Below are 445207 nucleotides of genomic sequence, written 5' to 3' on the forward strand. Positions count from 1 at the left end.
GCCGGCGGCGGCCGCCAGTTCGGCACCGCCAACACCGACGACTTCCAGACCGGCTACGCCGTCGGCGGCGGCGTCGAGTACGCGCTGCCCACCGACTCGTTCCTGAACTTCTTCAAGTCCTCGGCGGTGACCTTCAAGGTCGAGGGTCTCTACGTGAACCTCGACCGCAACCGCGGCGCCGGCCAGTTCGCCGTCAACCCGGCGGGTGCCGCCGTGGCGCTCGGCCAGCCCGGCGTGGTGCTTGTCTCCGGCCCCGCCGCCACCCGCCGCAACGAGACCGAGTTCGCCGTCGTGCGCGCCGGCATCAACTACAAGTTCGGCTCCTACTGAGACCGGACCGAGGGCGGCCGGGCATCCCGGCCGCCTCCAATCCCGACAGCAGGAAGGCCCGGCCCGAACACGGCCGGGCCTTTTTGCATTCGTGCGCGGGTCTCTCCTCACCCTTGCGGGGCGGAGCCGGAGATGGGGGTCGGCGCCGGACGAGGCTCAGCGGTGCCTCCTGGACCACCCCCACCCTCGATCCCTCCCCGCAAGGGGGAGGGAAGAGCGGGCCACGCGCATTGTGACGCCGATTTCATCTTCCCGCCCCTGACAATGGCCGTGGTTGCTCCCCATGTCGTGAGCTGACGCCGCCGGACGGGCACCCGATGCCGCGGTCGGCCTTCAGGAGGGAGCTCCATGAACAGCGAAGAACGCGACGTCATCGCCGGCATCTTCCAGCGCCTCGAGCAGGCCGCCGGCCAACCCCGCGACATGGACGCCGAGCGCTTCATCGCCGAGCGGCTGCGCGCCCAGCCCTACGCGCCCTACGCGATGGCCCAGCTCATCTACGTGCAGGAGGAGGCGATCAAGAGCCTCAACCAGCAGCTCGAACAGGCGCGCCAGGCCGCCCAGGCCGCTCAGTCCCAGCCGCAGGGCGGCGGCGGCTTCCTGTCGAGCATCTTCGGCGGCGGCTCGCGCCAGGAGGCTCCCCCGCCCCCGCAGCGGCCGCAGGGCCAGCCCTGGGGCAACCAGCCGGGCTACGGCAACCCGCAGCAGGGCTTCGGCCCGCAGGGCGGCTATCAGGGTGGTCCGCAGGGCGGCTACGGCGGTCCGCCCCCGCAGCAGGGCGGCCCCTGGGGCGGCCAGCAGCAGGCGCCCGCGCGCGGCGGCGGCTTCCTGGCGACCGCGCTGCCCATGGCGGCGGGCGCGGCGGGCGGCATGCTGCTCGGCAGCGCCCTCTCGAACGCCTTCGCCGGCGGCCACTCGCATCTCGGCAGCGCGGCGGCGGCGGGGCTCGGCGGCGGCGGCGAGACCATCGTCGAGAACAACTATTTCGGCTCCGGCTCCGGCAACGACCAGGATCTCGGCTCGGCCCTCGGCGGGGCGCAGGACGCGTCCTATGACGGCGGCGACGACTTCGACGGCGATGTCGGCGGCGGCGGGGACGACGACTGGGTCTGATCGGTCCTCCGATCGAATCGAGCGGCCGCGACCGGGCGATCCCGGTCGCGGTCGTTGTGCGTTGAAGTCAGAGCACCTCGACGCGGGCACCCACGGGGACGCGGTCGTAGAGGTCGATCACGTCCTCGTTCATCATGCGGATGCAGCCCGACGAGACCGACTGCCCGATGGTGTGCGGCTCGTTGGTGCCGTGGATGCGGTAGAGCGACGAGCCGAGATAGAGCGCCCGCGCGCCGAGCGGATTGGCGGGCCCGCCCTCCATGTGGCGCGGCAGGTCGGGACGGCGCGCCAGCATCTCGGCGGGGGGCGTCCAGCCGGGCCATTCGCGCTTGGCGCTGACCGTCTTCAGCCCCGACCAGGCGAAGCCCGGCCGCCCGACGCCGATGCCGTAGCGCAGCGCCCTGCCCCCCGGCTGGACGAGGTAGAGGAACTTCGCCGAGGTATCGACGACCACCGTGCCGGGCCTCTGGCTCCCGGTGAACGCCACCTCCTGCCGCAGGTATTGCGGATCCGGCGCGCGCGCGATTGCCTCCTGGGCCGGCCCCGGCGCGGGGTAGGAGGGAGGCAGCGCCGCCTGCTGCACGCGCGGCCGGTAGGGCTGCGCCTCCGGCATCGGATCGCCGTTATAGGGATTGGGGCTGCCGGGGCCGCCATAGCCGTAGGCGGCCTCGTGGCCCGGCAGGGTGCCGTCGCCCCGGCCGATCGGGTCGGCGCGGTAGGGCTGCGGCCGGGGCCCGGCCGTGCTGCCCGTGACCAGGTACTCGATCAGGCCGCCGCCATACTGGCCGCCCGCCTGCGCCGGTCCGCTCCAGGCGGCGGCCGCCAGCGCCGCCACGCACCATGCCCGCATGCCCGCCGTCCGCATCCCGCTCTCCCGCGCCCTGCCGCCCCGGATCGGGCGTGCCTCGGACGATCCGGCGGCGGCGGCGAGTTTCGCGTGAAGGAACGTGGTGAATCGTTCACCCGACCGGCGCGGCGGCGGATGCGTCTGCCGGCAGCGTGAATCGGCGGTAAACGCCGGTGACGGCCCGCCGCGTTCAAGAACTGGCAACCACTTTCGATCAATCTGCGGTGGACGAGGCTCCATTCCGCGACCGGACCGATGATCACCAAGCGCTATCGCATCGAAGACAGCTTCGGTCTGCCGCCCGCCGCCGCTGTCCAGACGGCTCCCGCCGCCGAGAGCGCCGCCGGCAGCGTCCGCCTCGACGAGATCCTCTCCGCGATCAACGACCTCAAGCGCCTCACCCAGGCGAGTGCCGGCGAGACCATCGAGATGTGCCGGCGCGAGCTCAGCGAAGCCTTCGCCATGCGCGGCGAGCTCGACAAGATGAAGGAGGCCATCACCCGCACGAAGGAGGAGCTGGCCGCCCTCCACCGCTCGGAGAACCACGGCAAGGGCATGCGCCGCGCCGCCGACGAGCTCGACGCCGTGGTGGAATCCACCGAGCGCGCCACCTCGAACCTGCTCACCGCCATCGAGGACATCGAGTCCCAGGCGAACATGCTGCGCGCCCAGCGCCTCAGCCGTGCCGGCCAGGAGAACGTCGACGCCATCCTCGAGCGGGTCGTGGCCGCCTACGAGGCGTGCAACTTCCAGGACCTCACCGGCCAGCGCATCAGCAAGATCGTCGGCGTGATGAAGTTCGTCGAGGACCATCTCGACCGTGTCATCGATGCCTGGGGCGGCCTCGAGGGCTTCCGCGATCTCGTCGGCATTCCCTCCGGCCCGAGCATCGACGACGAGAGCTCGCTGCTCAACGGGCCCAAGCTCGACGACGACATCGGCCATGTCGACCAGACGGATATCGATTCGCTGTTCGACTGAACTCCTGCCGGGGCCAGGGTCCGGCGGACGCCCGCCGACCCGCATTCGCGGGGGCGCTTCGAGGTTCTCGCACGATCCGCGCCCTTCCCTCCAAAAACCCCGGCGCCTACATCTCGCGGGATGAGCGGCAGAGCGCAGACGGACCGTCCCCCCGAGACGTTCGACGACGTCGAGGACGAGCACGAGGACGCCCTCGTCGACGAGACGGCCGAGGATATCGACTTCGATTTCGAGCCCGGCGCGGTCAGCGCCGGCACCGAGGTCATCAAGCGATTCTGGTCGACCCTGCCGGCCTCCCCCGGCGTCTACCGCATGTTCGACGCGCGCGGCGACGTTCTCTATGTCGGCAAGGCCAAGAGCCTGAAGGCCCGCGTCGGCTCCTATGCCCGCGGGCAGGCGCATTCGAACCGCATCGCGCGGATGATCTCGCAGACGGCGGCGATGGAGTTCGTCACCACCGCCACCGAGACCGAGGCGCTGCTGCTGGAGGCCAACCTCATCAAGCAGTTGAAGCCGCGCTTCAACGTGCTGATGCGGGACGACAAGTCCTTCCCCTATATCCTCGTCACCGATGACGGCCCGGCCCCGCAGATCGTCAAGCATCGCGGCGCGCGGCGGCGAAAGGGCAGCTATTACGGGCCCTTCGCCAGCGTCTGGGCGGTGAACCGCACGGTGAACGCGCTCCAGCGCGCCTTCCTGCTGCGCACCTGCTCGGACAGCTACTACGAGAACCGCACCCGGCCCTGCCTGCTCTACCAGATCAAGCGCTGCTCCGGCCCCTGCACGGGCGAGATCGCGCTCGAGGACTACGCGGGCCTCGCCAGGGCCGCCAACGACTTCCTGGCCGGCAAGTCCAACGCCGTGAAGGACCGGATGCGGGCCGAGATGGAGGCGGCCTCCGCCGAGATGGAGTTCGAGCGCGCGGCACGCTTCCGCGACCGCATCGCGGCGCTGTCCGCCATCCAGGGGACGCAAGGGGTGAACACGCAAGGCGTCGAGGAGGCGGACGTCTTCGCGCTGGACGAGCAGGCCGGGCAGTTCTGCGTCGAGGTGTTCTTCTTCCGCAACTTCCAGAACTGGGGCAACCGCGCCTATTTCCCCAAGGCCGACAAGAGTATGTCGCCGGACGAGGTGCTCGGCTCCTTCATCGGGCAGTTCTACGACGACAAGCCGGCGCCGCGCGTGGTGCTGACCTCGCACGAGATCGAGGAGTCGGAGCTCGTCGCCGCCGCCCTGTCGAGCCGGGTCGAGCACCGGGTCGAGATCCACCGCCCGCAGCGGGGCGAGCGCAGGAACCTCGTCGAGTACGCGCAGCGCAACGCCAAGGAGGCCCTCGGGCGGCGGCTCGCGGACACCGCCTCCCAGGGCAAGCTGCTGGCCGCGCTCGGGCAGGCCTTCGGGCTGGCGACGCCGCCGCGCCGGATCGAGGTCTACGACAACTCACACATCTCGGGCACCAACGCCGTCGGCGGCATGATCGTCGCCGGCCCGCCGGGCTTCATGAAGACGCATTACCGCACCTTCAACATCAAGTCCGAGGAGCTGACGCCCGGCGACGATTACGGGATGATGCGGGAGGTCCTGCAACGCCGCTTCAAGCGGCTCGTGAAGGAGGCCCCGCGCACTGTCGCCGAGGCGGCGACGGCGGCCGCCGAGGGCGGTCCGGCCGAACCCGTGCCGCCGCCGCCCGAGGGCGACCCGGAGGCGTTCCCGGCCTGGCCCGACCTCGTGCTGATCGACGGCGGCAAGGGCCAGCTCGACGCGGCTCGCGCTGCCCTCGATTCCATCGGCGTCGCCGATGTGGTGCTGGTGGGCATCGCCAAGGGGCGCGACCGGGACGCGGGGCGCGAGACCTTCTTCGTGCCGGGCAGGCCCCCCTTCAAGCTGCCGCCGCGCGATCCGACGCTCTATTTCGTGCAGCGCCTGCGCGACGAGGCCCACCGCTTCGCCATCGGCACCCACCGGGCCAAGCGCAAGCGCGAGCTGGTGAAGAACCCGCTCGACGAGATCGCCGGCATCGGCCCCTCGCGCAAGCGCGCGCTGCTCCTGCATTTCGGGACGGTGAAGGCGATCCAGCGGGCGGCCTACGAGGACCTCGCCAAGACGCCGGGGGTGAACGTCGCCACCGCGCGGGCGGTCTACGACTTCTTCCACAGCGGCGCGTGAAGCCGGGACGTGGCCGAAGGGACGCCGCCGACAATGCTGTTGCATATATCATAAACTGATATTCTACATGTGGGATGGCTTGCGGATCAGGAGACGGCGATGGCATCGAGCTACACGCTGGGCGAGCATTACGAACGGTTTATCAAAGAGTTGGTGACGAGTGGCAGGTATGCCTCCGCCAGTGAGGTGATGCGTGACAGCCTGCGACTGATGGAGGAGCGTGAGCAGGCTCGCGCCGCCAAGCTGGAAGCTCTGCGCAACGACATCCGCGATGGATTGGCGAGCGGCGACCCCGAGGAGCACGACATGGCCTCGGTCAAGCTCGAGGCGCGCGCCCGGCGCGGCCCTCGGAAACAAGCCGCTTCGCATGGGTAGGATCACACGTCGTCCTCTTGCCGGCCAGGATCTCGTCGACGTCTGGACCTCCATCGCCGCCGAGGACGAGAGCGCTGCCGATGCCGTTCTCGATCGGATCGAAGGCGCGCTCGTCATGCTGGCGGATCGGCCGCAAGCCGGGCGCGCAAGACCGGAACTGATGAACGATTTGAGGAGCTTCCCTGTCGGTCGCTCCGTCCTGTTCTATCTTCCGCGGGCTGGTGGGATCGAGCTGGTTCGCGTCCTCAGCCACTATCGCGACATTGGCGCGGACACGTTCGAAATTTGAGTTCCGCCCCACGATCGCGCCCGCCTGGACCGGCTGGTCCTCCACAGATCACGTCGCCTAACCTGAAGCACCGGTTGACGGTCCATCCGCCCCATGATTTCTCCGCCCCGATGAACGCCGTCCTCCCCCGACGCCGGTCGCCGGCCTGGACGCTCGCCAATTGCCTGACCTACGGGCGCCTCGTGGCGGTGCCGGTGCTCGTCGCGCTGCTGTTCTGGCCGAACGAGGTTCCGGCGCGGTGCGCGGCGTTCGGCGTCTTCGCGCTGGCGGGCGTGACCGACTATCTCGACGGCTACGTCGCGCGCGCCTACGGGCAGAGCTCGGCGCTCGGGCGCATGCTCGACCCCATCGCCGACAAGCTCCTCGTCTCCGCCTGCCTGCTGATGCTGACCGCCGCCGGCACCATCCACGACTGGACCCTGTGGGCGGCCGTCGTGATCCTGTGCCGGGAGGTGCTGGTCTCGGGCTTGCGCGAATATCTCGCCGAGCTGAAGGTCAGCCTGCCGGTGAGCCGGGTGGCCAAGTGGAAGACCACCGTGCAGCTGCTGGCCATCGGCTTCCTCGTCGCTGGGCCGGCGGGCGAGGTGATCCTGCCGGGCACCGTGAGGATCGGCACCGCGCTCCTGTGGCTCGCCGCCGCCCTCACGCTCTATACCGGCTGGGACTACATGAGGGCGGGGGTGCGCCACGCCATCGACGACCCGCGCTGAGCGGGGCCGGGAAAGCCAAGCCGATGAAGCTCGTGTATTTCGCCTGGGTCCGCGAGCGCGTCGGGCGCCCGGAGGAGACGGTCTCGCCGCCGGCCTCCGTCGCGACGGTGGCGGACCTGATCGCCTGGCTGAAGGGCCGGGGCGAGGAATACGCCCACGCCTTCGAGAACGACGGGATCGTGCGTGTCGCCGTCGACCGCGTCCACGCCAAGCCGGACGCTTCCGTCGCGGGGGCCTCCGAGGTCGCCTTCTTCCCGCCGATGACGGGCGGCTGAGGCCGGTTTCCCTCGGTCAGCCGTCCGCTCCGCTCTCGATCACCCACGCGACGGTCTCGGAGCTGTGGGGCTTGCGCCCCATGACGTCGGCGACGAGACGCGCGCCCGGCGCCTGCGCCGCATGGATGTCGTCCCAGCCGATTCCCGAGAGCGGGATCTTGATGCGCCAGCCCCAGGGGGCCGCATGCGTGCCGGCGCGCTTCCAGCTCAGATAGACGAAGCGTTTTGCGGGCGGGCCATGGGCGCAGGCGCCCCGGAACACGGGAGGCCCGCTTTCCTCGCTGCCATCGACGCTCAGCGTGAGGTCGAGATGGGCGATCGCTCCCGGCTCCGAGCTGCCCGGCTCGACCTCGCCCTTGGTGTCCTGGACGCCGAAACGCAGGCGCTCGCCGAGCGGTGTGCCCGGCTCGGTGCCGTCATGAATCAGCCGGAGCCGAATCTGTCGCGTGGTCTTGTCGCGTGCCGCCATGGCCGTGCGTAGCACCGCACGACATCCGCCGCGATCCGTTCCTTACCCCTTCAGCGCCTCAGCGAAGGCCTTCGCGTTGGCCCGCATCATCTCGATATAGGTCGGCGCCGATCCCGTGGGGCCCGAGAGCGCGTCCGAGTGGATGCGCCCGCCGATCCTCGCCCCGCTCTCGCGGGAGACCTGCTCCATCAGGCGCGGATCGGTGATGGTCTCGACGAAGACCGCCGGGATGCGCTCGCGCTTGATCTGGCGGATCAGCGCGGCCACCTCGCGGGGGCTCGCCTCGCTCTCCGTGGAGACGCCCTGCGCGGCGACGAAGGTGAGGCCGTAGGCCTCCGCGAAATAGCCGAAGGCGTCGTGCGTGGTGATGATCCGGCGCCGCTCGGGCGGGATCGTGGCGAGCGTGGCGCGCAGCTCGGCGTCGAGGGCGCCGAGCCGGGCGAGATACGCGTCCGCGTTGCGGGCGTAGTCGGCCGCATGGCCGGGATCGGCCTTGGCCAATCCGTCGCGGATGTTGCCGACATAGGTTTTGGCATTGGCGACGCTCTGCCAGGCATGCGGATCCGTATCGTGGCCGTGGTCATGACCGTGGCCCGCGTCCTCGGAACGGGGGCGCACCCCCGTCGAGGCCACGACCACCGGGGCCTTCGTGCCGGAGGCCCGCACCAGCCGGTCGAGCCAGCCCTCGAAGCCGAGGCCGTTGACGACCACCACATCCGCCTGCGCCAGCCGCTTTCCGTCGCCCGGCGACGGCGCGTAGCCATGGGCGTCGGCCTCCGGCCCGACGAGGCTCGTCACCGCGACGCGCTCCCCGCCGACCTCCCGCGCGAGATCGGCGAGGATCGAGAAGCTCGCGACCACGCGCAGGGGGCCGCCCTCCCCGGCCCACGCCGCCGGGCAGAGCGCGAGCCATATCGCGATGGCCGCCATCCGCACGAACCCGTCCCGCCCCGATGCCCGCATCTGTCGCCGATCCCGCCCGCCGATCCGGTCGCCGGGATAATGTAACATTATCACATCGCCAAGCCCGGCGGGGCCGCTTCCTCCGAACATGGACGATCCGTCATGCGGCCGACAACGCGCCGCCATGCGGGCTTGGCCATTCTCTGCCTGTCATCGCGCGGCCCCTCGGCCGATCCGCCGACAGGAGAGTGTCATGGGAAAACGTCTCATCGCCGGGCTCGCCGCCGCCGGTCTCGGGGGGCTCGTCCTCGCCGGCGCCGCCGTCTCGAAGGACGATCCGTTCGGCGCCCGCCACGGGCGTTGGAGCGCCCTCTCGCCGGAGGACCGCGCCGCCTTCGCCGATGCCCGCATCGCCGCGCTGCATGCCGGGCTGAAGCTCAACGCCGACCAGGAGAAGCTCTGGCCGCCCGTGGAGACGGCGATGCGCGACATGTCGCGCCTGCGCCGCGAGCAGCGCGAGGCCATGCGCGAACGCGGCCGGATGGTCGACGACGCGCCCGGCGTCATGCGCGCCATGGCGGACGCGATGACCGCGCGCGGCGACGCCCTGCGCAAGCTCGCCGACGCCTCGACGCCCCTCTACGCCACCCTCGACCCCGACCAGAAGCGCCGCGCGGCGATCCTCGCCCGCCCCATGCGCCCGCATGGCGGCTTCCACGGCTGGCGCGGCCGGCACGAGGAGGACGGCGGCCGCTGACGGGAGCGGTCCGCGAGGGAGCGATGCGGCGGCCGATGCCGGAATTCGCGACGCGCGGATTCCACATTTGCGGCCGCATGCTCTAACACCCGCGGGCCCTCGCCCCCGAGGTTTTCGTCGCGCGGGGCGCGAACCCTGACGCAACGGACTCCCGCCCATGGCGCGCCGCCCGCTCCTGAGGGGCGACACACTCCCCCTCATCGGCCGCCTCTGGCGGGACTGGCTCTCGCCCCATCGCGGCACGCTGGCCGTGGTGATGCTGCTGATCGCCGTGGTCGGGGCCGCGACGGGGTTCTATCCGGCCCTCATCAAGGGCGCCTTCGACGCCTTCGACCACAAGGATGCGGCAGCCCTCGCCTACGGCCCGCTGATCGTGGTCGCCGTCACCTCGATCCGGGGCTTCGCCCTCTACGGGCAGACGGTGCTGACGAACCGCGTCGTCACCCGCGTCGAGGCGGACATGCAGGCCGCTCTCTACGGCCACCTGATCGACGCGGACCTCGCCCAGCTCGGCCGCGAGAGCCCGGCCGCCTTCACCCAGCGCTTCACCACGGATTTCGCCTTCATCAAGGAGGCGCTCACCCGCATCTCGACGGTGCTCCTGCGCGATCTCGCCATGCTGGTGGGCCTCGTCGCGGCGCTGATCTGGATGGACCCGGTCCTCACCCTCGTCTCCGCCGTGATCGTGCCCTTCGTCGCTGGCCCGATCGGGCGGATCGGCAAGAAGCTGCGCCGGGTCTCGACCACCACGCAGGAGCAGATGGGGGCCACCGCGAGCCTCATCGCCGAGAGCCTGCAGGGCGTGCGCGTCGCCAAGACCTACGCCATGGAGGGCTATCTCAAGGGCCGCGCCGCCGACGCCCTCGACGAGGTGCGCCGTCTCAAGATGAAGGCCGCCAACGCGCGCGGCCGGCTCGATCCGCTGCTCGAAGTGGGCGGCGGCCTGGCGGTGGCCGGCGTGCTGGTGCTCGTCGGGCAGCGGGTGATGTCGGGAGAGCGCTCGGTGGGTGATTTCACCGGCTACGTCGCGGCGCTGCTGCTCGCCGCCCAGCCCGCCCGCGCGCTCGGCACCCTCAACGCCATCCTCCAGGAGGCGGCCGCCGCGCTGCGGCGCTATTTCGACCTGATGGACGAGGCGCCGACCATCCGCGAGGCGGCGGATGCCACGGCGCTGGAGATCGGCCGGGGCGAGGTCCGCTTCGAGGGCGTGCGCTTCCGCTACCGCGAGGACGCGCCGGCCTTGGAGGGCATCGACCTCGTGGTGCCGGCGGGCGCCGCGACGGCGCTGGTCGGCCGCTCGGGCTCGGGCAAGTCCTCGCTGCTGAACCTCGTGCCGCGCCTCTACGACGTCACCGCCGGCCGCGTCCTCATCGACGGGCAGGACGTGCGCGCGGTGACGACCGCCTCGCTGCGCCGGGCGGTCTCCGTGGTCTCGCAGGAGGTGGTGCTCTTCGACGACACGGTGGAGGCCAATATCCGCTTCGGCCGTCCCGGCGCCTCGCGCGCCGAGGTGGAGGCGGCGGCGGAAGCGGCCGCCGCGCATGGCTTCGTCAGCCGCCTGCCGGAGGGCTACGAGTTCCGCGTCGGGCCCGGCGGCGGCCGGCTGTCGGGGGGCGAGCGCCAGCGCATCTCCCTCGCCCGCGCCTTCCTCAAGGACGCGCCGATCCTGCTGCTGGACGAGGCGACGAGCGCCCTCGATTCCGAATCCGAGCGCCTCGTCCAGGCGGCGCTGGTGCGGCTGATGAAGGGGCGCACGACCCTCGTCATCGCCCACCGCCTCTCCACCGTGCGCGATGCCGGGCTGATCGTGGTGCTCGATGCCGGCCGCGTGGTCGAGACGGGCAGCCATGCGGGCCTGATCGCGGCCGGCGGCGCCTATGCCCGGCTCCACAAGCTGCAACTCGCCGACGACGGGGCCGAGACCGTCCGGTGATCGTGGCGCTTGTCTATGCCGCCGCGGCGCTGGCAGAGATCGCCGGCTGCTTCGCGGTCTGGGCGGTGCTGCGGCTCGGCCGGTCGGCCTTCTGGCTGGCGCCCGGAGCGCTCTGCCTCGGGCTGTTCGCCTACCTGCTCACCAGGGTCGAGTCCGACGCCGCCGGGCGCGCCTTTGCTGCCTATGGCGGGGTCTACATCGCCGCCTCGCTGCTCTGGCTGTGGGGCGTCGAGGGGCAGCGCCCGGACCGCTGGGACGTCGCTGGCGCGGGGCTCTGCCTCGCCGGCGCGTCGCTGATCTTGCTCGCCCCGAGGGCCTGAGCGCCGCTCAGAAGCCTCCTTCTTCAGAAGTTCTGCGACTCGGTCTCCACCAGGATCTCGCGCTTGCCCGCATGGTTGGCGGGGCCGACGATCCCTTCGGTCTCCATGCGCTCCATGATGGAGGCGGCGCGGTTGTAGCCGATCTGGAGCCGGCGCTGGATGTAGCTCGTCGACGCCTTCTTGTCGCGCAGCACCACCTGAACCGCCTGCTCGTAGAGGTCGCCGCCTTCCGAGCCGAAGGAGCCCTGGTCGAACACGGCGCCGTCCATCTCCAGTTCGTCCGACGCGCCGCCCCTTGCGGGCTTCTCGGCCTCGGCGCCGTCATCCTCTGTGACGGCGTCGAGATAGGCGGGGCGGCCCTGGCGCTTGAGATGCGCCACCACGCTCTCGACCTCCGAGTCCGAGCAGAACGGCCCGTGCACGCGCGTCGTGCGCCCGCCGCCCGCCATGAACAGCATGTCGCCCTGGCCGAGGAGCTGCTCGGCGCCCATCTCGCCGAGGATCGTGCGGCTGTCGATCTTCGACGTCACCTGGAAGCTGATCCGGGTCGGGAAGTTCGCCTTGATGGTGCCGGTGATGACGTCCACCGAAGGCCGCTGCGTCGCCATGATCAGGTGGATGCCGGCCGCTCGCGCCATCTGGGCGAGACGCTGGATCGCCCCCTCGATGTCCTTGCCCGCCACCATCATCAGGTCGGCCATCTCGTCGACCACGATGACGATGTAGGGCAGCGGGTTGAGGTCCATCTCCTCGTTCTCGTAGACCGCCTCGCCCGTGGTGCGGTCGAAGCCGGTCTGGACGGTGCGGGTGAGGACCTCGCCGCGCGCCCGCGCCTCGGCGAGCCGGGCGTTGAAGCCGTCGATGTTCCTCACACCGAGCTTGGACATCTTCTTGTAGCGCTCCTCCATCTCGCGCACGGCCCATTTGAGGGCGATGACCGCCTTCTTGGGGTCGGTGACGACGGGGGAGAGCAGGTGCGGGATGCCGTCGTAGATCGACAGCTCCAGCATCTTGGGGTCGACCATGATGAGGCGGCACTCCTCCGGCTTGAGCCGGTAGAGCAAGCTCAGGATCATGGTGTTGATGGCCACCGACTTGCCCGAGCCGGTGGTGCCGGCGACCAGCAGGTGCGGCATCCGCGCCAGGTCCGCGATGATCGGCTCGCCGCCGATATTCTTGCCGAGGCACAGGGCGAGCTTGTGGGTGGTCTCGCCGAAATCCTTGGAGGCCAGCAGCTCGCGCAAGAAGACCGTTTCGCGCTTGGCGTTCGGTAGTTCGATGCCGATGGCGTTGCGGCCGGGCACCACGGCGACGCGGGCGGAGACGGCGGACATGGAGCGGGCGATGTCGTCGGCGAGGGCGATGACGCGGCTCGACTTGGTGCCGGGGGCGGGCTCCAGCTCGTAGAGCGTCACCACCGGGCCGGGGCGCACCGCGAGGATGTCGCCGCGCACGCCGAAATCGCCGAGCGTCGCCTCCAGCATGGTGGCGTTCTGCTCGAGCGCGTCGGCGGAGACGAGGCTCGCCTGCGAGGGGCCGCGCGGCTCGGCCAGCAGCGCCAGGGACGGGTGCTGGTAGTCCTCCGGGTGGGTGTCCATTCGCCGCGCCGGTTCCGGCCGGCGCGCGGGGATGGGCGCGGCGGCGGCGGGGGCGACCCGCGAGCGCGCGGGGGGGGACGCTTCCTGGAGGGCCGCCTCGGGAGCGTCCTCGTCATCGAGATCGTCGTGCAGCACAGGGTCGGCCCGGCGCCGGACCGGCGCGGGCGCCTGCCCGTCGAAGACCGGCTCGCGGCGCTCGGAACGGGCGGCGGGAGACCCGGCCGGCGGCAGATGCGCCTCCCAGGGCAGGCCCTCGCCCTCGAAGGCGCGCCGCGCCGCGACGGCCGGCGAGGCGCCGGCATAGGAGAGGCCGTCATCGGCCTGGCCCCTGCCCCGCCAGGTGTCGAGCCTGTCGGCCAGGGATGCGCGCGCGCGCATCAGGCCCTGGGCCAGGGTGCCCAGCGACACGATGCCGAGGCTCGGTTCGTCGCGGTCGTGATGGTGGCCGCCGTCGCGCTCGGGCATCCACCGGGCCGGCTCGCGGCCGCCGAGATAGGGCCCCTCGTCGGCGTCCTCCTCATGCGCCGCGCCGACCCGGCAGGCCCCGGTGAGGCTCAGGATCGCGATGCCCGCGTAGACGAAGCCGACCAGCGCCGCCGCCGGCCCGGAGATGGCGCCCACGATGGTGCGGGCCGTCGACATCAGCGCGTCGCCGGCGACGCCTCCGAGCCCGGTGGGCAGCGGCCAGCGGGCGGTGGGCGGCAGCGCGCTCGCCACCGCGCTCGCGGCGCAGAAGCCGATGATCCACAAAGCGAGCCGCATGCCGCCGTTCGGCAGATCGCGGTCGCGCATCAGCCGGATGCCCCACAGGGCCGGCGGCAGCGCGAAGGCGAGGGAGCCCAGGCCGAGCATCTGCATGGCGAGGTCGGCGACCACCGCGCCGGGCATGCCGAGCACGTTGTGGGCGGCGTGGTCGGTGGCGTGGTTGAGGCTCGGATCGTCGATGGACCAGGTCGCCAGCGCCACGGTGAGCCCGACGGCGCCCATGAACAGGACGAGCCCTCCGAGCTCCGTCAGCCGCCGCGCCATGAACGGGCGCAGGGTGTCGACGACGGTGTCGTAGGGCGATGCGGAGCGGCGAAGCGAGCGCATGCGGGACCGGCTGCCAGTGGAGCCGCGGACGAGGCGGCGCGTGAAAGACTCGTGCAGGTTGAAGGCTAGCGCCGACCCGTTAACGCGCGTTTAATCTTAAGCAATTGATAGGATTGAAGGAGGGATCGGGAACGGCGGTCCTTCGGGGTTCGCCGTTCCGCCTTCCTTTTTCCTCCATGGCGGCCTTGGAAAGCGGACCGGCAAAGCCGCCCGCGCAGCGAAAGAAAACCGCCTCACGGTTGCCTTTACGGAAGCCGCCAGAGATTTTCACCGGCGCCGCTGAAACCCGCGCTTTGGTAGAGAGTGGCACACAGATCGTTCTTCTCGGTCGGGGTGTAGACCGCTGTGATCTCGCCAGCGCCGTTCCGCTTCATCTGTTGGGTAACGTGCTGAAGCGCGCGGGTCTCGACGTCCAGGCCGATGACGCGGCAGCTCATGACGAACTGCTGGATCTTCGAACCGGCATAGATCGCCACGCCGACCAATCCGTATTCGGTGTACTTGTCCTTGACTTCAAAGGCGCAGAACACCGTTCCAGTTTCAAACGCCGCCTTGGCACTCTCGATAGTCCAGCGCTCACCGTTCGTATTGAACTGATTGGTCTTGTTGATGAGTTCGAACGCTCGCGCAAAGCGCGGATGGTCGATCGAGGCGATGTCGATGAAGTCGATCTGGACGTTGAGGGACGCGATGAACTCCGCTCTCGGCATCAGCTTGCGAGCCCCCTCGCGGTCCACCTGCGCCCGGATCATTTCAGTCCGCTTGGCCGACTCACTGCTGATCGAGGGTACCTGCGTTTCGGAAGACCAGAGAAGAATCCGCCGGATCGAGTACAGATCGGACCCGAGGGTGCGGATACCCGGCAGCGATTCTTCTACGATCGCACGCTCGACGGGGTTATCATCAATGAAGACAACGCTGCCTGAAAGCACGTTAACATCAGAAATGATTTCCAAAATATTCTCATGCTTCGGTTTCCAATTTATGCGCACGATAGCGAAATCTTCGAGTGTAATAACGCCGCCCCAAATTTGATTCCATAGCGAGCGAACTCGATTTTCATCGTTCTTGCTCGCGATACCGAGAACGATGCCGCGTCGCTTCAGGGTAAGAAGAGCTTCGGCGAAGCCGAACGGCCAGCCTTCAGTCGCTTCGTGCGTGATTACTCCGCTTTCCGCTATCACCCCGCGCCAAAGCGTATCGTCCAGATCAATGATTACCAGTTTAACTGCGTCGGCTTGTCTAATTACACGGTAAGATGATTGAATTTCGGCAAATACAGCGCGGAGAAATTCTTGAACAAGAAGCGTGTATTGCGAGCTGACGGGGGCCGGCGGGTGTAGCCGATTCTGATCGAGCGTAAAATCATTGTCCCCGAGCGCGGCGCCGTGGTTTGTCTGCCATAATAAATCGTCTTGAACATATTTCCTGCCATATGTTGCAGAAATGCTGTAAAAATCAAGTATGTATGAATTTTTGTATTCGGATACTGCGCTCGCGAGGGTCTCATTTAGTTTCATAACAAAGTAAGCAGAGTTTCGAAGGTCGTGCCAGGGCATTAGGCGCCCAAGCGAATTCTGCTGTGGCTGTAGAAAGTTGATGACCAGCGTTGGCATTCCCGAAGCGATATTCCACCGCATAGCGGCATCCAAGAGTTGCAAGAGTCGTTGCTCTGATTCTGTGAATAATCGCGAATATCCCTCTATATCGTCGTACCGGAGTCGAATGCTTTGATCGGGCCATACGCTTCGGAGCGGAATTTGCACGATAGATAGATCATAGAATGACGTCGGTCGTGGCGGCGCATCGGGAAGATTGGCGATGTTATTGAATAGAACGTAGTCTCCGTCGATGTCATGGGACCACTTGTAAAAAGGAAGCAACCCTGCGGCAAGGCAAGAGCCCACAAACAATATTTTCAATGGATTGTTGGATGTCACAGAAAGGTCGGTCGGCGTCCGAAATAAATCGGCATCGTTGCGCGCATCAAAGGGCATGGACAAGCTCGACAATGAAAATTGGCCGAGAGATGCCACATCTTAAGCTTCGGAGAAAGCCGTGGCGGGCAGGCTCGAAGCCCATCAGCGTTTTGCTGCAGCTCGGGTTGCGAAACGTCCCAGGAACGGGGCGGGGAACGCCTGAGAACAACGTTTATAAAAATCAATTGCTTAGGAAAGATTTTGTTTAACCGGCGTTTAAGGTTGAGGAAGCCTGAGCGCGCCGCGATTCTCCATGGTTTCAATGGCTTGGCGCGGATGCGCCGATCCGCGTTCCGGCTTTGCTGGTGCAATCCGCGCGCCGATGTGGCAAAGCCCGGCCCATGAGGATCGACGGCACGCCCTATCGCACCATCTGGCCCGACGCGGACGGCATCAGCGTCCGGGTCATCGATCAGACCCGCCTGCCCTTCGCCTTCGAGATCGTGCGGATCGCCACCGTCGCGGAGGCCGCCCGCGCCATCAAGACGATGATCGTGCGCGGCGCCCCGCTGATCGGCGTCACCGCCGCCTACGGGCTGGCGCTCGCCATGCGCGAGGACGCCTCCAACGACGGGCTCGACCGCGCCGTGGCGGTGCTCGCCGCGACGCGCCCGACCGCGATCAACCTGCGCTGGGCCCTCGACCGCGTGGCGGGTAATCTGCGCGAGACGCCGAGCCACGAGCGCTTCGCCCGCGCCTTCTCCGAGGCCGGGCGCATCGCCGAGGAGGACGTGGCGAGCTGCCACGCCATCGGCCATCACGGGGCGCGCCTCCTCGCCGATCTCGCCAAAGAAAAGGGCCGGCCGATCACCGTGCTGACCCATTGCAACGCCGGCTGGCTCGCCACCGTCGACTGGGGCACGGCGCTGGCGCCGATCTACGTGGCGCACGAGATGGGCGTGAAGCTGCATGTCTTCGTGGACGAGACCCGGCCCCGCAACCAGGGCGCGGCGCTCACCGCCTTCGAGCTGAACGGCCACGGCGTGCCCCACACCGTCATCGCCGACAATGCCGGCGGGCACCTGATGCAGCATGGCGGCATCGACGTCTGCATCGTCGGCTCGGACCGCACCACGGCCAACGGCGATGTCTGCAACAAGATCGGCACCTACCTGAAGGCGCTGGCCGCGAGCGACAACCGGGTTCCGTTCTACGCGGCGCTGCCCTTCTCGACCATCGACTGGACCCTCGACGACGGCGTCGCCCAGATCCCCATCGAGGAGCGGGACGCGCGCGAGGTGACGCATCTGACCGGGCGGCTGCCCGACGGGGGCTTCGCCACGGTGGAGGTGGTCTCCCCCGGCAGTCCGGTGGCCAACCCCGCCTTCGACGTGACGCCGGCAAGGCTCGTCACCGGCATCATCACCGAGCGCGGCGTGGCCGAACCGAGCACCGAGGGCCTGCTGGCGCTGTATCCCGAGCGGCGGAAAGCGGCCTAAGGCCGCGTCTTCTTCTCGGCCAACATCCTGAGGGCGTCGATCTGGGCGACGCTCAGAATGCGCTTCGGGATGAATTGGAACATCAGTTCCGAGCGGTAGAGCAGGATCGTGTGCGCGTCCTCGCGCCAGCGCAGGTAGTGCGACCAGGGCGTGCGGCTGTCTCCCGTCGCCGCCCTGCTCGACAGGGCCTCGGCATCGGCGGAGATGGCGATATCGCCTTGAAGGTCCTGCTGCTGGGCGTAGATCCGGCGCGCGACGCGGGGCACGTACCAGCGGATCAGGCCGACCTGAAAGGCGATGCCGCCGAGGATGCTCCCCGCCACGATGAACACGATCGCCGCCGGCTCGCCGGAGATCGTGACCATCAGGAATCCGGCGATGCACAGGACCGCCACCGCACCCGCTATGAGGTTCTGCCGGCTCTTCGCCTGGGCCGCCGCGTGGACGCGGTACGCGCGGACGACGTCGTCGGATGTCAGCCTGACGATCACGGAGATCGGCAGTGGCGCCTCGCCGGTGCTCACGGCTCCCACTGCCAGAACACCGTCCCGGTGAATTCGAACACCGTCACGCCGTTCTGGTTGACGCCGGTGTTCTTGTGGAAGGCCAGGCCCCAGCCCGGCCGCGAGGACGAAGCGCGCTTGTCCGTGAGCTCGGTGGAATAGCGGATGGTGTCGCCGGCGTAGACCGGGGCGAGCCAGCGCATGTCCTTGAAGCCCGGAGACGGCCCGAGCATCGGCACCGGCCCGCGCGTCGCCGTGTAGGCCGCATCGCGGGCGCGGGTGGCGAGCAGGCGCTGCATCCAGATCGCGGCCGTGTGCCAGCCCGAGGCGCACAGGCCCCCAAAATGCGTGTGCCTGGCCGCCTCGGGGTCGAGATGGAACACCTGCGGATCGTAGGCGCGGGCGAAGGCCATGATGGCGTCGGGCGTGAAGCGGTGGGTGCCGAGGTCGCGGGAGACGCCGATGGGCGTCTCGCCGAGGAAGGTCAGGATCTCGGCGTCCTCGGGCTCCGGCGCCTCGGCCACGGGGGGCGCCGGCTCGACCGCGCGCGGCGGCAGGGGCGTCGCGCCGCGCCGGGGGAAGATCACCGTGAAGGCCTGGCTCATCACCGGCTCGTCGCGCTGGTTGAGCACCTGCATGGCGAAGCGCACGAAGCCCCGGTCGGGCCGCGAGGCGGCGGTCCGGCAGTCCTCGACCGCCACTTTCAGGTGCAGCGCGTCGCCCGGTAGCACGGGCTGGATCCAGCGCAGCTCCGTGACGCCCGGCGAGCCCATGGAGGAGCCGCCTGCGAATACCGATTCCTGCAACAGCCGCATGCCGAGGGCGGCGGTATGCCAGCCCGACGCGATCAGCGTGCCGACGAAGCTGTGCTTGGAGGCCTCCGCGTCGGTGTGGAAGGGCTGCGCGTCGAACTCGCGCGCGAAGGCGACGATCTCCTCGGCGGTGACGGTGCGCGCGCCGCTTCCGATCACCTGTCCCTTGGAGAAGTCCTCGAAGGCGATGCCGGTCATGGGTGCCTCATGTGAAATCCGGTCGCGGGCCTCGCAACGAGGATGCCCGTTCGGCCCGGTCGCCGCGCGGAGGGCGCCGCCCAGCCCCCGTCCGCGTCGGTCGTCCGGGCGGATGCCTCAGTTCGCGAAGCGGAAATGCAGCACGTCGCCGTCCTGCACGAGGTATTCCTTGCCCTCCAGCCGCAGCTTGCCGGCGTCGCGCGCGCCGGCCTCACCCTTGAGCGTCGTGTAATCCGAGAAGGCGATGGTCTCGGCCCGGATGAAGCCCTTCTCGAAATCCGAGTGGATCACCCCGGCGGCGGCCGGCGCGCGGGTGCCTCGGGCGATCGTCCAGGCGCGGGCCTCCTTCGGGCCCACGGTGAAGTAGGTGATGAGCCCGAGCAGGTCGTAGCCCGCCCGGATGACGCGGTTGAGGCCGGGCTCGGCCAGCCCCACCGCCTCCAGGAACTCGGTCTGGTCGGCGGCCGGCATCACCGCGATCTCGCTCTCGATCTTGGCCGAGACCACCACGGCCACGGCGCCTTCCGCCTTGGCGCGGGCCATCACCGCGTCGGAATGGGCGTTGCCCTTGTCGGCGTCGCCCTCGTCGACGTTGCATACGTAGAGCACGGGCTTGGCCGTCATCAGGCCGAGGCTCTGGAAGAGGCGCTCCTCCTCCGCCTTGCGCTCGACCAGGCGGGCGGGCTTGCCGTCGCGCAGGAAGGGCAGCGCGCGGTTCACGAGGTCGAGGGTCTCCTTGGCCTCCTTGTCGGAGCCCTTGGCCTTCTTCTCCAGGGCGACGACGCGCTTCTCCAGGCTGTCGAGATCGGCGAGCATCAGCTCGGTCTCGATGGTCTCGATATCGGCGGCGGGATCGACCTTGCCCTCGACATGGGTGACGTCGCCGTCCTCGAAGCAGCGCACCACATGGGCGATGGCGTCGACCTCGCGGATGTTGGCGAGGAACTGGTTGCCGAGCCCCTCACCCTTCGAGGCGCCGCGCACCAGCCCGGCGATGTCCACGAAGGTCAGCCGCGTCGGGATGATCTCCTTGGAGCCCGCGATCCGGGCGAGGTCGTCGAGACGCGGATCCGGCACCGCCACCTCGCCCACGTTCGGCTCGATGGTGCAGAACGGGTAGTTCGCGGCCTGGGCCGCCGCCGTCTGCGTCAGCGCGTTGAAGAGGGTCGACTTGCCGACGTTCGGCAGGCCGACGATGCCGCATTTGAAGCCCATGATGGTGTCCGTCAGGTGAGGGCCAGCGCGGTACGACCGTGCGGCGTGAAGGGATTGATGATCTGGAGGGCGTCCACCGTCTGACCGTCCTTCATGTCCTCCGACACGAAGAACCGGCATCCGGCCTGGAGCGCCGATGCGAGGGCGAGGCTGTCCCACCAGGAGAGCCGATGGCGGCGCTCGATGGCGATGGCGGCGGCGTGGGTCTGTCCGTCGAGAGGCGCCGTGCAGGAGGGCAGGAAAGCCGCCAGATAGCGCTCCGCCTCGGAGCTCGGGGACATCCTGCGTTTGTGCACGAGCACCCAATAGCATTCGTTGAGGATCTGCGGGCTGAGCACGAGCCGGCGTTGCGACACGCCGCGCGAGATCAGCTCAGCGCTCATCGCCCGCTTCGCCGGATCCCTCGGATCGATCGCGTAGATCAGCAGGTTCGTGTCGCAGAAGAGCCGGTCGGTCATGGATCTCGTCGCGTTTCGGCAGATCGTCGGCCACACCGGGCCAGCCCGGACCCGTCAGGAACTCTTCGAGGGTCGCGAGCTGCTCCGCCACGCCGGGGGTCTTGCGGTCCGCGAGCGCGGCACTGACGAACCGGGACATGCTCTGTCCGCGTTTGGCGGCCTCGACACGGGTCCATGCGAACAGATCGTCGTCGAGCGTGATGGTGAGGTTCTTCATCGCCGACCTCCATAGCCACCGATATCGTGTCCTCGTGTTTTCGTGTCAATCGCGGGCCGGGGCGCGCCCCACCGGCTTGACCTCGTCCCAGCCGCGCCCGGCCATGGCGAGGTGGACCTTGTTCTGGAAGCTGGCGTCTTCTCCGGCCGCCAGCACGGCGACGTGGTCGGCCACGGCCCGGCAAAGATCCTCCACCCAGGGCTGCTCCGACTTGGCGAAGTCGTTGAGCACGTAGGCATGCACCAGCGCCTTGTCGCCGGGATGGCCGATGCCGAGGCGGGCCCGGCGATAGTCGTTGCCGCATTGGGCGGTGATCGAGCGCAGGCCGTTATGGCCGGCGTTGCCGCCCCCGAGCTTCACCCGGAGCTTGCCCGGCGCGAGGTCGAGCTCGTCGTGGAAGACGATCACGTCGGCGAGCGCGATCTTGTAGAAGCGCTGCGCCTCCGACACGGAGCGGCCTGATTCGTTCATGAAGGTCTGCGGCTTGAGCAGGATCGCCCGCTCGGTCCCGAGCACGACCTCGGCTGCCTCGCCCTGGAAGCGCCGGCGGAACGGGCTCGCCCGGTGCACGCGCGCGATCTCGTCGATGGCGAGGAAGCCGATATTGTGCCGGTTGCCGGCATAGCGCGCGCCCGGATTGCCCAGGCCGACGAGGAGCCGCATGGCCGTGTCTCCTGTCCCGCAGAAACGCGAACGCCCCGGCGCGCGCGCCGGGGCATCCGTCTCCGATCGCGGCCCGTCGCGGTCGCGGCGGGCCAGGTGATCCTACTTGCCGTCTTCCTTGTCGTCGGACTCGGCCTCGCCCTGGGCGGCGGCGCGCTCCTCGGCGGCCTTCTCGTCGGCGGATTCGGCCGCCTGCGCCTCGGCGACGGCGGCTTCCTCGGCCTCCACCTCGGCGCCGAGCACCGTCGGCGGCACGATGTTGGCGACGGGGTCCGTCGGCTCGCCGGTATAGGTGCCGGCCGGGATCTTGATCTCGGAGACGTGGATCACGTCGCCGATCTCGCGGCCGGTGAGGTCGACCTCGATGGCCTCGGGGATCTGGTCCGGGGCGACGTCGAGGGAGAGGGTGTGCGCCACGATGTTGAGCGTGCCGCCCTTCTGCTTGATGCCGGGCGCGGCCTCCTCGTTGAGGAAGTGCACGGGCACGTCGACGGTCACGGTCTGGCCGGCGACGACGCGCAGGAAGTCGACATGCAGTGGCACGCCGGTCACCGGGTCGAGCTGGAAGTCGCGCGGGATCACGCGGGTCTTCTTGCCGCCGGCGGTGATCTCGAACACGGTGGTCTTGAAGCCGCCGGCATAGATCAGGGTGCGGGTGCGGATGAGGTCGACGGCGACGGCCTGCGGGGGCTGCCCGCCTCCGTAGACGACGGCGGGAACCTGGCCCTGGCGACGAACGGCCCGGGCGGCCCCCTTGCCGACCCGGTCGCGTGCCACGGCATCAAGCGGCTTGACGGCGCTCATGGCGTGATCCTTCATTCGATTGAGTGGTTCGAGGAACGACAAAGGCCGCCCGAAACGGACGGCCCCGAAACCGATCCCCACGCGCCCGTGCCTCCAAGGGTGTCTGGCGGACGCGAACCGCGCCTATACAGAGGTTGGCGGCGGGAGGCAACGGGCTTCGGTCGGTCTCTCAGTTTCGAAGCTAGTCCGCTTGAGCAAGCCGTTATGGGACCACAGAGATGGTCTGGTGAGCGTGAAAAGATCAGAAATTATGGAACCGCGACGCTAAGGCTGAGTCTAAGCTTTGAAGGTTGTGAGTAAAACTCATGCCTCGGTCCCCGAATATTTATTTAGGTCCAGCCTGATCCAGGTGGACGTCCAGACAGTCTAGCCTTCGCCATCATTGGTTGACTAGCTGTGGGGAAGTCAGGATTTCCGTTGCAGATAATTTTGTGCTTTACGTAGCCATGGTCGTAGCCAGAGTAGTAACGCAGTCGCGAAGTAGCGTTTCGCCGGTGCAGAGCTAATACCTACAGCGGTTCCCATGCCACTGATCCCAACCCCAAGGAACCAGCGCGCATGTTCAGGATAAATGAACATGGCAAAGAAGGAAATGACCGTCAGAGCGATGCTCGGCCATGCAATGCAGGCGGCCACGATCTCTCGTACTGATGGTTTATCGTTCTGCCTCATAACCAACCTTATCGTCTATCGGCTATTGTAGAAATAAATATCTTTGCCAGTCTGCCTGAACGCCGACTCGATCGCGGCTTGAGCGATCGACGAAAGCATTGCGCAACCGCGTGAGACGATGGCCACCGTTATCGGATACCACAGGAAGAATTTCGCAACCCTACACGCGGCTCAGTTCCGTTTCGTACCGGAGCACACCGCAGATGACACGACCGATTCTTTGGGCGCTCGGCATCATGGCGAGCGCCGTCGTCTCGACCCATCAACTGACGGACAAGCTGAAGCTGCTGTCCCCGGCCGCGCCGGGACGCGCGCAGGCGGCCGAGCCCTCCCCGTTGAGCCCGCTCGTCGACGCGGCCCTCTCCCGTCCCGATGCGCGCGAGCCGCATCTTCTCACCCTGGCGGCCGACCCGCGCGGGCATTTCTCGACCTATGCCGTCATCGACGGGGTCAGCGTGAAGGTGCTGGTCGATACCGGCGCGACCTCCGTCGCCCTGCCCCGCTCGGTGGCGCAGCGCGCCGGCCTGCGCTTCACCGATCGCGACTTCCGCCGCCCCGCCTCCACCGCCAACGGCGTGGTGATGACGGCCCCCGTGCGCATCTCGGAGCTGCGCCTCGATTCCATCGTCGTGAGGAACGTCGAGGCGGTGGTCTTCCCCGACGCGGCGCTTGGCGCGACGCTGCTCGGCATGTCGTTCCTGGGCAGGCTCGACAAGGTGGAGATGGCGCGCGGACGTCTCACCCTGCGCGGTTGAAAGGCCCTCTGTGCCTTCCCCTTTGAGGGGCGGTCCGCTAAGTCCGGGCAGCCTCTCAAAAGACGGTCGAGCCGAAGGGTAAGCGATGTTCCCCAAACCCGTTGCCGCGCTGAGCCCCAACACCTTCGCCTTCGAGCAACTGCCTTTGGTGAAGCCGACCGGCTTTCGCGAGTACGACGCGCGCTGGCTCTTCCCCAAGGAGATCAACCTGATGGGGGTTCAGGCGCTGGGCCTCGGCATCGGCACGCTGGTGCACGAGATGGGCGTGCGCCCCGACATCGTCACCGGCCACGATTTCCGCGCCTATTCCTCCTCGATCAAGCTCGCCCTCATCGCCGGGATGCAGGCGGCGGGACTGCGGGTGAAGGATGTCGGGCTGGCGCTCTCGCCCATGGCCTATTTCGGCCAGTTCGCCCTCGATTGCCCGTGCGTGGCCATGGTCACGGCCTCCCATAACGACAATGGCTGGACCGGCGTGAAGATGGGCGCCAACCGCCCGATGACCTTCGGGCCCGACGAGATGGGCCGCCTCAAGGAAATCGTCCTCGGCGGCACCTTCCAGTACCGCGACGGCGGTGCCTACGAGTTCGTGGAAGGGTTCGCCGAGACCTACCTCGCCGACCTCAAGAGCCGCGCCAAGCCGATCTCGCGCAAGCTCAAGGTGGTCGCCGCCTGCGGCAACGGCACGGCCGGCGCCTTCGCGCCGAAGCTCCTCGAGGCGCTCGGCGTCGAGGTGATCCCGCTCGACGTCGAGCCGGACTACACCTTCCCGCGCTACAACCCGAACCCCGAGGACATGGAGATGCTCCATGCCATCGCGCATGCCGTGAAGGAGCACGGCGCCGATGTCGGGCTCGGCTTCGACGGCGACGGCGACCGTTGCGGCGTGGTCGACAACGAGGGCGAGGAGATCTTCGCCGACAAGATCGGCGTGATGCTGGCGCGCGACCTCGGCAAGCTGCATCCCGGCGCGACCTTCGTCGTCGACGTGAAGTCGACCGGCCTCTACAACACCGATCCCGAGCTCCAGGCGGTCGCCGTCAAGACCGACTACTGGAAGACCGGCCACTCCTACATCAAGCGCCGCGTCAACGAGCTCGGCGCCCTGGCGGGCTTCGAGAAGTCCGGGCATTTCTTCTTCAACGAGCCCATCGGGCGCGGCTACGACGACGGGCTGATGACCGCCATCGCGGTGATCGAGATGCTCGACCGCAACCCGACCAAGTCGATGGCCGACCTCTACCGGGCACTGCCGAAGACCTGGGGCTCGCCGACCATGTCGCCCCATTGCGACGACGAGCTGAAATACGGCGTCGTCGAGAAGGTCACGGCCCGCTTCAAGGCCATGAAGGAGGCCGGTGAGACCATCGCGGGCGCCAGGATCACCGATCTCGTCACGGTCAACGGCGTGCGCGTGACGACGGAGGACGGCACCTGGGGGCTGGTGCGCGCCTCCTCCAACAAGCCGGAGCTGGTGGTGGTGATCGAGAGCCCGGTCTCCGAGGCCCGGCTGCACGCGATGTTCAAGGCCGTCGACGGCGTGCTGCGCGAGAACGACGGGATCGGCGCCTACAACCAGACGATCTGAGGGCCGCGCGGCGGCGGTGCCCCCCTATCGGGTGGGCTGTTCGCTGCCCTGGCCCGAGGCGAGTTTGCGGCGGGCGTCGGCCTGCCCGCTCACGTCGCTGAAATACTTGGTCGAATCGCCGAGCTGCATGGCCGGCTGGCAGTTCGGGGTGCAGGAGTAGGAGTTCCGCTCCTCCGCCCCGCGCTGCACGGTGACGACGGAGGCCTGCGGCGCCTCCACCCGCACCATCGACTCGGCGAGCATCGTGCCGGTGCCGTCCATGGCGATCAGGTTGGTCGTGCCGAAGCTCTTGCCCGTCAGCACGAGCACGCCGTTCTTCTGGAGCGTCACGTCCGCGATCAGCGGGTTGCCGACTACCACCGTGGCGGTCTTCTCCGGCAGGCGGATGACCTTGGCGTTGTCCACGAACACCGTCACCAGCGCGGCATCGCGCGGCTCGGCGCGCGAGGGCCCAGGAGCCGCCGCGGCGGCGAGGGCCAGCGCGAGGGCGAGGCGCGGCAGCACGGGCAGGCGGGTCGAGGGGGCGCGCATCGGGCGGGGACCTTCGCGGGACAGCATGGGCGGAACGACATCCCGCCGCGTCGCCGCCGGGGGCGCGACCGTGCCGGGACCCGCGCGGGACCGTTGATCTCGAGAGGCCGGCGCGGGCGCCCTCTCGCACGCCAGAAGAGCGCGGGAATGGTGAAGGAACCGCTAAGCGCCGGTTCCGGCGCCGGCGCTGTCCCGCATCCGCGCAGAGGCCGGTCCGAGGCGGGTGACGCTTCCTTTACGACGATGGGGCTCTTTCTCGAATGCCCTCGTTTCTCGATTGGATTTAACTCAATCGCAACGCGGGTCGGGCAATCTCCATTTGCCGCCGATCGAAAACGAAAGATCTTCGACGGTAAAGAAAAGTCGTCAGATCAAGGATTTAGTCATGAAGAACGTCTTCAAGCGTTTCGCCGCCGACGAGTCCGGCGCCACCGCCATCGAGTACGGCATGATCGCCGCCCTCATCGCCGTCGTGATCATCGGCACCCTGAAGATCATCGGCACGCAGCTGAACGCCAAGTTCACGGCGATCTCCGGCAACCTGAACTGATCGGGTTTTCCGGCGGCAGTCTTTCGGGTCGGGGGCCGGCTACGGCCCCCAGTCCCCCGGAGCGCCGCCGGACCGGCCCCTGGCCGTCCTGTCGAGACGGCCTGAGCGCACGGGGATCGCCTGACGCCACGAGCGGAAGGTGACCTCGTGCGATCCGATTCACGAATACCCGGTACGGGCGGTCGCGCCGGTCCGGCCCTCCGTCAACCGCGAGCTTCTACGGGTCCAGCGCCATGGCGACGATCGGGCTTCTGGTGGTCTTCCCGTTCCTGATGGCCTTCGCCGCGGCGAACGACCTCCTGACCATGCTGATCCCGAACCGGATCTCGGTCCTCCTGATCGCGGCCTTCGCCGCCGTCGCCGCGACGGGACTGCTGAGCTGGGGCGAGATCGGCGCGCATGTGGGCGCCGGCGCCCTGGTGCTCGCCGTCACTTTCAGCCTGTTCGCCTTCGGCGTCATCGGCGGGGGCGATGCCAAGCTCGCGGCCGCCACCGCCCTCTGGCTCGGCATGGATCATCTGCCGGATTACCTGCTGATCGCGGCGCTCGCGGGCGGCGCGCTCACCCTCGGCCTGCTCGCGGCGCGCGCCCAGCCCCTGCCCCACGCGGTCGCCCGGCTGCCCTTCGCTCTGCATCTGCACGACGCCAAGACGGGCATCCCCTACGGCATCGCGCTCGCCGCCGCTGCCCTGGTCGTGCTGCCCGAGACCCTGCTCTGGACGCGCGCGCTCGGCGTCTGAACGGCGCCCTGTCCCGCCACGCGAAAGCGAAGATGGGCACGCGGTGACGTCTGCTTAACCATAATTTGACGATTCGCGCTCAAGTCTCGTCGGACTGACGGCATCCCGGCCGTCGACACTCGGTCCGGCACGACGATGAAACCAGCCCGTCTCGCCGTTCTCGCCATCGCCCTCGTCGCGGGCGGCGGAGCGGCGTTCCTGATGAGCGGCGGCGATCCCCCTCCCCCGCCCCCCGTGGCCGCGGCTCCGGTGCCGGTGGCGCCCGTGACCGAGGTGCTGGTGGCGGCGGCGGAGCTCCCCACCGGCCAGAAGATCCAGCCCGCCGACATGCGCTGGCAGAAATGGCCGGACGACGCGGTCGTCTCCGGCTACATCACCCGCAAGGACAGCCCGAAGGCGGCGGAGGAATTCGCCGGCGCGGTGATCCGCTCCGGGTTCCTGGCCGGCGAGCCCATCCGCCAGCAGCGCCTCGCCCGCCCCGAGGGCGGCCTGATGGCGGCGATCCTGCCCGCCGGCATGCGGGCGGTGGCCATCGTCATCGATTCGCGCGGCACCAACTCGGCCGGCGGCTTCATCCTGCCCAACGACCATGTCGACGTGATCCGCACCTATCGCGACGACGAGAACTCGCGCGCCTCCGGCGCCGAGGTCCAGGTCTCGCAGACCGTCCTCCAGGACGTGCGGGTGCTGGCCGTGGGCCAGCTCATCCAGGAGAAGAACGGCTCCAACGTCGTCACCGGCGAGACCGCGACCCTCGCGCTGACGCCCTCGCAGGCCGAGGCGGTCACGCTCGCCCAGAAGGTCGGCACCCTGTCGCTGTCGCTGCGCAGCCTCGCCGATTCCGGCAAGGCCGCCGAGCCGGAGCCCGCCCCCAAGGCCGCCGCCGGCCTGACGGTCGTGCGCTTCGGAGTCTCCAAGCAGCAGCAGGGCCGGTGATGCCGATGCGCCCCCTTCCCGATGAGGCCCATGCCATGCCCGCTCCCCTCGTGAGCCGCTTCCCGGCGCGGCTGGCGCTCTGGCCGCTCGCGATCGGCCTCGCCCTCTGCCTGCACGGCGAGGCCTCCGCCCAGGGACGGGCGCGCCCGGTCCTCGCCCCCGCGCCCGTGGTCGACGTCTCGCCCGCCGAATCCACCGCCTCGCGCAAGATCGACCTGACCCTCGGCCGCTCGGTCATCGTCGACCTGCCGCGCGACGCCAAGGAGGTGTTCGTCGCCAACCCGAAGGTGGCCAACGCCGTGGTGCGCTCCACCCGCAAGGTCTTCGTGATCGGCATGGAGAACGGCGCCACCTCGATCTTCATCATGGATGCGGAGGGGCGCCAGATCACCGCCCTCGACGTCACCGTGGCGCGCGACCTCAACGTGCTGCGCCAGACGCTGCTCCAGAGCATTCCGGGCGGCAAGTTCGACGTGCGCGCGGCGGGCGACTCGGTGCTGCTCACCGGCTCCGTGAACTCCTCTTCGGAGGCCGCCCAGGCCATCGACATCGCCAACGCCTTCGTCGGCGCCGGCGGGGGAGCGGGCGGGCCGGGCGCGCGCGGCGCCGTCATCAACAACCTGACGGTCCGGGGCCGGGACCAGGTGATGCTGCGCGTCACCGTGGTCGAGGTCGCGCGCACGGTGCTCAAGCAGTTCGGCATCAACGTGAACGGCTCGTGGTCGGGCCTGAACCTCGTCAACACCACGCCCTTCGCGCTCGCCGGCGGGGCCTACCCCTCGGGGAACCTGCTCTCCGGCACGATCACCGGCACGGGCGGCGCCAGCCTGACGGCGACGCTGCGCGCCTTCGAGCAGGCGGGCGTGTCGCGCATCCTGGCCGAGCCGACCCTCTCGGCGATCTCGGGCGAGGCGGCGAAATTCACCGCCGGCGGCGAGATCCCGGTGCCGTCGAGCCAGACCTGCACCCCCTCGACGGTGGCCGGCGTACAGCCCGTCTGCGTGGTCGGCATCGTCTACAAGCCCTACGGCGTCAGCCTGAACTTCACCCCCGTGGTGATGGCCGAGAACCGCATCTCGGTGCGCGTCGGGACCGAGGTGACGGAGCTCGACCCGCAGAACGCCTTCAATTTCGTCAGCGGCAACAACACGACCTCGGTGCCCGCGATGACCGTGCGCCGCTCGGAGACGACGGTGGAGCTGGCCTCCGGCGCCACCATGATGACCGCCGGCCTGATCCAGCAGAAGAGCAAGGCGGCCATCGACGGCCTGCCCGGCCTCGTCAACCTGCCGATCCTCGGCGCGCTGTTCCGCTCGCGCGACTACCAGCGCCAGGAGACGGAGCTGATGATCATGGTGACCCCCTACATCGCCAAGGCGATGGAGGCCCGCCAGGTCACGAGGCCCGACGACGGCTTCGTCGACGCCCAGGACGGCAAGGGCATCCTGCTCGGCCAGATCAACCGCATCTACGGCGCGGCCGGCGCCTCCCCGCTCGGCCAGAGCTACCGCGGCCGGGTCGGCTTCATCACCGACTGACGCGCTTTCGTCCCTCCCCGCCCATGCCCACGCCGCGACGCCACCAGGATCGTTCGACGATGACCAAGCTCGCCTCCCGCCGGCCCGTCGCCGCGCTCGCCGCCGCCTCGGCGCTCGCCGGCCTCGTCGGCGCCTGCCAGAGCGCCGGCACCGGCCCCGGCTCGACCGGCTCCGTGCAGCCCGCCGACTACCGGGCCCGCCACCCGATCGTGCTCTCGGATACCGGCCGCAGCCTCGACGTGTTCGTCACCGGCACCGGCCATCTCGACCCGCGCCAGGCGGCCGACGCCGACGCCTTCATCCTCGAGTTCCGGCGCTACGGGCGCGGCACCCTCGTCATGGACGTGCCGCGCGGGGTGCCGCCGGGCATGGCCGCCGCCGCCGGGCGCACCGCCGCCGCCCTGCGCCGGATGGCGGCCGAGGGCGGGGTGCCGGCCGGCGCCGTCGTGCTCTCGTCCTATCCGGCGACCGCGCCGGGGCTCGCCTCCCCCGTCCGCCTCAGCTTCCAGCGCATGACCGCCAAGGTCGCCGACCAGTGCGGGATCTGGCCGCAGGACCTCGGCGTGGCGGACGCCGCCGCGAGCCTGCGCAACGACCCCTCGTGGAATCTCGGCTGCGCCATGCAGTCGAACGTCGCCTCGCAGGTCGCCGATCCGGTCGATCTCGTGCGCGGGCGTCCCGAGGGGCGCATCGACACGGTTCGGCGGGCGCAGGACATCGGGAAGCTGCGCGACGGCAAGGATCCGTCAACCACATGGCTGCAGGATGGGAAGACGAGCGTGAAGAGCACGGTCGGCAACTGAGCCGGCCCACCGCCCCCCGCGCACCGAGAACGGAAGCCCGCCATGCCCGACATCGCAGACCCGCAGGAGCGGATCATCGCTCCGGTGCCGCGGATCACCATCCAGGCCTTCTGCGAGACCGCGGAGACGGCGGCCCTCATCGAGGAGGCCGGCCTCGACCGGCGCATGCAGAAGGCGCATGTGAAGGTGCAGATGGGCGGGGGCGCCGCCGCCGTCGAAGCCTACCGCAACGCGCCGACCCCCAACGTCATCGTCATCGAGGCGCAGGGCGCGAAGTCGCGCCCGCTGGAGCATCTCGATTCCCTGGCCGAGGTCTGCGATCCCGGCACCAAGGTGATCGTCGTCGGCCATCTCAACGACGTGGCCCTCTACCGCCAGTTCCTCCAGCGCGGCGTCAGCGACTACCTGATGGCGCCCGTGGAGCCGCTGTCGCTCATCGCCTCGATCTCGGACCTGTTCACGGCGCCGGGGGTGAAGCCGGTCGGCCGCACCATCGCGGTGGTCGGCGCCAAGGGCGGCGTCGGCTCCTCGACGGTGGCCCACAACCTCGCCTGGTCCATCGCCCGCCAGGGCACGCAGACGGTGATCGCCGATCTCGACGTGGCCTACGGCACCGCGAGCCTGAACTTCAACCAGGACCCGCCGCAGGGCATCGCCGAGGCGGTGTTCGCCCCCGAGCGCGTCGACGCGGCGCTGGTCGAGCGCCTGCTCTCGAAGTGCAGCGACCATCTCAGCCTGCTCTCCGCGCCGGCGAGCCTCGACCGCACCATCGACCTTCCCGAGGTCGCCTTCGACGGGCTCCTCGAGCACCTGCGCGCCTCGGTGCCCTGCATCGTCCTCGACGTGCCGCATGTCTGGTCGGCCTGGGCCAAGCGCCTGCTCGTCGGCGCCGACGAGGTGGTGGTCGTCGCCGGGCCCGACCTCGCCTCCCTGCGCAACGCCAAGAACCTCTGCGCCACCCTGGCCCAGGGCCGCCCCAACGATCACCGCCCCCGCGTGGTGCTCAACGGGGTCGGACTGTCCAAGCGCCCCGAGATCGGCACCTCGGAGTTCGCCAAGGCGATGGAGCTGCCCCTCGCCGCCACCGTGCCCTTCGAGGCCGCGCTGTTCGGGGCCGCCGCCAACAACGGCCAGATGGTGGCCGAGGTCCAGGCCGGCTCGAAGGCCGCCGAGATCTTCTCCGACCTCGCCGCGACCATCCTCGGCCGCCCCGAGACCCGCAAGAGCCGCGCCGATCTCTTCGCCCCGATCCTGGCGAAGCTCGCGCGCCGCAAGGCCTCGTGAGCGCACGGATGACCGCGCGCCCGCCGCATCTCACGACGTCAGGGGATACCGCCGATGTTCGGTAGGAGGACCGGCGCGACCGCGCCGTCCCAGTCGCCGCTGCCCGCCCCGAGCCCGTCCAAGGCGTCGGCGCCGGTGCTCGCGCAGGACACCGCGCCCGCCAAGCGCGTGGAGCCCGTGGTGGTGGCCGAGCAGCAGCGCTCGGAGGACTACTACCGCACCAAGAGCATGATCTTCGGTGCGCTCATCGAGGCCATCGATCTCTCGCAGCTCGCCCGCCTCGACGCGGACGCCGCCCGCGAGGAGATCCGCGACATCGTCTCGGAGATCATCGCCCTCAAGAACATCGTCCTGTCGATCTCCGAGCAGGAGGAACTGCTCGACGACATCTGCAACGACGTCCTCGGCTACGGGCCGCTGGAGCCGCTGCTGGCGCGCGACGACATCGCCGACATCATGGTGAACGGCGCCAACCGGGCCTTCATCGAGGTCAGCGGCAAGATCCAGCTCACCAACGTGCGCTTCCGCGACAACCAGCAGTTGATGAACATCTGCCAGCGCATCGTCAGCCAGGTGGGCCGGCGCGTCGACGAATCCTCGCCGATCTGCGACGCGCGGCTGCCCGACGGCTCGCGCGTCAACGTCATCGCCCCGCCGCTGGCCATCGACGGCCCGGCCCTGACGATCCGCAAGTTCAAGAAGGACAAGCTCACCCTCGACCAGCTCGTGCGCTTCGGCGCGATCTCGCCCGAGGGCGCGAAGATCCTCCAGATCATCGGCAAGGTCCGCTGCAACATCGTCATCTCGGGGGGCACCGGCTCCGGCAAGACGACGCTGCTCAACTGCCTCACCGCCTATATCGAGTCCGACGAGCGCGTCATCACCTGCGAGGACGCGGCCGAGCTGCAACTCCAGCAGCCGCATGTGGTGCGCCTCGAGACCCGGCCTCCGAACATGGAGGGGCAGGGCCAGATCACCATGCGCGACCTCGTCAAGAACTGCCTGCGCATGCGGCCCGAGCGGATCATCGTCGGCGAGGTGCGCGGGCCGGAGGCGTTCGATCTCCTCCAGGCCATGAACACCGGCCACGACGGCTCCATGGGCACGCTCCACGCGAACTCCCCGCGCGAGTGCCTGTCGCGTATCGAATCGATGATCACCATGGGCGGCTTCACGCTGCCCTCGAAGACGCTGCGCGAGATGATCTGCGGCTCGATCGACGTGATCGTGCAGGCGACCCGCCTGCGCGACGGCTCGCGCCGCATCACCCACATCACCGAGGTGCTCGGGATGGAGGGCGAGGTCATCACCACGCAGGACCTCTTCCTCTACGACATCCTCGGCGAGGACGCGAACGGCCGGCTCATCGGCCGCCACCGCTCCACCGGCATCGGCCGCCCGAAATTCTGGGACCGCGCCCGCTACTACGGCGAGGAGCGCGCGCTCGCCGAGGCGCTCGACGCCGCCGCCGTCCAGTCCGGCCCGGACCAGTGAGGCAGCCGTGAGCTCCGCCCTCAACCTTCCCGTCGCCGCCGGGCTCGTGGCGCTCGCCGCCGGCGCCGTCGGCTACGTGTTCGTGCTGCCGCTCCTCAGCGGCGAGCGGCGGGCCCAGCAGCGCCTCAAGAACGTCAGCGCCTCCGTCTCGGCCGCCGCGACGCGGGGCGTCACGGTCAACCGCCGCGAGCAGGTCGCCAAGACCCTGAGCGAGCTCGACGCCAAGACGAAGAGCGCCAAGGTCCCCCTCGATCTCAAGATCGCGCGGGCCGGCCTGAGCTGGACGCCGAAGACCTACTACATGGTCTCGGCCGGGCTCGGCGTGCTCCTGGCCCTGATCACGCTCATGATGACGGGCAGCCCCTTCGTCGCGCTGGGCGGGGCCTTTGTGGGCGCCTTCGGCGTGCCGGCCTGGCTGCTGAGCTTCCTGCGCAAGCGCCGCATCGACAAGTTCATCAAGGAACTGCCCACCGCCGTCGACGTGGTGGTGCGCGGCATCCGCACCGGCATCCCGCTCGGCGACTGCTTCCGCATCGTCTCGCGCGAGGCCGAGGAGCCGGTGCGCAGCGAGTTCCGGGTGATGATGGAGACGCAGGCCTTGGGGCTCAGCCTCAGCGACTGCGTCAAGCGCCTGGCCGAGCGCGTGCCGGTGCCCGAGGTGAACTTCTTCGCCATCGTCATCAACATCCAGCAGCAGTCGGGCGGCAACCTGTCCGAGGCGCTGAACAACCTCTCCCGCATCCTGCGCGACCGCCGGAAGATGGCCGGCAAGATCAAGGCGATGAGCATGGAGGCCAAGGCGTCGGGCGGCATCATCGCCGTGCTGCCCTTCGCGGTGGCCGGCATGACCTACATCACCAGCCCCGACTACATCTCCCTGCTCTGGACCACCGATGTCGGCAAGGTCGCCCTCGTCGGCTGCGCGGTGTGGATGGGGATCGGCGTGTTCGTGATGAAGAAGATGATCGCCTTCGACTACTGAACCCCTAGGGCCCGCGCCAAAGGCGACCCGGACACCGCCATGATCGACGACATCGCCGCCAAGCTGTTCGACCCGCGCTTCGTCGCCATGACGCTCACCGGGATCGCCGCGGCCGCCACGGTCTACGCCCTGGTCCAGCCGATCCTGGAGCCGGACAACCTCGCCAAGCGGATGAAGCTCGTCGGCGAGGAGCGCGAAGCGATCCGCAAGCGCGAGCGCGACCGGCTCGCCAACAAGGTCACGCTGCGCAGCGAGCCCAAGGCCTATATGCGCCGGGTGGTCGAGCGGTTCGACCTCGGCCGCTGGCTCGGCACCGATACGGCCAAGCAGAAGCTGATGATGGCCGGCTATCGCGGCGCCGGCGCGGAGACGAGCTTCCTGTTCTTCCGCATGGTGATGCCGATCGCCCTGCTCCTCGGCTCGGCCTTCTACCTGTTCGTGATCGAGGTGCTCGACCAGCCCTTCATGGTGCGGCTCGGCCTCGTGATCGTGGCCTCCTATATCGGCATCAAGGCGCCGGAGCTGTTCCTGCACAACAAGGCGGGCAAGCGCCAGGCGGAGGTGCGCCGGGCCTGGCCGGACGCCCTCGACCTCAGCCTGATCTGCGTCGAATCCGGCATGTCGGTGGAGGCCGCGTTCCGGCGCGTCAGCCAGGAGATCGCCGGACAGTCCATGGTGCTGGCCGAGGAGCTGGCCCTGATGACGGCGGAGCTGTCCTACCTGCCCGACCGCCGGATGGCCTACGAGAACCTCTCGAACCGCATCGGCATCGATCCGGTGAAGGCGGTCTCCACGGCGCTGATCCAGGCGGAGCGCTACGGCACCCCCATCGGCGCGGCCCTGCGCGTGCTCTCCCAGGAAAGCCGCGACCAGCGCATGAACGAGGCCGAGAAGAAGGCCGCCGCCTTGCCTCCGAAGCTCACCGTGCCGATGATCCTGTTCTTCCTGCCGGTGCTGTTCGTCGTCATCCTGACGCCGGCCGTGATCCAGGTGATGAAACAGATCTGAGCGGCCCGGCTTGAACCCGCCACACTCGCCCGGTTGAGCTTTTCCCCGAGAACGGAACCGAGGGGACGGCTCGCATGACACCCGATCGCGGGCCGGGCGCGGTCAGCGCCGCGCGGCTCTATCGGCCGCTCGCGCCCTTCGTCGCCCTCGAGAGGCGGCTCGGCGAGGCGGCGCTCGCGCGCGGGCCGGTCGCTGCGGGGCTCTACGAATTCCTGCGCTTCGGGGTGAAGCAGGGCTGGGCCTGCCTGTTCGGCGGCCTGCTGGTGGCGCTGCTGCTCGCCACCCATCTCGCCTATCCGGCGGGCGCCCCGCTGACGCGCTACGACGCCCTCGTCCTCGCGGCGCTCGCGATCCAGGCGGGGCTTCTCGCCACCGGCATGGAGACCTGGGCCGAGGCCCGGATCATCCTCGTGTTCCACGTCGTCGGCACGGTGATGGAGCTGTTCAAGACGGCGGCCGGTTCCTGGGTCTACCCGGAGGCGAGCTGGCTGCGCATCGGGGCGGTGCCGCTGTTCAGCGGCTTCCTGTACGCGGCGGTGGGCTCCTACATGGCCCGCGTCTGGCGGCTGTTCGATTTCCGCTTCACCCGGCACCCCTCGCTACCCGCGACGCTGGCGCTCTCGGCGGCGATCTACCTGAACTTCTTCACGCATCATTACGGGCCGGACCTGCGCCTCCTGCTCTTCGCGTGGACGGCGTGGCTGTTTCGCGGGACGGTGGTGCATTTCAAGGTCTGGCGCGTGCACCGGCGGATGCCGCTGCTCGTCGGCTTCGGGCTGGTGACGCTGTTCATCTGGCTCGCCGAGAATCTCGGCACCTTCGCCAATGCCTGGCGCTACCCGAACCAGGCCGCCGGCTGGGCCATGGTGCCCTTCGCCAAGTTCGGCTCGTGGTTCCTGCTGATGATCGTCTCCTACGTGCTGGTCTCGACCCAGCACCGCATCGCGCCGCCGCCGGAGGCCGACGAGCCGCTGCCCGCCGGCGTCCCGCAGGCGGCGCGGTAGATCAGCCGCGTGTGGCGGCGGGCTTCCTGGCGGCCTTGTCGGCCGCCTCGATGGCCTTCCAGCGGTTCTGCTGGGCGACGAGACCGCGCAGCGCCGTGCCGTTGGCGGCGGCCTCCTCCGGGGACATGTCGCGGCGCAGCGCCTCCTCTGCCTCTGGGATGCGGCCCTTCAGGCCGAGCACCAGGGCGAGGTTCTGGCGCACGCGCGCGTCGGCGCCCGGCTGCGAGACGGCGAGCCGCAGGGTCGATTCGGCCCTGTCGAGCTGGCGTCCCAGCGCATAGGACAGCCCGAGATTCGAGAGCACGGTGGGCTCGTTCGGGCGGATCTTGAGGGCGGCGTCGTAGAAGCCTTGCGCGCGGGCGTGGTCGCCGAGCTGGTCGGCCACCGACCCTTGCGCGTTCAGCACCCGCCAGTCGGGCTGGGCCGGGGTATGGGCGTTCTGGAGCACGTCCGCCGCCTCCTGGAAGCGGCCGGCCTCGGCGAGCGCCTTGCCGTAGGCGGCGAGCACCGCGATGTCCTTCGGATGGCGCAGGGCCGCCTGCTGGAGCACGGCGACGGCCTGGGGCCGCTGGTCGGTGGCCCGCAGGGCCTGCGCGTAGCGCATGGCGAGGCCGAGATCGCCGGAATCCTCGCGGTACTTGGCGCCCAGCGCCTCGACGTCCTGGCGTGTCACGACGCGCGGCTCACGCGCTGCGGAGCCGAACCCGAGGGAGTCGCCGATGGAGCCGGTGGTCTCGGGCGACCGCGACTGGCAGCCCGCCGCGAGCAGCGCCAGAAGCGCGGCGGCCAGCAGCCGCGATCCGCGAGCGCGCCCGCCCGCCGTGTTCGGAGCCCGGAGATCCGCCAGTCGCGCCGTCTGCATCCTACGCTCCGCACCTCGCGGGACGCGCTTCACCGTCCCGACCGAGCGGTGATAGACCGTTAACCCTAACCCACCGTTAAGCCTCCCGCCCGGATACGCCGCCGCATGAGCCAGACCGTCGACGACCTCCTGCCCGCCGGCACGCCGGGCATCCCGCTCGCCTGCGTGTCGAGCGCGGACTGGCCGGCGCTGGAAGCCGCGCTCGACGCGCCCCAGAGGGCCTATGCGCGCGCCGTCGACTTCGCGCCGAAGGCCGGCCGCCTCGTTCTGCTGCCCGGCCCGGACGGCGCCGTCGCCCGCGTGCTGTTCGGCCTCGGCGACACCGCCGCGCGCGGGCGCGACCGGCTGCTGCCGGGCAAGCTGCCGGGCCTGCTGCCGCCGGGCACCTACGTGCTGGAACCAGGCGTCGATCCGTCCGAGGCGGCGCTGGCCTGGCTGCTGGGCAGCTACCGCTTCGGCCGCTATCGCGCCGCCTCGGGCGAGCGCCCGCGCCTGGTGACGCCGGCCGGAATCGACGCGGCCGAGATCGCGCGCATCGCCAGAGCGGTCGCGGCCGGGCGCGACCTCGTCAACACCCCGGCCAACGACCTCGGCCCGGCGGAGATGGAGTTTTCCGCCCGCAAGCTCGCGGACCGTTTCGAGGCCGAGCTGACCGTGATCGAGGGCGAGTCCCTGGAGGACGGCTTCCCGCTGGTGCATGCGGTCGGCGCCGCCTCGCCCCGCGCTCCCCGCCTCATCGACCTGACCTGGGGATCGGAGGACGATCCGCGCGTGACCCTCGTCGGCAAGGGTGTCGCCTTCGATACGGGCGGCCTCGACATCAAGCCCTCCGCCGGCATGCTCCTGATGAAGAAGGACATGGGCGGCGCCGCCGTCGCCCTCGCGGTGGCCGAGATGATCATGGACGCCGGGCTGAAGGTCCGGCTGCGCCTGCTCGTCCCGGCGGTGGAGAACGCCGTCGCCGGCAACGCCTTCCGGCCGGGCGACGTCATCCCGAGCCGGGCCGGGCTCAGCGTCGAGATCGGCAATACCGACGCGGAGGGGCGCCTCGTCCTCGCCGACGCGCTGGCGCTGGCCGATGCCGAGGAGCCGGCGCTTCTGATCGATTTCGCCACCCTCACGGGCGCGGCCCGCGTGGCGCTGGGGCCGGACCTGCCGGCCTTCTTCACCGAGGACGACGCGCTCGCCGCCGAGATCGCGGCGGCCGGCGAGGCCGCCGTCGATCCGGTCTGGCGGATGCCGCTGCACGCGCCCTATGCGAGCCTGCTCGATTCGAAGGTTGCCGACATCAACAACGTCTCTGGCGGCCCCTTCGCCGGCGCGATCACGGCGGCCCTGTTCCTGCGCCGCTTCGCCCCGAAGACGACGGCGCATGTCCATTTCGACCTCTACGGCTGGAACCCCTCCACCAAGCCCGGACGGCCGGAGGGCGGCGAGGTGCAGACCGCGCGGCTCGTCTACGCGCTGCTGAAGGCCCGCTACGGGGCGTGAGGCACGAGCGGCCCGGCGGCGGGACGGCCGAGCCGCCGCGCCCAGCGCCGCGCCGTCTCCGCCACCGCCGGCTCGACCCAGCGGGCGACCGCCGCCGCGAGCAGCAGGCACAGGGCGGAGGCCGCCGCGAGGTCCACGGGCAGGGACACGAACGGCGTGCCGTGCAGGGCGCCGAGCGCCGTCAGGTCGATGACCGGCGCGTGCAGGATGTAGAGCGGATAGGAGATCGCCCCCGCTCCCAGGCAGAGCCGGGCGGTCGCCGGCGAGGGCCGGCTCGCCAGCGCCGCGATCACGACGGCCGGGCTCAGCACGAGGATCGCCAGCGGATCGAACCAGACGTCCTGCGCCGTGCGGGGCACCATCAGCAGCGCGGTCGCCGCTGCCAGGACGAGGGCGCTCGAGGGACCGCCTAAGCGCGCGAACGCGCCGCGCCGGTCGAGACGCTCGACGAGCATGCCGGCACCGAAGCCGAAGACGCCGCGCGCCACGTCGAGCCACAGGGTGGCGGAGCGGCCGCCGAGCAGCGGCGGGATGCCGGCGGCGGCCGCTGCCGCCACCACGAGGGCGGCGAGCCCGGTGGCCGCCGCGATCCGGCGGGTGCTCCAGCGATGCCCGAAGAGGGCGAAGGCGGCGTTGAGAAGCGCCTCGATGGCCAGCGACCACGAGGGACCGTTCAGCGGGAAGACCTGGTTCCCGCCACTCGTGAAGAGCGGCATCAGCAGCAGGCTCGCGACCAGCATGAGCGCCAGGACCTGGACCGTCCCGGCCGGGTCGCTCCAGCGGCAGACGGCGAGCTGGAGCGCGAATCCGAACAGCGTCCCGAGCAGGTAGAGCGGATAGAGCCGCACGATCCGCGCCTGGGCGAAGGCGCCCGGCGACCAGCCGGCATCCAGCCGCGCCCCGTAGGCGCGGGCGACGACGATGCCGCTCATCACGAAGAAGACGTCCACCGCGAGCGCGCCGTGCCCGGCGAGCCAGGGCGCGTCGAGATAGTAGCCGGCATGGAACAGCAGCACGGCGAGCGCCGCGATGCCGCGGATGCCGTCGAGAGCCGGGATGCGGGCACGGGGCTCGGTCATCCCCGAGCCTTAGCGCGACGCCTCGAAACAGGGGCTTAAGGGAGCCCGCGAAAGTCGCCCGGTCAGACTGACGATCCGAGCGGCAGGCCGGTCTCGATCAGCCTTGCCCAGAGCGCGGCGCCGTAGGGGGCGGCGGCGTCGCAGAAATCGTATTCCGGGTGGTGCAGCGCCGCGCTCTCGCCGTTGCCGAGGAAGATGTAGGCGCCCGGCCGGTGGGCCAGCATGTAGGAGAAATCCTCCGCCGCCATCATCGGCGCCACGTCGCGCTCGACCCTGTCCTCGCCGACGAGGCCGGCGGCGACATCCGCCATGAAGGCGGTCTCGGCCGGGTGGTTCTCGGTGACGGGATAGCTGCCGCCATAGGCGATCGACCCGCGCGCGCCGAACCCCTCCGGCAGATGCGCGACGATGGCCTCCATCCGCTCCTTGATGCGCGCGCGCACCTCCGCGGACAGCGCGCGGATGGTGCCGCGCAGGGTCACGCTCTGCGGCAGCACGTTGAACGCCTCGCCCGCCTCCAGCGCGCAGACCGAGACCACCGCCGAGTGCAGCGGATCGACGCTGCGCGAGACGATGGATTGCAGCGCCACGACGAGATGGCTCGCCACCAGCACGCTGTCGACGGCCCGCTGCGGCAGGGCCGCGTGCCCGCCCCTGCCCTCGACGGTGATGGTGAAGCGGTCGGTGGAGGCCATGATCGGGCCGGGCCTGATGGCGAAGGTGCCGAGCGCCATGCCGGGGATGTTGTGCATGCCGTAGACCGCCTCGATGCCGAAGCGCTCCATCAGGCCGTCCTTGACCATCTCCTCGCCGCCGCCGCCGCCCTCCTCCGCCGGCTGGAAGATCAGCGCGGCGGTGCCGTCGAAGGCGCGGGTCTCGGCGAGATACTTGGCGGCGCCGAGCAGCATGGCGGTGTGCCCGTCATGCCCGCAGGCGTGCATCTTTCCAGGCGCGGTCGAGCGGTAGGGAAGGTCGCGCACCTCCTGGATCGGCAGCGCGTCCATGTCGGCGCGCAGCCCGATGGCCCGGTTCGAGCCCCTGCCCTTGCCCCGGATCAACCCGACGACCCCGGTGCGGCCGATGCCGGTGGCGACCTCGTCGCAGCCGAAATCCCGCAATCGGTCGGCGACGAAGCCGGCGGTGCGGTGCACGTCGAAGAGCAGTTCGGGATGGGCGTGGAGATCGCGGCGCCAGGCGGTCATCTCCCCCGCGAGGGCGTCGATCCGGTCGGGGACGGGCATGGGTGTCGCGTTCGGGCTCGGGCTGATCGGCGGTTGCCGGGATCGCCCAGCAAACAGGAGGCCAGATGCCGGGTCAACGGCCGCGCTTGGCCTTGGCCGGGCTCGCCGGGGCTCCCGCGAGGTCGTCGAGGATGGGGCAGTCGGGCCTGTTGTTCCCGCAGCAGGTCTGCGCGAGACGCTTCAACGTGCGCGACATCGCCTCCAGCTCCGCGATGCGCCGGTCGAGGGTCGCGACATGGCCGAGGGCGATGGCCTTCACCTGCGCGCTGGCGCGGCCCTTGTCCTGCCAGAGGGCGAGCAGGCCGGAGATGTCCTCCATGCCGAAGCCGAGATCGCGGGCGCGGCGCACGAAGCGCAGGGTATGGAGGTCGGCCTCGCCGTAGTGGCGATAACCGGCCTCCGAGCGGGTCGCCGCCCGCAGGAGCCCGATGGACTCGTAGTAGCGGATCATCTTGGCCGAGACGCCGGTGAGCCGCGCCGCCTCCCCGATGGTGACGCTGCCGCTCATGCCTATCTCGAGGTGGCCGCTGCCGCTCGTGCCTGTCTCAAGAATACCGCTATCGCTCATGCCCGCCTCAGCCGCAGGGCGTTGCCGACCACGAACACGCTCGACAGGGCCATGGCGCCCGCCGCCAGCACCGGCGAGAGCGGCGGGCCGCCGACGAGGGTCAGGGCGCCGGCCGCCACCGGGATCAGCGCCGCGTTGTAGGCGAAGGCCCAGAACAGGTTCTGGCGGATGTTGCGCATCACCGCCCGCGACAGGGAAAAGCCCTGAGTCAGCGCGTCGAGGGAGCCCGACATCAGCACCACGTCGGCGCTCTCGACCGCCACGTCCGTGCCGGTGCCGATGGCGATGCCGATATCGGCCTCCGCCAGCGCCGGGGCGTCGTTGATGCCGTCGCCGACGAAGGCCACCGGGCCGTGCGCGGCGCGAAGCCGCCTCACCGCCTCGAGCTTTCCCTCCGGCAGCACCTCCGCGACCACCTCCGCGATGCCGAGTTCGCGCGCGACGGCCTGCGCCGTGCGGCGGTCGTCCCCTGTCACCATGGCGACGGCGAGCCCGTCCCGCGCCAGTCGCGCGACGGCCTCCCTCGCGCCGGGCTTGACCGGGTCGGCGATGCCGAGGAGCCCGGCGAGCCGGCCGCCGACGGCGACGAAGACCGGGGTGCGGCCCGTCTCCGCGAGGCGCGCCGCCTCCGCCGCGAGGATCGCGGTGGATATGCCGAGCTCGTCCATGAGGCGCGCGGCGCCCACCGCCACCCTCGTCCCTCCGACATTCGCCGAGACGCCGTAGCCGGCCCGCGCCGCGAAATCGGCGGCCTCCGGGACGGAGAGCCCGCGCTCGCGGGCGGCTTGCGCCACCGCGCGGGCGAGCGGGTGCTCGGAGCGGGTCTCGACGGCGGCGGCCTGGGCGAGCAGCGTCTCCTCGGCGATTCTGGGGGCGGGCACGAGATCGGTCAGGCGCGGCCTGCCCTCCGTGAGCGTGCCGGTCTTGTCGAGGGCGACCGCCCTCACGTCGCGCAGGCGCTGGAGCGCGGCGCCGTCGCGAAAGAGCACGCCGCGCTCGGCGGCCCGGCCGGTGCCGACCATGATCGAGGTCGGCGTCGCGAGCCCCATGGCGCAGGGGCAGGCGATGATGAGTACCGCCACCGCATTCACCAGCGCCGGGCCGAGGGAGGGCGCCGGGCCGAGGGCGAGCCAGCCGAGGAAGGTCGCGAGCGAGACCGCGATCACCGCCGGCACGAAGCGTCCCGTCACCCGGTCGACGAGCGCCTGGATCGGGAGCTTGGCGCCCTGCGCCGTCTCGACCATGCGGGCGATCCGCGCCAGCACGCTGTCGGCGCCCACCGCCTCGACCCGCAGGTCGAAGCTGCCCGCCCCGTTCACGGTGCCGCCGACCACCTGCGCGCCGGCCTCCTTCGCCACGGAGGCCGGTTCGCCCGTCACCATGCTCTCGTCGACGAAACTCGATCCGGCCACCACCCGCCCGTCCGCCGCGACGGTCTCCCCCGGCCTGACGCGCACGACGTTGCCGACGCGCAGCGCGTCAAAGGGAACCTCCGTCTCCCGGCCGTTCTCCACGACGCGGGCGCTGCGCGGCGAGAGCTTCATCAGCCGCGCCACCGCCTCGCCCGTGCGGGCGCGCGCACGGGCCTCCAGGGTCCGCCCGGCGAGGATCAGGGTGACGATGAGAACGGCGGCCTCGAAATAGAGATGCGCCGCGCCCGCCGGCAGCGCGTCCGGCGCCACGGTGGAGACCAGCGAATACAGATAAGCGGCGCCCGCCCCCAGCGCGACGAGGGCGTTCATGTCCGGGTGGCCGCGCAGCAGGCCGGGAACCCCTTGCGCGAAGAAGCGCCGTCCGGGGCCGGCGAGGACCAGCGTCGCCAGCACCGCCTGCACCCAGGCGCCCCCATGCGGCAGCGTTCCGGCGATCGCCTCGTGGAAGCCGGGCAGCAGGTGGCCGCCCATGTCGAGCGCCACGATGGGCAGAGAGAGGATCAGTGCCGCGATCAGGTCGCGGCGCAGGTCCGCTCTCTCCGCGTCCCGCCGGCTTTCCATGTCCGGCCTGTCGCCCGCCTCGATCGCGTGGGCGCGGTAGCCGGCCTCCCTCACGGCCCGCTCGAAGGCGGCCGAGCCGACCCCTTCGAGATGGCGGATGTTGGCGCGGCCCGTGGCGAGGTTGACGCTCGCGGAGACGACCCCCGGCACGGCGCCCAGCGCCCGCTCGACCCGCGCCACGCAGGAGGCGCAGGTGAGGCCGTCGAGGGCGAGCTCCGTGCTCGCCTCGGGCACCGCGTAGCCCGCCTGGCGGACGGCTTCCGCCGCCTCCGCCGCCGCGTGCTCTGCCGGCAGGATCAGGCTGGCGCGCCGGGTCGCGAGGTTGACGGAGACCTCGCGGGCCCCCGGCAGAGCCGCGAGCGCGCGCTCCACGCGGCCGACGCAGGAAGCGCAGGACAGGCCCTCGACGGGAAAGCTCAGGGGCGCCGCGCCGGCCGCGGCCATGGCGTGGGGATGGGCGTCGGGATGGGACATGAGGCGGATATGGGGCTTCCCATGATGGGAAGGTCAAGGGCCGGAACGCGGCCGTGTCACTGCGCGGCCGCCGCCGCCGGCTCGGCCGGCGCCTCGGGCAGGATCACGCGGACCGTGGTGCCCGCCCCGACCTCGCTCTCGATGGCGAGGCGGCCGCGATGGCGGTTGAGGGTGTGCTTGACGATGGCGAGGCCGAGCCCGGTGCCGCCCTGCTGGCGGCTGGAGGCGACGTCCACCCGGTAGAAGCGCTCGGTGAGGCGCGGGATGTGCTCGGGCGGGATGCCGGGGCCGTCGTCGCGCACGGTGAGCGCGATGCTCGGGCCGCGCGCCGCGTCGGGCTCGCGCGAGAGGGTGACGAGGACGGTGCCGCCGCCGTATTTCACCGCGTTCTCGACGAGGTTCTCGACGACCCGCAGCAGCTCGTCCCGCTCGCCGAGCACCGGATAGGGCCCGTCCGGCGCCTCCAGGGCAAGCGCCGCGCCGCGCTCGCCCGCGAGCGGCGCCTGCGCGTCGACCATCTGCCGCGCGATGGAGGCGAGATCGACGGTGGCGGTGGGGGCGACGTGCTCGCGCAGCTCGATCCGCGAGAGCGAGAGCAGGTCGTCGATGAGCCGCGTCATGCGCAGCGCCTGGGTGCGCATGATCGCGAGGAAGCGCTCGCGGGCCAGGCCGTCGTTGCGGGCGGGGCCCTGGAGGGTCTCGATGAAGCCGAGCAGGGAGGCCAGCGGCGTGCGCAGCTCGTGGCTGGCATTGGCGACGAAATCGACCCGCATCGCCTCGAGCCGCCGGGCGGAGGTGAGATCGCGCAGGAACAGCATCACGTTGGGCTGGCCGCCGGGCCGCCCGTCCGGCATCGGCAGGGCGCCGATCTGGACCTCGAAGGCGCGCTCCGTCGGCACGCGGGTGGCGTAGAGCGTCTTCAGCGAGGCGCCCGTGCGCAGCACCTCCTCGATGCCGTCGAGCACGTCCGGCGCGCGCAGCGCGAAGGAGAGCGGGTGGCGCAGCTTCAGGTTCGGCAGCAGCGCGCGGGCGGCGGAATTCGCCTCGATCACCACGGCGCGGCGGTCCACCAGGATGACGGGATCGGGGATGTTGGCGAGCAGCGCCTCGGCGATGGCCGGGCGGTCCGGCTCGGCGGCATCGGCGGCCGGCCTGTCGCCGCCCTGGCTCCGGCCCGCCAGCGCGCGGCCCCCCAGCACCGCGAGGGGGAGCGCCAGGGTCATCGCCAGCGTCGAGGCGCCGGACGCCCAGCCCGCCAGCGCGAGGATCGACCCCGAGACGGCGGCGGCGGTCCAGACGGCACTGCGCGGCGCATGGGGCATCAGGCGGTCCCGTTCTCGAAGGCGCGCCTGTCAGGCGGCCGGGGGCGGGTGGTCCCGAAGATCGCGGGCGCGCTTGGCGATCTCGTAGGCGCCGAGCATGGCCAGCGCCAGGACGAACGGCCCGAGATAGTAGCAGATGCGGAACATCAGCAGCGAGCCGAGCACCTGGTCGCGCGGGAGGCTGGAGAGGGCGAGCAGGATCGTCGCCTCGAAGACGCCGAGACCCCCCGGCGCGTTCGAGGCGATGCCGAGCATCGCGGCGAGCACGTAGATCGCGAGGAAGGTGGTGAAGCCGATGGTGAGCCCCGCCGGCAGCAGCACGTAGAGCACGGCCGCCGCCGCGCAGACGTCGCCGATGCCGACCAGCATCTGCCCGAGGGACACCGAGGCGCCCGGCAGCTCCAGCCGCCAGCCCCTCACCTTGACGCTGCGCCGCTTGAGCGAGACCCAGCCGAGATAGCCGAGCACCAGCACGAGCGCCGCGTAGCCGGCGCCCTGGTTCAGGCGGATGGAGGTGAAGGTGAGCCCGGCGAGCTGGCTCGCCTCGACAACGAGGCTCAGGCCCAGCACCACCCCCATGCCGAGCCAGAAGGTGAAGCCGGCGATCACCGTCAGCGCCGCGATCTTGGCCGCCGAGAGGCCGTGCCGGGAATAGATCCAGTAGCGGATGGTCCCCGCCGTCAGCAGCGGGAAGCCGAGGGTGAAGCTCACCGCGTAGCTGGTGAAGGAGGCGAGCGCGGTGATCCGGTAGGGCACCTTGATGCGCAGCTGCCGCAGGGCCAGCGCGTCGTAGCCGGTGAGGAAGGCGTAGCTCACCGCCACGAACAGCAGGGCGATGCCGAGCTGCTTGCCGGTGGCGGCGGTGAAGGCGGCGTGCAGCTCCGCCCAGGTGACGGTCTGGACGAGCTTCCACAGCACGCCGAGGGAGACCGCGAATAGCACGATGCTGGCGGCGGTGCCGATCCAGGCGTAGCGGCCGCGAAAGCCGCCCTTCCCCGAATCCGTCGAATCGGCCCGCGCGGCTTCGGCCGCGTCGGCGGACGCGTCCTCCGGCCCGGCCGCCTCGGCAGCGTCGAGCGCCTTCTTCTGCTGCCCAGAAAAGCTCATCCTGTCGGCGTCCGTCCCCGCCGTTCCCGCCGCGCGGCCCGAGTGGGCGGCGCGAGCGGAGCCGGTCATCGCCGGACCTCGGCCCGTGGCGGGCATTTAGGCGCATCCGCCGGCGATGACCAGGGAGGCGCTTCCCGAGCCGCCGCTCACGAAGCCGATAGCGGCGGCTGGTACGGCTCAGCCGGCGTCCGTGCCCGGAACGCCGTCCGGCACGCGGCCTTCGGCGCGGAAGCGCTCGACGCCGTTCTCCTCCCGCAGCCGCGCGGCCAGCCCCTCGGGGCCGCCGAACTGGAAGCCGAGCTGCGTGGCATAGGCCGCGCAGCCAGCCGCCTTGCGCGCTTGCGCGGTTTCCCCGAGGGCGATCTCGCGGACCGGCAGGGCGGAAAACACCTCCCGCAGGGGCTCCTTCGGGTCGGGATGGCGCACCGTGTAGGGGAAGTCGCGCCACCACAGCACGGGCCTGCCTTCGACGATGGGACGCAGCGCCCGCACCGTCTGGACGTGGTCGACATGGCCCCCCACCGCCTGCGGCGCCAGGATCAGATCCGGCGCGGAGGCCGCCACCAGCGCGGCGAGGGCGGGGGTGATGTCGGCGACGATGGAATCGTCGGGGCGGGTGTCGGAAAACAGCTCCGGCGCCGAGCCGTAGCCCCGGTGCGGCGCCTCGCGGAAGGGCAGGTGCAGCGCCTCGACCTCGCCGAGCGCGCGCGCGGCCCAGATGTCCTCGGCGCGGCGCAGGTCCATGTAGTCGATCTCGGCCGGGAGCCCCTTGTCGAGCTGGCAGGCGAGCGCGAATCCTCGCGGGTCCGGCACGGAGGCGGTGAAAAGCGTCGCCATCAGCACGCGCCAGCCGTTCGCCGCGAGCGTCGCAAGCGTACCGCCGCAGGAGAAGACGGCATCGTCGAGATGGGGCGAGATGGCGAGCGCGGTGGGCAGTGTCGGACCTCAGAGCAGATGCGGTTCGGCGCGGAAGCGGCAGGACGGATCGTGCGGCAGGTCGGGGGAGAAATCCGTGGCCGGCTTCTCTCCGGCGATCTCGGCATAGACCTCCATGATCCGCCGTCCCACGGCGCCCCAGGAATAGACCCGGCGGCATTCCTCCAGCCCGTCGCGGGCGAGGCGGAGGCGCAGGGGCTCGTCCTCGACGATCCGGGTCAGGGCGTTGGCGAGCGCCGGCACGTCGCCGGGATCGACCATGAGGCCGTTCTCCTCGTCGCGCAGGCAGTCCGACACCCCGACCGAATGGGTCGAGACCACCGCGAGCCCCGCCGCCATCGCCTCCAGGATGGTGTTGGAGAACCCCTCCGCATAGGTCGGCGAGACGAACACGTCGGCCTTGCGGTAGAGGTCGGGCACGGTCTCGTACTCGGCGTAGCCCGTGAAGCGGATCGCCTTCTCGGAGAAGCCGAGCTCCTCGCACCGCGCCTTCGAGGCGTCGACGTCCGGGCCGATGCCGGAGATGGTGGCGGCAAACGGCGTGCCCTGCTCGCGCAGCAGCGCCAGGGCGTCGATGAAGTCGAGCACGCCTTTCCGGCGGTCGACCCGGCCGTGGTAGAACAGGCGCACCGGCCCCGAATGGGGCTTGGGCAGCCCGTCGCCGGTGCCTTGCGCGAAGCGCGCCGTGTCGACGGCGCCGGGCACGATGGTGAAGCGGGCGGGATCGGAACCCAGCCGCTCGCAGACCTCCTCCACGAAGGACTTGCCGCCGATCAGCAGGGCGTTGGCATGGGCCAGCACCTCGCACATGGCCACGCGATGCGTCTCGCAGCAGGAGCCGACCCAGTGGCCGTCGCCGCCCTGGATCGAGACGACGTTCGGCACCCCGAGCTTGCGGGAGGCCAGCAGCACGGCCCAGCCGGTGGGGTAGCCGTATTGCGCGTGCAGGATGTCGAAGGGCTTCTTCGCGTGCTCGGCCTCGATGGTGGCGATCATCGTCGCGATGTCGCGCTCGAAATCGCCGTTCGTCTGCTCGCCGAGCTGTTCGAGGCCGATGACGCGCACTCCCGGCACGGCCGGCGGCGGCCCGCCTCCGTAGACGCGGGTGCCGAAGGCGTCGCCCCGGTACTGGCTGATCATCGTGACGTCGTGGCCCGCCGCGACGAGCTCGCGCAGCAGGTTCTGGGCGTAGACGCTCATCCCCGAGATTGCCGGGAAATAGCGCCGGCTGACGAAGCAGATCCTCATAGGATGCGGGTCTCGTAAGCGCTGGTATCGGGGGCCGGCGGCAGGCCGGGGCCGGGCCGGCGGCACTCCTTCAGATAGGCGAGCGAGCGCGGGATCATGACATCGGCGCGGTGGCTCTCGCGGGAGAGCTCGACGCAGATCAGCCTGGAAAAGCCGATGGCCTCCAGGGCCCCGAGCACCCCCGGCACGTCCATGTCGCCCTCGCCGAAGGGCAGGTGCACATGGACGCCGCGCGCCATGTCCTCGATGGCCACGGTGCCGATCCTGTCCGCGAACTCCGAGACCGCCGCCGCGGGATCGCGCTCGCCCGTGACGAGGCAGTGGCCGGTGTCGAGCGCCAGCCTGAGTCCGGGGACGGAGAGCGCGGCGAAGTCGTCCAGCGTCTCGATCAGCATGCCCGGCTCGGGCTCCAGGCAGGGCACGACCCCGTGCTCCCCGGCATGTGCCGCCACCTCTGCGAGCCCGTCCACCAGCCAGCCATGCGCCTCGGCGCGGTCGACGCCCTCCTTCGGCACGCCAGCCCAGAACGAGACCGCCTCCGATTTCAGGATCGCGCCGATCTCCACCGCCCGCTTGAGGAAGCCGACCCGGCGCGCCCGGCCGGCGGCATCGGCGGTGACCAGGGTCGGCTCGTGCTTGGCGGTCGGGTCGAGCAGGAAGCGCGCGCCGGTCTCGATCACCGAGCCTAACCCCAGTCGCTCCAGCCGGCTCGCCACGCGCTCGACCTCCCGCGCCCAGTCGTCGGCGAAGGGGTCGAGATGGTGGATGTCGAGGGTCAGCGCGACGCCGTCGTAGCCGGCGTCGGCGATGAGCGTCAGGGCGTCGTCGAGCCGGTGGTTGGCGGCGCCGTTGGTGTTGTAGGCGAAGCGGAGGGTCATCGTTCGTGCCCTCTCCGCTGGCGCTGCGAGGGCGTCCCGCCGCATGGGCGGCGGCGCGCGGTCGCGCTTGCCTCCGGCCTTTGGCCGTTGGGGGCGCTGGTGCCGGGAAGGATGGTCCTCACGCCGCCTTCCCCCGCTGCTCCAGCCGGAACGGCGCGTGATGCGATTCCGGTTCGCGGTAGAGCGGATAGTGGCTGCCGACGATCTTCTCCGCCAGCTCCGTGTCGAAGAGCGGCTGGCCGCCGAAGCGCTCGATCGCCTCCGGCGTCAGGCGCACGGGCAGCAGCGTGTCGGTCGCCTGCCCGAAGCGGATCAGCGGGTGGTCGCGCTCGATGAGCTTGCGGGTGTTGCGCTCGCCGATGCGATAATAGCTCATGGTCTCCACCTCGAGACCCGGCACGATGGCCTTGACGATGCCGACCCCGCCCCCCGGCGGCGAGGCGTCGACATAGAGCACGTCGAACCCGGCCTCCGTGAGCCGGTCGCAGGCGATTTTTCCGCGCGCGTGGCCGTCCGGGGCGGCGGTCGTCGGCAGTTCCGAAAAGGCCTTGGTGCCGCGCTCGGAATAGACCGTGTCGGCGAGGACGCCGCGCAGGTCCTGCGGCGCCATCACGATCCATTCGAGCATCGCCTTGAGCGCGCGGCTCTCTTCGAGATCGAGGCTCGGCAGCGCCTTCTCGATGAAGGCGCGGACATAGCCCGGCGGCGTCACCCGCTCGGCGAAGGCGAGCGGGCCGTGGCCGAACGCCTTGCGCACGCGCGCGGCCTGGAATTCGAGCAGCGCCTTGCGCAGCGCCCGCTCGCGGTCCGGGTCGCAGGCTTCCCCGCAGGCGGAGAGCGCGATGGGGGCCGGGGTGTCGGCGGCGTCGCGGTCGTAGCCCACCACGTAGACGTTGGTCAGTCCGAACTGGTCGGTGGCGAATTTCGGCAGCGCCCGGATGCCGAGCGCGTCGAGCTTGTCGAGCATGCCGAGGGTCTCGGGGCCGAGGCCGTCGAAGCCGGGACCGGGAGCGAAGTCGAGCATCACGCCCTGGTCCAGCGCCCGGAAGAGCAGGCCGTTGCCGTCGCGCTGGAGCAGTTCGAGCACGCCGTGGCCCAGCGCGAAAGGCACGTCCGGGCCGGCGCCGAGTCCGTTGGTGATGAGGTTGGTGAAGGGCTTGTAGCCTTCGCTCAGCTCGAAATAATCCGTCGCCGCGACGTCGAGGGGCATCAGCACGGTCTCGCCGGTGCCGTGGCGGACGCATCCGGTCCATTCGAGCACGGTGTCGCGGTCGACCGGCGAGCCGGCGGGCAGGCCGAGCGTCAGCGGGTCGGCCACCGAGCGGGCGCCGAACACCCTGACGAGGTCGCGATAGGAGCCGCGCTCCTTCTTGCGCGGGATCAGCGCCAGCGTCGGCATCAGGTTCTCGGCGATCTCGGCGACGGCGCCGATCAGCGCCTCGTCGTCGGTGGCGCCGTAGCCGATGCCGCTCGGCATGGCGCCGACGAAATAGGGATCGTCGAGGAAGAGCGAGACGAACCAGACCGGGATGCCGGTGCGGTCGAGCGGCGCCAGGTTGAAGCCGACGACGCGGCCCTCCGGCAGCACGTCGAGATAGGCGCGCACCGCATCGGGCAGGCGCTCGGGCAGGCCCTCGATCACGCGCTTGGCGCCGAACCCGTAGGGCCGCGGGCGCTTCAGGCGGGCGTGGCGCGCCCGGGCGTCCTGCTCGTGCTCTGTCATCTAGAGGTCCGTTCCGTGGCGGCCGGTCTGTTCGCTCGCATAGGCCCGCATCACCAGCCGGGCGGTGTGGAGGTCGCGCGCGATGGAATAGGCGTCCCGCTCCGCCGGCCGGCGCAGGGCTGAGCCGAAGGCGCGCACCTGCTCGGCGAAGGGCGAGGCGTCCCTGTCGAAGGCGATATCCTCGGACGCGCCGGTTGTACCGTCCGTGAACGTCACCGTGCCGCCGGCCGTCTGGCCCATGGTGTCGACCGCGACGAGTTGTCCCTTGGTGCCGATCACTTCGAGCCTTCGGCGCGGCAGGGCGTCCGGGCAGTTATAGGCGACGTGGAGGTTGGCCAGGACGCCGGAGCCGGTGCGGCCGATGATGAGTGCGCCGTCGTCCACCTCGTAGTCCTGGGCGCGGGCCTGGGTCAGCGCGAACAGGTCGGCGATGGATTCCCCGAGCAGGAAGTCCACGAGGTCGAGCCCGTGCGGCGCGAGGTCGATGAGGGCGCCGCCGCCCGCCTGTTTCGGGTCGATGCGCCAGTTGTCCTGGCCGGGCAACGAGGTCCAGCGCCGGTCGAGCCAGCAGGCATAGACGATGCGGATCGCCGTCACCGTGCCGAGGCGCCCTTGCGCGATCGCGGCGCGCATGGCCCGGTGGCCGGGGTGGTGGCGCTGGTCGAAGGCGGTGCCGTAGAAGACGCCGCTGGCGATCACCGCCTCGGCCATGGCCTCCGCGTCGTCGAGCCGCGCCGCCATCGGCTTCTCGCAGAGCACCGGCTTGCCGGCGGCGGCGAGCGCGGCGACGGCTTCCCGGTGGAGATGGTTCGGGGTCGCCACGTAGACCGCCTCGACCTCGGGGTCGGCGATCAGCCGGTCGAGGGTGGCGTAGGCGCGGGCACCCTCCGCCTCGGCGGCGGCGCGCGAGCCCTCTCCCGGATCGCAGACGGCGACGAGCCGGTGCCCGGCGGCGCGGATGCCCGGCGCCATGTAGTCGCGGGCGACCCAGCCGTAGCCGACGATGCCCCAGCCGACCCGATCCCCGTCCATGGCCATCACCAGCGCTCCGGCAGGTCGACGAACTCGCGCCGGCGCACGCGGCCGGCGGTCTCGCCGGCGGACGGGCCGATCCAGTCGAGGATCTCCGGGCCGGGCGAGCGGGGCGGATAGGTGACGCGCGCGGCGTATTCCGCCTCGTAGCGCTCCGAGGGCCAGCGGACGGCGTAGCCGTCGCCGTCGCGGACATAGAGCGGGTTGAGCAGGAGCTGCGTGCCCTCGCGCGGCAGGGTCAGGCCGTCGACCACGGAGCGCGGAGCCGGGCGCATGCCGGGCCCGGCCACCACCGAGAACGCCTCCACATGCACGAGGTCCTTTGCCTCGCGCGGGCACGGGGCGCGAACCTCCACGAGGGCGCGGGTCAGCTCGTCGTCGTCATAGACGAAGCCGTCGGGGAAGAACTCCTCGATCTCGGCGGCCGAGACCGCGCGTCCGGCCGAGAAACCGGGCCGGGCGCTGTTGTGGATATGGCTGACCGCGAGCCAGCCGTCGTCGCCGGCATTGGCGCGCAGGTGCTCGAGCAGCCGTGCCTTGTCGTCGAGGAAGTAGAAGGCGTCGTTGCAGATCACGAGATCGGCGGGCGCGCCCGGCACCGGCCAGTGCGGAGAGCCGGCATCGAAGCAGACGAGCTGCGCCCCCTTCCCCACGACGAAATGGCGCGCCACCCAGAGCTTGGCGAAGACGACGTCGGCGCCGGCCACCTTGGCTCCTCGGGACGCCAGCTCGCGCAGGTAGTGCCCGATGCCGCAGGCGAACTCGAACACGCATTTCGGCTCGTTCCAGTGAGCCTCCAGGAGCGCGATGCCGGCGAGGAAGGTCGGGTCGCTCCAGCGGTGCAGGAAATAGTCGCCGACGCGGCCCCAGCCGAGGAGGCTCACCGCCTCGCGCAGGGTGGTGCTGTCGCGCTCGCGCACGAGCCGGCGCAGGTCGGCCGGATCGGCGGCCGGGCCCGTCCACCACTCGTCCTGATCGGCCAGCAGGAGGACGAGGGCGTCTTCCTGCTCTCCCGCGTCGAGATGGGCGAGCGCCGTCTCCACGAGCGCCTCGCGGCCGGTGCGCAGATACGGGATGCCGTCGATCACCGGCCAGCGCGCGCCGGTCTCCGCATCCGCCACGGAATGCGGCGTATCGGGGCGCAGGCCGTTGCCGGTCTCCGGCGAGAGAAGCTCGAAAGGGATCATGCCGTGCCGTCATCCGCCCGCGATCAGGGGATGCGCATATCCCTCAGCACCCGGTCGTGGAACCCCTTCACGGGGCCGGCATGGACGAGCTCCATGTCGTCGAGCACGGTCTCCATGGTGAGGGAGGCCGCGCGCAGATGCTGCGCGATCTGGAGCACCCGGTCGATGCAGTCGGCGGCGTGGAAGGCGCGGCCCTCCGCCGTCGAATCGTCGGGCAGCACGGCGCGGGCGCGCTCCACGATGTCGGCCAGCTCCGGCTCCAGCTCGTCCAGCGCCCAGGAGGCGGTCGTCGCCATGATCCCGGCGAGCTCGTCGCCGAGCAGCATCTCGCCGGTGAAGCCGGCATCGGGCATGGCCGCGTTGTGGAAATGGTGCGCCATGGCGGCGAGGAAGACCATGCCCGGATCGGCCCGGTAGAACGGGCTCAGCACGACGCCGTAGACGGCGACCACCAGGCAATGCTCGGCGTGGTTCTCCGGCGGTTCGAGCAGGATGCGGGGCTTGCCGGGGCAGGTGACGCCCGCGCGCGGCTGCTCTGCGAGAGCGCCGACGAAGGCGGGCACCGGCCCTTCCGGCATCTCCACGCGCTCGACGAGGCGCCGGCGCAGGCGCGCGCGCAGGGGCTCCTCGACGGCCTCCGTCACCGCGTCGAAACCGGCGACGAGAATTTTTGTGACGGCCTCATCCGACAATCCGGCGGCCGACAGGAAGGCCGCGTCGAGGTCGCAGAGGCGCGTGGCGGCGAGTGCCGTCGCGGTGATCTCCAACGCCACGTCGTCGGGCGAGGCGCCCCCCGTCAAGCAGGCCCACCCGCGCGCGAAAAGACGCTCGGCGATGGAGCCGTAGCGCCCGGCCGAGCGCACGCGCTTGAGGTCGTTGGCCTCGACCAGCAGGTCGCGGAGCGCGAGGGGGGCGGCGATCGCGTCCCCCTCCGGCGCGAGCGCAGGGGCGGCGGAGCCGCCGCCCTCGAGCGTCGTCATCAGTGCACGCCGAGCCAGTTGAGCAGCATGGTGTTCTGCTTGCCGAAATCGTGCTCGGGGCCGTGGCCGTTCTTGACCATGGGGGCCTTGAAGAAGGTCGAGAGCTGCTCCTGCACGCCGCCGTCGCCGCGCTTCTTGGCGAGGTCGAGGATGCGGGCGATCTCGATCACCAGCGGGGCGGCGAGGATCGAGTCCTTGCAGAGGAAGTTGACCTTGATCTGCATGCGCTGGCCCATGAAGCCGGTGACGTCGATATTGTCCCAGGCTTCCTTGTCGTCGCCGCGCGGGCGGTAATAGTGGATGTGCACGAGGTGGTCCTCGACCGGGTAGCCGAGGATCGAATCGAGCACCGTGCCCTTGGTGTTGAGCTTCGACTGGAGCGAGTTCGGATCGTTCAGCGCGAGGCCGTCGCGGTTGCCGAGGATGTTCGTCGAGAACCAGCCGTCGACATGCAGGGCGCGGGCCTTGAGGGCGGGCGCCAGCACGGTCTTCATCATGGTCTGGCCGGTCTTGCCGTCCTTGCCGGCCACCGGGACGTTCATCTCGCGGGCGAGATCGAGGAGCGCGGGCACGTCGGCGGCGACGCTCGGGGTGAAGTTGGCGTAGGGGATGCCGCTCTTGATCGCCGCATAGGCGTAGAGCATCGCGGGCGAGATCGACTCGTCGCTGGCGTCGAGCCCCTTCTCGAAGGCGGCGGCGGAGTTCAGCGTCGGGTCGCTGAGATCGGGCCAGCGCTCGGTGGAGGCGAGGTTGATGACCACGACCTCGTCGAGGTTGCTCTCCTTCTGGAAGCGCCGCAGGTCGTTGGCGATGATCGAGACCGCCTCCCGGTGGCCGGCGGCCACGATGCGGTTCTTGCCGTCGATGTTCTTGCAGAACTTGGCGCTGCCCACCGCCGGCCAGGGGGTGATGCCCTTGAGCACCTGGGCGCCGTTCTCGATGTCCTGCTGGGTGAGGACGCCGTGCCCGCTCGCGGCGGAGGCGAGGTCGTCGCCGTTGAGGTCCCAGCCGCCGAAGACGAGGTCCTTGTAGTCCGCCATGCCCGCCACCGAGAGGCCGGCGAGGGGGAGACCGTCGAGCCGGTTCGAACCGGACTTGATCATCTCGATGCCGGCGATGGCCGTGGTGGCGACAGCGCCGCCCATGCCGACGAAGGCTACGCCGACGCGGCGACCGGACTGCATGCTCATGGGAAGGAGGTGTCCTTGGCTCTTCAGGGTCCGCGAACGCGCCGAAGGATCGGCGCCGACGCTCGCATGGCCCTAGCTAACTTGGGTCCGTCAGGCTTCGTTCCAAGCCTGGGCGAGCCACATACATGGCGCAGCCCGGCTGAACCAGACCCGAACGGGCCCTGCGGCGGCCGCATGGCGGTGCGGCGGCGTTCTCAGAAGGGTCACGCTTGCATCATGGAGCCGTCCCATTGCGGACAAAAGCTCCCACCAAATAGCCGCCTCTTCATCGAAGCCGCGCCAGAGAACGCCGCGGCACGAAAAGGCAAGACGAATGGGGGTTGTACCGGAGCCGGCGCATTGCGCCGACGACGCGGGCGGTCTTGTGCCTTGCAAGATCTTCATTTCAAAGGTCGGCGCGACATCGGGCGCGCTCAATACATGGTGGCCGGCCGCCAGGACCTCGACCAGCACGGCGATGTCGCGGGCCTTGCTGCGCGGCCTCGTGGCGGTCGGGCTGCTCGCCGGCATCGCGCTCGGCTCCGGCGGCGAGGTTTTCGCGCATGACCGGCTCGACGAAAGCGCCGCCGGCGCGCAGGCGCTCGAAGGCGGCGCGGCCGATCGCCTCGCCGACTGGCGCGGGGTGCCGCTGCTCGAACAGGTGCCCGCGACGACGACGATCATCGAGGGATCGCTCGCGGCCCTGCCCAAGCCGCAGGCCGACGGGGCCGCGAGCGAGGAGGTGCGCTTCGGCGATACCAGCGTGCCGCGCCGGGTGGTCGAGAGCATCCTGCGTGCCTCCTCCGAGACGGGGGTCGATCCGGTCTACCTGATGGCGCTCGCCGACAAGGAATCCCGCTTCGACGCGGGGGCGAGGAACCCCGCCTCTTCGGCGGAGGGACTCTTTCAGTTCGTCACGGCGACATGGCTCGAGATGATGCGCGACTACGGCGCCCGGCACGGGCTCGCGGCGGAGGCGGCCTCGGTGACGGGCAAGGGCGGGGCGATCGCGATCCCCGACACCGCTTTGCGCGCGCGCGTGCTCGGCCTGCGCCGCGACCCCTACGTGTCGGCGGTGATGGCGGCGGAGCTGGTCAAGCGCGACCGCTCGCGGGTGGAGAGCCAGATCGGCCGCGAGCTCAGCACGCCCGAGCTCTACCTCGCCCATTTCCTCGGCTCGGCCAGCGCCCGCCGGTTCCTCGCGCTCTCCTCGGACAAGCCGGACGAGATCGCCCGCGACGCCTTCCGCAACGCGGCGCGCTCCAACCGCAGCCTGTTCGTCGGCAAGGTCGAAGGCGCGCCGGAGAAGGCGGCGGGCAAGAGCGGCGGAAAGAGCGGCGGCAAGAACGCCGGCAAGAGCGTTCGCGCGCTCACGGTGGCCGAGCTGCACCAGCGCCTTGACGGCATGATCGACAAGCGCCTCAGTCGCTTCGAGGGGGTCGGCGCGCTGAGCCCCGCTCCCGAGGAACCGGCGGCGCCTCCCGCGCGGCCGCGCATCCTCGTGACGGAGGCGCTCGATCCCTGACGATCCGCCGGCGGCTCTCAATGCGCCGCCGGCGCCCCTCCTCCGAGCTTCACGTTGCTGAGGATCATGGCGAGGGGCACCGCCGAGGCCGAGACGATGGCGAGCACGAAGAACACGTCGATATAGGCCCAGTACGCGACCTGCGTCGCGAGCTGCTGCCCGATCCAGGCGGTGGCTTGGCCTCGGGCGTCGACGCCCATGGCGCCGTAATGGGAGAAGTACTCGGTCGCCCGGTTCATGGTCTCCTGATAGGCGGGACTCGAGGGCACGATCGACTCCACCAGCCGGCTCTGGTGGAACTGCTGGCGGTAGGCGAGGACGTTCTGCGCCAGCGACACCCCGAGCGAGCCGCCGACGTTGCGCGCCACGTTGATGAGGGCCGAGGCCTGATCCGTCTGTGACGGATCGATGCCCTCGTAGGAGGCCGAGGTGATCGATATGAAGATCAGCGACAGCCCGATCCCGATATAGACCCGCGCCCAGGCGAAGAACCCGAAGGTCACGTCGCCGTAGAGCCAGGTCAGCCGGTACATGGCGAAGGCCACCACCGACGCACCGATGGCGATGGGGTATTTCGGCTGCACCTTGCCCGAGATCTGCCCGACGACGAGCATCATCACCACGGTGACGATGCCGCCCGGCGCCAGCACGAGCCCCGAGATCGTGGCGGTGTAGCCGTAATATTCCTGCACGATCTGGGGGATGAACTGCGTGGTGGCGATCAGGATCGCGCCGGTGGCCATCATCACCAGGAAGCAGGCCGCGAACTGGCGCCGGAACAGCAGCTTGAGGTCGATGACGGGGTTCTTGCGGGTCAGCTCCCAGGGGATCATCAGCACGAAGGCGACGAGGCAGAGAAGGCCGAAGACCACGATCAGGTTCGAGCCGAACCAATCCTTGCGCTGGCCTTCGTCCAGGATGACCTCCAGCGAGCCGAGAAAGGTCGCGACCAGCAGGAAGCCGACGAGATCGAAGGGCACGCGCTTCCGGCGCAGGGCCTTGCGCTCCGCGATGGCCTTCTCGGAATCCTGGAGCAGCACCGACATCAGCCCGAGCGAGATCAGGCCCACGGGACCGTTGATGAGAAAGCACCAGTGCCAGGACCAGTTGTCGGAGAGCCAGCCGCCGAGCGTCGGCCCGATCACCGGGGCGACGACGATGGCGAGGCCGTAGAGGGCGAAGGCCTGGCCGCGCTTCTGCGGCGGGAAGCTGTCGGCGAGGATCGACTGCGCCAACGGCGCCATGCCGCCGCCGCCGAGCCCCTGGAGCACCCGGAAGAACAGCAGCGATTGCAGGTTCCAGGCGAAGCCGCACAGGATCGAGGAGAGCGTGAACAGCGCCACGCTCCACATGAAGAACGCCTTGCGGCCGTAGCGCTTGGCCAGGAAGCTCGACGCGGTGAGCACGATGGCGTTGGCGACGAGATAGCTCGTCACCACCCAGGCCGCCTCGTCGGGCCCCACCGCGAGGCCGCCGGAGATGTAGCGCAGCGCGACGTTGGCGATGGTGGTGTCGAGCACCTCCATGAAGGTGGCGAGCGCCACCACCAGCGCCACCGCCCAGGGGCTGTGCCCGCCCGGTGCCAGCGGAAGGGCGCCCGCCTTGGTCGCGCTCACCGCACCCGCACCGTGGGCACGATGGACAGGCCGGGCCCGATGGCGACGTCGTCGGGCCATGTGTCGACGACGATCTTCACCGGCACGCGCTGGACCACCTTCACGTAGTTGCCGGTTGCGTTCTGCGCCGGCAGCAGGCTGAAGGCTGTCCCTGAGCCCGGCTGCACCGAGGCGACGCGGCCGGTGATCCTGCGGTCGGGATAGGCGTCGATCTCGACCTCGACGCTCTGGTTCGGCCGCATGTCGGTGATCTGCGTCTCCTTGAAGTTCGCGGTGATCCAGATCTCGTCGGGCACGAACATCGAGAGGCTCTGGCCGGCCTGCGCGAACTGGCCCTTGGCCCCCGAGAGCCGCACCACCCGGCCGGGCTGGGCCGCGATCACCGTGGTGTAGCCGAGGTTCAGCTCGGCCTGGGCGGCCTGGGCTTCGGCATTGGCGAGGCTCGCCTTGGCGCTCGCCTTCTGCGCCTCCAGCGCGCCGATCTGGGTCTGGGCGGCGATGACGCTCGCCTGGGCCCGCTGGAGGCTCGCCTCCTGCTGCTCGAGATTCGAGGTCGATTGCTGCGACTGCTGGACCGTGCCGGCGCCCTTCCTGGCGAGGTCCTGGTAGCGGGCGGCGTCCTGCTTGGCGAAGTCGAGGGCGGCCTGGGTCTGCGTCACCTGCGCCTTGGCGACGTCGATCTGCGCCTTCTGGCCCTCGATCTGGGCGTCGACGTTCTGGATCGACGCCTTGGCCGACTCGATCTGCGCCCGCGCCTGCTGGAGCGCCACCTCGTAGTCGCGCTTGTCGATCTGGAAGAGGGTCCGGCCGGCCTCGACATGCTGGTTGTCGGTGACGGGCACCTCGACCACGTAGCCGGAGACCTTCGGGGCGACGCTGTAGCTGCGCGCATCCACGAAGGCGTCGTCGGTGCTCTCGTAGGGGTGAAGGTAGATCAGCCAGTAGAAATAGCCCGCCACCGCCAGGACGACGACGGCGAGCGCGCCGAGGCCGAACCAGACCGGGTGCCGGCGCAGAAGGCTCGGCTTGTCCTCCTCCTGCTCGTCGTTCGCCTCGGGCCGGCCGTCGGTATCGGCCTTCCCGTCCTCCGGCACGGATTCCTTCAGGCCCGTCTCGGAGACGTCGAGGACATCGCGCCGCGCGTCCTCGGCATCGGCGGGTTGCACGGCCTCGGTCGAGGCGCCGCGCCGTTTGGGCGGGGCCGGTCGCTGGTCGTCGAGCATCGCTGGAATCGTCCGGGACATCTCCGCATCGCGGAAGCGATGGGAGCGCAGAGAATGCCGCCTCGGGCAGATAAGGAGGTCGGCGCCCCAAGGTTCCGCGCTGCGGTTCCGTCATGCGCCGGAATCCGCGCGTCGCGTCGGGCAACTTGCGGCGCGGCGGCGTTCGGACCAAAGCGTCGGTGAGGCGGAGGAGAGGCGGATGAGCGGCGAACCGGCGCGGCGCGAGGGCGAGGAGAGCGTGGCGCTGCCCGCCACCCACGACGCCGGGCTCTACTTCATCGGCCGCATCCGCACGCCCTGGACGGAGCGCGCGGACTGCCCGAAGAACGGGCTCCAGAGCGATGCCGTTTGCACGGTGCTGGTGGACGAGCGCTATCGCCCCGGCCTTCGGAACGTCGCGGGCGCCAGCCACCTGATCCTGCTCTACTGGATGGACCGGGCCGAGCGCGCCCTGGTGCTGCAACGGCCCCGGCACGCGGACGGCTTGCGCGGCACCTTCTCCCTGCGCTCGCCCGTGCGGCCGAACCCGATCGCGCTGTCGGTGGTGGAGCTGCTCGGCATCGAGGACGGCGCCTTGCGGGTGCGCGGGCTCGACTGCCTCGACGGCACCCCGCTCCTCGACATCAAGCCCTATTACGCCAGCACGGATTCGCGGCCCGAGGCGGTGCTGGACCGCTCAGGGCTCCAGGGCGGGGCGCTCGCGTGAGGCGCGTCCTCCTGCTCGGCGGCGCCGGCCTCGCCCTGCTGGCGGCGGGCATCGGCACGGGCTGGGTGCTTCACCGCCCGCCGGCCATGAACGCGCGCGCCTATGCCCAGAACCGGCTCATCGCCGTGCAGGTCCATCTCGACGAGGCGCCGGCCGGCTACGTCTTCCTCGCGGGCGATTCGCAGTCGGAGCTGGAATCGCCCGCGCAGCGCCCCTGCGGGACGGAGCTCGTCAACGGCGGCGTCAGCGGGTCGAGCGCGGCGGTCTATGCCGATCTCGTCGCGACACTGACCTTCCGCAGGCGCGCGCGGGCCGCCGCGCTCACCATCGGCACCAACGACCTGATGGCCAAGAACAAGCCGCTCGGCCCGGACGCGACGGCGCGGTTCGATGCGTCCGCCGAGCGCATCCTGCGCACGCTCATGGCCAACACCGACCGCCTCGTGGTGACGGCCGTGCCCCCGGTCGGTCGGGAGCTGGCGCGCTGGCTGGAGCCGGCGGCGGTGGCGCATTACTCGGAGCGGCTGCGCGCCCTGTGCGGCCGCCTCGGCTGCGTCTTCGCGGACCCCTTCGCGGAGCTTCGCGACGGCGACACCGGCTTCGCCAGGCCCGGCGCCCTGCGCGACGGGCTGCATCTCGCCCGCTACCGGCCGGTCATGGATGCGCTGGCGCCGGTCCTGTGCCCTCCTCGCCCGGCTTCGGCGCCTTGATCCTGTACCAGCCGACATAGAGCGCCGGCAGGAAGAACAGGGTCAGGAAGGTCGCCGCGATGATGCCGCCGATCATGGCGTAGGCCATCGGGCCCCAGAACACCTCGCGGGCGATGGGGATCATGCCGAGGCTCGCGGCGGCGGCGGTGAGCAGGATCGGGCGCATGCGGTGGCGGGTCGCCTCCACCACGGCGTCCCAGGGGCCGAGCCCGTCCGCCTCGCATTCCTCGATCTGGCTCACCAGGATCACCGCGTTGCGGATGATGATGCCGATCAGCGCCAGCACCCCGAGGATGGCGACGAAGCCCAGCGGCTTGCCGGAGGGCAGCAGCGCGGCGACCACGCCGATCAGCCCGAGCGGGGCGACGCTCGCCACCAAGAAGAGCTTCTGCACGCTCTGGAGCTGGATCATCAGGATGACGGCCATGGTCAGCAGCATCACCGGCACCACCGCCGCGATCGGCCCCTGGCCCTTGGCCGCCTCCTCCACTGCGCCGCCGGTGGCCAGCGTGTAGCCCTCGGGCAGCGCCTTGGCGAAGGCGTCGATCTCGGGCTTGAGCGCGGCGACGATGGTGGGCGGCTGGGTCTCGTCGAGGATCGCGGCGCGCACGGTGAGCGTCGCCACCCGGTCGCGGCGCCAGACGATGGGCTGCTCGAGGTCGTAGTCGATCTTGGCGAAGGCGAGTAGCGGCACCACCGAACCGTTGGCGAGCGTCACCTGGAGGCTCTGGAGCGTGTCGAGGGAGGAGCGCTCGATGCTGCGTGCCCGGCCGACGACGGTGACGAGGTAGATCGAGTCGCGCACCTGCGTGATGGCGGTGCCGCCGACCACCCCGTTGAGGATGGTGGCGATGTCCTCGCTGGTGACGCCGAGGGCGCGGGCCTTGTCCTGGAGGATCGCCACGCGCAGCACCTTGCCGGGCTCGTTCCAGTCCAGCGTCGGCACCGCCACATGCGGGTTCCCGGCGACGATGGAGGCCAGCGCCAGCGCCTTCTCGCGCACCGTCTGAAGGTCGGGGCCGCTGAGCCGGTACTGGATCGGCCGGCCGACCGGCGGGCCCAGCGAGAGCGGGTTCACGAACACGTCGATGCCGACGAACTGCCGCTTCCCGAACTCCTCCAGCCGCGCCATCAGCCGGTCGCGCGCCTCCATCGACTTCGCGACGATGACGATCTGCCCGAAGAAGGCGTTGCCGAGCTGCTGGTCGAGGGGCAGGTAGAAGCGCACCGCGCCCTGGCCCACGTACGAGGTCCAGCGCTCGATATCGGCATCGCCCTTCAGCGCCGTCTCGAAGCGGTCCATCTGGCGGCGGGTCTCGTCGATGGTGGCGTTCTGCGGCAGCGTCATGTCGACCAGCACCTCGTTGCGGTCGGACTGCGGGAAGAACTGCTGCTGGACATGGCCGAGGCCGACCACCGACAGCGCCAGCAGCCCCACGCAGACGGCCACCGTGAGCCAGCGCAGGCGCATGGAGAGCCTCAGCGTGGCCATGAACAGGCCGGTCATGCGGCCGGGCTTGTCGTGGTGGCCCTTCATGGTCTTGGGCAGCAGGGCCACGCCGATCAGCGGCGCGAACAGCACCGCGACCACCCAGGAGACCAGCAGCGAGGCCGCGATCACCACGAACAGGCTGTAGGTGTACTCGCCCGCCGAGGAGCCGTTGAAGCCGATGGGCAGGAAGCCCGCCACCGTGACCAGCGTGCCCGTGAGCATCGGGAAGGCGGTGGAGGTGTAGGCGAAGGTCGCGGCCTTCTTGAGGTTGTCGCCGAGCTCGAGGCGCGCCACCATCATCTCGACGGTGATCATGGCGTCGTCGACGAGCAGGCCCAGCGCGATGATGAGCGCGCCGAGCGAGATGCGCTGGAGCGTCACGCCCATCACCTGCATGATGACGAAGACGATGGCGAGCACCAGCGGGATCGAGATCGCCACCACCAGCCCGGCGCGCACGCCGAGGCTGAGGAAGCTCACCGCGAGCACGATCACCACGGCCTCGACCAGCGCCTGCGTGAAGCCGCCCACCGCCTCCTCGACGATCTTCGGCTGGTCGGAGACGAGGTGGATGCCGACGCCGATGGGGAGCTTGCCCTCGACGACCCGCATGCGCGCCTTCAGATCCTCGCCGAAATGCAGCAGGTTGGCGTTGGGGCGCATGGCGATGGCGAGGCCGATGGCGGGCTTGCCGTCGACGCGGAACATCGCCGCCGGCGGGTCCTCGTAGCCGCGGCTGATTTCGGCCACGTCCGAGAGGCGGAAGAAGCGGTCGTTCACCCGCAGGTTGATGTCGCGCAGCGAATCCTCGGAGGCGAACTGCCCGCTGACCCGCACCGACACCCGCTCCGGCCCGGCCTGGACCACGCCCGAGGGGGAGATCGCGTTCTGGGCCTGGAGCGTCTTGATGAGCGCCTGCACGTCGATGCCGAAGCCGGCGAGCTTGCGGGTGGAGAAGTCGAGGTTGATCGTCTCCTTCTGCGTCCCGAGCAGCAGGGTCTTGCCGATATTGGGCACCTTGAGGATGTCGGTGCGCACGCCCTCCACGTAGTCGCGCAGCTGCCGGTGGGTCAGGCCGTCGGCCGTGAAGCCGTAGACGTTGCCGTAGACGTCGCCGAACTCGTCGTTGAAGAACGGCCCCTGCACCCCTTGCGGGAAGGTGCCCTGGATGTCGCCGAGGCGCTTCCTCACCTGGTAGAAGGCCGGCTGGATCTCGGTGGCCTTGGTGGTGTCGCGCAGCTGCACGAACACCGTGGTCTGGCCGGGGGTGGTGTAGCTCTTGAGGTAGTCGAGGGCGTTGAGCTGCTGGAGCTCCTTCTCGATCCGGTCCGTGACCTGCTCCAGCGTGTCCTTGATGGTGGCGCCGGGCCAGTTCGCCTGCACGACCATGGTCTTGATGGCGAAAGGCGGATCCTCCTCACGGCCGAGCCCGCGATAGGCCAGCGTGCCGGCGACCATGCAAATCGCCATCAGGAACCAGACGAAGGACTTATGGGCGAGCGCCCATTCCGAGAGGTTGAAGTCTTTCACGGATCGGATCCCGGTCTCGAGCCTACGGGCGCGGTTCGTCCGAGAGCCGGACGGTCTGGCCCTCGCTCAGGGAATGGGCGCCGGCCACCACCACGCGCTCGCCGGCCGCGAGGCCGGACCCGATCGCGACCCGGCCCGGCCCGCGCTCGGCCACGGTGACGGCACGGCGCCCGACATGGGTGCCCGCCGCGTCCACGACCCAGACGAAGTCGCGTCCGTCCTCCGACAGCAGGGCGGTCGCCGGCAGCGGGATGCGCGGCTGCGTCGCCTGGGACAGCGAGACGGTGATGGTGGTGCCGAGCCGGAAGGGAGCAGGCGGCGAATCGAGCGTCATGCGGATGCGGCGCGTCCGGGTGCGCCGGTCGGCGAAGGGAGCCACCTCGCGCACGGTGCCGAGCGCGGTGATCTCCGGCGCGCTCTGGAGCGAGACCGTGAAGCGGCCGTCCATGGGCATGGCGCCGATCAGGTTCTCGGGGATGTCGACCACCGCCTCGCGGGCCTCGGGGCGCGCCACCGTGACCACCGCCTGGCCCGGCGTCAGGTCCTGCCCGACCTCGGCGCTGCGCTCGGTCACGACCCCGTCGAAATCGGCCTTGAGCTCTGTATAGCCCATCTGGTCGCGGGCCTTCTGGAGGCTGGCCTGGGCCTGGGCGAGGCGCGCCTGCGCGGTGTCGCGGTTGGCCACCGCCCCGTCGAGCTGCGCCTGGGTGACGTTGTTGCCCTCGAACAGTTTTCGCGTCCGCGCTTCGGTGGCGATCGCGTTCTCGGCCTGCGCCCGCGCGTCGGCGACGTCGGCCTCCGCCCGGACCAGCCCGAAGCGGGGCACGATGGGATCGAGGGCGGCGAGGCGCTGGCCCTTCTTGACCACGTCGCCCATGGTCACGTCGCGGGCGACCACCCGGCCGCCGATCTGGAAGCCGAGCTGGGAGGAATAGCGCGGCTCCACCGTGCCGGCGAAGGGGCCGAACATCGTGCGCTCGACGGGCTTGGCCACCGCGTAGAGCACCGGCCGCACGGGCGGGGGCGCTTCCGCCTCTCCGCTCCGGTCGCATGCGCCGAGGGCGAGCGGGAGGAGGACCGCGCCGATGGCGGCGGCCGGATGCAGGGTCGCCCTCACCGAGCCGCTCCCGTGGGTTCGTCGTTGGCGAGCGTCACCGTCTGGCCGGGGCGCAGGAACTGGATGCCGGCGGTGACGACCTCATCGCCGGGCACGATCCCGTCCGCGACGGAGACGGTGTCCGCGCCGTAGCGGTCCACCGTGACGGTGCGCGGCGCGACGGTGCCCTTGCCCGCGTCGCGCACCCACACCGCCGGCTTGTCGTGCCAGCGGTACAGGGCCGACCACGGCACCGTGATCGCCTCGCGCGGGCGGAAGCGCCCCCGCCCGATCACCACGGCGCCGAGCCCCATGGCCTCCGGCACCTTCGCGATCCCGACCTTGACCCGCACCGTCCCCGAGGACGGATCGACGCTCGGCGCGATCTCGCGCACCGTTCCCGTCGCCGTCACGGAAGGGTCGGCCTGAAGGGTGATCTCGACGGTCTTCGATTCGGGCGGCGTCGCCAGCAGCGCCTCGTAGACGTTGAAGACCGCGTCCCGGCCGCCGTCCTGGGCCAGCAACAGCACCGACTGGCCCGCCTGCACCACCTGCCCCGTCTCCAGCGAGCGGCTGAGCACGATGCCGTCCACGCCCGCGCGCAGCTCCGTGTAGGAGAACTGCTCCTTGGCGGTGCCCAGCGCGGCGCGGGCCGAATCGACGGCGGCCTGCGAGGTCCTGAGCTGCTGCTCGGCGTTGTCGTAGGCGGGCCGCGTGGTGTAGCCGCTCGCGAGCAGCGACTCCTGCCGGCGGAAGGCGAGCTTCGCCTGGGTGAGGAGCGCCTCGGCCGAGTTCAATGCCGCCTCGGCATTGGCGCGGTTGGCCTGCTGCTCCTGCGGATCGAGCCGCGCCAGCACCTGATCGGCCGTCACATGGTCGCCGACCTCGACGAGGCGCTGGGCGATCTTGCCGTTGGTGCGGAAGGAGACGTTCGTCTGTGCCTGGGCCTGGATGTCGCCGGTGAACACCACGTCCAGCGCCACGGGCTGCTTGCGGGCGAGGACGGTGCGCACCAGCGTCTGCGCGCCGAGCGGCACCGCATCCGCCGCGGCGGCGGGCAGCGGGACGAGCAGGATGCCGGCGAGGCCGAGGCGGCGAAGGCTGGACATGACGGTCGGATCCCGATTCGGCCCTTTCCCCCCGAAGCCTTATCCCCTACATTACCGACCGTCCAGACGGTTTTTCGGCGGAGGCTTGCCGAGGGGCGGGCATCGGGTCGAGGCGGCCCGGAGGGCATGATGACGAAAGCGCGCAGCCGGCGCGACGACAGGCCGGAGATCATCCTCGACGCCGCCGAGAGCCTGCTGCGGCGCTCCGGCAGCCGGACGCTCACCATCGACGCGGTGGCGGCGGAGGCCGGCCTCAGCAAGGGCGGCGTGCTGCACCACTACGCCTCGAAGGACGCGCTGGTGACGGCGCTCGCCGCGCGCAAGGTCCAGCGCATGCAGGCGGGCATCGCCGAATGCGCCGCCGCCCTCGGCTCCGACCCGGCGGCGATCCCGCTGGCGCTGATCGCGCATGCGCGGCAGGTCTATGCCGACGAGTGCGGCTTCCCCGATTCGCTGCTGATCGCCTCCTCCGAGAACGCGGAGGCGGCGGCGGGCTTCCGCGCCTTCCTGGCCGAGCGTCTGGCGCAGCTCGAGTCCGTCGAGGCGGCCCCCGGCGCCGGGGCGATGCTGGCCTTCTCGCTCATCGGCCTGATGATGAGCCGCTCGCTCGGCTTCCACGCCCTGGAGGGCGACGAACTGGAGCGATTCTTCGGCGCCCTCGAAACCGCCGCTCGCGCCGGCCGCTGACCCGGCACCTCAGCCCGCCCGTCCCGACTCCGCCGCCATCGCCGCGAAGACCAGGGCGTGCCGGGCGGCGACGGCATCGACATCCCGGCCGTAGCCGCCGCCGATCACCGCCACCAGCGGGATGCCGCGTGCCCGCGTCTCGCCGACCACGAAGCGGTCGCGGGCGAGAAGCCCGTCGTCCGTCAGCGCGAGGCGGCCGAGCCGATCGTCCCGGTGCGGGTCGACGCCCGCGTTGTAGAAGACGAGATCGGGCGCCAGCGCGTCGAGCAGCGGCGGCAGCCGGGCGTGCAGCACGGCGAGATAGCCCGCGTCGTCGAGCCCGTCCGGCAGGCCGATGTCGAGGTCGCCGGGGATCTTGCGGGCGGGGTAGTTGCGCTCGGCATGCAGGGAGAAGGCGAACAGGTCCGGCGTGCCCGACAGGCAGTCGGCGGTGCCGTCGCCCTGATGGACGTCGAGGTCCACCACCAGCGCGCGGCGCAGCGCCCCTTCCGCCTGGAGCGTGCGGGCGGCGATGGCGACGTCGTTGAAGGTGCAGAACCCGGCCCCGTGCGCGCGCCGCGCATGGTGGCTTCCGCCGGCGGTGCTGCCCGCGAGCCCGCCCGCGAGGGCGAGGCGCGCCGCCGCCAGGGTCCCGCCAACGGAGGCGCGGGCGCGGCGCACCACGCTCTTCTCGATGGGCAGGCCGATCTCGCGCTCGATCGCGCGGGGGACATTGGCCGCGAGCACCGCCTCGACATAGGCGCGGTCGTGGACGAGGGCGAGGAGATCGGCGTCGGCCGGCTCCGGCCGCACGAATCCGCCCGGCACCAGTCCCGCCGCCTCGATCCGCGCCGCGAGGCGGCCGTATTTCCCCATCGGGAAGCGGTGGCCGTCCGGCAGGGTCGCCTCGTAGGCGGGATGGAAGACGATCGGGACGCTCAGGGCTCGGGCTTTCGCGCTGCGGCGACTGTCATACGACTGAAACGCCGCGCCTGTTAGGGCCTCGGCTAACAAGGGGGCGCCGCCGCGACGCGGGGCCACGGGCGGCGTTTCTGGAGAGTCGGCATGGCGGGTTTCGTCGGGAACGGCACCGTCCTCGCCCTGTCGCTCTGCGCGCTGCTCACGCTGGTCCATCTCGCGAGCCTCGCGGTGGCGGCCGTCCGGCTCGGCGCGACGCGGCGTGCCTCCGCCTTCCCGGCGGGGGCGCCGGTCAGCCTGGTGCGGCCGGTCTGCGGGCTCGAGCCTTTCAGCGAGGAGACCCTCGGCCGGGGCTTTTCCCTCTCCTATCCCGATTACGAGCTGATCTTCTGCGTCGCGGAGGCCGGCGACCCGGTGGTGCCGCTGGTGCGCCGGCTGATGGCGGCGCATCCGCATGTCCCCTCGCGGCTCGTCGTCGGCGACGAGCGGGTGAGCGACAACCCGAAGCTCAACAACTGCGTGCGCGGCTGGGAGGCGGCGCGCCACGACTGGGTGGTGCTCGCCGATTCCAACGTGCTGATGCCGCCGGACTACCTCCAGCAGTTGCAGGCGGCCTGGCGCGCCGACACCGGCCTCGTCTGCTCGACGCCGGTGGGCGCGCGGCCCGACGGTTTTTTCGCGGAGGTCGAATGTGCCTTCCTGAATACGCTCCAGGCGCGCTGGCAATATGCCGGCGAGGCGCTCGGCCTCGGCTTCGCGCAGGGCAAGAGCATGCTCTGGCACAAGCCCTTCCTGGAGGAGCGGGGCGGCATCCGGGCGCTCGCCGCCGAAATCGCCGAGGACGCCGCCGCCACCAAGCTGGTGCGCGCGGCGGGCAAGCGCGTGCATCTCGTCGCCTCGCCCTTCGAGCAGCCCCTGGGCCAGCGCAAGGCGCGCGAGGTCTGGTCGCGCCAGCTCCGCTGGGCGCGTCTGCGCCGGGTGACGTTCCCGCTGTTCTTCGCGCCCGAGATCGGCACCGGGGCGGTGCTGCCCTTCCTCGCTGCCTTCGCCTGCACCGGCGGGCCGGCGCCGGCGGCGGTGCTGCTGGGGCTGGCGGGCCTCTGGTACGGCGCCGAATACGCGCTCGCGACGAAGGCCGGCTGGTATCGCTCGCCGCGCCTGATCCTGGCCTTCGTGGTCCGCGACGCGGTGCTGCCCTTCATGTGGAGCGCGGCCTGGATGCAGAGCGCCATCGTCTGGCGCGGCAACGCCATGGACATCCGGCCGAAGGAATCGGCCCGCCTGCGGGCCTCGCCGGGCGCGGCGTAGCGGATCAGGCCGGCTCTCGCGCGACCCGCTCGCGCCAGAAGTCCAGGGTGTCCGCGATGGTCGTGTCCCAGGCGATGCGCGGCGCCCAGCCGAGCAGGTCCTTCGCGCGCGTCGCATCGCCGACCGCGAAGGGCGTGTCGTTGGGGCGCATCCGCGCTGGGTCCGGCTCCACCGAGACGGGCACGCGGGCGAGCGCGGTGAGCGCGTCGAGGGCGTCGCGGATCGGGCGGGGACGGCCGGAGGCGATGTTGAGGATCAGCCCCGGCTCCAGCTCCGGTGCGAGAACGGCGGCGGCGTAGGCGGCGGCCACGTCGCGCACGTCGAGGAAGTCGCGCAGCGCCTCCAGGTTGCCGACCTTCATGACCGGAGCCTGCCGGCCGGCCTCGATGCGGGCGATCTGCGCGGCGAAGGCCGGCACCACGAAGGCTTCCGACTGCCCCGGCCCGGTATGGTTGAACGGGCGCATCCGCACCGCCTTCAGCCCGTCGCGCGCCATCTGGCCGATCAGGAGGTCGGCGGCGGCCTTGGAGGCGGCGTAGGGGTTGGTCGGGTCGAGCAGCGCCCCCTCGTCGAGGGGCGCGGTGCCGCGTTTGAAGGTGCCGCCATAGACCTCCGAGGTCGAGACGAACAGGAAGCGGGCCCCCGGCGCCTCGCGGAGCGTCGCCGCCGCGAGGTTCATCGTCCCCTCGACGTTGATCCGCCAGGTCCGGGCGGGGTCCGAGCGCGCCTCCTGAAGGGCCGCGATCGCCGCGAGATGCACGACGCAGGTGGGCCGCGCCGCGCGGACCGCCTCGCGCGTGCCGGCGGCGTCGGTGACGTCGAAGGGCAGCGCCGTCGCGCCGTCGGGCGCCCTGTCGGCACCGCGAAGGCCCGCGAGGACGGTCGAGCCCGGCGGCAGCGCCCGCGCCAGGGCCGCGACGAGATGGCCGCCGACGAACCCAGCGGCGCCGGTGACGAGGACGCGCGGGGCGCCTTCCTGTCCGCTCACGGGCCTGGCTCGCCGTGGACGGGGCTAGCGGCCGGTCGACAGCCGCGCGAGGTCGGCGTCGACCATCTCGCGGATCATGTCTTCCAGCGAGGTCTCCGGCTCCCAGCCGAGCTTCGCCTTGGCCTTGGCCGGGTTGCCGAGCAGAACGTCGACCTCCGCCGGGCGAAAGAGCTCGGGGTCGATGACGAGGTGCTTCTCCAGGGGCAGGCCGACATGCTGGAAGGCGATCTCGCACATGTCGCGCACCGAGACCGTGCGTCCGGTGGCGATGACGTAGTCGTCGGCCGCTTCCTGCTGGAGCATCAGCCACATGGCCTTCACGTAGTCGCGGGCGTGGCCCCAATCGCGCTTGGCGTCGATGTTGCCGAGCCGCAGCTCGCTCGCCATTCCGAGCTTGATCTTGGCGACCCCGTCCGTGACCTTGCGGGTGACGAACTCGATGCCGCGCAGCGGGCTCTCGTGGTTGAACAGGATGCCGCTCGACGCGTGCATGCCGAAGCTCTCGCGGTAGTTCACGGTCATCCAGTGGCCGTAGAGCTTGGCCGCGGCATAGGGCGAGCGCGGGTAGAACGGCGTCGTCTCGCTCTGCATCGGCTCCTGGATCATCCCGTACATCTCGGACGAGGAGGCCTGGTAGAAATGCGCGTCGGGCTTCTCCAGCCGCACCGCCTCGAGCATCGCGGCGCAGCCGAGGCCCGTGATGGCGCCGGTGAGCAGCGGCTGCTGCCAGGAGGTCTTCACGAAGGACTGTGCGCCGAGGTTGTAGACCTCGTCGGGCTGGGCCGCGCGCACGATGCGCATCAGGCTCGACAGGTCGGAGAGATCGCCGTCGATGACGTTCACGTCGCCGGCGATGCCGAGCCAGCGCAGACGCACGTCGTTGACGTCCGTGGTGCTGGAGCGCCGCACCAGCCCGTGCACCTTGTAGCCCTTGCCCAGGAGGAGCTGCGCCAGATAGGCGCCGTCCTGGCCGGTGATGCCGGTGATCAGAGCTGACTTCATGCGATTGGGCCGTCCCTCGACGATGGATGAGGCGCCCCGGCGGCCGGACGCTCGGGAGCCTCACCCGACTGCATCGCGGTATAGCCCGCCGGCGTGCAGGTCAAAACGTTTCCAGCCGCGCTCGCGCCGGGTCGGCGGCCGCTATTCGGCGGCCTGCCGCTCCACGTAGCCGAGCCGGCCGTTCAGCTCGCCGATGAGCTTGATCGCGGCATCCGCGATCACGGTTCCGGGGGGAAAGATCGCCGAGGCGCCGGCCTCGTAGAGGGCCGGATAGTCGCCGGGCGGGATCACGCCGCCGATGACGATCATCACGTCCTCGCGGCCCTGCTCGGTGAGCGCCGCCTTCAATTCCGGCACCAGGGTCAGGTGGCCGGCGGCCAGCGAGGAGACGCCGACGATGTGCACGTCGTTCTCCACCGCCTGCCGCGCGGCCTCCGCCGGTGTGGCGAAGAGCGGCCCGATATCCACGTCGAAGCCGAGATCGGCGAAGGCGGAGGCGATCACCTTCTGGCCGCGATCGTGCCCGTCCTGGCCCATCTTGGCGACGAGGATGCGCGGGCGGCGCCCGTCGTTCTCCTCGAACGCCTCGACCAGACCGCGCACCTGCTCGACCACCGGCGACATGCCACCCACCTCCCGCTTGTAGACGCCTGAGATCGAGCGGATCTCGGCGCGGTGCCGGCCCCAGGCCTTCTCCAGCGCATCGGAAATCTCGCCCACCGTGGCCTTGGCGCGGGCCGCCTCGACGGCGAGCGCCAGCAGGTTGCCCTCGCCGTTGGCGGCCTGGGTGAGCGCCGCCAGCCGCGCGTCGACATCGGCCTGGCTGCGCTCGGAGCGCAGACGCTTCAGCTTGTCGATCTGGAGCGTGCGCACGTTGCCGTTGTCGACCCGCAGCAGCTCGACCATGCGGTCGTCCTCGGGCTTGAACTTGTTGATGCCGACGATGGTCTGGCGGCCGGAATCGATGCGCGCCTGGGCGCGGGCCGCCGCCTCCTCGATGCGCAGCTTCGGGATGCCGGCCTCGATGGCCTTGGCCATGCCGCCCAGCGCATCGACCTCGCGGATATGTTCCCAGGCCCGCGCCACGATGTCGGCGGTGAGCTTCTCGACATAGTAGGAGCCGCCCCAGGGGTCGGCGATGCGGCAGGTGCCGCTCTCCTGCTGGAGGAAGAGCTGCGTGTTCCTCGCGATGCGGGCCGAGAAGTCGGTGGGGAGCGCCAGCGCCTCGTCGAGGGCGTTGGTGTGGAGCGACTGGGTGCCGCCTTGCGTCGCCGCCATCGCCTCGATGCAGGTGCGGGTGACGTTGTTGAACACGTCCTGCGCGGTGAGCGACCATCCGCTCGTCTGCGAGTGGGTGCGCAAGGGCAGCGACTTGTCGGATTTCGGCTCGAACTCCTTGACGAGCTTCGCCCAGATCAGGCGCGCGGCCCGCATCTTGGCGATCTCCATGAAGAAGTTCGTCGAGATCGCCCAGAAGAACGACAGGCGCGGGGCGAACTTGTCGATGGTCAAGCCCGCCGCGAGGCCGGCCTTGATGTACTCGACGCCGTCGGCCAGCGTGTAGGCGAGCTCGAGATCGTTCGTCGCTCCGGCTTCCTGCATGTGGTAGCCGGAGATGGAGATGGAGTTGAACTTCGGCATGTTCTGCGAGGTATACGCGAAGATGTCCGAGATGATCCGCATCGATCCCTTCGGGGGATAGATGTAGGTGTTGCGGACCATGAACTCCTTGAGGATGTCGTTCTGGATGGTGCCGGCGAGCTTTTCGGGCGGCACGCCCTGCTCCTCGGCCGCGACGATGTAGAGCGCCAGGATCGGCAGCACCGCGCCGTTCATGGTCATCGACACGGTCATCTCGTCGAGGGGGATCCCCGAGAAGAGGGTGCGCATGTCGTAGATCGAGTCGATGGCGACGCCCGCCATGCCGACATCGCCCGACACGCGCGGATGGTCGGAATCGTAGCCCCGATGGGTGGCGAGGTCGAAGGCGACGGAGAGCCCCTTCTGCCCAGCGGCGAGGTTGCGCCGGTAGAAGGCGTTCGAATCCTCGGCCGTGGAGAAGCCGGCATATTGCCGGATCGTCCAGGGCTGGGTGACGTACATGGTCGGGTAGGGCCCGCGCAGATACGGCGCCATGCCCGGATAGGTCTTGAGGAACTCGATCCCCTCGCGGTCCTGCGGCCCGTAATGGGTCTTCACCGGGATACCCTCGGGGGTCATCCAGGGCTCGCCCGCCGGGAACGGCACCGCCGGGATCGCCTCGCCCGCGTAAGGCACGGTGGTGAAGTCGGGGATGCGGGAGGTCATTCGTCTACTCGGGCGCCGATCGTTGTCGCGGCGCATTATAGGGACGCGAACGGGCGGTGCCATCCCCGCCTTGGTCGACCAGAAGGCGTTCCTTCTCCGCTCAATCGTCCATCTTCAGCGCGGCGATGAAGGCCTCCTGCGGGATCTCCACGCGGCCGAACTGGCGCATCTTCTTCTTGCCCTCCTTCTGCTTGTCGAGGAGCTTGCGCTTGCGGGAGATGTCGCCGCCGTAGCACTTGGCCGTCACGTCCTTCGACAGCGCCCGGATGGTCTCGCGGGCGATGATCTTGCCGCCGATGGCCGCCTGGACCGGGATCTGGAAGAGGTGGCGCGGGATCAGGTCCTTGAGCTTCTCGCACATGGCGCGGCCGCGGTTCTCGGCGCGGGTGCGGTGCACGAGCATCGAAAGCGCGTCGACGGGCTCGGCGTTGACGAGGATCGACATCTTCACGAGGTCGCCCTCGCGGTAGTCGGAGACGTGGTAGTCGAACGAGGCGTAGCCCTTCGAGATCGATTTCAGCCGGTCGTAGAAATCGAACACCACCTCGTTGAGCGGCAGGTCGTAGACGACCATCGCCCGCTTGCCGACGTAGTTGAGGTCGATCTGCGCGCCGCGCCGGTCCTGGCAGAGCTTGAGCACGCCGCCGAGATAGTCGTCCGGCGTCAGGATCGTGGCGCGGATCCAGGGCTCCTCGATGGTGTCGATCTTCATGATGTCCGGCATGTCGGCCGGGTTGTGCAATTCCTTCGTCGTGCCGTCGGTCATCTTCAGGTGGTAGACGACGGAGGGCGCCGTCGAGATCAGGTCGAGGTTGAACTCGCGCTCCAGCCGCTCCTGGATGATCTCCAGGTGGAGGAGCCCCAGGAAGCCGCAGCGGAAGCCGAAGCCGAGCGCGGCGCTCGTCTCCATCTCGTAGGAGAAGCTTGCGTCGTTGAGGCGCAGCTTGCCCATGGCGCCGCGCAGGTTCTCGAACTCGGCGGCGTCGACGGGGAAGAGCCCGCAGAACACCACCGCCTGCACGTCCTTGAAGCCCGCCAGCATCTGCGAGGTGCGGCGCTTGTCCTCGGTGATGGTGTCGCCGACGCGGGTATCGGCGACCTCCTTGATCGATCCGGTGAGGAAGCCGACCTCGCCGGGGCCGAGCTCGCCGATATCGGCCATCTTCGGCCGGAACACGCCGATCTTGTCGACGCCGTAGGCGGCATCCGCGCCCATCATGCGGATGGTCATGCCCTTCTTGAGCACGCCGTCGATGATGCGCACCATGACGACGACGCCGAGATAGACGTCGTACCAGCTGTCCACCAGCAGCGCCTTCAGCGGCGCCTCGCGGTCGCCGGTGGGCGGCGGCAGGCGCTTGACGATGGCCTCCAGCACCGCCTCGATGTTCAGCCCGGTCTTGGCCGAGATCGGCACCGCCTCCGAGGCGTCGAGGCCGATCACCTCCTCGATCTGCTCCTTCACCCGCTCCGGCTCGGCGGCCGGCAGGTCGACCTTGTTGAGGACGGGCACGATCTCGTGGTTGGCGTCGAGCGCCTGGTAGACGTTGGCGAGCGTCTGCGCCTCCACGCCCTGCGAGGCATCGACCACCAGCAGCGAGCCTTCGCAGGCGGCGAGCGACCGCGAGACCTCGTAGGCGAAGTCGACGTGGCCGGGGGTGTCCATCAGGTTGAGGACGTAGTCCTTGCCGTCCTCGGCCTTGTATTCGAGGCGCACGGTGTTGGCCTTGATGGTGATGCCGCGCTCCTTCTCGATGTCCATCGAGTCGAGCATCTGCTCGCTCATGTCGCGCAGCGCCACGGTGCCGGTGGCCTGGATCAGGCGGTCGGCGAGCGTCGACTTGCCGTGGTCGATATGGGCGACGATGGAGAAGTTGCGGATGTTCTCGATCCGGGACGCGGTCATCGGCACTCGTCTCCGGCGCGCTGTCTCGGCCCGCCTGAGGCGGGCGGCGTCGCGCGCCGTTCGGGATGTGAGGAAGTCTCTTGAGGCCCGCAGATAGCAGCGCGGCCCTGGAAGGCCAAGCGCGGCCGGCTCAGGTGCCGGCGGCGGCCTCGCGCGCCTTCGCCGCCATGGCGACGAGGGCTTGGCGCAAGGCCCCCATCTCGCGCACCGGCTCGGGATAGAGAATCCGCGCCGTGCGCTCGCCGGCGACGAGGTCCATTCCCTCGGGGTCGAGGCCGGTGAGGCGCCAGCTCCCCTCGCCTTCGGTGGCCGCGTAGAGGCTGAGCGCGTCGAGATGGTCGGCGTTCATGTGCTCGACGGCGCCGCGCTCGCGCGCCACCACGCCCTCGCAGCCGGAAAGGTCGAGGAGCAGCTCGTCCCGCGTCAGCGTCGCGGCCTTGGCGAAACCGCCGTTGAGATGGCCGGAGGCAGGCTCCAGCGCGAAATAGCCGAAATCCGGGAAGTCGGCGTAGAGGGCGGCCTTCGGGTGGCGGGCGAGGAAGCGCTCGCGGGCACGGGGCGCGTCGGTGCGCTCAGCGCGGCCGGCGACGGTGAGGCGGGAATGGGCGAGCGGATCGCCCTTGCCGCCCTGGCTGAACAGCAGCGAGCAGCGCGGATCGGCCGCCAGGTTGCGGGTATGGGCCGAGAGCCGCGAGAGCAGCATCAGCGGCGTGCCGTCCGCGTCCGTGGCGATGGTGACGAGGGAGGCGAAGGGCGTGCCGTCCGCGGCGTCGAGGGTGGCGAGCGCGCCGGAGCGGGTGCTTCGCAGCAGGCGGCGCGCCAGCCCGATCGCGTGGAAGGGCGCCTCCGCCGCCGGCAGGGGCCGGGCCGGGCCGCGATCCTGCTGTTCGGCCTGCCCCGTCTCGCTCGTCTCCGCCATCGTCCCGCCCCTTCCCGAAAAGTCCTATCGTCCTGAGATCATAGCGGGATGAGGCCGTCGCGCACGAGCCCCCGGACCCGCGACGCGATGGCCCGTTACGGCCAAGCTACCACCGGCGCTCGCTTTTTCGCGGGCGATGACTATAACGGGCGCTTCCTGGCGGTGCGTCGCGGCGGTCCTTTCGGGCCGAATGAGCTGAGCCGCACAGGTGTCGATGCCTGCCCCGACAGGGGCCGGAGGCGGGAAGGCGGGCTGTCCGAGAAGCCCGCATCGCCCCCGAATTGGGGAACGCGCATGCCCACCATCGCCCTCGTCGACGACGACCGGAACATCCTCACATCCGTGTCGATCGCCCTCGAAACCGAAGGCTACCGCATCCAGACCTATACCGACGGCGCCTCGGCGCTGGACGGCCTCAAGCACTCTCCGCCCGATCTCGCGATCTTCGACATCAAGATGCCGCGCATGGACGGGATGGAGCTTCTCAGGCGTCTGCGGCAGAAATCGGACCTGCCGGTGATCTTCCTCACCTCGAAGGACGAGGAGATCGACGAGCTGTTCGGCCTCAAGATGGGCGCCGACGACTTCATCCATAAGCCGTTCTCGCAGCGGCTGCTGGTCGAGCGCGTGAAGGCGGTGCTGCGCCGCTTCGCCCCGAAGGACCCGGCCGGCACGGCGGCCCGCGAGGCCGACGCCGCCGCCCGCTCCCTGGAGCGCGGGGCCCTGATGATGGACCCCGAGCGCCACACCTGCACCTGGAAGGGCGAGCCGGTGACGCTCACCGTCACCGAGTTCCTGATCCTCCAGGCGCTGGCCCACCGGCCGGGCGTCGTGAAGAGCCGCAACGCCCTCATGGACGCGGCCTATGACGATCAGGTCTATGTGGACGACCGCACCATCGACAGCCACATCAAGCGGCTGCGCAAGAAGTTCAAGGTGACGGACACCTCCTTCGACATGATCGAGACGCTCTACGGCGTCGGCTACCGGTTCAAGGAGAGCTGAGCCGCTCCTTCGTCCCGCCGCCGATGCCGCGCGCGATGCGTACCCCCCTGCTTCGGAAGCCCGTGACGGCCGAGCAAGACGAGGATGTCCCGCGCGGCGGGCCCCTCTCCTGGCCGCGCGGCCTGGTGCGCGCCATCGGCCAGCGCGCGTCGTCGAGCCTCACGCGCCGGATCGTGGTGCTGAACCTCGTCGGCCTGATCGTCCTGCTGCTCGGCTTCCTCTATCTCAACCAGTTCCGGCAGGGGCTGATCCAGGCCCGCGTGCAGAGCCTGATGATCCAGGGCGAGATCATCGGCGGGGCCATCGCCTCGTCGGCCTTCGTCGACACCGACACGATCCGCATCGATCCCGACAAGCTGCTCCAGCTCCAGGCCGGCGAGGGCAAGGAGGGCGAGGACGATCCCTCCCCCCTCGCCTTCTCGCTGAACCCGGAGAAGGTGGCGCCGCTGCTGCGCCGCCTCGTCACGCCGACCGGTAACCGCGCCCGCGTCTACGATCAGGAGGGCGGCCTCCTGTTCGACACCCGCACCCTGCCGGCCCGGCCCGACCTGACCCGCCCCGAGGCGAGCGCCAAGCCGCCCGCGCCGAGCGTGCTGGAGCGCATCTACACCTTCTTCCAGCAGCAGGTGCTGAGCCGCCTCGACCGGCGCCCGGCCATGGACGAGGCGGGGCCCGCCAACGGCAAGTCCCTGCGCGAGGTGCAGATGGCGCTGAACGGGGCGCGGGGCTCCATCGTGCGCCGGAACGAGCTCGGCGAGACCACCGTCTCGGTGGCGGTGCCGATCCAGCGGGCCGGCACCACGCGCGGCGCGCTGATGCTGTCCACGCAAGGGGACGCCATCGACCGGGTGATCGCCTCCGAGCGATTCGGCCTGTTGCAGGTCTTCCTCGTCGCCTCCGTGGTGATGGTGGTGCTCTCGATCCTGCTCGCAGGCGCCATCGCCGGCCCGGTGCGCCGCCTCGCCGACGCCGCCGAGCGGGTGCGCCAGGGCATCAAGTCGCGCCAGGAGATCCCGGACTTCACCTATCGCTCGGACGAGATCGGGCATCTCTCCGGCGCGCTGCGCGACATGACTCAGGCCCTCTATCGGCGCATCGACGCCATCGAGAGCTTCGCGGCGGATGTCAGCCACGAGCTCAAGAACCCGCTCACCTCGCTGCGCAGCGCCGTCGAGACCCTGCCGCTCGCCAAGAGCGACGAGTCGCGCGGGCGGCTGCTCGAGATCATCCAGCACGACGTGAAGCGGCTCGACCGCCTCATCAGCGACATCTCGGACGCCTCGCGCCTGGATGCCGAGCTCGCCCGCGCCGAGGCGCGCCGCGTCGACATGCAGAAGCTGCTCGCCACCGTGGTCTCGGTGGCCAACGAGCGCCGCCGCGCGAAGGACGCCCCGATCCTGCTCGACGTCGAGAAGGCCGGCCCCGAGTCCGAGTCGCCCTTCGGCATCGTCGGGCATGCGAGCCGCCTGGGCCAGGTGGTGAACAACCTCCTCGACAACGCCCGCTCCTTCTCGCCCCCCGGCGCCAAGGTCCGCGTGGCGCTGCGCCGGGTGCGCGGCGAGGTGGAGCTGGTCTGCGAGGACGAGGGGCCGGGCATCCCCGAGCACGCCCTGGAGCGCATCTTCGAGCGCTTCTACACCGACCGGCCGGAACAGGGATTCGGCCAGAATTCCGGGCTCGGCCTCTCGATCTCCAGACAGATCGTGCAGGCCCATCGCGGCACGATCCAGGCCGAGAACCGGCCCGGCCCCGCCGACGAGGAGGGCGAGCCCACGGTGCGCGGGGCGCGCTTCATCGTGCGCCTGCCGATCGCCCCGAGACAGGCCGCCGAGTGACGAGCCTGCACGCCACCTGCGTCGTGCTCGGCGGGGCGGGCGTCCTGATCCGGGGGGAATCCGGCGCGGGCAAGTCGGTGCTGGCCCTTCAGCTGATCGACCGCGCGCGGGAGGACGGCGCCGCCGCCGCCCTCGTCGGGGACGACCGGATTCGTCTGGAGGCGGTCGCCGGGAGGCTCGTCGCGCGCGGGCACCCGGCGGTGGCGGGGCTCATCGAGATGCGCGGCATCGGGCTCTGCCGGATCGCCTCGGCCGATTCGGCCCCGGTACGGCTCGTGGTCGATCTGGTGCCCACGGCGCCCCGGATGCCGGAGCCCGCCGACGCCTACGCAGTCTTTTGCGGGATCGCGATCCCGCGTCTGGCGATCGAGCGGGGCCTGCGCGACGCGGGGCTCGCACCGCTGGCCGTGCGCTCCGCCCTGTCCTCGGCGCATGGCGTGGCTTCGCAGTCGCACTCGCCCGGACTCGGCGCCGTGGTCGACCATGGGCCATAGCGCGCGCCTCGTCCGCGTGGCATGATGATGACGACGTTGCGAGCAAAACGTCGCGTCCGCCTTGTGCTATCCGTTGCGGTGCACAAAATGGCGGCTCCGTTCACAGGGCGTCGGAACGCGCTTCGATGATTGGTATGGTGCTCGTCACCCACGGCCTGCTCGCGACCGAATTCAAGGCCGCGCTCGAGCATGTGGTCGGCCCTCAACAGCAACTCGAGACGATCACGATCGGTCCCGAGGACGATATGGAGCTGCGCCGCCGCGACATCATGGACGCGGTGTGCAGCGTCAATACCGGCAACGGCGTCGTCGTGCTCACCGACATGTTCGGCGGCACGCCCTCGAACCTCGCGCTCTCCTGCATGAACGGCGGCGCCGTCGAGGTGGTCGCCGGGATCAACCTGCCGATGCTCATCAAGCTCGCGAGCGTGCGCGACGAGGAATCCCTCGGGGACGCCGTGCTCCACGCCCAGGAGGCCGGGCGCAAATACATCAACGTGGCCTCGCGCGTTCTCGCCGGCAAATAGTCTTCCTAAGCGGCGCCGGAGTCTCTACTTCGGTTCCAGGATGACGCGGCCATGTCCGGCCCGTCCGCCGGCGATCCGCTCCGGCCGGCAGCCTGGGGTCCGCGTCACGCGATGGACGACACCATCTACACCGACGACGAATCGGAGATCCCGGTGCCCGAGGGCGGGTTCCTGCGGATGCTGCCCATCGTCAACCGCAAGGGCCTGCACGCGCGCGCCTCGGCGAAGTTCGTGCAGACGGTCGAGCGTTTCGAGGCCACCGTCACCGTCACCCGCGCCGGCGAGACGGTGGGGGGCCGCTCGATCATGGGGCTCCTGACCCTGGGTGCCGCCAAGGGCACCTCCATCGCCGTGACGGCGGTGGGGCCGGATGCCGAATCCTGCCTCGATACCATCGAGGCGCTGGTCGCCAACCGCTTCGGCGAGGACGAGTAGCCGCGCTCAGGCCCGCTCGGACTCGAGGGAGGCCTGCCGCCACGTCACCGCGCGCGGACCGCTGCCGAGGCGCAACGCCCCCGAGACCACGTCGCCGTCGCGGCGGACCAGTTCGACGCTCGCCTGGCGGCGCCTGGCGAAGAGGCGGCTTACAACCCGCACCATGTTCGCCTCCGACGGATCGGCCACGATAGGCTTGTCGGACGCGCGGGCGTCGAGCGCCAGGAAGGTCTCCACCGCGTCGCGGATGCGGGCCGGTTCCGAGACATGCTCGGTCTCGGCGGCGGCCTGCGCGGGGGCCGGCCGCACGCCGACCACGTTGGCGGCGGGGATCGCCGCCACGGACGGACGCTCCGCCGCCTTCGGCGCCGTGCGGGCGGAAGGGTCGAGGGTGAGGCGGCGCGGGCTCGTCTCCAGGCGGCGGCGCAGCGCGGCGGCGACCTCGTCGGCGTAGCGCGCCTCGACGAGCCCCTCGGAGGCGGAATCCGTGCCCGGAGCCTGCCAGTGGGTCACGCGGCCCCGGCCCCAGACCGGATGGGGCAGCGCGAGGGGCACGACCCCGTGGAGCGATTCGGTCTCCGTCTCCTCGCCCCGGCTCCAGGCGAGGGCGAAGACGAGGTTGTGGCCGTCCGTCCGGTGGTGGGCGGCGGGGAGCAGGTAGTCGGGATCGTCGAAGGTCGTGGCATCCGCCTCGCGGGTCGCCAGGGCGCGCCAGGCGGCCTGGGTGCCGCCGTCGACCTCGGCCGCCGGCTTCAGGTCGACCCGCCAGGTGCGGGGGGCGTCGGAGGCGGGCACCGCCGTCTCCGTGCCGGAGAGACCACCTTCGATGACCCGGAAGCGCTGCGTCATGTCCCGTCCCGATCCCTCATCCGTCCCGTTTCGGGACGATTCGGCGCCGAGCGGCGCCTGTCGGGCTCATGGCTTCAAGGACGGTGCCGCTGGGGTTCGGCCCGATTCAGGTCAGAAGCCCGGCGGGGCGAGCGGGTTGTCGGAGAGCGCGGCGGCGTCGGGGGAATCGATGCGCGGGCGGCCGAGGAAGGCGTCCCAGAGTTTTCCGACGAAGCCCGGATCGAGGTCGCGCACGATCAGCACGAGGCGGGAGCTATGGTCCGCGTCGGGCCAGCCGGGGAGCGAGACGGGCGCATGCACCGCATGCCCGACCCCGTGGACCACCGCCGGCCGCTCCGGCGCGTCGGCGAAGGCGACGAGGCCCTTCATCCTGAGGATCGCGCCGCCATGGCCAGAGCGCAGCAGCTCCAGGAACATCTCGAAGGCCGCGCGCCGGATCGGCGTGTCGCTGGTGAGCGCGAAGGAGCGGATCGCGGCGTCGTGCCGGTCGACCGCGCCGGGATCCTGCCCCTGGTCGTCTCTTTGCCCGCTCGTGGCGACGGCCTCCGCGCCGAGCCAGTCGCGCACCTGCGCGATCTTGCCGTCGAGGCCGAACCAGCCGCCCAAAAGCGTTTCCGCCGGGACGTCGGGCGGATCGATCGGCGCCGCGGGGTTGAGCTGCGCGAGGCGGGCGCGCAAATCCGCCGCGTCGCCCCCGGCGAGGTCGGTCTTGGTCAGGATGATCCGGTCCGCCACCGCCGCCTGCCGGACGGCCTCCGGGTGGGCGTCGAGGGAGGCCGCCCCGTTGACCGCGTCGACCACCGTGACGACGCCCTGGAGCCGGTAGCGTAAAGACAGGTACGGGTGCGCGATCAGCGCATGCAGGATCGGCGCGGGGTCGGCGAGGCCGGTGGTTTCGATGACGACCCGGCGGAAGGGCGTGACGCGACCGTTGTCGCGCTTGCGCAGCAGGTCTTCCAGCGCCGCCACGAGGTCGCCGCGCACGGTGCAGCAGAGGCAGCCCGCCCCGAGCAGGATCATGTCCTCCTCCACCGACTCGATGAGCAGGTGGTCGAGGCCGATCTCGCCGAACTCGTTGACGATGACGACGGTGTCGGCGAGCGCGGGATCGCGCAGCAGGCGGTTCAGCAGGGTGGTCTTGCCGGCGCCGAGGAAGCCCGTGAGCACCGTCAGGGGGATCGGCTCGGGCCGGCGCGGGTCGTCGCTCATGCCCCCGGCCTAGAGCAGACCGCGAAAGGGGAGCAACGGTTTTTCGCGGGACGCCTGCCCCGAACGATCGAGCACCGCTGGCCGGAGGGGCCGATCCGGCGGCGGCTACTCGTCGGCCTTGGCGGCATGGGCCTTCTTGGGCGCCGGCTTGGCCGATGTCTTCCCCGATGCCTTGGTCGTCTCCTTGGCCGAGCCGCCCTTCGCCGACGCCGCGTTGGCATGCGCCTTGGCGGTGGGCTTCAGGGTGCCGGGCTTGGCCTCCGGCATGCCGGAGGCCGCGTCGGTGGCTGTGTAGGCGCTCGCGGTCTTGGGGGCGGCCTTCGGCGCCGTGGCCTTGGTGTGGGCGGCGACCTTGGTCTCCGCCTTCGCCTCGGCCTTGCCGGCGTCGCGCTTGGCCTTGGCGTCGAGCTTGGCCTGCTTGAGCGCCTCGCGCTTGGCCTTGGCCGCTTCGAGCGCCGCCGTCTTGGCGGCTGCCCTCTCGGCCTTCTCGGCCTGCTCCTGCTGGGAGAGGATGGTCTCGCTCTCGGCCTGGTTGTGCCCGACCCAGACGGGAATGGGCTGGAGCGGCGCGCGCGCCGGCAGCGAGCGGCCCTTCACGGAACCGTTGAGGCTCGCGAGCGCCAGCGCCGCTGCAGGGCCGGAGGCGGCTCCGGTCAACTGCATGCCGATGGCGTCAGCTTGGCCGGGCTTGGCCGCCGAGATCGCGCCCTGGCCCTCGTCGATGGGCATCGGCTTCTTGCGCGAGCAGACATAGGGCCGCATGTCCGGCGGCTCGGAGATCGCGGAGGCCGGCAGCGCCTCGATGCTCGCGCTGCTCCAGCCGGTGGACTGCGAGAAGCCGTAATCGAACAGGTCCGCGGCCTTGAGGTCGCGCTCGCGGGCGCTCGCCTGGCCCATCACCACGGCGAGGATGCGCCGGCCGTTGCGGGTGGCGGTGGCGACCACATTGAAGCCGCCGGCGCAGATGAAGCCGGTCTTCATGCCGTCGGCGCCCTCGTAGCGGCCGAGCAGCCCGTTGTGGTTGGCCATCACCGCGCGGCCGAACTGGATGGCGGAGATCGAGAAGAGGTCGTGCTGGCCGGGGAAGTCGCGCAGCAGCGCGCGCCCGAGCACGGCCATGTCGCGGGCCGAGGTCCATTGCCGCGCGTCGGGCAGGCCGTTCGGGTTGAACCAGCGGCTCTCGTGCATGCCGATGCGGGCGGCGGTCTGGTTCATCATCTCGGCGAAGCCCTCGACCGAGCCGCCGAGGCTCTCGCCGATGGCATAGGCCACGTCGTTGGCCGACTTGACCATGATGATCTTGAGCGCGTTGTCGAGGGTGAGCTGGGTCCCCGGCCGGAAGCCCATCTTCGAGGGCGGCTCGGCCGCTGCGTTGGCCGAGATGGTGATCATCGTGTCGAGGGAGGCCCGGCCCTGGCGCACCAGGTCGAGGGCGACATAGGTGGTCATCAGCTTGGTGATGGAGGCGGGATACCACGGGTCGGTGGCGCCCTGCTGGTAGATCACCTTCCCCGAATCGACGTCGACCACGAGGATCGGCACGGTGATGGCCTGCGCCGGCACCGCCGTCAGCAAGCCGAGGGAGGCCATCGCTCCCAAGACCCAGCGCCTCGCGCGTCCGTTCACCATCTGGCCTGTCTCGATCGAGAGATGCGGGGCCTGCCGTCGCCCCCGGCGGCAGGATGGCGGACAAGCCGCGGAGAGTCCGCAGCAAAATCGGCCCGTCCGGCCCCTGATCCTTCGCGTTCAACGGGAATTCCGTGGCGAGACCATGGCGGACGGGGCTCCCATGCGGCGGCCCCGGTGGCGCGCGCGCGCGGCGCCGTCTATGGCCTCCTCGAACACGGCGGACAGTAAGAGGCTTTCCGGGACCAGCCCGGACGACGAGCGATGGCGTACGCGGTCAAGGAACTGTTCCACACCCTTCAGGGCGAGGGCGCGCAGGCGGGCCGCGCGGCGGTGTTCTGCCGGTTTGCCGGCTGCAATCTCTGGTCCGGCCGCGAGGAGGACCGCGCCGCCGCCGTCTGCCGGTTCTGCGACACCGACTTCGTCGGGCTCGACGGGGACGGCGGCGGCCGCTTCACGGATGCCGACGCGCTGGCCGATGCCGTCGCCGCCACATGGGAGGGCGGTCCTTGCGCCCGCTACGTGGTCTTCACCGGCGGCGAGCCGCTGCTCCAGCTCGATCCCGCGCTGATCGCGGCGGTGCAGGCACGCGGCTTCACGGTCGCCGTCGAGACCAACGGCACGCTGCCGGCGCCTCCCGCCATCGACTGGATCTGCGTCAGCCCCAAGGCCGGCGCGCCGCTTGCGCAGACCAGCGGGTCCGAGCTCAAGCTGGTCTTCCCGCAGGCCGGGCTCGACCCGGCCGATCTCGTCGGGCTCGACTTCTCCCACCGCTGGCTCCAGCCCATGGACGGGCCGGAGCGGGACGCCAACACGCGGGCGGCGGTGGCCTATTGCCGGGGGGACGCGCGCTGGCGTCTCTCGCTCCAGACCCACAAGATGATCGGCATCCCGTGACGGTCGACCCTCATGACGATCTTGCGATGAAGACGACGCGATGAAGATCACCCAGGCCTTCACCTTCGAGGCGGCCCACCGGCTGCCCAACGTGCCCGAGGGGCATCGCTGCGCGCGCATGCACGGGCATTCCTACCGGGTCGAGCTGACGCTCGAGGGCGAGGTCGACCCGCATACGGGCTGGATCGTCGACTTCTACGAGGTGGAGCGCGTCTTCGCCCCGATCCTGGAGCGGCTCGACCACCATTGCCTCAACGAGGTCGAGGGGCTCGAGAACCCCACCGCCGAGGTCATCGCGGCCTGGATCTGGCATAGGGCCAAGGCGGATCTGCCGGCGCTCGCCTCGGTCAAGCTGTTCGAGACGCCGATGTCCTGGGCCGAATACGAGGGCGCGTGAGGCGATGGCGGGTGGGAGCGACGATTCCGGCGCGCTGGTGCTGTTCTCCGGCGGCCAGGATTCCACCACCTGCCTCGCCTGGGCGCTGGACCGCTTCCCGCATGTGGAGACCCTCGGCTTCGACTACGGCCAGCGCCACCGGGTCGAGCTCGACTGCCGGGACAGGCTGCGCGAGGGGGTCGGGCAGGTCGACAGGGCATGGCGCCGCCGGCTGGGCAGCGACCACACCCTCGCCCTCGACGCGCTCGGCGCCGTCTCCGAGACCGCGCTGACCCGCGACACCGAGATCGCGCTCGAATCGGGCGGCCTGCCGAACACCTTCGTGCCGGGGCGCAACATCGTCTTCCTCACCTTCGCGGCGGCGCTCGCCTACCGGCGGGGCCTGCGCCACATCGTCGGCGGCATGTGCGAGACGGACTATTCCGGCTATCCCGACTGTCGCGACGACACCATCAAGGCGTTGCAGGTGGCCCTCAACCTCGGGATGGAGCGCCGCTTCGTGCTGCACACCCCGCTCATGTGGATCGACAAGGCGGCGACTTGGCGGATGGCGCAGAGCCTCGGCGGCAAGGCGCTGGTCGACCTCATCGTCGAGGACACCCACACCTGCTATCTCGGCGAGCGCGGGCAACGCCACCTCTGGGGCTATGGCTGCGGCACCTGCCCGGCCTGCGCGCTGCGCGCCAGGGGCTACGAGGGCTTCGTCGCGGAGGCGGTCTGAAGTCCGGCGGCGAGCGCCGCGAGCACGCTTCCGAACCCGCTCGGCCCGTCGAGCAGCCGCTCGGTGATGAGCGCCCCCTCCAGCGTCGCGACGATCATCCGGGCCTGCGGGCCGGGCTCGATGTCCGGCCGGACGCTGCCATCCGCCCGACCCCGGCGCAGGGTCTCCTCGATCCAGGCGATGTGCCGGGCGAAGAACGCCGCCACGTCCGCGCGCAGCCGCTCGGGCAGCGCGTCGCCCTCCGTGGCGAAGGCCGCGCAGAGGCAGCCGAGCCCCTGCTCCACACCGCCGAGATAGAGCCGGCCATAGGCCGTCACCCGCGAGAGCCCGTCGCCGCCGCTCTCCTCGATGGTCGCGAGCGCCGCCGCGTAGCGGGCCTCGTAGGCGGCGAGCAGCGCCACCGCGAGGTCCTCCTTGGTGCGGAAATGGTGGTGGATGCTGGCCTTGCGGATGCCGACGGCCTCGGCGAGGTCCGCGTAGCTGAAGCCGGAATAGCCGCGCCGGCGCACCAGCGTCTCGGCCTCGCCCAGCAGGGTCGCGCGGGTGTCGCTCATGATGGGACGTCGTCTCGCAGAGGAATCGTCTCGGATCGCGAAACCGCCGGGACCGGCGGGCGAACACAGCGCTTATGCCGCCTTGACGCGGAACCTGTCTACCTACTAGATGGTTGAAACATAATTCAGGAGGAAGGCGCAATGCCGGCTTTTGCCGTGCCGAGCCGATCGTCGACCGGGAGGCCGGCCGCATGAGCGTTCCGCTCACCCGGCGCTCGGCCCTGTTCGGCGGTCTGTGCCTGTGCTGCCTGCCGACGCTGGGACGCGCGGCCGAATCCTTCGATATCCAAGAGGTCGCGCCCGGCGTGTTCGTGCGCCACGGACGGATCGAAGACGCCACGGCCGAGAACGCCGACGCGATCGCCAATATCGGCTTCATCGTCGGCAGGGACGGCGTGCTCGTCACCGAGACCGGCGGCAGCCTCGCGGACGGGCAGTGGCTGCGGGCCGAGATCGCCAAGCGGACGGACAAGCCAATCCGCCACGTCGTGCTCACGCATGTCCACCCGGACCACTGCTTCGGCGCGGCCGCCTTCCTCGACGACAAGCCGAACTTCATCGGCCACCACGCCCTGCGCGGTCTGCTCGACGCGCGCGGCGAGTTCTACCGCCAGCGCCTCGCGGACTTGCTCGGGCCCGAGAAGGCCGGCAGCGTGGTCTACCCGACGCAGGCCGTGAAGGACGGCGCCGAGATCGACCTCGGCGACCGGGTGCTGCGCTTCACCGCCCACGGCAACGCACACACGCCCTCCGACCTGTCGATGCTCGACACCGGCAGCGGCCTCCTGTTTCCCGCCGACCTCCTCTTCGTGGACCGCATCCCCTCGCTGGACGGCAGCCTCGTCGGCTGGCTCAAGGAGATCGGGCGGCTGAAGGGCATGGGCGCGGCGAAGGCGGTGCCGGGTCACGGCCCGGCGGTGGTGGAGTTCGCTCCCGCCGTTGCGGAGCTCTCCCGCTATCTCACCACGATCCGCGACGAGACCCGCAAGGCGGTGGCCGCCGGCATCTCCATCGACAAGGCGGTGGCCACGGTGGCGCAGTCGGAGCACGACAAGTGGCAGCTCTTCGACACCTATAACGGCCGCAACGTCACCGTGGCCTACAAGGAACTCGAGTGGGAATGACCCGCCCCGCATAAGAATCGACAGAGGAGAAACGCCGATGAAGACCTTGTCCGCCCTCGCGCTTGCCATGAGCCTCTCGGCCGCCGCGCCCGCCCTCGCCGCCGGAGCCTCGGACACCGACGCCGAGCGCGCCGCCCGCTGGAAGGAGATCTCGCAGTCGATCTTCGGCGACCGCAAGATCGAGCCCACCGACAAGCTGGTGGCGATCGATGCGCCCGTGCGCGCCCTCGACGCCGCGCTGGTGCCGATCACCCTGACCATGCCCGAGAAGGACAACGTCGCCGGGCTCTATTTCATCATCGACGACAACCCGTCGCCCTATGCCGCGCATTTCACGTTCGGCCCGGCGGCCGATCCGGGCGCGATCCAGCTGCGGGTGCGCGTGAACAACTACACCAACGTCCACGCGGTGGTGGAGACCAAGGACGGCAAGCTCTTCGAGGGCGCCAAGTTCGTGAAGGCGTCGGGCGGCTGCTCGGCCCCTATGGGCATGACCGACGAGGAGGCGATGCAGGGCATGGGCGACATGCGCCTCAAGTTCGCCGACGTCCATGCCGGCAAGCCCGTCGAGGCCACGCTAATGGTCCGGCATCCGAACTTCTCCGGCATGCAGATGAACCAGGTGACGCGCGACTACACGCCCGCCCGCTACATCCAGAAGCTGTCCGTGACCTACGGCGGCACCTCGATCTTCACGCTGGACGGCGACATCTCGATCTCGTCGAACCCGGTCATCAACTTCGCCTTCAAGCCCGAGGGCAAGGGCCCGATCAGGGTGGTCGCCTCCGACAACCAGGGTGGGCGCTGGGAGCACAGCTTCGACGCGCCCGCCGTCAGCAACTGAGGGCGGCCCTGTCGATGACGCGCATGGACAGGACCACGGCGCGGGTCGCGCTGGCGCTCGCGGCGGCGCTGACCCTCGCGGCGGCGGCGCCCCCGGATTCGCCCGTCGGCGTTCCCGAGCCTGACGGACTCTGGACCGGCCCGCAGCGGGGCTACACGGCCCCCACCCTGAAGGGCGCGACGGTGCTCGACCTCGCGGGGCTCGACGCGCTCATGGCCGAGAAGCCGGTGCTGCTCGACGTGGCGCTCGCCGACCGCAAGCCCGAGGGCTTCCCGGCGGACCGGCCCTGGCTGCCCTCGCACCGCTCCATCCCCGGCGCGGTCTGGCTGCCGAATGCCGGGGCCGCTCCTCTCGATCCGGGCAAGGAGGCGCTGTTCTTCGCCCGCGTCGAGGCGCTGACGGGGGGCGACCGGACGAGGCCGGTCGTGACCTTCTGCCGCCCGGAATGCTGGGGAAGCTGGAACGCCGGCAAGCGGCTCGTGATGAAGGGCTACAGCCGCGTGTACTGGTTCCCGCAAGGGATCGAGGGCTGGCAGGACACCCACGATACGGCCGTGGTCGAGGTCGATCCCGCCTGGAAGGCCGCCTCGCCGCCGCCGCCCGCCGCCGAGCGCTGAGGGCCGGGCGCGAGGATCGCCGGCCAAGCCTCTGTATGATGCAAGCCTCTGTATGATGATTGACACGAGCCGGGTTGTGGCGGAAACAAGGCGCGACCGGAGGGGGCTCGTGGTCTAGGGAGGAAACGCCCGTCAAAGGGCACGCGCGGCGACGCCTGGAGCGGTCGCCGCGACGTCGGTCTTCGCGAAGCTCCCTCCGGGCTCGGCCGCGCCGGAAATACCGCCGCTCCGACCCGCGCCGCCGATAGGCCGCGACACCATCTGTCATCCCGCTTGTCGCCCGCGTGCAGATTCGCCCGTCCGGGCGGGCTATAAGGCGCGCGGGCAGGCCGCCCGGACATGTCCGGGCGCGTGGCGGGCCGCACGGCCCCTGCCGCCAACGATACGGGTGGAGCGATGTCCCAGGTTGTCCAATCCCGCCGTCTGCGGGCCGTCGATCTCGCGCGGTTCAAGGCGGAAGGCCGCAAGATCATCTCGCTGACGGCCTATCACGCGCATACGGCCAGCATCCTCGACGAGCATTGCGACTTCATCCTCGTCGGCGATTCCCTCGGCATGGTCATGCACGGCATGGAATCGACCCTGCCGGTGACGCTGGAGATGATGATCGTCCAGGCGCAGGCGGTGATGCGCGGGACCACGAAGGCGCTCGTCGTGGTCGACATGCCGTTCGGCTCCTACGAGGCGAGCCGCGAGCAGGCCTTCCTCAACGCGGCGCGCGTCCTCAAGGAGACGGGGGCCGGCGCCATCAAGATGGAGGGCGGCGCGGCCTTCGCCGAGACGGTGGCCTTCCTCACCCAGCGCGGCGTGCCGGTGATGGGCCATATCGGCCTGACGCCGCAATCCGTGAACACCATGGGCGGGTTCAAGGTCCAGGGGCGCGGGGCGGAGGGCGAGCGCAAGCTCCTGGAGGACGCCCGCGCCATCAGCGAGGCCGGCGCCTTCGCCATCGTGCTGGAGGGGATCGTCGAGCCGGTGGCGCGCGCCATCTGCGCCTCGCCAGACGTCACGGCCCTCACCATCGGCATCGGCGCCACGGCGGAATGCGACGGCCAGATCCTGGTGCTCGAGGACATGCTCGGCCTCAACGACCGCGTGCCGAAATTCGTCAAGCGCTTCGGCTCGCTGCGCGGGCAGATCGCCGAGGCCGTGGAGCACTATGCGGAAGAGGTCCGCGCCGGCCGCTTCCCGGCGGACGAGCACACCTATCCGGCCCGCTGACCCGCGCCGGTCGCGGATCGCCACCCGGCGAGACAGGGCGCCGGATCACGGATATGGAATACACGCCCGATCCGACCGCCCCGGTCGGCGAACAGGATTCCGCTCGCCGCGTCGATGACGAATGAACCCTCGAACGCTCCCGGCGGATTGACGGCGGTCGTCGCCGACGACGACGAGTTCTTCCGCATGGCCGTCTCGGCCCTGCTCATGCGCCATCTCGGCTTCGAGCGGGTCGTGGAGACGGGCTCCCTCGACGAAGCGCTGGCGGCGCTGGCCGAGCTGCCCCAGGCCGCGCTGGCGCTGTTCGACCTGCGCATGCCGGGCATGGCCGGCGCCGCCTCGCTCAGCGCGGTGCGCGAGTGCTTCCCGGCCGTGAAGACCGCCATCGTCTCCGCCTCGACCGACCGCGAGGACATCCTCACCGCGCTCGCGGCGGGCAGCCACGGCTACGTGCCGAAGACCTTCGGCGCCGCCGAGCTGATGAAGGCGCTGGGCAGCGTGCTGGCCGGAAGCATCTTCGTGCCGCCGTTCCTGGCCGACGGACCTCTGCCGGGCAACGCGGCGGCGTCCCGGCCGGGAGCGGCCGAGGCGAGCGCCGCCTCGCTGACCCGCCGCCAGCGCGAGGTGCTGCAATTGATCGTCGACGGCCGCTCCAACAAGGAGATCGCCCGCATCCTCGATCTCGGCGAGGGCACCGTGAAGGTGCATGTGGCGGCGCTCCTGCGCACCCTCGGCGTCGCCAACCGGGCGATGGCCGCCGCCGCCGGCTCGCGCCTGCCGCCGCTCGACCTAGACCGTTCGGCCTAGGCGCCCGGCTCGGCTCGGCCGCCGCGCGACGTCCCCCGCGCGGCGAAATCGACGCGCTCCCGAATGCGGCGGCGGCTGGTTTCCGGCTCGCGCGGCGTCTCCCGTCCCGTCCGGCGGGGCCGGGCATCGCCCGTCGTAGGGCTCTCCGACCCATCCCGAAGACCGCCGCCACGCCGTCATCGGCCTCTCGGCCTAGGTCTTCGATCCTTTGGATGCGACCGATTCCGGCAAGCTCCTCTTAACGCTGGGACCCCGATCCTCGCGGTCATCGCAAGTCTCGTGGCGTAACGACATGCACCGCAGTTTCACCTGCTTCGCAGCGGCGATGGCCGCCTGCGTCGGCCCTGCCGCGCGGGCCGCTGACTGGTACACCGGCGCCGTCACGCCCGCCGAGCGCGACGCCTGGATCGTCTCCGTCGACACCTCCGCGACGCTCAGCTCGCAGGGTTCCCAGTTCGCCGGGGCCACCGTCACGGCGGCGCCCCAGGACAACCTCCTCGCCAGCGGCCCGCGCGTGCGCCTCGATGGGCTGGTCGGCTCCTATCGCACCGAGAGCGGGAGCGGCCGCCACGCCCTCGGCGAGCAGGCCGAGATCGCCGCGCTCGCCGGCTATGCCTGGGTCATGCCGGACGCGGTGCTCTCCGGCTTCGTCGGCCTGAACGTGCGCCGCAACGAGCTCTCGCGCTTCGACAGCAGCCTGCCCTCGGACAGCGTCAAGGTCGGCCTGAAGACGGCCCTCGACTATTATGGGCGGCCGACCGCCTTCACGATGATCCACGCCACCGGCAGCTATTCGACCACCTTCAACGCCTATTTCGGCCGCGTGCGCGCCGGCGTCGCGAGCCTCGCCGGCGGCTATCTCGGGCCGGAATTCGCGCTGCTCGGCGACGACTACTACCGGCAGTGGCGGGCGGGCCTCCATCTCAGCGGCATGCAGTTCGGGGCGGTGCAGCTCGGCATCGCGGCGGGCTACCTCCACGACCATGCCCGCAAGGGCGGCGTCTACACCACGCTCGACCTGCGCACGGGGTTCTGAGCATGCGCGCCCCCGCTCTCGCAGGCACTCCCCCGGCCAGGTTCGCCGCCCGTCTGCGCGCGGCCTTCGCGCGCGGCGCGATGGGATTCGTCTGGAGCGCCTGGGGGCTCTCGGCGGCCCTGGCGCTCGGCTACCTCACCCAGCCCGTCGGCGCCTCGGGGCAGCTCGCCCTCTGCGCGGCGGCCGGCGCCGGCATGCTCGGCCTGTGGCTGTGCTTCCCGCAGCGCGGGCTCGCCCGGACGGCCTTCCTGGCGCTCGGCAGCCTCGTGGTGATCCGCTACGTCTACTGGCGCCTGAGCGGCACCCTGCCCGGACTCGACGATCCGGTGGGCTTCGGCCTCGGCCTCGTGCTGGTGGCGGCGGAACTCTATTGCGTGCTGATCCTCGCGGTGAGCCTCGTCATCAACGCCGAGCCGCTGGAGCGCGCCGCCGCACCCGCGCTGCCCGATGCCGAGACCCCCGGCGTGGACGTCTTCATCCCGAGCTACAACGAGTCGGCCGAGATCCTCTCCGTCACCCTCGCGGCGGCGCTCAATCTCGACTATCCGGCGGACAAGCTCACGGTCTGGCTGCTCGACGACGGCGGCACGGACCAGAAATGCGCCGACGCGGACCCCGCCAAGGCGCAGGCCGCCCGCGCGCGCCGCGCCGAGCTCCAGGCGCTCTGCCGGGATCTCGGCGCGCGCTACCTGACCCGCTCGCGGAACGAGCACGCCAAGGCCGGCAACCTCAACAACGGGCTGGCCGCCTCGCGCGCCGGCATCGTGCTCGTGCTCGACGCCGACCACGCGCCGTTCCGCTCCTTCCTGCGTGAGACCGTGGGCCTGTTCTCGGAGGACCCGAAGCTCTTCCTGGTGCAGACGCCGCACGTCTTCCTGAACCCGGACCCGGTGGAGCGGAACCTGCGCACCTTCGCGCGCATGCCCTCCGAGAACGAGATGTTCTACGCCGTGACGCAGCGCGGCCTCGACAAGTGGAACGGTTCGTTCTTCTGCGGCTCGGCGGCGCTCCTGCGCCGGGAGGCACTCGACGAGGTCGGCGGCTTCTCCGGCATCACCATCACCGAGGATTGCGAGACCGCCTTCGAGCTGCACGCGCGCGGCTGGACCAGCGCCTTCGTCGACAAGCCCCTGATCGCCGGCCTGCAACCCGAGACCTTCGCCGACTTCATCGGCCAGCGGGCGCGCTGGTGCCAGGGCATGTTCCAGATCATGCTCCTCAAGAACCCGCTGGCGAAGCGCGGCCTGCGGCCGATCCAGCGGCTCGGCTACCTGTCGAGCATGGCGTACTGGTTCTTCCCGCTGCCGCGGCTGATCTTCATGCTGGCGCCGCTGCTGCACATCTTCCTCGACGTGAAGATCTTCGTTTCCTCCGTCGACGAGGCGCTGGCCTTCACCGCGACCTATGTCGTCGCGAACATGATGATCCAGAACTACCTCTACGGCCGCGTGCGCTGGCCCTGGGTCTCGGAACTCTACGAATACGTTCAGGGCGTCTATCTCGCCCGCTCGATCGTCTCGGTGCTGCTCTCGCCGAGGAAGCCGAGCTTCCAGGTGACGAACAAGGGCGTCGGTCTCGACGCCGACCGGCTCTCGCCGCTGGCCTGGCCGTTCTTCGCCATCTTCGGGGCGCTCGCCGCCGGCTGCGCCACGGCGACATGGCGCTACCTCTACGAGCCCGGCGTCACCAGCCTGATGCTGGTGGTCGGCCTCTGGTGCCTGTTCAACCTCGTGATCGCGGGCGTCGCCCTCGGCGTGGTCGCCGAGCGCCGCCAGCCCGAGCGCTGCCCGAGCCTGCCGGTGTCCCGGCGCGGCAAGGTCGCGATCGGCGCCCTCGCCTTCGATGTGGCCGTGGAACGCGCCGCCTCGGACGGCTGCACCCTGCGCCGCCTCGACGGCGCGGCCTGGCCCAAGGCGGAGGGGGATGCCGGCTCGCTGAGCTTCGCACCGATCTCGCCGCGCGGTTCGGACGCCGCCGCCGTCGAGACGCTCTCGTTCCGGCGGCGCGCCCCGGCCGAGGGGGATGCCTGCGCGGTGGCGTTCGAGGCGATGAGCCCGAGCGCCTACCGGGGGCTCGCCGACCTGATGTACGGTGACGCGACGCCGCTGCGCGATTTCCTCCAGGGGCGCCGCCGCCACAAGAACCTGCTGACGGGATCGCTCCGCTTCCTCGCCTGGGGCGTCTCGGAGCCGGTCCGGGCCTTCGGCTACGCCGCGCGCGCGCTGGGCGGTGCCAAGGGAGCCGCCGAGACGGCCGCGACGACGACGCCCGAGAGCGTCGCGGAGAGCGCCGTCGTGGCCGCCGTCCCGGTCGAGGTGCCGGCGGTGGCGCTCGATGCCGGCCCGGCCGCTCTCCCCGTGCCGGAGGCTGCGCCCATGGCGGAGACGGCCGCCGTCGTCGCCGTCGAGCCCGAGGCGGTGCCGGAGCCGGCGGCCGTGCCGGTATCCCCGCCGATGACGGCGGAGTCCTGGCGCGCCGCCATGAGCGCGCTCCTCGCCGGGGAAGCCCGCGCCCCCCAGACGATCGATGCGGGTCTCGATCCCGAGGCGTGGCGGGCCTGCGTGCGCGCCCTCGCCGGGCAGGCCGAGGTGATGACTGCCGAGGTGATCCAGGCCCCGGAGACGCCCGCGCGCGCGGACGTTCCCCTCGAGGTCGCCGTGGCGGCCGGGATCGAAGCCGGGGCCGGCGCACCGCCGTCCTCCGGCGCCGCGCTCCGCAACGCCGCCTGAGGCCGTCCCATGCGTTCCGCGTCCCGCCTCGTTCCCCTGCCCGCCCTCGCCGCCGGCCTGCTCTGCGCCGCGAGCGCCATGGCGCAGACCTTCTCCGGTTTCGGTCCGGCGGGCCCCCTGGTCCTGCCGAAGACCCCGGATGCCGCGCGCCCCGCCGCCGTCGCCGCCGAACCGGCCGCGCCGACGGAGACCGTCCGCGATCCCGTCCTGCGGCGCCTGCCGTCCGTGGCGACGCCGCTGCGGCTCTGGGGCGAGAACGGCGACATCGTCTGGGCCTTCTACGCCACCGAGGCGGAGGCCCGCACGGGCGGCCGATTCCAGATCGGCTACCGCGCCGCCGTCTCGGTGCTGCCCGAGGTCTCGCGCCTGACCCTGCGCATCAACGGCACCGTCATCGGCGAGGACCCGATCGAGGGGGCCAGGGGCCTGCGGACGGTGAGCTTCGACGTGCCGCCGGGGGCGCTGTCGCGCGGCTTCAACGCCGTGCGGGTCACGATGAGCCAGCGGCACCGCGTCGACTGCTCGGTGGCCGCCACCTACGAGCTCTGGACGCAGATCGATCCCGACGCCACCGGCTTCGCCTCCGCCGCCTCGGGGCTCGGCGAGCCGGGGGACATCGCTGGGGCTCGGGTCTCCGCCGACGGCGCGGTGCCGATCCGGCTGATCCAGGCGGGCGAGCGCCTCTCGGAGCGCGAGGTCGAGCGTCTGCTCGGCGCCTTGCAGGACACCGTCCTGGCCGGCCGCTTCGCGCAGCCCTCGGCCGATTTCGGTCCGTCCGTTCCCGGTGGGGACGGGCTCGCCCTCGCGGTCGGGCCGGCGGACCAGCTCGCCAGGGCGCTCGATCTGGCGCCGCTCGGCCCGGTCTCCGGTCCCCGCCTCGCCCTGCTGCCGCGCGCCGCCGGGCGCCGGCCGGTCCTCGTCGCCACGGGGGCGAGCGAGTCCGACGTGGCGCGCAGCCTCGCCGAGCTCCGCGACCTCCATGCCGGCCCTCCGCCGGGAACGCCCCTCGGCCTTCTCGCCCTGGCCGATGCCGGCGGCCGGCGCATCGAGGGCGGCGAGGTCGTGGCGCTCGGCGATGTCGGCATGGCCGACGCGCATGTCACCGCCGGCACGCACCGGATCGGCGTCGATCTCGCCCTCCCCCACGACGTGCTGGTGGCGGATTACGACCGCCTGACGCTCGAGCTCGACGGGAGCTATGCGGCCGGCCTCGCGGAGGGAGCGCAGATCGCCGTCGCGATCAACGGCGTCAGCGCCGGCAGCACCCCGCTGGCCCGGCCGGGCGGCGAGAGCTTCCGCCGCCGCGCGATGTTCCTGCCGCTGCGCCTGCTGCGCCCCGGCCTCAACCGCGTCACCATCACCGCCGAGCTGCCGAGGGAGGAGGACAAGGACTGCCGGGCCGAGGCGTCGGCCCCGCGCGAGCGCCTGACGCTCCTGGCCACCACCCGCCTGCGCATCCCGCCCCTGGCGCGCATCGCCCGCCAGCCCGATCTCGCCGGGACCCTCGGCGCCGGCTTCCCCTACGCGCAGGGCCAGCGGCGGACGATGCTGAGCGTGCCCGCCCCCGACCGCGACAGCATGGCCGCCGCCGCGACGCTCGCCGCGAGGCTGGGGCTCGCGGCGGGCCGTGCGATCCCGTTTCCGGAGGCGCTCGCCTGGTTCAAGCGGGCGATCGCGCGCGGGGGCGACGCCATGGTCGCCCACGGCCTCGCCCATACGCTGCGCGAGCTCGGGTTCCGGCGCGAGGCGGAGGACGTCGCCTATGCCTGGCGCGAGCCGCTCGTGAACAACACGCTCCTCTTCATCGACCTCCTGGAGAGCGACCTCACCCGCGCGATCCCGCCGGCGATCGAGCCCGAGCGGCTGAAGCGCTACGGGCAGGTCACGGCCGCCACCGCGTCCGGCGAGGGCGCCCAGGCGCTCGCCTGGTACGCCTACAACAACTGCCAGTTCGACGTGGCGCTCGGCTGGTTCAAGCGCGCGATGGCGTGGTTCCCGAAGCAGGACACCGCCTACGGCTACGCCCTCACCCTGCGCCGCCTGCACCAGCAGCGCGCCTTCATCGAGACCGTGAACCGCTACGACGGTCTCTTCCCGAAGGTGGTGGACCTGCTGTTCCAGCCGCCGAGCGACCACCCGATGCCCTGCGAGCAGGTGCCGGCTAAGCCCGTCGCGCAGCCCGTCGCGGCGGTGCGGAGCTCGGGCTATCTCGATCTCTCCTCCTCCGGGGAGCCGGCTCCGGGGCGGCGCTGGCGCGTGCCCGGCCCCGAGGATCTCGGCGCGCCGGCGGCCATCGCGCCTCCGGTCCGCCGCAACGATTTCCCCATCGCCGTGCAGATGGAGAACGACCTGCGCGTCGCCCCGACCGGCACGCCCGACGGGTCCGCCGCCGAACTGCGCTGGCCGGCCCATGCGATGGGGCGGCCCTCGACCGTGGCCCGGCGGGTGCCCGGCGTCGGCGCGATGCCCTACGAGCGCTTCGGCTTCTCCCTCAAGCCCGGCTGGAACGGCGAGGAGGCGGCGAGCGCCCCGACGGCCGCCGAGAAACCGGCGCCCATCGGCACGCTCTGGTCCGACCAGCACGGCGCGGCCAATGCCCGCTCCGACGTCTCCAGCACCGGCTCGATCCAGCCCCACTCCTTCCGCCAGCGAAACCGCGCCCCGTGATGACCCGCCTCCCCCTCCTCCTCGCCGCCGCCCTCGCCCTCGGGGGCTGCAACGCCCGCACGGCGACGGTCTCCGCCCCGGCCGCGCGCTACGCCAGCCTCGACGCGGCCCTCGCCGCGCCGGGCGAGCCGCCCCGCGCAAGGCGGGCGATGCCCGTCGCGCAGATGCCCGCCTGGATCGGCCGCCCGGTCGGCCTGAGCGAACGGGACGAGGCCGGGGCGTTCGAGCAGACGGTCTCCCTGAGCCTGACGCCGAAGGGCGCAAGCCGGCCGAACGCGATCACGGTCGCGATGGCGCCTTCGGACGGATTGGGCGCCGCGATGGGCAAGCCGACCGAAGGCGGCATCCGCGCGGAGCTGGAGGCCGCCTTTCCCGGCATCGCCATGCGGGTGGTCGAGCGCCCCTCCGCCAACGCCTACGGGCCCTACGGCCTCGCCATCGGGCGCGGGGCGGCGGGCGGACGCTGCCTCTACGCCTGGCAGTGGATCGAGCAGGCGCCCGCCCTCCAGGCCGGCGGCACCGGCGGCCCGCTCTCGCTGCGGGTCCGGCTCTGCCGCGCCGACATCACCCTGGAGGCGATGGCGGCGGCGGTGAACCAGTTGCGGCTCGTCCCCTACGCGGAGCAGCGCCCGGTCGTCGCTCGGCCGGAGCCGGCGCCGCGCCGGCGGACCCGCCACGCACGGATCGCGCCCGTCGCGGCGGCGTTGGCCGAGCCCGCCTCCCCTCGCCCGGCCGCCGCCGCGCCGGACGTGCCGGGCCGGCGCTATCTCGGCGCGGAATCGGTCCCGGCGGCCGAGCCGGAGCGCTCCCACGGGGCGCTCGCCGGACCGGGAGCCGGCATCGTCCGCGCGACGCTTGCCGGGCCCTCCGCTTCCGCCCCGGCCTCCCCCGCCGTCGCGGGCTCCGTCGACCTTCCGCCCGAGGCCTATCGCGGGCCGTCCGGCACCCAGGCTCGGTGATCGAGCCTCAACCGGGATGAGTTCAGTGTCGATCACCTCCACCGCGAAGACGGCCGACGCGCCGGGGATCGGGAGCCGCATCCTCCTGGTCGAGGACGACCCCGGAAGCCAGGACCTGATCCGGGCGCTCTGCGAGAGCCGGGGCGATACCGTCGATGTCGCAGCCGACGGGTTCCTCGGTCTTCGCCTGCTGAGCGAGCGCCGCCACGAGGTCGTGCTGGTCGATTATCACCTGCCCGAGATGGACGGCTATGCCCTCGCCCGCCTGATGCGGGAGCTCGGCCGCCCGGAAGGACGGCTCTGCCTCATCGGGATCACCGCCGACCGGCATGGGCTCGCCTCGCGGCGCGGGGCGGACACGCTGTTCGACGCGATCCTCGTCAAGCCGCTGGAGCCGCGCGCCCTGTTCGCCACGCTGGAACGGCTCCGGCGCCCCGAGCCCGCCCCCGCGCCGTCGCCGACCGACGATCCGGCCGACATGCTCTGGCGTAGGAGCGGCCTGCCCGGCCGGCCGCGCGCGATCCTGCGCCCGGAGCCCTCCGCCGCCGAGGCCGAGGCGGTCGGGCAGGCCTTCGCCGTGGTGAGCGCGCCGGAGGAGGCCGACATCGTCCTCGTGAGCGACGAGGCGGGTCTCGCCGGCCTGCGGGATCTGCGCGCCGAGGGGGCCGCCTGGCTGCTGCCCGCCTTCGACCTGACCGGACGCATCGGCGCCGCCTGCGACGGCGGGTTCCGGGTGGGTGATCCGAACGCGTGGGCGGCGCTCGCCCGCACCTGCCTCGCCTTCGGCGAGCGCCGCGCCGCGCTGCCGCCGGCCGCCCTCGCCTCGCCGGAGCCCAAGGACCGGCTCGCCGCGCTGATGTTCGTCGCCGATCGCGGCCTGCGGCTCGGCGCCGGGGACGAGCCCGCCGGATCCTTCTACGAGACCGGCTGCTCCAGGGCGGGGCTGATGGCGGCGCTCCTCCAGCTGATGGAGGCGGGTTCGCTGGCCTGCAAGCCGTTCGAGGGCGGTCTCTCGGCGGTGCTCACCCCGGCCGGGCGCGAGGCCCTCCTCGGCGGCGCGCGTCCCGTGCCCTGCCCGGTCCCGCATCGGCCGCAGCCGGCGGACGGCCCTGCCGCAGCCGCCGCTCACCCCCTTGACCGGGAGGCGGCGATGGCCGACGCGGAACCGCCCCGTCGATCCGCCCCGCCGCCGATGCTGTTCAACACTCAGACCTTCGAGGAACTGCACGCCCTGCTCGGTCCCGAGCGGATCGAGCGGATGCTCACCCATATGAGCAACCTCATCGACGCGTCCTTCGCGCCCGGCAGCGATGCGGCCACCGTCGCGCGCCAGGCCCACAATCTCATCTCGATCGCCGGAAGCCTCGGCTTCGAACGCCTGGTCAAGGCGTGCCAGGCCGTTCAGGAGACCGTCGTGGCGGGGGCGGACGAGGCCGAGAGCGTGGCGCATGTCCGGGAGATCGTATCGGCGTCGCGGACGATCTGCGCCGAGAGGCTGGCCTCGGTCCGCGCGGGATAGGCGTTCCGGGCCGGGAGAAGCAGCGCGGAGGCCGCCCTATCGCGGCGACGGTTCCGCCGCCGCCGCTCCGGGCTCCGGCTCGATGGGGCCCCGCCCCGGCCCGACGAGCCACTCGCCGACGAGGGACAGCGTCGCCCGGTACAGCACCACGCCGCGCTCGTCCCGAACGCTCGCGCTGAGCGTGCGGCGGTCGCCGTTCGGGATCCGGTCGCTCGCCATGTCGGGGAGCGAGGCGAGGGCCAGGCGCCGGGCGGCGGCGGCGTCGTGCAACTCGTGGCCGACATCGTCGACGACCAGCTGCTCGTCGTCGTCGGTGTCGATGAAGTAGTGCGGCAAGCCGGCCTCCTTCAGCCCTTTCCCTCGCCGGGGAAACCGGCGCCCGTGCGGTTTGTTCTGCGCGCCTCGCCGGAAAAAGCGTGCACGGGCCGAGGACTGCGTCCGAGGATTAACCTGGGTTGTGGAGAGACGGCCTCGCGGCTGGCTAGAGACGGCTGACATCAGCGGCTGGGAGGGCGGTGCGCTTCCGCTGCTCCCGCACGTCGAAGCCGCCATGAATCCCGATCCCGAGCATCCGCTACGGCTGTTCATCCGTAAGCTGGACGGCATCGCCGCGCTCGGCGACGATGCGCGGCAGGCCATCGAGCAGTTGCCGATCACGGTCAGGACCCTGACCTCCCGGCACGATATCGTCCAGTTGGGCGACCGGCCCTCGCAATGCTGCCTGATCCTCGCCGGCTGGGCCTGCCGCTACATGCTGCTCGACCAGGGCCGGCGGCAGATCCTGTCGTTCCACATGCCCGGCGACATCCCGGACCTGCTGAGCCTGCATCTCGGCGTCATGGACCACAGTCTCTGCACAGTGGGGCCGGCGACGGTGGCGTTCGTCTCCCACAAGAGCGTCCGCGACCTGACCGCCCGCTTTCCCGCGCTCGCCGCCATGCTGTGGCGCGAGACCCTCGTCGACGCCTCGACCTTCCGGGGATGGATGGTCGGCATCGGCCGGCGCTCGGCGACGGAGCGCGTCGCCCATCTCTTCTGCGAGCTCTACGTCCGGCAGCAGGCTCTCCAGCTCGCCTCGGACTGGCGGTGCAGCGTCCCCTTCACCCAGACCGATCTCGCCGACGCCCTCGGGCTGACGAACGTGCACGTGAACCGGGTGATCCGCGATCTGCGCAAGGACGGGCTGGCCACGCTCCGCACCGGCGAGCTCGTCATCCACAAGTGGCAGGAGCTCGTCGCGCTGGCCGAGTTCGATGCCGTCTACCTTCACCTGAACGCGCACGAGACGCCGGCCGAGGTGTAGGCCCGGACCGCTCGGGAGCCCCTTGACCTTCCATGGTGGGAACCCGCAGCGTATGGCGAAGGTCGCCATGCGCCACGCCGACGACCCATGGAGCCGGCAACGGGCCTGGTCGATCATCGTGGAGCAGCAGCGCAAGATCGCCGAGATGCAGGCCTGGCTCGCCCGCCACGGGGCGAGCATCCCGCCCGGCGGCCAGCCGAGGCACATCATGAACGCCGTTCCTGCCGCTCCCAGCAGCCGGAACCGGGCACGCAGGCCGAGGCGGCGGGCCACTCATGGGCGCCGGGATCGGGCATCCGCTAGGCTAGCGCCGGGCGCCCGAGGGCGGGGTCCGGTCGCTGCGGTCTTTCGGGCCCGGCCGGCGCAGACACGGCGATCGCATCGGTCGGACCCGCGTCGGGATCCCGAGCGCGTGGAGGGCGGCGATTGACAGGCCGCGGCGTCGCGGCCAGATCTTCGCCCGGACGTGTAAAAGTCACGGCCCGGTCGGTAGTCCGGGTGGCATTTACGCTCGTACGAGTGTCCACGCCGATCCGTGGACACCTCCGGCACGTCCTTTCCGATGAACAGGAAAGGTGTGTCCGATGCTCATCTCCAAATGGCTCGTCGCGTTCGTTGCCGTCTATGGCGGCCTCGGAGGCGTTCTCTTCGATGCCGTCATCCCGGCGACTGCCCGGCAGCACCAGGGCAATCCGGCATGGCCGCCCCATGCCAAGTTCCACAACGGCCAGACGATGATGCTGGGCGTGCTCAACATGGTCCTGGCGCTCGTCGTGCTGTTCGCCCTGCCGCCGACGCTGCCCACCCTTCTGGTCGCCGCCGCGCTGGCCGAGATCTATTTCGCCTCCATGCTGCTGGCGCCGCTCTTTCCGGGCACCGCCTGGAGCGATCCGGAATTCGCCGACCTCAATCCGCACCCCCTCGGGATTCCGATCCAGAAGCTCCTGAGCCTGCTGGCGACGGGCGTCGTCCTCGTCGCGGTCGCCCTCGCCGTCGTGCCGCGCTGAGAGCAAGGGGCACGACCGGCATGAGCGGGTCGGGAGGGCATGGACGCCCTCCTCCCCGGCAACCTCCGGGAGGCGGTCGAGCCCTTCCGCTCCGAGGCCGAGACACCGAGAGACGGGCGGCCGCGCGCCTCGGACCGCGCCGCGCCGGGCGCCGGACCTTCGAATCGTCACAAGGCGCGCATCACCGCAGCAGGCGATATCGCGTGCCGAGCAAGAGACTTGAGAGAAATCGAGGATTTAGGCTGGTGCTGCGAGAGAGGATTGAACTCTCGACCTCTTCATTACCAATGAAGTGCTCTACCACTGAGCTACCGCAGCATGGCGCCGCGCCGTTGGGCGTCACGCGACCGGGTGGGGCTCTAGCGGATCGATTCCGTCTTGGCAATCGCGGCGGCTGCGATTGCCTGTCGGAAATCGCGCCCCGGAAGGGAACGCCCGCCGGACTCAGGCGGTGGGATCGCGCTTGAGCGCCGCGCGGATGATCGCGGCCAGCCCCGCCTCCACCACCGCGTCCGCCGCCTCGGAGGGGGTGAACCAGCGGTTCTCGCGCTCCTTCTGCTCGGGCCAGCGCTTGAGCTGCTTGCGGACCTCGAGGGGAAACACCTTGACCTGGCACAGGACCGAATCGCGGTTCTTGAGGCGCTTCTCGTAGAGGTAGAAGCCCAGCGGCCGCTTGCCGATCTGGCCGACGATGCCGGCCTCCTCGTAGGCTTCCTGCGCCGCCGCCTCGAAGGGCTTGCGCCCCCGCATCGGCCAGCCTTTCGGGATCACCCAGCGGCGGCTTTCCCGCGATGTCACGAGAAGCACGGAGCAGCCGCCATCGGGCTCCCGGCGAAACGGGAGCGCGCCGACCTGCCGTCTCGGCTCCCGTTGCAGATCTGTGGGCATCACGGTCATGAGACGAGAATGCCGCAGGCGCGACGACGTTTCATGACGCTTCCGGGGATGGTCCCGCCGGCGAGGCCGAGCGGAAGGGGGAACGGGATTGCCCGAGCCCGGCAATAACCGCGGTGCGATCCGCATCTCAACGGTAATTTAACCGGCAAACCAATTTATCCCGTTCCGTTGCCTCGGCGCACGGGCCGGCTCAGCCGTTGACGCTGAGGTTCTCGATGAGCCGGTTGAGGTCCGCCCGCATGGCGCGGATCTCCGGCTCGGTGAGGTCGAGCTGGCACATCACGGTCTCGCGGACCTGGGCCGCCTCGCCGCGCAGGTCGCGGCCATGGGGGGTGAGGCTGATCTCGACCTCGCGTTCGTCGGACCGGCGGCGGCTGCGCAGGAGAAGCCCGCCGGTCTCGAGCCGTTTCAGCACGGGCGTCAACGTGCCGGAATCGAGCCGAAGCCGGCGCCCGATCTCGGATACGGTGAGGCCCTCGCCCTCCCACAGGACCAGCAGCACGAGATATTGCGGGTAGGTCAGGCCGAGCCGGTCCAGAAGGGGGCGGTACGACTTCGTCATGCGGTGCGCCGCCGCGTAGAGCGCATAGCAGAGCTGATTGTCGAGCAGCAGCGGATCGTTGGCCGCGCCGGGCATCTCGTCGAGAGCGTTCACGATCACATCCACACCGCGGCCGGGCGCCGGAAAGACGCCGCCCGCTCGTTCGCCGCCGCACGATAACCGACCCATCGTGCCTTCGTACATGAAGAATCGGGCGTTCCGCACGCCCTCGCCATCATCGGCGGCCGTGGCGTCGCGTCTTTCCGGCGCGGTGGCGCGTGGCGGCGCCCCCCGGCCGATGCAGGCCCGGCGACGAAAGACGCCGCGCGGGACAGGCCCGATAAAAAGCGGGGCCGCAGGGGGTTGCCAAGGCTGAAACGACCCTCTAGACCGCAGCCCGGCCGGAGCGAGACACCCGCTCCGCCCACCGCGCGCCCGTAGCTCAGCTGGATAGAGCACCAGACTACGAATCTGGGGGTCAGAGGTTCGAATCCTTTCGGGCGCGCCAAACTACGCTTTGATTCCGAACAGAATAGCAGACGTGTCCGGTCGGCATGTGCGTCGTGCCCGGTCTGCTGCCGCGTGATCTGCCGTTCCATCACTGGTCGGATATCGACCTCGACGGCACCTGAATCTTCCTCACGGTCGAATGCGCCATCGCCTCGGACACGCCGGCGGCCAGGCGCATCCGCGCAATCCGCGACCCGGCCCCCTACAGGTCCAGGGTCAAACCGGTTTTCCTCGCCCCTTCGCGTGCTCGACCGGGCAGCGCACGACAGATCAATGCCTCGCCAGGGGCGCAATCGAACGAGGGCTTCGTTTCATAGGCGACCGTGCCCGCCCGGACCGGCACAGGGCAGGATCCGCAACGACCGCTTCGGCAGCCGTAGGCCGGCGCGAGCCCCAGGCCCTCGGCGAGATCGAGGAGCGAGCCGTCGCCGGGATGCCACATGGCCTGCTTGCCCGACCTGGCGAACGTCACGAGAACCGGTTCCGTGGAGACGGGGTCTTGGGGGAGCCGTGGGGGACGTTCTCCGTCACGCCGGAAAGAGGACGGCCCGAAGGTCTCCGCGTGAATGCGCTCGTCCGCGATGTTCAGGCTTCGCAACCCGTCATACATGGACTGCATGAACGCGGCCGGGCCGCACAGGTAGAAATCGTAGTCGTCGAACGGCAGCGTCGCGCTGAGCATCGGCATGTCGATGTGCCCGCTGCGGTCGTAGTCGGTGTCTTCGACGGCATCGGTCGGGTCGCTCAACAGCCGGATCAGCCTGACCGTGCCCTGGGACGCGGAGGCGAGCGTTCTCAATTCGTCCGAAAAGGCGCGCTCTCCCACTGTGCGCGCCGCGTAGAAAAGCCAGGTCGGCCTGGTTCGCCGGGTCCGCGCCCCCTCCGACACGATGTGATGGAGCATGGCGACCATCGGGGTGATCCCGATGCCGGCGGCGAGCAGGACCGCCGGTCGCGGACGCGACGTGTCCATCGTGAAGGCGCCGGTGGGCGACCGCACCTCCAGATGGTCTCCGACCTCGACGCTCTCATGCAGATGGCGTGAGACGAGACCGTCACGTTTGACGCTGATCCGGTAGTGATCGGACGCGGGGGCACTCGAGAGCGTATACGTCCGCACCAGCGGCCCGGATCGGCCGGGGATGGTCACCCTGATGGGCAGATGCTGTCCGGCGGCGGCAGGGATCGACCCGGCGCCGTCCACGGGCGACAGGTGGAAGGAGCGAACGGAATCGCTCTCGTCCGCGATGTTCGTCACGCGGAACGGGCGCCAGCTGTCCCGCAGCGGCATGGCCTCGATGCGCCTGCGCGCGTCGTCCCAGGAGCCGGTCAGCAAGGCGTTGGGCGATATCGAATCGTCGCCCGCCTGCCAGCGGATCGGCAGCGCGCGCGTCCGGCGGACCATGCGCGTGGGCTTGAACGTCCACAGGCGCTCGGCGCCCTGGAAGGCGGCGATGTCCGGCCCCTCGAGGACGACCCGTGCCTCGCCGGTCAAGTGCAGCATGTCGCCGGTTTCGAAATCGATGAACAGCAGTCCCGCGCGCGGGTTGATCAGGATATTGCCGAGCGTGTTGAAGAAGAGATTTCCGGCGAAGTCGGGAATGGTGAGGACGTCGTCTTCGTCCAAGCGGACGAAGCCGGGTTTCCCGCCGCGATGCGAGACATCGACCTGACGGCGGCCATCCTCCGGATCCGCATAGGATGCGACGAAGAACGTATCGGCTTCGCGCACCAATGCGCGGGCGGCATCGTCCAGCCCATCGCCGGCATGGACGGGACCGGCCGCCGTTTCCCCCTCCTCGGCCAGGCGGTCGGATCGGATGCGGATATATTGCGGGCAGTTGCCGAAACTCTGCTCCACACGGATGTCGAACCCCGAGGAGCTTCGGCGACCGATCGTTCCGTTCATGCGGTTCCGCCGCCGCGTACTGAACTCGATGCCGAGCAGCCCGACCGCCTTGTCGCGATCGAGCCCCGCTTCGGCCGGGTCGTTCCCGTCTGGCGGCACGGCGAGATGGAGCGTCTTCTCGTCGAGGGCATGCGCGAAGCCCGGCTTTCCGAACCGAAGCGTCGCCCACGCGTCTCCCGCGGGATCGACCGTGCCCAGCACCACGAAGGAAAGCCGCGGGAAGAACGCGCGATGCTGCGCGATCAGATGGTCGCGAATGACCGCCGGGCCACGCTTCTCCATCCGATCCGCCACGCCGAAGCGCTCCTGGAGCGTTCGCTCCCCGGCGTGCCAGGGACCGGAGGCCGTCGCGACAGCCATCGTAATCGTGTCCCGCGCAGGTGGTATCCCGGTCGCCCCGTCAGGCCGTCGCCGACAGGCCGGCGGCGGTTTTGGCGAGGGGAACGAAGCCCGGCACGCTCTCCACCCTCGGCAGCCAGGACGCGATGTTGCCGTAGGAGGAGATGTCCACGTTCCCCTCGGGGGCGCGGGCGATGTAGCTGTAGAGCGCCAGATCGGCGATCGTCAGGTGATCGCTCGCGATCCACTGGCGTCCCGCCAAGGCATCGTCGATCAGCGCGAGAACCTTGTGAGCCTTGGCGATCGCCTGCTCGGCATCGAAAGGCAGCTTGAACACCGTCACCAGCCGCGCGGTGCAGGGGCCGTTGGCGATCTCGTTGGCCGCGACCGACAGCCATTTCTGGACCGCGGCGGCGCCGGCGGCGTCCTCGGGAAGCAGGTCCGTGCGACCGTATTTCTTGGCCACGTAGACGAGGATCGCGTTCGAGTCGGCGATGACGAGGCCGTCATCCTCCAGCACGGGCACCTGGCCGAACCGGTTGAGCGCGAGAAACGAAGGCTCGCGATTGCCCCCCGGCGCGAGCTCGATCAATTCCGGCGTGGCTCCCACGATCGACAGGATCAGGCGGGCTCTGTGCGAGTGACCTGACAGGGGGAGGTGATGCAGCTTCATCGTTCGATATCCGTGCCCGAATGGAGTGGCGCGAGCGGCGCTGCGCTCTCGGCCCCCCGATCCTATTCACGTAACCCGCGAAGAGAACGCTCGGCCTGCGGAACTGTCTGTTCCATGAGATGGAATGGTCGCGGATAATTTGCGCGGTCGCATCTGCGTGTGGAACAATTGTCGCGACGCCGGAGGTGGGCCCTTGGATCGTTTTTCGGCAATGACGGTGTTCGCCAAGGTTGCCGAGTTGAACGGGTTCGCCGAAGCCGCGCGCCAGTTGAACATGAGCCCGCCCGCCGTGACCCGCGCCGTCTCGTCCCTCGAAAGGCAGATCGGCGCTCGGCTGCTGATCCGGACCACGCGCCTCGTCAAATTGACGGAAGCCGGGCACCGATACCTGGAGGACGTGAAACGCATCCTGGCCGATGTCGAGGAGGCCGAGGCGGCGGCGAACGGATCCTATTCCACGCCGACGGGAACCCTCACGGTGACGGCTCCGATACTGTTCGGCCAGATCTTCATCCTGCCGATTCTTCTGAGCTTTCTCGACCAATATCCGGCGGTGACGGGCAGAACCCTGTTCGTCGACCGGATCACCCATCTCGTCGACGAGGATATCGACGTCGCCGTCAGGATCGGCGCTCTGCCCGATTCGGGGTTCTCGGCCGTCAGGATCGGTTCGGTGCGGCGGGTCGTCTGCGGAGCGCCGGATTATTTTCGCGCGCGTGGCATCCCCCGGCATCCGGACGAGCTCCGGCAGCATCGCATCATCGCCTCCTCGAACACTTGGCCGAAAACCGAGTGGACGTTCGGCAGGGCCGAGGAAATCGCCATCGCCACGCAGCCGGCCCTCTTCTGCAACACGAACGAGGCGGCGATCTTCGCGGCGCTGGGCGGACACGGGGTAACGCGGGTGCTGTCCTATCAGATTCAAAGCGCGCTCCAGGCCGGCACCCTCGTGCGGGTTCTGGACGCGTTCGAGCCGGACCCTCTTCCCATTCACCTGCTTCACGCGGAAGGCCGCCGCGCGGCGGCCAAGGTGCGTGCGTTCATCGACTTCGCCAGGGATGCGCTGAGCCGATCCGAGTTGTAGCGATGGCCGGTGGATCGGCGATGAGCCCTGCGTGCCGATGGACCCGCCGCATATCCGGGCCTCCCGCATCGGATGGGCGAGCCCAGCCGAATCTCGCCGGCTGTCGGCCGCAGCCGGTTCCTCGCGCGGACGGGCACGATACGTGCTGCTCCCGTTTTTAGTTTTCGACCTTGGGTTGTCGGCCGTCGGGCGGGCGTCGTCGGCCTGGACGGCAGGCCCGGCCCGGAATCGGCGGGCTCCGACGGCATGGAGCTCGTCGTCGCCACCCACGACATCGCCATCACCGGCAAGGATTTCGTCGGGCATACCGTCGGCGCGATCGTCGCCGCGAACACCGATCTGCGCCACGGCATCTACGTGCTCGCCGTCACGCGGGGCGGGGTGAAGCTCGACCTGAAGGACGACACGGCCATGTCCGGGCCGGCCCCCGTCCCGAGCGACAAGACGGATTTCGCCTTCCACGGGCTCGGCCTCGTCCTCGGCCCGCTGGTCGTCGCGTTCGTCGAACGAAATGGGAGGCACTGCCATGACCGACTACAGCCAGTTCGCGAAGCTCAGCCTCTTCGAGCTCAAGGACGAGCTCATCAAGCTCGCCTCCGGCAAGGCCGACAAAGGCCGGACATGGCGATGCTGAATGCCGGGCGCGGCAATCCGAGCTTCCTCGCGCCGCTGCCGCGCCGCGCCTTCTTCCGCCTGGGCCTGTTCGCGACGGCGGAATGGGAGCAGTCCTTCTTCCCCAACGAGCTCCTGTTCCGGATCGCCGACGAGACCGGCATCGTGCTGTTGCCGGGGCGCGGCTTCGGCACGCAGCATCCGTCAGGGCGCGCCTCGCTCGCGAGCCTGGCGGGACATGCCCCGGATCCCGCCCCGATGGAGATGGCCGGTGCGCCGGGGCTCGCCCTTCCTGGGGATGCGCGGTGAGCGCGCGGGCAAGGCCGCCCGAGGGTTCGAGCAGCCTGCCGGCGTCGTTGTGGAAGAACTCTCTGCCGGAGCAGAGGCTTCCAGTGTTCAGTGGCGAGTTCGCGCTGTCAACGAAAGCGTATTCTCAATATCGTCCCTCGCAGGAGAGAGATTTATCGGGCGCTCTACCTGCGCAAGAATGTTTATTCGTCTCGATGGCGGAGGTACGAAAGAGACCGTTGGAAGATGATGGGCCGCATCGGGCCGGTCGTTGGCCGTTCGAGCGGCGTATCCATGCGTGAAAATCCGACCCCCCTGAAAATGACCGATCGCGCGCTATCGATCCATGATGGTGCCGTTCTCCCGGATCGTCATGGATAAACGCAAAGAATATTCTACGGCGCGCGCAATCTTCGAAAATCCCCTTCGTTGACGACGTGCCGATCCGGCTCGATCCTTGGGGGACGGTTGCCGGTCGACGTCGCGGCGCCCTCTCCCCTCGAGTGCCGATGACCACCGCCGTTCCGCCCCCCGACCCCGCCCGCATCCTCGCCGAGGGTTTCGCCGCCCGCGCGGCCGAGCACGACCGCAGCGGCGCCTTCCCGCATGCCAACGTCGCCGCCCTGCACCGGGCCGGGCTGCTGGCGCTCACGGTGCCGCGCCGGCTCGGCGGCGGCGGCGCGGGTCTCGCGCGCGCCGCGGAGGTGGTCGGGGCCATCGGCGCGGGCGATCCGGCCACCGCCCTCGTCCTGGCGATGACGCTGTTGCAGCACGGGCTGATCCACCGGGACGGCTCGCCCTGGCCGCGCCCCGTCTCGGACGCGCTCGGCCGGGAGGCGGCGTCGCATGGCGCCCTCGTCAACGCCCTGCGGGTGGAGCCGGAGCTCGGCACTCCGGCTCGCGGCGGCCTGCCCGCGACGCTCGCCCGGCGGGACGGCGAGGGTTGGCGCGTCAGCGGCCGCAAGATCTACTCCACGGGCGCGCCGGCCCTGTCCCACGGCATCGTCTTCGTGCGCACCGACGAGGCCGAGCCCCGGATCGGCAACCTGCTCGTGCCCCTCGGCGCGCCGGGCGTGCGGATCGAGGAGACCTGGGACCATCTCGGCCTGCGCGCCTCGGGCAGCCACGACGTGATCTTCGAGGACGTGCCCGTCCCCGGCGGCCACGCCGTCGACCTGCGCCCGCCCGCCGGCTGGCAGGCGCCGGACGCGCTGCAACAGGCCTGGAGCTGCGCCCTGCTCGCCGCCCTCTACGACGGCGTGGCGCGCGCGGCGCAGGGCTGGTTCCTCCGCTTCCTGCGCGAGCGGACGCCCGGCAGCCTCGGCGCGCCGCTGGCGAGCCTGCCGCGCTTTCAGGAGGCGGCCGGCGAGACGGCTCGCCTGCTCGCGGTGAACGCCCGCCTCGTCGCGAGCCTCGCCGCGCAGACCGACGCGGACGGGCCCCCGGATCCGCGCGAGTCGGGCTTCGTGAAGATCACCGTCACCGAGAACGCGATCCAGGCGGTGCAGCGCATCGCCGAACTCTGCGGGAATGCCGCGCTCTCGCGCAAGAACCCGCTGGAGCGGCATCTGCGGGACGTCCTCTGCGCCCGCATCCACTGGCCGCAGGGCGACGCCGTGCGGGCCGCCGCCGGCCGGGCCGCCCTCGGCGCCTGACCCTTCACAAGGAGATCCCATGAGCCTGCTGCCTCCCGAGCGGACCGAGTTCATCGGCTTCGTCGCCCCCCGCGAGGTCTCGGAGACGCGCGACCCGCAAGGGCCCGCCATCGACCGCGACTACCTGCGGCTCCTCGCCCAGGCCCATGAATGGGGCGGCTTCGACCGCGTGCTCGTCGCGTTCTACGCGACGGCGCCCGACCCGCTGCTCCTCGCCGCCGAGATCGGGGCGGTGACGGAACGGATCGGGCTGATGATCGCCCACCGCACCGGCTTCACCGCGCCGACGGTCGCCGCGCGCCAGTTCGCGACCCTGGACCGGCTCACCGGCGGGCGCGTGGCGATCCACGCGATCAGCGGCGGCGACGACCGCGATCTCGCCAGGGACGGCGACCACCTCACCAAGGACGAGCGCTATGCGCGCACGGGGGAATTTCTCGACATCCTCCGCCTGTCCTGGACCTCGGCGGCGCCCTTCGACTACGCGGGCGCGCATTACCGGGTGGCGGGCGGCTTCTCGGAGGTGACGCCGGTCTCGGGGATCCCGGTCTATTTCGGGGGCGCCTCCCCCGCCGCGCTCGCGGTCGCCGGGCGGCACGCCGACACCTACGCCCTCTGGGGCGAGACCCACGATCAGGTCCGCGAGCTGATCGGCCGGGTGCGGGCGGAGGCGGCCCGCCACGGGCGCGCGCCGCGCTTCAGCCTCTCCGTCCGTCCGATCCTGGCGGAGACGGAGGAGCGGGCCTGGGCGCGGGCGGAGGAGATCCTGGCCCAAACGCGGGCGCTGCGCGCGGCGAAGGGGCTCGGGCCGGCGGCCGCGCCGCAGAACGAGGGCTCCCGCCGGCTGCTCGCGGCGGCGGCGGCGGGCAAGCGGCTCGACAAGCGGCTCTACACGGCCATCGCCGCCGAGACCGGCGCGTCCGGCAACTCCACCGCCCTCGTCGGCACGCCCGAGCAGGTGGCGGAGGCGCTGCTCGACTACCACGACCTCGGGGTCCGCACGTTCCTCATCCGGGGCTTCGACCCGCTGGAGGATGCGCTCCTCTACGGGCGGGCGCTGCTGCCGGCCTTCAAGGATCTGCTCGCCCGCCGCGCCGGCACGGCGGAGGCCGCCTGATGCGCCGCCTCGCCGCCCTCGCCGTCCTTCTCCTCGCTCTCGTGCCCGCCCGCGCCGAGGAGGTTCTTCGGGTCGGCGACCAGCGCGGCAACGCCCGCGCCCTGATGGAGGCCGCCGGCGTCCTCGACCACCTGCCCTACAAGCTCGAATGGAGCGAGTTCCCGGCCGCCGCGCCTCTGCTGGAGGCGCTCAACGCCGGCGCGATCGACGCGGGCGGGGTGGGCGACGCGCCCTTCACCTTCGCCGCCGCGGCCGGGGTGCCGGTGAAGGCGTTCCTGGCCTTCCGCAACCGGCAGGACGGGCTCGCGATCCTGGTCGCGCCCGCGTCGCCGATCCGCAGCGTGCGGGACTTGCAGGGCAAGCGCATCGCCACCAATCGCGGCTCCATCGGCCATCAGGTGGTGCTGGCCGCCCTCGAGGAGGCGGGGCTTCCCGCCGACAGCGTGCGCTTCCAGTTCCTCCCCCCGGCCGATGCCAAGCTCGCCCTCGCCTCGGGCGCCGTCGATGCCTGGTCGACCTGGGAGCCCTACACCTCGGCGGCGGAGCTTTCCGGCCTGGTGCGCGTGCTGCGCGACGGCAACGGCATCACGCCGGGCCTCAGCTTCGCGGTGGCGAGCGACGGCGCGCTGACGACGAAGCGCGCGCTGCTCGCCGATTACGCGGCGCGCCTCACCCGTGCCCGCGCCTGGGCGCTCGACGATCCGGCCCCTTACGCCGCCGTCTGGTCGAAGCTGATCGGCCTGCCCGAGACGGTGCCGCTGCGCTGGTTCGGACGGGCCCGCTACCGCACGGTGCCGATCGACGCGGCGGTGATCGCCGACGAGCAGCGCATCATCGACCTCTATGTCCGCGCGGGGCTGATCCCACAGGCCCGCGCCCCCCGCGCCGAGGCGATCCTCGATCCCGGATTTTCCGAAGCGCTCGCGGCCGTGCGATGATGCGGCCGGAGGAGGCGACATGCACGATAGCGGCGACGGCCATACGCACCATCACGACGGGCACGAGCACGCGCACGGTCATGCGCAAGATCACACGCATGACGGCGGCGAGCGCTGGAAGCACGACGGCGTGCGCGTCATCCCCGGCGACCGGCTCGACTCCAACACCGCCCAGACGCCCGGCATGTTCCGGCAGGCCGCGGTCAACGCCGCCCGCGTCGGCGCCCAGAAGATCTGGGCCGGCACGGTGGCGATCGAGCCCGACGCCAAGACCGGCGTCCACCATCACGGTGCCCTGGAGAGCGTGATCTACGTCGTCTCGGGACGGGCTCGGATGCGCTGGGGCGAACGGCTCGAATACGTGGCGGAAGCCGGGCCCGGAGACTTCATCTTCGTGCCGCCCTTCGTGCCGCATCAGGAGATCAACGCCTCCACCGACGAGCCCCTGCATTGCGTGCTGGTGCGCTCCGACAACGAGGCCGTGGTCGTCAACCTACCCGACGTCGCGGCGGCCGAGCGCCCGGAGAGCGTCTACTGGGTCGATCCCATCCACAGGCGCCCGTGAGGGAATCACCTTTCAACGAGTGGGCGGGGCATCGCTCCGCCCGCTTGCCGCCGTCGATGGTTGTTCGGCTATAGAGCTCGTATAGCCGGGACAGGCGGCAAAATTATTCCGTCCATGGCGCGTGCGCCGAAGAGTACGTTCGAGCCACCCCTCTTCATCCCGAGAGATTCAAAAATAAAGGCCGCCCCTGTCTGCGGCCAAGTCACGGGACTGTCTTCGTGTCGAACCTAATCCGGTGCCCGTCGATCGCGGGGCAGTGATCGGATACCGGCGGCCGAGATCGGCGATGCCGGGCCGGATCGACCCGAAGCCGAGGGCCGCCATGCCGTACACGCTCCAGATCCTGCACGCCTCCGACTGGGAGGGCGGCCTGCTCGCGACCCAGCGCGCCGCGAATTTCGCGGCCATCGTCGACCGGCTGGAGGACACCACGCCGAACTCGATCACCCTGTCGACGGGCGACGGCTGGATCCCGAGCCCGTTCTTCATCGCCGGCGCCGATCCGCAGATGGTCGCCACCTATAACGGCGTCTACAACCAGCTCTACGGGCTCTCGGGCGCCGGCGCCTATACGCGCCTGACCGCCTCGCCGGGCCGGGCCGACATCACCATCCAGAACATCGTCGGCGTCCAGGCCGCCGTCTTCGGCAACCACGAGTTCGATTCCGGCCCGACCGAGGTCGCCAACATCATCGGCGCCAATCTCGGCTCGGCGGCGGGCGCCGCCGACGACACCTGGGTCGGCGCGCAGTTCCCCTATCTCTCGGTGAACCTGAACTTCTCGCGGGAATCGGCGCTCTCCGGCCTCGTGCACCGCGACGGCGACGCGGCGACCTTCGCCCAGACCGGCCCGACCTCGACCCAGACCGGCACCGGCGCCGACAAGATCGCCCGCTCGACCATCATCGAGGAGAACGGCGAGCGCATCGCCTTCATCGGCGCGACCACCCAGCTCGAGCCGCTGCTGACGACGCTGGGCAACGTCACCCTCGACGGCTTCAGCGGCCAGGACAACATCCGGCTGCTGGCCGACCAGATCAACGCCGAGGTCGACCGCGTGCTCGCGGCGAATCCCGGCATCAACAAGGTCATCGTCGGCACCCACCTCCAGCAGCTCGCCAACGAGCAGGCCCTGGCGCCGCTGCTGCGCAACGTCGACGTGCTGATCGGCGGCGGGTCGCACACCCTGCTCTCCGATGCCGACGACCGGCTCTTGCCCGGCGACAGCTCGGGGGGCGCCTACCCGCAGTTCTACACCAATGCCAGCGGCCAGACCCTGGTCCTGGTGAACACCGCCTCCGAATACTCCTATGTCGGCCGGCTGAACCTCACCTTCGACGATGCCGGCAACGTCATCCGCGATTCCATCTCGACGGCGACCTCCGGGGCGGTGGCCGTCGACGACACCACGGTGGCGCAGCTCTACGGCTCGACCGCCGCCGCCTTCACGCCGGGCAGCCGCGGCTACCTCGTACGCGAGGTGATCGAGGGGCTCGACGTCAACAACGACGGCGTCCAGGAGACGCCCGGCATCGCCGACATCATCCGCCAGCAGGACGGCAACATCCTCGGACGCACGAGCGTCTATCTCGAAGGCCGGCGCGGCGAGGTCCGCACCGAGGAGACCAATCTCGGCGATCTCACCGCCGACGCCAACCTCTGGTACGCGCAGCAGTTCGACCGCTCCGTCACCATCTCCATCAAGAACGGCGGCGGCATCCGCGACTCCATCGGCTCGTTCTCGACCGCCGGCGGCGGCACCGCCGAGCTGCCCCCCGCCGCCAACGCCTCCGCCGGCAAGGCGAGCGGCGACATCTCGCAGCTCGACGTCACCAACTCGCTGCGCTTCAACAACAACCTCTCCCTCGTCACCCTGAGCGCGTCCGAGCTGGAGCGCGTGCTCGAGCACGCCGTCGCGGCCGCCGCGCCCGGCGCGACGCCGGGCCAGTTCGCGCAGATCGGCGGGGTCAGCTTCTCCTACGACGCCACGCGCCAGGCCCAGACCCTCGATGCCAACGGCAACGTCACCCGCGAGGGCCAGCGCATCCTCTCGGCGGCGATCATCGACGACCAGGGCTACCTGATCGACACCCTGGTCCAGAACGGCCAGCTCGTCGGCGATCCGAACCGCTCGTTCCGGGCCGTCACCCTGGACTTCCTGGCCACCGGCACGGCGGCGGCGCCGGGGCTCGGCGGCGACAACTATCCGCTCCCCGCCTATGGCGAGAACCGGGTCGACCTGCGCGGCGCCACGCCGCTCTCGCTGCCCAACGCCGAGAGCTTCGCGGCGCAGGGCACCGAGCAGGACGCCTTCGCCGAGTATCTCACAGCCTTCCACGCGACGACCCCCTACGGCACGGCCGACACCACCCCCGCCGGCGACACCCGCATCCAGAACGTCGCGGCGCGTGCCGACACGGTGCTCCAGCGCGGCGTCAACATCACCGGCACGGACGGCAACGACACCCTGCGCGGCACGCCCTACGCGGACATCCTGCGCGGGGGCGCGGGCGACGACACGATCTACAATAGCGCCGGCAACGACGTTCTGATGGGTGGGCGCGGCACCGACACCCTGGTCTTCACCTCGGCGCTGGCGGATGTGCGCGTCGAGACGGCCGGCGGCTTCACCGTCGTGACGGGGCCGGAGGGCAGCGACCGGATCTCCGGTTTCGAGCGGATCCAGTTCGCGGACACGACCGTCGTCCTCGACGACGGCAACCCGCTGGTCGACGACCTCTTCTACCTCGCCCGCAACCCGGACGTGCGCGCCTCCGGCATGGACGCCGACGCCCATTACGAGAAATACGGGGCCGCCGAGGGCCGCGACCCCGACGCCTTCTTCTCGACGCGCGGCTATCTCGCCGCCAACTTCGACGTCGCCAAGGCGGGCCTCGACCCGCTCGCGCATTACGACCAGCACGGCTGGCGCGAGGGCCGCGATCCGGGTGCCGCCTTCGACAACGAGTTCTACCTCGCCCGCAACGCGGACGTGCGCGCCGCCGGCATCGATCCGCTCCGGCACTATCTCGAGTACGGACAGTCGGAAGGCCGCGCCATCCACGAGGCGGTCGGCCGGCCCGGCGACATCGCCGGCGGCTTCGATGCGGAGTTCTACCTCCTGTCGAACCCGGACGTGGCCCGCGCCGCGTCGGCGATAGCGGGCGCCGGCGGAGACGCCTTCGCCTTCGCCCACTCGCATTACGACCAGTACGGCTGGCACGAGGGCCGCGACCCGAACGCGGTGTTCGAGACCAGCGCCTACCTCGCGGCCTACACGGACGTGGCCCGCGCCGGCATGAACCCGCTCGCCCATTACGACCAGTACGGCTGGCGCGAGGGCCGCGATCCGGCGACCGGGTTCGACAGCTCGGCCTATCTCGCCGCCTATCGCGACGTGGCCGCCGCCGGCATCGACCCGATGCAGCATTACCTCCAGTACGGCCTCTCCGAGGGACGCTCCGCCTTCGGCGACACCACCTTCGGACACGGCCTCATCGGCTGACGGGACGGGCGGCGGCTTCCCGGCGGGAGCTTGCCGCCTTCGTCAGAGGGTCAGGGCACGCGTCCGGCGAGGGCGAGGACGGTGTGGAGCAGGACGTTGGCGCCGGCGGTGCAGTCGTGCTCCTCGGCCCATTCCGCCTCGTTGTGGCTGACGCCGTCGCGGCAGGGCACGAAGATCATTCCGGCCGGGGCGCGCAGGGCGACGTTGCAGGCGTCGTGCCCGGCACCCGAGACCATGCGGCGATGGCTGAAGCCGAGCATCCCGGCCGAAGCCTCGACGGCGGACACGATGGCGGGATCGAACGGCACCGGCTCCTTGCGCCAGATCCGGGTCAGCTCGACCGTCAGCGACCGGCGCGCGGCGATGGCGGCGAGCGCCTCGCGGAACTCAGCCTCGAAGGCGTCCAGCGTCGCCGAGTGGGGATCGCGCATGTCGAGGGTGAAGCGCAGCGCCCCCGGCACCACGTTGCGCGAGGGCGCCTCGATCACCGCCTCGCCGACGGTCGCGACGGCGCTCGGCCCATGCGCGAGGGCGATGCGCTCCGCTTCCAGCGCGATCTCGGCGAATCCCAGCAGCGCGTCCCTGCGGCGCGTCATCGGCGTCGTCCCGGCATGGCTCTCGAACCCGGTGACGGTGCCGTCGAACCAGGCGATGCCCTGCCCGCCCTCGACCACGCCGATGGTCTTGCCTTCCGCCTCCAGGATCGGGCCCTGCTCGATATGCAATTCGACGAAGGCGCCGATCTCGCGCGCGCCGACCGGCTCCCCGCCCGCGCAGCCGATGGCGGCGAGCGCCTCCGCCACGCTGACGCCGTTCGCGTCCCGCCGGGACAGGATGTTCTCGACGGTGTAGGCGCCGGCATAGGCGGCCGAGGCCATCATCGCGGGGGCGAAGCGCGAGCCCTCCTCGTTGGTCCAGTTGACGAGGAGCAGGGGCGCCTCGGTCTCGATGCCGGCATCGTTCAGGCTGCGCATCACCTCGAGCCCCGCGAGGGTGCCCAGGATGCCGTCGAAGCGCCCGCCGGTCGGCTGGGTGTCGAGATGCGATCCGAAGGCGACGGGCTTGGCCGCCGCGTTCCGGCCCGGACGCAGCGCGAACTGGGTGCCGAGCGCGTCGGTGCCGACGGACAGGCCGGCCCCCTCGCAGGCTGCGCGGAACCAGTCGCGGACCTCGCCGTCAGCCGGGGACAGGGTCAGGCGGTTGACGCCCCCGGCCCGGCCGGGCCCGAAGGCGGCCGTGTCGTGGATGCTCGCCCAGAGGCGTCCTCCGTCGATGCGCAGGTTGTCGGTTCGGCCGGCCATCATCATCCTCACACGCGATACGATACGGAGTGCGCGACCCCGTCGCGCTCGCGCCGCCGGCCGCAAGTCGCGGGCCGTGGCGCATGCCGCTCCCAGGAGCTTGGCATGCGCCGGGCTCGGCCGTCGCGCTTCGTTTTTTTTCCGTCCGCCATCGGATGCCGGCCGGGCCGAGGCACGCCCTTTGCGTCGTCCTCGGCACTTCCATGGCGGAAGTCCCAACGACTTGAGCCCCGCGCCCTCCAACGGTCGCGGGGCTTTTTTCACTGCGCCGGTTCGACCGCCTGGCAGCGGCGCGATATCGGCTGTGGATATGGACGAGATTCCAGCTTGCTTCGTGCCGTGTAGGCTGGTGCGACACGCATGTGCTCGACGCCCGCGAAATGAGGTGTCGAGCCGGAGGAAACCGCCAGATGAAAACCGTCCTTCTCGCGAGCGTCGCCCTGTCCGTCGCGGCCTTGACCCCGGCGATGGCTCTCGACGTCACCAAGACCGCCACCATCGCCGCGCCGCCCGCGACGGTCTGGAAGACCATCGGCGGCTTCTGCGGCATCGGCGACTGGCACCCCGTCGTCGAGAAATGCACCCTGTCCGACAAGGGCGGCAAGAAGCACCGCACCCTGAGCCTCAAGGGCGGCGGCACCATCCTCGAGGAGGAGCAGGCCCGCGACGACAAGGCGATGAGCTACACCTACACGATCGTCGAAAGCCCCCTGCCCGTGTCCGACTACAGCTCGACCATCGCCGTGGCGAAGGACGGTGCCGGCTCCAAGGTGACGTGGACCGGCCATTTCAAGGCCAAGGGCGCTCCCGACGCCAAGGCCCAGGAGGTCATCGGCGGCGTCTACGACGCCGGCCTGAAGGGCATTTCCGAGAAGGCGAAGTAACCGCCTCCCTCGCCCTCAGCGGTCGCCCCGGCCGCCGAGGATATGGGAGCCGCCCGAGAAAGATATCGATGACCGCCACCGCCTGGATCGCCGACGCGGGCCACGCCGGCATGGTCACGCTGCCGGACGGCGCGAGCGCCGTCTAGCGGCCGCGGTCGTCCAACCTTCCCAAGGGCACCCGGATCAGCCTCGTCGCGTGCGATCCCGCCAAGCCGGGGCCCTCCACGTCAGGTTCCCGGCCGATACCGTGATCGCGCCCCATACGCACGCCCAGCCCGAGACGCTCACGATCCTCTCCGGTTCGATCTTCCACGAGCACGGGGAGAAGCTCGACAAGGCGGCCGGCAAGGAGCTCGAGGCCGGCGGCTTCGTCTCCCTGCCCCAGGACATGCCGCATTCGCTCTGGACCACGGGCGAGCCGGTGGAGCTTCAGGTCAACGGCACCGGCCCCTTCGGCCTGAACGACATCGTCCCCGCCTTCGCCCGCTCCCGGCGGAACGCGTCATCGCCCGAGCTTCGACACCAGGGCGCGGGCTCCGGCGGTGACGTCGGCCCAGGTGCGGTCGAAGCCCTCGTCTCCGCCGTAATACGGGTCCGCCACCGGCTCCCCCGCCCTCCCCGGCACATGGTCGAGGAGGAGCGAGAGTTCGGCACTCCCTTCGGGCCGTATCCGCTCCAGCGCCGCGAGGTTGTCCCGGTCGAGCGCGACGACATGGCTGAATCGGTCGAAATCGGCCCGCTCGACCTGCCGGGCGCGCAAGCCCGAGATGTCGACTCCGTTGCGGCGGGCGACGGCCTGGGCGCGCCGGTCGGGCGGCTCGCCGGCATGCCAATGGCCGGTGCCGGCGGAATCGGCCTCCGCGTCGAGCCCGGCGCGTGCCGCCTCGGCGCGGAAGGCGGCCTCGGCCAGGGGAGAACGGCAGATGTTGCCGAGGCACACGAACAGGATTGCGGGCTTGCGGGCGGACATGAGCGACCTCGGCGGAAGACGACGGCGAACTTACTTCGGTCTCGCGCCGGTGAGCATCTCCCCGACCCAGACCCCGCGCCGGACATGGTCGGCCAGGATGTCGGTGAGCAGCGTGCCGGCGAGCCTCGCCGCCCGCGAGACCGGCCGGTCGGAGGGGTATGAGAGAACGAGCCGGCGCGTCGGGGCCGGGTCCACGATCGGTGCCGCCGTCAGCCGGCCGGCGGCCACGTCGTCATGGATCGCGGCGAGCGACAGGATCGTGCGGCCGTAGCCCTGCCGCACCAGATCCTTCAGGGCGGTGTAGCTGTCGGTCTCCACGGGCACATCGAGCACGCAGCCCGCTTCCTGCGCGAAGCGGTCGAGGATGCTGCGCAGCCCGTGCCGGGCGCTCGGCAGCAGCAGCGGCTCGCGCGCGGCGTCGGCGAACCTGACCGGCCGCTCGCTCGACAGCCCCGCCTCGGGCGCGCCGATCAGGAAGAGGCTCTCCTGCATCAGCGGCTCCGAGCGCAGGGCGCGGGTGGCGCGCGGATCGTAGAGCACGGCGACGTCGATCTCGCCGCGATGGAGCCAGTCGAGCAGATAGCCGGTGTAGCCGCTGACGAGCTGCACCTTCAGGCCGGGATGGTCCTTGCGGAAGGCGGCCACCAGCGGCACCGACACCACATGCGCCACCGTGGGCGGCACGCCGACCGCCACATGGCCGCGCAGGGCCGAGTCGGGACCGGCGGCGCTGGCCTTCAGCTCGTCGAGCTCGGCGAGGACGCGCTGCGCGTGCAGAAGCACGTCCCGCCCCGGCTCCGTGATGACCATGCCGCGCCCGTGCCTGTCGAACAGGCGCAGGCCCAACTCCTCCTCCAGCAGCCTGACCTGCCGGCTCAGCGCTGGCTGCGCGATCCGCAGGCGCCCGGCCGCCTTGCTGAGGCTGCCCAGCTCGGCGACGTGGACGAAGGTTCTGAGCTGGGCGATGTCCATGCAAGCTATATCATTGCGCTATAGCTGATCGATGTAAATTGCTGACGTGCGATAGCGTGCGGCGCGGTAGAAGCGGCCCTCCCTCAGGAAGGATCAGCCGTGACCACCGCCAGCCCCGCCGCCGATGCCGCCCTGCGGCCGGCCCTCCCCTCCGATCGGACGCCCGCCGCGAAGGCACGGCCGATCGCCTCGGCTCCCGTCTGGGTCGAGCGCGGGACGCCGGCTTACGGGCGCATCAGCGTGGCGCTGTTCCTCGCCGGGTTCTCGACCTTCTCGCTGATCTACGCGGTGCAGCCGCTGCTGCCGGGCCTCGTCGGCGAGTTCGGCATCGGCCCCTCGGAAAGCTCGCTGGCGCTCTCGCTCACCACGGGCTTCCTGGCCCTCGCCATCCTCTGCGCCGGGGCGCTCTCGGAGACGGTGAGCCGGCGGGGGCTGATGTTCGCCTCGATGACGGGGGCGGCGCTCCTGCATATCGGCAGCGCCGTCTCGCCGAGCTGGCATGCGGTGCTGGCCCTGCGCGCGCTGGAAGGCTTCGTCCTCGGCGGCGTGCCGGCGGTCGCCATGGCCTATCTCGCCGAGGAGATCGATCCGAAGGCGCTCGGCGCGGCCATGGGGCTCTATATCGGCGGCACCGCCTTCGGCGGAATGATGGGCCGCGTCGGCATGGGCCTGCTCACCGAGTTCGCGTCCTGGCGCGTGGCGCTCGGCACGCTCGGCGTGATCGACCTGATCGCCGCGCTCGGCTTCGTCGCCCTGCTGCCGCCCTCGCGCAACTTCGTCCGCCGCTCGGGCGTGCCCCTCGTCCATCACCGGGATGCCTGGCTGAAGCATCTGCGCAATCCGGGGCTGCCGCCGCTCTTCGCCGTCGGCTTCCTCGTGCTCGGCGCCTATGTCTGCATCTTCAACTACCTGACCTTCCGGCTCTCGGCCGCGCCCTACGGGCTGGGACAGGGCCAGATCAGCGCGATCTTCACGGTTTTCCTGTTCGGCATCGTCGGCTCGACGGCGGCGGGTTCGCTGGCCGACCGGCTCGGGCGGGGGCCGGTGCTGATCGTCGGGGTGCTGACCATGGCGGCGGGAACCGCGCTGACGCTGCTCGATTCGCTGCCCGGCATCCTCGCGGGCGTCGTCGGGGTGACGGTGGGGTTCTTCATCGCGCATTCCGTCGCGAGCGGCTGGGTCGGGCGGGTCGCGGCGGGCTCCAAGGGGCACGCCTCCTCGCTCTACCTCCTCGCCTATTATCTCGGCTCCAGCCTGGTGGGATCGGCGGGCGGATGGTTCTGGTCGGCCGGCGGCTGGAGCGCGGTCGCCGCCTTCGACGCCGTCCTGCTCGCGCTGGCGGCGGGGATCGCGGTGCGGCTCTGGGCCATGGAGCGGGCCGCCGGTTGAGCCTGCCTCGGGATCGCGCAGAACCCGCCGCGTCGATCCGCGTTGGTCCCTCAAAGCTCGGGAGCCGGCCCCGCCGGTTTCCGTGAGGACAGCGGGGGACACGCATGAAGGCCCTGACGGAAGCACAGGTCGAACGCGAGCCCGACGCCGTGGCAGGCCGGGCGCTGCTCGAGGAGCGGCTGTCCCGCTACGGCGAGGCGGAGGTCGCCGCCTTCTGGGCGGCGGTGCGCCGCTGCTATGCGGGCGCCGCCGGCACGGACGCGGCCGGCTCCCGCTGAGCCCCGCCTTAGACCGGCAGCGGCGCCCGGCCGCCCGCGTAGCGCGTCAGCGCGGCGATGCGGTCGTCCACGGAGGGATGCGTCGCGAGGAGGTCGGAGAACCCCGAGCGCGGGTTGTCGACGCACAGCTCCATGACGCCGGACGGCGCGCGCGCCAGCTCCCCCCGGCCGGAGATCTTGAGGAGCGCCGTGATCATCGCGTCGGGGTTCTTGGTGAGCTCCACGGCGCCCGCGTCGGCGATGTACTCCCGCGAGCGCGACAGGGCGAAGCGGATGAGCTGCGACAGCAGCCAGACCAGCGCGATCAGCACGAAGCCGATGATGATCGCCGGCAGCGCCCCGCCCTTCCTGTCGCCGCCGCCCCCGGCCCTGAACGGCCCCCGGAACGCCATCTCGCCGACGAAGGCGAAGATGCCGGCGATGACCACGGCGATCATCATGGTGCGCACGTCGTCGTTGCGGATATGCGTCAGCTCGTGGGCGAGCACGGCTTCCAGCTCGCGGTCGTCGAGGGCCGCCATCAGCCCGCTCGTCACCGTCACCGCGTATTGTTGCGGGTTGAGGCCGGTGGCGAAGGCGTTGAGCGCCGGATCCTCGACGATCCGCAGGGCCGGCATCGGCAGCCCGCGCGAGATGCAGAGGTTTTCGAGAAGCCGGTAGAGCCGGGGCGCCTCCTCGCGCGTCACCGACGCCGAGCCCACCGTCCGGTCGATGATGGCCTGATGGATGTGGTAGGCCACGAACAGCCAAAGGAAGGCGCCGGCGAAGCTCAGCGGCGCCAGCCAGATCAGGTCGTGCGCGGCCGCCGTCAGGTAGCTCGACAGACCGGGCCGCATCCCCGCCGGCAGATGTCCCGAGAGACCGCGCATCACGAGCGCGATCCCGTAGGCCAGCACCAGCACGAGGCCGAACAGGCTCGCCACCAGGACCCGAGAGCGGACCTCGTTCGCCCTCACATGGGTGTAGAGGCCGAAAGCCGGCAGCATGGCCGTTCTTTCAGAACGCGACCGGGGGCGGCGCGTCGAGCGCCTGCCGCTGCGTCTCGCCGACATCGAAGAAGGCGTGCGGCGTGAACCCCATGCGCCCGGCGAAGAGGACGGCCGGGATCGCGGCGATGGCCGCGTTGTACTCGGCCACCGTGTTGTTGAAGAAGCGCCGGGCGGCGGCGAGCTTGTTCTCGATGTCGGAGAGATCGCCCTGGAGCGCCTGGAAATTGGCGCTGGCCTTCAGGTCCGGGTAGGCCTCGCCCAGCGCCACCAGCCGGCCGATGGCGCCCTGAAGGGCCGCCTCGCTCTGCGCCTGCTGGTTCGGTCCCTGCGCGCCCAGCGCCGCGTTGCGGGCCTGGATCACCGCGTCGAGGGTGCCGCGCTCATGCGCCGCGTAGCCCTTCACGGTCTCCACCAGGCTCGGCACGAGGTCGTGCCGCTGCTTCAACTGGACGTCGATGTCGCCGAAGGCCTGGGCCACGCGCTGCCGGAGCGCCACCAGCCCGTTATAGGTCACGACGAGCCAGATCAGAGCCGCGACCAGCGCGACGACGACGAGCCACTTCATCCCGATCGCTCCCCTGCGCGGCATCGAGCGGCCGCGCGGCAAGCTCTAGCATGCCGGGACGGGCGCGCCGTGCGGGCCGGCACGCTGAGCGGTCAGGCGGTGCGGACGCTCCGGCGCTTGTCCGCGGCGCCGACTCGCATCAGCACCAGCATCACGGCGATGGTGGCCAGATAGACGAGGCCCTGGAAGGCGCTCGGCCGGTCGGTGTAGCCCACGAGCGCGTGGAGGACGCGGCCCGGCAGGCTGTTCTCGGGGAGCCAGGCGGAGCTGTTCCAGAGCGTCTGGTCGAGCACCGTGACGACGCCCGCGTTCGACAGGAACTGCGCCGCCTGCGCCGCCAGCCCCGCCGCCAGGAACACGATGAGCGCGCTCGTCACGGAGAAGACGTAGCGGCTCGGGATCGCGGCGAGCCCGAAATAGCTCACCGCCGAGAGCAGTGCCCCCGCGCCGACGCCGGCCAGCGCCCCGATCTGCAACTCGGTGCTCGACGCGCCGGAGGCCACGAGGCCGTAGAGGAAGAGGACGAGTTCCGCGCCTTCGCGCAGGATCGCCGCGCCGACGACGATGGCAAGCGCGGCGGCCGAGCTCCGGCCGCTGCGCACCGCCTCGCCGGCCGCGCGCAACTCGCCTGCGAGCTCGCGGCCGTGCTTGGCCATCCAGGTGTTGTGCCAGATCAGCATCGCGACGGCGAAGATCAGCACCCCGGCATTGAGCAGGTCCTGGCCGGTGCCCTCGAAGGCATCGGAGATCTTTTCCGCGAACAGCGCGACCAGGGCGGCCCCCGCCAATCCGCCGACGAGGCCGAGCCCGATCCAGCGGCCGCGTCCGGGGATGCCACGGGTCGCGGCCATGACGATGCCGACGATGAGCCCGGCCTCGATGACCTCGCGGAAGGCGATGATGAAGGCGCCGATCATGCGCGGGTTCCTTTGGGTTGGGCGGGCGCGCGCATCACCAGATCCAGAACAGCAGCACCCAGTTCGCCACGCTCACCCCCGCCGCCGCGACGATGGCGAGCGTCGCCGCGATCCGGCGCAGGCCGCCGGAGGTGAGCCCGGCCACCTGCCAGGCCAGCACGCCGCTCCACAGGGTGGCGCCGGCGAGCAGCGCGGCGCGCATCTCGGGGACGTAGGGCACCGGGAGGCGCTCGCCCTTCAGGAAGGTGACGGTGAGCGCCGAGAGCCCGAGGAAGACGCCGCAGCCGGCGATGGGGATCAGCGTCTGCACGAGGTGGTGGAAGCGCGCCTCCGACCACGGCCCGAGCGCCCGCGTCGCGAGACCGGCGAGGACCGACAGCGCCAGCCCGATCGCCACCGTCGCGGCGGCGATGTAGGCGAGCAGCAGGACGCCGTCGAGCAGCGTCATCACGTCGTTGTGCTCGGGATAGTTGGTCAGCACGAACCAGGGCAGGCTGGTCTCCAGCGGCCAGGAGACGCCGCGCTCGATCAGCCAGGTGGCGAGCGCCTGCTTGGCCGCGATGAACCAGGGGCTCGACGACCACTGGAAGGCGCCGACCGCCAGGCCGCTCATGCCGAACAGGATCAGCACCGTCTGCTCGCGGCTCGGCTCGTGGCCGGCCACATGCACGATCTCGTGGTTGGGCGAGCGTCGCGCCAGCCGCACGGCGCCGCGATAGCCGCTGCACCGCCCGCACATATGGCAGGCGCCCGAGCCCTTCATCTGCTTCACCGCCACGAGCGGCGCGCAGTTGAACGCTTTTTCGCGCGGGGGTTTAGGAGAGGAGGCCCAGGCGGCGCCGTCGACCTGGAAGCTGACCGGGGCGAGCTTGGAAAGAACCGCGAAGACGCCGTTCACCGGGCAGAGATAGCGGCACCAGACCCGCTTGTTGCGGCCGTAGAGCAGCCCCACGACCACCGCCGCCAGGGTGGAGCCGCCGAGCACGGCGAGCACCGGCTTCGGATAGCCGTAGACGCTGACCATCTGGCCGTAGACCGTGGTGCCGGCGAAGGCCAGGAAGGGCCAGCCGTTCCAGGTGAGCCAGCGCGGCACGGCGCGCCCGAGGCTCCAGCGGCTTGCGACCTCCGTGAGCGTGCCCTCTGGGCACATGACCCCGCACCAGACGCGCCCGACGAGCACCATGCTCACCAGCACGAAGGGCCACCAGATGCCCCAGAAGGCGAATTGCGCGGCGAGCGTCAGGTTGTCCCAGATATGCGCCGTGCGCTCGGGCAGCGGCAGGAAGGCCGGCACCGCCACGAGCACGAGGTAGACCGCGACGATGACCCACTGCACGGCGCGGACGGCGGCGCCGTGCCGGCGCAGCCAATCCCCGGCCCGCGCGAGCCGGACGTCGATCCAGGCGTCGCCGCGGACGCCGAGGGCGGCGATGCCGGCCATGCCCTACTTCGCCACCAGGGTCGCCTTGGCCTCGGGATGGAAGTCGTCGAACACCGCGTAGCTGCCCGGATCGACGGTGCGGAAGACGATGGACGAGGTGGCGCCGGCGGCGAGCGCCTTCTCGCGCTTGAGTTCTGTGCTCTCGAACTCCACCGGCGTGGTGCCGGTATTGGTGATCTCCAGCTTGAAGCGGGTGTTGGCCGGGACCTCGATGACCGAGGGGACGATCACCCCGTCGCGCATCTCGACCTTGATCACCGGCATGTCGTCGGCGCGCGCGGGGGCGTGCCCCGCGAGCAGCACCAGGGCGGCAGCGATCGCGAAAAGGATGCGGCGCAGGCCCACGTCAGTAGGCGCCCTTCTTGCCGGTGCCGGCGAAGGTGAAGTCCTGCACGAGGTCGAAGGGCTTGAACCATTCGGCGACGCCGGTCTCCTTGTCGACGTGGCGGCCGAAATGCGAATGCGGGCCGGGGGGCGCCACGGTGAGCTTCAGGCGGTAGCGGCCGGGGCCGGCGAGCTTGACGTTGTCGCCGTAATGCGGCCCGTCATTGGCGACCATCTGCATCAGGCTGCCGGAGATCTTCGTGCCCGTGGGCGCGTCGCCCTCGAGCTTGGTCAGCTCGAAGCTCACCTCCAGCGCGGGCACCCAGTCGCCCTCGGCGAAGCCGTTGGCGTTGTCCTTGGCGGCGTGGATGTCGGCCTCGAGATGGATGTCCGATTCGGCCGCCGCGCGCATCATGCCCGGCGGGTCCATCTCGATGGGCTGGAGATAGACGGCGCCGACCTCGACGCCGTTCTTCACGACATGCGGCCCGATGGGCGTCTCCTTCGCGAGCGCCGCGACGGACGACAGGGCGAGGGCGGCGGCGAGGCCGAGGCGGAAAGCGGCGTTGCGCATGATGGAGGTCGATTAGACCCCGGCGCACCGCGTTGAAAGAGGCAAAGACGTCACATTCCTAGATCGGAATCATTCTAATTCCAGTATCGCCCATGCATCGCTCCTGTAGAACGGCGGCCAAGGCATGAAATGCCGCCGCTTTCGACTGGGAGGGTGGCCGAACATCCCGGTGCGGGGCTCACTCTTCGCGCGTCCGGGCCGCGGCCTCAGCGCGGCAGGCCCGGTATGCGCGGGGCGCGGTCCGAGCCGTCGATGAACTCGAAATTCTCCGAGCGGTTCAGGGTGTGGAGGCGCGAGCCGCGCCAGGACGGGCCGGCGCGCAGCACGGTCTCGACGGTCTGCGCGTAGCCTTCCCGGTCGAGCCGGTCGATGCGCGCCAGCGCCAGGGCATTGCCGTAGCCGAGCGTGCAGTCCTGGACCGGGCGGATCAGCTTGCCGTCCCGCGCCACGATCCGCCCCGCCGGCCGGGCGGAGGCGATGTCGACGAGGACCGGGTTGGCGGGATGCGGCGTCCAGGGCCCCCGGAAATCCGGCGCCGACCAGAGATGCAGCGCGTCCGAGAAGGAGCCGCCGCCATAGGGCGCCTGCGCGCGGGCGTCGCAGACGGTGGCGAACATCCACCACAGGCCGCCATGCTCGAGCAGGGTCGCGTCGCTCGCGACGAGGCCGGAGACGAGGGTCGCCTCCTTGACCCAGCCGCCGGGAAAGGCAGTGGCGCGGTAGAGGTCGATGCTCTCCCCGGCCCCGCTCTCGGGCACCATCCAGAGCGCGCCTTCGCGCGCGAACACGAAGGGATAGGAGAGGTGGTGCGCCTCCTCCAGCACCGGCTCGGGGCGCCCGCGCGGCCCCTCGGGCCCGAAGCGCAGCGCCGAGATGACGCCCTTGCCCGTGCCGTGGGGATATTCCTCCACGAACACGAAGCGCTCGCCGTCCCGCTCGATCGGGAAGGGATCGGCGTAGAAGCGCAGGCCGTCGTCGGGCAGGTCCGTCCAGCCGGAGGCCGGATGGCGGCGCAGGTCGATCAGGTCCGGCCCGTCGAGCCGGCGCCAGCCCACCCGCCAGTGGGGGGCGTGGTAGCAGAGGTGATAGAGGCGCTGCATCACGAAGCGGGCGGCGAGCTTCGCCCCGTAGCGTCCGACCCCGTGGGACGACAGGACGGGAACCGCTGCCGCCGCCGGCAACACGGCGCCGGCTCCGGTGCCGGGGGTGCCCGCGAGGACGGCCGGCAGGAACGCGAGGGCCCGGATCAGCGCATCGCAGAAGGAGGGCAGCACCAGCCCGCGCCGCTCGGTGCCGACCCGGCCGGAGGCGAGGACGCGCCCTCCCTCCACGAAGGCGACGACGGGCGTCTTGCCGGCGAGAAGGCTGGCCAGAAGGGCGGGCTCGCCCGCGCCGCCGTCGAAGGTCAGCCGCGCGACCCTGTCGGCGGCGTCCTCCGGGACGTCTCCGCAGAGGTCGAGGATCAGGTCGGGCCGTCCCTGCGCGTGTCCGGCATGGGCGGCGAGCGCCCCGTCCTCGGCGGGGGCGGCGGCGTTGACGCGCGGCACCCGCGCCAGCAGGGCCTCCAGCGAGAAGAGCAGGTCCGCGTTGTCGGGCCAGCCGGCGGGGCCGGGGCGCGCATCGACCTCGACGGTGGTGCCGTCCCGCCGCGCGATCCGGTCGAGAAGCAGGACGTGCCAGCGCCGTGGCCTGCTCCCGTCGAGACGAACCCTGACCCGCATCCTGCCCCACCCCCCGGCGGCGTTTCCCGGCGCGTCCGACCCGCCGTTCACCGTCACGCTTCTATAGAATCGACAAAGGATAACGAGCGTTTATTCGCGGGGGCTCTCCGCCGCGTAACCGGAACTTGCCCATTGTCGTGTTACGCACAGTGTCGAGAAGGCTGCGTTGGAGTTGGTGACACACTAGTCGCGGGTCCGCTACTGCGCGGGACAGGCTGTCGCCGGCATCGCGTGCGTCTCTTGCAGTGTACGGGGAGAGGGTCGTCCCGATGACCCACCCTGAAACAACGATGGTCAGGCGTGACACAGATCGACAGACCCATCGCCGTCGCCAACTGGATGGAGCCGCCCGGAGCGGAGCCGTTCCATTCCGGCTCGACCGATACCACCGCCGACGTCGCCGATCTCGGCCGCATCCTCCTGCGCCGGCGCGCCCTGATCCTCGGGACGGCGGCGCTGCTCGGTCTGCTCGCCACCCTCTACGCCGTCCTGACGCCCTCGCTCTACACGGCCGTCTCGCAGATCCTCGTCGACCCGCGCGACCGCCAGGTCGTGACCAACGACGTCAATCCCGGTGCGCTCTCGCCGGACGGCGGCGTCACGCAGGTGGAGAGCCAGGTCCGCGTCATCGAGTCGGAGGCCGTGCTCGGGCGTGCCGTGGCCGAGACCGGGCTGGCGACCGATCCGGAATTCGGGGCGCCGGCCGACGGGCTCGTGGCGAGCACGGTCCGCTCCCTCCGCGCCAGGCTGTTCGGCGACGCGGGCGCCCCCGGCGTCGACCCGCAGCAGCGCGCCCTCGATGCGCTCCGCCGCAAGCTCGCGGTGAAGCGCGCCGACAAGGTCTTCGTGATCGACGTGATCGTCACCACCAAGAACCCGGACAAGTCGGCCCGCATCGTCAACGCCATCGCCAAGGCCTATCTCGCCGACCAGACGAGCGCGCGCGCCCAGGCCGCCGACCGCGCCTCGGGCGACCTGCGCGCCCGGCTCGACGACCTGCGCACCGCCGTCAACAAGGCCGACGACAAGCTCGAGGCCTTCAAGGCCGAGAACGGCCTGATCTCGTCGAGCGGCCGGCTCGTGGGCGAGCAGCAGCTCACCGAATCGAACGCCCGGCTGGTGGCGGCGCGCGGCCGCACCGCCGAGGCCAAGGCGCGCCTCCAGGGCATCCGCGACGCGCGCGGCCGGGCAATGTCGGGCGCCACGCCGGAGGCGATCCAGTCGACGGTGATCGAGCGCCTGCGCTCGCAATACGCCGAGCTCGCCAGCAAGGAAGCGGACCTGCGCACCAATCTGGGCGAGCGCCATCCCTTCATCGCGGCGACGCGCACCCAGATGGCCGACGTCAAGCGCCTGATCGACGCCGAGCTCAACCGCATCGCGGAGGCCGCGCAGACCGAGTACCAGCGCGCCCAGGCGAACGAGGCCACCGCGGCAGCCGAACTGGAGCGCCTCCAGAAGGTCTCCGCCGTCACCGCGAAATCGACCGTGCGCCTGCGTGAGCTGGAGCGCGAGGTCGAGGCGAGCCGGGCCGTCTACAACAGCTTCCTGCTGCGCTCCCGCGAGATCAAGGAGCAGGCCGGCGTCGACACCACCAACGCCCGCGTCATCTCCTGGGCCCAGCCGCCGCAGGATCGGAGCTGGCCGCCGCGGTTCTTCATCATCATGGCGGCGCTTGCCAGCGGCGCCGGCCTCGGCGTCGGCCTTGCGCTGATGAAGGAATATGTCGAGCCCACCGTGCTCTCGCGCAACCAGCTCGAACGGCTCTCGCACGCCCCCGTGGTGGCGATGCTGCCGCGTCTGCGCCGCCCGGCGGACGGCAGCAGCGCGACGGCGGCGAGCTTCGCCCTCGACCATCTCTCCGGCGGCCGGCGCGGGGCGCATGAGAGCCGCTCGCTGAGCGTCGTCGTCACCTCCGGCTCGGCCGACGCCGCCGACCGCCGCAGCGCCATCGACCTGCTCGCCGCCGTCGCCGTGGCGCGGGGCGACCGGGTGCTCGTCATCGACGCCGATATGCGCGGCGCCGACCCGCGCGACGGCGGCCTGCTCGACATCCTGCGCGGCGAGGAGAGCCTGCACGCCGTCTCGACCCAGGACCCCGTGACCGGCGCCCGCCGGCTCGGGCTCGGCCGGACCGGCAAGCCCCTGCGCGACGCGCTCCAGCACGAGAACGTCGAGCGCTTCCTGCTCGCCGTGAAGAGCCGCTTCGACCTGATCCTCGTCAACGGCGGCACGCTGTCCGAGAACCTGCGCATCGGCCCGATCGCGGCGGCCGCCGACCGGCTGGTGGTGGTGGTCCGCAACGGCCAGACCCGCCAGCGGGACCTCCTCAGCATCGTCGACGCCGCCGTCGCCCTGGCCCGGCCGGTCTCGGCCTCGCTGCTCGTCGACGGACGGGCCGCCGCGTGAGCCTGGGCGCCGGCCTGCGGGGGGAGGTGCCCTTCTCCCGCGCCGCGCCCCGGCGCTCGGGCCTCGCCTCCCGGATCGAGACGCTCGGGCTCTACCTGCTCGCGGTGCTGGTGCTCGGCGTCTCGGGCGGCATGCTCTGGACGATCGGCCTGAACTACGAGGGCCTGACCGGCTCCGCGCCGCAGAAGATCCACCCCTCGACCTATCTCGCGGTCCTGCTGCTCGGCTGGGTCATGCTGCGCGCCGGCAACCCCGTCGCCTACGCGGCCCGAGCGGTGAGGACGCATCCGGCGAGCGTGCTGATCGCGGCCTGCGGCGTCGTCCTGCTGCTGCTGATCGCGGCGCGCGGGGGCGCCGGGCTCGCGGGCTCCATCGACACCTTCGTGCTGCCCGGCCTCGTGATCGTCCTGATGGCGGACCGCGACGCGCCCACCATGCGGCGGCTCGAATGGCTGGTCCATGCGGTGATGCTCGCCAACGCCGTGCTCGGCCTGGTGGAACTCGCCTCCGGGCAGCGCTTCTTCCCCTTCCGCCTCGACGGCCAGGTCTTCGAGACCGACACCCGCTCGGCCGCGCTCCAGGGCCATCCGCTCGCCAACGCCACCATGACGGCCTGCTACGTGCTGATGCTCGTCACCGGCGGCGGCACGCTCTCCCCCGTGAAGCGCATCGCCATGATCGGGGTGCAGCTCGTGGCGCTCGTGACCTTCGGCGGACGCTCGGCGACGGTGATCGCGCTCGTCTTCGGGGCAGCCTACGCCTTCATCCCGCTCCACCGGACCCTGATCTCGGGCCGCATCCCGATCCTCGGGGCGGCGGCGCTGGTCTTCCTCGTCACGCTGGTGCCCATCGGCATCGGGGCGCTCGCCGCGACGGGGTTCTTCGACGCGCTGATGGCCCGGTTCGTGTCGGACGGCGGCAGCGCCGCCGCCCGCGTCGGCATGTTCTCGATCTTCGACCGGCTGACGCTGGGGGACATCGTCGTCGGGCCGGACCTGCAACTGGTCGAGTCCCTGCGCCGGATCGAGGGGCTCGAATGGGGCATCGAGAACCCGATCATCCACAACGTGCTCTACCACGGCGCCTTCATGACCGGCGTCGAGATCGTCGCGATCACGCTGTTCCTGCGCGAGGTGGCGAAGGCGTGCCGGCCGGGGCTGGCGCTGCCGATCATCGCCTTCGTGATCCTGGTGAACGGCTTCGAGAGCTTAGGGGGCAAGACCACCATGCTGGCGAAGTTCGCGCTGATGCTGCTGGTGCTCTACCGGCCCGCCGTGGAGAGCCGGATCAGGGCGGCAGCGTCAAGCCGAGCGCGGCGATGATCGCGGGGTCGAGGCGCCGGCTCGCCTCGTCCATGATCCCTAAGCCGTCGAACAGGTTGTGGAGCGCCCACGGGAAGCCGGCGGCCTCGGCGGCTTCCCGCATGTCCTTGAGGTAGCGGGCCCGGTCGGGGGCGTCGGAGGCGGTGTAGCGCGCGTCGGTCTTGAGCGCCCCGAACTCGCCCAGCAGGATGTGCTTGGGCGCGATCGCGTAGATGTCGGCCCAGGCCAGGACCGGCGCGAAGACGCGGTCGATGAAGCCCCGGTCGGGGGCGGCCGCGAAATACTCGGCGAGCTTGGCCTGCGTCGTCGCGTAGGCCGCTTTCTTCTCGGCCTCGGTCCGCTCCGTGTCCGCCCGCATCCGGGCCCGGACCCGCGACAGCGTCTCCTCCAGCGTGCCCTTCGCGCCCGGCCAGGGCACCCCGGTCAGCGAGCGGTAGACGGGCTCGTTCACCCAGGGCGCGCCCTGATGCGTGAACAGGTAGGGCTCGTAGCAGTGGAAGGTGAAGAGCAGCGGCGCCAGCGTCTTCAGCGGCGTCGGGTCGAGGGCGGCGAGCCCCGAGACCATGCTGCCGCAGGCCCCCGTGGCGATCAGCGTCAGCCCCGGCGCCTCCTTGCGGGCCGCGTCGAGGAGGCCGTGCTGGATGCGCTCCCAGCTTCCCGCGCCGCAGGATTGGGGCGGCTCGTTCACCGGCTCGAGGGCGATGCGGCCGGGCGCGCGGGTCCCGAAGCGTTTCGCGAAGGTGGCGACGAGGGCGCGGAAGGGCGCGAGCAGCGGCGCCCGCTCGGAGCCGTAGAGATTCTGCGGCGTGTAGTAGTGGGTCGCGGCGTTGCCCTGGAGGTTGAGGACGACGCTCATCCCCGTGGCCAGCACCGTGTCGACGGCGGTGCCGACCTCGCCCAGCAGGATCTCCCGCTGCGCGCCGGAGAAGGCCAGGAACGGGCCGGGGTCGAGGGGCAGGCGCACGAAGTCGAACCCGGCCGCCGCGAGCTGCCGGATGTCGGCGGCGGTGGGCACCGGCCTGTCGGTCTGGAAGGGCGGCCAGTCGTAGTCCCGGCGCGGCGCCGGCAGCTCGCGGGTCAGGGAGAACCAGGGCCAGACGTTGATGCCGCGCTTCAGCGCCATCGGCGCCGGAGCCTCCGCCGCTCTTGCCGGGGCGGCGAGCGAGGCGGCGAGGCCGCCGAGGATCAGGGCGCGGCGGTGGGGCTCGGTCACGGCCTTCGCGGTCAGCCGATGCGGGTCGGCACGCCGCCGGACAGGCGGCCCATCTCGGGATCGGCGGCGATCGCGGGGCTGTGGCCTCCGAGCGCCCGGATCTCGCTCTCGTAGCGCCCGAGGATGGAGGGCCAGTCGAAGCGCAGCGCCTGCGCGCGCGCCGCCTCGCGGGCTCCGGCGACGACCGCCTCGCCGTCGATCACGGACGCGATATGCGCCTCGCAGGTCGCGACGTCGGAGAAGTAGAGCTGCCCCTCCCCCGCCGTGCCGCGGTTGAAGGCGTTGTCGTGGGCGATGACGGCGTTGCCGGCCCAGAGCGATTCCACCAGCGACGGGTTGGTGCCGCCCACCGTATGCCCGTGGCAATAGGCGCGGGCATGGTAGCGCAGCGCCTTCACCAGCGCCGAATCGTAGATCGCGCCGGGGAAGATCACCTCGTCGCTCGCGGCGTCCTTGACCTTGCGGTGATAGGGACGGTTCAGGGCCAGCTCGCCGAGCACCACGAGCGTCATGCCGCGCGGTTTGCGCGAGAATGCTTCCACGAAGCTGAGGATGTTGTTGTCGGGCTCGATGCGGGCGATCGAGATGAGGTAGCGGTCCGGCGTCAGGCCCATGGCCTCGACCAGCGCCGGATCGGGGGTGCCGACCGGATCGCCGCCATAGGGGATCGTGACGATGGCCCTGCGCGGGCGCCGCGTGGCGAGGTGGTCGGCGATGGCCGGATGGTCGGCCACGAGCCGGTGCGACGACCAGGCCGCGATCCACTCGTTCAGCCAGAACCAGGCGCGCACCGGCATCGACCATTTCGGCCGCTTCCACTCGATCCCGTCCATGTTGGTCAGGATCGGCCGGCCGGCGAGGCGCAGCCAGGGCAGGAAGATCGCGCCGTTATAGCCGAGCACGAGGCAGACCCCGTCCCGCTTGGCGGCGTCGGCGGTGCAGAGCCAGTCGAACTCGAGGGTCGAGACCGGGCCCCTGTCGACGACCTCGATGGTGATGAGCTCGATGCCGTTCCAGCGCGACGAGGAGATGCGCTGGCCGACCGCCTCCACGTCCTTCTGGCAGTAGACGCCGACGTTCCAGCCGCGCCCGGCGAGATGCAGGGCGAGCTTCTCCGCGAAGGTCTCGAACCCGCCATGCGAGGCCGGGATTCCGCGCGTCCCGAGGATCAGGACCGTGGGTTTCGCTTCCGACACCGTGTCATCCTTCATGCGCGCGCAGGGCGGTTGTCATACGCCGTCCGGGTTACGGGAGCTTCAACGCAGCCTACGACATCCGCGCGGATCGGCGCGCGCTGCGCTCTACCGACCCCCGGCCGCCGGCTTAGCGGCGCCTTCACGTTTGCCCGGTAGGACGGGCGGGACGGCGGACGCGCGGAAGGAGCGCAGCGATGAGGCGCATCACCTGCGTCCACCAGGGCTACGAGCTCTACGGCTCCGACCGCAGCTTCTGCGAATCGGTCCGCGTGATCCGGGCGGCCTTCCCCGAGGCCGAGATCGACGTGGTGCTGCCGCGCGACGGGCCGATCGTGGCCGAGCTCGGGAGCGCCCCCTCGCGGATCGTGTTCGAGCCGCTCTGGATCCTGCGCCGGCGCGAGCTGCCGAGGCTCGCCACCCTCGGCATGCTGCGCCTGCCCTTCGCGATGGGGCGCGCCCTGCGCCGCATCCGGGCGAGCGACCTCACCTATGTCAACACCACCGTGGTGGCCGACTACCTGCTCGCGGCGCGGCTCTGCCCCGGCCGCGTGCTGCTGCATGTGCACGAGATCCCGGAAGGCGCCACCCGTGCGGTGCTGCGCACGCTGATCCGCTGGAGCGGGGCGGCGATCATCTTCAACTCCAACGCGACGAAGCGCGCCTACGGCCTGCCGGAGACGATCCGCTCGCGGGTCGTCTATAACGGCATCGCCGGACCGGAGCGCCCGAACGCCGCGCGCTATGACGGCTCGCGCCCGCTGCGCCTGCTGATGCTCGGCCGGATCAGCCGCATCAAGGGTCAGGACGTGCTGGTGGAGGCGATCCGCCTCCTGCCGCCGGAGGTGAAGGCCCGCCTGGAGGTGCGCATCGTCGGCAGCGCCTTCGAGGACGAGGCGCGCGAGCGGGCGCTGGCCGAGCAGGTCGCCTCGGCCGGGCTCGGGTCGGTGGTGAGCCTGTCGCCCTTCGTGGACGACCCTTCCCCGCTCTACCGCTGGGCCGATGTCGTGACGGTGCCCTCGCAACTGCCCGAATCCCTCGGCCGCGTCGCCATCGAGGCGCTGGCCCACGGCATCCCGGCGCTGGTCTCGAATATCGGCGGCCTCACCGAGATCGTCGAGGACGGGCGTTCCGGCTGGATCGTGCCGCCGGGACGCGCCGACGCCTTGAGCGAGGCGCTGGCGCGCATCGTCACGGAGCCGGCGGCCTGGGCCGCCTACCCCGCCGCCGCCCGCGCCCGCTACGAGACGGTCTTCGCCGAATCCGCCGCCGCCGAGGGCATCGTCGCGATGCTGACGGCGGTGCGCGACGGGGCCGCTCCGGCGGCGGCCCGGCCGCTCCCGGCCGCCGCGCCCTGAGGCGGGACGGACGGGCTCAGCCACGGGTGCCGGCCGGCAGCGGGTCGACGTCGACGCGCGCGGCCTCCATCGGCGAGGCGGCGGGCAGCCCGGCGCCGAGGGAGCGGATGGCGAAGGCGCGCGCGCACCACACCGCCGTCACCATCTCCGAGACGAGCAGGCCGATCAGCGCATAGGCCGGCAGGGTCGTCATCAGGATCGGGATCATCACCGCGAAGCCGAGCCCGGCGCTGACGATCGCGCCGTAGGCGATCGCCCGGAAGGCCGCCGCCGCCTCCAGGAAGGCGCGCGGGATGGCGTAGAGCAGGGAGGCCGTCACCACGCTCCAGACGCCGAGCCCGATGAGGTTCATCGGCTCGTGCAGGAAGCGGCCCTTGAACAGGTAGTGCTCGATCGCCGGCAGGCAGAGCCACATGCCGGCCCCGTATACGATGCAGCCGAGCCCGATGATGACGGTGCTGCGGATCACGAGATGGCGGGCTCGGTCGAGCTTGCGCTCGGCGAGCAGCGTGGTGATCTCGGGAAGCACCATGTTGGTGAGCGCGTTCGTCGGGATGCGCAGGGGCGCGAACAGCACCAGCGTCGCCGCGATCGGCGCGTAGGCCGCCGGGCCGGCGATGAGCGCGAAGAGCAGCGTCAGCCCCTGGCCCTGGATGTTCGTCGAGGTGATGCCGACCAGCGACCAGACCAGGGTCGGCCAGATGCTGGCGTAGCGCCGGCGCAGGCTCGGGCGGAAGCGTAGGCGCACCGGCTGGCGCAGCGCGCCGTAGGCGACCACGATGCCCACCGCATGGGCCGAGGCCAGCGCCAGGAAGGCGTGGTCGAGCAGCGTCACCCCGCCCCCCGGCCCGAGCAGCATGATCCCGCCGAACACCGCCCCCGACAGCGCGTAGGCGATGTCGCTCAGGCCGGCGATGCGGGAGGAGGCGCGGGCGAGCAGCACGATCCGCAGATAGCTGCGGAAGGCGTAGAGGGCGATGAACAGGCCGCCCATGGCCGCGCCCGTGCCGAGCTCCGGCACCAGGAAGGCGGCGACCAGCGCCCCCATCCCCGTGGCGACGAGGGTCGCGGCGGCGCCGAAGGTGGCGTCGTGCCCGAGTTCCGCCGCGCGGCCGAGGCTGCGCGAGAGAAAGAGCGTCGCCGGCACCGCGACCATGGAGCGGATATAGGTGATGCCGATGCCGCCCACCGTGAACACGATGGCGAACAGCCCGTAATCGTGCGCGCTGAGCTCGCGCACGAGCGCGACGTTCACCGCGAAATGGAACAGGCTCTGGATCAGCTCGCCGGACAGGATCACGGCGAAGCGGGCCGACAGGCCGCCGGGCTTGAGCCGCATCACGCGTCCTCCCCCGTGCGGGGCGGGACGGGCGGCGGGGGCGAGGCGGTCCGGTCTGAGCGGGTCATGGAACAGAACTGTCCTGCGATGCGACACTTGAGCTTGTGCTGGGGTGAGGATTGCAACCTGCGGGCCGTGGCTTCGCCGTTGCGTGGTCGGGCTTCGAGACGCGCCGACGCGCGGTCATCCGTCTCGGAAAGGGACTGACGTGGATACTGTGGGACATTTCTCGCCCGGTCGTGACGACCCGTCCGCCGGCGGTGTGCCCGTGCAGGACAGTCCCGTCCCGCTGCCCGCCGCCCCGAAGCGGCCCGGCGTGCGCTGCCGTCGCATGACCGATGCCGATGCCGGCCCCCTCTCCGCGCTTCTCGCCCGCGGCTTCCCGCAGCGCGACGCCGCCTCCTGGGCGGCGGTCCTCGCCCTCCTCTCGGCCTATGCCGCCGGCAACGGCCTTCCGGCGCCGGGCCTCGTGCTCGAATCCGCCGGTGAGCTGGTGGGCGTGCTTCTCGCCATCCTCCGGCCGCAGGCGCTCGGGCCGGCCCGCTGCAACCTGTCGAGCTGGTATGTCGAGCCGGATTTCCGCAGCTACGCGCCGCTGCTCGTCGCCGCCGCCACGCGCGACAAGAGCGTGACCTATGTCAATATCTCCTCGCAGCGCCATACCCGCCCGACCATCGAGGCGCAGGGGTTCCGGCGCTACGCGGACGGCGTCTTCTTCTGCGCGCCCCTCGCCGCCCTCCATGCGCCCCGGCGCGTCCGCGTGGTGGAGGGCGAGCCGCCGGCGGGCGTGGCCGTCGATCCCGCCGATCTCGCGGTGATGCGCGACCACGCCCCCTTCGACTGCCTGCCCGTCTGGTGCGTCGCGGACGGCCGCGCCCATCCCTTCCTGTTCCTGCGCCGGAGCGTGGCCGGCGGGCGCGTGCCCGTCGCGCATGTGGTCTATTGCCGGGACACGGCCGATCTCGCCCGCTTCGCCCGCCCCCTCGGCCGCTTCCTGGCGCGGCGCGGCATGCTCGCGATGATGGTCGACGCCAACGCTCCGCTGCCCGGACTGCCCGGCCGCTTCCTCGCCGGGCGCATGCCGAAATACGCCAAGGGGCTCGACACGCCCCGCCTCGGCGACCTCTCCTATACCGAGGCGCCGTTGTTCGGCTCCTGAGCCCGAGTACAGGCAAGACGAGCCGCGCCGGTCTCGGCTTGTGGAAACGGCGTAACACTGCACACGCGCCGGCGGCTCCCTCGGCTTGACGGAGTCGGGTCCGCATCGTCTAACCGGACGCATGCGGCCGGGGGGCCGGCAGACGCGGCCGCCGCAGGACGCCATGACGACGATGACTCGGGCCCTGCGCGTATCATGAGACTCCGCGCGACCCTCGTGGCCGGTGCCCTCGTCGCCGGCCTCGCCGTCGCGGGGGCTGTGGCCTGGCCGCTCCTGTCGCAGCGCATCGTCGCGGAGGTGGAGAGCCGCCTCTCGCGCGAGACCGGGCGGACCTGGCGGGTCGCGGGCGGCATCGGCGCCGGCCTGTCGCCGATGCCCTACGTGACCCTGCGCGACATCGCGACGAAGGACGAGCCCGGCGGCTATTCCGCCGCGATCCGGGAGTTGCGTCTCTCTGGCGCCTTCGCCCTGCTGCTCGACGCCTCCGCCGGCTCCGTCCACGCCGTCATCGACGATCTGCGCCTGCGCCTGCCCGTGAACGGGGCGCTTCGCCTGTCGGGCACGAAGCCCGGCCGGGCGCTCGACGGGATCAAGGCCGTCAAGATCGCCCTCGAGGGCGCCGATGCGGCGCTGGCCGACGCCGATACGGTGCTCGTCCTCACCCTGGCCAGGGCCGACGCCGCCATCGATCTCGGCGCCAATGCCGGCCGCACGGCGATCCGCGCCGGGTTCGACGGGCGCGACTACGCCGCCGCCATGGAGCTCGACCTCGCGGCCTCCGGCTCCAGCCCGTTGCGCCTGTCGGTGACGCCGAGGGCGGGCGGCCATACCCTCGCGGCCGGCGCCACCGCCGTGCAGCTTCCCGGCGGCCTGAAGCTCGACGGGGTGACGGGCACCTTCGACGGCGAGCCCTTCTCCGGCTTCGTCTCGGTGGAGGACGGCGGCGCGCGCCCGCGCCTCGGCCTCGACCTGCGGCTCAAGGCGCTGGCCCTCACCGACGCGGATGCCGCAGCCGGCAGCCGGCCGCGCTCGGGCGGGGCGGGGCTCGTCGTGCCGGTGCGGACGGACATCGTGCCGGACCCCAAATGGTTCGCGACCTTCGATGCCGCCGCCGCGCTCTCGGTCGGGCGCCTCGCCGTCGGGCCGATGAGCGTCGAGGGCGTCGCCGCCAAGATCGCCGTGAAGGACGGCAGCCTCGACGCGGCCTTCACCGCCGAGAGCGTCTACGAGGGCGGGGCCCGTGCCCGCTACGTCCTGGCGCCGGCCGGCAAAGGGGACGCGCTGCATCAGGTCAGCCTGTCGCTCACCAATATCCGGGCCGCCCCGCTGCTCTCCGACCTCGCGGGCGTGCGCGCCATCGACGGGACGGGGACGGCGCGGATCGACGTGCAGGCGCAGGGGCTCAGCCTCGACGCCATCCTCAAGGGGGCCAAGGGCGCCGCCGACATCCGTCTGGCGAACGGGCGCATCGACGGGCTCGACGTGGCGAGCCTCGCCGGGCTGATCCCCCTGGACAACGCCTCCGGCGAGCGCGCCAGCGGGCTCGTGACCGCGTTCAGCAGCCTCGGCGGCTCCTTCCGCGTCGCGGACGGGAAGGCCGTCACCGACGATCTCGCGCTGAAGACCAACCTGCTCGAAGCCAAGGGCGCCGGCAGCATCGACCTCGTCGGCAGGAGCCTCGACATGCAGCTCAAGCCGACCCTCGCCGTGCCGGGGCGCAGCCGCCCCAACGGCCGCGGGGGCTTGAGCGTCCCGGTCCATGTCAGCGGCCCCTGGACCGGACCGGCGGTGTCGGCGGATTTCTCGGGCGTCATGAACGACCCGCAGGGCGCCCTCGGCGCGCTCCAGGAGCTCGGCGGCAGCATCCTCGGCGGCCAGGGGCTCGGCGGCAGGGGCTCGCCGGGCCAGGGCCAAGGACAGGGTAATGCGGGGCCGGACGGCGACCCGCTCGGCGAGGGCGGCCTCGGGGGCCTGCTCGATGCGCTGATGGGGCAGAAGCCAGCCCCGCGGCAGGGGCGTCCGGGCGCCGGACGGCCGTGAGAATACGCAGCATCTTGGAGCGAGAGGACCGCGATGGGCGAAGGGGTTCGGGCATGAGGCGGCCGCTGCTTCGTCTCGCCTCGGCGCTCGCCGCGCTCGCGCTTTCCTGTCCGTCCGGGGCCCGCGCGGCCGGGGACGAGGGGCGCGCCGACGTCCTGTCTGTGAGCGTCACCAGGGCGCGCAGCATGTGCTTCGAGGACCGAGTCGAGGTCACGGGCACGCTGGTGCCGCGCCAGCAGGCCGATGTCGGGCCCGAGCGCGAGGGCTTCAAGGTCACGCAGGTTCTGGCGAGCCCGCTGGACGAGGTCACGGCCGGACAGGTCCTCGCCCGGCTCCAGCCCCTCGACGGCGGCTCCGGCGCCGCGACCTCGGTGGCGGTGCGCTCGCCGGTCTCCGGCATCCTCCTGCGCAGCGGCGCCGTCGTCGGGATGCCGGCCTCCTCGCGGCTCGGGCCGCTGTTCCAGATCGTCGTCGGCGGCGATTTCGACCTTCAGGCCGAGGTGCCCCTGCCCGATCTCAAGAAGCTCGCCACCGGCCAGGACGTGACCGTGCGCCCCCTCGGCCTGCCGGAGATGGCGGCCAAGGTGCTGCGCGTGGAATCGGGGGCCGACGCCGCCTCGCAGCTCGGCCGGGTCCGCATCGGCCTCTTCGCCGGGGGCGAGGTCCGCGTCGGGACCTTCGCGCGCGGCGTGGTGGTGGTGGCCAAGCGCTGCGGCGTCGGCGTGCCCTACTCCGCCGTGATGTACGAATCCGACGCCACCATCGTGCAGGTGGTCAGCGACGGCCGCATCGAATCGCGCCAGGTCGCCGTCGGCCTCCTGTCGGGCGACAACGCCGAGATCCGCTCCGGCGTCGGCGAGGCCGACCGCGTCGTGGTCCGCGCCGGCCCGTTCGTCCGGGAGGGCGATCCGGTCAAGCCGATCGAGATCAAGGCCGAGATCAAGGCGAAGTGAGGGATCGGGGCGGCCCGAGCCTCAGACCACGCCGAGGCGCTTCCAGACCGGCAGCTTCTCCGCCTTGAACACCGCCGCCTCGGCGGTGATGGCGGCGAGGCGCGCGGCGGCGTCGGTGATCGGCTTGCCGTCCTTCATCCAGTTGATGCCGAGCCGTTGCATCGTCTGAGCGACGGACTGGGCAATGCCCTCCGGCGTGTCCTGCTTGGCCGCGGTGACGGCCGCGAGCATCAGGAGGTCCGAGTGCTGCACCTGCACGCCAGAGCCGCAGGCGGGTGCCGCCAGGAAGGAATAGACCCGTCCCTGGAGCATGCGCTCGACGATCACCCGGTTGAGGCGCTGGGCCGGCTTCACCTCCGGCGCGGGACCGGCCGGGACGGCCTGCACCTGCCCGCTATGGACGAGGAGGGTGACGGCCTGGAGGGCGGCGTTGATGCCGCCCTGCTTGAACGCCGGCAGCGCCACGATCTCGCCGAAGCTCGCGGCCTTCGTCGCCAGGAGGTCGCAGACCGCGCCGTAGATCTCGGGGTTGCCGTCGAGGTCGCCGATGGGGCTCGGGAACTTGAAGTTCATCCGCGTGCGCGCCACCGTCGGGGCGAAGCGCAGGCCGAAGAGGTATTCGGTGTGCTCCGGCGGCGTCAGCGGGATCGCGCCCCGGCTGAAGAGATCGCGCCGGAACTGCTTGTTGGAGGCGATGTCGCGCAGGGTCTCCTTGAAGACCGGGTCCTGCTCGGCGCCGATGCGCGCGCGCGCCCCCTCCGGCAGGGACAGCGCGTCGATGTTCTCGATCAGCGTCGCCGAGCCGGCGAAGCCGAGCTTGGCGTGGCCGAACATCTCGGCCACGTCGGCGAAGTGGAAGATGAACCAGTTGGCGTTCAGGTATTCGTGCGCGAGATAGGAGCGGTCGAGACCGGCCATCTTCTCGACCCGCTGCTCCAGGGAGGGGTTCGCCCGGAAATACCCGGCGCCCTCGCCGATCAGGGCCTTCAGCAGGTCGAGCCCGGAGGTGGTCTGGAGGTCCGAGCGGGCGGCGGCGCGCTTGGCGTTCTCGTGCATCAGCCGCTGCATCGGCAGCACGGGGGCCCAGCCGGGCATGGCGTTGTAGGACACGTAGAGGAAGCCGCCGGGCTTCAGCCGCTTGCGGGCGATCTCGACGATCGCCTCCTGCGCCTCCACCGAGACCCAGGTGAGGATGCCGTGCAGCACGATGAGGTCGACGTCGTGCTGGCCCTCGCGCGCCTCGCGGGCGACCTCCTGGAAGCTCGCCTCGCGCAGGGCGATGTTGCCGAGATCGGCCGCCTCCACCAGCCCTCGGGCATGGGCGACGTGCAGCGGGTTGAAGTCGACCCCCTCGAACTGGATGCCGGGATTGGCCGCCGCCGCGATGACGAAGCCGAGCCCCATGCCGAAGCCAAGCTCCAGCACGCGCTTCCCCCCGCGATCGGCGGCGAACCTCCGGCCGACGCAGGCCGCCGCGAAGGCGATGTGGGAGGGCACCGTCTCGCGATAAAATCCCAGCGCGTACGGGATGTCGGCGACGTAACCCTCGGACCAGCCGCTCATGATCGCCAGACTTCGCTCCGTGGGCCGGCCTCGGGCGCGGGCGCCCGGACGGGCCGTAGCGTTACCGTCTCGCCGGCCGCCCGGCAATCGACGGCCAAGGTTCCTTCAAGCATTTCCGCGCGGGTCGAGACTTTCGAGGATCGCGAGATGCGACATTCCCGCTCGTCCCGCGCCGCGACTTGAATTTCGGCGCGGGAAAGCTGAATGCATGACGGTTGGCGCGTGTCCTGTCATGGTCGCGCGGTCGGGGCGGAGCGGTCGGGAGGGCTGCTTCCGCGTCCTCACGCCTTTCAATTGCGGCCGGAGCGGAAGAATGAGCGAAAGCCCGGAAACCGGGACTGTGAAACCCGCGGAAGGGTTCGAGTATTATGGCAATACCATTTACTGGAACAACTACGACCGCGTCTGCCAGATTCACAACACGCTCATCACCGGGCGCGAGGATCTCGACTGGTTCAGGTATCTGAAGCAGTCCTACGGCACCTTCGATCACGCCTTCTTCGTGAACTGCGGCAACGGCTGGGTGGAGCGCGACCTCTTCCGGATCGGCGCCATCCGCCGCGCCTCGGGCTCCGACATCAGCCCGGAGCTGCTGGAACAGGCCGCGAAGGAAGCCGCCGCCATCGGCCTGCCGGCCTCCTACGCGCTCGCCGACGTCAACGCCTTCGACGCGCAGGGCGCCACCTACGACCTCGCCGTGAATGTCGGCGCCATGCACCACGTCGCCTATATCGACCGCATGACCCGCGTCCTGGCGCAGATGCTCGGACGCGACGGCATCTACGCGACGTTCGACTATGTGGGCGCGCACCGCAACCAGTACTCCTGGGAGATGTGGTCGAAGATCGTCGAGATGAACAACACGCTGCCGCCGCGTTTCCGCATCGAGCTCCGCTATCCGAGCCTGCACGTCATGCTGCACACCGATCCGAGCGAGGCGGTCCATTCCGAGTTGCAGGAGGAGTGCCTGCGCCGTTATTTCGATCTCGAGCAGTATACGCCGCTCGGCGGCTCCATCGCCTACACCCTGCTCTATCAGAACCACGCCCTCCACGCGGCGCAGCACGAGCCCGAGGGCGCGGCGGTCATCGAGCGGATCATGGCCGCCGACGCCGCGCATCTGGAGCGGCATCCGCGGGACAACCTGTTCTCCTACTGGACGGCCCGCCCGAAGCGCGAGATGCCGAACCGGGCCGTGCTCGGGCGCTGGGAGAACGAGGAGCGCGCCCGCGAGGAGGCCGCGCAGCGCGACGCCGGCCGCTACTACCCCGCCGGGGCCCTGGAGATCCTCTACGGGGAGATGGAGGCCCTGCGCGCCCGCGCGGCCTCTTGACGGCCCTCGCCGGGCCTATCTGGTGCGGGTAGAGGGAATCGAACCCCCACGCCTTGCGGCTGGCGATTTTGAGTCGCCCGCGTCTACCAATTCCGCCATACCCGCGTCCGTTTGCCTCTTGGCACAGGTCGGCGGCGCGGGCCAGAGGGCGTGACGAACCCGCCGCCTGCGGCCAATGGTGTTGCGGGCGGGCCTCGCCTCCGCGCCGCGCCTGTGCTCAAAGGCGGGCGCCCTCCTCATCCCGGAACCGTCGGATCGATGCTGCGCCGCCTCTACGAGTGGATCCTCGCGCTCGCGGGCAAGCCGTCCGCGCCCTGGGCGCTCGCCGCCGTGGCCTTCGCCGAGAGCTCCTTCTTCCCGGTCCCGCCCGACGCGATGCTGGTGCCGATGACCGTCAGCCGGCCCGAGCGGGCCTGGCACTACGCCGCCATCGCGACGCTGGCCTCGGTGGCGGGGGGGCTCCTCGGCTATGCCATCGGCGCGCTGCTGTTCGACTCCCTCGGGCAGTGGCTGTTCAAGCTCTACGGGCTCGACGGGGCCGCCTCGACCTTCCGGGAATCCTACGCCCAGTACGGGCATTGGGTGATCCTGCTCAAGGGGCTGACGCCGATCCCCTACAAGCTCGTGACCATCACCTCGGGCTTCGCCCATTACAGCCTGTTCTGGTTCATGCTGCTCTCGGTGGTGACGCGCGGGGCGCGGTTCTTCCTGCTGGCGGCGCTGCTCAAGCGCTACGGCGTCTCGATCCGAGGCGTGCTCGACCGGCATCTCAACGTCGTCGCCGCGATCTCCGTCGCCGTGGTCGTCCTCGGCTTCGTGCTGTTCAAGCTGGTGCTCTGACGATGGCCGCTCTCCCGATCCCCGGCCGCAAGGGCGCCGCCCTCGTCGTGCTCGCAGGTGCCGCGCTGACGGTGGGGGGCGCCCTCGTGTTCCAGCACGGGCTCGGCTACGTGCCGTGCAAGCTCTGCCTGACCGAGCGGGTGCCCTATTATCTCTCGATCCCCCTGGCCGCGCTGGCATTCCTCCTGCCCGGACGCGCCGCGCGGCTCGTCCTCGGCCTGATCGCGCTGGTGATGCTCTACGGGGCCGGGCTCGGCGTCTATCACGCCGGCGCCGAATGGGGCTTCTGGCCGGGCCCGAGCGATTGCGGCGGCGGCAGCGGTCCGAACCCCGCCGATGTCGGCGATTTCCTCGACGCGCTGAAGACCACCCGCCCGGTGGACTGCACCGCCGCCGCCTGGCGCTTCGCGGGCATCTCGCTCGCCGGCTGGAACGCGCTGATCGCGGCGGCGCTGGCCGGGGTGGCGGGCGTCGCGGCGCTGCGCCGCTAGTTCCTGTCGTCGGGCATCGGCGGCAGGGCGGCCACCGCGATCCCCTCGTCGATGAGGGCGCGGGCTTCGTCCGGGCTCGCCTCGCCGTAGATCGCCCGGCTGTCCGTCTCCCCGTAATGGATCTTGCGGGCTTCTTCCGGAAAGCGCGGGCCGACATGCTCGGCCGTCGCCTCGACATGCTCGCGGACGGCCCGCAGCATCGCCCGCATCCGGCGCTCCGGTTCCGTGAGGACGGGAGCGGGCGTCGGTGCCGGTGCTTCCTCCGCCACCGCGACGGAGCGTCCGAGGCTCGGCGCCATCACCTGCTTCTCGATCAGCGTCGAGCCGCAATGCGGGCAGGAGACCAGCCCGCGTGCCGCCTGCTCGTCATACGAGCCGCTCGACGGGAACCAGCTCTCGAAGGCGTGGCCGTTCCCGCAGGCGAGGGCGTAGCGGATCATGGGAGAGGGTATCGGCGGGTCAGGCCGCCGACCCGATGCGCTCGACGCGGAAGGGCCGCGCGTTCTGGAGGGTGGGGATGCGCGCCCGCGCGTCCGCGACCAGCGACAGGTCGATCTCGGCCAGGATCACGCTCGGCTCGGCTCCGCCGGCATCGGCGAGCACGCGGCCCCATGGGTCGACGATGAGCGAGTGCCCGTAGGTGTCGCGCCCGTCCTCGTGATGCCCGCCTTGCGCGGCGGAGATCATGAAGGAGCCGGTCTCGATGGCACGCGCCCGGTGCAGCACGTGCCAATGCGCCTCGCCGGTCTGCTTGGTGAAGCAGGCGGGCGCCGTCAGAACCGTAGCGCCGGCCTCGGCGAGCGCCCGGAACAGCGCCGGGAAGCGCACGTCGTAGCAGATGGCGACGCCGATGGGCGCCACCGCCGTCTCGGCGACGATGGCGCAGGAACCGCCCTCGTAGGTCGCCGACTCGCGCCAGCGCTCGCCGTTCGGCAGGTCGACGTCGTAGAGATGCAGCTTGTCGTAGGACGCGGTGATGGCGCCCTCGGCATCGATCAGGAAGGCGCGGTTGGCGACCTTGTCGCCGTTCCTCACGGCGAGCGAGCCGATCTGGACGATCGCCCCCGTCTCGCGGGCGACCTCCCGGATCGCGGCGAGCGTCGCGTCCTCGCCCTCGGGCGTGATCTTCTCGAACAGGCTGTCGCGGCTGCGCTCCACCAGGGAGGTCATCTCCGGTGTCTGCACGTATCGCGCGCCGCGCGCGGCCGCCTCGCGGATGCCGGCCACCGCCGCGTCGCGGTTGGCGGACGGGTCGCGGCCGGAGCGCATCTGCACGCAGGCGGCGACGAACTTTGCGGGAGCGACGTCAGGCATGCGCGGCGGGCTTGGTGCCGGCGAGGAGCGGCGCGAGTCCGCCGGACGAATCCAGCGCGTAGAGATCGTCGCAGCCGCCGACATGGGTGTCGCCGACGAAGATCTGCGGCACGCTGGTGCGGCCGCCCGCGCGCTGCGTCATCGCGAGACGGGCGCCCGCGACGCGCTCCACGTCGATCTCGGTGAAGGCGGCGCCCTTCTCCTTCAGCAGGCTCTTGGCCGCCGAGCAGTAGGGGCACCACGCGGTGGTGTAGATCGTGACCGGCTGCATGGAACGGACGCACTCTCGCGGGAGACGTCTTCCCTATAAGCCGCCGGCTTTCGGGTGCCTACCGGCAATCCCGCGCGGGCGTCAGGCCGCGAGCAGCTTCTCGACCTCGTTGACGAGATCGCGCAGGTGGAAGGGCTTGGAGAGCACCTTCGCGTCCTTGGGGGCCTTCGAATCCGGGTTGAGCGCCACGGCGGCGAAGCCCGTGATGAACATGACCTTGATGTCCGGGTCGAGCTCGGTGGCCCGGCGGGCCAGCTCGATGCCGTCCATCTCCGGCATCACGATGTCGGTCAGCAGCAGCTCGAAGGGCTCTTCGCGCAGGCGGTTATAGGCCGAGAGGCCGTTGTCGAACGAGAGCACGTCGTAGCCGGCGTTCTGGAGCGCCTTGGCCAGGAAGCGGCGCATGTCGTTGTCGTCTTCCGCGAGGAGGATCTTCATCGGACGCGTCCCGAGCCCCTTGAGTCGTCAGTTCATTCCATAAAGGGAGGGGATGGTAAACAAGGCGTTAGGATTTGGGCCTCGGGCCGAACGCCCCACAGGCCGTTGCGCAAGCACCGCACGCGAGCCGGACGTGCCCGGAGAAGCGTCACGAAACCGTCGTTCCCGCAGTGGACAGGCGCCCGCCGCCGCCCCAATGTGCCCCCATGCCGCCGCGCAAGCCCGAGCTGTCGCCAGACACGCGATGACGTCGCCGATCCCGGACCTACCCGACGCCTACGGATTCGCCCCGGCCTTCGCCGTCGACGAGCCGGCCGCCCATACCCTGCCGCTCGTGTTCAACACGGGACATTCCGGCGCGGTCTATCCGAAGGCGTTCCTCGAGGCCGCCCGGCTCGACGCGCTCTCCCTGCGCCGCTCCGAGGACGCCCATGTGGAGCGGCTGTTCGCCTCCGTGGTGGAACTCGGCGCGCCGCTGATGCGCGCGAACTTCCCGCGTGCCTTCCTCGACGTGAACCGCGAGCCCTTCGAGCTCGACCCGCGCATGTTCGACGGGCGGCTTCCGCCCTTCGCCAACACCCGCTCCATGCGGGTGGCCGGCGGGCTCGGCACGGTGCCGCGGGTGGTGGCGGATGGGCAGGAGATCTATCCCGGCCGCATCGCCGTCGAGGAGGCGGTGGCGCGCATCGAGGGGCTCTACAAGCCCTATCACCGGGTGCTGCGCGGGCTGATCCAGCGCACCGCCCGCCAGTTCGGCCATGCCGTGCTCATCGACTGCCACTCGATGCCCTCGGCGAGCCTCGGGCGCGACCAGGAGATGAAGGCCGACATCGTGCTGGGCGATCGCTTCGGCACTGCCTGCGCCCCGGCGCTGGTCGACCGCTTCGAGGTCGAGCTTCAGGGGCGCGGCCTGCGGGTGGTGCGCAACAAGCCCTATGCGGGCGGCTTCATCACCGAGCATTACGGCGAGCCGAATATCGGCCGCCACGCGCTCCAGATCGAGATCAACCGCGCCCTCTACATGAACGAGCTGAGCCTCGCGGTGACGCCGGGCTTCTTCACGCTCATCGACCTGCTGCGGGAGGTGATCGCGGCGGTGGCGGGCGATCTCGGCGAACTCGCCCCGCGCCGCATGGCGGCCGAGTAGCCGCCCCTTTCCGGTTTTCCTCGCCGCTCTTCTTGCCGGTTTCCCTTGCCGTCTCCCCGCCGCACGAGGCCGTTCGGCCAAGAAAAAAGGCCACTCCCGAAGGAGCGGCCCGAAGTCTAGGGAGGAAACGCCCAAGAAGGGCTGCGCGACCGCGACGCCATCGCGACCGTGCAATGCACAAAATAAAGTGCGCCGCACAAAAGGCAAGAGGCTTTGCAGAAAAATGCCCGCGTCCCGCGCATGCCCTCCCGGCGTCCGGCGCATCCTGGTATTTTTTATACCTCGACGCTCGCCACCCGTCAGCCCCGGCCGAGCAGCGCGGCGATCTCGGCCTTGAGCGGGCCGGCCAGCTCCTCGCGCTCCAGGGCATAGGCGAGGTTGGCGGTGAGGAAGCCGAGCTTCGAGCCGGTGTCGTAGGTGCGCCCGTTGTAGCGCATGCCGTAGAAGGACTGCTCGGCCATGAGCTTGATCATGGCGTCGGTGAGCTGGATCTCGCCGCCGGCGCCGGTCTCGCCGCGCTCCAGGATCGAGAAGATCTCGGGCTGGAGGATGTAGCGGCCGGAGATGATGAAGTTCGAGGGCGCGGTGCCCTGCTTGGGCTTCTCGACCATGCCGGTGATCTCGAAGGTCTGCCCGAAGGTCTCGCCGACCGAGACGATGCCGTACTGGTGCGTCTCCTCGGGCTTCACCTCCTCGACGGCGATGACGTTGCCGCCGTGCTGGGCATAGGCCTCGAGCATCTGGCCCATGCAGCCCCGGCTCAGCATGTCGGGCAGCAGCACCGCGAAGGGCTCGTCGCCGACGATCTCGCGGGCGCACCAGACCGCGTGGCCGAGGCCGAGGGGCGCCTGCTGGCGGGTGAAGCTGGTCTGCCCGGCCTTGGGCAGGTCCTTCTTCAACTCCTCGAAGGCGGCGGTCTTGCCGCGCTCCTGAAGGGTGCGGTCGAGCTCGTAGGCGATGTCGAAATGGTCCTCGATCACGGCCTTGCCGCGCCCGGTGACGAAGATGAAATGCTCGATCCCCGCCTCGCGCGCCTCGTCCACCACATGCTGGACCACCGGACGGTCGACCACCGTCAGCATCTCCTTCGGCACCGCCTTGGTGGCGGGCAGGAAGCGGGTGCCGAGGCCGGCGACGGGAAGGACGGCCTTGCGAATCGGTTTCATCGAACGAATTTCCGGTTGCGAGCGAGGGGATCTCAACGAATGGCGACCCAAAGATAACGCATGCCTGCCGAGCGCAAGACCGGCGCGGGTCAAGGACGGCACGATTGTTCTCAAATCCGCGCCCCTCTTTGGTAGGGTCGCGCACGCAGCCGGGGGAATGGTTTCAGCGATGGCGGTTCTGGTCACGGGGGGCGCCGGCTATATCGGCAGCCACATGGTTCTGGCGCTGCTCGATGCCGGCCACGAGGAGGTGGTCGTCCTCGACGATCTCTCGACCGGCTTCGATTGGGCGCTGCCGCCCGAGGTGAGGCTCGTGGTGGGCGACGTGGCCGACCAGGCCCTCGTCGCGGCGACGATCCGCGAGCACAAGGTGGATGCGCTGGCGCATTTCGCCGCCCGCATCGTGGTGCCGGACTCGGTCTCCGACCCGCTCGGGTACTATCTTGCCAACACCGTGAAGACCCGCGCCCTCATCGAGACCGCCGTGCGCGAGGGGGTGAGGCACGTCATCTTCTCCTCCACCGCCGCCGTCTACGGCGAGCCGGAGATCGTGCCGGTGCCGGAGGACCTGACGCTGGCGCCGATCAACCCCTACGGCCGCTCGAAGCTGATGAGCGAGTGGATGATCGCGGACGCGGCCGCCGCGCACGGGTTCAGCTACGTGATCCTGCGCTACTTCAACGTCGCCGGCGCCGACCCGCGCGGGCGCAGCGGGCAGTCGAGCCCGACCGCGACGCATCTCATCAAGGTCGCGACGCAGGCCGCGCTCGGCCGGCGCTCGCATCTCGACGTCTACGGCACCGACTACCCGACCCCGGACGGCTCGTGCCTGCGCGACTATATCCAGGTCTCCGACCTCGCCGAGGCCCACCGCGTCGCCCTCGACCATCTGCGCGGCGGCGGCGCCAGCATGACGCTGAACTGCGGCTACGGGCGCGGCTACTCGGTCCTCGAGGTGATCGACGTGGTCAAGCGCGTCTCGGGCAGGGATTTCGAGGTCCGGCTCTCGCCGCGCCGCCCCGGCGACCCGGCCCGGATCGTGGCCAAGGCCGACCGCATCCGCGACGAGCTCGGCTGGCGCCCGCAATACGACGACCTCGAAGGGATCGTCGGGCAGGCGCTCGCCTGGGAGGATGCACTCGCCAAGCGCAACCGGCGCTGAGCCGATGCGCGCGCTCCGCGCCGGCCTTGCCGCGCTCCTGATCGCCGCCCTTCCCTGCGGGGCGCAGGCGGCGCCCAAGCCGGCGCTCAAGCCCGCCGCCGCCCGCTCGGAAGGGTTCTCGGCTTTCGTCGAGGCGCTGCGTCCCGACGCGGCGGCGCGCGGCGTCTCCCGAGACACCTTCGATGCGGCGTTCCGGGGGATCCCCGGTCCCGACCCGGACGTGCTGGCGCGGATCGGGCGGCAGGGCGAGTTCGCGCGCCCGGTCTGGGACTATCTCGTCGGCGCGGTCTCGGCCTCCCGGATCGCGCGCGGGCGGGCGCGCGGCGCCCCCCTCGCCCGCGTCCTCGATGCCATCGAGGCGAAGACCGGCGTTCCGCGCTCGGTGATCCTGGCGCTGTGGGGCGTCGAGTCGGATTTCGGCGCGAGCGGCGGCTCGCTCTCCACCATCCGTTCCCTCGCAACCCTGGCCCAGGCCGGGCATCGGGGCCCCCTGTTTCGCGACGAGCTGCTCGCCGCCCTCGTCATCCTGGAGCGCGGCGACATCGCGCCGGACAAAATGAAGGGCTCCTGGGCCGGGGCCATGGGGCAGGTGCAGTTCCTGCCCTCGGTCTATCTCGCCCATGCGGTCGATCAGGACGGTGACGGCCGGCGCGACATCTGGACCTCGGACGCCGACGCGCTCGGCTCCATCGCCGCCTACATGCAGGCGCTCGGCTGGAACCCGGCCTATTCCTGGGGCTACGAGGTCCGGCTCCCCGAAGGCTTCGACCTCACGCGCTACAAGGGCCAGCTCGGCGATTTTTCCGCGCGCGGCGTGCGGCGCGCCGATGGGGGCGCCCTGCCGGCGGCGGGCGAGGCGAGCCTGTTCCTGCCCGGCGGCATCGGCGGCCCGGTGTTTCTCGTCACCGGGAATTTCGAGGTGATCCGGGGCTACAACACCTCGGATTCCTACGCGCTCGCCATCGGCCACCTGTCCGACCGGCTGGCGGGCGGTCCTGCCCTGTCCGCGCCCTGGCCGAGCGCCGCCGCCCGGCTCGACAAGGCCGGGCTCCAGGCCCTCCAGGCGGGGCTCGCCCGCGAAAACCTCTATGCCGGCGAGGCGGACGGCAGGGCCGGCCCGAAGCTCCGCGAGGCGGTGCGGCGCTACCAGATCCGCGAGGGGCTCGTCGCGGACGGCTATGCGACCCCGGCGCTGCTCGCCCGCCTCTCGGGCCGGCCTTAGACGGCCGCCGCGCCCTCCTGTATGGTCGCTGCGAGCGGTTATCCACGAGACGGGTCGAGCGGCATGAAGCTGAGCCTGGCACGAGCGCGCGAGGGGATTGCAGCCCGGCTCGCGTCCGGCCTCGTCCTGCTCGCCGCCGTGATCGTGGCCGGCTGGCTCGCGGCTCCGGCCCCGGCCGCCGCGCAATGGGGGGACAGCTACGACCGGCCCTCCGGCGGCGGCTACGACAACCCGCGCCGCCGCGCCCGCGACAGCTATTACCGCGATGATGGAAGCGGTGGTCGCCGCTATGCGCCGCAGCAGGAGGCGCCTCGCCAGTTCTACTGGCCCTGGGAGGAGCGGCCCCAGCAGGCCGAGCCCCGGCCGCGCCCGCAGCCGACCTACCGCCCCGCGCAGCCCCCCCGGCCCCGGCCGTCGATCTCGGCGGATTCGCAGCGGTCTCGGGTGCGCCGCGAGAAACCGGCCGCCGCGCCGGAGCCGCCCAAGCCCGTCGCCGCCAAGACCGAGCCGACCACGCAGATCGCGGTCTTCGGCGATTCGCTGGCCGACCATCTCAGCCGCGGTCTCGACGACGTCTTCGAGGACAACCAGGACGTCGTCGTGATCGACCGCGCCAAGGGCGACAGCGGCCTCGTGCGCCTCGACGTGGTCGACTGGCCGAAGGCGGCCGAGGAGTATCTCAAGGCCAACCCGAAGGTGAGCTACGCGCTGGTGATGCTCGGCGTGAACGACCGCCAGCCCATCCGCGAGGGCGACCAGAGCTACGAGCCCCTCGGCGCGAAATGGAAGGAGATCTACGCCGCCCGCATCGACGCGATGGCGAAGGTCTTCGCCGAGCGCAAGATCCCGCTGATCTGGGTCGGCACGCCGCCCGTGCGCGGCGAGACGCTGACGGCGGCGCTCGCCAGCATCAACGACATCGCGCGTGAGCGCGTGACGAAGGCCGGCGCGACCTATGTCGATGTCTGGCCGGGCTTCACCGACGATCGCAACCGCTACGCGCCTTCCGGCCCCGACCTCGAAGGCCAGATCGCCAAGCTGCGCACCTCGGACGGGGTGCATTTCACCCATGCCGGCGCGCGCAAGCTCGCCCATTTCGCCGATGTCGAGCTGAAGCGGCTGATGGGCACGGCGGCGCCGAACCCCGTGGAGCAGCAGCCCGCCGCCGCCGTCTCGGCGGCACCGTCAGGGCCGAGCCTCGGCGGGGCGCCGAAGCTCGACGACACCGCCGCCATCGACCGCCAGATCACGGCGATGCTGCCGAGCCTGCCCGAGCCCGCCGGCATTCCGGCGCTGCCGGTGAAGCCCGCCGCCGGGCCGGTGGTGCCGCTGGGGCGCCCGGAGATCTCGCCGGGCGGCATCCTCACCAGCGGACGCCCCTTCGAGGCAGACCCGTCCGGCACCGTCGAGCGCAGCCTTCAGCGCGGGGCGGCGCCCCTGCCCCAGCCGGGCCGGGCCGACGATTTCCGCTGGCCGCCCGGCTGAGATCCCGCTTCAGCGCGGGAGGACCGTGGCGCCCATGAGCGCCTCGTCGATGGCGCGGGCGGCCTGCCGGCCCTCGCGGATCGCCCAGACCACGAGCGACTGGCCCCGGCGCATGTCGCCGGCCGCGTAGATCTTCTCGTTCGAGGTCCGGTAGTCGGTCTCGTTGGCGATGACGTTGGCGCGCTTGTCCAGGGCGACGCCGGACTGCTCCAGCATGCCCTTGCGCAGCGATCCGGCGAAGCCGATGGCGAGGAAGACGAGATCGGCCGGCAGCACGAACTCGGTGCCTTCCAGAGGCTGGCGCTTGGCGTCGACGCGGGCGCAGACGACGCCGGTGAGCTTGCCCTTCTTGCCCTCGAGGCGCAGCGTCGCGGCCTGGAACTCGCGCTCGGCGCCCTCCGCCTGGCTCGACGAGGTGCGCATCTTGGTGGGCCAGTAGGGCCAGACCGCGAGCTTGTCCTCCCGCTCGGGCGGGCGCGGCCGGATGTCGAGCTGCGTCACCGAGAGGGCGCCCTGCCGGAAGGCGGTGCCGACGCAGTCGGAGGCGGTGTCGCCGCCGCCGATCACGACGACGTTCTTGCCCGAGGCTAGGATCGGCAGCTCGCCGTTGCCCTTCATGGGCTCGGCGCCGACGCGCCGGTTCGACTGGACGAGATAGGGCATGGCGTAATGCACGCCCTCGAGGTCGTCCTGGCCGGGAAGGGCGGGGTTGCGCGGGTCCTCGGCGCCGCCGGCGAAGAGCACGGCGTCGAACTCCGCGGTGAGCTCGTCCACGGGTTTCGTGATGCCGATGTTCTGGTTGTAGTGGAAGACGACGCCTTCCGCCTCCATCTGCTTCACGCGCCGGTCGATATGGCGCTTCTCCATCTTGAAGTCGGGGATGCCGTAGCGCAGCAGGCCGCCGGCCTTCGGCTCGCGCTCGAAGACGTGCACGTCATGGCCGACGCGGGCGAGCTGCTGGGCGGCGGCCATTCCGGCCGGGCCGGACCCCACCACCGCCACGCGCTTGCCGGTGCGGGTCTCGGCGGGCTCGGGCTTCACCCAGCCCATGTTCCAGGCGCGGTCGGCGATCGCCTGCTCGATGGTCTTGATGGCCACCGGCTGGTTCTCGAGGTTGAGCGTGCAGGCTTCCTCGCAAGGGGCGGGGCAGACGCGGCCGGTGAACTCGGGGAAGTTGTTGGTGGAGTGGAGGTTGCGCGCCGCCTCCTGCCAGTCGGACTGGTAGACGAGCTCGTTCCAGTCCGGGATCTGGTTGTGCACCGGGCAGCCGGTGGGGCCGTGGCAGAAGGGGATGCCGCAATCCATGCAGCGCGCCGCCTGCTTCTTCAGGTCGTGCTCGTCCAGCGGCAGCGTGAACTCGCGGAAGTGCCGTACGCGGTCCGCGGCGAGCTGATACTTCTGCTCCTGCCGGTCGAACTCGAGGAAACCCGTGATCTTGCCCATCGATCAGTCCCTGGGGCGAGCGGACCTCACGATCCTGCTGCCGGCCGCAACGGTTTGACGTTCTGCGGCGGCCGGGCTGAACTCCGACCGCCTGTTCGGCGCGCCCTACTCGGCCGCCACCGGCATGCGCGCCATCTCCATCTCGCGCAGCGCCCGGCGGTACTCGACGGGCATCACCTTGACGAACTTGGTGCGGTAGGTCGACCACTGGTCCAGGATCGTCTGGGCGCGCGGGCTGCCGGTGTATTTCAGGTGGTTGGTGATGAGCTGCGTCAGCCGCTCCTCGTCGTGGCCGGACATGTCGGCCAGGATGTCGACGCGGCCCTTGGTCTCGAGGTCGCCGTCCTGGTGGAAGCGGCGCATCAGGTCGTCCTCCTCCTCGACGGGCTCGAGATCGACCATGGAGAGGTTGCAGCGCGAGGAAAACGAGCCGTCCTCGTCGAGCACATAGGCGATGCCGCCCGACATGCCCGCCGCGAAGTTGCGGCCCGTCTCGCCGATGGACACCACCACGCCGCCGGTCATGTATTCGCAGCCATGGTCGCCCATGCCCTCGACCACGGTGATCGCGCCGGAGTTGCGCACGGCGAAGCGCTCGCCCGCCGCGCCGCGCACGTAGCACTCGCCCGCGATGGCCCCGTAGAGCACGGTGTTGCCGACCATGATGGTCTTGTCGGGCGGGGCCTTCAGCGCGTCGCTCGGACGGATGATCAGCTTGCCGCCGGACAGGCCCTTGCCGACATAATCGTTGCCGTGGCCGGTGAGCTCGATGGTCACGCCCGCCGCGACCCAGGCGCCGAAGCTCTGGCCGGCGGTGCCGGTGAGCTTCACCACGATGGTGTCGTCGGGCAGGCCCTCGTGCCCGTGGGCCTTGGCGACCATCCCCGAGAGCATGGCGCCGGCGGCGCGGTCCGAGTTCCTGATGACGTCGTGCACCACCACCGGCTCGCCGCCCTCGATGGCGCCCTTCGCCTTCTCGATGAGGCGCCGGTCGAGCACGGTGTCGATGGGGTGGTGCTGGCTCTCGACATGGCGGATCGCCACCTCCGGCCCGACATCGGGACGGTGGAAGAGCTTCGAGAAGTCGAGCCCGCGCGCCTTCCAGTGGGCGATGGCCTCGACCTTGTCGAGGAAGTCGGACCGGCCGACCAACTCGTCGAGCCGGGTGAAGCCCATGGCGGCCATGAGCTCGCGGACCTCCTCGGCCACGTAGAAGAAGTAGTTCACGACATGCTCGGGCGTGCCCTTGAAGCGCTTGCGCAGCACCGGGTCCTGCGTGGCGACGCCCACGGGACAGGTGTTGAGGTGGCACTTGCGCATCATGATGCAGCCGGCCGCGATGAGCGGCGCGGTGGAGAAGCCGAACTGGTCGGCCCCGAGCAGCGCCGCGATAAGCACGTCGCGCCCGGTGCGGATGCCGCCATCGGCCTGCAAGGCGACGCGGCCGCGCAGGTGGTTGAGGACGAGGGTCTGCTGGGTCTCGGCAAGCCCGGTCTCCCAGGGGCCGCCCGCGTGCTTGAGCGAGGTCAGCGGCGCCGCGCCGGTGCCGCCGTCGAAGCCTGAGATGGTGATGTGGTCGGCCCGCGCCTTGGCCACGCCCGTGGCCACCGTGCCGACGCCGACCTCCGAGACGAGCTTCACCGACACGTCGGCCGCCGGGTTGACGTTCTTCAAATCGAAGATGAGCTGCGCCAGATCCTCGATGGAATAGATGTCGTGATGGGGCGGCGGCGAGATCAGGCCGACGCCCGGAGTGGCGTAGCGGACCTTGGCGATCTTGGCGTCGACCTTGTGGCCGGGGAGCTGGCCGCCCTCGCCGGGCTTGGCCCCCTGCGCCACCTTGATCTGCATCATGTCCGAGTTGACGAGATACTCGGTGGTGACGCCGAAGCGGCCGGAGGCGACCTGCTTGATCGAGGAGCGGCGGGAGCGCCCGTCCGGCAGCGGCTTGAAGCGCTCGACCTCCTCGCCGCCCTCGCCCGAGTTCGAGCGGCCGCCGAACGAGTTCAGCGCGATGGCGAGGGTCTCGTGCGCCTCCTTCGAGATGGAGCCGTATGACATCGCCCCGGTGGCGAAGCGCCTGACGATCTCGGCGGCCGGCTCGACCTCGGAGATGTCGACGGGCGCGCGCCCGATCTCGGCCGCCTGCTTGATGCGGAACAGGCCGCGCAGGGTCTTGAGCTGGTTCTCCTGCTCGTTCACGAGGCGCGCGTATTCCCGGTAGCGCTCGGGCAGGCCGAGGCGCACCGCGTGCTGGAGCGTCGCGACGGTGTCGGGGGTCCAGGTATGGACCTCGCCGCGCAGGCGGTAGGCGTACTCGCCGCCGACATCGAGGGCGTGCCGGTAGATCGGCGCGTCGCCGAAGGCGTCGCGGTGGCGGCGCACGGTCTCCTCGGCGATCTCGGCCATGCCGACGCCCTCGACGGTGGTCGCGGTGCCGAAGAAGTCGCGCGCGACGAAGGCCGAGTTCAGGCCGATGGCATCGAAGATCTGCGCGCCGCAATAGGACTGGTAGGTCGAGATGCCCATCTTGGACATGACCTTCAGCAGGCCCTTATCGATGGACTTGATGTAGCGGTAGACGATCTCGTCCTCGACGAGGTCCGGCGGGAACTCGTCCTTCATGGCGACGAGCGTCTCGAAGGCGAGATACGGGTTCACGGCTTCCGCGCCGTAGCCGGCGAGGCAGGCGAAGTGATGCACCTCGCGCGGCTCGCCCGATTCGACCACGAGGCCGACCGAGGTCCGCAGGCCCTTGCGGATCAGGTAGTTGTGCACGGCCGCCGTGGCGAGCAGCGCCGGGATCGGGATGCGGTCCGGCCCGACCGCCCGGTCGGACAGGATGATGATGTTGTAGCCGCCGCGCACCGCCACCTCGGCCCGGTCGCAGAGCCGGTCGAGCGCGCCTTCCATGGCCGCAGCCCCCGTCTCTGCCGGGTAGGTCATGTCGAGGGTCTTGGTGTCGAAGCGGTCCTCGAAATGGCCGATGGAGCGGATCTTCTCGAGATCCGAGTTGGTCAGGATCGGCTGGCGGACCTCCAGGCGCTTCTTGCGGGAGGCGCCCTCCATGTCGAGCAGGTTCGGCCGCGGCCCGATGAACGAGACGAGGCTCATCACGGCCTCCTCGCGGATCGGGTCGATGGGCGGGTTCGTGACCTGGGCGAAGTTCTGCTTGAAGTAGGTGTAGAGCGACTTCGGCTTGTCCGAGAGCGCCGAGAGCGGCGTGTCGGTGCCCATGGAGCCCACCGCCTCCTGGCCGGTGACGGCCATCGGCTGCATCAGGAGCTTGAGGTCCTCCTGGGTGTAGCCGAAGGCCTGCTGGCGATCGAGCAGGCTAACGTCCGAGCGGGTCTCGCGGGCGGTGACGGGCTTGAGGTCCTCCAGCACGATCTGGGTGTTCTTGACCCAGTCGGCATAGGGGTGCGCGGCGGCGAGCTCCTCCTTGATCTCCTCGTCGGAGACGATCCGGCCCTTCACCAGATCGATGAGCAGCATCCGGCCCGGCTGGAGGCGCCAGGATTGGACGATGCGCGAGTCCTCGATGGGCAGGGTGCCCATTTCGGAGGCGAGCACCACGAGCCCGTCCTCGGTGACGATGTAGCGGGCGGGGCGCAGGCCGTTGCGGTCGAGGGTCGCGCCGATCTGGCGGCCGTCGGTGAAGCAGACGGCGGCGGGGCCGTCCCAGGGCTCCATCAGCGCGGCGTGGTACTCGTAGAAGGCGCGCCGCTCCTCGCTCATCAGCGGGTTGCCGGCCCAGGCCTCCGGGATGAGCATCATCATCGCGTGAGCGAGCGGGTAGCCGCCCTGCACGAGGAACTCGAGGGCATTGTCGAAGCAGGCGGTGTCGGACTGGCCCTCGTAGGAGATCGGCCAGATCTTCGAGATGTCGTTGCCGAACAGCTCCGAATCGACGCTTGCCTGCCGGGCCGCCATCCAGTTGACGTTGCCGCGCAGCGTGTTGATCTCGCCGTTATGGGCGACGTAGCGGTAGGGGTGCGAGAGCCGCCAGGTCGGAAAGGTGTTGGTGGCGAAGCGCTGGTGCACGAGCGCGAGCGCCGAGACGTAGCGCTGATCCTTGAGGTCGAGGAAGTAGGAGCCGAGCTGGCTCACCAGCACCATGCCCTTGTAGACGATGGTCCGGCTCGACACCGAGACGGGGTAGAACTCCATCAGGCGCTGGTCGCCGTAGCCGTAGATGCGGCTGGAGATGACCTTGCGGGCGACGTAGACCCGGCGCTCGAAGGCGTCCTCGTCGGCCACGCTCGCCGGGCGGCCGATGAAGATCTGGCGGTGATGCGGCTCGGTCTCCTTCACCGCCTTGCCGAGATCCTCGGGGTCGACCGGTACGTCACGCCAGCCGAGCAGCGGCAGGCCCTCCTCGGCCAGCGCGCGCTCGAAGATGCCCTCGATGATGGCGCGCGCCTCCGGGTCCTTCGGCAGGAAGAGCTGGCCGATGGCGTAATGCCCCACGGGAGGCAGCTCGAAGCCGAGCCGCGAACACTCCTCCGCGAAAAAAGCGTGCGGGATCTGGGTGAGGATGCCGCAGCCGTCGCCCATCTTCGGATCCGCGCCGACGGCGCCGCGATGGTCGAGATTCTCGAGGATGTTGAGCCCCTGCTGCACGATGGCGTGGGTGCGCCGGTCGTGCATGTCGGCGATGAAGCCGACGCCGCAGGCATCGCGCTCATGGGCCGGGTCGTAGGCGCCTTGAGCCATCGGCAGGGCCGGGTCCCGCACGATCATGGGCGTGCCGCCGTCGCGCGTGGCGGGCAGCTGCGCCGGGGCGGTCACGGTGATTGGGTTGGCCACGCTCGTCGTCCCCATCGTGTGTCCGGCACCAGACCGGATCGACCTGCCCGCCATGCGAGCATGTTTCATGCCCGGCCATCAACCGATGCCGGACCCATGGCCGTTCTCGTCGGGTCCGAGGGGCTGCCCGCTGGAGGACGCGCCCGCTCGACCCGCGGGCTCGGCACCGGCCTGTCGGTCAGGCGGCGCTGGCCCGTGCCGCCTCGGCGGCGGCCGGCTTCGACTCTCGTTTCGACGTCAGGCGGATCATGTCGTCGAACACTCGCTCGCCGCTCCGGCCGGAGCCATGCGGAAAAGAGACAGCATTACTGTCCTAATGCCTGACGTTGCCAGATTCCAACCGTTCCAGCAAGAGCCCTCGTACCGCACCGTCCGGGAAAACCGTGCCGGAAAAATCCCGCCCGGAACCCATGCGCGAAAACCTCGCCGTGAATCGGTGCCAGCCCCGGACACGGCCCCGAAACCAAGGGCCTCGGGGGCGCCCCGAGCGGCCCGCAATCTCGCCCCAATCCGGCGGTTAACACGATCTTGCCGAGCACAAGCGGCATGCGGGGCAACGTCCTCGCCAGGACCGCCGAAGGATACGCGAGCGACGCGGTCCTTCGGCACGGCCCATCCGCGGCACCGACGGGCGGCCGTCCCGCCCCGCCCCGGCCGCCGCCCCCCGCGAACCGGAACCCTCAGCATGGACGCGAGCCGCCGGACCACCTTCCGCAACCGCCTCAAGGCCGCTGCCGCCGCCGGGCTGCTGATCGCCGCGAGCGCCGGGGCCGCGCGGGCGCAATACGTCTTCGACGACGAGATCCTGCCGCCGCGCGTCGTCGCATGGCGCCTCGCCGAGCGCGGGTTCAGCGGCCTGAGCCGTCCCCGTTTCGACGGTCGCGCCTACGTGGTCGAGGCCTTCGCGCCGAACGGCGGCCGCGTGCGCCTGTTCGTCGACGCCCACGAGGGCGACATCGTCGGGCGCCAGCGCCTCGACGCGCCGCTCTACCCGCCGCCGATCCGCGTCGGCCGGCCGGTCTCGCCCGGCTATGGCTGGACCGAGGAGGACGCGGATTCCGCGCGTCCCCTGCGCCAGGCGGAGCGGCTGATTCCCCCCGCCGACATTCCCAATCCCGGCCCCCGGCCCGTCGCGCCTGGACCCGCCGCGCGCATCGCGCCTGCCTACCCGGAGGGCGCCGCGCGCCGGGCCGACCTGCCGGGCCGCCCGGAGACGGGGGAGGCGAATCCCCTCGGCGTGAACCCCGACGCCCGGCGCAAGCCCGAGGCGCCGCGCAAATCCGCGAAGCTCGTCCCGCCGGCAAAGCCCGTGGCGCCGCGCGTGAGCCCGGAGGCGCCCGCGCCGGCCGAGGCCGCCCACCGGGAGCCGAAGGCGCCGGACGCCGCTCCGGCGCTCGACGCCGCCAAGCCCGGCACTGCAAAACCGGATGCGGCCAAATCCGAGGTGACGAAGACGGATTCGCCGCCGACGCCGGCCTCCGTCCAGCCGCCCCCGGCCGAGGTGAAGGCGAGCGAGGTCAAGCCGGGCGAGACCCGCACCGCCGAGGCGAAAAAAGACGCGGAGTCCTGGAAGGATCCCGCCACGGAGAAGCGTCCGGTGCGCGTCATCGGCGGCGCCACCATCGTGCCGGGCACCGAGCCGAAGGGCGACGCCGCGCATACGGAATAGGCGCCTGCCGGGCGGAGCGGCTCAGCCGCCCCCGCCGGCGAGGATCAGCCTGTCCCCGCCCGTGAAGACGGTGAGGTTGTCGTCCCGCGCGATGGCGCAGAGCGTGAGGCCGTGCGTCCGCGCGCGCTCCAGCGCCAGCGAGGTCGGGGCGGAGATCGCCACCACCACCGCCGCGCCGAAGCGGGCGGCCTTCTCCACCATCTCGAACGAGCAGCGGCTGGTGATGACGAGGAAGCCCGTCGCCGGGTCGGTGCCGGCGCGCATCAGGGCGCCGATCAGCTTGTCGAGGGCGTTGTGGCGGCCGACATCCTCGCGCAGCGCCACCAGGGTGCCGTCGCGGTCGGCCCAGGCGGCGCCGTGCACCGCGCGCGTCTCCCGGTTGAGCGCCTGACCCTGCGAGAGCGCCGCCAGCGCAGCCGCGATCGCGCCCATCCCCACCGTCAGCGTCGCGCTCTCGCGGGGCGGCGCGATCGGCAGCGCGGCGAGATCGTCGATTCCGCAGACCCCGCAGCCCGTCCGCCCGCTGATGGCGCGCTTGCGGGCGAGATGCTCGCGCAGGCGCCCCGGCGCCAGCTCGACGAGGAGGCGCAAGCCCCCCTCCCCCGCCTCGACGCGGGCCGAGCGAATCTCCCCGGCGCCCTCCACGATGCCTTCGGTGAGGCTGAAGCCGTAGGCGAAATCCTCGAGATCGGCGGGGGTCGTCATCATCACCGCGTAGGGCACGCTGCCGTAGACGACGTTGACCGGCGTCTCGACGGCGAGCGCCCGCTCGCCGGGGCGGGGCGCCGCCGCATCGTAGGCGACGACCTGCGTCGGCACCCGCGCGGAAGGTGCCGGCAGGCCGAAGGCGGCCTCCGTCGCCTGCGTGATTCCGGTCTCGCTCATGTCCCGGCGTTCCGTATCCATGAGGACGTCATATAGCATTCACCCCGGCCGTATCCTCACCCCGCCGCCGCGATGCCGCGAAGACCGCTCCCGCGGGCCGAGAACCCTGGAAACTGTCCAAGAAAGCGCGGTCTGCGACCCTGTTGCGGTTGCGCCGTTCCCTTCCATGTGGTCTGAGGGCCCGATCGGAACCTGCCGTCCGCGGCGGATGTCCAGGGCAATCGGCAACACATCGCGCCGTCCGTCACGGGCGGGAACGCGGGATCAGACAAGAATGCTGAAGGGGAGCCTCGAGAGGCAGATGGGCGAAAGGCACGCGGAAGCTGCGCGCATGCGCGATCGGACGCTGGGAGGGCTCGGTGCCCTGGCCGGCCTCTTGGTATCGTCCTCGGCGGCGCTCGCCGCCGGCATCGGCCAGCCCGAGCCGTGGCAGATGGACCGTCAGGTGCCCGTCACCGAGAACGCGCGGGACATCCACCTGTTCGAGCAGGGCATCCACTGGCTGTCCTTCGGCATCTCGCTCTTCGTCCTCGGCCTGATCCTGTGGTGCATCTACCGCTTCGGCGAGAAGCGGAACCCGGTCCCCTCCAAGACCACCCACAACACCCTCATCGAGGTGGCCTGGACCATCGTCCCGGTGCTGATCCTCGTGGCGGTGGCGATCCCCTCGTTCCGCCTGCTGCGCACGCAGCTCTCCGACCCGAAGGCCGACGTGCTGGTGAAGGTCATCGGCCACGCCTGGTACTGGTCCTACGAGTACCCGGCCGACCAGGGCGGCGGCTTCGCCTTCGACGCCAATATCGACGAGGACAAGCTGCCCAAGCTCCTCGGCGCCGACAACGAGATGGTCGTCCCGGTCAACAAGATCGTGAAGGTCCAGGTCACGTCGACGGACGTGCTGCATTCCTGGGCGGTGCCGTCCTTCGGCTTCAAGATCGATGCCGTGCCCGGCCGCCTCAACCAGTTCTGGTTCAAGGCCGACCGCGCCGGCACCTATCACGGCCAGTGCTCCGAGCTCTGCGGCGCCCGCCACGCCTACATGCCCATCGTCGTCCGCGTCGTCTCCGACGAGGACTACGCCAAGTGGCTCAGCGAGGCGAAGACCAAGTACGCCCGCATCGACGACGGCGCCGCCCGCTTCGCCTCCGCCCGCTGAGGGCCGCGGGCACCCCGGACCGGCGCCGGCCAGACGGCGTCGTTCCGGTTCGAGAATCACGAGAAACGCCAAGAAGCTGTAGGGTTTCAATCCATGGCCACCGCCACAGCACATGCAGGGCACGACGCCCACGACGACCACAAGCCGTCCTTCTTCGCCCGCTGGTTCCTGTCCACGAACCACAAGGACATCGGCACGCTCTACCTGCTCTTCGCCTTCTCGGCGGGCATCATCGGCGCGTTCCTGTCCTTCGGCATCCGCATGGAGATGGAGGCTCCCGGCCTCCAGTACTTCTCCAACCCGCAGACCTATAACGTCTTCGTCACCGGCCACGGCCTCATCATGGTGTTCTTCATGGTGATGCCCGCCCTGATCGGCGGCTTCGGCAACTGGTTCGTGCCCCTCATGATCGGCGCGCCGGACATGGCGTTCCCGCGCATGAACAACATCTCCTTCTGGCTGACCGTGGCGGGCTTCGCGAGCCTGCTCTGCTCGCTCTTCGTCGAGGGCGCGCCGGGTGCCTCGGGCGCCGGCACGGGCTGGACGGTCTATCCCCCGCTCTCGACCGCGGGCCATCCGGGCCCGGCCGTCGACTTCGCGATCTTCGCCCTGCACCTGTCCGGCGCGGGCTCGATCCTCGGGGCGATCAACTTCATCACCACGATCCTCAACATGCGCGCCCCCGGCATGACGCTGCACAAGATGCCGCTTTTCGCCTGGGCCGAGCTCGTCACCGCCTTCCTGCTGCTGCTCTCGCTCCCGGTTCTCGCCGGCGCGATCACCATGCTGCTCACCGACCGCAACTTCGGCACGACCTTCTTCGATCCGGCCGGCGGCGGCGACCCGATCCTCTACCAGCACCTGTTCTGGTTCTTCGGCCACCCCGAAGTGTACATCATGATCCTGCCGGCCTTCGGCATCGTCTCGCACATCATCGCCACGTTCTCGAGGAAGCCCGTCTTCGGCTACCTCGCGATGGCCTATGCGATGGTCGCGATCGGCGTCGTCGGCTTCGTCGTGTGGGCGCACCACATGTACACGGTCGGCCTGTCGCTCCAGACGCAGTCCTACTTCGTCTTCGCGACCATGGTCATCGCCGTTCCGACGGGCGTGAAGATCTTCTCCTGGATCGCGACCATGTGGGGCGGATCGATCCGCTTCACCGCCGCGATGCACTGGGCGGTGGGCTTCATCTTCCTGTTCACCGTCGGCGGTGTGACCGGCGTCGTGCTGGCCAACTCGGCCGTCGACAAGTACCTGCACGACACCTACTACGTCGTCGCGCACTTCCACTACGTCCTCTCTCTGGGCGCGGTGTTCATCATCTTCGCCGGTGTCTACTACTGGTTCCCGAAGATGACCGGCCACATCATCCCCGAATGGGCCGGCAAGCTGCACTTCTGGCTGGCCTTCATCGGCGCGAACGTCCTGTTCTTCCCGATGCACTTCCTCGGTCTCGCCGGCATGCCGCGCCGCTATGCCGACTACCCGGAGGCCTTCGCCGGCTGGCACAAGGTGTCGACCTATGGCGGCCACATCTTCGCGCTGGGGATGTTCGTGTTCGTCATCGGCGTGATCCTGGCTTTCCGCTCCAAGGAGCGCGCCGCGGACAATCCGTGGGGCGAGGGCGCCACGACGCTGGAATGGACGCTGTCCTCTCCCCCGCCCTTCCACCAGTTCGAGACGCTGCCCCGCATCGTCGACGAGCCGGGCGCTCACTGAACGTAGCGGGGACGGTCTCGGCCGTCCCCTCTCGGAGACCGCGAGGGTCGCTGCCGCGGCCCTCGCTCTTCCCCGGACCTCCGGTGCCTATCGGGAGGTCCCGGCAAGAGCGGCGCGGACGCCGTTTCGAGCGGTGACGAGAGCCCTTCCGGGCCCTCGCCGCCCGGATGGTTGGAACTATTCCGGTTCGCTCGAGGCATGGCGGGACCGGCGCCTCGAACCCTGAGCAACGCGGTAGCGGTTTAGCGATGAGCAGCCTGTCGAACAGCCTTCCCGCCGGCGGCGAGACCTTCGCGCAGACCTCCGTCGTCGGCGGCGACGTGCCGGACTATTTCGCCCTGCTGAAGCCGCGCGTGATGGTGCTGGTGATCTTCACCGCGCTCGTCGGCATGGTGGTCTCGCACGGCCATGTCTCGCCCGTGATCGCCACGATCTCGCTCCTGATGATCGCCGTCGGTGCCGGCGCGTCCGGCTGCCTCAACATGTGGTGGGATGCCGATATCGACGCGGTGATGACCCGCACCGCCAAGCGCCCGATCCCCGACGGTCGCATCCAGCCGAACGAGGCGCTCGCCTTCGGGCTGGTGCTGTCGGTGGGCTCCGTGCTGGTGCTGGGGCTCGCCGCGAACTGGCTGGCTGCCGGCCTCCTGGCCTTCACCATCGTCTTCTACGCCGTGATCTATTCGATGTGGCTGAAGCGGGCGACGGCGCAGAACATCGTCATCGGCGGCGCCGCCGGCGCCCTCCCCCCGGTGATCGGCCAGGCCGTGGTCTCGGGCTCGGTCGGCATCGAATCGCTGGTGCTGTTCGCGATCATCTTCATCTGGACGCCCCCGCATTTCTGGGCGCTGGCGCTGGTCAAGGCCGGCGAATACGCCCGTGCCGGCATCCCGATGATGCCCAACACCGCCGGCCCCGCCTCGACCCGCCGGCAGATCGTCGCCTACACGCTGCTCCTCGCCCCGCTCGGCCTGCTGCCGGTGGCGCTCAGCTTCGGCGGCCTGCTCTACGCCGTGGTCGGCGTGCTGGGCGGCCTCGGCATGATCGCCTTCAGCATCCAGGTGCTGCGCAACCGCGAGGGCGAGGCCGAGAAGCGCGCCGCCATGGGCATGTTCGGCTTCTCGATCCTCTACCTGTTCGTGCTGTTCTCGGCCCTGCTGGCGGAGCATGCGCTCGGCCTGTTCCGCGCCGTGGTCTGACCCCCGATGCAGCAGCAGTTCCCAGACCCCTATCGCCCGCTGACGCCGGAAGAAGAGCGCCGCCGCCGCAAGCGCTCCGTGGCCATCGCGCTGGCGCTCGGCGCCATGGTGATCCTGTTCTTCACGCTGACCATCGCCAAGCTCGGGCCGCAGGTGCTCAACCGGCCCCTCTGACGACATCACGAAGGTAACGATGACCCGACCCGTCCCCCCCGCCGACAGAAAGGCCCTGCGCACGGCTCTCGCCTGCGCCGGCCTCGTCGCGGGCATGACGGGTCTCGCCTTCGCCTCGGTGCCGCTCTACGACGCCTTCTGCAAGGCGACGGGCTATGACGGCACGCCCCGCCAGGGCTCCGCCCTCTCCGCATCCTCGGAACAGGGCAAGCCCGGCGACAGCCTGCTGGTCCGCTTCGACACCAACGTGTCCTCCTCCCTGCCCTGGAGCTTCCGCGCGGAAACGCCGAAGGTCGCCGCCACCCTCGGCGCCACCACGACGGTGTTCTTCCGGGTGCGCAACAACGGCGCGGTGCCCTCGACGGGGGTCGCGACCTTCAACGTCCAGCCGGGCCTGATGGGCGGCTACTTCGTCAAGGTCGAGTGCTTCTGCTTCAAGGAGCAGACGCTCCAGCCCGGCGAGACCATGGATTTTCCGGTGGTGTTCTATGTCGAGCCGGAGATGCGCAAGGATTCCAACACGGCCCATCTCTCGGAGATGACGCTGTCCTACACCTACTTCGCCTCGAAGAACGGGCAGCCGGCCGCCGGGCCGGTGGCGGCGACGGGCGGGAAGACGAATTTCTGAGGGCGCCAAGCGTGACAAGGGTCGCGCCCGCACCTAAGGGACTTTTCAAGGGAGAGCGGGCCGCGCGGTCCGCCTTTCCAGAGCGTGGAAACGACGGGCGCGGCCGTATCGGGCCGTAAGCCGGGGCGAGGAGACAGGGGACGATGGCCGAGGCGCACGCCAAGAATCACGATTTCCACATCCTGAGCCCGAGCCCGTGGCCGCTCCTCGGCGCGTTCTCCGGGTTCCTGATGGCCTTCGGCGCCGTGTTCTGGATGAAGAACCTCCAGATCGGCACCCTCAGCCCCGGCCCCTACATCTTCGGCGCCGGCACCATCGGCGTGCTCTTCACCATGCTGTCCTGGTGGAAGGACGTGGTGCACGAGGCCAATGCCGGCGACCACACCCGTGTCGTGCAGCTCCATCACCGCTACGGCATGATGATGTTCATCGCCTCCGAGGTGATGTTCTTCGTCGCCTGGTTCTGGGCCTTCTTCGAGGCGGCGCTCTATACCGCCGACCCGATCCAGGCGACCCGCGTCGACTTCACCGGGGGCGTCTGGCCGCCCAAGGGCATCGAGGCCTTCGATCCCTGGCACCTGCCGCTCCTGAACACCCTGATCCTGCTGACCTCCGGCACCACCATCACCTGGGCGCACCACGCCCTCCTGCATGGCGACCGCAAGGGCCTCAAATACGGCCTCTGGCTGACGATCGTGCTCGGCATGGTGTTCACGGCCTGCCAGGCCTACGAGTACGGCCACGCCCATTTCGGCTTCGCCGGCAGCATCTACTCGTCGACTTTCTTCATGGCGACGGGCTTCCACGGCGCCCATGTCATCATCGGCACGATCTTCCTCGCGGTGTGCCTGTACCGGGTTTATCTCGGGCAGTTCACCCCCAAGCAGCATCTCGGCTTCGAGTTCGCCGCTTGGTACTGGCACTTCGTCGACGTGGTGTGGCTGTTCCTGTTCGCCGCGATCTACGTGTGGGGCTCCGGGCTCGGCCACGCCGCCCACCATTAATCCCGCGCCGGCATCCGCCGGACGCATGCGGGCATTGCGCGGGAGGGCGGCCGACGGGCCGCCCTTTTTCGTGACCTGGGCCCGCCCGATCCATATCTCGGACAGGCCGGCCGCCAAGGCTCGGCACGGGGAAGCTCCGATGACCTCACAGACCCTGCCGCCTCCGATCCCGACCGGCCTGAGCGGCCGCTGCCCGCGCTGCGGGGACGGGCATCTCTTCTCCGGCTTCCTGGCGCTCCGCCCCTCCTGCGAGGCGTGCGGGCTCGACTATGCCAGCTTCGATTCGGCGGACGGGCCGGCCTTCTTCGTGATGTCCATCGTCGGGCTCGTGGTGGTCGGCCTCGCGCTCTGGATGGAGATCACCTTCGAGCCGCCCATGTGGGTGCATGCCCTGGTGGCGGGCGGGCTCTCGGTGGGCTTGAGCCTCGTGCTGGTCCGCCCGCTCAAGGGCCTGCTGATCGCCCTCCAATACGCCAACAAGGCCGAGCAGGGGCGCTTCAAGCGGTGAGCCCGACGCCGCCGCGCCGGAGCGCCTTTCGCGACCTCCTCGCCCCCGGCCTCGCCACGCTCGTCTGTCTCGCGATCCTGATCGGTCTCGGGGTCTGGCAACTCGCGCGCAAGGGCGAGAAGGAGGCGCTGATCGCGCGCATCTTGGCGCGCTCGAAGGCGGTTCCCGAGGCGCCGCCGCCGCCCTCCGCCTGGGATCCGGCCCGCGACGAGTTCCGGCATGTCCGCGTCTCCGGGCGCTTCCTGAACGACCGCGAGACCCTGGTGCACGCCCTCTCTCCCGGCGACGCCCCCGGCCGGGCCCTCCAGGGGTTCTCGGTGGTGACGCCGTTCGCGCGCGACGAGGGCGGCACGGTGCTGGTCAATCGCGGCTTCGTCCCGACCGAGCTGAGGCGCCCGGAGGACCGGCCGGCAGCCCCGGTGCAGGGCGAGACCACCGTCACCGGCATCCTGCGCGCGAGCGAGGCGCGGACGATGTTCGTGCCCGCCCCCGACCCGGCCAGGGGCGAGTGGTTCAACCGCGACATTGCGGGGATCGCGGCCGCGCGGAATCTCGGCGAGGTCGCCCCCTACATGATCGAGGCCGACGCCTCGCCGGACGCGAGATCCTGGCCGCGCGGCGGGCAGTTGCGCGTCGACCTGCCGAACAACCACTTGCAATACGCCTTCACCTGGTTCGGCATCGCGGGCTGCCTCGTCGGCGTGTTCGGTTTCTTCGCCTGGAGCCGCCTGCGCGAGCCCCCGCAGCCGGGCGGCTGACGCGGGGCGCCTTGCCGCCGGCCTCCTGCGCCTTACACTCCCGGTGGTCCCCGTGGAGTGATCCCGATGCGCGCGCTCCCTGCCCTGCTCGCCCTCCTCCTTTCGGTTCAGGCCGCCTCCGCCCTGGACGAGACGGGCCGCGAGGCGGCGCGGGCGGCGATCAGCCGGCAGGTCGAGGCTCTCGGCCGGGACGACGCGGCGGGGGCCTACGCGCAGGCCGCCCCCTCGATCCAGGCGATGTTCCCCAATGCGGATCTCTTCCTCGGCATGGTCCGCAACGGCTACGCGCCGGTCTACCGCCACCGCAGCTTCGCCTTCGGCGACGTCACCGACGCCGACGAGGCGCGGCTGACCCAGGACGTGCGCATCCAGGACGAGCAGGGCGTCGACTGGACCGCGCATTACAGCGTGGAACGCCAGCCCGACGGCAGCTGGCGCATCACCGGTTGCCGGCTGACGAAGCTCCCCGGCACCAATACCTGAGCGCGAACGGCCGCTTCGACACCGCCATCCTCATCGTGTAGAGCAGGCGCCTTCCTGGAGGCCCCCTTGCTGCACGTCTCGACCCGCGGCGCCGCCGCGCCGCTCTCGTTCTCCGATGCCCTTCTCGCCGGGCTCGCCCGCGACGGCGGCCTCTACGTGCCCGAGAGCTGGCCGCATATCCCGAAGGACGCGATCGCCGGTCTCGCCGGCCTGCGCTATGCCGACGCGGCGAAACGGGTGCTGCGCCCGCTCATCGACGGCGAGATCGCCGATGCCGATCTCGATGCGATGATCGAGGCCTCCTACGCCACATTCCGGCACAAGGCGGTCTGCCCGCTGACGCAGCTCGACGACAACCTCTTCCTGCTGGAGCTCTTCCACGGCCCGACGCTCGCCTTCAAGGACGTGGCGATGCAGCTCCTCGGGCGGCTGATGAACCATGTGCTCAGCGCGCGCGGGTCGCGGGCGACCATCGTCGGCGCGACCTCGGGCGATACCGGCAGCGCCGCCGTCGAGGCCTTTCGCGGGCTCGATCAGGTCGACGTGTTCATCCTGTTCCCGCATGGCCGGGTCTCGGAGGTGCAGCGCCGCCAGATGACGACGACGGGTGCCGACAACGTCCATGCGCTCGCCGTCGACGGCAATTTCGACGACTGCCAGAACATCGTCAAAGCCCTGTTCCAGCATGCGGATTTCGCCGACGAGGTGAAGCTGTCCGGCGTCAACTCGATCAACTGGGCCCGCGTCGCCGCGCAGGCCGTCTATTATTTCACCAGCGCCGTGGCGCTCGGTGCTCCCCATCGCAAAATCTCCTTCGCGGTGCCGACGGGCAATTTTGGCGACATCCTCGCCGGCTGGGTCGCCAAGCGCATGGGCCTGCCGATCGAGCGGCTGATGATCGGCACCAACGCCAACGACATCCTGGCGCGCACCCTGGAGCACGGCGCCTACGAGGTACGCGGCGTCCAGCCGACCACCTCGCCCTCCATGGACATCCAGATCTCCTCCAACTTCGAACGGCTTCTGTTCGAGGCCCTGGGGCGCGACTCGTCCTCGCTCGGCCGGCTGATGGCGGGGCTCAAGCAGTCCGGCGGCTTCACCCTCGATCCGGCCCTCCTCGCCACGGTGCGCTCCGAGTTCGACGCGACGGCCGTGCCCGAGCCCGACGTGATGGACGAGATCGCGACGACCTACCGCGATACCGGCGTGGTGCTCGACCCCCACTCCGCCATCGGCGTGCGCGCCGGCCGACGCCTCCTGGAGACGGACCCCGCGACGCCCGTGGTGGCGCTTGCCACGGCGCATGCGGCGAAATTCCCCGATGCGGTGGCGAGGGCCACCGGCGGCGTCCGGCCCGCCCTGCCTCCGCATCTCGCCGACCTGATGGAACGCAAGGAGCGCATCACCCAGATCGCCAACGATCAGGCCGCCGTCGAGGCCCTGATCCGCGAGCGCGCCCGCATCGGCCGGTCCGCCTGAGCATGAACGAGCATTTCGCCACCCACGGCGCCTCGCCGCGCCTGCGCACCACGGTTCTGCCCAACGGGCTCACCGTCACCACCGAGGCGATGCCGGGCGTCGCCACCGCGACGCTGGGCGTCTGGGTCGGGGCCGGCTCGCGCCACGAGCGGCCGGAGGAGCACGGGCTCAGCCACCTCATCGAGCACATGGCCTTCAAGGGCACGGCCACCCGCTCGGCCCGCGCCATCGCCGAGGACATCGAGAATGTCGGCGGCGAGATCAACGCCGCCACCAGCGCCGAGGGCACGAGCTACACCGCCCGCGTGCTCGGGGAGGACGCGGGGCTCGCCCTCGACGTGATCGGCGACATCCTCACCAACTCGGTGTTCGAGGCCGGCGAGCTCGCCCGCGAGAAGGGCGTGATCCTTCAGGAATACGCCGCCGTCGAGGACACCCCCGACGACGTGGTCTACGACGCCTTCACCGAGGCCGCCTTCCCGGACCAGCCCATCGGGCGCCCGATCCTCGGCCGGCCGGAGACGATCAAGAGCTTCGATCGCGCGGCTATCGAGGGCTACATCGCCCGCGAGTACACGCCGGACCGGATCGTGCTCGCCGCCGCCGGCGCCGTGGTCCACGAGGAGATCGTCGCGGCCGCCGGCCGCCATCTCGGCGCGTTGCCCAAGGCGGAGACGGCGCGGATGGTGCCGGGCGTCTATCGCGGCGGCGAGCGGCGCATGAAGCGCAAGCTCGAACAGGCCAACCTCGTGATCGGCCTGCCCGGCGTCTCCTTCCGCGACGAGACCTACTACGCCCTGCACATCTTCTCGCAGGTGCTCGGGGGCGGCCTGACCTCGCGGCTCTGGCAGGACGTGCGCGAGACGCGCGGGCTCGCCTACGAGATCCACGCCTTCCACTGGCCCTTCTCCGATTGCGGCCTGTTCGGCATCGGCGCCGGCACGGCGGGCGGCGACATCCCCGAACTCGTGGATGTGACGCTTGCCGCCACGCGCCGCGCGGCGGGGGACGCGGATTCGGTGGAGATCGCCCGCGCCAAGGCGCAGCTCAAGGTGGCCCTGCTCTCGGCCCTCGAGACGCCGGGGGGCCGCATCGAGCGCAACGCCCGCCAGCTCCTCGCCTGGGGCCGGGTGATCCCGGCGGAGGAGGTGATCGCCAAGGTCGACGCCGTGACCGTCGAGGACGTGCGCGCGGCCGGCGCCGCGCTGCTCCAGGGCGCGCCGACGCTCGCCGCCATCGGTCCCATCGCGAAGCTCCCGAGCCTCGCCCATGTGGCGGACGGGCTGCGGGGCTAGCGTTCTTCCCTCTCCCCTTTGCGGGAGAGGGTGGCCCGCGAAGCGGGTCGGGTGAGGGGAGCGCCGCATACGGATAGCGCGCTCCCCTCACCCGACCCTCGCTGACGCGAGGGCCACCCTCCCCCGCAAAGGGGGGAGGGACAGGCTTACGCGGAGCAGATTGATCCATCAGGCCCCGCTCCGTCGCGCGGGAGCCTATTTTGGCCGCAAACCGGAGCGATCCGAAGGGGCAGGTCGCGCGCGAAGGAAGCGGTGGGCTCTCCGGCCGGTCGGCGCTCCGCGCCTTGCCCCTACCCGGCCCCGCCTCTACCACTGCGCGGAACCTGAGCCGTATTCGCTGCCGCAGGCCCCGGCCGGAACCCTCGCTTGGTGCGCTTTCCCTCCCATCCCCTCGCCCTGATTCTTGCGGCGCTCGTCGCGAGCCTCTGCGCCTGCCTGCCGGCCCGCGCCGTGGAGGCTGTGCGCGTGACCCTCGACGCGCCGGTGATCGACATGACCACCGCGATCGAGCGCTACCGCTCGGACGGCGACCTCATCCAGATCTCCACCGCGCCGGGCAAGGACGGCATCGTGCGCCGCATCGTGGTCAAGGCCCGCGACGCCGGCGCGCGGCCCGACTGGATGGTCTTCGCGCTCACTAACGACACCGACGAGCAGATCGACCGCATTCTCGTGGCGCCGCATTTCCGGCTGGCGGATTCCGGCCTGATCTGGCCCGATCTCGGCGGCTCGCGCATCGCCGCGATCACCGCCAGCCAGGGCATCCGCCCCGAGCGCGACGAGAACCCGGAGGCCGACCAGTTCGTCATCACCCTCGACCCCGGCACGACCGTGACCTTCGTCGCCGAGCTGAGGGGGCCGAACATTCCGCAGGTCTATCTCTGGGATCAGGAAGCCTACCGCAAGAAGACCACTGGGCTGACGCTCTACAAGGGCATCGTCATCGGCATCGCCGGGCTGCTGGCGCTGTTCCTGACGATCATCTTCGTGGTGAAGGGCGCGATCATCTTCCCCGCCGCCGCGGCGCTGGCGTGGTCCGTGCTCGCCTATGCCTGCATCGATTTCGGCTTCCTGCAACGGGTCTTCCCCGTCACCGAGGTGGCCGAGCGGGTCTATCGCGCCTCGGCCGAGGCCGTGCTCGGCGCGACGCTGCTGGTGTTCCTGTTCGCCTACCTGAACCTCTCGCGCTGGCATGTGCGCTACAGCCACGTCGCCTTCTTCTGGCTCGCCTTCCTCGCCGGGCTCGTGGGGCTCGCCGCCTTCGATCCGCCGGTGGCGGCGGGCGTGGCGCGCATCTCCATCGCGGCGGTGGCGGGCGTGGGGCTCCTGCTCATCGTCTATCTTGCCGCCCATAACGGCTACGACCGCGCCATCCTGCTGGTGCCGACCTGGACGCTGCTGCTCGTCTGGGTGACGGCGGCGGGCTTCGCCATCACCGGGCAGATCGCCTCCGACCTCGTGCAGCCGGCGCTGATCGGCGGGCTCGTGCTCATCGTCATGCTGATCGGCTTCACGGTGATGCAGCACGCCTTCGCCGGCGGCAGCCTGACCCATGCTCTGGTCTCCGACACCGAGCGCCGGGCGCTGGCGCTCACGGGAGCCGGCGACGTGGTCTTCGACTGGGACGTTCCGGGCGACCGCGTCTTCGCCGGCCAGGAGATCGAGGGCCAGCTCGGGCTGAAGCGCGGCGCGCTGGAAGGCCCGGCGGCGAACTGGCTCGGGCTGCTCCATCCCTTCGATATCGAGCGCTACTCGGCGGCCCTCGACACCGTCATCGAGGAGCGGCGCGGGCGCATCGTCCACGATTTCCGGCTCCGCACGGCGGCGGGCGCCTATTACTGGTATCGCCTCAAGGCGCGTCCGGTGATCGGCTCGGACGGAGAGGTCATCCGCATCGTCGGAACCATCGCCGACGTCACGGAGACGAAGACGGCGGAAGAGCGCCTGCTGCACGACGCGGTCCATGACAGCCTCACCGGCCTGCCCAACCGCGAGCTGTTCCAGGACAGGCTCGACGCGGCGCTCACCTTCGCGGCCCAGGACGCGCGCCTGAAGCCCACCGTGATCGTCCTCGACATCGACCGCTACAAGGCGGTGAACGATGCCATCGGCCTGTCGGCCGGCGACTCGATCCTGCTCACCCTCTCGCGCCGCCTCGGCCGGCTGCTGCGCCCGCAGGATACGCTCGCGCGCGTGGCCGGCGACGAGTTCGCGGTGATCCTCGTCTCCGAGCGCGATCCCGACCGCATCCTCGCCTTCGCCGAGATGATCCGCCGGGCCATCGCCACGCCGATCACCTATGCCGACCGCGAGATCTTCCTCACCGTGTCGGTGGGCATCGCGCTCTACGAGCCGGACGCCGCGCAGAAGCGCGAGGACGTGTTCAAGAACGCCGAGATCGCCATGATCCAGGCCAAGCGCGGGGGCGGCGACCGTTCGGAGGTCTTCCGCGCCACCATGCGCGCCGAGCGCTCCGACCGGCTGATGCTGGAGAGCGATCTGCGCCGCTCCATCGAGCGCTCCGAGATGAAGGTGCTGTTCCAGCCCATCGTGCGCCTGGAGGACCGCACCGTCGCCGGCTTCGAGGCGATGCTGCGCTGGGAGCATCCGAAGCTCGGGCGCATCCCCGCCTCGACCTTCCTGCCGGTGGCGGAGGAGAGCGGCTTCATCGTCAATCTCGGCATCTTCGCCATGGAGCGCGCCGCCCTCGAGCTCGCCGCCTGGCAGCGCTCGCTCGATGTCGAGCCGCCGATCTTCGCGATGGTCAACGTCTCCTCGCGCCAGCTCCTGCGCCACGACCTCCTGCACGACGTGAAGACGGTGCTCGCTCGCTCAGGCGTCATCCCCGGCTCGCTGAAGCTCGAATTCGCGGAAGGGCTGGTGATGGAGAACCCGGAATACGCCGCCCAGATGCTGGAGCGTATCCACGACCTCGGCGCCGGGCTGTCGCTGGACGATTTCGGCACCGGATACTCGGCGCTGTCCTATCTCCAGCGCTTCCCCTTCGACACCATCAAGATCGACCAGTCCTTCGTGCGCCAGATGGCCTCGGGAAAGAGCGTGATGCTGCGCTCCATCGCCAAGATGGCGGGCGAGCTCGGGCTCTCCATCGTGGCCGAGGGCGCGGAGACGGAAGAGGACGCGCAGATGCTCGCCGAGCTCGGTTGCGAATACGCGCAGGGCTTCGCCTTCGGCGACCCGATGACCGGACAGCAGGCGCGCCAGTTCGTCGGCGCCGCCCCGGAGATGGCCTAAGGCGAGGCCGTCGCCGGACCGGCAAGCGCGCTGCGCCGGGCCCGGATGGGACCGGCGTTCCCGCAAGGCACGATATCCAGCGCCTCCATCAGCGAGCGGACGAGGCGGGGCCCGTCCACGGGCTTGCGATGGACGGGCAGATCGGGGAAGGCGAGCCGCAGGCCGAGCGGCACCAGCCCGGCGGTGCAGACCACCATGGGGACGCCCCGGTCGAGCAGCCGTCTCGCGATCGGCGTCGCGTCGCCGTCGGCGAGGTTCATGTCGAGCAGCGCCGCCGAGACCGGCCGGTCGTCGGCGAGCCGCAGGGCATCGCGGTTGGTGCGCACCGGCCCGACCACCGTGCCGCCCGCGCGCTCGACGATGTCGGCAAGCTCCATCGCGATGAGGCTCTCGTCCTCGACGATCAGAATCCGCTTGCCCAGCAACATCGATGTTCCTCCGGGCATGACGACGCGCGCCGGCCAGCGGTTTGAGGACTCGCAACGGGGAAGGATACGCGGCACGCTCCGAAGTCCGGCAGGCACCTTGAAAAAGCGCCTTCGCTTCGGGTCGAATACATGATGCGTTCGCCGATTCGGGCCGTCAATACCGTCCCTTGGCCGGGCCGGACATTCTTTCGTCCGGGCGAATCGGGCGCGGGGCGTCCGGTCCGTCGCCCCGGCCGCCGATCGATTTAAACCTCCCTTAACCATGACGGCGCCAAATGCCGTGATGACGGCATGCCGCGCTGCGATGCGCGGCGGCGGCGATCGGGAGACGTTCAGATGACCGAGACGGCGCGACGGGTCCGGGACGGGCACGGCTCCGATATCGTGCGGCGGCTCATCGCCCGTCCGATCCGCATGGACCGGTCCGCCGTCGTCGCTCGGCCGGTGGTGCCGGAAACCTTCGAGGATGAAAGCGTCGGGCAGGGAACCGATGGAGCGGGCCGGTTCGAGCGGCTCCAGGACGAGCTGGCGATCATGAAGGCGGCGCTTGCGGCCGAGCGCGACGAGGGCGACGCGCTGCGCTCCCGCGTGCGCTTCGTCGACGATTGCGAACCGCTCGGCGCGGAGGCGCTGGCCGTGCGCGAGCGCTGGGCGGCCCTGGTCGACGATCTCCTGCGCGCCCGCCCCTGAACAGGCAGACCATGTCCTTCCCCACCGCGAGGCGACCATGAGCCCGCGCTGTTCCCTCGTCGTCAACGGCAAGACCGTCCGCGTCGCGTCCGGCGACACCTCCGTGGAGGCGGCGCTCGCCGACGGCATGATCGCGCCGACCCAGGCGACCCACGGCACCGGCCTGCTCGGGCAGGCGCCGGGCCCCGCCGCGCGGCGGACGAATGCGCGCGCGCACCGCCCGGATACGGGCCGCCTCGCCGCGCTTCCCCCCGCCGCCGACACGGCTCTGCCCGATGTGGTGCCGTCTCCGGCCGCCCGTCGTGCCGGGACGCTCACCGAGGTGACGCCGCTGAGCCCGCGCGTGCTCCAGGCGGTGGTGACGCTGACGCGGCCGCTGCCGCTGGAGCCCGGCCATCAGGTCGAGATCACCCTGCCCGGCCGCAGGACCGCCATCCTCAGCCCGAGCTTCCGGGTCGACGGGGGGGCGGAGCTCAACGAGCTGGTCTTCCACCTGCCCCGCGATCCCGACGCGCCCTCCCTCGCCGAGGCGCTCGGCGGCGCGGTGCCGCTCGGGTCGCTCGCGCGTGCAAGGGGACCGCTCGGGCGCGCCTATTACCGGCCCGGCGGCGGCCGCCTGGTGCTCGTCTCGGACGGGACGGGGTTCGCGCAGATCTGGTCGATCGCGCGGGCCGCGCGCCATCTCGAATCCGCGCGGGAGACGGTGCTCGTGGTCGGCGCGGCCGATCCGCTCGACCTCTACATGCGCCCCGCCCTCGACTGGCTCGCCGCCACGGGGGTCGCCCGCATCGTGATGGCGTCCGACCGGCTGCGCCAGCGGCCGCCGGATGTGCGGCCCGGCCCCCTCACCGCGCATATCCCGCATCTGCGCGCCACGGACGTGGTGCATGTCTGCGGCGGCGCGGCGACGGTCGGCGCCGTGGAGGTCCTGGCGGCTGCGGCCGGTGCGCGCTGCTATCCGGCGGTGCTCGACGGGGCGTGAGCCCCGCCGGGCCGGCTCAGCCGACCCTCACCCGCCAGATCTCCTCGGCGTATTCGCGCATCGAGCGATCGGAGGAGAACCACGCCATCCGCGCGGTGTTGCGGATCGCCTTGGCCCACCAAGCCGCCTGATCCGTCCAGGCCGCGTCGATCTCGCGCTGGGCGCGCCAGTAATCGTCGAAATCGACCGTCAGCAGGTAGTGGTCGCGGTGGCGCAGGTCGTCGGTGAGCGGCCGGAAGCGGTTCGGCTCCTCCGGCGAGAACCGGCCCGAGGCGATCATGTCGAGCGCGGCGGCGAGGCGGGGGGAATTCCAGATCGCCTTCTGCGCGTAGTTCGGCTCGGCCATCCGCGCCTGCACGCCGGCGGCGTCGAGGCCGAAGATGAAGATGTTCTCCGCGCCCACATGGTCGCGGATCTCGATATTGGCGCCGTCCAGCGTGCCCACCGTAAGCGCGCCGTTCAACGCGAGCTTCATGTTGCCGGTGCCGGACGCCTCCATGCCGGCGGTGGAGATCTGCTCCGAAAGGTCGGCCGCCGGGATGATCGCCTCGGCGAGGCTCACCGAATAGTTCGGCAGGAACACCACCTTCAGCCGGTCGGCGACCTCGGGGTCGTCGTTGACGGCCCGCGCCACGTCGCAGGCGAGCTTGATGATGAGCTTGGCCTGCGTGTAGCTCGGCGCCGCCTTGCCCCCGAAGATTTTTACACGCGGGGTCCAGTCCCTGTGGGGCTCGGCCTTGATCGCCTGGTAGAGCGCCACCGTCTCCAGCACGTTGAGGAGCTGGCGCTTGTATTCGTGGATGCGCTTGATCTGCACGTCGAACAGCGCGGCGGGATCGATCTCGATGCCGGTGCGGTCGGCGACGATCCGGGCCAGCGCCTCCTTGCGGCCGCGCCGGACGGCGGCGTAGCGCTTCACGAAGGCGGGATCGGTGGCGAAGGCGTCGAGGTCGCGCAGCGCCGACGGATCGTCGAGCACGCGCTCGCCCACGGTCTCGACGGCGAGCCTCGTCAGGCCCGGATTGGCGTTGTGGAACCAGCGCCGGAAGGTGATGCCGTTGGTCTTGTTGACGATCTTCTCGGGTTCGAGGGCGTGCAGGTCCTTGAACACGGTGGAGCGCATCAGGTCCGTATGCAGCGCCGAGACGCCGTTGACCCGCCGCGAGCCGTGGAAGGCGAGATGCCCCATGCGCACGCGCCGGCCGTGGCTCTCGTCGATGAGCGAGACGGCGGCGAGATGGGCGGCATCGTGCCGGCCGTGCTTGCCCTGCTCCTCGAGATGCATCCAGTTGATGAGGTAGATGATCTGCATGTGGCGCGGCAGCAGCCGCTCCATCAGCTCCACGGGCCAGGTCTCCAGCGCCTCGGGCAGCAGGGTGTGGTTGGTGTAGCTGAGCGTATGGGAGGTGACGTGCCAGGCGTCCTCCCAGGGCAGGCCGTGATCCTCCAGGAGGATGCGCATCAGCTCGGGGACGGCGATGGCCGGATGCGTGTCGTTGAGCTGGATCGCGGCGTGGTCGTGCAGGCTGCGCACGTCTCCGCGCTCGGCGACGTGGCGGCGCACGAGATCCTGCAACGAGGCCGAGGTGAAGAAGTATTCCTGGCGCAGGCGCAGCTCCTGGCCGGCGGTGGAGGAGTCGCTCGGGTAGAGCACCCGCGAGATCGCTTCCGCCTGGGCGCGGCCGGAGACGGCGCCGACATGGTCGCCGCCGTTGAAGCGCCCGAGATCGACGGGCGCCTCAGCCTCCGCCTTCCACAGGCGCAGGGTGTTGACGTGCCTGGCCTTCCAGCCGACGACCGGCAGGTCGTAGGCGACGGCCCTCACGGTCTCGGCCGGAGTCCAGTGCCGGCGGATGACGCCCTCTCCGGCCACCGACATGGTGACATGGCCGCCGAAGCCGATGGTGTAGCTCGCCTCCGGCCGGGCGAACTCCCAGGGGTTGCCCTCGTCGAGCCAGGTTTCCGGCGCCTCCCTCTGCCAGCCGTCCTGGAGCGACTGCCGGAAGAGGCCGTGGTCGTAGCGGATGCCGTAGCCGATGGCGGGGATGCCGATGCTCGCCATGCTCTCCATGAAGCAGGCGGCGAGCCGCCCGAGCCCGCCGTTGCCGAGCGCCGCGTCGGGTTCCGCCGCCTCGACGTCGCCGAGGTCGACGCCGAGATCGCGCAGCGCCGCGCGGGTGGTCTCGACGAGGCCGAGATTGTTCATGGCATCGGACAAGAGGCGTCCGATCAGGAATTCGAGGGAGAGGTAGTAGACGCGCTTGTTCGGGACGCTCGCCGGCGAGGAATGGCACGCCTCCACCACGCGGTCGCGCAGCGCCAGCGCGGTAGCGGCGAACCAGTCGCGCTCGCGGGCGGTCTCCGGGGTGCGGCCGATGACGAAGGCGAGCTTGCCGAGGATGGCTTCGCGCAGGTCCGCCACGTCGTCGCCGGAGCCGGTGCGCAGGGGAGCCTTCCGCTGTATCGGCGATCCCGCCGGTGCCTTGGCCGGAGCGGAATCCCTGGCGGTGTCGTCGGTCCGGTCGATGACCGGCAGGACGTCGTTCAGCATCGTGAATCCCCCGCTTCGCCGTCGGTGCCCGGCTGCGTCCCCTCGGCCGCCGCCGCCTTTAGGCCGCGGTTGGCAACGGGGGACGTCTGTGCCGTCATGGTGTTGTCAGGTCGTGTCCTTGTCGAGACAGGCATTGTGACAATGCCCGAGGCTGTGCCCTCTCCGACACAACATCGCTCATCACACGCAAAGCCGGCCTGAATTTGACGATCCGGCCTTGAAGGAAACGTGAATGAGGCAACTTGGCCGTCGGGAACGCCGGGAGGATCCATGTCCGACACCGAGCCTCGTCAGCGGGCGGACGCGTCCGTGTGGTGGAAGCGCGGGACCGTCTACCAGGTCTATCCGCGCTCGTTCCAGGACAGCGACGGCAACGGCGTCGGCGACCTGCGCGGCATCACCCGCCGGCTCGACTACATCGCCTGGCTCGGCGTCGACGCGCTCTGGATCTCGCCGATCTACACCTCGCCCATGGCCGATTACGGCTACGACGTGGCCGATTACTGCGGGATCGATCCGCTCTTCGGCACGCTCGAGGATTTCGACGAACTGGTCGCCGAGGCCCATCGGCGACGCCTGAAGGTCATCCTCGACTTCGTGCCGAACCACTCCTCCATCGAGCATCCGTGGTTCGTGGAGGCGCGCGCCTCGCGCCACAATCCGCGCCGCGACTGGTATGTCTGGCGCGATCCCGCGCCGGGCGGTGGCCCGCCGAACAACTGGCTCAGCAATTTCGGCGGCCCCGCCTGGAGCTTCGACGAAGCCAGCGGGCAATACTACTACCACGCCTTCCTCAAGGAGCAGCCCGACCTCAACTGGCGCAACCCGGAGCTGCGCGCGGCCATGCACGACGTGCTCCGCTTCTGGCTGGAGCGCGGCGTCGACGGTTTCCGCGTGGACGTGATCTGGCACCTCATCAAGGACGAGGGTTTTCGCGACAACCCGGCGAACCCCGCCTTCCTGCCCCACGAGCCGGAGATCAACCGCTTCGCGCAGGTCTATTCCGCCGACCGGCCCGAGGTGCTCGACGTCATCGCCGGCATGCGCGGTGTCCTCGACGCCTACGGGGAGCGCGTGCTGATCGGCGAGATCTACCTGCCGATCGAGCGGCTGGTGAGCTATTACGGCCCGAACCTCGAAGGGGCCGACCTGCCCTTCAACTTCCAGCTCATCCAGACGCCCTGGCGCGCCGACGCGGTGGCGGAGCTGGTGGAGAACTACGAGGCCGCCCTGCCCCCCGGCGGCTGGCCGAACTGGGTGCTCGGCAACCACGACCGGCCCCGCATCGCCGCCCGCATCGGGGAGCGGCAGGCGCGCATCGCCGCGATGCTGCTGCTGACGCTGCGCGGCACGCCGACGCTCTATTACGGCGACGAGATCGGCCTCGGCCATGTCGCCATCCCGCCCGAGCGGGTGCGCGACCCCTGGGAGCTGAACGAGCCGGGCCACGGCCGCGATCCCGAGCGCACCCCGATGCAGTGGGATGCCGGCTCGCAGGCGGGCTTCTCCGATGTCGAGCCCTGGCTGCCGCTGTCCGAGGATGCCGAGACCCGCAACGTCGATGCGCTACGCGACGAGCCCGGCTCGATCCTGACGCTCTACCGGCGCCTGCTCGGCCTGCGACGGGAGCACGACGCGCTGGCGGTGGGCGGCTACCGCACCGTCGCGCTCGGGCTCGACGAGGTCTTCGCCTACGAGCGCTTCGATGCCTCCGCGACGCTCCGAATCGTCCTCAATTTCGGCGAGGAGACCCATGCCGTCCCCCTTCCCGACGACAGCCGCTGGACGGTGCTGCTGTCGAGCGAGGCGGGCCGGGCCGGCGATCCGGCTGCCGGATCGGTCTCGCTGGGGCCTGCGGAAGGGCTGATCCTGATCCTGCGCTGAACGAAAACGGGTGCCGGACGGTTTTTCGCCGCATCGCAGCGACAAGTCACACAAACTTAATGATAAGCATGGCCTGACTTGTGCATCGCAGCGTAGGGCTGGATGCCAGGGGGAGAGCGGGCATGGCGACGACGGCGGCGGGCGTGAGGACGTCCCCCGGACCCTATGGCGGACCGATGTCCGCCCCCTCCTCGGCGGCGGTGCCGCCGGAGCTCAGGGCCGCCCTTCAGCCCCGCATCCTCTACGCCACGCCGGAGATGTCGGATTTCGTGAAGACCGGGGGGCTCGGCGAGGTGGCGGGCGCCCTGCCCCGCTCCCTGCGCAAGAACTTCGATGTCCGTGTGCTGATACCGGGCTACCGGGCGGTGGTCGGCGCCTTCCGCGCGATCCCCGTGGTCGCCCGTCTCGAGGGCCATGCCGGCATCCCGCCCTGCGATCTCGGCCTCGTCGAGGTCGGCGACGGCCTGCGCATCTACATCCTGCTGAGCCCCGAGCTCTACGAGCGCGACGGCACCCCCTACGGCGACGGCGCGGGCGATTTCGCCGACAACGACCTGCGCTTCGCGCGCCTCGGTCTGGCGGCGGCGGAGCTCGCCATGGGCGCCGATCCGAACTGGTCCGCCGACCTGCTGCATCTCAACGACTGGCAGTCCGCCCTGGCGCCGGCCTATCTCGCCTGGCGCGAGGCGAAGGTGCCGAGCGTGCTGACGATCCACAACCTCGCCTATCAGGGCCTGTTCCCGCGCGAGAATCTCGGCCGGCTGGGCGTTCCCGAGGGCGCCTTCCAGATGAACGGCGTGGAGTTCTACGGGCAGCTCTCCTTCCTGAAATCCGGGCTCTACTACGCCTCGCACGTCACCACCGTGAGCGACACCTACGCCCGCGAGATCACCACGCCGGAATCCGGCTGCGGGCTCGACGGGCTGCTGCGCACCCGCGCGGCGCAGGGGCGGCTGACCGGCATCCTCAACGGCATCGACGAGAGCTGGGACCCGCGCACCGACCCGCATCTGGCGATCCCGTTCGAGGCGGACGACTGGAAGGGCAAGCGCGCCAATACCGAGACCGTGCGCCGCCAGTTCGGCCTCGCGGTCTCGCGCGGGCCGCTCTTCGCCATCGTCTCGCGGCTCGTCCAGCAGAAGGGCATCGATCTCAGCCTCCAAGTCGCGGAGACCATCGTCGCCGAGGGCGGCCAGCTCGTGGTCATCGGCCAGGGCGAGAGCCGTTTCGAGGACGCGCTGCGCGGTCTCGCCCGCCGCCGTCCCGACGCGGTGGGGGTGCATGTCGGCTTCGACGAGACGGATGCGCGCCGCATGTTCGCGGGCAGCGACTTCCTGCTGATGCCCTCGCGCTTCGAGCCCTGCGGGCTGGCCCAGATGTACGCCCAGCGCTTCGGCTCCCTGCCCGTGGTGCGCCGCACCGGGGGGCTCGCCGACACGGTCGAGGATGGCGTCACCGGCTTCACCTTCACGGAAGCCTCGCCGAAGGGGTTCATGGGGGCGGTCCGGCGCGCGCTGGACACCTTCCAGCAGAAGAAGCGCCTCAACGCCATGCGCCGCAGCGCCATGGCGCGGCGCTTCGGCTGGGACGATGCGGCCGGCCATTATGCCGGCCTCTATACCCGCGCCTTCGGCAACGGCCCCGCCGCACGCTGCCGCGTGGCCACCTGATCGCGCGGAAAATTCCGCTTCGGGCCGCCGTTTCCAACGGAATCTGTGGCGCGGATGCGCGCTTGCCGGCATGCTCGCGCGATGCTGACGTGGTCGACCGAGCATCTGCCGGCGCAGGATCGCTTCGATAGCTGGCGTGAGGAGCGCGCGAAGCGCGTCTTCGGCGTGAGCATCGAGCTGCCGCGCGAGAAGCGCCTCGGATTCCGGGGCGCCGTCTCGGCGTTTCAGGTCGGGGGCGCCCTGATCGCCGAGCTGACCGCCTCCGCCTACCGTGTCCGCCGCGACGCCTCCGACATCGCCCGCGCCCCGAGCGACGCGTTCTGCATCTCCCAGCAGATCGAGGGCGCCGGCTTCCTCGTGACCGGGGGGCGCGAGATCCGTGTCGATGCCGGCGCGATCGTGACCGGCCAGACCGACCTGCCCTACGAGAACCTGCCGGATGCACAGGAGGGGTTTTCCTGCCGCATCGTGCGGCTGCCCCTGTCGCGCGTCTCGGACGCCGTCTCGGTCCGCGAGCCGTTCGCGCTGCGGCCGGTGGCGCCGGCGCCCGGCGTCCCGGCGCTGTTCGCCTCGTTCCTGGCCTCGTTCCTCGATCAGGCCCCGCATCTCTCCGAGCCGGCGGCGGAGGTCGCCGTCGATACGCTGATACGGCTCGCCCTGCTCGCGCGGGGGGCGGGCGATGCCCGAGGGGGCTCGGCCCGCGAGGCGCTCAGGATGGCGCTGCTCGACCGGGCCCGCGAAACGATCGAGCGCCGCCTCCACCAACCCGGCCTCTCGCCGGCCCTGGTGGCTGCGGCGCTCGGCATCTCGACGCGCCAGCTCCATGTCCTCTTCGAGCCGACGGGGACGAGCTTCGGCCGTCACCTGCTGGCGCGGCGCCTCGCCCGCGCCAGGCTCATTCTGGAAACGTCACCACGCGCAAGTGTGACCGATGTTGCGCTCGCGAGTGGCTTCGACGGTCTGTCGACGTTCTTCCGAGGGTTCCGGGCGGCATATGGATGCTCGCCGGGAGAAGTGCGGGCGCAGGCGGCGCGAGAGGGCTGACCGCCACGGCGGCCTCCGGCACCCGCGCCGCGCGCCGCCGCCAACCGATCCAGCGGATCACCAGCGGGGCGTCGCGCCATCCGAGGCACCGGAGCCGGGAGACGGCGTGGAGCCGATCGGTCCGTTTCGTGGAACGACTCATGGGACGATCTCCGCCGCTCAGCTCCGCCATTTGGCCTTCTTCGAGCAGGCTTCCTGCTCTTCGGGATGCTTCTTCTCCCAGGCGGAGATCGAGAGGGTCTCCTGGCTCGACATCTTGCCGTTCATGCAGGAGCAGTAGACGCCGAGCGTCTCCGGGCTCTGCCCTTCGCCGGAATTGTCGGAGATGCAGCGCCTGATCCAGGCGTCGTCGTCGGCATTGGCCAGGACTGCGGTGGGCATGACGGCGGCGGGCAGGGCAAGCAGCGTCGCGCAGGCGAGGACGGCGGTGGCGAGTCTCATGGCTTCCTCCTGTTCTTTCGAGGAAGCGGAGTATCGCGGCAGCGCCGCCCGAAATCGTCTCGGCCCGCGCAGAGATCGTCCCGCTGCGCGCAGATCGTGACGGACCTGCGCGCCCGGCTTCAGACCTCGCGGACGAAGATCGTCGTCGCCAGCGGCGGCAGGGTCAGCACGATGGAATGCCGCTGGCCGTGGCTCTCCACCGCCTCGGCATGGAGGCCGCCATGGTTGCCCATGTTCGAGCCGCCGTAGCGCTCGGCATCCGAGTTGAACGCCTCGCGATAGAAGCCGCCCTCCGGCACGCCGATGCGGTAGCCCTCGCGCGGGACGGGGGTGAAGTTCGCGACGACCACGGCGACCTGTCCCGGCTCGCGGCCCTTGCGGGCCCAGGCGATGACGCTGTTGTCCTGGTCGTCCGCCACGAGCCACTGGAAGCCGGCGGCCTCGGTGTCGCGGGCGTGGAGCGCGGGCGTCGCGGCGTAGAGCCGGTTGAGGTCGCGCACCGCGTCCTTGGCGCCCTTGTGCAGGGGATCGTCCAGATGGTGCCAGTCCAGGCTCTGGTTGTGGTTCCACTCCCGCTCCTGGCCGAACTCGCAGCCCATGAAGAGCAGCTTCTTGCCGGGATGCCCCCACATGAAGCCGAAATAGGCGCGGAGATTCGCGAATTTCTGCCAGCGGTCGCCGGGCATGCGGTCGAGTAGCGAGCCCTTCCCGTGCACGACCTCGTCATGGGAGATCGGCAGGATGAAGTTCTCGGAGAAGGCGTAGAGCAGCCCGAAGGTGAGGTCGTGGTGGTGGTAGCGGCGGTGGATCGACTCCTTGCCGATGAAGTTCAGGGTGTCGTGCATCCACCCCATGTTCCACTTGAAGCCGAAGCCGAGACCGCCCGTGTAGGTCGGATGCGAGACGCCGGGCCAGGAGGTCGATTCCTCGGCCACCGTCAGGGTGCCGGGGGCGTGGCTGTAGGTGGCCTCGTTGGTCTTCCTGAGGAAGTTGATCGCGTCGAGGTTCTCGTTGCCGCCATACTGGTTGGGGATCCACTCCCCGGCGCGGCGCGAATAGTCGAGATAGAGCATGGAGGCGACGGCATCCACCCGCAGCCCGTCGAGATGGTAGTGCTCCAGCCAGAAGCGCGCGTTTGCGGCGAGGAAGGTCGCCACCTCGCTGCGCCCGAAATTGTAGATGTAGGTGCCCCAATCCTGGTGGAAGCCCTGGCGCGGGTCGGCATGCTCGTAGAGATGCGTGCCGTCGAACAGGCCGAGCCCATGCGCGTCGAGGGGGAAATGGCCGGGCACCCAGTCGAGCATCAGGCCGATGCCGGCCTCGTGCGCGGCATCGACGAAGGCCGAAAAGTCTTCCGGCGTACCGAAGCGGCTCGTCGGCGCGAACAGCGAGACGGGCTGGTAGCCCCATGAGCCGTCGAAGGGAAACTCTGTGATCGGCAGGAGCTCGATATGGGTGAAGCCCATCTCCTTCACATAGGGGATGAGCCGGGCCGCGAGCTCCTTGTAGGTGAGGTAGCGGTTGCCCTCCTCGGGCACCCGCGCCCACGAGCCGAGATGGACCTCGTAGATCGAGATCGGGACATGGCGCGGGTCCTTGTCGCCGCGCGTCGCCATCCATTGCCCGTCGCGCCAGGTGCGCTCCTGAAGGCCGTGCAGGACCGAGGCCGTCTCCGGCGGCTTCTGCGCGGCGAAGGCGACCGGATCGGCCTTGAGCGGCAGCAGCGCCCCGTCGGGGCCGCGCAGCTCGTATTTGTAGTGGCCGCCGGCCTTGAGGCCGGGAATGAACAGCTCCCAGATGCCGCCGTCCCGCCAGAGCCGCATGGGATGGCGCCGGCCATCCCAGTCGTTGAAGTCGCCGACGACGCTGACGCGCCTGGCGTTCGGCGCCCAGACGGCGAAGCGGAAGCCCTCGATGCCGTCGAGCTTGGCGGAATGCGCGCCGAGCAGGCGGTAGACGGTGTTGCTGCCGACCTCGCGCAGCGCCGCAACGTCGTGCTGGGCCAGCGACGAGCCGAACCCGTAGGGGTCGAAGCGGCGGTGCCTGGCGCCGTCCCAGCCTTCCGTCTCGATCTCATAGAGGGGGCGGCCCTCGCTCTTCACCCGCGCGACGTAGAACCCGTCCGGGTGGATGCGCTCGAAGGGGATGCGCTCCGAGCCGACAATGAGGGTCGCGCCCTGCACCTCCGGCAGGACCGCGCGGACCTCCCAGGCTCCGGGGCCGGCCTGATGCGGGCCGAGGACGGAGAAGGGGTCGCCGTGATTGGCGGCCATCACGGCGGCGACGGCGTCGGAATGGACCTTCGCGCCGCTCGCGGAGGCGACGGGCGATCCGGCCTTCGGCGGTCCGTCCGCCGGACCGGGCTTCTTCGCTGACGAAGCGGGCCGGCTCGCGAACGTCTCGTCGATTCCCGTCATTCAGATGCCTTTCGCGGTGTCGTCCAGAATGTCGAGAACCCCCGAGGCGGGGATTTCGATCCAGTCGGGACGGTTGTTCGCCTCGTAATCCACCTCGTAGAGCGCCTTGGTGAGCAGGCTGAGGCGCAGCAGGCGGCGATGGGTGTCCGGGTCGGCGACGGCGGCGCGGCTGCCGGCCACCGCCGCCTCGTAGCCGTCGAGGAAGGCCGCATCGATCATGCCACGCCAGGCGATGGAGGCGCTGCGGGCGCGGTCCTCGGAATCGGCGAAGCGCGCCGCGATCTCGCGGGTGACGGCCTCCGCGCCGTAGGCGAAGGAGCGCAGCATGCCGGCGACGTCGCGCAGCGGCGTCGACTTAGCGCGGCGCTCGTCCCCCGCCCGCGAGGGCTCGCCCTCGAAATCCACGATGACGAGATCGCCCTCGGAGGCCAGCACCTGCCCGAGATGGTAGTCGCCGTGGATTCGAGTCTTCCAGGCGCCCTTCGGCGCCTGCTCGGTCAGCCGCTCGATCAGCGCGTCGATCTCGGCGCGACGGGTATGGAGCATGGCGCTTGCCGGCTTGCCGGCGTCGAGCCCGCGCTCGATCATGCCGCTGAGCGCACGGAAGGCGCGGTCGGCCTGCCTGTGCGCGTCGCGGCCGAGCGCGTCGAGATCCTCGGCCGTGAAGGGCTCGGCGGCGAAGGCCGGATCCGTGGTCTCGACGGCGAAGGCAGTGTGCATCTCGGCGGTGCGGCGGCCGAGCAGCTCCGCCCAGCGCAGATGCGGCGCGAACGCCTCCTGCGGCGGCGGGGCCTCGCTCTCGGGGGCGAGCACCACGGTGTCGAAGTCGCGCCGCAGGCCCTCCAGCATCAGGGTCCAGGCGTCGCCCTGGTTGACGACGAAGCTCTGTAGGACGGCGAGCGCCGTGCGGGTGCCGTCGTCGGCGACATGCTCCAGCACGCCGAGCAGAGCCGGCGTGTTGGCGAAGCGCGCCTCCTCCGTGAGGAAGCGGCCGACCTCGATCTCGGGATTGATGCCCGGCTGCAAGCGGCGCAGCAGCTTGAGCATCATCTTCGAGCCGATGGCGATGGAGGTGTTGCTCTGCTCGGCCTTCAGCGGCCGCACCTCGCCCGCCTCGAACGGCACGGAGCGGTCGAAGGCCGAGGTCGCGGAGAAGACCAGCCTGCCGGATTCCGTGGCGATCTCGCGCCCGTCGCGCATGCCCTCGGTCAGGCAGACGGCGAAATCGGCGGAGGCGGCAGCGCCGTAGAGCAGGCCGGTGCGGGGCCCGCGGCGCACGCGTGCCACCGCGAACTCCATCAGGGCCTCGTCCTCGCGGCCCTCATCCACGCCGACGGGCACGAAGTAGTCCTGCCGCTCGCCGGTGACGAGGTTCACGGCGAGCCGGGTGAGCAGGAAGCGCGGGTCGGCGGTGCCGTCGTTCAGGACGGCGGAATCGATCACCTGCACGGACTTGATGCGCGAGCCCTTGGCCGCGAACCAGCGCCGCCCGGCGATGAAGGGCGGCACCACGGTGCGCTCGAACGCGACGCGCTCGCGCCCCGCCATCAGGCTCTCGATCCCGCCGGTGAGCACCAGGGTGAACAGTTCCGGCGGCTCGGGCTGCGGGCCGATGGCACCGGCATTCGCGGCCGAGAGCCGGAACCAGTAGAAGCCGTAGGAGGGCAGCGTCAGCAGGTAGGGCAGCTCGCCGATCGCCGGGAACTCGCTGCCGCCGGTCAGCTCGACGGGCACGGCGTTGCGCAGTTCCGAGAGGTCGAGCTGCACGGCCTGGGGGGCGCGAGAGAGGTTCGCCACGCAGAGCACGCGCTCGCCCTCGAACTCGCGGATCCAGGCCAGCACCTTGCGGTTCGAGGGATAGAGGAACTGCATGGTGCCGCGCCCGAGCGCGACCGAGTTGTTGCGGATCGCGATCATGCGCCGCGTCCAGTTGAGGAGCGACGTCTGCGACTGGGTCTGCGCCTCGACGTTGATGGCGTCGAAGCCGTAGATCGGATCCTGCACGGCGGGCAGGAACAGCTTCTGCGGGTTGGCGCGGGAGAAGCCGCCGTTGCGGTCGGGCGACCACTGCATCGGGGTGCGCACGCCGTCGCGGTCGCCGAGATAGATGTTGTCGCCCATGCCGATCTCGTCGCCGTAGTAGAGCACCGGCGTGCCGGGCATCGACAGGACGAGGGACTTCATCAGCTCGATCTTGCGCCGGTCGTTCTCGAGCAGCGGTGCGAGGCGGCGGCGGATGCCGAGATTGATGCGGGCCCGCCGCTCGGCGGCGTAGAACGACCACAGGTAATCACGCTCTTCCGCCGTGACCATTTCGAGCGTCAGCTCGTCGTGGTTGCGCAGGAAGATGGCCCACTGGCAGCCCTCCGGGATCTCCGGGGTCTGGCGCATGATGTCGGTGATCGGGTGCCGGTCCTCGCGGGCGATCGCCATGTACATGCGCGGCATCAGCGGGAAGTGGAACGCCATGTGGCATTCGTCGCCGTCGCCGAAATACTGCGCCGTCTCCTCCGGCCACTGGTTGGCTTCCGCCAGCAGCATGCGGTCGGGATAGCTCGCGTCGAGCGCGGCGCGGATCTTCTTGATGACCGCGTGCGTCTCGGGAAGGTTCTCGCAGTTCGTGCCCTCGCGCTCGATGATGTAGGGAATCGCGTCGAGCCGCAGGCCGTCGACGCCCATGTCGAGCCAGTAGCGCATCACCTCGATGACCGCGTCGAGCACCTTCGGGTTGTCGAAGTTCAGGTCCGGCTGGTGCGAGTAGAAGCGGTGCCAGAAATACTGCTTGGCGACCGGGTCCCAGGTCCAGTTCGAGGTCTCGGTGTCGAGAAAGATGATGCGCGTGTCGGAATAGACGTCGTCCGTGTCCGACCAGACGTAGAAGTCGCGCTCCGGCGAGCCGGCGGGCGCCTCGCGGGCGGCCTGGAACCAGGGGTGCTGGTCCGAGGTGTGGTTGATGACGAGCTCGGTGATGACGCGCAGTCCCCGCTCGTGGGCGGCGTCCACGAACCGGCGGAAATCGTCCATGGTGCCGTAGGACGGGTTCACGTCGCGATAGTCCGCGATGTCGTAGCCGTCGTCGCGCAGCGGCGAGGGATAGAACGGCATCAGCCAGATCGCCGTCACGCCGAGGTCGCGCACGTAGTCGAGCTTGCGCGTCAGGCCCTCGAAATCGCCGATGCCGTCATCGGTCGAGTCGAAGAACGACTTGACGTGGATCTGGTAGATGATGGCGTCGCGGTACCATTGCGGATCGCTGCGATCGATCATCGCGTCGCTGCCTCGTGCGTCGGGTCAGGGCGGAGGGTGCCGACCCGGAACGGGCGGCGGTGGCGGTTCGCGCTTCGAGACCGCATCACCGTGGCGAGAACGCGACGGGCAAGCCCGAACGCGCCGAAATCTGCTCGCATGCGCGCCTTCATTCCGCAACCCGTCGCGGGGCGCGCAGCCGCCAGATCACGCAGGAGCGTTCCGCCGGATCGAGCGCGATGACGTGGGACTTGCCGCGCAGCTCGAACCTGTAGCCCTGGAGCAGGTCCTCGACCTCGACGGCGCCCCAGTCGTCCTGGCCGACGAGCCAGAGCGGGACCTCGTAGCCGCATTCCTGGCGGTTCTTGGGGTCGAGATTGACCATCACGAAGACGCAGTTGTCGCCCTCGGGAGAGGTCTTGGCATAGGCGACGATGTTTTCGTTATGGGCTGCCGTGAAGACCACGTTGCGGAAGTCCCACAGCGCCGGGTTGTCGCGCCGGATGCGGTTCAGCTTGACGATGTGCTCGCGGATGTTGCCGGGCCGGTCGTAGTCCCAGGCTTTCAGCTCGTATTTCTCCGAGTCGAGATACTCCTCCTTGCCCGGATAGGGCGCGGCCTCGCACAGCTCGAAGCCGTTATAGATGCCGTAGACGGAGGAGAGCGTCGCCGCGAGCGTGGCGCGCACCACGAAGCCGGCGCGCCCGCTCGTTTGCAGATAATGCGGGTTGATGTCCGGCGTATTCGCAAAAAAGTTCGGCCGGTAGTACTCGCCCATCTCCCCGGCAAGCTCGGTCGCGTACGAAATCAGCTCCTGCTTCGTGTTGCGCCAGGTGAAGTAGGTATAGCTCTGCTGGTAGCCGGCCTTGGCGAGCTTCTTCATCATCTTCGGCCGGGTGAAGGCCTCGGCCAGGAAGATCGCGTCGGGATAGCGGCCGTTCACCTCGGCGATCATCCATTCCCAGAACGGGATCGGCTTGGTGTGCGGGTTGTCGACCCGGAAGATGCGGGCGCCGAGCGCGCACCAGCCCATCACGATGTCGCGCAGCTCGATCCAGAGGGAGGGCAGCGCGCCGCCGTAGAAATGGACGTTCGAGATGTCCTCGTATTTCTTCGGCGGGTTCTCGGCGAACTTGAGCGTCCCGTCCGGGCGCCACTCGAACCATTCGGGATGCGTCTTGATCCAGGGATGGTCCGGCGAGCACTGGATGGCGAAATCGAGCGCGATCTCCATGCCGTAGGCGTGGCTCGCCGCGACGAGGCGCCGGAAATCGTCCAGCGTGCCGAGCTCGGGATGCACCGCCTCGTGCCCGCCCTCGGCCGCCCCCACGGCGTAGACGGAACCGACATCGCCTTCGAGGGCCTTGAGGGTGTTGTTCTTGCCCTTGCGGTTGGTGCGCCCGATCGGGTGGATCGGGGTGAAGTAAAGCACGTCGAAGCCGAGTTCGCGGATCTCGGGCAGGCGCCGGATCACGTCGTCGAAGGTGCCGTGGCGGTTCACATCCCCGGACTGCGAGCGGGGGAAGATCTCGTACCAGGCCGAGAACCGGGCCGCGAGGCGGTCGGCGATCACCGGGACGGCCACGGGATAGCGCGAGGCGTTCACCCGCTCGGCGTTCGCGCGGATGAGATTTGCCGTGGCGGGCTCCAGGATACGGTCGAGCTGCGCCGCCGATCCGGTCTCCTCCGCGGCCAGCGCCGCGACGATGGCCGTCAGCCGCTTCTTGTCGCGGCCGGTGGCGAGGTCGGCGGCGGTCTGCGCCAGCGCCACGCCCTCGACCGTCTCGAGCCTCACGTCGACGCCGGCGTCGCGCTTCTTCAGGGTGTCGCGCATCCACGAGGAGAAGCCGTCGCGCCAGGCCTCGATGGTGAACTGGTAGCGGGCGTTGCGCTCCAGCGGGAAGGCGCCGCCCCAGCGGTCGTTATCGACGAAGACCATCGGATCGCGCCGCCACGCCTCCTCGCCGACCACCCGCGACAGGATGGCGGCATTGATGATCTCGTGGCCGTCTGAGAAGATGTCGGCCTCCACGCGCAGCCGCTCGCCGACGATGCGCTTCACCGCCGAGCGGCCGCCGTCGATCTCCGGGCTCACCGCCTCGATGACGACGCGGCCCTCCCCGGTGGGGACGCCCCGGCTCGGCAGGACGGCGACCGCCGCCGCCTCCGCCGCGAGGATGCGCAACTCGCCCGGCGCGAGGTCGACCGGCTCGCCGGCCCGGAAGGCGATGGGCGCCCCTTCCGGCGTACGGTCCGCGAAGGGGCCGAGCTGGCCGCCGGAACGCGCGATCAGGCCGCCGGCATCGACAGGCACGGGCTTGGCGGAGGGGTTGAACAGCACCAGCACGGCGCTTCGCGCGGAGGACGGGTGCCCGGTGTCGTAGCGGATCAGGGCGACGGCCTCGGCATCCGGGGCGGAGAGGCGCATCTGCGCGCCCTCGACATTGGCCGCCGGCAGTTCGGCCCGCAGCGCGTTGATCGCCGCGACGAAGCCCGAGATGTCGATCCCGCTGTCGGATTCGCGCGCCTCGGGGGTGGTGTCGACCACATGCAGGCTGCGTCGGTAGCCCCACTCGTAGCCCACCGGCATCAGCACCCCGGCCGAGAAGAAGGCCGCGAGCGCGTAGCGGGTCCTGAGATGCGCCGCGACCGCCTCCGGCCCGCCCGCGATCTCGGCGGCAAGGCGTGGCATGTCGTGGTTCTCGGGAAAGGCGATGGAAGGCGCCACCACCCGCAGCGCCTCGTACTGCTCCAGCGCCCAGGGCTTCTTCAGGTCCCACCAGGCGAAGGAGTTGAACAGATAGTCGAAGCCGGCGCCCGCCGTGGCCTTCGCCTCGTCGAAGGTGCAGCCCAGCGTCTCGGCGGCGAAGAGGCAGGCGGAATCGCGAGCCTTGGCCGGGCCGATCAGCCCGCGCCAGACGTCCGGGGGGACCTTGTAGGCGGCATCGCACCGGAAACCGGCGACGCCGAGCCCCTGGAGCCGCGCGATATAGGCGTCCCAGATCCGGGTCAGCTCGGCCTTCGCGGGCTCGGAATGGTAGTCGAGTTCGGCGAGGTCGCCCCAGACCGTGCGGATCGACGGATCGTCGGGATCGACGGCGTAGGGGGCCGCGATGGAGCCGTCCGGGTTCTTCAGGAAGAGGTCCGGCCGCTCGCGGGCGAGCGTCGAATTGTCGGCGGTGTGGTTGACCACGAGGTCGGTCATCACCTTGATGCCCGCGGCCTCGGCCGCCTTGCAGAAGCCCCGGATCTGGTCGTCGTCCGACGTGCCGTCGCCATCGCGAAAACGCTCGTCCAGGCGCTCGGTGTCGGCCACCGCGTAGAGGCTGCGCGAGCCGCCGGTCTGATGGAACGGGTTGAGATAGACCCAGTCGAAGCCCATCGCGGCGATGCGCGGCAGCTCCGCCGTCCAGGCCGAGACGCGCCCGACGAGCAGCGGGAACAGATTGTAGATGCGCGGGCCCTCCGCCCGAGGCGCCAGGGTCTCGGGCAACGCCACGGGAGCGGCCTTCCTGCCCTTGGCGGCGGTCGAGGCGGGGGTGGGAGCGTTCATCATAGACCTCTCGGTCGGTCTCTTCGGCGGATCGGCGGCCCCGAGGACCGCGCGGCGATGAGGTGGCGTCAGCCGATGCGTCTCAGGACGGCAAAGGGCAAGCGCGCGAACAGTTCCCCGACATCGAGGCGTCCGCCCTCATGCGCGGCGTCCGTGACGATGTCGTGCCAGCGCCCGGCTTCGGGCAGGGTGAGCACCGTTCCGGCGAAGGCCGAGCCGGACCAGACCCCCTCCCCCGCGAGCCCCGCCACGAGGCGCGGCACCGCGACGAGGAGGTCGTCGCCCTCGCCGGGACCGCCCGAGCGCAGGAAGGCGACGACATGGGCCGCGCGGTCTCCCGTCGCGGAGACGGCCGCGTAATCCGCCTCGGCATAGAAGCGGGGCCGCGCGGCGCGGTCGGCGAGGAGGCGCGCCAGCGTCGCCTGCTTGACGCGCCCGTCCGGCCAGGAGGCGAGAAGCTCGGCGGCCGAGATGCCGGCCTCCAGGGCGCTCAGGCGGTCGCCGTAGTCGACGGGGCGGCGATTGTCGGGGTCGACGAAGGAGAAGTCCCAGAACTCGGTGCCCTGGTAGGTGTCGGGAACGCCCGGCAGGGTCGCCTTGAGCACGGTGCGCCCGAGCCCGGCGATCATGCCGAGCCGCGCGAGCCGCTCGGCGAAGGGCCGCAACGCCGCGAGGAAGCCCGAGCCCGGCGCGATCAGCCCGGAGAGGAGCCGGCGCACTGCGCCCTCGTAGCCCTCGTCCACGTTGACCCAGCTCGAATGGCGCTTGCCTTCGCGCAGGGCCTTCTCGGCATAGGCGAGCAGCCTGTCGCGGAAGCTCTCGACCTCTGCCGGGTCCTCCGAATCCAGAAGCTCCAGCGGCCAGGCGCCGAGGATGGCTTGCAGGAACATCCACTGGTCGGCGGTGTCGGGGGCCGTCTCGTCGTCGAGGCGGCTCAGATGCGCCGCCGCGTTCTCCCGCCAGCGGTCCCACGCCTTCGCCCATTCCTCCGGCAGCTCGGAGAGCGCGAGGAGGCGGGTGCGGGCGTCCTCGCCGCGCTTGGTGTCGTGGGTCGCGGTGGCGATCATGGCGTTCGGCCAGTCGCGGGCGCGGGCCGATTGCAGGGCGTGGAAATGCTCCACCCCGATGCCGTACTCGCCCGGATCGCCGCCGACCTCGTTGAGGCCGAGCAGCAGGGCGTAGCGGTAGAACAGGGTATCCTCCAGGCTCTTGGCCATCACCGGCCCGGTGAGCTGCTGGAAGCGGCGGCGGAAGCGCAGCACCACGCGCGGCTCGGGGCGCCCCGGCCCGCTGGTGTCGATGCGTCCGAGGAGCGCGTCCGCCGCGAAATCGTGGACCGAGCGGTCCGGCAGCGCCGACCAGCGCTTCGCCTTGGCCACCGCGCCCTCGATGAGGCGCACGTCCTCGGGCTCGACGTCGCTCTCGTGGAGGTCCGGCGGCAGATAGCTGCGATAGGTCGGGAAGCGCGCGATGATCTCGATCAGCGCCCGGCGGACGGCATTGACCGAGAAGTCGCGGGTGCGCCGGTCGGAATCGGCGATCTGCTTGAGGTCGTTCGTCAGCACCTCCAGCTCGCTGGCGAAGCTGATCTCCAGGATCTCCGCCTTGGCGGCGCGCAGCTGGAAGCCGTAGGGCTCGTCGATGCCCGTGCCCCATTCGTAGAGGCGCTTGACGCGGGCCTGCTTGGCGCGGTCCACGAGCAGGCCGTCGAGCTGGTTCAGCACGTCGTAGCCGGTGGTGCCGGCGACGGGCCATGAGCGCAGGCGCTCGCCCGGTTCGAGAATCTTCTCCACCACCACGTAGAAGCCGGGGCCGACCGCGCCTTGCAGGGCGCGGGCATAGCCGAGCGGGTCGGCGAGCCCGTCGATATGGTCGATGCGCAGCCCGTCGATGCGCCCGGCGCGGATGTGGCGGAAGACGGTCTCGTGGGCGCGGTGGAAGATGTCCGACTTCTCCACGCGCAGGCCCGCGAGCCCGTTCACGTCGAAGAAGCGGCGGTAGTTGATGTCGCTCGCCGCCACCCGCCAATGGGCGAGGCGGTAGGCTTGGTTCTCGAGCAGGCGGTGCAGGGGGCCGAAGCTCTCCGGCCGTCCCTTCACGCCGTTGAGCAGCCGCAGCGTGCGGGCGACGGCCCGGCGGATCTCGGGGGAGGCCGCGACGATCTCGGCGAGCCGGCGTTTCAGCCCGTCGGCTTCGTCGGGAAAGGCCCGGCGGCGCTCCGGGTCGGTCTCCTCGCGCATGACGCGCAGGCGCTCGGTGACGGCGAGCAGCGCGGCGGATTCGTCGTCGCCCACCTCCTCCAGGGCGGCGAGCGCCCGGTCGAGGATCGCCGGATAGTCGAGGGGCCGGATCGGGAACTGGTGCTCGTAGTGCCAGACGCTGAAGGCGCCGGCGGTCTCGTCGAGCTTGAGCTCGAGCGTCCCCTTCTCGAGGGCCTCGCCGTAGCGGTCGCCGAGGAAGGGGATGACGAGGTTGCGGTTGGCGCCGAGCCGCTCCCAATCGATGTCGAAGGCATGCGCGAAGGGCGAGAGCGCCCCCCATTCGAGCACCGAGAGCCACCACGGGTTGTCGGCGCCGCCGACGCCCATGTGGTTGGGCACGATGTCGAGGAGCAGCTTGAGGCCGTTGGCCTTGAGCGCGTCGCTGAGCGCGATGAAGCCCTCCTCGCCGCCGAGCTCGGGGTTGAACGCGCTGTGGTCGACGATGTCGTAGCCGTGGGTCGAGCCGGGCCGCGCCTTCTGGAGGGGCGAGGCGTAGACATGGCTGATGCCGAGCCTGGCCAGATAGGGCGCGATCCGCGCCGCGTCCGCGAAGGTGAAGTCCTTGTGGAACTGCAGCCGGTAGGTGGCGCGGGGCGGCGGCATGGCGAGCCGCGCGGCCCCCGAGCGAGGGCCCCGGTTCTCCGCCGAGAGCGCGGCGGCGAGCTTCGCCAGCGGGCCTCCGGGGGCGGCAATGGCCTCCAGGCTGCGGTCGAGCTTGCGGCGCCAGTTCGGGTAGCCCTCCGTCGAGCCCGGCACGTTGGCCTGGCTCAGCTCGGAGACGACGTCCTCGTACTGCACGGCGGTCAGCATGGAGGGGGCGCGGGCGAGATAGCGGGCCGCCGCCTCGAAGGGCGCGGCCTCCGGCGGCTCGTAGCCCGGCAGCAGTTGCTCCGAGGCGAGCGCGTCGGTGAGCCTGCCGCGCTCGCGCACCCGCTCGCCGCGCTCGGCATCCGCCCGGTCGGAATCGTAGAGGCCGAGGGACTGGCGCGTGTCGGTGTCGACGCCCCGCCACCAGCCGACGAAGGTCGGCAGGTCGTGGGTGGTAATGGCGGTGAGCGCGTCGCGCGGATAGGCGCCGGGGGCCTTGAAGGCGCCGTCATGCTCGCGCTCGAAGGCGAGGATGCGGTAGCTGAGGATGCCGGCCTGCATCAGCGCGTCGGAGAACCCCGCCGGCGCGGTGCCGAGATCCTCGGCGATGACGAGGCACTGGTTGCGGTGGCTCTCCAGCCGCAGCACCGCCAGCATCGGCTCGAAGGGCATCGCCACATAGGCGCCGTCCCTGGCGCTGCCCGAGAGCGGGATCAGGAACAGGCGCGCGAGCTGGAAGGCGTGATCGATGCGGATTGCGCCGGCATGGCGCATGTTCGCCCGCACCAGGGCGCGGAAAGCGGCGAGCCCGTCGCGCTCCATGGCGAGTGGGTCGAAGGCCGGCAGGCCCCAGTCCTGGCCCTTGGGCGCGAGCAGGTCCGGTGGCGCGCCGATGGAGACGCGGTTGGCGAAGCGCTCGGGATGCGACCACACCTCCGAGCCGCCGCGGTCGGCGCCCACCGCGAGGTCGCGATAGAGCCCGAGCCGCATGCCGCCCGCGAGCGCCAGCTCGGACGCCTCCTCCAACTGGCGGTCGGCGAGGAATTGCAGCCAGGCGTGGTAGGAGACGGCCTCGTCCTGCTCCGCCGCGAAGCGGGCGACGGCCTGGGTGCCGGCACGCCGGTACTCTTCCGGCCAGTCGCCGAGCCAATGCGCGCCCTGCGCGCGGAAATGCTCGGACAGGGCCTCGAAGGTGGCGTGCGCCTCCAGGTTCTCGCCGCCGAGGATACGGAAGGTCTCGAAATCGGGGTCCGCCCCGGCGCGGGCGTCGGACTCCTCCCAGAACGCCCGCAACACCGGCGAGAGCACGTCCCAGACGCCCTGGTGGTCGACGAGGGCCGCGTCGCGCAGCGCCTCGAGCCTGGACGAGGAGCAGGCGAGCAGCGCCTCGGCCTTCGAGCCGGCGAATCCCGGCAGCGCGCCGGGCTCGATGAACAGCGTTTCGAGAAACAACCGCGAGGAGGGCGAGTAGGGCGAGATCTTGGTGCGGTCGCTCTCGAACAGCGCGTGCACCGGGCTGAGCCCCAGGAACGAGGCGCCGCGCAGGGCGGCGTCATGGGCGGCGCGGCCGGCATCCGCGTAGGTGCCGATGCCGAGATTCTGCGACGAGCGCAGGCCGTAGAGCTGGGCAGCGAGCCCCCAGTCGCTGGCGCCCTCGTCGGCATAGGCGCGCGGGCGCCAGCAGCGCTGCGGGGCGGCGATCACCCAGGCCTGCGCCCGCTCCTCGCCGTGGGAGACGCTGAGGCGGTGATAGCCCGGCGTCAGCGGCGGCAGTTCGAGCTGCGCGCCCTCCCCGTTCAGCACCTCGCGGCCTTCGCGGGTAGCGCCGCGCTCGTCCGTCAGCCGCCAGACCAGGGCGCCGTCGCGGGCGCGCACCGGCACCTTGACGCCGCGCCGCGCCTCCACCGGGATCAGCGGCGGGACGAGCCCGCGACGCTGCGCTTCCACAGTGGCGAGGCTGCGCGCGATCTCCTCCTCCGAGCCGACCGCGAAACCGAGGGCGTCGAGCAGCCCCCGGCGGGTTTCCAGGGAGGTTTCCACCGGCTGTCCGAAGGCATCGGTATAGCCGTCCGCGACGCCGACGAGATCGGCGAGACGTTCGAGGGTGTGGCTCATCGCGCCGCTCCCGTCAGGAAGATGCCGGTCCAGGAGGGAAGCGCGCCGCGGCCGCCCTCGGGGGCGTTGGTCCAGAGAACCTCGCCGCCTTGCGCGTCGAAGGCGGCGTCGCCCGCGCCGAGATTGGCGACGAAGCGTAGGGTACCGCCGTCGAAGCGCCAGGTGCAGTCCACCATGTCGGGGCGCGGCGGCGACGCCTGCGCGCCGCGATAGCCGGATTTCAAGAGCGGCACGACGCTCTCCCGGCGCAGCCGCAGCAGGCGCGTCGTCTCGGCCAGCACCTCGCGATGGGGCGAGCGCTCGCGCTCCGACCAATCGAGCTTGGACTCCGAAAAGGTCTTCTCCTCGGTGGGATCGGGGATCGCCGAGGTGTCGTCGGCAAACGCCGCGAAGCTCTTGAACTCGCGGCGCCTGCCCTCGCGCACCGCCTTGTTCAGTTCCTCGTCGGGCGCGAAATCGACGAAGAACAGGAACGGCGTCGAGGCCGACCACTCCTCGCCCATCCAGAGCATCGGGATCTGGGGCGCGAGCAGCAGCCCGGCGCGGGCGAGGTCGAGCTTCCTCGGGTCGGCGAGATGGCTCAGCCGCTCGCCGAGCGCCCGGTTGCCGACCTGATCGTGGTTCTGGAGGAAGGTGACGAAGGCGGTGGGCGGCAGGTGGCCCGAGGGCTCGCCGCGCGGGTGGTTGTCGAGGGTCGGGAAGGGCTCTCCCTGATAGGCGAAGCCCTCCGCGAGGCAGCGCGCCAGATGCTCCACCGGCTTGTCGGAGAAACTGGCGTAATAGCCGGCGTCCTCGCCGGTGAGCAGGACGTGCCAGCAATGGTGCAGGTCGTCCGCCCACTGCGCGTCGTGCTGCAACGCCTTGCCGCCGCCATCGCGTTCCAGCCAGCGGGCCTGGTTGGCCTCGTTCTCGAGGATCAGGTGGACATGGCGGTCCGGCAGGCGCTCGCGCACCGCCTCGCCGAGTTCGGCCAGAAAATGCGTCTCGGAATCGTCGAGGATGGCGTGCACGGCGTCGAAGCGCAGGCCGTCGAAGCGGTAATCCTCCAGCCAGTAGAGGGCGTTGCCGACGAAGAAGTCGCGCACCACGTCGCCGCTGGGCTTCCCGTCGAAATTGATCCCGGCGCCCCAGGGGGTCTGGTGGCGCTCGGTGAAGAAGGTCTTCGCGTAGGCGTGGAGATAGTTCCCGGCCGGTCCGAAGTGGTTGTAGACCACGTCGAGGAAGACCATCAGCCCGAGGGAATGGGCGCTGTCGATCAGGCGCCGGAGATCGTCCGGCCGGCCGTAGGCGCCGTCCGGCGCGTAGGGCAGCACGCCGTCGTAGCCCCAGTTCCGGCGGCCCTTGAAGTCGGCGATGGGCAGAAGCTCGATGGCCGTGACGCCGAGATCGCGCAGCTCAGGCAGGCGCTTCTCCAGGCCCGCATAGGTGCCCTCCAGCGTGGCGGTGCCGACATGCGCCTCGTAGATCACGGCCTCTTCGAAGGGGCGGCCGCTCCAGCCGGCGGTTGTCCAGGCATAGGCGGACGGGTCGATCACCTCCGAGAGGCCCGACACGTCGTCGGGCTGGAAACGGGAGGCGGGGTCCGGCACCACGAGATCGCCGTCGATGCGGTAGCCGTAGCGGGCGCCGGCCCTCACCTCGGGGCGCGTGATCCGGCGCCAGCCGCCGCCCTCGTCGGGCAGGTCGTGCTCGCGGTCCTCGACCACCAGAGCGACCCGCGAGGCGGTCGGGGCCCAGAGGGAGAAGGACGTGCCGTCCTCTCCGGTCACGCTGCCAAAGCTCGTCGCGCGGGTGTGCCGCATCAGGCCACCATCCTCGTCATCGTGAAGGGTTCGGGCTGGCTGTCGAGCTTCGCCCTCCTCAGAAGGCCGCTCGGCTCGGTCTTGTTCCCGCGACGCAGGTAAGGCGGCCGCCGCTCGCGGCAACCGGGTCAGGCCGCGTCTCCGGGCGAGGTCAGCACGAGGATGGCGCGCTCCGCGAGGAGGATGCGCGCGCCCTCCTCCCAGCCCGGATGCGCATCGGGCGGGCAGCCCTCCGGCAGGGTGGTGTCGAGCACGGGGGTCCACGGACCGTCGATCACCGGAGCGAGACGGAAGTCGCAGGGCGTCTCCGCCCCGTTGACGAGGACGAGGATGCGGTCGCCCCCCCCGCCGTCGTTGCCGATCTGCATCCCGAAGGCGCGCCGGCCGTCGTCCGACCAGTCGCCGTCGTTCATCTCGGTGCCGGCGGGGGACAGCCAGTGCACGTCGCGGCGGGGCGCATCGGGATGGAGGCGGGCGCCGTCGAAGAAGCGGCCCCGGCGCAGGGCCGGCTGCTCGCGGCGCAGGCGCGCGAGGTTGGCGACGAAGCCGGCGAGCGCCGGATCGGGATCGTGTGCCCAGTCGAGCCAGTTGGTGGCGTTGTCCTGGCAATAGGCGTTGTTGTTGCCGCCCTGCGTGCGGCCGCGCTCGTCGCCCATGAGCAGCATCGGCACGCCCTGCGCCAGGAAGACCGTCGCCAGCATGTTGCGGACCTGTCGGGCGCGGACCCCCAGGATCCCGGCGTCGTTCGTTTCGCCCTCGACGCCGTAGTTGCGCGAGAGGTTGTGGCCGTGGCCGTCGCGGTTGTCCTCGCCGTTGGCGTGGTTGTGCTTCTCCTCGTAGGCGACCACGTCGGCCAGCGTGTAGCCGTCGTGGCTCGCCACGTAGTTGACGCTGGCGAGCGGGGAGCGGTGCGAGGGCTGGAAGATCTCCTTCGAGCCCGTCAGCCCCTGCGTGAGCTTGGCGAGCGTCCCCCGGTCGCCGCGCCAGAACCCGCGCACGCTGTCGCGGAACCGGTCGTTCCACTCGCTCCAGCCGCGCGGATAGGCGCCGAGCTGGTAGCCCCCAGGCCCGATGTCCCAGGGCTCGGCGATGAGCTTCACCCGCGACAGCACCGGGTCCTGCGCCACCGCCTGGAAGAAGGCCGCCTTGGCCGAGAAGCCGCGCTCGTCGCGCGCGATGGTCGTGGCGAGATCGAAGCGGAACCCGGCCACCCCGTAGGCGCTCACCCAGTGGCGCAGGGAATCGAGCACGAGCTGCATCACGCGCGGATGCGAGACGTCGAAGCTGTTGCCGCAGCCGGTGACGTTGACGTCCCTGTGCGGGTCCTCGGGGTCGAGCTTGTAGTAGCTGGCGTTGTCGATGCTGCGGAAGGACAGGCTCGGGCCGTCCTGCTCGGCCTCGCAGGTGTGGTTGTAGACCACGTCGAGGATCACCTCGATGCCGGCGGCGTTCAGCTCGCGGATCGCGGCCTTGAGCCCGCCGACGCCCGCCTCGCCGAGATAGCGCGGCTCCGGCGCGAAATAGTTGAGCGGCGAATAGCCCCAGAAATTCGCGAGCCCCTTCTCGACCAGGAAGCGGTCGTCGGCGAAGGCCTGGATCGGCAGGAGCTCGAGGGCCGTCACCCCGAGCTTCAGGAGATGCTCCACGACGGCCGGGTGGGCGAGCGCCGCGTAGGTGCCGCGCTCCGCCTCCGGCACGGCCGGATGCAGCATGGTCAGCGCCCTGACATGGCACTCGTAGATCACCGTCTCCGCGAGCGGCCGCCGGATCGGCTGGAGGGCGAGGTCCGGCACCTCCGGCGCGGTGACGACGCCCCTCGGCGCGTAGGGGGCGCTGTCGCGGCGGTCGAGCTGGTCGGGGCGATGGGTGCCGCGCCGGCAGGCATAGAGCGCGTCGTGCCAGCGGATGCGGCCGGCGATCTCGCGCGCATAGGGGTCTAGGAGGAGCTTGGCCGCGTTGAAGCGGTGCCCGCGCGCCGGGTCCCAGGGGCCGTGCACGCGGTAGCCGTAGATCTGGCCCGGAAATACCCCGCGCAGGTAGCCGTGCCAGACGTCGTCGGTGCGGCAGGGCAGACGCACGGTGCGGCTCTCGTGCCGCTCGCCGGGCTCGAACAGGCAGAGATCGACCGCCGTCGCATGCTCGGAGAAGAGCGCGAAGTTCACGCCGCGTCCGTCGAAATGGGCTCCCAGCGGAGCCGGGACGCCGTCGTCGACGCCGATCATGCGCGGCGGTCTGCGGAAACGCGGGCTACTCGGCCGCGGCGGCCGCCGCCGTCGGCGGCTCGCGCTCCAGGGTGCGGAAGTTCTCGAGCTCCGAGAGGAAGTTGCGCGCCCACCAATCCACGTCCTCGCGCGTCATCCGCTCGACCATCGGCTTCCAGCGTTCCAGGCGCTCGCCCTTGGTCATGTAGAGCGCCGTGCGGATCGCTTCCGCCACCTCGAACCGATCGTAGGGGTTCACCAGCAGGGCCTCAGGCAACTGACGTGCCGCGCCGGCGAATTTCGAGAGCACCAGCACGCCGGGATCGTCCTCGCTCTGCGCGACGACGTATTCCTTGGCCACCAGGTTCATGCCGTCGCGCATGGGGGTGACGAGCCCGACCCGCGCCGCCCGGTAGAGCCCGGCGAGCACCGGCCTCGGATAGGCCTTGGTGACGTATTGGATCGGCGTCCAGGTCGGATCGCCGAGGCTGCCGTTGATCTCGCCGACCGTCTCGTTCACCGCGCGGCTGAGCTGCTCGTATTCCGGCACGTCGCTGCGCGATTTCGGCGCGATCTGGAGATAGACGACGTTGCCGCGCTGGTCCGGGTTCGAGGAGAAGAAGCGGTCCACCGCCTCCATGCGCTCGGGCACGCCCTTCGAGTAGTCGAGCCGGTCGACGCCGATGAGGAGCTTGCGGGTGCGCAGGCCCGAGATGGTCTCGCGCACCGTGCGGTCGGCGGCGGCCTTCTCTGCGGCTTCCTTGAAGCCCGCCACGTCGATGCCGATGGGAAAGCTGCGGATGCGGGTGCGGCGCCCGTCCACCATCAGCGAGCCGGCGCCGAGGGGGATCGCGCGCAGCGTGTCGCAGAGGTTGCGGGTGAGGTTCTGGACGTCGGGCTCGGTCTGGAGGCCGATGAGGTCGTAATCGGCGATGGCGCGCAGCAGCTCGCCGCTCGCCGGCAGCGAGTTGAACACGTCCGCGCCGGGCCAGGGGATGTGGTGGAAATAGCCGATCGGGTTGGCGATCCCGAGGCCCCGCAGCTCCGAGGCGAGGGGCAGCAGGTGGTAGTCGTGCACCCAGATGATGTCGTCCGGCTCGATCAGCCGGGCGAGGGTGCGCGCGAAGAAGCGGTTGACGCGGCAATAGCCGGCATAGTCCGACCGCGAGAACGCCCCAAGGCCGAGCCGGTAATGCATGATCGGCCAGAGCGCCCGGTTGGCGAAGCCGCTGTAGTACTCGCGGTGGTCCTGGGGCGAGAGGTCGACCACGGCATATTGGATGCTGCCGCGATCGATCAGGGTCGGCTCGTCGTCGGGCTGGTCGACGATGTTGCCGCTCCAGCCGAACCACAGCCCCTCATAGGCCGTGAACGCCTCCTTCACGGCGACGGCGAGGCCGCCGGCCGCGACAGCTCCCGAGCCCTCGGCCGGCACCGCCACGCGGTTCGATACGATCACTAGACGTGCCACGAAAGCCGGCTCCGGTCCTCACAGCGCGAGCGCGGGATGCCGCGCTCGGCGATACTTCCGTCAGGTGAACGCGCGTAAGCCGGGCGCGATCCGTCGTTCTTGGCCGAGATCGTCACAACGAAGCCCGAACCGCCGGCACGGGTCAAGCTCGACCTCCTCGCGGGTCAACACGAAAGCCGCCCCGCGTTTCCAAAATTTCCGGCCCTTGCACGCGCCGCCCCTTGAAGCTTGGCCATCATGCTCAAGAACACCTGAACGCGGGGTGACGGGCGGGTGCGCCGCACGCGCCGATGCGGGTTGCCGCCGCGAGACCCGGAACCGCGCGGAGCGGTGGCGGTTACTGAGCCACAGCGCGCGGCGTACCAAGGAAGCGAAGCCTCATGACCGATCCCGATCCCATCCGGCCCTTCCCGGACAACGACGCCTCCGAGCGGGCCGAGTGGCGCGGCCTCAAGGGGGATGTCGAGGGGCTGGCGGACGTCGCCGCCGAGCGCGGACGCGGCCTCCTCGACGCGGCCCGACTGACGGCGCAGAGCTACGCGGAGGAGCGCAAGAACGACGCGGCGCAGTCGGTGCACGGCATCGCACGCTCGCTGCGGGATTCGGGGCGCGGCCTCGAGGACCGCCCGCATGTGAAGGCGTTCTTCGACAGCGCGGCGGACGGGCTGGAGCAGCTCAGCGGCTCGATCGAATCCCGCAGCCTCTCGGATTTCTACAAGGAGGCCGAGTCCTTCGCCCGGCGCGCGCCCGTGGCGGTGGCGGTAGGCACCTTCATGGTCGGGCTCGTCGCGGCGCGGTTCATCAAGTCGTCCGGCCTGCCGCAGGACAACGACCCCATCGACCCCACCAAGGTCTGAGGCGGCGATGGCCAACGGTTCGCCCCCTCCCCCGCCGGGATCCGGCGGCAGCATCCAGAGTCTCGTCGGCGACGCGCTGAGGGAGACGAGCGATCTCGCGCGCAAGGAGATCGCCCTCTTCCGCGCCGAGATGACGAACAATGTGCGCACCCTCTTCCTCGGCCTCGCCTGCTTCATGGGCGCGGCGGTGTTCGGGGTGGTGGCGCTGCTCATCCTCATCGGTGCCTTCGTGAAGTGGCTCGCCACCGTGGTCGGCTCGGAATGGCTGTCGGCGCTGATCGTCGGGGGCGTCCTGCTCGTCGTGTCCATCGGCATGGCGCTGTGGGGACGCAGCGCCATGTCCCTGTCGACCCTGGCACCGACGCGCACGACGCGTCAGGTCCGCCAGGACGCGCAGGCCTTGTCGGAAAGGGTTTCGGGATGAGCGGCATGAACGACCTCGAACGGGAGATCGAGGAGAGCCGCGCGCGCCTCGACCAGACCATCGACCGCATCCAGGACCGCCTGTCGGTGCCGAGCATCGTCGACGAGATGCTGGGCACGGCCCGGCGCAGTGCGCCCCTGAGCGACCTCTACGACGCCGCCCTCGACACGGTGCGCAAGAACCCGGTGCCGGTGCTGCTGATCGCGGCCGGCGTCGGCTGGCTGATGCGCCGCGCCGTCACGGACGGAAACCGGCGCGCCACCGCCCGCTCCGCCGAGGACGTGGCCGTGCTGAACACGGGCGCCGCCCGCGTCTACGACCCCGACAAGCCGACCCGCAGGCCCGATGCCGGCCTCGCGGAGGAAACGCAGATCTAGAGAGCCCACCGACCCATTCGGGGCGCCGCGCGCGCCGCCGCCACCGTCTTGAGAGGAACACGGCCATGAGAGGCGACGACAAGCAGGATTTCACGCTGCGTCCCGACCCGCGGGGCGAGCACGATCCCATCGGGGCCGGCCCGTCCGACGCGTCGCTGCGGCCGGACCCCGCCGGCGAGCACGACCGGTTCGCCCATGCCGACCGGACGGTTGACGCCGCCGCGCGCGACGTCGCCGACGAGGCGCAGCACGCGGCCTCCCGCGTCGCCGATCTGGCCGAGCAGGCCCGGCGCAAGGCCGCCGGCCTCGCCGACGACGCGCGCGACTACGCCGCCGGCCGCATCGACGCGGCCCGCGAGCGCACCGCCGACGCCATCGACGATGCCCGTTCCTGGGTTTCGGAGACCCATGACGAGCAGCGCCGCCGGGTCGCCCATCTCGCCCGCCGGGGGCAGGCGCGGATCGACCGCAGCCGGGGTCAGGTCGAGCGCTTCGTGGAGGAGAATCCGCTTCTCGTCGGCGTCGTCGGCGTGGCGGCGGGCCTGCTCCTCGGCGCGCTGATCCCGCGCACGCGCAGCGAGGACCGCAGCATCGGCCCCTATGCGGACGAGCTGCGGGCGCAGGGGCTGCATTACGCCCGCGAGGCGACCCATCGCGGCCGTGTCTTCGTGGAGACCGCCCTCGACCCGGACAACATCAACGCCGCCGCCGGGCAGGCGCTGCATCCCGACGAGGAGCCGGGCGAGCGCACTCTGCACCGTCTCTGACAGCGGCCCGATTGCCAGGGCCGGCGGGGCGGCCGATGATCGGCGCTCCGCCGGTCTCGGCGCGACCGCGAGGGCGATGGTGCCAGGAAGCCCGCGAATCCTCCCCTGCGGCGACACGGCGCTGACCGTGGAGTTCGGCGACGACATCGACGCCGACCTCAACGCCGCCGTTCTCGCCCTGGAGCGGCGGGTGGCGGAAGCCGCCGTTCCGGGCGTCGTCGAGACCGTCCCGACCTACCGCTCCCTGACCCTCCATCTCGACCCAGTCCTGACCGATCCGGCGAGCGTCGGCGAGGCCGTGCTGCGGCTGGCACGCGCCGGGCCGCCGCCGTCGGCCGTCCGCCGGATCTGGCGCGTGCCCGTGGTCTATGGGGGAGACCACGGCGCCGATCTCGACGCGGTGGCCGAGCATCACGGCATGACCCCGGACGAGGTGATCGCGCGGCACAGCGCCCCGGAATACCGGGTCTTCATGGTCGGCTTCCTGCCGGGCTACGCCTATCTCGGCGGGCTCGATCCGCGCCTCGCCCTGTCCCGGCGTCCCTCGCCCCGCCCGACGACGCCGGCGGGCACGATCTCCATCGGCGGCAGGCAGGCGCTGATCGCGAGCGTCGCGGCGCCGAGCGGATGGCACCTGCTCGGACGCACCCCCGTGCGCAGCTTCATGCCGGGGCGCGACCCCGTCTTCCTGTTCGAGCCGGGCGACGCCGTCCGCTTCGCCCCGATCCCGGTCTCCGAGTGGGCCGCTCTCGATCGGTCGGCGGCGGCGGGCGAGCCCGTGGCGCGGAGGGAGGAGGCGTGAGCGCCCATCTCCTGCTGCTCGACTGCGGTCCCCAGGCGAGCGTCCAGGACGGTGGCCGCCCGGGCTTCCAGCGGCAGGGCCTCTCGCCTTCCGGCCCCATGGACGCCCTGGCCATGGCGGCGGCGAACGCGCTCGCCGGCAACCCGGCGGGCACGGCCGTGCTCGAACTGGCTCTGGCGGGCGCGCGCCTGCGGGCGGTGGGCGGCCCGGTGTGGCTGGCGCTGGCGGGGGCTCCCTTCGGCATTTCGGTGGAGGGTGAGCCGATGGCCGACCACCGGTCCTTCACCCTCTCCGAGGGAGCCGAGCTCGTGCTGACGCCGCCGCGTACCGGCGTCTTCGCCTGCCTCGCTGTCGCGGGAGGGCTCGACCTGCCGGACATCCTCGGGAGCCGCGCCTTCCACCGCCGCGCCGGGCTCGGCGGGTTGGAGAACCGCAGCCTGCGGGCCGGGGACCGCATCCCGGTCGCGTCCGCCGACAGCCGGCGAGAGCGTGCGCTGGCGCCCCTCCCCCTCGACGCCGACGAGCCCGTCCGCGTGGTGTTGGGGCCGCAGCAGGAGCGCTTCACGCAAGGCGGCATCGCGACGCTGCTCGGTGCCGCCTTCACGGTCTCGGGCCAGGCCGACCGCATGGGCATCGCCCTCGAGGGGCCGGCGGTCGAGCACGGGCCGGAGGGGTTCAACATCGTCTCCGACGCCACCGTGTTCGGCTCGGTGCAGGTGCCGGGGAGCGGCCGGCCCATCGTGCTCATGGCCGACCGGCAGACCACCGGCGGCTATCCGAAGATCGCCACCGTCATCTCCGCCGACCTGCGCCGTCTCGCCCAGCGCCGGCCGGGCGACGCGGTGCGCTTCCGGGCCGTGAGCGTCGCGGAGGCGGTCCGGCAGGCGCGGGCGCGGGCAGCATTCACGGACGCGCTCGGCGCGAACCTCCTGCCGGTCTCGACGCGGGAGGAGCGGCTGATGGAGGCCAATGTCGCGGGCGCCGCCGTCGACGCGTTCGAAGCCTGAGCGTCTCGACGCTCGCGGGCCGAGCCTGTATCGCGGTGCCATGAAGACCGCCGATTGCGACATCCTCGTCATCCCCGGCCTCGCGGGCTCCGAGGAGGAGCACTGGCAGGCCCGCTGGGCGGGCCGCCTGCCCAACGGACGGATCGTCGCGCAGGACGACTGGCACAAGCCCACCCCGGCCGCGTGGTGCGGGCGCATCGTCGAGGCGGTGTCGGCCGCGACCCGGCCGGTGATCCTCATCGCCCACAGCCTCGGCGTCGTGGCGAGCGTGGAGGCGGTGCCGGATCTGCCCCCCGGCGTGGTGCGCGGCGCGCTGTTCGTGGCCTTTCCCGATGTCGAGGAGACGCCGAACCTGCCCGATTTCGTGCGCGCCTTCGCCCCCGTGCCGCGCGAGCCCCTGACTTTCCCCTCCCTCGTGGTGGCGAGCCGCAACGACCCCTACTGCACCTACGAGCGGGCCGAGGATTTCGCCTTCTCCTGGGGCGCGGAGATGGTCGACGCGGGCGAATCCGGCCACATCAACGTCGCCAGCGGCCACGGGCCCTGGCCGGAGGGGCTGATGCGGCTCGCCGGTTTCCTCAAGGGGCTGTGAGGGCGGCTCAGAGCCTCTCGGCCTGCCGTTCGGCCTTCGCCTCCTCCTGGGCCGGGCGCAGAAGCTCGCCTGCTACGTCCGACAGGCGCGGCTGCTCTTCGCGCACGTAAGGCAGCGGCCGGCAGACGGCGATGGCGGCGAGCCCGAAGCGGGCCGTCATCAGGCCGTTGAGCACGCCCTCCCCGAGCTTCGCCGAGACCCGCGCGGCGATGCCGAGACCCAGCACCTGCTGGATCACGCTCTCGCCCACCGCCATGCCGCCGGTGATGGTGAGATGCGCGAAGGCGGCGCGCGCCAGGCGCAGGAACCCCAGGAAGCCCGGACGGCCGCCATAGATCGCGGCGATCCGGCGCAGCAGCCGCACCGCCGAATAGACCACGAAGGCCACGTCCACGATGGCGCGCGGGCTGAGCGCCGTCACGGCGGAGACCTGCTTGGCGGCGGTGGCCACCGCGTTCGTCGCCTGGGTGTCGAGAGAGGCGAGCAACTCGTGCTCGGCGAGCCCGATGCGGTCGTCCACGTCGAGGATGGCGTCGCCGAGCGCGTCGAGCCGCTGGCGCCCGGCCGCGAGGGGCGCCCGGTCGGCGTAGAAGGCCGAGAGGTCGCGCACCACCCCCTGCGCGGCGGTGTGGTCGCGGCTGGCGATGGCGGCGATGGCCGCCTCGCGCAGGGTCTCGATCTTCCGCTCCCGGCGCAGCCCGACGAGCTCGCGCCCGACGATGGCGAGGAAGGCGACGGCCGCCAGCGCCAGCAGCGCCAGGGCCACGCCGCCGAGCCAGGGCGCCGCCTGGAACAGGTCGGCGATCATCCTCTCCAGCGACAGCCCGATGGCGATGCCGACGAGGCCGCCGAGGGCCGAGAACAGGATCGCCGCCCAGGGGGCCCGCCTCTTGCGGGCCACCGGCACGGCGGTGCCGTCCGCCGCCTCGACGATCTCGAAGGGCTCCTCCACGATCCGCACCTCCGGCGGCGGCGGAGCGGTCTGCACCCCCGGCGCGGCGGCCTCCGGGGCGGCGTCCCCCGAGGGCAGGCGGAAGGCGCGCGGGCGGTTGAGGGTGCTCATGCGGGCTGGTCCTCTCGCGAAGGGGCCGTCAGGCGAGGTGGTCGCCGATCAGGAACTGCATGGCGCGGTCGAGGCGGATCTGCGGGAGATGCCCCGGCCGCCCGAGGGCGTCCGGCTTCACCACGGGCGGCCGGAAGCGCGGGAAGCGCAGGGAGCCGGGCTCGACGGCGCCTTCCAGCACCGCCTCGGGCCGCGTGGGCAGCTCGCCTGGAAAGATCGCGGCCTCCGCTACGCCGTCGAAGATCTCGTCGCCCACATGCTCGCCCGCCTCGGGAGTGCCGGCGACGGCGCGCAGCACCGCGTCGCCCTCGTGGATCGCCGTCTCGCGGGTGGCGCGCACGGAGGCCAGCGCCACGGTGCCGACCCGCGCGCCGGCGGCTTCCGTGCGGCGCATCGCCCGCGAGACGAGCAGGCGCAGCAGGGCGTCGAGCCGGTCGTGGCTGGTCTGGTGGAGATGGTCGGCCTTGGTCGCCGCGAACAGGATCTTGTCGGCACGGGGCGCGAACAGGCGCGAGAGGATCGTGTTGCGGCCGATATTCAGGCTGAGCAGCACGGAATCGAGGGCTTCCTCCAGCTCGGCGAGGGCGGCGGGGCCGGAATCGACGGCGGCGAGCACGTCCACCAGCACGATCTGGCGGTCGACGCGCTGGAAATGGTCGCGGAAGAAGGGCTCCACCACCTTCGCCTTGTAAGCTTCGAAGCGGCGTTCCATCAGGCCGGCGAGGGTCTGCGGGTCGAGGCTCTCGGGCAGGTTGTCCAGGGGGGCGAAGGTCAGCGCCGGGGAGCCGGCGAGGTCGCCGGGCATCAGGAAGCGGCCGGGCGGCGTGGTGGCGACCGCCTCGGGCCCGGCCCGGAGCGCCGCGAGATAGGTCTTGAAGGCGTCGCTGGCGCGCTCGGCCAGCACCTCGTCGAGGGGGGCGTTGGGGTCGAGGGTCTTCAAGAGGTCGAGCCAGGGGGCGGCGAGCGCCGCCCGTCCCGCGCGCCGGGTGCCGGCGACGGTGGCCCGCGACCAGGCCGTGTAGCTCTGCTCGATCAGGGAGAGGTCGAGCAGCCATTCGCCCGGATAGTCCACCACGTCGAGCATCAGCGTGCCCGGCCCCGAGCGCCAGGACGAGGCGCGCTCGTACTCGATGGCGAGCCGGAACTGGCTGATCCGGTCGGTGGAGCGCGGCCAGCGGCGCGCCTCGGTCAGCGCGGAGAAATGCTCCTCGAAGGGGAAGCGCGGCACGTCGTCGTCGGGCTGCGGCACCAGGCGGGCGCGGCGCAGGCGGCCCTCATGCGCGGGCGCGAAGGCCGGCAGTGCATGGGCCTCGACGAGATGGTGGATCAGCGCCGTCGTGAACACCGTTTTCCCCGAGCGCGCGAGCCCGGTGACGCCGAGCCGCAGGGTCGGCTGGATCAGGAAGTCGCTCGACGCCTCGGCGAAGGCTTTGACCGCGGAGCCGGCGCGCGCGGCGAAGTCGGTGAGAGGCAAGGCGTCGGGCTCTGCGGGACTGAAGGCACCGTTCAGGTGGAGCGCGGGGCCCGCCCCCGCAAGGCGTCAGGGCGCGATGCGCCGGGCGATCGCCGCCGCCACGAGGTCCGCCCCCGCCCGGAGCGTGCCGAGCTCGACATTCGACATGGCCAGGAGCACGGGGGCGAGGTTCGGCGCGGGCAGGCCCTCGGCCGAGAATAGCGCGAGGTCGTCGCCGGGCTTGAGCCCGACGCTTCCGGCAATCCGCGCGGCGTAGTTGGCGATGCGGGTCTCGTCGGTGGAGCAGAACGGCGCCGGCGCGCCGATGCCGAGCAGCGAGAGCGGCGGCAGCCCGGCGGCGATCGAGGGCAGCGCGGCGGATTCCGCCAGGAGCCGCTCGGGCGAGAGCGGATCGCGGGAGGCCGTCGCGGCATCGCGGATCGCGGAGGGCGGCGCGATCCCGCTGGCGATGTCGGGAACGGGCTTCGGCATCGGCAAAGACTTGGGCATCGGCAAAGATTTGTGCAGCGGCGCCTGGCGCAGGCCGGGGTTCCCGGCGAGCCGGGCACGGGCGGACCAGGGCTGCACCCGGAGCGCTCCGCCGCGCGCCACCGCCATCCGCCTCGGCGCCCCGCCACGGAAATGGCGCGCGAGGTAGCGGGCCCGCAGGGTGCCGGCCAGACCGCGCGGGGCGAGCGGCGTGGGGGTGCGCGAGGCGGCGACAGTGCCGCATTCGGCAGGCGCCCAGCGCCGCACGATGGCGAGCGCCGAGCGGCGACCGAACGCGCGGTAGTAGCGGGCGAGCAGCGCCACGGCGGCGTCGGCTCCGCTCGCCGCGTCGGCGAAGGCGGTGTGCCCCTCCCCGTCGCCGCCGATCTCCCCCGGCCAGCGGGCGCGCTTGATGCACCAGTAATTGTTGAGCCGCACGCAGCGGGAGACGAAGGCCGGCTCTCGCTCGGCGAAGCGCGCCACCAGCGCCAGACCGGCGGGCCGCAGGGACGTTCCCGCCTCGGCGCGCCAGTTCGAGACGGCGGCGGTCTCCGGGAGGTAGCGGGGCGGCTCCGGCGGCGGGCCTGCGAGGGTCGCCGCGATGGCCGTGGCGCGCCCGCGCAGCCCGTCGAGCCCCGCGTCGAGACGGGGCGCCAGGGCGGCGAGGACGATGAGCGCGGGAAGCAGCAACGACGCCGGCCTTCAGGCCCTCTCCGACAGGCTCAGGGGTTGAGGTGACGCAAAGCCGCCTCGTGGAGCCGCCGGTCCCCGGCCGCGACGATCCGGCCTCCCTCCGTCGCCGGGCCGCCGTCCCACGCGGTGACGACGCCGCCCGCGCCCTCCACGATGGGGATCAGCGCGACGATGTCGTAGGGCTTGAGCCCCGCCTCGACCACGAGGTCGATCTGGCCGGCGGCGAGCATGCAATAGGCGTAGCAATCGGCGCCGTAGCGGGCGAGGCGCACCGCCGCCTCGACGGCTCCGTAGCGCTCCCTCTCCTCGCCCTCGGCGAAGAGGCGCGGATCGGTGGTGGCGAGGATCGCCTCCCCCAGGGCCCCGCAGCGGCGGGTGTGCAGGGCGCGTTCGCCGCGCGGGCTGCGCAGGGTGGCGCTGCGGCCGTCGCCGGAGAAGCGCTCCTCCAGGAAGGGCTGGTGCATCATCCCGCGCACGGCGGCGCCGTGATGGGTGAGCCCGATCAGCGTGCCCCAGGTCGGCAGCCCGGCGATGAAGGCGCGGGTGCCGTCGATGGGATCGAGCACCCAGACGCATTCGGCGTCGAGCCGCTCCGAGCCGAACTCCTCGCCGAGGATGCCGTGGTTCGGGAAGCTCTCGCGGATGAGGTTGCGCAGCACCACTTCGGCGGCCCTGTCGGCCTCCGTGACCGGATCGAAGGGCGCGCCCCCGCGCGACTTGTCGTCGAGCCCGAAATGGGCCCGGAAGAACGGCAGGATCGCCTGACCCGAGCGGGTGGCGAGATCGTCCATGAACCGCGCCAGATCGACCACGCTCATCGGGAATGCTCCGCTTCGAACGGCGACAGGTCGAGACCGGTTGGCCTGCCGCGTCAAGCCCCCGCCGGGAGCGCGACCGGCCCAATGGGCGCGGCATGGGCCCCCGCCGCCGGCTCGGGCACGTCGCGGGCGGCCTTGAACGCGAGGTCGAGCGCCTCGCGCAGCGAGCCCATATGCGCGTCCGCCCCCACCGCCGCCTGGGACGCGGAATCGGTTCCGAGATCGTCGGCGCGCCACAGCCCGATGGCGACGGGCAGGCCCGGCATCCGCTCCCGCAGGCGGCGGACCAGGCGGCGCAGATGCGCCGGCTCGCCGGCGATGGCGAGGGAAACGATGCAGATCATGCGCGCCGGTCCCGGCTCGAACCCGCCGATCGTGGCGCGGGCGACGTCGGCGAAGGGCACGACGCGGGCGCCGATGCCGCCCTTGCGCAGAAGCTGCGCCAGGATCGCGGCCACGGGCGCGTCGGCGAAGCCCCGGCCGGAGACGCAGAGCACGGCGCCGTCCTGCGCCCAGGCATCCGGTACGGCCGGTGCGACGGACCCGTCCGCCGGCGGCTCCCGCGTCGACGCCTCCTCGTGCCCTTCGAGCTCCTCGATCAGCTCCGAGAGGCTGTCGCGGATGACGCCCTTCTGCTCCGCCGAGAGCACGCCGCGGGTGGCGTCGCGGGCGGCGAGCTCCAGCCCTTTCAGGACCACCTCGTCGTAATAGTCCGGCAGCGAGCAGCGCCGCAGGATGAGGTCGGCATGCTCCTGCACCTCCCTCGGGTCGTCGGCGAGCACGCGCTGGTAGAAGTTCTCGACCGGCGTCAGCGCCGGTCTGTCCCCGAACAGAACGTCGAGGAATTCGAGCTTCTCGACATGCCGCCCGAGCACCACGAGGCAGACGGTGAGCGGCGTCGACAGCAGCAGGCCGACAGGTCCCCACAGCCACGTCCAGAACAGGGCGGAGAGCAGCACCGAGAACGGCGAGAGGCCGGTGGAGTGCCCGTAGAGCATGGGCTCGATGACGTGCCCGGTGATGGGCTCGATCACCAGGAAGAGGATCGCGGTGGCGATGACCATGTCCCAGCCCGGATCGACGGCGGCGGCGAGCGCCAGCGGGAACAGGGCCGAGAGGAAGGCGCCGATATAGGGCACGAAGCGCATCAGCGCGGAGAAGATCCCCCACAGCACCGGATTCGGCACGCCGATGGCGTAGAGCCCGATGCCCACCACCACTCCGAAGCCCACGTTGAGCCCGAGCTGCACCAGGAAGAACCGGCTGAGCCGCCGCGCGGCGTCGTCCATGGCCACCGTGGTGCGGTGGAGGTCGCTCGATCCGGCGAGCCGGATCAGGCGGTCGCGCAGGTCCTCCCGCTGCATCAGGATGAAGAGCAGCACCACGAAGACGATGCCGGCGGTGGCGAGCGGCTGGAGCGTCGGCGAGAGCAGCGTCCCGGCGAGCTCCACGGGGCCGGGCTGGCGGTCCTTCAGCTCGACGAGGAGCGCCTTCTCCTCGGGCTTCGGTGCGGGGCCGGCGGCGGGCGGGGTCTGCTTCTTCGCCTCGTCCTTGTTGTCGTGGCCGGCGTTGTGGAAGACGCGGCCGATATTGGCGACGTAGTCGGTGATATGTCCGGCCGGGCTGTCGCGCAGGCCCTCGATCTTGCGCTCGATGGTATTGCGGTAGCGCGGCACGTCGCCGGCGAGGTCCGCGACCTGGACCCCGATGAGCGTGCCGATCGAGACCACGATGCCGAGGGTGGTCAGCACCGCCAGCACGACGGAGGGCAGCTTCGGCAGGCGCATCCGCCGCAGCAGGTTCACCAGCGGCCCGATCACGAAGGACAGGAGCACGGCGATGGCGATGGGGATGAGGATCTCGCGGCCGAGATAGAGCCCTGCGACCAGAACGGCGGCGACGATCACGGGGGAGGCGAGCGCCGCCCTCGGTGTTTCGGCGGCGGCGATCCGTGTCGGTCTCAGCGGCGCGAAGGGTACCGTGTCCGTCGTCTTCGTCGCCATGTCCCGCACCCCGAACGCACGCGTCGCGGCGCCCGCCCGGCGCCGCCTGAGGAACGACGCTGCGCGGCATTCGATCCCGCGAGATGAATACAATCGCGTCGCATGCCGGACGGGTCAGCCCGAGAAGGGCGCCAGCCGGTGCCCCGCCGCCTCGAGGGCATGGCGGACGGCCCGCGCCGTCTCGACCGCGCCGGGGCTGTCGCCATGGACGCAGATGGTATCGATCGCGACCGGGATCGTCCCGCCGTCGAGGGTGCGCACGGCCCCCTCCTCCACCATCCGCAGGGCGCGCGCCGCCGCCGCAGCGGCATCGCCGATCACGGCGCCGGGAAGCGCGCGGGAGGCGAGCCGCCCGTCCCCGGCATAGGCACGGTCCGCATAGACCTCGCGGGCGACGGCGAGGCCGGCGGCGAGCGCCGCCCGCTCGGCCGGCAGGCCCGGCATCGCCACGAGGACGAGGTCGCGGTCGACGCCGCGCACCGCGCGGGCGATGGCGTCGGCCACAGCGTCCTCGACATTCGAGAGATTGGCGAGCGCCCCGTGCGCCTTCACGTAGCCGACGCGATGGCCGGCGAGCGCCGCGCAGGCCCAGAACGCCCCGATCTGATAGGCCACGGCATGCTCGATCTCGGCGGCGGTCGATGGGATGACCCGCCGCCCGAAGCCTTCGAGATCGCGGAAACCCGGATGCGCCCCCACCGCGACGCCGCGCGCCTTCGCCGCCGCCGCCGTCGCGACCATGATGCCGGGATCGCCCGCGTGGAAGCCGCAGGCGACGTTGGCCGAGGTCACGACAGCGAGCATCGCGGCATCGTCCCCGATCCGCCACGGACCGAAACCCTCGCCGAGGTCGCTGTTGAGGTCGATGCGCATCGCGCGATCCTAGACCAGCACGGGCGCCGATTCCTGCCCCTGCGTGCCGAAGACGCGCTTGTAGCGCGCCACCTCCGTCGACGGGCCGATGGCCTTGGTCGGGTTGTCGGAGATCTTCACGGCGGGCCGGCCGTCCGCCGCCAGGACCTTGCAGACGATGGAGATCGGGTCGAGCGCCCCGTCCGAGACGAGGCCGCGGAAATCGTTGGTCAGCAGCGTGCCCCAGCCGTAGCCGATGCGCACGCGGCCGTGGAAATGGGCGTGGACCGTCTCGATGGTGTCGATGTCGAGCCCGTCGGAGAAGATCGCCAGTTTTTCGCGCGGGTCGGAGCCGCGCGAGCGCCACCACGCGATGGCCTCTTCGCCGCCGGCGATCGGCTCCTTCGAATCGATGCGCATGCCCGTCCAGGCGGTCATCCAGTCCGGGGCGTGCGCGAGGAAGCCGGTGGTGCCGTAGGTGTCGGGCAGGACGACGAGGAGATTGCCCTCATAGTCCTGTTGCCAGTCCTTCAGCACCGCGTAGGGCGCGGCGGCGAGCGCCGCGTCGTCCTCGGCCAGCGCCGCGTAGACCATCGGCAGCTCATGCGCGTTGGTGCCGATGGCCTCGACCTCGCGGCGCAGGGCGATCAGGCAGTTCGAGGTGCCGGTGAAGGCCGGGCCGAGGCCGGCGAGCATCGCCTCCACGCACCAGTCCTGCCAGAGGAAGCCGTGGCGGCGGCGGGTGCCGAAATCGGCGATGGAGAGGTCGGGAAGGCGCTTCAGCCGCTCGATCTTTTCCCAGACCCGCGTCATCGCGCGGGCGTAGAGCACCTGCAACTCGAATTTTCCGAGGCCGCGCAGGACGCCGCGCGAGCGCAGCTCGTTGAGGATGGCGAGCGCCGGCACCTCCCAGAGCGTCGTCTCGATCCAGGGGCCGTGGAAGGTCAGGGCGTATTGCCCGTCCTGCTTCTCCAGCTCGTATTCGGGCAGGCGGAAGCCTTCGAGCCAGTCCATGAACTCGGCCGAGAACATCTGGCGCTTGCCGTAGAAGGTGTTGCCCCTGAGCCAGGTCGACTCGCCGCGCGTCAGCCGGAGCGAGCGGGCATGGTCGAGCTGCTCGCGCAGCTCCCCCTCGTCGACGAGGTCGGCAAGCCGCACCCGCGAGGAGCGGTTCTGGATGCCGAAGGTGACGCGGGTGTCCCGGTGGCGCCGGAAGATCGTCTGCGCCATCAGGAGCTTGTAGAAATCGGTATCGAGCAGCGACCGGACGATCGGGTCGATCTTCCAGGTGTGGTCGTAGACCCGCTTGGCGAGATCGGTCATGGGCTCCCGGAGCTTGGCCGCGCTGGACCGCCAGAGCGCATGGCGCGGGCGCCGGAGTCAATCGGCCGGGCGACCATGAGAAAGGCGGCGCGCTTCTCGGCACGCCGCCTCGTGTTTCCGATCAGATCAGCGCGACCTTCTTCGTCTCCGTCTCCGGGGACTTTCCGGTGAGCGCCGCCTTCACCGTCCCGTAGAGATGCAGCATCGTGGCGTTGGGGCTGTCCCAATATTCGCCGCGCTCGGGATGGACGCGGATCAGCGCGATCTCCGGATCGTCCTGGCCCTTGGGGAACCACGTCTTCAAGCCGACATGCCACTTCTCGGCGATGATCGCCCGGTCGGTGACGATCTCGGCCCTGCCGGCCACCGAGACGTAGGTCTGGCTCGATGGGTCGGAATAGGCGAGGTTCACCGCGTGGTCCTCGGCGATCTCCCCCGTCTTCGGGGAGTGCTCGCGGGTGAAGAACCACAGGTCGCCGACCTCGTCGGCGGCGCCGCTCCACATGGGGCGGCTGTAGAGCTTCCCGTCCGCGTCGGCGGTGGTCATCATCGCCACCTTGATGTCCTTGATGAGCCCGTAGAGCTTCTCCGCGCCCTCGTGGTCGCGATGGTTGCCTTGATGCATCGGTTCTGTCTCCGGTTGCGTGGCGCGGCCCGGCCCGGCATGCCGCCGGACCTCCGCATCGTGCCTCGACAACGGAGCTGCGGCGCGATGGTTTCGGCGCCCCCGCGCGCCGGGGCCGAACGGCGCCCGCCGGGCCTTGCCGCGAAAGGGCTTTCGCGCTTGCGCCGGCTCCGCGCGGGCGTACATGGGGGCTTCAGACCCCCGTCCCTCCCCTCTCGGGCGGGCCTTCCGTCCGGCGTCCAGGAGACGTGCCCTTGCCCATCACCCGAGACGACGTGCTCAAGGTGCTCTCGACCGTGACGGTCGATGCAGCCGGCACTCCGCTTCCCTCTTCCGGCCGCCTCTCGCAGGTGGTGATCGATCCCACGAACCGGGTGATGTTCTCGATCCTGATCGATCCGAGCGAGGCCGAGCGCTTCGAGCCGGTGCGGCGGGACGCGGAAGGCAAGGTGCTGGCGATGAAGGGCGTCTCGGGCGTCTTCGCGAGCCTCACCTCAGAGCGCGGCCCGAACGCGCCCGGACAGGCCCCTCCTCCCGGCAAGGTCGCTCCGCCCCCGGCCGGCCGGCCGGCCGCCGCGCCGCCGCGCGGGCCCGCGCCCTCGGCCGGGCCGGCGCTGCCGGGCGTGCGCCACATCGTGGCGGTGGCCTCCGGCAAGGGCGGCGTCGGCAAGTCGACCACCGCCTGCAACATCGCCCTCGCCCTGCATGCCCAGGGGCTGAAGGTCGGCCTGCTCGATGCGGACATCTACGGCCCGTCCGTGCCGAAGCTCTTCGGCCTGTCGGGCAAGCCCGCCGTCGAGGACGGCCGGATCCAGCCCATGCGGGGCCACGGCATCGGCGTGATGTCGATCGGCTTCCTGATCGACGCCGAGGCGGCGATGATCTGGCGCGGGCCGATGGTGCAGTCGGCGATCACGCAGATGCTGCGCGAGGTGAACTGGGGCGAGCTCGACGTGCTGGTGGTCGACATGCCCCCCGGCACCGGCGACGCGCAGCTCACCATGGCCCAGGCGACGCCCCTGTCCGGCGCCGTCATCGTCTCGACGCCCCAGGATCTCGCGCTGATCGACGCGCGGCGCGGCGTGACCATGTTCAAGAAGGTCGCGGTGCCGATCCTCGGCATCGTCGAGAACATGGCGACCTTCGTCTGCCCGAATTGCGGCCACGCCTCGCACATCTTCGGGCATGGCGGCGCGCGCGAGGAGGCAGAGCGGCTCGGCGTGCCCTTCCTCGGCGAGGTGCCGCTCAACATGACCATCCGCGAGAGCTCGGATGCCGGCCGCCCGGTGGTCGCGGTCGATCCCGAGGGGCCCCAGGCGCAGGGCTACCGCGCCATCGCGGCCGCGCTGTGGAAATCCCTGTCGGGGGCGCCGGCAGGACGGGCCGCGCCGCGCATCGTCATCGAATAGCCGGCCCCGTGCCCGTCCTCGGCGTCATCCTGGCGGGCGGCGCGGCGCGCCGGATGGGCGGCGGTGACAAGGTCCTGCTGCGCTTGGCCGGGCGCACGCTGCTGGAGCGGGTGGCGGAGCGCCTGGGGCCGCAATGCGGCGCCGGGCTCGTGCTCAGCGCCAACGGCGATCCGGCCCGATTCACGGGCTTCGGCGGCGCCGTCCTGCCCGACGGCGTGCCGGACCGGCCGGGGCCGCTCGCGGGCATCCTGGCGGGGCTCGACCATGCCGCCGGCATCGGGGTCGAGCGGGTGGTGAGCGTCTCGGGGGATGCGCCGTTCCTGCCGCGCGATCTCGTCGCGCGCCTCGCCGGGGCCGTGACGGCGTCGGGGGCGGCGATCGCCGTCGCCGCGTCCGGCGGACACCGGCACTTCACCGTGGCGCTCTGGCCGTCCGCCCTGCGGGAGGATCTGCGCGCCGCCCTCGCGGAGCGCGGCGAGCGGCGGGTCGGCGCCTTCATCGCCCGGCATGGGGCGGAGTTCGTGTCCTGGCCCGCCGAGCCGGCGGACCCGTTCCACAACGTCAACACGCCGGACGACCTGGCGGCGGCCGAGACGATGGCCGCCGCCCTGGGATAGCCTGGGGCCGATCTTGCCTCAGTCGGCCTTGCCGACGCTCGCCTTGACGATCTTGTCGGGGGAGCGCGGCGGCTCGCCCTTGTTGATCGTGTCGATCACGTCCATGCCTTCCACGACCTTGCCCCACACCGTGTACTGCTTGTCGAGGAAGCGGGCGTCGCCGAAGCAGATGAAAAACTGCGAGTTGGCGGAGTGCGGGAAGTTCGTGCGCGCCATCGAGCAGGTGCCGCGCACATGCGGCTCGGCGTTGAACTCGGCGTTGAGGTCGGGGAGGTCCGAGCCGCCGGAGCCCGTGCCGGTCGGGTCGCCGGTCTGGGCCATGAAGCCGTCGATGACGCGGTGGAAGGGCACGCCGTCGTAGAAGCCCTGCGAGGCCAGCGTCTTCAGGCGCTCGACATGGTTCGGCGCGAGGTCGGGCCGCAGCCCGATCACGACGCGGCCCTTCGTGGTCTCGAGCACGATGGTCTCGGTGTCTGCCATGGGTCTTCGCTCCTTTGGGGGGATTGGGTGGAGGGATCGGGTGGCCGCCCGGTCTCGCGGGCGGATGCGTTCGGATGGCGCGCCGGTCGCCGTCGCCCGTCGTCTAGTGCGACAGGCGGGTCGATCTCAACCCCTGCGCCGCATTCGGCATCCGGGGCGGAGCTCTCAGATGCCCCTCCCCTGCGGGCCGCGATAGAGGAAGCGCAGCGCCATCGGGCGCCCGGCGATCGCCGCGCCGAGGCCCGGCGTCACCCGCGCCGGGGTGCAGCGCGCGATGGCGTCCAGGGTGGCGCGCACGAGCGCGTCGCGCGCCTCCCCGCCGGGGACGCCTGCGGCGAAGGTGATCTGCGGAACACCGATCACCGTGCCGTCGCGGCGCAGGGAGAAGCGGGCGGTGATCTGCACGTCCTCCATCCGCTGCAGCCCCTCCGGCGCCTGCCAGCAGGAGGCGAGCGCCCGGTACAGCGCGCGCAGCGTATCGGCCGGGGGCCCGCGTCCGCCAGCGACGGGGACCTCGACGCTGCCGCGCAGGGTCTCCGGCAGGGCGAGCGGATAGCCGGCATAGGGATGGGACGACGCGCCGCCGGGCCAGGCCGTCGCGACGAGCGCGGCGGCGAGACCGGGAAGAAGGGCGCGCCGTGGCATCTCCACGGCCGGCGGGCCGTCGCCTACTTGCCCTTGGCAAGGCTCATCTTGACGATCTTGTCCGGGTTCTGGACCGAGCCGCCCGGCGCGCCGGAGGCGGCCTTCTTGATCTTGTCCACCACGTCCATGCCGTCGGTCACGAGGCCGACGGCGGTGTACTGGCCGTCGAGGAAGGAGGCGTCGCCCAGGCAGATGAAGAACTGCGAGTTCGCCGAGTTCGGGTCGGACGAGCGGGCCATGCCCACCGTGCCCCGGCGGAACTTGGCGGAGGAGAACTCGGCCGGGATGTTCGGCAGGCTGGAGCCGCCGGTGCCGTTGCCCTTGGGGTCGCCGGTCTGGGCCATGAAGCCGTCGATGACGCGGTGGAACTTCAGCCCGTCGTAGAAGCCCTGGCCGATCAGGGTCTTCAGCTGCTTGACGTGCTTGGGCGCGATCTCCGGCCGGAGCGCGATGGTGATGCGCCCGTCCTTGGTGTCGAGATAGACCGTGTTGTCGTCCTGGGCGCGGGCGGCGCCGGACAGGCCGAGGCCGAAGCTCAGGGCGAGCGCGAGGATTGTGGTACGACGGTTCATGGCGGGAATCCCTCGTTTCTTGTGACGATCGGAGAAGGCGGTCAGGATGCCGCGAAGCGGGCCGCGAGGCGCTCGGCCACCGCGCGCGGCACGAAGGGCCCGACATCCCCGCCCATGGCCGCGATCTGGCGCACCAGCGTCGCCGTGATGGGGCGGACATGGATGGAGGCGGGCAGGAAGACGGTCTGGACCTCGGGGGCCATGGTGCCGTTCATGCCGGCGAGCTGCATCTCGTAGTCGAGATCGGTGCCGTCGCGCAGGCCGCGGATGAACAGGCTGGCGCCGCAGCGCCGGGCGGCGGTGACGGCGAGGTCGTCGAAGGTGTCGATGACGAGCTCGGTGCCCTCGGCGGCGGCCAGCGGTCCGCAGACCTCGCGCAGCAGCGCCATCCGCTCCTCGGCGGAGAACAGCGGCGCCTTGCCGGGATGGATGCCCACGGCGATCACGAGGCGCGGCACCAGCCGGCAGGCCTGGCGCACGACGTCGAGATGGCCGTTCGTGACCGGATCGAACGAGCCGGCATAGAGGGCGGTGCGGGTCATCGCCGCCCGCCCTAGAGCATTTCTCCGCCGAACGGAACCGGCGGACGCGCTCTCAGGCGGCGCGCGGCCGCTCCTGCCGCACGGCCGGGGCCGCGCAATCGGCGAGGAACCCCGCCGCCGAGGAGCGGCGGCCGTCCGGGTGGGTGATGGAGACGTCGCTCATGCCGGAGGCGAGGAGCGCCAGGGCCTTCTCCAGCGCCTCGGTCATCGAGCGGCGCTCGAAGCTGAAGCCACGGGCGTCGCGCGTCGCGTTGACGAGGAAATACACGGATGACCTGCTGGCTGGGCTTGGGCGGAAAGGACGGGCGACCCTTGCGCGTCGCCGGGGCCTGCAATCATCCGGGATAAAGGCCATTTCTGGAGGAAGTCTTGACGCGGCGAGGGCGTCCGCGACTCCTTTTCCCATCGCACCATGGCGGGGCTGTTTTTCCGGCTATTAAATCGGACAGGCCGCACGAAAAAAGGGCGGATGCCTGTCCGGCACCCGCCCCGTTCGAGGTCGTCCTCGCGATGTGATCGCCCGCGAAGGACAGCCGGCTCAGTAGCTGCCGAACTTGTAGTTCACGCCGGCGCGGGCGATGCTGCCCTCCGTCGAGAAGCGCGAGACGTAGCCGATGCCGGGGCCGCCCGTGCTGGCGACGAGCAGGTTGCGGCTGCCGAGGTCGTAGCGGAGATACTCGGCCTTCACCGTCACGGCGCTGGCCTTGAAGAAGTTCAGGAACGACTCGGTGGGCAGGGCGTATTCGATGCCGCCGCCATAGGCGTAGCCGGTCTCCATCTGCGACCTGCGGCCGGCATAGGTCAGCGGGGCGCCGGTCTGGAAGAAGACGCTGCGGGTCACGTCGCCATAGGCGAAGCCGCCGGTGCCGTACACGAGGACGCGGTCGAAGGCGTAGCCGATGCGGCCGCGCACGGTACCGAGGAAGCCCAGCTCCGTGCGGTAGGTGTTGGTCAGGACGTTCGGGTTGAAGACCGGGTTGAAGATCGTCTCGCGGCGGGTGCGCTGGAGATCGGTGTACTGCGCGTCGGCCTCGAGACCCACCACGACGCCGCTGCCCGGCGTGAACTGGTAGTTGTAGCCGGCCTGGCCGCCGGCGGAGAAGCCTTCCGTCGCCACGTTCACGGAGGGACGGCGGAGGTTGTTGTTCACGTTGTTCTGCAAGGCGCCGATGCCGAGGGTGCGGATAGTGTCGCTCTCGGAGAAGGCGTAGCCGGCATTGGCGCCGAGATAGAAGCCGGTCCAGGTGAAGACGGGGACGGGCACGAAGACCGGCGGCGCCGCGCGGCGCGGCAGATCGGCGGCGGTGGCGGCGCCCGCGAGAAGCGCCGAGGCGGCCGTGGCGAGAACGATCTGCTTGAACACGATGGAACCCCTGAGAGGCGAGCAACTCTGGGGTCTCGAATACCGGTATCGCGCCGGGGCGGCTATGATATTACCGCAACACCGCCAAGCATAGATTTGTCTTAACGGCGAAGATGCGCTTTTACGAACGGGTAAGATTTATAATCCGGTCCGGCGACGGTTTATTTTATTCGATGAGGACCGCCGTCATCCGCGCTGCGGGCGACGGCGGCCTCGTGCCGCTCTCAGGCTTCGTCTTCCCCGCCCGGCTCGTCCTCGCCCTCGATATGCTCCACCGAGACCACGCGTTCGGCCTTGTCGGTGTCGAACACGGTGACGCCCTGCGAGGCGCGGCCGACGATGCGGATGTCGTCCACCGGCACCCGGATGAGCTGGCCGGCATTCGTCACCAGCATGATCTGGTCCGACGCCTCCACGGGGAAGGAGGCCACCAGGCTGCCGTTGCGGGCGTTCACGCGCATGGCCGTGATGCCCTTTCCGCCGCGCCCCGAGGTCCGGTACTCGTAGGACGAGGTGCGCTTGCCGTAGCCGCGCTCCGAGATGGTGAGCACGAACTGCTCGGCGGCTCCCATCTCCTGATAGCGCTCCAGCGAGATCGCGGTGGCCTCGCCGGTGCCCTCGGCCTCCTCCTCGGCGCCGTTCGCCTCGGCGGATTCGCCCTCCGCGCCCTCGCCGATGACGGCCCGGCGCATCTTGAGATAGCCGGCGCGCTCCTCGGGGGTCGCCTCGAAGGCGTTGAGGATCGTCATGGAGATGACGCGGTCCTGCGCGCCGAGATTGACCCCGCGCACGCCGGTGGAATCGCGTCCCTTGAAGACGCGCACGTCCTCGACGGGGAAGCGGATGCACTGGCCGGCGGCGGTGGTCAGCAGCACGTTCTGCTCGGCGCGGCAGATCTCGACATGGACGATGTGGTCGCCCTCGTCGAGCTTCATCGCGATCTTGCCGTTGCGGTTCACCTGCACGAAGTCGGAGAGCTTGTTGCGACGCACCTGCCCCGAGGCGGTGGCGAACATCACGTCCAGCGTCTCCCAGGACGCCTCGTCCTCCGGCAGCGGCATGATGGTGGTGATGCGCTCGCCCTCGGACTGCATCTGGAGGATGTTCACGAGCGCCTTTCCGCGCGCGTTGGGAGCCGCGACGGGCAGCCGCCAGACCTTCTCCTTGTAGACCTGCCCCTGGCTCGAGAAGAACAGCACCGGGGTATGGGTGGAGGCCACGAAGAGCCGCGTGACGAAATCCTCGTCGCGGGTCGACATGCCCGAGCGGCCCTTGCCGCCGCGCTTCTGCGAGCGGTAGGTCGAGAGCGGCACGCGCTTGGCGTAGCCGGCATGCGACACGGTGACGACCATGTCCTCGCGGGCGATCAGGTCCTCGTCCTCGACGCTCGAATCGTAGTCGACGATCTCGGTCTTGCGCGGGGTGGCGAACTGCTCGCGCACCTCGGCGAGCTCGCCCTTGACGATCGCCTGGATACGGGCGCGCGAGCGCAGGATGTCGAGATAGTCGGCGATCTCGTCGGCGAGCGTCTTCAGCTCGTCGCCGATCTCGTCGCGGCCGAGCGCGGTGAGGCGCTGGAGGCGCAGGTCGAGGATGGCGCGGGCCTGGACCTCGGAGAGGCGGTAGGTGCCGTCCTCCGAGACGCGGTGGCGCGGATCGTCGACGAGCGCGATCAGCGGCGCGATGTCGTGCGCCGGCCAGTCGCGGGTCATCAGCGCCTCGCGGGCGGCGTTCGGGTCCGGCGAGGTGCGGATCAGGCGGATCACCTCGTCGATATTGGCCACCGCGATGGCGAGCCCGCACAGCACATGGGCCCGCTCGCGCGCCTTGCCGAGCAGGAACTTGGTGCGCCGGGAGACGACCTCCTCGCGGAAGTCCACGAAGGCCGTCAGCAGGTCCTTCAGGTTCATCAGCTCGGGGCGGCCGCCGTTCAGCGCCACCATGTTGCAGCCGAAGGAGCTTTGCAGCGGCGTGTAGCGGTAGAGCTGGTTCAGCACGACGTCGGCCATGGCGTCGCGCTTGATCTCGACCACGATGCGCATGCCGTCGCGGTCGGATTCGTCGCGCAGGTCCGAGATGCCCTCGACGCGCTTGTCTTTGACGAGCTCGGCGATCTTCTCGACCAGCGTGGCCTTGTTCACCTGATACGGGATCTCGGTGAAGATCAGCGCCTCGCGCTCCTTGCGCAGCTCCTCCACATGCGAGCGCGCCCGCATGATGACCGAGCCGCGCCCGGTCTCGTAGGCCTGCCGCGTGCCGGCGCGGCCGAGGATGAGGCCGCCGGTGGGGAAATCCGGCCCCGGCACGATGCCGATGAGCTGCTCGACGGTCATCCCCGGATCGTCGATGAGCGCGACGCAGGCGTCGATCAGCTCGCCGAGATTATGGGGCGGGATGTTGGTGGCCATGCCCACCGCGATGCCGCCGGCGCCGTTGACGAGCAGGTTCGGGAAGCGGGCGGGGAGCACCTTCGGCTCCTCGCGGGACTCGTCGTAGTTCGGCTGGAAGTCGACGGTGTTCTTGTCGATGTCGGAGAGCAGCGCGGTCGCGGGCTTGGCGAGGCGCGATTCGGTGTAGCGCATGGCCGCCGGCGGATCGCCGTCGACGGAGCCGAAATTGCCCTGCCCGTCGATGAGCATCAGGCGCATGGAGAAATCCTGCGCCATGCGTACCAAGGCGTCGTAGATCGACTGGTCCCCGTGCGGATGGTACAGGCCGATCACGTCGCCGACGATGCGGGCCGACTTGACGTATTTGCGCTCCGGCAGGAACCCGCTCTCATAGGCCGAGAACAGGATGCGGCGGTGCACCGGCTTGAGGCCGTCGCGCGCATCCGGCAGCGCTCGGGCCACGATCACGCTCATGGCGTAATCGAGATACGAGCGGCGCATCTCGTCGGTGATCGAAACGGGCTTCACGTCGGAGGCGGGCGGCGGCGGCTCGCCGGCTCCGGAATCGTTGGTATCGGCCAAGAGGTGCTTTCCGTGTCGCGGCAGGCCCGCGCGCGGCGGGCCTGGACGGGAAGCCTCGCCCGCTCACGTCGCCAGGGGCGGTCGAAGGCGCCGGAAGGCGAGGCCTGTCAGCGATGGGGATAGGCATTTCCGGCGCCTCGGGCAAGGCGCCGGAGGGGAGGATCAGGCCGCGCGGATCTCCATCAGGAAGGTGTCGACCTCGCGGCGCAGCTCGCCCGCGTCCTTCGAGAGGCCGGCGGCGGTCGAGAGCACGCGTCCGGCCGCCGCGCTCGCTTCCGTCGCGCCGCGATTCACCTCGCCGATGCTGTCGGTGACGGCATCGGTGCCGCCGGCGGCCTGGGCGATGTTGCGGGCGATCTCGCTCATGGCCGACTGCTGCTCCTCAATGGCGGCGGCGACCGAGGTCGAGGATTCGTGCATCTGCCCGAGCGTTCCGCCGATGCCCTGGATGACGTCGACCGCCTCGCGGGTGGCCTGCTGGATCTGGGCGATCTGGCTGGTGATCTCGTCGGTGGCGCGTGCGGTCTGGCTCGCCAGCTCCTTCACCTCGGAGGCCACGACCGCGAAGCCCCGTCCGGCCTCGCCGGCGCGCGCCGCCTCGATGGTGGCGTTCAGCGCGAGCAGGTTGGTCTGGCCGGCGATGGCCGAGATCATCGCGACGACGTCGCCGATCTTCTGGGCGCCGCTGGCGAGCGTCTGGACCGCGAGATCGCTGCGGCGGGCCTCCTCGACGGCACGTCCGGCCATGGCCGAGGATTCGTCCACCCGCTCGCCGATCTCGCGGGCGGTGGCGGTGAGCTCCTCCGTCGCGGCGGCGATGGTCTGGACGTTGCCCGAGGTCTGCTGCGCGGCCCCGGCCACGTCGACGGAGCGGGCGTTGGTGGTGTCGGCCAGCGTCGACATCGCGCGGGCGGCGGTCTCCATCTCGTTGGCGGAGGCCGAGAAGCCGCCGACGAGACGGCCGACGCGGGCCTCGAACTGCTCGGCGATCTGCGCCATCGCGGCGCGGCGGCCGGCATCGGCCTCCTGGCGGGCGACCGCGTCGCGGGCGCGCTCCTCGAGGGCGCGGCTCTTCAGCCCCTCGCGGAACGCGGCAACGGCGCCCGCGATGTCGCCGATCTCGTCGGCGCGGCCCTGTCCGGCGATGGGCGCCTCCAGATCCCCCGAGGCGAGGCGCTCCATGGAGGCAGTCAGCGCCTTCAGCGGGCGCGAGACCGAGCGGGCCAGCAGCAGGACGAGGATCACGAAGCCCACCGCGACGGGGAGACCGATCTTGACCATGGACAGGATCGTGTCGCGCAGCTCCGCGTCGACGTCATCGATGTAGATGCCGGTCCCGAGCGCCCAGTCCCATTCCGGAACGCTGGCCACATAGCTGAGCTTGGGCGAGTTCACGTCCTGGCCGGGCTTGGGATTGGCGTATTCGATATAGCCCTTGCCGCTGCGGGCGGTCTCGATGATCGCGCGGGCGACATAGAAGCCGGACGGGTCGCGCACGTCCCAGCGGTTCACGCCGAGATAGTCCTTGCGGATATGGACCACCGGCGTTCCGGTGTTGTCGTAGACGAAGATGTAGTTCGCCCCGTCGTAGCGCATCTCCTTGAGGATCGCGATCGCCTGGGCCTTCGCTTCCGCCGCCGGGAGGGCGCCGGAGCGGGCGCGCTCCACGAGCGGACGGATCGAGGAGAGCGCCGTCTCGACCACATGGCGCACCTGCTGCTGCTTCTGCTGCATCAGGCGGCCGCGGAACTCATAGAGCGACAGCCCGAGCATGAGCGCCAGGACCGCCCCGGCGAGGACGGCGACGGAGAGAAAGCGTCGGGCGACGGTGAACGTGAAGCGGGGCATGCGGGTATCCGTCCATCTCCGGGGCGATGGCGGAACCGGCGTCAACCTCTCATGAGGGGCGGGCACAGCGGGTCGGATACCATCCCGGCGAGAATTCGTCGGTGACGGTTAAGGTTTGGTATCGGTACGTGCTCGAAATTTAGTCTCGCGAAAGCGGATATGCTGAAAAACGGCACGCCTGCTTCCGATGGTCGCATGTTCGACGTCGCCCTAGCGCCCGGAAGACCGGACAGTGCCAACGCAGCACGAACTCACGCGACCGCAGGACGCGCCGGAGCACATCCCGCAGATATCACTTCGGATTCTCCGTCCCGATAGACGGCAAAACAATGGTCGAGAGCCCGTCGAATGCTTCGAGGCGCCCGACGCACTCCAGGGACGGCCGTCATGCCTCTTTCACCGCGCGGCGATGTCCTCGCCGTGGGGAAAGCTAGAACGGGATGTCGTCGTCGAGGTCGTAGTTGCCGCGCGAGCCGCCGCCGCTGCTCGACGCGGCCGGGCGGCGCTCGCCGCCCTGGGAGCGGCCGCCGCCATACTCACGGTCGCCGCCGCGATCCCCGCCACGGTCGCCGCCACGATCTCCACCACGTCCGATCTGGCCGCCGCCGTCCTCGTCGGGCACGGAATCGCCGCCGCCGCGCCCGTCGAGGATCGTCATCTCGCCGCGGAAGCGCTGGAGCACCACCTCGGTGGTGTACTTCTCGACGCCCGACTGATCGGACCATTTGCGCGTCTGGAGCTGGCCCTCGATATAGACCTTCGAGCCCTTGCGCAGATACTGCTCGGCCACGCGGGCGAGGTTCTCGTTGTAGATCACCACCGAGTGCCACTCGGTCTTTTCCTTGCGCTCGCCCGACATCTTGTCCTTCCAGGACTCCGACGTCGCGATGCGCAGGTTGACCACCGGATCGCCCGACGAGAGCCGGCGGGTCTCGGGGTCGCGCCCCAGGTTGCCCACCAGGATCACCTTGTTCACGCTGCCCGCCATCGCTCTCTCCTCGCCGTCGATCTCACAGGGCCGGTCAGGGCCGGGCGCCGTTTCTGAGCCGCCCCGACCGCGACCGCAACCGTCTCGGGAGGGCTGTCCCCGGCCAAGTGGACGAGCCGGTCCGAATTCGAATGTTCTATGATTGTTCCATCCGGCTCGCAAGCCGGGTGAGACGCGGAAGCGGGCGGCGCGGACTGCGGGAGCGCCGTACGGATCCCCGCTCCATGGCCCGACGTTGTCCCGGTCGAACGAAGGAAAGGTCGAAGCGATGGGTGATCGGGCGAGATGTCTCGGGGTACCGTTGGGCGTCCTGCTCTCCCTGGCGGTGGCCGGGCCCTCGCCGGGGACCGCCGCGCCGGACGATCCGCTCGCGGCCTATCGCTGGCGCTCGCGGGTCCTCGTCCTGTCGGCTCCCACGGCCGCCGACGATCGGCTGGGCACGCAGAGATCCCTTCTGAACGCCGTCCCCGGCGAGCGCAGCGAGCGCGATCTGGTGACGCTCGAGGCGGTGGGGGCGGACGTCGCGGCGCAGGCGCTCCGGCATCGGCTCGGCCTTCCCGCCGACCGCTTCACCGCCGTGCTCGTCGGCAAGGACGGGGGCGCCAAGCTCGTGTCGGACACGCCGATTTCCTCCGCCCGGCTGTTTCGCGTCATCGACGCGATGCCCATGCGGCAGGACGAGCGCCGCAACGGCGGAACGAAGTAGCCGGCGGGACGAAACGCGAAAGGGCCGCCCATCCAGGGCGGCCCCTCTCGCGTCGGGTCGATCCGAGCCGAGCGTCAGTAGCAGCGCTGAACCAGGACCCGGCGATAGCCGTAGGGCGTCCAGCGCACGCGCGGCACGGTGTAGCAGCCGCCGCCATAGCCGTAATCGTAGCCGTAGGCGGCCGGGGCGTAACCGTATCCGTAGGCGGGATAGCCGTAGCCATAGCCGCCGTAGAGGCCGCCCACGGCCAGGCCGAGCCCCAGTCCGCCGAGCCCGTAGCCGAGGCCGCGCCCGTAGCCGCCGCGATATCCCCATCCCCCGCGATGGCCCCAGCCGCCGCCGAAGCCCGCGCCGCGATAGCCGCCGAACCCACGGAATCCGCCGCCGAATCCACCGCCGTGGAAGCCGCCGCCGTGAAACCCGCCGCCGCCGAAACCGCGTGCCTCGGCGGTGGCCGGAAGCATCGCCAGGGTGCCGGCCATCAGCGCCGATCCGAGAAGAAGCCGCTTCATCACACGTTCTCCGAACAAGCCACGCCCCCCGATGCCCTTCAAACGCCCGGCCCCCGAAAACAGTTCTGGTCGCCGACAGTGCATTTTTGTCTCTGGCGCGTTTCCGGCCACGCTGGCGCCGGTCCCGCCCGCGCGGCGCCGAACCTTGAAAAGCGACGCCTTTTCGGGCGAGGAACGCGCGTCCGCATCCCCGCGGGCGAGCACGACAGCTTCGGATCGTCACGATGATGTTACGTCACGCCCTGGCCGCTCTCGCCGCGGCCGTGCTCGTCGCGGCATCGCCGGCGGCGGCGGAGCAGGCTCCGGCCGGGCCCTGCCGGGCGGCGCAGGCCGAGGGCGAGACCTACACGGTCTGCATCGTGGATTTGAAGCGCCAGCGCGTGCGCACCTTCTGGCTCGGCCAGGACGGCCGGCCCTACGCCTCGCTGTCGAACCTCGCCAGCGCCCTCGGGCCGCGCCTCGCCTTCGCGATGAACGGCGGCATGTACGACCGCGACCAGGCCCCGGTGGGGCTCTATGTCGAGGACGGGCGCGAATTGAAGGGCGCCTCGACGGCGAACGGGCCGGGCAACTTCCACCTCAAGCCGAACGGCGTCTTCTACGTCTCCGGCGACAAGGCGGGGGTGCTGGATACGGCCCGCTACCTGCGCGCGCGCCTCAAGCCCGATTTCGCCACGCAGTCCGGTCCCATGCTGGTCATCGACGGCAAGATCCACCCGAAGATCTCCACCGACGGGCCGTCTCAGAAGATCCGGAACGGCGTCGGCGTGCGGGACGAAGGCCGCACCGCCGTGTTCGTCATCTCCGAGCGGCCGGTGAGCTTCGGGGCCTTCGCCCGCCTGTTCCGGGACGATCTCGGCTGCCGCAACGCGCTCTTCCTCGACGGCAGCGTGTCGAGCCTCTACGCGCCGGGCATCGGCCGCTCCGACATCAGCCGTCCGCTCGGGCCGCTGGTCGGGGCGGTGTCGCGCTGACGCCGCGCGCCTAATGCACGCCCAGGAACTGGAACGGCGGCGCGTCCCGGAACGCGGCCGTCGTGTCCCCTGAGAAGATGTGGCTCTGGTTCTCGCCGAGCTGGAGCGTGCGGACCTTGCCGGTCTCCGGGCTGAAATCGATGCTCTTGAGGTCGACCCAGAAGGTGTTCGGCGTGAGGGCCGACTCGAAGAAGTACAGCCGCCGCGCGTGGTCGATCACCGTGCGCCAGCGCGTCGAGGAGATGTTCGGCTCGTTGGGGGTCGAGATGCCGTAGGGCACCGAGACGTTGCGAATGACGCTGAACACGCTCGCCACGGCGAGGTTGGCATCCTCGAATTTCGGAACCGCGTTGATGTAGAACGAGGCCCGCGCGAACCTGTCGGCCGAGCGGTTGGTGCCCGGCAGCATGATGGTTCCGCCGATCTGCCGCCAGTAGCTGTCGAGGGCGAGCTGCTCGTCGAAGGTCGGCGAGTTGGTCATGACCTGGAAGGCGCGGTCGTGATGGATGACGAGCCGGCCGCCGATATACTCGAGGATCGCGCTGTCGCCCGAGGCGTCGGAGAGCGCGAGATGGAGCGTCGCCAGCCGCTTCTCGCCGGGCACGTCGTCGGTGACGAGGACGAAGGGCTCGCTCTTGAGGGCGTCCACCGCCTCACGCACGGTGGCGAAGCTGTCGAGCACGTATTGCGCCCAGGCGGCCATGGTGAGGCTCGGCTTTGCCGGATCCGCCGCGGGATACTCGGACTCGACGAGCCACAGCAGGTTCGCCGCGAGCCCCGCCTCATTCAGGCCGTCCGTGGTCGAGACGTCGTAGCCCGTGGCGATCACGCTGCCGTAGCGGGAGGTCCAGCGCAGCGAGTTGGGGCCGGCCTCGCCGGACCGGCTCATGCCGCGCGGGAAGATCCAGAGATTGGTCCCGACATCGGTGCGCCAATCCATCGAGCGGGCGGTGATCACCCGTCCCTCGGCGCCGAGATAGACGGCGCGGGTGCAGGCCGCGCCCGGACTCGCGGGGAGAGCCGCGGCGGCGCAGGCGAGCGCGCCGGCCAGAGCGAGAGCACGCAGCATGATTCCCCCGGATGACGACGATCCCAGTATGGCGCCAGGATCCGCGCGGCGCCGACCGGCGTCAATCGCGGATCAGCGCTGACCGAAGGAGGCCGCCTTGAACAGGTCCTTCTGCTCGCGCGGCTGGCAGCGCCAGTATTGCGCGGGCGCCTGCACCTGCGCGCCGAGCTCGGCCGCCGCGTGCCAGGGCCAGCGCGGATCGTAGAGCATGGCGCGGGCGAGCGCGATCGCGTCGGCCTTGCCCTCTTGGAGGATCGTCTCCGCCTGCCGCGCCTCGGTGATGAGGCCCACCGCGATCGTGACGAGCCCCGTCTCCGCCTTTATGCGCTCGGCATAAGGCACCTGATAGCCCGGCCCGAGGGTGATGCGCTGCTTCGGCGAGACGCCGCCGCTGGAGACGTGGATGGCCGGCGCCCCTCGCGCCTTGAGGGCCTCGGCGAGGGCGACGGTCTCCTCGATGTCCCAGCCGCCCTCCACCCAGTCCGTCGCCGAGACCCGCATCCAGACCGGCTTTCCGGCGGGCACGACATCGCGCACGGCCTCGAACACCTCCAGCGGGAAGCGCATGCGGTTCTCGAGGCTGCCGCCATACGAATCGCTGCGCCGGTTGGCGATGGGCGAGAGGAACTGGTGCAGCAGGTAGCCGTGGGCGCCGTGCAGCTCCACGGCGTCGATGCCGAGGCGCATGGCGCGCCTGGCGGTGGCGACGAACCCGTCGCGGATGCGCTTCAGGTCGGCCGCGTCGAGGGCATGGGGCGGAATCTCGCCCTCGGCATGGGGCACGGCGGAGGGCGCCTCGGTGCGCCAGCCCTGCGGCGCGTCCGGCGCGATCTGGGCGCCGCCGCGCCAGGGAGCCTCGCTCGAGGCCTTCCGCCCGGCATGGGCGATCTGGATGCAGACCGGGATCGGCGCATACTCGCGGATCGCGCCGAGCACGCGGGCCAGCGCCCGCTCGCAGCCGTCGGAATAGAGCCCGAGGTCCCAATCCGTGATCCGCGCCTCGGGAGAGATCGCGGTGGCCTCCAGGGTCAGCAGCCCGGCGCCGGATAGGGCGAGCTGGCCGAGATGCATCATGTGCCAGTCGGACGCCTCGCCGTCGCGCGCCGAGTACTGGCACATGGGCGCGACGACGATGCGGTTCTCAAGGGTGAGGCCGTCGAGACGGAGACTGTCGAAGAGGAGCGGCGGCATGGGTGTTTCCGGCGTCGGTTGCGGCATGGAGGGCTTACCGGTCGGCCGGTGTCACGCCCCGATTCCCCTGCCCTTCAGGCTCTCGCCGATCTCGTCCAGCGCGCCGGCGTCGTCGATGGTCGGCGGCAGGGTCCAGGGCTCGTTGTCGGCGATGCGCTTCATGGTGGCCCGCAGGATCTTGCCCGAGCGGGTCTTCGGGAGCCGCGCCACGGTCAGCGCGATCTTGAAGGCGGCGACCGGGCCGATGCGCTCGCGCACAAGGGCCACCAGCTCCTTCTCGATCTGCTCCGGCGCCTTCGCGACCCGCGCCTTCAGCACCACGAAGCCGCAGGGCTGCTCGCCTTTGAGCGCGTCGCGGATGCCGATGACGGCGCATTCCGCCACGTCCGGGTGCGAGGCGAGCACCGCCTCCATGCCGCCCGTCGAGAGCCGGTGGCCGGCGACATTGATGATGTCGTCGGTTCGCCCGAGGACGGTGACGTAGCCGTCCGCGTCGATGATGCCGGCGTCCGAGGTGTCGTAATAGCCGGGGAAGGTGGCGAGGTAGCTCGCCCGCATGCGCTCGTCCGAGCCCCACAGCGTCGGCAGGCAGCCGGGCGGCAGCGGCAGCCTGATCGCGATGGTGCCCATGGTGCCGGCGGGAACCGGCTTGCCGGCCTCATCGAGCACCCTTACGTCGTAGCCCGGCATCGGCACGCAGGCGCTGCCGTGCTTTACCGGCAGCAGGCCGAGGCCGAGCGGGTTGCCGGCGATGGCCCAGCCGGTCTCCGTCTGCCACCAGTGGTCGATGACGGGGCGTTGCAGGATGCGCTCGGCCCAGGCCACCGAATCCGGGTCCGCCCGCTCGCCCGCCAGGAACAGGCTGCGGAAGCCCGAGAGGTCGTGCTCCGCGACCCTCTCGCCGGCCGGGTCCTCCTTCTTGATGGCGCGCAGAGCGGTCGGCGCCGTGAACAGGCAGGCGGCCTTGTGCGCGGCGACCACCCGCCAGAAGGCCCCGGCATCGGGGGTGCCCACGGGCTTTCCCTCGTAGAGCACCGTGGTGCAGCCATGCAGCAGCGGCCCGTAGACGATGTAGGAGTGGCCCACCACCCAGCCGATGTCGGAGGCGCAGAAATACACCTCGCCGGGGCGGATGCCGTAGAGATTGGCCATGGTCCAGGCGAGTGCCACGAGGTAGCCGCCGGTATCGCGCACCACGCCCTTCGGCTTTCCCGTCGTGCCGGAGGTGTAGAGGATATAGAGCGGGTCGGTGGCCTTCATCGCCACGCAGTCGGCCGTCTTGCCCTCGGCCTTCGCCTCGGCCACCGTCTGCGCCCAGTCGCGATCGCGGCCCGCCACGAAGGCGGCCGGCGCCTGCGGACGCTGGAGGATCAGGCAGGCATCGGGCTTGTGCGCGGCGGCGGCGATGGCGGCGTCGAGCAGCGGCTTGTAGGCGACGACCCGGTTCGGCTCGATGCCGCAGGAGGCCGCGAGCACCACCTTCGGCGCCGCGTCGTCGATGCGCACCGCCAGCTCGTTCGCCGCGAAGCCGCCGAACACCACCGAATGCACCGCCCCCAGCCGGGCGCAGGCGAAGATGCCGATCAGCGCCTCGGGCACCATCGGCATGTAGAGGACGACGCGGTCGCCCTTGCCCACACCGAGATCGGCGAGGACGGCGGCGAGCACCGCCACCTCGTCGCGCAGCTCGGCATAGGTGATGACGCGCTTCGAGCCCGTGACCGGCGAATCGTGGACGATCGCGGCCTGGCCGCCCCGGCCCGCCGCGACGTGGCGGTCGACGGCGTTGTGGCAGGCGTTGAGCGTCGCGTCGGGGAACCAGCGGCCATAGGCTCCCGCCGAGGGGTCGAAGGCGCGGCCGGGCCCATCGGTCCAGTCGATCGCGGCGGCCGCCTTCGTCCAGAACCCCTCCGGGTCGGCGAGCGAGGCGGCATGGAGAGCGGCGTAGGAGGCGGCCGGATTCGGCTCGGGAGAGGAGTCGGGCGCGGACTCGGCGGCGGTCATGGCGTCTCCCGGCGTTCTTCGTGTCGGCCGATGCGAGGGCCGAGCCTTCACCCTAGCAGACGCGCGGACTGTCAGACGGGGCGCCGGAAACAAAACCGCCGCGCTGTCGAAGCCAGCGCGGCGTCTCGAAAACTCGTCTAACGGGGCGGGAGTGCCGTCAGTGCACCGTGTCGGCGCGCTCCTGGAGGCGTTTCATCTCGTCCTTGAGATGCAGCTTGCGGCGCTTGAGCTCGGCGATCCTGAGGTCGTTCTCCGAAGGCGAGTGGGTGGCCTCGTGAAGTTCGCGTTCCAGGGCTTCGTGCTTGAGCGAGAGCTGGTCCAGATGCGTCTGCAGCGACATGAGCGTTCTCTCCTGTCATCGTTTCGACTCGGGCAGAGTGGCACACCCGAAGCCGGCTGTCGAAGCCTATCCAACGCATAGGCTTCACCGAACCTTGCCGGCGGCGCGGGGCTGGCGCATGGTCCGGCCCACAGGCGAGCCTGACATGTGCGAGCGGCGATGGCGGACGAGGACAGGCTGGACGAGTTCGGCGCGGAATTGCAGCGCCTGAAGCAGGAGCACCGGGACCTCGACGCCGCCATCGACGCCCTGGAGCGCAACATCGTCGGCGACCAGCTCCAGATCCAGCGGCTGAAGAAGCGCAAGCTGACGCTCCGCGACCGGATCTCGTATATCGAGGACCAGATCACGCCCGACATCATCGCCTGAGCGGGCGGCTTGCCGGGGCGCGGCCACGCCTGTATGCGGCCTCTTTGGGTTGAGGTGCCGCGCGAGGCCCGGACCCTCTCGGACAGGATTTCAGACGTCCATGCCGGCAACGCCTCCGGTCGCGATCATCATGGGCAGCCAGTCCGACTGGGCCACCATGCGCCACGCCGCCGAGACCCTCGACGCGCTGGGCGTCGCCCATGACTGCCGCATCGTTTCCGCCCACCGCACCCCGGAGCGTCTGGTCGCCTTCGCCAAGGGCGCCAGGGCCGAGGGCTTCAAGGTGATCGTCGCCGGAGCGGGCGGGGCCGCGCATCTGCCCGGCATGGCGGCGGCGATGACGAGCCTGCCCGTGTTCGGCGTGCCGGTGGAATCGAAGGCGCTCTCGGGCCAGGACAGCCTGCTCTCCATCGTGCAGATGCCCGCCGGCATTCCCGTGGGGACGCTCGCCATCGGCCGGGCCGGCGCCGTCAACGCCGCGCTGCTGGCGGCCGCCGTGCTCGCCCTCTCCGACGCGGCGCTGGCCGGCCGGCTCGACGCCTGGCGCGCCGCGCAGACCGCCTCCGTCGCCGAGCGCCCGGACAAGACTCTCTCGTGAGCACGCGGACACCCATCGGCCCCGGCGCGACCATCGGCATCGTCGGCGGCGGCCAGCTCGCCCGCATGATCGGGCTGGCGGCGGCCAATTACGGCCTGAAGGTCCACGTCTTCTCGCCGGACGCCGACAGCCCCGCCTTCGACGTGGCGGCGGCGCGCACCCTCGCGGCCTACGACGACGCGGACGCGCTCGCCGCCTTCGCGGACGCCGTCGACGTCGTGACCTACGAGTTCGAGAACGTGCCGCGCGAGACCGCCGAGATCCTGGAGGCGCATGCCATCCTGCGCCCCAACGCGACGGCCCTGTCGACCACGCAGGACCGCCTGGTCGAAAAGGAATTCGTGAACAGGCTCGGCATCGCGACCGCGCCCTTCCGCGCCGTCGACACCGCCGCCGACCTGAGCGCCGCCCTCGACGCGCTCGGCCGGCCGGCAGTGCTCAAGACCCGCCGCTTCGGCTACGACGGCAAGGGCCAGCGCATGATCCGCGCGTCCGAGACCATCGACCCGGCCGCCGTCATGGCCGAGCTCGGCGACGCGCCCTGCATCCTCGAAGGCTTCGTGCCCTTCGCGCGGGAGGTCTCCGTGGTCGCTGCGCGCGGCGTGGACGGCGCCTTCGCGGCCTTCGACCTCTGCGAGAACGAGCACCGCGACCACATCCTCGCCGTCACCCGCGTGCCGGCGCCCGGTCTGTCCGATGCCACGGCGCGGGAAGCGGCCCGGATCGCGGAAAGAATCGGCGCGGCGCTCGACTATGTCGGGGTCTTCGCCGTCGAGCTTTTCCTCGTGCGCGAAGCGGACGGCAGCGAGCGGCCGGTGGTCAACGAGATCGCGCCGCGCGTGCACAATTCCGGGCACTGGACCATCGAGGGCGCGCTCACCTCGCAGTTCGCGCAGCATGTGCGCGCCGTCTGTGGCTGGCCGCTCGGCGATGCCTCGCGTACCGGCGGCATGGCCGTCGAGATGGAGAACCTCATCGGCGCAGAGGCCGATGCCTGGCCCGCGCTGCTGTCCGAGCCCGGCGCCCATCTCCACCTCTACGGCAAGGGCGAGTCGCGGCCCGGCCGCAAGATGGGGCATGTCACGCGGCTCGTCCCGCGCGGCTGATTCCCCGGCACTCCTCGAGGCGCGCCCAAGCTGCGGCCCGCAGGGCACACCCTCCCCCTCGCGAACGCCTTCGCGGGCCTCCGCGCCGCCCGTTTCCGCCGCTCGCCGGCCGGGGCCATATCATCGCCACATCCGGGCGTTTGAGCCGTTTCGTCGCCCGTTCTTAAGCGGGCGTTCACCGCGATGCGCGAACGTTCCGAGGCTCACGCCGGACGAAATCGAACGCGGCGCGGGAGTTGACACGGACAGGACCGGGCACGCGGCCGCGCGGCGCCCGAGGAGAACGGGGCGATGACGTCACTCAAGCTGCGGGCACCGATGACGGGGCTGTTCGGTGCGGTCGCGCTGACGGCCGTGGCGCTCGGCGGCTGCGAGACGGTGGGCAGCGCCGCCGGAGGCGGCCGCCAATACGCCGTGCTCGAGGCGGACACCACCGGCGCGACGACGGTCAACATCGCCTCGCTGAGCGAGGTGATCCAGCGCAACCCGAACGACGCCGCCGCCTACAACACGCGCGGCGCCGCCTATGCCCGCGCCGGCCAGTTCGGCGACGCCATCGGCGACTTCTCCAAGGCGATCCAGATCGATCCGAATTCCGGCTCGGCCTACAACAACCGGGCGCTGGCCTACCGCCAGACCGGCCGCAACGACGCCGCGCTCCAGGATTTCTCGAAGGCCATCTCGGCCGATCCGCGCTACGCCCCGGCCTATATCGGCCGCGCCAACGTGCTGCGCGCCAACGGCGACCTCGAGGGCGCCACCAACGACCTCAACCAGGCGATCCGCCTCGCCCCGGAATCTGCGGAGGCGTATCACGCGCGCGGCCTCGTGCGTCAGAAGCAGGGCCAGAACACCCAGGCCATCGCCGATTTCGACGCCGCGATCGACCGCAACCCCTTCGTCAGCGCGCCCTATGCCGCGCGCGGCCAGAGCCTGATCGCCACCAACCAGTACGATAAGGCCATCGAGGACTACAACGCGGCCCTCAACGTGAACAACAAGGACGCCACGTCCTGGGCCTATCGCGGCCTCGCCTACGAGAAGTCGAACCGGCGCAAGGAGGCGATGGAGAGCTACCAGCGCGCCGCGCAGATCGACCCGAACAACCCGGTGGCCAAGCAGGGCCTCGGCCGCACCTCCGGCGGCGTCGGCTCGCTGTTCAACTGAGCGAAACTCTCCTCCCCCTTGCGGGGAGGAGTTGGAGGTGGGGGTCGTGCCCGCGTGTGGTGCGGCCTTTCCGGAACCACCCCCACCCTCGGTCCCTCCCCGCAAGGGGGAGGGAAGGCCGTTCCTACCCCTCGAACCGCTCGGGCCTGCGGTGCTCGCCGGTGATGCGGCGCACGGTGCCGGTCGAGGAGCGGTAAACCAGCGTCTCCGTCTCGATCATCCCCGGCCGGAAGCGCACGCCGCGCAGCAGGGCGCCGCTGGTGACGCCAGTGGCCGCGACGATGACCTCGCCGCGCGCGAGGTCGAGCAGGTCGTATTTCCGGCTCGGCTTGGTGATGCCCATGCGCTCGGCCCGCGCCCGCTTGTCGGCGGAATCGAGGATCAGCCGGGCCTGCATCTGACCGCCCGTGCAGCGGAGCGCACCCGCCGCGATCACCCCCTCGGGCGCCGCGCCGATGCCGAGATAGATGTCGGCGCCGGTCTCGTCCGGGTCGGTGGTGAAGATGATGCCGGCGATGTCGCCGTCCGAGATCAGGCGGATGCCCGCGCCCGTGGCCCGCACGGCCTTGACGAGATCGGCATGGCGCGGCCGGTCGAGGATGATCGCGGTGATCTCGGAGGGGGCCACGCCCTTGGCCTTGGCCAGCGCCGCGATGTTGTCGGCGGGGCTGGCGTCGAGATCGACGAGGCCGGCCGGATAGCCGGGGCCGATGGCGATCTTCTCCATGTAGACGTCCGGCGCCGCGAGCAGGCTGCCCGCTTCCGCCAGCGCCATGACGGCGATGGCGCCCGACATGTCCTTGGCGCAGAGCGTGGTGCCTTCGAGGGGATCGACGGCGATGTCGACCTTCGGCCCGGCGCCGGTGCCGAGTGTCTCGCCGATATACAGCATCGGCGCCTCGTCGCGCTCGCCCTCGCCGATCACCACGGTGCCGTCGATGGGCAGCGCGTTGAGCTCGCCGCGCATGGCGTCGACGGCGGCCTGGTCGGCGGCCTTCTCGTTGCCCTGGCCGCGCAGGCGGGCCGCCGCGATGGCCGCCCGCTCGGTCACGCGGGCGAGTTCGAGAGAGAGGGTGCGCGAGACGGTTCCCCGCGCCGCCTGGGTGTCAGCCTCCGCCATGGTTCCCTCGCCCTCTATGCCGGGTTCCCCGGCTTGGCCCGTCCGCGTGAAAGGTCCGCCGGAGCGGTGCGCCGCGCCTATCCCGCGAGATTAGCGCAGTTTCCCGCCCCGTGCCGCATCCGAGGTGTATCCGTCGTGAACGCTCACTCGCGCTCGATGCGGATGAGCTGGGGCGCCTCGGCCAGCAGCCCGTCGCCGGCGATGGCCTCGAGCGCCGCGCGGATGTTGCCCTCGGTGGCGGCGTAGGTGATGAGCACCAGCGGCACCGGCTGGCCGGAGCGTCCGTGCGGGTCCTGGCTCGCGGCGCGCTCGCTGCGGCGCTGGAGGATGCTCTCCAGGGAGATCTCGCGCTCGGCCATGCGGGTGGCGACGCCCGCCGCGACGCCCGGCCGGTCGTGGACGGTGAGGCGGATGTAGTAGCCGCCCTCGTGCCGGCCCATCTCCACGCGCGAGCCCTGCGGCATGCCGGAGGCCGGGCGCGCGAAGGTCGGGCGCAGGACGCCGGAGGCTATGTCGGCGATGTCGGCGACCACGGCGGAGGCCGTCGCCGCCCCGCCCGCGCCGGGGCCGATGAGGGTCAGCTCGCCCACCGCGTCCGCATCGACGGTGACGGCGTTGGTGACGCCCATCACCTGCGCGATGGCGGAGGATTTCGGCACCATGGTCGGGTGGACGCGCTGCTCGACGCCGCCCTCCGCGAGCTGCGCGACGCCGAGCAGCTTGATGCGGAAGCCGAGCTCGTCGGCCATGGTCAGGTCGAGGGGCTGCACGCCGGAGATGCCCTCCACCGAGACGCCCTCCGCGTCGACGGCCGTGCCGAAGGCGAGGCTCGTGAGGATGGCGAGCTTGTGGGCGGTGTCGAATCCCTCGACGTCGAAGGTCGGATCCGCTTCCGCGTATCCTAAAGCCTGCGCGTCCTTGAGGCAGGCCTCGAAGGTCAGCCCCTCCAGCTCCATGCGGGTGAGGATGTAGTTGCAGGTGCCGTTGAGGATTCCGTAGACGCGGCTCACATCGTTGCCGGCGAGCCCCTCGCGCAGCGCCTTGATGACCGGGATGCCGCCGGCCACCGACGCCTCGTAGGCGAGCGCGACGCCGGTCTCCTCGGCGGCACGGGCGAGCGCGGCGCCGTGGCGGGCGAGCAGCGCCTTGTTGGCGGTGACGACCGGCTTGGCCGAAGCGAGCGCCGCCTCGACGGTGGCCTTGGCCGCCCCTTCCGCGCCGCCGATCAGCTCGACCACGCAATCGACGCTTTCCGAGCGCGCCAAGGCGACGGGATCGTCGAACCATTCCATGCCGGAGAGGTCGATGCCGCGATCGCGGGTACGGTCGCGCGAGGAGACGGCGGTGACGCGGATGTTCCGGCCCGTGGCGGCCGACAGCGCCTCCGCCCGGCGGGCGATCATGGCGACGACGGCCGCGCCCACGGTGCCGAGGCCGGCGATGCCGAGGCGGAAATCCTGAGTCATGGCTGCGTTCCGTAGCTGGCGGCCGCCGCACCGGGTCTCGGCGGCGACCCGCGCGGCGGGCTCGAAAAACGAGCACCGGAGCCGCGGTCGCGACGGCGGGACCTTCTGCAACGATTTTCCGGGGGGCGCAAGGAACGCGCCCGCGCCGCCGCCCCTACGGGCGCGCCGAGGCCCGGTGCGCCATCGCCGCCGCGACCAGGGCATAGAGCACGCCGGCATTCAGCAGGTGCCAGAACAGATGCGTGCCCGTCGGCACCGCCGGGCAGAGCGCCCTGTCGAGGGTGCGGAAGATCAGCGAGACGAGGAACAGCCCGGCGGTCCCGCCGAGCCGGAGCGAGAGATCGCGCGGGCCTCCCCGGAGCGACACCGCCGCCGCCATGCCGGCCAGCGCCAGGATCGCGGGGAGATAATCGACCGAGCCGTTGCTGGCATCGGAGACGGAGCGGCCGGTCAGGGCGTCGAGGGCCGGCGTTAGGCCGAAGCCGAAGGCGGCGAAGGCGAGCGTTCCCCCCGCTGCCGCGAGCGGCCCGAGCCCGAGGAAGCGGCGCAGCGCCAGAAAGAAATAGGCGTGGATGAACAGCGCGATGGGGATGACGTCGGCGAGCATCGACCAGCGCGTGGCCAAGGTATGGAACAGGAACGATCCCATCCCGACGATGCCGACGAGGACGGCGAGCGCGCGCGCCACGGGATCGCGCGGCAGGCTTTCCCGCTCGCGCCGCAGCAGCAGGAACGCGGCCACGAGGAAGGCGCCGTTCGAGACCGCGTTCAGCGGCTCGGCCCAGAAGCCGGCATCCGTGCGCTCGCAATAGGCCCGGATGGGCTCGAACCAGTCGGCGGCCATCGCCCTCCCCTCCCCGCGTCGGTCTCTGCCTTGTCAGGCGCGGGCGAAGGCCCGATGACGGGCGCCGCCCTTTTCGCCGCCAGCGGGACGCCGATGCGGATCACGACCTGGAACGTCAACTCGATCAAGCAGCGGGTCGGTCATCTGCTCGATTTCCTGAAGGAGGCGCGGCCCGACGTGGTCTGCCTCCAGGAACTGAAGACCCAGGACGACGGCGTCCCCCGCGCCGAGATCGAGGCCGCGGGCTACACTGTCGAGACCCTCGGCCAGAAGGCGTATAACGGCGTCGCCCTGCTGGCGCGCGCGCCGCTGACGATGAGCGAGATCCGGCGCGGTCTGCCTGGCGACGAGGCGGACGAGCAGGCCCGCTACATCGAGGCGCTGGTCTCCGGGGAGGATGCGGGACGCGTGCGCGTCGCCTCGATCTACCTGCCCAACGGCAACCCCGTCGACAGCGCGAAATTCCCCTACAAGCTCGCCTTCCTAGAGCGCCTGCGCCGCCATGCCCGCGTGCTGATGGAGGCCGAGCTCCCGGTGGTGCTCGCCGGCGACTACAACGTCATCCCCGAGCCGGAGGACGCGGCCGATCCCGCCGCCTGGGTCGAGGACGCGCTGTTCCGGCCCGAGAGCCGCGCCGCCTTCCGCGCGCTCCTCGCGGAGGGCTACACGGACGCGCTGCGGGCCTGCGATCCGCGCCCCGGCCTCTACAGCTTCTGGGATTATCAGGCCGGCTGCTGGCCCCGGAATTTCGGCATCCGCATCGATCACCTGCTGCTCTCGCCCCAGGCCGCCGACCGGCTGGTCTCGGCCTCGATCCAGAAGCATCTGCGCGGGCTCGAGAAGCCGTCCGACCACGTACCCGTGACGGTGGAACTGGCGAATGGCTGAAGGCGCCCCACCTGTCGGGTGAGGCCGACGGGGCGCGAGACGCTCCCGCGCCGTTCAACCCGAGAGATGTTGTCCCGATGATCGTCTACGGCACCGGCTATTCCCCCTATGTCCGCAAGGTCCTCGTCGCGCTCGCCGAGAAGGGGGTCGCCTACGAGCACCGTCCGCTCATGTTCCACGATCCCGATCCGGCCTTCCAGGCGGCGAGCCCCCTCGGCAAGATCCCGGCGATCGACGACGGCGGCTTCCTGCTCGCCGATTCCACCGCGATCCTGTTCTATCTGGAGCGCAGGCAGCCCGCTCCGGCCCTGATCCCCACCGAGGCGCAGGCGCTCGGCCGGGCGCTGTGGTTCGACAAGTTTGGCGACACCGAGCTGTTCGGCAAGCTGATCGTGCCCTTCGTCGAGCGGGTGCTGAAGCCCAACAGGATGGGCAAGCCCACTGACGAGGCCGCCGTCGCCAAGGCGCTCGACAAGGACCTGCCGCCGCTCTTCGACTATCTGGAGAGCGAGATCGACGGCGCGTTCCTGGTGGACGACGCCTTCGGCATCGCCGACATCTCCATCGCCACCGGCTTCTACAATTTTGGGTTGGCGAAGGCCGAGATCGACGCCGCGCGCTGGCCGAGACTCGCGGCCTATGTGGAGGCGATCCTGGCCCGGCCCTCGTTCCAGACCGCCATGGCCGCGCGCAAGGGCTGATCGGTTTCCGGTATAGCCCGCACGTCGCGCCTATCCCCTCTCTCCGCGTGCGGGGAGAGGCAAATGCGCGTCCGCTGCCCGCGTCGTCTTGAAGGGCCTGCATCCATGACGGACGTTCAGATCGTCGCTTTTATCGTCGCCCCTCTGATGGCCGTGGCCGTCGGCTGGGGCGTCGCCTATTGGGCGCGGCGGACGGCGTGAGCGTTCCGCTCAGCGCCGCCGCCTGATCGATCCCACCGTCTGGGCCTGGGCCTGCGCCTCGGCCCTATCGTCCTCGCTCGCGGCCGACCAGTTCTTCTCATAGAGCGAGACGATCCAGTCGTCCTTGCGCCCATCCGCCCCCTGCCGCGCGAGCGCGAGCCACATCAGGCCCTTCGAGCGCTGGGCCGGCACGCCGCCCATGCCGTTGACGAGCAGGTCGCCGAGCAGCGCCTGGGCCGGGCGATGGCCCTTCTCGGCGGCGAGGTTGAACCAGCGGGCGGCCTGCCGCGCGTCCGCCTCGACGCCGGTGCCGTCGAGATAGAGCCGGGCGAGGTTGTACTGCGCGTTCGGGTCGCCGAAATACGACGCCGCGTAGTTGAACATGTCGTAGGCCCGCTCCGGGTTGGGGCGCACATAGGTGCCCTTGATCCCGTCGAGGAAATACGAGCCGAGCGCCGTGAAGGCGGAGGCGACCACGCCGGAATCCGGGGAATCCGGGCCGTCGTCGCTGTTGGTGTCGGCGATCCGCGAGAAGAACTCGAACGCCTTCAGGTCGTCGTGGGGCACGCCGTCGCCCTCCGCATACATGCGGCCGAGCTTCCACAGGGCGAGCGCGTGGCCTTGGCCCGCGGCGTATTCGAGGGCGCGGGCGGCGCCTTCCTTGTCGCCCGCGTTGTACTCGCGCACGCCCGTGCGCAGCGCGTCGCGGGCCGAGCGGTAGCCCTTCTCGGGCACCGGCGTGCGCGCGGCGGGATCGAGCGCCTCGGCGGCGGGGGTACCGAGGAACAGCACGAGTGCCAGCGCCAGGGCGCCGAAGGAGACTGTGCGCCGGGGCCGACACGGATCGGCCCCGGCCGGCCGCAAGGGCCGGCTAAGGTCAGTCCTAGATGTCCGCATAGGTCTGCGTCTCCTTGGCGCCCCCCGGATGGGTGACGGCGCCGTTGACCGCGGGTCCCACGGTCTGCGCGTATTTCCAGAGATAGCCCGAGGTGGCGCCGTTCTCGCGCGGGGCCCAGGCCTTGCGGCGCTCGGCCAGTTCCTCGTCCGAGAGCGCCACGTCGAGGGTGCCCTTGATGGCGTCTAGGGTGATGACGTCACCGTCCTTCAGCAGGGCGATGGGACCGCCGATGGCGGCCTCGGGCCCGACATGGCCGACGCAGAAGCCGCGGGTGGCGCCCGAGAAGCGGCCGTCCGTGATGAGGGCGACCTTGTCGCCCATGCCCTGCCCGTAGAGGGCGGCGGTGGTGGAGAGCATCTCGCGCATGCCGGGGCCGCCCTTCGGGCCCTCGTAGCGGATGACCAGAACCTCGCCCGGCTTGTAGGTGCGCGTCTGCACGGCCTCGAAGCAGGCTTCCTCGCCGTCGAAGACGCGGGCCGGGCCGGTGAAGACCTGCTTGTCGAGCGACATGCCGGCGACCTTCACGATGGCGCCGTCGGGGGCGAGGTTGCCCTTCAGGCCGACGACGCCGCCGGTGGGGGTGAGCGGGGCGTCGGCGGGACGCACCACGTCCTGGTCGGGGTTCCAGGCGACCTTCTCGAGATTCTCGGCGATGGTGCGGCCGGTGACGGTCAGGCAGTCGCCGTGCAGGTAGCCGTGATCGAGGAGCGTCTTCATCAGCAGGGGGATGCCGCCGACCTCGAACATGTCCTTGGCGACGTAGCGCCCGCCGGGCTTCAGGTCGGCGATGTAGGGCGTACGCTTGAAGATCTCGGCCACGTCGAAGAGCGTGAACTCGATGCCACATTCATGCGCGATCGCGGGCAGGTGCAGCGCGGCGTTGGTCGAGCCGCCGGAGGCCGCGACGGTGGCGGCGGCGTTCTCCAGCGCCTTGCGGGTGACGATGTCGCGCGGGCGGATGTTCCTGGCGATGAGCTCCATCACCTGCTCGCCGGCGGTCATGCAGAATCTGTCGCGGATCTCGTAAGGAGCCGGGGCGCCGGCCGAATAGGGCAGCGCGAGGCCGATGGCCTCGGAGACGGTGGCCATGGTGTTGGCGGTGAACTGCGCGCCGCAGGCGCCGGCCGAAGGGCAGGCGACCTGCTCCAGCTCGTCGAGGTCGTCGCTCGTCATGTCGCCGACGGCGTGCTTGCCGACCGCCTCGAACAGGTCCTGCACGGTCACGGGCCGGCCCCGGAAGGAGCCAGGCAGGATCGAGCCGCCATAGATGAAGATCGACGGCACGTTGAGGCGCACCATGGCCATCATCATGCCGGGCAGGGACTTGTCGCAGCCGGCGAGCCCCACGAGGGCGTCGTAGGCGTGGCCGCGCATGGTCAGCTCGACGGAATCGGCGATGACCTCGCGGGACGGCAGCGAGGCGCGCATGCCGGCATGGCCCATGGCGATGCCGTCGGTGACGGTGATGGTGCAGAACTCGCGCGGCGTGCCGTTGGCGGCGGCGACGCCCTTCTTGACGGCCTGGGCCTGGCGCATCAGCGAGATGTTGCAGGGCGCGGCCTCGTTCCAGCACGAGGCGACGCCGACGAGCGGCTGGTGGATCTGCTCGCGGGTGAGGCCCATGGCGTAGAGATACGACCGGTGGGGGGCGCGCTCGGGCCCCTCCGTGACGTGCCGGCTCGGCAGTTTCGACTTGTCGGTCACACGCGCGTCCATGGTCCGTCCCGCTGCCCCGTTCCTCACGCAACCCCTGAGTCGCCCGAAGCTTTCGAGTCGCAAGCGCCTCCACGCGGCACTGCGCGCGGGACACTCGGGAAAGTCTCGGAAACCCGGCGGTAAATCGTTGGAGCGACTACCATTTACCGCCGCTCCCGAGGTGGTCCCCGATCATGGCGGGATCGCGGCGGATGAAGGCAGGTCTCGGGGCAAAGTCGGGATCAATTCGCGGTGTTGCGACCCCGCCACAGCCGCGCTTGCGCCCCTCAGGGCCCCGTCCGGGGCCGGTCCGGCGCGGGCAATTCGGAGGTGTCCCGCGAGGGCAGCGCCGCGTCGCTCTCGTCCTTGAGGCTCACCCCTGTCAGGCCGCGCGCGAAGGCCCGTTCGAGGAGCCAGGCGAGCTTGAAGGCGGCGAGGTCGTGCGACAATCCGGCGGGGCGGACGTTCGAGATGCAGTTGCGCTCGGAATCGGCGCGGCCGGGCCTGGGGCCGAGGGTGAGATACAGGCCGAGGCTGTCCGGGGAGGACAGGCCCGGCCGCTCGCCGATCAGCACCGCCACGGCACGGGCCTTCAGCGCCGCGCCGATGGCGTCACCCAGCGCCACGCGCGCCTGGCTCGCCACCGTGACGGGCGCGAGGCTCCATCCGATTCGTTCCACATGCGGCAGCAGGGCGGCCACCATCCTGGCCGCGCCCTCGTGGACGGCGCGCGCCGAGAGCCCGTCGGCGACGACGAGGGCGAGATCGACGGGACCGGAGGCGGCGCAGGCCAGCGCGGCGGCGCCCTCCTCCGACAGCCGCCGACCGTGGTCCGGCCGGCGCAGATAGGCGGCGCGATCGGCTGCGGCGGAGGCGACCCGAAGCGTCGGCAACCCGAGCGATTCGATCTCGGCCGCGATTAGGGGACCGTCCATGGGCGTGTGCACGGCGTCGCGCGCCTCGGCATGGGCGAGGCCGAATCGCAGGACCTCGGCGGTGGGCAGCCCGGCGCCCGCGCGCCCGAGCCCGATGCGGGCCGGGGTCAGCGCCGCCAGCCTTTCCCAGAAGGCATCCCGGCTGCTCACGCGGCGAGCCCCGGCGCGCCGGCGAGCAGGCGCGGGCCGGCATTACCCGGCAGCAGCGCGCCGTTCGCGTCCGTCAGACCGATTCCGGCGAGCCAGTCCGCGAACTCGGGCGCGCGCTTGAGGCCCAGGACCTCGCGCAGATAGAGGGAATCGTGGAACGAGGTGGACTGGTAGTTCAGCATCACGTCGTCGGCGCCGGGAACGCCCATGACATAGGTGCAGCCCGCCGCGCCGAGCAGCGTCAGCAGCGTGTCCATGTCGTTCTGGTCGGCCTCGGCGTGGTTGGTGTAGCAGACGTCGACACCGAGCGGCACGCCCATGAGCTTGCCGCAGAAATGGTCCTCCAGCCCGGCCCGGACGATCTCCTTGCCGTCGTAGAGATATTCCGGCCCGATGAAGCCGACGACGGTGTTGACCAGCAGCGGCGAGAAGGCGCGCGCCACCGCGTAGGCGCGGGCTTCCAGGGTCTGCTGGTCGATGCCGTGATGCGCGTCCGCCGAGAGCGCCGAGCCCTGGCCGGTCTCGAAATACATCACGTCGTTTCCGACCGTGCCGCGCTTGAGCGACAGTGCCGCCTCGCGCGCCTCCTTCAGCATGGGCAGCGTCACGCCGAAGCCCGCATTGGCCCTCTCGGTCCCCGCCACCGACTGGAACACGAGATCCACCGGCAGGCCCCGGTTCATCGCCTCGAGGGTGGTGGTGACATGGGTGAGCACGCAGGCCTGCGTCGGGATGGCGAGCCGCCCGATCATGTCGTCGAGGAGGCGCAGCAGCGTCCCGATGGCCGAGAGCGAATCGGAGGCCGGGTTGATGCCGATCACCGCATCCCCGCAGCCATAGGACAGCCCGTCGACGATGGCCGCCGCGATCCCCGCCGGATCGTCCGTCGGATGGTTCGGCTGGAGCCGCACGGCGAGCGTGCCGGGCAGGCCGATGGTGTTGCGAAAAGCGGTGACCACCCGGCACTTGCGCGCCACCAGGATCAGGTCCTGATGGCGCATGATCTTCGAGACCGCCGCCGCGATCTCCGGGGTGACGCCGGGGGCGATCCTGGTCAGCGTGGCTTCGTCCGCCGTGAGCAGGAACTCGCGGAAGTCGCCCACCGTCAGATGAGCGATCTCGGCGAAGGCCGGCGCGTCATGCGTATCGAGGATGAGACGGGTGACGTCGTCCTGCTCATAGGGGATCAGCGGCCGGGCCAGGATGTCCTTGAGTGGCACCTCTGCGAGGCAGCAGCGGGCGGCCGCGCCCTCCTCCGCGCTCTCGGCGGCGATGCCGGCGAGCCGGTCGCCGGAGCGGACCGGCGTCGCCTTGGCCATCAGGGAGCCGAGATCGGCGAAGACATGCGTGCGCGGGCCGACGACGTGACGATAGGCCATCGCGCGCTTCCTCTCCTCTTACATCACAGGATCACGGGATCCTGTGACGCGCCGCCCTACAACGCCCCGGCATGCGGCGCCGGCTCCTCCGTAGAGATGGCGTCGACGGTGCGCTCGGCCGGCTCCGGGCCGCCATCCGCCCGGTCGATCCTGATCTGCATGCCGGTCGGCGTCATCTCGCCATAGGGCGTGCAGAAGGCGATCTCGGCGGCGTCGCGCCCGACGCCGATGCGCACCAGACCGTCGAGATGGGCCTGCCGCGTGGCATCGAACAGCCACCAGCGGCCGTCGAGATAGGCTTCGAACACCGCGTGGAAATCGCTCGGCACCAGCCCGTAGGCGTAGCAGCTCACGAAGCGTGCCGGGATCCCGAGGGCCCGGCAGAAGGCCGTGCCGAGATGCGCGAAGTCGCGGCAGACGCCGGCCCGCATCAGCAGGGTCTCGTGGGCCGTGGTCTCGCCGTCGCTGGCGCCGCGGCGATACGCGATATGCTCGTGGATCCAGGTGCAGATGTCGTTGACGCGCCGATGCCCCTTCGGCAGGTGCCCGAACTCGGCCTGGGCGAAGGCGGCGAGCCTGTCCGACGAGACGAAGCGGCTCGGCAGCAGGAAGGGCAGGATGTCGAGGGGCAGGTCGGCGACCGGCGTCTCCTGGATCGTGGCCGGATCGGCGCGATGCACGGTGAGCTCGACCTCGGCGTCGTATTCCAGCGCGAGCGCGCCGGCGGCGACGTTGAGGCCGAGATAGCGGTTCTTCAGATCGGGGGTGACGTAGACGCGCCGGGCGATGTCGGGCGTCAGCGTCAGGGTCTCGTCCAGAATGCGGAGGCTGCGCAGGTGCGCGACCTCGACATTGAAGATGAACACCGTTTCCGTCTTGAGCTCGTAGGAGAGGCTGCAACCCAACTTGAAGCGCATGGGGACCTGTTCCGAACGGGTGGGGACGTCGCGTCAGCCGAGCAAGGAGCGCGCCGGTTCACGACGCGGCGATGACACGCGGCATCAGCACCACGGTCAGCGAGCGCACGCCTTGTGCACCGTGGATGAGCACGCCCTCGATATCGGCGGTGGCCGAGGGGCCTGTATGCAGAACCGCGTAGGCGGCGCTGGCGAAGTCGGCCCTGCGATAGGCGGCCTGGACGTTGGGCAGGATGTCGGCCGGATCGAGCAGCACGATCAGGTGCTGCGCGAGATAGGCCACGGCGTTCACCACCAGCTCGGCCTGCGTGAACAGCACCGAGCCGGTCTCGGCGATGCCGAACACCGCCCGGACCGCCGCCACGTCGACATCGGCGAGGTCGCGCGGGAGCGCGACCTGGGCGAGATCGCGGTTGCCGGGAATCTCGGGGACGGCGGAGGCGATCACCGCCGCCTGGGCGAGCCTGTCGCGCGCCTCCGCCGGGAGGTCCCCGCCCGGTTCCGCCTCGGCGAGGCGACCGCCCATGCGCTTGAGGCGCTCGCCGAACTCGGCCACGAGGTCGGGGCCGACCAGCGGCGCGAAATCGGGCACGTCCGGCAGCGGGAAGTCGCCGGCCGGGCGGTTCCGCCGGATGCGGCCGAGGATGGCCTCGCGTCCGCTCATGGCTCCTCCCCCTCGGCGGCTTTGCCCATGCGGTTGCGCTTGTACCAGGCGTGGAAGCTCTCGCGCGGGGTCTCGGGCATCTCGCGGGCTTTGCCCCAGGTGTTCAGCGGGTTGTAGACGGCGAAGCGCGGCATCGCGCGCAGGACGGAATCCGCCGCGCCGATGGCGGCGCGATAGGCCGCCGGCCGGCTCAGCACCTGCCCCGCCGCCTTCATCATGCCGCGCTTCACGAGGGGGATCTCATGCTCCTCGGAGAGCACCTTGCGCCACGCGAAGATCTGCTCGTGGATGTTGATCTTCACCGGGCAGACATTGGTGCAGGAGCCGTTCATGGTCGAGGAGAACGGCAGGGTGGAATATTTCCGCTTGTTGAAGGTCGGATCGATGATGAGCCCGATCGGCCCCGAATAGGTGGCGCCGTAGGAGAGCCCGCCCGAGCGGCGGTAGACCGGGCAGGTGTTCATGCAGGCGCCGCAGCGGATGCATTTCAGCGAGGTCCAGAACTCCTCCATCCCGAGCCGTTCCGAGCGGCCGTTGTCGACCAGCACGTAATGCATCTCGGTGCCGCTCCGGGGGGCGCGGAAATGCGAGGTGTACTGGGTGATGGGCGAGCCGAGCGCCGAGCGCGACAGCAGCCGGATGAACACGCCGAGATCGGCGGTGCGCGGGATCAGCTTCTCGATGCCGATGGAGTGGATCTGGAGCCTCGGCACGTTGCCGGAGAGGTCGGCGTTGCCCTCGTTGGTGCAGGTGACCACCGTGCCGGTCTCGGCGACGGCGAAGTTGCAGCCGGTCATGCCGGCATCGGCCTCGAGGATGTAGGGGCGCGTCGTCTCGCGCTGGCTCTCGGCGAGGTAATGCGCGTCGTCGTTCGAGGCGTCGGTGCCGAGGGTGCGGGCGAAGACCTCGGCCACGTCCGCCCTCGTCTTGTGCACGGCCGGCATCACGACGTGGCTCGGATCCTCGTCGTCGAGCTGCTGGATGCGCTCGCCGAGATCGGTCTCGATCACCTCGATGCCCCCCGCCGCCATGGCGTGGCGGAAGCCGCATTCCTCGGTGAGCATCGACTTCGACTTGATGAGCGTCCTGGCGCCGTTGTCGCGCAGGATGCCGAGCACGATGCGGTTGTGGTCGGCCCCGTCCTCGGCCCAATGGACATGGACGCCGTTCGCCCTCGCCTGCGCCTCGAACTGTTCGAGGTAGCGGTCGAGATGGCTGAGCGTATGCGTCTTGATCCGGGAAGCGAGATCGCGAAGCTCCTCCCATTCGGGGATGCCGTGGGCGGCGACGTCGCGCTTCCTGCGTACGTCCCAGAGGCGGGCGTCGTGGGCCGCCTGGTGGAGCGGCGCGGCGATGAAGCGCTCGGCCGCCTCCGCCTGGTCGATGGGCCGGTTGCCCTTGACCTTGGCGCCGCGCGGCTGGGCCTCGCGCGCCGCCGCCGCGCCGATCGGCCGGCTCGCGGCCTCCGCATGCGAGAGGCGGCGCCCGTCCTGGCCGCGCGCGCTCTCGTCCGAGGATTTCGCGACCTCCGGGTGGAGCAGCCGGGCGTCGTCCTGCGGCGCGCTCATGCGGCGGCTCCGTTCAGAACCTGCGCGATGTGGATGTATTTCAGCGGCACGCCGAGGCGTTCGGCGCAGCCCTTCTGATGCATCATGCAGGAGGAATCCGCCGAGACGACGTATTCCGCCCCGGCCTTCGACTGATCCGTCACCTTGTCGTAGCCCATCTTGGCCGAGACCGCCGGCTCGAACACCGAGAAGGTGCCGCCGAAGCCGCAGCACTCGTCCGGCCGGGAGAGGTCCACGATCTCGATGCCCTTCACCTTCCGCAGGAGGTTCAAGGGCTTGGAGTAGAAGGGCAGGTTCAGCTCGGAGGGCCGGGCGTGGTGGATGCCGCGCAGGGCGTTGCAGTTGTTGTGATAGGCGACCTTGTGCGGAAACGCGGCCCAGGGCAGCGCCTCGATCTTCAGCACGTCGTGAAGGAACTCGACCAGCTCGAAGGTTTTGGCGCGCACCGCCCTCACCTCCTCCGTCTGCGGGATCGCGGTGAGGTGCTCGCGCACCTGATGGACGCAGCTTCCCGAGGGCGCGACGACATAGTCGAACCCGGAGAAGTTCCTGACGAACAGGGCCTCCGTCGCTGCGGCCTCCGCGTGGCAGCCAGTATTCGTCATCGGCTGCCCGCAGCAGATCTGGTCGAACGGGTAGGACACGTCGAGGCCGAAGCGTTCGAGCAGCTCGAGGGTGGCGATTCCCACCTCCGGCTCGAAGGCATCGACATAACAGGGAACGAAGAGCCCGATCCGCATCGCCCGTGCCTACCTCGCGGTTCCGCCGGTGTCCCCGGCGCCGACCTCGACCAGGAGCTTGCCGAAATTGCCGCCCGTGTAGAGGGCGTCGAGATATTCGAGCGCGCGGTCGAGACCCGGCCGGACGTCCTGGCGCGTGCGGATGCTGCCGTCGGCCATCCATCCGCCGAGCGCGGCCAGCGCCTCGGCCCAGCGGCCGGCGAAATCTGTGACGATGAAGCCGTGGATCGAGAGGCGCCTCATCAGGACGAGGCGCCAGTATCCCGAATCCTCGCGCTCCTCGGTGTCGTTGTAGCGCGAGATCAGCCCGCACAGGACCACGCGGCCGTGGAGCCGCATCCGGCTCACCACCGCGTTCATGACCGGGCCGCCGACCTGCTCGAAGTCGATGTCGATGCCGTCCGGCGCCAGCGCGTCGAGGCGCGCTCCGACATCCTCGTTGCGGTAGTCGATGGCCGCGTCGAACCCGAGCTCCTCGGTGAGGAAGCGGCACTTCTCGGGGCCGCCGGCGATGCCGATGACGCGGCATCCCTTGAGCTTGCCGATCTGCCCCACCACCTGGCCGACGCCCCCGGCGGCGGCGGAGACCACCAGCGTCTCGCCGGCTTTCGGCCGGCCGAGGTCGAGGAGCCCGAAATAGGCGGTCGGCCCGACGAGGGCGAGGACGCCGAAGGCGACCGACAGCGGGACGCCCGGCGGCAGTTCGATCCTGTTCAGTCCGCCGCCATCCGTCACCATCAGGTCGGCCCAGAGCCCGAAGCCGGAATAGAGATCGCCCTCGGCCACCCCGTCCTTGCGGCTCTTCACCACCCGTCCGGCGACGAGCCCGCGCATCGGCGCGCCGAGCTCGACGGGGGGCATGTACTGCTCCGCGTCGCTCATCCAGATCCGGTTGGTCGGATCGAGCGAGAGGTAGAGCACCTTCAGCAGGAACTCGCCCTCCGCGAGGTCGGGCACGGCCTCCTCGCCGAAGACCATGTCGCCCTCGGCGACGGAGCCGACGGGGCGGCGCGCGAGGCGCCAGATGTGACGGGTCGCAACCATGCCTCGAACGTCGCCTTTCCCTTCGGACCGTCGTCTCGCGTCGTGGATCGCAGTTTGGGACGGTTCCGAAGAGAGAGCTAGCGGATGAGGTTCGTCTTGGCGAGATCGAGAACGGAATCGCCCCGTCCGCTCATCACCGCGCGCAGCACGTAGAGGCTGAAGCCCTTCACCTGCTGGCCGTCGATCTTGGGCGGCATGGAAAGCTCGTTGCGGGCGACCACCACGTCGAGGAGCGCAGGCCCGTCATGGGCGAGCATCTCCCGCGCGGCCGATTCCAGCTCGGCCGGGTCCTCCACCCGGACCGCGTGGATGCCGGCCGAGCGGGCGAGCGCGGCGAAGTCCGGGTTCTCCAACGAGACGCCCGTCTCCAGATAGCCGGCGGCCTTCATCTCCAGCTCGACGAAGCCGAGGGTGCCGTTGTTGAAGACCACCACCTTCAGCGGCAGCTTCTCCTGGCGCAGGGTCAGCAGGTCGCCCATCAGCATGGCGAATCCGCCGTCGCCCGAGAAGGACACCACCTGGCGGCCGGGCTGCGCGGCTTGCGCGCCGATGCCCTGCGCCATGGCGTTGGCCATGGAGCCGTGGACGAAGGAGCCGAGCAGCCGCCGCTTCCCGTTCATCCGCAGGTAGCGTGCCGCCCAGATCGTTGGCGTGCCGACATCGGCGGTGAAGATCGCGTCCTCGCCGGCCGCTTCGCTCACCACCTTGGCGAGGTATTGCGGGTGGATCACCTTGGCGCCCGACTTGAGGCCGAGCCAGCTCTTGCCGGGCTCGCCGGCGGCGAGCTCGTCCAGCCCCTCGCGGGCCGATTTGTAGTGCTTGAGGCTGGCGTCGAGCCAGGAGCGGTCCTCCTTGGCCCGGAGCTTCGGCAGCAGCGCCTCGATGGTGGCGGCCACGTCGCCGACGAGGCCGAGATCGAGCCGGCAGCGCCGCCCGAGCTGCTCGGGCCGCAGGTCCACCTGCGCGATGGAAGCCCCGGTCGGGTAGAACTGCTTGTAGGGGAAATCGGTGCCGAGCATCAGCAGCGTCTCGCAGCCGGCCATGGCGGCATAGCCCGAGGAGAAGCCGATCAGCCCGGTCATGCCCACGTCGTAGGGGTTGTCGTGCTCAACGAATTCCTTGCCGCCGAGGGCGTGCACGATGGGGCTCTTCAGGGTCTCGGCAAGCCGCAGCAGGCCCGCATGAGCCCCGGCGCAGCCACGTCCGCACAGCAGCGTGATGCGCGAGGACCCGTTGAGGAGCGTCGCCAGGGCGTCGAGATCGGCCTCCGCCGGGCTCACGCGGGGCTTGGGCGGGATCAGGCCCGGATTGGGCGAGACGGCGCGGGCGGGCGCGTCCTTGAGCGCCACGTCGCCGGGGATGACGATAACCGCTACGCCGCGTAGCCCGATGGCGGCGCGCATGGCGCTCTCCAGCACGTAGGGAAGCTGCGCCGGGTTCGAGACGGTCTCGCAGTAGTGGCTGCACTCGCGAAACAGCGCCTCGGGCCGCGTCTCCTGGAAATAGCCCGAGCCGATCTCGGCGGAGGGGATCTGCGCCGCGATGGCGAGCACGGGGGTGCGCGAGCGGTGGCAGTCGTAGAGCCCGTTGATGAGGTGGAGGTTGCCCGGCCCGCAGGAGCCCGCGCACACGGCGAGCTTACCGGTGATCTGCGATTCCGCTCCCGCCGCGAAGGCGGCCGTCTCCTCGTTCCGGGTATGGACCCAGGCGATCTTGCCGCGCGCCCGGATCGATTCGGTGATGGCGTTGAGGCTGTCGCCCACGACGCCGTAGATGCGGGCGACGCCCGCCTGCTGAAGGGTCTCGACCATCAGGTCGGCGACGTTCTCGATGCGCATGGTCCGGCTCCTGACCCCCAGAAGCCGAACCCCTTCGCGGGGACGCCGTTCCCGCAGTGCAGCAACAACTCAGGCCGGAATGTCAGCCTGGCCGCGTGCCACCACGGCGAAGAGGTCGGCGAGGGCGGCGAGGCTCGCGGCCTGAAGCTGCGCCGCCGGCACCACGGACCCGTCCAGCGCCGGCAGGTCGCGCGTCGCGGTGGTCGAGGCGACGACGGTGGGGTTGAATCCTAAGCTGAAGGCGCTGCGCGCCGTCGAGTTCACGCACATATGCGTCATGAAGCCGGCGACGATCACGTCCCTGATGCCGGCCCGCTCCAGGCGCTCCTGGAGGTCGGTGCCGACGAAGGCGCTCGGCGCCCCCTTGGTGATCACCGCCTCGTCGGCGAGCGGCGCGACCTCGTCGCTGATCTGCCCGATCGGCGCCGACACGTCGTAGGGCGAGCCCGCGCCGGCATCGTGGCGGACATGGATGACGAGGCTGCCCGCCTCCCGCGCCCGGCGAAGGAGCGCCTTCGCCTCCGCCACGGCCGGCTCGACATTCGCGAGCCGCATGACGCCCTCGCGATAGGTGTTCTGAAGATCGATCATCAGCAGCGCCGAACCCGTCAGCCGGGCCGGCTCCGTGCTCAGCCCCGACAGGCCGCGCAGGGTCTTGAGGTCGCTCATCGTAGGGTCCTCCCGCTCGTTTCCTCGGCGTTCGGGCGACAGGACAGGCCCGGCTCCCCTCGGTCAAGCCGACTTTCGGCCCGCCGGACCGGACGCGAGCCGGCGGCATAATGATGCCGATCCGGCCGCCGATCCATGCGCCGGACGCGGGGAGTTACACCGCGACAGGCGATATCTGTCGGCCGACGCGTTAGCTTGATTGAATACAATCGGCACTTCTGTTCATATCGCCGCTTAGAAGAAGACCAATCTGGGCAGGAAAGATGCCGCGCCACGAACCCTGGAACGCGACCCGCGCCGCCGACATCATCGCCGAGCACGCGCATCTCGAAGGCGCCACGCTGCCGATGCTGCACGCCCTTCAGGAGGCCTTCGGCTATGTCGACGAGGGGGCGGTCCCGCTCATCGCTGACGCCCTGAACCTGTCGCGCGCCGAGGTGCACGGCTGCATCACCTTCTACCACGATTTCCGCCGCCACCCGGCCGGGCGGCACGAGGTCAAGCTCTGCCGCGCGGAAGCCTGCCAGTCGATGGGCTCCGACAGGCTGCACCGGGAGGTGCTGGAGCGCCTCGGGATCGACTGGCACGGCACCACGCAGGATGGTGCATGTACGGTGGAGCCGGCCTATTGCCTCGGCCTCTGCGCCAACGGCCCGGCCGCGATGATCGACGGTGAGCCGCTCGCCCGCGTGACGGCCGATTCTCTTCAGGCGGCGCTGGCCGAGGCCGGCCCGGAGGTGCGCCAGTGAGCATCACCCTCTACGTCCCGCGCGATGCCGTCGCCCTCGGGCTCGGCGCCAACAGGATCGCCCGCGCGCTGTTCGCGGGCGCCGAGCGTCGCGGCCTCGACGTTACCATCGTGCGCACCGGAACGCGCGGCCTGCTCTGGCTGGAACCGATGGTCGAGGTCGGCACGCCGGAAGGCCGCGTCGCCTACGGCCCCGTGACGCTCGCCGATGTCGATGCCCTGCTCGATGCCGGGCTCGTGAACGGCGGCGAGCACGCGCTGCGCCTCGGCGACCCGGAAAAGATCCCCTATCTCGCCCGGCAGCACCGCCTGACCTTCCACCGCTGCGGCGTGGTCGATCCGGTCTCCGTCGAGGACTACCGGGCCCATGGCGGCTATCGCGGCCTGGAGGCGGCGCTGAAGCTCGATGCCGAGGGCATCGTCGCGGCGGTGCGCGATTCAGGGCTTCGCGGACGCGGCGGCGCGGGCTTCCCCGCCGGCATCAAGTGGAACACGGTGATGCTCGCGCGTGCCGAGCAGAAATACGTGGTCTGCAACGCCGACGAGGGCGATTCCGGCACCTTCGCCGACCGGATCATGATGGAGGGCGATCCCTTCAACCTGATCGAGGGCATGACCATCGCCGCCGTCGCCGTGGGCGCGACGCGGGGCTACATCTACTGCCGCTCCGAGTATCCGCAGGCGTTCCACACCCTGCGCGAGGCCATCGCCAACGGCGTGAAGGCCGGCGTGCTCGGCGAGAACGTGATGGGCTCGGGCAAGGCCTTCCATCTTGAAGTGCGCATGGGCGCGGGCGCCTATATCTGCGGCGAGGAGACCTCGCTGCTGGAGAGCCTGGAGGGCAAGCGCGGCATCGTGCGCGCCAAGCCGCCGATCCCGGCGCTCAAGGGCTTCCTGGGCAAGCCGACGCTCGTCAACAACGTGATGACCTTCACGGCCGCTCCCTGGATCCTCGAGAACGGTGCCAAGGCCTACGCGGAATACGGCATGGGCCGCTCGCTGGGCACCCTGCCGATCCAGCTCGCCGGCAACATCAAGCATGGCGGCCTGATCGAGTACGCCTTCGGCATCACCCTGCGGCAGGTCATCGAGGATTTCGGCGGCGGCACGGCCTCTGGACGGCCGGTGCGCGCCGTGCAGGTCGGCGGCCCGCTCGGCGCCTACTTCCCCGAGAGCCTGCTCGACACGCCCCTCGATTACGAGGCGATGGCGGCCAAGAAGGGGCTCGTGGGTCATGGCGGCATCGTGGTGTTCGACGACACCGTCGACATGGCGAGCCAGGCGCGCTTCGCCTTCGAGTTCTGCGCGGCGGAATCCTGCGGCAAGTGCACCCCCTGCCGCATCGGCGCTACGCGCGGCGTCGAGACCATGGACAAGGTCATCGCCGGCATCCGGCCGGAGGCGAACCTCAAGGTCGTCGCCGACCTCTGCGAGACCATGACCGATGGATCGCTCTGCGCCATGGGCGGGTTGACCCCGATGCCCGTGATGAGCGCGATCACGCATTTCCCCGAGGATTTCCAGCGGCGTGGCGATCTGCCCGCCGCCGCCGAGTAAGGAGGCGTCGATGGGCCTGATCAAGGAAATCGACTACGGCACCCCGATCCGCGTGGCGGATCAGACCGTGACCCTGACGATCGACGGCGAGAGCGTCACCGTCCCCGCCGGCACCTCGGTGATGGCGGCGGCGATGACCATGGGGACGCAGATCCCCAAGCTCTGCGCCACCGACAGCCTGGAGCCCTTCGGCTCCTGCCGCCTCTGCCTCGTCGAGATCGAGGGACGGCGCGGCACGCCCGCCTCCTGCACGACCCCGGCCGAGAACGGCATGGTCGTCCACACGCAGACGGACAAGCTCGCCAAGCTCCGCAAGGGCGTGATGGAGCTCTACATCTCCGACCACCCGCTCGACTGCCTGACCTGCGCCGCCAACGGCGATTGCGAGTTGCAGGACATGGCGGGCGCGGTCGGCCTGCGCGAGGTGCGCTACGGCTATGACGGCGACAACCACGTCAAGCCGACCTCCGAGAAGTTCCTCGAGAAGGACACCTCGAACCCCTACTTCACCTACGACCCGTCGAAGTGCATCGTCTGCAATCGCTGCGTGCGCGCCTGCGAGGAGACGCAGGGCACCTTCGCCCTGACCATCTCCGGCCGCGGCTTCGACAGCCGCGTCGCCGCCGGCCCCACCGACTTCATGAACTCGGAATGCGTCTCCTGCGGCGCCTGCGTGCAGGCCTGCCCGACGGCGACGCTCCAGGAAAAGTCCGTCATCGAGATGGGCCAGCCGGAGCATTCGGCGGTCACGACCTGCGCCTATTGCGGCGTCGGCTGCGCCTTCAAGGCCGAGATGCAGGGCGAGAAGATCGTCCGCATGGTGCCCTACAAGGACGGCAAGGCCAATGACGGCCATTCCTGCGTGAAGGGCCGCTTCGCCTACGGCTACGCCACCCACAAGGACCGCATCACCAAGCCGATGATCCGCGAGAAGATCACGGATCCGTGGCGCGAGGTGACTTGGGAGGTCGCCATCGAGCGCGCGGCCTCCGAGTTCAAGCGCATCCAGGCCAAGTACGGCCGCGACTCGGTCGGCGGCATCACCTCGTCGCGCTGCACCAACGAGGAAGCCTATCTCGTCCAGAAGCTGGTCCGCGCCGCCTTTGGCAACAACAACGTCGATACCTGCGCCCGCGTCTGCCACTCGCCCACCGGCTACGGCCTGATGTCGACGCTCGGCACCTCGGCCGGCACGCAGGATTTCCGCTCCGTCGAGCAGTCGGACGTGATCCTCGTCATCGGCGCCAACCCGACCGACGGCCACCCGGTCTTCGGCTCGCGCATGAAGAAGCGCCTGCGCGAGGGCGCCAAGCTCATCGTCGCCGATCCGCGCAAGATCGACCTCGTGAAGTCGCCCCACATCAAGGCGAACCACCACCTGCCGCTGAAGCCCGGCTCCAACGTCGCCTTCATCAACGCCTTCGCCCACGTGATCGTGACGGAAGGACTGGTGGACGAGGCTTACGTCCGCGAGCGCTGCGAGCTGGCGGACTTCGAGTCCTGGGCCCGCTTCGTCGCCGACGAGCGGCATTCGCCGGAGGCCCAGGAGCAGTATACCGGCGTCGATCCGGCGGAGCTGCGCGCTGCGGCCCGCCTCTACGCCACCGGCGGCCGGGCGGCGATCTATTACGGCCTCGGCGTCACCGAGCACAGCCAGGGCTCGACCATGGTCATGGGCATGGCCAACATCGCCATGGCCACCGGCAATATCGGCATGCTCGGCGCTGGCGTGAACCCGCTGCGCGGCCAGAACAACGTGCAGGGCTCCTGCGACATGGGCTCGTTCCCGCACGAGCTGCCGGGCTACCGCCACGTCTCGGACGACGCCACCCGCGAGAGCTTCGAGGCGCTCTGGGGCGCCAAGCTCGACTCGGCGCCGGGCCTGCGCATCACCAACATGCTCGACGAGGCCGTCGATGGCGCCTTCAAGGGCATGTACATCCAGGGCGAGGACATCGCGCAGTCCGACCCCGACACGCATCACGTCACCTCCGGCCTCAAGGCCATGGAGTGCATCGTGATCCAGGACATCTTCCTGAACGAGACGGCGAAATACGCCCACGTCTTCCTGCCGGGCGCCTCGTTCCTGGAGAAGGACGGCACCTTCACCAATGCCGAGCGGCGCATCAGCCGCGTGCGCAAGGTGATGTCGCCGCTCGGCGGCTACGGCGACTGGGAGGGCACCATCCTGCTCGCCCGCGCGCTGGGCTACGAGATGAACTACAGCCACCCCTCCGAGATCATGGACGAGATCGCGGCGCTCACCCCGAGCTTCACCGGCGTGTCCTACGCCAAGCTGGAAGAACTCGGCTCGGTGCAGTGGCCCTGCAACGACAAGGCCCCCAACGGCACGCCGATGATGCATGTCGACCGCTTCGTGCGCGGCAAGGGCAAGTTCATGATCACCGAGTTCGTGGCGACCGAGGAGCGCACGGGCCCGAAATTCCCGCTCATCCTCACCACGGGCCGCATCCTCTCCCAGTACAATGTCGGCGCGCAGACGCGGCGCACCGAGAACTCGCGCTGGCACGAGGAGGACGTGCTGGAGATCCATCCGTTCGACGCGGAGGTGCGCGGCATCGTCGAGGGCGATCTCGTCGCCCTGGAGAGCCGCTCGGGCGATATCGCCCTGAAGGCGCGGGTGTCGGAGCGGATGCAGCCGGGGGTGGTCTACACGACCTTCCACCACGCCAAGACGGGCGCCAACGTCATCACCACGGATTATTCCGACTGGGCGACCAACTGCCCCGAATACAAGGTGACGGCGGTGCAGGTGCGGCGCACGAACCGCCCCTCCGACTGGCAGGCGAAGTTCTACGAGGAGGACTTCTCCCTCACGCGCATCGCTCAGTCGCTCGACGCGGCCGAGTGAGGTTCAAGGCACAGCAACGCGGACGAACGGACATCCGATGAGCGCGACCTCGAGCAACGACAAGCTCGTCCGCATGGCGAACCAGATCGCCTCCTTCTTCCGGTCCTACCCGGAGGAGGAGGCGGTAGCCGGCATCCACAAGCACATCGTGGCGTTCTGGACGCCCAAGATGATCGCCGCCCTGCGGCATTACCTGCCCGAGGCCGGGGACCGGGTCGACGACCTCGTCGTCCAGGCGCTGCGAGAGGAGCCGCGCGCGGAGAGCCCCGTCCGCGCCGCCACCCGCGATCCGCATCTCGCCGGAGCGGGAGCGAGCGACGCGGGATAGGGGCTCGGGACGCCCCCAGGTCGGGACGGCCCTGCACCGGCGTCGGGGCGCCGGCCCTTGAGGGCGCGAACACGTTGGCATACCAAACGTGACGAGGCCGCGCCTTCCGGTGCGGCCGGAGATCCGTCGTGGCCGCCGCGTTGAAGACGATTCCGCCCGAACCCCCGCGACGGTCGAAGGGGCGGCCGTGATCGACAAGCTCGATTTCCTCCTCGCCCTCTCCCGCGAACAGCATTTCGGCCGCGCCGCCGAGGCCTGCGGGATCACCCAGCAGACTCTCTCGGCGGGGGTGAAGCAGCTCGAGAACCGCTTCGGGGTCCAGCTCGTGCTGCGCGGCTCCCGCTTCCAGGGCTTCACCCCGGAAGGCGAGCGGGTGCTCGGCTGGGCGCGCCGGATCGTCGCCGATACCCGCGCCATGCACGAGGACGTCTCGGCGCTGCGCAACGGTCTTTCCGGGCATCTGCGCATCGCGGCCATCCCCACCGCCCTGCCGATGATCGCGGCGCTGACGACGCCCTATCGCGCCCGCTACCCGGACGTGCGCTTCACCATCGAGTCGACCACCTCCACCGACGTGTTCTCCCTGCTGGAGAATCTGGAGGCGGATGCCGGCGTGACCTATCTCGACAACGAGCCCCTCGGGTCGGTGACGGCGGTGCCGCTCTACCGGGAGCATTACTGCCTGCTCACGGCCGCCGGTGGCCCCTATGACGACCGCTCCAGCGTGACCTGGGCCGAGGTCGGCCGGATCCCGCTCTGCCTGCTGACGCCCGGCATGCAGAACCGCCGCATCATCGACCAGCAGATCCGCGACGCCGGCCGCGAGCCGGCCCCGACGCTCGAATCGAACTCGATGATCGTGCTGATGACCCATGTGCGCACCCTGCGCTGGGCGAGCGTGATGCCGGCGATCCTGGCCGAGACCCTCGGGCCGATGAGCGGGGTGCGCTCCATCCCCATCGTCGAGCCGGTGCTCGAGCACGCCATCGGCCTCGTCGCCCTGAAGCGCGAGCCGGCGACGCCGATGATCGCGGCCCTGTTCACGGTGGCGCAGAAGGTCGCCCGCAGCCTGGAGACGCCCGGCGCGGGCCAGGAGCCGGCGCCTCACCTCACCTGAGCTCGAATCCGGCCGTTTCGGAACGCGCCGGGGTGGATCACGGGCCGGGCGCGAGCCCGCGCCGAGTGCCCGGCGTGTCTCACGAAACTCCCGCCGATCACGATACGCGGAGAGAGTCCCGCGAGGCGCTCCAGAGCCTATTCAGGAGAAGCGGGGCCCGGTTCTCCGTCGGAACATCCGGCAGATCCTAAGCCGGCTCCGATCCGAGGCGTTTGCGCTGGACCTTGCCGTTCGGCGTGCGGGGCAGCGCCTCGACGAAGCGGATCTCGCGCGGGCACTTGTAGGCGGCGAGGCGCTCGCCGCACCAGGCGATCAGGGCGGCCGGATCGGGCTTCCCGGCACCGTCCGCCTCCGGCTTGAGCACCACGAACCCGGCGATCACCCGCACGTCCGCGCGCACCGCCAGCTCGGTGACGCCGACCTCGGCGACGGCGGGGTGGAGCGCTAGGGCGGCCTCGACCTCGTTCGGCGAGACGCGATAGCCCATGGCGTTCATCAGGTCGTCCTCGCGGCCTTCGAACCAGAGGTAACCGTCGGCGTCGAGGCGCGCGAGGTCGCCGCCCGCGAACCACTCCCCGCGCATTGCCGCCGCCTCCTCGTCGGGGCGGCCCCAGTAGCCGAGCATCAGCCCCGGATCCGAGCGGTGGACCGCGAGGAGCCCGGTCTCGCCCGGCGGCAGCGGCTCCGGCGCCCCCTCGCGCGGCAGGATCGCCACGCGCCGGCCCGGCTGGGGCTTGCCCGGCGAGCCCGGCCGCACGGGCACCGTCGGGCCGCTCGACACGTAGGTGGAGATCTCGCTCATGCCGAGCGCCTCGTGGAGCGGCTTGCCGGTCCGCGCCGTCCAGGCGTCGAGCAGCTCCGGCGCCAGGGCCTCCCCGGCGGTGATGCCGTGGCGCAGGGACGACAGGTCGTGGGCGTCGAGATCGGCGTATTTGAGCATCTGCCGGAAGACCGTCGGCACCGCCGCGAAGAGCGTGGCGCGGTGCTCGGCGACGAGGCGCGGCCAGACGCCCGGATCGCGTCGGCCGTTATAGATCACGGCGGTCGCCCCGCAGGCCCAGGGATCGGCGAGGCCGACGCCGAGGGTGTAGCTCCAGTTCATCGTGCCGGCATGCAGCACGATGTCGGATTCGGTGAGGCCGAGCCAATGCGCATGCATCGGGCGCCGGCCCCAGACGGCGCGGTGGGCATGCAGAACGCCCTTCGGCCGGCTGGAGGTGCCGGAGGTGTAGATCAGGAGGGCGGGGTCGTCGGCGGCGGTATCGGCATAGGCATCGAGCGGCGCGCCCGCCTTCATGGCCGCGATGTCGCCGCGCCCGAGCAGGATGCGGCCGTCGAGGGTGGCGGGATCGACCGGGCAGTCCTCCCCCGCGACGATCACCGCCGCGTCGGCGTCGCGCGTGAGGAAGGCGGCCTCGTCGGGCGTCAGTTGCGGGGAGGAGGGCAGCGCCACCAGCCCCGCCGCCAGGGCGCCGAAATAGACGAGCACGTAATCGGCTTCGTTGCCCATGCGGATCATCACCCGCGCGCCGGGAGCGAGCCCGAGACCGAGCAGCCCGGCCGCGATGCCGCGCACGGCCCTGTCGACCTCGGCATAGGTGAGGCTGGCGCGCCCTCGGTCGCCGGCCATGACGAGCGCGGTCTTGCCGCCGCGAAGGCGCGCATTCCCGGCGAGGCAGTGGCGGGCGGCGTTGAAGCGCGGCGGGGGCGGATCGGCGTCGGTCATCGGTGCGGCGGGTCATACCCGATGCGGCGCATGCGACGCCACCGGACATCGGCGGCGGCTTTGCCCCGAACCGGAAATCGCGCATAAGGACGGCGATGATCGCGGCGCGACGCCAGGGGGCCTTCGGGGCGATGACGGGCTGGTGGGCCACCGCCGCCCGCCTGCTCGCGCTCGTCCTGGCGCTCGCCCTCGCCGCGCCGGGGACCGGCCTCGCCGGGGAACCGCGCGGCCATCGGGGAGACCACGCTCGCGCCGGAATCGCGCTCGCGTCGGCCGACGCCTCGCATGCCGCCGATGCAGACACCGGCTGCCAAATTCCCGGCTGCCACGTCCATTGCGGCTGTCACTTCCATGCCGCCGCCGGCCCGGACGCCGCACCGGCCTCGACGGGGCGGCGCACGGCCTCCCGCGCGCGCTACGCGTGGACCTCCGAGGCTCCGTTCTCGGTCCCGCCCGGCCGCCTGCCGCGCCCGCCGCGCGCCTGACGCGACGCCGCGAAGGCGAGCGTCTCGCACCGGAGAGCCCCGCGCCTCCGGGACAGCCCTTCCATGTGACAGAACGGGATCGACCGCGACGCCCCTGACGGCGCCGGATCCCGCGACGAGCAGGCATCATGCGCATTCTCCTGGCAGCGGTCCTGGTGGCCGCCGGCGTCCTCGTGGGCGCCACCGTTCCGGCCGTCTCCGGCCTCGTCCGTGACCTCCTCGCCTCGGCCGGATGGCCGCCGCCCGCCTTCACTCCGGCGGCTCGGCATGCGGAGGGCGACGGCCACGGCCACGATCACGGCGAGCCCGCGCACGGGGAGGCCGGGAAAGGCCATGCCCATTCCGGGCCGGAGGGCGAGGAAGATCATGTCCGCATGACCCCCGAGCAGGTCGAGGGACAGGGCATCGGGGTGGCGAAGGCGGAAGCCGGGACGCTGTTCCGGCATATCCTGGTTCCCGGCACCATCACCCCCGACGCGGACCGGATCGCCCGCGTGCCGGCGCGGGTCGCCGGCACCGTCTCCGAGATGCGCAAGCGCCTCGGAGACGACGTGGCGAAGGGCGAGATCGTCGCCGTCCTCGATAGCCGCGAGGTCGCGGACGCCAAGAGCGAGTATCTGACCGCCTCGGTGAAGGCCGATCTCGAGCGCATCAACTTCGAGCGCCAGCAGAAGCTGCTCGCCTCCCGTTCCGCCTCGGAGGCCGCCTTCCAGAACGCCCGCGCCGTCTTCCTGGAGAACCAGCTCCGGGTCGACCTCGCCCGCCAGAAGCTGTCCGCGCTCGGCCTTGATGCTACCGAGGTCGCCGCCGCCCAGAAGCGCGACGAGGCGGCGCCGACCACGTCGAGCCTGCGCCAGTACGAGCTGCGCTCGCCGCTGACGGGGCGGATCGTCGAGCGCAAGGTCGATGTCGGCACGGCGGTGGGCAAGGAGGGCGACCCGGCCGATCTCTACACCGTCGCCGATCTCTCGACCGTCTGGATCGAGCTCTCGGTCCCGACGAGCGAACTCGCCAAGGTCCGGGAGGGCGCGAGCGTCACCGTCACGCCCCGCCGCGAGGGAGGCGAGCGCCACGAGCGGGGCAAGGTGATCTTCGTGAGTCCGCTGCTCAACGCCGAGACCCGCGCCGCGCGCGTCGTGGTCGCGCTGCCGAACGCCGGCCTGTCCTGGCGGCCCGGAACCTACGTCACCGCCGAGGTCGAGATCGCCCAGGACCGCGTGCCCGTCCGCGTGCCCAAGACCGCCCTGCAAACCGTCGACGGCAAGCGCGTCGTCTTCGTGCGCACGCCGGAGGGGTTCGAGAAGCGCGAGGTCGGGCTCGGACGCTCGGACGACGATGCCTTCGAGGCCGCGTCCGGACTCGAGCCCGGCGAGGAGATCGCCGTCGCCAACAGCTTCCTCCTCAAGGCCGAGCTCAAGAAGAGCGAAGCCGACCACGACCATTGAGGAGCGCGCCGTGATCGCCCGGATCCTCGACTTTTCCGTCCATCGGCGCTGGCTGGTGCTGCTGCTGTCGCTGCTCGCCGCCGGCTTCGGCGGCTATGCCGCGAGCCGGCTCCCCATCGATGCCGTTCCCGACATCACCAACAACCAGGTGCAGGTCAACACGACCGCGCCCTCGCTCTCGCCCGTCGATATCGAGAAGCAGGTCACCTATCCGGTCGAGACCGCGCTCGCCGGCATCAAGGGGCTGGAATACACCCGCTCGCTGTCGCGGAACGGCTTCTCGCAGGTCACGGCCGTCTTCGCGGAGAAGCTCGACATCTACTTCGCCCGCCAGCAGGTCGCCGAGCGCCTCGCCCAGGTAAAGCGCGACCTGCCCCCCGGCGCCGAGCCCGCCATGGGCCCGATCACCACGGGGCTCGGCGAGATCTACATCTGGTCGATCCGCTACGCGAAACCGGGGGAGCGGCGGGTCTCCCGCGAGGGCGAGCCGGGCTGGCAGGCGGATGGCAGCTACCTGACCCCCGAGGGCCAGCGCCTGCGCACCGAGCTGGAACAGACCGCCTATCTGCGCACGGTGCAGGACTGGATCATCCGGCCGCAGATCAAGACCGTGCCGGGGGTCGCCGGCGTCGACGGCGTCGGCGGCTTCGAGAAGCAGTACCACGTCCAGCCCGACCCCGATAAGCTCGCCGCCCTCGATCTGTCCTTCTCCGACGTGGCGCGCGCCCTGGAGGCCAACAACGCCAACCAGGGCGCCCGCTACCTGGAGGACAACGGCGAGGGCTACGTCGTGCGCGCCGCCGGCCGGCTCGAGGGCATGCAGGACATCGCGACCGTCGTCGTCGCGACGCGCGGCGGGGTCCCGGTGCGGATCGGGGACATCGCCGAGGTCCGCATCGGGCGCGACCTGCGCACCGGCTCGGGCAGCCAGGACGGCCGGGAGGTCGTCATCGGCACGGCCCTGATGCTGATCGGCGAGAACAGCCGCACGGTGGCCGCCGCCGTCGACGCGCGCATGGAGCAGATCCGCAGGAGCCTGCCTCCGGGGGTCGAGGTCCAGACCGTGCTCGACCGGACCCGCCTCGTCGACGCCACCGTGCGGACGGTGGCGAAGAACCTCGCCGAGGGCGCGGGCCTGGTCATCGTCATCCTGTTCCTGCTGCTCGGCAACATCCGCGCCGCCGTCATCACGGCGCTGGTCATCCCGGTGGCGATGCTGATGACGCTGACCGGCATGGTCGAGGCGCGGATCTCGGCCAACCTGATGAGCCTCGGCGCGCTGGATTTCGGCCTCATCGTCGACGGGGCGGTCATCATCACCGAGAATGCGCTGCGCCATCTCGCCGAGCGCCAGCACGCCCTCGGGCGCCCCCTCGACACGCAGGAGCGCCTGCGGACGGTGCGCGCCTCGGCCGAGGAGATGATCAAGCCCTCCCTCTACGGGCAGGCGATCATCATCCTCGTCTACGTGCCGCTCCTCACCTTCACCGGGGTCGAGGGCAAGATGTTCGAGCCGATGGCGCTGACCGTCATCATTGCCCTGGCGTCGGCCTTCGTACTGTCGCTCACCTTCGTGCCGGCGCTGATCGCCATCGCGATCACCGGCAAGGTCACGGAGACGGACAATCTCGTCGTCCGGGGGCTGAAGGCGGCCTACCGGCCGGTGCTCGGGGCGGCGGTTCGCAGGCCCGCCGCCTTCGCCGGCGGCGCCCTGCTGCTGATGGCGGGGGCGGGGGCCCTCTCGACCCGGCTCGGGACGGAATTCATCCCGCAGCTCGACGAGAAGAGCATCGCGCTCAGTGCCACCCGCATCCCCTCGACCTCGCTGACCCAGTCGCAGGCCATGCAGCTGAAGGTCGAGCAGGTCGTCTCGCGCTTCCCCCAGGTCGCCTACGTGTTCTCGAAGACCGGCACGGCGGAGGTCGCCACCGACCCGATGCCGCCGAACGCGTCGGACACCTTCGTCATCCTGAAGCCGCAGGAGGAGTGGCCCGATCCGTCCCTGAGCAAGGCCGCGTTGCAGGAGGCGATCGAGAAGGCGCTCGGGCAGCTCGCCGGCAACGCCTACGAGTTCTCGCAGCCGATCCAGCTCCGCTTCAACGAGCTGCTCGCCGGCACGCGGGGCGACCTCGCCGTGAAGGTGTTCGGCGAGGAGTTCGAGCCGATGCTCAAGGTGGCCAACCGGATCGCCGCCGTGCTGCGCGGCATCGACGGGGCCGAGGACGTGAAGGTCGAGCAGACCACGGGCCTGCCCTTCCTGGAGATCAGGATCGACAAGGCCGAGGCCGCCCGCTACGGCCTCAGCACCGGGGCGATCCAGGAGGTCGTCGGGGCGGCCATCGGCGGGCGCGAGGCCGGCGTGGTCTTCGAGGGAGACCGCCGCTTCCCCATCGTCGTGCGCCTGACCGACAAGGCGCGCGAGGACCGCGAGGCGCTGGAGAACATCCCGGTTCCGCTGCCGCCAGGCCCGAACGGACGGGCGGTCTCGGTGCCGCTGAGGCAGGTGGCGAGCTTCTCCGTCACGGAGGGGCCGAACCAGATCAGCCGCGAGAACGGAAAGCGCCGGGTGGTGGTGACGGCCAATGTCCGCGGGCGCGACATCGGATCGCTCGTGGCGCAGGCCCAGGCCGAGGTGGCGGATAGGGTCCCGCTGCCGAGCGGCTCCTACGTGACCTGGGGAGGGCAGTTCGAGAACCTCGCCTCGGCCCAGCGCCGGCTCATGGTCGTGGTGCCGGTCTGCTTCTTCCTGATCTTCCTGCTGCTCTGCTCGGCCCTCGGTTCGCCCAGGGATGCACTGCTGGTGTTCAGCGCGGTGCCGCTCGCGCTCACGGGGGGCATCGCGGCGCTGTGGCTGCGGGACACGCCGGTCTCGGTGCCGGCGGCGGTCGGCTTCATCGCGCTCTCGGGGGTCGCCGTGCTGAACGGCCTCGTCATGCTCACCTTCATCAAGCAGCTCGCGGCCGAGGGGAGATCGAAGCGGGAGGCCATCCTGGAGGGCGCCATGACGCGCTTACGGCCGGTGGCGATGACGGCGCTCGTCGCCTCCCTCGGCTTCGTGCCGATGGCGATCGCCACGGGGACCGGCGCCGAGATCCAGCGGCCGCTCGCCACCGTGGTCATCGGCGGCCTGATCAGCGCGACCCTGCTGACGCTGGTGCTGCTGCCGGCGCTCTACGCCCGCTTCGGCAGGATGCCCGCTGCGCGCGCGCCGGAGGAGGCGCGGCCGCATCGCGAGGCGGCCGAGTGAGGGCTGCCGGCCGCCGGCCGGCCCTCTCGTCGCCCTACAGCATCGCCTCGGCGCTACCCTTCAGCGTCACCGGAATGGTGAGATAGCGGACGCCGTTCGCCTCAGCCGGCGGGAACTTGCCGGCCCGCATGTTCACCTGGATCGAGGGCAGCAGCAGGCGCGGCGCGGCAAGGGTGGCGTCGCGCGCGGTGCGCATGGCGGTGAACTCCTCCTCGCTCACGCCTTCTCTGACGTGGACGTTGCGCGCGCGCTGCTCGCCCACCGTCGTCTCCCAGGCATACACGTCGCGCCCCGGCGCCTTGTAGTCGTGGCACAGGTGCAGCACCGTCTCCGGCGGCAGCGCCAGCAGCGTGCGGATCGAGCGGTAGAGCGCATGCACGTCGCCGCCGGGGAAATCCGCGCGGGCGGTGCCGAAATCCGGCATGAACAGCGTATCGCCGACGAAGACGTGGCGGCCGATCCGGTAGCAGATGTCGGCCGGCGTATGGCCCGGCGTGTAGAGCACCTCACAGGCGAGATTTCCGATATGGAACGTCTCGCCATCGGTGAAGAGACGGTCGAAATCGCTGCCGTCGGTCTTCAGATCGGTGGCGTTGAAGACCGGGCGGAAGATCTTCTGCACCTCCTTGATGTGCTCGCCGATGCCGATCTTTGCGCCGGTCTTCGCCTTCACGTAGGGGGAACCGGAGAGGTGGTCGGCATGGGCGTGGGTCTCCAGCGTCCAGACCACCGCGTACCCCGCCTCCTCGGCCGCCCTCAGCATCGCCTCGACCGAGCGGGTGTCGACGCTGCCGCTATTGTGGTCGTAGTCGAGCACGGGGTCGATGAAGGCGGCCTGCTTGGTCTCGGGGTCGGCCACGATGTAGCTCACCGTGTTGGTGGGCTCGTCGAAGAAGGCGCGGATGACGGGCTCGGCCATGGGAACTCTCCTGTCTCGGTGGGGCGTGCGAGGGTCAGGCGCCGGGGATCCGGCGGCGGCAGGTGTCGAGCCCGAGGAGCGTGTAGGCGGGGCAGAAGCCGATGAGCGCCGTCAGCGCGAGCACCGCGCCGATGGCGATGGCGGCGTAGGCCCATGCACCGGCGAGCAGCGCGAAGCCGAGCGCGGCCACGAGCAAGCCCGCGACGAGGCGGAGAGCGCGGTCGGCACCGCCGAGATTGGCTGTCATCGGAGATCGTCCTGGCGGTGCCGATGGAGGGACCGGACCGGGCGCGGCACCGGGCGCCCGCTCCGAAGGGGTCACGGTGTCGCGGCGAAGGCACCCGCGTTGCGGTAGAGCATGTAGCCGGCAACGACGAAGATCACCGTGGCGAACACCGTGTTGAGGGCGCCCTTGTACCCGGCGAGGCGGTTCGCGAGCCGCATCCCGAGGAAGCCCCCGACGAGCCCGCCGGCGATGAACTGCCCGGCGACGACCCAGTCGACCGTCCCGGACAGGGCGTAGTTCAGCGCGGTGGCGAGGCCGAAGGCGCCGACCGCGAGCAGCGAGGTGCCGACCGCGTCGATGAGGGGCATGCCGGTGGCGAAGACGAGGCCCGGCACGATCAGGAAGCCACCTCCGATTCCGAAGAAGCCCGACAGCACGCCCACCGCGAAGGCGACGGTCACGACCTTCCCGCTCGGCACGGGGCCGCAGCCGGCCGGCTCGGCGGCCCCGCCCTGGCTCTTGCGTCCGCGCAGCATGTGCACGCCGACGACGACCATCAGCAGGGCGAACAGGAAGAGCAGGCGCTGCCCGTCGACCGCCTGGCCGAGCGTGGAGCCGGCAAAGGCGCCGAGCACACCGACAGCGGCGAAGACGGCGGCGCAGCGCCAGCGCACGTTGCTGGCCCTGGCATGGCCGGCAAGGGTCAGGAACGCATTGGCCGCAACGGCGAGGGCCCCCGTTCCGATGGCGAGATGCGGCTGGGCCATGCCGACGACGTAGAGCAGCAGCGGTGTCGCCAGGATCGAGCCGCCGCCGCCGATCAGGCCGAGCGTGAATCCGACCCCGGAGCCGGAGAGCAGGACGGGAAGCGCGCTCATCGACGGTGCGTTCTCCTCGATCGACCGCCCTCGGCGTCGGACGGGCGACACGGGGTCTCTTCGATCTATAAAAATATCAATCGAACGGGTGCCTGCTCACGCCAAGCAATTGGACACACTTGCAGACGCTGTCAATATGTGGTTTTGTTGAAATTGTGTATCATAATATATAAATACATATTGATTAGCGCATCCATGGAAGCCAAGCGCCTCGACCGGGACCTGTCTGTCACGGAGCAGGTCGCTCCCTCCGATCTCGCGGACGCCGCCCGCGCCGGCTTCCGGGCCGTGATCTGCAACCGACCGGACGGAGAGGGCGCGGACCAGCCGAACTTCTCTGAGATCGAGGCGGCTGCCCGCGCGGCGGGGCTCGAAGCCCGCTACCTGCCCGTCGAGTCGGGCAAGGTGTCCGACGGGGACGCGGCCGCCTTCGACGCGGCGCTCTCGGCGCTCCCCAAGCCCGTTCTCGCCTATTGCCGCACCGGCACGCGCTCGGCGACGCTGTGGTCCCTGAGCGAGGGGGCCAAGGGGCGGCCCTTGCCGGAGATCCTCTCGGCGACGAAGGCGGCGGGCTACGACATGAACGGCGCCGCGCGCCGCATCGCGGCGGGCGGACGGATATCCGCAGCGGATGCTGCCGCCGATCTACTGGAAGGCCATGCTCAAGGGCCGCGAGTGGATGGCCAAGCCGCACCCGGCCGACAGGGCGGCCGCCTGAGCGGTGAAGCGGGCCCCGCCTCATGACGGGCGGGGCCTTCAAGCCCGGTGGCCCGCGCCGCGCGGGCTCGGCGGACGCTCCATGGTGAGCCGGTAGAGCAGCATCCCGCCGAGCATCGCCGCCACGAACAGGGCGACTTGCGGCAGGCCGAGGGTCAGTCCGGCCAGGGCGGGACCGGGGCAGAACCCGGCAAGCCCCCAGCCGATGCCGAACAGGGCGGCGCCCGCCAGGAGGCGGGCATCGACGCTCCGGTTCGCCGGCACCTCGAAGCGGGGCGCGAGGACGGGACGCTCCATCCGCGCCTTGAGGGCGTAGCCCAGCGCCGACACGCCGACCGCCCCGCCGAGCACGAAGGCGAGGCTCGGATCCCACGCACCCGCGACATCGAGGAAGCCCAGCACCTTCTCCGGGTCCATCATGCCCGAAAGAGCGAGACCGAGGCCGAAGAGCAGGCCGCTGCCGAGCGCGGCGAGAAGACGGGGCGGGTTCATCGGGCCGCTCCGTGCCGGACGAGGAAGACGGTGACGATGGCCGCCGCCATGAAGGTCGCCACCGCCGCGAAGGACCGCGGAGACAGCCGGGCGAGACCGCACACGCCGTGGCCGCTGGTGCAGCCCGAGCCGAGGCGCGTCCCGAAGCCGACGAGGAGCCCGGCTGCCACCAGCATCGGCCAGGATGCGCCGATGCGGGCTTCCGGCCAGTGGCCCGCCGTCAGCCGGAACAGCGCCGGCCCGGCGAGGAGGCCGACGAGGAAGGCGATCCGCCATGCGCCGTCGCGCGCGGCCGTTCCGAGCAGCCCGCCGAGGATGCCGCTGATCCCGGCGATGCGGCCGTTGGCGAGGAGCAGGAGCGCCGCCGAGGCTCCGATCAGGGCGCCGCCCGCGAGCGCGGGGAGGAACGCGTTCATGGCTCGTCTCCGACCTGACCGAATTGGGCGGCTTGGCCCAGTGCGCGAGCGCGCGCGTCGAGCGCGGCCGCCGGCACCCGCCGCTGCGGACGGTCGAGGATCAGGATGTCCTCGATCGCGTCGAGAAGCGCGCTCATGCGTGGGTCGGCCAGGCTGTAGAACACCACCTTGTGCTCCCGCCGGGTGGTGACGACCTCGGCGTTGCGCAATTCGCCGAGCTGCTGCGACAGGGTCGGCTGGCGGATGCCGAGGCGCTGCTCGATCTCCGAAACCGAGCATTCGCCTTCGGCCAGCAGGTAGAGGATGCGCAGCCGGTTCGGGTTGGCGACCAGCTTGAGCTGGTCGGCGGCGGCGCCGGCCGGCGCCTCGTCGGTGCTGCGAGCCATCATGCGCTTTCCAGGCGGTAATACCAGTCGGCTCCGCAGGCGCCGACCTCGTCGCCCGTCAGCGGCGGGTTCGCCAGCGCCGGCTCGCCCGGCCGCCAGCCCTCCGGCGTGGAAACGTCGCCCGCATCGCTGGCCTGGAGCGCCTGCACCAGCCGAAGGATCTCGGCGACGCTGCGCCCCACCGTCAGCGGATAGGCGATCGAGGCGCGCACGATCCCCTCGGGATCGATGACGAAGGTGGTGCGCACCGTGGCGCTCGACGTCGCGCCCGCCGGCAGCATGCCGTAGGCGCGAGAGATGCCCATGGCCGGATCCTCGACGATGGGGAACGGTACCCGGACGCCGAAGCACTGCTCGATACTTTGCAGCCATGCCAGATGTGAGGACAGGCTGTCGACGGAGAGGGCGAGCAGGTCGCAATCCAGCGCCTGGAACGCGTCGTGAGCCCGCGCGAAGGCGACGAACTCGCTGGTGCAGACGGGGGTGAAGTCGGCCGGGTGGGAGAAGAACACCAGCCAGCGGCCCCGGTACGACTGGAGCGCCCGTGGGCCCATCGTGGTCCGCGCGCGGAAGTTCGGGGCCGCGTCGCCGATAATGGGTGGACAGGCGGTCGGCGGCATCGCAGCCTGGCCGCTGATGGTCTCGGTGGTCATGGATCGAGGCTCGGGGAACGGGGTGCGGCACAGTGCTTCCACCCGATCCGCCGGGTCAATATATATTATTCTATTCGTATTGAAATTGACGCGAAAGATATGGATTGACAGGCGGGCGCCTGGGCGCGAGGTAGGATCCACGCGTGGCGCGTAGCCGGCCGGATCGGTCGTCGCGCGGCCCATCCCTGCGAGGGCCCGATCCGATGCTGGCCGACCATCTTCCGAGCGCCGTCGACCTCGCCCGCAGCCAGTTCGCCTTCACGGTCGTCTGGCACTTCCTCTTTCCGGCCTTCACCATCGGACTGGCGAGCTATCTCGCCGTTCTGGAGGCGTTCTGGCTCGCGACGGGAAGGGACGTCTATCTCGACACCTACCGTTACTGGCTGAAGGTCTTCGCCGTCGCCTTCGCCATGGGCGTCGTGTCCGGGCTCGTCATGAGCTACCAGTTCGGCACCAACTGGTCGGTCTTCTCGGACAAGACCGCGCCGGTTCTCGGCCCCCTGCTCGGCTACGAGGTGCTCACCGCGTTCTTCCTGGAGGCGGGCTTCCTCGGGGTGATGCTGTTCGGCCTGGAGCGGGTCGGGCCTCGCCTGCACTTCCTGGCGACCTGCCTCGTGGCGGGCGGCACGCTGCTCTCGGCCTTCTGGATCCTATCGGCCAATTCTTGGATGCAGACGCCCGCCGGCTACGGGCTCGATGCGGACGGCCGTTTCGTGCCGGAAAGCTGGTGGGCGGTGATCTTCAACCCGTCCTTCCCCTACCGCTTCGCCCACACCGTCACCGCCGCCTATCTGACAACGGCGATGATCGTCGGCGCCGTGGGGGCATGGCACCTGCTGCGCGACCGCACCAACCCCCGCGCCCGGCTGATGTTCTCCATGGCCATGTGGATGGCGGCGGTCGTCGCCCCCGTGCAGCTGGTGCTGGGCGATCTCCACGGCGGCAACACCTACCATCACCAGCCGGCCAAGCTGGCGGCAATGGAGGGGCTGTTCGAAAGCACGCCCCGCGCGCCCTCGATCCTGTTCGGCTGGCCGGACGCGCAGGCCGGCGAGACCAAGTACGAGATCGGCATCCCCGGCCTCGCGAGCCTCTACCTCGCCCACGATCTCGAGGCGAAAGTCACCGGCCTGAAGGACCTGCCGCGCGACACATGGCCGACCAACCTGCCCCTGGTCTTCTGGGCCTTCCGGGTGATGGTCGGCCTGGGGCTGCTGATGGCCGCGCTGGGCCTGTGGTCCCTCTGTCTCCGTTACAAGGGGCGGCTGTTCGAGGCGCCCTGGCTGCACCGCTTCGCCGTGGCGATGGGACCTTCCGGGCTGATCGCCGTGACGGCCGGCTGGGTGGTGACGGAATCCGGCCGCCAGCCCTTCACGGTCTACGGCCTGCTGCGCACGGCCGAGAGCCATTCGCCCATCGCCGCCCCCGCCGTGGCCGCCTCGCTGGCGGCCTTCGCGGTGGTCTACTTCACGGTGTTCGGGGCCGGCATCTGGTACCTGCTGCACCTGTTCAACCAGACCCCGCGCCCGCACGAACCCGGCCTGACCGTCGGCCAGCCGGTGCGGACCGCCGGCATCACCCCGGCGCCCGCCCTGGCGGGCGAGCCCCGTCTGGGTCCGACCGCGTGACGGAGGCTGCGATGAACCTCGACCTCACCCTGATCTGGGCGCTCCTGATCGCCACGGCGGTCTTCCTCTACGTGGCGATGGACGGGTTCGACCTCGGCATCGGCATCCTCTTTCCGGCCGTCCGCGCCAAGGCCGAGCGGGACGTGATGGTGAACTCGGTCGCCCCCGTCTGGGACGGCAACGAGACCTGGCTCGTGCTCGGCGGCGGCGGGCTGTTCGCGGTCTTCCCGCTCGCCTACGCCACCATCCTGCCGGCCCTCTACATGCCGCTCATCCTGATGCTGCTCGCCCTGGTGTTCCGCGGCGTCGCCTTCGAGATGCGCTTCCGGGTCGTCACGCCCCGAGGCCAGCTCTGGTGGGACCGGGCCTTCTCCTGGGGCAGCTACGTCGCCGCCTTCTGCCAGGGCATCGCGCTCGGCGCCTTCGTGCAGGGCATCCGCATCGAGGGCCGGGCCTATGCCGGCGGATGGTGGGACTGGCTGACGCCGTTCTCCGTCCTCACCGGGATCGCCCTGGTGGTCGGCTACGGCCTGCTCGGTGCCTGCTGGCTGATCTGGAAGACCCACGGCGAGTTGCAGATCCGCGCCTACCGCCTCGCAAAGCCGCTCGCCGTCGCCACGCTGTTCCTGATCGCCGTGGTCTCGGCGACCATGCTCGCGGTCTCCGCCCCCTTCCGCGAACGCTGGCTGGGCCTGCCCGGCATGCTGGTGGGGGCGCCGGTCCCGATTCTCGTCGGGCTGCTCGCCTGGCGCTTCGCCCACGGGCTGGGACGGCGGGAGGAGGTCTCGCCCTTCCTCTGCGCGCTCGGTTTCTTCCTGCTCTCGTATATCGGCCTCGGCATCAGCATGTGGCCGCATATCGTGCCGCCGAGCGTCACGATCTGGCAGGCGGCCACCCACCCGAAGGCCCAGGCCTTCCTGCTCTACGGGGCGGCGGTGCTGGTGCCGCTGATCCTGGTCTACACGGCCTATGTGTATTGGCTATTCCGTGGGAAGGTCACGGCGGAAGCGGGGTATCACTGATGCGCCGGCTCGGCTGGTTCGTCCTGCTCTGGGCAATGAGCATCGCGAGCCTGACGGCCGTAGCCCTGCCGCTGCGCTGGCTGCTCAAGGCCGTCTGAGCGACGCCCGCCGCGATCGGTTCACGCGGACCGGCGAACGGCCGCAGGCCCCCTGATCTCGTCCACGGTCTTCTGGACCGTTCCATCGCAGGTCGCAAACGCCCGCCATCGCCACCGCCCATAGTATCGGAGCGCGGCTGGATTGACCTGCCGGACCCGTTTCGCCCAGCGGAAAGTGCGTGGCGGCGGAAACGCTTGACCCTGGCCCGGAGCCGTGGCTTTTGGGGCCGCGCGGCAACGAGACTCCGTAGCTCAGCTGGATAGAGCAGCCGCCTTCTAAGCGGGCGGCGGAAGGAACGGCCAAGCGCTCCTCCCCTCTGCAGAGCAGTCGCCGCGACCGCGCGCCGAACCTTCCGGTAGCAAACCCGTAGCATACCGGCAGATGGCTCCGAACGCGCCGCTTGAGGCGGCGTGACGCCTGCGCGACGGCGCCGAGCTCGCTACGGCGGGATGGGGCTATCCGGCCGAGCCGCCGCGGCGTCCCCGCGCCTGACGGACCGGCGCGGTCGCGCGGCTGCGCTCCTCGGCGACCAGGCGCACCAAGGGCTCGGGCGTATCGTCCTTCACCTGGACTCGCCGGAGCACCCGCGACAGGCATGCGTCGAGGTCCGCCGCCTTGACCTGCGCCTCCGCAATGGCCCCCGGGCGCCCCGGCGGCGATGCGGCCGCCCCGGCGCGCAGCATCTCCATGTAGCCGGCGTGGGCGTCGCGGAGGCGCAGCGCCTCCATGACCCGGCCCGCCAGCCTCATGTCGTCTCGGTCCATCCCCGCCATCGCGCGCCCTCCGCCACCGTCCCGGGGATGGCGGGCGCGGGGTTACGGCCGCATTTCCGGACACCGGCGCGTTGCCGCCGTCCACAGGGATGGCGGCTGGTGGCTTTCGAGGACCGGTGGGACGATTCCCTCGTCACCCGGGAGAGCCCCCCATGCGCTACGACGACGACCGCGACGACGACGAGCAGGACCCCTTCATCCGCGATAGGCTGGAGGAGATCTACGCCGATCAGGACGACACGCCCCTCCCGGAGCCCGACGACGAGCCCGGGCAGGACCTCGTGCCCCCGGCCGAGCCCGAGATGGCCATGGCGCTGCCGGAGGAGGGTCGGGAGGAGCCCGTGCTCACCGGCGCCGCCGTGGCGGCCGCGGCCCGCCGGCAGGACGCCGCCCGCAAACGGATCGAACGCGCCGCCCGCCGCCGCCAAGGCGTCCCGGACACGCGCACCGTCGACAGCGCCATCGCCTGGGCGCTCGCCCGTGTGCTGCGCGAGGCGGGCGTCCCCGACCTGGTCCGGCGCGCCGGGACCGTGGAGGGGCTCACCGTCGAACTGGCGCCGATCCTCCGCTACGCCATGGAGGCCTTGCGGGCGCGGGGGGGCAGCCCGGAGATGCGGCGCACGGTCATCGCCGGGAAGCTGCTCCCGGGGCCGACGAGCCGGGCCGGCTGAGGCGGCGGCGACCCGGACGGCGTCCAGCCAAGTATCCGTTTCAATGAGGCATGGTAACGGGGCGCTCCTCTTCCAGGGGGCGCCCTTTCTGTTGGCGCGTCCGGCTGAGGGGGAACGCCCAGGACTTCCTTTACTCTGCCCACAGGAAGTCGACCGGCGAGCCTTGGCGCCGATTCGGCGAGCTGCGATCTCAAGGTGGCACCGAACGAGGGAGGCCGCCCTGATGACGCACTACCACACCAGCGCCCACCAAGTCGGGCAGGCCTTCGAGACCGCGGCCTACTCCTTCGCCGGCGGCCTTGCCTCCGCCCTCATCACCGGCCGGGCCGCCCGCGCCGAGCGAGATGCCGAGACGGCGGATGCCTGGCGCGCCGTCGCCGCGCGGGTCCGCGCCGGACGCATCGAGGCTGTTCGGGCCAGGCAGGCGGACGCCGCCCGCGCCGAGGCCGCCCGCCAAGACGAAGACGAGCAGCGCCGCCGCATCCTCATTCTCCGCGCGCGTGCCGCCGCGGCATGACGAGATGCCACCGTCGCATCCCGTGATGCCAGCGCGTGTGCTGGGGGAAAGAGTCAAGTCGGTTAAGCAAGACAGATGGCGTTATCCACAAATAAATAAGCCCGCCTCGGTCTCCCGGGGCGGGCTCGCTTGCGTCGGGCCGTCCGATCAGGCGACGGCGAAGGCCGGTGCCGGCCGGTGGGACGCCTCCCGCCGGTCGCGCCGGGGTTCGGCGTCCGGGTGCGGCTGGGGCGCCACCTTCACGGCGAGGCGCTCCATCTCCTCCTTCCGCCACTCTGCCATCGTGAGCGGCCGGGGCAGCGCGGCGAGATGCCGGTTGCCGAGCAGGTGCGCGCCGACGTGGCGGGGCTCCAGCGACGCCAGCCGGAGGGCCTGCTCCGGGGTCAGCCGGTCGAGGTAGACGCGCGCCGCGTCGTCGAGGCAGGCCGTCGCCTCGGGCGCCTGCCCGGGCAGCGGTGCCAGGTGCGCCACCGCGGCGCGCCCCCATGCCTCGTGGACGGCGGCTGGCGTCGAGGCGGGCTTAGCCTTGGTGGCCGCGTCCTCCTGCGCCATCGCCTCGATCTCGGCCATGGCCTCGGCCTGCGCCTCGGCGACTGCCGGCGGCGGGGCGGTGACGGCCCGGGCGACCCAGCGGGCGCCGTCCCAGATGAGCCGGGGGACTGCCGCCATAGCGGCCAGGGCGGCCCGCATGATGGCGGCGATGAAGCGGATAAGCGAGCGCACGGTTTCCTCCTGAGGGGTGACCCCGTCAGGGTGCGCTCGGACGACGAAAGCCACACGGGCCGCGGGGGCTCTTGTGCCCGGCATCGCGAATCGTACCATGGTCCCTATGCGGTCGGCCCTGCCGACCGCCCATCCGCCGCACGGGAGACCTCGGCATCATGCGTCCCACCGCCCCCATTCTTTCGCGTCCCGCCCGCCGCCTTGAACAGGCCGACCGCGAGCGCATCGCCGACGCGCTCCATGCCGCCGGCGCCACGCCGGTCGTGCACGCTCGCATCGCGGCCCCGTACGACGAGTACCCGCACCCCGAGCTCGACCTCGTCATCCAGGCCGACTGGCGCAGCACGCGCCCGATCAAGGAGGCTTGGGTCAACTGGGCCCTGGAGAACGACCTCGACCTCGACGGGAAGATCGAGGTCCGCCTCCTCTACACGCATGCGCTGCCTGAGGGGCGAAAGCGCCGCGAGCGCGAGGGACTCAGCGGCCTTCAGGTCGATCTCGCGCAGGTCCTGCTGGAGCGCGATCTCGCGGCCCTCGACGCCGACGACCGTGCCCTCGGCCTGGCCATCTGAGGGAGGCGACGGTGAACGACAACAACCCCGTGCACTTCCACGCCCTCGGCGCCCGCCGCGCTGCCTTGAGCGCCTTGCCGGCACTCCAGTACCTCAAGGGCGCCCGCACCCGCGCCGACGCCGAGGGCGTCGCAGCCTCCATCGCGGCCGCCTGTAGCCGGCCGCGGCCGGCGTGGTACCGCGAGGATCGGCCCGGCGACCGGTACCTCGGAACCCTCGCGAGCGGTGAGGTCCTGGCGTGGGCCTGCGGCGTCACTCCGGACGAGCCGCTGGAGCTTATGGCGTGGGTGGACGAGTGGCAGGGCGCCTGCGTCTGGAGAGCGGAAGCGTGACGCCCGATCTGCTCGCGGCCGCCGGCCAGGCCCTCTTCGGTGACGAGTGGCGCCGCCCCCTGGCGGCCGCCCTCGATGTCGATGCGCGCCTCATGCAGCGGTGGGCCGCGGGCCAGCGAGGCATCCCCGAGACGGTGGCGCCGGCGCTGCTCGCGCTGCTCGGGCGGGAGGCGTTGGGGCTGGAGGGGCGGGCCCAGGCCCTGCGCCGGGCGGCCGTAGCCATCGCGGAAGCCGAATAGCCGAAGGGCCCCGGGACGCTCCCCGGGGCCCTTCGGCGTTTCAGCGGATCTTGCCTGCGGCCGCGTCGGCGGCGAGTTCCTCGGGCCAGGTCGCCGCCCGTGCCATGCGCGCCTTGATCTCGTCGAGCCGCACCGGCCGGAAGTCGCAGGCGTCGACGCCGACATCCGCCGACCGCCGCGTGTCCGGCAGGCTGGCGTGGGTGTGCCCGAAAAGGTGGAGGGTCCCCTGCCAGATGCCGGGCCAGGCCCGCATCGAGTAGTGGCACATGAACAGCCGGGTGCCCTCGACGGTGACGTCGACGAACCCTTCGTGCTGGCTCGCCCAGGGCAACCGCCGGCCCCGCTGTTCGTGGTTCCCGCAGACGAGCCGCTTGACGCCGTTGAGGCGCTTGAACACCGCGGCCGCGTGCTCGGCCGAGCAGCCGAACGCGAAGTCCCCGAGATGCCAGATCTCGTCGCTGAGCCGGACGACGGCGTTCCAGTTGGCGATGAGGGTCTCGTCATGCTCCTCGACGGAGCCGAAGGGTCGCGGCCGGGACATTCGCCCTTCCATCATGCCCTCGTGGCCGTAATGGGTATCGGCGGTGAAGTAGGTGATGGGGTTCGAGGTCGAGTTCTTCATCGGGGCAGCCTCCTGTCGAAGGGGCTGCCGCGCTCGCGGTCACGCCCCCGGGTGGGTGGGTCTCTCGGTGCGGGGGGTGGCTATTCGTTTCACGGCGCTCTCCATGCGGGGCCAGGGTGGGATCGCAGCTCCCGACTCCCTCGGCAAGCGGCGGCTGCCGGCGTGGTTACGTTTTCCCTCGCCGGATCTCCTGGGCGGCCATGTCCGGATTTTCGGACATGGCACCTCCCGTGAGCTTCCGATTGACTCCCGAGGCGATTCCGCAACAACCGAACCTCAACGCTGTAGGGGTTAGCTCCGCCCCATCGTCACCGCGGACGTCCGGGAGGGCTTGCGCGCGCTCGACGCCAAGTCGGTCAATTGCGTCGTGACCTCGCCGCCGTACTTCTGGCAGCGCGACTACGAGGTCGAGGGGCAGATCGGGCACGAGGCGACCATCGAGGCGTACGTAACGGCCTTGGTCGAGACCTTCCGGGAGACCTACCGCGTGCTCGCCGACGACGGCGTGCTGTTCCTCAACCTCGGCGACGCCTACTACAACGCGAAGGGCCGCCCCCCTCGGTCACGACCCGAAGCACTCGGCCCGCCTCATGGCCCGGCAGAAGCTGCGCGCGGTCGACGGGCCTGGCCTCGGCCTGCCGCGCAAGTCGCTGATCGGCCTCCCGTGGCGAGTCGCCCTGGCCATGCAGGCGGACGGCTGGGTCCTGCGCAGCCCCATCATCTGGCAGCGCCCGAACGCGCTCGGCGAGCCGACCGCCAAGGACCGGCCCTGGCGGACGTACGAGCACCTGTTCCTGTTCTCGAAGGGGCCGCGGTACCGCTTCGACCGGTCCGGTCTGAACGGGGCGGAGGACGTCTGGGTGATCCACGCCCGGCCGGAGAACCCCTATGCGCATTGCGCGCCGTTCCCCGTCGAGTTGGTCGAGCGATGCCTTGCCTGCGGCTGCCCGACCGGCGGCACGGTTCTCGACCCCTTCCTAGGATCGGGCACCACCCTCGTCGCCGCGGCGCGGGCCGGCCTCCATGGTGTGGGGGTCGAGCTCAACGACGCCTATGCCTCGCTGGCGGAGCGTCGCATCCGCGAGAGCGTGTCCGATGTTGCGCGGCGTCCCCGCAAGGTCGCCGTCGCGGCCGAGTAGGACCACGATCATACGGTTTCCGGTTAATTAGGCCAGCTTGGGTTTTGGCTTGGCAGTTTTGGGCAGCCAGTGGAAGCTTGTGCGTGAGCGGATGACGTTGGTCTGCTCGCTCAAGGTGGCGCATCGCTGCTCGACCACCCGTTCCAGCTCATCCAGGTTGGCGATGTGCCGGTTGACCACCGGCTCGTCGACCAACGGCCACAGCGTCTCGGCCGGCTGCAGTTCGGGCGTGTAGGGCGGCAGGTAGACCAGCCGGACGCCCTCGGGCACGCGCAGATTGGGCTGGGTGTGCCAGCCGGCATTGTCGAGCACCACCACCGCCCGGCAGCGCGTGCCCGCTCCGACCTCGCGCGCGAAGTCGGCCAGCAGCCGCTCGAAGAACGGCTTGGACAGGCCGTTGGAGAGGTACCACACCGTCTCGCTGCAGCCCGACAATCAGGATGGTGACGGCACGACAATCAAGATGAGGCACTGATCTCGTTCGCGTCCCGGAGGGAGGGCGAAGCCCGAGCGTAGGGACGCGAACGAGATCTGGCGATCACGGCCGACCGGCTGTGCGGACGGCCCTCCTCGCCGAGGAGGGGTCCCGCATGCCCGGCCGCCATGTGACCGATCGCCAGATGAGGCTCTACATGCAGTTCCGTCAGACCGACCCGCGACGTGCCGCGGCCGCCAAGGCCGGCTTCAGTCCCGCCACCGCCGACCGCATCGAGCAGGATCCACGCCTGCCATCTCTGAAGAAGGCTCCCAGGGGTCGGCGGCGGCCCGATCCTCTGGCCGAGATCTTCGAGGCCGAGGTCGTACCCCTCCTGCAGGCCTCCCCGGGCCTTCGTCCCATCGCCCTGTTCGAGGAGATGATCCGGCGTCACCCCGAGCTCGATGCCGGCGTCCGGCGCACCCTGGAGCGCCGCATCCGGTCCTGGCGGGCGCTGCACGGTGCGGAGCAGGAGGTCATCTTCCGCCAAACCCACGAGCCCGGGCGGATCGGCTTGTCGGACTTCACCGACATGAATGCCGCCGGCATCACCATCGCGGGGATCGCGCTCGATCACCGGCTCTACCACTTCCGGCTCGCCTACTCGGGCTTCGAGCATGCCCACGTGGTGCTGGGCGGCGAGAGCTTCGTGGCGTTGGCTGAGGGGGTGCAGAATGCGCTCTGGAGCCTGGGCGGCGCACCCGGCGAGCACCGCACCGACAGCCTCTCGGCCGCCTTCCGCAATCTCGACGCGGACGCGAGCGCCGACCTCACCCGCCGCTATGAGGCGCTATGTGCCCATTACTGCGGATCGGCATCGAAGCGGGACCCCAGCCGAAATTGCATTAACGCGTTGAGATCGCTCACATAAACAAGAAGGTGATGGGGTCCCAATCGGCGCCGACCGGGACCCCGCTCTACCGTCGATTTTGCTAGCAACATCAATGCGCTACTTCGATTTTGATTGGGGTCCCGCTTTCAACGCCGATCCACATTCTGCAGCTCTCCCTGTCTCGACGCCGTGAGTTCCTGGCCGACGCGGGAGCCGTCGAGTTGACGGGCGACCCGGTGGCGCTCGCGAACGCGCTCCGGCGCCTTCAGACCATGCAGGGCGACGACTGGGAGCGTTTCGCCAGCCGCGGCTGGCGCTGGCTGCACTGGCTGCGCACGCATCCGACCACGCAGGAGCGGGTAGCCCGTCTGGCCGAACTCATCGTGCCGGCCCGCCCGGAAGCGGTCCTGCCGTTCGGCGCCTGGACGGGGGGAACGTCGCGCGACCTCGCAGCGCTCGGCGGCCAGGGCTGGCCGCAGCGGTTGGCGCGGCGCATCATGCCCTAGGCACGGCTTACCCACCGAAGCGCGGTCGCTGCCCGCTCCAAAACTCAGCCCTGCGAGTGCGCCTCCTTGCGATCCTGGTCGCGGACCAGCCAATACACCGCGCCAAGCGCGAGTACGGCAGCGGCGAGGCCGAGGATGGTCATCGGGTCCGTATTGGTGGCGTCCAGGATGATGAACTTGCGGGCGAGGGCCAGCAGCGCGATCAGCACCACCGTCCGCACCTGGATGATGCTCTGGTGCCGGTGCAGCACGCTCAGGATCGAGTGGTTGAACTCCAGCGCGATCAGCACCACGAAGATCATGCCGAAGATCGACTGGAACACCCCATGCTCGGCCGGGTCGAGCATGCCGAACAGCACCATGCTCGCCACGCGGAAGGTCAGGTTGACCAGCGCCGCCACGATCACCGCGCTGATGAGCATGGTGAGCAGGATGGAGACCACCTGCTCGAAGCGCTCGTAGGCGGACAGGCCCGGCCAGGCCTCGCGCGTCTCCTGGAAGGCATTGGAAAGGGCGGCGCCGTGCCGCCCTCCCGATCGGGAGCCCGCCTCCGGGGTCACCCCGGGGGTGGGCTGTGCGCGATGATCCATGTCCATGGCTACCGCGCGGACCCGGCGCCGCTGCTTGTGCCTCGCTCGTCCTCGACCTCGACCTCGGTGCGCCGGACCGTGTCCTGGACCACCTCGACGCGCTCGCCGGCCTCACGGTGGATGACGATCTCCTCCTTGACCACCGGCACCTTCTCGACCACGGGCACCTCGACCCGCTCCTCGGCCTCGATGGTGCGCTCGCGCAGGAGCCGGGCCTCCTCCTCGGGGGTGAGCGTGCGCCCGACCGGGTGGCGCTCCACGCGCACGTGCTCCTCACGCAACTGCACCTCGGCGGTGACTGGCACCTCGACCACGTAGGCGCGCACGCGCACCCGGCCCTTGATCACCTGGCGCTTGCCGACCCGCAGCTGCTCCTCGACCACGGGGATCACCTGCTCGCCTCGCGCCCCCGTGGTGGCCGGGGTGGCATCTGCCGAGCCGCCGGCCTGATAGCCCGCCCAGCCCTCCCGCCGCCACGCGGCCTCGCGTTGCTCCATATCCACCGAGCCGTTCCGCTCCAGGATGGCGGAGGCGCGCTCCAACTCGTCCGGGTCAACGCGCACGCTCAGGACCACGCCGCCCCGGCTCATGCCCTCGGCATAGGCGTAGCGGTCCTGGCTGGGTAGGAACAGGTGCTTGAGCGAGGCCCAGAACCCGCCCTGGTCTCGTTCCCGGTCATACGAGCTTTGGCCCGTGGGCCTGGTGTAGGACGCCGCCCCCTCACCGGGAATAATTTGGATCTCGGCCCGGGTGATTCCGGCCTCCACCAACTGCTCGACGGCCCGCGCGGCTTCGGCGCGGGTATCGACCAGGGCAGTCAAGGTGTGCTGCTGCTGGGTCTCCCGCGTCATGGCGGTCTCCTCCTTATTCGTGGGGTTCAGGGACCATCGCCTGCTTGGTCGCGAGCAGGCCCGCGGCGGAGGCCGCTTCGGGAAGTGATGATGGCTCATTCGGCTGGGCCGAACCTCGTCGACCTGCCACCGGTCGCGCCTTCGGGGACAGGCGCATGCGGCGCCTGCCCCTATACCGCGCGATGCTCAGCGGCTCTGTGCGCCCTCGAACTTGAACTCGGGCGCCTTGTTGAGGTCCTCGCGGCTGGTGTTGATGACCGCGCGGTAGGAGCGGTCGCCGTCCGGCGTGAGGACGATCGAGCTCGGGGGCAGCGAGATGTAGCGCTCGCCGAGCCCCAGGAAACCACCGATCCCGATCACCACGCCGGAGATGGTCTGGCCCTGGCTGATGAGCAGGTCCTCGACCTGGCCGAGCTTCTGACCGTCGTTGTTGTACACGGTCGTCCGCATCAGCTTCGAGGCGAGCGTGTCGGCGGGCTGAGCGGTGTAGTAGGTGATCAGCACCGCGCGCGGGTTGATGGTGATGAGCCCGCCCGGTCCGGCCTGGGTGCCCTGCGTCGCGTTCCCTGCCGCGCCCTGGACGGCGGGAGCGCCGCCCTGACCCGGTTGGGTTGTGGCTTGGCCGGTGCCGGCCTGTCCGCCCTGGCTGCCTTGGCCCTGGGTGCCGCCCCAGCCCGGGACGGTCTGCGCCGACGTGCCGCCCTGGTTGCCGGAGCCGGACGCCGTTCCGCTGCCCGCCGCGCCGGTTCCCGAGCCGCCAGTGGTCGAACCGCCCGAGCCGGCTCCGCCGGACGTGCCTTGGGCAACCGCGTAGCCGGTCAGGGCGGCGAGCGCGCAAGCTGCGATGAGGGTGCGTTTGGACATTGGGTGATCTCCTGTGGTCGTCGCCCGGATCGGGCGTTCTGGATGGGGGAGAGGGCGGGAGCGCCGCGTCAGGCGCCCTGCGCCAGCGCGCCGCCGGCCGGGCGGTCGCGCTCCCGCCGCAGGCGGAAGGCGAGGATGAGGAGCAGGGCGCCGAAGGCCAGCGCGTAGCCGCCGAGCCACCAGGTCAGCACCACGGCGCCGATCAGGGGCGAGACGACGAGCAGAACGCCCCAGAGCAGGGAAACGACGCCGCTGAGGGCCAGCCACCACCGACCGTGCGACTGGGCAAGCTTGAAGGCCGCGCCCAGCATGAGCCCGCCGGTGAGCAGGGCCCAGGCCGCCGTGATGAGCACGAAGGCCAGCACCGCCCCGCCCGGGAAGAAGGCCGCGATCACACCCATGAGGATGTTGAGCACGGCTTCAGCCAGCAGGAGACCCCAGCGCTCGTGGGCCTGCGCCGCCCGCACCGCGGCGATGATGCCGAACACGCCGTCGGCGATGAGATAGCCGGCGAACAGGAGCGCCAAGGTCAGCACGGTCGCCACCGGCGAGACGATGGCGATGATCCCGAACAGGATGCCGCACACCCCGCGCAGTGCCACCGCCCACCAGTTCTGGGCCAGCACCGATGCCATGGCCTCCAGGCCACCCCCGTCAGGCCCGGCCGGGAAGACGCGCACCCGGGATGAGGTCCCGCCGGGGTTGGACGGTGCGGAGGGGCTGCCTGTGCTCATGGAGAACTCCTGGTCAGACGTCTGGCGGTGGCTCCGGAGGTGTCCGGCTCGACCCGAGGCTTAAGCGCCCGTGGTGCCCGAACCGGCGCTCGACGACCCGCCCTGGGAGGCCTCGCCGCCTTGGCCGCCAGCGCCCTGCCCGGAACCCGAGGACCCGGTCCCCTGCGCCGTCTGGGCAGCCTCGCTCCCGGTGCCGCCCGCGCTGCCCTGACTCGACTGTGCCCCACCCTGGCCGCCACTTTGGCCCCCGCCACCAGCCTGCACCTGGATGCGGCGCGAACGCTGCTGCTGGGCGGTCTTCGGCAGGGTGACGGTGAGGACGCCATTCTCGAAGTTCGCCTGCACCTGCTCGGGATCGACCGGGAAGGGGAGCTGGAGCGCGCGCTGGAACGTGCCATAAGAGCGCTCGACGAAGTGGAAGCGCTCCTTCTCCTCCTTGCGCTCCACCTTCTTCTCGCCCCGGATCACCAGCACGTCGTCGTTGAGATCGATATGGACGTCGTTCTCGGTGACGCCCGGCAGCTCGGCCGTGATGCGGATGTCGCTGTCGGTCTCCGAGACGTTGAGCTGCGGCGCGATCAGGGCCGCGCCGCCCTGGCCGCCACTGGTGAGAGCCGTGCCGCGCAGGACGTCGTCGAACAGGCGGTTCATCTCGCGGTGGAGCGAGAGGAACGGATCGCCGCCGAGCAGGCTGCCGCCGGAGCGGTAGGGGGTAAGGGGATTGCGCGCCATCGTGCTTCTCCTAGGCGCTTGCGGGTCGGGTTCGGCCACCGCGCCTCGGGGGTGGCCGAACAAGTTCTGGGCGAGGGTGTCTCTCAGCCAGTCGGGGTGGACGGAGTCTTGGGCGCTCCGCCCTCGTTGCGCTCGGGTGTCGTAAGGTCAGGGCCAACCTCGGCCACCCTGTCGGCGGCCACGCCGGTCCAGGCCGGGGGGTCGCTGGCCGGGAACGACTCCAGGCTCGCCTCCTCGACCGGATCGAGCTCGGCGGGGTTCGCCGACTTCTCCTCGTCCCGGTCCGGCTCAGGTCTGGCGGACATGGCGTTCCTCCTTCAGGGCTGGCTTGACCGCGCCCCTACTCGGCCGCCGCTTGGCCGGCCTCGTCGGCGCCGCCACGCTGGGCGTCCCGCTCCACCTCCACCGCATTCCGGTGGTCGCCGGCTGCCCCACCCTCGGCCGGCTTGGCTTCGCCGTCGGGCTTCGCCTGGGGCTCGAGCACGACCTTCTGCTGGGAGCCGTCCCAGCGGGCGAGCACCCGGTCGCCCTCGTGGACTTCGCCGGCCAGCATGGCGCGGGCAAGCTGCGTCTCCAGCTCCGAGCGGATCAGCCGGCGCAGCTCGCGTGCGCCGAACTCGGGCCGGAAGCCCGCCGCGGCCAGGTGGTCCAGGAGCGAGGGATCGACCACGAGATCGACGCCCTGGCCATGGGCCGTGCGGCGCACGCGCTCGAGCTGCAGCTCCACGATTGACCGGATCTCGGAGCGGGCCAGCGCGTGGAAAACGATGATCTCGTCGATGCGGTTGATGAACTCGGGCCGGAAGTGCCCGCGCAGCACGTCCATCAGCTCGCGCTTCAGCTTCGCCTGGTTGTCCTCCGCGGTGCCGCGGAGGTTGAGGTTGCGCTGGATAATGTCCGAGCCGAGGTTGGACGTGGCGATCAGGACGGTGTTGGTGAAGTCCACCACCCGCCCCTTGCCGTCGGTGAGCCGCCCGTCGTCGAACACCTGGAGCAGGACGTTGTAGACGTCCGGATGCGCCTTCTCGATCTCGTCGAGCAGGATCACGCTGTAAGGCCGGCGCCGCACGCGCTCGGTGAGCTGGCCGCCCTCCTCGTAGCCGACGTAGCCCGGGGGAGCCCCGATCAGGCGGGCCACCGCGTGGCGCTCCATGTACTCCGACATGTCGAGGCGGACCATGGCGTCCTCGTCGCCGAACACGGTCTCGGCGAGCGCCTTGGCGAGCTCCGTCTTGCCCACGCCGGTCGGCCCGAGGAACAGGAACGTGGCTACCGGCCGGCGCCCCTCCCGCAGGCCCGCGCGGGCAAGCCGCACCGCATCCGAGACCGCGCGCACCGCCTCGTCCTGGCCGATCACGCGCTGGTGGAGGCGCTCCTCCATGTGAACAAGGCGCTGCTTCTCCTCGGTGGTGAGTTCCTGCACCGGCACGCCGGTGAGCTTGGACACCACCTGCGCGATGTGCTCGGTCTTGACCTCGGCCGAGGCCGAGCCGCGCTCGCGCCTCCAGCGCTCGGTGGCGTCCTGCAATTCCTTGTTGCGGGCGTCGTGCTGGGCCTGGATGTCCTGGGCGCGGTCGAACTGCTTGCGGGACGCCGCGTAGTCCTGCTCGCGCTTGAGCTGGCGCACCTCCGCTTCGAGCTCCTGCACGTCCACGGGTCGGGCGGTGGCGGAGATCTTCACCCGCGCCGCGGCCTGATCCACGAGGTCGATGGCCTTGTCGGGCAGGAAGCGGCCGGTGATGTAGCGGTCTGACAGCTCGGCCGCGGCGATGACCGCCTCGTCCGTGATGGTGACCTTATGGTGCGCCTCCATCGTGTCGCGAAGCCCGCGCAGGATCATGATGGTCTGCGCCACCGTCGGCTCGGGCACGAAGACCGGCTGGAAGCGGCGCTCGAGTGCGGCGTCCTTCTCGATGTGTTTCTGGTACTCGTTCAACGTGGTGGCGCCGATGAGGTTCAGCTCGCCGCGGGCCAGCGCCGGCTTGAACACGTTGGCGATGTCGAGTCCGCCCTCGCCCCCGCCCTGGCCGGCGCCGACGATGGTGTGGATCTCGTCGATGAACAGGACGAGGCTGTCCTGCGCCTCGGTGACCTCCTTGAGGATCTGCTGCACGCGCTCCTCGAACTCGCCGCGGTATTTGGAACCGGCCACCATGGAGTTGATGGAGAGCTCGACCAGACGCTTGTCGCGCAACGCCTCCGGCACCTCGCCGGCCACCATGCGCTGAGCCAAGCCCTCGACGATGGCGGTCTTGCCGACCCCAGGCTCGCCGATGAGGACGGGGTTGTTCTTCTTGCGCCGGGCCAGCACCTCGATGGTGGTCTCGATCTCCTTGGCGCGGCCGATCACCGGATCGAGCTTGCCCTCCCGCGCCAGCTTGGTGAGATCGCGGGCGTACTTGTCGAGGTTGGGCGTGTTGGTGGGCGCCTCGACCCGGCCCTCCTCGGCCCCGCGGCCGACCACCTTGGTGACCTGCTGGCGGATGGCCTGGGGGGTGAGCCCGTAGCGGCGCAGCACGTCGCTGCCTAAGCCCTCGCCCTCCTCGGCCAGCCCGATCAGCAGGTGCTCGGGGCCGACGTAGGAGTGGCCGAACTCGGCCGAGGCCCGAAAGGCGCGCGCGAGCGCGTCCTTCACCCGCGGCGACACGCCGATCTCCCCGCCCTCCTCGGGCGCGGCGTCCCCGCGCGGGGTCTCCTGCTCGACCTGACGGCGCAGATCGTCGAGCGACACCTTGAACTGGTCCAGGATGGTGCGGACCACGTCGCTCTCGGTAAGCGCCAGCAGCAGGTGCTCGGTATCGACCTCGCGTCGTCCGGCCTCCGCCGCCTCGCGGGCCGCCCCTTGCAGGATTTCTTCGGCGTGCTTGGACAGGCGATCCGCCACGCCCGCTTGGGCGCCGCGGCCCCGCGCGGACCCCCGTCCGGAGCGGACCGGAATGGCGCGGCCGCCGCCGTCTCCCTCTCCCCCGGTACGGTCTCGGTCATCACTGGGGTCGCGGCCCGCGCCGGCACGCTCGTCGCCGCTCAAGCCGGGGCCGGAGCCGAAGAAGTCGCCGCCGAAGAAGTCGTCGAACAGGCTGCCGCCGCGGCCACCGAACAGTGACTCGAGCGGCGAGCTGGAGCGGCCCTGTTGGCGCGCGAGGCGGCGGTAATCGACGTCACACAGCTCCATGTTCTGGCGCTGGCCATCCGAGACCACCTGGGCCCGCACGGTGGCAGGCCGCACCCCGCAGACATCACAGATGCCGTTCGCCATCGTACCCTCCCGGCCATTGCGCGCCGCTGCCGCTACATGAATGCGCGAGGATCCCGAACGGTTCATGGGAAATCAGGAGGTCTGGTCGGAAAAGTGCGGCGCCTCTTAACCTGGATCAAGTGCCGGCCGGTGCTGGCGCCAATCCAGGTCTCGCCCGGCGGGACGGTTGCGTCAGGGCTTGCGGACGACCACCGCCATGCTTCCTCCGATGCTGCGAAGCAGCCCCGCCGCGGCCTGCGACACCGCCTGGTGATGGTCGTCGTCCGCGGACTGCCGGTTGGCCTCGACCGCGCTCTCGACCGCCTCGACGAGCTGCTCGCGCGTCAGCACGCGCGTGTCGAGCAGGGTCATCAGCAGGCACTCCACGAGCGCGAGCGCGGCCCGGCCCTCGGCGTGGTGCAGGGTTTCGGTGCCGTCGAGCCGCTCGTGGCGTGCGCCGCCCTCGCTCACGTCGCCTCCCTTTCCCCTCCGCCGAACTCTGGGCTGGCACGCTCGAACACGTCCTGAACGGGGCGGGCCAGGCGCTCCAGCGCCCGCAGATCGAGGAGGCGGGCCGTGCCGCGCTCGAGGCAGGCGACCTCGGCCTCCCGCAGGTGCTTCAGCACGCGGCTGACATGGACGTCGGTGATGCCGAGGAGGTCGGCGATGTGGTGGTGCTTCATGGGGAGCCGATACTCGGCGGCGTCGGGCGCGATGTGACCCGAGCGCGCCAGGCGGCCGCGGAACTCGAGCAGCATTTGCGCCACGCGCTCCTCGGCGTTGCCGTTGCCCAACCCCACGACCCAGGCGTGGAGCCGGCGCTCGTCCTCGATCACCTGCCAGATCACGCGCAAGGTCACGTCGAAGTCGTGCGCCATCATGGCGCGCAGCCGCTCCTGCTCCACGCGGTCGATGGTCGCGTCGGTGATCGCCTCCACGGCGTCCGGCTGGCGGACCATGAACATGGTTTTGATGCCGAACAGGTCGCCCGGCAGGAACACCGCGATGATCTGGTTGCGCCCGTCCGGCAGGCGGCGGGTGCGGGCGAGCCAGCCTGTGCGCAGGCGATGAACGGTCTCGTGCTCCTCCTCCATGCCGATCACGGTCTGGCCGGCGCTGAAGACTTGGGGTGTCGGTCCCATCAGGTTGAGGATGGCCGCCTCGCCGCGATCGAGCGCCTCCCGGATCTCGGGGCGGTGGAGGGCGTAGCGGGCCGGGTCAGGCATGGGCCATCCTGGGGGAGCCGGGGGGCAGCTGATGCTCTTCCGAGTCGGCCGGCAGGATCGACCGGGGCCGAGCCCGGGTGCGGGTTCACCCCTGACAGGAAACTCCTGCCGCGCCGCGACGTTGGCAGCGCCGATCAGCCCCACGGAGCCGGCCATGCTGATGGACGACCTGCGCGACATCTACCACGCCGAGCTGCAGGAGTTGCGTAGCATCGAGGCTATGCTCGTCGGCATGTTGCCGAAGATGGCGGCCGTCGCCAAGCACCGCCCCTTGCGGGAGCTGTTCGAGACGCATCTGGAGGAGACGCGCGGGCAACTGAAGCGGCTCGACCACCTCATCGCGGTTTGGCGCCTCGACGCCACCGAGCATGTGGACCAGACGATGCAGGCCATCCTGCGCGAGGCGGAGCGCGCGATAGGGCTGGTGCGCGACCCCTACCTGCGTGATGCCGGACTGATCTCGTCGGCGCGTCGCACCGAGTACTACGAGCTGGCCGCCTATCACACCTGCGTCGACTTTGCGCGCGTGCTCGAGCTGCACGACGACGCCCGCCTCCTGCAGGAGCTGCTCAGGCAGCAGGCGCGGTCCATCAGCAACCTCGACCTGGTGGCCGAGGTCGCGGTGTACCCGGAAGCCAACGCTCTGGAGGTGATCACGATCTGAGATCGCGACGTCGCCCCAGCGGCATCGTGCGCGGGAGCCCTGTTCATCGGCGCCGAAAGATGCGCCGGCCCAGGACGGAGCGAAAGCGCTCGACCTCCGCCGAGGAGTGGACGTCCCGCCCGTCCCGCGACATGGCGCCGGGCTCCGAGGAGCTTGGCACGAACAAGCGATCGAGCGCGGGAAGGGCCGAGGGCCGGGCGACCACGTAGGCGTGGTCGCCCGGCGCGAGCGCGTCCTCGCTCCGGCGCATCTCGTGGGCGAACCTGATCCGGTTGTCGCGCACGACGAAGGCGAGGCGCACCCCCGGCGGCAATGGTGCGCCGCCGAGGATCGGGGCGCCAAGCCGCACGGGGAAGCCGACCAGTTCCTCCTCGACCCTGATCGGCGCTCCGAGGTCGACCCGGCGCGGCTCCACATGGCCCGGGGCGGCGAGCCCGAGCCGGCGCGCGATCGGCCCCGCCGTCCAGCCTTGCAGCACCAGCGACGTCAGCACCACGAAGAACGCCACGTTGAAGTAGAGCTCGGCGTCAGGCACGCCCGCCAGCACCGGGATCGAGGCCAGGAAGATGCCTACCGCCCCGCGTAGGCCCATGGCCGACACGAAGACCCGCTCGGCACGGCTGAAGCCGAACGGCGCCAGGCAGGCGAACACGGAGAGGGGCCGGGCGACGAGGATCAGGGCGAAGGCGACCACCAGTGCCGGCCCTGCCTGCGCGACGAGCCGCGAGGGCGTGACGAGAACGCCCAGCACCACCAGCATCCCCATCTGCGCGAGCCACGTCATCGCCTCATGCACGTTCAGCACGCGCGCGGCGCCCGGGATCGGGCGGTTCCCGACGACGACGCCGGCGAGATAGACGGCCAGGAACCCGCTGCCGCCGGCCACCGACGTGGCGCCGAACACGAGGAGCCCGCAGGAGAGCGCGAAGAGCGGGTTGAGACCCGACGGGAGCCGGACGCGGTTCAGCGCCCACGAGGCTGCGAACCCGCCCGCGAGGCCCAGCGCCGTGCCGAGGACCGCCTCCTGCGCGAGGTGGAGGAGCACCGACGCCCCGGGCGGCGTGCCCGGATGGGCCGCCAGCTCGACAAGCGTGACGGTTAGGAACACGGCCAGCGGGTCGTTGGCGGCCGACTCCACCTCGAGCGTGGCCTCGATGCGGTGCTCGACCTTGAGGCCATGGGCGCGCAGCAGGAAGAACACGGCCGCGGCGTCGGTGGAGGCGATGGTCGCGCCGAGCAGCAATGCGCCGGGCCAGGTGAGGTCGAGGGCGAAGCGCGCCGCGACGCCCACGATCAGCGCGGTGAGGAGCACCCCGAGGGTCGCCAGCATCAGGCCCGGCTTGAGACACGCGCGCACCGCGTCCGCCCTGGTGCGAAGCCCGCCGTCGAACAGGATGACCGCGAGCGCGAGCGACCCGATCAGGTAGGCGGAGTGGTAGTTCGCAAAGGTGAAGCCGCCCGGGCCCTCCCGCCCGATCAGCATGCCGACGGCCAGGAAGGCGATGAGAACGGGCGCTCCGAGCCGCGCGGCGAGGAGGCTGGAGAGCATCGACCCGACCGCGACGAGGGCGGTGGCGAGGACGACGAGATTTACGGCACTGATGCTGGACATGAGGTGGCTTAAGGCAAAGGGGCGGGCCGCTGCGCAAGGCGCGATGGCCGCCTCAGGTTCCGATCTGTCGCGGCCAGCCGGGGTCCGCTGCTCGCGCCTGGGTGGAGCGGCCTGCGGAGGTGCCGGCCCATCTGGGCCAGCGCCGGCGGGGGAACCCATGGCGGGGGCGGCTGTTGGGCCTGTCGGGACGGAGTTCCCACGGCCGAGCCATGGCGCTTGGTGACCAGCGGCGGTGCTCCTTCGGGCCTTGAGGGCATGAAGGCGCTCGGGCGCGCTCCGGTCCGGGACAGCCCCGCGACACCCGCCGGCGCGCAGCGCCATGAGAGCCAAGGAGAACCGGCATGAGCCAGCCTGACCAGGAGCATATCGAGCCCCCCGGCACCGAGGCGGAGATGACGCCGCGTGCCGACCATGGCGAGGAGAGCTACCGGGGCTGCGACAAGCTCACCGGGCGCGTGGCGGTGATCACGGGCGGGGACAGCATCGGGAGGGCGGTGGCCATCGCCTACGCCCGCGAGGGCGCGGACGTGCTCATCAGCTACCTGAGCGAGGCGGAGGACGCGGACGCCCGGGAGACGGCGCGCCACGTCGAGGCGGCGGGGCGACGCTGCGTGCGGGTCCCCGGCGACATCGCCGAGGCCGCCCAGTGCCGGTCGATCGTCGACCGGGCCGTGGCCGAGTTCGGCCGCATCGACATCCTGGTGAACAACGCCGCCTTCCAGCGCACGTACCAGTCGCTGGACGAGGTTCCGGACGAGGAGTGGGAGTACACGTTCCGCACCAACATCACGGCCATGTTCCGCCTCGCCCAGGCCGCCGTGCCCCACATGCGGCCGGGCTCGTCCATCATCAACACCACCTCGATCCAGTCGGACAAGCCCGCCCCGATGCTCTTGGCCTACGCCGCGACCAAGGGCGCCGTCTCGAACTTCACCGCGGGCCTGGCCCAGATGCTGGGCGGCAAAGGCATCCGCGTGAACGCGGTGGCCCCCGGGCCGATCTGGACGCCGCTCATCCCCTCCACCATGCCGGACGAGAAGGTGAAGAGCTTCGGCGAGGACACGCCGCTCGGCCGCCCCGGTCAGCCCCGGGAGCTGGCGGGCATCTACGTCCTGCTCGCCTCCGACGAGGGCAGCTACATGACGGGCGGCATCCACGCCGTGACCGGGGGCACGCCGCTGCTGTAGGCTTCGCACGCTCGGCGGCGCCTGGCGCGGTGAGGCCTCGATCGGGTCGCGGTCGATCACCGGAACCTGATCAGGACTACGCGCCGCGGGGTTACCCCGGTCCTTGCCCCTCCTCGGTCGGCTGGCCCAGAGCCGGGTGGAAGTCGGCGAAACCGGCATCGTCGAACAACGCTCCGAGCCGGTCAGGCAGGAGCAGGGAGGCGATATCGTGCGGGAAGGCGGCGGTAGGCCCGCCTGGAGGGATGGAGCGTGATGGCCGAGCCCTGGCGCGTGGTGATCATCGGTGGCGGCTTCGCGGGCCTGGAGGCCGCGAAGGCGCTCGGGCGCGCGCCGGTCGAGGTCACCCTGATCGACCGGCAGAACCACCACTGCTTTCAGCCCCTGCTCTACCAGGTGGCCACCGCCGCGCTGAACCCGGCCGACGTCGCCTGGCCGATCCGCGGCATCCTCTCGCGCCAGAAGAACACGCGCGTTCTGATGGCCCAGGTGAACGCGATCGACGCGGACCAGCGGCTCGTCCACACGACCGGCGGCGACTTCGCCTACGATCAGCTTGTTGTCGCTACAGGCGCGACCCACGCCTACTTCGGCCATGAGGAGTGGGCGCCGCACGCGCCGGGGCTGAAGCGCATCGAGGATGCGACCGAGATCCGCCGCCGCATCCTGATCGCCTTCGAGCGTGCCGAGCTCGCGTCCGAGCCGGCCGAGCGCGAGGCTCTGACCACCTTCGTCGTGGTCGGGGGCGGTCCCACCGGGGTCGAGATGGCCGGCGCCATCGCCGACGTGGCGCGCGAGGCCCTGCCGCCCGACTTCCGCACCATCGATCCGCGCCAGGCGCGCGTGCTCCTCGTCGAGGCCGGCCCGCGGCTGCTCGCGGCCTTTCCCGAGCCCTTGAGCGCCTATGCCCGGCGCACCCTGGAGCGTCGGGGGGTGGAGGTGATCACGGGCACGCCGGTCACCGCCATCGGCCGGGGCCACGCGATCGTGGGCGAGCGCCGGATCGATGCGGGCGCCATCGTGTGGGCGGCCGGCGTGGCGGCCTCGGCGGCCGCGGACTGGCTCGGCGCGGAGCGCGACCGCGCCGGTCGGGTCAAGGTGGCCCCGGACCTGACGCTTCCGGGCCGGCCGGAGATCTTCGTCATCGGCGACACGGCCTCGGCCGCCATGCCGGACGGCAGGCCGGTGCCGGGGCTTGCTCCCGCCGCCAAGCAGATGGGCCGCTACGTCGGTGAGCTCATCGCCGCCCGCGCCAGGGGACGGCCGCTCCCCGGTCCGTTCCAGTACCGGCACCAGGGCGACCTTGCCACGATCGGGCGGCGGGCGGCGGTGGTGAAGCTCGACCGCCTGACCCTCACCGGGTTCACGGCCTGGCTCTTCTGGAGCGTGGCCCACGTCTACTTCCTGATCGGGCTCCGCAGCCGGATCGCGGTCGCGTTCAGCTGGGTGTGGGAGTACGCGACCTTCGGCCGGCGCGCGCGCCTGATCACCGAGCCCGCGAACGCCGGTCCCGCCGAGGCGCCGCCGGGAGGGCCGTCGCTCCTGCCCTCCGCCGCCCAGCCGGCGGCCGGGGCGGGGGTCGCCCCGTCGAAGGGCCGCGTCTGGGGTTAGCTCGACGGCTGGGCTCACCCTCGCTGTGGGGCGCGCTCAACACGCACCTGCAGGCGAGAGTTCGAGCTGTTCTCGGCGAAAAACCGGGTCGACCAGGGCACCGGTCGAGGTCTGGTCCGTTGTCGTGCCCGTTGCGGCACCTCTCCCCGCGGCTCGATGCGGTACGAACGGAGGAGTGAGCGCGATGCGCCCTGAGACGCTGGACTTCATGAGATCGCTGGCCAACGCGCCCTCGCCCAGCGGCTTCGAGCAGCCGGCCGCAGAGGTCTACCGCCGCTACACGGAGCGCTACGCCGACCTGGTCAGGACGGACGTCGCCGGCAACGTCGCCGCGGTGCTGAACCCGGAGGCGGAAGCCAGGATCATGCTGGCCGGGCACATCGACGAGATCGGGTTCCTGGTCCACCACATACGCGAGGACGGCCTGCTGCACTTCAGCGGCATCGGCGGGCATGACGACGTCACCCCGGTCGGGCAGCGGGTCTGGGTGCATGGGCGGCAGCGCTTGCCCGGCGTAGTCGGCAGCCGGGCCTTCCACCTTCTGAGCCCTGACGAGAAGACGAAGCGGCCGGAGATCAAGAAGCTCTGGATCGACATCGGGGCGAGGTCGAGGGCAGAGGCCGAGGAGGTGGTCCGGCTCGGGGACCCGGTCACCTTCCAGCAGGAGTTCCAGCCGCTCATGGGGGAGCGCGCCGCCGCGCGCGGGTTCGACAACACGGCCGGCGCCGTGATCATCGCGGAGGCGATGCGGCTGCTGCACGACGAGGGCGGCCTGCATCCCGAGATGGGCCTGTACGCGGTCGCCACCGTCCAGGAGGAGATCGGGTCGCGCGGCGCCCAGACCGCGACGGAGGCCATCGGGCCGGTCACGGGTCTCGTCGTCGACATGGACCACGCAACCGATCTGCCGCGGCTCGACGAAACCCAGCTCGGGCAACTCGAACTCGGGCGCGGGCCGACGATCGCCCGCGGCGCGAACGTGAACCCGGTCGTCTTCGACCTCCTGACCTCGGCGGCGCGCGAGGAGGGCATCCCCTATCAGGTGAGCGTCTTCGCGGGCATCACGCCCACGGACGCGAACGCCGTGCAGGTCGGCCGCGCCGGCGTCGCCACCGGGCTGGTCGGCGTGGCGCTTCGCTACATGCACACGCCCTCCGAGACCTTGAGCCTCGCCGACGTCGAGGCCTGCGCCCGCTTGGTCGCGGCGTATTGCCGGCGGGTCGGGCCGGACACGGACTTCACGCCGCGCCTCGCGAACGGCTCGTGAGACCGGCGGTGAGGCGTGGCGCACAGGTCCCTTCACGTCACGCCAGGGCCGGGAGGGGCAGTACCTCCGTGCTCCCTCCCGGCCCTCACCACTATGCGCGAGGCGTGGTCGACCCAGTAATGCTGCATGGGCCGGAACGTTCCTGTTTCGTATGCTGCCGGACGGTGTGCCGGGACCGGGCGGCTTCGCAGGGTGCATGAGCAATTGTGAATGTCCGCGTGGCTTGCGGGTGCTCTCTCCCAGGTATGGCAACGATGCCTTCTCCGCCCCTGATGCAGTGCCTCAGCCCCGCGGAACTCCGGGTGGTCGAGAGCGCTTACCGAACCGCCCTGAACGCGGTCGATGAGAGCACCACGGCCGCCTTCTCGCCGCTGGAACTGCGCCGAGTGCTCGCCCGCAGCGTCATCGAGCCTGCGCTGGGTGGCGAGCGTGATCCGAGCAGGATGTGCGAGGCTGCGCTGCGTCGTCTTCGGGGGTTGAGGAGCGGATAGCGGCTTCCCGCCCAGCGTGGTGGCCAGCATGGCGGGGCATCTGCTTGGCAGCGCCTCGGCGCAGCGGTGGATCGGTCGCACCGCCGGCGGGTCCATGATCGGCGCCGAGGTGGTGATCGCCTCGCCGCAGCACACCAGGCTTGACCAGCCGTCCCGCTTCCCACTCGGCGCCCAAGACGCGTGAGGGCCGCGAGCAGGCGCGTCGGTCCGACCGGTGCCCTGACGAGAGGAGGAGGGCTGGGAGGAGCTTTGTGACGAGTGTTGGGGTGAGAGAAAGGCTCTCGCCCGCCCGTCGCGGAGACCCGCCGACATGGCGACCTTGCCGAAGATCACGCTCACCAGCGCGCGCGACATCCCCTTCAACAAGCTGGTGCTGTCCCAGAAGAACGTCCGCCGCATCCAGAACGGCCAAAGCATCGAGGACCTCGCTGAGGACATCGCCCGCCGCGGCCTGATCCAGTCCCTCCACGTCCTACGAGGCGGCCGGGGGCGAGGTGCTGCGCGACCTGTTCAGCCAGGATGGTGATGGCTGGATGAAGGATGTGCCGCTCCTGAGCCGCCTCGCGCAGGAGAAGTTGCAGGCAATCACGGCCGAGGTGCTGGCCGAGGGCTGGCGGTGGGTCGAGGCGGCCGAGAGCTTCCCCTACAACCACACCTACCACCTGCGCCGGCTAGAGCCGGCCGAGGTGGCGGTGATCGAGGACGCCCAGGGCGCCTTCGCCGCCCTGCAGGAGGAGTACGAGCGCCTCGAACAGGAGTACCAGGACGTCGAGGAGTTGCCCGAGGAGGTGGATGCGCGGCTCGGCGAACTCGAGCAGGCGATCGAGACCTTCGAGGGCAGGCAAGCGCGCTACAGCGCCGAGCAGATGGCCTACGCCGGCGCCTTCGTGAGCATCGGCTACGACGGCAAGCCCGCCATCGACCGGGGCTGGGTGCGCCGGCAGGACGAGCCGAGAGCGGCCGAGCCCGCCGTCGCCGAGGGCGGTGGGACCGACGTCACGCCCGGGCAGACGCGCGCCGGGACCATCCAGCGCGCCACCTTCACGGTCGGCGGCGCGGCGGTGGGCGGCGCTGACGTCCAAACTCCCCAGGGGGCGGAGCCCGAGGACGAGGACGGCGAGCGTCCCTTGAGCGCGCGCCTGATCGCAGAGCTGACCACCCAGCGCACGGTCGCCCTGCGTGAGGCGCTCAGCAACGACCCGGACGCGGCCTTCCTGGCCGTGCTCCACGCGCTCGCGCTCGGCGCGTTCTATCGCGGCATGGCCGCCTACGCGGCCGGTTACAGCGCCCATGGTCGCGGGGCGGAGAGCTGCCTGGAAATCCAGTTCCGCTCGACGGAGCCCGGCCGGGACGTCCCGAACCTGGCCGAGGCGCCGGGAGCCATCGCCCTGGAGCGTCGGCGGCGCGAGTGGCAGGAGCGCCTGCCCAAGGAGGGTGTGCGCCTCTGGGACGCCCTGCTGGGCCTCGACCCCGACTCGCGGGCGGACCTGTTCGCCCTGTGCGCCGGCCTGAGCCTAAACCGATGCAGCAGCCCCATGACGGGCGGGCCGGGGCCATCGCCCATGCGGACCGGGTGGCGGAACTCGTCGGGCTCGACATGACCGAGCACTGGCAGCCGACCAAGGAAACCTTCTTCGGGCACGTCACGAAGGGGCGCATCCTGGCCGCCGTGCGCGAGGCCAAGGGCGAGGCGGCCGCGCAACTTATCGATCACCTGAAGCGGTCCGAAATGGCCGAGGAAGCCACGCGACTGGTCGAGGGCACCGGCTGGCTCCCGCAGCCGCTGCGCACGCCGGGCCTGGAGCGCAGCAATCCGGCACCCACCCAGCCCGAGCCGGCGCCCGCCGCCTTGGAACCGGAGGAGGAGGCGCTTCCGGCCTTCCTGGCGGACGAGGGCGAAGTGCCGGCCGCCGTTGCCGGCCCCGAGCCGGGCGAGGAGCCCCAGGTCGGCATGGACGAGGATCGGAGCTGGGACATCGACGCCTTCGAAGGCGATCCGGAGAGCCTGGAGCCCGACGCCGAGGCCCGGGCGCTGGCTGACGCGGAGCGCCGCGACGACGAGGGCTACTACGGCATCGCCGCCGAGTAGGCCTCAACGGGACCGCCTCCGGGCGGTCCCACCCCCATCAGCATCGCACATCACGAGCCGAGCCCGCCTTGACGAGCGGGCTGCGCGCCGGAGGATGCGTGCGAGCGAGGAGCGCAACGCCTTCCTGGTTCGCTTCTCGGACGCGGTGCGCGGCCTGTCCGACCCGGCCCTGGTGGCGGAGGAGACCTGCCGCATCCTCACCGAGCAACTCGGCACCGAGCGCACGCTCTGGGCCGTGATGGATTGGGAGGCTCGGGAGTACGTTTCAGATTGGGTCTTCTACGCGGACGGCACGACGGCCGAACCGTCGCGCTGGCCGTTCGACGAGCGCGAGCCGTTCGCCGCGGAACACCTGGCGGGCCGGCCGGTGGTTTACGAGGATGTCGTGCTCGACCCGCGCATCCCCGACCCGGTCAAGGCGGCGATGGTCGAGCGAGGCCTCCTGGCCGGGATCGCGGTTCCGGTGCTGGTGGGCGGCCGACTGGTCGCAATCCTCAACACCAGCCAGGGGATCGCGCCCCGTCGCTGGACCGCCGAGGAGGTCGCCTTCGTCGAAGCGCTCGCCAAACGCGCCTGGTCGGAGATCGAGCGGACCCGCATCGAAGCGGGGCTGCGGGAGAGCGAACAGAAATACCGAACCTTGTTCGAGTCGATCGACGAAGGCTTCTGCCTGCTCGAATATGTCGACGATCCCCAGCGCTCGTTGGACTACCGTTTCGTGGAAGTGAACGCAGCGTTCGAGAAACAGACCGGGCTGACCGGTGTCGTCGGCAAGCTCAGAAGCGAGGTGAGCCCGAACACCGAGGATTACTGGATCGGAACCTATGCCGAAGTGGCCCGAACCGGCGTGGCACGGCGCGTCGAAAGCCACCATGAAGAAACCGGCAGGTGGTACGACGTCTTCATCTCGCGCGTTGGCGGGGAAGGCAGCCGGCAGATCTGCCTCGTCTTCAACGACACGACCGAACGCAAACGCGCTGAGGAGGTGCTGCGCGAACGCGAAGAGCGCCAAGGGTTCCTGCTTGAGCTGGGGGACGCCATGCGGTCCCAGACGAGCGCCGAGGGCGTGGTCGAAACTGCTACCCGGCTCCTGGGACTCAGGCTCAACGCCTCACGCGTCGCCTTTGGGGAATTCGACGACGAACACGACCTGGTCCACATTCGCCGGAGTTGGACTGCGGATGGTGCCGAGACGCATCCTGCCATCCTACGGCAGTCCGATTTCGTCGGACCACTTTTGGATGACCTGCGGGCGGGCAGGACGGTCCGCTTCGACACGCTTGGACCACGCCCACGCTTTCAGCCTGAGCGACTGGCGCAGGGCCTCCAGGTCGCCCCTCCTCGCGTCCCCGTTGAGCTCCGCGTCGAGGGCCTCAGCCTGCCTGCGGCGCTGTTCCTCCAGGGCGAGCCGGCCGTCGTCCTCGGCGAGGGAGGCCTCGGCCGCGGCGATGGCGTCGACCGCTACCGCGTCGCCCTGCGCCGGGTCTTCCCAGCACACGAGCTGGACCGCGCCCCCGCTCCGCTCGACCGTCCCCCAGGAATAGCCCGCATCGTAGAGCGGCGCCTTCGCCAGCCGGAAGGCACGGGAATACCGCGTCGAGTCTCCCTCACCGAGCCAGAGGACGCGCGGGCCTCGGCCGGTGCGCACGTCACGAAGGCGGCGCCACGTGAGGCCGAGCGCCGAGAGGGGGATGGCCGCCCCGAGGGGCGTGGGGACCGGAGCGGCCGGCTCCGAGGCGCCCCGGGACGCGGCGACGGCGGCCGCCAGGATCGGGAGGACGACCCCGGCGGCAGTGAGGATGAGGAGAGCGAGGGAGAGCACGGCAGCGGTCTTTCACGGGTTGGCAACGAGGGTAAAGTGCCCCCCCGAAGACAGGATTCGCAAGATGTTGTCGAGCTCCAAAATGCTTTGAAAGTCGGTGGATCGGAGCCTCCTTCGATGACATAAATTGAACGGTGTTCAATTTAACCAAGCGGCTCTTGCGCGCATCGTCGTGGTGCTTACCATCGTTGGCAATGCGGGTCGTAATAGGGCGAGCTGCGGCTTTCTACTGAGGGAATGATAACTTCGATGGGACCCAGGTTAACGCGCGACGAGGTCCTCGACCTCCTGCGTGCCCGCGTGGAGGCCGCCGGTTCGGCCAGCGCGGCCGCCCGTTCGCTGGGCGTCAGCCCGGCATACCTCATTGACGTGCGCGCCAAGCGGCGCCCCCCGGGCGCGCGGCTCCTCGCCGGCCTCGGGCTTGAGCAAGCCATCGTCCCCGTGGAGGGCGCGGGCCGTGTCGCGTAACCCCTTCCTCGACGACCCGGACATCCGGGACCTGCCCGATTTCCTCAGGCATCTCATCGCCGACGAGCGCCTGGCGCAGTCCCCGTCCTTCAACCGCTCTGCTCCCCGCGCCCCGGTCGAACCCCTTCCGCCCGAGGTGCCCCCGGCCGCGCCCGTCGACGCGCGCCCCGTCGCGCAGGTTCGCACCGTCCCGGCGGCGGCGCCGAAGCTCCCGCCGCGGCCGCCCCGCCGCATGCCGTCAGCCGATCCCCGACAGTCGCAGGGGAGGCTTCTGTGAGCGACGGCGTCTACAGCATCGACGCTGCCATCCACGCGTCGCCGTCGCCGGCTTTGGTCGCGCAGATCGTCGATTCGCACGGCGCCGAGGCCGCCCAGGAGAGGTGGCATTGGCTCGACGCCTGGGCGCACGAACGTCCGCTGCCCGAGCTGTCACCGCGAGAGGCTCGCCGTGGCTGACGTCCTCGCTCGCCTCGCCAACCGGGCGCCCTCGAACACCGAGCGGCTCCCGGGCCAACTCGATTTGGAGGATGCCATTGCCGAGAAGGTCGCTGCCGAGGCGGCAGGCGCAGCCCGCCTCGCCATTGGCGCGAACGGCGGCCCCCGCCTCGACGAGCGCGACATCGATGTCGTCGCCCGCATCGCACGCGCTCAATACGGAGAACTATGGATCGGCAAAATCGGCGTCGAGATCGGCGTGGATCACCGTCAAATTCGCCGCTGGCTCGCGGGGAAAGGCACGCCGCCCCCCACGGTTCTGTCCTGCGTCCGGCTGCAGGCTCGTAGCCACGCAGCCCGCATCCTGCGCTCGCGTGAGGAGTAGGCAATGACCGATTCCCCCTTCGAGCCCCCGGCGGTCGTCCGCCTGGAGGGCGTCGACGCCGCCGTCGAGGCCCCTCGCATCCGGGCCGGCGAGCCCTGGGCCGGCACGGAGATCGCCGGCTTGCAATACTACGACTACGACCAGACCGGCCTGGACGGCGAGCCGGTCCGCCCCGTGCCGGGGACCGCCTCGTCCTCGTCCGGGCGCCCGACAACGAGTACGACCCGCGGGCCGTCGAGGTCTGGTGGCGGAACGACATCCGCCTCGGGCACCTGCCCCGGGGCGTCGCCCGGGAAGTCGCCCCGCAGATGGATGCGGGCGTGCCCCTGCGGGCCTACGTCGCTGATGCCGGTGACGGTTCGGCCTGGTCGGCCCGGGCGCTTCTCGTCGGCCCCGCCGTCGCCGAACTGCACGGGAAGCTGATCAAGCACGCGGTCGCGCAGGCGCTGGAAGAGTGGCGCTGGTCGGAGAAGCTTGCCGAGATGCGCCGCGAGGGCGACAGCCGCGCCCGGGCCGCGCGGTTCGAAGAGCGCCTGAAGCGGGCCAGGGCCGCCCGGCTCGCGCAGGCCGTCAACACCTTCGTCGCGCAGCTTCCGCCAGAGCCCATCGACGAGGCGCGTCTGCCCGAGGCCGGACGGTGCATCGAGCTCTTCGACATCGCCCATGCGGTCGGTTGCTCGCGTTCGACCGCACGGCGCCTCGCCGAGCGGGCCGGCGCCCGCGTCGAGGTCTCGATGCGGGGCTGGTACGCGGCAAGCTCGACGGTCGTCGTCACAGACGAGCTCCGGGCGGTCCTGGCCGAATGGGCCGCCCGGCCGCGCCGGCGCGTCACCGTGGCCGAGCTCGTCTAGGGACCGGCGGACTCAGGCGGGGTTCGTCGCCCCGGCTGGCCGACGTCGCTGGCGCCACGTGCGCCCCTCGGCGTACGCCTTGGCCGCCGCCTTCCGACGGCGCTCACCTTCCGCCTCCAGGTCGGTGACGCCGCGCTGGCGAAGGTTCTCGGCCACGATCTGCTCCTTCAGCGTGATGCTGTCCGGGAGCTCTACCTTGAGCCGCTCGGCCCACACCGCTTTCTGCCACGCCTCCAGGGCCGGCGCCTTCAGGGCGAGCATCTGGTCGAGCGTGTAGCGGCGCGTCATCGCGTTCCCGTCGGACACTTCCAGCAAGTCCGAGTTCGCGTGGTCGAGGACCATGCCGACGACGGGCGTCGCCACGCCGAGATCGCGCTGGCACACGGTCGCGAAGGCCCTCCGGACGTCGTGGGGCGAGGCCTCGATGCCCGGCATCGCGGCGACGGCGTGCGTCAGGGTATGCGGCGACAGGTGGGTGACCGGGTCGCCGAGCCGCCGCGGTCTCGCTGCCGGGTACATCCATTCCGACCGCGCCACGCCCCGCTCATCCGCCTCCCGGCGCGAGAACGCGAGGTACGTGTCGATCCTCCGCCAGACGTGCGGCGGGAGCGGCAGGGCATGGGACCCGTGGCGCGGGTCGTCCTCCGTCGGCGCGCCCTGGCCGATTTTCCGGTGGCCCTGCCACCAGATGCCCCAGCCCTCACGCTCGGCCCAGGGCTCGAATTCGTCGATCCTGGCCTTGACGACGCTTAAGCGCCTCTGCGCGGTATAGATGAGGAGCTCGATGGCGCCGCCGACGGACGTCGAGAGGACGCCGTGCTGGGCGACGGCCAGCATGTAGGCGACGGCGGGCAGGCGCGGGTACCGCCGCTTCGGCTTGCTTCCGGACTTCGGCGCCCGCAGCCCCGCCATGGCGTTCGGGTCGGCGCCGGCTAGGTGTTTCCGGCCGGCGTCGCCCATCCACGGCCAGAACCGCTTCGAGACGCGGACGACGTCCCGGGCGGTCGACCGCTTGCCTTGCTCGACCAGCGTCTCGACGACGGCCGCGACGTCCGCCGCGGTGATGCGCGAGACGATGCTGGCGTCGAGCGTCCGCATGGCCGGCCCGCCCATCACCCCCAGGTAGTTCCGAACCGTCGCGTCCCGGAGGAGCCCCGCCTCGACCTCGCGCCGCATCCAGGCGCCCCAGGCCTGCCGCGCCTCGCCGAACGTCCACGTCGCCGGGCCCTTGTCGCGCGGCATGAAGGTCGGGACCTCGACCTCGCCCTTCGACGCGAGGGCGGCGCGCTTGAGCGTGATCCACTCTTCCGCCGGGACGCCTTGTCCGGCCTCGACATGGTCCCGGACGGCCCCGGCGACCGAGCGAGCCTGCGCCAGGGTCCATTCCCGGGCATCGCCGAGGCGCACGCGCAGCGGCTTGTCGGCGTGCCGGAACCGGATCGACCAGACCGCCGCCGTCGGCGTCAGGCGCAGCGTCAGCCCCGGGCATCCCCCGTCGGCGACGTCCCGGGGCGCGGCGCCAGTCTCGCGCGCCTCCCGGATCAGGCTCTCGATGCCCTTGGCGGTGAGGGTCTCGGCTTTCCTTGGCATGTCGTGCTCCGCTGGGACGGAAGCTCTAGCGCGTAGCAAACCCGTAGCAAATCGGCGTCTCGCTACCCGTCCCCCGCAGCGATTGCGGAGGCCCGGCCAGGTTCGCCCTCGCGTCCCTCGGAAGGGGCCGGAAACGGGCCTTCGCAGAGGGGAAACGCCTTTCAGGTGAGGTTCTTGTGGACGGGCGGCGGGCGGGCTGATACGACGGAAATCGGTCAGGCCCCGTAGCTCAGCTGGATAGAGCAGCCGCCTTCTAAGCGGCAGGTCGAAGGTTCGAGCCCTTCCGGGGTCGCCAGCCACCTTGTTCCGACACGTCCTCGGCGGCGCCGGTCCGGTCGCCTCAGTGTCTGGCCGGGAAGCCTCTTTACCCCATTCCGGGCCGCATCCCGGCCCGGCCGATCAGGCTTCGGCCTTGCGCCTCGGGGCACGCTTCTTCTTGTCCTCGGGCTCGCCCTCGGAGCTGTCCGCCGCCTCGGCGGGGTCCTGATCGGGAGCCACGGCCTTCCCGACGCTCTTGCGGCGCTGCTGGCCGAGGCCGAGCGCCCGCGCCAGCTCGGAGCGCTGCTCCGAATAGCTCTGCGAGGTCATCGGATAGTCGGGGCCGAGACCCCACTTGGCCCGGTACTGCTCGGGCGTCAGCCCCCGCAGGGTGAGGTGGCGGCGCAACGTCTTGTACTGCTTGCCGTCCTCGAAGCTGATCAGGAAGTCCGCCGAGATCGACTTGCGGATCTCCTGGGCCGTCGCCTTCGCGGGGCCTGTCTCGACCGGGGGCGCCACGGTTCCGCTGACGGTGCGAATCGCCTCGTGGACGTCGCTCAGGAGCTTCGGCAGCTCGGCGCTCTGGACGTGGTTGTTGCTGACATAGGCGGAGACGATATCCGCCGCCAGGGTGACGAGGCGGCCATGATCCCCGGCTGAGTCGTTCATCGTCGTGGTTCCATTGTCACGCGCTGAGAATGACCTTGGCCGAAACAAGCTCAGCGAACGTCTTCACGTAGACAATACGAATGAAATCACCGCATTCGTCAAGCGGTAATTCCGATCCCAAAATTCGGTTGCGTGCAATCAATAATGCTCGATCGCCGTCGACATTGGAAGCCGGTGCGAAAACGGCGGGAAAGCCGGCGAGGAATCTTCGTATTGTTCCGGTCCCGGCGGTCGGACAGCAACCGCCGCGCGGCGATGCTTTCGCGCCGCCGCCCGACGGAAGCCGCCCCCGCGCGGCGCGCCGTCCGCCGGGAGCCCCGCTTGTCGCTCTGCCGGCCTCTCAGGCGAGGCCGAGCATCAGCCCGATATTCTGCACGGCGGCGCCGGACGCACCCTTGCCCAGGTTGTCGAGGCGGGCGACCAGCACCGCCTGGCCGTGCGCCTGCGAGCCGAAGACGCGCAGCTCGAGCCGGTCGGTATCGGCGAGATCCTCGGCCTCGAGCTTCTCGCGATGGGTGCCGGTGCCGGCGCCCTGCACGACCTCGACCAGGGGCTGGCCGGCGTACCAGGCCGTCAGCGCCGCTTCGAGATCGACGGCGGAGGGGCGCCCCGGCAGGGTGTCGAGATGGAGCGGGATGCTGACCAGCATGCCCTGGCGGAAATTGCCGACGGACGGCACGAAGATCGGCCGCCGCGTCAGCAGCCCGTAGGCCTGCGTCTCCGGGATGTGCTTGTGGGCGAAGCCCAGGCCGTAGAGCTGGAAGACCGGCGCGGTGCCCGCCTCGTAGGCCTCGATCATGCTCTTGCCGCCGCCGCTGTAGCCGCTGACCGCGTTGATGCTGAGATGCGCGTCGGCGGGGATCAGGCCGCCTTCCACCAGCGGGCGCAGCAGGGCGATGGCCCCCGTGGGGTAGCAGCCCGGATTGGCGACCCTGCGCGAGGCGCGGATGGCGTCGGCCTGCCCCGGCGAGAGCTCGGCGAAGCCGTAGGCCCAGCCCTCGGCGACCCGGTGGGCGGTGCTGGCGTCGAGGATGCGCGGGCCGCCGCCTGGCAGTTCGTCGGCGAGCGCCACGGTCTCACGCGCGGCCTCGTCCGGCAGGCAGAGCACGACGAGATCGACCTCGGCCATCAGCGCGCGCTTGGCGGCCAAGTCCTTGCGGCTCTCGTGCGGGATCGAGCGCAGCGCCACCCGGCCGTCGCCCTCGAGGCGCGCGCGGATGCCGAGGCCGGTGGTGCCCGCCTCCCCGTCGATGAACACGGTGGGCCGGGTGGTCTCTCCGTTGGCAGCCGACATCGCCGATCGATCCTCGCGTAACGAAACGAATATGGGTGGGGTTGTGCACCGTGCGCCGCAGAGTCGACGCGCGGGCGGCTCCCCGAATCCCGCCATCTAGGGCCGCGACCATGACGCCACGGCGACTTCGGCCGCGCCGGTCGCCCGGCCCCGAACGGAAAAGGGCGGACCCTTTCGGACCCGCCCCTTCCGTATCGACAGTGCCGAAACGCTCAGCGCTTCGAGAACTGGAAGCTGCGGCGGGCCTTCTTGCGGCCGTACTTCTTGCGCTCGACCACGCGCGAGTCGCGGGTGAGGAAGCCCTCGCGCTTGAGCGGGCCGCGCAGCTCGGGCTCGTAATAGGTCAGGGCCTTGGAGAGGCCGTGGCGCACGGCGCCCGCCTGACCGGAGAGGCCGCCGCCAGCGACGGTGACGGTGATGTCGTACTGGTCGACGCGGTTGGCCACCTGGAGCGGCTGGCGCAGGATCATGCGCAGCACGGGGCGGGCGAAGTAGATCTCGACGTCGCGCTTGTTGACGACGACCTTGCCCGAACCGGGCTTGATCCAGACGCGGGCGACCGCGTCCTTGCGCTTGCCGGTGGCGTAGGCACGGCCCTGGGCGTCGAGCTTCTGGACGTGGACGGGCGCCTCGTTCTCCGAGGAGCCGACCGCGTTGGACCGGTTGAGGTCGGCGAGGGACTGAAGGGTCGCCATGATCAAGCGCTCACGTTCTTGCGGTTGAGGGCGCCGACGTCGAACGTCTGCGGCTGCTGGGCTTCATGCGGGTGCGCGGTGCCCTTGTAGACACGCAGGTTGCCCATGATCTGGCGGAAGAGGGGCCCGCGCGGGAGCATGCGCTCCACGGCCTTCTCAACCACGCGCTCGGGGAACCGGCCCTCGAGGATGAACTTCGCCGAGCGCTCCTTGATGCCGCCCGGATAGCCGGTGTGGTGGTAGTAGTTCTTCTGGTCGTACTTGCGACCGGTGAACTTCACCTTCTCGGCGTTGATGACGATGACGTTGTCGCCGCAATCGACGTGGGGCGTGTAGGAGGCCTTGTGCTTGCCGCGCAGGCGCATCGCCACGATCGAGGCGAGACGGCCGACGACGAGGCCCTCCGCATCGATCACGAGCCACTTCTTGTCGACGTCGGCGGGCTTCAGCGAGGTGGTCTTCATGGCCGCTTCCCGTGTCGGTGCGTGAAAGGTGCCGACGACGGCCGGCACCGAAAACGAAGCGCCGCCGCGTTTCGGGAACGCAGCGGCTCTGGCGGGGTCTCTAAGGGCTCCGCCGCCTCGCGTCAAGCGTCGTGCGGGCCGAAAATCTCAATCCCCGCATGGCCTTCAGGGATGCGGTATCAGGATACCGTCATGCGGGCGGGATCGAGTAGGTGCCTGTGGCGTGGCAGACGAGATCGTCGCTTCCCCTCGATGCGATCGCGACCTCGCCCACGGCGAGCCGGCGTCCGAGCTTCAGCAGGCGCGCCTCGGCGACGAGCCCCGTCGCCCCCGGCCGGCGCAGGAAGTTGAAGGAGAGGTTGGTGGTCACGGCGAGCGCCACGGGCCCGATATTGGCGAGGATCGCGGCGTAGAGCACCAGATCGGCCAGCGCCATCATGGACGGCCCGGAGACGGTGCCGCCGGGGCGCAGGTGCCGCTCGTGATGATCCATGCGCATGCGCGCCGAGAGCGGCCCCACCGCCTCGAGATGGTAGCTGCGCCCGCCGGCATGCATCTGCGGGAACTCGCGCTCAAGGAAATCGAGCACCTCGGCGAGGCTCATCACGGGCAGATCGCTGGGCAATATCGTGCTCATCGGCGCCTTGCAGCACGGGGCCGGATCGCCGACAAGTCCGCCATCATGATGACGACACTCGACCAGGCGCCGGACGGGCTCGCCGCCGCGCACGATGCCTACCCGGACACGCTCATCCGCGCGATCCTCAAGGAGACGCGCAGCATCGCGCTGGTTGGCGCCTCCGCGAATCCGGCGCGGCCGAGCTGGATCGTGCTGAAATACCTGCGCGATCGCGGCTACGAGGTGATTCCGGTCAATCCGGGGCTTGCCGGCCAGGAGCTTCTGGGCGCGACGGTCCTGGCCTCGCTGTCGGAGCTGACGCGGCCCGTCGACATGGTCGAGATCTTCCGCAATTCGGAAGCCGCCGGGCCCCTCGTCGACGAGGCGCTAAGCCTCGATCCCCTGCCGAAGGTGATCTGGATGCAGCTCGGCGTGCGAAACGACGCCGCCGCCGCGCGCGCCGAGGCCAGGGGCGTCCGCGTGGTGATGAACCGCTGCCCGAAGATCGAGTACGGCCGGCTCTCCGGCGAGATCGGCTGGACCGGAGTCAACTCCCGCATCATCAGCGCCCGCAAGCCGGTGCTGGCGAAGAAGGGCATCCAGAAGCTGACCATCGAGTCGCGCGGGGGCAACCGCTGATCGCGGCACGCCGCTCGCCTTTCCGCCAATCGATGAGGACGGGTTTCCGATCGCTCGCCGATCCGGGTTCGGCGAACCTGCGATCACGATCATTGGTGTCTGGAACGAAGGGCCAGCCCATCGAAGGGGCTGGTGGGCGCGACAGGGATCGAACCTGTGACCCCTACCATGTCAAGGTAGTGCTCTCCCGCTGAGCTACGCGCCCTTTCCGCGAAGCCGTCCGGCTCCGGCGAGGAGGGGCCTATAGCTTCTGCGGCGGGGGGGCGCAAGCGGCTTCACGCGGGTTCTTGATGCGGACGGTCCGCGTGTCCGAGGACGCTGCATCTCCGGCGGAAATCGGTTATGGCCCGCACGCGCATCGCGGCGGGGGCGAGGCACGGCAGGGATTCGGCGCGGCCACCGGGAATGAGATTCTTCGTCGATTTCGACAGCGGCGACATGATCCGCTGCTGGGTGGTGCCGGACAATCCGGTGGCCGTCAGCCGCATCGTCGTGAAGGTGGACGGCTGCCGCGAGGCCGAACTCTCCGCCAGCATCGTGGACGACACCTTCCGCTCTCTCGGCTGGCACTCCACCGGGCAATGCACCTTCGTCATCACCGAGATGGAGGTGCCGGGCCTGGCGCGGATGCCGCGCCTCGAGATCTACGACGCGGACACCAACGTGCTGGTGCATCGCCGCTGCCCGCAGGACGGCCTGGTTCAGGGCCGGCTGCTGCTCATCAACGCGAGCATCAACCCGGAGAACGCCCTCCAGGGGCTGTTCTTCCGGCATTTCCAGCAATCCTATTTCGGCATCGGGAAGATGAGCGAGGAGGTGCTGAAAAGTGCCCTGGAGACCCAAAGCCTGACCTCGGCCTTCCTCTCCGGCGCGCTGACGATCCCCCGTTTCGAGCACCTCTTTCCGCCGGAGAAGTATCTCACCACGGTGCTGGTTCACGATCCGCATGTGGAGATGGCCACCCGCCTGTTCTGGCTGCGCGAGCGGGCCGAGATCGCCGCCGATCCGGCCCGGAACTGGCGCCTCGGCAAGCTCGCGGAAGCCGCGACCTTCGCCGCCGAGTACGATTTCGAGGACCCGAAGAGCCTCAAGCGGCTGTTTCGGATGCTGCCCGAGCCCGCCTATCACCTGCTCTACAATCCGCTGACCCGGCAGTTCGGCACCCGCCTGCCCGACGACCGGCTGCATCCGGGCAACTCCATCGTCGCCATCGAGATCCTGGCCCGCGTCGGGATCGTCGGCCACCGCGACTATTACGACGCGTTCGTCTCGACGGTGCTCGACCGGCTCGGCATCGCCGACGCGATTCCCAGGCCCGAGCCGATCCCCGCCGAGGTCGCCGCGCTGGCCCAGCGCCTCAAGGGCATCCGCGCGGTGGCGGACATGCTGGTCTTCGACGTCGCCATGGCGGACGCGGTGCGCTCGTCCGTGGCCAAGAGCTGGGGCGGCTGAGCCGCCATACGCAGAGCCCGGCGGGGACAGGGCGGCGGGGGCGGTTTCCCGCAGGACCGATCCCCGCTAGTGGTGCGGTGCAGCGAGCGCCGGAGGGACCGGCGCGCGCGGACAATCGGAGGGTGTCGCCTTGCGCATCGCGATGGTCGGATCGGGCTATGTCGGGCTCGTCTCGGGGACGTGTTTCGCCGATTTCGGGCACAGCGTCGTCTGCGTCGACAAGGACCCGGCCAAGATCGCGGCGCTGGAGGCCGGCCGCATGCCGATCTTCGAGCCGGGGCTCGACGCGCTGGTCGCCGAGAACGTGCGCCAGGGCCGGCTTTCCTTCACCACCGACCTCGCCCGCGCCGTCGACGGGGTCGATGCCGTGTTCATCGCGGTGGGCACGCCCTCGCGTCGCGGCGACGGCTTCGCCGACCTGTCCTATGTCCATGCGGCGGCCAGGGAGATCGCCTCGGCGCTGACCGGCTACGCGGTGATCGTCACCAAGTCGACGGTGCCGGTGGGGACCGGCGACGAGGTCGAGCGCATCGTCCGCGAGACCGCGCCGCAGGCCGATTTCGCGGTGGTCTCCAACCCCGAATTCCTGCGCGAGGGCGCGGCCATCGCCGACTTCAAGCGGCCCGACCGCATCGTCATCGGCGCCGAGGACGCCCGTGCCGAGGCCGTGATGCGCGAGATCTACCGGCCGCTCTATCTCAACCAGGCGCCGATCCTCGTCACCGGACGCCGCACGGCGGAACTGACCAAATACGCCGCCAACGCGTTCCTCGCCACGAAGATCACCTTCATCAACGAGATCGCGGACCTGTGCGAGCAGGTCGGCGCCGACGTGCAGGAGGTCGCGCGCGGCATCGGCCTCGACAACCGCATCGGCGGCAAGTTCCTGCACGCGGGACCCGGCTATGGCGGCTCGTGTTTCCCGAAGGACACCCTGGCTCTGGTCAAGACCGCGCAGGACGCGGGCACGCCGGTCCGGCTCGTCGAGACGGTGGTGGCGGTCAACGACCAGAGGAAGCGCGCCATGGCCCGCAAGGTCATCGCCGCCTGCGGCGGCAGCGTGCGCGGCAGGACCGTCGCCGTGCTCGGCCTGACCTTCAAGCCGAACACCGACGACATGCGCGACGCGCCCTCCCTCTCGATCATCACCGGGCTCCAGGACGCGGGCGCGCTGATCCGCGCCTATGACCCGGAGGGGATGGAGCAGGCCGGGCCGCTCCTCTCCGGCGTGACCTACGCGGACGACCCCTATGCCTGCGCGCAAGGGGCGGACGCCCTCGTGCTCGTCACCGAGTGGGACGCCTTCCGGGCGCTCGACTGGACCACCCTGAAGGCCGCCATGGCGCAACCTGTCGTGGTCGACCTGCGCAACGTCTACCGCCCCGACGACCTCGCCCGGCGCGGCTTCCGCTATACCGGCATCGGCCGCCCGCCCGCCGGCGGCGCGGCCTGAGCGGAGGCGAATCAAGTCGACGGCACGTTATCCGCCGGCGGCGCCAAGTCAGGCTTGGCCGCGACCTTCGAATGTGGCGGTTTCTGGATAATTGTTGCCGGACTATCCTCGCGAATGCCGGCAGAGCCGATGTCGTCGTCGCCGAAAGGCCAAGACGAGAGCGAGGAAAACGGGCCACAGCAGAGCGCGAAAGGCCCGTTGCCGTCAGGTTGTCACGGCCCCCGGTTGGACACCGCAATGGTGCCACACTAAGGGTCGAAGGGATTGCCTGCCGGCTTGCAACCGTGCCTCCCCGCCAACAGCGTGTGCGAATCGAACGTGACTGAACGGACAGACATCGCGATCGTCGGTCGGGCCTGCCGGCTCCCCGGCGCCCCCAGCGTCTCCGGGCTGTGGCAGCTCCTCACGGAATCGCGTTGCGCGGTCGGGCGTATCCCGCAGGAACGCTGGTCGCTGGAGCGCTTCGGCCATCCCCGCGCGCAGGAGCGCGGCAAGAGCTACACCTGGGCCGCCGGCACGCTGGACGACATCTGGTCCTTCGATCCGGCGGTGTTCGGCATCTCGCCCCGCGAGGCCGAGCAGATGGACCCGCAGCAGCGGCTCCTGCTCGAACTCACCTGGGAAGCCCTGGAAGACGCCGGGATGCGGCCGTCCGCGGTCGCGGGCAGCCATGTCGGCGTCTATGTCGGCGCTTCTTCCCTCGACTACGGCAACCTGCGCATCCTCGATTCCGCGTCGGGGGACGCCTATGCCGCCACCGGCAACACGCTCTCGATCCTCTCGAACCGCATCTCCTACATCTTCGACCTGAAGGGCCCGTCCTTCACCGTCGACACCGCCTGCTCGTCCTCGCTGGTGGCGCTGGACAACGCGGTGGCTGCCCTGCGGTCTGGGCGCGTCGACACCGCCGTGGTGGCGGGCGTGAACGTGCTCGCGAGCCCGTTCAACTTCATCTGCTTCTCGAACGCGCAGATGCTCTCGCGCACCGGGCTGTGCCAGGCGTTCTCGGCCAATGCCGACGGTTATGTCCGCTCCGAGGGCGGCGTGGTGCTCGTGCTCCAGACGGCGGAAGCCGCGCGGCGCGCCGATTCGACCGTGCGCGGCGTGATCGCGGCGAGCGGCGTCAACTCGGACGGGCGCACCACCGGCATCTCGCTGCCCTCGGGCTACGCGCAGGGCGCGCTCCTCGAGAAGGTCTATTCGGAGGCCGGCATCGACCTCGATTCCGTGGCCTTCGTGGAGGCCCACGGCACCGGCACCCCGGTGGGCGACCCCATCGAGGCGAGCGCCATCGGCGGCCGCCTCGGGCGCAAGCGCGCCCGGCCGCTGCCCATCGGCTCGATCAAGACCAATATCGGCCATACCGAGCCGGTCTCGGGCCTTGCCGGCCTGCTCAAGGCTAGCTTGGCGCTGGAGCACGACCTGATCCCGGCTTCGCTCCATTCGGCCGAGCTCAACCCCGAGATCCCCTTTACCGAGCTGAACCTCGACGTGGTGCGCGAGCCGCGCGCGATCGAGCGCACCCGCAAGGAGCGCTTCGCCGGGGTGAACTCCTTCGGCTTCGGCGGCACCAACGCCCATGTCGTGCTCACCGACCCCAAGCCGGCCGCCGCCAAGGCCGAGAAGGCCGATGCCGGCCGCGCGCCGGAGGTGCTGCTGCTCTCCGCCCAGAGCCGCGCGGCGTTGAACGAGCTCGCCCTCGACTACGCCGAGCGATTCGACGGCGCCGCGCCCGCCGAGGCCGCCCGCATCGCCTCCGCCGCCGCGCATCGCCGCGAGCGCCTGAACGCCCGCCTCGCCGTCTCCCTGGACGGCGGCAAGGAAGCTCTCACGACGGCGCTGCGCGCCATCGGCGAGGGCGAGGACGCCGAGGCGGTCGTGACCGGCACCGCCGTCGAGCGCGCCGCCGACGTGGCCTTCGTCTTCTCGGGCAACGGCAGCCAGTGGGCCGGCATGGGCCGGGAGGCCTACGCCACCAACGCCGTCTTCCGCGAGACCTTCGACCGGATCGACACCCTTTTCGAGCCCTACTCGAAATGGTCGCTCAGGGAGGCGCTGGAAGCCGAGGACCTCGAGGAGCGGCTCGCGCTCACCAGCGTCTCGCAGCCCCTCATCTTCGCCATCCAGGCGGCATCCACGGCGGCGCTGCGCGCCCAGGGGCTGAGCCCGAAATTCGTGCTCGGCCACAGCGTCGGCGAGATCGCGGCGGCGGAAGCGGCCGGCATCCTCAGCCTCGAACAGGCCGTGCGGGTCATCTACTACCGCAGCCACCACCAGGAGGCGACGCGCGGCCAGGGCACCATGGCGGTGCTGCTCGCCCCGGCGGAAGAGACCGAAACCTTCCTCAAGGACTACCCGAGCCTCGACATCGCCGGCTGGAACAGCCCCAAGGCCGTGGTCGTCGCGGGCCCCGAGAGCGCCATCGACGCGGCCGTCAAGGCGCTGTCGCGCAAGCGCCGGCGCGGGCGCAAGCTCGATCTCGAATACCCCTTCCACGGCCGGATCATGGACCCGACCGAGAAGCCGCTGCTGCGCGATCTCGCCGGCCTGAAGCCGTCCGCCGGCACCACCGCCATGGTCTCGACGGTGACGGGCCAGGTTCTCGCCGGCAAGGAGTTCGGCGCAAGCTACTGGTGGCGCAACATCCGCGAGCCGGTGCGCTTCTGCGACGCCGTGCAGGAGGCGACCCGCCAGGGCGCGCGCGTCTTCATCGAGGTCGGCCCGCGCGCGGTGCTGCTCTCGCATGTGGGCGATTCCATCGAGCCGCTTGGCATCGAGACCGCCTCCATCGGCGTGATGCACCGCAAGCCCGCCGGCTCCGACCCGATCCGCAAGACCCTCGTCGCGGCCCTCGCGCAGGGCGCGGCGGTGGACGAGACGATCGTCTTCGGCGATGCCCCGAAGGGCGCCGTCGACCTGCCGAGCTACCCCTGGCAGCGCCGCGGCTTCCGCCTCGCCGACACCACCGAGAGCGTCGGCGGCACCACGCCGCGCGGCTATCACCCGCTCATCGGCCAGCGCACCGCGCCCGACAGCCTCGACTGGCACGGCTATGTCGATGTCGAGACCGTGCCGGAGCTCGACGATCACCGCATCGAGGGCCAGGCGATCATGCCCGGCGCCGGTTTCGTCGAGATGGCGCTCGCCGCCGCCCGCGAGGCGGCGAAGGACGACACCGTCGTCCTGGCGGATTTCGAGATCCATTCGCCGATGGTCTTCGCCGAGGAGGCGCTGCGCGAAGTCACCGCCCGCCTGTCCGGCAGCGGCAACCAGATCCAGATCCTGAGCCGGCCGCGCCTCACCCAGGCGCCCTGGCAGCTCCACGCCTCGGCCAAGATCGTCGACGGCACCTTCCTGCCCCCCGCCCGGCAGGACGTGGAGATCCCGGCCGAGTCCGCGATCGCCGGCGAGGAACTCTACAAGCGCGCCCTCGCCTCCGGCCTCGGCTTCGGCCCAAGCTTCCGGCAGGTGGCGCTGAGCGCCCGTCTCGACGAGACCACCATCGTCTCCGAGCTGGTGCCCGCCGAGGCGGACCCCGCCTACGGGCTCGTCCCCGCCCGGCTCGACGCCTGCTTCCACGGCCTGATCCTGCTCTTCGCGGACCTTTTGGGCGAGCAGGGCGGCAAGGCCTACATCCCGGTGCGCTTCGGCGAGATCCGCCTGCTGCGGCCGGGCTCGGCCATCGCGCGGGCGGTCATCAAGACGCGCCGCTGCAACGAGCGCAGCATCCTGGCCGATTTCAGCGTGCTGGACGCCGAGGGCGAGGTCATCGCCACCATCCGCGAGGGCCGCTTCCAGGCGCTGCGCGCCAAGCACGGGGGCGAGCTGGCCGCCTTCGCCATCACGCAGCGGCCGGAACTCGCCACCGAGCCCACCGCGATCCCGATGGAGCGCCGTCCGAGCGTCGCCGGCCTCGTCCAGCCGAAGGCGCGGGCCGCCCGCGCCGCCGCCGAGGCGCCGCTTTCCCCCGGCCACCTGCTGCTCGAGGGGTGGGCCACCTCCCTCGCCTACCGCCTCGCCGCCGGCCTCCAGAAGGGCGGCCGCGTCACCCTCGACAAGCGCGTGCCGGACGACCTGCGCCCCTGGGTGACGAACGCCCTCTACGCGCTGGAGAGCAGCGAGCTCGCTAGCCGCGACGGCGACCGCTGGACCCTGCGCGAGGACGTCTCGCTGCCGGCGCCGGAGGAGATCCTGCGCTGGGTCGCCGCCGACCATCCCGAGCTGTCCGCCGAGCTGGTGCTCGTGGCCGATGTCGGCGCGCTGGTGTCGCGGCTCCTGGCCGGCGATCTCGCGGAGCGTCCGGCCCTGCCGCAGAATGCGCTCGACGCCTTCGCCCTGCGCAGCGCCACGGCGCGCGCCTCGGCCGAGGTGGTCGCCCGGATCGTCGAGGCGACCCGCGGCCGCCTGCCCAAGGACCGCGCGCTGCGCATCCTCCAGGTCGGGTTCGGCCCGCTCTCGGCCCAGATCGCGGCCTTCGCGGAATCCGTCGAGGCCCGGCTCAGCCTGTTCGAGGCCGACCGGCGGCTGGCCGAGCGTTCCCGTCTGGCGCTGCCGCGCGGCATCGCGGTGATCGAGGACCCGGCCGAGCTCGGCACCGGCGCCTTCGACCTGATCCTGTGCAGCGGCGCGCTGCATCTCTCCGAACGCGCCCTGATCGGCCGGCTCGGAGAGGCCCTCGCCACCGGCGGCGTGCTGCTCGCCGTCGAGCCCGGCGCCTCCCTCTTCCGCGATCTCGTGTTCGGCCTGAAGCCGGACTGGTTCGAGGAGAGCGCCGACGGCCAGCCCATCGGCCGGCTCGACGACATCGCCGGCTGGCAGCGCTCGCTCAGCGCCAACGGCCTCGTCAGCGTCACGGTGGAGCGTGCGGCCTCCGGCAACGGCGACGACCTGCTCCTCGTCGGCGAGGCGCCGGCCCGGCCCCGTCCCGCCGCGAGCCAGAGCTTCGCCTTCGTCATCGGCTCGGAGGACGAGTTCGGGGCCGAGACCGCCTCCTCGCTGGCGACGCTGCTGGTCGCGAGCGGGGTGCATGTCTCGATCATCCTCGATTCGGATTCGGCCCTCGCGGAGCTGGAGCGCGAGACGCCGGACACGGTGGTGTTCCTGGCCGGCGCCTTCGGGCGCGACGGCGAGGCCGCCGGCCGCCTGCGCGACCGCTGCCTCAGCCTGAAGCGCTGCGTCGAGCATCTCGGCAGCCGGCAGACCCGCCTGTGGGTCGTCTCGCCGGGCGCCACGCGCGATCGCGGCGGCTCCGCCGCGTCCGTGGAGGCCGGCGTCTGGGCCTTCACCCGCACGCTCGCCAACGAGGTGTCGAGCCTCGACGTGCGCCGCATCGACCTCGCGCCCTCGATCTCCTCGAAGCGCGCCGCCGAGCGCCTGCGCGACCTGATCCTCTCCGGCACCACCGAGACGGAGATCGTGCTGGACGAGGACCGCACCCGCGTCGTCCGCTTCTCGCCGGGGCAGCCGAAGCGCTCGCAGCGCGATTCGGAGCCCGCCGAGGCGGCGCGGCTCGAGCGTTCCAACACCGGCGGCCTCAACGAGATGGCCTGGGGACCGGCCGAGCGCCGGACGCCCGCGCGCGGCGAGGTCGAGATCGCGGTGGAGGCCACTGGCCTCAACTTCCGCGACGTGCTCTGGGCGCTCTCGATGCTGCCCGAGGAGATCCTGGAGGACGGCTTCGCCGGTCCCCGCCTCGGGCTCGAGGTCGCCGGACGGGTCGTCTCCACCGGCGAGGGCGTCAAGGCGTTCCGCGTCGGCGATCCCGTGGTGGCCTTCGCGCAATCGGGCTTCGCCACGCATATTATCGCGCCGGAGCTCGTCGTCGCCCCCTGCCCGCGCGGGCTCGACCCGATGGCTGCGGCGACCGTGCCGGTGGCCTTCCTCACCGCCTATTACGGCCTCGTCTCCTGCGCCCGGCTGAAGCGGGGCGAATGGGTGCTCGTGCATGGCGGCGCCGGCGGCGTCGGTCTCGCCGCGCTCCAGATCGCCAAGCTGAAGGGCGCGCGGGTCATCGCCACGGCGGGCTCGCGCGAGAAGCGGGCCCTGGTGAAGGCGCTGGGCGCCGAGCATGTGCTCGATTCGCGCTCGCTCGCCTTCGTGGACGACGTGCGCCGCATCACCGGCACCGGCGTCGACGTGGTGCTGAACTCGCTCTTCGGCGAGGCGATGGAGCGCAGCCTCAACGTGCTCAAGCCCTTCGGGCGCTTCATCGAGCTGGGCAAGCGCGACTACGTCGCCAACACTCATATCGGCCTGCGCCCGTTCCGGCGGAACCTCACCTATTTCGGCGTCGATCTCGATCAGGTGCTCCAGCACCAGGGCGAGGACGGTGCCAAGATGTTCCGCGAGGTCATGGCGCTGTTCAACGACGGCGGCCTCAAGCCCCTGCCCTATCAGCCCTTCACCTCGGACGAGACCTCCGACGCCTTCCGGCTCATGCAGCAGTCGGGGCATATCGGGAAGATCGTGATCTCGCCGCCGGCTCCCGGCCGGGTGCTGGCGAGCCAGACGCAGCCCTTCGTCGTCTCAAAGGATGGCGTCCATCTCGTCACCGGCGGTCTCGGCGGCTTCGGCGTCGAGGCGGCCCGCTGGCTCGCCGACAAGGGCGCCACGCGCATCGTGCTCGTCGGCCGCAACGGCGCCAACACGGAGACCGCCAAGGCCCTCGTCGCCGAGCTGACCGCGCGCGGCGTGAGCGTCGAGGCGAAAGCCTGCGACATCACCAGCCGCGATGCCGTGGACGGCCTCGTCGCCGGGATCGAGAAGGCGGGCCACAAGCTCGCCGGCGTGATCCACGGGGCGATGGTGCTCCAGGACGGGCTGATCGCGAATATCGATCCCGAGGCGCTCGACGCCGTGATCCGCCCGAAGGTGATCGGCGCGCAGCATCTCGACGCCGCGACCCGCAACCGCGCGCTCGACTATTTCGTGCTGTTCTCCTCGGCCACGACCTTCATCGGCAACCCCGGCCAGGGCTCCTACGTCGCCGCCAACGGCTTCATGGAGGGGCTCGCCCGCCAGCGCCGCCGCCTCGGCCTGCCCGCCATGGCGGTGGCCTGGGGCGCCATCGGCGATGTCGGCGTGCTCGCCCGCAACAAGGCGGTGATGGAGACGCTGGCCGGGCGCGTCGGCGTCACGCCCATGGAGGCCCGCAAGTGCCTCGACCTCATGGCCGAGGCGCTCGAAGGCCAGGGCTCGGACCCGGACGAGGCGGTGATCGCCATCGCCGCGATGCATTGGGGCAAGGCGCGCGAGCGCCTCTCGACCCTGCGCTCGCCGAGCTACGACGCGCTCGGCTCCGACCAGCAGGCGGAGGCCGGCGCGGTGGCGACGATCAACATCGCCGCGCTGATGAAGTCGCTGGATGTCGACGCGGTGCGCAAGACCGTGGCCGATGCCATCGTCGAGGACATCGCCCGCATCTTGCGCCTGCCGAAGGACGACATCAGCCGGGTGCGCCAGCTCTCCGAGATCGGCCTCGATTCGCTGATGGGCGTGGAGCTCGGCGCCAGCCTCCAGGAGCGCTTCGCCCTCGATTCGCCGCCGGCGGGCATCTCCTCGGGCCTCACCGTCAACGAGCTCGCCGAGACCCTGATCCAGTCCGTCTCGGCGCCCGTGGACGAGGCGGCGGGGGTCGCCCTGACACTTGCCCAGAAGCATCTCGGCGCGGGGGTCGACGCCGAGGCGCTCCAACCCTTCAATGCCCTCGTCGAACAGAAGAGCCTCGAGCTCAAAGAGATCCTCTGAGATGACCCAACGACCGGACGGCGGACGCGCGGCGCTCGCGGGCTTCGTCACCAACCGGATGGGGCGCGGCTCCTCGCGCCCCGCCTCCGCGCGGCCGACCCCGAAGACGGGCGACGTGAAGGTGCAGGATTTCGAATCCCTGCCCGGCTACAAGGAGCTGACGCTCCAGCGCTCGGCCGCCGAGCTGATCGGCCTCGGCAACCCGTTCTTCCGGGTCCACGAGGTCAAGGCCGGCGCCACCACGCAGATCGACGGGCGCCCCTTCACCAACTTCTCGTCCTACGACTATCTCGGCCTCAACGGGCATCCGAAGGTCAACGCGGCGGCGCACGCCGCGCTCGACGCCTTCGGCACCTCCGCCTCCGCGAGCCGCATCGTCGCGGGCGAGCGGCCGGGACACCTCTCGCTCGAGAAGGCGCTCGCCAGGCACTACGGCACCGACAACTGCGTGGTGATGGTGTCGGGACACGCCACCAACGTCACCACCATCGGCGCCCTGCTGGAGCCGGGCGACGTGATCTTCCACGACGCGCTGATCCACAACAGCGTGGTGACGGGCGCGCAGCTCTCCGGCGCCCAGCGCCGCTCCTTCGCCCATAACGACCTCGACGCGCTCGAGAGCCTGCTCGCGGCCACCCGCCACGAGCACCGCCGGGCGCTCATCGTGATCGAGGGCCTCTACAGCATGGACGGCGACGTGCCGGACCTCGCCGGTTTCGTCGCCCTGAAGGAGCGCTACGACGCCTGGCTGATGGTGGACGACGCGCACGGCCTCGGCGTGCTGGGGAAGACCGGCGCCGGCCTGTTCGAGCATGCCGGCGTCGATCCGCGCGCCGTCGACATCTGGATGGGCACCTTCTCGAAGACGCTCTCGGCCTGCGGCGGCTATATCTGCGGCCCCTCGGCGCTGATCGAGTACCTGAAATGCACCGCCGGCGGCTTCATCTACAGCGTCGGCATGTCGCCGCCGCTGGCCGCCGCGGCGGAAGCCGCGCTCGGCGTGATGCATGCCGAGCCGGAGCGGGTGGAGCGGCTGCGCCAGAACGGCGCCCTGTTCCTCGCCTGCGCCCGCAAGGTCGGGCTCGATACGGGGTTCAGCCTGGGGCTCGCGGTGATCCCGGTGATCGTCGGCGACTCGCTGAAATCGGTGACGCTGTCGGACCGGCTGTTCAAGCGCGGCATCAACGTGCAGCCGATCATCCACCCGGCGGTGCCGGAGCGGGCCTCGCGGCTTCGCTTCTTCATGACCTCCGAGCACACGCCGGAGCAGATCCGCGAGACGGTCTCTGCGGTGGCCGAGGAACTCGCCGCCATCGAGAAGGGCGGCTCGCTGATCGAGCAGCTCCTGGCCAAGCGCGGCTGATTTTTTTCGACGGCGGCATCGTTTCCGAACGATGCCGGCCGCTGAACCTTGGCCGACACACGCCTTGCGCGTGGGTTCAGCCGGGACGGCGCATCCTTCCCTCTCGCCGGCCGGATCATCGGCCGGCACCCGGAAGGTTGCGAAACGCCATGCGTCCCCTCTCCCCGCCGACATCCCGGATCGCGGTCTGCCTCGCCCTGGCGCTGGCGGCCTCGCCGGCGCTCGCCGCCGATTACGACCGTCCCTACGGCGCGCCGCGCGGCCCCGAGCCCGGCTACGAAACGGCCCGGCCCTATCCGCCGCCTCCGCCCCCGGTGCCCGAATACCGCCGGCCGCATGTCACCGCCGGGCCCTATGGCGCTCCGCCGCCGGAGGGGCCGTGCCGGGTGTTCGTGAAGCGCCGCTTCGACCCGGACGGGGAGCTCGTCCTGCGCCGCGTGCGCATCTGCGACGAGCGCCCGGCCTTGGGGCCCCATCGCGGGCCGTTCGGGTTCGACGGCCCTCCCCCGGAGGGTGGCGCCGGCTGGCGCTGGCGCGGCCCCGGCTGGTAGGTCCGCCGCCTCAGAACTTCGCCGGCGCCTTCTTGAGGGCGCCGGAGAGGGTCTTGAGCTGGCGGTTGAGATCGGCCAGCTCGTTGAGCGCGATGGTCTTGTGGCCGTCCTTCACGGCGCGCTCGATGTCCTCGACCTGCGAGGACGCCATGCGCCTCAGTTCGGCCGCGAGCTGTTCACGGGTCATCGGCGCTCCTGTCATCGCCCGTCGCTGGTGATGAGGCCCGTGATAGGGCCTCATGCTTAACCGGCGGTTTGTACGACGCGGCCGCCGCTGCGGTCAGGTGCGCCAGGGATGGGCGGGCAGCTCGGTCTCGCCGATGGCCCGTGCACCGGCCTCGGCGACGGTGTGGTCGTTCTCCACCGTCGAGCCGCTGACGCCGATGGCGCCCGACATCACGCCGTCCTTGTCGACGATCGGGATGCCGCCGGGGAAGGTGATGAGCCCGTCATTCGAGTGCTCGATGCCGTAGAGCGGGCCGCCGGGCTGCGAGAGCTGGCCGATCTGGCCGGTCATCATGCCGAAGAACACCGCCGTCTTGGCTTTCTTCTGGGCGATGTCGATGGAGCCGACCCAGGCATCGTCCATCCGGTAGAACGCCTTCAGGTTGCCGCCGGAATCGACCACGGCGATGCACATCTGCGTGCCGATCTCCACAGCCTTGGCGCGGGCGGCCTCGATCGCCTTGTGAGCGTCCTCGATGGTGACGTGCATGGGGTTTCGCCTTTTCGACACGATGCAACAGATGGAGAGAGGTCGTGACCGCCCGGTTGCGTGGCAAGGCCCGCTTCAGCCCCGGCACGTCCGCGGTTCTGGTTTCCGGGTTCCGCTACGCGGCCCCGGAATGACGACGGGTCGATGCCGCCCCACACGGAAAGGCCGCCTCGAACGTCCAAGGCGGCCTTTCGAGCAATAGGTCCGAAAGGCTTATTTCGTGGACATCGCGTTGGCCTTCTCGATCAGCGCCTCGGCCATGCGGATCGAGGCGATGTCGATGAGGCGGCCGTCGAGGGAGACGGCGCCGCGGCCGGCCTTGGCGGCCTCTTCCATCGCTTCGAGGATGCGGCGCGCCTTCGTCACCTCGGCTTCCGAGGGGGTGAACACGTCGTTGGCGAGGTCGATCTGCGAGGGGTGGATCGCCCACTTGCCCTCATAGCCGAGGGCGGCGCAGCGGCGGGCCGCCGACAGGTAGCCGTCGGGATCGGAGAAGTCGCCGAAGGGACCGTCGATCGGGCGCAGGCCGTAGGCGCGGCAGGCGACGAGCATGCGGTTCTGGGCGAACAGCCACGGGTCCTGCCAATGGGTCTCGCGCTTGCCGGCCTCGTCCTTGTCGGTGAGGACGCTGTAGTCCTTGTTCACGCCGCCGATGACCGTGGAGCGGGCGCGGGTGGAGGCGGCGTAGTCGGCGACGCCGAAGGACATCGCCTCGAGACGCGGCGAGGAGGTGGCGATGGCCTCGACATTGGCCATGCCGAGCGCGGTCTCGATCAGCACCTCGAAGCCGATCTTCTTCTCGCGCTTCTTGGCCTGCTCGATCTGCGTGACCAGCACGTCGATGGCGTAGACGTCGGCCGGCACGCCGACCTTGGGGATGAGGATCATGTCGAGGCGCGGGCAGGCTTCGACGATGTCGACCACGTCGCGGTACATGTAGTGGGTGTCGAGACCGTTGATGCGGATCATCATGGTCTTGTTGCCCCAGTCGATCTCGTTGAGCGCCTGGATGATGTTGGTGCGGGCCTTCTCCTTGTCGTCGGGCGCGACCGCGTCCTCGAGGTCGAGGAAGATCACGTCCGCCTTCGAGGCGGCCGACTTCTCCATGAAGGTCGGGTTCGAGCCGGGAACGGCGAGTTCCGAGCGGTGAAGGCGCGGCGTCGCCTGCTGGATCAGGGTGAAGCTCATCGAGGTGGTTCTCCTTGGTTGACGATCTCGCGGGGCTTGCCCGGCCGCGCTTGAGGCGAGCCGATAGCCCCGGTGTCCTGTGGTGCAACCTGTATCGCGCGCTCGCGCGCGACAGGGGGCGCCGGTGTGTTTCTCAGCCTGTCGCGCCGAAACCCACGGCGATGCAATTGATGGACAACAGCAGCGCGGCCTTGACCGCCTCGCGCTTGTCCTCGTCCTCCTCGCCGCGGAAGCGGCGCAGCAGCTCGACCTGCTCCCGGCTGACCTGGTTGATGGTCGGCAGGCGCCCGTTCAGCCGGTCGCGGAAGAGCGGGAAGCGGTCGGCGAGGTCCTTGCCGCCGCTGATGCGGAGCGTCATCTCGCGGGTGAGCGCGTATTCGGCCTCGATCATCGAGAAGATCGTTTCACGCACGCCCTCGTCCGCGACGAGCCCGGCATAGTCTCGCGCGATCTCCAGGTCGACCATGAGCAGGGTCTTCTCGACCTCGTCTAGGATGAGCCGGAACAGGCGCGAATCGCGGAACATCCGCTTCAGAAGCTGTTCGCCCTGCGCGCCGCGCACGTCCAGGAAGCTCTTCAGCCCCGAGCCGACGCCGTACCAGCCGGTGACGACGTGCCGGTTCTGCGACCAGGCGAACACCCAGGGGATGGCGCGCAGGTCTGCGAGCGAGCGGGCGCCGAAGCGGCGGGCCGGGCGCGAGCCGATATTGAGCAGCGCCAATTCGTCCAGCGGGCTCGCGGCGCCGAAATAGGTCACGAGGTCCGGGTGCTGGATCAGGTTGACATAGGCCGCCCGCGAGGCGCCGGAGAGGGCTTCCAGCGCGTCGTCGAACTCGTTTCTCGGCAGCGCCTCCGCCTCGCGCTCGGAGGCGAGCGCGTGGTCGAACACCGAGGAGGCCAGAAGCTCCATCTGGTAGGCGGCGGTGCCCCGGTTGGCGTATTTGAACGAGACCACCTCGCCCTGTTCCGTGGTGCGGAAGCGGCCGTTGATGGAGCCGGGCGGCTGGGCGGCGATGGCGCGCCCCGTCGGCGCCCCGCCCCGGCTCACCGAGCCGCCGCGCCCATGGAAGAAGGCGATCGGCACGCCGACATGGTTGCCGAGGATCGTGAGCTTCGCCTGCGCCTTGTAGAGTTCCCAGTTCGAGGCGACGAAGCCGCCGTCCTTGTTCGAGTCCGAGTAGCCGATCATCACTTCCTGGACGCCGCCCTGCCAGCGGGTGGAGCGGCGCACCACCGGCACGGCGAGCAGCTCCTTCATGATGACGGGGGCGGCGCGCAGGTCGTCGATGGTCTCGAACAGCGGCACGATCGGCAGCGGGCAGATCTCGGTGCCGGCGCCGTCGAGGAAGATGCCGGCCTCCTTGGCGAGCAGATAGGCACCGAGCACGTCGGGCACCGAGCGGGTCATCGACAGCACGAAGGAACCGAAGGCCTCGCGGTCGAGCTGCTCGCGCATCTCTCCCACCAGCGCGAAGGTGGCGAGCGTCTCGCGGGCGTCGTCGGGCAGGTCGTCGAAGCTGCGCTCGGGGTTGCGCGGCTTGGCAAGCTCCGAGAGCAGCCACGCCTTCCACTCGGGCGATTCCAGCGCCGGGGGCTTGGCCGTGCCCTTCCCCTTGGCGTGCTGCTGGAGCCAGAGCGCCTCCAGGGTCTTGGTCGTCCGCGTGGTGTTCTCGCGCAGGTCGAGCCGCACCGTGGAGAAGCGGAAGATCTCGACCATGCGCCGCACCGGGCGCACGAGGTCGACCCCGAGGGAAGGGCATTTCGCGTCCGCGAGCCCCTTCTCCAGGGTGCGCAGGTCGTTGATGAGCCCGTCCGCGCTCGGATAATCGGGCCCCGAGGAGGCGCGTCCCTCGTTTCGGGCGATGGTGGCGTCGAGCTTGCGCAGGATGCAGGTGAGGAACTGGCGATAGGCCTCGCCCGGATTGCGGCCGGCGATGGCGCGCCCGTCGCCGCTCTCCGCGAGCAGCGCCGCGAGTTCGCGCTTGAAGGTCTCGGGCACCGGCAGGGAGCGCTCGGTGATCGAGAGCATGCGGCCGAGCTGGTTCACGCCGTCGCGGTAGCGCTGGAGCGAGGCCAGCGCGTTGCGCTGGAGCGTCGCGCGGGTGACGGCCGCCGTGACGTAGGGGTTGCCGTCGCGGTCGCCGCCGATCCAGGAACCGAACTGGAAGAAGGGCGGCACCTCGAACTTCTCGTCCGGGTAGTGCTGCGCCAGGCTCTCCTCCAGCGAGTACATCACCTCGGGGAGCATCTCGAACAGCGTCTCGTCGAAGAAGTGTAGCCCCCAGGCGACCTCGCGCTCGACGGTGGCCTTCTCCAGATGCAGCTCGCCGGTCATCCAGACGAGCTCGATCTGGTCGCGCAGCTCGTTCATCAGGCCGTTGCGCTCGCGCTCGGTCCAGCGCGGAAGTTCCAACTCGCGCAGCACGAGATAGATGCGCCGGAACTTCTCCAGCACGGTGACGCGCTTGCCCTCGGTGGGATGGGCCGTGATCGTCGGGCGGATGCGCAGGTTCTTGAGCAGGCCGTGGATCTGCGGCGCCTTGATGCCGCTGGCCTTGGCATCCTCCAGCACCTTCGAGAACGAGCCGCCGAGCGCCGAGCGCCCGTTGGTGCGCTCGATCTGGCGGCGCCGGCGCATGGCGGCGTTCTGCTCGGCGATGGAGAGGAGTTGGAACCAGATGCCCTGCACCTGGAGGGCGCGGGCGAGCATCTCGGGGGTGAAGGTCGAGATGTCGGCGTCGCCGTGGAGGACGGCCTCCAGCTCCGGTTCGTGCCGGCGCGCGACCTCGAGGAGCGCCTGGAACAGGATGTCCAGGGCCTCTTTCGAGGAGGTGCCCGTGATCACCGGCGGCGCGAAGGCATGCTCCACGACCAGTCCGGGCGATGCGTGCAGGGTGTTGAGCATGGGTTTGGCCCTTTCAGGTCGTCTGTTCGAGGCTGCGGCGACGGGCTGATCGCGTGGCCTTCCCTCTCCCCTCTGCGGAAGAGGGTGGCCCGCGAAGCGGGTCGGGTGAGGGGAGCGCCTTCTCCGGAAACGTCGCCCCCTCTCCCGCCCTGCATCCGCAGGGCACCCTCCCCCGCGAAGGGGGAGGGATCATGGGAGCGTCAGGCCGCCCGCTTGCCCATGACCTCGGCCACGGTCCGGCCGAAGGAGCCGGGATCGGGGGCCACGGCGAGGCCGTAGGACTTCATGATCTCGGCCTTCTCGGCGGCGCTGTCGCCGGTCGCCGAGATGATGGCGCCGGCATGCCCCATGCGGCGGCCCTTCGGTGCCGTGAGCCCGGCGACGAAGCCGATCACGGGCTTGGAGAAGTTCGCCTTGATCCAGGCGGAGGCCTCGGCCTCCTGCGGGCCGCCGATCTCGCCGATCATCAGCACGGCCTCCGTCTCCGGGTCCTGCTCGAACAGCGCCAGGTGGTCGAGGAAGGAGGAGCCGTTGATCGGGTCGCCGCCGATGCCGACCGAGGTCGAGATGCCGAGACCCAGCTCCTTCAGCTGGGAGGCCGCCTCGTAGCCGAGCGTACCGGAGCGCGAGATCACGCCGATATTGCCCTTGAGGTAGATGTGGCCGGGCATGATGCCGAGCATCGACTTGCCGGGGGAGATGATGCCCGCGCAGTTCGGGCCCACCACCATGGTGCGCTTCTCCTTCGGGTAGCGCATCAGGTAGCGCTTCACGCGCATCATGTCCTGGGCCGGGATGCCGTCCGTGATGGAGCAGACGAGCTTCAGGCCGGCATCGGCCGCCTCCATGATCGCGTCCGCCGCGAAGGGCGGGGCGACGAAGGTGATGGAGGTGGTGGCGCCGGTGGCGGCCACCGCTTCCTTGACGGTGTTGAACACCGGCACGCCGACATGGGTCTTGCCGCCCTTGCCCGGCGTCACGCCGCCGACGACGTTCGAGCCGTACTCGATCATTTCCTTGGCGTGGAACGTACCCTTATCGCCGGTGATGCCCTGGACGATGATCGGGGTTTTTTCGTCGATCAGAATGCTCATGACGTATCCCTCCCCTTATCTCAGTGGGCGCGCTTGGCGGCGCTGCAGGCCTCGACGGCCTTCCTGGCGGCTTCCGACAGGGTGTCGGCGGTGATGAGGTCGAGGCCGCTCTCGGCGAGGATCTTCTTGCCGGCCTCCACGTTCGTGCCGGCGAGCCGGACGACGAGCGGCACGTCGATCTTCACCTCCCGCGCCGCCTGGATCACCCCTTGCGCGACCCAGTCGCAGCGGTTGATGCCGGCGAAGATGTTGACGAGGATCGCCTTGACGTTGCGGTCCGAGAGGACGAGCCGGAAGGCCGTGGCCACGCGCTCCGGCGAGGCGCCGCCGCCGACGTCGAGGAAGTTCGCCGGGTCGCCGCCGGCATGCTTGATCATGTCCATAGTCGCCATGGCGAGACCCGCGCCGTTGACGATGCAGCCGATCTCGCCCTCGAGCCCGATATAGCTGAGGTTGTGCTCGGCGGCCTGGGCCTCGCGCGGGTCGCCCTGCGACGGGTCGTGCATGTCCGCGATGTTGCGCCGGCGGAACATGGCGTTGTCGTCGAATGACATCTTGGCGTCGAGCGCCAGCACGCGGTCGTCCTTGGTGACGACGAGCGGGTTGATCTCGAGCATGGTGCCGTCACAATCGCGGAACGCCCGGTAGGCGTTCATGATCGTCTTCACGGCGGCCGAGACCTGCTTGATGTTGAGCCCGAGCTGGAAGGCGATCTCGCGGGCCTGGAACTGCTGGAGTCCGACGGCCGGCTCCACCACCACCTGGATCAGGGCCTCCGGCTCCTTGGCCGCGATCTCCTCGATGTCCATGCCGCCGCGCTGGGAGGCGATGACGCGCACGCGCTCGGCCTTCCGGTCGAGGACGTAGCCGAGATAGAGTTCGCGCTCGAAGGGGTCGGCGGTCTCGATGTAGACGCGCTGGACGGGCTTGCCCTCGGGGCCGGTCTGGATGGTGACGAGCCGCTTGCCGAGCAGGTCCTTGGCGGCGTCGCGGACCTCGTTGTAGGTGCGGCAGAGCTTGATCCCGCCGGCCTTGCCCCGCGCCCCGGCGTGGATCTGGGCCTTCACCGCCCAGAACGAGCCGCCGAGTTCGGTCGCCGCGTAGACGGCCTGATCCGGGCTGAAGGCCACGGCGCCCTTGGGAACGGCCACGCCGAAGCTGGCGAGCAGCTCCTTGGCCTGGTACTCGTGCACGTCCATTGAGACCTCCTGGCGTTTCCTCGTTTCCCAAGGCTTATCCCGCAAATGCAGGGTCACGGGAACGCCCGGCGGCGGTCATATTTTTTTTGTTTGTCTTCAACCGCGTCTTGAGATGCGATTGTAATGCTTTTGAATACATTTTCCACGCAGGCAATGGACTTGCCTGCGTGGGGAATCGGACCTCAGACGAGCTTGCCCTTGACCAGCTCGTAGACGGTCTCGTTGAGCGTGCCGGCGTCGCCCAGCAGCGTCTCCAGCTCGCTCAGCCGCTCCTCGGCGAAGGCGCGGTCGTCCAGGCCCTTGGCGTTGACATAGACGTTGAGCGCGGCACTACGCAGCCCGGCATGGGCCGAGAGCACGGCCACGCCCGCATCCGAGATCACGTTGAGGTTGCCCTTCTCGGCGACGGTCCGGGCGAGGTCGATGACCTCGCGGCAGGAGCGGCAGCAGGCGAGCGGCACGTCGGTGGCGACCTTGAGCGCTGCCTGGATCGTCTCGGCGCGCGCGGCCTTCTCCTCGTCCGTGGCCTTGGGCAGGCCGTAGGCGCCCATCACCGCGTCGAAGGCCGCGACGTCGTCGGCGATCATGCCGGTGAGCGTCGCGCGCAGTGCCTCGGACTTGGCGAGGACGTCCTTCAGCTCGGCCTCGACCTCGACGTATTTCTTCTTGCCGATGGTGAGGTTGCACACCATCGACAGGAGCGCCGCGCCCATGGCGCCGGAGATGGCGGCAGCGCCGCCGCCGCCCGGCGTCGGGGCGGAACTCGCCAGCCCGTCGAGGAATGCTTCGATGGTCTCGCTCCGGGCCATGGCTCAGGCCATCTTCTTGGCGAGGGCGTAGATCTCCTCGGCATCGAGCACCTGCTCGGTGTTGTCGAAGAGCTGGCCGACGCAGGCGCGGTGCAGTTTGAGCTTGAGCCCGCCGATGCCGAGCGCGCCGAAGCTGCGCTTGCCATGGCGCTCCTTGCCCTTGTCCATGGCGTCGAGGCCGCCGATGCCGAGCGGGGGCTGGGCGTTGTAGTCGGCCAGGAACTCGATGCTGGATTCGTCCTTCCAGGCGTCCTCGGAGAGCAGCTCGAGGCCGATGGCGCCGGCCGAGAACACGATGTTCATGCCCTTCACGATGGCCGCGCGGGAGGCGGCATCGGGGGTCTCGGCGGCCTTCACGTCGACCCCGAAGCGCTTGTTGACGGCATCCGCCGCTTCCTGGGCGCGGCCGAGCTGGCGGGCGGCGATGGTGACATGCGCGCCTTCCTTGGCGAGCAGCGCCGCCGAGCGCATGCCGACGGGGCCGGTGCCGGCGAGCACGACCGCCTTCTTGCCCTCGACGGAGCCGGCGGCCTTCACCACCAGCGCGACGCCTGCGGCGGCGGTGGTGTTGGAGCCGTTCGAATCGAGCATGGTCGAGACGCGGAAGGGGCCGAAGAAGCGCTTCTTGACCGCCTTCAGCACCGCCTCGCCGGCGGCCATGTTGCCGCCGCCGACGAAGATCGCCGTCGACTTCTTCTCCGAGCCGCCGCGCGTGTAGATCGTGCCGTCGACCAGCGCGCCCACATTCTCCGGCGTCACGTTGCCGTAGCCGGTGATGTGGTCGGCGCCGCCGTCGTAGCCGACGACGGTGTCGAACACGCTCGGCACCGCGTCCGTATCGAAGAGGAACAGCAGCTTCTTCATCGTCTCACCTTCTCGGCCCGCGCCGCGCGCGGGGTGTTACGCGTTTCCAACCTGGCCTTGCCGTCGCCGATGGCGCGGAAGGCCGTTCTTGAGTGTCAGCCCTCGACCACGTTCTGCGGCTTGCCGGCCACGAACGCCTCGACATTGTCGACGAGCTGGTCGGCGAGGATCTGCATCGCCTCCTTGCTCGCCCAGGCCACGTGCGGCGTGACGATGAGGTTCGGCAGGTCGGCCTCGCAGAGGATGTTGCCGTCCTTCGGGGGCTCCTGGACCACCACGTCGAAGCCGGCGCCGCCGATGGTGCCGTTCTTGAGGGCCTCAAGCAGGGCCGCCTCGTCCACCAGGCCGCCGCGCGCGGTGTTGATGAGAAGCGCGTGCTTCTTCATCTTCGCGAGCTGCTCGGCACCGATCATGTTCTTGGTGTCGGGCGTCAGCGGCACATGCAGGGTGATGACGTCGGACTGGGTGAGGATGGTGTCGAGATCGACGAGCCCGTCCTGCGGGAAGACGTCGTAGGCGATGACCTTCATGCCCAGCGCCTCGGCCCGCTTGCCGATGGACTTGCCGAGCGCCCCGTAGCCGATGATGCCCAGCGTCGAGCCGGCGATGTCGTGGATCGGGTAGTCGAAGTAGCAGAACTGGGTCGACTTGTTCCAATCGCCCCGGCGCACGGAATTGGCGTAGGGCACGATGGCGCGCCGCAGGGAGAACATCAGCCCGATGACATGCTCGGGCACGGTGTTGAAGGCGTAGTTGCGGATGTTGACGACCGTGATGCCCTGCGCCTTGGCGGCGGCCTTGTCGACCACGTCCGTTCCGGTGGCGGCCACCGCGATGAGCTTGAGCTTGGGGAGCTGCTTCAACGTGTCGGCGCGCATGGGCACCTTGTTGATCAGCGCGATCTCGGCGTCCTTCAGGCGCTCGACGATCTCCTCGGGCGTCCAGGTCGACTCGTATTCCGTGTAGCTGTGCGGAAAGTTGAACGCGCGCACCTTGGCGTCGAGGGATTCGCGATCGAGGAAAACGATTGTCTGCGTCATGAATGCCCTCTCCTAGCCTCCGGCGGGTGCGGTCGAACCTTCGAGACCGCGGCCCCTCCCCGCGAGGGAAGAGGCCGATGGGAGGACGGCACCCGGCGCAATCGGCGCGCTCTTGTGCGGCGCCGCCTCGATGGCCCCTCCCGCTCGGGAGGGGGCCGGCGACGGGCCGCTCAGGCCTTCGAGAGCGGGTTCTCGCGCAGGTAGCTCGACGCGGCGGCGACGCCGGAGCCGGGCGTGACCTTCACGCCGTTGTCGAGCATGGCCATCTCCGCGCCGGCGATGGCGCCGAGCAGCGACAGCTCGTTCAGATCGCCCAGGTGGCCGATGCGGAACACCTTGCCGGCGACCTGAGACAGGCCGGCGCCGAGAGCGAGGTTGTAGCGCTCATAGGCGTGCTTGATGATCTTGGCGGCGTCGATCCCTTCCGGCACCACGATGGCGGTGACGGTGTCGGAGTTCCACTTGGCCTCCTTGGCGCAGGGCTTGAGGCCCCACGCGGCCACAGCCTGACGGGTCGCCTCGGCGAGAACGTGATGGCGGTGGTAGACGTTCTCCAGGCCCTCCTCGGCCACGCAGGCGAGCGCCTCGCGCAGGCCGTAGAGCAGCGGCAGGGACGGGGTGTAGGGGAAGTAGCCCCCCGGATTCTGCTTCAGGTGGTCGGCCCAGGCGAAATAGACATGGGCGAGGCGGTCGTTGTTGCCGCCGGTGCCGCCCTCGGCGACCTTGAGCGCCTTGGGGCTGATGCAGATGAGGCCGAGGCCGGCCGGGAGCATGAAGCCCTTCTGCGAGCCGGCGATGGCGCAGTCGACCTTCCACTCGGTGGCCTTGAAGGGCAGCGAGCCGATGGAGGAGATGCCGTCGACGAAGAGCAGGGCCGGGTGGCCGGCGGCGTCGATCGCCTTGCGGACGGCGCCGATGTCGCTCGTCACGCCCGTGGCGGTCTCGTTATGGACCGCCATGACGGCCTTGATCTCGTGGTTCTTGTCGGCGCGCAGCGCCTCCTCGATCCGGGCCGGGTTGATGCCGGTGCCCCATTCCTCGTCCTGCACGATCACGTCGAGGCCGAGGCGCTGGGCCATGTCGACCCAGAGATGGCTGAACTGGCCGAAGCGCGAGGTCAGCACCTTGTCGCCGCGCGACAGGGTGTTCGAGAGGGCCGACTCCCAGATGCCGGTGCCCGAGGACGGGAACAGCAGGACGGTGCCGTCGGTCGAGCCGAAGATCTTCTTGGTGTCCTCGAGGAGGGGCTTCACCAGCTTGGGGAAATCGACCGAGCGGTGATCCTCGGACGGGACCATCATGGCGCGCAGCACGCGATCCGGGATGTTGGTCGGGCCGGGCACGAACAGGTGGTTGCGTCCGGGCCTTCTCGTTGCCGTCATGGTGTTTCCTCCGAGATCCTGTCGATGGCCGGCCATGGGCGCGGCCGGCGTGTGTGATGGTCCAAGCGTGGTCCGGCGCCGTCCACGGCCGGCCGGGGCGACATCGGGTCGGGGCGACGGGCCGGTCCCGGCTCGCGCCGCGATCCCGCCCCCGGTTTCAGGCATGGCGGCGATCCGGAGCGGCGGGAGCGAGATCGAGCCGCCCGCGATCGCGACGCGTCCCGTTCGGGATGTCGCCGGTCGCCTCCGAATTGCCGCGCCCTCAATGCGGCCGCCGGGCCGTGCATGCAAGCATGGTCCGGGCGTTGATGACACCTTCCTTCCCGGCGCCGCCGACCCTGAGGGCCGGGCGCCGTCGATGCCCGACTTATGGACGCCCCGGACGGGGAAGGAAAACTGAAAAATCTTTGGTGCGGCTCAAAAAATTCTCCTGCGCCGCATCCTCCGTGCTGCACCCGCTCAACGCTTTCGGCGGCGCAGCAGCGCCGGGCCGGCGTCATCAAACTGATACGGGATTACGGTTTGGGTCAGCCGCGAAGAAGCCGGGACCGCCGATTGGGGAGATGCCCGTGGCCGACGAGACGGAGAAGGCGATCCGCGTCCGCACCCTGTTCCTGTCCGACATGCATCTGGGCACGAAGGGCTGCCAGGCCGGAATGCTCCTCGGGTTCCTGAGGGATTACGACGCGGACGAGATCTATCTCGTCGGCGACATCGTCGACGGTTGGCAGCTCAAGTCGGGCTGGTACTGGCCGCAGGCGCATAACGACGTGGTGCAGAAGCTGCTGCGCAAGGTCCGAAAAGGCACCAACGTCACCTACGTGCCCGGCAACCACGACGAATTCCTGCGCGACTATATCGGCATGACCTTCGGCGGGGTCGAGGTCGCGGAGAGCCGCATCCATACCGGCGCGGACGGGCGCCGCTACCTCGTGATCCACGGCGACCAGTTCGACATGGTTGTGCGCCATGCTCGCTGGCTCGCCTATCTCGGCGACGGCGCCTACAGCCTCGCGCTGTTCGTGAACACCTTCCTCAACAAGGTCCGCCGCCGGCTCGGCCTGTCCTACTGGTCGCTCTCGGCCTGGGCGAAGCTCAAGGTCAAGAACGCGGTCAACTTCATCGGCAAGTTCGAGGAGTTCCTCGCCGCCGAGGCGCGCCGCCACGGGGCGGACGGGGTGATCTGCGGCCATATCCACCATGCCGCCAACCGCGACATCGACGGCCTGCGCTACCTCAACACCGGGGACTGGGTGGAATCCTGCACGGCCATCGCCGAGCATTACGACGGCACCATGGAGGTGCTCTACTACCCCCGCATCCTGCGCGAGCGGGCCGAGGCGGAAGCGGCCGCCGCCGCCCGGCCCCCCGAGGCGCTGCCGGGACGGCGGGCCGTCGCGTGAGGCTGCTCATCGCCACGGATGCCTGGCATCCGCAGGTCAACGGCGTGGTGCGCTCCCTGGAGCACATGGAGATCGCCGGCCGCGCCCTCGGCTACGATCCGGTCTTCCTGACGCATCAGGATTTCCGCTCGCTGCCGATGCCGGGCTATCCCGAGATCCGGCTCGCCTACGCCACCAAGCGCAAGGTGGCGGAGCGCTGGAGCGACCTCGCCCCCACCCATGTCCACATCGCCACCGAAGGCACCGTCGGCTACGCCACGCGCCGTTACTGCCTCGCGGAGGGCCGCCCCTTCACCACGAGCTACCACACGCGCTTTCCCGAATATCTCGCCGCGCGCGCCCCCGTGCCCGAATCCTGGAGCTACGCCTGGCTGCGGCGGTTCCACGGGGCGGCCTGCGCCACCATGGTGAGCACGCCCTCGCTGGAGCGCGACCTCGCCGCGCGGGGCTTCACCAACCTGCTGCGCTGGACGCGGGGCGTCGACACCGAGCTCTTCCGGCCGCAGGCCTCCGACGCGCTCGACCACCTGCCGCGCCCGCACTTCCTGTTCGTCGGCCGGCTCGCGGTGGAGAAGAACATTGCCGCCTTCCTGTCCCTCGATCTGCCCGGCACCAAGGTGATCGTCGGCGACGGGCCGGACCGCGCCCGCCTCGAGGCGCTCGCCCCCGACGCGGCCTTCCTGGGCACGCAGACCGGTCCGGCGCTGGCCCGGATCTACGCCGCCGCCGACGTCTTCGTGTTCCCGAGCCTCACCGACACCTTCGGCATCGTGCTGCTGGAGGCGCTCGCCTGCGGGCTGCCGGTGGCGGCCTATCCCGTCACCGGGCCGCTCGACGTGATCGGCGGGACGCAAGCCGGCGTGCTCGACCGCGACCTGCGGACGGCGGCGCTCGCGGCGTTGCGCATCCCGCGCGAGACCTGCCGCGAGGAGGCCCTGCGCTATACCTGGGCCGAGAGCGCGCGGCAGTTCTACGCCAATATCGAATCCGCCCATGCCCGCGCGCCCTCTCCGCGACGTTCCTGGGGGCGGCGTCCGGCGCGGGCGGTCGAGCTCGGCTGAGCTTCGCCGCCGGCCCGGTGACGCGGCCCGCGCGGGATGCCATGGGGACGGCATGGCCCGCCCCGTCGTCCCCGTCTTCGATCCCGCCCGCGCCGCCGAGTACCCTGTCGCCATCGGCTGCGACGAGGTCGGTCGCGGGGCGCTCTGCGGCCCGGTCGTGGTCGCGGCGGTGTTCTTCGATCCCGCCGCGATTCCCCCGGCGCTGCTCGCCGCCCTCGACGACAGCAAGAAGCTGCCGGAATCCGTCCGCGACGCGTTGAGCCCGCTGATCCGGGCCCATGCCCGCGTGGCGCTCGCGGCCGGATCGCGGGAACTCGTCGACCGCATCAACGTGCGCGCGGCGACCCTCGACGCCATGCGCCGGGCGGTGCTGCGCCTGCGACTCGACGGGCCGGTGCTGGTCGACGGACGCGACGCCATCCCCGGCCTGAGCCAGCCCTGCCGGGCGGTGATCGGCGGCGACCGCCTCGTGCCGCAGATCGCGGCGGCCTCCATCGTCGCCAAGACCTTCCGGGACCGGCTGATGCGGGTGCTCGCCCGGCGCTACCCGGACTACGCCTGGGAGCGCAATGTCGGCTACGGCACCGCCGCCCACCGGGCCGGGCTGTTCGCGCGCGGGCGCAGCCCCCACCACCGCCTGACCTTCACGCGCGGGTTCGGAGCCCGGTAGATCAGAACAGCGAGAGCTGGGCGCGCGGAACCGTGAAGGCGGAGGCGTCGAGCCCGAGCCGTTCGGACGGATAGCCGAGCCGCTCCCGCGCCAGCCGCATCCGCCGCGCGATCAGCTCCGCATAGGCCCCCTCGCCCACCATCCGCCGGCCGAAGGCGGCATCGTAGACCTTGCCGCCCCGCGCCTGCCGGATCAGCGAGAAGACATGCTCCCGGCGTCCGGGGAAATGCTCGGCGAACCAGTCCGAGACGAGATCGTCGAGCTCGTGCGGCAGGCGCAGCAGGACATGGCTCGCCTCCCGCGCGCCGCAGGCCCGCGCCTCGGCGAGGATCGCCTCGATCTCGTGATCGTTCAGGGACGGGATGATGGGGGCCGCGATCACCATCACCGGGATGCCCGCCTCGCTCAAGGCGCGGATCGCCTCCAGGCGCCGGCGCGGATGCGGCGCGCGGGGCTCCATGCGGCGGGCGAGATCGGGGTCGAGGGTGGTGACGGACACCGCGACCTTGACGAGGTTCAGGGCCGCCATCTCCGACAGGATGTCGGCGTCGCGTACCACGAGGTTCGATTTCGTCACGATGCCGACGGGGTGGCGGAAGCGCAGCAGCACCTCCAGCACGCTCCGCGTGATGCGGTGGCTGCGCTCGATCGGCTGATAGGGATCCGTCGCGGTCCCGAGCGCGATGGTGCGCGGGGTGTAGCCCCGCGCCGACAGCTCCTTGGCCAGGAGCTTCGCGGCGTCGGGCTTGGCGAAGAGCCGCGTCTCGAAATCGAGCCCCGGCGAGAGCCCGACATAGGAATGGTTCGGCCGCGCGAAGCAGTAGATGCAGCCGTGCTCGCAGCCGCGATACGGGTTGATCGAGCGGTCGAAGGGGATGTCCGGCGAGGCGTTGCGGCTGATGATGCTGCGCGCCGCCTCCCGCGTCACCGTGGTGCGCAGCGGGCCCTCGGGCTCCGGCCTGTCCCAGCCGTCGTCGAAGGCGTCCGTCCGGGTCGCCTCGAAACGGCCGTCGGGATTGGCGGTGGCGCCGCGCCCGCGCCGCGTCCCGGCGGCCTTCTCGCTGGCGGCGAGGCGGCGCGGAGGGGGAGAGGATTCGGGATCGCGGCTCGGCATGGAAAAGAACATAACACGAACATTTGCGGCGAAGAATGCCGCAGCCGCCGGCAACCCCCAGGGATCGTGACGGCACGGCCGGCGAATGCGCGCGCGGGACGCGGATTTCTGTTCCTCAAGCCGAAATCCGGTTATGGGCGCGTATGATATCGGCTCTGACCTATATCGGCCGCCCGGCCGATCCGGATGCGATCGAACGGCTGGCCGACACCCTGAGCGCCCTCGTCGGCGGCGTCGCCGCCGGGCTCGTGGCCGATGCGGTGATCGTGACGGGCGCCGCGCACGAATCCGTCGTGACGGTCGCCGAGGGCACCGGGGCGACGCTGGTGGTGCGCGCCGGGGGCGCGAGCCCTTGGTCGGCCGGCGCCAGGGCGGCGCGGCGTGACTGGGTGCTCTGCCTCGATGCCGGGGACGTGCCGGCCGAGGGCTGGATCCGCACCCTCGACCGCTTCGTCAACACGGCCCGGCCGGAGGTCGCGCTGGCGCGCCTGCGCCGTCCTCACGCGGGCCTGCCCGCCCGCCTCGCCGCCCATGGCGAGGGGGTCATCGGCGTGAAGGGCGTGCGCGCGGGCGATCTCGTGCGCCGCGAGCGCCTCGTCGCCGGCCCGACCATGATGCCGCGCCTCAAGCCGCGCCTGCTGAACGCGAGGCTGGAACGCGCCTGATTTTCGGAGGCCGGTCGAACGGTCTTTTACGGTTTCGGGTCGTGCGTTCGGCGTCGCCCTGCGCCCCCTCTCCCTGCTGCGGGAGAGGGTGGCCCGCGAAGCGGGTCGGGAGAGGGGAGCGCCCTCTCCGGATACGGCGCTCCCCTCTCCCGACCCTCGCTGACGCGAGGGCCACCCTCCGCCGCAACGGGGGGAGGGAGACCTTCAGGCCGTGATCGAGGCGCCGCGGCGCAGGTGCTCGTCGAGGCGGGGCATTATCTCCACGAAGTTGCAGGGCCGGTGGCGGTAGTCGAGCTGCTGGGCGAGGATGCCGTCCCAGGCGTCGCGGCAGGCGCCGGGGGAGCCCGGCAGCACGAAGATGTAGGTCGCCCCCGCAACCCCGGCCGTCGCGCGCGACTGGAGGGTCGAGGTGCCGATCTTGTCGTAGGAGATGCGGTGGAAGACGGCGGAGAAGCCGTCCATGCGCTTCTCGAACAGGGGTTCGAGGGCCTCCGGCGTGACGTCGCGCCCGGTGAAGCCGGTGCCCCCGGTGGTGACGACCACGTCGATGCCCGGATCGCGCACCCAGCTCTCCACCTGCCGGCGGATCGCGTCGATCTCGTCGGGCACGATGGAGCGGGCCGCGAGCCGGTGGCCCGCCTCCGTGAGGCGCTGCTCCAGGGTGTCGCCCGAGCGGTCGTCGGCCCGCGAGCGCGTGTCGGACACGGTGAGCACGGCGATCGACAGCGGCACGAAGGCGCGGGCGGTGTCCTGCGGCGGGGCCATGTCACTCTCCGGTCCTGACGTGGGACGGAGCATAGGGGGCCGGGGAGCGTCCGTCATCGCGGCAAGACGCTCTTCATCTCTGCCTGCGATGCTTCGCGCCGTCGAGGCACGGTCCTTCCAGCGTGACACGTCCACCCGAATCGTCCTCGCCGGGAGCGTTGCCCGACGCCCACGGCGTCGCCGGCTGGCCTCACGGCGACCCGGAGCCGGCGCTCCCGAGACCCGGCACCCTGCCGGACGGGTCGGCATGGCCGCAGGTCCGGGTCCTGATCGTGGAGGGCCCCGGCGCGGCCGCCGACAGCCTCGCCTCGGCGGCGCGCCAGGACTATCCCGAGAGCGACCGCATCGTCCTCGCCGCGCGGGAGGTTCCGGCCGCCCTTGGCGCCTGCGATGCCGATTCCGTCCTGATCCTGCGCTCCGGCGACCTCCTCGCCCCCGGCGCCCTGGCGGCCCTCGCGCTGGAGGCGGCGCTGACCGGGGCTGCGGCCGTGGCGGGACTGCGGGTGCTGTTCGCCGAGCGCGTGCTGGGGCTCGACACGCCCTCCCTCGCCGGCGTCGCGGCCGACGAGCGCGGCGACTTCACCGGCGGCGAGATCCTTTTCTCGCGCCGCGCCGTCGCGGGTCTCGAGGGCGACGGACCGGCGGCCTGGTGGTCGCGTCTGGCGGCGCGCGGGGCTCTGCTGGTTCGCATCGGCCGGCCGGTGCTGCTCCAGCGCGCGGCGCCCGGCTCCTCCGAACGGAGCGGCCGGACCCTGTCCGTCGCCTCGCTCTCCGGCACCGGCCATGCCGGCGGCGCGAGCATCGCCCATCGCCGGCTGGAAGAGGCGCTGTCGCTCTCCGGGCACCGGGTGGAGCCCCTCAACCTCGCCGAGGAATCGCCCCCGGCGGCGGCCGAATGGACGGACGTCTTCCCGCGCGCCGAGGGGCGCGTCCGCGAGGGCGGGTTCGATTGGGTGCTGGCGGGCAACCTGCACGGGGCCACCCGCAGCCTCGACGTACTCGGCCGGATGGCGGCGGAGGTGCCGGTGGCGGCCGTCCTGCACGACCTGTTCCCGCTCACGGGACGCTGCGCCCATCCGAAGGGCTGCGCCCTGATCGAGACCGGCTGCACGGCGGCCTGCCCGACGCCGGACGAGGCGCCGCAGCTCGCGCCGGGCCGCATCGCCGCCATGCATCGGCGCAAGCGCGCCGTCCTGGCGGGCCCTCGCGCGCCGCGCCTGCTCGCGAACTCCGCCTGGACGGAGGCGCAGGCGCATGCCTTCGCACCCGCCGGGGCGAAGGTGTCGCGGGTGACGCTGGCGATCCCCACGGGCGTGTTTCGCCCGGCGGACCGCGCGGCCCTGCGCCGACGCCTCGATTTGCCGGCAACGGATACGCTGGTGATGTTCTCGGCGGTGATCGTCGACGCGCCGGACAAGGGCTTCTCGGACCTGCTCGCCGCGTTGAGGCGCGTGGCGCGGCCCGGCGTCGGGTTCGTCGCCATCGGGCGGCTTGACGATCCGGCCCGGCTCGGCCTGCCCAACCTGTTCTCCCCCGGCCCCATCGGCGAGGAGGCGCGGCTCGCCGACTGGTACGGCGCCTGCGATCTCCACGTCACCGCGAGCCGCTACGAGACCCTCGGGCAGACGCCGCTCGAGGCGGGCCTGTGCGGCACCCCGACCCTCGCCTATCGGCTCACCGGCCTGACGACCTCGGTGATCGACGGCGTCAGCGGACGCCTCGCGGAGCCGGCGCCGGAGGCCCTGGCGGCGGCGCTTGAAGACCTCATCGCCGACGAGCCCGCGCGCCGGCGCCTCGGCGCCTTCGGCCGGATCGCGCTGGAGAACCGCTTCAGCCACGCGGCGGCGGCGATCTCCCTGCACGGGATCCTCTCGGCGGACGGGATCCTGACGGAGCCCGAGCGCCGCTTGCGGTTCGCCCCCGAGATGCTCGGCCGCTTCGCCTTCGCCGCCGACCGCGCCGCCGGAGCCGGCGGCACGGTGGCGGCCCCGTCGCATCCGCTGGTGCGCCGTCTGCGGCAGGCGAAGCAGGCCGTGTTCGGCCGCGAGATGCCCCTCTGGCTGCGGCGCGCGGCTTTCGCCGCCAGCCGCCTCAAGCAGGTCGCAAGGAAGGTCCGAGCATGAACGAGCCGCGGCCGCGCCGGATCTATGTCGACCAGAGCCATGTCCGTGGCCACATCACCGGGATCGAGCGGGTGGCGCTCGACCTGTTCGCGCCCGAGCGGCTGGCGCCGCACGAGGTGGTGCCGTTCCGCAGCGGCGGCGTGCCCCGGATGATCCTCGACCAGCAGCTCACCCTGCCGGCGAAGGCGCTCGCCGAGCGCGACGCGCTGTTCATCTATCCCGGCTTCCCGCCCGGCCCCTTGAGCGCTCTGATGGGCGAGCGCTGCCTGTTCTACGTCCACGACACCTTCCTGCTGTCGCGGCCGCAGGACCTGAACTGGAAGAGCCGGGCCTACATGACGCCGGGCTTCGCGCTCGCCATGCGCTACGCGCGGCGCATCTTCACCAACTCCTTCACCACCGGCGCCGATATCCGGCGCTACTGCTCGCCGGATGCGATGGTCGCGCTGCTGCGGCCGGCGGTGGCGGACGTGTTCGGCCTCGCCGGTTCGAGCGGCGCGGCGCCTTATCGCGAGGGGGAGCCGCTGCGGATTCTCGCCATCGGCACCATCGAACCGCGCAAGGACTACCCCGCCTCCATCGCCCTGGTGGATGCGCTCAACCGGGCGGGCATCCCGGCCGAGCTGCACATCGTCGGCCGCGTCGGCTGGGGCCGGCACGACTTCCTCGCCTCGCCCCCGCCCTTCCTCACCGTCCACGGCTATATCGGCGACGACGCCCTGCGCCGGCTCGCCGAGACCTGCCACCTGCTGCTCTCGACCTCGAAGGCGGAAGGGCTCGGCCTGCCCCTGCTCGAAGTCCAGCATGGCGGCCTGCCAGTGGTGGCGCCGGAGGCCGACATCTTCGCCGAGGTGCTCGGCGCCTCCGCCCTGTTCATTCGGCCCGGCGAGCCCGAGGCGGCCGCCCGCGCGGTCGCGGAGGCCGCGCGCTCCGGCGATCTCGCCCGCCGCGCCGCCCTGTCCCGACCGAACGTGACCCAGTGGAACGCGCTCTGTGCCGCCGATGCCGGGCGCTTCCGCGATTTCGTGCGTAGTGGACCCTCGGCCTACGGGCCGGAAAACCTCGTTCCCGCGCTTTGACTCCGACCCGGCGCCGGGCGGATGATGTCGGGCTGGAGATGCCGCCTCCCTAGAGGGAGGATGCGAGCGTTGAACGGCAGACGACATTAATCTTAACCCGCGAGATAAGCTGTCCGGGGCGATATCGGGCGAGGTTTCGGAAAGACGGGGGAAACGGAAAGCCGTTTATCTGGACGGCACGACGGATGCGACTGGTTGCTTGTCCGTTACCCTTCCTGTCACTTCCGTGCCGATACGGCACGAAAGCCGGCGAGAGGGGCTCCATATCGGAACAGGCACCCGCCGGACGCGGGACGCGGCAGGCAGGTCAGGGAACGATGTCCATGTTCGACTTCGCGACACCCCTTCGTGGCGAGCCTGTGCAGGTGGTCCTGCCCCAGGTCGAGCCCGAGCGCCCGAGCCTCGGAGCGATCCTGCGCCGCCTGAAGCGGGGCGCGAACTTCATCATCCTCGGCGGCCTGTTCATGCTGGCGACCGCCATCGCCGTGCTCGGCCTGCTGACGCCCTCCTACACGTCGAGCATCCAGGTCCTGATCGACCCGTCCGACCTGCGCGTCATCGAGAACGACGTCAGCGCCCGCACCCCGCAGGCCGATAGCGGCGTGTCGCTGGCCGAGAGTCAGGCGCGGGTCATCCAGTCCGACAACGTGCTGCGCCGGGCGATCCTGAAGCTGAACCTCCAGGACGACGACGAGTTCGTGCGGCCCGATTGGGACAACCCGGTCGTCAACGGCCTCAAGCGCGCGCTCGGCATGCTGCCGCCCCCCGCGAGCCGCGATCCCGTCAACCTCGCCCTCGACACCCTGCGGCTGAAGCTCGGCGTGCGCCGGGCCGAGCGCACCTTCGTCATCGACGTCTACGTCCAGTCGCGCGATCCCGAGAAGGCCGCCCGCATCGCCAACGCCATCGGCGACGCCTATTTCGCGGAGGAGGCCGCCGCGCGCACGGAAGCCGCCAAGCGCGCCTCGGACGGGCTCGCGGCCCGGCTCAACGCCCTGCGCCAGGACGTCGAGGACGCCGAGCGCAAGGTCGTCGCCTACCGGGAGGCGAACAAGCTCGTGGCGTCGAGCGGCCGGCTCCTCACCGACCAGCAGCTCAGCGACCTCAACCAGCAGCTCGTCACCGCCTCGATCCGCACGGCGGAGGCGCGCTCGCGGCTCGACCAGGCGCGCAGCATGAAGCTCGGCGATGCCGGCACGGCCCTGCCCGAGATGCTCCAGTCCCTCGAGATGCAGGCCCTGCGGCAGCAATTCGCGACCCTGTCGCGCAACACCGCCGAGCTCGCGACCCGTCTCGGCGAGCGCCATCCCGCCATGGCCGAGCAGTATGCGCAGCAGCGCGACCTCCAGCGCCTGATCCAGCGCGAGAAGGAGCGGATCATCGAGACGACGCAGAAGGACTACGACCGCGCCGCCGCCAGCGAGGCCGCCGTCCGCAAGAATCTCGACCGTGTGAAGACCGAGACCGTCGCCAGCGACCGGGCCAATGTGGGCCTGCGCGAGCTGGAGCGCTCCCTCGAATCCCGCCGGGGCGTCTACGAGGCCTATCTGCGGCGCGCCCGCGAGGCGAGCGAGCAGGAGCGGCTGAACACCACCAACGTGCGCATCATCTCGCCCGCCACCCCGGCGCGCACCCGGACCTGGCCGCCCTCCCCGAAGGTGGTGCTGCCCGTGGCCCTCGTCCTCGGCCTGATCCTCGGGGCGGGCATCGCCCTGATGCTCGGCGACCGCCGCGAGGAGCGCCGCCCCGCCTCACGCAAGGCCGACCTGCCGGTGGCCGCGCGCAGCTTCCGGGCGGCCGATGCGTGAGATCGTCAGTGCATCGGGACGCGACGAGGCCGTGATGGCGCACCGCTTTCGACATCGCCGGCATGGGCGGCCCGCGACCGGGCAGGGGTTGGAGCGCCTCGCGGATGGAGGCCCTGCTGGCGAGGGAGCCACGGCGCAGCAGCGCGGCGCCCGGAAGCGCGGGATCGGCGCGGCCGAGATCCAGGCGCTCGTCGACGGGGCGGCCAATCTCGAGGAACTGCGCCGGGCGCTGATTCTGGAGCGGTCCGGCCTTACCGCGCCGGCCGCGGAGATGCCGGCGCTCCCCGCCGCCGCCGGGCGCGCCGACGAGAGCCCTCCGTCCCCGCCCGTTCCGTCCACGCCTTCTGAGGTCTTCGGCATGAGCCTGCGCCTGTTCGGAACGGTGTTCTCCACCGGATCGGCCACTGAGGTGCTCGCGATGGCGGCCTCGATGCCCGCAATCGGCCCGCGCCTCGTGGTCACGGCCAATATCGATCACGTCGTCGTCCTGTCGGAGAATGCCGCCTTCCGGAAGGCCTATGAGGGCGCCGCCGTGCGGACCCTCGATGGCCTGCCGCTCGTCTGGCTGGCGCGGGCCCTGGGCGCGCGCAAGGCCATCCGCATGACCGGGCACGACCTGCTCGCCGCCGCCTTCGAGGCGCGCCCCGAGCCCGAGACCCGCGTGTTTCTCGTCGCCTCCAGCGACCGCGTGGCGGAGACCATCCGCCGCCGATTCGCGGCGAACGGCCTGCCGCCGGAGGCGATCGCCGCGGCGGTGCCGCCCTTCGGCTTCGAGGAGGACACGGCCTATGGGCGCCATCTCGCGGAGCGTGTCCGTGCCCACGGCACCACGCTGCTGGTGATGGGCGTCGGCGCGCCGAAATCGGAGATCTGGGTCGACCGGATGGGCGAGGCGCTCGGCTCGCCCGTGGTCCTGTCGGTCGGCGAGGCGCTGAACGTCGCCGCCGGGCTGGTGCCGCGCGCGCCCGTGCTCATGCAGCGCATGGGGCTCGAATGGTTCTTCCGTTTCCTGCACGCGCCCCGGCGGCTGTTCAAACGCTACTTCGTGCGCTCCTGGCGCTTCGCGGCCATCGCCTCGCGCGAGTTCGGCCATGTGGTCTGGCGGCCGGCGGCGTCCGCGCCGGTGCGGACCGTCTCCGCCGACAAGCGCCCGGCGCCTTGAGGGATCGCGCTCACGCCCCCGCGAACAGATGCGGGTGGCGCAGGCGCAGCGCGTAGACGAGCACCAGCGTCTTCATGTCGGTGATGGCGCCCCGGTCGCTCATGGCGGCGATCTCCGAGAGCGGCAGCTCGTGCAGGGTGATCGCCTCGTTCTCCTCGGCGAGGCCGCCGCCCGGCCCGCAGCGGTCCTGCTCGCCATAGGGGGCGAGGTACAGGTCCATCTGCTCGGTGGAGATGCCGGGCATGGCGAAGGCGCGCACCACGCTCTCGAGGCGCCCGAGATTGATGCCGGTCTCCTCGTAGGTCTCCCGCCGGGCGCCCTCGTCGGGCTCGTGCTCGTCGAGGAGGCCGGCGGGCGCCTCCAGCATCTCCGGGGACCCGTCCGCCAGGAAGGCCGGCGCCCGGAACTGCGAAACCAGCATCGCCACCCTGCGCTCGGGATCGTAGGGCAGCACGCCGACCGCGCGGCCGTGATCCTCGATCTCGCGCTTGAGCACGCTTCCGTCCGGCATCGTCACCTCGGCGACGACGAACCGGCTCCAGCCGTCATGGACGACGCGCGTGCCGCTGATGATGGGTGGTGCCATGCTGTCCTCCGCGGCCCCCGCGGCCGGCAGCCGCTTAGACGACGTCAGGGAAGCAGGAATGAGGCGGTTCAGCCGCCCCGGACGACGACGAAGCGCAGCGTGCCATCCTCGTGGCACTGCCTTTCCAGCCGGTCGCCCTCCTCGCGGAGCAGGTTGGGGATGTCGATGGCCGCCATCGGGTCGGTGCAGAGCACGGCGACGCGCTCCCCCGGCGCGAGGGCGAGCAGCGCCTTGCGGGTACGCAGCACGGGCAGCGGGCATTTCAGGCCGCGCAGGTCGAGCAGCGGGATGTCCGGTGTCGTTTCGGTCACGGCATGCGGGAACCCGCCGGCGGCGCTCCGGCCGTCGACGGGCTCTTAGGCCAAAGCGGCCCGGCGTGTCAGCCGGGCCGCCCGCGCGGTTCAGTAGGGATAGTAGGCCGGGTATCCGTAGCCGTAGGCCGGATAGCTGTAGCCATAGGCCGGGGCTCCGTAGCCGTAGGCGGGATAGCCGTAGCCGTAGCGGGGCGCCTGGCTCGCGGCGATGGCGCCGCCGATGATGCCGAGCGCGGCGCCGGCTGCCAGCGCACCGCCGGGGCCGATGCCGCGGCGGCGATAGCCGTAGCCGTAACCGCCGCGATAATAGCCGCGGTAGCCGACCTGATCGACGGTGGCGGCGGGGCCCCCGACGACCCCCGAGGTCACGGCGGGAAGGGGGGCGGCCTCGGCGGCGGTGAAGCTGCCTGCGGTGAGCCCGAGCGCGGTGGTGCCGACGAGGGCGAGAGTCAGGATGCGCGACATGGATGATGCCTCCAGCATTGGGCTCATGACGCCGATACAACGGCCAAGCCCGCGATGCGTTCCGACAGCTAGCAAGACCTCGGCGGGCCGTGCGTGCGGCGGCGCACCGTAACCGGCAGCGGTACCGGTGCGAGCCTCGCTATGAAAAGGTGGCTTCCGGCTCTTCGCGACATGCGGGAGAACAGCGGAAACAGACAAGGAATTAGTTCTTTTTCAGGTCGCAGCTCAGCTTGCCCCCATAGAGCTGACCTTCCTGCCAGCAACCGGTCGAGCGGCATTCCCGAAGCTTGGGCGTGCAATGGTCGGACACGCAATTCCTGTCCTGAGGCGCACGCTGTTGACAGCGTTCTGCGCAAACCGACTGAAATGCGCTGCAAGAACTCTGTGCGGATGCACCTTCGAGTCCGACAAGAAGCATGGAGCCGACAACAGCGGCGATCGCGGCAAGTTTCATAGGCGGATATCTCCCCCGCGCATCTCGTGTGCCGAACCTGTCACGACCGAGCCATGCGGGAGCATGAGCGATGCGCCGGGCATGAAGGCGGCGTATCGAAGCTTGCCAGAAGCTCTCTCGATTCTCCCCCGTTTCCACGGCTTTTTTCGCAGTTTGCATGGCAGGGACGCGGTGACGGAGATGGTCCGGGCTGATTCACAAGCCGGACGACCCTGTCCTCATCCCTGCCGGGCTGCGCCATCGAGCGCGTCATCCTGACAAGAACCGAGAGCCCGTCATGCGCTTCCGGAAGCGTGCCCTCGGCGAAGGGTCAGAATACGCATGCCTCGAAGGCCGGCTCGACGGAGCGCTTCCACGGCCCCTCGTAATCGGCGAGCCGGCGCTCGGCATGGGTCTCGCCCGAGGCGACGATGGCTTCGAGGGGCTGGAGATGGATCGTCTCGTCGCGGCCTTCCGCGTCGCGGCGGGCGCGGGCCTGGAGGCCGCGCCGGGAGATCGCCAGCGCCTCCGCCGCGATGGCCCCCAGGCTGCGGCCGGCGACCTGGGTCGCCAGCCCGAGGCGGGGCGCGGTGGCGCGGGCGCATTGGCGGGTCTTCTCGGTCCAGCCGGAGACGAGGTCGAGGGCGGCGTCGAGGGAGCCTTCGTCGTAGAGGATCCCGGTCCAGAAGGCGGCCTGCGCGGCGATCATTCCGGGGCCGCCGACATCGGCGCCGCGCATCTCGAGGAAGCGCTTGAGGCGTACCTCGGGGAAGACGGTGGAGGCGTGGTTCGCCCAGTCGGAGACGGTGGCGAACTCGCGCGGCAACTGCGCCAGTTTGCCGGCCATGAGGTCGCGGAACGAGGCGCCGCTGACGTCGTGATAGGTGTCGCCGCGCTTCACGAAATACATCGGCACGTCGAGCAGCCAGTCGACGTAAGCCTCGTAGCCGAACCCGTCCTCGAAGGCTTGGGGCAGCATGCCGGTGCGGTCGGCGTCGGTGTCGCGCCAGATCTCGGAGCGGCGGGAGAGGAAGCCGTTCGGCCGCCCGTCCGTGAAGGGCGAGTTGGCGAAGAGGGCGGTGGCCACCGGCTGGAGCGCGAGCGAGGCGCGCATCTTGCGCACCATGTCGGGCTCGGACCGGAAATCGACGTTCACCTGCACGGTCGCGGTGCGCAGCATCATGTCGAGGCCGAGAGTGCCGACCTTCGGCATGTAGGACGCCATGATCCGGTAGCGGCTCTTCGGCATGACGGGCGTCTCCTCGCGCCGCCATTTCGGGCTCATGCCGAGATCGAGGAAGCCGATGCCGAGGGGGTCGGCGACGCGCTTTGTCGCCGCCAGATGCTCGTCGAGCTCCCGCGCCGTGGCGTGCACGTCCGGCAGCGGCGCGCCGGAGAGTTCGAACTGGCCGCCGGGCTCGATGGAGATCGCGCCGCCCTCGTCGGCGGCGAGCCCGATGACCTTGCCCGCGTCCTCGATCGGCGCCCAGCCGGTCTCGCGCGAGAGCCCTTCGAGCAGGGCGCGGATGCCGCGCTCGCCCTCGTAGGGCACCGGCGCGTGATTCGCGCGGTAGAACGGGATCTTCTCGTGTTCCGTGCCGATGGCGAAGCGCTCGGTCGGTTTCTCGCCTTGCGCGAACCAGTCGATCAGCTCGGCGCGCGAGGTGAGAGGGGTCGTGTCGGACGTATCGCGCGCCATGCGCTGCCTCGTCGTGCGGAAGAGCTGCGGGAAGCCGGGTGCGCTGAGGTCCGTCTTCGAGACCCGCGTCCGCCTGGAGGGACGTCGCGTCTCTTAGTCGAGCCGGCGGCACCGGACAACGCGTCCCTCCCCGCGCGCCGGGCCGTCCCCGAGGCGGGAGATGCCCGGCCGCACGGGCGGTCTCAAGGCCGGCGATGTGCGCGGGCGCACGCGGGCGTTCAGCGGGCGTCGCCGAGGACGGCCTGGACCAGGGCCATCACCGCCACCGCCGCCGTGTCCGCCCGCAGGATGCGCGGGCCGAGCGACACCGCCACCGTGTTGGGCCGCCGCGCGATCGTCTCGCGCTCCTCGGCGGAGAAGCCGCCTTCCGGCCCGACCAGCACGGCGAGCGGCGGGGAAGACGCGGGGCTGGCCGCGCCCCTCAGGGCCGCGACCGGGTCGGAGACGGGCGCATCCTCGTCGCAGAACACGAGCAGCCGTTCCGGCGCCAGGCCCTCCAGCGCCGCCGGCAGCCTCACCGGCTCGGCGATCTCGGGGATCGTCAGGATGCCGCATTGCTCGGCCGCCTCGACGGCGTTGGCGGACAGGCGCTCGCGGTTCAGCCGGTCCCCTTGCGTGAAGCGCGTGATGACCGGCCGGAGCGTGCCGGCGCCCATCTCCACGGCCTTCTGGGCCAGGTAGTCGAGCCGGGCGCTCTTCAATGGCGCGAACAGGTAGTCGAGATCCGGGCGCGGCGTCTGCGCGCGGGTGCGCTCCACCAGCACCAGATCCGCGCTCTTGCGGCCGGTGGCGTCGAGGCGCGCGCGCCACTCGCCGTCGCGTCCGTTGAAGACGAGAACCGGATCCTCCGGCTTCCGGCGGAGCACGGTGAGCAGGTAGTTCGCCTGGGCCCGGTCCAGGGGAAGACGGGCGCCGGCCGCGAGGTCCGGCGTCACGTACAGGCGCGGCGCGGTGAAGTCGTAGGCGGCCATCCCCGCTTCGTCGCGTGCTCATGCGGGGGCTGTCAACGTGGCCGGCCCGCGACGTGTTGCATGAATGCAATGCACATTCGTTTTCCGAATGTTGCCCACCGCCGCGAGCCCGAGAACCCTCGCGGCTCGATTGGTGCCACATTCCTATGCGCAACCCAGGGACGAGGCACGGCAGGACCGCGCCCGGATTCGGCGGCCCCGGCGACGGAGCGGCCGCCGGGGCATCGGCGACAAGGGAGACGAGCCATGTTTTCGAAGACCATCGCGATCGTGGCGGGCGGGCTCGCCTGCGCCATGCTCATGAACGGCGCGGCCTTCGCGCAGGCCGCCGCCGAGTGCGGCGAGATCCAGAAGACGCTCCAGGAGCGCAAGGACCTCGTGGCCAAGGCCAACGTGGCCTCGAACAGCAAGAAGAAGATGACCCCGCAGGAAGCCTGCGGCCTGTTCGGCAAGCTCCAGGCCAACGGTGCCGCCGGCCTGAAATGGATCACCGCCAACAAGGAATGGTGCTCGATCCCCGATTCCTTCGCCGACGGCTTCAAGGCCGATCACGAGAAGGTCTCCGGCATCCGCGCCAAGGTCTGCTCGGTGGCGGCCCAGGCGACCAAGATGGAAGCCCAGGCCCGCGCCCAGGCTCAGAACGGCGGCGGTGGCGGCCTGCTCGGCGGTCCCGGCCTCACCGGCTCGTTCAAGATGCCCCAGGGCGCGCTCTAGAATCGGGCGACGGGCGCATGATGCGCTCACGCGCCCGAGTCCATCCATGAGCGGCGGGGCCGAGGATGTCGGCGTCGCCGATGCCGTCGCCGGGCACTGGGTCGACCGGCTCGCGCCGCGCGCCGCCCGCCCCTATCTGCGCCTCGCGCGCATCGACCGGCCCATCGGCTGGTGGCTGCTGTTGCTGCCTTGCTGGTGGTCCTCGGCGCTGGCCGCGAGCGCGAAGGGCGCTGCCTTTCCCGATATCCGCCATCTGGCGCTGTTCCTCGTCGGCGCGGTGGCCATGCGCGGTGCCGGCTCGACCTATAACGACATCGCCGACCGCGACCTCGACGCGCAGGTGGAGCGCACGCGCCGCCGCCCCCTCCCCTCCGGTCAGGTGAGCACCAAGGCCGCCGCCGTGTTCCTCGCGGCGCAGGCGATGGTCGGCTTGTGCGTCCTGCTTCAGTTCAACGCCGCCGCGATCCTCGTCGGGGTCTGCTCGCTGGTGCCGGTGGCGGTCTATCCGTTCATGAAGCGGGTGATGCCGATGCCGCAGGCGGTGCTCGGCCTCGCCTTCGCCTGGGGCGCGCTGATGGGCTGGGTCGCCGCGTTCGGGCGCCTCGATGCGCCGGCGCTGCTGCTCTACGCGGGGACGATCGCCTGGGTGGTCGGCTACGACACGATCTACGCGGTGCAGGATATCGAGGACGACGAGATCGCCGGCATCCGCTCCTCGGCGCGCTTCTTCGGGACGCGCCTGAAGGCGGCCGTCGGTCTCTGCTACGGGCTCTGCGCGGCGCTGATCGCGGCGGCCATGGCCGGGGCGGGAAGCGGCCTCGTCGGCTGGCTCGGGCTCGCCCTGTTCGGGGCCCATCTGTTCGCCCAGGTCCACCGGCTGAAGGAGCGCGACGGCCGGGGGGCGCTCGCCCTGTTCCGCTCGAACCGGAACGCGGGGCTGATTCTGTTCGCGGGGCTCGCGGCGGATACCGCGATTCGCTCGCTGCTCGCCTGATCGGTCTCAGGAGCGGGCGATGATCTCGTTCTCGTTCCGGTGGATCTGCGGACGGGCCGGGAGACGGCCGGTCTTGCGGCGGGTGAGAAAGCGCGGGCGGCGCTCGCCGAGCGACCCGTGGCGACGGCGGATGCGGGTGCCGCCGAGCGCCAGCCGCCCGACCTGCGGGGCGACGACGGCGAGGCCGCCGTCCTCGCGCAGGATCATGCGCGGCAGGCCGCTCTTGAGGGCGAGATCGCGCCAGACCGCCACGACATCCTCCTCGCAGAACGGCCCGAGGGTCGAGACCGGCTCGCCGTGCCCGTCGACCAGCACCAGCGAGAAGCGGTCCTCGCCGCAGCCCTCCGCCGCCTCGCTGGCGAAACTGAGCGCGACGCCGGCCGGCCGGACCGCATGAGGCAGGCCGCCGATCACGGGCAGCGTCGTGACGGAGAGCGCGAAGTCGATCGCGCCGATTCCGTCCTGCCGCCAGCCGTCCGTCGATGTCGTGCTCATGATCAGGTTCGTATTCATCTGCCTGACGCCCTGTTGCAAGCCGCGACCTCTTTCGGGCCGCTCGTTGTCCCAAGCAAAATGCCTCGATACCTGCTCAGGCGACCTTAAGCGGCAGCGTTAAGCGATCATGGATTCGGTCCAACCGATTCGGATGCTCAACAGATCATTGTCGCGGTCGCGACAACGCATCCGGTGAGGTTCGGTAAACCCTGCTTGTGAGGCTCGATCCGGCGCCTTAGAACGGTTGCAGCAAAGCTCCCGGCCAAGCCGCGCAGCGCCCGTCGCCGCGGCTCGTCGGGATCCCCAGACTGGTCGCGCTCGCTGCGGCTCGCGTTCAACGCTCGCGTTCAAGCGTATCGCCGAGGGTCGGTTGCCCATGCCCGACAGGATGTCACCGGAGGCGGCGCTGGCGCTGATGCCGGCCGTGCGAGAGGCGGTCCGCGCAGCGGCCGCCATCGCGCTCCCCTTCTTCAAGCCGGGGGCCGAGACGAGCGCGCGGGTCTGGTCGAAGGCCGGCGGCTCGCCCGTCACGGAGGCCGATGTCGAGGTCGACGCCTTCCTCAAGGTGCGCCTGAGCGAGCTGCTGCCGGAAGCCGCCTGGCTCTCCGAGGAGACGCGCGACGATCCGGTGCGCCTGGAGCACGACCTCGTCTGGATCGTGGACCCCATCGACGGCACCCGCGCCTTCCTCTCGGGGCATCGGGACTGGTCGATCGCCGTCGCCCTGCTCTCGGTGGGGCAGCCGGTGCTCGGCATCGTCGATGCCCCCGCCTGCCGCCATTCCTACGAGGCCGTCGCCGGGCACGGCGCCTTCCGCGACGGCGCCCCGATCCGGGTGTCGTCGCGCACGACCCTGCCCGGCGCCCGCGTCACCGGCCCGAAGCCCCTGTTTAACAGGCTGGCGCGGGGCGTGGCTCCCGGCGGAGATGCCGGCTTCGAGCGCATCGAGCGCATTCCGTCGCTGGCCCTGCGCGTCGCCCGCGTCGCCGATGGCGCCATCGACGTGGGGCTGGTCTCGAAGGACGCGCGCGACTGGGACCTCGCCGGGGCCGATCTCATCCTGCGCGAGGCCGGCGGCGCGGTCTGCGATCTCGCGGGCCGGCCGACGCTCTACAACCGGCCCGACCCCGTCCATGGCGAACTGATCGCCGCGCCGGCGGGGCTGATCGGAGGGATCGTCGCGGCGCTGGGCTGAGCGTCCGCCCGTATGGACCCGCGCGCATGGAAAAGCCCGCGCGAGCGGAGGCTCGGCGGGCCGTTGGTTGGCGTGGATACTGCCGGAGCGCGCTCAGGCGCGGGCGGATTCCCGCAGGGCGACGGCCATCGGCGCGAGGCCGAGCCGGTCCGCCAGATGCCAGCGCAGTTCGCGCGGCGAATGGTAGTTGTAGGAGAGATCGATCAGGTGGCTCATGTCGAGCGCGGTCTCGCCGCGGCTCGGAGCCTGACGCAGGCGCGCGACCTTGAAGGTCGCCGCGTCCGTGACGGGCGACCGCGCCGCGCGGCGCGGGGTGTACTCGAAAATCATTGCGGTGATGGTGTGCTTTCCCTTCGGCGGGAACCCGTTCTGAAAGGGCTCGTCCCACCGTCGTTTCTGGTTATGGGTGTTTGATGTTCCGTCCGGCGCGTCCGGACCTTGTGCAGGGCGGAAGCGTCGGATGGGGGTCGGCCGTTGGCTATGGCCGTGTCGTCAAGGCGTCGGCCCTGAGAAGGTCGGCAGGACCTCAGGCCGCCTGAAGGCTGCCCACGGCATCCTTGCCGCTGCGCTTGTCGGTCACGATGTCGTAACTGACCTTCTGCCCCTCGATGAGGTTGCGCATGCCGGCACGCTCGACGGCGGAGATGTGAACGAACACGTCCTTGCCGCCGTCATCGGGCTGGATGAAGCCGTAGCCCTTGGTCTCGTTGAACCACTTCACAGTACCAGTATTCACGAATAGAACCTCGTCTCGTCCGTCGGCCGAATCCATGCGTCTTCGCAGAACGCGCGAAACGGCCTCGTCCTCGATATGAATGAGCGGCAGGGCGTGAGACGCTGGCCTCGAGAGCACCCGTCTCACCGTGGCCCTCCGATTGCGTATGTAGGCTTTCCATGTGGCCTCAGCAAGGCCGGCCCCGTGCATTCACGCGTCCGAAACGACGCCGGCAGGGCGCGACACGGCGACCCGCGCGCTGTGGTCTTCCTCCGCGAGGGGACATATAGAACAGGTCGGAGAGGCAGTTAGGCGATCCATGGCGGGCATCTCGGTTTCCCTCGAAGGCGCGAATATCCAGTTGTCCTTCCAGAAGGACGATCAGGCGACGGCGGTGGTGATGGATGCCCGCGCCGCCCGCGCGCTGGTGCGGGCGGTGGGCCAGTTGCTGACCGCCATCGACGAGCCCGCCGACCCGGAGATCCCCGAGGATCTCTCCGACGAGGACATCGCCATGCTCGACGTGACCTCCTCGGCGATCGAGGTGGGCACCGACGAGCAGGGCCAGGCGGTCGTCGCGCTGCAAGCCGGCGCGCTGCCCCCGTTCCAGCTCCGCCTCACCGACGAGGAGGCCCGCCACGTCGCGACGAGCCTCTCGGAGATCCTGAACGCCCCGCGCGACGTTCGTGCCTCCCACGGCGGTCACTGACCACGAGGCCACCGACCGCCGCCGGAGCGCGCTTCAGCGCCGGACGCCGGGGTCGGTGGGGCCTCCGGGCAGGTAGTCCGGCTCGGAGCCCGGCGCGTCGGGGTCGCCGATGCCGGGATCGTTCACGGGATAGGGCGTGCGCGGGCCGGTCGGCCCGATATCCGGCTCCTCGTCGGGGATCGGCGGAGGCGGCATGTCGCCGGGGATGCCGCCGCCGGGCGTGGGTTCGGGGGTCGGGAGGCCGGGATTGGCCATGCGGCTCTTCCTCTCGCTGTGTGGGGATGGCGGTTGAACAAGCCGCCGGGAGGAACGGTTCCGCACGGCGAGACGCCTCCCCGCCGTGTCGGAACCCATCGCGGCGCCCCTGGTTGGCGGGGTATCCCCCACCGACATGGAGGTCTTTCATGGCCGATATCAAGCAGGCGAAGATCCTGATCCTCTCCACCGACGGCTTCGAGCAGAGCGAGCTGACGGTGCCGCAGACCGAGCTCACCCGTGCCGGGGCGACGGTGCATGTCGCCGCCCCGAAGTCCCGCGAGAACCGGGACACGATCCGTGGCTGGGACAAGACCGATTGGGGCAAGAGCGTCGCCGTCGACAAGGATGCCGAGGCGGTCGATGCCGAGGATTACGACGCCCTGGTGCTGCCCGGCGGACAGATCAACCCGGACAAGCTGCGGCTGGAGCCGAAGGCGCTCGACCTGATCCGCGCCTTTCTCACCTCCGGCAAGCCCGTGGCCGCCATCTGCCACGCGCCGTGGCTGCTGGTGGAGGTCGGCGCCGCCAAGGGGCTGGAGATGACCTCCTACGCCTCGATCCGCACCGATGTCATCAATGCGGGCGGGACATGGGTCGACCGTGAGGTCGTCACCGATCGCGGCATCGTCACGAGCCGCAATCCGGGCGATCTCGAAGCCTTCTGCGCCAAGATCGTGGAGGAGGTGAAGGAGGGGCGGCACGAGCCGCGCAAGCTCGCCGCCTGACGGGCGTGGCCGGACCCCGCATCGCGATGGACGTTTGCCGGCTCAGCGCTTGGCGGGCGTCTTCGCGGCGGCTTTCGCGGCCGGCTTCGCCGCGGCGGCGGGAGCGGCGGCTCCGGCTCCCGCGATCAGCATGGAGAGATGGCGCTGGTCGAGCCCGCGCGTGACGGGCTCGGCCTTCGGCGCGTCGGGCACGGGGCGCTCGACGCGGCGCTGATCGATGGAGCCGGTGGTCGCCGGGTCGGGCATCGCCGCGATGGCCGTGGTGAGCGGGCTCGGCGCGCGGTTCATGCGCATGGCCCAATGGGCCGCCGTGGAAAGCGCGGCGATGGCCAGGATCGCCTTGATGCCGCCGGTGACGAGGCGCCGCATGATGGTCAGGCCCGAAGTGACGCAGGAACACGCGGCCGGTTCCCCGGCCTGCCTGCATCTTCCATCGGGATCGTGAATGAAGCGCTTCCAGGCGGCCGGACGGCCGGTCCCGGAATGAGGCAAGCGAGCGAGGGGCGCGTTTCCGTAGGCCAAGTCCATGGGCCAAGTCCATGGGCCAAGTCCATGGGCCAAGTCCGTGGGCCATGCGCCGGGGCCGCGGTTCCTGTTCCCCGCGCTCCCGACACGCTTGCAGCGACCCGGCCCACTGAGCCTCACAGGAACGGCGCAGAGAACTGGTCCGCGCCGCCCCGTCACTGCAAGCCCCGCCGCCATGCCGGCCCGAGAGGGCTCGCGAAACCATCGGACGCATCGGCGGCAGGGGAGCGCGGATGTAGGCCGAGCACGGCCGTGGGGCAACCGGCGGCCGCCGAAGGTCGGCTCAGTGCTGCGACAGGATCAGGGTGATGAGCACGGCCGCGGCGCAGACGAACATCACGACGCCGAGCGCAAGGCCGGCCAGAGTCGTGGTCGAGATGTAGCTCACGGCGACCCCGCCGGCGATGCGGGCGAGACCCTGCCGGTCTGCGGCCGATGCGGTGCCGGTGGGATGTCCGCAGGACGGGCAGGCGATCGCCCGAGCGGAGATGCGGTGCTGGCAGGCGGGGCAGGAGATCAACAGCGTCATCGGATGCCTCCCTGTCGGGGCTGCCGGGGAGCGGCAACCTTGACCATGGGAGAACGTCCGCCCGCGAGGGGCGGTTCCGGCGTACGTCTCGGGCAAGCGAGGCGGGCGCCGGCCTGAACCGGCGCCCGGAAACGTCTCAGCGCAGCGAGCCGCAGAAGCGCTGGATGCGGGTGCAGGCTTCCTCCAGCGCCTTGTTCGAGGTGGCGTAGGAGATGCGCAGGTTCGGGCCGAGCCCGAAGGCCGAGCCGTGGACGGCGGCGACGCCCTCGGCCTGGAGGAGCTCCGTGACGAAATCCTCGTCGGTCTCGATGGTCTTGCCGGATTCCGTCTTGCGGCCGATGAGCGCGGCGCAGGACGGATAGACGTAGAAGGCGCCCTCCGGCGACGGGCATTTCAGGCCGGTGGCCTGGTTCAGCATCGAGACAACGAGGTCGCGCCGCTCCTGGAAGGCCGCCTTGAAGCGGGCGAGATGCTCCTGCGTGCCGTCGAGCGCGGCCACCGCCGCCCATTGCGAGATGGAGGAGGCGCCCGAGGTCTGCTGGCCCTGCACGAAGTCCATGGCCTTGATGAGCTGCTCGGGGCCGGCGGCGTAACCGATGCGCCAGCCGGTCATCGCGTAGGCCTTGGAGACGCCGTTCATGGTGAGCGTGCGGTCGTAGAGGCCGGGCTCCACCTGCGCCGGGGTGACGAACTCGAAATCGCCGTAGGTGAGATGCTCGTACATGTCGTCGGTGAGCACCCAGACCTGCGGATGGCGCATCAGCACGTCGGTGATCTTCTTCAGCTCGGCGCGGGAATAGGCGGCCCCCGAGGGGTTCGAGGGCGAGTTGAGGATGATCCACTTGGTCTTCGGCGTGATGACGCGCTCCAGCTCCTCCGGCTGGAGCTTGAAGTCGTGGGCCATGTCGGTCTCGGCGAAGACGGGCGTGCCGCCGCACAGCACCACCATCTCCGGGTAGGACACCCAGTAGGGGCGCGGCACCACGACCTCGTCGCCGGGGTTCAGGGTGGCGAGCAGCGCGTTGTAGATGACGTGCTTGCCGCCGGTGCCGACGATGGTCTGCGAGACCTTGTAGTCGAGCCCGTTCTCGCGCTTGAACTTCTTGACGATGGCCTCGCGCAGCGGAACGATGCCGGAGACGGGCGGATACTTGGTCTCGCCGCGCCGGATCGCCTCGATGGCGGCCTCCTTGATGTGGTCTGGCGTATCGAAGTCCGGCTCGCCCACCGACAGGCTGATGACGTCCATGCCGCCGGCTTTCAGCTCGCGCGCCTTCTGCGTCATCGCGATGGTCGCGGAGGGCTTCACGCGGGAAAGGGCGTCGGCAAGAAAGCCCATGTCGGTCGTCTCCGGTGATCGGTGGTCGTCTGCGAGGGGCCCGGTTTTGCGGGCGCGCGGACCCTAGTCCTGGCATTCCAGGCGGGCAAGACGCCGGCGGAAGGCGCGCACCGCCTTTGTCATGCATCCGTCGCAAGCCTGTCGCGGGGCCCGAAACGACGGCGCCCCCCGGATGCGGTGATCCGGGGGGCGCTCGCGATAGGACGCTTGTCCGCTCAGTAGCGGCAGACGCGCCGGGGACCGAACGGGGACGGGCGCCAGAAGCAGCGCGGACCGCCATAGTAGCGCGGGCGGGCGAAGGGACGGCAGCGCCCCCAGGCATCGCGGCCGAATCCGGGGCCGCAGCCCATGGCGACGCGCTCCACCGTGGCGCCTCCGGCGAGGCCGGCGGCGTCGCCAGGCCCGATCGGGGCGGCGTTCGCCGTGGAGACGGCACCGAGGCCGCCGAGCGCGAGAGCGGCGCTGACGCCGAGCATCCAGCGTGTCGACATACTTGGGTCCTCCTTGTCGCGGCCGACGCGGGGTTTGGGTGAAGCGTGGCCGTGTCGCGATATCACCGCATGCGGCATTGCCTCGGGCTTTGCGCGACATGACGGTTTGGACAGGTCGCCCCGGCATGGGGCGCTCCGCCGGAGGGCTTACCTCGGGCGGCGGGATGAAAGGGCAAGGGAGCCCGTGTGTCCGCAAGCGACACGGGCCGGACGCCTGCTCGGCGTCCGGCCCGGTTCACGATGTCGCGACGGTCCGTTCGTCGCGATATTAGCCGGCTCTGAACAGGCGGCGCAGGCCGGTGAGGAAGCCTCCCCTGGGCGCGCTCTCCCCGGCCGCCGGAGCGGCGTCCACGGCCGCTTGCGCGCGGGGCGCCAGGACGAGGCCGAGGGCGGCGGTGTCGGTGGTCTCGCGGTCGATCAGGATCAGGCTGCCGGTATCGCGGTTCTCCGCGTAGGGATCGACGGCCACGCCCCGGTCGAGGGTCAGGGTCACGTCGCCGATGTCGTTGGCCGAGAGCCTGTCCGCCGGGCCCGCCTGTCCGGTCTCGGGATCGATGCGGGTGAGGATCGCCGAGACCACGGCGTTGACGGTGGCGGTGCCGACCTTGGCGAAGAGCGTCGCGCCCGGCACCAGATCGGTCTCGGCCGCCCAGAACAGGCGCGCGTCGAGGCTGTCCGACACCCGGATCGGCGCATCGGCCGCCGAGATGACGGCACCGCGCGAGACGTCGACCTCCTCCGCGAGCACCAGCGTCACCGACTGGCCCTCGCAGGCCGTGTCGAGGTCGCCGTCGGCCGTGTGGATGCGCGCCACCGTCGTGGTGCGGCCGGAGGGGGCCAGCGCCACCCGGTCGCCGGGGCGGACGCTGCCGCTGGCGATCAGGCCCGAGAAGCCGCGAAACTCGGAGTTCGGCCGGTTGACCCATTGCACCGCGAGGCGGAAGGGCGCGGCCTGCGCGGCCTCGTGGACGGGGACCGTCTCCAGGTAGCGCAGCAGCGGCTCGCCCGCGTACCAGCCGGCGGCGGCGCCGGGCAGCACGACGTTGTCGCCGTTCTTCGCCGAGAGCGGGATCGCCCGCACCTCCGCGAAGCCGAAGGAGGCGGTGAAGGCCTGGAAGCCGGCGACGATCTCCTCGAACTTCGTCTGCGACCAGCCGACGAGGTCCATCTTGTTGACGGCCAGCGCCACCCGCTTGATGCCGAGGATCGAGACCAGCAGCGCGTGGCGCCGGGTCTGGCGGGTGAGCCCCTGGCGCGCGTCGACCAGGATCACCGCGATGTCGGCCGTCGAGGCGCCGGTGGCCATGTTGCGGGTGTATTGCTCGTGGCCGGGGGTGTCGGCGACGATGAAGGAGCGCTTGTCCGTGGAGAAGAAGCGGTAGGCGACATCGATGGTGATGCCCTGCTCGCGCTCGGCCTGGAGCCCGTCGACGAGGAGCGCCAGGTCCATTTCGGCGCCCTGGGTGCCGTGCTTGCGCGAATCCCGCTGGAGCGCGGTGATCTGGTCGTCGAAGATCTGCTTGGTGTCGTGCAGCAGCCGGCCGATCAGGGTCGACTTGCCGTCGTCCACGGAGCCGCAGGCGATGAAGCGCAGCACCTCCTTGCTCTGGTGCGCGGCGAGGAACGACTCGTAGCCGAACGCCTCGGGTGCCTGATGGATGGTCATCAGAAATAGCCCTCCTGCTTCTTGCGCTCCATGGAGCCGGCGCCGTCCTTGTCGATGAGCCGGCCCTGCCGCTCCGAGGTGCGGGCGGCGAGCGTCTCGCCGATGATCTCGGGGAGCGTGGCGGCGGTGCTCTCCACAGCGGCGGTGAGCGGATAGCAGCCGAGCGTGCGGAAGCGGACGGAGAGCTCCCGCGGCGTCTCGCCGGGCGCGAGCGGAAGGCGCTCGTCATCCACCATGATGAGCAGCCCCTCGCGCTCCACCACCGGGCGCGGCTTGGCGAAATAGAGCGGCACGATCGGAATATTTTCCTGCTCGATATACAGCCAGATATCGAGCTCGGTCCAGTTCGAGAGCGGGAAGACGCGCAAGCTCTCGCCGCGCCGCTTCTTGAGGTTGTAGAGGTGCCAGGGCTCGGCGCGCTGGCGCTTGGGGTCCCAGCGGTGCTGGGCGTTGCGCAGCGAGACCACGCGCTCCTTGGCGCGGGAGGCTTCCTCGTCGCGCCGCGCGCCGCCGAAGGCCGCGTCGAACTTGTGCTTGTCGAGAGCCTGACGCAGGGCCTGCGTCTTCATCACGTCGGTATGGACTTCCGAGCCGTGGCTGATCGGGCCGATGCCGCGCGCCAGCCCGTCCTGGTTGGTGTGGACGATGAGCTCGGCGCCGATCTCCTTCGCGCGGGCATCGCGGAAGGCGATCATCTCCCGGAACTTCCAGGTCGTGTCGATATGCATCAGCGGAAACGGCAGGCGGCCGGGCGCGAACGCCTTCTGCGCCAGATGCAGCAGCACCGACGAGTCCTTGCCGATGGAATAGAGCATCACCGGGTTCTCGGTCTCGGCGACCGTCTCCCGCAGGATGTGAATGCTCTCGGCCTCGAGCCGCTGGATATGGGTGAGGCGGTCGGCGCCAAGATTGGAGCCAAGGGCCGCGTTATGGGCGGCCGTGGTCACGGCGGCGGAACTCATCGGGCCATCTCCGGTCTGCGCGTATCTGTGGTCTCGAATGCGGCGGCTTCCCGGCCGGGCTCCACATCGCCCTCGGGTGCGTGGACATGCAGGCCGCATTCCTTCTTGTCCTGCTGCTCCCACCACCAGCGTCCGGCGCGCTCCGGCTCGCCGACGCGCACCGCGCGGGTGCAGGGCGCGCAGCCGATCGAGGGGAAGCCCCGGTCGTGCAGCGCGTTGTAGGGAACGTAATTGTCGCGAACGAGGCGCTCGATCGCGGCCCTGTCCCAGTCGGCGAGCGGGTTCACCTTGATGAGGCCCCTCCCCTCGTCGGCCTCGGCGAGGGGCGTCTCCGCCCGCTCGGCGGACTGGCCGGCGCGCAGGCCCGTGAACCAGATCTCGGCGCCCTTCAGCGCCCGGCCGAGGGGCTCGACCTTGCGGAAGCCGCAGCAGGCCTGCCGCGCCGCGATCGACTTGCGGAAACCGTTGATGCCCTCGTCGCGGACATAGCCCTCCTCCGCCGCGCGCTCGGGGGCGTAGGAGAGGATGCGGATGCCGTAGGCCGCCTCGGTCTCGCCCCAGACGTCGTAGGTCTCGGGAAACAGCCGGCCGGTATCGAGGGTGACGATCTCCGTGCGGGACTTCGCCGTCGCCAGCACATGGGTCAGCGCCTGGTCCTCGATGCCGAGGCTGGTGGTGAAGACGAGCCGCCCCGAGAAACGGGCCTCCACCAGGCGGACGCGCGCGGCGAGATCGAGCCCCGCGAGATCGGCGGCGAGGCGTTCGGCCGTCCTGGCGAGGTCGGACAACGTGGCGGTGGCAGTGGCGGTGGACATGGCGGTTGCGCGTTCGTGCCTGCTTGTCGGACCGAGGAAATGTTCGCTATAACGAACGAAGTCAAGGCGCACCCCGCGCGGTCCGGGTATTCCGGCACCGCAGCGGAACGCCCGATCGAGACGGGCGCCGGCGCCCTGCCCCTGGAAAAGGCGGAATTTTCTTCCCCTTCGCCACAGGGAGAGGGCCCGGCAAGAACCGAACGAGGTCCGAGTTGGATTCGATAGACCTGAAGATCCTGGCGCTCCTGCAAACGGACGCGACCCTCTCCATCGCCGCCATCGGCGAGAAGGTCGGCCTCTCGCAGACGCCGTGCTGGAAACGCATCCAGAGGCTCGAGGCCGACGGCGTCATCGACCGGCGGGTGGCCGTCCTCGACCCGGTGAAGCTGGGGCTGGGGCTCACGGTGTTCGTGTCGATAGAGACGGCGGACCATTCCAGCGACTGGCTGGAGAAGTTCGCGTCCACCGTCGCGGCGATGCCGGAAGTGCTGGAATTCTACCGGATGGCGGGGGATGTCGACTACATGCTACGGGTCGTCGTGGCCGACATGCAGGCCTACGACACGTTCTACAAGCGGCTGATCGGTTCCCTGCCGCTCAAGAACGTGACCTCGCGATTCGCCATGGAGAAGGTGAAGTCCACCACCGCGCTGCCCCTTCCGTTGCCGGCGCCGGCTGGTCGGCAGGCACCGGCGCTGGCCGTGGTCGGAGAATAATCGTCTCTCTCGCAACGCAACAACGATCTGCTTCTTCTCTCGCCGGAGCGTTCTGTAAAACGGACATCCCCGTTGACAGACGGACCGCTCGGGCCGACATGGTCCTCACGATGTCACGCCACGCACTCCTCCCCCGCACGGCACCGTTCGGCGATACCGAACGCGCCAGTCTCGACGCCGTGCTCGGTCCGGCGACGCCCATCCAGCGCGCCTGGCTCGCGGGATTCCTCGCCGGGATCGACGCCGCCGGAGGCCAGCCGGCCGCCGTCTCCGCCGCCCCGCCCAAGGCGGCCGAGCCGCTGACGATCCTGTTCGCCAGCGAATCCGGCAACTCGGAGCGGCTCGCCGGCGACGTCGCCAAGCTCGCACGCAAGCAGGGCTTCAAGCCGAAGGTGGTCGATTTCGCCGATCTCGACCTCGCGACCCTGCCGAAGGCCGGCAGGATCGTCGCCATCGCCGCCACCTGGGGCGAGGGCGAGCCGCCGGCCCGCGCCGTGCGCGCCTATGGCGAGCTGATGGGGGAGGCCGCGCCGCGCATCGAGGGCGTGAAGTTCGGCGTGCTGGCGCTCGGCGACACCTCCTACGTGGAGTTCTGCGCCATCGGGAAGGCGCTCGATGCCCGCTTCGAGGCGCTGGGCGGCATCCGCGCGCATGAGCGCGCCGATCTCGATCTCGATTTCGAGACGCCGGCCGCCGAGTGGATCAAGGGCGCCCTGAAGGCGCTGGCGCCGGAGCCCTCCGCCGACAACGTCGTCGCCGTCGATTTCGCCCGCGCCGCCCCCGGCGACGACGAGGCCGAGATCAGCCGCGAGCCGGTGCTGGCCGAGGTGGTCGAGCATGTGAACCTCAACTCCTCGCGCTCGGACAAGGAGACGATCCACCTCGCGCTCGCCTTCGAGAACGGGGCGCCGGCCTACGAGCCGGGCGATTCGCTGGAGATCTTCCCCGAGAACGATCCGCAGCTCGTGGAGGACATCCTCAAGGCGGCCGGGCTTCCGGGCGACGAAGCGCTGCGCAAGGCGCTGCTCTCCGAGCGCGACATCACCACGCTGTCCGTCGCCACGGTGGAGCGCTTCGCCAAGGCGACGGGCCATGCCGACGCCCGCAAGCTCATCGATGCCGGCGAGGTGCGGGCCTGGATCGAGGGCCGCCATCTCGTCGACCTGCTCGAGACCTATGCTGCGCCGCTGACGGCCGAGCATCTGGCCGCCATCACCCGGCCGCTGCCGCCGCGTGCCTATTCCATCGCCTCCTCTCGCAAGGAGGTCGGCGACGAGGTGCATCTTGCCATCGCCGCCGTGCGCTACGAGACCCATGGGCGCGCCCGCTCGGGCGTCGCCTCCGTCCATGTGGCGGACCGCATCAGGGACGGCGCGAACCTGCGCGTGCGGGTGAAGCCGAACCGGCATTTCCGCCTTCCCGCCGATCCGGCGACCGACATCATCATGGTCGGCCCCGGCACGGGCGTCGCGCCCTTCCGCGCCTTCGTGCAGGAGCGCCGCGCCGTGGAGGCGCCCGGCCGTTCCTGGCTCTTCTTCGGCGACCGGCACTTCACCCACGACTTCCTCTACCAGCTCGAATGGCAGGAGGCCCTGGAGGACGGTTCGCTCACGAAGATCGACGTCGCCTTCTCCCGCGACCAGCCCGAGAAGGTCTACGTGCAGGACCGTCTCAGTGAGAACGCCGCCGAGGTGGTGGCCTGGCTCGACGGGGGCGCCCATCTCTATGTCTGCGGCGATGCCAAGCACATGGCCAAGGACGTGCGCGCGGCCGTGGTCGGCGCCTTCCGCTCCGTGAAGGGCCTGTCCGAGGCCGATGCCGAGGCCCATGTCGCGGGTCTCGAGCGTAGCCACCGCTATCAGCAGGACGTTTACTGAAGACGCCTTCCCTCCCCCCTGCGGGGAGGTACCGAGGGTGGGGGTGGCGCGGAAAGCACCGCCGAGGGTGACGCGGCACCACCCCCACCTCCAACTCCTCCCCGCGAAGGAGAGGAGAGTTCCCGAGCCCGGATACCGCCATGGACGACCACAAGCCCATCGACACCGAAGACGGCCCCGCCCTGGTGACGCCGGGCGTCGGCGCGCATCGCTACGAGACCCCGCCCGCCGGGCGTCCCATCGACGATCCGCAGGCCGCCAGGGAGGCCGGGCTCGCGCATAACGAGCATCTCAAGATCGCCAGCCGCTACCTGCGCGGCGGCCTCGCCGACGGCCTCTTGAAGCACGCGACGGGCGCCATCTCGGAGGATGACGGCCAGCTCGTGAAGTTCCACGGGATGTACATGCAGGACGACCGCGACCTGCGGCCGGAGCGGACCAGGAAGAAGCTCGACAAGGCCTACAGCTTCATGATCCGGCTCCGCATCGCGGGAGGCGTGGTCACGCCGAAGCAGTGGCTGATCCTCGACGGCCTCGCCACCACCTATGCCAACGGGACGCTCCGGGCGACGACGCGCCAGACCTTCCAGTATCACGGCGTCATCAAGTCGAACCTCAAGCGGGCCATGGCGGCCATCGACTCGGCGCTGCTCGACACCATCGCCGCCTGCGGCGACGTGAACCGCAACGTCATGGCCGCGACGAACCCGGCCCAGTCCGGCGCGCACAAGGCCGCCTACGATCTCGGCAAGGAGATCTCGGACACGCTGCTGCCCAAGACCAACGCCTGGCGCGAGATCTGGCTCGACGGCGAGAAGGTCGTCGGCGGCGAGGAGGAGGGTTTCGTCGAGCCCGTCTACGGCAAGACCTACCTGCCGCGGAAGTTCAAGATCGTCGTCGCGGTGCCGCCCTCGAACGAGGTCGACATCTTCGCGCACGACCTCGGCTTCATCGCCATCCTCGACAAGAAGAACAGGGTGACGGGCTGGAACGTCACGGTGGGCGGCGGCATGGGCATGACCCATGGCGAGACCGACACCTTCCCGCGCACCGCCGACGTCATGGGCTTCTGCAAGCCCGAGGACGCCGTGAAGGTCGCCGAAGCCGTGATGACGGTCCAGCGCGACTGGGGCAACCGCAAGGTCCGCAAGAACGCGCGGCTCAAATACACCATCGAGCGCTACGGGCTCGCGGCCTTCCGGGCCGAGGTGGAGAAGCGCCTCGGCAAGCCGCTCGAGGAGGCGAAGCCCTTTACCTTCGAAGGCAACGGCGACCGCTACGGCTGGACCGAGGGCGACGACGGCCGCCATCACCTGACGCTCTACATCCCCTCCGGGCGCATCAAGGACGTGGAGGGCGGCCCGCAATTCCTCGCCGGCCTGCGCCGCATCGCGCAGGTTCACGAGGGCGATTTCCGCCTCACCGGCAACCAGAACGTCATCATCGCCAATGTCCCGGCCGGAAAGCGCGCCGAGATCGAGGCGCTGGTGGACGAGTATGGGCTGACCAAGGGCGCCGGCGCCCTGCGGCGCAGCTCCATGGCCTGCGTCGCGCTGCCGACCTGCGGCCTCGCGCTGGCCGAGAGCGAGCGCTACCTGCCGAGCCTCATCGACGAGTTGGAGGAGAGCCTCGCCGGGCACGGCCTGTCCGAGGACGAGATCACCATCCGCATGACCGGCTGCCCCAATGGCTGCGCCCGGCCCTACATCGCCGAGATCGGCCTTGTCGGGCGCGGGCCCGAGCGCTACCACCTCTATCTCGGTGCGGCCTTCGACGGCTCGCGGCTGTCGAAGCTCTACAAGGAGGACGTCACCGCGAGCGAGGTGCGCGCCACGCTCGATCCGTTGTTTGCCGACTACGCGAAGGGCAGGAGCAAGGGCGAGCGCTTCGGCGACTTCCTGATCCGCGCCGGTCACGTCGCCAAGACGACGAACGGGCCGGATTTCCACGAGCGGATCGGGGCCCTGAAGCCGGCCGCCTGAGGGGCGCGGCGAAACCCTCACCCGTCGCAGGAGTTGGCTCACCGCAAGGAGACGCGGATGAGCATGACGAACGGCACGGACCGCAAGATCCGCTACGCGGTGGTGGGCGGCGGCTGGATTTCCCAGGCCGCCTTCATGCCGGGCGTGGCGCAGACGGGCAATTCAGAGATCACAGCGCTCGTCACAGGCGATCCCGAGAAGGCGCGCGTCCTCGGCGATCGCTATGGGATCAGGGCATGGTCCTACGACGCGTATCGCGAGGCGCTGGCGTCGGACACCTTCGACGCGGTCTATCTCGCGCTGCCCAACGGCATGCACCGCGACTATGCGGTGCCGACGCTAGAGGCCGGCAAGCACCTGCTTCTCGAAAAGCCGATGGCGACGAGCGTCGATGAGGGCGAGGCGATCGTCGCGGCCGCGCGCGCCGCCGGCGTCAAGCTGATGATCGCCTACCGCCTCCATTGCGAGCCGGGCACGCTTGATGCCATCGAACGGGTGCGGCGGGGCGAGATCGGCGAGCCCCTGCTGTTCTCCTCGGTCTTCGCGCAGCACGTCTCGGGAGAGAACCACCGGGCGAGGCAGGGCTACTGGGCCGGGCCGGTGCCGGACATGGGCACCTATCCGCTCAACGCGGTGCGCAACCTGTTTTCCAGCGAGCCGATCTCGGTGAGCGCCCACGGGGCGCGCCGGCCGGACAGTCCCTTCGAGTTCCACGGCACCGTGACCGTGATCCTGCGCTTTCCCGGCGAGCGCATGGCCCAGTTCACGGTGTCCTATGAGACCGACGCGGTGGACGAGTACCGGATCGTTGGCACGGAGGGCGATCTCCTGATGTCGCCGGGCTTCACCTTCGGCCGGGGGCTCGCCGGAAAGCTCACCACGGGCGGGAAAATGCGCGACCTCTCCTACGCGCATGTCGACCAGTTCAGCGGAGAGACGCGCTACTTCTCGGACTGCATCCTCCACGACCGCGCGCCGGAGCCCGACGGCGAGGAGGGGCTTGCGGATCTGCGCGTGCTCGCGGCCGTCGAGCGGGCGCTGGAGACGGGCGAAACCCAGGTTCTTCCAGCCATGGAACGGAGCCGGCGACCGAGCGCCGGACAGGGCGTGGCCCTGCCGCCGGTGAAGCCCCCCGATCTCGTGGATGCTGCGGAACCCGGCGGCTGAACGCCGCGAGGACTGTTCATCCCGTTCCCGACCGACGTTCCGAGGCGCACCCTTGGGCCGCTTCCGGTCAAGCTAGGCCATAAGCCGAGAATAAACCGCCCGGCGGCGTGAACGATTTCTTGGATCGGCCGTTGTGCCAACGGATCGGGTCGGGAGTCGCGCCATGGCGAAGCACGAGATACTCAATTTCTTCGAGCATCGGCGCGACGGCGCTTGGGTCTGCGTGCGTCCCTTCACGCTGACGACCCGCAGCGCCAACGTGGATATCCGCCAGGGCATGCGCTTCGATTACGGCAAGCGTGTCGGCGGCGTCGACCTTGCCGAATACTTGGAGCGGCTCGGCTCGCAATTCGGTTCCTGAGCCGGCGTATCTCGCCGGATCAGAGCCTGTAGGCGGTGCGGCAGGCGCCCCAGTGGCGTCCGCGAATGCGGATCGGCGCGTCGATCTCCAGCACCACCAGGGTCGTCGCACCCATGTCGCGGCGGTACACCTGCACCGTCGAGGGGCGCGTCGATCGGGCGGCCGTGATGCCGGCACGGTCGTCGAAGATCCGCAGGTTGCGCGCGTTGGCCGCGTTCCAGACGGGATCGTTCAAACGCTGCGGCTGGGAATAGGCCCTGTTGTGGAAGGGCAGGAATCCATTGCGGTCGGTGACGATGCAGAACAGCATCCGGTCGTCGCGGCCGAGCTCCGGTTCGAGGATCGGCCCCACCAGCCGCACCACGGGATCGACGCAGGGTGCCATGAACTGCGGCGGGTTCGATCCCGCGAGCGGGCGGTACTCGGTATCGAACAGATCCGTCTCCCCGAGGCGTCCTGAGTCCAGCTCCGCCTCCATCAGGCTCGCCATGCGCGCCGCGAGGCTCTGCGCCTTGGCGACGCGGGGCGCGTTCTCGGCTTGGATGGCGGACAGCTTGGCGGCGAGACGCTCCCGGACGGCGGGATCCATGGCTCCGAAAGCGCAATGCAGGCCGATGGGGCTCACCGCCACCACCTCGGCGGACAGACCGCCGATCCCGTCCACATCGAGCGTCAATCGGGCGGGCGCCGCGATCGGAGCGCCCGGAGGCGGCATGAGCAGAAGCCCTCCGTCGCTGAGATCGACGGTGGTGGTGCGGCGTCCGTCCGGCAGCCGCACGGCGAGCTCGACGGGATACCTGTCAGACCGGCGCCGGTCGCCGATCTCGCTCTGGCGCATCACCGCGACGAACCGCCGGGCGAGGCTCGCCGCCTGCTCGGCCGCCGCGCCGGTCGCCCCTTCCATGGCGGCCGCCTGTCGGTCGAGGCTCGCGGCACTGGCGGCGCTCGCGTCGCCGTCTACCTGCGCCACCAAGGCAGAGGCACGGCCGGCCTCGCCGACGATGGCCGTCACCGTGACGGCCTGGGTGTCGGCGATGTCGCGGACGGCGGCGAAGGCGGGCCGGACCGAATCGATCGCGCCGGCCACGGCTTCGATCGCCGCTCCCGATGCGGCCGCGCCCTGCCGCAGCCGCGCCACGCGCTCGCGGACCTCGTCGGCGGCGCGGGCGGTCTGGACGGAGAGCGCCTTCACCTCCTGCGCCACCACGGCGAAGCCCCGTCCCGCCTCGCCAGCGCGGGCCGCCTCGATGGTGGCGTTGAGGGCGAGGAGATTCGTCTGGTTCGCGACCAGGGTGATGGTGTCGACGATCCCGGCGATCTCGTTGCCGGCCTCCGCGAGGGCGGTGACGAGGGCGCGCGCCTCGCCGCCACGGTCGCCGGCATGGTCGAGATGGCCCCCCGCCTGCGTCATCGCGGCGGTGATCCGGGCGGACAGTGACGAGAGGCCGCCGGTCTGCTCGGCGAGCCCGGCCGTCGCCGCGGCGGCGTCGCGCGATGCATGCGCGAGGTCGTCCATCTGGGCGCGGATCGCGGACAGGCCGGACTTCATCTCCCCCACTTCCGTGCGGGCGGTGGCGATGGAGCCGCTCACGCCTTCGATGGCGGAGCGGACATCCGATTCGATGGTGTCGAGCACGTCGCTCGGCGGCATGCCGCGCGCCGGCTCGGGCACGGGCGACGCCGCCGGCGGCCCCGGATCGGCCGCTTGCGCGGCGGTGGCGGGGACAGCGATCTTGGCTGAGGAGCGAAGGAACCACATGCCGCCATTGGATGGCGACACGTCGCTAACGCGCAGTTAAAATGCGGACAATCGATATGGTTGTGTCACGGTCGGCCTAGTCCCGCTTCTTCGCGCGAGCCCTTGGGGAACCCACTGGAAGCAGGGGACTTTCCGCATGCACGGGGCCGTTGCACAACGGTGAAGCTTTGACGCCGGACTAGTCAGGGGCATAGGCTCGGAGGATGATGATCGACGCCGACAGCGACCTACTCCTCGTCGAGGACGGCCTCCCGACGACCCGTTGCCGGATCCTGGCGACCGCCGAGCGGTTCTTCCGCGAGATCGGCTATCAGAAGACCACCGTCGCGGACATCGCCAAGACCCTGCGGATGAGCCCCGCGAACGTCTACCGCTTCTTCGATTCGAAAAAGGCGATCAACGAGGCCGTCGTGGAGCGCGTGACGCTGGAGATCCACGCGCTCGCGGAGGGGATCGCGTCGAAGGCGGATCTCTCGGCGGCGGACCGGATCGCGTGCATCGTCCGGGCGCTGCATAGCAATTGCGTGGACCGTTGCGAAGCCAATCCGCGTATGCACGAAATGGTCGAAGCCGCGATGACCGAGAGCTGGGATGTATGCCTCGCGCATGTGGAGCGGATCGGGGCGACCTTCACGCGGCTGGTGCGCGAGGGGGTGAAGGCCGGCGAGTTCCATGTCGCCGACCCGGATATGGCGGCCCGCTGCCTGCACACCGCGATCACCCGCTACACGCATCCGATGCTGGTGAGCCAGTTCCCCAACGCTCCGGCACCGCCGGTGGAGGCGATGATTCCGTTCCTGCTCGCGGCCCTCGGCACCGAGGCCGGGGCGATCGCGGCCGCCTCCCCCGCCCGGCACTGAGAGCTGAGTTTCAGCGCATCTCGGCGACGATCGCCGCCGCGACGGATGCGGGGTCGCCCGCTCCGGTGATCGGCCGGCCCACCACCACCTGATCGATGCCGGCGATGCGCGCCTCGCGCGGGGTCATCACCCGCTTCTGGTCGCCGAGGGCGGCACCGGCGGGGCGGATGCCCGGCGTCACGATGAGCGTGTCGGCGCCGACGATCCCGCGCACGGACACCGCCTCGACGGCGCTGCACACGATCCCGTCGATGCCCGCCTCGATCCCTTGCGCGGCGCGCCGGGCCACGAGTTCTGGCACGGAGAGGGCATAACCGGCCTCGCGCGCGTCCGCTTCGTCGTAGGAGGTCAGCACGGTGACGGCGAGGACCTTCAGGCCGCCGGCCCGTCCCCGCATGGCGGCGCGCATGGTCTGCGGATAGGCATGCACGGTCAGGTAGGTCGCCCCGAGATCGCTCAGGGCCCGCACCCCCTCCTCGACGGTGTTGCCGATGTCGTGCAGCTTGAGGTCGAGGAAGACCTTGAGGCCCCGCGCAGCGAGCCTCGGCACCAGCGCCAGCCCGCCGGAATAGGCCAGCCGGTAGCCGATCTTGTAGAAAGTGGCGGCATCGCCGATCCGCTCCACCAGCGCCTCGGCCTCGGCGACGCTCGGCACGTCGAGGGCGACGATCAGGCGGTCGCGGGGGTCGTTCATCGGCGGCTCCGTGGGGACATTCTCGGGCGGGGCGGATGCCGGCCCGCCGGAGGGCGATACCGCCCCCGCGGCCGGACCCATCACGACGCCCGGCGGGTGTCAACGCCGGCCGTCGCGACCTCCGCCGTCATGACGCGGGCGACCTCGGCCTTCAGCACCGGCAGCAGTTCGGCCTCGAACCAGGGATGGCGCTTGAGCCAGCCGTTGTTGCGCCAGGAGGGATGGGGCAGCGGCAGCACGCGCGGCCGGCGCGGCTCGGCCAGGGTCTCCCGCCAGCGCATCACCGTCCCGGTGAGGCCGCCCTCCATCCGCTCGAGATGCCAGCCCTGTGCGTATTGGCCGATGACGAGGATCAGTTCCAGCCTGGGCAGGCCGGCGAAGATCTCGGCCCGCCAGCGCTCGGAGCATTCCCGACGCGGCGGGCGGTCGCCGCCCTTCGCGTCGAGGCCGGGAAAGCACGATCCCATGGGCACGATGGCGACGCGGGCGGCATCGTAGAACGCGGGCTCGTCGAGCCCGAGCCAGGAGCGCAGCCGCACGCCGGACGGGTCCATGAAGGGCATGCCCGTGCGGTGGGCCCGCGTACCGGGCGCCTGGCTCGCGATGCACAGGCGCGCGCCCGCGCTGCCCTGGATGATCGGGCGCGGCTCCTGCGGCAGCGGCGCGCCGTAGCGGGGCGCGTCGCGGCAGATGCGGCAGGCCCGCAGCGCGGCGGCGGTCACGTCGAAGGAGGGCTGGCGTCGCGTCATGCCCCGCCGAGATGGGTATCCGGGCCGCCGCCGGCGAGAGGCGGCGGCCCGGCCGAGCCCTTTACGTCACACGCCGTGCAGCGCGCTCATGTCGAGGGGGAGCGAGCGCAGGCGCACGCCGGTCGCGGCAAAGACGGCGTTGGAGATCGCAGGCGCCAGCACCGGCACGCCGGGCTCGCCGATGCCGGTGGGCGCCGTCTGCGAGGGCATGATGTGGACCTCGACCACGGGCATCTCGCTCATGCGGGTCGGCTCGTAGGCGTCGAAGTTCTTTTCCTGCACCACGCCGTCCTTGAGGGTGATGCGGTTGCGCAGCACCGAGGACAGGGCGAAGCCCACAGCGCCCTCCACCTGCGCCCGGATCACGTCCGGGTTCACGGCGACGCCGACATCCACCGCCGCGACGATGCGGTTGACCTTCACCTTGCCGTCGCCCGCCGTCACGTCGGCCACCATGGCGACGTAGGAGCCGAAGGATTCGTGCGCGGCGACGCCGAGCCCGTTGCCCTTCTCCTTCTTGCGATCCGCCCAGCCGGCCTTGTCGGCGGCGAGCTTGAGCACGGCGGAGAGGCGGGGCGCCGAGGCCAGCAGCGACAGCCGATAGGCCACCGGATCGACGCCGGCCGCATGCGCCAGCTCGTCCACGAAGACCTCCATGGCCTGCGCGGTGTGGGTATGGCCGACCGAGCGCCACCACAGCACCGGCACGCCCTCGCGCCCGTTATGGACCTCGAACCGATAGGCCGGGAGGGCGTAGGGCGTGTCGGAGGCGCCCTCCACGGTGGTGCCGTCGATGCCGTTCTTGACGATCATCGCCTCGAAGGGCGAGCCGATCATGATCGACTTGCCGACGATCACATGCCGCCAGCCGGTGATGGCGCCCTTGGCGTCGATGCCGGCGCGGACCTTGTGGAGGACGGTGGGGCGGTAGAAGCCGCCGGCCATGTCGTCCTCGCGGGTCCAGACGAGATGCACCGGCGCCTTGGCGCCGTGGGCCTTCACGATGCTGGCGGCCTCGGCGAAATAATCGGCCGTCGGGGTGGCCCGCCGCCCGAAGGAGCCGCCGGCCCATTGCGTATGCAGGCGGACCTTGTCCGTGGTCACGCCGAGCACGGCGGCGACCACCGCCTGCTCGACGGTCTGGAGCTGGCAGCCGGCGAAGACGTCGAAGCTCTTGCCGTCGGCGGCGGGCTCTATGGTGGCGTTGAGCGGCTCCATCGCCGCATGGGCGAGATAGGGGAAGCTGAACTCCGCCTCGACCACCTTGGCGGCCGCCTCGATCCCGGCATCCGGGTCCCCGCGCTCGGAGGCGACGAGGCCGGGGCGCTTGGCCGTCTCGCGATACTCGGCCAGGATCGCGTCGGAGGAGCGGGATTCCGCCGCGCCGTCGTCCCAGGTGATCTTGAGCGCCTCGCGGCCCTTCATGGCCGCCCAGGTGTCCTTCGCGACGACCGCGACGCCGGTCGGGATGCGCAGCACGTCGACGACGCCTTTCACGGCGCGGGCGGCGGTGTCGTCCAGGCTCTTGACCACGCTGCCGAAGCGGGGCGCATGCGCCACCACCGCCGTGAGCTGTCCGGGCCGGCGGATGTCGAGGGAGTAGACCGCGCTGCCATTGGTCTTGGCCACGGAATCGAGGCGCGGCACCTTCGTGCCGATGAGCCGCCACTGGCTCGGATCTTTTAGGCGCGGCTCCTGCGGAACGGGGAGCGTCGCGGCGGAGGCCGCCAGTTCGCCGAAGCGCGCCTGCCGGTTCGAGGGGGCGTGGCGGACGACGCCCTTCTCCACGGTGATCTCGGCGACCGGCACCTTCCACTGGTAGGCGGCGGCGGCCACCAGCATCTCGCGGGCGGCGGCACCCGCCTTGCGGAGCTGGAACCAGGAATTGGCGATGGCGGTCGAGCCGCCCGTGCCCTGCACGGGGCCCATCAGCAGGTTGTTGTAGAGCGCCGCGTCGGCGGGGGCGAACTCGGTGCGCACCGTGGCCCAGTCGGCATCGAGCTCGTCGGCGAGGATGGTGGCGAGGCCGGTGGTGTTTCCCTGGCCCATGTCGAGATGCTTGACGATCACCGTCACGGTGTCGTCGGCGGCGATGCGCACGAAGGCGTTGGGGGCGGCCGGCACCTTCGAGAGGTCGTGACCTCCGGCGGCGCGGGCCGGGCCGGCGGGATCGAGCCGGAAGCCGACGAGGATGGCGCCGGCTGCCGCCGCGCCGCCGAGGAAGGCGCGGCGGGAGGGGGCGGGCTCGCGGACGGGGGAGGTCGGGCGGGCGGGTTTCAGCATGGCGGTGCTCCGGTCAGACGGGCGTCAGGCGAGGGAGCGGGCGGCCTCGTGGATGGCCGCGCGGATGCGCTGGTAGGTGCCGCAGCGACAGATGTTGCCGTCCATGGCGCCGGCGATGTCGTCGTCGCTCGGTTTGGCGTTGTCGGTGAGGAGCCCGATCGCGGACATGATCTGCCCGGACTGGCAGTAGCCGCACTGGACCACGTCGAGCTTGCGCCAGGCCCCTTGCACGGCTTCCGCCACGCGGCCCGAGACGCCCTCGATGGTGGTGATCCTGGCCTCCGCGACGTCGCCGATGCGGGTCTGGCAGGAGCGCACCGGCTGGCCGTCGAGATGCACCGTGCAGGCCCCGCACTGGGCGATGCCGCAGCCGTATTTGGTGCCGGTCATGTCGAGGCGGTCCCGCAGGACCCAGAGGAGCGGCATCTCGGGATCGGCGTCGACCTCGCGGGGCACGCCGTTGACGGTCAGCTTCAGCATGCGACGTCCCTCCGTAGCCGTGGATTCACCGGGGATTGCGCCTCGCGCGGGCCCAAGCGATGTGCGCTGGCGCACATGATGCCGCGTCGCGCGGTCCGTCGCGGTCCGCCGACCGGGATCGCTAAGATTGTGCCCGACCCGGCAGGCCGTTCTTAACACATTCCTTCCATTCTGACGCTCCTGTCCCGCGGGCGTCGAGACGGCCCGCCGGCCGCGAACGACCCGCTCATCACGGGTCTTCCAAGGCGTCGATGTCCGACCTGACGGTTGAGATGGTGCAGCGCGGTCGCGGGCCGTCCTCCGAGGAGGCGGCGCGGCGGCGCGGGATCGCCCGCGAGATGCGCTCCGCCCGCGAGAAGCTGACCTCGGAAACGGGGCTGGAACGCGCCTTCGACTACGAGCTGCTGCGCGTCTACGCCCAGTATCGCGCCGGGGCGGGTATTCCCCTCGGCATCTTCGCGGTGGCGATGGCCGCCGCCGCCGTGGTCTGGGTGCCGCCGGTCTTCGCCGCGACCTGGGCGCTGTGCGTCTTCGTCGCCATCTCCATCAACACCGCCCTGAGCCGGCGCTTCCTGCGCATCCCCGCCGAGGAGATCTCACACCCCGCGTGGCGGCGCCGCTTCGCCCTCGGCGAGGGCGTGCAGAGCCTGTGCTGGTCGACCATGATCGGGCTCGCCCTCACCGAGGGCCGGGTCTTCGCGCTGTTCGGCCTCGTGAGCGCGGCCGCCGTCTCGACCATGCTGGCGGCCACCGTCCCCACCGCCGCCGTCGCCGGCCTCGTGCCGCTCTGCGTCGCCACCATCGTCTTCCTGGCGCCCTCGCAGGAGATGAACGCGGTGATGCTGGTGACGATCGCGCTCGCCTCGCAGATCTTCTTCCTCGGCCTGTCGCGCCGCCTCTACACCTCGACGGTCGGCGCGCTCCAGTCGCGCGCGGAGAAGGACGCGATCTTCGGCGAATTGGAGCAGGCCAAGGCCAACTCGGACGAGGCCCGGCGCCGGGCGGAGGAGGCCAACCTCGCCAAGTCGCGCTTCCTCGCAACCATGAGCCACGAGCTGCGCACGCCGCTCAACGCCATCCTCGGCTTCTCCGAGGTGATGAAGAACGAGGTCTTCGGGCCGCATCAGGCGCCGAGCTACAAGGAATACTCGAACGACATCCACGACAGCGGGATGCACCTCCTCAACCTCATCAACGAGATCCTCGACCTCTCGCGCATCGAGGCCGGGCGCTACGAGCTGAACGAGGAGGCGACCCAGCTCGCCTATATCGTGGACGAGTGCCGCCACATGATCGGCCTGCGCGCCCGCAGCAAGGGCCAGATCTTCCACGACTTCATCGACGATTCCTTGCCGCGCATCTGGGCCGACGAGCGCGCCATCCGGCAGATCGTGCTCAACCTCCTGTCTAACGCCGTGAAGTTCACCCCGCCGGGTGGCGAGATCACCATCAAGGTCGGCTGGACGAGCTCGGGCGGCCAGTACGTCGCCGTGAAGGACAGCGGGCCGGGCATCCCCGAGGAGGAGCTCGGCACCGTGATGTCCTCGTTCGGGCGCGGCTCGCTGGCGATCAAGACCGCCGAGCAGGGTTCGGGGCTGGGGCTTCCCATCGTGAAGGGCCTCGTGGACCTGCACGGCGGCACCTTCCAGCTCAAGTCGAAGCCGCGCGAGGGAACGGAAGTCATCGTGATGCTGCCGGCGAGCCGGGTGATGGACACCCTCTCGGCGGTGAGCGTCGAGCCCGAGAAGCCGGCGCCGAAGGCACCTGCGAAGGCCGCCGCCAAGCCCAAGCCCGGCGAGCCGACGGGCCCGCACCAGCGCCGCAACCCGCCTTCCGCGAGGGTCGCCTGAGCGTCTCAGGTCGGACCCGACACCCCCGCCTGCGCAAAGGTCGCCATCTCCCGATGGCAAGCAAGCGCGCCCTTGAGCAGCCCCAGCGCCATCGCCGCGCCCGAGGCTTCCCCGAGCCGCATCCCGAGCGCCAGCAGCGGCACCAGGCCCAGCCGCTCCAGCACCTCCCGATGGGCGCCCTCGGCGGAGAGGTGCCCGGCGAGGCAGTGGTCCAGCGCGCGCGGATCGAGGACGTGGAGCACGGCGGCGGCGGCGGTGGCGACGTAGCCGTCGAGCACCACCGGCACCCGCTGGAGCCGGGCGGCGAGGATGGCGCCGGCCATCGCCGCGATCTCGCGTCCGCCGAGCCGCCGCAGCACCTCCAGGGGATCGCCGAGATGGCCGGCATGGCAGGCGAGCGCCGCCTCCACCGCCGCGATCTTGCGGCCGATGCCGGCCTCGTCGACGCCGGTGCCGCGCCCCACCCAATGCGATGCCGGGCCGCCGAACAGCGCGGCGTAGATCGCCGCCGCCACGGTGGTGTTGCCGATGCCCATCTCGCCCACGGCGAGGCAATCGGTGCCGGCGGCCACCGCCTCCATGCCGTAGGCCATGGTGGCCACGCACGCCTTGTCGTCGAAGGCCGGGCCCGAGGCGATGTCGCCGGTCGGCATGTCGATGGCGAGGTCGAACACCTTGAAGCCGAGCCCGTAGGCGGCGCAGATCTGGTTGATCGCCGCGCCCCCCGCCGCGAAGTTGTCGAGCATCTGCCGGTTGACCGAATCCGGGTAGGCCGAGACGCCCCGCGCGGTGACGCCGTGGCTGCCGGCGAAGACGCAGACCAGCGGCCGGTCGAGGCTCGGGGGGGCCTTGCCCTGCCAGGCGCCGAGCCATTCGACGAGATGCTCCAGCCGGCCGAGCGAACCGGCGGGCTTCGTCAGCGTGGCGTCGCGCTCGCGGATCGCCGCGACCGCCGCCTCGTCCGGGCCAGGCATGGTCGCGAGCAGATTGCGGATATCCGCGAACGGGTTGGCTTCTGTCATCGAGGGCGGCCGCCAAGGTTCCTGTGGGCGGCCGCCGGGAGTGTGCGGTGCGGTCGCGGGGCGAGCTATAACGAGCCGTGCGGTCGGGGTGAAGGCTGAGTGCGATGCGGGACGAGGGCGGACTCTCGGAGGAGGCGGACTGGCCGGGGCGCGACCTCGTCCGCGATCTCGCCGCCTGCCTGCGCTTCTATTCCCGCCTGCCGGTCCCGCGCTTCCTGGGGGAGCCGGACCCGTATGCGGTGCCCGATTTCCGCACGGTGCCCCGGATGCTGCCGGTGGCGGGGCTTCTCCTGGCGCTGCCCTCCGCCCTGACCCTGCTCGCGGCGCGGGGGCTCGGGCCGTTCCTGGCGGCGAGCCTGGCGATCCTCGTCGGCATCCTCGTGACCGGCGCGCTCCACGAGGACGGTCTCGCCGACTGTGCCGACGGGCTCGGCGGCTCCTCGCGGCAGCGGGCGCTGGAGATCATGCGCGACAGCCGCATCGGCAGCTATGGCGGCCTGGCGCTGGCCTTCTCGCTGCTCCTGCGGATCGGGGCGCTGGCGACGCTCCTCGACCGGATCGGCGGCGCGGCGGCGGTCGCGCTGCTGCTGGCGGCGGTCCTGTCGCGGACCTTCGCGTTGGCGCCGATGGTGCTCCTGCGGCCCGCGCGGCCGGACGGGGCCGGCGCCTCGGTCGGGCGGCCGGAGAAGGCGACGGTGGGTGTCGCCGCCGGGCTCGCCCTGGCGCTGGCCCTGCTCGCGCTCCTCGTCCTGCCGGTTCGCGGCGTGTCGGCGATGCTCGTGCCGGCGCTCGCGGGCGCGCTCGCCGTGACCTGGCTCGCGAAGAGACGCTTCGGCGGCCAGACCGGCGACGTCGTCGGGGCGAGCCAGCAGGCGGCCGAGATCGCGGCCCTGCTCGGCCTCCTCGCCGTCGTCTGAGCGCGGGGCTTGATCGAGCCCTCGCTGGCAGGGCAAGGACGAGGGCCATGACCGCCTCCTCCTCGCCCGCGTACAAAAAACCGTCGAGCCCCTGCACCAAGGTCTGCATCCTCGACGAGCGGGCCGGGCTCTGCGTCGGCTGCGGGCGCACCCGCGACGAGATCGCGCTGTGGGGGTCGATGCCAGAGGCGCGGCGTCTCGCCATTATGGCGACCCTCGAAGCGCGGCTGCGGGATGCCCATCTCGACAAGGCCGCGCCGGGCCGTCCCTGAGCGCGCCGGGAGGGTCCACGACGCCATGATGTATCTCGGGCTCATCGCCATCGGGCTGGTGCTGGCGGTCCTGATCCTGACGGACGGCTCGTCCAGCATCGGCGGGGTGATCGAGCCGGACCAGCTCGCCGGGCTGGCCTGGGGCGGCACCATCCTGACGCTGGTGGTGGCGGGCTTCTGGCACCAGTTCCGCGAGCGGATCGGCGAGAACCTGCGCAACCTGCTGATCTGGCTGGCGCTGGGCCTCGCCTGCGTCCTCGCCTTCTCCTACCGCGACCGCATGCAGAGCGTCGGCGGACGCCTGCTCGGCGACCTGCGGCCCGGCACCGCCGTCGTCGGCCCCGGCGGCAGCGTGACCGTCACGCGCCGCGCGAACGGGGAGTTCCGGGTCGAGGCCGAGGTGAACGGGCGGACGCAGTCCTTCGCCTTCGACACGGGCGCCAGCGCCGTGGTGCTGACCGCCGAGAATGCGGCGGCCCTCGGCATCAGGCCGGAGCCGGGCGAGTTCTCGTCCCGCGTCTCGACGGCGAACGGCACGGCCTTCACGGCGCCGATCCTGCTCGACAGCCTCTCCATCGGCCCGATCACCGAACGGCGGGTGGATGCAATGGTGGCCAAGCCCGGCGCGCTCTCCGGCAACCTGCTCGGCCAGAGCTTCCTGACCCGCCTGCCCTCCTACGAGGTGCGCGGCGACCGGCTGATCCTCAACGGCCGATAGAGTATGTCCAGGAGAAGTGGGCTCCTGTTCTCCGTCAGGACATACGACAGAACAACAAACGAGAGTCTGTCAGGCGCTTCTGAAAGTGCCTGACAGACTCTCGTCAGCAGGCGAGCGCCGCCGGGGGCTGGAACGGAGCGGGCGGACGCTCGCGCGAGACCATCGCGGCCGCCGCGCGGAGGGTGTCGAGCCCGGCCTCCGGCGCGGTCCCGGCGGTGGCGAGGTGGCGGCGCCACGCCCGCGCCCCCGGCCGGCCGTTGAACAGCCCGAGCATGTGCCGGGTGATCGCGTGCAGCCGGACACCCTGCGCCAGCGCCTCGGCCACGTAGGGCGCGAACGCCTCCACCGCCGCGAAGGGATCGGCCACCGGGGCCGGCTCCCCGAACAGCTCGGGATCGACGCCGATGAGCAGCGCCGGGTCCGAATAGGCCGCCCGGCCCATCATGATCCCGTCGAGCCCCCGGTCGAGCAGCGCGCGCGCCTGATCGAGGGTATCGATGCCGCCGTTGATCGCCACCGGCAGGGCCGGACGCGCCCGCTTCAGGCGCGCCACCCGCTCGTAGTCGAGGGGCGGCACGTCGCGATTCTCCTTCGGCGAGAGCCCCTTCAGCCACGCCTTGCGGGCATGCACGACGAGCCCGTCGACGCCGGCCGCGACCACCGCCTCCGCCAGGGCATCGAGGGCCTGCTCCGTGTCCTGGTCGTCGACGCCGATGCGGCACTTCACCGTGACGGGAACCCGCACCGCCGCCTTCATCGCCGCGACGCAATCGCCGACGAGGCCCGGCTCGCGCATCAGGCAGGCGCCGAAGCGGCCGTCCTGCACCCGGTCCGACGGGCAGCCGACATTGAGGTTGACCTCGTCGTATCCGAATTCCTCGGCGATCCGCGCGGCGGCGGCGAGATCGGCGGGGTCCGAGCCGCCGAGCTGCACCGCGACGGGATGCTCGGCGGGGGAGAACCCGAGCAGCCGCTCGCGCGGGCCGTGCAGGACGGCCCCCGTCGTGACCATCTCCGTATAGAGGCGCGCCCGGCGCGACAGCACCCGATGGAAGGAGCGGCAGCCCCTATCGGTCCAATCCATCATCGGCGCGACGGAGAAGCGCAGGTCCTCAGGCGTCATCGTCGGGTTCGGGCGCGAGGACTCAGTGATCGTGCTTGCAGCCGCAGCCGGGGCCGTGGACATGCCCATGGTCGTGGTGATGACCGTGATCGTGGGAATGCCCGTGCGCCTGCGCGCCGTGCTCGTGCCCGTGATGGTCGTGATCGTGCCCGTGGTGATCGTGGGAATGGCCGTGGTCGTGGTCGTGGCCATGCGCATGGCCATGGTCGTGATCGTGCGAATGCCCATGATCGTGGCTGTGGTCGTGGCCGCAGGTGCTGTGGTCGTGCGCCTGCTTCTCGGGGCGGAAGGCGCGCGTCACGGGGCTCGCGGTGCCGCCCTGCCCGCGCACCAGCTCGGCAGTGGCCGCCGTCGCCGGTACGTAGAGAACGTCGGCGCCGATCTCGGCCGGGACATGGCTGCCGCCGAGCTGCCAGGCGAGGCGCATCAGCCGGGCGGGGTTGCCGGCGCGGACCTCGAGGAGCGGCTCCTCCGCCGCGCGGATCGCGACGAGGCGGCCGTCCTCCAGGCGCAGGGCGTCGCCGTCCTCGAGCGCGCCCGCCTTCGGCAGGGCCAGCGTCACCACGAGGCCGCCCTCGGCGGTGAGCGTCCCCTCCGAGAGGCCGCGGCGGGCATGGTCGAGGCTCACCCGGTCGACGACCGCATCCTGGCGGACGGCCGGCTTGCGGACGATGGTGGTGGCGCGCTGCATGGTGTCCTCGTGGTCATCCGCCCGTCGCGGGCGAGCATCCGGCGGTCATCCGCCCGTCGCGGGCGAGCATCCGGCGGTCTCGCGCCTGTCTCTAGCGGTCCCGGCCGGCATTGTCGCGTCCGCCGTGCCGGCCACGATGCGGACGGAACCTTGGCCGTGTGTGATGCATTCACCGATTTTAACGGTTAAGCTCGGCCCGCACACCGTCACGGCTCAAGGCCGGACCCGACGCACAAGGGAGTCCCCGACCCATGAAGAAGATCATCGCAGCCGCGCTCGCCGGCACGCTCGCCCTGTCCGTCGGCGCCTGCAACACCCCGCAGGACCGGGCGCTCGGCGGCGCCGGGCTCGGCGCGCTGGCCGGTGCCGCCATCGGCGGGGCCGCGACCGGCCGCGCCGGCGGCGCGCTCGCGGGCGCGGCCATCGGCGGCGCGAGCGGCGCCATCATCGGCGCCTCCACCGCGCCGCAGTGCCCCTACGGCACCTTCCGCGACGAGTACGGCAACGTCTACTGCCGCTGAGCGGCGGGCCAGGACGAGACGGCGGGAAGGGCCGGAGCCATGCGCTCCGGCCCTTCCTCGTTTCCGGCGGAGGGGGTATGCCCCTCGACCGCACCGGTTCGAGCCCTTCTCCATGATGCCGCCCTCCCCCTTCCCGCCGCCGATATCCGGCCGAGGCCCCCGATGACGGCGGGCATCTGGGGAAAGCTCGGCGGGGCCGGGCTCGGCCTGGCGATCGGCGGCCCGCTCGGCGCGCTGATCGGCGGCGTCGCCGGGCATTTCCTGGTGGACCGCGAGGGCGCCCCCTTCGGGCCGACGCCGCGCGACGTGGTCTTCACCACCGGCCTCGTGGCGCTGGCCGCCAAGATGGCGAAGTCCGACGGCGTGGTGACGCCCTCCGAGGTCGAGGCCTTCGGGCGGGTCGTCACGGTGACGGATGCCGAGCGGCCGGGGGTGGTGAGGCTGTTCGACCTCGCGAAATCCACCACCGCCGGCTACGAGGCCTATGCGCGCCAGCTCGCCACCACCTTCCGCGACGAGCCCGCCCTGCTGGAGGACGTGCTCGACGGCCTCTTCCACATCGCCAAGGCGGATGGCGCCATCCACGAGGCGGAGGAGCGCTACCTGCGCTCGGTGGCCGAGATCCTCGGATTCGACGACGCCGGCTTCCGCCGGATCGCCGCGCGGCACGTCCGGCTCGCCGACGATCCCTATGCCGTCCTCTGCCTCGAACGGGATGCCAGCGACGCCGAGATCAAGGCGCGCCACCGCGTCCTCGTGAGCGAGAGCCATCCCGACAGGGCCATCGCGCGCGGCCTGCCGCAGGAGGCGGTCGCCATCGCGACGGGCCGGCTCGCGGCGATCAACGCCGCCTACGACCGGATCGCCCAGGAACGGGGCCTGCGATGAGGCTCGCCCCCGAGAGTCCGGTGGCCGGCGCCGTGGTGCCGTCGCCGAACCACGGCGCGCGCACAGGGCGACGGCCGGACATGCTGATCCTGCACTATACCGGGATGGAGAACGCGGTCGCCGCCCTCCGGCGTCTGTCCGACCCGCTGGCCGAGGTCTCCGCGCATTACTTCGTCTTCGAGGACGGGCGGGTGGTGCAGATGGTGCCGGAAGGCCGGCGCGCCTGGCATGCTGGGCTCGCCTGCTGGGCCGGGGAGCGCGACGTCAACTCGCGCTCGCTCGGCGTCGAGATAGCCCATCCGGGCCATGCCGGCGGCTTGCCGCCCTACCCGGACGCGCAGATCGACGCGGTGGTGGCGCTGTGCCGGGACCTCCTCGCCCGCCACGCCATCCCGCCGGAGCGGGTGCTGGCCCATTCCGACGTCGCCCCGGAGCGCAAGGAGGACCCCGGCGAGAGATTTCCCTGGGCGCGGCTCGCGGCGGAGGGAATCGGCCACTACGTCGCCCCGGCGCCCGCGGGGGACGGCCGCTTCCTCGCCCCCGGCGATGCCGGGCAGCCGGTGGAGGCGTTGCAGGCGATGTTCGCGGTCTACGGCTACGACCAGCCCGTGACCGGCCTCTACGATGCGCGGACGCAGGCGGTGGTGACGGCCTTCCAGCGCCATTTCCGGCCCGCGCGCATCGACGGCATCGCCGACGCCTCGACCATCAAGACCCTGCGCGACCTGATCGCCACGCTGCCGGCATAGAGGGGGCTAAAGCCGCTGCGGCTCGGCCCGCTGCTGTTCGTGCGGCTCCGCATGCTCGCTGCCGCGGGTCCGCCAGAGGCTGTAGAGCACCCCGGCGGCCAGCAGCACCACCGTCACCAGCAGCGACACCCAGGGCTCCACATGGACGAGCCCGAAGGTGTCCGCGATGACGATCTTCGCGCCGATGAAGATCAGGATGAAGGCCAGCGCCGTCTTCAGGTAGGCGAAGCGGTCCACCATCGCGGCGAGGGCGAAATAGAGCGCGCGCAGGCCGAGGATGGCGAAGATGTTCGAGGTGTAGACCACGAAGGTATCCGTCGTGATCGCGAAGATCGCCGGCACGCTGTCCACGGCGAAGATCACGTCGGCGCCGTTGACGAGCACCAGCGCCAGCGCCAGCGGCGTCAGCCAGAGCACGGGCTTGCCGGTCTTCGGATGGGGAAGCCGCACCACGAAGCGCTGGCCGTGCAGGCCGGGGGTGATGCGCAGCGTCCTGCGCAGCCAGCGCACGGCGGCGTTGTCCTGGACGTCGCCCTCCTCCTCCTCGCCGGAGACGAGCATCTTGATGCCGGCATAGAGCAGGAAGGCCGCGAAGATCGACAGCACCCAGGACGCCTGATGCACCAGCGCCGCGCCGAGCCCGATCATCAGGCCGCGCAGCAGCACCGCCGCCAGGATGCCCCAGATCAGCACCCGGTGCTGCGCCGCGAGCGGGATGCCGAGGGCCGACAGGATGACGGCGATGACGAAGACGTTGTCCATGGACAGCGACTTCTCGACCACGAGGCCGGTGACGTATTCCTGCCCCGCCTGCGGCCCGATGTACCACCATACCCAGGCCCCGAAGATCAGGCCGAGGGTGAAGTAGAACGCCGTCAGGAGCAGGCTCTCCTTGACGCCGATCTCATGGTCCTTGTCGCGGTGGAGCAGGCCGAGATCGAAAGCGAGCAGCCCGAAGACGAGCGCGTGGAAGCCGAGCCACATCCAGATCGGCTTGCCGAGCCATACGACGTACAGGAAATCCATCATCCGCAGGGACCGTCGATGCTTCGATAAGGAAAGCATCGGCTCCGACATCACGGAACGCTCGTTGAGCGTCCCGCCAGAGGGGCCCGCAGCCGATAGGTCGCGAGTTAAGCGGGAGATGGAGGCGAATCAAGGGCGGCGGCGCGCGGGCCGGCCCCGCGTTCTGCCGGGATACGGCTTGACAGCGGCGGCGCCCGCGCGCCTTCCCGCCCCATGGAGAGACGTGAGGACGAATCCATCGCCGTCGTCGGCGGCGGCCCGGCGGGTCTCGCCGCCGCCGAGGTGCTGGCGGCGGCGGGCCGCGCGGTCACGGTCCACGACCGCATGCCGTCGCTGGGCCGCAAGCTGCTGATGGCGGGGCGCGGCGGCCTCAACCTGACGCATGGCGAGCCGCTCCCCGCCTTCCTGGGGCGCTACCACCCGCCGGGCGCGCTGGCCGAGGCGATCGCCGCCTTCCCGCCCGACGCCCTGCGCGGCTGGTGCGAGGGCCTCGGCGAGCCGACCTTCGTCGGATCGAGCGGCCGGGTCTTCCCGAAGAGCTTCAAGGCGTCGCCGCTGCTGCGCGCCTGGCTGGCGCGGCTCGACGGTCTCGGCGTCGCCGTGCGCCCGCGCCACCGCCTCGTGCGCCTGACGGAGGACGGCCTTCTCTTCGAGACGCCCGACGGCGAAAGGCTGGTGCGGCCCCGCGCCACCCTGCTGGCCCTCGGCGGGGCGAGCTGGCCGCGCCTCGGCTCGGACGGCGCCTGGACGGCGGCGCTGCGCGAGCGGGGCGTTCCGGTCGCGCCCCTGGAGCCGGCCAATGCGGGCTTCTCGGTGGCGTGGTCGGCGCATTTCCGCGAGCGCTTCGCCGGGGAGCCGCTGAAGCGCATCGGCCTGGATTTCCGTGGGGCGCGCGTGCGCGGGGAGGCGCTGGTGACGGCGGGCGGCATCGAGGGCGGTGCGGTCTACGCCCTCTCCCGCGTGCTGCGCGAGGCGGTCCGCGCCGAGGGGACGGCGGAGGTGATCGTCGACCTGCGGCCGGACCTCTCGGAAAGCGATCTCGCCGGCAGGCTCGGCGCCGGCAAGCCCGGCGAGTCGGCGGCGACGCGCCTGCGCAAGGCGGCGGGCCTGTCGCCCGTGGCGGCGGGGCTCTTGCGCGAGGCGTGCGGCAACGCCCTCCCTCCCGCCGCCGACGCGCTGGCCGCGCTCGTGAAGGGGGCGCCCCTCAGCCTCACCGGCACCGCTTCCATCGAGCGGGCCATCTCCAGCGCGGGGGGCATCCGCCTCGACGGGCTCGACGGAAATTTCATGCTACGCGACCGGCCGGGCACCTTCGCCGCCGGCGAGATGCTCGACTGGGAGGCGCCGACCGGCGGCTACCTGCTCCAGGGCGCCTTCGCCAGCGGCCGGGCGGCGGCGGCCGGGATGCTGGCCTGGCTTGCGCGGCAGCCGTGAGGATGGGCTACTCGCGGGTGCAGACCGCGACCATGCCGGAGGCGCCCGCCGGACAGGAGGCCACCGCGCTCCCGTTCGGCCCCTCTCCGAAGCCGGCCGGGCCGCCCTTCAGGCAATAGGCCGAGACGAAGACCTCTCCGCTTTCGCAGGAGACCTCGCAGCCGGAGGCCGGACAGGAGTCCAGCCTGCGCACCCGCAGCGGCGCGGGCGCGGGCGGCACGGCGGCGGCGAGGGCGGCGTCGCCCTTCTGCCCCCGCTCGCCGGATTCGCCCTTGGTGCCCGGCTCGCCCTTGGCGCCCGCCTCGCCCGCATCTCCCTTCGGCCCGGCGTCGCCCTTCGGGCCCGCCTCGCCCTGCGGTCCCGGAGCGCCGGCCATGCCCTGCGGGCCGGTGGGGCCGGGCTCGCCCTGGGCGCCGGGCCGGCCCTCGGGAGCGCAGTTGGCGACGACGACCTCGCGTTCGTCCTCGTTGGCCTTCAGCACGCCGACGCAGGTCGGCGGCCGGTAGGGTAGCCTGAACAGGAAGCGGCCGCGCGCATCCGCGATCACCGAGATGTCGTCGTCGAGGACGACGACGGTGCCGGCCTTGCGGACGCTGCCCGAGATGCGCAGGTCGCCGGCCTCGATGCGGGCGTCGTAGACCATGATCGGCTGGCTCGGCGGGCGCGGAGCGGCGCGCGGCGCCGGGCGCGGCACGGGAGCCGGAGCCGGAGCGGGCGGCGGGGCCGGCTGGGCGAGCGCCGGAAGCGCGGCCGCCGCGATCGTCAGGCCCGCGAGGGCGAGTGCGAGACGCATGGACGATTCCCCCCGAGGCGGCCGCCGGCGCGGCTCGGCCGGGACCATGCCGCCGCCCTCGCGGCAGGGTCAAGCCTCGCCTGCCGGGCTCGTCCGGCGCCCATCCGCCGCACCGCAGGAAGGGGAGAGCCCTGTGGGAGGCGCAGGCCAGCCTCCCGCGTCCGGCCCGGCGCTTGCCCTGGGCGGTGACGGCCGCGAGGCTATATCGCGGTGCAACATCGACACGGACGGAGACGAGCACCGTGCCTTCGCTTCCCATCCTCGCGCTCGCCGTCGCCTCCTTCGGCATCGGCACCACCGAATTCGTCATCATGGGCCTCCTTCCCGAGGTGGCCCGCAGCTTCGGCGTCAGCATTCCGCAGGCCGGCTATCTGGTCTCGGGCTATGCCATGGGCGTGGTGGTCGGCGCGCCGCTCGTGGCCATCGCCACCGCGCGGCTGCCCCGCAAGACCGCGCTGCTGGCGCTGATGGCGATCTTCCTCGTGGGCAATCTCGGCTGCGCGCTCGCTCCGAGCTACGCCCTGCTGATGGTCGCGCGCGTGGTGACGGCCTTCGCCCACGGCGCCTTCTTCGGCATCGGCGCCATCGTCGCCCGCGACCTCGTGCCCCGCGAGAAGCGTATCCAGGCGGTGGCCCTGATGTTCGCCGGGCTCACCATCGCCAACGTGCTTGGGGTGCCGGCCGGGACGGCGCTCGGCCAGGTGGCCGGCTGGCGCTCGACCTTCTTCGCGGTGGTCGCGATCGGGCTCGCCGCCGGCGCGGCCATCGCGATCTGCGTGCCCTCCGGCATTCCGGGCTCGACGGGGGGCATCGCGCGGGAGTTCCGGGCGCTCGGGCGCTGGGCGGTGCTGCGGCCGATGCTGGTCTCGACGCTCTCCTCGGTGAGCCTGTTCAGCCTCTTCACCTACATCGCCCCTTTCCTCCAGCAGGTGACGGGCATGACCCCGCGCGGCGTCACGGGCGCGCTCTTCGCCGCCGGAATCGGGCTGACCGCGGGCAACCTGATCGGCGGCCGGCTCGCCGACAGGAACCTCTTCGCCACCATCGTGGGCGCTTTCCTGGGGCTGATCGCGGTGCTCGTGGCGCTGCGCTTCGCCGCCCATAACGAGCCCGCGACCCTGGGGCTCATCGTCGTCTGGGCCGGGCTCGCCTTCGCCCTGGTCTCGCCGCTCCAGATCTGGGTGGTCGAAGCCTCCACCGACGCCCCGAACCTCGCCTCGACCCTGAACCAGGGCGCGTTCAACCTGGGCAACGCGACGGGCGCCTGGATCGGCGGCCTCGCCCTCGACGCGGGCGCCGGATACCAGCAGCTTCCGCTCCTCGGCGCGGGTGTCGCGGCGGCGGGGCTGGCCCTCGCCCTGTCGGCCGCGCCGAGCGCGGAACGGCCGCTGCTGCCGGCCCGCTCCGACTGCACCTGAGATTGCCGGCGCGGGAGCGCGAACGGGCCCTCGACAACGCGGCGGCGCGCCGTAAGAGTGCCGCCATGCCGCGCCTCGCCCTCGCCTTCCTCGCCCTGTCCGCCGTCGCGGCCCTGTCGCCGGGGGCCGCGCGCGCCGATGAATGCGACGGGCTGGCCCAGCAGATCGCGGCGGCGACCGGCGGCAAGGTCGGCAAGCGCTCCGGGCCGAGCATCGATCTCAGGATCCCCGGCTCGAACCGCTTCGACGTCACCTGCCGGGCCCAGCCCATCGTGCAGGGCAGCTCGAGCGAGGCGCGCCCCTCGGCCGCCTATTTCCGCGACCTCTCGGTGGCCGCCGAGTTGGTGGTCGGCGAATCGGCGGGCTCCGTGCAGGGCATCATCGCCAAGGCCTACGAGACGGCGCTGCGCGAGGGCCGCAAGTCCTTCATCCAGCAGAACGGCTGGTCGGCGAGCTGCTACACCGACAGCGCCGGCTCGATCCGCACGCTCTGCTCCATCGGCCGCATCCCGCCGGGCTGACGGGATGCGCCACCGGCGGCGTCAGTAGTCGATGACGTCCTCGAGCGCGTAGTGCTTCACCGTCTTGCGGTTGGCGATGAGCTCGTCGATCGTCGGCTCGCCCTTCATGGCGCGGGCGATGGCGAGCTTCGTCGCCTCGTAGTTCGTCCGGTAGAGGTCCTTGCGGTCGACGTTCGGGTCGCTGCCGCAGCGCTCGTCGAGCCAGATCATGATGATCATGCAGAGCTCGTCGAGGCCGTCCTTGGGCAGCACGCCCTCGATCACGCTGTCGATGATGGCATCGCCCGTGGCCGCCTGGACCACGCCGCCGAGAAGCTCGGCATACTCGGCCGTGTGGATCGTGACCTTGGTGGTCATCATCGTGGACGGGCGCACGAGCTGGTTGAGGTCGCGCACCACGAACATGCGGGTATGGCCCTGGACCTGCCCCATCATTCCGGCGAAGGCCTGCCCCACGGGCCCGCGCGTCGAGCCGATCAGCACCTCGGGCATGGCGTCCGTGTACTGCCCCTCGGCCGCCAACACGGTGGCCTCGCCGGTACGGAACCAGATCTCGGACATGACACGTCTTCCCTGCTGAGCGCGAAACAGCGGGGCTCTGACGGCCCCGGCGGCTGCGCAGACATCACTCCGGGGCGCGTCCGTCAATCGCCATCGCCCTGGCCCTCGGCGGCGCGATCGGTCATTGAGGCGCGATTGCCCGCATCTCGCGCGGCACGGACCGGGGCGCGGCCATGGGACAGTCGGGCAGGCAGGCGGGTGGCGCCGGAGGGGGCGATCAGGGCTGGAGCCTGACCGCGACGGCGGCCGGCGACGGCGTTCAGATCAGGCTCGGCCTGCCAAACGTCGCGGGCGAACCCGTCACCGCGATCCTCGCACTCAGCCGGGCCGAGGCGCGGGCCTTCGCGCGCTCCGTCCTCGCCGCGGCGGGCGATGCCGCCGAGCGGACCTTTCCGCGTCCAGGCGGCCGGGGCGACTGAGCGGCGTTCAGCGGGGGCAGTTGTTCGCCCGCTCCTGGCGCTGGATGTCGGCGACCTTGGCCCGGTCGCGCGCGGAGAGCGGCACGTCGGCCAGCTCGTCGTACTGGCAGCCGGCATTGCCGAAGGCCCGGATTCCGCGGGGCGTCTTGAAGCAGTAGCCGGCCGCCTTGTAGACGGCGTTGCGCTCGCCCCAGAGCTCGTCGCAGGGGAACTGCGCCGATGCCGGCGCGGTAGCCGCCGTCAGGACGAGGCAGGCGAGCAGCGGACGCAGCAGCATCGGAAGGTCTCCTCTTCGCGGTGTCGGCGGGCCCGCCCTGCCGGACACCTTACCTGTCTTCGCCGGATCGCGTCGCCTCCACGCGCTCCGCCTTATCGCGGGCCGGCGCCCTGCCGGACGCGGCCGGGGAGCCTCGGCACCTTGGCGCCGCGCTGCTCGACGGGAGCGTCACAGGTGTAGCGGAACTCGGTCTGCAAGTCGGTGAAGATGGTCTCGCCGGCGAGCTTGCAGTCCTCGCGCACGGTCTCGTCGAGATAGGTGCGGGCGGCGAGGCGGAAGCGCTCGGTGCGGCTGGCGGCCGGATCGCGCCCCTCGTAGCGCTCGCCGACGCCGCAGCCGGTGAACTCGCGGACGGCGTTGGAGACGACCAGCATGCGGCGCTGCTGGCGCTGGTCGTAGACCTCGTAGGGGTCGTTGCAGCCGATCGTGACCACCTGCGGGCTCAGGCTCACATAGGTCTTCGAGATGTAGGAGAAGCCGGTGCAGCCGGCCGCGACAGCGCCGATCCCGCAGACGAGCGCAAAGGAGAGAGCGGGCCGTTTCAACGTCGTCACGCTCAAGGTTATCATACACCTCATGACCGAGGCGCATTGAAGCGTGGCCGGCGCCATGGTCAAGCCTGGACCGGCCACACACTCCGGGATTCGTGCGCTCTACTCCGCCGCCACGGCGAGGTAGCGGGCCGGGTCGTAGTTCAGGATCGGGCCGAGCCAGCGCTCGACCTCTCGGATGTCCATGCCCTTGCGCAGGGCGTAGTCCTCGACCTGATCGCGCTCCACCTTGGCGACGCCGAAGTAATGCGCTTGGGGGTGGGCAAGGTAGAGGCCGGACACCGAGGAGCCCGGCCACATGGCGTAGGACTCGGTGAGCTTCACGCCGATGCGCGGCTCCGCCTTGAGCAGGTCGAACAGCGTGACCTTCTCGGTGTGGTCGGGCTGGGCCGGATAGCCCGGCGCCGGGCGGATGCCGTCGTATTTCTCGTGGACGAGGTCGTCGGCGGTGAAGCTCTCCTGCGCGGCGTAGCCCCAGAACTCCTTGCGCACGCGCTCGTGCATGCGCTCGGCGAAGGCTTCCGCGATGCGGTCGGCGAGCGCCTTCACCAGGATCGACCTGTAGTCGTCGTTCTGGCGCTCGAAGCGCTCGGCGATGCGCACCTCCTCGATGCCCGCCGTGACGACGAAGCCGCCGATATAGTCGGCGATTCCCGTCTCCTGCGGCGCCACGAAGTCGGAGAGGCAGGTGTTCGGTCGCCCGTCGCGCTTCGAGAGCTGCTGGCGCAGGCCGTGGAAGGTGGCGAGCCTGTCCGAGCGGCTCTCGCCGGTGAAGAGCGCGATGTCGTCGCCGACGCTGTTGGCGGGCCAGAAGCCGATGATCGCCTTCGGGTTGAACCAGCGCTCCTCGACGATCTGCTTGAGCATCGCCTGCGCGTCGTCGAACAGGGCCTTCGCCGCCGGCCCCTGGTCCGGGTCCTCGAAGATCGCCGGATAGCGGCCCTTGAACTCGTAGGTCTGGAGGAAGGGCGTCCAGTCGATATAGGGCACGAGGTCGGCGACCTCGTAAGCACCGAAGACGCGGGTGCCGGTGAAGCTCGGCTTCTTCGGCGCGTATCCGTTCCAGTCGATCTTGAAGGCATTGGCGCGGGCCTTGGCCAGCGGCAGGCGCTGCTTGTCGAGCTCCGAGCGGGCATGGGCGTCGGCGACCTTGCGGTACTCGGCGCGCACGGTCTCGATGGTGCCGTCCCTCGTCTCCTTGGAGAGCAGGCTCGAGACCACGCCGACGGCGCGGCTGGCATCGGTGACGTAGACGGCCTGCCCCTGGTGATAGGCCGGGTGGATCTTCACCGCCGTATGGACGCGGCTGGTGGTGGCGCCGCCGATCAGCAGCGGCACGGAGAAGCCCTCGCGCTCCATCTCGGCCGCGACATGGACCATCTCGTCGAGCGAGGGCGTGATCAGGCCGGAGAGGCCGACGATGTCGACATTCTCCTTCCTCGCCACGTCGAGGATCTTGGCGGCCGGCACCATCACGCCGAGATCGATGATCTCGTAGTTGTTGCAGGCCAGCACGACGCCGACGATGTTCTTGCCGATGTCGTGGACGTCGCCCTTGACAGTCGCCATCAGCACCTTGCCGGCGGCCTGGCGCTGGCCGGTGCCGCCATTGGCGCGCTTCTCCTCCTCCATGAAGGGTTCGAGATAGGCCACCGCCTGCTTCATCACGCGGGCGGACTTCACCACCTGCGGCAGGAACATCTTGCCCGACCCGAACAGGTCGCCGACCACGTTCATGCCGGCCATCAGCGGGCCCTCGATGACGTGGAGCGGGCGCTCGACGCCCTGCCGGGCCTCCTCGGTGTCGGCGACGATATACTCGGTGATGCCGTTGACCAGCGCGTGCTCGATGCGCTTCTCGACCGGCGCCTCGCGCCATTTCAGGTCGGTGGTCTTGGCCTTGGCCTCGCCGCCGCTCTTGAAGCGCGCGGCCGCGTCGAGCAGGCGCTCGGTGGAATCCTCGCGGCGGTTGAGCACGACGTCCTCGCAGAGTTCGCGCAGCTCCGGCGGCAGCTCGTCATAGACCGCGAGCTGGCCCGCGTTGACGATGCCCATATCCATGCCGACCTGGATGGCGTGGTAGAGGAACACCGCGTGCATTGCCTCGCGCACCGGCTCGTTGCCGCGGAAGGCGAAGCTGAGGTTCGAGATGCCCCCCGAGATATGGGCGTGGGGCAGCGTCTCGCGGATGATCCGCGTGGCCTCGATGAAGGCGACGCCGTAGCCGTTATGCTCCTCGATGCCGGTGGCCACCGCAAAGACGTTCGGATCGAAGATGATGTCTTCCGGCGGGAAGCCGATCTCCTCGGTGAGGATCTTGTAGGCGCGGGTGCAGATCTCGACCTTGCGCTCCAGCGTGTCGGCCTGCCCCTGCTCGTCGAAGGCCATCACCACGACCGCCGCGCCGTAGGAGCGGCAGACCTTCGCCGCCTCTACGAACTTCTCGACGCCCTCCTTCATGGAGATCGAGTTCACGATCGGCTTGCCCTGGACGCATTTCAGCCCGGCCTCGATCACCTCGAACTTCGAGGAATCGATCATCACCGGCACGCGGGCGATATCGGGCTCGGCGGCGACGAGGTTGAGGAACTCGACCATGGCCTTCTGCGAATCGAGCAGGCCCTCGTCCATGTTCACGTCGATGACCTGGGCGCCGGCCGCCACCTGATCGCGGGCGACGTCGAGGGCGGCGGCGTAATCGCCGTTGGTGATGAGCTTCCTGAACTTGGCCGAGCCGGTGACGTTGGTGCGCTCGCCGACATTCACGAAGGGGATCTCCTTCGCCAGCGTGAACGGCTCCAGGCCCGACAGCCGCATCAGGCGCGGCACCTCGGGGATTTTTCGTGGGGTCTTATCGGCGACGGCCTCGGCGATGGCGCGGATATGGTCCGGCGTGGTGCCGCAGCAGCCGCCCACCATGTTGACGATCCCGCTTGCCGCAAACTCGCCGACGAGCTTGCCCATGGCCTCCGGGCTCTCGTCGTAGAGGCCGAACTCGTTGGGCAGGCCGGCATTCGGATAGGCGCAGACCAGCGTGTCGCAGATGCGCGACAGCTCGGCAATGTGCCCGCGCATCTCTTTGGCGCCGAGCGCGCAGTTGAGGCCGAAGGTCAGCGGACTCGCGTGCCGCAGGGAGTTCCAGAACGCCTCCGGCGTCTGGCCCGACAGCGTGCGGCCGGACAGATCCGTGATCGTGCCGGAGATCTGGACGGGAAGGCGGATGCCGGTCTCCTCGAAGACGGCCCAGGCCGCCGCCACCGCCGCCTTGGCGTTCAGCGTGTCGAAGACCGTCTCGATCAGGATCAGCTCGGCGCCGCCGTCGATGAGGCCGCGCACCTGCTCGATGTAAGCCTGCTTGACCTGATCGAAGGTGACGGCGCGAAAGCCCGGATTGTTCACGTCCGGGGAGATCGACAGCGTGCGGTTGGTCGGCCCGATGGCGCCGGCCACGAAGCGGCGGCGGCCGTCCTTCTCTTCCGCGAGCTTCGCGGCCTCGCGGGCGAGCCGCGCGCCTTCCGCGTTCAGCTCGTGGATGATCGATTCCATGCCGTAATCGGCTTGGGCGATGGTGGTGCCGGAGAAGGTGTTGGTCTCGCAGACATCGGCGCCCGCGAGGAAGTAGTCGAGATGGATCTGCCGGATCGCATCGGGCTGGGTCAGGATCAGGAGGTCGTTGTTGCCCTTCTGGTCGTGGCCGTGATCCTTGAAGCGCTCACCCCGGAAGTCCTCCTCCGTGAATTTCAGCCGCTGGATCACGGTGCCCATCGCCCCGTCGAGGACGAGGATCTTCTCCGACGCGCGCTGGCGCAGGGCGGCTTCGATCTCGGTGCCGTCGACGGGGGGGAAATGGGCCATGAGGTCTCTCATTAGTCGTCGCGGCGATTCCCCTCCCCCTTGCGGGGAGGGGTCAGGGGTGGGGGTGGTTCAGGAGGCACCGCAGACGGCTCGTCCGGCACCACCCCCACCTCCAACTCCTCCCCGCAAGGGGGAGGAGAGACACGTTGCGCCGTATCAGGAACGCGACTCGAGGGTTGCGAGGCGCTTCTAGATGGATTCCAGGCGCTCCTCGACCTCGGCAGCCGCGTAGCGACCGAGAACGGACTCGCCGTTGATCGCCTCGCGGATGTTGCCGAGGCGGCCTTCGACACGCTCCAGGCGGTCGACGACGCTCTCGAACTGCCGCTCGGTGCTTCTCCCGAGATCTTCGATCTCGGTCCGAATTTCCCGAAGCAGCGGCAGGATCATGTCTTGCGGTTCGGCCATGGCCCGCTCCCGATCTACCTTCTGAACTATCTAGGCCGCGGCCTTCGCCGCCGCCGCCTTCGGCGCCTGCGAGCGCAGCCCGAGCAGGTGGCAGATGGCGTAGACGAGATCGGAGCGGTTCATCGAGTAGAAGTGGAAATCCTCGATGCCCTGGTCGACGAGATCGAGCACCTGCTCGGCCGCGACGGCGGCGGCGATGAGGCGGCGGGTCTCCACGTCCTCCTCCAGGCCCTCGAAGCGGGCGGCGAGCCAGTAGGGCACCGAGGCGCCGGTCCGGCGGGCGAAGTTCGCGGCCTGCTTGAAGTTCTGCACCGGCAGGATGCCGGGGATGATCGGGATGTCGATGCCGGCGGCGCGCACCTTCTCCAGGTAGCGCAGATAGGTCTCGTTCTCGAAGAAGAACTGCGTGATCGCCTGGTCGGCGCCGGCATCGACCTTGGCCTTCAGCGCGTCGATATCGGCATCGAGCGAGGCCGCCTCCGGGTGCTTCTCGGGATAGGCCGAGACGGAGACCTGGAAGTCGCCGATCCTCTTGATGCCCGCTACGAGATCGGAGGTCTGGGCGTAGCCGCCGGGATGCGGGCGGTAGGCGTGCCCGACGCCCTCGGCCGGGTCGCCGCGCAGCGCCACGATGTGGCGCACGCCCGCATCCCAGTAGGACTGGACCACGGCGTCGATCTCCTCGCGCGTGGCGTTCACGCAGGTGAGATGCGCGGCCGGCTTCAGGCTCGTCTCCTTCACCATGCGGGCGACGGTGTTGTGCGTGCGCTCGCGGGTGGAGCCGCCGGCCCCGTAGGTCACGGAGACGAATTTCGGCTGGAGCGGCGCGAGACGCTCGATGGAGGACCACAGGATGCGCTCCATCTCTTCGCTCTTGGGCGGAAAGAACTCGATGGAAACGCGGATCGGGCGGTAGCCGTCGCGGCTGGCGCGGTGTCGGGAGCTGGCCATCGGGGGTCGTCCTCTATGTCGTTCGGTTCAGACGATTTCGTGTGACGAAGAAGGGGCGCGTCAGGCGACCGCCCGTTCGGGCGGCTGGGCGTCGGAGCGGACGCGCCGGTCCTCGGCGAGCCAGAGCGTGACGGTGAGCGGGTGCTCGGTGCCGTCGGCGGGGGCGATGTCGCGATGCGCGACGGGGCCGAGGCCGGCCTCCTCGAGCCAGTTGGCGATCTGCTCGGCGGCGAATCCGAGGCGGCGATGGGCCTGCGTCTCGCGCAGGGCCTCGATCTCGTGCGGCGCGAAATCGACCACGAGCAGCCGGCCCCCCGGCGCCACGAGACGGCAAGCCTCGCGCAGCGCGCGGGCGGGATCGTCCAGATAGTGCAGCACCTGATGCACCACCACGAGGTCGAAGCTGCCGCGCCCGAAGGGCGGCGCGTGGATGTCCCCTTGGCGCAGATCGACCCGCGACAGGCCGGCCCGCTCCAGGTTCGCCCGCGCCACGGAGAGCATGGCGTGGCTCGAATCGAGGCCCGTCGCCCGCGCGGCGTGAGGGGCCAGCAGGGTGAGCATCCGCCCGGTGCCGGTGCCGAGATCGACGAGGTTCTGGATGGGACGCGCCCCGAGGAGGTCGACCACCGCCGCCTCCACCGTGGCCTCCGGCGCGTGCAGCGAGCGCAGCCGGTCCCATTTCGGCGCGAGCCGGGCGAAGAAGCTCTGCGCGGCCTCGGCCCGCTGCGCACGCACCGCCTCGAGCCGGGCCCGGTCCTCCGACAGCGGCGGACGGCCCCGCTCCAACCCGGCGATCAGCGGCTCGACGAGGCCGAAGCCGCCCTCGCGCAGGCGGAAGAAGGCCCAGGCGCCCTCGCGGTGGCGCTCCACCAGCCCCGCCTCCACCAGAAGCTTCAGATGCCGGGAGATGCGCGGCTGGGACTGGCCCAGGATGTCGGTGAGGTCGGAGACGGAAAGCTCGCCCTCGGCGAGCAGGGCGAGGATGCGCAGGCGCGATTCCTCGGCCGCCGCCCGCAGCATGGCGAGCGCTTCCGGGAAGGGAATATCGGTCGGGGGCCTGACGCTCTCGATAGACATAAAGATATCTTTATGTTCGTTTCGAGCGCCTGGCAAGGGCTTTTGCGCGACGTAGGGCTCCTGCGCGGTCAGCCCTCCGGTGGCGGATCCGCGTTCCACAGCCATGCGGCACCCCGCATGCCGGAGGCGTCGCCGTGCAGGCTCGGACGGACCGGCGTGTCGAACAGGTCGCCGAACACGTAAGGGGCGGTCGCGGCGGCGAGGCCGCCAATCAGTTCCGGCACCCGCGACAGGCCGCCGCCCACGACGATGGCGTCCGGGTCGAGGATGTTCACCACATGGGCGACGGCGCGGCCGAGCCGGTCGAGATAGGCGTTGATCGTCGCGCGGGCCTCCGGATCGCCGGCCCGCAACGCCGCGACGACGGTCTCGCCCGTGCCTGCGAGCCCCGTGCGCCGCCGATGATCGGCCGCGAGTCCGGGACCGGACAGCCAGGTTTCGATGCAGCCGGCGCGGCCGCAATAGCAGGCCGGTCCGGGGCGTTCCTCGTCGCGGGGGGACGGCAGCGGGTTGTGCCCCCATTCTCCGGCGAGCCCGCCCCGGCCCGAGAGCGCCCGCCCGTCGACGGCGATGCCGGACCCGACGCCGGTGCCGAGGATCACCGCCCAGACCACGCGGGCGCCGGCCCCCGCCCCGTCGACGGCCTCCGAGACGGCGAGGCAGTTGGCGTCGTTTTCGGCCCGCACCGGGCGATCGAGCAGAGCTTCGAGATCGGCGACGAAGGGGCGTCCGATCAGCCAGGTCGAATTGGCGTTGCGCACGAGGCCCGTCGCTGGGGAGACGGTGCCGGGCATGCCGACGCCGACGCTGCAAGGGGAGCCGGCCCGTCTTTCGAGGGCGAGCGCGAGGTCCGCCACCGCCCGCAGGGTGCCGGCATAGTCCTCGCGCGGCGTCGGGACCCTACCCTCCGCCAGCGTCTCACCCTTCGGACCGAGCACGATCCCGGCGATCTTGGTGCCGCCGAGATCGATCCCGAGCCGGTGACGCATCCTGGCGCTACTCGGCGGGGGCCACCTTGGGAGCGGCCGGATCGGCCGCCATGGGCTCGGGGGTCTCGTCCGAGATATGGGTGCCGATGGAGACGGGATGCGACATCACCTCGCGCAGCTTCTCCTTGTCGAGCTCGCCCTCCCAGCTGCTCACCACCACGCAGGCGACGCCGTTGCCGACGAGGTTCGTCAGGGCGCGGCACTCGGACATGAACTTGTCGATGCCGAGCACGAGCGTCATCGCGGCGACCGGCACCGGGTTGTTGGGGATGGCGGCGAGCGTCGCGGCGAGGGTGATGAAGCCGGCGCCGGTGACGCCGGAGGCGCCCTTCGAGGTCAGCATGGCCACGATGATGATCGTCGCGTACTGGCCGATGGACAGATCCGCCCCCACGGCCTGCGCCAGGAACAGCGTCGCCAGCGTCATGTAGATGTTGGTGCCGTCGAGATTGAACGAGTAGCCGGTGGGGATGACGAGGCCGACCACGGAATCCGAGGCGCCGAGCCGGCGCATCTTGGTCATCATGTGGGGCAGCACGGTCTCGGAGGAGGACGTGCCGAGCACGATCAGCAGCTCGTCCTTGATGTAGGCGAGGAAGCGGAAGATCGAGAACCCGGCGATGCGCGCGATCGTGCCCAGCACGATGACGATGAACAGGAACGCCGTGACGTAGAACGTGCCCACCAGCCAGGCGAGGTCGACCACCTTGCCGATGCCGTACTGGCCGATGGTGAAGGCCATCGCGCCGAAGGCGCCGAGGGGCGCCAGCCGCACCACGAGGCCGATGATGCGGAAGAACACCTGTCCCATGGTGTCGATGGCGTGGGCGATGCCCTCGGCGCGCTTGCCCATGCCGGTGACGACGACGCCGGTGAGGATCGAGATCAGCAGCACCTGAAGCAGGTCGCCGGTGGCGAAGGCGTCGAAGAAGCTCTTCGGGATCAGGGCCATGATGTGCCCCGTGACCGAATCCTCGGCCGCGAGCTTGGCGTATTTCTCCACCGCCTTCGGGTCGAGCTTGGAGACGTCGGCGTTGAAGCCCGCGCCCGGCTTCACCACCTCGCCGACGATGATGCCGATGAGCAGCGCCAGGGTGGAGACCACCTCGAAATAGACGAGCGCCTTGAGCCCGACGCGGCCGACCTTCTTGAGGTCGCCGATGGAGGCGATGCCGTGCACGATGGTGCAGAAGATGATCGGCGCGATCATCATCTTGATGAGGGCGATGAAGGCATCGCCCAGCCATTTCATCGACTTGCCGGCTTCGGGGTTGAAGTAGCCCAGCGCGACGCCGAGCGCGATGGCGATCAGCACCTGGATGTAGAGAACCTTGTACCAGGGCTCGTGGGCCGCCGGCGCGGGGCCGTGCGCATCCGCCGCGTGGGCGTTGCCTGCGCCATTCTCGTCACCCCTGCGCGCGTCGCCGCACGCCCTCCCGGATTTATTGGGAGCGACGCTAGCGAAGTTATGCGGCCGGCTCAACGCGCCGTCAGTAATCCGCCTTCATGCGCATGTTACAAAAGCTGTCGATTACCGGATGCGCGACCTTTCGCGTGGGCGCGGCCGGCCTCACTCCTGGCATTCGGCGGGTATCGGCGACCGATGGCGAGCGTGCCTGCGGCGGCGGCCCGTCCGCCTGCCATCGGAGCGCCGCCGTGCCCTTCGCCCCTCTCCCCTTCCGCATCGCCCGCCGCGCCGCCGCGGCCTGCCTCGGCGTCGCCCTCGCGAGCGCCCCGGCCGCCGCCGACGTGCTCGCGCGGATCGACCAGTCGAGCCAGCGCATGCGCGTCTATGTCGGCGGCGCGCTGGCCTATGACTGGCCCGTCTCGACCGCCCGGCGCGGCTTCGTCACCCCGAACGGCAGCTACCGCGTCGGGCTGATGGCGCCCATGTGGCGCTCGCGCAAGTATCACGGCTCGCCGATGCCGCACGCGATGTTCTTTCGCGGCGGCTATGCCATCCACGGCACCTACGCCACCGGCGCGCTCGGGCGGCGCGCCAGCCATGGCTGCATCAGGCTCAGCCCCGGCCACGCTGCCGAACTCTTCCACCTCACGCGCTCCTATGGCGGCGCGCGGGTGGTGATCCGGAATTGACGGGAAGCGGCCGGCCGCTCAGGTCGGCTGGATGTTGCTGCGGCGCGGGCGCACGGTCCAGCGCTCGAAGGCGGCGCCCGGATCGTCCTGGGGCGCCTCGGCGGCGGGGGCCGGCGGGGGCGGCTGGATCGCGGCGCCGAGGGCCTGGGACAGGCTCTCGAACACGTCGTCCATGCGGGCGTCGGTGGGCGCGGCGGGGGCGGGCTCGGGGGCCTTCGGCAGAGGAGCCGGCTCGGCGGCCTTCACCTCTGGCAGAACCTCCGGCTCGGGGGGCTCCACGGGAGCGGGGGCGGGCGGGGTCGGCGGCGGGGTCGGGGCCGACATCCGCCGCAGGGCGTTGACCACGCCGTCGTCGGCGGCCGGCCGGGGGGCGCCGCCGTAGCGGCCGAGGCCGAAGCGCGGCTCGATCAGGTCGAGCACGGCGTCGAGGGCGGCGTTGGTGAGCCCGATCTCCCCGGCGGCCGGCGCGCCCTGAAGGGCGATGGCGTGGCGGTCGTAGGCGCCCTCCGACGTGACCTCGCGGCCGAACCAGAGCGGCGGCGCGAAGCCGGAGGCCTCGCCGTCCGCCTCGAAGGCGACGCTGACCAGATCGAGGGCGGCCGGCGTGACGTAGCGGTCGATCAGCACCTCGCGGCCGCCGGTCGAGAGAGCGGTGCGCTCGTAGACCGCCTTGCCCGAGCAGACGTCCAGCAGCGCGTCGCCATGGGCGCGCGGCACGTCGGTGCGCTCCTCGCTGGAGGTGCCGTCCGCGCCGGTCGTCACGAGGACGAGGTGGCAGCTCTGCCCGTCGACGCGCACGAACGAGGTCCGCCCGGCCTGGGGGGCGAAATAGCCCTCCGTGATGCGGGCGTTGCCGCGCTCCTTGCGGATGAGGCGGACGAGGGACGGGGCCACCAGGAATCGCCGTACGACGCTCATGTTACTCAACCCTCCGCGCCCTCGGCCCGACACGGCCGCCCGGCAAACCTCAGATGCGCCAATCGACTACGGCAAAAGGCGCCGAAATCAAGACGGAGGCGCCGAAGACGGTCCCTCCGTCCGCCGATTACTCGTCCGTCGGGGTGAAATTCAGGGCCGCGCCGTTCATGCAGTAGCGCAGCCCCGTGGGGGCCGGGCCGTCGTCGAAGACATGCCCGAGATGCCCCTTGCAGCGGGCGCAGTGGACCTCCGTGCGCACCATCCAGTGGCTGCGGTCGCTCTGCGTCTCGACGGCGCCGTCGATTGGGTCGAAGAAGCTGGGCCAGCCGGTGCCGGACTCGAACTTGGTGCCCGAGACGAAGAGCGGCGTGCCGCAGCCGGCGCAGGTGAAGGTGCCGGCCCGCTTCTCGGCGAGCAGGCAGCTCGTGCCCGCCCGCTCGGTGCCGTGCTCGCGCAGGACGCGGTACTGCTCCGGGCTCAGGCTCTCGCGCCACTCCGCCTCGCTGCGGGCCTCGGGGGGGCGGGTGTCGGTGTCGGCCATGGTCTCCTCCGGACTTTTCACAGGGCGGATATGGGGATGACGGCCATTCGCGGCGAGCCCTCGGGGGTTACGCCGCCGCCCCCACCGTGTCCGCCATCCGCGCTTCGCGTTTCCCGAGCGGCAGCTCCCGCCCCGTGGTGGTGTCGCGCCCGGTCTGGTGCTCCATCTCGGCGTTGATCTCGCCGCCGAGCAGCACGATGGTCGCCGAGATCCAGATCCAGGTCATGAAGCCGATGACCGCGCCGAGGGAGCCGTAGGTCTCGTTGTAGTTGCCGAAGCTCGCGACGTACCAGGAGAACAGCAGCGAGCCGACGAGCCACAGCACCCCGGCGATCACGCTTCCGAACCCGACCCAGCGCCAGCGCGCCCGCTCCCGGCTCGGGCCGTAGCGGTAGAGCACGGAGAGGGCGCCGAGCATCGCGAGGAGCAGCGCCGGCCAGCGCAGCAGGGCGACGAGCCAGGCGCTTCCGCCGATCCCGACGAAGGCGAACACCACCGGCAGCACCACGATGCAGGTCAGCGCCAGGATGACGAAGACGAGCGCCCCCACGGTGAAGGTCAGCGAACGCAGGTTCAGCATGACGAACGAGCGCTTCTCCTCCTCCTCGTAGACGACGTTCAGCGCGTCGAACATCGCTTTCATGGCGGCGTTGGCGCTCCACAGCGAGATCAGGAGGCTGGTGAAGAAGGTGAGGCTCAAGGAGCCGCCGCCCTTGGCGGCGATGCGCTTCACTTGATCTCCGATGATCTCGATGGCGCCGGACGGCAGCACGCCGTGAAGGCTCGCCAGATGCTCGTTGATGACGCCGACATCGGCGAAGAGCCCGTAGCAGGAGACCAGCGCCGCGAGCGCCGGGAACAGCGAGAGCAGGGTGTAGAAGGTGACGCCGGCGGCCACCGACAGCACCCGGTCCTTCACGAACTCCCGGTAGACGCGAAAGCCGATGTCCTTCCAGCCGGCGGCGGGGATATCGGTGGGCCCGCGCGCATGGCGGCCGCGATCGGCCTGGGTCGCCGCCACCAGGGCCGCCGAGCGCCCCTCATGCGAATGCGCGCCCTCGTCCGACCGCTGGCGCGACTCCTTCGGCTCGGGCGGTGCGGCAGGAGTCTCGCCGCTCCGGCTCCGGCGCGGCGCCAGCGTGACGGCGAAGAGGGCCGCCCCGAGCATCAGCGTCCAGAGGACGGAGCCGCCCTCCCCGCGCGAGGACGGAACGGGCCTGGGCGGGGCGGGCGGGGCCATCGGGATCCGGTTCGGGGAGGGGACGCGGCTAGCAGAACGCCGCTTACGGGCAGGCCGTTCCCTCAGCGCCGGTCAGGCATCGTAGAGATGCGCGAAACGCTCCCGCAAGACGTTCTTCTGCACCTTCCCCATGGCGTTGCGGGGCAGGTCGTCGGCGAACAGGATGCGCTTCGGCAGCTTGTACCGGGCGAGCCGGCCCTCCAGCCGGCCGAGGATGGCGGCCTCGTCCGGCGCGTCCTTGCCCGCCACCACGACGGCCGTGACGCCCTCGCCGAAATCGGCGTGCGGCAGCCCGATCACGGCGGATTCGACCACGCCGGGCAGCGCGTCGATCTCCGTCTCGATCTCCTTCGGGTAGACGTTGAAGCCGCCGCTGATGATGAGATCCTTGCCGCGCCCGACGATATGGACGTAGCCGCGCGCGTCGACCTTGCCGAGGTCGCCGGTGACGAAGAAGCCGTCCGCCTTGAACTCGGCCGCCGTCTTCTCCGGCATGCGCCAGTAGCCCTTGAACACGTTCGGGCCCTTCACCTCGATCATGCCGACCTCGTCGGCGCCGAGGACGGCGCCGGTCTCGGGATCGACCACCCGGAGCGCCACGTCCGGCAGCGGGAAGCCCACCGTGCCGGCGATGCGCTCGCCCTCGTAGGGGTTCGAGGTGTTCATGTTGGTCTCGGTCATGCCGTAGCGCTCGAGGATGGCGTGGCCGGTGCGGGCGCTCCATTCGCGATGCGTCTCGGCGAGCAGCGGCGCCGAGCCGGAGACGAACAGGCGCATATGCGCGGTCGCCTCCCTGGTCAGGCCGGGCTCCTTGAGGAGGCGCGTGTAGAAGGTCGGCACGCCCATCATCGCGGTGGCGCGGGGCATCAGCGAGAGGATCAGCTTCGCGTCGAGCTTCGGCAGGAACAGCATGGTGCCGCCGGTGGCGAGCACGATGTTCGTCGCCACGAACAGGCCGTGGGTGTGGAACACCGGCAGCGCATGGATGAGCACGTCGTCGGCGGTGAAGCGCCAGTAATCGACCAGGGTCAGCGCGTTCGAGGCGAGGTTGTCGTGGCTGAGCATGGCGCCCTTGGAACGCCCGGTGGTGCCGGAGGTGTAGAGGATCGCGGCGAGGTCGTCGGGCCCGCGCGCGACATCGGCGAAGCCGGGGGGCGCCCTGTCGGCGGCGTCCGCCATCGTGCCCCGGCCCGAGGCGTCGAGGGTCAGCAGGGCGCGGACCCCGGCCGTCTCGGCCACCGGCTTCAGCGCCGCCGCGCGGACGGGATCGCAGACGAAGACGGCGGCCTCCGCGTCCGAGAGGAAATAGGCGATCTCCGGCCCGGTATAGGCCGTGTTGAGCGGCAGGAAGACCGCGCCGGCCCGCACCGCACCGAGATAGAGGAAGATCACCTCGGCGCTCTTGTCGACCTGCGCGGCGACGCGGTCGCCCGTGCGCACGCCGAGCGCCTTCAGCGCTGCCGCATAGGCCGCCGAGCGCTCGAGCAGGTCGGCATAGCTGTAGCGCCGCCCCTCCGGCGTCTCGATGAAGACGCGCGAGGCCGGGTCGGCGGGCAGGGTCCGGCGGACCAGGGAGAACAGGTGGTTGGTCATCCGCTCGCGCTTTCCGATCGCGATCACACGGCAATCGTCGTGAGCGTGCGTTCTGGTGCAGGCGCCCGCGCGATTCAAGCCGGCCCCGTTTCCCTATCCGCCGGGCCGTCCGGCGCTCGCGCCGCCGTGTCAGCGAACATATATGGAACCGACGCCGACGCCCGGATGCCATGCCCGTCACCGCCGAGATCCTGATCCCCCTCGCCCTCGACACGGCCTACAGCTACGCGGTGCCGCATGGGCTGTCGCTCGCCGAGGGGGACGTGGTGCGGGTGCCGCTCGGGCCCCGCGAGATCGTCGGCGTGGTCTGGTCCCTGGAGGAGCGACCGGGCGGATCGAACCTGCGCCCCGTCAGCGGCCGCCTCGACGTGCCGCCCCTGGCCCCGGCCCTGCGCAGGCTGGTCGACTGGCTCGCCCGCTACACCCTGGCGCCGAAGGGCTCGGCGCTCGCCATGGCGCTGCGGCTTCCCGACGAGGCGGCGGCGCGCGAGACGATCCGGGTCGGGGTGCGTGCCTCGGGCAGGCCGCCCGCCCGCCTCACCCCCGCCCGTGCGAAGGTGCTCGAGGCCGCGGCCGGCGAGGCGCTTCACGGCAAGAGCGCGCTCGCCAAGGCGGCGGGCGTGTCGCTCAGCGTGGTCGACGGCCTCATCGACGACGGCGCCCTGGAGGCGGTGGCGCTGGCGCCAGAGCCCGTGGCCCTGCCCCCCGATCCCGATTTCGCCCGCGAGGTGTCGCTCTCGGCCGCTCAAGCGGAGGCCGCCGCCACGCTCGTCGCCGGCGCGGCGGAATCGCCCGTGACGCTCCTCGAAGGCGTCACCGGGTCGGGCAAGACGGAGGTCTATTTCGAGGCCGTCGCCGCGTGCCTGCGCGAGGGGCGTCAGGCGCTGATCCTGATGCCGGAGATCGCGCTGACCGCGCAGTTCCTCGACCGTTTCGCCGCCCGCTTCGGGGTACGGCCCGCGACCTGGCATTCGGGCATCGGCGGAAAGCGGCGCGAGCGCATCCGCGCCGGCGTCGCCGCCGGCGAGGTCGCGGTGGTGGTGGGCGCGCGCTCGGCGCTGTTCCTGCCCTTCGCGAAGCTCGGCCTCATCGTCGTCGATGAGGAGCACGAGACCGCCTACAAGCAGGAGGACGGCGTCCACTACCACGCCCGCGACATGGCGGTGGTGCGCGGGCATATCGAGCCCTGCCCGGTGGTGCTGGCCTCGGCCACGCCCTCCATCGAGAGCCGCGTGAATGTCGAGCGCGGGCGCTACCGCCGCATCGTCCTGCCCGAGCGCTTCGGCGGACGGCAGCTGCCGGATATCGCCGCCATCGACATGCGCCTCGACAAGCCGGAGCGCGGGCGCTTCCTGGCGCCGCCCCTGGTGAACGCGGTGATCCACACGCTGGAACGGGGCGAGCAGACGCTGCTCTTCCTCAACCGGCGCGGCTACGCACCGCTGACCCTCTGCCGTTCCTGCGGGCATCGCTACCAGTGCCCGCAATGCTCGACCTGGCTGGTGGAGCACCGCTTCCGCCGGGCACTCGTCTGCCACCAGTGCGGGCATACGGAGCGGCGACCGGAGGCGTGCGTGGAATGCGGCACCTTCGACAGCCACACCGCCTGCGGGCCCGGCGTCGAGCGGATCGCCGAGGAGGCGGCCGCGCTGTTTCCCGACAAGCGCGTCATCGTGCTGTCGAGCGACTTTCCCGGCGGTGCCGAGACCCTGCGCGCCGAACTCGACGCGGTGGCGGCCGGCGAATGCGACATCGTCGTCGGCACGCAGCTCGTCGCCAAGGGACACAACTTCCCGCACCTGACGCTGGTCGGCGTGATCGATGCCGATATCGGCCTGACCTCGGGCGATCCGCGCGCGGCCGAGCGCACCTTCCAGCTCCTCCAGCAGGTGACGGGCCGGGCCGGGCGCGGCGACCGGCCGGGGCGCGCCCTCGTGCAGACCTATCAGCCCGGCCATCCGGTCATCGCAGCGCTGCTCTCCGGCGAGGCGGAACGTTTCTACCAGGAGGAGATCGGCGCCCGCGAGGATGCCGGGCTGCCGCCCTTCGGCAGGCTCGCGGCGCTGATCGTCTCCGGCACCGACAAGGAGGCGGCCGAGCGCCACGGGCAGGCGCTAGCGCGCGCGGCCGAGCCGCCGGCGGGAATCACCGTGCTCGGCCCGGCGGAGGCGCCGCTGGCGCTGGTGCGCGGGCGCCACCGCTTCCGCCTGCTGGTGAAGACCGAGCGCGCCGTCGACATCCAGTCCTACCTGCGCGACTGGCTCGCACGCGGCCCCAAACCACGGGGGAATGTCAGGGTTCAGGTCGATGTCGACCCGCAGAGCTTCTTGTAGGACGGCCCGCAGGTGCTATGCCTTCAGGCACACCGAAGAGGAGCGTATCCGTGCTGAGCTACGAGAAGAAACCGGGTGCCGACTTCGCCGAGATCGTCGTGGACGGGAAAATCTCCGACGAGGAGATGAACACGGTCATGACCGCCATGAAGGCCGATCTCGAGAACGGCCGGCTGAAGCTGCTCGAGGACATCCGGGCCTTCGAGGGCATGGAGCCGGCGGCCTTCTTCAAGGACCCGCGCTTCGGCATCGCCATGGCCAAGGGCATCAGCCATGTGGCGCTCGTCACGGACGCGCATTGGCTCAAGGTCGTGGCCGAGACCTTCAGCTTCGTCTCGCCCGCCAAGATCAAGGTCTTCGAACGCTCGAAGATCGACGAGGCGCGGACCTGGCTCTCCGCCGCCGTCTGAGAACCCGTAGCTGGAATCAGTTCGCCTGGGCGGTGCGCGTGGCGCTCCGCCGGGCGGTCCAGCGGCCGGAGCAGAGGGCCGAGACCTTCCAGGTGCCCGAGCCCGACTGGGCCTGAAGCCGGCCCGACGCCGCGCCGCTGGCGCTGCCGTTCGAGACGTTGAGGCCGACGCTCCCGTCCGGCCCGACCTTGCCGCTGAGCCGCGCGCCGGAATCCGCCGCCGACAGCAGGCGCACCTGCCCCTCGCTGACCGACATCGAATAGCTGTAGCGCGCGTCGCAGACGCCGCTGTCCGTCACCAGCTCCACCGACCAGGTGCCGTTGTAGCCGCCCGTCTCGGCGGCCTTCGACTCGAAGGCGGCGAGGCCGGCGAGCAGGGCGAGAGCGGTCACGACCTTCGACATTCAGAACACCTCTTCGCGGACATGCGTCGGCGGCTTCCCGCGCGGCATGCGCGCAGGCTTGGGAAGGAGTGCCGAGGCGTCCGCCCCGGCATCGGCTGGAATAGGCTTTCCCTGCCGGAATGAAACGGCAAGATTATGACCGATGTCGTGCCCGCTCATCGGCCATAAATCAAGATCACGCCCTGCCCTTATCCCGATCTCATATGCACAAAGGCTGAACGGATCGCCCATCCACAGCGCAGTTTCACCGCGGAAATTGCCGTAAGCTTGGCTATGGAGCGGAACTGCCACGCTCGTCTCGTCGTTGCCGATCCATCCGAACGCAACGACAGGACATCGCCCATGACATCGCCCATGCGCACGTTCATGCCCATCGCCGCCACCCTGGCGAGCCTCCTCGCGGCGGCAGGCGCCTCCGCCCAGACCACCGTCATCGAGCGGGACGCGCCGCCCCGCGCCGTCGTCATCGAACGGGAGGAGGCGCCCGTCGTCGTCGAGCGCCGGGTGGTGCCGGTGGAGCGGGACTCCGGCGGCTGCGAGACGAAGACCGTCACCCGCACGGAGGAGGACGGCTCCTCCACCACGGTCCGCCGCGAACGCTGCGACTGATTCTTTTCGGAGGGTCCGGGGGCGGCGCGCCGCCCCCGTCAGGCCCGCAGCGCCCCGTCGAGATCCTCGATCAGGTCCGCCGGGTCCTCGAGGCCGATGGACAGGCGCACGACCTCGGGGCCGGCGCCGGCGGCGGATTTCTGCGCGTCGGTGAGCTGCCGGTGCGTGGTGGAGGCCGGGTGGATCACCAGCGAGCGCGTGTCGCCGATATTGGCCAGATGCGAGAACAGGTGCAGGTTCGAGACCAGCGCCACGCCGGCCTCGTACCCGCCCTTGAGCCCGAAGGTGAAGACCGCGCCGGCGCCGTTCGGCGAGTAGCGCTTGGCCAGCGCGTGGTAGCGGTCGCTCTCCAGCCCCGGATAGCTCACCCAGGACACCGCCTCGTGCGTGCTGAGGAAGGTCGCGACCTTGAGCGCGTTGTCGGAGTGGCGCTGCATGCGCAGCGGCAGGGTCTCGATGCCGTTGAGAATCAGGAAGGCGTTGAAGGGCGAGAGCGCCGGTCCGAGATCGCGCAGGCCCAGCACCCGGCAAGCGATGGCGAAGCCGAAATTCCCGAAGGTCTCGGAGAGCACCATGCCGGAATATTCGGGCCGGGGCTTGGAGAGCATCGGGTAGCGGTCGTCGCCGGCCCAGGGGAAGCGGCCGCCGTCGACGATCAGGCCGCCGATGGAATTGCCGTGGCCGCCGAGGAACTTGGTCGCCGAATGCACGACGATGTCGGCGCCGTGCTCGAAGGGCCGGATCAGGTACGGCGTCGCCATGGTGTTGTCGACCACGAGCGGCACGTTGTGCCGGTGCGCGATCTCGGCGATGGCGGCGATGTCGGTGACGACGCCGCCGGGATTGGCGATGGATTCGCAGAAGATCGCCTTGGTGCGGGGCGTGATCGCCCGCTCGAAGGAGGACGGATCGTCGGTATCCGCCCAGACCACGTTCCAGCCGAAGCTCTTGTAGGAGTGGTTGAACTGGTTGATCGAGCCGCCGTAGAGCTTGTTCGCCGCCACGAACTCGTCGCCCGGCTGCATCAGCGCGTGCATGGTCAGGAACTCGGCGGCGTGGCCCGAGGCCACGGCGAGCGCGGCGGTCCCGCCTTCGAGGGCGGCGATGCGCTCCTCCAGCACGGCATTGGTCGGGTTGGTGATGCGCGAATAGATGTTGCCGAAGGCCTGGAGCCCGAACAGCGAGGCGGCGTGGTCGACGTCGTCGAACACGAAGCTCGTGGTCTGGTAGATCGGCGTCGCGCGCGCCCCCGTGGCCGCGTCGGGGGCGGCGCCGGCATGGATCGCCAGGGTGTTGAAGCCGGGAAGGCGGTCGGACATCGGGGCTCCTGAGGTCGGCCGGCGGGGCCGTCGAGCGGGTCGTGTCGCGTCCTGTACGCCCGCGGGCACGAGGGGTGCAAGGCGAGCGGTGCGCGGCGAGCGGGCCGTGTCTCAGTTTGAGATGGGGACGGAAGGTCTGCAATGGGTGGGAAGCGGACCTCCACAAATCGAACCATGTGGGAGTGAGAGAATGGTCAACCTCGATTATTTCCTGCGATGAGCCGACCGCTTACGACGGTCACATAGCCTGTTGTCCAGTGATCTTTTCCAAGCTCGTAGGCGTCAATGATAAAGCCTTCTGGAACATCGCGGAAACCATCTAACAATACCGCGCGCTCTCGCGCCTGAAGCGCTTCTTCTCGCGACGAATAAACGCCTATGAGTTTGTCATCGCTGTCTCCGTCGCCGAGATCATGCTCGTGGAAAAGCAGATAAACTGTCGTCATCGAAGTGGCCGCTTCTCTGGCAGGAAATCGCGAACACGACCCGTAGCATGAACGCGGCGTCTGCTCAGGGTCGAGAACGGGCGGTCGAGCAGGCGCCGATTTCAAACGGAAGCACTGCCGATGCGCGCGCCGCGCGCGCAACGGTTGCCCCATCCCTAAAAAGGTCGGAAAGGTCGTGCGTTCGGGCTTCGCCCCCGCGACGACACGCCTACAGGTCATCCGCCTCGATGCTGAAAACCGCCTTCGTCGCCGCCCGCGACCGCCAGCGCCTGTCCGAGATCGCCACCGTGCTGATCGGCTTCGGCGTCAACAACGTCGTGGACAAGCTCGGGCTGCGCTACATCCCGATCGTCCCGCGCCGGAAGCCGCGCATCGACGTGACCCGGCTCTCGCAGCCGGAGCGCCTGCGCCGCGCCATCGAGGCGCTGGGGCCGACCTTCATCAAGTTCGGGCAGGTTCTGGCGAGCCGCCCGGACCTGCTCTCGCCGGTCTGGACCGAGGAGCTCGAGAAGCTCCACAGCCAGGTCTCGCCGATGCCCTGGGAGCAGATCCGCCCGCAGCTCGAAGCCGATCTCGGCGCGCCGCCGCAGGAGATCTTCGCCGAGTTCGACACCAACGCCATCGCCTCGGCCTCGATCGCGCAGGTCTACCGCGCCCGCCTGCATTCGGGCGAGGACGTGGTGGTGAAGGTGCTGCGGCCGGGCCTGCGAAAGGTCATCGACGCCGATCTGCGGCTGATGGCGCATGGGGCGCGCATCGTCGAGACCGAGTGGCCGGACATGGCGCGCTACCAGCCGCGCGAGCAGATGCGCCACCTCGCCGCCGGCCTCAACGGCGAGCTCGACCTCATGAACGAGGCCCGCAACTGCGAGCTGCTCGCCTCGATGTTCGAGGGCCGCGACGACATCGTCTTCCCGAAGATCCACTGGGAATGGTGCTCCGAGCGGGTGCTGGTGCAGGAGTTCATCCACGGCATCTCGCCCACCGACGAGGAGGGCCTGAACCGAATCGGCGTCGACAAGAAGCTGCTCGCCCAGAAGGGCACCGACGCCTTCCTGCGCATGGCCCTGATCGAGGGCGTCTTCCACGCCGATCCGCATCCGGGGAACCTGCTGGCGCTGCCGGGCAACCGAATCGGCTTCATCGATTTCGGGATCGTGGGGCGCCTCTCGCAGAAGCGGCGCAACCAGCTCCTCGTGCTCATCGGCGCCATGCTGAAGCAGGACGCGGACGGGCTCATGGCCGTGCTGCTCGACTGGACCGGGGCCAGCAACCCGGACATGACCAAGCTGGAAGGCTCGGCCCAGGCCTTCGTCGAGAGCCACTCCTCGATCCCGCTCAATCTCGGCCTGGTGCTCACCGACTTCATGACCATGGCCCGCGAGAACGACCTCGCGATGCCCACCGACCTCGCCATCCTGTTCAAGGGCCTCGTCACCGCCGACGGCGTGATGCGCTACCTCGACCCGAACTTCGACCTCTTCGCCGCCGCCGGCCCCACCGTGCGCGCCACCATGTCGAAGCAGTTCTCGCTCAGCGGCCTCAAGAGCAAGGCCGAGGCGCTCGGCGTGGGGCTGTTCGGCGCCGCCTCCGAGCTTCCGACCCTGATCCACCTCATGCTGGTGCGGCTGAAGCAGGGGCGCGTCACCGTGGAGATCGAGGTCAAGGGCCTCGACAAGGTCACGCGCGGCATCGAGCGGGCGGCCGCACGCGTGGCCGTGGCGCTGGTGGTGGCCGCCTTCGCCACGCAGCTCGCGCCGCGCCTCATCGATCTCGGCACGCCGGCCTTCGTCACCGTGGGGATGGTGGTCTTCACCCTCGGGGTCGGCTGGCTGGTGCTGCTCGGCCGCAACAGATGACGCAATGCAGCGGAGCCGGCCCCAAGAATTGCGTAGAATCCGACAATTCGTGAAAACTCTAACAGGCTCGATCTTTACTTGCGCCCCGGCGGCAACGTGCTAGGATTCGCACTCTATCGAACCGCGAGGCGTTGAGGCGCTCGGGGAGAGCGAGAAGCGGATCGATCCGCCCGCTCCCGCCGTTCGCCGACGGCATGTCGCTCCGTCCCCCGGATCGGTCGAGAGACGCGACGTGACGGAACGGCCTCGACGCCTGTCCGCCCCGTGGCGGAATGGGGGGCGCGGTGGTTCGAGCGAGCACCTTTGCCGACATCCAGATGAACGAGCGCGGCATCGGCGCGCTCGAAGCCGAGATCGCGGATCGCGGTTTCGCCCTGTCCGGGCCGGACGACGGGGCGGGCGGCGTCGACGCGGAGGAGATCGATCGCTTCTGCGACACGGCCTGCGCCTGCCACGACGAAGGGCCGCAGGCGGGAGCCGACGATTGCCGGGGCCGGCTTGTGGCGACCGCCGCGCGGCTCGCCTATTCCGAAGCGGTGAACGCGCAGATTCGTGCGAGCGAGGACATGCATCGGCGCCTTCTGGCCGCGATAACGGACGGAGTGACCCTGCTCTCCGGCGACGGCCGGATCGAGATGGCGAACGCTCCCGCCCTCGCGCTCTTCGGCAGGGACGACCTCGTCGGCCGCTTCTGGCCGGACCTGTGGACGCCGCCGGAGCTCAGTGAACTCGCGCGGGGCTCCCTGGACGCTGCCCGCGAAGGACGCACGCAGCGGTTCCAGGCCCCCGTCGGCGACGGCGGCGAGGCACCGGCGACATGGCTCGACATCACCGTCTCGCCGATGCCGCCCCTGGCGGGCGGTGAGGCCCAGGTCCTCGCCGTCGCCCGCGACATCACCGAGCTGAAGACCAACGAGGCGCGCCAGAGCCTGCTCATGCAGGAGCTCGCGCACCGCATCAAGAACACCCTCGCCATCGTGCAGGCCGTGGCGACGCAGACCCTGCGCAACGCGGTCTCCCTCGACGCGGCGAGCGAGGCGCTGGGCTCGCGCCTCATCGCGCTGGCGCATGCCCACGACGTGCTGATGCAGGGCTCCTGGTCGAGCGCCTGCCTGCGCGGCCTGGTGGAGAGCGCCGTGGCCCTGCACGGGGACGGCGAGCCCGACCGCTTCCGCCTGAGCGGCCCGGACATCACCCTCGGCCCCCGGCCGGGGCTGACCCTGGCGCTGATGCTGCACGAGCTCGGCACCAACGCGGCCAAGTACGGCGCGCTCTCCTCCCCCGAGGGCCATGTGGCCGTGAGCTGGGAGGTGGTGGAGCGCGACGGCGCGGATCACCTGCGCTTCCGCTGGGAGGAGATCGGCGGGCCGCCGGTCTCGCCGCCGACCCGCGTCGGCTTCGGCTCCCGCATGATCGAGCGCAGCCTGGTCCACAGCTTCGGCGGCAGCGTGGCCCTGTCCTATCCGCCGACCGGCGCGGTGCTGACCCTGGAGGCGGCGCTCGCCGCCGTCGTCGCCGACGCGCTCTGACGGGGCGCTTCCAAGCGCCGCACCGCGCCTGCCGCCGGGCGCCGTCCTGGGATGCCGCAGTGCAAAATCACCGGGCCGCCGTTCTTGACGGGGGCGGTCGCGGGGAATAGGGCCCGGACTAGTCCCGAGGATCGCCGCAGGCCTGATGACCGACACGCCGTCCGAGAATCCCGTCGTCCTGCTCGTCGAAGACGACGGACTCCTGCTGATGGAGGCCTCCGACACGCTGGCCGACGCCGGCTTCACGGTGCTCGAGGCGACGCATGCGGACAAGGCCCTGAAGGTCCTCGAAAATCGCGACGACGTCGGGGTCCTGATGACCGATGTCGACATGCCCCAGGGGTCCATGGACGGCTTCGCCCTCGCGCGCCTCGTGGCGCGGCGCTGGCCGGCCATCCCCGTCCTCGTCGTCTCCGGCATGGGCACTCCCGGCCCCGACGACATGCCCGACGGCGCCCGCTTCATCCCCAAGCCCTACGAGCCGCGGACCCTGGTGCGGACGCTCCGCGCCTTCGTCCAGCGCGCCGCCTGAAGGCGCCCATGTCCTCCACGATCGACTCCTCCAAGACAGACTCCTCCGAGAATCGCCCCCGCCGTTTCGCCACCCAGGCGATCCATGCCGGCGCCGCGCCGGACCCCGCCACCGGCGCGCGGGCGCAGCCGATCTACTTCACCAACGGCTTCGTCTTCGATTCCACCGAGCAGGCGGCCGACATCTTCGCGATGCGGCGCACGGGCTTCTCGTATTCGCGGGGCTCGAACCCGACGGTGGCCGCGCTGGAACGCCGTGTCGCGGCGCTCGAAGGCGCCAAGGCGGCGGTGGCGGTGTCGTCCGGCCAGTCGGCCGTGCTGCTCGTGCTGATGACGCTGATGAAGAGCGGCGAGGCCTATGTCGCCTCCCCGCGCCTGTTCGGCGGCTCCCTCGGGCTGATGCGCCGCCTCGACGGGCGCTACGACCTGAAGCCGCAATTCGCGGCCGGGCTCGACCCGGCGGATTTCGAGGCGGCGATCACGCCGCAGACGCGGGCGATCGTCTGCGAGTCGATCGTCAACCCGTGCGCCACGGTGGTCGATCTCGCGGGGATCGCCGAGGTGGCCCGCCGGCACGGGCTTCCGCTGGTGGTCGACAACACCCTCGCTTCGCCGGCCCTGATCCGGCCGATCGAGTACGGCGCCGACATCGTCGTCCACTCCACCTCGAAGTTCCTCGGCGGCTCCGGCCAGACCATCGGCGGCGTGATCTGCGATGCCGGCCGCTTCGACTGGAACCGGCCCGGCCGCTACAACCTCGTGAACGAGCCCTGGCCCGATTACGAGGGGCTCGTGGTCACGGAGCGCTTCCCCGAGATCGCCTTCGCCGTCGCCTGCCGACTGTTCGGCCTGCGCGACCTCGGCCCCGGCCTCTCGCCGATGAACGCGTTCCTGACGCTCACGGGCATCGAGACGCTGCCGCTGCGCATGGAGCGGCACTGCGCCAACGCGCGGGCCGTGGCGGCCTATCTCAAGGCGCATCCGGCCGTGGCCTGGGTGAGCTATCCGGGGCTGCCGGGCCAGCCGGGCGAGGAGATCGCGAACCGCTACGTCCCGAACGGGCCGGGCTCGATCTTCACCTTCGCGCTCAAGGGCGGCGAGCCGGCGGCGCTGCGCTTCATCACCGCGCTGGAGCTGGTCTCGCATCTCGTGAACATCGGCGAGATCAAGTCGCTGGCGATCCATCCGGCGACCACCACGCACCGCCAGCTCCTGCCGGAGGAGAAGGCGGCGTCCCTCGTCGGGCCGGAGACGGTGCGCCTGTCGATCGGTCTCGAGAACGTCGAGGACATCATCGCCGACATCGAGCAGGCCCTGGCCCGCGCCGGCTGATCCCCGCGGCCGCTCAGGCCGCCGCCACGAGGGCGCCGGCAGGGTCTTTCAGGGCCGCCTCGTGCTCGCCCAGGAAATGCGGCACGCGGCTCGCGGCGATCGGCTTGGAATAGAGATATCCCTGCGCGTAGCTGCACCCGCCCTGCGTCAGGAAGGCGGCCTGTTCCCGCGTCTCGACGCCCTCGGCGGTGACGTCGAGCCCGAGGCTGGTGCCGAGCTGGAGCAGGGCCGTGACGATGGCGGCGTCGTTCACGTCGCTGGCGAGGTCCGAGACGAAGCTGCGGTCGATCTTGATCTCGCTCACCGGGAAGCGCTTCAGATGCGTGAGCGAGGCATAGCCGGTGCCGAAATCGTCGAGCGCCACGCGCACGCCCGCCTTGCGCAACGCCTCCAGCGTCTCGGAGATGCGCTCGCTCTGCCCGTGGATGAGCACGGTCTCCGTCACCTCGACTCCGAATCGTGACGCCGGCAGTCCGGCGTCGTCGAGAATCCCGAGCAGCACGGCGGCGAGCTCCCGGTCCGCGAACTGCGCCGTCGAGAGATTGACGAAGACGCGGCCCGGATCGAACCCCTCGGCGATCCAGCCGGCGACATCGGCGGCCACTTGGCGGGCGAGGCTGAGACCGAGCAGGACGCCGACCTCCGCGTCGTCGAAGACCGAGGCGAAGGCGGCCGGCGCCAGGACGCCGCGCACCGGATGCTGCCAGCGGGTGAGCGCCTCGAAGCCCACGATCCGGCCGGTCTCGAAGCTCACCTTCGGCTGGTAGAACGGGACGATCCGGCCCTGCTCCAGCGCCGCCCGGAACTCCCGGCTGAGGGCCACCCGCTCCTCGATCCTGACCCTCATCGACCGATGGAACAGGCTCGCCTGGTTCCGGCCGGCGCCCTTGGCGGCGTAGAGGGCGAGATCGGCGTTGGTCAGCAGATCGGCGGCGTTGTCGGCGTGCTCCGGGTAGAGGGCGAGCCCGAGGCTCGCGCGCGGCGACACGTTGCGGCCGGCGATCGAGACCGACGGCGCAAGGACCTCGAACACAGCGTCCGCCATGGCGTGGATGCGCTGGCGCGGGACCCCGAGCCGGCGCCCGCCCCCGGCGATCACGATCACGAACTCGTCGCCGCCGAGACGCGCCACCAGATCCTCCGGGCCGAGGATGCCCGACAGCCGGCGGCCGATCTCCTTGAGGAGCGCGTCGCCGGCATCGTGCCCGAGGGTGTCGTTGACCTCCTTGAAGGCGTCGAGATCGAGGAGGATCAGCCCCAGGCTCGACGCGTCGATGGAGGCCGAGACGATCGCCCCGTCGAGGGTGGACTGGAACATCGCGCGGTTCGGCAGGCCGGTCAGGGGATCGTGGCTGGCGGCCCGGCGCACCGCCTGCTCGGCGAGCTTGCGGTTGGTGATGTCGACGAGGCTCGACACCACGCAGGTCTCGCCCCGAAGCTCGACGCGGCCGGCGGAGATCAGCACGTCGCTCGAGCGCCCGTCGAAGCCCGTCACCGGGATCTCGAGCTCGCGGACGATGCCGTGCTTCTCGATCGCCGCCTGGATCAGCCGGCGCGCCGAGAGCGTAGTCAGGTCGCTGGTGTTCAGGTCGAAATGCCTGCCGGGCTCGGCGATCCCGAAGAAGCGCGAGGCGGCGTCGTTCATGCTCTCGATCCGGCCGGTCTGCGCGGACGAGACGACGATGGGAATGGGGACGGCCCGGTACATCGTCTCGAAGAGCCGCTTGTTCTCCGCGAGCTCGGCGTTCGTCAGCCTCAGGGCCTCGACCGCCGCCCATTCGACGCGGCGCAGGCGGTTGGAGCGCAGGACGACGAGGAGCAGGGCGATGATCTCGATCGTCGCGGCGAGCAGCAGTCCGAGGCTGGTATCCGGCAGCGGCAGGGGCAGCATGTAGCCGCCCATCAGCACGGCGGCGCTCCCGAAGCCCACGGTCAAGGTCCAGCGGAAGCGCGTCGGCACCACGATCAGGAAGATCGCCGGCACGAGCAGCACCACGAACAGGGCGATGTCGGAGCGGGACGAGACGAGAACCGCGATGCCGGCCGTCATCGCGGCCTGCCAGCCGATCATGATGCGCTGGAGATGCGCGAAATCCCGCGCCCGCGGGGCGAGCCACAGGCAGGCGAGAGAGGCGGCCACGACCATCAGCCGCGCGGGGATCGCGACGTAGAAATGCGGCTCGCCGTGGAAGCGCCAGTCGCTCGCCAGGAACACGAAGTTCAAGATCGCCGAGAGGGCGAAGAGCAGCCGCGCATGGCGCAGCGTCTCCGGCAGCCGGTCCGCCTGAAAGGCCGCCTCGCGGTACGGGCAGAGGAACTCGCCGCCAATACGGCTCAATGTCGTGTCCAGCATGGCCGGACTGTCGCAGCCAAAGGCTCAGGAGCGGTTAACGTGCCGCACCGTCACCGTTTTCCACCATCCGCTCGCTTTCGGACGGCTCGCCGCGCCGGCGCGAGAGGGCACGCAATGCACCCCGCAGGGTGCGCACGTCCTGCTCGGTCATCGCCATGCGGTGGAGCATGTCGCGCATGTTGCGGGCGATGATCTCGCGCTTCTCGGGCGGGTAGAAGCCGGCCCCGGCCAGCGCAGATTCGAGGCTCTCGAACAGGGACAGCAGCGCCGCGCGGCTCGCCGGCGGGGCGATCATCGCGCCCTCGAAGGGCAGCACCGCCCGGCCGGACGCCTTGCGCCACTCGTAGCCGACGAGCAGCACCGCCTGCGCGAGGTTCAGCGAGGGGAAGTCCGGCGAGACTGGGAAGGTGACGATGGCGTCGGCGAAGGAGACCTCGTCGTTGGACAGCCCGACACGCTCGCGCCCGAACATCACCCCGACGCGCTGTCCGGCGCGGGACACCAGCTCCGCCATCGCGGCGTCCGGCGCGAAGACGCGCTTCATCTGGCCGCGCTCGCGCGCCGTGGTGGCGAGCAGGAAGTTCAGGTCGGCGATCGCCTCGGGAACGGTGGCGTAGACGCGCGCGCCGTCGAGCACATGCGTGGCGCCGGACGCGGCTTCCCGCACGCCCTTCTTGGGCCAGCCGTTCTTGGGGGCCACGAGGCGCAGGTCCGATAGCCCGAAATTCGCCATGGCGCGGGCGGTCATGCCGATATTCTCGGCAAGCTGCGGCTCGACCAGGATGACTGCGGGCGTGTCGTCGCGCGGAATTTCGGTGGTTTCGGCCATAATGGGCCCTGTCGCACGCGCGGTGGGGTCCGTCGAGGCTCCCCGCCGCGCGGTCGAAAAAAGTCAGATCTTACCGTCGAGACCCATGCGGTAGTATTTGTGCTCGATCTTGTCCTGGTTCTCGAGCAGCCAGTCGATGGAGGGCTCGTTGGTCATCGCCTTGCGGATGGCCTCGGTCATGCCCCTGCGCTGGATCTCGAACAGGGCCTTGTGGTCGACATGCTCGGCCTGGATCACGCCGGGGCTCAGCCAGACCGAGCAGATGATGCCGAGGTCGTTGGCCTTCTCCTTGGGGATGTAGCCGGCCCGCACGGCATCGAGCACGCCGTTGGCGATGGCGAACTGCACCGTGCCCATCAGGATCGAGGTGTATTTCGATTCGGTCACGCTCACCTTCGAGACGCAGAGCGTCACCGGGCGGACCATGATGTCGGTGTTGAGCAGCGCGAAGACCCGGCTGTGGCCGACCACCTGATCGCCGGTGAGCGTGGCGAGCGCGGTGCCCACCGGACCGTCGAGCTCGCCGATGACGACCTCGGGCTCGGCGGCGGTGTTCGGCGGCCCTCCGGCGACCAGGGCCTCCCCAGACCGGAATACGATGCGTCCGCTCATGGCGTCTCCTTGCGTCTCGTCGTGTCGATGCGGGCACCCACACGGCGGCGGCCGAAAAGTCCACCCCCGGCGGCGGCGGGGTGACAGCCTCACCCCGCTGTCAGGGCTTGCTCCACAGCCCTCGCCTTCCCGCATCGCGACATGCGCGCTATGACGCCCGCCGACATCCGCACGGCATTTGCATGCCGCCGGGCGCAGGACCTCACGAAAGGCAACGGCTCATGAGCAAGATCAAGGTCGCGAACCCCGTCGTCGAACTCGACGGCGACGAGATGACCCGTATCATCTGGGCCGAGATCAAGAACAAGCTCATCCACCCCTATCTCGACGTCGACCTCGACTATTACGACCTCGGCGTCGAGCACCGCGACGCCACCAACGACAAGGTCACGGTCGACGCGGCCGAGGCGATCAAGCGCCACGGCGTCGGCGTGAAATGCGCCACCATCACCCCGGACGAGGCGCGGGTGAAGGAATTCAACCTGAAGGAGATGTGGAAGTCGCCCAACGGCACCATCCGCAACATCCTCGGCGGCGTCATCTTCCGCGAGCCGATCATCTGCCGGAACGTTCCGCGCCTGGTGCCGGGCTGGACGCAGCCCATCGTCGTCGGCCGCCACGCCTATGGCGACCAGTACAAGGCCACGGACTTCAAGGTGCCCGGCAAGGGCCGGCTGACCATCAAGTTCGAGGGCGACGACGGAACGGTGATCGAGAAGGAGGTCTTCAAGTTCCCCGACGCCGGCGTGGCGCAGGCTATGTACAACCTCGACGATTCGATCCGCGACTTCGCCCGCGCATCGCTGAACTACGGCCTCAACCGCAAGTACCCGGTCTATCTCTCCACCAAGAACACCATCCTCAAGGCCTATGACGGCCGCTTCAAGGATCTCTTCCAGGAGGTGTTCGACAACGAGTTCAAGTCGCGCTTCGACGCCCTCGGGATCGTCTACGAGCACCGCCTGATCGACGACATGGTGGCCTCGGCGCTCAAGTGGTCGGGCGGCTATGTCTGGGCCTGCAAGAACTACGACGGCGACGTGCAGTCCGACACGGTGGCGCAGGGCTTCGGCTCCCTCGGCCTGATGACCTCGGTGCTGCTCACCCCCGACGGCCAGACCGTCGAGGCCGAGGCCGCCCACGGTACCGTCACCCGCCACTACCGCGAGCACCAGAAGGGCAAGGAGACCTCGACCAACTCCATCGCCTCGATCTTCGCCTGGAGCCGGGGCCTCGCGCACCGCGCCAAGCTCGACGACAACGCCGAGCTGGCGAAGTTCGCCAACACCCTGGAGAAGGTCTGCGTCGACACGGTGGAAGCCGGCTTCATGACCAAGGACCTCGCGCTCCTCGTCGGGCCGGACCAGAAATGGCTCTCCACCACCGGCTTCCTCGACAAGGTCGACGCGAACCTCAAGGCCGCGATGGCCTGAGACTTCGTCTCGCGTGCGTCTCCTTCTCCCCTTTGCGGGAGAAGGTGGCCCGCGAAGCGGGTCGGATGAGGGGAGCGACGCTTCCGGAGAGGGTGCTCCCCTCTCCCGACCCTCGCTCACGCGAGGCCCACCATCCCCCGCAGAAGGGGGAGGGAAGTCTCCCTTGCACGGAATGCAGAGGGCCCAATCAGCCCGAGGCTCGCTTTGTCCGCGCTTTGCGCTAAACCCCGCGCCAATCGCAGACACAGCCGACAAGCCGGACCCGAGATGATCTCATCCCCCCTGATGACCGTGATGGTCGATGCCGCGCGCAAGGCCGCGCGCGGTCTGAAGCGCGATTTCGGCGAGGTGGAGAACCTCCAGGTCTCCCGCAAGGGCCCCGGCGACTTCGTCTCGGCGGCCGACCGCAAGGCCGAGGAGGTGGTGCGCGACGCGCTGCTCAAGGCGCGCCCCGGCTACGGCATGATCCTCGAGGAGGGGGGCACGATCGAGGGCACCGACAAGAGCCACACCTGGCATGTCGACCCCCTCGACGGCACCACCAACTTCCTGCACGGCATCCCGCATTTCGCCGTCTCCATCGGGCTGGAGCGCGAGGGCCAGATCGTGGCCGGCGTGATCTACGATCCGATCAAGGACGAGCTCTTCGTCGCCGAGCGCGGCAAGGGCGCCTACCTGAACAACCGGCGGCTGCGCGTCGCCGCCCGCACCGACATGACCGACGCGGTGGCCGGCTACGGCACGCCCTATCTCGGCAAGGGCAGCCATCAGGTGCTGCTGCGCGAGCTCGGCGCGGTGATGGCGGTGGCCGGCGGCACGCGGCGCATCGGCTCGGCCGCCCTCGACCTCGCCTCCGTCGCCTGCGGGCGCCTCGACGTCTACTGGGAGCGCGACCTCAAGACCTGGGACATGGCGGCGGGCATCATCATGGTGCGCGAGGCCGGCGGCTTCGTCACCTCGGCGGACGGCGCCTCGGAGCCGCTGGCGGCGAGGTCCATCGCCTGCGGCAACGAGGTGCTGCACCGAGAGCTCGTCGCCATCCTGCGCAAGGCGAATGCCTGAGGGACGGGCGCGAAGACCCGGCCGGCTGGCCTCGCGTGCGCGCATCTGCTTAATAGCGCGCGCGTTTCGCCCGTGACGGCGGATCATGAAGGCAGATCATCCATGGAACCCCGCCGCCACAACGCGCTGAAGGACTCGATCCGGTCGATCGAGGACTACCCGAAGCCCGGCATCGTCTTCCGCGACATCACCACGCTCCTCAGCGATCCGCGCAGCTTCCGCCGCGCGGTCGATTCGCTGGTGCATCCCTTCGCGGGCGGGCGGATCGACCAGGTGGCCGGCATCGAGGCGCGGGGCTTCATCCTCGGCGGGGCGGTGGCGCATCAGCTCTCGTCGGGCTTCGTGCCGATCCGCAAGAAGGGCAAGCTGCCCCACAAGACCGTCTCCATGGCCTATGCGCTCGAATACGGCACCGACGAGATCGAGATCCATGTCGACGCGGTGAAGCCGGGCGACAAGGTGCTCCTCGTCGACGACCTCATCGCCACCGGCGGCACGGCCATCGCGGCGGTGAACCTGCTGCGCCGGATCGGAGCCGATGTGGTCGCCGCCTGCTTCGTCATCGACCTGCCCGATATCGGGGGCGCCTCGCGGCTTCGCGACCTCGGCGTCACCGTGCGCACGCTGATGGAGTTCGACGGCCACTGAACGGAGCGCGAGAGGCGGTCGAATCGTTGACTTGCCCGGACCCTTGCGCCATAAGCCGCCCCATTGCGACGCGGCGCCCCGTTCGGGCGCTCTTTGCGCTTGCAGACCACTCTTTCGAGGACGCATGATTGCAGGGCGCGGCATCCGCCGCCCGCAAGGCTGCCTCGGCAATCGGAGGCAGGACCCATGAAGCGTACCTATCAGCCCAGCAAGCTCGTCCGTAAGCGCCGTCACGGCTTCCGTGCGCGCATGGCGACCGCCGGCGGCCGCAAGGTCATCGCGGCTCGCCGCGCCCACGGCCGCAAGCGCCTCTCCGCCTGACCGGAGCTCCGGCGGGCTGTCGTCGGACGGGTGGCTGGCCGCCCGCGAGACAGCCGCCGGATCGGCGCGTGAACCCAAGCCCTCCTCGGCGTCTCGCCCTCCTCGTCTTAGCCATGGGATCGGACCGGCAGTGTCGACGATCGAACGGCTGAGACGGCGGTCCGAGTTCCTGGCCGTGACGGATGGGCGCCGCTTCCATACCGAGCGCATGACCGTCCAGGGGCAGTTGCGCCCGGTATCGGACGAGACGGCTCCGGCCGGTCTGCGGATCGGCTTCACCATCACCAAGCGGGTCGGCCACGCGACGGAGCGCAACCGCATCCGCCGCCGCCTTCGGGCCGCCGTCTCGGCGGTCGCCCCCGGCGCCCCGACGACGGTTCCCGCCGACGTGGTGCTGGTGGCCCGGCGCCCCGCGCTGTCGGTGGATTTCGAGACCCTGAAGGGCGACCTCGCCCGCGCGCTCTCGATCGTCACGCGCCCGCAAGATCCGAACCGTAAGCCCTCCTCCCGGCGCGGCGGCAAGCCTCGCAAAGCCGGCGAGCGCACCGCATCTCCCGGTCTCGCGCCCGGCGCTCCCCTCCCGAACCCGTGTGACGGATCCCCCGATGGGCAATGACAAGACCAACATGATCGTGGCGATCGCGCTGTCGCTGGTCGTGCTGCTCGGGTGGAATTACTTCGTCGCCGCCCCCCGCGTTGAGGCGCAGAAGCAGACAGCCGCGCAGAACCAGGCCGCGACCCAGAGCCCCGGCGTCGCTCCGGACGGCATTCCCTCGCCGAGCCCGAAGGAGGGCGGCCCCGCCGCGCCCGTGCCCGGCACCGTGCCTGCCACGGCGGCCGGCCCCGTCTCCCGCGAGGAGGCGCTGGCCCGCTCCGCCCGCATCCGCATCGAGACGCCGGCGCTGTCCGGCAGCATCGCCCTGAAGGGCGGCCGCATCGACGACGTGTCGCTCAAGAACTACCACGAGACCGTCAGCGACGAGAGCCCGCGCATCGTGCTGTTCTCGCCCACCGGCACGGCGACGCCCTATTACGCCGAGTTCGGCTGGGTCGGCGCCGATGCGGGTCCGCTGCCCAACGGCGAGACCGTTTGGAAGGCAGATTCCGAGGTGCTGGCGCCGGGCAAGCCCGTGACGCTCACCTGGGACAACGGCAAGGGCCTTCTGTTCAAGCGCCTGCTCGCCGTGGACGACAAGTTCATGTTCACGGTGCGCGACGAGGTCGAGAACAAGGGCTCGGGAGCCGTGACGCTCTATCCCTACGGTCTCGTCTCGCGCTGGGGGAAGCCGCATACGCAGGGCTACTACGTGCTGCACGAGGGTATGATCGGCGCCCTCGGCGGCGACGGCCTCCAGGAATACACCTACGACGCGCTGGCCAAGGAGCCGGTCTTCGGCGGCCCGGCGACCAAGGGCAAGGCCTGGAACGGCGTCACCGGCGGCTTCGTGGGCATCACCGACAAGTACTGGGCCGCCGCCGCCATTCCCGCCCAGGACGTACCTTATACCGGCTCCTTCACCGAGCGCACGGACGGCGCCACCAAGGTCTATCAGGCGAGCGTGCGGGCCGATGCGCGCACCGTCGAGCCGGGCGCGACCGTGTCGTCCACGCAGAACCTCTTCGCCGGCGCGAAGGAGGTCAACACCATCAACAACTACGAGCGCGATCTCGGGATCAAGAAGTTCGATCTGATGATCGACTGGGGATGGTTCTACTTCATCACCAAGCCGATGTTCCGGGCGCTGGACTTCTTCTACCACCTGCTCGGCAATTTCGGTGTCTCGATCCTGGTTGTGACCTTCTGCCTGAAGCTGCTCTTCCTGCCGATCGCCAACCGCTCCTACGTCTCCATGGCCAAGATGAAGGCCGTGCAGCCCGAGATGACCTCCATCCGGGAGCGGTACAAAGACGACAAGATGAAGCAGCAGCAGGCGATGATGGAGCTCTACAAGAAGGAGAAGATCAATCCCGTGGCCGGCTGCTGGCCGGTGCTGGTGCAGATCCCGGTCTTCTTCGCGCTCTACAAGGTGCTGTTCATCACCATCGAGATGCGGCACGCGCCGTTCTTCGGCTGGATCCAGGATCTCGCCGCGCCGGATCCGACGAGCGTGCTGAACCTCTTCGGCCTGCTGCCCTTCGCCGCGCCCGATTTCGTGCATCTCGGCATCTGGCCGCTGGTGATGGGCGTGACGATGTTCGTGCAGATGAAGATGAACCCCGCCCCGCCCGATCCGGTGCAGGCGCAGATCTTCACCTTCATGCCGATCATCTTCACCTTCATGCTGGGCTCGTTCCCGGCCGGGCTGGTGATCTACTGGGCCTGGAACAACACCCTCTCGGTGATCCAGCAATACATCATCATGCGCCGCAACGGCGTGAAGGTGGAACTCTGGGACAACCTCAAGGGCACTTTCAAGCGCGGCTCGGACAAGAACGCCGCGGCCAAGAGTTGAGCCGCCAAGAGCTGATCCGGCGCGCAGAATGACTGACGCACGCGAAGAAGACGCGGCTCTGGCCGAATCCGGGCGCCTGCTCTTCGCGGGCGCGGCGGATTTCGTCGCCGCCTCGCCCTCGCTCGGCAGCCTGCCGCCCATGGAGGGCGTCGAGATCGCCTTCGCCGGGCGCTCGAATGTCGGCAAGTCGAGCCTCGTCAATGCTTTGACGGGGCGCAACACCCTGGCGCGGACCTCGCACACGCCCGGCCGCACCCAGCAGCTCAACTTCTTCAGGATCGGCGAGCGACTGACGCTGGTCGACATGCCGGGCTACGGCTACGCGGCGGTGGGCAAGGAGAAGGTCGCGGCCTGGACGGAACTGATCCACGCCTATCTCAAGGGCCGCGCCAACCTCGCCCGTGTGTTCATGCTCATCGACGCCCGCCACGGCTTCAAGAGCATCGACACCGACGTGCTCGACGGGCTCGACAAGGCGGCCGTCAGCTATCAGGTGGTGCTGACCAAGGCCGACGCGCTGAAGAAATCCGAGACCGAGGCGCGCATCCAGGGCGTCCAGGCGGCGCTGGCCCGTCGTCCGGCGGCCTACCCGGAAGTGTTGCTGACATCGAGCCGCGACGACCAGGGCGTGGCCGAGCTGCGCACCAGCATCGCCCGGCTGCTTGCCGAGCGCGGCGCGTGAAGCCCGTCGACCGGGTTCTGCTGGCGCTTGCGGGTCTCTGCGGCCTCCTCGGCGTGGCGCTGAGCGCCGCCGCGGCCCATCGCGAGGGCGGCGAGACGCTGCGCACCGCCGCTTATTTCTTGTTGTTTCACGCGCCCCTCGTCGTGGGGCTCGTGGCATTGGCCGTCGGCGGTTTCCTGAACCGGAAGACGGCGAGACTCGCCGCCGTGACGGTGCTCGCCGGTCTCGCCCTGTTCTCCGGCGACCTCGCCACGCGCGCCTTCACCCAATCGGCGCTCTTCCCCTACGCCGCGCCGAGCGGCGGCTTCGCCCTGATGGGCGGCTGGCTGCTCGTCGCGCTCTCCGCCCTGGTCCCGGCCCGCTCTACTTGAGAAGGTCGGGCAGCGGCGGCTTGCTGCCGGCGGGCAGTGCCGTGCGGGCCATGTTGAGCGTCATCGCCAGCAGCGTGTAGTAGCCGTTGATGCCCGCCATATCGATGGCGCCCTGTTCCCCGAAGCGCGCCACCACCGCCGCGTAGGTCTTGTCGCTGACGGCCTTGTTGCGGTGGAGCTCCGTCGAGAAGGCATAGGCCAGGGCCTCGTCCTCGGGCATCGCGTCGGGGCGGCGCCCCTCGGACACCGCCTCGACGATGGCCGGATCGAGCCCCGCCTTCACGGCGATGGGCTGGTGGATGTGCCATTCGAGCTGCTGGCTCCATTCGCGGGCCGTCAGCAGGATGACGAACTCGCTGATCTTGAGCGGGAGCACGCTCTTGTAGCGCAGATACAGCCCCATGTTGCTCGCGGTGAGCATGAACTCGGGGCTGCGCAGCAGCGGCACGAAGGGCCCGAAGACGGGCACCTTGCGCGCGGCGAGGAACTCCTCGGACGCCTTCTTCTGCGCCTCGGTGAGCTTGTCCGACGGTATCTCGGGGAGCCTGTCCCTCGCGGCATCCTGGGCCATGGCCCCTCCCGACAGAGCGAGCGCCAGGAGCGGAGCAACGAATCGCGCGACTCTCATGGCATCACCGGGGGATGGTAGGTCAGGGTGAAGGCGAGCGCCCAGAGCAGGAACAGCACCACCGGCAGGTGGATGAGCAGTTGCAGGAAGCTGAACCCGACGATGTCGCGGGCCTTCAGCCCGAGGATACCGAGCAGCGGCAGCATCCAGAACGGGTTGATGAGGTTCGGCAGCGCCTCGGCCGCATTGTAGACCATCACCGCCCAGCCGAGATGGACATGCAGCTCGTTGGCCGCCTGCATCACGTAGGGCGCCTCCAGCAGCCACTTGCCGCCGCCGGAAGGCACGAAGAAGCCGAGCACCGCCGAGTAGACGCCCATGGAGATCGGGAAGCTGCCCGTGGTGTTGAGGCTGACGAAGGCGTGGGTGATGACCTCGGAGAGCGAGGTTCCGGCGGCGTTCTTGGCCCCCGTCAGCATGGCGCTGATCGCCGCGTAGAGCGGGAACTGGATCAGGATTGCGGCCACCGCCGGCACCGATTTCGCCACCGCGTTCAGGAAGCGGCGCGGGCGCCAGTGCAGCAGCATGCCGGCGGTGAGGAACAACAGGTTGTAGGTGTTGAGGTTCGAGATCGCGGTGATCCAGGATTGCCGCGCGAATTCCTGGTAGATCCAGCCGCCGGCGATGACGACGAGCAGGATCGTCAGGATCGGCCAATGCTCCAGCCATTCGCCCGGCTGCTCCGGGCGCGGCGTCTTCTGCTCCTCGCGGGCGACGTTCACGCCCATATCCTCCGCCGTCATCGCCGTGCCGGCACCGGGCGCAGAGGCGTAGGCGATGACGATGGAGATCACGAACAGGATCAGGGCGATCAGCATCGACTGCCAGAGGAAGATCGTCTCGCTGAACGGGATCACGCCGGTGATCGGCAGCAGCGCCGGGGGCAGGCTCTTCGGGTTCGCCTGAAGCTGGGCGGCGGACGAGGACAGGCCCATCGCCCAGGTCGCCCCGAGGCCGAGATAGGCGGCCGCCCCCGCCGCGCGGTAATCCATCTTGAGGTCGGTGCGGCGGGCGAGCGCGCGGGCGAGCAGGCCGCCGAAGATCAGGCTCAGGCCCCAGCTCAGGAACGAGGACAGCATGGTCGCCGCCGCGACGAAGCCGACCGCGCCGCGCCCGGTCTTCGGCACCGTGGCGAGCTTGTCGATGAGCGCCTGCACGGGTGGGGAGGTCGCCACCACGTAGCCGCCGATGGTAACGAAGGCCATCTGCATGGTGAACGGGATCAGGCTCCAGAACCCGTCGCCGAAGCTCTTGGCGATGGCGGGCGCCGGAGCCCCGTTGGCGAGCGCGCCGAGCGCCACGATCACCACGGCGATGGCGACGAAGATGAAGGCGTCCGGGAACCAGCGCTCGGCCCAGTTCGTGAAGCCGATGCCGAGTTGGGCGAGCCTGCCCTCGCGATGGATCTCGGAGGGCTTCCGGACCGGCGTCGCGCCGTCCGGGCCGGGGGACGATGGCTGCATCGAAGACGTTCCTCGGTCGGCGGGTCTGCGCCCGCGCTCGCCCGTTCATTGAACCGCGGGACACGCCGCGCTCAAGCCCTATCTGGCGGCAGAAGCGTGCAGCGGGCGCCGGTTGAAACCTTGTCGACAGGGAAAGCGCCGGGAGGGACGATGCGGACAGAGAAGCAGAAGATGCTCGCGGGCGAACTCTACGATCCGGGCGATCCCGAGATCCAGGGCGACATCGCGGCCAACAAATCCTGGATGGCGCGCTACAACGCGGCGCTCGACGCCCCGCGCGCCGAGCGCCACGCGCTGCTCGCGAGCCATTTCCGCCATGCGGGCGAGGGCTGCGTGATCCGGCCGCCGTTCTTCTGCGATTTCGGCTTCAACATCAGTGTCGGACGGAACGTCTTCCTCAACTTCAACTGCGTGGTGCTCGACGTCTGCGAGGTCACGATCGGGGACGGCACCCAGATCGGGCCCGCCGTCCAGATCATCGCCGCCGACCATCCGCGCGATCCCGGCCAGCGCCGGGCGGGGCTCGAAATGGGGCTGCCGGTCGTGATCGGCAGGAACGTCTGGATCGGCGGCGGCGCGATGATCCTGCCGGGCGTCACCATCGGCGACGACGCCATCGTCGGCGGCGGCAGCGTCGTCACCCGCAGCGTTCCCGCCGGAACCACGGTAGCCGGCAACCCGGCCCGGCCGCTGACGCCGAGGACGATCGCCGTGTGAGCGCGAGCCTAATCCGCGCGGACGCTCAGGAAGTCCCGCGCGGGCCCCCGGCTCCCGTCGAAGACGCCCGCCGTGAGCGCGCCTCCGTAGACCGCCGCCGTGTCGAGATTGGTGCGATGCGCCCGAATGTCCGGCCGGCCGCGCTTCTGCGGGGTGTGTCCGTGGACGACGTGGCGGCCGAAATCGTGATCCTCGGACAGAAAGGGCTCGCGGATCCAGAGCCGGGTATGGATATCCGGGTCCGGCGCCTCCTGGCCGGGGCGGAAGCCGGCATGCACGTACCAGCGCCGGGCGTCTGAATGGACCGTGGGCAGCGCCTCGACCCAGTCCAGCACCTCCCCCGGAATGGCGGCGGCCTCGTGCACCCCGAAGGAGCGCAGGGTCTCCTCGCCGCCGCTCATGCACCAGCGATCCATGCCGCCAGGCTCGCGCAGGGCCGCGAGCAGCAGGGCCTCGTGGTTGCCCATCAGGCAGGTGACGCGCTCGGGATCGCGCCACTGGAGCGTGCGCAGGAGCCGGATGACGCCCGCGCTGTCCGGCCCGCGGTCGATATAGTCGCCGAGGAAGACGAGGGCATGGGGCTCGCCGGCGGCGTGATCCTCGATGCGGGCGAGCAGCCGTTCGAGCAGGCCGGCGCATCCGTGGATGTCGCCGACGGCGTAGGTGAGACCGTTCGTCATCGGGGAGCAATGTCGGCGGGGGCGGGCGCGAAGGAAAGCCCCGGTGGAGGCGTGTCCACCGGGGCCGTGACGCCTCAGTTCAGGGTCGCATCCGAAGGCCGGCGAGCGGCCTCGACGGCGGTGTCGCCGATCATCAGGCCCATGGGCCCGAGATGCACCGGCACCGTCTCGCCGTCATGGATGCGCCCGGAGAGCAGGGCCTCGGCGAGCGGGTCCTGCACGGTCTTCTGGATCACGCGCTTCAGGGGGCGCGCGCCGTAGGCCGGGTCGTAGCCCTTGTCGGCGAGCCAGTCGCGGGCGTCCGGCTCGACGTCGAGGACAATCTTGCGATCCTCCAGGAGCTTCCTCAGCCGCTGCATCTGGATGTCGACGATGGCGCCCATCTCGCTCCGCTTGAGGCGGTGGAAGAGGATGATCTCGTCGACCCGGTTCAGGAACTCCGGCCGGAAATGCGAACGCACCACCCCCATCACCTCCTCGCGCACGGCGTCCGTGTCCTGGCCCTCCGGCTGGTTGACCAGATACTCGGCCCCGAGATTCGAGGTCATGATGAGGAGCGTGTTGCGGAAGTCGACCGTACGGCCCTGCCCGTCCGTCAGGCGCCCGTCGTCGAGCACCTGGAGGAGGACGTTGAACACGTCCGGGTGAGCCTTCTCGACCTCGTCGAACAGCACCACCTGATAGGGCCTGCGCCGCACGGCCTCGGTGAGCGCCCCGCCCTCCTCGTAGCCGACATAGCCGGGCGGCGCGCCGATGAGCCGGGCGACCGCGTGCTTCTCCATATATTCCGACATGTCGATGCGCACGAGCGCCGTGTCGTCGTCGAACAGATAGCCGGCCAATGCCTTGGTCAGCTCGGTCTTGCCGACGCCGGTGGGACCGAGGAACATGAACGAGCCGATCGGCCGGTTCGGGTCCTGCAACCCGGCCCGCGCGCGGCGCACGGCGGTGGCCACCGCCTCCACCGCCTCCCGCTGGCCGACGACGCGCTTGGCGAGCGCCTCCTCCATGGCAAGCAGCTTCTCGCGCTCGCCCTCCAGCATCTTGTCGACGGGCACGCCGGTCCAGCGCGAGACGACCCCCGCGATATGGGCCGGCGTCACCGCCTCCTCGACCATGCCGTCGCGGGCGACGGCGGAGTCCGCCTTCGCCTCGATCTCGGCGAGCTGCTTCTCCAGGCCCGGAATCACGCCGTAGGCGAGCTCGCCCGCGCGCTGGTACTGGCCCTGGCGCTGCGCGTTGGCGAGATCGGTGCGGGCCTCGTCGAGCTTCTTCTTCAACTCGGCGGCGGCGCCGAGCTTGTCTTTCTCCGCCTTCCAGCGGGCGGTGATGGTGGCGGACTGCTCCTCAAGGTCGGCGAGCTCCTTCTCCAGCCGCGCGAGACGGTCGCGGGAGGCGGAATCGGTCTCCTTCTTGAGCGCCTCGCCCTCGATCTTCAGCCGCACGATCTCGCGGTCGACGTTGTCGAGCTCCTCGGGCTTGGAATCGACCTGCATGCGCAGGCGCGAGCCCGCCTCGTCCATCAGATCGATGGCCTTGTCGGGCAGGAAACGGTCGGTGATGTAGCGGTTCGAGAGCGTCGCCGCCGCCACCAGGGCCGAATCCTGGATGCGCACGCCGTGGTGCTGCTCGTACTTCTCCTTGAGGCCGCGCAGGATCGAGACCGTATCCTCGACGGTCGGCTCGGACACGAAGACCGGCTGGAAGCGGCGGGCGAGGGCTGCGTCCTTCTCGACATGCTTGCGGTACTCGTCGAGCGTGGTGGCGCCGACGCAGTGCAGCTCCCCGCGCGCCAGCGCGGGCTTCAAGAGGTTCGAGGCGTCCATGGCGCCATCGGCCTTTCCGGCGCCGACGAGGGTGTGCATCTCGTCGATGAACAGGATGATGCCTCCCTCCGCCGCCGTGACCTCGGAGAGCACGCCCTTCAGCCTCTCCTCGAACTCGCCGCGATACTTCGCCCCCGCGATGAGCGCGCCGAGGTCGAGCGCCAGCAGCTTCTTCTCGCGAAGGGATTCCGGCACGTCGCCGTTGACGATGCGCAGCGCCAGGCCCTCGACGATGGCGGTCTTGCCGACGCCAGGCTCGCCGATGAGGACAGGGTTGTTCTTGGTGCGCCGGGACAGCACCTGGATGGTGCGGCGGATCTCCTCGTCGCGGCCGATGACCGGATCGAGCTTGCCCTCGCGGGCCGCCTCGGTGAGGTCGCGGGCGTATTTCTTCAGGGCGTCGTAGGCGTTCTCGGCGGACGCGTTGTCGGCGGTGCGGCCCTTGCGCAGGGCGTTGATGGCCGCGTTGAGCGAGGCGGGCGTCACCCCGGCGGCGGTGAGCGCGCGGCCGGCCTCGGTGTCCTTCTCGACGCTGAGCGCGAGAAGAAGCCGCTCCACGGTCACGTAGGAATCGCCGGCCTTCTCGGCCGCCTTCTCGGCGGTGTCGAACAGGCGCACGAGATCGCGCGTCGCCTGGGGCGAGGCGGCGTTGCCGGAGACCTTGGGCTGCTTGGCGAGCCAGGATTCGACCTGCGCCAGCGCCACGCGGGACTGGCCGCCGGCCCCGTCGATGAGGCCCGCGCACAGGCCCTCGGGATCGTCGAGCAGCACCTTGAGGAGATGCCCCGGCTGCAACTGCGGATGACCCTCGCGGGCCGCGAGATTCTGCGCGGCCTGGACGAAGCCTCGGGCGCGCTCGGTGTATTTGTCGAAATTCACGTGTCTGGACCTCCCGTTCCGACGACGGGCCGCCCAGAAGACCGGCGCGGGCTCGTCGAGACGACGCCCCCCAGGCTCTCACGCCCGCAGGGACCCCGGCGCCCCATGGCCGCCGGTACTGCGAATGTAGTGTTGCAAATCCGCACCACAAGGGCTGGCCTGGGGCTTTGGATGCGGCACGGCGGCGCTTGTCCGGCGGCACGAATCTGGCACATCCTGGGGCCATGTCGATGCCCAGCACCATCCGCCTCTCGGCGCTCTACCGCTACCCCGTGAAGGGTCTCAGTCCGGAGCCGCTGGACAGCGCCGCCCTGGAGCTGAGCGGCTATTTTCCGGGGGACCGGCTCTACGCCATCGAGAACGGGCCGTCCGGCTTCAACGCCGTCGCGCCGATCCACCAGCCAAAGGTGAAATACCTGATGCTGATGCGCGACGAGGCGCTGGCGCGGCTGCGCACCCGCTACGACGACGCCACCCGCACGCTCACCATCGACACGGGCGAGGGCGCGCCGCTCGAGGCCGATCTCGGCACGCCGGAGGGGCGTGCGGCCGTCGAGGACCTGATGCGCCGGGTGCTGCCGCAATCGCTGCGCGGCGAGCCGAGGGTGCTGGAGGCGCCCCCGCAATACCGCTTCACCGATTCGCCGATCGGCTTCGTCTCGCTCATCAATCTCGCCAGCGTGCGCGCCGTCGAGGCGTTCACCGGCATGCCGGTGGACCCGCTGCGCTTCCGCGCGAATCTCTACGTCGAGGGGCTGGAGCCCTTCGCCGAGCTGAACCTCTCCGGCCGCGTGCTCGAGGGGCCGGACGGCCTGCGCCTGAAGCTGACCCAACGCACGCAGCGCTGCGCCGCGACCAATGTCGATCCCGTCAGCGGCATCCGCGATCTCGACATCCCGCGCGCCATCGACGCCCGGCTCGGACATCGCGACTGCGGCATCTATGCCGAGGTGATCGTCGGCGGCTCGATCAAGGTCGGCGACGGGCTCGCGCTGGCCGCGTGAGAGCGGCCGGGGCGGCCCCGTCGCGGATCAGGACGCGTCGCGGCCGGCGGTGATCAGCGGGGCGACCTCGGCGTGGCGGCGCTCGCAGGTGATCTTGAGGTAGCGCTGGTCGCCGCCGGGAAGGCCCGCGGCAGCCGCGGCCGTCTGGGCGTGCATCATGCACTCCATCGGGGTGCGGACCGGCGCGACGATGATGTCGAGGGCTGTGTCGCGGGAGCAGTCCTTGGCCAGCAAGGTGCCGGCGCAGACGAGCGCGACGGAAAGCAGTTCAGGCATGACGGACCTCTTGCACGAGTGTTGACAAGGTCCGCGGGGGTGCTCCGGCGTGAGAGCGACCGCGTGATTTTTGCCTGGACGTTTCCCCCGTAGTCTTCTGGAAAGATGTAGCACGCGCTGTGCCAATTCATCCCGCGCGCCGATAGGCCCCCGGTTGCGTGGCGCGCGGGCAACGCTTCAGGTTGCCTCCGCCGCCCGTGCGGAATTCAGCCGCGCGCGGCGAGCCAGACCGGCTCGGGATCCTGTGCGGGCATCAGCTTGGCGACGGCGTCGAGATCGACGGTGTAGCTCTGGGTCAGAAGCTGCCAGAGCTGGGCCTCGGAGGCGGCCTTGGCGCGCAGGCCATCCAGGGCGGCGGAGCGGGTCGAGGGGTTCACCAGGGTCGGACGGCTGACGAAGAGATCGGCGTTGAACATCGGTTTCGAGCCCCGTGGTAACGGGCCCAGAATTTCGCGTCTTGGTTAACGCCCGGTTACCGGCCGCATCGAAGCGTTTAACCGAAGAGTGGCTTCGCAGGGCGCCCGACCTCATGTAGAAGCCCGCCCGCGTCCGCCCTCGCAGAGCCCGCGCGGGGGCGCCTCCCGGAGGAGCCCGATGAACGACCTCCCGAACGTGCATGTGCGCGCCGAGATCCTGTCCCAGGCGCTGCCGCACATGCAGCGCTACGACCAGGAGATCGTGGTCATCAAGTATGGCGGCCACGCCATGGGCAACGCCGCGGCGGCCGAGGATTTCGCCGAGGACGTGGTGCTGCTGGAACAGTCCGGCCTCAAGCCCATCGTCGTGCATGGCGGCGGCCCGCAGATCGGCAGGATGCTCGACCGGCTCGGCATCCAGTCCGAGTTCCGGGGGGGGCTGCGCGTCACGGACGAGGCCACCGTCGAGGTGGTCGAGATGGTGCTCGCCGGCTCGATCAACAAGCAGATCGTCGGCTGGATCTCCGCCGAGGGCGGCCGCGCCATCGGCCTGTGCGGCAAGGACGGCAACATGGTCCGCGCCAAGCGCGCCACCAAGACCGTCGTGGACCCGGAGAGCCGGATCGAGACCGAGCTCGATCTCGGCCTCGTCGGCGAGCCGGAGCATGTCGAGCGCGGCGTGCTCGACGCGGTGCTGAAGGCGGAGCTGATCCCGGTGCTCGCCCCCGTCGCCTATGGCGAGGATGGCAAGACCTACAACGTCAACGCCGACACCTTCGCCGGCTCTATCGCGGGCGCGCTGCGGGCCAAGCGCCTGCTGCTGCTCACCGATGTCCCCGGCGTCCTCGACAAGAACAAGAAGCTGATCCCGGAGCTGTCCGTCGAGGATTGCCGGCGCCTCATCGCCGACGGCACCATCACGGGGGGCATGATCCCCAAGGTCGAGACCTGCATCTACGCCCTCGACCAGGGCGTCGAGGCCGTCGTCATCCTCGACGGCAAGGTCAACCACGCGGTGCTGCTGGAGCTGTTCACCGACTACGGCGCCGGCACGCTCATCCGGCGCGGCTGATCCAAAGGGACGCGGGGGCCTACGTAGCCGCCGCGTCCTTAACTTCGCCGCAGCGATCGCCGACTGATAGTGTCGCCAAGGCCATTCCGGCCGCATCGCGCGAGATTGCCAGACCCGTGTTCCTGCCGGGCGAAAGCCACATCACCGCCGAGGATGCCCGCGGATTCGGGCAGGTGGACACCTGGGTGTTCGACCTCGACAACACGCTCTATCCGAGCGAGGCGCGGGTGTGGCCGCAGGTGGACGAGCGCATCACCCTCTACGTGATGCGCCTCTACGGGCTCGACGGCCTGTCGGCCCGCGCCCTGCAAAAGCATTTCTACCACCGCTACGGCACCACCCTGAAGGCGCTGATGGTGGAGGCGGCCATCGACCCGCACGACTTCCTCGACTTCGCCCACGACATCGACCACTCGACCATCACCCTCGATCCGGCGCTGGGCGCGGCGATCGAGCGGCTGCCGGGCCGCAAGCTGATCCTCACCAACGGCTCGCGCCGGCACGCGGAGAACGTGGCGGGCAAGCTCGGCATCCTCGACCATTTCGAGGACGTGTTCGACATCGCCGCCGCCGACTTCGTCCCCAAGCCCGACCGCTCCACCTACGAGCGCTTCCTCGACCGGCACGGGGTCGATCCGCGACGCTCGGCGCTGTTCGAGGACATCGCCAGGAACCTCGTGGTGCCGCACGATCTCGGCATGGCCACGGTGCTGGTGGTGCCGCGCACCGTCGACCCGTTCCGCGAGGCGTTCGAGCAGGAGGCGGTGCGGGAGCCCCATATCGACCACATCACCAACGACCTCGCCGGCTTCCTCTCGGACCGGGTGCTGCCGGCCAAGGCCGCGTGAGCGGGGAACATGGCCGCGTGAGCGGGGAAGACGGCCGCGTGAGCGAGAACCCGCAGGAGCGCTGGGCGGAGGCGCGGGCGCCGAGCCTCGCCGAGATCGAGGCGCTGGCCTTTGCCGCCTTCGACGCGCTGCCCGAGGGCTTCCGCCGGCTCTGCGGGGGCGTGCGCATCCATGTCGACGACTTCCCCGACGAGGAGACGCTCGCCGAGATGGAGTGCGAGAGCGAGTTCGACCTGCTCGGGCTGTTTCGCGGCGTCGGGCTGGCGCAGGCGGGCGAGGTCGCCACCGGCCAGATGCCGAACGCCGTCTGGCTCTACCGGCGCCCGCTGCTCGACTACTGGGCCGAGCACGACGAGACGCTGGGGCACCTCGTCACCCACGTCCTCGTCCACGAGATCGGCCACCATTTCGGCCTGTCGGACGCCGACATGGAGGCCATCGAGGCGGCGGCGGAGAGCTAGGAGGCCGGTGGCTCGTCGCGGAGCCGGCGGCGCAGGCTGATCTTGGGCCGGCGGGTGCGGAACTGGCCACGCTCGACGGTGACGAAGACCAGCACCGTGACGGCGAGGCTCGTCAGCCACCACATCACCGTCAGCCCGACGCCGATGCCGGCGATGGTGTAGGCGGTGGCGAAGGCGGCGATGGCGCCCGGCACCACGAGCGGCACGTCCTTGCCGCAGCGACGTATCGAGACGAACAGCGCGAAGGCCGCCGCGAAGGCGCCGACGATGCCGAGCTCGTACCAGAACTCGAAGAACATCGTCGACGGCGCGTTCATCGGCACCAGCCCGACGAAGCGCCCGCGCAGCGCCGTCTCGAAACCGTGGCCGGTGATGAGCCGCACCGGCTCCGTGGTCACGACCTTCTGCCACGCCTTCAGCGAGAGCACGGCGGGAGCCACCGGCCCCATCACCGCCGCCAGGATCGGCCGGCCGATGAAGGGCAGGATCGGCGCCAGCGCCAGGATGCCGCCCATGAACCCGGCCGTGAGCCCGACGCCGACGGACGGGCGCAGCGTGGTCACGGCGAAGGCGAAGGCGCCCATGGCGAGCGCCAGGATCTGCGTCGAGCCCGGCGAGGCGAAGAGGGCTCCGGCCACGAGCACGGCGATGGCCAGCGCCTCGAGGTCGCGGTGGCGCGAGCGCAGCCAGGCCACCGAGGGCCAGACAAGCAGCGCCAGCAGCACGAGGCCGCGATCGAGCGCGTTGTCGTCGTCGGGCGCGCCCTGGAGCAGGGTGTCGCCGAACAGGCCGAGGCCGATGGCGACGATGGCCGCCGCCGTGACGCCGAGCGGCAGCAGATAGAGATTGGCCGAGCGCATCCGGTCGGGCAGCGAGAGATAGGCGAGCAGCGTCAGCACGATGGTCGCGACGACGTTGAGCAGCCGCTCCAGCGCCTGTCCCGGAAACGGCGTCCAGGCCAGCGACAGCGCCGACCACAGGATCACCAGCAGCCCGGCGAGGAAGGCCGGGGAGCGCAGCATCCCGAGCAGGGCCGGCCGCAGGGGCCGCTGGCGCCCGTCGATGGCGCTCGCGATGACGAGCAGGATCACGGCGATGGGGGCGAGGATCACGGCGGCGCGGCGGGCGACCTGCGCCACCACGGGCAGCACCACGAACAGCCCGAAGAAGCCGACGCGGCGCAGCAGGGCCGCCGCATCGAGCGCCGGGTCGACGGTGGGGTTGGACGCGCGCGCCATCTCGGGACCAGTGCTGGGCGGGCCGGCGCGACGGCCTGCATCCGCGCTCCCGCCTACCCCTCTAGTCGAGCCCCCGGCACGGGGCTGTAGACCCGAGGCAACACATGCTCTCACACGGGGCGGCCGTGGGAAAGCTCAGACGGCGGTCGTCTCGCTCGGGCGCGCGGCCGGGCGGCGGCGGCCGATGCGCCGGCCGGCGTCGGAGAGCAGGCGCCAGCCGCCCCAGGTGGCGAGGAAGCCGAGCAGCCCCGCGACGAACCCGTCCGTGGTGGTCGGCACCGCCGGGGAGTAGTCGCGATAGGCCGCGCGGGCCACCGGCACGTCGGGATCGCGCGCCATGGCGACGACGCGCCCGAGCGGGCTCGACGCCTCGGCAAGCGCCTTCTGCTGGCCTTCGAGCCGGCCGAGCCGCTCGATGTCGCCCCGCACCGCCTCGCCGCGCCGGGCGACGAGGGCGTCCGGGTTGGTGCGCAGCCGGTCCACGGCCCCGTCGCGGGTATTGCCGGTGGCCCTGGCGTCCGAATCGAGCGTCGCGATCTGCCGGCGTAGCTCGTCCACGGCGCCGCCGAGGCGCTGGGCGTATTGCTGCGCGAATTCCGGCCCCTGCGCGGCGATGATGCCGCCGAGAAGGGCCAGGGCGAGGCCGAAGGTGCGGACGACACGGAACACGCGGGCGGGGTCTCCTCTCGAGCTGCCTGCGAAAAGAGCATGTCCGCGCCGATGGTTCCAGGCCCCTCCTCAGGCGGGGAGCGTCAGCAGGCCGGCGGCCCCTTCCGCGCAGCCGAAGGCGAGCCGGGCGCCGCGCCCGTCCCAGGCGAGCGCCGTGATCGGCCCGCCCTTCGTCGCCGGCCGGACGAGCAGCTCGGAGGCGTCGGTGAAGCGCACCAGCAGGATGCAGCCGTCCTCGTAGCCCATGGCCAGCACCGGCGCCTTCGGGTGGAACGCCACCCGCGAGACGCGGGCCGGGCGCACCCCGCATTCGCGCGGGGCCTTGCCCATGGGCCCCTCCTTCGAATCGAAGGGCCAGACGATGGCGGCCTCGGCGCCGCTGGTGGCGAGCCACTTGCCGTCCGCCGACCAGGACACGGAGCGCACCTTGGCCGGATAGCCCGACATGCGCATGTGCCCCTTGTCCGGCTGGAGGCGCCAGCCGTGGAGCGAGTTCTCCTGCATGGTCGTGATGACGAAGCGCCCGTCCGGCGACCAGGTCACGTCGATATGCGAGCCCTTCCACTCCACGAATTCGGGGGCGCCCTCGTGGTTGGGGAACCAGAGGCTGGCGCCGTTGTAATGCGAGACCGCCAGCCGGTAGCCTTTCGGCGCGAAGGCGAGCCCCCGCGCCGTGGACGGAGCGGCCA

At 70.6% G+C, this 445207-nt stretch carries 407 protein-coding genes, 5 tRNA genes and 5 pseudogenes (1 of these 417 cut by a window edge); 201 read left to right on the forward strand and 216 right to left on the reverse strand.

The genetic code is table 11. The features are described from left to right. Nucleotides 1–330, forward strand: a pseudogene (locus tag ACP56T_RS00005) (porin family protein); the annotation flags it as partial. Between the two features lie 348 nt (nt 331–678). After that, nucleotides 679–1443: a DUF2076 domain-containing protein gene (locus ACP56T_RS00010; RefSeq protein WP_430910079.1), complete on the forward strand. Its 765-nt coding sequence runs from the start codon at nt 679–681 to the stop codon at nt 1441–1443. Nucleotides 1444–1510: 67 nt separating this feature from the next. Here ACP56T_RS00010 and ACP56T_RS00015 read toward each other — a convergent pair whose 3' ends face one another. Continuing rightward, nucleotides 1511–2308, reverse strand: a complete 798-nt coding sequence (locus tag ACP56T_RS00015) for a L,D-transpeptidase (protein ID WP_430910080.1) — start codon at nt 2306–2308, stop codon at nt 1511–1513. Nucleotides 2309–2545: 237 nt separating this feature from the next. Between ACP56T_RS00015 and ACP56T_RS00020 the strand changes: the two genes are divergently transcribed. From ACP56T_RS00020 to moaD, 6 genes are all read left to right on the forward strand, one after another. After that, complete coding sequence (locus ACP56T_RS00020; protein ID WP_430910081.1) at nt 2546–3271, forward strand: chemotaxis protein; 726 nt, start codon at nt 2546–2548, stop codon at nt 3269–3271. Between the two features lie 120 nt (nt 3272–3391). Next, nucleotides 3392–5437 (forward strand): excinuclease ABC subunit UvrC, encoded by a 2046-nt coding sequence (uvrC, locus tag ACP56T_RS00025; protein ID WP_430910082.1) that lies wholly within the window; start codon nt 3392–3394, stop codon nt 5435–5437. A gap of 99 nt (nt 5438–5536) precedes the next feature. Continuing rightward, nucleotides 5537–5812, forward strand: coding sequence for a type II toxin-antitoxin system ParD family antitoxin (locus tag ACP56T_RS00030; protein ID WP_430910083.1), 276 nt, complete (start codon nt 5537–5539; stop codon nt 5810–5812). After that, the gene (locus ACP56T_RS00035) at nt 5805–6101 is read left to right on the forward strand and encodes a type II toxin-antitoxin system RelE/ParE family toxin (protein WP_430910084.1); all 297 of its coding nucleotides are present in this window, start codon (nt 5805–5807) and stop codon (nt 6099–6101) included. Before ACP56T_RS00030 ends, ACP56T_RS00035 begins: the two co-directional genes overlap by 8 nt. Nucleotides 6102–6211: 110 nt before the next feature. After that, nucleotides 6212–6811: a CDP-diacylglycerol--glycerol-3-phosphate 3-phosphatidyltransferase gene (gene pgsA, locus ACP56T_RS00040; RefSeq protein ID WP_430910085.1), complete on the forward strand. Its 600-nt coding sequence runs from the start codon at nt 6212–6214 to the stop codon at nt 6809–6811. Nucleotides 6812–6834: 23 nt separating this feature from the next. Further along, nucleotides 6835–7086, forward strand: a complete 252-nt coding sequence (moaD, locus tag ACP56T_RS00045) for a molybdopterin converting factor subunit 1 (RefSeq protein ID WP_430910086.1) — start codon at nt 6835–6837, stop codon at nt 7084–7086. Nucleotides 7087–7102: 16 nt separating this feature from the next. Here the strand turns inward: moaD and ACP56T_RS00050 are convergent, their stop codons facing one another. Next, nucleotides 7103–7570: a DUF5990 family protein gene (locus tag ACP56T_RS00050; protein ID WP_430910087.1), complete on the reverse strand. Its 468-nt coding sequence runs from the start codon at nt 7568–7570 to the stop codon at nt 7103–7105. A 27-nt stretch (nt 7571–7597) separates the two neighbouring features. Then, a complete protein-coding gene (locus ACP56T_RS00055; RefSeq protein WP_430910088.1) occupies nt 7598–8518 on the reverse strand; it encodes a metal ABC transporter substrate-binding protein in 921 nt (306 codons plus the stop codon). A gap of 193 nt (nt 8519–8711) precedes the next feature. Here ACP56T_RS00055 and ACP56T_RS00060 point away from each other — a divergent pair, with 193 nt between their 5' ends. From ACP56T_RS00060 to ACP56T_RS00070, 3 genes are all read left to right on the forward strand, one after another. Next, nucleotides 8712–9215, forward strand: coding sequence for a Spy/CpxP family protein refolding chaperone (locus ACP56T_RS00060; protein ID WP_430910089.1), 504 nt, complete (start codon nt 8712–8714; stop codon nt 9213–9215). A 157-nt stretch (nt 9216–9372) separates the two neighbouring features. Further along, nucleotides 9373–11148: an ABC transporter ATP-binding protein gene (locus ACP56T_RS00065; RefSeq protein WP_430910090.1), complete on the forward strand. Its 1776-nt coding sequence runs from the start codon at nt 9373–9375 to the stop codon at nt 11146–11148. Next, nucleotides 11145–11468 (forward strand): YnfA family protein, encoded by a 324-nt coding sequence (locus ACP56T_RS00070; protein WP_430910091.1) that lies wholly within the window; start codon nt 11145–11147, stop codon nt 11466–11468. The genes ACP56T_RS00065 and ACP56T_RS00070 overlap by 4 nt, the downstream gene beginning before the upstream one ends. A gap of 23 nt (nt 11469–11491) precedes the next feature. On the opposite strand, the gene ACP56T_RS00075 is transcribed toward ACP56T_RS00070, so the two are convergent. Together ACP56T_RS00075 and ACP56T_RS00080 are read right to left on the reverse strand one after the other, a co-directional pair. Then, nucleotides 11492–14158, reverse strand: a complete 2667-nt coding sequence (locus ACP56T_RS00075) for a DNA translocase FtsK (protein WP_430910092.1) — start codon at nt 14156–14158, stop codon at nt 11492–11494. 245 nt (nt 14159–14403) lie between these two features. Then, the gene (locus tag ACP56T_RS00080) at nt 14404–16194 is read right to left on the reverse strand and encodes an HAD-IIIC family phosphatase (protein WP_430910093.1); all 1791 of its coding nucleotides are present in this window, start codon (nt 16192–16194) and stop codon (nt 14404–14406) included. Between the two features lie 284 nt (nt 16195–16478). On the opposite strand from ACP56T_RS00080, the gene mtnA reads away from it, so the two are divergent. Then, a complete protein-coding gene (mtnA, locus tag ACP56T_RS00085) occupies nt 16479–17576 on the forward strand; it encodes an S-methyl-5-thioribose-1-phosphate isomerase (protein WP_430910094.1) in 1098 nt (365 codons plus the stop codon). Here mtnA and ACP56T_RS00090 read toward each other — a convergent pair. The 8 genes from ACP56T_RS00090 to ACP56T_RS00125 all read right to left on the reverse strand — a co-directional run bounded on the left by ACP56T_RS00090 (nt 17573) and on the right by ACP56T_RS00125 (nt 23118). Next, on the reverse strand, nt 17573–18100 hold the full coding sequence (locus tag ACP56T_RS00090) for a YcxB family protein (RefSeq protein WP_430910095.1): 528 nt from the start codon (nt 18098–18100) through the stop codon (nt 17573–17575). The two genes, mtnA and ACP56T_RS00090, sit on opposite strands and share 4 nt — an antisense overlap. Then, complete coding sequence (locus ACP56T_RS00095; RefSeq protein WP_430910096.1) at nt 18097–19089, reverse strand: MaoC family dehydratase; 993 nt, start codon at nt 19087–19089, stop codon at nt 18097–18099. Before ACP56T_RS00095 ends, ACP56T_RS00090 begins: the two co-directional genes overlap by 4 nt. Nucleotides 19090–19206: 117 nt before the next feature. Next, the gene (gene ychF, locus ACP56T_RS00100; protein WP_430910097.1) at nt 19207–20304 is read right to left on the reverse strand and encodes a redox-regulated ATPase YchF; all 1098 of its coding nucleotides are present in this window, start codon (nt 20302–20304) and stop codon (nt 19207–19209) included. An 11-nt stretch (nt 20305–20315) separates the two neighbouring features. Beyond that, the gene (locus ACP56T_RS00105) at nt 20316–20762 is read right to left on the reverse strand and encodes a PIN domain-containing protein (RefSeq protein WP_430910098.1); all 447 of its coding nucleotides are present in this window, start codon (nt 20760–20762) and stop codon (nt 20316–20318) included. After that, nucleotides 20677–20979: a hypothetical protein gene (locus tag ACP56T_RS00110; RefSeq protein ID WP_430910099.1), complete on the reverse strand. Its 303-nt coding sequence runs from the start codon at nt 20977–20979 to the stop codon at nt 20677–20679. Before ACP56T_RS00110 ends, ACP56T_RS00105 begins: the two co-directional genes overlap by 86 nt. Nucleotides 20980–21024: 45 nt before the next feature. Next, the gene (pth, locus tag ACP56T_RS00115; RefSeq protein ID WP_430910100.1) at nt 21025–21642 is read right to left on the reverse strand and encodes an aminoacyl-tRNA hydrolase; all 618 of its coding nucleotides are present in this window, start codon (nt 21640–21642) and stop codon (nt 21025–21027) included. A 102-nt stretch (nt 21643–21744) separates the two neighbouring features. Further along, nucleotides 21745–22446 (reverse strand): 50S ribosomal protein L25/general stress protein Ctc, encoded by a 702-nt coding sequence (locus ACP56T_RS00120; protein WP_430910101.1) that lies wholly within the window; start codon nt 22444–22446, stop codon nt 21745–21747. A 405-nt stretch (nt 22447–22851) separates the two neighbouring features. Beyond that, nucleotides 22852–23118 carry a hypothetical protein gene (locus tag ACP56T_RS00125; RefSeq protein WP_430910102.1) on the reverse strand — a complete coding sequence of 89 codons (267 nt, stop codon included), beginning with the start codon at nt 23116–23118 and terminating at the stop codon, nt 22852–22854. A 203-nt stretch (nt 23119–23321) separates the two neighbouring features. Here ACP56T_RS00125 and ACP56T_RS00130 point away from each other — a divergent pair, with 203 nt between their 5' ends. Both ACP56T_RS00130 and ACP56T_RS00135 read left to right on the forward strand, forming a co-directional pair. Then, entirely contained in the window at nt 23322–23873 is a 552-nt protein-coding gene (locus ACP56T_RS00130; protein ID WP_430910103.1) for a retropepsin-like aspartic protease family protein, read from the forward strand. 85 nt (nt 23874–23958) lie between these two features. Continuing rightward, complete coding sequence (locus tag ACP56T_RS00135) at nt 23959–25461, forward strand: phosphomannomutase/phosphoglucomutase (protein WP_430910104.1); 1503 nt, start codon at nt 23959–23961, stop codon at nt 25459–25461. A gap of 24 nt (nt 25462–25485) precedes the next feature. On the opposite strand, the gene ACP56T_RS00140 is transcribed toward ACP56T_RS00135, so the two are convergent. Beyond that, nucleotides 25486–25992, reverse strand: coding sequence for a pilus assembly protein N-terminal domain-containing protein (locus ACP56T_RS00140; protein ID WP_430910105.1), 507 nt, complete (start codon nt 25990–25992; stop codon nt 25486–25488). Between the two features lie 385 nt (nt 25993–26377). Between ACP56T_RS00140 and ACP56T_RS00145 the strand changes: the two genes are divergently transcribed. The 10 genes from ACP56T_RS00145 (at nt 26378) to ACP56T_RS00190 (ending at nt 36331) form a co-directional block, all read left to right on the forward strand. Further along, nucleotides 26378–26542, forward strand: coding sequence for a Flp family type IVb pilin (locus tag ACP56T_RS00145; RefSeq protein ID WP_430910106.1), 165 nt, complete (start codon nt 26378–26380; stop codon nt 26540–26542). A gap of 233 nt (nt 26543–26775) precedes the next feature. Then, nucleotides 26776–27282 (forward strand): A24 family peptidase, encoded by a 507-nt coding sequence (locus ACP56T_RS00150; protein ID WP_430910107.1) that lies wholly within the window; start codon nt 26776–26778, stop codon nt 27280–27282. Between the two features lie 135 nt (nt 27283–27417). After that, nucleotides 27418–28218, forward strand: a complete 801-nt coding sequence (gene cpaB / locus ACP56T_RS00155; RefSeq protein ID WP_430910108.1) for a Flp pilus assembly protein CpaB — start codon at nt 27418–27420, stop codon at nt 28216–28218. Nucleotides 28219–28253: 35 nt separating this feature from the next. Beyond that, nucleotides 28254–29756, forward strand: coding sequence for a type II and III secretion system protein family protein (locus ACP56T_RS00160; RefSeq protein WP_430910109.1), 1503 nt, complete (start codon nt 28254–28256; stop codon nt 29754–29756). A gap of 59 nt (nt 29757–29815) precedes the next feature. Further along, entirely contained in the window at nt 29816–30559 is a 744-nt protein-coding gene (locus ACP56T_RS00165; protein ID WP_430910110.1) for a CpaD family pilus assembly protein, read from the forward strand. Nucleotides 30560–30601: 42 nt separating this feature from the next. Then, nucleotides 30602–31843, forward strand: coding sequence for a CpaE/TadZ family protein (locus ACP56T_RS00170; protein ID WP_430910111.1), 1242 nt, complete (start codon nt 30602–30604; stop codon nt 31841–31843). Nucleotides 31844–31897: 54 nt separating this feature from the next. Beyond that, a complete protein-coding gene (locus ACP56T_RS00175; RefSeq protein WP_430910112.1) occupies nt 31898–33337 on the forward strand; it encodes a CpaF family protein in 1440 nt (479 codons plus the stop codon). A gap of 7 nt (nt 33338–33344) precedes the next feature. Next, nucleotides 33345–34319, forward strand: coding sequence for a type II secretion system F family protein (locus tag ACP56T_RS00180; protein ID WP_430910113.1), 975 nt, complete (start codon nt 33345–33347; stop codon nt 34317–34319). A 39-nt stretch (nt 34320–34358) separates the two neighbouring features. Continuing rightward, entirely contained in the window at nt 34359–35327 is a 969-nt protein-coding gene (locus ACP56T_RS00185) for a type II secretion system F family protein (RefSeq protein ID WP_430910114.1), read from the forward strand. A 74-nt stretch (nt 35328–35401) separates the two neighbouring features. Next, entirely contained in the window at nt 35402–36331 is a 930-nt protein-coding gene (locus ACP56T_RS00190) for a DUF817 domain-containing protein (protein ID WP_430910115.1), read from the forward strand. 1 nt (nt 36332) lies between these two features. Here the strand turns inward: ACP56T_RS00190 and ACP56T_RS00195 are convergent, their stop codons facing one another. Then, nucleotides 36333–37193 carry a tetratricopeptide repeat protein gene (locus tag ACP56T_RS00195; protein ID WP_430910116.1) on the reverse strand — a complete coding sequence of 287 codons (861 nt, stop codon included), beginning with the start codon at nt 37191–37193 and terminating at the stop codon, nt 36333–36335. A 105-nt stretch (nt 37194–37298) separates the two neighbouring features. On the opposite strand from ACP56T_RS00195, the gene ACP56T_RS00200 reads away from it, so the two are divergent. Then, a complete protein-coding gene (locus ACP56T_RS00200) occupies nt 37299–38684 on the forward strand; it encodes a leucyl aminopeptidase family protein (protein WP_430910117.1) in 1386 nt (461 codons plus the stop codon). On the opposite strand, the gene ACP56T_RS00205 is transcribed toward ACP56T_RS00200, so the two are convergent. From ACP56T_RS00205 to ACP56T_RS00275, 15 genes are all read right to left on the reverse strand, one after another. Continuing rightward, complete coding sequence (locus tag ACP56T_RS00205; RefSeq protein ID WP_430910118.1) at nt 38672–39763, reverse strand: acyltransferase family protein; 1092 nt, start codon at nt 39761–39763, stop codon at nt 38672–38674. The two genes, ACP56T_RS00200 and ACP56T_RS00205, sit on opposite strands and share 13 nt — an antisense overlap. Nucleotides 39764–39825: 62 nt before the next feature. Beyond that, nucleotides 39826–41004 carry a M20 aminoacylase family protein gene (locus ACP56T_RS00210; protein WP_430910119.1) on the reverse strand — a complete coding sequence of 393 codons (1179 nt, stop codon included), beginning with the start codon at nt 41002–41004 and terminating at the stop codon, nt 39826–39828. Nucleotides 41005–41077: 73 nt separating this feature from the next. Further along, nucleotides 41078–41512, reverse strand: coding sequence for a Cu(I)-responsive transcriptional regulator (gene cueR / locus ACP56T_RS00215; RefSeq protein WP_430910120.1), 435 nt, complete (start codon nt 41510–41512; stop codon nt 41078–41080). 56 nt (nt 41513–41568) lie between these two features. Continuing rightward, a complete protein-coding gene (locus tag ACP56T_RS00220) occupies nt 41569–44040 on the reverse strand; it encodes a heavy metal translocating P-type ATPase (protein WP_430910121.1) in 2472 nt (823 codons plus the stop codon). 56 nt (nt 44041–44096) lie between these two features. Further along, nucleotides 44097–45362, reverse strand: a complete 1266-nt coding sequence (locus tag ACP56T_RS00225; RefSeq protein ID WP_430910122.1) for an ATP-binding protein — start codon at nt 45360–45362, stop codon at nt 44097–44099. A gap of 30 nt (nt 45363–45392) precedes the next feature. Next, nucleotides 45393–46469, reverse strand: a complete 1077-nt coding sequence (locus tag ACP56T_RS00230; protein ID WP_430910521.1) for a lysylphosphatidylglycerol synthase domain-containing protein — start codon at nt 46467–46469, stop codon at nt 45393–45395. A 177-nt stretch (nt 46470–46646) separates the two neighbouring features. After that, nucleotides 46647–47405 carry a PIG-L deacetylase family protein gene (locus ACP56T_RS00235; RefSeq protein ID WP_430910522.1) on the reverse strand — a complete coding sequence of 253 codons (759 nt, stop codon included), beginning with the start codon at nt 47403–47405 and terminating at the stop codon, nt 46647–46649. Between the two features lie 9 nt (nt 47406–47414). Beyond that, on the reverse strand, nt 47415–48653 hold the full coding sequence (locus ACP56T_RS00240; RefSeq protein ID WP_430910123.1) for a glycosyltransferase family 4 protein: 1239 nt from the start codon (nt 48651–48653) through the stop codon (nt 47415–47417). Continuing rightward, nucleotides 48650–49531: a sugar phosphate isomerase/epimerase family protein gene (locus tag ACP56T_RS00245; protein WP_430910124.1), complete on the reverse strand. Its 882-nt coding sequence runs from the start codon at nt 49529–49531 to the stop codon at nt 48650–48652. Before ACP56T_RS00245 ends, ACP56T_RS00240 begins: the two co-directional genes overlap by 4 nt. A 118-nt stretch (nt 49532–49649) precedes the next feature. Then, nucleotides 49650–51254, reverse strand: coding sequence for a YcaO-like family protein (locus ACP56T_RS00250; RefSeq protein ID WP_430910125.1), 1605 nt, complete (start codon nt 51252–51254; stop codon nt 49650–49652). After that, nucleotides 51255–52292, reverse strand: a complete 1038-nt coding sequence (locus tag ACP56T_RS00255; protein WP_430910126.1) for a Gfo/Idh/MocA family protein — start codon at nt 52290–52292, stop codon at nt 51255–51257. It abuts the gene before it with no gap. After that, nucleotides 52292–53473, reverse strand: a complete 1182-nt coding sequence (locus ACP56T_RS00260) for a class I SAM-dependent methyltransferase (RefSeq protein ID WP_430910127.1) — start codon at nt 53471–53473, stop codon at nt 52292–52294. Before ACP56T_RS00260 ends, ACP56T_RS00255 begins: the two co-directional genes overlap by 1 nt. A gap of 23 nt (nt 53474–53496) precedes the next feature. Beyond that, the gene (locus ACP56T_RS00265; protein ID WP_430910128.1) at nt 53497–54453 is read right to left on the reverse strand and encodes a hypothetical protein; all 957 of its coding nucleotides are present in this window, start codon (nt 54451–54453) and stop codon (nt 53497–53499) included. Continuing rightward, entirely contained in the window at nt 54453–55643 is a 1191-nt protein-coding gene (locus ACP56T_RS00270) for an inositol-3-phosphate synthase (protein ID WP_430910129.1), read from the reverse strand. Before ACP56T_RS00270 ends, ACP56T_RS00265 begins: the two co-directional genes overlap by 1 nt. A gap of 90 nt (nt 55644–55733) precedes the next feature. Continuing rightward, a complete protein-coding gene (locus ACP56T_RS00275; RefSeq protein ID WP_430910130.1) occupies nt 55734–56096 on the reverse strand; it encodes a hypothetical protein in 363 nt (120 codons plus the stop codon). Between the two features lie 4 nt (nt 56097–56100). On the opposite strand from ACP56T_RS00275, the gene ACP56T_RS00280 reads away from it, so the two are divergent. After that, entirely contained in the window at nt 56101–57147 is a 1047-nt protein-coding gene (locus tag ACP56T_RS00280) for a transglycosylase SLT domain-containing protein (RefSeq protein WP_430910131.1), read from the forward strand. A 17-nt stretch (nt 57148–57164) separates the two neighbouring features. Here the strand turns inward: ACP56T_RS00280 and ACP56T_RS00285 are convergent, their stop codons facing one another. Continuing rightward, complete coding sequence (locus tag ACP56T_RS00285) at nt 57165–58823, reverse strand: DHA2 family efflux MFS transporter permease subunit (protein WP_430910132.1); 1659 nt, start codon at nt 58821–58823, stop codon at nt 57165–57167. Then, nucleotides 58760–59986: an HlyD family secretion protein gene (locus ACP56T_RS00290; protein ID WP_430910133.1), complete on the reverse strand. Its 1227-nt coding sequence runs from the start codon at nt 59984–59986 to the stop codon at nt 58760–58762. The genes ACP56T_RS00285 and ACP56T_RS00290 overlap by 64 nt, the downstream gene beginning before the upstream one ends. Nucleotides 59987–60185: 199 nt before the next feature. Between ACP56T_RS00290 and tsaA the strand changes: the two genes are divergently transcribed. Continuing rightward, the gene (gene tsaA, locus ACP56T_RS00295; protein WP_430910134.1) at nt 60186–60692 is read left to right on the forward strand and encodes a tRNA (N6-threonylcarbamoyladenosine(37)-N6)-methyltransferase TrmO; all 507 of its coding nucleotides are present in this window, start codon (nt 60186–60188) and stop codon (nt 60690–60692) included. Beyond that, nucleotides 60689–61402 carry a GDSL-type esterase/lipase family protein gene (locus ACP56T_RS00300; protein ID WP_430910135.1) on the forward strand — a complete coding sequence of 238 codons (714 nt, stop codon included), beginning with the start codon at nt 60689–60691 and terminating at the stop codon, nt 61400–61402. Before tsaA ends, ACP56T_RS00300 begins: the two co-directional genes overlap by 4 nt. Here ACP56T_RS00300 and ACP56T_RS00305 read toward each other — a convergent pair. From ACP56T_RS00305 to ACP56T_RS00315, 3 genes are read right to left on the reverse strand one after another with little or no spacing between them, the layout of a single operon-like run. After that, the gene (locus ACP56T_RS00305; protein WP_430910136.1) at nt 61347–64424 is read right to left on the reverse strand and encodes an efflux RND transporter permease subunit; all 3078 of its coding nucleotides are present in this window, start codon (nt 64422–64424) and stop codon (nt 61347–61349) included. The two genes, ACP56T_RS00300 and ACP56T_RS00305, sit on opposite strands and share 56 nt — an antisense overlap. A gap of 22 nt (nt 64425–64446) precedes the next feature. Beyond that, a complete protein-coding gene (locus tag ACP56T_RS00310) occupies nt 64447–65541 on the reverse strand; it encodes an efflux RND transporter periplasmic adaptor subunit (protein WP_430910137.1) in 1095 nt (364 codons plus the stop codon). Further along, nucleotides 65538–66629 (reverse strand): efflux RND transporter periplasmic adaptor subunit, encoded by a 1092-nt coding sequence (locus ACP56T_RS00315; RefSeq protein ID WP_430910138.1) that lies wholly within the window; start codon nt 66627–66629, stop codon nt 65538–65540. Before ACP56T_RS00315 ends, ACP56T_RS00310 begins: the two co-directional genes overlap by 4 nt. Before the next feature lie 126 nt (nt 66630–66755). Here ACP56T_RS00315 and ACP56T_RS00320 point away from each other — a divergent pair, with 126 nt between their 5' ends. Beyond that, nucleotides 66756–67316, forward strand: coding sequence for a TetR/AcrR family transcriptional regulator (locus ACP56T_RS00320; RefSeq protein ID WP_430910139.1), 561 nt, complete (start codon nt 66756–66758; stop codon nt 67314–67316). A gap of 9 nt (nt 67317–67325) precedes the next feature. On the opposite strand, the gene ACP56T_RS00325 is transcribed toward ACP56T_RS00320, so the two are convergent. Further along, nucleotides 67326–68237, reverse strand: a complete 912-nt coding sequence (locus ACP56T_RS00325) for a histone deacetylase family protein (RefSeq protein WP_430910523.1) — start codon at nt 68235–68237, stop codon at nt 67326–67328. Nucleotides 68238–68360: 123 nt separating this feature from the next. Between ACP56T_RS00325 and ACP56T_RS00330 the strand changes: the two genes are divergently transcribed. Beyond that, nucleotides 68361–69521, forward strand: a complete 1161-nt coding sequence (locus tag ACP56T_RS00330) for a ceramide glucosyltransferase (RefSeq protein ID WP_430910140.1) — start codon at nt 68361–68363, stop codon at nt 69519–69521. A gap of 4 nt (nt 69522–69525) precedes the next feature. Here ACP56T_RS00330 and ACP56T_RS00335 read toward each other — a convergent pair whose 3' ends face one another. The 5 genes from ACP56T_RS00335 to ACP56T_RS00355 all read right to left on the reverse strand — a co-directional run bounded on the left by ACP56T_RS00335 (nt 69526) and on the right by ACP56T_RS00355 (nt 76643). Next, nucleotides 69526–70509, reverse strand: coding sequence for a GDP-mannose 4,6-dehydratase (locus ACP56T_RS00335; RefSeq protein ID WP_430910141.1), 984 nt, complete (start codon nt 70507–70509; stop codon nt 69526–69528). Between the two features lie 24 nt (nt 70510–70533). Next, the gene (gmd, locus tag ACP56T_RS00340; protein WP_430910142.1) at nt 70534–71511 is read right to left on the reverse strand and encodes a GDP-mannose 4,6-dehydratase; all 978 of its coding nucleotides are present in this window, start codon (nt 71509–71511) and stop codon (nt 70534–70536) included. A 141-nt stretch (nt 71512–71652) separates the two neighbouring features. Next, nucleotides 71653–73818: a methylmalonyl-CoA mutase gene (gene scpA, locus ACP56T_RS00345; protein WP_430910143.1), complete on the reverse strand. Its 2166-nt coding sequence runs from the start codon at nt 73816–73818 to the stop codon at nt 71653–71655. 100 nt (nt 73819–73918) lie between these two features. Continuing rightward, nucleotides 73919–75724 carry a translation elongation factor 4 gene (lepA, locus tag ACP56T_RS00350; protein WP_430910144.1) on the reverse strand — a complete coding sequence of 602 codons (1806 nt, stop codon included), beginning with the start codon at nt 75722–75724 and terminating at the stop codon, nt 73919–73921. Between the two features lie 130 nt (nt 75725–75854). Beyond that, a complete protein-coding gene (locus ACP56T_RS00355; protein ID WP_430910145.1) occupies nt 75855–76643 on the reverse strand; it encodes a HugZ family pyridoxamine 5'-phosphate oxidase in 789 nt (262 codons plus the stop codon). A 294-nt stretch (nt 76644–76937) separates the two neighbouring features. Here ACP56T_RS00355 and ACP56T_RS00360 point away from each other — a divergent pair, with 294 nt between their 5' ends. From ACP56T_RS00360 to ACP56T_RS00380, 5 genes are all read left to right on the forward strand, one after another. After that, nucleotides 76938–77648 (forward strand): response regulator transcription factor, encoded by a 711-nt coding sequence (locus ACP56T_RS00360; RefSeq protein ID WP_430910146.1) that lies wholly within the window; start codon nt 76938–76940, stop codon nt 77646–77648. A 35-nt stretch (nt 77649–77683) separates the two neighbouring features. Further along, the gene (locus tag ACP56T_RS00365) at nt 77684–79483 is read left to right on the forward strand and encodes a stimulus-sensing domain-containing protein (RefSeq protein ID WP_430910147.1); all 1800 of its coding nucleotides are present in this window, start codon (nt 77684–77686) and stop codon (nt 79481–79483) included. Continuing rightward, complete coding sequence (locus ACP56T_RS00370) at nt 79480–79977, forward strand: HPr kinase/phosphorylase (RefSeq protein WP_430910148.1); 498 nt, start codon at nt 79480–79482, stop codon at nt 79975–79977. Before ACP56T_RS00365 ends, ACP56T_RS00370 begins: the two co-directional genes overlap by 4 nt. A 125-nt stretch (nt 79978–80102) precedes the next feature. After that, on the forward strand, nt 80103–80504 hold the full coding sequence (locus tag ACP56T_RS00375; protein WP_430910149.1) for a PTS sugar transporter subunit IIA: 402 nt from the start codon (nt 80103–80105) through the stop codon (nt 80502–80504). A 111-nt stretch (nt 80505–80615) separates the two neighbouring features. Next, nucleotides 80616–80939 (forward strand): HPr family phosphocarrier protein, encoded by a 324-nt coding sequence (locus ACP56T_RS00380; protein ID WP_430910524.1) that lies wholly within the window; start codon nt 80616–80618, stop codon nt 80937–80939. Between the two features lie 6 nt (nt 80940–80945). Here ACP56T_RS00380 and ACP56T_RS00385 read toward each other — a convergent pair whose 3' ends face one another. The 3 genes from ACP56T_RS00385 to ACP56T_RS00395 form a co-directional block, all read right to left on the reverse strand. After that, entirely contained in the window at nt 80946–81788 is an 843-nt protein-coding gene (locus ACP56T_RS00385; protein ID WP_430910150.1) for a GNAT family N-acetyltransferase, read from the reverse strand. Between the two features lie 111 nt (nt 81789–81899). Further along, nucleotides 81900–82997: a CobW family GTP-binding protein gene (locus ACP56T_RS00390; protein ID WP_430910151.1), complete on the reverse strand. Its 1098-nt coding sequence runs from the start codon at nt 82995–82997 to the stop codon at nt 81900–81902. A 105-nt stretch (nt 82998–83102) separates the two neighbouring features. Next, nucleotides 83103–84626 (reverse strand): D-alanyl-D-alanine carboxypeptidase family protein, encoded by a 1524-nt coding sequence (locus tag ACP56T_RS00395; RefSeq protein WP_430910152.1) that lies wholly within the window; start codon nt 84624–84626, stop codon nt 83103–83105. Nucleotides 84627–84887: 261 nt separating this feature from the next. Here ACP56T_RS00395 and queE point away from each other — a divergent pair, with 261 nt between their 5' ends. From queE to queC, 3 genes are read left to right on the forward strand one after another with little or no spacing between them, the layout of a single operon-like run. Then, nucleotides 84888–85520, forward strand: coding sequence for a 7-carboxy-7-deazaguanine synthase (queE, locus tag ACP56T_RS00400; protein WP_430910153.1), 633 nt, complete (start codon nt 84888–84890; stop codon nt 85518–85520). A gap of 40 nt (nt 85521–85560) precedes the next feature. Next, entirely contained in the window at nt 85561–85917 is a 357-nt protein-coding gene (queD, locus tag ACP56T_RS00405) for a 6-carboxytetrahydropterin synthase QueD (RefSeq protein WP_430910154.1), read from the forward strand. Between the two features lie 4 nt (nt 85918–85921). Further along, a complete protein-coding gene (gene queC / locus ACP56T_RS00410) occupies nt 85922–86638 on the forward strand; it encodes a 7-cyano-7-deazaguanine synthase QueC (RefSeq protein WP_430910155.1) in 717 nt (238 codons plus the stop codon). Here queC and ACP56T_RS00415 read toward each other — a convergent pair. Continuing rightward, nucleotides 86608–87192, reverse strand: a complete 585-nt coding sequence (locus ACP56T_RS00415) for a TetR/AcrR family transcriptional regulator (protein WP_430910156.1) — start codon at nt 87190–87192, stop codon at nt 86608–86610. The genes queC and ACP56T_RS00415 overlap by 31 nt on opposite strands. A 191-nt stretch (nt 87193–87383) precedes the next feature. Between ACP56T_RS00415 and ACP56T_RS00420 the strand changes: the two genes are divergently transcribed. The 10 genes from ACP56T_RS00420 to ACP56T_RS00465 all read left to right on the forward strand — a co-directional run bounded on the left by ACP56T_RS00420 (nt 87384) and on the right by ACP56T_RS00465 (nt 100715). Further along, nucleotides 87384–88316: a quinoprotein relay system zinc metallohydrolase 2 gene (locus ACP56T_RS00420; protein ID WP_430910157.1), complete on the forward strand. Its 933-nt coding sequence runs from the start codon at nt 87384–87386 to the stop codon at nt 88314–88316. Between the two features lie 37 nt (nt 88317–88353). Then, nucleotides 88354–89160, forward strand: a complete 807-nt coding sequence (locus tag ACP56T_RS00425; protein WP_430910158.1) for a quinoprotein dehydrogenase-associated SoxYZ-like carrier — start codon at nt 88354–88356, stop codon at nt 89158–89160. A gap of 14 nt (nt 89161–89174) precedes the next feature. Further along, complete coding sequence (locus ACP56T_RS00430) at nt 89175–89777, forward strand: rhodanese-like domain-containing protein (RefSeq protein ID WP_430910159.1); 603 nt, start codon at nt 89175–89177, stop codon at nt 89775–89777. Between the two features lie 396 nt (nt 89778–90173). Beyond that, a complete protein-coding gene (panB, locus tag ACP56T_RS00435) occupies nt 90174–90998 on the forward strand; it encodes a 3-methyl-2-oxobutanoate hydroxymethyltransferase (RefSeq protein WP_430910160.1) in 825 nt (274 codons plus the stop codon). 114 nt (nt 90999–91112) lie between these two features. Beyond that, complete coding sequence (locus tag ACP56T_RS00440; protein ID WP_430910161.1) at nt 91113–91805, forward strand: LuxR C-terminal-related transcriptional regulator; 693 nt, start codon at nt 91113–91115, stop codon at nt 91803–91805. A 292-nt stretch (nt 91806–92097) separates the two neighbouring features. Continuing rightward, nucleotides 92098–92841 (forward strand): cellulose biosynthesis protein BcsS, encoded by a 744-nt coding sequence (gene bcsS / locus ACP56T_RS00445; RefSeq protein ID WP_430910162.1) that lies wholly within the window; start codon nt 92098–92100, stop codon nt 92839–92841. 80 nt (nt 92842–92921) lie between these two features. After that, nucleotides 92922–95570 carry a UDP-forming cellulose synthase catalytic subunit gene (bcsA, locus tag ACP56T_RS00450; RefSeq protein ID WP_430910525.1) on the forward strand — a complete coding sequence of 883 codons (2649 nt, stop codon included), beginning with the start codon at nt 92922–92924 and terminating at the stop codon, nt 95568–95570. A 9-nt stretch (nt 95571–95579) separates the two neighbouring features. Beyond that, nucleotides 95580–98237, forward strand: coding sequence for a cellulose biosynthesis cyclic di-GMP-binding regulatory protein BcsB (locus ACP56T_RS00455; RefSeq protein WP_430910163.1), 2658 nt, complete (start codon nt 95580–95582; stop codon nt 98235–98237). Continuing rightward, on the forward strand, nt 98237–99196 hold the full coding sequence (bcsN, locus tag ACP56T_RS00460) for a cellulose biosynthesis protein BcsN (protein WP_430910164.1): 960 nt from the start codon (nt 98237–98239) through the stop codon (nt 99194–99196). Before ACP56T_RS00455 ends, bcsN begins: the two co-directional genes overlap by 1 nt. 16 nt (nt 99197–99212) lie before the next feature. Next, nucleotides 99213–100715, forward strand: a complete 1503-nt coding sequence (locus ACP56T_RS00465) for a response regulator (RefSeq protein ID WP_430910165.1) — start codon at nt 99213–99215, stop codon at nt 100713–100715. Nucleotides 100716–100751: 36 nt separating this feature from the next. Here the strand turns inward: ACP56T_RS00465 and ACP56T_RS00470 are convergent, their stop codons facing one another. Beyond that, the gene (locus ACP56T_RS00470) at nt 100752–101051 is read right to left on the reverse strand and encodes a DUF6894 family protein (RefSeq protein ID WP_430910166.1); all 300 of its coding nucleotides are present in this window, start codon (nt 101049–101051) and stop codon (nt 100752–100754) included. A gap of 214 nt (nt 101052–101265) precedes the next feature. Here ACP56T_RS00470 and ACP56T_RS00475 point away from each other — a divergent pair, with 214 nt between their 5' ends. The 3 genes and pseudogenes from ACP56T_RS00475 to ACP56T_RS00490 all read left to right on the forward strand — a co-directional run. Continuing rightward, a complete protein-coding gene (locus tag ACP56T_RS00475; RefSeq protein ID WP_430910167.1) occupies nt 101266–102018 on the forward strand; it encodes a Crp/Fnr family transcriptional regulator in 753 nt (250 codons plus the stop codon). Nucleotides 102019–102602: 584 nt separating this feature from the next. Further along, entirely contained in the window at nt 102603–103025 is a 423-nt protein-coding gene (locus tag ACP56T_RS00485) for a DUF6640 family protein (protein ID WP_430910169.1), read from the forward strand. Between the two features lie 39 nt (nt 103026–103064). Continuing rightward, nucleotides 103065–103169, forward strand: a pseudogene (locus tag ACP56T_RS00490) (IS5/IS1182 family transposase); the annotation flags it as partial. A gap of 99 nt (nt 103170–103268) precedes the next feature. Here the strand turns inward: ACP56T_RS00490 and ACP56T_RS00495 are convergent. The 3 genes from ACP56T_RS00495 to ACP56T_RS00505 all read right to left on the reverse strand — a co-directional run bounded on the left by ACP56T_RS00495 (nt 103269) and on the right by ACP56T_RS00505 (nt 104577). Next, a tRNA-Thr gene (locus tag ACP56T_RS00495) sits at nt 103269–103343 on the reverse strand. A gap of 126 nt (nt 103344–103469) precedes the next feature. Beyond that, nucleotides 103470–103922 (reverse strand): NUDIX hydrolase, encoded by a 453-nt coding sequence (locus ACP56T_RS00500; protein WP_430910170.1) that lies wholly within the window; start codon nt 103920–103922, stop codon nt 103470–103472. A gap of 190 nt (nt 103923–104112) precedes the next feature. Beyond that, nucleotides 104113–104577 carry a MarR family winged helix-turn-helix transcriptional regulator gene (locus ACP56T_RS00505; RefSeq protein ID WP_430910171.1) on the reverse strand — a complete coding sequence of 155 codons (465 nt, stop codon included), beginning with the start codon at nt 104575–104577 and terminating at the stop codon, nt 104113–104115. 317 nt (nt 104578–104894) lie between these two features. Between ACP56T_RS00505 and ACP56T_RS00510 the strand changes: the two genes are divergently transcribed. Beyond that, nucleotides 104895–104971 (forward strand) — tRNA-Arg (locus tag ACP56T_RS00510). 204 nt (nt 104972–105175) lie between these two features. Here the strand turns inward: ACP56T_RS00510 and ACP56T_RS00515 are convergent. After that, a complete protein-coding gene (locus tag ACP56T_RS00515; RefSeq protein WP_430910172.1) occupies nt 105176–107242 on the reverse strand; it encodes an FAD-binding oxidoreductase in 2067 nt (688 codons plus the stop codon). Nucleotides 107243–107282: 40 nt separating this feature from the next. Next, nucleotides 107283–107894, reverse strand: coding sequence for a glutathione S-transferase family protein (locus ACP56T_RS00520; RefSeq protein ID WP_430910173.1), 612 nt, complete (start codon nt 107892–107894; stop codon nt 107283–107285). 193 nt (nt 107895–108087) lie between these two features. On the opposite strand from ACP56T_RS00520, the gene ACP56T_RS00525 reads away from it, so the two are divergent. The 7 genes and pseudogenes from ACP56T_RS00525 to ACP56T_RS00555 form a co-directional block, all read left to right on the forward strand. Then, complete coding sequence (locus tag ACP56T_RS00525) at nt 108088–108978, forward strand: LysR family transcriptional regulator (protein WP_430910174.1); 891 nt, start codon at nt 108088–108090, stop codon at nt 108976–108978. A gap of 72 nt (nt 108979–109050) precedes the next feature. Continuing rightward, the gene (locus ACP56T_RS00530; RefSeq protein WP_430910175.1) at nt 109051–109899 is read left to right on the forward strand and encodes a hypothetical protein; all 849 of its coding nucleotides are present in this window, start codon (nt 109051–109053) and stop codon (nt 109897–109899) included. A gap of 488 nt (nt 109900–110387) precedes the next feature. After that, nucleotides 110388–111533, forward strand: coding sequence for an acyl-CoA dehydrogenase family protein (locus ACP56T_RS00535; RefSeq protein WP_430910176.1), 1146 nt, complete (start codon nt 110388–110390; stop codon nt 111531–111533). Between the two features lie 19 nt (nt 111534–111552). Then, complete coding sequence (locus ACP56T_RS00540) at nt 111553–112650, forward strand: LLM class flavin-dependent oxidoreductase (RefSeq protein WP_430910177.1); 1098 nt, start codon at nt 111553–111555, stop codon at nt 112648–112650. Further along, complete coding sequence (locus tag ACP56T_RS00545) at nt 112650–113588, forward strand: ABC transporter substrate-binding protein (protein WP_430910178.1); 939 nt, start codon at nt 112650–112652, stop codon at nt 113586–113588. The genes ACP56T_RS00540 and ACP56T_RS00545 overlap by 1 nt, the downstream gene beginning before the upstream one ends. A gap of 19 nt (nt 113589–113607) precedes the next feature. Continuing rightward, complete coding sequence (locus ACP56T_RS00550; RefSeq protein ID WP_430910179.1) at nt 113608–114153, forward strand: cupin domain-containing protein; 546 nt, start codon at nt 113608–113610, stop codon at nt 114151–114153. A gap of 322 nt (nt 114154–114475) precedes the next feature. After that, nucleotides 114476–117658: pseudogene (locus ACP56T_RS00555) on the forward strand (5'-nucleotidase C-terminal domain-containing protein); the annotation flags it as partial. A 50-nt stretch (nt 117659–117708) separates the two neighbouring features. Here ACP56T_RS00555 and ACP56T_RS00560 read toward each other — a convergent pair. After that, complete coding sequence (locus tag ACP56T_RS00560; RefSeq protein WP_430910180.1) at nt 117709–118959, reverse strand: Zn-dependent hydrolase; 1251 nt, start codon at nt 118957–118959, stop codon at nt 117709–117711. 410 nt (nt 118960–119369) lie between these two features. Between ACP56T_RS00560 and ACP56T_RS00565 the strand changes: the two genes are divergently transcribed. After that, entirely contained in the window at nt 119370–119843 is a 474-nt protein-coding gene (locus tag ACP56T_RS00565) for an SRPBCC family protein (RefSeq protein WP_430910181.1), read from the forward strand. A gap of 502 nt (nt 119844–120345) precedes the next feature. On the opposite strand, the gene ACP56T_RS00570 is transcribed toward ACP56T_RS00565, so the two are convergent. Both ACP56T_RS00570 and ACP56T_RS00575 read right to left on the reverse strand, forming a co-directional pair. Further along, the gene (locus ACP56T_RS00570; RefSeq protein WP_430910182.1) at nt 120346–120813 is read right to left on the reverse strand and encodes a low molecular weight protein-tyrosine-phosphatase; all 468 of its coding nucleotides are present in this window, start codon (nt 120811–120813) and stop codon (nt 120346–120348) included. Nucleotides 120814–120843: 30 nt separating this feature from the next. After that, entirely contained in the window at nt 120844–121785 is a 942-nt protein-coding gene (locus ACP56T_RS00575; RefSeq protein ID WP_430910183.1) for a LysR family transcriptional regulator, read from the reverse strand. 99 nt (nt 121786–121884) lie between these two features. On the opposite strand from ACP56T_RS00575, the gene ACP56T_RS00580 reads away from it, so the two are divergent. Together ACP56T_RS00580 and ACP56T_RS00585 are read left to right on the forward strand one after the other, a co-directional pair. Continuing rightward, on the forward strand, nt 121885–123174 hold the full coding sequence (locus ACP56T_RS00580; RefSeq protein ID WP_430910184.1) for an MFS transporter: 1290 nt from the start codon (nt 121885–121887) through the stop codon (nt 123172–123174). Nucleotides 123175–123278: 104 nt separating this feature from the next. After that, complete coding sequence (locus tag ACP56T_RS00585) at nt 123279–123452, forward strand: hypothetical protein (protein ID WP_430910185.1); 174 nt, start codon at nt 123279–123281, stop codon at nt 123450–123452. 8 nt (nt 123453–123460) lie between these two features. Here ACP56T_RS00585 and ACP56T_RS00590 read toward each other — a convergent pair whose 3' ends face one another. The 7 genes from ACP56T_RS00590 to ACP56T_RS00620 form a co-directional block, all read right to left on the reverse strand. Next, on the reverse strand, nt 123461–124438 hold the full coding sequence (locus ACP56T_RS00590) for a M48 family metallopeptidase (protein WP_430910186.1): 978 nt from the start codon (nt 124436–124438) through the stop codon (nt 123461–123463). A 10-nt stretch (nt 124439–124448) separates the two neighbouring features. Beyond that, a complete protein-coding gene (locus ACP56T_RS00595; RefSeq protein WP_430910187.1) occupies nt 124449–125006 on the reverse strand; it encodes a LemA family protein in 558 nt (185 codons plus the stop codon). A gap of 92 nt (nt 125007–125098) precedes the next feature. Beyond that, nucleotides 125099–125923, reverse strand: a complete 825-nt coding sequence (locus ACP56T_RS00600; protein ID WP_430910188.1) for an FTR1 family iron permease — start codon at nt 125921–125923, stop codon at nt 125099–125101. Between the two features lie 34 nt (nt 125924–125957). Next, nucleotides 125958–127364, reverse strand: coding sequence for a 4Fe-4S binding protein (locus ACP56T_RS00605; protein WP_430910189.1), 1407 nt, complete (start codon nt 127362–127364; stop codon nt 125958–125960). Nucleotides 127365–127367: 3 nt separating this feature from the next. Continuing rightward, nucleotides 127368–127703 carry a cupredoxin domain-containing protein gene (locus ACP56T_RS00610; protein ID WP_430910526.1) on the reverse strand — a complete coding sequence of 112 codons (336 nt, stop codon included), beginning with the start codon at nt 127701–127703 and terminating at the stop codon, nt 127368–127370. A gap of 7 nt (nt 127704–127710) precedes the next feature. Then, entirely contained in the window at nt 127711–128262 is a 552-nt protein-coding gene (locus ACP56T_RS00615; RefSeq protein WP_430910190.1) for an iron transporter, read from the reverse strand. Nucleotides 128263–128468: 206 nt separating this feature from the next. Next, a complete protein-coding gene (locus tag ACP56T_RS00620; RefSeq protein ID WP_430910191.1) occupies nt 128469–129983 on the reverse strand; it encodes a glucosamine inositolphosphorylceramide transferase family protein in 1515 nt (504 codons plus the stop codon). Between the two features lie 300 nt (nt 129984–130283). On the opposite strand from ACP56T_RS00620, the gene ACP56T_RS00625 reads away from it, so the two are divergent. Continuing rightward, the gene (locus ACP56T_RS00625) at nt 130284–132392 is read left to right on the forward strand and encodes a GumC family protein (RefSeq protein WP_430910192.1); all 2109 of its coding nucleotides are present in this window, start codon (nt 130284–130286) and stop codon (nt 132390–132392) included. Continuing rightward, nucleotides 132389–133714, forward strand: a complete 1326-nt coding sequence (locus ACP56T_RS00630; protein ID WP_430910193.1) for a VpsF family polysaccharide biosynthesis protein — start codon at nt 132389–132391, stop codon at nt 133712–133714. The genes ACP56T_RS00625 and ACP56T_RS00630 overlap by 4 nt, the downstream gene beginning before the upstream one ends. Here ACP56T_RS00630 and ACP56T_RS00635 read toward each other — a convergent pair. Both ACP56T_RS00635 and ACP56T_RS00640 read right to left on the reverse strand, forming a co-directional pair. Next, nucleotides 133680–134927 (reverse strand): glycoside hydrolase family 5 protein, encoded by a 1248-nt coding sequence (locus ACP56T_RS00635; protein ID WP_430910194.1) that lies wholly within the window; start codon nt 134925–134927, stop codon nt 133680–133682. The genes ACP56T_RS00630 and ACP56T_RS00635 overlap by 35 nt on opposite strands. A gap of 11 nt (nt 134928–134938) precedes the next feature. Beyond that, a complete protein-coding gene (locus ACP56T_RS00640) occupies nt 134939–136123 on the reverse strand; it encodes a DUF1972 domain-containing protein (protein WP_430910195.1) in 1185 nt (394 codons plus the stop codon). Between the two features lie 194 nt (nt 136124–136317). Between ACP56T_RS00640 and ACP56T_RS00645 the strand changes: the two genes are divergently transcribed. After that, nucleotides 136318–137478, forward strand: a complete 1161-nt coding sequence (locus ACP56T_RS00645) for a glycosyltransferase (RefSeq protein WP_430910196.1) — start codon at nt 136318–136320, stop codon at nt 137476–137478. A gap of 16 nt (nt 137479–137494) precedes the next feature. Here ACP56T_RS00645 and ACP56T_RS00650 read toward each other — a convergent pair whose 3' ends face one another. Continuing rightward, on the reverse strand, nt 137495–138817 hold the full coding sequence (locus ACP56T_RS00650; protein WP_430910197.1) for an MATE family efflux transporter: 1323 nt from the start codon (nt 138815–138817) through the stop codon (nt 137495–137497). A gap of 268 nt (nt 138818–139085) precedes the next feature. On the opposite strand from ACP56T_RS00650, the gene ACP56T_RS00655 reads away from it, so the two are divergent. From ACP56T_RS00655 to ACP56T_RS00665, 3 genes are all read left to right on the forward strand, one after another. Then, nucleotides 139086–139976, forward strand: coding sequence for an acyl-CoA acyltransferase (locus ACP56T_RS00655; protein WP_430910198.1), 891 nt, complete (start codon nt 139086–139088; stop codon nt 139974–139976). A 195-nt stretch (nt 139977–140171) separates the two neighbouring features. Then, nucleotides 140172–142016, forward strand: a complete 1845-nt coding sequence (locus tag ACP56T_RS00660; protein ID WP_430910199.1) for an AsmA family protein — start codon at nt 140172–140174, stop codon at nt 142014–142016. Nucleotides 142017–142069: 53 nt separating this feature from the next. Beyond that, nucleotides 142070–142969 (forward strand): efflux RND transporter periplasmic adaptor subunit, encoded by a 900-nt coding sequence (locus ACP56T_RS00665; RefSeq protein WP_430910200.1) that lies wholly within the window; start codon nt 142070–142072, stop codon nt 142967–142969. A gap of 21 nt (nt 142970–142990) precedes the next feature. Here ACP56T_RS00665 and ACP56T_RS00670 read toward each other — a convergent pair whose 3' ends face one another. Next, nucleotides 142991–144532 (reverse strand): class I SAM-dependent methyltransferase, encoded by a 1542-nt coding sequence (locus ACP56T_RS00670; protein WP_430910201.1) that lies wholly within the window; start codon nt 144530–144532, stop codon nt 142991–142993. Nucleotides 144533–144872: 340 nt separating this feature from the next. On the opposite strand from ACP56T_RS00670, the gene ACP56T_RS00675 reads away from it, so the two are divergent. Next, on the forward strand, nt 144873–145865 hold the full coding sequence (locus tag ACP56T_RS00675; protein WP_430910202.1) for a class I SAM-dependent methyltransferase: 993 nt from the start codon (nt 144873–144875) through the stop codon (nt 145863–145865). Between the two features lie 20 nt (nt 145866–145885). Here the strand turns inward: ACP56T_RS00675 and ACP56T_RS00680 are convergent. Then, nucleotides 145886–145970: transfer RNA gene (locus ACP56T_RS00680), tRNA-Leu, on the reverse strand. Between the two features lie 153 nt (nt 145971–146123). On the opposite strand from ACP56T_RS00680, the gene ACP56T_RS00685 reads away from it, so the two are divergent. Both ACP56T_RS00685 and ACP56T_RS00690 read left to right on the forward strand, forming a co-directional pair. Continuing rightward, nucleotides 146124–146705 carry a YqaA family protein gene (locus tag ACP56T_RS00685; protein WP_430910203.1) on the forward strand — a complete coding sequence of 194 codons (582 nt, stop codon included), beginning with the start codon at nt 146124–146126 and terminating at the stop codon, nt 146703–146705. Nucleotides 146706–146707: 2 nt separating this feature from the next. Continuing rightward, nucleotides 146708–147196, forward strand: a complete 489-nt coding sequence (locus ACP56T_RS00690; RefSeq protein WP_430910204.1) for a disulfide bond formation protein B — start codon at nt 146708–146710, stop codon at nt 147194–147196. Here ACP56T_RS00690 and ACP56T_RS00695 read toward each other — a convergent pair. The 4 genes from ACP56T_RS00695 to cpdR all read right to left on the reverse strand — a co-directional run bounded on the left by ACP56T_RS00695 (nt 147193) and on the right by cpdR (nt 149219). Further along, nucleotides 147193–147636 (reverse strand): DUF1178 family protein, encoded by a 444-nt coding sequence (locus ACP56T_RS00695; protein WP_430910205.1) that lies wholly within the window; start codon nt 147634–147636, stop codon nt 147193–147195. The genes ACP56T_RS00690 and ACP56T_RS00695 overlap by 4 nt on opposite strands. 19 nt (nt 147637–147655) lie before the next feature. Next, on the reverse strand, nt 147656–148510 hold the full coding sequence (locus tag ACP56T_RS00700) for a carbon-nitrogen hydrolase family protein (protein WP_430910206.1): 855 nt from the start codon (nt 148508–148510) through the stop codon (nt 147656–147658). Then, nucleotides 148503–148781, reverse strand: coding sequence for a glutaredoxin 3 (grxC, locus tag ACP56T_RS00705; RefSeq protein ID WP_430910207.1), 279 nt, complete (start codon nt 148779–148781; stop codon nt 148503–148505). The genes ACP56T_RS00700 and grxC overlap by 8 nt, the downstream gene beginning before the upstream one ends. Before the next feature lie 81 nt (nt 148782–148862). Then, nucleotides 148863–149219 (reverse strand): cell cycle two-component system response regulator CpdR, encoded by a 357-nt coding sequence (gene cpdR / locus ACP56T_RS00710; RefSeq protein ID WP_003603128.1) that lies wholly within the window; start codon nt 149217–149219, stop codon nt 148863–148865. 244 nt (nt 149220–149463) lie between these two features. Between cpdR and ACP56T_RS00715 the strand changes: the two genes are divergently transcribed. Further along, nucleotides 149464–150366: an N-formylglutamate amidohydrolase gene (locus ACP56T_RS00715; protein ID WP_430910208.1), complete on the forward strand. Its 903-nt coding sequence runs from the start codon at nt 149464–149466 to the stop codon at nt 150364–150366. Nucleotides 150367–150665: 299 nt separating this feature from the next. On the opposite strand, the gene galU is transcribed toward ACP56T_RS00715, so the two are convergent. Further along, nucleotides 150666–151532: a UTP--glucose-1-phosphate uridylyltransferase GalU gene (gene galU / locus ACP56T_RS00720; protein WP_430910209.1), complete on the reverse strand. Its 867-nt coding sequence runs from the start codon at nt 151530–151532 to the stop codon at nt 150666–150668. 169 nt (nt 151533–151701) lie between these two features. Here galU and galE point away from each other — a divergent pair, with 169 nt between their 5' ends. The 3 genes from galE to ACP56T_RS00735 all read left to right on the forward strand — a co-directional run bounded on the left by galE (nt 151702) and on the right by ACP56T_RS00735 (nt 155401). Further along, nucleotides 151702–152694: a UDP-glucose 4-epimerase GalE gene (gene galE / locus ACP56T_RS00725; protein ID WP_430910210.1), complete on the forward strand. Its 993-nt coding sequence runs from the start codon at nt 151702–151704 to the stop codon at nt 152692–152694. Nucleotides 152695–152698: 4 nt separating this feature from the next. After that, nucleotides 152699–153916: a lytic murein transglycosylase gene (locus tag ACP56T_RS00730; RefSeq protein WP_430910211.1), complete on the forward strand. Its 1218-nt coding sequence runs from the start codon at nt 152699–152701 to the stop codon at nt 153914–153916. A gap of 63 nt (nt 153917–153979) precedes the next feature. Further along, nucleotides 153980–155401 (forward strand): SGNH/GDSL hydrolase family protein, encoded by a 1422-nt coding sequence (locus ACP56T_RS00735; RefSeq protein WP_430910212.1) that lies wholly within the window; start codon nt 153980–153982, stop codon nt 155399–155401. Nucleotides 155402–155410: 9 nt separating this feature from the next. Here ACP56T_RS00735 and ACP56T_RS00740 read toward each other — a convergent pair whose 3' ends face one another. After that, complete coding sequence (locus tag ACP56T_RS00740) at nt 155411–156844, reverse strand: glutamate synthase subunit beta (protein ID WP_430910213.1); 1434 nt, start codon at nt 156842–156844, stop codon at nt 155411–155413. A gap of 105 nt (nt 156845–156949) precedes the next feature. Continuing rightward, complete coding sequence (gene gltB, locus ACP56T_RS00745; protein ID WP_472853152.1) at nt 156950–161587, reverse strand: glutamate synthase large subunit; 4638 nt, start codon at nt 161585–161587, stop codon at nt 156950–156952. A 751-nt stretch (nt 161588–162338) separates the two neighbouring features. Between gltB and ACP56T_RS00750 the strand changes: the two genes are divergently transcribed. Next, nucleotides 162339–163322, forward strand: a complete 984-nt coding sequence (locus ACP56T_RS00750; RefSeq protein WP_430910215.1) for a hypothetical protein — start codon at nt 162339–162341, stop codon at nt 163320–163322. 21 nt (nt 163323–163343) lie between these two features. On the opposite strand, the gene fdhD is transcribed toward ACP56T_RS00750, so the two are convergent. Next, nucleotides 163344–164207 carry a formate dehydrogenase accessory sulfurtransferase FdhD gene (fdhD, locus tag ACP56T_RS00755; RefSeq protein ID WP_430910216.1) on the reverse strand — a complete coding sequence of 288 codons (864 nt, stop codon included), beginning with the start codon at nt 164205–164207 and terminating at the stop codon, nt 163344–163346. A gap of 331 nt (nt 164208–164538) precedes the next feature. Here fdhD and coxB point away from each other — a divergent pair, with 331 nt between their 5' ends. The 12 genes from coxB to ACP56T_RS00815 all read left to right on the forward strand — a co-directional run bounded on the left by coxB (nt 164539) and on the right by ACP56T_RS00815 (nt 177868). Continuing rightward, nucleotides 164539–165363, forward strand: a complete 825-nt coding sequence (coxB, locus tag ACP56T_RS00760) for a cytochrome c oxidase subunit II (protein ID WP_430910217.1) — start codon at nt 164539–164541, stop codon at nt 165361–165363. 93 nt (nt 165364–165456) lie between these two features. Further along, on the forward strand, nt 165457–167085 hold the full coding sequence (ctaD, locus tag ACP56T_RS00765; RefSeq protein WP_430910218.1) for a cytochrome c oxidase subunit I: 1629 nt from the start codon (nt 165457–165459) through the stop codon (nt 167083–167085). Nucleotides 167086–167333: 248 nt separating this feature from the next. Further along, complete coding sequence (locus ACP56T_RS00770; protein WP_430910219.1) at nt 167334–168284, forward strand: heme o synthase; 951 nt, start codon at nt 167334–167336, stop codon at nt 168282–168284. A gap of 6 nt (nt 168285–168290) precedes the next feature. Then, the gene (locus ACP56T_RS00775) at nt 168291–168458 is read left to right on the forward strand and encodes a hypothetical protein (RefSeq protein ID WP_430910220.1); all 168 of its coding nucleotides are present in this window, start codon (nt 168291–168293) and stop codon (nt 168456–168458) included. 19 nt (nt 168459–168477) lie between these two features. Next, complete coding sequence (locus tag ACP56T_RS00780) at nt 168478–169086, forward strand: cytochrome c oxidase assembly protein (protein WP_430910221.1); 609 nt, start codon at nt 168478–168480, stop codon at nt 169084–169086. 143 nt (nt 169087–169229) lie between these two features. Further along, nucleotides 169230–170090: a cytochrome c oxidase subunit 3 gene (locus ACP56T_RS00785; RefSeq protein WP_430910222.1), complete on the forward strand. Its 861-nt coding sequence runs from the start codon at nt 169230–169232 to the stop codon at nt 170088–170090. Between the two features lie 139 nt (nt 170091–170229). Next, nucleotides 170230–170598: a DUF983 domain-containing protein gene (locus ACP56T_RS00790; protein ID WP_430910223.1), complete on the forward strand. Its 369-nt coding sequence runs from the start codon at nt 170230–170232 to the stop codon at nt 170596–170598. Further along, nucleotides 170595–171356, forward strand: a complete 762-nt coding sequence (locus tag ACP56T_RS00795; RefSeq protein WP_430910224.1) for an SURF1 family protein — start codon at nt 170595–170597, stop codon at nt 171354–171356. Before ACP56T_RS00790 ends, ACP56T_RS00795 begins: the two co-directional genes overlap by 4 nt. 66 nt (nt 171357–171422) lie before the next feature. Further along, the gene (locus tag ACP56T_RS00800; RefSeq protein ID WP_430910225.1) at nt 171423–171839 is read left to right on the forward strand and encodes a DUF4864 domain-containing protein; all 417 of its coding nucleotides are present in this window, start codon (nt 171423–171425) and stop codon (nt 171837–171839) included. A gap of 66 nt (nt 171840–171905) precedes the next feature. Next, on the forward strand, nt 171906–173318 hold the full coding sequence (gene thrC / locus ACP56T_RS00805) for a threonine synthase (RefSeq protein ID WP_430910226.1): 1413 nt from the start codon (nt 171906–171908) through the stop codon (nt 173316–173318). 2 nt (nt 173319–173320) lie between these two features. Beyond that, entirely contained in the window at nt 173321–174613 is a 1293-nt protein-coding gene (locus tag ACP56T_RS00810) for a M16 family metallopeptidase (RefSeq protein WP_430910227.1), read from the forward strand. Nucleotides 174614–174982: 369 nt separating this feature from the next. Then, nucleotides 174983–177868, forward strand: a complete 2886-nt coding sequence (locus ACP56T_RS00815) for an EAL domain-containing protein (RefSeq protein WP_430910228.1) — start codon at nt 174983–174985, stop codon at nt 177866–177868. Here ACP56T_RS00815 and ACP56T_RS00820 read toward each other — a convergent pair. Beyond that, nucleotides 177865–178296 (reverse strand): response regulator, encoded by a 432-nt coding sequence (locus tag ACP56T_RS00820; protein WP_430910229.1) that lies wholly within the window; start codon nt 178294–178296, stop codon nt 177865–177867. The genes ACP56T_RS00815 and ACP56T_RS00820 overlap by 4 nt on opposite strands. 336 nt (nt 178297–178632) lie before the next feature. Here ACP56T_RS00820 and ACP56T_RS00825 point away from each other — a divergent pair, with 336 nt between their 5' ends. Both ACP56T_RS00825 and ACP56T_RS00830 read left to right on the forward strand, forming a co-directional pair. Continuing rightward, complete coding sequence (locus ACP56T_RS00825; RefSeq protein WP_430910230.1) at nt 178633–178986, forward strand: hypothetical protein; 354 nt, start codon at nt 178633–178635, stop codon at nt 178984–178986. Nucleotides 178987–179023: 37 nt separating this feature from the next. Further along, a complete protein-coding gene (locus tag ACP56T_RS00830; RefSeq protein ID WP_430910231.1) occupies nt 179024–179968 on the forward strand; it encodes a ferredoxin reductase domain-containing protein in 945 nt (314 codons plus the stop codon). A 16-nt stretch (nt 179969–179984) separates the two neighbouring features. On the opposite strand, the gene ACP56T_RS00835 is transcribed toward ACP56T_RS00830, so the two are convergent. Further along, nucleotides 179985–182519, reverse strand: coding sequence for a glycogen/starch/alpha-glucan phosphorylase (locus tag ACP56T_RS00835; RefSeq protein ID WP_430910232.1), 2535 nt, complete (start codon nt 182517–182519; stop codon nt 179985–179987). Between the two features lie 270 nt (nt 182520–182789). Here ACP56T_RS00835 and ACP56T_RS00840 point away from each other — a divergent pair, with 270 nt between their 5' ends. From ACP56T_RS00840 to ACP56T_RS00850, 3 genes are all read left to right on the forward strand, one after another. Continuing rightward, nucleotides 182790–184403, forward strand: coding sequence for an alpha-amylase family glycosyl hydrolase (locus tag ACP56T_RS00840; protein WP_430910233.1), 1614 nt, complete (start codon nt 182790–182792; stop codon nt 184401–184403). A 176-nt stretch (nt 184404–184579) separates the two neighbouring features. After that, nucleotides 184580–186073: a glycogen synthase GlgA gene (gene glgA, locus ACP56T_RS00845; RefSeq protein ID WP_430910527.1), complete on the forward strand. Its 1494-nt coding sequence runs from the start codon at nt 184580–184582 to the stop codon at nt 186071–186073. A gap of 81 nt (nt 186074–186154) precedes the next feature. Further along, entirely contained in the window at nt 186155–187117 is a 963-nt protein-coding gene (locus ACP56T_RS00850) for a helix-turn-helix domain-containing protein (protein ID WP_430910234.1), read from the forward strand. A 159-nt stretch (nt 187118–187276) separates the two neighbouring features. On the opposite strand, the gene ACP56T_RS00855 is transcribed toward ACP56T_RS00850, so the two are convergent. The 8 genes from ACP56T_RS00855 to ACP56T_RS00890 all read right to left on the reverse strand — a co-directional run bounded on the left by ACP56T_RS00855 (nt 187277) and on the right by ACP56T_RS00890 (nt 207212). Beyond that, nucleotides 187277–187558 carry a hypothetical protein gene (locus ACP56T_RS00855; protein WP_430910235.1) on the reverse strand — a complete coding sequence of 94 codons (282 nt, stop codon included), beginning with the start codon at nt 187556–187558 and terminating at the stop codon, nt 187277–187279. Between the two features lie 119 nt (nt 187559–187677). After that, complete coding sequence (gene glgB, locus ACP56T_RS00860) at nt 187678–189975, reverse strand: 1,4-alpha-glucan branching protein GlgB (protein ID WP_430910236.1); 2298 nt, start codon at nt 189973–189975, stop codon at nt 187678–187680. After that, nucleotides 189976–193242: a maltose alpha-D-glucosyltransferase gene (gene treS / locus ACP56T_RS00865; protein ID WP_430910237.1), complete on the reverse strand. Its 3267-nt coding sequence runs from the start codon at nt 193240–193242 to the stop codon at nt 189976–189978. 148 nt (nt 193243–193390) lie between these two features. Beyond that, nucleotides 193391–196774 carry a maltotransferase domain-containing protein gene (locus ACP56T_RS00870; protein WP_430910238.1) on the reverse strand — a complete coding sequence of 1128 codons (3384 nt, stop codon included), beginning with the start codon at nt 196772–196774 and terminating at the stop codon, nt 193391–193393. Between the two features lie 68 nt (nt 196775–196842). Next, the gene (locus tag ACP56T_RS00875; RefSeq protein ID WP_430910239.1) at nt 196843–201738 is read right to left on the reverse strand and encodes a malto-oligosyltrehalose synthase; all 4896 of its coding nucleotides are present in this window, start codon (nt 201736–201738) and stop codon (nt 196843–196845) included. After that, nucleotides 201735–203540, reverse strand: a complete 1806-nt coding sequence (treZ, locus tag ACP56T_RS00880; protein WP_430910240.1) for a malto-oligosyltrehalose trehalohydrolase — start codon at nt 203538–203540, stop codon at nt 201735–201737. The genes ACP56T_RS00875 and treZ overlap by 4 nt, the downstream gene beginning before the upstream one ends. Nucleotides 203541–203668: 128 nt before the next feature. Beyond that, nucleotides 203669–205762: a glycogen debranching protein GlgX gene (glgX, locus tag ACP56T_RS00885; protein ID WP_430910241.1), complete on the reverse strand. Its 2094-nt coding sequence runs from the start codon at nt 205760–205762 to the stop codon at nt 203669–203671. Nucleotides 205763–205787: 25 nt separating this feature from the next. Further along, nucleotides 205788–207212, reverse strand: coding sequence for an alpha,alpha-trehalose-phosphate synthase (UDP-forming) (locus ACP56T_RS00890; RefSeq protein WP_430910242.1), 1425 nt, complete (start codon nt 207210–207212; stop codon nt 205788–205790). Between the two features lie 380 nt (nt 207213–207592). Between ACP56T_RS00890 and ACP56T_RS00895 the strand changes: the two genes are divergently transcribed. From ACP56T_RS00895 to ACP56T_RS00925, 7 genes are all read left to right on the forward strand, one after another. Then, on the forward strand, nt 207593–208069 hold the full coding sequence (locus ACP56T_RS00895) for a hypothetical protein (RefSeq protein WP_430910243.1): 477 nt from the start codon (nt 207593–207595) through the stop codon (nt 208067–208069). Nucleotides 208070–208076: 7 nt separating this feature from the next. Then, nucleotides 208077–208493: a phage holin family protein gene (locus ACP56T_RS00900; protein WP_430910244.1), complete on the forward strand. Its 417-nt coding sequence runs from the start codon at nt 208077–208079 to the stop codon at nt 208491–208493. Between the two features lie 5 nt (nt 208494–208498). Continuing rightward, a complete protein-coding gene (locus ACP56T_RS00905; RefSeq protein WP_430910528.1) occupies nt 208499–208870 on the forward strand; it encodes a DUF3618 domain-containing protein in 372 nt (123 codons plus the stop codon). Nucleotides 208871–208935: 65 nt separating this feature from the next. Beyond that, nucleotides 208936–209637, forward strand: coding sequence for a hypothetical protein (locus ACP56T_RS00910; RefSeq protein ID WP_430910245.1), 702 nt, complete (start codon nt 208936–208938; stop codon nt 209635–209637). A 76-nt stretch (nt 209638–209713) separates the two neighbouring features. Next, nucleotides 209714–210439, forward strand: coding sequence for a 5-oxoprolinase subunit PxpB (pxpB, locus tag ACP56T_RS00915; RefSeq protein WP_430910246.1), 726 nt, complete (start codon nt 209714–209716; stop codon nt 210437–210439). Continuing rightward, the gene (locus ACP56T_RS00920) at nt 210436–211446 is read left to right on the forward strand and encodes a 5-oxoprolinase subunit C family protein (protein WP_430910247.1); all 1011 of its coding nucleotides are present in this window, start codon (nt 210436–210438) and stop codon (nt 211444–211446) included. The genes pxpB and ACP56T_RS00920 overlap by 4 nt, the downstream gene beginning before the upstream one ends. Nucleotides 211447–211486: 40 nt before the next feature. Next, nucleotides 211487–212038, forward strand: a complete 552-nt coding sequence (locus ACP56T_RS00925) for an RBBP9/YdeN family alpha/beta hydrolase (protein WP_430910248.1) — start codon at nt 211487–211489, stop codon at nt 212036–212038. Between the two features lie 7 nt (nt 212039–212045). Here the strand turns inward: ACP56T_RS00925 and ACP56T_RS00930 are convergent, their stop codons facing one another. The 8 genes from ACP56T_RS00930 to ACP56T_RS00965 all read right to left on the reverse strand — a co-directional run bounded on the left by ACP56T_RS00930 (nt 212046) and on the right by ACP56T_RS00965 (nt 221357). Continuing rightward, a complete protein-coding gene (locus tag ACP56T_RS00930) occupies nt 212046–213101 on the reverse strand; it encodes a YcjF family protein (RefSeq protein WP_430910249.1) in 1056 nt (351 codons plus the stop codon). A gap of 28 nt (nt 213102–213129) precedes the next feature. Next, nucleotides 213130–214575 (reverse strand): YcjX family GTP-binding protein, encoded by a 1446-nt coding sequence (locus ACP56T_RS00935; RefSeq protein ID WP_430910250.1) that lies wholly within the window; start codon nt 214573–214575, stop codon nt 213130–213132. A 66-nt stretch (nt 214576–214641) separates the two neighbouring features. Further along, on the reverse strand, nt 214642–215733 hold the full coding sequence (locus ACP56T_RS00940) for a hypothetical protein (RefSeq protein ID WP_430910251.1): 1092 nt from the start codon (nt 215731–215733) through the stop codon (nt 214642–214644). A 32-nt stretch (nt 215734–215765) separates the two neighbouring features. Beyond that, nucleotides 215766–216554 carry a histidinol-phosphatase gene (hisN, locus tag ACP56T_RS00945; protein WP_430910252.1) on the reverse strand — a complete coding sequence of 263 codons (789 nt, stop codon included), beginning with the start codon at nt 216552–216554 and terminating at the stop codon, nt 215766–215768. Nucleotides 216555–216607: 53 nt separating this feature from the next. After that, on the reverse strand, nt 216608–218557 hold the full coding sequence (locus tag ACP56T_RS00950; protein ID WP_430910253.1) for an AI-2E family transporter: 1950 nt from the start codon (nt 218555–218557) through the stop codon (nt 216608–216610). A gap of 114 nt (nt 218558–218671) precedes the next feature. Further along, a complete protein-coding gene (locus ACP56T_RS00955; protein ID WP_430910254.1) occupies nt 218672–219430 on the reverse strand; it encodes a LamB/YcsF family protein in 759 nt (252 codons plus the stop codon). A gap of 9 nt (nt 219431–219439) precedes the next feature. Further along, nucleotides 219440–220732 (reverse strand): nicotinate phosphoribosyltransferase, encoded by a 1293-nt coding sequence (locus ACP56T_RS00960; protein WP_430910255.1) that lies wholly within the window; start codon nt 220730–220732, stop codon nt 219440–219442. Nucleotides 220733–220853: 121 nt separating this feature from the next. After that, nucleotides 220854–221357 carry a pyridoxamine 5'-phosphate oxidase family protein gene (locus ACP56T_RS00965; RefSeq protein ID WP_430910256.1) on the reverse strand — a complete coding sequence of 168 codons (504 nt, stop codon included), beginning with the start codon at nt 221355–221357 and terminating at the stop codon, nt 220854–220856. Nucleotides 221358–221611: 254 nt separating this feature from the next. Between ACP56T_RS00965 and ACP56T_RS00970 the strand changes: the two genes are divergently transcribed. Further along, the gene (locus ACP56T_RS00970; RefSeq protein ID WP_430910257.1) at nt 221612–222766 is read left to right on the forward strand and encodes an Mrp/NBP35 family ATP-binding protein; all 1155 of its coding nucleotides are present in this window, start codon (nt 221612–221614) and stop codon (nt 222764–222766) included. An 8-nt stretch (nt 222767–222774) separates the two neighbouring features. Further along, nucleotides 222775–223383 carry a molybdenum cofactor guanylyltransferase MobA gene (gene mobA / locus ACP56T_RS00975; RefSeq protein ID WP_430910258.1) on the forward strand — a complete coding sequence of 203 codons (609 nt, stop codon included), beginning with the start codon at nt 222775–222777 and terminating at the stop codon, nt 223381–223383. A gap of 18 nt (nt 223384–223401) precedes the next feature. On the opposite strand, the gene ACP56T_RS00980 is transcribed toward mobA, so the two are convergent. From ACP56T_RS00980 to ssb, 9 genes are all read right to left on the reverse strand, one after another. After that, a complete protein-coding gene (locus ACP56T_RS00980) occupies nt 223402–223863 on the reverse strand; it encodes a peptidylprolyl isomerase (protein ID WP_430910259.1) in 462 nt (153 codons plus the stop codon). A gap of 165 nt (nt 223864–224028) precedes the next feature. Further along, nucleotides 224029–224508 carry a hypothetical protein gene (locus ACP56T_RS00985; protein WP_430910260.1) on the reverse strand — a complete coding sequence of 160 codons (480 nt, stop codon included), beginning with the start codon at nt 224506–224508 and terminating at the stop codon, nt 224029–224031. Nucleotides 224509–224531: 23 nt separating this feature from the next. Continuing rightward, nucleotides 224532–225080, reverse strand: a complete 549-nt coding sequence (locus ACP56T_RS00990; RefSeq protein ID WP_430910261.1) for a peptidylprolyl isomerase — start codon at nt 225078–225080, stop codon at nt 224532–224534. Between the two features lie 41 nt (nt 225081–225121). After that, complete coding sequence (coaD, locus tag ACP56T_RS00995; protein ID WP_430910262.1) at nt 225122–225622, reverse strand: pantetheine-phosphate adenylyltransferase; 501 nt, start codon at nt 225620–225622, stop codon at nt 225122–225124. Between the two features lie 52 nt (nt 225623–225674). Continuing rightward, the gene (locus tag ACP56T_RS01000) at nt 225675–225890 is read right to left on the reverse strand and encodes a hypothetical protein (protein WP_430910263.1); all 216 of its coding nucleotides are present in this window, start codon (nt 225888–225890) and stop codon (nt 225675–225677) included. Between the two features lie 270 nt (nt 225891–226160). Next, entirely contained in the window at nt 226161–226985 is an 825-nt protein-coding gene (locus tag ACP56T_RS01005) for an outer membrane protein (protein WP_430910264.1), read from the reverse strand. Between the two features lie 224 nt (nt 226986–227209). Then, on the reverse strand, nt 227210–229876 hold the full coding sequence (gene gyrA, locus ACP56T_RS01010) for a DNA gyrase subunit A (RefSeq protein ID WP_430910529.1): 2667 nt from the start codon (nt 229874–229876) through the stop codon (nt 227210–227212). A gap of 243 nt (nt 229877–230119) precedes the next feature. After that, nucleotides 230120–231805: a methyl-accepting chemotaxis protein gene (locus tag ACP56T_RS01015; protein WP_430910265.1), complete on the reverse strand. Its 1686-nt coding sequence runs from the start codon at nt 231803–231805 to the stop codon at nt 230120–230122. A gap of 430 nt (nt 231806–232235) precedes the next feature. Next, nucleotides 232236–232793 carry a single-stranded DNA-binding protein gene (ssb, locus tag ACP56T_RS01020; RefSeq protein WP_430910266.1) on the reverse strand — a complete coding sequence of 186 codons (558 nt, stop codon included), beginning with the start codon at nt 232791–232793 and terminating at the stop codon, nt 232236–232238. Nucleotides 232794–233061: 268 nt separating this feature from the next. Here ssb and ACP56T_RS01025 point away from each other — a divergent pair, with 268 nt between their 5' ends. Next, the gene (locus ACP56T_RS01025) at nt 233062–233499 is read left to right on the forward strand and encodes a DUF4174 domain-containing protein (protein WP_430910267.1); all 438 of its coding nucleotides are present in this window, start codon (nt 233062–233064) and stop codon (nt 233497–233499) included. Between the two features lie 74 nt (nt 233500–233573). On the opposite strand, the gene ACP56T_RS01030 is transcribed toward ACP56T_RS01025, so the two are convergent. Further along, complete coding sequence (locus tag ACP56T_RS01030) at nt 233574–234011, reverse strand: hypothetical protein (RefSeq protein WP_430910268.1); 438 nt, start codon at nt 234009–234011, stop codon at nt 233574–233576. A 224-nt stretch (nt 234012–234235) separates the two neighbouring features. Between ACP56T_RS01030 and ACP56T_RS01035 the strand changes: the two genes are divergently transcribed. Further along, nucleotides 234236–234985 carry a phosphodiester glycosidase family protein gene (locus ACP56T_RS01035; RefSeq protein ID WP_430910269.1) on the forward strand — a complete coding sequence of 250 codons (750 nt, stop codon included), beginning with the start codon at nt 234236–234238 and terminating at the stop codon, nt 234983–234985. Between the two features lie 10 nt (nt 234986–234995). Here ACP56T_RS01035 and ACP56T_RS01040 read toward each other — a convergent pair whose 3' ends face one another. From ACP56T_RS01040 to ACP56T_RS01055, 4 genes are all read right to left on the reverse strand, one after another. Continuing rightward, nucleotides 234996–236054 carry a linear amide C-N hydrolase gene (locus ACP56T_RS01040; RefSeq protein WP_430910270.1) on the reverse strand — a complete coding sequence of 353 codons (1059 nt, stop codon included), beginning with the start codon at nt 236052–236054 and terminating at the stop codon, nt 234996–234998. Between the two features lie 72 nt (nt 236055–236126). Then, entirely contained in the window at nt 236127–237245 is a 1119-nt protein-coding gene (locus tag ACP56T_RS01045; RefSeq protein WP_430910271.1) for an NADH:flavin oxidoreductase/NADH oxidase, read from the reverse strand. A gap of 51 nt (nt 237246–237296) precedes the next feature. Beyond that, nucleotides 237297–239249 carry a propionyl-CoA synthetase gene (locus ACP56T_RS01050; protein ID WP_430910272.1) on the reverse strand — a complete coding sequence of 651 codons (1953 nt, stop codon included), beginning with the start codon at nt 239247–239249 and terminating at the stop codon, nt 237297–237299. A 157-nt stretch (nt 239250–239406) separates the two neighbouring features. Beyond that, the gene (locus tag ACP56T_RS01055; protein ID WP_430910273.1) at nt 239407–239589 is read right to left on the reverse strand and encodes a YdcH family protein; all 183 of its coding nucleotides are present in this window, start codon (nt 239587–239589) and stop codon (nt 239407–239409) included. 159 nt (nt 239590–239748) lie between these two features. Between ACP56T_RS01055 and ACP56T_RS01060 the strand changes: the two genes are divergently transcribed. The 4 genes from ACP56T_RS01060 (at nt 239749) to ACP56T_RS01075 (ending at nt 242829) form a co-directional block, all read left to right on the forward strand. Next, a complete protein-coding gene (locus ACP56T_RS01060) occupies nt 239749–239958 on the forward strand; it encodes a YdcH family protein (RefSeq protein WP_430910274.1) in 210 nt (69 codons plus the stop codon). 100 nt (nt 239959–240058) lie between these two features. Continuing rightward, nucleotides 240059–240556, forward strand: a complete 498-nt coding sequence (purE, locus tag ACP56T_RS01065) for a 5-(carboxyamino)imidazole ribonucleotide mutase (RefSeq protein WP_430910275.1) — start codon at nt 240059–240061, stop codon at nt 240554–240556. After that, nucleotides 240553–241662, forward strand: a complete 1110-nt coding sequence (locus ACP56T_RS01070) for a 5-(carboxyamino)imidazole ribonucleotide synthase (protein WP_430910276.1) — start codon at nt 240553–240555, stop codon at nt 241660–241662. The genes purE and ACP56T_RS01070 overlap by 4 nt, the downstream gene beginning before the upstream one ends. 291 nt (nt 241663–241953) lie before the next feature. Next, entirely contained in the window at nt 241954–242829 is an 876-nt protein-coding gene (locus tag ACP56T_RS01075; protein WP_430910277.1) for a tetratricopeptide repeat protein, read from the forward strand. Between the two features lie 124 nt (nt 242830–242953). Here the strand turns inward: ACP56T_RS01075 and glpX are convergent, their stop codons facing one another. From glpX to ACP56T_RS01090, 3 genes are all read right to left on the reverse strand, one after another. Next, a complete protein-coding gene (gene glpX / locus ACP56T_RS01080; RefSeq protein ID WP_430910278.1) occupies nt 242954–243949 on the reverse strand; it encodes a class II fructose-bisphosphatase in 996 nt (331 codons plus the stop codon). A gap of 143 nt (nt 243950–244092) precedes the next feature. Continuing rightward, nucleotides 244093–245415 carry a homoserine dehydrogenase gene (locus ACP56T_RS01085; RefSeq protein ID WP_430910279.1) on the reverse strand — a complete coding sequence of 441 codons (1323 nt, stop codon included), beginning with the start codon at nt 245413–245415 and terminating at the stop codon, nt 244093–244095. A gap of 154 nt (nt 245416–245569) precedes the next feature. Beyond that, nucleotides 245570–246259: a ceramidase domain-containing protein gene (locus ACP56T_RS01090; RefSeq protein WP_430910280.1), complete on the reverse strand. Its 690-nt coding sequence runs from the start codon at nt 246257–246259 to the stop codon at nt 245570–245572. Nucleotides 246260–246352: 93 nt separating this feature from the next. Between ACP56T_RS01090 and xth the strand changes: the two genes are divergently transcribed. Both xth and ACP56T_RS01100 read left to right on the forward strand, forming a co-directional pair. Next, on the forward strand, nt 246353–247147 hold the full coding sequence (gene xth / locus ACP56T_RS01095) for an exodeoxyribonuclease III (protein ID WP_430910530.1): 795 nt from the start codon (nt 246353–246355) through the stop codon (nt 247145–247147). A 77-nt stretch (nt 247148–247224) separates the two neighbouring features. Next, the gene (locus ACP56T_RS01100; RefSeq protein WP_430910281.1) at nt 247225–247848 is read left to right on the forward strand and encodes a glutathione S-transferase family protein; all 624 of its coding nucleotides are present in this window, start codon (nt 247225–247227) and stop codon (nt 247846–247848) included. Nucleotides 247849–248058: 210 nt separating this feature from the next. Here ACP56T_RS01100 and ACP56T_RS01105 read toward each other — a convergent pair whose 3' ends face one another. From ACP56T_RS01105 to ACP56T_RS01155, 11 genes are all read right to left on the reverse strand, one after another. Next, nucleotides 248059–248946, reverse strand: a complete 888-nt coding sequence (locus ACP56T_RS01105; RefSeq protein ID WP_430910282.1) for a tetratricopeptide repeat protein — start codon at nt 248944–248946, stop codon at nt 248059–248061. After that, nucleotides 248933–250663: a dihydroxy-acid dehydratase gene (gene ilvD, locus ACP56T_RS01110; RefSeq protein ID WP_430910283.1), complete on the reverse strand. Its 1731-nt coding sequence runs from the start codon at nt 250661–250663 to the stop codon at nt 248933–248935. Before ilvD ends, ACP56T_RS01105 begins: the two co-directional genes overlap by 14 nt. A 266-nt stretch (nt 250664–250929) precedes the next feature. Further along, nucleotides 250930–251727, reverse strand: coding sequence for an ethanolamine ammonia-lyase subunit EutC (eutC, locus tag ACP56T_RS01115; protein ID WP_430910284.1), 798 nt, complete (start codon nt 251725–251727; stop codon nt 250930–250932). Beyond that, nucleotides 251724–253106, reverse strand: a complete 1383-nt coding sequence (locus tag ACP56T_RS01120) for an ethanolamine ammonia-lyase subunit EutB (protein ID WP_430910285.1) — start codon at nt 253104–253106, stop codon at nt 251724–251726. Before ACP56T_RS01120 ends, eutC begins: the two co-directional genes overlap by 4 nt. A 56-nt stretch (nt 253107–253162) precedes the next feature. Further along, on the reverse strand, nt 253163–254023 hold the full coding sequence (locus ACP56T_RS01125) for a transglutaminase-like domain-containing protein (protein ID WP_430910286.1): 861 nt from the start codon (nt 254021–254023) through the stop codon (nt 253163–253165). Between the two features lie 58 nt (nt 254024–254081). Further along, entirely contained in the window at nt 254082–254687 is a 606-nt protein-coding gene (locus ACP56T_RS01130) for a LutC/YkgG family protein (protein ID WP_430910287.1), read from the reverse strand. Further along, complete coding sequence (locus tag ACP56T_RS01135) at nt 254684–256255, reverse strand: lactate utilization protein B (RefSeq protein ID WP_430910288.1); 1572 nt, start codon at nt 256253–256255, stop codon at nt 254684–254686. The genes ACP56T_RS01130 and ACP56T_RS01135 overlap by 4 nt, the downstream gene beginning before the upstream one ends. Further along, nucleotides 256252–256995 carry a (Fe-S)-binding protein gene (locus tag ACP56T_RS01140; RefSeq protein ID WP_430910289.1) on the reverse strand — a complete coding sequence of 248 codons (744 nt, stop codon included), beginning with the start codon at nt 256993–256995 and terminating at the stop codon, nt 256252–256254. The genes ACP56T_RS01135 and ACP56T_RS01140 overlap by 4 nt, the downstream gene beginning before the upstream one ends. Before the next feature lie 9 nt (nt 256996–257004). Then, a complete protein-coding gene (locus ACP56T_RS01145) occupies nt 257005–258039 on the reverse strand; it encodes an NADP-dependent oxidoreductase (protein WP_430910290.1) in 1035 nt (344 codons plus the stop codon). Nucleotides 258040–258116: 77 nt separating this feature from the next. Beyond that, nucleotides 258117–259877, reverse strand: a complete 1761-nt coding sequence (gene poxB, locus ACP56T_RS01150; protein ID WP_430910291.1) for a ubiquinone-dependent pyruvate dehydrogenase — start codon at nt 259875–259877, stop codon at nt 258117–258119. A 69-nt stretch (nt 259878–259946) separates the two neighbouring features. Continuing rightward, nucleotides 259947–260546 (reverse strand): cysteine hydrolase family protein, encoded by a 600-nt coding sequence (locus ACP56T_RS01155; RefSeq protein ID WP_430910292.1) that lies wholly within the window; start codon nt 260544–260546, stop codon nt 259947–259949. Nucleotides 260547–260809: 263 nt separating this feature from the next. Here ACP56T_RS01155 and ACP56T_RS01160 point away from each other — a divergent pair, with 263 nt between their 5' ends. From ACP56T_RS01160 to ACP56T_RS01180, 5 genes are all read left to right on the forward strand, one after another. Then, a complete protein-coding gene (locus tag ACP56T_RS01160; protein WP_430910293.1) occupies nt 260810–261295 on the forward strand; it encodes a formate dehydrogenase subunit gamma in 486 nt (161 codons plus the stop codon). Next, nucleotides 261292–262851 (forward strand): formate dehydrogenase beta subunit, encoded by a 1560-nt coding sequence (locus ACP56T_RS01165; RefSeq protein ID WP_430910294.1) that lies wholly within the window; start codon nt 261292–261294, stop codon nt 262849–262851. Before ACP56T_RS01160 ends, ACP56T_RS01165 begins: the two co-directional genes overlap by 4 nt. Nucleotides 262852–262861: 10 nt before the next feature. Beyond that, the gene (gene fdhF / locus ACP56T_RS01170; RefSeq protein WP_430910295.1) at nt 262862–265723 is read left to right on the forward strand and encodes a formate dehydrogenase subunit alpha; all 2862 of its coding nucleotides are present in this window, start codon (nt 262862–262864) and stop codon (nt 265721–265723) included. Nucleotides 265724–265760: 37 nt separating this feature from the next. Further along, nucleotides 265761–266051: a formate dehydrogenase subunit delta gene (locus tag ACP56T_RS01175; RefSeq protein ID WP_430910296.1), complete on the forward strand. Its 291-nt coding sequence runs from the start codon at nt 265761–265763 to the stop codon at nt 266049–266051. Nucleotides 266052–266238: 187 nt separating this feature from the next. After that, nucleotides 266239–267168, forward strand: a complete 930-nt coding sequence (locus tag ACP56T_RS01180; RefSeq protein WP_430910297.1) for a LysR family transcriptional regulator — start codon at nt 266239–266241, stop codon at nt 267166–267168. Between the two features lie 187 nt (nt 267169–267355). Here ACP56T_RS01180 and ACP56T_RS01185 read toward each other — a convergent pair whose 3' ends face one another. Next, nucleotides 267356–268894, reverse strand: a complete 1539-nt coding sequence (locus tag ACP56T_RS01185) for a class I adenylate-forming enzyme family protein (RefSeq protein WP_430910298.1) — start codon at nt 268892–268894, stop codon at nt 267356–267358. A 95-nt stretch (nt 268895–268989) separates the two neighbouring features. On the opposite strand from ACP56T_RS01185, the gene ACP56T_RS01190 reads away from it, so the two are divergent. The 3 genes from ACP56T_RS01190 to ACP56T_RS01200 all read left to right on the forward strand — a co-directional run bounded on the left by ACP56T_RS01190 (nt 268990) and on the right by ACP56T_RS01200 (nt 274071). Further along, nucleotides 268990–269379, forward strand: coding sequence for a hypothetical protein (locus ACP56T_RS01190; RefSeq protein ID WP_430910299.1), 390 nt, complete (start codon nt 268990–268992; stop codon nt 269377–269379). 128 nt (nt 269380–269507) lie between these two features. Next, nucleotides 269508–270824, forward strand: a complete 1317-nt coding sequence (locus ACP56T_RS01195; protein ID WP_430910300.1) for an efflux RND transporter periplasmic adaptor subunit — start codon at nt 269508–269510, stop codon at nt 270822–270824. 10 nt (nt 270825–270834) lie between these two features. Further along, entirely contained in the window at nt 270835–274071 is a 3237-nt protein-coding gene (locus ACP56T_RS01200; protein WP_430910301.1) for an efflux RND transporter permease subunit, read from the forward strand. A gap of 34 nt (nt 274072–274105) precedes the next feature. On the opposite strand, the gene ACP56T_RS01205 is transcribed toward ACP56T_RS01200, so the two are convergent. The 3 genes from ACP56T_RS01205 to ACP56T_RS01215 form a co-directional block, all read right to left on the reverse strand. Beyond that, nucleotides 274106–274990, reverse strand: a complete 885-nt coding sequence (locus tag ACP56T_RS01205) for an MBL fold metallo-hydrolase (RefSeq protein ID WP_430910302.1) — start codon at nt 274988–274990, stop codon at nt 274106–274108. A 34-nt stretch (nt 274991–275024) separates the two neighbouring features. Beyond that, the gene (locus ACP56T_RS01210) at nt 275025–275237 is read right to left on the reverse strand and encodes a YgaP family membrane protein (protein ID WP_430910303.1); all 213 of its coding nucleotides are present in this window, start codon (nt 275235–275237) and stop codon (nt 275025–275027) included. Nucleotides 275238–275308: 71 nt separating this feature from the next. Continuing rightward, a complete protein-coding gene (locus ACP56T_RS01215) occupies nt 275309–276094 on the reverse strand; it encodes a sulfite exporter TauE/SafE family protein (RefSeq protein WP_430910304.1) in 786 nt (261 codons plus the stop codon). Between the two features lie 195 nt (nt 276095–276289). On the opposite strand from ACP56T_RS01215, the gene ACP56T_RS01220 reads away from it, so the two are divergent. Continuing rightward, nucleotides 276290–276838: a protein tyrosine phosphatase family protein gene (locus ACP56T_RS01220; RefSeq protein WP_430910305.1), complete on the forward strand. Its 549-nt coding sequence runs from the start codon at nt 276290–276292 to the stop codon at nt 276836–276838. Between the two features lie 12 nt (nt 276839–276850). Here ACP56T_RS01220 and ACP56T_RS01225 read toward each other — a convergent pair whose 3' ends face one another. Genes ACP56T_RS01225 through ACP56T_RS01240 form a run of 4 tightly spaced genes read right to left on the reverse strand, consistent with a single transcriptional unit; the run spans nt 276851 to nt 278758 of the window. After that, the gene (locus ACP56T_RS01225; RefSeq protein ID WP_430910306.1) at nt 276851–277303 is read right to left on the reverse strand and encodes a DUF6691 family protein; all 453 of its coding nucleotides are present in this window, start codon (nt 277301–277303) and stop codon (nt 276851–276853) included. Next, nucleotides 277300–277719 carry a YeeE/YedE family protein gene (locus tag ACP56T_RS01230; RefSeq protein WP_430910308.1) on the reverse strand — a complete coding sequence of 140 codons (420 nt, stop codon included), beginning with the start codon at nt 277717–277719 and terminating at the stop codon, nt 277300–277302. Before ACP56T_RS01230 ends, ACP56T_RS01225 begins: the two co-directional genes overlap by 4 nt. Next, entirely contained in the window at nt 277716–278105 is a 390-nt protein-coding gene (locus ACP56T_RS01235) for an ArsR/SmtB family transcription factor (protein WP_430910309.1), read from the reverse strand. Before ACP56T_RS01235 ends, ACP56T_RS01230 begins: the two co-directional genes overlap by 4 nt. After that, the gene (locus ACP56T_RS01240) at nt 278105–278758 is read right to left on the reverse strand and encodes a peroxiredoxin (protein ID WP_430910310.1); all 654 of its coding nucleotides are present in this window, start codon (nt 278756–278758) and stop codon (nt 278105–278107) included. The genes ACP56T_RS01235 and ACP56T_RS01240 overlap by 1 nt, the downstream gene beginning before the upstream one ends. A gap of 203 nt (nt 278759–278961) precedes the next feature. On the opposite strand from ACP56T_RS01240, the gene ACP56T_RS01245 reads away from it, so the two are divergent. The 3 genes from ACP56T_RS01245 to ACP56T_RS01255 are packed head-to-tail and all read left to right on the forward strand — an operon-like array spanning nt 278962 to nt 281506. Then, complete coding sequence (locus ACP56T_RS01245) at nt 278962–280386, forward strand: cytochrome ubiquinol oxidase subunit I (RefSeq protein ID WP_430910311.1); 1425 nt, start codon at nt 278962–278964, stop codon at nt 280384–280386. 11 nt (nt 280387–280397) lie between these two features. Continuing rightward, nucleotides 280398–281408: a cytochrome d ubiquinol oxidase subunit II gene (gene cydB, locus ACP56T_RS01250; RefSeq protein WP_430910312.1), complete on the forward strand. Its 1011-nt coding sequence runs from the start codon at nt 280398–280400 to the stop codon at nt 281406–281408. After that, nucleotides 281408–281506, forward strand: a complete 99-nt coding sequence (locus ACP56T_RS01255) for a DUF2474 family protein (RefSeq protein ID WP_430910313.1) — start codon at nt 281408–281410, stop codon at nt 281504–281506. The genes cydB and ACP56T_RS01255 overlap by 1 nt, the downstream gene beginning before the upstream one ends. Before the next feature lie 456 nt (nt 281507–281962). Here the strand turns inward: ACP56T_RS01255 and ACP56T_RS01260 are convergent, their stop codons facing one another. Further along, nucleotides 281963–282271, reverse strand: a complete 309-nt coding sequence (locus ACP56T_RS01260) for a hypothetical protein (RefSeq protein WP_305076795.1) — start codon at nt 282269–282271, stop codon at nt 281963–281965. 161 nt (nt 282272–282432) lie between these two features. On the opposite strand from ACP56T_RS01260, the gene ACP56T_RS01265 reads away from it, so the two are divergent. Together ACP56T_RS01265 and ACP56T_RS01270 are read left to right on the forward strand one after the other, a co-directional pair. Then, on the forward strand, nt 282433–282951 hold the full coding sequence (locus ACP56T_RS01265) for a hypothetical protein (protein ID WP_305076794.1): 519 nt from the start codon (nt 282433–282435) through the stop codon (nt 282949–282951). A gap of 223 nt (nt 282952–283174) precedes the next feature. Next, nucleotides 283175–283468 (forward strand): hypothetical protein, encoded by a 294-nt coding sequence (locus tag ACP56T_RS01270; protein WP_305076793.1) that lies wholly within the window; start codon nt 283175–283177, stop codon nt 283466–283468. Nucleotides 283469–283615: 147 nt separating this feature from the next. Here the strand turns inward: ACP56T_RS01270 and ACP56T_RS01275 are convergent, their stop codons facing one another. Next, nucleotides 283616–284191: a hypothetical protein gene (locus ACP56T_RS01275; protein WP_305076792.1), complete on the reverse strand. Its 576-nt coding sequence runs from the start codon at nt 284189–284191 to the stop codon at nt 283616–283618. 158 nt (nt 284192–284349) lie between these two features. Here ACP56T_RS01275 and ACP56T_RS01280 point away from each other — a divergent pair, with 158 nt between their 5' ends. Genes ACP56T_RS01280 through ACP56T_RS01290 form a run of 3 tightly spaced genes read left to right on the forward strand, consistent with a single transcriptional unit; the run spans nt 284350 to nt 285334 of the window. Continuing rightward, entirely contained in the window at nt 284350–284763 is a 414-nt protein-coding gene (locus ACP56T_RS01280) for a hypothetical protein (RefSeq protein ID WP_305076791.1), read from the forward strand. Nucleotides 284764–284774: 11 nt separating this feature from the next. Beyond that, on the forward strand, nt 284775–285095 hold the full coding sequence (locus ACP56T_RS01285) for a hypothetical protein (RefSeq protein ID WP_305076790.1): 321 nt from the start codon (nt 284775–284777) through the stop codon (nt 285093–285095). After that, on the forward strand, nt 285092–285334 hold the full coding sequence (locus ACP56T_RS01290) for a hypothetical protein (protein WP_305076789.1): 243 nt from the start codon (nt 285092–285094) through the stop codon (nt 285332–285334). Before ACP56T_RS01285 ends, ACP56T_RS01290 begins: the two co-directional genes overlap by 4 nt. A gap of 40 nt (nt 285335–285374) precedes the next feature. On the opposite strand, the gene ACP56T_RS01295 is transcribed toward ACP56T_RS01290, so the two are convergent. Next, nucleotides 285375–285956: a metallophosphoesterase family protein gene (locus ACP56T_RS01295; RefSeq protein WP_305076788.1), complete on the reverse strand. Its 582-nt coding sequence runs from the start codon at nt 285954–285956 to the stop codon at nt 285375–285377. Nucleotides 285957–286323: 367 nt separating this feature from the next. Here ACP56T_RS01295 and ACP56T_RS01300 point away from each other — a divergent pair. Then, nucleotides 286324–286485, forward strand: a pseudogene (locus ACP56T_RS01300) (DNA methyltransferase); the annotation flags it as partial. Nucleotides 286486–286546: 61 nt separating this feature from the next. Beyond that, nucleotides 286547–287095: a DNA-methyltransferase gene (locus ACP56T_RS01305; RefSeq protein ID WP_305076787.1), complete on the forward strand. Its 549-nt coding sequence runs from the start codon at nt 286547–286549 to the stop codon at nt 287093–287095. Nucleotides 287096–287122: 27 nt separating this feature from the next. Here the strand turns inward: ACP56T_RS01305 and ACP56T_RS01310 are convergent, their stop codons facing one another. Then, nucleotides 287123–287509, reverse strand: coding sequence for a transposase (locus ACP56T_RS01310; RefSeq protein WP_305076786.1), 387 nt, complete (start codon nt 287507–287509; stop codon nt 287123–287125). Between the two features lie 176 nt (nt 287510–287685). Here ACP56T_RS01310 and ACP56T_RS01315 point away from each other — a divergent pair. Beyond that, a pseudogene (locus tag ACP56T_RS01315) lies at nt 287686–288399 on the forward strand (IS21 family transposase); the annotation flags it as partial. Nucleotides 288400–288530: 131 nt separating this feature from the next. Beyond that, entirely contained in the window at nt 288531–288908 is a 378-nt protein-coding gene (locus tag ACP56T_RS01320) for a M48 family metalloprotease (RefSeq protein WP_305076758.1), read from the forward strand. A 44-nt stretch (nt 288909–288952) separates the two neighbouring features. Here ACP56T_RS01320 and ACP56T_RS01325 read toward each other — a convergent pair whose 3' ends face one another. The 9 genes from ACP56T_RS01325 to ACP56T_RS01365 form a co-directional block, all read right to left on the reverse strand. Continuing rightward, nucleotides 288953–289498: a phosphate-starvation-inducible PsiE family protein gene (locus tag ACP56T_RS01325; RefSeq protein WP_305076757.1), complete on the reverse strand. Its 546-nt coding sequence runs from the start codon at nt 289496–289498 to the stop codon at nt 288953–288955. Between the two features lie 8 nt (nt 289499–289506). Continuing rightward, entirely contained in the window at nt 289507–290349 is an 843-nt protein-coding gene (locus ACP56T_RS01330) for a DUF2382 domain-containing protein (protein ID WP_305076756.1), read from the reverse strand. 186 nt (nt 290350–290535) lie between these two features. Beyond that, nucleotides 290536–291213, reverse strand: a complete 678-nt coding sequence (locus tag ACP56T_RS01335; protein ID WP_305076754.1) for a PRC-barrel domain-containing protein — start codon at nt 291211–291213, stop codon at nt 290536–290538. A 68-nt stretch (nt 291214–291281) separates the two neighbouring features. Then, complete coding sequence (locus ACP56T_RS01340; protein WP_305076803.1) at nt 291282–291848, reverse strand: HdeD family acid-resistance protein; 567 nt, start codon at nt 291846–291848, stop codon at nt 291282–291284. A 159-nt stretch (nt 291849–292007) separates the two neighbouring features. Then, a complete protein-coding gene (locus tag ACP56T_RS01345) occupies nt 292008–292679 on the reverse strand; it encodes an Hsp20/alpha crystallin family protein (protein WP_305076753.1) in 672 nt (223 codons plus the stop codon). Between the two features lie 83 nt (nt 292680–292762). Further along, complete coding sequence (locus ACP56T_RS01350) at nt 292763–292984, reverse strand: hypothetical protein (RefSeq protein ID WP_305076752.1); 222 nt, start codon at nt 292982–292984, stop codon at nt 292763–292765. A gap of 35 nt (nt 292985–293019) precedes the next feature. Then, entirely contained in the window at nt 293020–295935 is a 2916-nt protein-coding gene (locus ACP56T_RS01355; protein WP_305076751.1) for an ATP-dependent Clp protease ATP-binding subunit, read from the reverse strand. A 171-nt stretch (nt 295936–296106) separates the two neighbouring features. Next, the gene (locus ACP56T_RS01360) at nt 296107–296385 is read right to left on the reverse strand and encodes a hypothetical protein (RefSeq protein WP_305076750.1); all 279 of its coding nucleotides are present in this window, start codon (nt 296383–296385) and stop codon (nt 296107–296109) included. Further along, a complete protein-coding gene (locus ACP56T_RS01365) occupies nt 296382–297140 on the reverse strand; it encodes a Crp/Fnr family transcriptional regulator (protein ID WP_305076749.1) in 759 nt (252 codons plus the stop codon). The genes ACP56T_RS01360 and ACP56T_RS01365 overlap by 4 nt, the downstream gene beginning before the upstream one ends. A 154-nt stretch (nt 297141–297294) precedes the next feature. Between ACP56T_RS01365 and ACP56T_RS01370 the strand changes: the two genes are divergently transcribed. Next, nucleotides 297295–297804, forward strand: a complete 510-nt coding sequence (locus tag ACP56T_RS01370; protein WP_305076748.1) for a YciE/YciF ferroxidase family protein — start codon at nt 297295–297297, stop codon at nt 297802–297804. 43 nt (nt 297805–297847) lie between these two features. On the opposite strand, the gene ACP56T_RS01375 is transcribed toward ACP56T_RS01370, so the two are convergent. Further along, nucleotides 297848–299416, reverse strand: coding sequence for a potassium/proton antiporter (locus ACP56T_RS01375; protein ID WP_305076747.1), 1569 nt, complete (start codon nt 299414–299416; stop codon nt 297848–297850). Between the two features lie 341 nt (nt 299417–299757). Here ACP56T_RS01375 and ACP56T_RS01380 point away from each other — a divergent pair, with 341 nt between their 5' ends. The 11 genes from ACP56T_RS01380 (at nt 299758) to ACP56T_RS01435 (ending at nt 310019) form a co-directional block, all read left to right on the forward strand. Next, nucleotides 299758–300603, forward strand: coding sequence for an SDR family oxidoreductase (locus tag ACP56T_RS01380; RefSeq protein WP_305076746.1), 846 nt, complete (start codon nt 299758–299760; stop codon nt 300601–300603). Between the two features lie 252 nt (nt 300604–300855). Further along, a complete protein-coding gene (locus ACP56T_RS01385; RefSeq protein WP_305076745.1) occupies nt 300856–302211 on the forward strand; it encodes an NAD(P)/FAD-dependent oxidoreductase in 1356 nt (451 codons plus the stop codon). 184 nt (nt 302212–302395) lie between these two features. Further along, nucleotides 302396–303478, forward strand: a complete 1083-nt coding sequence (locus ACP56T_RS01390; protein WP_305076744.1) for a M20/M25/M40 family metallo-hydrolase — start codon at nt 302396–302398, stop codon at nt 303476–303478. A 519-nt stretch (nt 303479–303997) separates the two neighbouring features. Beyond that, on the forward strand, nt 303998–304153 hold the full coding sequence (locus ACP56T_RS01395) for a hypothetical protein (RefSeq protein WP_427453625.1): 156 nt from the start codon (nt 303998–304000) through the stop codon (nt 304151–304153). A 126-nt stretch (nt 304154–304279) separates the two neighbouring features. Further along, nucleotides 304280–304495 (forward strand): hypothetical protein, encoded by a 216-nt coding sequence (locus ACP56T_RS01400; protein WP_430910538.1) that lies wholly within the window; start codon nt 304280–304282, stop codon nt 304493–304495. 7 nt (nt 304496–304502) lie between these two features. Continuing rightward, nucleotides 304503–305570 carry a coiled-coil domain-containing protein gene (locus ACP56T_RS01405; protein ID WP_430910314.1) on the forward strand — a complete coding sequence of 356 codons (1068 nt, stop codon included), beginning with the start codon at nt 304503–304505 and terminating at the stop codon, nt 305568–305570. Continuing rightward, nucleotides 305492–306058, forward strand: coding sequence for a hypothetical protein (locus ACP56T_RS01410; protein WP_305076742.1), 567 nt, complete (start codon nt 305492–305494; stop codon nt 306056–306058). The genes ACP56T_RS01405 and ACP56T_RS01410 overlap by 79 nt, the downstream gene beginning before the upstream one ends. Nucleotides 306059–306152: 94 nt before the next feature. Continuing rightward, nucleotides 306153–308006, forward strand: a complete 1854-nt coding sequence (locus ACP56T_RS01415) for a GAF domain-containing protein (RefSeq protein WP_430910315.1) — start codon at nt 306153–306155, stop codon at nt 308004–308006. 615 nt (nt 308007–308621) lie between these two features. Beyond that, the gene (locus tag ACP56T_RS01420; protein WP_048434678.1) at nt 308622–308804 is read left to right on the forward strand and encodes a hypothetical protein; all 183 of its coding nucleotides are present in this window, start codon (nt 308622–308624) and stop codon (nt 308802–308804) included. Next, nucleotides 308797–309168, forward strand: coding sequence for a hypothetical protein (locus ACP56T_RS01425; protein WP_430910316.1), 372 nt, complete (start codon nt 308797–308799; stop codon nt 309166–309168). The genes ACP56T_RS01420 and ACP56T_RS01425 overlap by 8 nt, the downstream gene beginning before the upstream one ends. A gap of 125 nt (nt 309169–309293) precedes the next feature. After that, nucleotides 309294–310019, forward strand: a complete 726-nt coding sequence (locus ACP56T_RS01435; protein WP_305076802.1) for an HIRAN domain-containing protein — start codon at nt 309294–309296, stop codon at nt 310017–310019. A 12-nt stretch (nt 310020–310031) separates the two neighbouring features. On the opposite strand, the gene ACP56T_RS01440 is transcribed toward ACP56T_RS01435, so the two are convergent. Next, nucleotides 310032–311609, reverse strand: a complete 1578-nt coding sequence (locus ACP56T_RS01440) for an integrase family protein (RefSeq protein ID WP_305076739.1) — start codon at nt 311607–311609, stop codon at nt 310032–310034. A gap of 218 nt (nt 311610–311827) precedes the next feature. Between ACP56T_RS01440 and ACP56T_RS01445 the strand changes: the two genes are divergently transcribed. Continuing rightward, a tRNA-Arg gene (locus tag ACP56T_RS01445) sits at nt 311828–311904 on the forward strand. A gap of 104 nt (nt 311905–312008) precedes the next feature. Here the strand turns inward: ACP56T_RS01445 and ACP56T_RS01450 are convergent. The 5 genes from ACP56T_RS01450 to ACP56T_RS01470 form a co-directional block, all read right to left on the reverse strand. Then, complete coding sequence (locus tag ACP56T_RS01450; protein ID WP_430910317.1) at nt 312009–312536, reverse strand: Ros/MucR family transcriptional regulator; 528 nt, start codon at nt 312534–312536, stop codon at nt 312009–312011. 340 nt (nt 312537–312876) lie between these two features. Beyond that, nucleotides 312877–313830: an N-acetyl-gamma-glutamyl-phosphate reductase gene (gene argC, locus ACP56T_RS01455; RefSeq protein WP_430910318.1), complete on the reverse strand. Its 954-nt coding sequence runs from the start codon at nt 313828–313830 to the stop codon at nt 312877–312879. A gap of 212 nt (nt 313831–314042) precedes the next feature. After that, entirely contained in the window at nt 314043–314525 is a 483-nt protein-coding gene (rpsI, locus tag ACP56T_RS01460; protein WP_430910319.1) for a 30S ribosomal protein S9, read from the reverse strand. 2 nt (nt 314526–314527) lie between these two features. Further along, entirely contained in the window at nt 314528–314989 is a 462-nt protein-coding gene (gene rplM, locus ACP56T_RS01465) for a 50S ribosomal protein L13 (protein WP_430910320.1), read from the reverse strand. Between the two features lie 190 nt (nt 314990–315179). Further along, nucleotides 315180–315626: a PaaI family thioesterase gene (locus tag ACP56T_RS01470; RefSeq protein ID WP_430910321.1), complete on the reverse strand. Its 447-nt coding sequence runs from the start codon at nt 315624–315626 to the stop codon at nt 315180–315182. A gap of 45 nt (nt 315627–315671) precedes the next feature. Between ACP56T_RS01470 and ACP56T_RS01475 the strand changes: the two genes are divergently transcribed. Continuing rightward, entirely contained in the window at nt 315672–316247 is a 576-nt protein-coding gene (locus ACP56T_RS01475; protein WP_430910322.1) for a CoA-binding protein, read from the forward strand. A 130-nt stretch (nt 316248–316377) separates the two neighbouring features. On the opposite strand, the gene ACP56T_RS01480 is transcribed toward ACP56T_RS01475, so the two are convergent. Then, nucleotides 316378–316452, reverse strand: a tRNA-Val gene (locus tag ACP56T_RS01480). Between the two features lie 200 nt (nt 316453–316652). On the opposite strand from ACP56T_RS01480, the gene ACP56T_RS01485 reads away from it, so the two are divergent. The 5 genes from ACP56T_RS01485 to ACP56T_RS01505 all read left to right on the forward strand — a co-directional run bounded on the left by ACP56T_RS01485 (nt 316653) and on the right by ACP56T_RS01505 (nt 328812). Next, nucleotides 316653–317699, forward strand: a complete 1047-nt coding sequence (locus ACP56T_RS01485; RefSeq protein WP_430910323.1) for a hypothetical protein — start codon at nt 316653–316655, stop codon at nt 317697–317699. 130 nt (nt 317700–317829) lie between these two features. Then, nucleotides 317830–319152, forward strand: a complete 1323-nt coding sequence (locus ACP56T_RS01490) for a UDP-glucose dehydrogenase family protein (protein ID WP_430910324.1) — start codon at nt 317830–317832, stop codon at nt 319150–319152. A 318-nt stretch (nt 319153–319470) separates the two neighbouring features. Further along, nucleotides 319471–326898: an SDR family NAD(P)-dependent oxidoreductase gene (locus ACP56T_RS01495; protein ID WP_430910325.1), complete on the forward strand. Its 7428-nt coding sequence runs from the start codon at nt 319471–319473 to the stop codon at nt 326896–326898. 1 nt (nt 326899) lies between these two features. After that, a complete protein-coding gene (locus ACP56T_RS01500; protein WP_430910326.1) occupies nt 326900–328261 on the forward strand; it encodes an aminotransferase class I/II-fold pyridoxal phosphate-dependent enzyme in 1362 nt (453 codons plus the stop codon). A 149-nt stretch (nt 328262–328410) separates the two neighbouring features. Beyond that, a complete protein-coding gene (locus ACP56T_RS01505) occupies nt 328411–328812 on the forward strand; it encodes a hypothetical protein (protein WP_430910327.1) in 402 nt (133 codons plus the stop codon). Nucleotides 328813–328822: 10 nt separating this feature from the next. On the opposite strand, the gene ACP56T_RS01510 is transcribed toward ACP56T_RS01505, so the two are convergent. The 10 genes from ACP56T_RS01510 to ACP56T_RS01555 form a co-directional block, all read right to left on the reverse strand. After that, nucleotides 328823–328999: a hypothetical protein gene (locus tag ACP56T_RS01510; protein WP_430910328.1), complete on the reverse strand. Its 177-nt coding sequence runs from the start codon at nt 328997–328999 to the stop codon at nt 328823–328825. A 93-nt stretch (nt 329000–329092) separates the two neighbouring features. After that, entirely contained in the window at nt 329093–329527 is a 435-nt protein-coding gene (locus tag ACP56T_RS01515; protein WP_430910329.1) for a GlcG/HbpS family heme-binding protein, read from the reverse strand. 213 nt (nt 329528–329740) lie between these two features. After that, entirely contained in the window at nt 329741–330715 is a 975-nt protein-coding gene (locus ACP56T_RS01520; RefSeq protein WP_430910330.1) for an HpcH/HpaI aldolase/citrate lyase family protein, read from the reverse strand. 133 nt (nt 330716–330848) lie between these two features. Further along, the gene (locus ACP56T_RS01525; RefSeq protein WP_430910331.1) at nt 330849–333620 is read right to left on the reverse strand and encodes a phosphoenolpyruvate carboxylase; all 2772 of its coding nucleotides are present in this window, start codon (nt 333618–333620) and stop codon (nt 330849–330851) included. Between the two features lie 200 nt (nt 333621–333820). Further along, the gene (gene sucD, locus ACP56T_RS01530) at nt 333821–334714 is read right to left on the reverse strand and encodes a succinate--CoA ligase subunit alpha (RefSeq protein WP_430910332.1); all 894 of its coding nucleotides are present in this window, start codon (nt 334712–334714) and stop codon (nt 333821–333823) included. Nucleotides 334715–334734: 20 nt separating this feature from the next. Next, nucleotides 334735–335913 carry a malate--CoA ligase subunit beta gene (locus tag ACP56T_RS01535; protein WP_430910333.1) on the reverse strand — a complete coding sequence of 393 codons (1179 nt, stop codon included), beginning with the start codon at nt 335911–335913 and terminating at the stop codon, nt 334735–334737. A gap of 182 nt (nt 335914–336095) precedes the next feature. Next, nucleotides 336096–336722 carry a methenyltetrahydrofolate cyclohydrolase gene (gene fchA / locus ACP56T_RS01540; RefSeq protein ID WP_430910334.1) on the reverse strand — a complete coding sequence of 209 codons (627 nt, stop codon included), beginning with the start codon at nt 336720–336722 and terminating at the stop codon, nt 336096–336098. 3 nt (nt 336723–336725) lie between these two features. Continuing rightward, nucleotides 336726–337586, reverse strand: coding sequence for an NADP-dependent methylenetetrahydromethanopterin/methylenetetrahydrofolate dehydrogenase (locus ACP56T_RS01545; protein WP_430910335.1), 861 nt, complete (start codon nt 337584–337586; stop codon nt 336726–336728). Nucleotides 337587–337681: 95 nt separating this feature from the next. Continuing rightward, nucleotides 337682–338626, reverse strand: coding sequence for a D-2-hydroxyacid dehydrogenase (locus ACP56T_RS01550; RefSeq protein WP_430910336.1), 945 nt, complete (start codon nt 338624–338626; stop codon nt 337682–337684). Nucleotides 338627–338796: 170 nt separating this feature from the next. Beyond that, nucleotides 338797–340008 carry an aminotransferase class V-fold PLP-dependent enzyme gene (locus tag ACP56T_RS01555; protein WP_430910337.1) on the reverse strand — a complete coding sequence of 404 codons (1212 nt, stop codon included), beginning with the start codon at nt 340006–340008 and terminating at the stop codon, nt 338797–338799. Between the two features lie 563 nt (nt 340009–340571). Between ACP56T_RS01555 and ACP56T_RS01560 the strand changes: the two genes are divergently transcribed. The 3 genes from ACP56T_RS01560 to ACP56T_RS01570 are packed head-to-tail and all read left to right on the forward strand — an operon-like array spanning nt 340572 to nt 343142. Next, nucleotides 340572–341411 (forward strand): UDP-2,3-diacylglucosamine diphosphatase, encoded by an 840-nt coding sequence (locus ACP56T_RS01560; protein ID WP_430910338.1) that lies wholly within the window; start codon nt 340572–340574, stop codon nt 341409–341411. After that, nucleotides 341408–342472: a glycosyltransferase family 4 protein gene (locus ACP56T_RS01565; protein WP_430910339.1), complete on the forward strand. Its 1065-nt coding sequence runs from the start codon at nt 341408–341410 to the stop codon at nt 342470–342472. Before ACP56T_RS01560 ends, ACP56T_RS01565 begins: the two co-directional genes overlap by 4 nt. Nucleotides 342473–342524: 52 nt before the next feature. Beyond that, nucleotides 342525–343142, forward strand: coding sequence for a ribonuclease HII (locus ACP56T_RS01570; protein WP_430910340.1), 618 nt, complete (start codon nt 342525–342527; stop codon nt 343140–343142). A 1-nt stretch (nt 343143) separates the two neighbouring features. Here ACP56T_RS01570 and ACP56T_RS01575 read toward each other — a convergent pair whose 3' ends face one another. Then, nucleotides 343144–344256, reverse strand: a complete 1113-nt coding sequence (locus tag ACP56T_RS01575) for a PA0069 family radical SAM protein (protein ID WP_430910531.1) — start codon at nt 344254–344256, stop codon at nt 343144–343146. A 143-nt stretch (nt 344257–344399) separates the two neighbouring features. On the opposite strand from ACP56T_RS01575, the gene ACP56T_RS01580 reads away from it, so the two are divergent. After that, nucleotides 344400–344921 (forward strand): hypothetical protein, encoded by a 522-nt coding sequence (locus tag ACP56T_RS01580; protein ID WP_430910341.1) that lies wholly within the window; start codon nt 344400–344402, stop codon nt 344919–344921. Nucleotides 344922–345125: 204 nt separating this feature from the next. On the opposite strand, the gene moaB is transcribed toward ACP56T_RS01580, so the two are convergent. After that, a complete protein-coding gene (moaB, locus tag ACP56T_RS01585; RefSeq protein WP_430910342.1) occupies nt 345126–345686 on the reverse strand; it encodes a molybdenum cofactor biosynthesis protein B in 561 nt (186 codons plus the stop codon). Nucleotides 345687–345808: 122 nt separating this feature from the next. Between moaB and ACP56T_RS01590 the strand changes: the two genes are divergently transcribed. The 4 genes from ACP56T_RS01590 to ACP56T_RS01605 all read left to right on the forward strand — a co-directional run bounded on the left by ACP56T_RS01590 (nt 345809) and on the right by ACP56T_RS01605 (nt 351858). Beyond that, nucleotides 345809–347809 (forward strand): glycosyltransferase, encoded by a 2001-nt coding sequence (locus tag ACP56T_RS01590; protein ID WP_430910343.1) that lies wholly within the window; start codon nt 345809–345811, stop codon nt 347807–347809. After that, nucleotides 347806–348888 (forward strand): glycosyltransferase, encoded by a 1083-nt coding sequence (locus tag ACP56T_RS01595; RefSeq protein ID WP_430910344.1) that lies wholly within the window; start codon nt 347806–347808, stop codon nt 348886–348888. The genes ACP56T_RS01590 and ACP56T_RS01595 overlap by 4 nt, the downstream gene beginning before the upstream one ends. A 317-nt stretch (nt 348889–349205) precedes the next feature. Continuing rightward, nucleotides 349206–350696 (forward strand): GumC family protein, encoded by a 1491-nt coding sequence (locus ACP56T_RS01600; RefSeq protein WP_430910345.1) that lies wholly within the window; start codon nt 349206–349208, stop codon nt 350694–350696. Further along, nucleotides 350689–351858 carry a WecB/TagA/CpsF family glycosyltransferase gene (locus ACP56T_RS01605; protein ID WP_430910346.1) on the forward strand — a complete coding sequence of 390 codons (1170 nt, stop codon included), beginning with the start codon at nt 350689–350691 and terminating at the stop codon, nt 351856–351858. Before ACP56T_RS01600 ends, ACP56T_RS01605 begins: the two co-directional genes overlap by 8 nt. 10 nt (nt 351859–351868) lie before the next feature. On the opposite strand, the gene ACP56T_RS01610 is transcribed toward ACP56T_RS01605, so the two are convergent. The 5 genes from ACP56T_RS01610 to ACP56T_RS01630 all read right to left on the reverse strand — a co-directional run bounded on the left by ACP56T_RS01610 (nt 351869) and on the right by ACP56T_RS01630 (nt 356326). Further along, complete coding sequence (locus tag ACP56T_RS01610) at nt 351869–352444, reverse strand: NUDIX domain-containing protein (protein ID WP_430910347.1); 576 nt, start codon at nt 352442–352444, stop codon at nt 351869–351871. Between the two features lie 68 nt (nt 352445–352512). Continuing rightward, nucleotides 352513–352755, reverse strand: coding sequence for a sulfurtransferase TusA family protein (locus ACP56T_RS01615; protein WP_430910348.1), 243 nt, complete (start codon nt 352753–352755; stop codon nt 352513–352515). A gap of 90 nt (nt 352756–352845) precedes the next feature. Further along, nucleotides 352846–353223: a hypothetical protein gene (locus tag ACP56T_RS01620; RefSeq protein ID WP_430910349.1), complete on the reverse strand. Its 378-nt coding sequence runs from the start codon at nt 353221–353223 to the stop codon at nt 352846–352848. Between the two features lie 764 nt (nt 353224–353987). Next, the gene (locus tag ACP56T_RS01625) at nt 353988–355355 is read right to left on the reverse strand and encodes a glutamate--cysteine ligase (protein WP_430910350.1); all 1368 of its coding nucleotides are present in this window, start codon (nt 355353–355355) and stop codon (nt 353988–353990) included. Nucleotides 355356–355573: 218 nt separating this feature from the next. Beyond that, nucleotides 355574–356326, reverse strand: coding sequence for a 16S rRNA (uracil(1498)-N(3))-methyltransferase (locus tag ACP56T_RS01630; RefSeq protein ID WP_430910351.1), 753 nt, complete (start codon nt 356324–356326; stop codon nt 355574–355576). A gap of 294 nt (nt 356327–356620) precedes the next feature. Here ACP56T_RS01630 and ACP56T_RS01635 point away from each other — a divergent pair, with 294 nt between their 5' ends. Both ACP56T_RS01635 and ubiA read left to right on the forward strand, forming a co-directional pair. After that, nucleotides 356621–357040 carry a hypothetical protein gene (locus ACP56T_RS01635; protein ID WP_430910532.1) on the forward strand — a complete coding sequence of 140 codons (420 nt, stop codon included), beginning with the start codon at nt 356621–356623 and terminating at the stop codon, nt 357038–357040. A gap of 46 nt (nt 357041–357086) precedes the next feature. After that, the gene (gene ubiA, locus ACP56T_RS01640) at nt 357087–358034 is read left to right on the forward strand and encodes a 4-hydroxybenzoate octaprenyltransferase (protein ID WP_430910352.1); all 948 of its coding nucleotides are present in this window, start codon (nt 357087–357089) and stop codon (nt 358032–358034) included. 6 nt (nt 358035–358040) lie between these two features. On the opposite strand, the gene ACP56T_RS01645 is transcribed toward ubiA, so the two are convergent. Continuing rightward, a complete protein-coding gene (locus ACP56T_RS01645; RefSeq protein WP_430910353.1) occupies nt 358041–358529 on the reverse strand; it encodes a DUF6101 family protein in 489 nt (162 codons plus the stop codon). A 376-nt stretch (nt 358530–358905) separates the two neighbouring features. Between ACP56T_RS01645 and ACP56T_RS01650 the strand changes: the two genes are divergently transcribed. Beyond that, on the forward strand, nt 358906–359724 hold the full coding sequence (locus ACP56T_RS01650; protein WP_430910354.1) for a 3'(2'),5'-bisphosphate nucleotidase CysQ: 819 nt from the start codon (nt 358906–358908) through the stop codon (nt 359722–359724). 93 nt (nt 359725–359817) lie between these two features. Here the strand turns inward: ACP56T_RS01650 and ACP56T_RS01655 are convergent, their stop codons facing one another. Both ACP56T_RS01655 and ACP56T_RS01660 read right to left on the reverse strand, forming a co-directional pair. Further along, the gene (locus tag ACP56T_RS01655) at nt 359818–360054 is read right to left on the reverse strand and encodes an AsnC family transcriptional regulator (protein WP_430910355.1); all 237 of its coding nucleotides are present in this window, start codon (nt 360052–360054) and stop codon (nt 359818–359820) included. Between the two features lie 196 nt (nt 360055–360250). After that, nucleotides 360251–360460, reverse strand: coding sequence for a cold-shock protein (locus ACP56T_RS01660; protein WP_430910356.1), 210 nt, complete (start codon nt 360458–360460; stop codon nt 360251–360253). 298 nt (nt 360461–360758) lie between these two features. On the opposite strand from ACP56T_RS01660, the gene ACP56T_RS01665 reads away from it, so the two are divergent. Beyond that, nucleotides 360759–361148 carry a hypothetical protein gene (locus ACP56T_RS01665; RefSeq protein WP_430910357.1) on the forward strand — a complete coding sequence of 130 codons (390 nt, stop codon included), beginning with the start codon at nt 360759–360761 and terminating at the stop codon, nt 361146–361148. Nucleotides 361149–361181: 33 nt separating this feature from the next. Here ACP56T_RS01665 and ACP56T_RS01670 read toward each other — a convergent pair whose 3' ends face one another. Further along, nucleotides 361182–361403, reverse strand: coding sequence for a hypothetical protein (locus tag ACP56T_RS01670; protein ID WP_430910358.1), 222 nt, complete (start codon nt 361401–361403; stop codon nt 361182–361184). 149 nt (nt 361404–361552) lie between these two features. Here ACP56T_RS01670 and ACP56T_RS01675 point away from each other — a divergent pair, with 149 nt between their 5' ends. Then, complete coding sequence (locus ACP56T_RS01675) at nt 361553–362131, forward strand: type 1 glutamine amidotransferase domain-containing protein (RefSeq protein WP_430910359.1); 579 nt, start codon at nt 361553–361555, stop codon at nt 362129–362131. A gap of 42 nt (nt 362132–362173) precedes the next feature. Here ACP56T_RS01675 and ACP56T_RS01680 read toward each other — a convergent pair whose 3' ends face one another. The 7 genes from ACP56T_RS01680 to ACP56T_RS01710 all read right to left on the reverse strand — a co-directional run bounded on the left by ACP56T_RS01680 (nt 362174) and on the right by ACP56T_RS01710 (nt 368458). Then, on the reverse strand, nt 362174–362500 hold the full coding sequence (locus tag ACP56T_RS01680) for a hypothetical protein (protein WP_430910360.1): 327 nt from the start codon (nt 362498–362500) through the stop codon (nt 362174–362176). Between the two features lie 439 nt (nt 362501–362939). After that, entirely contained in the window at nt 362940–363185 is a 246-nt protein-coding gene (locus ACP56T_RS01685) for a zinc ribbon domain-containing protein (RefSeq protein WP_430910361.1), read from the reverse strand. A gap of 136 nt (nt 363186–363321) precedes the next feature. Continuing rightward, nucleotides 363322–364524, reverse strand: coding sequence for a pyridoxal phosphate-dependent aminotransferase (locus tag ACP56T_RS01690; RefSeq protein ID WP_430910362.1), 1203 nt, complete (start codon nt 364522–364524; stop codon nt 363322–363324). Nucleotides 364525–364739: 215 nt separating this feature from the next. After that, complete coding sequence (locus tag ACP56T_RS01695) at nt 364740–365015, reverse strand: GCG_CRPN prefix-to-repeats domain-containing protein (protein ID WP_430910363.1); 276 nt, start codon at nt 365013–365015, stop codon at nt 364740–364742. Between the two features lie 268 nt (nt 365016–365283). Then, entirely contained in the window at nt 365284–366681 is a 1398-nt protein-coding gene (gene cysN, locus ACP56T_RS01700; RefSeq protein ID WP_430910364.1) for a sulfate adenylyltransferase subunit CysN, read from the reverse strand. Beyond that, nucleotides 366681–367643, reverse strand: a complete 963-nt coding sequence (gene cysD / locus ACP56T_RS01705) for a sulfate adenylyltransferase subunit CysD (RefSeq protein ID WP_430910365.1) — start codon at nt 367641–367643, stop codon at nt 366681–366683. The genes cysN and cysD overlap by 1 nt, the downstream gene beginning before the upstream one ends. Next, nucleotides 367640–368458, reverse strand: coding sequence for a phosphoadenylyl-sulfate reductase (locus ACP56T_RS01710; protein ID WP_430910366.1), 819 nt, complete (start codon nt 368456–368458; stop codon nt 367640–367642). Before ACP56T_RS01710 ends, cysD begins: the two co-directional genes overlap by 4 nt. A 212-nt stretch (nt 368459–368670) precedes the next feature. Between ACP56T_RS01710 and ACP56T_RS01715 the strand changes: the two genes are divergently transcribed. From ACP56T_RS01715 to ACP56T_RS01735, 5 genes are all read left to right on the forward strand, one after another. After that, on the forward strand, nt 368671–369174 hold the full coding sequence (locus ACP56T_RS01715; RefSeq protein WP_430910367.1) for an Lrp/AsnC family transcriptional regulator: 504 nt from the start codon (nt 368671–368673) through the stop codon (nt 369172–369174). Nucleotides 369175–369284: 110 nt separating this feature from the next. After that, on the forward strand, nt 369285–371051 hold the full coding sequence (locus ACP56T_RS01720; protein WP_430910368.1) for a diflavin oxidoreductase: 1767 nt from the start codon (nt 369285–369287) through the stop codon (nt 371049–371051). A 140-nt stretch (nt 371052–371191) separates the two neighbouring features. Continuing rightward, nucleotides 371192–373033 (forward strand): NADPH-dependent assimilatory sulfite reductase hemoprotein subunit, encoded by a 1842-nt coding sequence (locus ACP56T_RS01725; protein WP_430910369.1) that lies wholly within the window; start codon nt 371192–371194, stop codon nt 373031–373033. 57 nt (nt 373034–373090) lie between these two features. Further along, nucleotides 373091–374200, forward strand: coding sequence for a Gfo/Idh/MocA family protein (locus tag ACP56T_RS01730; protein ID WP_430910370.1), 1110 nt, complete (start codon nt 373091–373093; stop codon nt 374198–374200). Nucleotides 374201–374363: 163 nt separating this feature from the next. Continuing rightward, on the forward strand, nt 374364–374561 hold the full coding sequence (locus tag ACP56T_RS01735) for a hypothetical protein (RefSeq protein ID WP_430910371.1): 198 nt from the start codon (nt 374364–374366) through the stop codon (nt 374559–374561). Nucleotides 374562–374580: 19 nt separating this feature from the next. On the opposite strand, the gene ACP56T_RS01740 is transcribed toward ACP56T_RS01735, so the two are convergent. Beyond that, a complete protein-coding gene (locus ACP56T_RS01740) occupies nt 374581–376320 on the reverse strand; it encodes a methyl-accepting chemotaxis protein (RefSeq protein ID WP_430910372.1) in 1740 nt (579 codons plus the stop codon). Nucleotides 376321–376523: 203 nt separating this feature from the next. Here ACP56T_RS01740 and ACP56T_RS01745 point away from each other — a divergent pair, with 203 nt between their 5' ends. After that, entirely contained in the window at nt 376524–377180 is a 657-nt protein-coding gene (locus tag ACP56T_RS01745; protein WP_430910373.1) for a TetR/AcrR family transcriptional regulator, read from the forward strand. A gap of 10 nt (nt 377181–377190) precedes the next feature. Here the strand turns inward: ACP56T_RS01745 and pyrF are convergent, their stop codons facing one another. The 4 genes from pyrF to ACP56T_RS01765 all read right to left on the reverse strand — a co-directional run bounded on the left by pyrF (nt 377191) and on the right by ACP56T_RS01765 (nt 381386). After that, nucleotides 377191–377874 (reverse strand): orotidine-5'-phosphate decarboxylase, encoded by a 684-nt coding sequence (gene pyrF, locus ACP56T_RS01750; RefSeq protein WP_430910374.1) that lies wholly within the window; start codon nt 377872–377874, stop codon nt 377191–377193. A gap of 80 nt (nt 377875–377954) precedes the next feature. Further along, nucleotides 377955–378623, reverse strand: a complete 669-nt coding sequence (locus ACP56T_RS01755) for a uracil-DNA glycosylase family protein (RefSeq protein WP_430910376.1) — start codon at nt 378621–378623, stop codon at nt 377955–377957. Between the two features lie 66 nt (nt 378624–378689). Continuing rightward, nucleotides 378690–380906 (reverse strand): xanthine dehydrogenase family protein molybdopterin-binding subunit, encoded by a 2217-nt coding sequence (locus ACP56T_RS01760; RefSeq protein WP_430910377.1) that lies wholly within the window; start codon nt 380904–380906, stop codon nt 378690–378692. Nucleotides 380907–380930: 24 nt separating this feature from the next. Continuing rightward, nucleotides 380931–381386, reverse strand: coding sequence for a (2Fe-2S)-binding protein (locus tag ACP56T_RS01765; protein ID WP_430910378.1), 456 nt, complete (start codon nt 381384–381386; stop codon nt 380931–380933). Nucleotides 381387–381637: 251 nt separating this feature from the next. Here ACP56T_RS01765 and ACP56T_RS01770 point away from each other — a divergent pair, with 251 nt between their 5' ends. After that, entirely contained in the window at nt 381638–383236 is a 1599-nt protein-coding gene (locus ACP56T_RS01770) for a sensor histidine kinase (RefSeq protein WP_430910379.1), read from the forward strand. Between the two features lie 5 nt (nt 383237–383241). On the opposite strand, the gene cobT is transcribed toward ACP56T_RS01770, so the two are convergent. Beyond that, nucleotides 383242–384258 carry a nicotinate-nucleotide--dimethylbenzimidazole phosphoribosyltransferase gene (cobT, locus tag ACP56T_RS01775; protein WP_430910380.1) on the reverse strand — a complete coding sequence of 339 codons (1017 nt, stop codon included), beginning with the start codon at nt 384256–384258 and terminating at the stop codon, nt 383242–383244. A gap of 104 nt (nt 384259–384362) precedes the next feature. Between cobT and cobS the strand changes: the two genes are divergently transcribed. The 3 genes from cobS to ACP56T_RS01790 are packed head-to-tail and all read left to right on the forward strand — an operon-like array spanning nt 384363 to nt 386165. After that, complete coding sequence (gene cobS / locus ACP56T_RS01780) at nt 384363–385175, forward strand: adenosylcobinamide-GDP ribazoletransferase (RefSeq protein WP_430910381.1); 813 nt, start codon at nt 384363–384365, stop codon at nt 385173–385175. Nucleotides 385176–385222: 47 nt separating this feature from the next. Next, nucleotides 385223–385447, forward strand: coding sequence for a DUF1289 domain-containing protein (locus tag ACP56T_RS01785; protein WP_430910382.1), 225 nt, complete (start codon nt 385223–385225; stop codon nt 385445–385447). Between the two features lie 25 nt (nt 385448–385472). Next, nucleotides 385473–386165 (forward strand): retropepsin-like aspartic protease family protein, encoded by a 693-nt coding sequence (locus ACP56T_RS01790; RefSeq protein WP_430910383.1) that lies wholly within the window; start codon nt 385473–385475, stop codon nt 386163–386165. A gap of 103 nt (nt 386166–386268) precedes the next feature. Here the strand turns inward: ACP56T_RS01790 and dusA are convergent, their stop codons facing one another. Then, nucleotides 386269–387288, reverse strand: coding sequence for a tRNA dihydrouridine(20/20a) synthase DusA (gene dusA, locus ACP56T_RS01795; RefSeq protein WP_430910384.1), 1020 nt, complete (start codon nt 387286–387288; stop codon nt 386269–386271). A gap of 22 nt (nt 387289–387310) precedes the next feature. Continuing rightward, nucleotides 387311–387979: an urease accessory protein UreE gene (locus ACP56T_RS01800; RefSeq protein ID WP_430910385.1), complete on the reverse strand. Its 669-nt coding sequence runs from the start codon at nt 387977–387979 to the stop codon at nt 387311–387313. A gap of 251 nt (nt 387980–388230) precedes the next feature. On the opposite strand from ACP56T_RS01800, the gene ACP56T_RS01805 reads away from it, so the two are divergent. The 3 genes from ACP56T_RS01805 (at nt 388231) to ACP56T_RS01815 (ending at nt 390137) form a co-directional block, all read left to right on the forward strand. Then, the gene (locus ACP56T_RS01805; RefSeq protein WP_430910386.1) at nt 388231–388500 is read left to right on the forward strand and encodes a glycine zipper domain-containing protein; all 270 of its coding nucleotides are present in this window, start codon (nt 388231–388233) and stop codon (nt 388498–388500) included. A 162-nt stretch (nt 388501–388662) separates the two neighbouring features. Beyond that, nucleotides 388663–389388 carry a TerB family tellurite resistance protein gene (locus ACP56T_RS01810; protein ID WP_430910387.1) on the forward strand — a complete coding sequence of 242 codons (726 nt, stop codon included), beginning with the start codon at nt 388663–388665 and terminating at the stop codon, nt 389386–389388. Beyond that, nucleotides 389385–390137, forward strand: coding sequence for an N-acetylmuramoyl-L-alanine amidase (locus ACP56T_RS01815; protein ID WP_430910388.1), 753 nt, complete (start codon nt 389385–389387; stop codon nt 390135–390137). The genes ACP56T_RS01810 and ACP56T_RS01815 overlap by 4 nt, the downstream gene beginning before the upstream one ends. Nucleotides 390138–390143: 6 nt before the next feature. On the opposite strand, the gene ACP56T_RS01820 is transcribed toward ACP56T_RS01815, so the two are convergent. Beyond that, the gene (locus ACP56T_RS01820) at nt 390144–391166 is read right to left on the reverse strand and encodes a TerC family protein (protein WP_430910389.1); all 1023 of its coding nucleotides are present in this window, start codon (nt 391164–391166) and stop codon (nt 390144–390146) included. A 210-nt stretch (nt 391167–391376) separates the two neighbouring features. Here ACP56T_RS01820 and ACP56T_RS01825 point away from each other — a divergent pair, with 210 nt between their 5' ends. Further along, a complete protein-coding gene (locus ACP56T_RS01825) occupies nt 391377–392597 on the forward strand; it encodes a TIGR03862 family flavoprotein (RefSeq protein ID WP_430910390.1) in 1221 nt (406 codons plus the stop codon). Nucleotides 392598–392604: 7 nt separating this feature from the next. Here the strand turns inward: ACP56T_RS01825 and ACP56T_RS01830 are convergent, their stop codons facing one another. Next, entirely contained in the window at nt 392605–393390 is a 786-nt protein-coding gene (locus ACP56T_RS01830) for a collagen-like domain-containing protein (protein WP_430910391.1), read from the reverse strand. Nucleotides 393391–393632: 242 nt separating this feature from the next. Between ACP56T_RS01830 and ACP56T_RS01835 the strand changes: the two genes are divergently transcribed. Beyond that, the gene (locus ACP56T_RS01835; RefSeq protein ID WP_430910392.1) at nt 393633–394808 is read left to right on the forward strand and encodes an MFS transporter; all 1176 of its coding nucleotides are present in this window, start codon (nt 393633–393635) and stop codon (nt 394806–394808) included. Between the two features lie 65 nt (nt 394809–394873). Further along, entirely contained in the window at nt 394874–395329 is a 456-nt protein-coding gene (locus tag ACP56T_RS01840) for a hypothetical protein (protein WP_430910393.1), read from the forward strand. A gap of 21 nt (nt 395330–395350) precedes the next feature. Here ACP56T_RS01840 and fae read toward each other — a convergent pair whose 3' ends face one another. Continuing rightward, entirely contained in the window at nt 395351–395890 is a 540-nt protein-coding gene (gene fae, locus ACP56T_RS01845; RefSeq protein WP_430910394.1) for a formaldehyde-activating enzyme, read from the reverse strand. A 173-nt stretch (nt 395891–396063) separates the two neighbouring features. Between fae and ACP56T_RS01850 the strand changes: the two genes are divergently transcribed. Further along, nucleotides 396064–396309, forward strand: coding sequence for a hypothetical protein (locus ACP56T_RS01850; RefSeq protein WP_430910395.1), 246 nt, complete (start codon nt 396064–396066; stop codon nt 396307–396309). A gap of 7 nt (nt 396310–396316) precedes the next feature. Here ACP56T_RS01850 and ACP56T_RS01855 read toward each other — a convergent pair whose 3' ends face one another. The 8 genes from ACP56T_RS01855 to ACP56T_RS01890 form a co-directional block, all read right to left on the reverse strand. After that, entirely contained in the window at nt 396317–396586 is a 270-nt protein-coding gene (locus ACP56T_RS01855; RefSeq protein WP_430910396.1) for a YARHG domain-containing protein, read from the reverse strand. A gap of 92 nt (nt 396587–396678) precedes the next feature. Next, nucleotides 396679–397131: a hypothetical protein gene (locus tag ACP56T_RS01860; protein WP_430910533.1), complete on the reverse strand. Its 453-nt coding sequence runs from the start codon at nt 397129–397131 to the stop codon at nt 396679–396681. 108 nt (nt 397132–397239) lie between these two features. Next, nucleotides 397240–400992, reverse strand: coding sequence for a methionine synthase (metH, locus tag ACP56T_RS01865; protein WP_430910397.1), 3753 nt, complete (start codon nt 400990–400992; stop codon nt 397240–397242). A 189-nt stretch (nt 400993–401181) separates the two neighbouring features. Further along, nucleotides 401182–401382, reverse strand: a complete 201-nt coding sequence (locus ACP56T_RS01870) for a hypothetical protein (protein WP_430910398.1) — start codon at nt 401380–401382, stop codon at nt 401182–401184. 48 nt (nt 401383–401430) lie between these two features. Continuing rightward, a complete protein-coding gene (gene metF, locus ACP56T_RS01875; protein WP_430910399.1) occupies nt 401431–402351 on the reverse strand; it encodes a methylenetetrahydrofolate reductase [NAD(P)H] in 921 nt (306 codons plus the stop codon). Nucleotides 402352–402411: 60 nt separating this feature from the next. Then, nucleotides 402412–403428 (reverse strand): ArsR/SmtB family transcription factor, encoded by a 1017-nt coding sequence (locus ACP56T_RS01880; protein ID WP_430910400.1) that lies wholly within the window; start codon nt 403426–403428, stop codon nt 402412–402414. A 68-nt stretch (nt 403429–403496) separates the two neighbouring features. Continuing rightward, nucleotides 403497–404417, reverse strand: a complete 921-nt coding sequence (locus ACP56T_RS01885) for an ROK family protein (RefSeq protein WP_430910401.1) — start codon at nt 404415–404417, stop codon at nt 403497–403499. A 7-nt stretch (nt 404418–404424) separates the two neighbouring features. Then, the gene (locus ACP56T_RS01890) at nt 404425–405738 is read right to left on the reverse strand and encodes a dicarboxylate/amino acid:cation symporter (protein ID WP_430910534.1); all 1314 of its coding nucleotides are present in this window, start codon (nt 405736–405738) and stop codon (nt 404425–404427) included. A 335-nt stretch (nt 405739–406073) separates the two neighbouring features. On the opposite strand from ACP56T_RS01890, the gene ACP56T_RS01895 reads away from it, so the two are divergent. Beyond that, nucleotides 406074–406514: a L,D-transpeptidase gene (locus ACP56T_RS01895; RefSeq protein ID WP_430910402.1), complete on the forward strand. Its 441-nt coding sequence runs from the start codon at nt 406074–406076 to the stop codon at nt 406512–406514. A gap of 18 nt (nt 406515–406532) precedes the next feature. Here ACP56T_RS01895 and ACP56T_RS01900 read toward each other — a convergent pair whose 3' ends face one another. The 4 genes from ACP56T_RS01900 to ACP56T_RS01915 all read right to left on the reverse strand — a co-directional run bounded on the left by ACP56T_RS01900 (nt 406533) and on the right by ACP56T_RS01915 (nt 410806). Then, nucleotides 406533–407432, reverse strand: coding sequence for a hypothetical protein (locus tag ACP56T_RS01900; protein WP_430910403.1), 900 nt, complete (start codon nt 407430–407432; stop codon nt 406533–406535). A 127-nt stretch (nt 407433–407559) separates the two neighbouring features. Next, nucleotides 407560–407973, reverse strand: a complete 414-nt coding sequence (gene msrB, locus ACP56T_RS01905) for a peptide-methionine (R)-S-oxide reductase MsrB (RefSeq protein ID WP_430910404.1) — start codon at nt 407971–407973, stop codon at nt 407560–407562. A gap of 67 nt (nt 407974–408040) precedes the next feature. Continuing rightward, nucleotides 408041–409213 (reverse strand): YihY/virulence factor BrkB family protein, encoded by a 1173-nt coding sequence (locus ACP56T_RS01910; RefSeq protein WP_430910405.1) that lies wholly within the window; start codon nt 409211–409213, stop codon nt 408041–408043. A gap of 72 nt (nt 409214–409285) precedes the next feature. Then, nucleotides 409286–410806 (reverse strand): malonate--CoA ligase, encoded by a 1521-nt coding sequence (locus ACP56T_RS01915; RefSeq protein WP_430910535.1) that lies wholly within the window; start codon nt 410804–410806, stop codon nt 409286–409288. Between the two features lie 170 nt (nt 410807–410976). Here ACP56T_RS01915 and ACP56T_RS01920 point away from each other — a divergent pair, with 170 nt between their 5' ends. Together ACP56T_RS01920 and ACP56T_RS01925 are read left to right on the forward strand one after the other, a co-directional pair. Further along, nucleotides 410977–413139, forward strand: a complete 2163-nt coding sequence (locus ACP56T_RS01920) for a primosomal protein N' (RefSeq protein WP_430910406.1) — start codon at nt 410977–410979, stop codon at nt 413137–413139. A 50-nt stretch (nt 413140–413189) separates the two neighbouring features. Further along, nucleotides 413190–413549, forward strand: coding sequence for a SpoIIAA family protein (locus tag ACP56T_RS01925; protein WP_430910407.1), 360 nt, complete (start codon nt 413190–413192; stop codon nt 413547–413549). Between the two features lie 16 nt (nt 413550–413565). On the opposite strand, the gene ACP56T_RS01930 is transcribed toward ACP56T_RS01925, so the two are convergent. Beyond that, entirely contained in the window at nt 413566–413952 is a 387-nt protein-coding gene (locus tag ACP56T_RS01930) for a hypothetical protein (protein WP_430910408.1), read from the reverse strand. Beyond that, nucleotides 413953–414243: a hypothetical protein gene (locus ACP56T_RS01935; protein ID WP_430910409.1), complete on the reverse strand. Its 291-nt coding sequence runs from the start codon at nt 414241–414243 to the stop codon at nt 413953–413955. A 51-nt stretch (nt 414244–414294) separates the two neighbouring features. Here ACP56T_RS01935 and ACP56T_RS01940 point away from each other — a divergent pair, with 51 nt between their 5' ends. Next, nucleotides 414295–414561, forward strand: coding sequence for a hypothetical protein (locus ACP56T_RS01940; RefSeq protein WP_430910410.1), 267 nt, complete (start codon nt 414295–414297; stop codon nt 414559–414561). Nucleotides 414562–414599: 38 nt separating this feature from the next. Here ACP56T_RS01940 and ACP56T_RS01945 read toward each other — a convergent pair whose 3' ends face one another. Next, nucleotides 414600–415880: an O-acetylhomoserine aminocarboxypropyltransferase gene (locus tag ACP56T_RS01945; RefSeq protein ID WP_430910411.1), complete on the reverse strand. Its 1281-nt coding sequence runs from the start codon at nt 415878–415880 to the stop codon at nt 414600–414602. A gap of 194 nt (nt 415881–416074) precedes the next feature. Next, nucleotides 416075–416326, reverse strand: coding sequence for a DUF7336 domain-containing protein (locus tag ACP56T_RS01950; protein WP_430910412.1), 252 nt, complete (start codon nt 416324–416326; stop codon nt 416075–416077). A gap of 227 nt (nt 416327–416553) precedes the next feature. Here ACP56T_RS01950 and ACP56T_RS01955 point away from each other — a divergent pair, with 227 nt between their 5' ends. From ACP56T_RS01955 to ACP56T_RS01970, 4 genes are all read left to right on the forward strand, one after another. Continuing rightward, nucleotides 416554–418185 carry an ABC1 kinase family protein gene (locus ACP56T_RS01955; RefSeq protein WP_430910413.1) on the forward strand — a complete coding sequence of 544 codons (1632 nt, stop codon included), beginning with the start codon at nt 416554–416556 and terminating at the stop codon, nt 418183–418185. 284 nt (nt 418186–418469) lie between these two features. Next, nucleotides 418470–419714: a sensor histidine kinase gene (locus tag ACP56T_RS01960; RefSeq protein WP_430910414.1), complete on the forward strand. Its 1245-nt coding sequence runs from the start codon at nt 418470–418472 to the stop codon at nt 419712–419714. Between the two features lie 145 nt (nt 419715–419859). Beyond that, entirely contained in the window at nt 419860–420246 is a 387-nt protein-coding gene (locus ACP56T_RS01965; RefSeq protein WP_430910415.1) for a response regulator, read from the forward strand. Between the two features lie 8 nt (nt 420247–420254). Further along, nucleotides 420255–421577 (forward strand): O-acetylhomoserine aminocarboxypropyltransferase/cysteine synthase family protein, encoded by a 1323-nt coding sequence (locus ACP56T_RS01970; RefSeq protein WP_430910416.1) that lies wholly within the window; start codon nt 420255–420257, stop codon nt 421575–421577. 13 nt (nt 421578–421590) lie between these two features. Here ACP56T_RS01970 and ACP56T_RS01975 read toward each other — a convergent pair whose 3' ends face one another. From ACP56T_RS01975 to ACP56T_RS01985, 3 genes are all read right to left on the reverse strand, one after another. Next, nucleotides 421591–423930, reverse strand: coding sequence for a putative bifunctional diguanylate cyclase/phosphodiesterase (locus ACP56T_RS01975; RefSeq protein ID WP_430910417.1), 2340 nt, complete (start codon nt 423928–423930; stop codon nt 421591–421593). A gap of 34 nt (nt 423931–423964) precedes the next feature. Beyond that, on the reverse strand, nt 423965–424759 hold the full coding sequence (locus tag ACP56T_RS01980; RefSeq protein WP_430910418.1) for an RNA methyltransferase: 795 nt from the start codon (nt 424757–424759) through the stop codon (nt 423965–423967). 63 nt (nt 424760–424822) lie between these two features. Beyond that, complete coding sequence (locus ACP56T_RS01985) at nt 424823–425371, reverse strand: formaldehyde-activating enzyme (protein ID WP_430910419.1); 549 nt, start codon at nt 425369–425371, stop codon at nt 424823–424825. Between the two features lie 221 nt (nt 425372–425592). Between ACP56T_RS01985 and ACP56T_RS01990 the strand changes: the two genes are divergently transcribed. From ACP56T_RS01990 to ACP56T_RS02025, 8 genes are all read left to right on the forward strand, one after another. Next, nucleotides 425593–426804, forward strand: a complete 1212-nt coding sequence (locus ACP56T_RS01990) for an NADP-dependent isocitrate dehydrogenase (protein WP_430910420.1) — start codon at nt 425593–425595, stop codon at nt 426802–426804. A 267-nt stretch (nt 426805–427071) separates the two neighbouring features. Further along, nucleotides 427072–427866, forward strand: coding sequence for an inositol monophosphatase family protein (locus ACP56T_RS01995; protein ID WP_430910421.1), 795 nt, complete (start codon nt 427072–427074; stop codon nt 427864–427866). Nucleotides 427867–427968: 102 nt separating this feature from the next. Continuing rightward, nucleotides 427969–428514, forward strand: a complete 546-nt coding sequence (locus tag ACP56T_RS02000) for an adenine phosphoribosyltransferase (protein ID WP_430910422.1) — start codon at nt 427969–427971, stop codon at nt 428512–428514. Nucleotides 428515–428700: 186 nt separating this feature from the next. Beyond that, on the forward strand, nt 428701–428835 hold the full coding sequence (gene rpmH / locus ACP56T_RS02005) for a 50S ribosomal protein L34 (RefSeq protein WP_012253788.1): 135 nt from the start codon (nt 428701–428703) through the stop codon (nt 428833–428835). 130 nt (nt 428836–428965) lie between these two features. Then, the gene (gene rnpA, locus ACP56T_RS02010; protein WP_430910423.1) at nt 428966–429451 is read left to right on the forward strand and encodes a ribonuclease P protein component; all 486 of its coding nucleotides are present in this window, start codon (nt 428966–428968) and stop codon (nt 429449–429451) included. Next, nucleotides 429441–431288, forward strand: coding sequence for a membrane protein insertase YidC (yidC, locus tag ACP56T_RS02015; protein ID WP_430910424.1), 1848 nt, complete (start codon nt 429441–429443; stop codon nt 431286–431288). Before rnpA ends, yidC begins: the two co-directional genes overlap by 11 nt. Before the next feature lie 28 nt (nt 431289–431316). Next, complete coding sequence (gene yihA / locus ACP56T_RS02020) at nt 431317–431970, forward strand: ribosome biogenesis GTP-binding protein YihA/YsxC (RefSeq protein WP_430910425.1); 654 nt, start codon at nt 431317–431319, stop codon at nt 431968–431970. Then, nucleotides 431967–432341 carry a DUF423 domain-containing protein gene (locus tag ACP56T_RS02025; protein ID WP_430910426.1) on the forward strand — a complete coding sequence of 125 codons (375 nt, stop codon included), beginning with the start codon at nt 431967–431969 and terminating at the stop codon, nt 432339–432341. Before yihA ends, ACP56T_RS02025 begins: the two co-directional genes overlap by 4 nt. Here ACP56T_RS02025 and ACP56T_RS02030 read toward each other — a convergent pair. Both ACP56T_RS02030 and ACP56T_RS02035 read right to left on the reverse strand, forming a co-directional pair. Next, nucleotides 432334–432912, reverse strand: coding sequence for a carboxymuconolactone decarboxylase family protein (locus ACP56T_RS02030; RefSeq protein WP_430910427.1), 579 nt, complete (start codon nt 432910–432912; stop codon nt 432334–432336). The genes ACP56T_RS02025 and ACP56T_RS02030 overlap by 8 nt on opposite strands. A gap of 53 nt (nt 432913–432965) precedes the next feature. After that, on the reverse strand, nt 432966–434432 hold the full coding sequence (locus ACP56T_RS02035; protein ID WP_430910428.1) for a short-chain fatty acid transporter: 1467 nt from the start codon (nt 434430–434432) through the stop codon (nt 432966–432968). A 150-nt stretch (nt 434433–434582) separates the two neighbouring features. On the opposite strand from ACP56T_RS02035, the gene ACP56T_RS02040 reads away from it, so the two are divergent. Next, nucleotides 434583–435149 (forward strand): sugar O-acetyltransferase, encoded by a 567-nt coding sequence (locus ACP56T_RS02040; RefSeq protein WP_430910429.1) that lies wholly within the window; start codon nt 434583–434585, stop codon nt 435147–435149. An 8-nt stretch (nt 435150–435157) separates the two neighbouring features. Here ACP56T_RS02040 and ACP56T_RS02045 read toward each other — a convergent pair whose 3' ends face one another. Further along, a complete protein-coding gene (locus ACP56T_RS02045) occupies nt 435158–435829 on the reverse strand; it encodes a metallophosphoesterase family protein (RefSeq protein ID WP_430910430.1) in 672 nt (223 codons plus the stop codon). Nucleotides 435830–435903: 74 nt separating this feature from the next. Then, complete coding sequence (gene clpB, locus ACP56T_RS02050) at nt 435904–438534, reverse strand: ATP-dependent chaperone ClpB (RefSeq protein WP_430910431.1); 2631 nt, start codon at nt 438532–438534, stop codon at nt 435904–435906. Between the two features lie 224 nt (nt 438535–438758). Here clpB and ACP56T_RS02055 point away from each other — a divergent pair, with 224 nt between their 5' ends. Further along, a complete protein-coding gene (locus ACP56T_RS02055) occupies nt 438759–439538 on the forward strand; it encodes an MOSC domain-containing protein (RefSeq protein ID WP_430910432.1) in 780 nt (259 codons plus the stop codon). A 27-nt stretch (nt 439539–439565) separates the two neighbouring features. Here the strand turns inward: ACP56T_RS02055 and ACP56T_RS02060 are convergent, their stop codons facing one another. Continuing rightward, the gene (locus ACP56T_RS02060) at nt 439566–439814 is read right to left on the reverse strand and encodes a hypothetical protein (protein ID WP_430910433.1); all 249 of its coding nucleotides are present in this window, start codon (nt 439812–439814) and stop codon (nt 439566–439568) included. A gap of 206 nt (nt 439815–440020) precedes the next feature. Beyond that, complete coding sequence (locus ACP56T_RS02065) at nt 440021–440230, reverse strand: hypothetical protein (RefSeq protein ID WP_430910434.1); 210 nt, start codon at nt 440228–440230, stop codon at nt 440021–440023. Between the two features lie 178 nt (nt 440231–440408). Between ACP56T_RS02065 and argB the strand changes: the two genes are divergently transcribed. The 3 genes from argB (at nt 440409) to ACP56T_RS02080 (ending at nt 442611) form a co-directional block, all read left to right on the forward strand. Beyond that, the gene (gene argB, locus ACP56T_RS02070; RefSeq protein WP_430910435.1) at nt 440409–441302 is read left to right on the forward strand and encodes an acetylglutamate kinase; all 894 of its coding nucleotides are present in this window, start codon (nt 440409–440411) and stop codon (nt 441300–441302) included. Between the two features lie 116 nt (nt 441303–441418). Continuing rightward, nucleotides 441419–442150, forward strand: coding sequence for a pyrimidine 5'-nucleotidase (locus tag ACP56T_RS02075; RefSeq protein ID WP_430910436.1), 732 nt, complete (start codon nt 441419–441421; stop codon nt 442148–442150). A 17-nt stretch (nt 442151–442167) separates the two neighbouring features. After that, nucleotides 442168–442611 (forward strand): metallopeptidase family protein, encoded by a 444-nt coding sequence (locus ACP56T_RS02080; protein ID WP_430910437.1) that lies wholly within the window; start codon nt 442168–442170, stop codon nt 442609–442611. Here ACP56T_RS02080 and ACP56T_RS02085 read toward each other — a convergent pair. From ACP56T_RS02085 to ACP56T_RS02095, 3 genes are all read right to left on the reverse strand, one after another. Beyond that, complete coding sequence (locus ACP56T_RS02085; RefSeq protein WP_430910438.1) at nt 442608–443849, reverse strand: peptide ABC transporter permease; 1242 nt, start codon at nt 443847–443849, stop codon at nt 442608–442610. The genes ACP56T_RS02080 and ACP56T_RS02085 overlap by 4 nt on opposite strands. A gap of 135 nt (nt 443850–443984) precedes the next feature. Further along, nucleotides 443985–444518: a DUF2937 family protein gene (locus ACP56T_RS02090; protein ID WP_430910439.1), complete on the reverse strand. Its 534-nt coding sequence runs from the start codon at nt 444516–444518 to the stop codon at nt 443985–443987. Nucleotides 444519–444587: 69 nt separating this feature from the next. Continuing rightward, nucleotides 444588–445207, reverse strand: the 3' portion of a protein-coding gene (locus ACP56T_RS02095) for a WD40 repeat domain-containing protein (RefSeq protein WP_430910440.1). Its footprint extends 391 nt past the window's final position; 620 of the gene's 1011 nt are visible here — the last part of the coding sequence; its start codon lies beyond the right edge, outside the window; the stop codon is at nt 444588–444590.

The organism is Methylobacterium endophyticum, assembly GCF_050591105.1.
GTDB lineage: Bacteria > Pseudomonadota > Alphaproteobacteria > Rhizobiales > Beijerinckiaceae > Methylobacterium.

What these genes read in the sequence shown, in the direction of transcription:
- ACP56T_RS00010 (WP_430910079.1), top strand. Translation starts at nt 679, where the DNA reads ATGAACAGCGAAGAACGCGACGTCATCGCCGGCATCTTCCAGCGCCTC.
- ACP56T_RS00015 (WP_430910080.1), bottom strand. Translation starts at nt 2,308, where the DNA reads ATGCGGACGGCGGGCATGCGGGCATGGTGCGTGGCGGCGCTGGCGGCC.
- ACP56T_RS00020 (WP_430910081.1), top strand. Translation starts at nt 2,546, where the DNA reads ATGATCACCAAGCGCTATCGCATCGAAGACAGCTTCGGTCTGCCGCCC.
- uvrC (WP_430910082.1), top strand. Translation starts at nt 3,392, where the DNA reads ATGAGCGGCAGAGCGCAGACGGACCGTCCCCCCGAGACGTTCGACGAC.
- ACP56T_RS00030 (WP_430910083.1), top strand. Translation starts at nt 5,537, where the DNA reads ATGGCATCGAGCTACACGCTGGGCGAGCATTACGAACGGTTTATCAAA.
- ACP56T_RS00035 (WP_430910084.1), top strand. Translation starts at nt 5,805, where the DNA reads ATGGGTAGGATCACACGTCGTCCTCTTGCCGGCCAGGATCTCGTCGAC.
- pgsA (WP_430910085.1), top strand. Translation starts at nt 6,212, where the DNA reads ATGAACGCCGTCCTCCCCCGACGCCGGTCGCCGGCCTGGACGCTCGCC.
- moaD (WP_430910086.1), top strand. Translation starts at nt 6,835, where the DNA reads ATGAAGCTCGTGTATTTCGCCTGGGTCCGCGAGCGCGTCGGGCGCCCG.
- ACP56T_RS00055 (WP_430910088.1), bottom strand. Translation starts at nt 8,518, where the DNA reads ATGCGGGCATCGGGGCGGGACGGGTTCGTGCGGATGGCGGCCATCGCG.
- ACP56T_RS00060 (WP_430910089.1), top strand. Translation starts at nt 8,712, where the DNA reads ATGGGAAAACGTCTCATCGCCGGGCTCGCCGCCGCCGGTCTCGGGGGG.
- ACP56T_RS00065 (WP_430910090.1), top strand. Translation starts at nt 9,373, where the DNA reads ATGGCGCGCCGCCCGCTCCTGAGGGGCGACACACTCCCCCTCATCGGC.
- ACP56T_RS00075 (WP_430910092.1), bottom strand. Translation starts at nt 14,158, where the DNA reads ATGCGCTCGCTTCGCCGCTCCGCATCGCCCTACGACACCGTCGTCGAC.
- mtnA (WP_430910094.1), top strand. Translation starts at nt 16,479, where the DNA reads ATGAGGATCGACGGCACGCCCTATCGCACCATCTGGCCCGACGCGGAC.
- ACP56T_RS00095 (WP_430910096.1), bottom strand. Translation starts at nt 19,089, where the DNA reads ATGACCGGCATCGCCTTCGAGGACTTCTCCAAGGGACAGGTGATCGGA.
- ychF (WP_430910097.1), bottom strand. Translation starts at nt 20,304, where the DNA reads ATGGGCTTCAAATGCGGCATCGTCGGCCTGCCGAACGTCGGCAAGTCG.
- ACP56T_RS00105 (WP_430910098.1), bottom strand. Translation starts at nt 20,762, where the DNA reads ATGACCGACCGGCTCTTCTGCGACACGAACCTGCTGATCTACGCGATC.
- ACP56T_RS00110 (WP_430910099.1), bottom strand. Translation starts at nt 20,979, where the DNA reads ATGAAGAACCTCACCATCACGCTCGACGACGATCTGTTCGCATGGACC.
- pth (WP_430910100.1), bottom strand. Translation starts at nt 21,642, where the DNA reads ATGCGGCTCCTCGTCGGCCTGGGCAATCCGGGCGCGCGCTATGCCGGC.
- ACP56T_RS00120 (WP_430910101.1), bottom strand. Translation starts at nt 22,446, where the DNA reads ATGAGCGCCGTCAAGCCGCTTGATGCCGTGGCACGCGACCGGGTCGGC.
- ACP56T_RS00125 (WP_430910102.1), bottom strand. Translation starts at nt 23,118, where the DNA reads ATGAGGCAGAACGATAAACCATCAGTACGAGAGATCGTGGCCGCCTGC.
- ACP56T_RS00130 (WP_430910103.1), top strand. Translation starts at nt 23,322, where the DNA reads ATGACACGACCGATTCTTTGGGCGCTCGGCATCATGGCGAGCGCCGTC.
- ACP56T_RS00135 (WP_430910104.1), top strand. Translation starts at nt 23,959, where the DNA reads ATGTTCCCCAAACCCGTTGCCGCGCTGAGCCCCAACACCTTCGCCTTC.
- ACP56T_RS00140 (WP_430910105.1), bottom strand. Translation starts at nt 25,992, where the DNA reads ATGCGCGCCCCCTCGACCCGCCTGCCCGTGCTGCCGCGCCTCGCCCTC.
- ACP56T_RS00145 (WP_430910106.1), top strand. Translation starts at nt 26,378, where the DNA reads ATGAAGAACGTCTTCAAGCGTTTCGCCGCCGACGAGTCCGGCGCCACC.
- ACP56T_RS00150 (WP_430910107.1), top strand. Translation starts at nt 26,776, where the DNA reads ATGGCGACGATCGGGCTTCTGGTGGTCTTCCCGTTCCTGATGGCCTTC.
- cpaB (WP_430910108.1), top strand. Translation starts at nt 27,418, where the DNA reads ATGAAACCAGCCCGTCTCGCCGTTCTCGCCATCGCCCTCGTCGCGGGC.
- ACP56T_RS00160 (WP_430910109.1), top strand. Translation starts at nt 28,254, where the DNA reads ATGCCCGCTCCCCTCGTGAGCCGCTTCCCGGCGCGGCTGGCGCTCTGG.
- ACP56T_RS00165 (WP_430910110.1), top strand. Translation starts at nt 29,816, where the DNA reads ATGACCAAGCTCGCCTCCCGCCGGCCCGTCGCCGCGCTCGCCGCCGCC.
- ACP56T_RS00170 (WP_430910111.1), top strand. Translation starts at nt 30,602, where the DNA reads ATGCCCGACATCGCAGACCCGCAGGAGCGGATCATCGCTCCGGTGCCG.
- ACP56T_RS00175 (WP_430910112.1), top strand. Translation starts at nt 31,898, where the DNA reads ATGTTCGGTAGGAGGACCGGCGCGACCGCGCCGTCCCAGTCGCCGCTG.
- ACP56T_RS00185 (WP_430910114.1), top strand. Translation starts at nt 34,359, where the DNA reads ATGATCGACGACATCGCCGCCAAGCTGTTCGACCCGCGCTTCGTCGCC.
- ACP56T_RS00190 (WP_430910115.1), top strand. Translation starts at nt 35,402, where the DNA reads ATGACACCCGATCGCGGGCCGGGCGCGGTCAGCGCCGCGCGGCTCTAT.
- ACP56T_RS00195 (WP_430910116.1), bottom strand. Translation starts at nt 37,193, where the DNA reads ATGCAGACGGCGCGACTGGCGGATCTCCGGGCTCCGAACACGGCGGGC.
- ACP56T_RS00200 (WP_430910117.1), top strand. Translation starts at nt 37,299, where the DNA reads ATGAGCCAGACCGTCGACGACCTCCTGCCCGCCGGCACGCCGGGCATC.
- ACP56T_RS00205 (WP_430910118.1), bottom strand. Translation starts at nt 39,763, where the DNA reads ATGACCGAGCCCCGTGCCCGCATCCCGGCTCTCGACGGCATCCGCGGC.
- ACP56T_RS00210 (WP_430910119.1), bottom strand. Translation starts at nt 41,004, where the DNA reads ATGCCCGTCCCCGACCGGATCGACGCCCTCGCGGGGGAGATGACCGCC.
- cueR (WP_430910120.1), bottom strand. Translation starts at nt 41,512, where the DNA reads ATGAGCGGCAGCGTCACCATCGGGGAGGCGGCGCGGCTCACCGGCGTC.
- ACP56T_RS00220 (WP_430910121.1), bottom strand. Translation starts at nt 44,040, where the DNA reads ATGTCCCATCCCGACGCCCATCCCCACGCCATGGCCGCGGCCGGCGCG.
- ACP56T_RS00225 (WP_430910122.1), bottom strand. Translation starts at nt 45,362, where the DNA reads ATGCCCCATGCGCCGCGCAGTGCCGTCTGGACCGCCGCCGCCGTCTCG.
- ACP56T_RS00230 (WP_430910521.1), bottom strand. Translation starts at nt 46,469, where the DNA reads ATGAGCTTTTCTGGGCAGCAGAAGAAGGCGCTCGACGCTGCCGAGGCG.
- ACP56T_RS00240 (WP_430910123.1), bottom strand. Translation starts at nt 48,653, where the DNA reads ATGAGGATCTGCTTCGTCAGCCGGCGCTATTTCCCGGCAATCTCGGGG.
- ACP56T_RS00245 (WP_430910124.1), bottom strand. Translation starts at nt 49,531, where the DNA reads ATGACCCTCCGCTTCGCCTACAACACCAACGGCGCCGCCAACCACCGG.
- ACP56T_RS00250 (WP_430910125.1), bottom strand. Translation starts at nt 51,254, where the DNA reads ATGACAGAGCACGAGCAGGACGCCCGGGCGCGCCACGCCCGCCTGAAG.
- ACP56T_RS00255 (WP_430910126.1), bottom strand. Translation starts at nt 52,292, where the DNA reads ATGGCCATGGACGGGGATCGGGTCGGCTGGGGCATCGTCGGCTACGGC.
- ACP56T_RS00260 (WP_430910127.1), bottom strand. Translation starts at nt 53,473, where the DNA reads ATGATCCCTTTCGAGCTTCTCTCGCCGGAGACCGGCAACGGCCTGCGC.
- ACP56T_RS00265 (WP_430910128.1), bottom strand. Translation starts at nt 54,453, where the DNA reads ATGACGACGCTCGAGGGCGGCGGCTCCGCCGCCCCTGCGCTCGCGCCG.
- ACP56T_RS00270 (WP_430910129.1), bottom strand. Translation starts at nt 55,643, where the DNA reads ATGAGCATGCAGTCCGGTCGCCGCGTCGGCGTAGCCTTCGTCGGCATG.
- ACP56T_RS00280 (WP_430910131.1), top strand. Translation starts at nt 56,101, where the DNA reads ATGTCGCGGGCCTTGCTGCGCGGCCTCGTGGCGGTCGGGCTGCTCGCC.
- ACP56T_RS00285 (WP_430910132.1), bottom strand. Translation starts at nt 58,823, where the DNA reads ATGGCCCGACGACGTCGCCATCGGGCCCGGCCTGTCCATCGTGCCCAC.
- ACP56T_RS00290 (WP_430910133.1), bottom strand. Translation starts at nt 59,986, where the DNA reads ATGCTCGACGACCAGCGACCGGCCCCGCCCAAACGGCGCGGCGCCTCG.
- tsaA (WP_430910134.1), top strand. Translation starts at nt 60,186, where the DNA reads ATGAGCGGCGAACCGGCGCGGCGCGAGGGCGAGGAGAGCGTGGCGCTG.
- ACP56T_RS00315 (WP_430910138.1), bottom strand. Translation starts at nt 66,629, where the DNA reads ATGTCCAGCCTTCGCCGCCTCGGCCTCGCCGGCATCCTGCTCGTCCCG.
- ACP56T_RS00320 (WP_430910139.1), top strand. Translation starts at nt 66,756, where the DNA reads ATGATGACGAAAGCGCGCAGCCGGCGCGACGACAGGCCGGAGATCATC.
- ACP56T_RS00330 (WP_430910140.1), top strand. Translation starts at nt 68,361, where the DNA reads ATGGCGGGTTTCGTCGGGAACGGCACCGTCCTCGCCCTGTCGCTCTGC.
- gmd (WP_430910142.1), bottom strand. Translation starts at nt 71,511, where the DNA reads ATGAAGTCAGCTCTGATCACCGGCATCACCGGCCAGGACGGCGCCTAT.
- scpA (WP_430910143.1), bottom strand. Translation starts at nt 73,818, where the DNA reads ATGACCTCCCGCATCCCCGACTTCACCACCGTGCCTTACGCGGGCGAG.
- lepA (WP_430910144.1), bottom strand. Translation starts at nt 75,724, where the DNA reads ATGACCGCGTCCCGGATCGAGAACATCCGCAACTTCTCCATCGTCGCC.
- ACP56T_RS00355 (WP_430910145.1), bottom strand. Translation starts at nt 76,643, where the DNA reads ATGGCGGAGACGAGCGAGACGGGGCAGGCCGAACAGCAGGATCGCGGC.
- ACP56T_RS00360 (WP_430910146.1), top strand. Translation starts at nt 76,938, where the DNA reads ATGCCCACCATCGCCCTCGTCGACGACGACCGGAACATCCTCACATCC.
- ACP56T_RS00365 (WP_430910147.1), top strand. Translation starts at nt 77,684, where the DNA reads ATGCGTACCCCCCTGCTTCGGAAGCCCGTGACGGCCGAGCAAGACGAG.
- ACP56T_RS00375 (WP_430910149.1), top strand. Translation starts at nt 80,103, where the DNA reads ATGATTGGTATGGTGCTCGTCACCCACGGCCTGCTCGCGACCGAATTC.
- ACP56T_RS00380 (WP_430910524.1), top strand. Translation starts at nt 80,616, where the DNA reads ATGGACGACACCATCTACACCGACGACGAATCGGAGATCCCGGTGCCC.
- ACP56T_RS00385 (WP_430910150.1), bottom strand. Translation starts at nt 81,788, where the DNA reads ATGACGCAGCGCTTCCGGGTCATCGAAGGTGGTCTCTCCGGCACGGAG.
- ACP56T_RS00390 (WP_430910151.1), bottom strand. Translation starts at nt 82,997, where the DNA reads ATGAGCGACGACCCGCGCCGGCCCGAGCCGATCCCCCTGACGGTGCTC.
- ACP56T_RS00395 (WP_430910152.1), bottom strand. Translation starts at nt 84,626, where the DNA reads ATGGTGAACGGACGCGCGAGGCGCTGGGTCTTGGGAGCGATGGCCTCC.
- queE (WP_430910153.1), top strand. Translation starts at nt 84,888, where the DNA reads ATGGCGTACGCGGTCAAGGAACTGTTCCACACCCTTCAGGGCGAGGGC.
- queD (WP_430910154.1), top strand. Translation starts at nt 85,561, where the DNA reads ATGAAGATCACCCAGGCCTTCACCTTCGAGGCGGCCCACCGGCTGCCC.
- queC (WP_430910155.1), top strand. Translation starts at nt 85,922, where the DNA reads ATGGCGGGTGGGAGCGACGATTCCGGCGCGCTGGTGCTGTTCTCCGGC.
- ACP56T_RS00415 (WP_430910156.1), bottom strand. Translation starts at nt 87,192, where the DNA reads ATGAGCGACACCCGCGCGACCCTGCTGGGCGAGGCCGAGACGCTGGTG.
- ACP56T_RS00420 (WP_430910157.1), top strand. Translation starts at nt 87,384, where the DNA reads ATGAGCGTTCCGCTCACCCGGCGCTCGGCCCTGTTCGGCGGTCTGTGC.
- ACP56T_RS00425 (WP_430910158.1), top strand. Translation starts at nt 88,354, where the DNA reads ATGAAGACCTTGTCCGCCCTCGCGCTTGCCATGAGCCTCTCGGCCGCC.
- ACP56T_RS00430 (WP_430910159.1), top strand. Translation starts at nt 89,175, where the DNA reads ATGACGCGCATGGACAGGACCACGGCGCGGGTCGCGCTGGCGCTCGCG.
- panB (WP_430910160.1), top strand. Translation starts at nt 90,174, where the DNA reads ATGTCCCAGGTTGTCCAATCCCGCCGTCTGCGGGCCGTCGATCTCGCG.
- ACP56T_RS00440 (WP_430910161.1), top strand. Translation starts at nt 91,113, where the DNA reads ATGACGAATGAACCCTCGAACGCTCCCGGCGGATTGACGGCGGTCGTC.
- bcsS (WP_430910162.1), top strand. Translation starts at nt 92,098, where the DNA reads ATGCACCGCAGTTTCACCTGCTTCGCAGCGGCGATGGCCGCCTGCGTC.
- bcsA (WP_430910525.1), top strand. Translation starts at nt 92,922, where the DNA reads ATGGGATTCGTCTGGAGCGCCTGGGGGCTCTCGGCGGCCCTGGCGCTC.
- ACP56T_RS00455 (WP_430910163.1), top strand. Translation starts at nt 95,580, where the DNA reads ATGCGTTCCGCGTCCCGCCTCGTTCCCCTGCCCGCCCTCGCCGCCGGC.
- bcsN (WP_430910164.1), top strand. Translation starts at nt 98,237, where the DNA reads ATGACCCGCCTCCCCCTCCTCCTCGCCGCCGCCCTCGCCCTCGGGGGC.
- ACP56T_RS00465 (WP_430910165.1), top strand. Translation starts at nt 99,213, where the DNA reads ATGAGTTCAGTGTCGATCACCTCCACCGCGAAGACGGCCGACGCGCCG.
- ACP56T_RS00475 (WP_430910167.1), top strand. Translation starts at nt 101,266, where the DNA reads ATGAATCCCGATCCCGAGCATCCGCTACGGCTGTTCATCCGTAAGCTG.
- ACP56T_RS00485 (WP_430910169.1), top strand. Translation starts at nt 102,603, where the DNA reads ATGCTCATCTCCAAATGGCTCGTCGCGTTCGTTGCCGTCTATGGCGGC.
- ACP56T_RS00500 (WP_430910170.1), bottom strand. Translation starts at nt 103,922, where the DNA reads ATGACCGTGATGCCCACAGATCTGCAACGGGAGCCGAGACGGCAGGTC.
- ACP56T_RS00515 (WP_430910172.1), bottom strand. Translation starts at nt 107,242, where the DNA reads ATGGCTGTCGCGACGGCCTCCGGTCCCTGGCACGCCGGGGAGCGAACG.
- ACP56T_RS00520 (WP_430910173.1), bottom strand. Translation starts at nt 107,894, where the DNA reads ATGAAGCTGCATCACCTCCCCCTGTCAGGTCACTCGCACAGAGCCCGC.
- ACP56T_RS00530 (WP_430910175.1), top strand. Translation starts at nt 109,051, where the DNA reads ATGGGCGAGCCCAGCCGAATCTCGCCGGCTGTCGGCCGCAGCCGGTTC.
- ACP56T_RS00535 (WP_430910176.1), top strand. Translation starts at nt 110,388, where the DNA reads ATGACCACCGCCGTTCCGCCCCCCGACCCCGCCCGCATCCTCGCCGAG.
- ACP56T_RS00540 (WP_430910177.1), top strand. Translation starts at nt 111,553, where the DNA reads ATGAGCCTGCTGCCTCCCGAGCGGACCGAGTTCATCGGCTTCGTCGCC.
- ACP56T_RS00545 (WP_430910178.1), top strand. Translation starts at nt 112,650, where the DNA reads ATGCGCCGCCTCGCCGCCCTCGCCGTCCTTCTCCTCGCTCTCGTGCCC.
- ACP56T_RS00550 (WP_430910179.1), top strand. Translation starts at nt 113,608, where the DNA reads ATGCACGATAGCGGCGACGGCCATACGCACCATCACGACGGGCACGAG.
- ACP56T_RS00560 (WP_430910180.1), bottom strand. Translation starts at nt 118,959, where the DNA reads ATGGCCGGCCGAACCGACAACCTGCGCATCGACGGAGGACGCCTCTGG.
- ACP56T_RS00565 (WP_430910181.1), top strand. Translation starts at nt 119,370, where the DNA reads ATGAAAACCGTCCTTCTCGCGAGCGTCGCCCTGTCCGTCGCGGCCTTG.
- ACP56T_RS00570 (WP_430910182.1), bottom strand. Translation starts at nt 120,813, where the DNA reads ATGTCCGCCCGCAAGCCCGCAATCCTGTTCGTGTGCCTCGGCAACATC.
- ACP56T_RS00575 (WP_430910183.1), bottom strand. Translation starts at nt 121,785, where the DNA reads ATGGACATCGCCCAGCTCAGAACCTTCGTCCACGTCGCCGAGCTGGGC.
- ACP56T_RS00585 (WP_430910185.1), top strand. Translation starts at nt 123,279, where the DNA reads ATGAAGGCCCTGACGGAAGCACAGGTCGAACGCGAGCCCGACGCCGTG.
- ACP56T_RS00590 (WP_430910186.1), bottom strand. Translation starts at nt 124,438, where the DNA reads ATGCTGCCGGCTTTCGGCCTCTACACCCATGTGAGGGCGAACGAGGTC.
- ACP56T_RS00595 (WP_430910187.1), bottom strand. Translation starts at nt 125,006, where the DNA reads ATGAAGTGGCTCGTCGTCGTCGCGCTGGTCGCGGCTCTGATCTGGCTC.
- ACP56T_RS00600 (WP_430910188.1), bottom strand. Translation starts at nt 125,923, where the DNA reads ATGATCGGCGCCTTCATCATCGCCTTCCGCGAGGTCATCGAGGCCGGG.
- ACP56T_RS00605 (WP_430910189.1), bottom strand. Translation starts at nt 127,364, where the DNA reads ATGGCCGGCATCGCCGCCCTCGGCGTCCGCGGCGACGCCTGGATCGAC.
- ACP56T_RS00615 (WP_430910190.1), bottom strand. Translation starts at nt 128,262, where the DNA reads ATGCGCAACGCCGCTTTCCGCCTCGGCCTCGCCGCCGCCCTCGCCCTG.
- ACP56T_RS00620 (WP_430910191.1), bottom strand. Translation starts at nt 129,983, where the DNA reads ATGCGGGTCAGGGTTCGTCTCGACGGGAGCAGGCCACGGCGCTGGCAC.
- ACP56T_RS00645 (WP_430910196.1), top strand. Translation starts at nt 136,318, where the DNA reads ATGAGGCGCATCACCTGCGTCCACCAGGGCTACGAGCTCTACGGCTCC.
- ACP56T_RS00650 (WP_430910197.1), bottom strand. Translation starts at nt 138,817, where the DNA reads ATGCGGCTCAAGCCCGGCGGCCTGTCGGCCCGCTTCGCCGTGATCCTG.
- ACP56T_RS00660 (WP_430910199.1), top strand. Translation starts at nt 140,172, where the DNA reads ATGAGACTCCGCGCGACCCTCGTGGCCGGTGCCCTCGTCGCCGGCCTC.
- ACP56T_RS00665 (WP_430910200.1), top strand. Translation starts at nt 142,070, where the DNA reads ATGAGGCGGCCGCTGCTTCGTCTCGCCTCGGCGCTCGCCGCGCTCGCG.
- ACP56T_RS00670 (WP_430910201.1), bottom strand. Translation starts at nt 144,532, where the DNA reads ATGAGCGGCTGGTCCGAGGGTTACGTCGCCGACATCCCGTACGCGCTG.
- ACP56T_RS00685 (WP_430910203.1), top strand. Translation starts at nt 146,124, where the DNA reads ATGCTGCGCCGCCTCTACGAGTGGATCCTCGCGCTCGCGGGCAAGCCG.
- ACP56T_RS00690 (WP_430910204.1), top strand. Translation starts at nt 146,708, where the DNA reads ATGGCCGCTCTCCCGATCCCCGGCCGCAAGGGCGCCGCCCTCGTCGTG.
- ACP56T_RS00695 (WP_430910205.1), bottom strand. Translation starts at nt 147,636, where the DNA reads ATGATCCGCTACGCCCTCGCCTGCGGGAACGGCCACGCCTTCGAGAGC.
- ACP56T_RS00700 (WP_430910206.1), bottom strand. Translation starts at nt 148,510, where the DNA reads ATGCCTGACGTCGCTCCCGCAAAGTTCGTCGCCGCCTGCGTGCAGATG.
- grxC (WP_430910207.1), bottom strand. Translation starts at nt 148,781, where the DNA reads ATGCAGCCGGTCACGATCTACACCACCGCGTGGTGCCCCTACTGCTCG.
- cpdR (WP_003603128.1), bottom strand. Translation starts at nt 149,219, where the DNA reads ATGAAGATCCTCCTCGCGGAAGACGACAACGACATGCGCCGCTTCCTG.
- ACP56T_RS00715 (WP_430910208.1), top strand. Translation starts at nt 149,464, where the DNA reads ATGACGTCGCCGATCCCGGACCTACCCGACGCCTACGGATTCGCCCCG.
- galU (WP_430910209.1), bottom strand. Translation starts at nt 151,532, where the DNA reads ATGAAACCGATTCGCAAGGCCGTCCTTCCCGTCGCCGGCCTCGGCACC.
- galE (WP_430910210.1), top strand. Translation starts at nt 151,702, where the DNA reads ATGGCGGTTCTGGTCACGGGGGGCGCCGGCTATATCGGCAGCCACATG.
- ACP56T_RS00730 (WP_430910211.1), top strand. Translation starts at nt 152,699, where the DNA reads ATGCGCGCGCTCCGCGCCGGCCTTGCCGCGCTCCTGATCGCCGCCCTT.
- ACP56T_RS00735 (WP_430910212.1), top strand. Translation starts at nt 153,980, where the DNA reads ATGAAGCTGAGCCTGGCACGAGCGCGCGAGGGGATTGCAGCCCGGCTC.
- ACP56T_RS00740 (WP_430910213.1), bottom strand. Translation starts at nt 156,844, where the DNA reads ATGGGCAAGATCACGGGTTTCCTCGAGTTCGACCGGCAGGAGCAGAAG.
- gltB (WP_472853152.1), bottom strand. Translation starts at nt 161,587, where the DNA reads ATGATCGTGCGGGACCCGGCCCTGCCGATGGCTCAAGGCGCCTACGAC.
- ACP56T_RS00750 (WP_430910215.1), top strand. Translation starts at nt 162,339, where the DNA reads ATGGACGCGAGCCGCCGGACCACCTTCCGCAACCGCCTCAAGGCCGCT.
- fdhD (WP_430910216.1), bottom strand. Translation starts at nt 164,207, where the DNA reads ATGAGCGAGACCGGAATCACGCAGGCGACGGAGGCCGCCTTCGGCCTG.
- coxB (WP_430910217.1), top strand. Translation starts at nt 164,539, where the DNA reads ATGCGCGATCGGACGCTGGGAGGGCTCGGTGCCCTGGCCGGCCTCTTG.
- ctaD (WP_430910218.1), top strand. Translation starts at nt 165,457, where the DNA reads ATGGCCACCGCCACAGCACATGCAGGGCACGACGCCCACGACGACCAC.
- ACP56T_RS00770 (WP_430910219.1), top strand. Translation starts at nt 167,334, where the DNA reads ATGAGCAGCCTGTCGAACAGCCTTCCCGCCGGCGGCGAGACCTTCGCG.
- ACP56T_RS00775 (WP_430910220.1), top strand. Translation starts at nt 168,291, where the DNA reads ATGCAGCAGCAGTTCCCAGACCCCTATCGCCCGCTGACGCCGGAAGAA.
- ACP56T_RS00780 (WP_430910221.1), top strand. Translation starts at nt 168,478, where the DNA reads ATGACCCGACCCGTCCCCCCCGCCGACAGAAAGGCCCTGCGCACGGCT.
- ACP56T_RS00785 (WP_430910222.1), top strand. Translation starts at nt 169,230, where the DNA reads ATGGCCGAGGCGCACGCCAAGAATCACGATTTCCACATCCTGAGCCCG.
- ACP56T_RS00790 (WP_430910223.1), top strand. Translation starts at nt 170,230, where the DNA reads ATGACCTCACAGACCCTGCCGCCTCCGATCCCGACCGGCCTGAGCGGC.
- ACP56T_RS00800 (WP_430910225.1), top strand. Translation starts at nt 171,423, where the DNA reads ATGCGCGCGCTCCCTGCCCTGCTCGCCCTCCTCCTTTCGGTTCAGGCC.
- ACP56T_RS00810 (WP_430910227.1), top strand. Translation starts at nt 173,321, where the DNA reads ATGAACGAGCATTTCGCCACCCACGGCGCCTCGCCGCGCCTGCGCACC.
- ACP56T_RS00820 (WP_430910229.1), bottom strand. Translation starts at nt 178,296, where the DNA reads ATGTTGCTGGGCAAGCGGATTCTGATCGTCGAGGACGAGAGCCTCATC.
- ACP56T_RS00825 (WP_430910230.1), top strand. Translation starts at nt 178,633, where the DNA reads ATGACCGAGACGGCGCGACGGGTCCGGGACGGGCACGGCTCCGATATC.
- ACP56T_RS00830 (WP_430910231.1), top strand. Translation starts at nt 179,024, where the DNA reads ATGAGCCCGCGCTGTTCCCTCGTCGTCAACGGCAAGACCGTCCGCGTC.
- ACP56T_RS00835 (WP_430910232.1), bottom strand. Translation starts at nt 182,519, where the DNA reads ATGCTGAACGACGTCCTGCCGGTCATCGACCGGACCGACGACACCGCC.
- ACP56T_RS00840 (WP_430910233.1), top strand. Translation starts at nt 182,790, where the DNA reads ATGTCCGACACCGAGCCTCGTCAGCGGGCGGACGCGTCCGTGTGGTGG.
- glgA (WP_430910527.1), top strand. Translation starts at nt 184,580, where the DNA reads ATGTCCGCCCCCTCCTCGGCGGCGGTGCCGCCGGAGCTCAGGGCCGCC.
- ACP56T_RS00850 (WP_430910234.1), top strand. Translation starts at nt 186,155, where the DNA reads ATGCTGACGTGGTCGACCGAGCATCTGCCGGCGCAGGATCGCTTCGAT.
- ACP56T_RS00855 (WP_430910235.1), bottom strand. Translation starts at nt 187,558, where the DNA reads ATGAGACTCGCCACCGCCGTCCTCGCCTGCGCGACGCTGCTTGCCCTG.
- glgB (WP_430910236.1), bottom strand. Translation starts at nt 189,975, where the DNA reads ATGACGGGAATCGACGAGACGTTCGCGAGCCGGCCCGCTTCGTCAGCG.
- treS (WP_430910237.1), bottom strand. Translation starts at nt 193,242, where the DNA reads ATGATCGATCGCAGCGATCCGCAATGGTACCGCGACGCCATCATCTAC.
- ACP56T_RS00870 (WP_430910238.1), bottom strand. Translation starts at nt 196,774, where the DNA reads ATGAACGCTCCCACCCCCGCCTCGACCGCCGCCAAGGGCAGGAAGGCC.
- ACP56T_RS00875 (WP_430910239.1), bottom strand. Translation starts at nt 201,738, where the DNA reads ATGAGCCACACCCTCGAACGTCTCGCCGATCTCGTCGGCGTCGCGGAC.
- treZ (WP_430910240.1), bottom strand. Translation starts at nt 203,540, where the DNA reads ATGCGGCACACCCGCGCGACGAGCTTTGGCAGCGTGACCGGAGAGGAC.
- glgX (WP_430910241.1), bottom strand. Translation starts at nt 205,762, where the DNA reads ATGATCGGCGTCGACGACGGCGTCCCGGCTCCGCTGGGAGCCCATTTC.
- ACP56T_RS00895 (WP_430910243.1), top strand. Translation starts at nt 207,593, where the DNA reads ATGACCGATCCCGATCCCATCCGGCCCTTCCCGGACAACGACGCCTCC.
- ACP56T_RS00900 (WP_430910244.1), top strand. Translation starts at nt 208,077, where the DNA reads ATGGCCAACGGTTCGCCCCCTCCCCCGCCGGGATCCGGCGGCAGCATC.
- ACP56T_RS00905 (WP_430910528.1), top strand. Translation starts at nt 208,499, where the DNA reads ATGAACGACCTCGAACGGGAGATCGAGGAGAGCCGCGCGCGCCTCGAC.
- ACP56T_RS00910 (WP_430910245.1), top strand. Translation starts at nt 208,936, where the DNA reads ATGAGAGGCGACGACAAGCAGGATTTCACGCTGCGTCCCGACCCGCGG.
- pxpB (WP_430910246.1), top strand. Translation starts at nt 209,714, where the DNA reads ATGGTGCCAGGAAGCCCGCGAATCCTCCCCTGCGGCGACACGGCGCTG.
- ACP56T_RS00925 (WP_430910248.1), top strand. Translation starts at nt 211,487, where the DNA reads ATGAAGACCGCCGATTGCGACATCCTCGTCATCCCCGGCCTCGCGGGC.
- ACP56T_RS00930 (WP_430910249.1), bottom strand. Translation starts at nt 213,101, where the DNA reads ATGAGCACCCTCAACCGCCCGCGCGCCTTCCGCCTGCCCTCGGGGGAC.
- hisN (WP_430910252.1), bottom strand. Translation starts at nt 216,554, where the DNA reads ATGAGCGTGGTCGATCTGGCGCGGTTCATGGACGATCTCGCCACCCGC.
- ACP56T_RS00950 (WP_430910253.1), bottom strand. Translation starts at nt 218,557, where the DNA reads ATGGCGACGAAGACGACGGACACGGTACCCTTCGCGCCGCTGAGACCG.
- ACP56T_RS00955 (WP_430910254.1), bottom strand. Translation starts at nt 219,430, where the DNA reads ATGCGCATCGACCTCAACAGCGACCTCGGCGAGGGTTTCGGTCCGTGG.
- ACP56T_RS00960 (WP_430910255.1), bottom strand. Translation starts at nt 220,732, where the DNA reads ATGACCGATCTCGCCAAGCGGGTCTACGACCACACCTGGAAGATCGAC.
- ACP56T_RS00965 (WP_430910256.1), bottom strand. Translation starts at nt 221,357, where the DNA reads ATGCATCAAGGCAACCATCGCGACCACGAGGGCGCGGAGAAGCTCTAC.
- ACP56T_RS00980 (WP_430910259.1), bottom strand. Translation starts at nt 223,863, where the DNA reads ATGGCAGACACCGAGACCATCGTGCTCGAGACCACGAAGGGCCGCGTC.
- ACP56T_RS00985 (WP_430910260.1), bottom strand. Translation starts at nt 224,508, where the DNA reads ATGCCACGGCGCGCCCTTCTTCCCGGTCTCGCCGCCGCGCTCGTCGCG.
- ACP56T_RS00990 (WP_430910261.1), bottom strand. Translation starts at nt 225,080, where the DNA reads ATGAACCGTCGTACCACAATCCTCGCGCTCGCCCTGAGCTTCGGCCTC.
- coaD (WP_430910262.1), bottom strand. Translation starts at nt 225,622, where the DNA reads ATGACCCGCACCGCCCTCTATGCCGGCTCGTTCGATCCGGTCACGAAC.
- gyrA (WP_430910529.1), bottom strand. Translation starts at nt 229,876, where the DNA reads ATGCGCCGCTCGTATCTCGATTACGCCATGAGCGTGATCGTGGCCCGA.
- ACP56T_RS01015 (WP_430910265.1), bottom strand. Translation starts at nt 231,805, where the DNA reads ATGCCCCGCTTCACGTTCACCGTCGCCCGACGCTTTCTCTCCGTCGCC.
- ssb (WP_430910266.1), bottom strand. Translation starts at nt 232,793, where the DNA reads ATGGCGGGCAGCGTGAACAAGGTGATCCTGGTGGGCAACCTGGGGCGC.
- ACP56T_RS01025 (WP_430910267.1), top strand. Translation starts at nt 233,062, where the DNA reads ATGGGTGATCGGGCGAGATGTCTCGGGGTACCGTTGGGCGTCCTGCTC.
- ACP56T_RS01030 (WP_430910268.1), bottom strand. Translation starts at nt 234,011, where the DNA reads ATGAAGCGGCTTCTTCTCGGATCGGCGCTGATGGCCGGCACCCTGGCG.
- ACP56T_RS01035 (WP_430910269.1), top strand. Translation starts at nt 234,236, where the DNA reads ATGATGTTACGTCACGCCCTGGCCGCTCTCGCCGCGGCCGTGCTCGTC.
- ACP56T_RS01040 (WP_430910270.1), bottom strand. Translation starts at nt 236,054, where the DNA reads ATGCTGCGTGCTCTCGCTCTGGCCGGCGCGCTCGCCTGCGCCGCCGCG.
- ACP56T_RS01045 (WP_430910271.1), bottom strand. Translation starts at nt 237,245, where the DNA reads ATGCCGCCGCTCCTCTTCGACAGTCTCCGTCTCGACGGCCTCACCCTT.
- ACP56T_RS01050 (WP_430910272.1), bottom strand. Translation starts at nt 239,249, where the DNA reads ATGACCGCCGCCGAGTCCGCGCCCGACTCCTCTCCCGAGCCGAATCCG.
- ACP56T_RS01055 (WP_430910273.1), bottom strand. Translation starts at nt 239,589, where the DNA reads ATGTCGCTGCAGACGCATCTGGACCAGCTCTCGCTCAAGCACGAAGCC.
- ACP56T_RS01060 (WP_430910274.1), top strand. Translation starts at nt 239,749, where the DNA reads ATGGCGGACGAGGACAGGCTGGACGAGTTCGGCGCGGAATTGCAGCGC.
- purE (WP_430910275.1), top strand. Translation starts at nt 240,059, where the DNA reads ATGCCGGCAACGCCTCCGGTCGCGATCATCATGGGCAGCCAGTCCGAC.
- ACP56T_RS01075 (WP_430910277.1), top strand. Translation starts at nt 241,954, where the DNA reads ATGACGTCACTCAAGCTGCGGGCACCGATGACGGGGCTGTTCGGTGCG.
- glpX (WP_430910278.1), bottom strand. Translation starts at nt 243,949, where the DNA reads ATGGCGGAGGCTGACACCCAGGCGGCGCGGGGAACCGTCTCGCGCACC.
- ACP56T_RS01085 (WP_430910279.1), bottom strand. Translation starts at nt 245,415, where the DNA reads ATGACTCAGGATTTCCGCCTCGGCATCGCCGGCCTCGGCACCGTGGGC.
- ACP56T_RS01090 (WP_430910280.1), bottom strand. Translation starts at nt 246,259, where the DNA reads ATGGCCGCCGACTGGTTCGAGCCCATCCGGGCCTATTGCGAGCGCACG.
- xth (WP_430910530.1), top strand. Translation starts at nt 246,353, where the DNA reads ATGCGGATCACGACCTGGAACGTCAACTCGATCAAGCAGCGGGTCGGT.
- ACP56T_RS01100 (WP_430910281.1), top strand. Translation starts at nt 247,225, where the DNA reads ATGATCGTCTACGGCACCGGCTATTCCCCCTATGTCCGCAAGGTCCTC.
- ACP56T_RS01105 (WP_430910282.1), bottom strand. Translation starts at nt 248,946, where the DNA reads ATGCGGACATCTAGGACTGACCTTAGCCGGCCCTTGCGGCCGGCCGGG.
- ilvD (WP_430910283.1), bottom strand. Translation starts at nt 250,663, where the DNA reads ATGGACGCGCGTGTGACCGACAAGTCGAAACTGCCGAGCCGGCACGTC.
- ACP56T_RS01120 (WP_430910285.1), bottom strand. Translation starts at nt 253,106, where the DNA reads ATGGCCTATCGTCACGTCGTCGGCCCGCGCACGCATGTCTTCGCCGAT.
- ACP56T_RS01125 (WP_430910286.1), bottom strand. Translation starts at nt 254,023, where the DNA reads ATGCGCTTCAAGTTGGGTTGCAGCCTCTCCTACGAGCTCAAGACGGAA.
- ACP56T_RS01130 (WP_430910287.1), bottom strand. Translation starts at nt 254,687, where the DNA reads ATGAGCGGACGCGAGGCCATCCTCGGCCGCATCCGGCGGAACCGCCCG.
- ACP56T_RS01135 (WP_430910288.1), bottom strand. Translation starts at nt 256,255, where the DNA reads ATGAGCGCGCCGCAGGACGACGCCCGGCTGCTCCACCCGGAGGTCGCG.
- ACP56T_RS01140 (WP_430910289.1), bottom strand. Translation starts at nt 256,995, where the DNA reads ATGCGGATCGGGCTCTTCGTTCCCTGTTATGTCGATGCCTTCGAGCCG.
- ACP56T_RS01145 (WP_430910290.1), bottom strand. Translation starts at nt 258,039, where the DNA reads ATGGTTGCGACCCGTCACATCTGGCGCCTCGCGCGCCGCCCCGTCGGC.
- poxB (WP_430910291.1), bottom strand. Translation starts at nt 259,877, where the DNA reads ATGCGCATCGAGAACGTCGCCGACCTGATGGTCGAGACCCTTCAGCAG.
- ACP56T_RS01155 (WP_430910292.1), bottom strand. Translation starts at nt 260,546, where the DNA reads ATGAGCGACCTCAAGACCCTGCGCGGCCTGTCGGGGCTGAGCACGGAG.
- ACP56T_RS01160 (WP_430910293.1), top strand. Translation starts at nt 260,810, where the DNA reads ATGCCGCGCCACGAACCCTGGAACGCGACCCGCGCCGCCGACATCATC.
- fdhF (WP_430910295.1), top strand. Translation starts at nt 262,862, where the DNA reads ATGGGCCTGATCAAGGAAATCGACTACGGCACCCCGATCCGCGTGGCG.
- ACP56T_RS01175 (WP_430910296.1), top strand. Translation starts at nt 265,761, where the DNA reads ATGAGCGCGACCTCGAGCAACGACAAGCTCGTCCGCATGGCGAACCAG.
- ACP56T_RS01185 (WP_430910298.1), bottom strand. Translation starts at nt 268,894, where the DNA reads ATGACCGACGCCGATCCGCCCCCGCCGCGCTTCAACGCCGCCCGCCAC.
- ACP56T_RS01190 (WP_430910299.1), top strand. Translation starts at nt 268,990, where the DNA reads ATGATCGCGGCGCGACGCCAGGGGGCCTTCGGGGCGATGACGGGCTGG.
- ACP56T_RS01195 (WP_430910300.1), top strand. Translation starts at nt 269,508, where the DNA reads ATGCGCATTCTCCTGGCAGCGGTCCTGGTGGCCGCCGGCGTCCTCGTG.
- ACP56T_RS01205 (WP_430910302.1), bottom strand. Translation starts at nt 274,990, where the DNA reads ATGGCCGAGCCCGTCATCCGCGCCTTCTTCGACGAGCCCACCAACACG.
- ACP56T_RS01210 (WP_430910303.1), bottom strand. Translation starts at nt 275,237, where the DNA reads ATGACAGCCAATCTCGGCGGTGCCGACCGCGCTCTCCGCCTCGTCGCG.
- ACP56T_RS01215 (WP_430910304.1), bottom strand. Translation starts at nt 276,094, where the DNA reads ATGAGCGCGCTTCCCGTCCTGCTCTCCGGCTCCGGGGTCGGATTCACG.
- ACP56T_RS01220 (WP_430910305.1), top strand. Translation starts at nt 276,290, where the DNA reads ATGGAAGCCAAGCGCCTCGACCGGGACCTGTCTGTCACGGAGCAGGTC.
- ACP56T_RS01225 (WP_430910306.1), bottom strand. Translation starts at nt 277,303, where the DNA reads ATGAACCCGCCCCGTCTTCTCGCCGCGCTCGGCAGCGGCCTGCTCTTC.
- ACP56T_RS01230 (WP_430910308.1), bottom strand. Translation starts at nt 277,719, where the DNA reads ATGAACGCGTTCCTCCCCGCGCTCGCGGGCGGCGCCCTGATCGGAGCC.
- ACP56T_RS01235 (WP_430910309.1), bottom strand. Translation starts at nt 278,105, where the DNA reads ATGGCTCGCAGCACCGACGAGGCGCCGGCCGGCGCCGCCGCCGACCAG.
- ACP56T_RS01240 (WP_430910310.1), bottom strand. Translation starts at nt 278,758, where the DNA reads ATGACCACCGAGACCATCAGCGGCCAGGCTGCGATGCCGCCGACCGCC.
- ACP56T_RS01245 (WP_430910311.1), top strand. Translation starts at nt 278,962, where the DNA reads ATGCTGGCCGACCATCTTCCGAGCGCCGTCGACCTCGCCCGCAGCCAG.
- cydB (WP_430910312.1), top strand. Translation starts at nt 280,398, where the DNA reads ATGAACCTCGACCTCACCCTGATCTGGGCGCTCCTGATCGCCACGGCG.
- ACP56T_RS01255 (WP_430910313.1), top strand. Translation starts at nt 281,408, where the DNA reads ATGCGCCGGCTCGGCTGGTTCGTCCTGCTCTGGGCAATGAGCATCGCG.
- ACP56T_RS01260 (WP_305076795.1), bottom strand. Translation starts at nt 282,271, where the DNA reads ATGGACCGAGACGACATGAGGCTGGCGGGCCGGGTCATGGAGGCGCTG.
- ACP56T_RS01265 (WP_305076794.1), top strand. Translation starts at nt 282,433, where the DNA reads ATGCGCTACGACGACGACCGCGACGACGACGAGCAGGACCCCTTCATC.
- ACP56T_RS01270 (WP_305076793.1), top strand. Translation starts at nt 283,175, where the DNA reads ATGACGCACTACCACACCAGCGCCCACCAAGTCGGGCAGGCCTTCGAG.
- ACP56T_RS01280 (WP_305076791.1), top strand. Translation starts at nt 284,350, where the DNA reads ATGCGTCCCACCGCCCCCATTCTTTCGCGTCCCGCCCGCCGCCTTGAA.
- ACP56T_RS01295 (WP_305076788.1), bottom strand. Translation starts at nt 285,956, where the DNA reads ATGAAGAACTCGACCTCGAACCCCATCACCTACTTCACCGCCGATACC.
- ACP56T_RS01305 (WP_305076787.1), top strand. Translation starts at nt 286,547, where the DNA reads ATGGCCCGGCAGAAGCTGCGCGCGGTCGACGGGCCTGGCCTCGGCCTG.
- ACP56T_RS01325 (WP_305076757.1), bottom strand. Translation starts at nt 289,498, where the DNA reads ATGGATCATCGCGCACAGCCCACCCCCGGGGTGACCCCGGAGGCGGGC.
- ACP56T_RS01330 (WP_305076756.1), bottom strand. Translation starts at nt 290,349, where the DNA reads ATGACGCGGGAGACCCAGCAGCAGCACACCTTGACTGCCCTGGTCGAT.
- ACP56T_RS01335 (WP_305076754.1), bottom strand. Translation starts at nt 291,213, where the DNA reads ATGTCCAAACGCACCCTCATCGCAGCTTGCGCGCTCGCCGCCCTGACC.
- ACP56T_RS01340 (WP_305076803.1), bottom strand. Translation starts at nt 291,848, where the DNA reads ATGGCATCGGTGCTGGCCCAGAACTGGTGGGCGGTGGCACTGCGCGGG.
- ACP56T_RS01345 (WP_305076753.1), bottom strand. Translation starts at nt 292,679, where the DNA reads ATGGCGCGCAATCCCCTTACCCCCTACCGCTCCGGCGGCAGCCTGCTC.
- ACP56T_RS01350 (WP_305076752.1), bottom strand. Translation starts at nt 292,984, where the DNA reads ATGTCCGCCAGACCTGAGCCGGACCGGGACGAGGAGAAGTCGGCGAAC.
- ACP56T_RS01355 (WP_305076751.1), bottom strand. Translation starts at nt 295,935, where the DNA reads ATGGCGAACGGCATCTGTGATGTCTGCGGGGTGCGGCCTGCCACCGTG.
- ACP56T_RS01365 (WP_305076749.1), bottom strand. Translation starts at nt 297,140, where the DNA reads ATGCCTGACCCGGCCCGCTACGCCCTCCACCGCCCCGAGATCCGGGAG.
- ACP56T_RS01370 (WP_305076748.1), top strand. Translation starts at nt 297,295, where the DNA reads ATGCTGATGGACGACCTGCGCGACATCTACCACGCCGAGCTGCAGGAG.
- ACP56T_RS01375 (WP_305076747.1), bottom strand. Translation starts at nt 299,416, where the DNA reads ATGTCCAGCATCAGTGCCGTAAATCTCGTCGTCCTCGCCACCGCCCTC.
- ACP56T_RS01380 (WP_305076746.1), top strand. Translation starts at nt 299,758, where the DNA reads ATGAGCCAGCCTGACCAGGAGCATATCGAGCCCCCCGGCACCGAGGCG.
- ACP56T_RS01385 (WP_305076745.1), top strand. Translation starts at nt 300,856, where the DNA reads ATGGCCGAGCCCTGGCGCGTGGTGATCATCGGTGGCGGCTTCGCGGGC.
- ACP56T_RS01390 (WP_305076744.1), top strand. Translation starts at nt 302,396, where the DNA reads ATGCGCCCTGAGACGCTGGACTTCATGAGATCGCTGGCCAACGCGCCC.
- ACP56T_RS01395 (WP_427453625.1), top strand. Translation starts at nt 303,998, where the DNA reads ATGGCGGGGCATCTGCTTGGCAGCGCCTCGGCGCAGCGGTGGATCGGT.
- ACP56T_RS01400 (WP_430910538.1), top strand. Translation starts at nt 304,280, where the DNA reads ATGGCGACCTTGCCGAAGATCACGCTCACCAGCGCGCGCGACATCCCC.
- ACP56T_RS01405 (WP_430910314.1), top strand. Translation starts at nt 304,503, where the DNA reads ATGAAGGATGTGCCGCTCCTGAGCCGCCTCGCGCAGGAGAAGTTGCAG.
- ACP56T_RS01410 (WP_305076742.1), top strand. Translation starts at nt 305,492, where the DNA reads ATGCAGCAGCCCCATGACGGGCGGGCCGGGGCCATCGCCCATGCGGAC.
- ACP56T_RS01415 (WP_430910315.1), top strand. Translation starts at nt 306,153, where the DNA reads ATGCGTGCGAGCGAGGAGCGCAACGCCTTCCTGGTTCGCTTCTCGGAC.
- ACP56T_RS01440 (WP_305076739.1), bottom strand. Translation starts at nt 311,609, where the DNA reads ATGCCAAGGAAAGCCGAGACCCTCACCGCCAAGGGCATCGAGAGCCTG.
- ACP56T_RS01450 (WP_430910317.1), bottom strand. Translation starts at nt 312,536, where the DNA reads ATGAACGACTCAGCCGGGGATCATGGCCGCCTCGTCACCCTGGCGGCG.
- argC (WP_430910318.1), bottom strand. Translation starts at nt 313,830, where the DNA reads ATGTCGGCTGCCAACGGAGAGACCACCCGGCCCACCGTGTTCATCGAC.
- rpsI (WP_430910319.1), bottom strand. Translation starts at nt 314,525, where the DNA reads ATGGCGACCCTTCAGTCCCTCGCCGACCTCAACCGGTCCAACGCGGTC.
- rplM (WP_430910320.1), bottom strand. Translation starts at nt 314,989, where the DNA reads ATGAAGACCACCTCGCTGAAGCCCGCCGACGTCGACAAGAAGTGGCTC.
- ACP56T_RS01470 (WP_430910321.1), bottom strand. Translation starts at nt 315,626, where the DNA reads ATGAGCACGATATTGCCCAGCGATCTGCCCGTGATGAGCCTCGCCGAG.
- ACP56T_RS01475 (WP_430910322.1), top strand. Translation starts at nt 315,672, where the DNA reads ATGATGACGACACTCGACCAGGCGCCGGACGGGCTCGCCGCCGCGCAC.
- ACP56T_RS01485 (WP_430910323.1), top strand. Translation starts at nt 316,653, where the DNA reads ATGAGATTCTTCGTCGATTTCGACAGCGGCGACATGATCCGCTGCTGG.
- ACP56T_RS01500 (WP_430910326.1), top strand. Translation starts at nt 326,900, where the DNA reads ATGACCCAACGACCGGACGGCGGACGCGCGGCGCTCGCGGGCTTCGTC.
- ACP56T_RS01505 (WP_430910327.1), top strand. Translation starts at nt 328,411, where the DNA reads ATGCGTCCCCTCTCCCCGCCGACATCCCGGATCGCGGTCTGCCTCGCC.
- ACP56T_RS01510 (WP_430910328.1), bottom strand. Translation starts at nt 328,999, where the DNA reads ATGACCCGTGAACAGCTCGCGGCCGAACTGAGGCGCATGGCGTCCTCG.
- ACP56T_RS01515 (WP_430910329.1), bottom strand. Translation starts at nt 329,527, where the DNA reads ATGCACGTCACCATCGAGGACGCTCACAAGGCGATCGAGGCCGCCCGC.
- ACP56T_RS01520 (WP_430910330.1), bottom strand. Translation starts at nt 330,715, where the DNA reads ATGAGCTTCACCCTGATCCAGCAGGCGACGCCGCGCCTTCACCGCTCG.
- ACP56T_RS01525 (WP_430910331.1), bottom strand. Translation starts at nt 333,620, where the DNA reads ATGCTCAACACCCTGCACGCATCGCCCGGACTGGTCGTGGAGCATGCC.
- sucD (WP_430910332.1), bottom strand. Translation starts at nt 334,714, where the DNA reads ATGAGCATTCTGATCGACGAAAAAACCCCGATCATCGTCCAGGGCATC.
- ACP56T_RS01535 (WP_430910333.1), bottom strand. Translation starts at nt 335,913, where the DNA reads ATGGACGTGCACGAGTACCAGGCCAAGGAGCTGCTCGCCAGCTTCGGC.
- fchA (WP_430910334.1), bottom strand. Translation starts at nt 336,722, where the DNA reads ATGGCCCGGAGCGAGACCATCGAAGCATTCCTCGACGGGCTGGCGAGT.
- ACP56T_RS01545 (WP_430910335.1), bottom strand. Translation starts at nt 337,586, where the DNA reads ATGAAGAAGCTGCTGTTCCTCTTCGATACGGACGCGGTGCCGAGCGTG.
- ACP56T_RS01550 (WP_430910336.1), bottom strand. Translation starts at nt 338,626, where the DNA reads ATGACGCAGACAATCGTTTTCCTCGATCGCGAATCCCTCGACGCCAAG.
- ACP56T_RS01555 (WP_430910337.1), bottom strand. Translation starts at nt 340,008, where the DNA reads ATGACGGCAACGAGAAGGCCCGGACGCAACCACCTGTTCGTGCCCGGC.
- ACP56T_RS01560 (WP_430910338.1), top strand. Translation starts at nt 340,572, where the DNA reads ATGCCCGTGGCCGACGAGACGGAGAAGGCGATCCGCGTCCGCACCCTG.
- ACP56T_RS01570 (WP_430910340.1), top strand. Translation starts at nt 342,525, where the DNA reads ATGGCCCGCCCCGTCGTCCCCGTCTTCGATCCCGCCCGCGCCGCCGAG.
- ACP56T_RS01575 (WP_430910531.1), bottom strand. Translation starts at nt 344,256, where the DNA reads ATGCCGAGCCGCGATCCCGAATCCTCTCCCCCTCCGCGCCGCCTCGCC.
- ACP56T_RS01580 (WP_430910341.1), top strand. Translation starts at nt 344,400, where the DNA reads ATGATATCGGCTCTGACCTATATCGGCCGCCCGGCCGATCCGGATGCG.
- moaB (WP_430910342.1), bottom strand. Translation starts at nt 345,686, where the DNA reads ATGGCCCCGCCGCAGGACACCGCCCGCGCCTTCGTGCCGCTGTCGATC.
- ACP56T_RS01595 (WP_430910344.1), top strand. Translation starts at nt 347,806, where the DNA reads ATGAACGAGCCGCGGCCGCGCCGGATCTATGTCGACCAGAGCCATGTC.
- ACP56T_RS01600 (WP_430910345.1), top strand. Translation starts at nt 349,206, where the DNA reads ATGTCCATGTTCGACTTCGCGACACCCCTTCGTGGCGAGCCTGTGCAG.
- ACP56T_RS01605 (WP_430910346.1), top strand. Translation starts at nt 350,689, where the DNA reads ATGCGTGAGATCGTCAGTGCATCGGGACGCGACGAGGCCGTGATGGCG.
- ACP56T_RS01610 (WP_430910347.1), bottom strand. Translation starts at nt 352,444, where the DNA reads ATGGCACCACCCATCATCAGCGGCACGCGCGTCGTCCATGACGGCTGG.
- ACP56T_RS01620 (WP_430910349.1), bottom strand. Translation starts at nt 353,223, where the DNA reads ATGTCGCGCATCCTGACTCTCGCCCTCGTCGGCACCACCGCGCTCGGG.
- ACP56T_RS01625 (WP_430910350.1), bottom strand. Translation starts at nt 355,355, where the DNA reads ATGGCGCGCGATACGTCCGACACGACCCCTCTCACCTCGCGCGCCGAG.
- ACP56T_RS01630 (WP_430910351.1), bottom strand. Translation starts at nt 356,326, where the DNA reads ATGGCCGCCTACGACTTCACCGCGCCGCGCCTGTACGTGACGCCGGAC.
- ACP56T_RS01635 (WP_430910532.1), top strand. Translation starts at nt 356,621, where the DNA reads ATGCTCATGAACGGCGCGGCCTTCGCGCAGGCCGCCGCCGAGTGCGGC.
- ubiA (WP_430910352.1), top strand. Translation starts at nt 357,087, where the DNA reads ATGAGCGGCGGGGCCGAGGATGTCGGCGTCGCCGATGCCGTCGCCGGG.
- ACP56T_RS01645 (WP_430910353.1), bottom strand. Translation starts at nt 358,529, where the DNA reads ATGAGCACGACATCGACGGACGGCTGGCGGCAGGACGGAATCGGCGCG.
- ACP56T_RS01650 (WP_430910354.1), top strand. Translation starts at nt 358,906, where the DNA reads ATGCCCGACAGGATGTCACCGGAGGCGGCGCTGGCGCTGATGCCGGCC.
- ACP56T_RS01655 (WP_430910355.1), bottom strand. Translation starts at nt 360,054, where the DNA reads ATGATTTTCGAGTACACCCCGCGCCGCGCGGCGCGGTCGCCCGTCACG.
- ACP56T_RS01665 (WP_430910357.1), top strand. Translation starts at nt 360,759, where the DNA reads ATGGCGGGCATCTCGGTTTCCCTCGAAGGCGCGAATATCCAGTTGTCC.
- ACP56T_RS01670 (WP_430910358.1), bottom strand. Translation starts at nt 361,403, where the DNA reads ATGGCCAATCCCGGCCTCCCGACCCCCGAACCCACGCCCGGCGGCGGC.
- ACP56T_RS01675 (WP_430910359.1), top strand. Translation starts at nt 361,553, where the DNA reads ATGGCCGATATCAAGCAGGCGAAGATCCTGATCCTCTCCACCGACGGC.
- ACP56T_RS01680 (WP_430910360.1), bottom strand. Translation starts at nt 362,500, where the DNA reads ATGCGGCGCCTCGTCACCGGCGGCATCAAGGCGATCCTGGCCATCGCC.
- ACP56T_RS01685 (WP_430910361.1), bottom strand. Translation starts at nt 363,185, where the DNA reads ATGACGCTGTTGATCTCCTGCCCCGCCTGCCAGCACCGCATCTCCGCT.
- ACP56T_RS01690 (WP_430910362.1), bottom strand. Translation starts at nt 364,524, where the DNA reads ATGGGCTTTCTTGCCGACGCCCTTTCCCGCGTGAAGCCCTCCGCGACC.
- ACP56T_RS01695 (WP_430910363.1), bottom strand. Translation starts at nt 365,015, where the DNA reads ATGTCGACACGCTGGATGCTCGGCGTCAGCGCCGCTCTCGCGCTCGGC.
- cysN (WP_430910364.1), bottom strand. Translation starts at nt 366,681, where the DNA reads ATGACCATCCATCAGGCACCCGAGGCGTTCGGCTACGAGTCGTTCCTC.
- cysD (WP_430910365.1), bottom strand. Translation starts at nt 367,643, where the DNA reads ATGAGTTCCGCCGCCGTGACCACGGCCGCCCATAACGCGGCCCTTGGC.
- ACP56T_RS01710 (WP_430910366.1), bottom strand. Translation starts at nt 368,458, where the DNA reads ATGTCCACCGCCACTGCCACCGCCACGTTGTCCGACCTCGCCAGGACG.
- ACP56T_RS01720 (WP_430910368.1), top strand. Translation starts at nt 369,285, where the DNA reads ATGTCACGCCACGCACTCCTCCCCCGCACGGCACCGTTCGGCGATACC.
- ACP56T_RS01725 (WP_430910369.1), top strand. Translation starts at nt 371,192, where the DNA reads ATGGACGACCACAAGCCCATCGACACCGAAGACGGCCCCGCCCTGGTG.
- ACP56T_RS01730 (WP_430910370.1), top strand. Translation starts at nt 373,091, where the DNA reads ATGAGCATGACGAACGGCACGGACCGCAAGATCCGCTACGCGGTGGTG.
- ACP56T_RS01735 (WP_430910371.1), top strand. Translation starts at nt 374,364, where the DNA reads ATGGCGAAGCACGAGATACTCAATTTCTTCGAGCATCGGCGCGACGGC.
- ACP56T_RS01740 (WP_430910372.1), bottom strand. Translation starts at nt 376,320, where the DNA reads ATGTGGTTCCTTCGCTCCTCAGCCAAGATCGCTGTCCCCGCCACCGCC.
- ACP56T_RS01745 (WP_430910373.1), top strand. Translation starts at nt 376,524, where the DNA reads ATGATGATCGACGCCGACAGCGACCTACTCCTCGTCGAGGACGGCCTC.
- pyrF (WP_430910374.1), bottom strand. Translation starts at nt 377,874, where the DNA reads ATGAACGACCCCCGCGACCGCCTGATCGTCGCCCTCGACGTGCCGAGC.
- ACP56T_RS01755 (WP_430910376.1), bottom strand. Translation starts at nt 378,623, where the DNA reads ATGACGCGACGCCAGCCCTCCTTCGACGTGACCGCCGCCGCGCTGCGG.
- ACP56T_RS01760 (WP_430910377.1), bottom strand. Translation starts at nt 380,906, where the DNA reads ATGCTGAAACCCGCCCGCCCGACCTCCCCCGTCCGCGAGCCCGCCCCC.
- ACP56T_RS01765 (WP_430910378.1), bottom strand. Translation starts at nt 381,386, where the DNA reads ATGCTGAAGCTGACCGTCAACGGCGTGCCCCGCGAGGTCGACGCCGAT.
- ACP56T_RS01770 (WP_430910379.1), top strand. Translation starts at nt 381,638, where the DNA reads ATGTCCGACCTGACGGTTGAGATGGTGCAGCGCGGTCGCGGGCCGTCC.
- cobT (WP_430910380.1), bottom strand. Translation starts at nt 384,258, where the DNA reads ATGACAGAAGCCAACCCGTTCGCGGATATCCGCAATCTGCTCGCGACC.
- cobS (WP_430910381.1), top strand. Translation starts at nt 384,363, where the DNA reads ATGCGGGACGAGGGCGGACTCTCGGAGGAGGCGGACTGGCCGGGGCGC.
- ACP56T_RS01785 (WP_430910382.1), top strand. Translation starts at nt 385,223, where the DNA reads ATGACCGCCTCCTCCTCGCCCGCGTACAAAAAACCGTCGAGCCCCTGC.
- ACP56T_RS01790 (WP_430910383.1), top strand. Translation starts at nt 385,473, where the DNA reads ATGATGTATCTCGGGCTCATCGCCATCGGGCTGGTGCTGGCGGTCCTG.
- dusA (WP_430910384.1), bottom strand. Translation starts at nt 387,288, where the DNA reads ATGACGCCTGAGGACCTGCGCTTCTCCGTCGCGCCGATGATGGATTGG.
- ACP56T_RS01800 (WP_430910385.1), bottom strand. Translation starts at nt 387,979, where the DNA reads ATGCAGCGCGCCACCACCATCGTCCGCAAGCCGGCCGTCCGCCAGGAT.
- ACP56T_RS01805 (WP_430910386.1), top strand. Translation starts at nt 388,231, where the DNA reads ATGAAGAAGATCATCGCAGCCGCGCTCGCCGGCACGCTCGCCCTGTCC.
- ACP56T_RS01810 (WP_430910387.1), top strand. Translation starts at nt 388,663, where the DNA reads ATGACGGCGGGCATCTGGGGAAAGCTCGGCGGGGCCGGGCTCGGCCTG.
- ACP56T_RS01815 (WP_430910388.1), top strand. Translation starts at nt 389,385, where the DNA reads ATGAGGCTCGCCCCCGAGAGTCCGGTGGCCGGCGCCGTGGTGCCGTCG.
- ACP56T_RS01820 (WP_430910389.1), bottom strand. Translation starts at nt 391,166, where the DNA reads ATGATGGATTTCCTGTACGTCGTATGGCTCGGCAAGCCGATCTGGATG.
- ACP56T_RS01825 (WP_430910390.1), top strand. Translation starts at nt 391,377, where the DNA reads ATGGAGAGACGTGAGGACGAATCCATCGCCGTCGTCGGCGGCGGCCCG.
- ACP56T_RS01830 (WP_430910391.1), bottom strand. Translation starts at nt 393,390, where the DNA reads ATGCGTCTCGCACTCGCCCTCGCGGGCCTGACGATCGCGGCGGCCGCG.
- ACP56T_RS01840 (WP_430910393.1), top strand. Translation starts at nt 394,874, where the DNA reads ATGCCGCGCCTCGCCCTCGCCTTCCTCGCCCTGTCCGCCGTCGCGGCC.
- fae (WP_430910394.1), bottom strand. Translation starts at nt 395,890, where the DNA reads ATGTCCGAGATCTGGTTCCGTACCGGCGAGGCCACCGTGTTGGCGGCC.
- ACP56T_RS01850 (WP_430910395.1), top strand. Translation starts at nt 396,064, where the DNA reads ATGGGACAGTCGGGCAGGCAGGCGGGTGGCGCCGGAGGGGGCGATCAG.
- ACP56T_RS01855 (WP_430910396.1), bottom strand. Translation starts at nt 396,586, where the DNA reads ATGCTGCTGCGTCCGCTGCTCGCCTGCCTCGTCCTGACGGCGGCTACC.
- metH (WP_430910397.1), bottom strand. Translation starts at nt 400,992, where the DNA reads ATGGCCCATTTCCCCCCCGTCGACGGCACCGAGATCGAAGCCGCCCTG.
- ACP56T_RS01870 (WP_430910398.1), bottom strand. Translation starts at nt 401,382, where the DNA reads ATGATCCTGCCGCTGCTTCGGGAAATTCGGACCGAGATCGAAGATCTC.
- metF (WP_430910399.1), bottom strand. Translation starts at nt 402,351, where the DNA reads ATGGCCAGCTCCCGACACCGCGCCAGCCGCGACGGCTACCGCCCGATC.
- ACP56T_RS01880 (WP_430910400.1), bottom strand. Translation starts at nt 403,428, where the DNA reads ATGTCTATCGAGAGCGTCAGGCCCCCGACCGATATTCCCTTCCCGGAA.
- ACP56T_RS01885 (WP_430910401.1), bottom strand. Translation starts at nt 404,417, where the DNA reads ATGCGTCACCGGCTCGGGATCGATCTCGGCGGCACCAAGATCGCCGGG.
- ACP56T_RS01900 (WP_430910403.1), bottom strand. Translation starts at nt 407,432, where the DNA reads ATGAGCGTCGTACGGCGATTCCTGGTGGCCCCGTCCCTCGTCCGCCTC.
- msrB (WP_430910404.1), bottom strand. Translation starts at nt 407,973, where the DNA reads ATGGCCGACACCGACACCCGCCCCCCCGAGGCCCGCAGCGAGGCGGAG.
- ACP56T_RS01910 (WP_430910405.1), bottom strand. Translation starts at nt 409,213, where the DNA reads ATGGCCCCGCCCGCCCCGCCCAGGCCCGTTCCGTCCTCGCGCGGGGAG.
- ACP56T_RS01915 (WP_430910535.1), bottom strand. Translation starts at nt 410,806, where the DNA reads ATGACCAACCACCTGTTCTCCCTGGTCCGCCGGACCCTGCCCGCCGAC.
- ACP56T_RS01920 (WP_430910406.1), top strand. Translation starts at nt 410,977, where the DNA reads ATGCCCGTCACCGCCGAGATCCTGATCCCCCTCGCCCTCGACACGGCC.
- ACP56T_RS01930 (WP_430910408.1), bottom strand. Translation starts at nt 413,952, where the DNA reads ATGTCGAAGGTCGTGACCGCTCTCGCCCTGCTCGCCGGCCTCGCCGCC.
- ACP56T_RS01940 (WP_430910410.1), top strand. Translation starts at nt 414,295, where the DNA reads ATGACATCGCCCATGCGCACGTTCATGCCCATCGCCGCCACCCTGGCG.
- ACP56T_RS01945 (WP_430910411.1), bottom strand. Translation starts at nt 415,880, where the DNA reads ATGTCCGACCGCCTTCCCGGCTTCAACACCCTGGCGATCCATGCCGGC.
- ACP56T_RS01950 (WP_430910412.1), bottom strand. Translation starts at nt 416,326, where the DNA reads ATGACGACAGTTTATCTGCTTTTCCACGAGCATGATCTCGGCGACGGA.
- ACP56T_RS01955 (WP_430910413.1), top strand. Translation starts at nt 416,554, where the DNA reads ATGCTGAAAACCGCCTTCGTCGCCGCCCGCGACCGCCAGCGCCTGTCC.
- ACP56T_RS01965 (WP_430910415.1), top strand. Translation starts at nt 419,860, where the DNA reads ATGACCGACACGCCGTCCGAGAATCCCGTCGTCCTGCTCGTCGAAGAC.
- ACP56T_RS01970 (WP_430910416.1), top strand. Translation starts at nt 420,255, where the DNA reads ATGTCCTCCACGATCGACTCCTCCAAGACAGACTCCTCCGAGAATCGC.
- ACP56T_RS01975 (WP_430910417.1), bottom strand. Translation starts at nt 423,930, where the DNA reads ATGCTGGACACGACATTGAGCCGTATTGGCGGCGAGTTCCTCTGCCCG.
- ACP56T_RS01980 (WP_430910418.1), bottom strand. Translation starts at nt 424,759, where the DNA reads ATGGCCGAAACCACCGAAATTCCGCGCGACGACACGCCCGCAGTCATC.
- ACP56T_RS01985 (WP_430910419.1), bottom strand. Translation starts at nt 425,371, where the DNA reads ATGAGCGGACGCATCGTATTCCGGTCTGGGGAGGCCCTGGTCGCCGGA.
- ACP56T_RS01990 (WP_430910420.1), top strand. Translation starts at nt 425,593, where the DNA reads ATGAGCAAGATCAAGGTCGCGAACCCCGTCGTCGAACTCGACGGCGAC.
- ACP56T_RS01995 (WP_430910421.1), top strand. Translation starts at nt 427,072, where the DNA reads ATGATCTCATCCCCCCTGATGACCGTGATGGTCGATGCCGCGCGCAAG.
- ACP56T_RS02000 (WP_430910422.1), top strand. Translation starts at nt 427,969, where the DNA reads ATGGAACCCCGCCGCCACAACGCGCTGAAGGACTCGATCCGGTCGATC.
- rpmH (WP_012253788.1), top strand. Translation starts at nt 428,701, where the DNA reads ATGAAGCGTACCTATCAGCCCAGCAAGCTCGTCCGTAAGCGCCGTCAC.
- yidC (WP_430910424.1), top strand. Translation starts at nt 429,441, where the DNA reads ATGGGCAATGACAAGACCAACATGATCGTGGCGATCGCGCTGTCGCTG.
- yihA (WP_430910425.1), top strand. Translation starts at nt 431,317, where the DNA reads ATGACTGACGCACGCGAAGAAGACGCGGCTCTGGCCGAATCCGGGCGC.
- ACP56T_RS02030 (WP_430910427.1), bottom strand. Translation starts at nt 432,912, where the DNA reads ATGGCCCAGGATGCCGCGAGGGACAGGCTCCCCGAGATACCGTCGGAC.
- ACP56T_RS02035 (WP_430910428.1), bottom strand. Translation starts at nt 434,432, where the DNA reads ATGCAGCCATCGTCCCCCGGCCCGGACGGCGCGACGCCGGTCCGGAAG.
- ACP56T_RS02040 (WP_430910429.1), top strand. Translation starts at nt 434,583, where the DNA reads ATGCGGACAGAGAAGCAGAAGATGCTCGCGGGCGAACTCTACGATCCG.
- ACP56T_RS02045 (WP_430910430.1), bottom strand. Translation starts at nt 435,829, where the DNA reads ATGACGAACGGTCTCACCTACGCCGTCGGCGACATCCACGGATGCGCC.
- ACP56T_RS02055 (WP_430910432.1), top strand. Translation starts at nt 438,759, where the DNA reads ATGTCGATGCCCAGCACCATCCGCCTCTCGGCGCTCTACCGCTACCCC.
- ACP56T_RS02060 (WP_430910433.1), bottom strand. Translation starts at nt 439,814, where the DNA reads ATGCCTGAACTGCTTTCCGTCGCGCTCGTCTGCGCCGGCACCTTGCTG.
- ACP56T_RS02065 (WP_430910434.1), bottom strand. Translation starts at nt 440,230, where the DNA reads ATGTTCAACGCCGATCTCTTCGTCAGCCGTCCGACCCTGGTGAACCCC.
- argB (WP_430910435.1), top strand. Translation starts at nt 440,409, where the DNA reads ATGAACGACCTCCCGAACGTGCATGTGCGCGCCGAGATCCTGTCCCAG.
- ACP56T_RS02085 (WP_430910438.1), bottom strand. Translation starts at nt 443,849, where the DNA reads ATGGCGCGCGCGTCCAACCCCACCGTCGACCCGGCGCTCGATGCGGCG.